This is a genomic window from Nonomuraea bangladeshensis (assembly GCF_039529455.1).
GTDB lineage: Bacteria > Actinomycetota > Actinomycetes > Streptosporangiales > Streptosporangiaceae > Nonomuraea > Nonomuraea bangladeshensis.
Genome location: NZ_BAAAMV010000002.1, coordinates 55,044 through 506,812, shown reverse-complemented (window position 1 = coordinate 506,812; position 451,769 = coordinate 55,044). Strand labels below are relative to the sequence as shown.

Here is a 451,769-nt window from a genome sequence, read left to right as displayed (position 1 = left end):
GCCGAGGGCGACGAGCGGCTCGGCGACGAGGTCGCGCACCCGCATCCGGGGGTCGAGCGAGCTCATCGGGTCCTGGAAGACGATCTGCAGGTTCTCCCGCAGGAAGCGCAGGTCGCGCTCGGGCCGGCCGGTGACCGGCCGGCCGTCGAAGGCGATGGTGCCGGCGGTGGGCCGGTCGAGGGCGCACAGCAGGCGCAGCAGGGTGGACTTGCCGGAGCCTGACTCGCCGACGATGCCGTACCGTTCGCCCTTGGCCACGGTCAGCGAGACGTCGCGCAAGGCGTGGACGGCGGCGCCCGGCCGCAGCAGCGAGGTGCGGGGGCGGCGGTAGACGCGGCTCAGCCCGCGGGCCTCGATCAGGGGCTCGCCGGGACGGTCAGCCCGGGGGGTGCCGGCATGCGTGGGCATGGCCTTCTCCTGTCAGCGCGGGGACCGTCTCGCAGAGCGCGTCGGCGTGCGGGCAGCGGTTCCTGAACACGCAGCCGTCGGGGAAGTGCCCGGCCGCGGGGACGCTGCCGCTGATGGTGGGCAGGCGGGTGCCGCGCGGGGTGAGCCGGGAGGCGGCCAGCAGCCCTTCGGTGTAGCGGTGGCGGGGCCGGGTGAACACCTCGCGGATGGGGCCGGACTCGACGACGCGGCCGCCGTACATGACGAGGACCCGCTCGCAGACGGCGGCGACCACGGCGAGGTCGTGGGTGATGAACAGCAGCGCGGGCGCGACCTCGGCGATGAGGTCGAGCATCCGCTTCTGCACGGTGACGTCGAGCGCGGTGGTGGGCTCGTCGCAGATCAGCAGCGCGGGCTCGTTGGCGAGGGCGATGGCGAGCATGACGCGCTGGCGCTGCCCGCCGGAGAGCTGGTGGGGGTAGGCGCGGGCGAGCTGCGCGGGCTCGGGCAGCCGCACCCGTTCGAGCAGCTCGACGGCGCGGGCGCGGGCCTCGCGGCGGCCCCGGCCGTGCAGGGTCATGACCTCGGCGACCTGGGCGCCCACCCGCATGAGCGGGTTGAGCGCGGTCATGGGCTCCTGGAAGACCATCGACAGGTCCCGGCCGCGCAGCCGCTTGAGGCGGCTCTCCGGCACGCCGATCAGGTCGTGTCCGGCGAGCGTGGCCCGCCCGGTGGCGGTGACGCCCTCGGGCAGCAGGCCCATGAGCGACAGCGCGGTCAGCGACTTGCCGGAGCCGGACTCGCCGATCAACCCGACCCGCTCGCCCGGCCCGATCGCGAACGACACCTCGCGCACGAGCTCGGTGTCGCCGGCCCGTACGCCGAGCCCGTCAACCGTCAGCACGGATCCTCCTCAGCTTGGGGTCGAGGAAGTCGCGCAGGCCGTCGCCGAGCAGGTTGAAGCCGAGCACGGCGAGCGCGATGGCCAGGCCGGGCCACAGCGCGAGGCGCGGGGTGGAGAACAGCAGCTCCTGCGACTCCTGGAGCATCCGTCCCCAGGAGGGGGTGGGCGGGCGGGTGCCGAAGCCGAGGAACGACAGCGCCGCCTCGGCCAGGATGGCGATGGCGAACGACACCGACGCCTGGACGATGAGCACGGAGGAGATGTTCGGCAGCACATGCCGCAGTGCGACGGCGCCGGCGCGGCGGCCTGCGGCGCGGGCGGCGAGCACGTAGTCGGTGACCATGACCTGGAGCGTGGCGGCGCGGGCCACCCGGGCGAAGGCGGGCACCGTGGCCACCCCGATGGCGATCATCGCGGTGAGCGTCCCGGCCCCGTACACCGCGCCGAGCATGACGGCCAGCAGCAGCGCGGGGAAGGCGAAGACGAGGTCGTTGACCCGCATGACCAGCTCCGACAGCCAGCCGCGCGGCGTCATCCCGGCGAGCACGCCGAGCGGGGTGCCGAGCAGCGCGGCGATGCCGACGGCGACGACGCCGACGTAGAGGGTGGTGCGGGCGCCGACCATGAGCTGGCTGAGCGTGTCGCGGCCGAACTTGTCGGCGCCGAGGAGGTGGCCGCCGCCGGGCTCGTGCAGCTTGGCCGCGGCGTCGACGAGGGTGGGGTCGTACGGCGTCCACACGAACGACACCAGCGCGGTCAGCACCACGACGGCGACGAGCGCGCCGCCGGCGACGAGCCCCACGTTGAGCCGGCCTCTCATGGCAGCCCTCTCGTCGCGGCCCTTTTCATCGCAGCCGTCTTCATCGCAGCCTCGGGTCGAGCAGGTGGTAGGCGACGTCCACCACGAAGTTGATCAGCAGCACGGCCGCCACCAGCACCATCACCACGCCCTGGACGAGCAGCAGGTCGCGCCCGGCGACGCCGTTGAGCAGCAGGTCGCCGAGCCCGGGGATGACGAAGACCCGCTCGACCACGACCGCGCCGATGAGCAGCGTGGCCAGTTGCAGCCCGAGCACGGTGACGACGGGGACGGAGGCGTTGCGCAGGCCGTGCCGCCACAGCGCGCCGGTGCGGCCACGGCCCTTGGCGCGGGCGGTGCGCAGGTAGTCCTCGCGCAGCACGTCGAGGACGGCGCTGCGCACGTACCGGGTCAGTACGGCGCCCTGCACCAGGCCGAGCGACAGCCACGGCAGCAGCAGGCTCCGCAGCCACTCCCCCGGGTCCTCGGCGAGCGGGACGTAGCCGCCGGAGGGCAGCGCCTGGGCCTGCACGGCGAAGACGAACACCAGCAGGATGCCGGCGAGGAACGCGGGGACGGCGATGCCGACCTGGCTGAGCGCGCTGACGGCCGCGCCGAGCGGGTCGCGGTGGTGGACGGCCGCGTACGTGCCGAGCGGCACCGCGACGGCCAGCGCGACGGCCATGCCGCCGAGCACGAGCACGGCGGTGACGCCGAGCCGGTCGGAGATCTGCGGGCCGATGGGGGCGCTGGTGACGTAGGAGACGCCGAAGTCGCCCTGGGCGAGGCCGCCGAACCAGTCGAGGAACTGCGTCACCGGGGGCCGGTCGGTGCCGAACCGCGCGCGCAGCTCGGCGACGGCCTCCGGGGTGGCGTTGACGCCGAGGGCGATCTCGGCCGGGTCGCCGGGCAGCAGCGCCATGAAGGCGAAGACGACGGCCCCCGCCACGGCGGTGCTCGCCACCAGCACCGCCAGGCGTTTGACCAGGTAGAGGGTCATGCGGGGGTCACTGCTTGGCGAGCGCGGTGAAGTCGAAGGACTCGGCGATGGCGTTCTGCGGCAGGCCGGTGACGCCCTTCTTGGCCACGATCAGGTTGGGGAACAGGAAGAGCCAGTCGGCGGCGGCGTCGTCGGACAGCAGCTTGGCGGCCTGCTTGAGCGCGTCGGTCTGCTCCTGCTCGGTGCCCTCGTCGGCGGCGGCGAGGAGCTTGCCGAACTCGGGGTTGTCGTAGCGGAAGTAGTAGGACTTGTCGGCGAAGATGCCCATGTCGCGGGGTTCGACATGGTTGATGATCGACAGGTCGTAGTCGCCCTTGGTGAACACCTGGTCGAGCCAGCGGGCGGGGAACTCCAGCGGCTCGATGTCGGCCGTGATGCCCACCTGCGCGAGCTGCGACTTGACGACCTGGGCGCTCGCCACTGCGTACGGCAGGTTGGGGATGCGCATCTTGACGGTGTAGGTCTTGCCGCCGAGCAGTTGCCTGGCCTTGGCCGGGTCGTAGGGGTAGTCGCCGGTGCGGTCCTCGTACCAGGGGTCGGTGGGCGGCGTCATCGAGCCGATGAGCTGGCCGCGCCCGGCCCAGGCGGTGTCGAGCAGCGCCTTGTGGTCGATGGCGTGCCGGACGGCCTGGCGCACGCTCTTGTCGTCGAAGGGCGGGCGGCCGTTGTTCATCGACAGCACGACCTCGCCGTTGGCGGTGCCCTCGATGACCTGGAAGCGGCCGGGGTCGGCGAACTGCTGCAGCGACTCGGGGGCCTGGACGCTGGAGATGACGTCGATGCCGCCGGTGAGCAGCGCGTTGTTCATCGCCGTGGCGTCCTTGAAGTACTTCAGCGTGACCGACGACAGGGCCGGCTTCGTCCCCCAGTATGCGGGGTTGGCGTCGAGCCGGATGGAGTCGCCGCGCCGCCAGGCGCCGAGCACGTACGGGCCGGTGCCGACGGGCTTGTTGGGCAGGTCGGCGACGCCGGTACGGCTGAACATCGCGCCGAGCCTGGTCGCCATCGCGTACAGGAAGCCGTTGCTGGGGCGCTTGAGCGTGACGACGGCGGTCGTGTCGTCCTTCTTCTCGACCTTGTCGACGACGTCGAGCTGGGCCTTGATCTTGAGCTTCCAGTCGGTCCTGACCCGGTCGAGGGAGAAGACCACGTCGTCGGCGGTGAACGGGGCGCCGCTGCTGAACTTCACGCCCGGGCGCAGGGTGAAGGTGTAGGTCCTGCGGTCACTGGAGACGTCCCACTTCTCGGCCAGCAGAGGGACGATCTTGCCGTTCTGGTCGAGCTTGACCAGGCCCTCGTACACGTTGACGAGCAGCGCCTGCGGGATCGCGGCGCCTTCGGTGGAGGTGAAGTCCAGGTTCGCGGGCTCGGCGACGGCGCCGACCGACAGCGACGCGGCCTTGGGCGTGCCCCCGGAGCCCGGGCCGTCTCCGGAGCCGCCGCCGCACGCGGCGGTGCCCAGCAGGAGACCGCCCACGGCGATCCAGATCCCGATGCGCCTCATGTCTTGCCGCCTCCTGGCTAGTGCACTGGTCTGACCAGTAGGCTACGCACACTGCCAGTGTGCGGCGGTTCGGGTCAAGGGGGCGTCCATGGGTGGTCCGCGGTTCGAGCCGGTGCGCGCCGTGCGGGCGTACGAGCGGGTCGTGGAGCAGATCGAGGAGGCCGTGGAGAGCGGGGCGCTGACCCCGGGCGAGCGGCTGCCGAGCGAGCGGGAGCTGATGGTGCAGTTCTCGGTCGGCCGCTCCACGGTGCGCGAGGCGCTGCGGGTGCTGCAGGCGCGCGGCCTGGTCCGCTCGCGCCCCGGCGACCCCAACGGCGCGGAGGTGCTGCCGTTCTCGCCCGTCGTGCTGAAGAAGTCGATGACCACGCTGGCCCGGGTGTCGGAGCTGTCGCTGGGCGAGCTGGTGCAGTTCCGGATGGTGCTGGACGCGACGGCGGTGCTGCTCGCCGCGCGCCTGCGCACCGAGGAGCATCTGGCGGAGATGGCGGCGGCGGTGGACGACATGAAGGCGGCCGACGCGGCCGATGCCGCCGCTTTCGGCGCGGCCGACGCCGCCTTCCACGACGCGGTGGCGCGGGCCGGCGGCAACAAGCTCATCCAGGTCTGCACGGACGTGGTCCGCGCCGTCATGGCCGGCCTCGTCGAGGACCGGCTCGCGCGGGCGCCGGACCGGGAGGCGCTGATGCGCCGCGGCGTCGCCCACCACGAGGACGTCATCGCCGCCCTGCGCGCCGGCGACGGCCCGCTGGCCGCCCGGCTGACCCGGCAGTCGATGTACGACTACTACGCGGGCCACCTCCCGGCCGAGGAACGCGCCGCCCTAAGGGCGCTTCTGGAGTGATTTGCCCCACAGGGTGTTATGTTTCCCCCGTGGGGCGCGTGGATGGGGACGGGCTGATTGAGGCGTTTCTGCGCGAGCCGCGCCGATACACCAGCCACCAGGTCGCCGAGATGGCGGGGGTTCCGGTCTATCGCGCGCGGCGGTTCTGGCGCGCCCTCGGCTTCGCGAACGTGGCCGACGACGCCGTCGAGTTCACCGACTCCGACGTCGAGGCGCTGAAGACCATGATCGGCATGGTCAGCTCCGGCCTCTACGACGAGGAGCACGTGCTGCTGATGGCCCGCTCGCTCGGCCGGGCCACGGCCCGCCTCGCCGAGTCGCAGGCCGAGCTGGGCGTGGAGGAGCTGGACCAGGCCGGGGTGCCGCTCGCCGACCGGCCGCGGGCCTGGCGGCGGCGGGCCGAGAAGGTGGTGCCCGAGCTCGCGCGGCTGCTGGTCTACGCCTGGCAGCGGCAGCTCGCGGCGGCCGCCGGCCGCATCGCCGAGCAGGACATGAGCGCGGTACGGCTGTCGGTGGGCTTCGCCGACCTGGTGGCCTTCACCCGGCTGAGCCGGCAGATCACCGGCAGCGAGCTGGCCCGGCTGATCGACAGGTTCGAGGGAACCTCGGCCGACATCGTCACCTCCGGCGGCGGGCGGGTGGTCAAGACGCTCGGCGACTCGGTGCTGTTCGTGGCCGACAAGGCGCACGTGGTGGCCGAGATCGCGCTGCGGCTGGTGGAGCACCCGCGCGCCAAGGGCATGCCGGAGCTGCGGGTGGGCCTCGCCACCGGGCCGGTGATCTGGCGGATGGGCGACGTGTTCGGCACCACGGTCAACCTGGCCAGCCGGCTGACCGCGCTGGCGCTCCCTGGAACGATCCTGGCCGGGCCCGAGATGGCCGAGGAGCTGGAGGGCGACCGGGCCTTCCGGCTGCGGGAGGTCAACCGGCTGTCGGTGCGGGGGCTGGGCGAGCTCGCGCCGTTCACGGTGTCGCGGGGTTAGGATCACCGAACATCGTTCTGCTCATTGAGGGGTGCCCCTTGACCACTCGCCAGCATGCCATCGGTGACCTGCTGCGGCGCTCGGCCGCCCGTCACCCCGCCAAGACCGCGCTCGTGCACGGCGACCGGCGGCACAGCTACGCCGACCTCGACCGGGCCGTGAACCGGGTGGCCAACGCCCTGGCCGCGCGCGGCGTCGGCAAGGGCGACAGGTTCGCCGTGCTCAGCCACAACAACGACGCGTTCGTGATGGCGTACTTCGCGCTGGCCCGGCTGGGGGCCGTCTCCGTGCCGATCAACTTCATGCTGAAGTCCGACGAGGTCGGCTACATCCTGGAGCACTCCGGCGCGATCGGGCTGCTCGTGGAGGAGGCGCTGGCCCCGGTGGCCGCCGCGGCGGCGGGCGAGCGGGTGCGGGTGCGCGGGGTGATCGGCTCGTACGCGGGGTGGGAGCCCTTCGCCGAGTGGGCCGCGCACGACGACGACGGCGAGCCGGCCGCCGAGATCGCCGACGACGACCCGATCCAGCTCATGTACACCAGCGGCACCGAGTCGCGGCCCAAGGGCGCGACGCTGTCCAGCCGAGGCCTCATCGCCCAGTACGTCACCTGCGTCGTGGACGGCGAGATGCGCCACGACGACGTCGAGGTGCACGCCCTGCCGCTCTACCACTGCGCCCAGCTCCACTGCTTCCTGACGCCCGGCATCTACCTCGGGGCCACCAACATCGTGCTGCCCGGCGCCGACCCCGGCGCGATCCTGGCCGCCGTGGAGGCCGAGCGGGCGACCAAGCTGTTCTGCCCGCCGACCGTCTGGATCGGCCTGCTGCGCCACCCCGACTTCGACCGGCGCGACCTGTCGTCGCTGCGCAAGGGCTACTACGGCGCCTCCATCATGCCCGTGGAGGTGCTGAAGGAGATCGCGGCCCGGCTGCCCCAGGTGCGGCTGTTCAACTTCTACGGCCAGACCGAGATGGCGCCGGTCGCCACCATCCTCGGCCCCGACGAGCAGCTCACCCGGCTCGGCTCGGCGGGCCGGCCCGCGCTGAACGTCGAGACGAGGATCGTCGACGACGAGGACCGGCCGGTGCCGCCCGGCGTGGTGGGCGAGATCGTGCACCGCAGCCCGCACGCCATGCTCGGCTACTGGAACGACCCGGACAAGACCGCCGAGGCGTTCCGCGGCGGCTGGTTCCACAGCGGCGACCTCGGCGTCATGGACGCCGACGGCTACCTGTCCGTGGTGGACCGCAAGAAGGACATGATCAAGACCGGCGGCGAGAACGTGGCGAGCCGCGAGGTCGAGGAGGCCATCTACCAGCATCCGGCGGTGGCGGAGGCGGCCGTGTTCGGGGTGCCGGACGAGCGGTGGATCGAGGCGGTGACCGCCGCCGTGGTGGTGCGCGACGGGGCCTCGGTCACCGAGGAGGAGCTGGTCGCGTTCCTGCGGGAGCGGCTGGCGCCGTTCAAGACGCCGAAGCGGGTGACGTTCGTGGCGGCGCTGCCGAAGAACGCCTCGGGCAAGGTGCTGAAGCGGGAGCTGCGCGAGGCGTTCTGAGGCCCGCTCCCGTCACGGGCGGCGGTCGAGGGCCTGCATCCACTTGACGGCGACGGCCGCGACCTGGACCAGCTCGGCGCGCAGCCGGTCGGGATCGGTCTCGGCGAACGCCTCCAGCACCTCCTCGGCCAGGATGTGCCGCCAGGTGAGCGTGCCGGCGCGGTCCGCGGCGTCCGTCTCGTCGCAGGCCGCGGCGGCGCGGGCGGCCGCGTCTGCGCCGCCGGTGCCGTCGGGCAGCTGCTGCAGGCCGAACCTGGCGTCCTGCGCGGCCCGTTCGGCGGTCACGTCGGCGAGCACCCTCGCCAGCGAGCCCGGCACGCCCGCGTCCCCGTCGTGCGAGTCATGGGTGATCGCCGAGGTGTCATGCGTCATGGGGTCAGTCTGCCGTGCCCGGGACGGTGGGCGGGCGGAACCCCGGGCCGAGGTCCAGGGGCGCGGCACAGGCGTGGTCGCGGAAGGCGCGGGCGGCGGGGGTCAGACGCTCCCCCGCCACCCAGCACACCCCGATCGTCCGGAACAACGACGGCGACAGAGGAACCTCCACGACCCCGGCGACGGCGGGCCCTGGGTCGCTCCGTGACGGCGCGGCCCGGCCAGGGCCGGTGCGCGGGAGTGCCGCCGGGCCGGGGTCGGTGCGGGGGAGGACGGCCACGCCGAGGCCCGCTGCCACCAGGCCGCGGACGGTCTCCGACTCCTGGCCCTCGAAGGCGATGCGGGGCTCGAACCCGGCCGCCGCGCACAGGTCGTCGGTGATCTGGCGGAGTCCGTACCCGTGCTCCAGCGTCACCAGCTCCTCCCCCTCCAGCTCCGCCGCCCGCACCCGCGCCCGCCCGGCGAGGCGGTGGCCCGGGGGTACGGCCAGCACCAGCTCCTGGTCGGCGAGCGGCCGTCCGGCGAGGTCCGGGTCGCCGAGCGGCATGGGGGCGACGAAGACCAGGTCGATGTCGCCCTCGCGGAGGGCGCGCAGCATGTCCTGGCGCGAGCCCTGCGCCAGGCTGAAACGCACGCCGGGGTTGCGCTCGCGGAAGCGCCGGATGAGCGACGGCACGAGCGTGCGGCCGAGCAGGTGCAGGAAGCCGAGGACGACGCGCCCGCTGGCCGGGTCGATCTCCTCCCGCACCTCGCGGGCGGCCGTGGCGAGCGCACCGAGCGCGCGGCCGGAGGCGGCGGCCAGCGTACGGCCCGCCCTGGTCAGCCGGATGCCGCGGCCGGACGGGAGCAGCAGCGGCGCGCCGACCAGATCGGACAGGGCGGCGAGGCGGCGGCTGGCGGTGGGCTGCGGGATGCCGAGCTGTTCGGCGGCGCGGGTCACGTGGCCGGTCTCGCCGACGGCGGCGAGCAGGGCGAGCGCGGGCGCCAGGTGGGCGGCGAGCCGGTCGTCGGCGGCGTCGGGCGATTCATGCATCACGGTATGAATTATCGGTCATTACGGTATTGGACGCATTTATTAGCTTTGCTTAGCGTTGACGGCATGGTTCTTCGCGAGCGGCAGCAGGTCAGGAACGACGCCGCGCCCGGCGGCAGCACGCCGGGCGCGGCCGGGACGCCGGGCGCGGCCGAGACGCCGGGGGCCGGCGGGACGCGGCGGGTCAGCGCGGCCGTCGCGGCGGGCGGGCTGTCGTCGTTCGCGCTGCTCTACGCGCCGCAGCCGGTGCTGCCGCAGCTCGCCGAGGGATTCCGGCTGGACCCCGGGAGCGCGTCGCTGGCCGTCGGCGTGGCCACGGGGGCGCTCGCCGTCGCGGTGCTGCCGGTCGCGGCGCTGGCCGAGCGGGTCGGGCGGCGGCGGGTGATCGTGTGGTCGGTGCTCGTGTCGGCCGTGCTCGGGCTGCTGCTGCCGCTCGCGCCGACCTTCCCCGTGCTGCTCGGCATGCGGGCCGTGCAGGGGGTGGCGATCGCCGGGTTCGCGGGGGTGGCGGCGGCGTACCTGGCGGACGCGCTGGGGACGAAGCGGCTCGCGGCGGCGGTAGGCGCGATGATCGCCGGGAACTCGGTGGGCGGCATGCTCGGCCGGCTCGGCACCGGTTTCGCCGCCGCTCCCCTGGGCTGGCACGGGTCCCTGGCCGTGGTGGCGGCGGTGGCGCTGGCCTGCGCCCTGTTCGCGGCCCTGACCCTCCCGAGGGCGGACACGGGAGTGGGCAAGGGCGCGAGCACGGCCGCGGGCACAAACGCGAGCACGGGCGCGCGTGCAGGCGCGAGCACGGGCGCGGGCGCGAGCACGAGCACGAGCACGAGCGCGGGCGCGGGCGCGGGCGCGGGCGCGAGCGCGGGCGCGGGCGCCCGGCAGGAGGATGCTGCGGGCGGGGCTCGGGGGGCGCTTGGGGTCGGGGTGTGGGTGCCCTGTGCGGTGGGGGCGCTGGCCATGGGGGCGTTCGTGGCGCTCTACAACGCGGCCGGGTTCCGGCTGGCGGCGCCGCCGCTGTCGCTCGCCCCGGCCGCGGCGTCCCTCGTGTTCCTGTCGTACGCGATGGGCACCGTGTCGTCGGCGGCGGCCGGGCGGCTGGCGGGGCGCTTCGGGCGGACGGCGGCGCTGGTGACCGCGCTGCTCGTCACCGTCGCGGGGTCGGCGCTGACCCTGCACCCGGCGCTGCCCGTGATCGCCCTGGGGTTCGCCGTGCTGACGGCCGGGTTCTTCGCGGCGCACGCCATCGCCAACGCCTGGGTGACCGCGCAGGCGTCGCCCCGCACCCGGGGGCGGGCCGCCGGGCTCTACACCCTCTGCTACTACCTGGGCAGCGGCGCGGGCGGCACCGTGGGCAGCGTGGTGTACGGGCGCGCGGGCTGGCCGTGGCTCATCGCGCTGACCACGGCCTGGCTCCTGCTCGCCGCCTCGCCGTCGTCCTCACCAGCGGCCGCGCTCCGGCGCTCACGGACGGCGGCCGCCGGGTCGCCGCAGAGGCAGCACGCCGGTGACGGTCGTGCCCTCGCCGGGCACCGCGCGCACCGAGATCGTGCCGCCCGCGGCGGCGAAGGCGGCCCGCATGGCCGTGACCTCCGGCCCACGCTCGTCCACGGGCAGGCCCGCGCCGTTGTCGCTGACCGTCATGCGCAGGCCGCGGTCGCCACTGGTCACCGCGACCGACACGAGCGAGACCGCCGCCGTCTCACGTCCGGCCAGCGTCAGGGCCTCACGGAGCGCGGCCGGCACGGCGCGGGCGGCCCGCGGCGGGACGTCGCCCGCCGGCAGGGCCCACGTCTCGACGGCGATCCCCGTCCGCCGCGACCACTCGGCCAGGCAGCGCCGCACCTCCGCCGCGAGCCCGCAGGCGGTCCCGTTCGCCGATTCGTTCGCGATCCTGCCGGTCATGGTGGCCTCCTCGACGCCGCTCCCCCGCTCCCCGGCGGGGCTGGGGCCAGCATGCGGGGAGCGGTGTTGAGAAGACGTTGAGGCGGTGCGCAGTCAGGCGGGGGCGAGCCGGGTGAGGGTCACCGTGATCTCCTGGCGGCTGCCGGCCGGGCCCCGGTGGACGCCCTTGAGCGGCGGCACGTCGGAGTAGTCACGGCCGCGGGCGACCACGACGTGCGCCTCGCCGACGTGGCCGCGGCCGGCCGGGTCGAGCGGCAGCCACTGCCCGGCCCAGTATTCCACCCAGGCGTGGCTCTGCCCGTCCACCGGCTCGCCGACCTCGGCGGCGGGCCGCGGGTGCAGGTAGCCGGAGACGTAGCGGGCGGGCAGTCCGGCCGCGCGCAGCAGGCCCGCCGTCAGGTGCGCCAGGTCCTGGCAGGCGCCCTTGCCGAGGTCCCACGCCTCCTGCGCCGAGGTACGCGCGCCGCCCGCGCCCGGCAGGCACGCCACCCGTGCCGTCACCATCTCGCAGATCGCCCCGGCCGTCGCGTGCGGGTCGCGTCCGAGCGCCTGGACCCTGGCCAGCTCCTCCAGCTCGGGGCCGACCGCGGTCATCGGGGTCGAGCGCAGCAGCTCCTTCAGCGACGGGTCGTAACCGGCCGCCACGCGCCGGGGCGGCCGGCCCGTCTCGACCCTGCTGACGGCCTCGACCGTCAGCGACGTGTGCGGCTCCATCACGTCGAACGAGGTCACCTTCGTCCCCCAGTAGTCCTCGTAGGTGAAGACGGGGACGGACGGGGTCACGGTGACCCGGCTGGAGAGCACGTTGTGCGCCGGGGTCATCCTGACCTCGTTGTAGGAGGAGTGCGCCTCGCCGTCGTACTCCACGTGCGTCACGTGCGAGACCTTCAAGCGCCAGCCCATGCCATCGCCTCTCTGTAGCCCGCCATGCGGCGGAGGGTAGGAGAGGCGTGTTTCGCCGGGCGGCACCGGATGTTACAAGCGCTCCTCAGGCGCCGAGGTAGCGCAGGACGGCGAGCACCCGGCGGCTGTAGCCGGGGTCGCGGGGCAGGTCGAGCTTGTCCATGACGGCGTTGACGTGCTTCTCGACGGTGCTGAGCGACACGTGCAGGCGCTCGGCGACGGCGGCGTTGGTCAGGCCCTGGGCGAGGTGGCGCAGCACCTCGGCCTCGCGCGGGCTGAGCCGGCTCAGCGGGTCGGCGCGGGTGGCGCGGGCCAGGAGGCTGCGTACGACCTCCGGGTCGAGAGCCGTCCCGCCGGCCCGGACCCGCTCCAGCGCGTCGAGGAACTCGGCCACCTCGGAGACCCTGTCCTTCAGCAGGTAGCCGAGCCCTTCGGTGGAGCCGGCGAGGAGCCGGGCGGCGGAGTGCTGCTCGACGTACTGGGACAGGACGAGCACGCCGATCTCCGGGTGGCGCTCGCGGATCTCCAGGGCGGCCCGCAGCCCCTCGTCGCGGTGGGTGGGCGGCATGCGCACGTCGATCACGGCCACGTCGGGACGGTGCCGCTCGACGGCGTCGAGCAGCGCGGGCGCGTCGGCGACGGCGGTGAGCACCTCGTGGCCGGCCTCGTCGAGCAGCCGGGTCAGCCCTTCGCGCAGCAGCACGGAGTCGTCGGCCAGGATCAGCCGCACGGGGGCGCCTTGGGCAGCGTGGCGGTGATCCTCGTCGGGCCGCCGGGCGGGCTGTGCACGCTCAGCTCGCCGTCGAGGGCCCGCACCCGCCGGGCCAGACCGGACAGCCCGCCGCCCGCCGGGTCGGCGCCGCCCCTGCCGTCGTCAGAGATGGCCACGCTCACCGTCCGCTCGTCCTCGCTCAGCACCACCAGGATGTCATGGGCTGCGGCGTGCTTGACCGCGTTGGTGATCGCCTCGCGGGCCACGAAGTACAGCGCGGTCTCGACCTCGGAGACCGGCCGCCCGGCCAGCCCGTAGTGGACGGTGACCGGCACGCCGGCCCGCTCGGCGGCGCCGTCGAGCGCGGCCCGCAGCCCCAGCTCGTCCAGTGCCGTCGGGTAGATGCGCCAGGCCACGCCGCGCAGCTCGTCGAGGAGCCGGCGCGACTCGGTGTAGGCCTGGTCGATCAGCTCGGCGACACGAGCCCGGCCGGCCCCGTCCGAGGCGATCTGGTGGCGGACGCGGCCGAGGAGCATGGCGAGGGCGACGCCGCGCTGCTGGACGCCGTCGTGCAGGTCCCGCTCGATGCGGCGGCGCTCGTCGTCCACCGCTCTGACGATGCCCGTACGCGACGCGGTCAGCTCGGCCACCCGCCGGCGCAGCCGTTCCTGGCGGTCGGGGCCGAGGAAGCGGGCCGCGACGGCCCGGTCGAGCGCGGCGGCGGCCAGGGTCAGCAGGGCGGTCAGGGTGAGCGCGGCCAGCCCGGCGGTCAGGCCGAGCGCGCCGCTGCTGGTCACGACGCGTACGCCGGGCAGGGTGACCGGCACCGGCTCCGAACCGCCGAGCACGAGGTCCCACAGCCCGCCGAGCAGCAGCAGGACGGCGAGGAACAGCGCGTTGAAGCAGGCGTACCCGGCGAGCGCGCCGACCAGGGCCCGCGCGGCGACGAATCCGAGGCCGCCCTCCCCCGCGCTCTCGTGGCCGTACCAGCGGGCGAGCCGCGCGCGTTCGAGCGCCGCCAGCCGCGCGACGACCCGCCCGGCGGCGGGACGGGCGGCGGGGACGAGGAACGCGGGCCAGCCCAGGCAGATCAGCGCCAGCCCGGCGACGCCCGTGACCGTGCCGAGCAGCACCCCGACGGGCGCCCGCGCCAGGGAAGGCCGGCCGGCCGTGCGCGCGCCCTCCGTCACCTGCTCACTCCCTCGCTTCACGGGTACGGCCCCGGCGCAGTCTAGGCGTCACGGCGGCGCAGGACCGCGTGGCCGGCCGCGAGGACCGCCGCCGTCCAGGCCAGGAGCCAGGCCAGGCCCTCCCCCGACGAGTACGGGATCGGCCCCCCGGTCATGTTGTCCGTGCTGCCCATGAACGCCAGCCCCGCGAACAGCGGCATCCGCAGCGACATCGCCACCGCCGGCCCGCTGCCGGTCATCATGAGCAGCAGCGGCAGCCCCATGAGCAGCATGAACACGACGGTCAGCGTCCCGGCCGCGCTGCGCAGGGCCGCCCCGGCGCCGAGGGTGAGCACCGCGATCAGCGCGAAGTACACCCCGATGCCGGCCAGGTCACGCACGAGTTCGCCGGCCGGCAGCACGACCAGGCCGCCGAACACGTCGAGCGACAGCAGCGCGTACACGGCCGCGGTGGCCGCCGCGCCCGACAGCACGCCGGTGGCGGCCATCACGGGCGCGAGCACCAGCGCCTTGGCGGCCAGCATCACCCCGCGCACGGGGACGGCCTGGAGGGTGACCCGGATCGAGCCGGAGGCGTACTCGGCGGTGATCGTCAGCATGGCCAGCGCCACCAGGGCGAACTGGGCGAACGACGTCGCCGACACGGCCGCCTCACTGGCCGGCACGGGCGCCGCGGCCGGCCCGTCCGAGCGCAGCGCCTCGGTGGCGAACGCGCCGCCGAGGGTCACGGCGGCCAGCACCATGAGGGCGAACGCCGCCGCCAGGCACCACCACGTGGACCGCACCGACCACAGCTTCGCCCATTCGGCGCCGGCCGCCTGCCAGAGGACGCGCACGCCCCCGGCGTCCCGTTCCGTCGTCGCGCTCATGCGCCTCTCCTTCCCGCGCCGTACTCGACGTCGCCCTCGGTCAGCTCGTGGTAGGCCTGCTCCAGTGACGCCTCCCTGACCCGCAGCCCGTGCAGCCTGACGCCGGCCTCGTGCGCCAGGTCGCCGACGCGTTCGACGGGCGCGCCGGTCGCGACCAGCTCGTTCTCGCCCGTCCTGGTCACCTCGACCCCGGCGGCGCGCAGCCGGGCGGCCAGCTCTCTCGCGTGCGGGGTGCGGACGACCACGGCCGTCAGCGAGCTGCCCGCGATGACCTCCGCGAGCGGCGCGTCGGCGATGAGCCGGCCCTTGCCGATCACCACCAGGTGGTCGGCGGTGAGCTGCATCTCGCTCATGAGGTGGCTGGAGACGAACACCGTGCGGCCCTCGGCGGCGAGCGAGCGCATGAGCCCGCGCACCCACCGCACCCCGTCCGGGTCGAGGCCGTTGACGGGCTCGTCGAACAGCAGCACCCCGGGGTCGCCGAGCAGCGCCGCCGCGATGCCGAGCCGCTGGCTCATGCCCAGCGACAGCGCACCGGCCCTGCGGTGGGCCGCGCCTTCCAGGCCGACGGCCTCCAGCACCTCGCCGACCCGCCCGCGCGGGATGCCGTTGCTGCGCGCCAGCGCCACCAGGTGGGCGTGGCCGGAGCGGGCCGGGTGCAGGGCCCGCGCGTCCAGCAGCGCGCCGACGGTGCGGAGGGGGTTCCTGATCCGCCGGTACGGGACGCCGCCGATGAGCGCGGCGCCCGCCGTGGGCCGGTCGAGGCCCAGGATCAGCCGCATGGTGGTCGACTTGCCCGCGCCGTTCGGCCCGAGGAAGCCGGTCACCGCGCCGGGCCGCACGTCGAGGGTCAGGTCGTCGAGGGCGAGGCGGTCGCCGTACCGTTTGCTCAGTCCCGTCAGTCTGATCACGCCGCCCCACGCTAGGCGGGCGGCGGGGCCGCGGCCATGGTGGCGGACCGCCGACTTCGATGGCGGTAAACCCCCATGGTGGGGATGTCGGGGAGCGGTGGCAGGCCCTACGATGCGCGCCAGCCGGAATCGTCATCCCCTGAGTGAGGTCTTGTGTTCGGAATTCTCCGCCCGTGCGCGGCGCACGGCTGCCCGTCCTTGATGCAGGCGTGGCGGGCGCACCTGTGCGGGTTGTGCCTGACGTTACGTGACGGGGAGGGTCACGGCGCGCGGCTGGCCACCAACTACGACACGCTGGTCGTGTCCGTCCTGGCCGAGGCCCAGCTCCCGTCCGGTACGGCGCCGCGCCGGACGGCGGGGCCGTGCGCGCTGCGCGGGTTCCGCCCGGCCGAGGTGGTGGACGCGCGGGCGGGCGGCGCCCGGCTGGCGGCGGCGGTCTCGCTGGTGCTGGCCGCGGGCAAGCTGCGCGACCACGTGGCCGACGGCGAGGCCGCGTTCGGCACGGTGGCGGCCCGGCGGAGGCTGGCGGCCCGCTGGCAGGAGGGCGGGGCCAGGCTGGCGGCAGGGGTGGGCTTCGACGCCGCCGCGCTGACCGCCACCGTGGACCGCCAGCTCGACGTGGAACGCTCCGCCGGGCCCTCGACGGGCGTCCTCACGCTGACCGCGCCGACGGAGGAGGCGGTGGCGGCGGCGTTCGCGTACACCGCGGAGCTGGCCGGGCGGCCGGGCAACGCGGCCGCGCTGGCCGAGGCGGGCCGTTTCTTCGGCCGCCTCGCGCACCTGCTGGACGCGGTCGAGGACCGCGCGGAGGACGAGGCGCGCGGCGCGTTCAACCCGCTGACCGTCACCGGCACGCCGGAGCGGGAGGCGCGGCGGCTGTGCGAGGACGCGGCCCACGGGCTGGAGCTGGCGCTGCGCGAGGCCGCGTTCGAGGACCGGCACCTGGTGGACGCGCTGCTGGTCACCGAGGTGCGGCGAGCCGTGGACCGCGCCTTCGCCGAGACCGCCTCCTACGAGCGGCCCGGCTGGATCAGGAAGTCGGCGGCGGGCGTCGCGACGTTCCTCACCTGCGGGATCTGGCGTCCGCGCTGGAGCAGGCGGGCCGGCCGCCCGTGCGAGGACCGCTGCTACTTCGGCGACGGGAGCTGCTGCGAGGTGGGCAACTGCTGCAAGTGTTGTGACTGCTGCGACGGCTGCGGCAACTGACGCCGCTCAGCCGAGCATCCACTGGGGCGTCTCCTTGAGCAGCTCGTCCAGCTCCTCGACGGCCTCCCGCTCGACCGCGCCGGCCCGCGCCAGGTCCTCGACCCGCCGGCACAGCTCGGCCTCACGGGTGGCGCCCACGGTGGCGCAGCTCCCCTTGAGCCGGTGCGCCAGTGCCTCCAGCCGCGCGTGGTCGCCGGCGTCGGCGGCGGCGCGCAGGTCCTCGAAGGTGCGCCGCGCGGTCGCGAGGTACGCCTGCGCCACGTCCGCGACCGCCTCGGGCGACAGCCCGGCCAGCTCCGGCGGCAGGCTGCCGTAGGCGGCCCATTCGGGGACTCTGGCCAGCACCCGGGGCCAGTCCACCGGTTTGGCCAGGTGGTCGTCCATGCCGGCCTCCAGGCAGCGGACGCGGTCGTCCGGCATGGCGGCGGCGGTCATGGCGATGATGGGGGTGCGCGCCTCCTCGCGCCGCCGGATCTCGGCGGTGGCGGCGAGGCCGTCGAGCACGGGGAGCTGGCAGTCCATGAACACCAGGTCGTACCCGCCGGTCAGGACGGCCCGCACGGCCTGCGCGCCGTCGTCCACGGTGTCCACCTCGTGCCCGGCCTGGCGCAGGACGAGCATGGCGACCTGGCGGCTGACCTCGTCGTCCTCGGCGACCAGGATGCGTACGCCGCCGGGCTCCGCCGCCGGGTCCTGGACGAGCTCGCGCGGCTCCCCGGGGCAGCCTTCCGCGACGCCGAGGGCGTTCTCGACGGCGGCGAGCAGGCGGCGGCGGCTGAGCGGCCGGGTGATCGACTGCACGGCCCGTTCGCCGGCGGCGGCGGGCCAGGCGAAGCGCGCCCGGCCGGGCGTGACGACCACGACCACGCTGGTGCTCTGGAGCAGCGGGTCGCTGAGGATGGCGTGCGCGAGCGAGCCGCTCCCTTCGGCGCCGAGGTCGAGGGCGACGACGGCCAGCTCGTACGGCCCGCCGCCGGCCGCCGCGGTGCGCAGCTGCACCAGCGCCGAGCGGGCGTCCCTGGTCTCCTGGACGGCGAGCCCGGCCTCGGACAGGTAGCGCCCGGCGAGCGCCCGGTCCTCGGGGCGGGCGTCGGCGACGAGGGCCCGCCGCCCCTGCAGCGCCCCGGCTCCCGGCTCCGACCAGGTGAGCACGTCCATCGGCAGCCGCACCCAGAACCGGCTGCCGACGCCCTCCACGCTGTCGAGCCCGATCTCGCCGCCCATCAGCTCGGTGAGCTGCCTGGCGATGGCGAGGCCGAGGCCGCTGCCGCCGGTGCGGCGGGTGATGGGCGAGTCGACCTGGCGGAAGACGCCGAAGACCCGCTCGCGGTCGTCCGGCGGGACGCCGACGCCGGTGTCGGAGACGGCGAAGCGCAGCGTCACCCGCGGCTCGCCCGGCTCGCCCTCCTCCAGGGAGACGTGCAGGTCCACGCCGCCCTGGACGGTGAACTTCAGCGCGTTGCCGACCAGGTTGACCAGGATCTGCCGCAGCCGCGCGGGGTCGCCGGCGACCTGGCGGGGCACGTTCTCGTCGAGGCGGAGCGTCAGCCAGAGCCCCTGCTCGTAGGCGAGCGGCGCGAGCGGCGCCACCACCTCGTCGCACAGGCGTGGCAGGTCGAACGGGGCCTCCTCCACCTGGAGGTGCCCGGCCTCGATCCTGGACAGGTCGAGGAAGTCGTCGAGCAGGCGCAGCACGTTCTGCGCGGACTCCTGGGCGGTGGTGGCGTAGTGGCGCTGCTCCTCGTCCAGGCGGGTGCCCATGAGCAGGGAGTTCATGCCGAGCACGCCGTTGATCGGGGTGCGGATCTCGTGGCTGATCTTGGCCAGGAACTCGGACTTGGCGCTGGAGGCGCTGACCGCCTCGTCCCTGGCGGCGGCCAGCTCGGCGGCGTAGCGGGCGAGCGTGGCCTGGGCGCGGCGGCGGCCGCGGGTGGAGTGGATCTGGATGCCGAGTCCGATGAGGATGAGCAGGGCGAGCAGGCCGGCGACGGTGACGACGGTGCCGCGCAGCTGCTCGGCGCTGGCCAGCGCCTCGGACGCCGACACCTCGGCGGTCACCGTCCAGCCGATGCTGGGGATGGGCTCGGAGGCCGACAGGACGGTGCCGTCGATGCCGCGGAAGCTGCCGTTCCAGGTGCGGCCGGCCAGCGCCGCGTCCACGCGCGGGTCCTCGCGCAGCGAGGTGAGGGCGTACAGCTTCCTGCCGGGGTCGGCGACGAGCACGCCGGCCCGGTCGGTGATGAGCAGCCGGATGTTCTGGGCCTCGGCGGCCTCCTCGGCGAAGCGCTGGATGGCGTCCAGGCTGTAGACGACGGTGAGGATGCCGAGCATGCGCTCGCCGTCGGCGCTGGGGATGGGCGCGGCGACGGCGACGGCGCGGGAGACGTCCCGCATGGTCGGCGTGTACGCCTGCGAGACGTGCGCCTGCCGGCGGTCGCGCACCGCGCGGTACCAGTCGGAGTTGCCGATGTCCTGGGGCAGCGCGCTCGGCGGCTCGGCGCCCAGCATCTCGCCCTCGGGCGAGGTGAGGATGAGGCCGCTGACGCCGTCGTCGCGGGTGCGTTTGAGCTCGGCGAGGTAGCCGCGCAGGGTCTCGGCGCCGGTGTGCTTGACGGCCTCGCGGACGCGGGGCTGCTCGGCGAAGGCGACGACGAGCTGCTTGAGCGAGCCCATCTGCTGCTCGACGACGACCCGGCTCACCGAGGCGGTGGTCTTGACCCGGTCGCTGACCTCGTTGCTCATCGCCTGCTCGGAGAGGCTGATGCTGGAGGAGGTCAGCAGCGCCAAGGGCAGCAGGCCGAGCAGTGTCCACAGGGCCGTCACCGCGAGCAGCCATCTCACCGGCGTCCGTCTCCTCCCGATCACCCGGCTCCAGACTAGGAGGGATCAGCCGCCGGTGGGAGGATCAACTTGAGCAGAATGCGCTAAAGTCGATCTTTATTAGCAAAAGCCACCTAAGCTGCACTGAACCTCTGTCAGATGGAGCGAGGAGCGTGCGGTGCCTCAGTCCAGGGACATCACCGTACTCATCGTGGACGACGACCCGGTCGTGACGGCCGCCTTGCAGGCGCAGGTCAACCGGGTGCTCGGGTTCAGGGTCGTGGGGATCGCCCACAGCGGCCACGCGGCGCTCGCCGCCGCCGCCCGTTTCGCGCCACGCCTGATCCTGCTCGACCTGCACCTGCCCGACCTCCCCGGGCTGGAGGTGGCGCACCGGCTGAGACGCCCCGAGCAGCCGCCCGCGGACGTGATCGTCATCTCCGGCCGCAAGGAGTCGGCGACCGTGCGCGCCGCCATCCAGCGCGGCGCCCTGTACTACCTGGTCAAGCCCACCCGCACCGGCACCCTGGAGCAGACGCTGCTGCGCTACGCGGCCACGGCCGAGCAACTGGAGGCGAGCGGCCGCTTCGCCGAGCAGCAGGAGATCGACCGCATCTTCCGCTCGCTCCACACCGACCAGCCGTTCCGCCCGAAGAGCATCTCCGCGGCCACCGAGCAGGCCGTGCTGGACGCGCTGGCCGAGGTCGCGGAGGATGTCTCCGCGCACGAGCTGGCCGCCAGCATCGGCGTCAGCCGCGCCACTGCCCGCCGCTACCTGGAGCACCTGGTCGACCGGGGCCTGGTGGAGACCAGGCCGAGGTACGGTCCCACCGGCCGGCCCCAGCACCGTTACCGCGCTAGATGACGGGCCAGATGACCAGTTCGAGGAATGCGCTCGCCGCGCTGCTGTGCCTCGTGCTGTGCCTGGTGCCGGCGGGCTGCGGGCAGGCCGACCCGTTCCCCGAGGGCTCGACCATGGCCCGCATCAGGGACCGCGGCGTCCTCGTCGTCGGCATCAAGTTCGACCAGCCCATGTTCGGCTACAAGGACCCCGCCACCGGGCGGATCATCGGCTTCGACGCCGAGATCGCCCGGCTGGTGGCCCGCGACCTCACCGGCAGCGAGCGCAACATCCGCTTCGTCGAGACCGTCACGCGCGAACGGGAGAACTTCATCTCCCAGGGCATCGTGGACCTGGTCGTCGCCACCTACTCGATCACCCCGGCCCGCGCCCGCCTGGTGACCTTCACCGACCCGTACTACTACGCGGGCCAGGACCTGCTCGTCCGGGCGGCCGACACCCGCATCCGCGGCGTGGCCGACCTCGACGGCAGGACCGTCTGCACGGCGATCGGCTCCACCTCCGCGGACCGGCTGCGTGCCGAGGTGTCCGGGGCCCGGCTGGAGATCGTCGACACCTACAGCGTGTGCGTGCCGGCCCTGCTGTCCGGCCGCGTGGACGCGCTCAGCACCGACGACACGATCCTGCTCGGCCTCCAGGCGCAGCATCCCGACGCGCTGCGGCTGGTCGGCAAGCCGTTCGGGCGCGAGCCGTACGGGATCGGCGTCCGCAAGGACGACCTGGCCTTCCGCGACTACCTCAACGGCCTGATCGCCCGCTGGCTGGCCGGCGGCGAGTGGGAGCGCGCCTACCGGGACACGATCGGCGTGTCCGGGGCCACCTCGGAGAGCTCCAAGCCGTCGGCCCGCTAGATCACGACCCGGCCCGATTCCTGAGCAGAACGATCACAAGCCCTTCCTGGCAACACGCGGCTCCTACGGTTACGCCATCGCGGACCGAGACAAGGAGCGTGACGCATGACACAGGAGGCCCTGATCGTCCTGGACCGGGTCAACAAACGCTTCGGCGACCACCACGTGCTGAGGGACGTCGATCTGACGGTCTCCAAGGGCGAGGTCGTGGTGATCATCGGCCCGTCCGGGGCGGGCAAGTCCACCCTGTGCCGCGCCATCAACCGGCTGGAGACCATCGACTCGGGCACGATCAGCGTGGACGGCACTCCGCTGCCGGCCGAGGGCAAGGCCCTGGCGCGGCTGCGGGCCGAGGTCGGCATGGTCTTCCAGTCCTTCAACCTCTTCGCGCACAAGACGGTCCTGGACAACGTCGTCCTGGGCCAGGTGCACGTGCTGAAGAGGCCGAAGGACGCCGCCGAGCGCAAGGCCCGCGAACTGCTCGACCGGGTGGGGATCGGCGCCCAGGCCGCCAAGTACCCCGCCCAGCTCTCCGGCGGCCAGCAGCAGCGGGTGGCGATCGCCCGGGCCCTGGCCATGGACCCGAAGGTGATCCTCTTCGACGAGCCCACCTCGGCGCTCGACCCCGAGATGGTCAACGAGGTCCTGGAGGTCATGACGGCGCTCGCCCGCGACGGCATGACCATGGTCGTCGTCACCCACGAGATGGGCTTCGCCCGGCGGGCCGCCGACCGGGTGGTCTTCATGGCCGACGGCGAGATCGTCGAGCAGGACACCCCTGACGGATTCTTCACGGCGCCCGGCAGCGAGCGCGCCCAGTCCTTCCTCGCCAAGATCCTCACGCACTAAAGGAGCGCACGTCATGTTCGGAAGGTCCCTCTACGCGGTGTTCGCCGTCATGGCCCTCGCGACCGCCTGCGGCGGCGGTCAGGACAGCTACGACTCCGTGGTGGACAAGGCGAAGAACGAGAAGAAGCTCGTCATCGGGGTCAAGGCGGACCAGCCGGGGCTGGGCCTGCGCACCCCCGACGGCGCGTTCACCGGCTTCGACGTCGAGGTCGCCAAGTACGTCGCCAAGCAGCTCGGCGTCGAGCCCGACGGCATCACCTTCAAGGAGACGGTGTCGGCCAACCGGGAGGCGTTCATCGAGCAGGGCCAGGTGGACCTGGTCGTGGCGACGTACTCGATCACCGACGCCCGCAAGCAGAAGGTGTCCTTCGCCGGGCCGTACTTCGTGGCCGGGCAGGACCTGCTGGTCCGGGCCGACGACTCCTCGCTGACCGGGCCGGAGACGCTGAACGGCAAGAAGCTGTGCTCGGTCGCCGGCTCCACCCCCGCCCAGAAGGTCAAGGCGGAGTACGCCAAGGAGGTGCAGCTCCAGGAGGAGCGGACGTACTCGGCGTGCGTGGACCGGGTGCTCGGCGGCCAGCTCGACGCCATCACCACCGACAACGTCATCCTGGCCGGCTACGCGGCGCAGCACAACGGCAAGCTCAAGGTGGTCGGCAAGCCGTTCAGCACCGAGAAGTACGGCATCGGGCTGAAGAAGGACGACACGGCCGGCCGCAAGGCGGTCAACGACGCGCTGGAGAAGATGTTCGCCGACGGGAGCTGGACCAAGGCGCTGCAGGCCAGCGTCGGCGCCTCCGGCTTCGCCCTCCCGCAGGCGCCGCAGCTGGAGCGGTACTGATCGTATGGAAGCCCTGCTGACCGAAGGCGGGACGATCCTCGCCGCGTTCTGGATGACGATCAGGCTGACGGCGGTCAGCGCGCTCGGCTCCCTCGTGCTGGGGACGCTGCTGACCGCCATGCGGGTCGCGCCGCTCGCCGCGCTGCGGGCGGCGGCGGGCACGTACGTGTCGGTGGCCCGCAACACCCCGCTCACGCTGGTGCTGCTGTTCACCGGCCTCGGCGTCGGCGCGAACCTGGGCGTGGAGCTGTCCGACGACATCGCGACCAACAACTTCTGGCTCGCCTGCATCGGGCTGACCGCCTACACCTCGGCGTTCGTGTGCGAGGCGCTGCGCTCCGGGCTGAACACGGTGCCCGTCGGGCAGGCCGAGGCGGCCCGCTCGCTCGGGCTCGGGTTCGTCAAGACGCTCCGGCTGATCACGCTGCCGCAGGCGTTCCGCGCGGTGGTGGCGCCGCTCGGCAGCATCCTCATCGCGCTGACCAAGAACACCACGATCGCCCTGGTGGTGGGCGTGAGCGAGGCGTCGGTGCGGATGCGGGAGATGATCGAGACGTACGGGGACCAGGTGATCGAGATCTTCCTCGGCTTCGCCGCCGGGTTCGTGCTGCTGTGCCTGCCGATGGGCCTGCTGTTCGGCTGGCTGTCGCGGCGGATGGCGGTGGCCCGATGAGCTACGCCAACCTCTACGAGCCTCCCGGCCCGCGCGGCGTGCGCCGCAACCGCGTCCTGGCCGGGACGGTCACGCTCGTCCTGCTCGCCCTCGCCTACGTCGTGTACGTGCGCTTCGACGAGAAGGACCAGTGGGCCGCCGACAAGTGGCTGCCGCTGCTGCGCGGCGACGTGTGGGCCACCTTCATCCTGCCCGGCCTGGCCGGGACGCTCGGCGCGGCCGTCGCCGGGGTGCTGCTGGCCGGGCTGTTCGGGCTGGTCTTCGCGGTGGCGAGGATGTCGGAGCACGCCTGGATCCGGGTGCCTGCGGCCGCGGTGGTGGAGTTCTTCAGATCGGTGCCGCTGCTGCTGCTGATCTTCTTCGCGTTCTTCGGCTCGTACATGGTCATCGGGGTGAACATCTCGGCGTTCGCCGCGGTGGTCTTCGGGCTCACGCTCTACAACGGGTCGGTGATCGCGGAGATCATCCGGGCCGGGGTGCTGAGCCTGCCGAAGGGGCAGCGGGAGGCGGCGTACGCGGTCGGCATGCGCAAGAACCAGGTCATGCGCCTGGTGCTGCTGCCGCAGGGCGTGCGGGTGATGCTGCCCGCGCTGGTCAGCCAGTTCATCGTGCTGCTGAAGGACTCGGCGCTCGGGCTCATCGTCGGCTACGACGAGCTGGTGGACCGTGGGCTGAACGGCATCGCCGCGAACTTCTCCAACGTCATCCCGGCCGCGATCCTCATCGCGGCGATCTTCATCGCCATCAACACCTCGCTGGACCGCCTCGCCCACCGGCTGGGCCGCTGACCTGGTCGTACGACAATGGCACCATGACGATCCCCCTTCCCGGCCCGTTCACCGGACGCACCCTCGACGGCCTGGGGCGCGACCTGCGCTCCGGGCGCACCACCGCCGCCGAGCTGACCGCGCTCGCGCTCGACGCGATCGCCGGCTCCGAGCTCAACGCCTTCGTCACCGTGGACGCCGCCGGGGCGGCGAAGGCGGCCCGGCGGGCCGACGAGGAGCTGGCGGCCGGGATCGACCGGGGGCCGCTGCACGGCATCCCGGCGGGCGTGAAGGACCTCATCATGATCGCCGGGATGCGGGTGACGATGGGGTCGCGGCACTTCGCCGGCCATGTGGCGGACGAGGACGCGGCCTGCGTGGCCCTGCTGCGGCGGGCCGGGGCGGTCGTCGTGGGCACGACCACCACCCACGAGTTCGCGTACGGGCCGACCGGCGACCGCTCCGCCGGCGGGCCCGCCCGCAACCCGTGGGACCCGTCCCGCATGACGGGCGGCTCCAGCGCGGGCAGCGGCGCGGCCGTGGCGGCGGGGCTGGTCCCGCTGGCGCTCGGCACCGACACCGGCGGCTCGGTCCGCATCCCCGCCGCCCTGTGCGGGGCGGCCGGGTTCAAGCCCGCCTACGACGCGATCCCGGCGGACGGCGTCTTCCCGCTCTCGCGCACGCTCGACCACGTCGGCGTCCTCGCCGCCACCGCGTCCTGCTGCCGGCTCGCCCACGAAGCCCTGACCGCTTCCGGGCTCCCGGAGACGGTGGGCGAGGTCCGGGTGGGGTGGCTGGAGCCGGACAGTCTCTTCCCGACCGATCCGCGGGTCGCCGAGGCCGCGCGGGCCGCCGCGGGGCCGGTCGCGGGCGAGGCGCGGATGGCGCCGGAGGTCCTGGAGCTGTTCCGTGAGACGTACCTGGCGGTCCAGAGCGGCGAGACGGCGGCCGTGCACGCCGGCCGGCTGGCCTCGGCGCCCGGCCTGTTCGACCCGGAGGTGCTCGACCGCCTCCGGGTGGCCGCCGAGCTGCCCGCCTGGCGCTACGTCCGGGCCCTGGAGGCCCGGCGGGAGCTGGAGGAGCACGCCGAGGCCCTGTTCGGCCCGTACGACGTGCTGGCGACGCCGACCGTCCCGATCCTCGCCCCGCCGATCGGCGCGCGGGAGGCCGAGCTCGGCGGCGAGCCGGTCCAGGTGCGCGCGGCGCTGCTGGCCATGACCAGCCCGTGGAACGTGCTCGGCCGTCCGGCGCTGACCGTCCCGGCCGGGCTCGTGGACGGGCTGCCGGTCGGCCTGCAGCTCGTCGCCCGCCCCGGCGGCGAGGCCCAGCTGTTCGCGGCGGCCCGGCAGTGCCGCTGACCGCTCAGGCGAAGAGCTGGGCGAGCTTGAGCAGCAGGTTGTAGATGCCGTAGGCGAAGGGCAGGCCGACCCAGGCCCACGCCACCGCCATGAGCGCCGTGCGCCTGCTCATACGGTCTGTCCCTTCTCCTGCGTGACCGTCCCCCGGGACGGGTGCTCGTGGTACTTGTCCGCCACGGGCCGGATCAGCTCGTTGGCGAGGAAGCCGACCGCGAGCAGGCCGATCATGACGTACAGCGAGGTGGTGTAGAGGGCGGGGCCTGAGCGGCCGGCGGCCTCGCCGGCGTCGGCGACCGCGTTGACGATGAGCGGCCCCAGCACGCCCGCCGTGGACCAGGCCGTGAGCAGCCGGCCGTGGATGGCGCCCACCTGGTAGGTGCCGAACAGGTCCTTCAGGTACGCGGGTACGGTCGCGAAGCCGCCGCCGTAGAAGGACAGGATGCCGAGCGCGCACACGATGAACACCGGCTTGGACGAGGCGCCCGCCAGCGCGATGACCAGGTACAGCAGCGCCCCCGCGCCCAGGTAGACGCGGTAGACGTTCTTGCGCCCGATGAGGTCGGAGGTGGAGGACCAGACGAAGCGGCCGGTCATGTTCGCCAGTGACAGCAGCGCCACGAACCCGGCCGCCGCCCCGGCCGCGACGGCGGCGGGCGTGCCCGCGAAGAAGTCGGTGATCATCGGCGCGGCCTTCTCCAGGATGCCGATGCCCGCGGTGACGTTGCAGCACAGCACCACCCACAGGCAGAAGAACTGCGGGGTGCGGATGGCGTTGCGGGCCGAGACGTCGGCGTCGGTGACCAGCGGGCGGCGGCCCGCGGCGGGCGGGGTCCAGCCGCGCGGGTGCCAGCCCTCGGGCGGCACGCGGACCAGCAGCACGCCCATGGTCATGAACGCCGCGTAGGCCACGCCGTGGACGAGGAACGTCAGCGCGATCCCGCCGGTGTCCGCGCCGAACGCGCCGAGCATCTGCGCCGACCACGGCGAGGCGATGAGCGCTCCCCCGCCGAACCCCATGATCGCGATGCCGGTCGCCATGCCGGGCCGGTCCGGGAACCACTTGATCAGCGTGGAGACCGGGGAGATGTAGCCGATGCCGAGCCCGATCCCGCCGACGACGCCGTAGCCGAGCACCACCAGCCAGTACTGCCGGGTGGCCACGCCCAGCGCGGACAGCAGGAAGCCGGAGGAGAAGCAGGTCATCGAGACGAACATGGCCCAGCGCGGCCCGTTGCGCTCCACCAGCGTGCCGCCGAAGGCGGCCGAGAGGCCGAGCATGACGATGCCGAGCTGGAACGGCAGCGCGCTCTGCGTGCCGGAGAGCCCGAGCGCGGACTCCAGCGGGGGTTTGAACACGCTCCACGCGTACGCCTGGCCGATGGCGAGGTGCACCGAGAGCGCCGCGGGCGGCACGAGCCAGCGGCTCCAGGAGGGGTCGGCGACGGTCCGGGACCGGCTGAGGAATCCTGCCACGCGCAACATACTGTATGCGGTATTGCGGACGCGGCGAATCTTTACGGCGAGCGGTCAATTCTTGTCGACGAACGGCATACCCGTGTTTGCTGGACGGGTGATCTCCCCCTACACCGGCTGGACCAGGGAGCACTGGGCCGCCCTCGCCGACCGCCTGCTCCTCGCCGCCCGCGCCCACGCCTCCCCCGCGCACGCGCGCGTCGCCTTCCCCGGGCCGCCCGGCGGGTACGGCCCCGACGTCGACGCCCTGGAGGGCTTCGCCCGCACGTTCCTCGCCGCCGGCTTCCGCGTCGCCGGCGAGGACGGGCGCGACCCGCTCGGCCTCATGGAGTGGTACGCCGAGGGCCTGGCCGCCGGCGTGGACCCGGCCTCGCCCGAGCGGTGGCCCCGGCTGGACGAGCACGACCAGGCCAAGGTGGAGGCCGCCTCCGTCGCGCTGGTGCTGCACCTGACCCGGCCGTGGCTGTGGGACCGGCTGCCGGCGCGGGTGCGTGAGCAGGTGGTGGACTGGCTGGCCCCCGCGGTCGGCGCCGCCTACCCGCCGATCAACTGGGTCTGGTTCCAGATCGTCACCGAGCAGTTCCTGGCCTCCGTGGGCGGGCCGTACGCGGAGGAGGACATCGAGGCGGGGCTCGCCCTGGCCCGCACGTTCGAGCGCGCCGACGGCTGGTACGCCGACGGCCCCGAACGCTCCTACGACCACTACAACGGGTGGGCGCTGCACCTGTACCCGCTGCTGTGGAGCGAGATGGCCGGCCGCGACCCCGATCCCGCGTACCTGGCCCGGCTGGAGCGCTTCCTCGACGACGCCGTGCACCTGGTGGGGGCCGACGGCTCGCCGCTCGTCCAGGGGCGCAGCCTGACCTACCGGTTCGCCGCGGCGGCGCCGTTCTGGGCGGGGGCGCGGGCCGGGGTCGGCTCCCCCGGGCTGCTGCGCCGGGCCGCGTCGGGCATCGTGCGGCACTTCGCCGAGCGCGGCGCGCCGGACCGCGACGGGGTGCTCACCCTCGGCTGGCACGGGCCGTGGCGCGGGATCGCGCAGGACTACTCGGGGCCCGGCTCGCCGTACTGGGCGGCGAAGGGCCTGCTGGGGCTGTCGCTGCCGGCCGGGCATCCGGTGTGGACGGCCGTCGAGGAGCCGCTGCCGGTCGAGACCGGCGACTTCACGCGGGTGGTGCGGGCCCCCGGCTGGCTGGTCAGCGGGACGCGGGCGGACGGGATCGTCCGGGTCGTCAACCACGGCACCGACCACGCGCGGCCGGGCGCGCGCCTCGCCGACGCGCCGCTCTACGCCCGGCTCGGCTACTCCACGGCCACCTTCCCGCTGCTGTCCGGCGATCCGCTCGACCAGTCGGTGGCGGTGCTGGACGAGGACGGGCGGGCCTCCCACCGGACGGGGTTCGCGGCGGGGCCGGTGTCCGCGCTGCCGTCAGGGACGCTGGTCGGCTCGTCGCGGTGGCGGGCCCGCTGGGGCGAGCAGGGCCCCGGCCCGGACCACGGGTACAGCCGGCCGGGCGGCGAGCTGCGTGACGGACCGGAGGTGGAGGTCGTCTCGGCGGTGCGCGGCGCCTGGGAGGTCCGCTTCGCCCGCCTCCCCGCCGAGCGGGACGCCCGGACGTCCGCATCGGACGCCCGGGCCTCCGCATCGGACCCCCGGACCTCCGCATCGGACCCCCGGGCCTCCGCATCGGGCGCCCGGGCTGACGAGCCGGGCGGGCGGCTGCGTCTCGGGGGGTGGCCCGCGCCCGAGGGCGGGCCCGCGACCCGCGTAGCCGGCGGCCCCGGGCTGACGGAGCAAGGTGTGGCGGTCGCGGCCACGCCGCTCGCCGGACGCACGCTGGTGCCGTGGTGCGCCACCCCGGGCCCGGCCGAGCCCGGCCGCTGGTACACCGCCGCGCTGCTGCTGGGCGAGGGCGGCTCGGGGGGCGAGCCGCCGGTGGTCAAGGACGACGTGATCACCTGGCCGGACGGCGCCACGGACGAGATCCCCTTGCCCGTCTGACACCGTGCGCGCCGCGCGGCGGTACGGTCGCCCTCGTGACCCAGACAGCGCCCATCGTGATCGGGCACCGCGGCGCGAGCGCCCACCGGCCCGAGCACACCCTCATGTCGTACGAGACCGCCATCGCCCTCGGCGCCGACTACATCGAGCCCGACCTGGTCGCCACGAAGGACCACGTGCTGGTGGCCAGGCACGAGAACGAGATCTCCGGCACGACGGACGTGGCCGCGCGGCCCGAGTTCGCCGACCGGCGCACCACCAGGACCATCGACGGCCGGCCTGTCACCGGCTGGTTCACCGAGGACTTCACGCTGGCCGAGCTGAAGACGCTGCGCGCCAAGGAGCGGGTGCCGGAGCTGCGGCCGGGCAACACGGCGTTCGACGGGCTCGCGGAGATCCCGACGTTCGAGGAGGTCGTGCGGCTCGCGCTGCGGGCGGGCGTCGGGGTGTACCCGGAGACCAAGCATCCGTCGTACTTCGCCTCCATCGGGCTGCCGCTGGAGGAGCCGCTGCTGGAGGTGCTCGGCCGGCACCGGGTGCGCGCGGCCTACATCCAGTCGTTCGAGACGGCGAACCTGCGCGAGCTGCGCGCCAGGACGGAGCTGCCGCTGATCCAGCTCGTGGCGTACGACGGCGCGCCCTACGACTGGGTCGCCGCCGGCGACCCCCGTTCCTCGAAGGACCTGGTGACGCCGGACGGCCTGCGCGAGATCGCCGGGTACGCCGACGGCATCGGCGTCGACACCCGGCACGTGGTGCCGCGCGACGCCGACGGCCGGACGCTGCCGCCCACGACGCTCGTCGCCGACGCCCACCGCCACGGCCTCGACGTGCACGTGTGGACGGTACGCGGCGAGAACTCCCAGCTCCCGGCCGACCACCGGGCGGGCGACCCGGCGAGCCCCGCCCACCCGCGGGCGATCGGCGACGTCACGGGCTGGCTGGCCAAGCTGCTGGACGCGGGGATCGACGGCGCGTTCTGCGACGACCCCGGCACGGCCCGCGCGGTGCTCGCCGAGCGGGCCCGCCGCCGGCGCTGACCCGGCTCACGTGCGACGCCAGCGCGCCTCGCCGAAGCAGTACGCCGCGAACAGCAGCAGCCCCAGCGCCACCACCACGAGCAGCCACGGCCCGGCGGGCGTGGCGGCGAACTCGCGCAGCGCCGCGTCGATGCCGCCCGCCTCGTCCGGGTCGAAGGTGACCGCCGCCCGGCAGACGAGGATCCCGGCCAGCGCGGCGACCGCGCCCCTCGCGACGAACCCGCCGAGGCCGAGGTGGTCCATGACGGTACGGGCGGGCGCGGGCATGCCCGCCCGGTCCAGCTCCTTCCTGAACCCCTTGACGAGCCCCTGGCGCACCCAGTAGCCGCCGAGCACGACCAGCCCGAGCCCGATCGCGCCCACGATCACCGGCCCGCCGGGCAGCCCGAGCAGCGTCGCCGTGATGTCGCGGGACTTCTCGTCGTCGGACGACGCCTTCCCCTTCGTCAGCACGCTGATCAGGCTGACCACGACCAGCGCGTACACCGCCACCCTGGCGACCGCCTCGGCCCGCTCGATCGTCTCGCCGCCCCCGAACAGCGCCTCCGAGATCTGCCACAGCGCCAGCGCCACGAACCCGACCATCATGATCCACAGCAGTCCCGCGCCGAAGGGCAGCTCGGCGACCGCCTCGATGGCGCCCGCCTTGTCGGCCTCCTTCGACCGCTCGCCCAGGCCGACCTGCACCGCCACCACGCCGACCAGCGCGTACAGCACGCCGCGGCAGGCCAGGCCGATCCGCGTCGCGACGTCCATGACGGGGTGGCGGGCCGCTCTCCGCGCCGCGCCGCGTACCTCTTGTCCCGCCGTGCTCATCATCCCTCCAGAGGGGTTCGGAGACGTACGAGATGCCCCGGAAACGGCGTTGCAGACCTCGGTATCGGGCGGCGTCGTCGTTACGATGATCAGGTGAGGACCGACCAGCACGGACTCGCCATGAGCGGGGCGAGCGCCGCCGCGGCCCGCCACTACGACCGCGCGATCGACGAGCTGCTGCACTTCCGGGCCGAGGTCGACGCCGAGGCGAACGCGGCGCTGGAGGAGTCGCCCGACTTCCCCATGGGCCACGTGCTCGCCGCCTATCTCGGGCTGCTGACCACCGAGGCCGAGGACGCGCGGACGGCGCGGGTGCGTTTCCACGCCTTCCTCCGGCGCGCCGGCGGGAGATCCCTGCCGCCGCGCGAGCGGGCCCATCTCGCGGCCGTGCGGGCGCTGCTCGACGGCGACTTCCTGACCTGCGGGGCGCTGCTCGCCGAGATCACCGCCGAGCATCCGCGCGACGCGCTGGCGCTGATCGCCGGGCACCACGTCGACTTCTTCACCGGCGACGCCCGCTCGCTGCGCGACCGCGTCGGCGGCGCGCTCACCGCCTGGGGTCCCGGCGACCCGCACTACGGGCAGGTGCTCGGCATGTACGCCTTCGGGCTGGAGGAGGCCGGGCACTACGACCGGGCGGAGGAGGTCGGGCTGCGGGCGGTCGAGCTCGACCGGCGCGACGTGTGGGCGATCCACGCCGTCACGCACACGTACGAGATGCGCGGCCGCTTCGGCGACGGGCTGCGCTATCTCGACGCGCGGGTGCCCGACTGGTCGGCGGGGACGTTCCTCAACGTGCACGCCTGGTGGCATTACTGCCTGTTCGCGCTGGAGGCCGGGGACGTGCCGCGGGTGCTGGCGATCTACGACGCGGCGCTGGCCGACGGGCAGTCGTGCCTGGAGCTGCTGGACGCCGCCGCGCTGCTGTGGCGGCTCCACCTGGAGGGGTCGGAGCAGCCCGAGCGGTGGCGGGCGCTGGCCGACGCCTGGCCGGCGCGGGTGGCCGAGCCGTTCTACGCCTTCAACGACATGCACGCGGTCATGGCGTACGTGGGCGCGGGGCGGCTGGGCGAGGCGGACAAGCTGATCGCCTCGCGGGAGGCGTACGTCGCCGAGGCCCGTCCCGGCGTGACCAACGTGGACATGACGCTGCGGGTGGGGCTGCCGGTGTGCCGGGCGCTCGTCGCCTTCGGGCGCGGCGACCACCGGGCGGCGCTCGACCTGCTGTACCCGATCAGGCACCGGGTCAACGAGTTCGGCGGCAGCCATGCCCAGCGCGACGCCGTGCAGCGGACGCTGCTGGAGGCGGCGCTGCGGGCCGGGGCGCGGGACGTCGCCCGGACGCTGGTCAGCGAGCGGATCGGGGTGCGGCCGTGCAGCCCGTACAACTGGCTGAAGCAGGCGGCCGTGGCCGAGGCGTTCGGCGACCGGGCCGCGGCGGCGGCCGCGCGGACGCGGGCCGGCGAGCTCGCCCGCGTACTCTGACTGGGCCGTTCGACTGAGTCATGACTCAGGAGCAAGGCGTGTGACCGCCGATTCGCAAGGGACTCCCGGGGCCGTAGAGGTCTTCACGAGGCGGCGTTCGTGAGAAGATCGAGATCATGATCGGTCTGCCAGGCTCGGGTCGTCGCGCTCGCCGTGCCGCCGCGACGGCCACCCCCGTGATGCTCGTGCCGTGCCCATGGACGCCCGCCGTCGCCGACGCCCCACCCGGTCGTGCCCTTCGGGCGCGTACCCGGCCGGTGCCGATCACATGCTGACCATGCGCGAAGGCGATCCCCTCACCAGCCCCTCCCCCGCTTCCACTGATGAGCAGGACGCCCCGGTCCGCCGGGAGAGCGGCCTGCCGCGACGGGAGACCGTACGCGGGGTCCCCCGCGTCACGACGGCCTCGCCCGTGACGCCGGCCGCGCCGCTGGCGCCGGTCACGCCGCCGGACGCCGGCCCCGCGCCGCACGACCACCGCTTACCGGCCGCGACCCCGGACAGCGGCCGGGCGGAGGACGCCGCGCCGGGGAGCGTCGGGCAGATCCCCGGCCTCCGGCCGCGCCGCCGCCCCAAGGACGGCGGCGAGGTGCCCGGCGCCGACGTGGACCTGGTGGACGCCCTCGACCCGCTCGCCCGCCGTACGGTGTCCGCCTGGCTGTGCGACAAGCCGTCCGCCGCCGCCCGCCAGGTGGCGCTGCAGGTGGTGGCGTCGTTCCTGCGCTGGCTGCAGGTGGCCGAGCCGGGCGTCGAGCTCCTGGCCGTCACCGGCGCCCATCTGGAGGCGTTCTGCGAGGCCGCCCGCACCGGCGGCGTCCCCCGGAGCCCCGGCAGGCCGCTGACCAGCAAGACGGTCAGCCGCAAGCGGGCCGCCCTGCTGTCGTTCTACACCTACGCCTGGCGCTGCGGCGTCGTCCGGCACAACCAGGTCGCCGGCGCCACGCCGGCCAGGCCGGCCCGCCAGGGCGACGGTCACGCGGTCACCCCGGAGGAGCGGCGACTGCTCCGGGAGGGCGTCGCCCGCCTCGCGGCGGACGGCCGCACCGCGGAGGCGGCGGCCGTCGCGCTGCTGGAGCTGACCGGCGCCGCCGTGGAGGCCCTGGCCGGGCTGACCCGGCAGGACGTGCGCACCGTGCCCGACGGCACCGTGGGGCAGCCGGCCGTCGTCACCGTCAACCACGGACGGGACGACGTCGCCGCCTTCCTGGTGACGCCGCTGGCCCGCCCGCTGCTGCGCGTCCTGTGCGCCAGCCGGCCGGCGGGCGAGCCGCTGATCCGCCGCCCGGACGGCCGCGCCCTCGACGCCGCCTGGCTGGGCACGGCGCTCACGGCCGCCGCCCGCGCCGGAGGCGTCCCCGAGCACCGCGCCCGCCTGCTCACCCCGGCGATGCTCCGCGCCGCCAACGTCACCGACCTGCTCAACGCCCGATAACCCCCGTGAGCCCCGTCTCGCCCCGGCTTGGGGCGGGACGGGGCGGGGTCTCCGGGCCGGGAGCGCCGGGCCGGGAATGTCGGTGGGGCCGGGTAGGGTTTCGGCCCATGGATCGGGAACTCACGCTCATGGTCGTCCACGCCCACCCCGACGACGAATGCCTCAGCACCGGCGGCATCCTGGCCCGCTACACCGAGGAGGGCGTCCGCACCGTCCTGGTCACCTGCACCAACGGTGAGCAGGGCGACGGTGACGGCGGCGTCAAACCGGGCGAGGACGGCCACGACGACGCGGCGGTGGCCGCCCGCCGCCTGGCCGAGCTGCGCGAATCGGTCGCCCACCTGGGCGTCGACCACCTGGAGCTGCTCGGCTACCGCGACTCCGGCATGGACGGATGGGCGGGCAACGGGCACCCCGACGCGTTCGCCAACGTCCCGGTGGAGGAGGCGGCGGGCCGGCTGGCCGCCCTGATCGAGCGCTACCGGCCGCAGGTCGTGGTGACGTACGACGAGACGGGCGGCGGCGGCTACGGCCACCCCGACCACGTGCAGACGCACCGGATCACCGTGGCGGCCGTCGAGTCGACCGGCATCCCCGACAAGTTCTACTACACGGCGATGCCGCGCTCGGCGATGAAGCAGATGTTCGAGCTGATGCGCGACAGCGGCATGGACGTGGGCGACTTCGAGGTCCCCGACGACTTCGGCACCCCCGACGAGCGGGTGACCACGGTCGTCGACGTGGCCCCCTACACCGAGCGCAAGCTCAAGGCGCTGCGGGCGCACGAGAGCCAGGGCGAGAACATCTTCCTGCTGCGCATGCCGGAGGAGACCCAGCAGCGGGCGTTCTCGCACGAGGCGTTCGAGCGGGTGCTGTCCAAGGTGCGGACCCCCACCCACGAGGAAGACCTGTTCACGGGCCTGCGCCACTAGCCGCTGTCACCGGCGCCCGACTGAGGAAAGGCAGCCCGATGATCGCTGTCCTGGGTGAGTGCGTCGCAGACGCCTTCACCACCCGCCCCTCCGCCTCCATGGACGGCGGAGGCGACAGCAGGAGCTTCGAGCGCGACGGCGGGGCCGGCTCCGCCGTCGCCGTCGGCGGGCGCGGCCTGGAGTTGCAGGTGCTGCCGGGGGGTGGCCCCGCCAACACGGCCGTGGCGCTGGCCCGGCTCGGCACCCCGGCGCGCTTTCTCGACCGTCTCTCCGGCGACGTCTTCGGCGACCTGTTCCGCGGGCATCTGGCGGCCTCGGGCGTGGACCTGTCGGGCTGCGTCGAGGCCGCCGAGCCGAGCACGCTCGCCATCGCGGCCCTCGACGCGGACGGACGCGCCGACTACACCTTCTACGCCGAGGGCGCCGCCGACTGGCAGTGGAGCCGGGACGAGCTGACCCCGGCCAGGCTCGGCGCCGCCGACTGCCTGCACACCGGATCGCTCGCCCTGGTCCGGGCCCCGGGGCGGGCGGCGGTCGAGGAGTTCGCGCGGGCCGCGTCCGCGCACGCCACGATCTCGATCGACCCGAACGTCCGCCCCAGCCTCGCCGCGAAGGACGACTATCAGGTGGCGCGCTGGTGTTCGTGGGCGGACATCCTCAGGCTCAGCGACGACGACCTGGAGTTCCTGCTGCCCGGGGTGTCCCAGGAACATGCCTGCGACACCTGGCACGAGGCGGGTGCCCGCCTGGTGGTCGTCACGCGCGGGGCCGCGGGTGCCCTGGTCTCGCTGGACGGCGAGCGCACCACCGTGCCCGCCCCCGAGGTCGAGGTCGTGGACACGGTCGGCGCGGGCGACTCCTTCACCGCCGGCCTCCTGCACCACCTGCACGCCGGCGGCCACCTCGGCGGACGACTGGACGGCCTGGACCTGGGGACGGCGGCGGAGGCGGCGGCGTTCGCAGCCCGCGTAGCCGCCCTGACCTGCTCAGTCCCCGGCGCCGACCCGCCCTGGGCCACCCGGCTGACCACTCACCCTGATCACCCGGGCTGAACGCCGGCGTCCGGGCCGGGACCAGGCGTTCCTGACGGCCGGCTGGGATCGGTGGGGGCGGTGCGGTGGCCGTTCCAGACGAAGCGGGCCGTCGTCACGGCGTCGTCGCCGTCGCCGGTGATGAGCTGGTGGACGGCGATCCCGTCGAGCTCGCGATATTCGCACCACTCGTGATCGGAGGTCAGCACGAGGTCCAGCCCCAGGTCCACCAGCAGCTCGAAGACCTGGCCGCGGTTCGTCCGGTCCACGCCCACGAACACCTCGTCGAGCAGGATGAACCGGGGGCAGCCCGGGTCGGTCTGGTAGTGCGCGGCCACGGCGGCGAACAGCGGCAGGTGCAGCGCGATCGCCTTCTCCCCGCCCGACAGCGCGCCGTGCAGCTTCCTGGTGAGGTCCTGCCAGCCCTGGCCGTCGCCGCGGTCGAGCCGGACCGTGAACCGGTGCCAGGAGGTGTAGTCGAGGACCGTCGCGAGCTGGTCCTCCCAGCAGCTCGCCGGGGAGCCGTCGGCCCGGGCCTCCTCCACCCGGTCGCGGAAGAAGGCGTACAGGGTCTCGCGGGCCGCCTCGTCCAGGCCGGCCGGGTCGCGCAGCAGCAGGTCGCGGGCGTTCCTGGTGGTCGCAGGCTGGGCCGGGTCCACCTGCCAGGACAGCCGGACCGCGAGCCGGGAGGCGGTGCGGACTCGTGCCAGACGCCGGTTCATGTCCTCGACCAGCACGGTCGCCTGTCTGATGCGGTCGGCCAGGTGCCGGCGGGCGCTGCCGCCGAGCATGCGGTCGAACAGGTCCCGCTCCGCCTGGCCGCTGCCCGACCTGCGCGCGTCCCGCTCGGCGCGCAGTGTGTCGGTGAGTGCCGCCACGCCGGTCCGCGCGCCGCCGGTGCTCGCGGTGAGCACCTGTACGTCGTCGTCGCAGGCCAGCTCCAGGGTCGCCCGGTGGGCCAGGGCCTCCCTGGCGTGGTGGACGGCGTCCCGCAGGCGGGTCTCGGCCTCGCGGAGGTGGCGCGGCTCGTACGGCACCGCGTCGAGGTGTTCGGCCAGGCGCCGGGCCGCCTCGACGGGCGTACCGGCGGGGTCCGAGGTCGCTTCGGGCGGCAGGGCGGCGTCGTACGGGAGGTGGCCGGAGGTGAGGCGGTGGAGGCGCGCGCGGGCCGCGTCGCACGCGTGTTCCGCCCCGGCGTGCTTCTCCTCGGCCGCGGCCAGCTCGCCCTGGAGGCGGCCGAGGCGGGCGTTGAGGCGGGCCAGGCCCTCGTTGAGCGACTTGACGAGGCGGCGGGAGGAGCGGTGTGCGGCTTGGACGTCGTGAAGCTGTTCGAGCACCCGCAGGCGGCCGGCGTCGTCCGCGGAGCCGGCGACGGACTCGCCCCTGGACCCGGCGGCGGGGCCCCCGGCCGGGCTTGTAGTGGCTCCGACTGCGAAGCCGGCGACAGGTTCCCCAGCGGGGCTTGTAGCGGGCTCGACGGCGAGCTTGCCCGCGGATTCCCCGGCGGGCCTCGCTGTACGTTCGACGGCGGAAGCGGCTGTGGGTTCCTCGGCGGAGCTTACGGCGCGTTCGATGGCGGACAGGCGTTCGGCCAGGCTGATGGCCGACGCCGCCGCCTCCTCCGCTCGTTCGACGGCGCGCACCGCCAGGTCCTCGTACTCGCGGGCGGTCTCGGCGGCGTACGCGGCCAGCTCGTGGGCGGTGCGGGCGTCGGCGTGGCGCTCGTGACGTACGGCGGCGGCGGTCTCGGCGGCGCGCAACGCCTCCTCCAGGCCGTCCAGGGCGGGCAGGGCCGTCGGGAGGGCGTGCGCGGCGGCCTGCTCGGTGGCCCGCCGCAGCGCGTGGACGGCCTCCGCCTCGCGCCCGCGCAGCCGTTCCTCGGCCGCCCGCAGCCGGTCCTCCAGCAGCGCGACCTTCGCGAGCGCCGCGTCCAGGGCGCGGGCGGCGGCGTCGTACGGCCCGCGGTCGGGCCTGCGCCGCAGCTCGGCGGCCAGGGCGTCGCGGTCACCGGCGAGGACGGCGAGCAGGTGCCCGCACTCGGCGGCCAGGCCCGTCACGTCGCCCAGCCGCTCGTCCAGCTCGGCGATCCGGCGGCGGCGGGCCCGTTCGCGGGCGGCGGCGCCGACGTACGAGGGCTCCGGCTTGGCCCACCGGCCGGCGGCGGGGCCGAGCCGCCAGGTGCCGTCCGCGCCGATGGCGGCCGGATGGTCGGCGCCCGGCGCGGTGGGCGCGTACGCGATCGCGCCCAGCACCACCTCCACCGGCGCCGGGGAGCCCGGCTCGGCGAGCAGCACGTCGGCGAGGCTGGCGCCGGGCGCGGGACGCGACAGCGCGGTCACGGCGAACGCGTCGTGCTCGTCCGCGGCGAACCCGCCGTCCGGCAGCAGCCACAGGTCGAGCAGGCCCGACGCCTCCAGCGCGGCCTCCACCGCCGCCTGGACGCCGGGGTCGACGCCCGGCCGGAACCCGACCGCCCGCCACAGCGGCGTCCCCGGACGTCCCTCGCGGGCGGACCTGTCGCGGGCACGGGGGGCGGGCGGCTCCAGGACGGCCCGCTCGTCGAGGCCGCGGCGTTCCGCGGCCAGCTCGGCCCGCTCCTTCGCCAGGTTGTCGCGTACGGTCGTGAGCTGGTGCTCGCGCGCCGCCATCCGTACGGCGGCGCCGATCCTGGCCTCGGTCACCGCCTCGTCGGCGGCGGCGGGGTCACCGGCGAGGGCGGCGAGGCGGCCGGGGTCGAGGCGCAGATGGACGCAGCCGGCAGCCCACTCGGCGAGGGCGGCGGCCAGGTCCTTGAGGCGTTCTTCGCGCAGGCGGCCGGTGCGCTCGCCGGTCTCGCGGGCGGCGTCGAGGGCGTCCCTGGCCAGGTCGCGGTCCCGCTCGGCGGCGGTACGGCGGCCGGCCGCCTCCTCGTGGGCGAGCGCCGCGGCCCTGACCTCGCGGATCTGCGCGGCCCGGCTGCTCACCGCGACCCGTACCAGCTCGCGCGCCGCCCGCGCCTCTTCTCTCGTGCTCGTACCCGAGGTGTCCAGGTCGTGGGCGCTGAGGAGACCGGCTCGCCGCGCCGCGTCGCGGGCCTCGGCGTCGGCCCGGCCGGCCAGCGCGGTGGCGGCGAGGGCGGCGGTGACGGCGCGGAGCGAGAGGCGTTCCCTGGCCGCCGCCGCCCTGGCCGCCGCGCCCGCCTGGTCGCGCAGCGCCGCCGCCGTCTCGTGGGCGCGCCGCGCCTCCTCACGCAGCCGGTGCAGGCCGCTCCCGCTCCGGTACGCCTCGCTCTCCTTCAGCCCGTCGATCCGCGCCGCCAGCGCCAGCTCCCGCGACTCCTCCTCCCCCAGCCGCAGTGTCGCCGCCCGCAGCTCCTCCTCGGCCTCGCGCAACGCCGCGCGCCGGGCCGCGGTCTCCTCGGTCCGCGCGTCCAGCTCGGCGCGGCTCTCCAGGACGCCGGCGGCGGCCGCGCGCAGGACGCGGCGGGCGTAGTCGCGCTGCCGGGCGGCGAGCCGGTCGGTCTCCGTCACGTCCCGGTCGAGCCGCCGCAGCTCCTCGCGCTGCCGTTCCAGCCGCTCGAAGCCCTCGGCGAGGTCACGGAGCTCGTCCTCGCCGAGCGGCGGCAGCGCGCTGGACAGCAGGTCGGACAGCAGGCCGGGGTCGAGGCGTTCGGACAGCTTGGGGGTACGGAGCTGGCGCAACGCGGTCAGGAGCGTGTCGTAGCGCTGCTCGTTCAGCCCCGCGTAGAGGGTCCGGCGCACCACGGTCCGGTACGCCTCGGCGGATTCGTACACCGTGCCCGCCTCGCCCAGCTCCTCGGCGAGCTGGGTGCGGGTGAGCGGGTGGCCGCCGTCGCCGGTCAGCCGGATGCCGCCGGGCACGCCGATCCTGGCGTCGGTGAGGGTGAAGTAGGAGGCGGTGACGTTCTTGGTGTGGACGGTGGCCTGGAGCCGGGCGCCGCAGGTGAACCAGCGGCCGTCGGCGTGCCGGAACTCCAGCCAGACGAAGCCCGCCCGGGTGACGCCGCCCGCGCCGTCGCCCATGAGGTTCCAGTGCATGGTGCGCTCGCTGCCGCCGAACGTGGACAGCCGGCTCGGCTTGAGGCTCGCGTCCAGCACGTACGGCAGCAGCAGCTCCAGCACCTTGGACTTGCCGCTGCCGTTGGGGCCGCGCAGCAGCAGCCGGCCTCGGTGGAACTCGAACACCTCGTCGTAGTAGCGCCAGACGTTGAGTATCCCGGCGCGCTCGGGCGTCCAGCGGGCCTCGCCGCCGCGCGCGGCCCGGGCCCTGGTCAGCTCGGTGACGGTCATGCGTCCTCCACCAAGTCGGCGTCGGGGTGGTCAGGGGCGACGCGGTAGCGGGCGGCGGCGGGCAGGGCGGTGACCCGGTCCCCCGTTCGGCGGGCCAGGCCGAAGCGCGCGAGCACCTCCAGCGCGTCGGCGGCCAGGCGGGCGGCGCCGTCCCGCGACTGGTAGGACCTGGCCCACTGGGGGAAGCGGCGCAGCAGGCCGGCGGCCTCGTCCGCCAGTCGCGCGGTGGTCAGGGGACCGCCGGTGATCAGCGGGTCGAGCAGGAGCAGGGCGGCGACCTTGGCGGGGCTGCCGTCGTCGGGGAAGCGGTCGTCGGTGGCGATGGCGTCGGGGTCCACGAGGAGGAAGCCCTCGGCGCGTTCCTCCAGGACGAAACCGGCCTCCTCGGCGGCGCGCCGGATGGTGCGGCGGCCGGTGGGTGAGGCGGCGTAGGCGTGCTGGTCGGGGGTGAGGTCGTCGTGGTGGACGACCGGCTCGTCGAGGAGGCGGCGGACGAGGGAGTGGCGGGCCCACAGGAGGCGCTGGGTCTCCGTCGGGTCGTTTCCGCCGTAGCGGGGCTCGGCGGTGAGCGCGGCCAGGTCGGGGGCCTGGAGGGTGGAGGGCGGGACCGGGGTGGTGAGCAACCGGGTCAGCAGGGTGGTGTCGGCGCGGTAGAGGACGTCGGCGTCACGGGTGGAGGGTTCGTGGAGGGGGGTGAGGGCGCCGTACTGCTGCAGGAGGGCGAGCGCGTCGGCGAACGCGGCCCGCTCCTCCCCCCGTGCCGGGTCGAACGGCGGCACGCCCGGTTCGGCGGCGGCGGCCCGCGCCACCCGGCGGGCCAGCAGGCCGACCGTGGTGACGGGCGCGGCGAGCAGTTCGGCCGCGCACAGGCACAGCAGCGTGTAGCGGCGACGGTCGAACGGAGTCCCGGAGCCGCGCGTACGCCGGGCCGGGCGGGTGGCGTCGGCGCGCGGGGAGACCTTGGCGAGCCGGGCGTACCCCTGGCGGGGCTCGACGACCAGCCGCCAGCCGCAGAAGTAGTCGAACCACTGGACGAGCGGGCGGCGGCGCTTCCTGACCAGGTCGAACGCGGCCGGATCGGCGTGCCGGGACACCAGGGGGCGGCCGAGCAGGGTCCTGACGGCCCGTGCGATCTCCTCCTTCTCGGCCCGGACGAGCTGGTTGGCGCGGCCGTTCACGCCCCGACCGCCCGGCCGTGAGTGGTCGGGGTCGCCTCGCGGCCGTGGCCGGGGGTGCGGAGGTCGATGAGGTAGTCGGGGGCGCGGAAACAGCCCTCCGGGGTGCGCAGCTCCGCCATCGCGCCGTCCTCCGGGTCGCGCAGCACGATCTCGATCCGGCCGTCGGCTGTGGTGGCGCGGCGGAACCCGGTGGAGTCGGGGCGCTCGGCGAGGGCGCGGCCGAGGAGGTCGAGCAGGCGGCCGAGGCCGTCGTGGTCGAGGTCGCCCAGCCGCGACAACCGCACCGCCCCGGTCCCGGAGGACCCCGCCCCGCCGGCTCCCGCCGCTCCCAGCGCGACGGCGCCGGACGATCCCGATTCACCGGCCCCGGACGGCCCCAGCCCACCGGCCCCATACGACGACGGTCCGCCGGGGCTCGGTGACGCGGATTCGGCGGTGGAGGGCAGGGTGGATCCGGCGGTGGAGGGCAGGGTGGATCCGGCGGTGGAGGGCAGGGTGGAGCTGGTGGTGGAGGGCAGGGTGGAGCTGGTGGTGGTCAGGGAGGACCAGGCGGCCTCCAGGGCGGCGCGCTCCCTGGCGGCGCGGGCGCGGCGCTCGGCGCGCAGGGCCGTCACGTCGCGGACCCTGCCGGTACGGCCCACCCGCTCGGTACGCCCCCGTGCCCGCAGCAGCGCCGACACCTCGACCGGCTCCGCCCGCGCCCACGGCACCCCGGCGGGGACGAGCTCGGCGTCGGCGTGCCCGAGGTGCGCGTGCCGGGCGGGCCCGAGCCCGAACGCGGCGTCCCACAGCCGGTGGGCGTCCTCCTCGGTGGGGGCGGCGGCGAACCAGCGGGCCAGCGCCCGGAAGTCGGCGGCGGCTCCGACCGGGCGGCTTCGCGCGTCGGCGATCCTGTCGAGCGACTCCAGCAGCGCGACGACGGCCTGCCGCGCTTGGTCGTGCAGCCGCCGCGCCCCGCCATCCTCGGCACCGAACCACGCCCGCAGCTCCTCCCACCGCACCGCCCGCTCCTCCAGCCATGCAGCCACCGGGTCCCGCCCGGCCTGGAACGGGGACAGACCCGCCCGGGACGGGGACAGGTCCGCCCGGGGCGAGGGCAGCTCCGTCTGGGACGGGGACAGATCCACAGCGGACGGGGACAGATCCACAGCGGACGGGGGCAGGTCGACGCCGGACGGGGACAGGTCCGCCCGGGGCGGAGGCAGCTCCGCCCGGGGCGGGGACAGCTTCACAGCGGACGAGGGCAAGTCGGCGCGGGACGGAGCCGGATCCGCGCGCGACGGGCGCAGGCCCGCGCCGGTCAGGGCGCGGGTGTGCAGGAGGTGCACGCCGTGCGCGGCGACGGCCTCCAGGGCCCGGGCTATGGCGTCCCGTCGCTGGTCCAGGCCCGCAACGTACTCCTGTAGGTACGCCACCGTCTCCCGCAGATACACCACGTCCGCATCGGGCATGGGCTCGCCGGGGCGCAGGAGGCGGCGCAGGTCGGCCGTGAAGCGGCCGGCGTCGGTCCGGAGGTCGTCGAAGTGGCGCTCCAGTTCGCGCAGCGCGGTGAAGACACGCCGGTCGCGGCCGGGGTCGGGGTCGCGGAGCAGGTCGGCGAGCTCGCGCAGACGTTCGGCGACGGCGTCGAGGACGGCGGCGTGCAGGGCGCCGGAGGGCGGCCCGGAGGACGACAGGGCCGCCGTGGCGTGACGGAGGCCGGCGAGCGCGGCCTCGCCACGCGGGGTCAGGGCGTACTGGATGCTCTCGCGCCGGTACGCCTCAGCCGTGCCGAAGCCGCTCCCGTGGTCGAAGACGACGTCGAGCAGCCCCCAGGCGGTGAGTCTGCGGAGCGCGGCGGCGAGGTCCCGCTCCCCGCAGGCCCCGGCGGGCAGGAGGGCGCGCAGCCCGGCCGGCGTGAGTGCGGTCTCCAGGCGGCCGGCGGCCGCGGCGAAGGCGTGGAGGACCGCGGTGTGCAGGTCCGCCCGTTCCGTCGTGGCGAACCGGAAAAGCTCCGGCGGCATCCTCGGCGGCTCAGCCATCGCCCCGCTCCTCTCGCGCGATTTCCGGACCACGCAAACGGTAGCGGGGAACGGCCGGAGGAAGGCCCCGGTTTGCGAGCGGATCACCCGGGTACTGCGGCAGATTGGAAACAACCCGGGAACGGATATCGGAGGGTCGAAATGGCGGAATTCGAGGCATCTCGCGGCATGCCGGCCGAGAGCACGATCGTGTTCGGCGTGGCCTCCGACGTCGCAGTGATGGACCGCTGGCTGCCGCGCGGCCTGCACGTCTCCGACGCGGGCCCCGACCGGGTGGAGGCCGAGGGCGACCTGGTGCCGGGCGAGGGGACCCACGAGGGGCTGTTCCGCGCGCAGGAGGACCAGCTGCGCGTCGAGTGGGGCGGCCGTGACCACCCCGACTACGCCGGCTGGCTCCAGGTGTCCGACTCGGCGAGCGGGACGAGCGAGGTCACGGTGCACATCTCGCTGCTGGACGAGCCCGAGGGCGGGGAGCGGTCGGCGGAGGTCCGCGAGCTGCTCGACCGTTCGCTCGACCGGCTGGCCGATGAGGTGAACCGGCGCGTCGAGGGCTCCGGCTGAGCTGAGAGACCAAGCTCCGACTGAGCGCCGAAATCCCCATTTCCGCCGCGCCGCCGGATTTTTCCGATCACTGCTCTTATTCTTGCAAATGATCTAATACAGCATTATTAAAGGGCATCGCAAGCTTTCACGTTCAGCGTTTGAGCATGCGACGCTCAATCCTTGTCATTTCAGCGGTCCTCACCGCTTTGCTCGCCATGACCGGTCTCGCCGGCGCCACCACCCATGACAGCAGGCGGCCGGCCTGGACGGCGTGCGGCGGCGGTTTCCAGTGCGCCACGTTGCGGGTCCCGCTCGACTATGCGAAGCCGGGCGGCCGGCAGATCAAGATCGCTCTGATCCGGCTGCCCGCCACGGGGAAGAAGATCGGCTCCGTGGTCCTGAACTTCGGCGGCCCCGGCGCGTCCGGCGTGGACCTGCTGCGGGCCGACAGGACGGTCCTGTCGGCCGCGCTGCGGCAGCGTTTCGACGTGGTGTCGTTCGACCCGCGCGGCGTGGGCCGGTCGGCCCCGGTGCGCTGCCTCGGCACGCTCGGCATAGACGCCTTCCACGCCGCCGACTCCACCCCCGACGACCGGCGCGAGCGCGCCGCGATCACGCAGTGGAGCAAGGCGCTGGCCACGTCCTGCACCGCCGGCTCCGGCAAGGAGCTGCTGCGGCACGTGGGCACCTACGAGGCCGCCCGCGACCTGGATGTGATGCGCTCCGCGCTCGGCGACGCCCGCCTGACGTACCTGGGCTGGTCCTACGGCACCTACCTGGGTGCCAGGTACGCCGACCTCTACCCGAGGCGGATCCGGGCGATGGTGCTCGACGGCGCCGAGGACCCGCAGCAGACGGGGGCCGAGTTCCAGCGCTCGCAGGCGCAGGGGTTCCAGGTGGCGATGAACGCGTTCCTGCGCGACTGCTTCAGGCGCGCGGACTGCCCGTTCAGGAAGCACACCCTGACCGCGGCCGGCAGGCGCCTGGACACGCTGCTCCGCCGGGCCGACCGGGCCCCGCTGCGCAACACCATGGACGGGCGGCAGGTCACCGAGTCGATCGTGCGCACCGGCATCATGGCCGCCCTCTACTCGGCCGACTCCTGGAAGTACCTGCGCGGCTCGCTGGCGATGGCGTTCAAGGGCGACGGCACCGCCCTGCTGGTCCTCGCCGACCTCTACAACGGCCGTAACCAGGACGGCACCTACAAGAACGAGTCCATGGCCCGCCTGGCGATCTCCTGCGTCGACCACCCCGAGACGCCGTGCCCGTACTGGCCGGTCAAGGGACGGAAGTTCACCAAGAAGGTGACGGCCCCCGGCTCACCGCCGATCGTGGTGGTGGGCACGACGCGGGACCCGGCGACGCCGTACGCGCTGGCCAGGTCGCTGGCCGCGCAGCTCGACCACGGCGTGCTGCTGACCAACGACGGCGACGGCCACACGGCCTACCACGGCGGTTCGTCCTGCGTGGAGCGCCAGGTCGACCGCTACCTGATCACGGGCCGCGCGCCGGCCCGCGGGGCCTGCCACGCTTCCGCCAAGGTCTGATGCCGCCAGCCCCTCCCCCTGGTGAGGGACTGGTCAACCCCGGCCGTGCCTGCGCGGCCGGGGTCGCGGCGTGGGCGAGATTGGGCGGACGAGACCGGTATGCCCGCCCCCGCCCGAGGAGCCCATGGAGTCGCTGCTGATCCTGCACGCGGTGGCGGCGGTGTGCGCTCCCTGGCTGGCCCGCCGGATCGGCGGGCGGCGCGCGCTGCCGGTGCTGGCGCTGGCTCCGGCGGCGGGGTTCGGGTACACGGCGTGGCTGGGGCTGAGCGGGCGGGTGCCGGCGGAGGAGGTCACCCGGTGGGCCCCGTCGACGGGGCTGGAGCTGGCCTTCCGCGCCGACGCGCTGGCGATGCTCATGATGGCGCTGGTCACCGGCGTCGGCGTGCTGGTGCTGGTCTACAGCGCCCGCTACTTCCCGGCCGGCGACGAGGGGCTCGGCCGCTACGGCGGCGTGATGGTGGCCTTCGCCGGGTCGATGCTGGGCCTGGTGACGGCCGACGACCTGCTCCTGCTGTACGTCTTCTGGGAGCTGACCACCGTCTTCTCGTACCTGCTGATCGGGTACGACCCGGAGAGCCGGATGAGCCGGCAGGCGGCGATGAAGGCGCTGACGGTCACCACGTTCGGCGGGCTGGCCATGCTGGCCGGGTTCGTGCTGGTCGGGACGGCGGCGGGCACGTACCGGATCTCCGAGGTCAGTCCCGGCGCCGTCGGGCCGGCCGCGATCGGGCTGATCCTGGCCGGCGCCCTGGCGAAGTCGGCGGTCTTCCCGTTCAGCTCGTGGCTGCCCGCGGCCATGGCGGCGCCGACGCCGGTCTCGGCGTACCTGCACGCGGCCGCGATGGTGAAGGCGGGCGTGTACCTGGTGGCGCGGCTCGGGCCGGCGGCCGGGGACCTGACAGGGTGGCGGGTGCCGGCGGTGGCGCTCGGGCTGCTGACGATGGTGCTGGGCGGCTGGCGGGCGCTGCGCGAGAGCGACCTGAAACGGCTGCTGGCCTACGGCACGGTCAGCCAGCTCGGCTTCCTGATCGCGCTGTTCGGGTACGGCACGCAGGGGGCGGCGCTCGCGGGCGTGGGCATGCTGCTCGCGCACGCGCTGTTCAAGGCGGCGCTGTTCCTGCTGGTGGGCGTGATCGACCACGCGACCGGCACCAGGGACCTGCGCGAGCTGAGCGGGCTCGGGCGGTCGATGCCGTGGGTGTGCGCGGCGGCGGTGCTGGCCGGGGCGTCGATGGCGGGGGTGCCGCCGCTGGCGGGGTTCGTCGGCAAGGAGGCGGCGTTCGAGGCGCTGAGCGGCGCCCCGTGGCCGCTGGCGGGCGCGGTGGCGGGGTCGGCGCTGACGGCGGCGTACACGTTGCGTTTCCTGTGGGGGGCCTTCGCCGCCAAGCCGGGGCTGGCGGAGCGGCCACTGGAGCGGCCAATGGAGGGGCAGGTGGAGCGGCCGGCCGCGGCGACGTTCGTGCCCGCGGCGCTGCTGGCGGCGCTCGGGCTGGTCCTGGTGCCGTTCTCGTCCTGGTACGGCCACACGATGGAGACCGGCTACGCGGCCTTCTTCCGCGACCCCGGGCACGCCGCCCATCTGGTGGTGTGGAGCGGGTTCGGCCTGCCGCTGCTGCTGTCGGCGGCGGCGCTGGCGGGCGGCGTGGCGCTGTTCCTGGCCAGGGAGCCGGTAGCGAGGATGGGCGCGCGGCTGCACCTGGTGGACTCAGGGCAGGCGTACTGGGCGTTGATCCGCCGCCTCGACCGGCTCGCCATCCAGGTCACCGGCGTGATCCAGCGCGGCTCGGTGCCGGACTACCTGCTGCTCGCGCTGCTGGCCACGATCGGCGTCGGCGTGTTCTCGGTCATCTACGGCGGCACGCCCCGCCTGGAGTCGCCGGTCGTGTGGTGGGAGCGGCCGGAGCAGCTCGTCGTCGCGGTGCTGACGGTCGCGGCGGCCGTGGTGGCGCTGTTCGCCCGCGCGTCCATCTTCCTGGCCGTCATCGTGGGCTTCACCGGGTACGGCACGGCGCTGCTGTTCCTCGTGCACGGCTCGCCCGACCTGGCGCTCACCCAGTTCCTGGCCGAGACGCTCAGCCTGGTGATCTTCGCGCTGGTGCTGCGGCGGCTGCCGATCGACCCGGTCAGAGGGCGGCTGGCCCTGCCGCTGCGCGCCGCGCTCGGCCTGGCCGTGGCCGTGGTGGCGACCGGCGCCGGCATGGAGGCGATGAGCGCCCGCACCGCCGCGCCGGTGGGCGGGCTCATGGAGGCCGCGGCGCGGGAGGCGGGCATCGCCAACATCGTCAGCGCCGTCATCCTCGACATCCGCGCCTGGGACACCCTGGGCGAGAGCTCGGTGCTGATCGTGCTCACGCTGGGCGTGACCAGCCTCGTGTTCCTGCGGCGGCGGTCGTACGCGATCGAGCGGGGCGAGCAGCCGCCCGCCGAGCGTACGCACTGGCTGGCCTCGACGCGGCCGGCGGAGAGGCGGATCGTGCCGTTCGAGATCGCGGCCAGGCTGACCTTCCACACGGTGCTGCTGCTGTCGGTGTTCCTGCTGTTCATCGGGCACAGCGGGGTGGGCGGCGGGTTCGCGGGCGGCATCGTGGCCGGCCTCGCGATCACCGTGCGCTACCTGGCGGGCGGCCGCAACGAGCTGGCCGTGGCGCTGCCGGTGCACGCGGGCGTGCTGATGGGCGTCGGGCTGACCCTCTCGGCGGCGACGGCGCTGATCGGGCTGCTGGCCGGGCAGGCGGCGCTCGACATGCTGGCCACCGACGTGACCGTACCGGTGCTCGGGCACGTGCATCTGTCCACGGGGCTGCTGTTCGACATCGGCGTCTACCTGTCGGTCATCGGGATGGTGCAGGACGTGCTGCGCGGCCTCGGCGCGGAGCTGGACCGGCAGATCGACGCCGGGGAGGGCGCGGAGCCGGACGCCGGGGAGGAGGGGTGAACGCGCCGCTGCTGCCCTTCGCCGCCTCCTGCGCCCTGATCGCGGCCGGGGTGGCGCTGCTGCTGGAGCGGAGCCTGGTCCGGGTGCTGGCCGGCGTGATCATGCTGGGCAACGGGGTGAACCTGCTCATCGTCACCGCCGGTGGCAACGCGGGCGTGCCCCCGTTCGTCGGGGCGGCGGGCAAGGCCGATCCGCTGCCGCAGGCCATGGTGCTCACCGCGATCGTCATCACGCTGGGGGTGACCGCGTTCGTCCTGGCCATGGTGCACCGCTCGTGGCAGCTCACCGGCAGCGACGAGGTCCAGGACGACACCGAGGACCGGCGGGTGCGGCTGCGCGCCCGGCGCGGCGCGCTGAGCCAGGCCCTGCACCGCCGCAACGACGCCTACCGGCGGCTGATCGCCGAGCAGCGGGCCGAGCTGGCCCGGCTGGAGGCCGAGCAGGCCGAACGGGAGCGGCTGGAGGAGGCGGACCTGGAGCGGCGCATCGACCGCGTCCACGTCGAGCTGGAGCAGTGGGCGCGGCGGCTGCGCGAGCGGGGCGCCACGGAGGAGGAGCTGCAGCGCCGCCTGGAGGAGGCGTCGCTGCGCGAGCCCGCCGTGGACAACGCGCTGCGCATCGAGGAGCTGCGGGAGGAGCACGAGCGGCGCCGGGTCACGCAGGCGGCCAGGGAGCGCGACCTGCGCAGGCAGCTCAAGGCGCGGCAGCGGGAGGCGCGCCGGGAGCTGCGCGCCGCCATCCGCCGCGAGCTGGAACGGCAGGCGCTGGCCCAGGACCCGGAGCTGGAGGGCGAGGACTCATGATCCTCGCCATCCCCGTGAACAGGGCCGTGCTGGAAGGGCTGGTGTGCGTGCCGGTGCTGCTGCCCCTGCTGGCCGCCGGGGTGAAGCTGGCCATCGGCGGGCGGCTGCGGCGGCTGCAGTCGCTGCTCAGCATCGGCACGATGAGCCTGACGCTCGCGGTGTCGGTGCTGCTGCTGGTGGCGGCCGACTCCGGCGGGCCGCTGGTGACCGAGCTCGGCGGCTGGCCCGCGCCCGTCGGGATCTGCCTGGTGGCCGACCGGCTCTCCACGCTGGTGCTGGTGGTGTCGTCGGCGGTGACGCTGTGCGTCATGGTCTACTCCATCGCCAACGCCTACGACGAGCAGGAGCACGACGCGCCGATGGCGATCTTCCATCCGGCGTTCCTGGTGATGGTGGCGGGGGTGGCCGACGCGTTCCTGTCGGGCGACCTGTTCAACCTGTTCGTGGGCTTCGAGCTGCTGCTCAGCGGCTCGTACGTGCTGCTGACCTTCGGCGGCACGGAGGCGCGGATCCGGGCCGGGGCGACGTACACGCTGATGGCGCTGGCGTCGTCGATGTTGTTCCTGATCGCGCTGGCGATCACGTACGCGGCCACGGGCACCCTGTCGCTGGCCCAGCTCGCCACCCGCTTCGCCACGCTGCCGACACAGGTGAAGCTGCTGGTGGAGCTGACGCTGCTGCTGGTGTTCGCGATCAAGGCGGCGCTGTTCCCGATGTCGGCCTGGCTGCCCGACTCCTACCCGACCGCGCCGGCCCCGGCGACGGCGGTCTTCGCCGGCCTGCTCACCAAGGTCGGCGTGTACGCGATCATCCGCCTGGAGGCGCTGCTGTTCCCCGGCGGCCCGGTCTCGACGCTGCTCATGTGGGTGGCGCTGGCCACGATGCTGACCGGCGTGCTCGGCGCGGTGGCGCAGACCGACATCAAGCGGATGCTCTCCTTCACGCTGGTCAGCCACATCGGGTACATGGTGTTCGGGGTGGCGCTGTCCACGGTCGCCGGCATGGCGGGCGCGATCTTCTACGTGGTGCACCACATCACCGTGCAGACCAGCCTGTTCCTGGTGACCGGGCTGATCGAGCGGCGGACCGGGACGACGTCGGTGAACCGGCTGGGCGGGCTCATGAAGGCGGCGCCGCTGATCGCCGTGCTGTTCTTCGTGCCCGCGATGAACCTGTCCGGCATCCCGCCGATGTCGGGCTTCCTCGGCAAGCTGATGCTGGTGCAGGCGGGGCTGGCGCACGGCGGGCCGCTGCCGGTGGCGCTCGTGGCGGCCGGGCTGGTGACGAGCCTGCTCACCCTGTACGCCGTCGCGAAGACGTGGGCGAAGGCGTTCTGGCGGGAGACCCGGGAGGAGCGGGCGGGCACGGTGGTGGAGAGCGAGGAGGACACCGGCGAGGAGCCGACGGTCACCACGACCACGCTGCCGGCGGCGCTGGCGGGGCCGGTGGCCGCGCTGGTGGCCCTCGGGCTGGCGTACACGGTGCTGGCCGGGCCGCTGTCGGCGCTGACCTGGCGGACGGCCGGCGAGCTGATGGAGCGCGAGCCGTACGTCTCGGCGGTGCTGGGAGACCGGCGGTGAACGGGCGGCCGCTGGCCCCGCGCGTGCTGGGCCGCAGGGTGCCGCTGCCGCTGGTGGCCTGGCTGACGCTGGTGTGGGTGACGTTGTGGGGCGAGGTGTCGCCGGGCAACGTGCTGGGCGGGATCGCGGCGGGCACGGTGGTGTCGTGGCTGCTGCCGCTGCCCGCACTCGACCCCGGCATCAGGATCCGGCCCGTCGCGCTGGCGCGCTTCCTGCTGTACTTCGGATGGGACCTGGTGGCCTCCACGGCGCGGGTGGTGTTCTACGTGTTCCGGCCGGGGCCGCCGCCCGCGCAGCTCGTCCGGGTGCGCCTGCGCACGTCGTCGGAGCCCATGACGGTGCTCATCATGACCGCGCTGTCGAACGTGCCCGGCAGCATCGTGGTGGAGGCCTACCTCGCCGAGCAGTGCCTGATGCTGCACGTCCTCGGCATCCCGGGCGACGCGACGGAGAAGGTGCGCGGCGACGTGACCGCGCTGGAGTCGCGGGTGGTGGCCGCGTTCGGCACCCGCGCGGACCGGGAGGAGCTGGGGACGCCGTGACCCTGGTGTACGCGCTGACGCTGGCGCTGCTCGGCGTGGCCGCCGCGCTGACGCTGTACCGGGCGGCGCGCGGCCCGTCGATGCTGGACCGGGCCGTGTCGCTGGACGTGATGACGTCGCTGTCGATGTGCGGCGCGGGCGCGTTCGCGGTGGCCAGGGACGACTACTCCGACCTGCCGATCCTGCTGGTGCTGTCGCTGCTGGGGTTCGTCGGGTCGGTGTCGCTGGCCCGGTTCTTCACCGCCCGGTCCGGCGGCAGGAGGCCCAGATGAGCGGCACGATGAGCTCGCTCGATCCGCTCGCCGGGGCCTGTCTCCTGCTGGGCGCGGTGCTGGCGCTGTCGGCGGGGGCCGGTCTGGTGAAGTTCCGTCACACGCTGGAGCGCATGCACGCCGGGACCAAGCCCCAGGTGGCCGGGGTGCTGCTGGTGCTGCTCGCCATGTGGCTGCACCGGCCCACCTGGGCGACCGCCGGGCCGCTCGCGCTGGTCGGGCTCTCGCAGGTGATCACCGTGGCGGTGGCGGCGTACACGGTGGCGCGGGCCGCCTACGCCCGCGACTCCTCACGGGAGGACGAGGACGACGGGACGTCGCTGCCGCCGGAGGAGCCGTCCGGCACCTCACCGGAGTCCTGATCGTCGCGGTCCTGATCGTCGCCGTTCGCCCGGTCGAGCGCCGCCTGCCCGAACCACGTCCAGAGGGCCAGCACGGCGATCGCGCCGGCGACGGGCCAGGCCAGCCGGGGCCCGAACAGGTAGTCGATCACCAGGCCGGTGGCCGCCGTCATCGACACGATCAGCGCGAGCGCGCCGAGGATGCCGTAGAAGTTGGAGCGCTTCACCAGCAGCTCCTTGCGGCCCTGACGGAACAGCACCCGGTGCTGCGCCGTGGGCGCGATGTAGCAGATCGAGGCCACCGCCGCGCCGACCAGCGCCGCGAAGAACAGCCACCGGTCGGCCGGGGCCAGCCGGTCGAACTGCTGCGAGAACGGCACGGTCAGCAGGAACGCGAACAGCACCTGCACGCCCGTGACCGCGACGCGGGCCCCCTGCAGGAGCTCCACGAAATTGCGGTCCGCCCGTTCCTTGTCCGATTCTCGGCTCACGCGCCCTCCTGTGCCGTCGCCGCGGAATGCGGCGTGAAGAGCGATCTACTTCCACGTAAAAAAGTGTCAAAACCTGGCCATGACGATCTTGGCCGGGGTGATCGGCAGCTCCCTGACGCGGTGGCCGATGGCATGGTGGACGGCGTTGCCGATGGCGGCCGCGGTGCCGACGATGCCGATCTCGCCGATGCCCTTGCTGCCCATCGGGTTGAGCCGCTCGTCCTCCTCCTCCAGCCAGACCGCCTCGACGTCCGGGACGTCGGCGCAGGCCGGGATGTGGTACTGGGCGAGGTCGCGGCGCAGGAAGCCGCCGAACTCCTCGTCGGTCAGCGTCTCCTCCATGAGCGCCATGCCGAGGCCCATCGTCATGCCGCCGATGAACTGCGAGCGGGCCAGCCTGGCGTCCACGATGCGGCCCGCGGCGAACACGCCGAGCAGCCGCGACACGCGGATCTCGCCGGTCACGGCGCTGACCCGTACCTCGGCGAACTGCGCGCCGAAGGCGTGCCTGGCCAGCTCGGAGTCCTGCCCGACCTCCTCGGTGGTGTCCGCGCGGCCCTCCCTGCCGTCCTTCTTCAGCTCCTCGCAGGCGCGTACGACGGCCGACCCCCAGGAGGCCGTGCCCATCGAGCCGCCGGCGACCGGCGCGGCCGGCAGGTCGCTGTCGCCGAGCTCGACGTGCACCCGGTCGGGGGCGACGCCCAGCGTCTCGGCGGCGATCCTGGTGAGCGCGGTGCGCGCGCCGGTGCCGATGTCGGCCGCGGCCACCTGGACGAGGAAGCCGCCGTCGCGCACGCACGCCACGGCCTGGCACGGGCTCCGCTTCGCCGGGTAGGTGGAGGCGGCCACCCCGGTGCCGATCAGCCACTCCCCGTCGCGCCGGACGCCCGGCTCCGGGTCGCGCCGCTCCCAGCCGAAGCGGCGGGCGCCCTCGCGCAGGCAGCCGGCCAGGTCACGGGAGCTGAACGGCAGGCCGCTCTCCGGCTCGGTCTCGGGCTCGTTGCGCAGCCGCAGCTCGACCGGGTCGACGCCGGCCGCGTAGGCCAGCTCGTCCATGGCCGACTCCAGGGCGTACATGCCGGGGCACTCCCCCGGGGCGCGCATCCACGACGGGGTGGCGACGTCCAGCCGGACCAGGCGGTGCGCGGTGCGCAGGGCCGGGGTGGCGTACATGACACGGGCCGGGACGGCGGTCTGCTCGGCGAACTCCTTCAGCGTCGAGCTCTGCTCGTAGGCGACGTGCTCCAGCGCGGTCAGCCGGCCCTCGCCGTCCGCGCCGAGGCGCAGCCGCTGGATGGTGGGTGTGCGGTAGCCGGTCACGTCGAACATCTGCTGCCGGGTCAGCGCCACCTTGACCGGCCGGTCCGTGACGCGCGCGGCGAGGGCGGCCAGCACGGCGTGCGGCCGGGTGGTGCCCTTGGAGCCGAAGCCGCCGCCGACGTGCCTGGCCACCACGCGGACCCGGCCGGGCGGCAGGCCCAGCGTCTTCGCGATCATGTCGCGGTCGGTGGTGGCGCCCTGCGTGGAGTCGTAGACCAGCAGGGTGCCCTCGGCGTCCCACACGGCGAGCGCGGCGTGCGGCTCCATCGCGTTGTTGTGCAGGACGGGCGTCGTGTACGTCACGTCCACGACGGTCGCCGCCTCCGCCAGCCCGGCCTCGACGTCGCCCTGCTCGGTGTCGGAGGGGAAGTTCGGGTTGACGACCTCCGGTCGGTAGAGGCCCGGGTGGTCGGCGCGCAGGCTGACGTCGTGGTCGGCGGGCTCGTACTCGACCCGGACGGCGTCGGCGGCGGCGCGCGCCTCGTCGTAGGTCTCCGCCACGACGGCGGCGATGATCTGGCCGCGGTAGGCGACCTCGCGCCGCTGGAACAGCGCCAGCTCGGCGTCGGCGTCCTCGGCCAGCTCGGGCGGGTCGGCCACGGACAGCACGGCGAGCACGCCGGGCATGTCGAGCGCGGCGGCGGCGTCCACCCGGGCGACCCGGCCCTTGGCGATGAGCGACTGGACGGGATAGGCGTACGCGACGCCCTCGACCGGGTACTCGGCCGCGTACGTGGCCAGCCCGGTGACCTTGACGCGGCCCTCGACGCGATTCACGGTGCCAGCTCCTCCAGCGTGTTGACGATCAGGTCGCGGGCCATCGGGACCTTGTAGGCGTTGCGCGGCAGCGGCCTGGCCTGCTCCAGCTCTGCCTCGGCGGCGGCCAGGAACGTCCCGCCGGTCGCCGGGCGGCCGATCAGCTCCCGCTCGGCCCGCTCGGCCCGCCAGGGCACGTGCGCAAGGCCGCCGAGCGCGATGCGGCACCCGGCCACGGTCCCGTCGGCGGCGACGTCGAGCACGGCCGCGATGGACACCAGGGCGAAGGCGAACGAGGCCCGCTCGCGCACCTTGCGGTAGAGGGACGCGCCGGGCGGCGGCGCGGGCAGCTCGACGGCGGTGATGAGGTCGCCGGGCTCCAGCACGGTGTCGCGTTCCGGGGCCTCGCCGGGCAGGCGGTGCAGGCCGGGCATGGGGACGATGCGGTCGCCTCCAGGGCCGGTGACGTGCACCTCCGCCTCCAGCGCGGCCAGCGCCACCGCCATGTCGGACGGGTGGGTGGCCACGCACGCGCCGGAGTGGCCGAGCACGGCCAGGTTGGAGTGGTCGCCCTCGATGGCGGGGCAGCCGGAGCCGGGCCGGCGTTTGTTGCACGGCCTGCTCACGTCCTGGAAGTAGGCGCAGCGGGTGCGCTGCAGCAGGTTCCCGGCCACGGTGGCCATGTTGCGGATCTGGCCGGAGGCGCCGGTGAGCACCGCGCGGGCGAGCATCGGGTAGCGGGCGCGCACCAGCGGATGGGCGGCGAGGTCGGTGTTGCGCACCGCCGCGCCGACGCGCAGCCGGCCGCGGACCTCCTCGACCGCGTCGAGCGGCAGCCGGCTGACGTCCAGCAGGTGCTCGGGGCGGGCCACGCCGAGGCGCATGAGGTCGACGAGGTTGGTGCCGCCGCCCAGGTACATGGTGCCGGGGCGGTAGCGGCGCACGGCGTCGGCGGCGCTGGTGGCGCGGGCGTAGTCGAACGGCCTCATCGGGCGACCTCGGAGATGGCGCTGACGATGTTGACGTACGCGCCGCAGCGGCACAGGTTGCCGCTCATGCGCTCCCTGATCTCGTGCGGGGTGAGCTCGGGGTCGTCCAGGAGGTTCTCGGTGACGGCGCTCGGGCCCGGCTCCCCGAGCATGCCGGCCGCCGAGCAGAGCTGGCCGGGGGTGCAGTAGCCGCACTGGAAGGCGTCGTGCTCGATGAAGGCGGCCTGCAGCGGGTGCAGCTGCTCGCCGTCGGCGAGCCCCTCGACGGTGGTGACGGAGAGGCCGTCCATGGCGACCGCCAGCGCCAGGCAGGAGTTGGCCCGCCGCCCTTCGACGAGGACGGTGCAGGCGCCGCACTGCCCGTGGTCGCACCCCTTCTTCGAGCCGATCAGCCCCAGCCGCTCGCGCAGCAGGTCGAGCAGCGACATTCGGGGGTCGACGTCGAGCGGGTGCGGCCTGCCGTTCACCGTAAGGCGGATGTCCATGAGCGCTCGCTACCCGACCTGATCGCCGGGCAACCTCCGGGGGCGGTAAAGCGCCTTCGTCCGCAGCCGTCCGTTTTGCGCGGGCGGTGGCGGGTAGCCGGGGGCGCATGGGCCTGGCGTTCGACGAGCGGATGAGCGAATCGGCGGCGGTGCTGACCGTCAACGCGGGCTCCTCCAGCCTGCGTCTCGACCTGGTGCAGGGCGGCTGCGTGCTGGACAGCGCGCACGCCGAACGGGCCGCCGACCCGGCCGCGGCGCGGGAGGAGCTGGCGCGTTTCCTCGGCGGGCACTTCGACCGGGACATCCGGGCGGTGGCGCACCGCCTGGTGCACGGCGGCGAGGCGGTGCGCGCCCCGGCGGTCGCCGACGACGAGACGGTGGAGGCGCTGCGCGGCGTGACGAGCCTCGCGCCGCTGCACCTGCCGCCCGCGCTGGCGCTGCTGGAGGCCGCCCGCGAGCAGCTTCCCGCGGTGCCGCACGTGCTCTGCCCGGACACCGCCTTCCACGCGGAGCTGCCGGAGGAGGCGGCGACGTACGCGCTGCCGCGCGAGTGGCGCGAGAAGCACGGCCTGCGCCGCTACGGCTTCCACGGCCTGTCCTACGCCTGGGCCGCCGACCGTACGGCGGAGCTGCTCGGCCGGCCGCTCGCCGAGTTGGAGCTGCTGATGACGCACCTGGGCGGCGGGTGCTCGGCGTGCGCGCTGTCGGGCGGGCGCAGCGTGGACACCTCGATGGGGTTCACGCCGCTGGAGGGCATGCCCATGAGCAAGCGCTCGGGCAGCGTCGATCCCGGGATGCTGACCTGGCTGCTGGCCGAGGGCCGCCTGAGCCTGGACGAGCTGAGCGAAGGGCTGGAACGGCGTTCCGGGCTGCTCGGCCTGTCCGGACGCTCCGGCGACACCCGCGAGCTGGTCGCCGCCGAGCGCGACGGCGACAAGGACGCCGGGCTCGCGCTGCGCGTGTTCGCCCACCGGGTGGCGCGGGAGATCGCCGCCGCGGCCACGTCGCTGCCGCGCGTGGACGCGCTGGTGTTCACCGGCGAGATCGGCTGGGACCAGCCCGAGGTGCGCGAGGCGGTCTGCCGGCGGCTCGGGCCGCTCGGGATCGAGCCTCCCGCGCTCACCGGCCGCCGCGACGACGGGCCGGTCAGCGCGGACGGGGCCGCCGTACCCGTTCTGGTGGTGCAGGTGCGCGAGGAGCTGCAGCTCGCCCGCGAATGCCTGCGCGTCCTCGGCGAGGAGGACCCGTGACCCGGGCCGCATGACCTGCCCGGCACCGCATGACCTGCCACGCCCCGGCTTGCCGCCCCCGCCCCCTCTCCCGTCCCCGTGCCGCCCCCGTGCCCGGTGGTTTGTCGGTGCGGGATGGTTGGATCGTCCGTGTGGAGGCGTCGGTCGAGCAGCTCGTCTACGTCCGCGAGGACTCTTACACCGTCGCGCGCATGAGCGCCGACGGCGAGCCCGGCTTCGTGGCGACCGGCCGGGCGCTGGCCGGGGTGCAGCCGGGCGAGACGCTGCGCCTGCACGGCGAGTGGGGCCGGCACGCCCGCCACGGGCGGCGCTTCGCGGTGTCCGGGTGCGAGCGCGTCACCCCGTCGTCGGTCCGGGCCATCCGCATCTATCTCGGCTCCGGCCTGGTCAGGGGCATCGGGCCGCGCCTCGCGCACGCCATCGTCGAGCACTTCGGCGAGGCCACGCTCAAGGTCATCGACGCCGAGCCTGAGCGGCTGACCGAGGTGGTCAACATCGGGCCGCTGCGGCAGGCGCAGATCGTGGAGGCCTGGCGGGAGCAGAAGGCCATCGCCGCGCTGATGGTGACGTTGCAGGGGCTCGGGGTGAGCCCGCTGCTCGCGGCCAAGATCTACCAGGCGTTCGGGCAGGACGCCGACGAGGTGCTGGCGACCGACCCCTACCGGCTGATCGGGCGGGTGCGGGGCATCGCGTTCCGGGTGGCCGACCGCATCGCGCTGCAGTCGGGGGTGCCCGAGCGCAGCCCGCAGCGGGTCAGGGCGGCGCTGCTCGACCGGCTGGAGGCGGCGGGGAGCCGCGACGGCCACTGCTACCTCCCGGTCGCCGCCCTCGTCCGCGAGACGGCCGAGCTGATCGAGCAGGACCAGGACCTGGTGCGCCCGCAGCTCGACGCGCTGGTCGCCGAGCGCCGCCTGGCGGTGGAGACCTCGCCCGCCCAGCCGGGTCAGCTCGTGGCCTACGCCAAGCACGTGCACGCCCGCGAGCAGGCGCTGGCCACGCACCTCGCCCGGCTGCTCAGGGCCCGTTCGACGCTGCCGCTGCGCGCCTTCCGCGAGGACGACTCGCTCCACGACGACCAGCGGGCGGCCGTCACCATGGCGCTGACCAGCACGGTCGCGGTGATCACCGGTGGGCCGGGGGTGGGCAAGAGCCACACGGTCCGGGCCATCGCGACCGCGGTGCGGCAGGCGGGCGGCACGGTCACGCTCGCCGCGCCGACCGGCAAGGCCGCCAAGCGGCTGTCGGAGCTGACCGGGCTGCCGGCGATGACCGTCCACCGCATGCTGGCCCAGCAGCCCGACCCCGAGCCCGGCACGCTGTTCGACGAGCGGCCCTCGCGGGCCGACCTCATCGTGGTGGACGAGGCGTCCATGCTCGACCTGCACCTGGCCACCCGGCTGGTGGCGGCCGTCCCGTCCGGCAGCCACCTGCTGCTCATCGGCGACAGCGACCAGCTCCCGAGCATCGGGCCCGGCGACGTCCTGGCCGACCTGCTGCGGGTGCCCGGCGTCCCGCGCATCCAGCTCACCCACGTCTTCCGGCAGGCGGGCGGCAGCGGCATCGTCGAGGCGGCCCACCGCATCCGCGCCGGGCGCATGCCGGCCACGCCGGGCCGGGGCGGCTTCTGGTTCGAGGAGCTCGACGACCCCGCGCAGGTCGCCCAGCGGGTCGCCCATCTCGCCATGGTCGCGATCCCGCGCAAGCAGGGCGTCGAGCCCAGCCAGGTCCAGGTGCTGTGCCCGATGCGCAAGGGCGAGACCGGCGCCACCGCCCTCGGGCGGCTCATCCAGGACCGGCTCAACCCGGCCGCCGACGACAAGCCCGAGCACTGGTCGGCAGCCACGGTGTTCCGGGTCGGCGACCGCGTCATGCCGATCCGCAACAACTACGACAAGGGCGTCTTCAACGGCGAGACGGGCACGGTGACGGCCGTCACCCCGGCCGAGCGCACGATCACCATCCGCACCGACGACGGCGAGAGCGTCGCCTACGGCTTCGACGAGCTCGACGACCTCACCCACGCCTACGCGATCAGCGTGCACCGCTCACAGGGCAGCGAATACCCGTTCGTGGTGGCGCCGATCGTCGCCGAGTCCGGCGGCATCATGCTGCGCCGCAAGCTCCTCTACACCCTGGTCACCAGGGCCAGGGCGTGGGTGGTGCTGGTGGGGCAGCGCGAGGCGCTGGAGCTGGCCGTCCACCGGGTCGGTTCCCGCCGCAACACCGGCCTGGCCCGCCGCCTGGCCCTGACCCTGGAGACCCCGCCGACGGAGACAGCGGAGACCTGAGAGTGGACGAAGACGTGATGCGGCGCCGCCTGGTCCGCGTATCCAAATTCCTGGCCCGCCACCTGCGCCACGACCCCGGGCGCATCGGCCTCACCCTCGACCCGGCCGGCTGGGTGCCGGTCGAGGAGCTGCTGTCGGCCGCCGCCGCGCACGGCTTCCCGATCACGCCCGCCGAGCTGGCGCGGGTGGTGGAGACCGATGACAAGCGCCGCTACGTCATCGAGGACGGCCGCATCCGCGCCAGCCAGGGTCACTCGGTGCCGGTCGAGCTGGGCCTGCCGCCCGCCGAGCCGCCCGAGGTGCTCTACCACGGCACGGTGGGCCGCTTCCTGTCCGCGATCCGGCGCGAGGGGCTGCGCCCGATGGGCCGCCACCATGTGCACCTGTCGCCCGACCGCGACACCGCCGTCCGCGTCGGCGCCCGCCGGGGCGCGCCCGTCGTGCTGGTGGTGCGAGCGGGCGCGATGCACGCCGACGGGCACGTCTTCCACCTCAGCGCCAACGGCGTCTGGCTGACCGGCCACGTCCCCCCGGCCTACCTCGCCTTCTGAAGCGTGGCGCGGGCGGCCATGAGGGCGAAGCCGAGCAGGTTGAGCCCCTGCCAGGTGGCCGGGGAGGCGGCGCGTTCGTCGGCGGCGGCCAGGCCGATGCCCCACACGCGGTCGCGGGGGCTCGCCTCGACCAGCACCCGCCCGGAGGTGCCGAGCAGATAGGCGGCCAGGTCGGCGTGCTGGCCGAACTTGGCGGCGTTGCCCCGCGCCACGATGGCGAAACGCTCCCCGGCCCAGGTCGCCTCGTCGAAGCCGCGCACACCGCGGCCGAGGTCCTTGGCCTCGGCCGGGTGCCCGGCCGCGAGGATCCGCTCGGCGGTCTCGCCGTCGCCGAACAGCCACGCCTTGTGCGCCATCATGTAGTGCTCGGCCGAGGCGTAGACGTGGCCGTCCTCGGTGAACGTCACCGGCCACCACTGGCTGAGGCAGCCCGGCCCCACGCCGCCGCCGCGCGGCGGCCGGTGGCCCCAGAAGTAGAGGTACTTCAGCCGGAGACCGGCGCGTTCGGCGGCGACGGCCTCCTCGACGGTCATGGGCAGGGCGGGTTCGTCGGACATGAGAGTGACTGTCCCACAGATCACGGTTGTTCAGCCGAGTGATCGGCGGCACGGTGCAGCCGGGCGGCGAGGGTGCGCAGGGTGGCCGCCAGTTCGGGCGGGTCGAGCACCTCGAAGTCGAAGCCCTTGGCGGCGACGTACGCGGCCAGCTCGTCGAGGGAGTCGGCGCCCGCCGTGAACAGGCAGCGCTCGCCGTCCACCGGCTCCAGCCGGCCCGCGCCCGGCGAGGTGCGCGGGGCGACGGCGGCGAGCGGGGCGTGGAAGAGGATCCGGGCCTGGTGCCGGTAGGGGGCGGTGGTGATGCCGCGCGAGACGTACGCCGCCGCGTCGTCCCCCGGCGGCGTGCGCGGCGTGAACCGGGCGCCGGGCAGGCCCAGCAGCTCCTCGACGCGGTCCATCCTGAACGTCCGCCAGTCGCGCCGGCCGACGTCCCACGCCAGCAGGTACCAGCGGCGCGGCGTGTGGACCAGCCGGTGCGGCTCCACCTCCCGCTCGCTCGCCCCGTCGCGGCCCCGGTAGCGCAGCCGCAGCCGCCGGTGGTCGCGGCAGGCGGCGGCGACGGCGGTGAGCAGGTCGGCGCCGACGCCGACGCCGGGGACGGCGGCCCCGGCCAGCGGGACGGTCGCGGCCTCGAACGCCGACACCCGGTGCCGCAGCCGCGACGGCAGCACCTGCCGCAGCTTGGCCAGCGCGCGCAGCGCGGCCTCCTCCAGCCCGGCGACGCTGCCGGTGGCGGCGGTGCGCAGGCTGAGCGCGACGGCCACCGCCTCCTCGTCGTCGAGCAGCAGCGGCGGCAGCGCCGCGCCCACGCCCAGCCGGTAGCCGCCGGCCACGCCGGGAGCGGCGTCCACCGGGTAGCCGAGCTCGCGCAGCCGCCCGACGTCGCGCCGCACCGTGCGCAGGCCGACGCCGAGCCGGTCGGCCAGCTCGCTGCCGGTCCAGTCGGCCCGGGACTGGAGGAGGGACAGCAGGCGGAGCAACCGTGCCGAGGTTTCCAGCATGGCCGACATTCTGCCGCGCATCGGTGCCCGGACCTGTCACCGATTCCTTCTACCGTGCTGCGCATGGAGACCTCGCGCATCGCGCCGTACCGCATCGACATCCCCCAGACCGCCCTCGACGACCTGCGCGACCGCCTGCGCCGCACCCGCTGGGCCCCGGAGCTGCCCGGCGCCGGATGGGAACGCGGCGTGCCGACCGGCTACCTGCGGGAGCTGGCCGCGTACTGGGCGGGCGGCTTCGACTGGCGCGCCCAGGAGGCGGCGCTCAACGCCTTCCCGCAGTTCACCACCACGATCGACGGCGCGAACGTGCACTTCCTGCACGTACGCTCGGCCGTGCCCGAGGCGACGCCGCTGCTGCTCCTGCACGGCTGGCCGGGATCGGTGGTGGAGTTCCTCGACGTCATCGGGCCGCTCACCGACCCGGCCGCGTACGGCGGCGCCGCGTCCGACGCCTTCCACCTGGTGATCCCGTCGCTGCCCGGCTACGGCTTCTCCGGCCCGCTGCCGGACACCGGCTGGACCGACGGCCGCACCGCCGCCGCGCTGGCCACGCTCATGGACCGGCTCGGCTACGACCGCTACGGCGTGCAGGGCGGCGACGTCAGCGCCTTCATCGCGCCGCTCATCGGCCGGGCCGCGCCGGAGCACGTCATCGGCGTGCACGTCAACGCGCTGCTCACGTTCCCGAACGGCGACCCGGCGATCATGGGCGCGCTCACCGACGCCGAGCGGGCCCGGCTGGCCGGGATGGAGGAGTGGCAGCGGAAGCTGGGCGCGTACATGAATCTTCAGGGCACCCGCCCGCAGACGATCGCGGCCGCGCTGCACGACTCCCCCGCCGGGCAGCTCGCCTGGATCGTGGAGAAGTTCAAGGACTGGACGGACCCGGCGGCGAAGCTGCCCGAGGACGCCGTGGACCGCGACCGCATCCTCACCGACGTGAGCATCTACTGGTTCACCGAGACGGCGGGCCCGGCCGCCCACACCTACTACGAGCGCTTCAACGACGCGGCCGCGTGGGCGCCGAAGCCGCGCGGGACGGCGCCGACGGGCGTGGCCGTCTTCCCGACCGACTTCTCGGTCCGGCCGCTGGCCGAGCCGGTCCACAACGTCGTGCGCTGGTCGGAGTTCGACCGCGGCGGCCACTTCGCCGCGCTGGAGGCGCCGGACCTGCTCGTGGCCGAGCTGCGCGCCCTCTTCGCCGGGCTGCGCTAGCGAAGGCGGCCCTGACCTGCGGTTATCCCCCCGGGGTGCGGGTAGCCGCAGGTGCATGCCGAAGAAGAAGGACCAGCCGAAGAAGGACGCGCTCGCCAAGGGCGACCAGGTGAGCTGGCGCAGCCACGGCGGCACCGCCGAGGGCGAGGTGGAGAAGAAGATCACCAAGCGGACGAAGGCCGCCGGCCGCACCGTCGCCGCCTCGCCCGAGGAGCCCCAGTACGTGGTGCGCAGCGACAAGAGCGGCGGCGAGGCCGTGCACAAGGCGTCGGCGCTCAAGAAGCGGAAGAAGAAATGAGCGACGACCGCCGCGAGATCGCCGCCGAGTTCGACCGGGCCGTGAACATGACGGTCAAGGAGCTGGAGCACTGGCTGACCACCGAGGAGTCGAGGTCGGTCGGGCAGAAGGAGGACGGCGCGGGCGAGTCGACCGGCCACGAGTCCGGCCGCCGCATCGTCGCACTGCTGCACCGCCGCAGGTCGGAGTGGGGCGACGACGACTACGCCCACATGAGGAAGGTCATCGGGTACGTGCACCGGCACCTCGCCCAGCGCCCTTCCGGCGACGTCAGGGAGACGCGGTGGCGGTACTCGCTGATGAACTGGGGGCACGACCCGCTCAAGTGATCGGGGTCTCCCGGGCGTTCGCGCCCGTCCGGGACCGCTGCCGCGCACGCGAGGGGTATGGTGGGGCGCGGTGAGCCGGGAAGTCTGGTCGGCTTTGGATCGGCGACCGAACGTGTCCCGGAGGGTGTTGCGCGATGCGCTGGAGTGATGGCGGCGATCGATGATGCGCGCGACCTCGACGCTTTTAGCGAGATTCCAGCACCCGGCCCAGGTCGTGGCCGCCGGTTTCGCCGTGGCGATCGGGCTCGGGGCGCTGCTGCTGTCGCTGCCCGCCGCCACCGCCGGGGACGTGTCGGCGGGATGGTTGAACGCACTGTTCACGGCCGCCTCCGCGGTCTGTGTGACCGGGCTCGTGCTGGTGGACACCGAGGCGCACTGGTCGGTCTTCGGCGAGGTGGTCATCGCCGGGCTGGCCCAGGTGGGCGGCCTCGGCATCATGACGATGGCCACGGTCTTCACCCTGCTCGTGTCGGGCCGCCTCGGGCTGCGCGCCCGCATCGCCGCCCAGACGGAGACCAAGACGCTCAGCATGAGCGACGTGCGCCGGCTCGTGCTGAAGGTGGTGGCCTTCAGCCTCGTCTGCGAGGCGGTGGCCGCCGCCGTGCTCACCGGCCGGTTCGTGCTCGGTTACGGCGAGTCGTTCGGCCGCGCGCTCTACCTGGGCGTCTTCCACGCGGTCACGGCGTTCAACAGCGCCGGGTTCGCGCTGTGGCCGGACAGCCTCATGCGCTTCGTCACCGACCCGTGGATCTGCCTGACGGTCGCGATCGCGGCCATCGTCGGCGGGCTGGGGTTCCCGGTGGTGTTCGAGCTGGCCCGCCTCTGGCGGCAGCCGAGCAAGTGGACGGTGCTGACCAGGATCACCGTCGGCACCAGCGTGATCCTGCTGGTGTCCGGCACCCTCGTCTTCCTCGCCACCGAGTGGCGCAACCCGGCCACGCTCGGCGGGCTCGACGACGGGCACAAGCTGATGGCCGCCTTCTTCACCGCCGTCATGCCGCGTTCGGCCGGGTTCAACGTGCTGGACATCGCGCAGATGTACCCGTCGAGCTGGCTGGCGACCGACCTGCTGATGTTCATCGGCGGCGGCAGCGCCGGCACCGCGGGCGGCATCAAGGTCACCACGTTCGGCATGCTGGCCTTCATCGTCTGGACCGAGATGCGGGGCGAGAGCCGGGTCAACATCGGCCGGCGGCGGCTGCCGGAGACCACGCAGCGCCAGGTCGTCACGATCACGGTGCTGGGGGTGGCGCTGGTGGCGGTCTCGACGTACGTGCTGCTCGCGCTCACCCCCTACAAGCTCGACCAGGTACTGTTCGAGGTCATCTCGGCCTTCGGCACGACCGGGCTGTCCACCGGCATCACCGCGAGCCTCGGCACCCCCGGCCACGTGCTGCTCGCCGTGCTGATGTTCATCGGCCGGATCGGGCCGCTCACCCTGGGGTCCGCGCTGGCACTCAACCGGCGCACCCGCCGTTACGAGCTACCGGAGGAGCGAGTCATCGTTGGCTGACTACAAGAGCAACCCCGTCGTGGTCATCGGGCTGGGCCGGTTCGGCACCGCGCTGGCGCTGGGGCTGACCCGGCGCGGCACCGAGGTCCTGGCCATCGACCACCGGCCCAAGATCACGCAGGCGCTGGCCGGGCAGCTCACCCAGATCGCCACCGCCGACGCCACCGACATGGAGGCGCTGCGCCAGCTCGGCGTCCCCGACTTCTACCGGGCGGTGGTGGCGGTCGGCAGCGACATAGAGGCCAGCATCCTCACCACGTCGCTGCTGGTCGAGCTGGAGATCAACGACATCTGGGCCAAGGCCGTCAGCTCCCAGCACGGCCGCATCCTCGACCGGATCGGCGCCCACCACGTCGTCTTCCCCGAGCACGACATGGGCGAGCGGGTCGCTCACCTGGTCAGCGGCCGGATGCTGGACTTCATGCAGGTCGACGGTGACTTCGCGCTCGCCAAGATCAAACCGCCGAAGGAGTACGTGGGCGTGCCGCTCGGCGAGTCCAACCTGCGGCGCAAGCGCGGCGTCACGATCGTCGCGGTCAAGACGCCGGGCGAGGCGTTCACGTACGCGACCGCCGAGACCGAGCTGTCCTACGGCGACGTCATCCTCGTGTCGGGGCGTACGGAGGAGGTCGAGCGCTTCGCCGAGCTGCCCTGACGGGCGCGCCCGCTAGGCTTCGGGAGGAGGACACCGATGCGCGCACACGAGCTCGCCGTCGACTTCCCGACGGTCACCCCGGACACCCCGGCGCTGGAGGCGGCCAGGCTGCTGGCCGACGGCGACCTGCCGGGCCTCATCCTCGCCGACGCCGACGGCCGGCCGATCAGCATCCTGCCCGGCACCGAAGTGCTGCGCCTGGCGGTGCCGCCCTACTGCCGGGACGACCCGGCGCTGGCGCGGGTGGTGGACGAGGCCCACGCCGACCTGTTCCTGCGCCGGCTGGGCGAGCGTACGGTCCGCGAGTGCCTGCCCGAGCAGCCCCGCGAGCTGCCGGTCGCCGACCGGAAGGCGACGGTGCTTGAGCTGGCCGCGCTGATGGCCCGTACGCACAGCCCGCTCGTGGCGGTCGTGGACGCCGATGGGCGGCTGGTGGGCGCGGTCACCCTGCGGGACCTGCTCGGCCACGCCCTCTGACACGCGAGCGTGTCGCCCGGTCGGCCGCGGCCGGCGTCGTAGGGTGGTGCGCATGGTGAGGACCGCGCCCCGACAGCCCGTACCCGCCCGGCGGGCCGACGCCGAGCGCAACATCGCCGCCATCCTGGAGGCCGCCACCCGCCTGCTCAGCGCCGACCCGGCGGGGAGCGTCGCCGACATCGCCAAGGCGGCCGGGGTGGGCCGGGTCACGCTCTATGGGCACTTCCCGTCCCGCGAGGCGCTGGTGGACGCGGTGCTGGAGCACGCGGTCGGCCTGGCCGACGCAGTGCTGGACGACCCCGGGCTCGACGAGCGCCCGGCGCCGGAGGCGATGGCCGCGCTGCTGCACTCGTCATGGGAGGTCCTCGACCGGCACCGCCGCCTGTTCGTGGCCGCCGACCGGATCATGGCCACCGAACGCATCCGTGGGCACCACGAGCGTCCGCTGCGGCGGGTGGAGCGGCTGATCGAGCGAGGCCGCCGAGAGGGTGACTTCCGTACGGACCTGCCGCTGCCGTGGCTGGTGACGACGTTCTTCTCGATCATTCACAGCGCCGCGCAGGAGCGGGAGTCGGGACGGCTGCCGGCGGAGGACGTCGAGCGGGTGCTGGTCACCACGATGCTGTCCCTCCTGGCCTCCCCCGCCTGACGCCCGCGCGCCCTCGGGGGCGACCTCCAGGGAACCGTACCCGGGTACGGTTGTGCGTGCTAACTTGAACACCACTGTTCGAGTTTAGGGGTTGGAACGCATGGAGATCGACGTCTCGCGCGGCGGAGTCCGCGCGCCGGGCGGGTGGGGCGTGCTGGTGCTGCTCTGCCTGGCCCAGTTCATGCTCATCGTGGACATCACGGTCGTGCAGGTCGCGCTGCCGTCCATCGGCGCGGACCTGGCGCTCGGCCGCGAGGCCCTGACGTGGGTGGTGACCGCGTACACGCTGTGCTTCGGCGGGCTCATGGTCCTCGGCGGACGGCTCGCCGACGTGCTCGGCGCCCGCCGGACGCTGCTGGCCGGGCTCGCCCTGTTCACCGCCGCCTCGCTGCTGTGCGGGCTGTCAGGGAGCGGCGCGACGCTGATCGCGGGCCGGGCGCTGCAGGGCGTCGGCGCGGCGCTGCTCTCCCCCGCCGCGCTGGCCGTCATCACCACCGTCTTCCACGGCGAGCGACGCGGGCGGGCGCTCGGCGTCTGGGCGGCCGTCGGCGGCAGCGGCGCCGCCCTCGGCGTGCTCCTCGGCGGGCTGCTCACCGCCGGGCCCGGCTGGGCCTGGGTGTTCGTGGTGAACGTGCCGGTCGGCCTGCTGGTGCTGGCCGCCCTGCCCGCCGTGACGCCCGCCGTGCCGGGGCGGGCGGGGCGGGTGGACGTGCCGGGCGCGCTGCTCGTCACGGCGGCGACCGGCCTGCTCGTCTACGGGGTCGTCACCGCGGGCGAGGCCGGCTGGGGCGCGGCCGCCACGCTGCTGCCGCTGGCCGCGGCCGTGCTGCTCTACGCGCTGTTCGCGGCGGTCCAGCGGACCGCGCGGGCCCCGCTCATGCGGGCCGCGACCCTGGCCAGGCGGCCCGTGATCTCCGGGATGTTCCTCATGCTGACGGCCACCGGCCTCATGCTCGGCCTGTTCTTCATCGGCTCGCTGTACCTCCAGCACGCGCGGGGATTCGGCGCCCTGGAGACCGGCCTGCTCTTCCTGCCCGTGGCGCTGGCGATCACGATCGGCGCGCAGGCCGGCGGGCATCTCGTCCCCCGGCTCGGCGGGCGGCCGGTGGCGGTGGCGGCGTTCGCGCTGACGGCGGCCGGGGCGGCGTGGATGACCATGATCTCGCCGGAGACCAGCCCGTACGCCACGCTGCTGCCCGGGTTCACGCTGGCCGCACTCGGGATCGGGCCCCTGTTCGTGACCGCCACCACGACCACCATGGCCAACGTGCCGCCCGGCGAGAACGGCGTGGCCTCCGGCGTCATCAACACCTTCCACGAGCTGGGCGGCTCGATCGGCGTGGCGGTGGCCTCGGCCGTCGTCGCGCCGAGCCTCGCGCCCGGTGCGGCGGGGATCGGCGGCTTCGTCTCCGGACTGACCGTGTGCGCCATGACGGCCGGGGCGGCGGCGCTCGTCTCGCTCCGGCTGGTGCCGCCCGGCCGGCCCTCGGGGGCGTTCGTCGGTCACGGGCACGGCCACTGACGACGGCTCCTCCGATGAGGATGCCGCGGACGGCTCCCGCCCACTATCCTTCATTGATGGTCCCGAACCGCCGGCGAGACCGGTGACGAGCTGAATGCCCATGTTGACGCTGGCCCACGAACGCCGGCCGGGGGTCACCGTGATCACGGTGTGCGGCGAGCTGGACGCCACCAACCGCGCGCAGCTCGACGACTACGTCAAGGACCTGACGGACGCCCCGCTCGTGTTCGACCTGTCCCGGGTGCCGTTCATGGACAGCTCCGGCCTGCACGTCCTGCTGATGTGCGATGTCCGCTGTCGTCGCGAGGGCGGGGCCGTGCACCTGGCCGCCGTGCAGCCGCTGCCGGCCCGCCTGTTCGAGATCACCGGCGTGCTGTCCCACGTGCCGATGCACGCCACGGTCGAGGAGGCCGTGACGGCGGCGCTCGGCCGGGCCGAACGCTCCGTCTGACGCCCGTAGGGCACCGGTGCCACGCGGATCGCGACGCGCGACCGGCGGACGCGGCGTCCGCGGCGGGTTAGTCTCTGCGTCACCGGAACCACCGGCCCCGGGCGGCTGCCGCGTCACCTCGACGCGCGCGTCCGGCGCCGGCCGCTCGTCGGCGGACTCGTGAGGAGGGCGGAACGCGTGGACGACCCGACAGCCCCAGCGGGCGAGGCCGCCGCCGACCTCGGCAGGCTCGCCGCGACCGTCGAACGGCTGCGGCGCGAGCTGGCCGGCGCGCGCCGCGCCGCCGACGAGCGCGCCCTGGTCGAGCTGGCCAAAGGCGTGCTGGTCGGGCGGCTGCGCTGCGGCCCCGCGCAGGCGGCCGAACAGCTCACCACGCTGGCGGGCCGGAGCGGCCTGTCGCCGGTCGAGGTGGCCGCCGACGTGGTCAACGCGGCCGCGTACGACCGCGTCAGCGTGACCGCGCAGGCCCAGCCGGAGGCCGCGGTGCCGCTGCGCGCCGCCGAGAGCGCCGTCCTCGACGCCGGCGACACGCAGGCCGTGGCCCGCTCCCTGCTGGAGCACGCGCTGCCGCCGCTCGGCGCGACGGCCGTGGCCGTGTGGGCGGCCGGGCCGGACGGGTCGCTGTCGCTGGCGGGGCAGGCGGGTTTCGCCCCGGAGGAGGCCGGGAGCTGGCGGCACGTGCCGCCCGGCGTCGACACCATGGCCGGGCGGTCGCTGGCCGGGCGGCGGACGATCTGGCACTCCGGCGACCTGCCGTCGATCGGCCGCCGCCGCGCCGACCCCGGGGGCCGGGTGACCATGCCGATGACCAGGGGCGGGCGGGTCGTCGGCGTGCTGGAGGTCTGCTGGCCGTACGCGCCGGAGGCGGCGGACGCGTCCCGGGCCGAGCGGCAGATCGAGGCGCTGGCCGAGCTGTGCGCCCACACGCTGACCGCGCCGCCCGGAGGGCCGGCCTCCGACCTGCCGGAGCTGGCCGGTCTGGCCGACGCGCTGCCCGATCCCGCGCTGGTGCTGCGGGCGAGCATGGACGCCCGCGGCGGCCTGGCCGACTTCGAGGTACGGCACGTCAGCCGGCGGCTGCGCGGGGCGCCGGCGCTGGAGGCGTACCCGTTCAAGGCCGGCGGGCTGCTGCTCGAGGCGTTCCCGCAGGCGGCGGGCGGGCTGTTCGGGCACGTCGAGCGGGTGCACGCGACCGGCGAGCCGTTCCGGTCCGAGCGCATGCCGCTGGCGCTGAGCATGACGGGCGTGGCCGACGTGAGCCTCACCCGGCACGGCGAGAACGTGCTGCTGGTGTGGCGCGACCACGACGAGGACGCCCGCCTGGCCGGGCTGCTGGAGCACGCCCAGCGGCTCGGCCGCATCGCCGGGTTCGAGGAGAACTCCGCCACCGGCGAGATCACCTGGACCGCCCAGCTCTACGCGCTGTACGGCCTGTCGCCGGGCGAGCCGCCGGTGCCGCTGGAGCGGCTGCGCGAGCACGCCCACCCCGACGACGGGGTCACCGTCGGCCGTTTCCTGCGCACCGTGCTGCATCACCGGCGCTTCGCCGCCGCCGCGTTCCGGCTGCGGCGCGCGGACGGCATGGCCAGGCACCTGCGGGTGGTCGCCGAGCCGGTCTTCGGTCCGGGCGGGCGGCTCATGGCGGTGCGGGGGGCGTACCAGGACATCTCCTCGCAGCACTGGACGGAGGTGGCGCTCGCCGTCACCCGTGACCAGCTCGCCCACAGCGAGCAGGAGTCCGCCGAGCGCAACCTGCTGGCGCTGCGGCTCCAGCACGCGATCATGCCGCCGTCGCACGGCACGACGCGCTCCGACGGGCTGCGCATCGCCGTGCGCTACCGGCCCGCGCAGAAGGACCACCTGGTCGGGGGCGACTGGTACGACGTGGTCACGCTGCCGTCCCGGCAGATCCTGCTGTCGGTCGGTGACGTGGCCGGGCACGGGATGGAGGCGGCCACCGGCATGGTGGTGCTGCGCAACGCGCTGCGCGGCCTGGCCGCCACGGGCGCCGGGCCCGCCCGGCTCATGTCGTGGCTCAACCTGGTCGCCTGCCACCTCGCCGACCCCATGACCGCGACGGCGGTGTGCGGCCTGTACGACCCGGCCACCCGGGTCCTGACCTGGGCCAGGGCCGGTCACCTGCCGCCGATCCTGCTGCGGGAGCCGGACGGCCGCGAGCTGCCGATGATCAAGGGGCCGCTGCTGGGGGCGTTCCCCGACGCCGCGTACGAGGAGGGGCGGGTGCAGCTGCGCGCGGACGACACCCTGCTGCTCTACACCGACGGCCTCATCGAGCGGCGCGACCGCAACCTGCGCCACGCGCAGGACCGCCTGCTCGCCATCGCCACCCGTGGCGCCGCCTCCCTGGACGACCGCCTGGACGACCTGCTCATCCACTGCGGCTCCGACACCGACGACGACACCTGCCTCATCGGCGTCCAGCTCACCTGAGACGATCAAGAGCGTGACCCCCATGCGCGCGATCCTCGTCTTCGACCCGCCCTCGCAGGTCGGCCGTTTCTTCACCCCTGAGCTGCTGGCCGAGCTGCGGCGGCACGTCGAGCTCGATCCCACGCTCGTCCTCACCCGGTACGAGGGGCCGGCGCTGGCGCGGGCCGAGATGCTGATCACCGGCTGGGGCGCTCCCCCGCTTGACGCCCGCGCCCTGGAGAACGCGCCGCGCCTGCGGTACGTGGTGCACACCGCGGGGACGGTGAAGGGGCTGGCCGGGCCGGCGGTGTTCGCCCGCGGGATCCAGGTCAGCTCGCAGGCGGCGGCCAACGCCGTCCCGGTCGCGGAGTACACCCTGGCGATGATCCTGCTGGCCAACAAGCAGGTCTGGCAGCTCTCCCGCGCCTACACCGAGAGCCGCCGCCCGCCCGGGCTGGAGGCGATCTGGTCGGCGGGCGGCAACGCGGGCCGTACGGTGGGCGTGATCGGCGCCTCGGCGGTCGGGCGGCGCGTGCTGGAGCTGCTGCGCCCCTTCGACCTGCGCGCCCTGCTGTACGACCCGACCCTCGCCGATGCCGAGGGGCTGGACGCCGAGCTGGTCGGGCTGCCCGAGCTGATGGCGCGCAGCGACGTCGTGACCATCCACGCGCCCGCGCTCCCCGAGACCCGGCACCTGGTGGGGGCCGCCGAGCTGGCCCTGATGCGCCCGGGGGCGACACTGATCAACACCGCCCGGCCGTCGCTGGTGGACCAGGACGCGCTGGTGAAGGCGGTCGCCCGGGGCCGGATCCACGCGGTGCTCGACGTGATCGAGCCGGACGACGCGCTGTTCGACCTGCCGGGGGTGCTGCTCACGCCGCACGTGGCCGGGTCGGTGGGCACCGAGCTGCACCGGCTGGCGGCCGGCGCGGTCGCGGAGGTGGCCGCCGTGGCGGCGGGCCGGCCGCTGCGGCACGCGGTGGACCCGGCGACCCTGCACCTGCGGGCCTGACCCGGCGCTCAGTCCTTCGCGGGGCGGCACGATAACGTGGCCGTGAAACGATTCATAGCGATCACGCGGAAGGTCACCTTGGACTACGAACGCCAGCCGTACCGCAGGTGCGGCCGCAGCGGACTCCTGCTCCCCGCCGTCTCGCTGGGCCTGTGGCACAACTTCGGCGAGGGCAAGCCCGTCGAGAGCCAGCGAGCGATCCTGCACAAGGCCCTCGACCTCGGCATCACCCACTTCGACATCGCCGACCGCTACGGGCCGCCGATCGGCGCCGCCGAGGCCGCGTTCGGCCGCATCTTCCCCGCGTCCCTGCGGGACGAGGTGGTCGTCACCACCAAGGGCAGCAACCCCATGTGGGACGGCCCGTACGGCAAGGGCAACTCCCGCAAGCACCTGCTCGCCACCCTGGACCGCTCGCTCACCCGGCTCGGCCTCGAACACGTCGACATCTTCTACCTGCACCGCGACGACGAGGACACGCCGCTGGAGGAGCAGGCCGCCACGCTCGACCACATGGTGCGCACCGGCCGCGTGCTCTACGCCGGGGTGTCCAACTTCTCTCCCGAGCGCACGGCCGAGATCGCCCGGCTGCTGCGCGGGCTCGGCACCCCGCTGCTGGTGCACCAGCCGCCGTACTCGCTGCTCAACCGGGGCATCGAGGACCGGCTGCTCGGGGTGCTGGAGGCCGAGGGCGCGGGCTGCGTGGTGTACTCGCCGCTGGCGCAGGGGCTGCTCACCGACCGCTACCTCGACGGCATCCCGGCCGACTCGCGGGCGGCCGAGGGCCGCTTCCTCACGGCCGATCGGGTGACGCCCGAGGTCCTGGCGTTCGTACGGGCCCTGGCCGGGATCGCCGCCGGGCGGGGGCAGACGGTCGCGCAGCTCGCGCTGGCGTGGGCGCTGCGCGACCCGCGCGTCACCTCGGTCCTGGTCGGGGCGTCGAGCCCCGAGCAGCTGGAGGCCAACGTGGCGGCCGTGGACAACCTCGACTTCACCGACGACGAGCTGGCCGCCATCGACCGGGCCGCCAAGGAGGCCGGGATCGCGGCGTAGCGGCGGGCGCGGAAGGTAAAAGTCGGGCCGGGAGATCCTCCGTTCAAGGGCGAACGCTGGGCCCCGGCCCCCGTCGCGGCTCTAGGTTTCGGGGTTCAGCCCACCCGCGAAGGAGCTGCCCCATGCCCGAAGCCCCCGCATCCGGTCCGTCCCTGTTCGTGACGCGCCGGGAGATGGCCCGCCTGCTCGCCGGGGCGGGGGCCGCCGCCGCGTGCGCCGGGGCCCTCCGGGCCGGGCCCGTACGCGCGGACGTCCGGCCGTCCCGGGTGGACGCTCTCCTGCGTGAGCTGACGCTCCAGGAGAAGATCGCGCTCCTGCACGGGGCGGCCGACCCCGCGGCCAAGGGGGCGGCCGGGTACGTGCCCGGCGTGCCCCGGCTCGGCATCCCCGAGCTGCGCCTGGCCGACGGCCCCGCCGGCGTGCGCGGCGCCGTGCAGGCCGGCGGGCGGGCCACGGCGCTGCCCGCGCCGGTCGCGCTCGCCGCCACGTTCGACCCTGGCCTGGCCCGCCGGTACGGCGCGGTCCTCGGCCGCGAGTGCCGGGCCTTCGGCATGGACGTGGTCCTGGCGCCGATGGTGAACATCGTCCGCGTCCCCCAGGCGGGCCGGAACTTCGAGACCCTGAGCGAGGACCCGGTGCTCGCCGCCGCGCTGGCCGCCGCCGAGGTGCGCGGCATCCAGAGCGAGGGCGCGATCGCCACGGTCAAGCACTACGCGGCCAACAACTTCGAGAACGAACGCCAGAACGTCGACGTGCGCGTGGACGAGCGGACGCTGCGCGAGGTCTACCTGCCGGCGTTCGAGGCGGCGGTGGCGGCCGGAGCGGGGGCGGTCATGGCCGCGTACCCGCGCGTCAACGGCCGGTACTGCGCCGAGAACCGGCACCTGCTCACCGAGATCCTGCGGGACGAGTGGCGCTTCACGGGCTGGGTGATGTCCGACTGGGGCGGCACGCGCAGCGGCGTCCCCTCGGTCGAGGCCGGGCTGGACATGGAGATGCCCTCGGGCACCCATTTCTCCGGCCTGGCCGCGGCGGTGGCCTCGGGGCGGCTCGCCGGCTCCGTCGTGGACCGGTCGGTGCGCAGGATCCTGCTCCAGCTCGACCGCTTCGACCTGCTGACCGCGCCGCAGAACGAGGTGACGGGCGGGGTGCCTGGCGGGGTGCTGGGCGGGCTGCTGGGCGGGGTACCGGACGCGCTGACGGGCGGGCTGACGGGCGGGGGGACGGGTGCGCTGACGGGCGGGGGGACGAGTGCGCTGACGGGCGCGCCGTCGGCTGGGGACCCCGCGCGGCCGGTGTTCGACGCCGCGGCCGGGGCGGTGGTGGCGCGGGAGGTCGCGTTGGCGGGGGCGGTGCTGTTGCGCAACGAGCGCGGCCTCCTGCCGCTCCGCCGCGCCGACCTGGCGGACCTGGCCGTCATCGGCCCCACCGCCGCCGTCCCGCTGGCCGGCGGGGGCGGCAGCGCCCGGGTGCTGCGCTCGGGGACGGAGAGCCCGTTCGCCGCCCTGCACCGCCGGGCGGGCGGGGCCGCGCGGGTGCGGTTCGCCACCGGCGTGGACCTGGACGGCGTCCCGGTCCCCGCGAGCGCCCTGTCGCTGACCCGCACCCGCCGGGGCGGCGACCCGGAGACCGTGACGCAGGTGGACCACACCGGCGCCGCGGCCCTGCCCGCGGGATCGTCCTGGACCTGGAAGGGCACGATCACCGCCCCCGCGACCGGCGACTACGACCTGCGCGTCCAGGGCGCCGGCGCCCCGCCGTCGTCCGGCGGCTCGATCACGCTCACCGTGGACGGGACCAGGATCGGCGCGGTCGAGGCGCTGCTCGGCGGCAACAGCAGCCTGATCGCGACCGCGGACGGCCTCACCAACGCCGGGGCGGTCGTCAGGCTGGAGGGCGGACGGCCCACGCCGCTGCGGATCTCCGCCACCGGGGTCGCGGGGAAGCCGCTGGAGGTCCGGCTGGCCTGGGTCACGCCGGCCCGGCGGCAGGAGGCGCGGGAGGCCGCGGCGGCCCTGGCACGCGGCGCGCGGGCGGCGGTCGTGTTCGCCTTCGACGAGGGCACGGAGGGGACCGACCGGACGAGCCTGGCGCTGCCGAAGGAGCAGGACGCGCTGATCGCGGCGGTGGCGGCGGCCAACCCGCGGACCGCCGTCGTGCTGAACACCGGGCACCCGGTGCTCATGCCGTGGCTGGCGGACGTGCCGGCGGTGCTGCAGATGTGGTACCCGGGGCAGGAGGGCGCGGACGCGACCGCCGCGCTGCTGCTCGGCGCGGCCTGCCCCGGCGGGAAGCTGCCGGTGACGTTCCCGGCGCGGGCCGCGGACGCGCCGGCCGCCGCGCCCGAGCGTTACCCCGGCGTGGCCGGCACGGCGGTCTACGACGAGGGCGTCTTCGTCGGGTACCGGCACTACGACGCGTACGGGATCGAGCCGCTGTTCCCGTTCGGGCACGGGCTGTCGTACACGCGGTTCGCGTACACGGGGCTGTCGGTGCGGCCGTCCGGGGACGGGCTGCGCGTGACGTTCACGCTGGCGAACGTGGGACGGCGGGAGGGCGTGGAGGTGGCGCAGGTGTACGTGACGCCGCCCGCCGACCCGCCCGTGCCGATGCCGCCGCGCGTGCTCGCGGCCTTCGCCCGGGTCCGGCTCGCCCCCGGCGAGCGGCGGCGGGTCACGGTGACGGTGCCCGGCCGGGCGCTGCGGCACTGGGGCGGCCAGGGCTGGGTGCTCGCCGCCGGGAGGCGGGCCGTGCAGGTCGGCTCGTCGTCGCGGGACCTGCGGCTGCGACGGGAGGTCACGGTACGGTGAGCGATGGGATGAATCGTTTCAGCGGGGCTGATGATCGCATAAGCTAGGGGGCCACGCCGCTGGACGCGGTGGCGACTGACACTGAGGAACGATGTCGAGCATCAAAGAGGTCGCCCGCCTCGCCGGGGTCTCCGTCGGCACCGTGAGCAACGTGCTCAACCGTCCCGACATGGTCGCTCCCGAGACCCGCGAGCGCGTGCAGGCCGCGATCACGCGGCTCGGCTACGTCCGCAACGGCTCGGCCCGGCAGCTGCGGGCCGGGCGCAGCCGGACGATCGCCGTCGTGGCGCTCGACCTGGCCAACCCGTTCTTCATCGACGTGCTCAGCGGCGTCGAGAGCGCCGCGCAGCGCGACAGGCTGACCGTGATGGTGTTCAACAGCAGCAAGGACGCCGACCGGGAGGAGCGGCTGATCGAGGAGCTGGCGGAGCAGCGGCCGCTCGGCGTGCTCATCACGCCGGTCAACGACCGGGGGCAGCGGGAGCGGCTGGAGCAGCTGGTGTCGCGGGGCATCCCGGTCGTCGTGTTCGACAACTCCTCCCGGTTCAGCCACGGGTGCGCGGTGGCGGTGGACGACGTGCTCGGCGGCCGGCTGGCCGGGCGGCACCTGCTGGAGCGCGGGCACCGGCACATCGCCTACGCCGGCGGGCCGTTCAGCGTCCGGCAGGTGGAGGACCGGCACGACGGGCTGGCCGCCGTACTGGGCGAGCGGGAGCGGCTGACCGTCATCCGGCTGCCCGACCTCAACGTCGCGACCGGCCGCACGGCGGGCCGGGAGATCGCCGAGCTGTCGCCAGGGGCGCGGCCGACCGCGGTGTTCTGCGGCAACGACCTGGTCGCGCTGGGGGTGCTGCAGGAGCTGACGCAGCGCGGGCTGCGGGTGCCGGACGACGTGGCGATCCTCGGCTACGACGACATCGACTTCGCGGCGGCGGCCGCCGTGCCGCTGTCGTCGATCCGGCAGCCGCGCGAGCAGATCGGCGACACGGCCACGCAGATATTGCTGGAGGAGTCCGGCCGGGTGCCCGGTCATCAGCACCGGCGGGTGATCTTCCAGCCGGCGCTGGTGGAGCGGACGTCCACGGCCGCACAGGCTCCCGCGGCCCCCTGACCCGGCCACGCCGCCCGGCCGGACACGGCTTGGCCATGCGTGGCGAGGCGCGGTCTGGCCGCCCGGTCCGGCCGTCCCGTCCGGTTCGGTGCGGGCGTCAGTAGTCGTCGTCGGCCCGGTCGAGGCGCTGGTGGAGGCCGTAGACGAAGCGGGCGCGGTAGTGGGCGCCCTCGTGGGCGAAGCCGACCGTCCAGTGGTGGGGGGCCGCGCCCTCGAGGTGCGACGCGCCGGGAAAGCCGGCCCCGACGTCGGCGACGACGCAGCTCCACGGCGTCAGCTCGGCGAACGGAACCGCCCGCCCGCCGCCCGGCCGGACGAACCACTGGTTCCACACCTCGCCGCCCGGCCCGGACAGGACCTCGAACCGCAGTCCCGGCCAGGACGGCAGCGCCCAGCGGGCCACGTCGCAGGTCAGGCTGCCCACGCGCCGCTCGCCCTCGTACGCGGGCGGCCCGAGCGCGGCCAGGAACGCCCGCCGCCCCTTGGGTGCCCGGGCCGAGTGCGCCATGGCGGTCCACCGGGTGTGCGCCTGCCGCAGCTCGGCGCGGGTGGCGCCCATGCCCTTGAGCGCGTCCTCGACGCGGGCGGCGGCGAGGTCGCGCATGCGATGCATCAGCGCCAGCTCGAACTGGCGCACGCCGAAGGTCATGATCCGCTCCCCCGCGCCCCTGATTCCACACGGGAGCGTTCTTGATACGTTGAGCAGAGGTGTGCCGGGAAGTCTGGTCGGCGAGTCGTTCATCCGTTTTGAGCAGAGGATGTGCCAGTGCGCCTCACTGACCGGTTTCCCGCGTGACCGCGCTCTCCTGGGCGAGCGTGGCGGTCTTCCTGGCCGCGTACGCGCTGATCGCCACCGAGAAGGTCCACCGGGTCGCGGCCGCGCTCGGCGGGGCGGCGATCATGCTGCTGATCCACGCCACGGGCGCCGAGGCGGCGTTCTTCTCCGAGCGGACCGGCGTCGACTGGAACGTCATCTTCCTGCTCCTCGGCATGATGATCATCGTCGGGGTGCTGAAGGAGACCGGCGTCTTCGAGTTCCTGGCGATCTGGGCGGCCAAGCGGGCCCGCGGGCGGCCGTTCCGGCTCATGGCGCTGCTGGTGATCATCACCGCGTCGGCCTCGGCGCTGCTCGACAACGTGACCACGGTGCTGCTCATCGCGCCGGTCACGTTCCTGGTGTGCGAGCGGCTGGCGCTGCCCGCCGCGCCGTTCCTCATCGCCGAGGCCATGGCCTCCAACATCGGCGGCGCGGCCACCCTGATCGGCGATCCGCCGAACATCATCATCGCCAGCCGGGGCGGGCTGACCTTCAACGACTTCCTCGTGCACATGGCGCCGATGGTGGTCGTGCTGATGGCGGTGTTCGTCGGGCTGTGCCGGCTCATGTTCGGGCGGCGCTTCCGGCACGATCCCGAGCGGGCCGCGGAGATCATGGCGCTGGACGAGCGGGAGGCGCTCGGCGACCGGACGCTGCTGTGGCAGTCGCTGAGCGTGCTGGTGCTGGTCATGGCGGCGTTCGTGCTGCACCCGGTGCTGCACTACGAGCCGTCGGTCGTCGCGCTGCTCGGCGCCGGGGTGCTGGTCGCGGTGACGAAGGTGACCACCGAGCAGGCCATCGCCGAGGTGGAGTGGCCCACGCTGGTGTTCTTCGCCGGGCTGTTCGTCATGGTGGGCTCCCTGGTGGAGACCGGGGTCATCGGCGAGCTGTCGAAGGCCGCCGTGGAGGCTACGGCCGGGCGGCCGGAGCTGACCACCCTGGGGCTGCTCGGCGTGTCCGGCCTGCTGTCGGCGATCGTGGACAACATCCCGTACGTCGCCACCATGAGCCCCATCGTCGAGCGGCTCGTCGACGCGAACGGCGGCGACCAGACGCTGTGGTGGGCGCTGGCCTTCGGCGCCGACCTGGGCGGCAACGCCACCGCCGTCGGCGCGGCGGCCAACGTGGTCGTGCTCGGCATCGCCGCCCGCAACGGCACCCCGATCAGCTTCTGGCAGTTCACGAAGTACGGCCTCGTCGTCACGGCGGTCACCGTCGGCCTGGTCGCTCCTTACCTGTGGCTCCGTTACCTGCTGTGATGTTCTCCTTCCGCAACCGGTAGTGTCGTCGGCGGTGTGCCGGGAAGTCCGGCCGGTGATGCTTCCGTAGCGCCTTGGAGAGCCAGCGAACGATGACCCCGACCGCGCCCGCAGACCCGACGGGCCCTTCCGCCGCCGGCGACTTCTCCCTGCGGATCCGCAGCCGCGGCGAGGTCCTGCTGATCGAGCTCGGCGGGCCGTTGTCCGGCGCGCCGGTGGAGATCCTGCGGATGTACCTCGCGAAGACGCTCGCCACGCTGGCGGTCCCCGCGCTCGTCGTGGACCTCGCCGGGCTGACCGGCCTGGACGCGGCCGGCCTTGAGGTCCTGCGTTCGGCCACCCGCGACGCCGCCGCGGCCGGCGGGCGCCTGGTGGTCACGGGCGGCCTGCCGCTGCTCGGCACGGCCGGCGCCGCCGGCCTGGACCTGCTGCCCACGATCGACGCCGCACTCGCCGCCCTCGACCCGCCCTGACTGCGGAAAGCGGCGGTGAGGGGTTTGGGCCCTCCCCCTTCTCCCTCCCGGAGGCCAAGGTGGAGGGTGGCCACCGTGCTCCCTGGCGAACGAAGGAGATCACCATGGACACCCGCCACGCGACGATCCCGCTCCAGGCCCCCGTACCGCCGTCCGACCTGCCCGAACGGGTCGAGGTCGCGCACGCCGGCGGCGAGTCCTACCTCATCACCGTACGGGGCCACACGCTGGTCGCCGGCCAGCCGGAGCAGGCGGGCGGCGACGACGCCGGCGCCACCCCGACCGAGCTGTTCGTCGCCTCCCTCGCCTCCTGCGTGGCCTACTACGCCGGCCGCTTCCTGTCCCGCCACGGCGCCTCGCGGGAGGGGCTGCGGGTGAGCGCGGACTTCGGCCTGGCCGCCGACCGGCCCGCCCGGGTCGCCGCCGTACGGCTGCGCGTGGCCGCGCCCGGCCTGCCCGCCGAGCGGCGGCCCGCGTTCCTGGCCGTGATCTCGCGCTGCACCGTGCACAACTCGCTGCGCCGGCCGCCCGAGGTGGTCGTCGAGCTGGCCGGGGACGCGTGACCGCGCGCCGCGGCGGCCCGCGGGCGACCTCGTCGTGGTGGAGAACTGACCCGGCGCGCCGATCCGTCACCCGCCGCCGGGGCGCGGCCTGACCACCGCGACCGGGCAGGTCAGGCGGTGCAGGACCGCGTGGCCGACGGACCCGAGCAGGGCCGAGGCGAAGCCGCCGCGCCCGCGCGAGCCCACGACCACGAGGTCCGCCGCCCGGCCCGCCTCGATCAGGGCGTGCACCGGGTGGCCGTGCACCTGCGCGTCGGTGATCCGGACGTCGGGGGCGCTCTCCCGCCACGCCGCCGCCCGCTCGGCCGCGGCCCGCGTCAGGTACTCGTAGCCCTCCTGCGCCAGCGTGTCGTACGCGGCCGCGTACGGCGAGTACACCGGCGACTGCCAGGCGCAGACCACGTGCAGGGTGACGTCACGGGCCCTCGCCTGCTCGATCGCGTACGCCACGGCCGCCGCCGCCTGCTCCGAGCCGTCGTCGCCCACGACCACCCGGCCGTGCCGCACCACGGACGTCTCCCGTACGATCACGACGGGCCCGGGGGCGTGCCCCGCCACCCCCATGCCGACCGAGCCGAGCAGCATCCCGGCGAACCCGCCGAGCCCCCGGCTGCCCAGCACCACGCTGTCCGCCGTCACCGACTCCGCGAGCAGCGCCTCGACCACGTCGCCGGTCAGCAGGGCGGCCTCGACCTCGACGTCGCGGGTCAGGGCGAGCGCCCGGTCCCGCGCCACGTCCAGCGTCTCCTCGCAGGGCTCCAGGCCGTCCTGCCCCGGGGGCCGCCGCTCGCACACGTGCACGAGCCGCAGCGCCAGTCCTCTCAGCTGGGCGTCGGCGGCGGCCCACTCCACGGCGGCGGCGGCCGGGGCGGAGCCGTCCACGGCGACCAGGACGGGCCCGGTCATCGCGCGCCTCCCCCGCTCCCGTGCCGTCGCGGCCCGGCCGCGCGGGCGGGGTCGCCCGCCCACGCGGTACGGCCGCCGCCGGGCGGCACCGGGACGTGCCGCGACCTGGGCATCCGGATCATCCGCCCGGCGAGCCACGCCCCGCAGCCGGCGGCACCGCGGTCACCGGGCTCCGGCGACGACCCGGGCGTCGGGGCCGGGGAACACCAGGGTCTCGTGCCCGTCCTCCAGCCACCGCACGATGTACGGCGGCGAGCCGTCGTCATGCTCGACCCGTACGATGACGCCTTCCTTGCGGAGTTCGCCCCCGTACGTGCCTTCGACCACCAGCCGATCTCCCACACTCGCCCTCATCACAGACCTCCTCGTCCCACTCCTTCTCCCAGGTCAGATGCCCCGTACGGGCCCCTAGTCACAGGAACGACCGGCTCCTTTCCGCGGGACGTCCGGGGCCCCGGCAGGTTCGGGGATGCGGGCCGGCGTGGCGTGGTCCGGACGGGTTTCGGCAGGTGCCTGTCCGGCGATGGGACGGGGGAAGGAGGGCCGCGAGGTGACTCAGAGCCGGGACGAGGTGCTGCGGCGGCTCGTACGTGAGGGCACGCTGACGGCCGCGCAGGCGTTGGCCGTGCACCAGGCGCTCGACGAGGCGGAGCGGCCGGCGCGGGCGCGGTGGGCGGAGGTCGCCGGGTACGTCGGCGGCGCGTTGCTGCTGGTGGGCGCGGTGTCGCTGGCGGGGACGTCGTGGCCGGTCCTGTCCACGACGGCCCGCGTCCTCATCCTCCTGGCCGCGACCGCCGCCCTCCTGACCGCCGGCCTCCTCCTGGCCGACCTCGGCCCCCGCCTCCGCTCCTCCCTGGCCCAGCACAGGCCCGCAGCGCACGGGCCCACCGCGCACGGGACCACAGCGCACGGGCCCGCCGCGCACGAGACCGGCCCGCACGAGACCGGCCCGCACGAGACCGGCCCGCACGGGGCCGGCCCGCGCGGGACCGGCCCGCGAGGGGCGGCGCGCTCTCGCCCGTCGTCGGGCGGGAGGCCGGGTGAGTCCCCGTCCCTCGTCCACTTGGGTGCCGGGGAGCGCTGGCGGGCCTGGTTGGAGGGGGCCGGGCGGACCGGGACCGTGCGGCGGCGGTTCGGGGGTGTCGCGCTGGCGCTGGCGGCCGTGACCGGGGCCCTGGCCGCCGCCGAGCTCGCCGCCGTCGTCACCGGACGTCAGCTCACGGCCGCCGCCGTGACGGGGCTGGTCCTGGCCGCCGCCGGGTACGTGGCACTGCCGGGCGGCCCCTGCGCGGTGGCGGCCGCCGGGTTCGCGGCGCTGACCGCCGAGGCCGTCGCCGGCGAGCTGGCCGGCTACGGCTCCATGGCGGTGGGCCTGACGCTGGTCGGCACGGGCGTCGCGTGGACGGCCCTGGTGATGGCCGGGGTGATCGGGCAGCGGCGGCTCGGGCTGGGACTCGGCGCGGTCGTGGCGCTGTTCGGCGCGCAGCACGGCGCCGGGACCGGCGACAGCCTGGCCTGGTCGTACGTGACGACGTTCGCCGTCGCGGTGGCCTGCCTCGTGCTGTACCGGTGGGAACGGGCCTGGGTGCTGCTCGTGGCGGGCGTCGCCGGGTTCACCCTGGTCGTGCCCGAGGCGGTGTGGGACTGGACGGACGGCGCGGTCGGCGGCTCGCTCGCGTTGATGATCGCGGGACTGGTGCTGGTGGCGTCGTCGGTCCTCGGCCTGCGGCTGCACCGCGCCTCCCGCCCGGACCACGCGCCATAGCCACGAGCCGCCACTCATAGGCCGCCCCGCGGAACGCCCGGCGTCCCGATCCGGCCGGCCGGGCGTTCCCGTGTGAGCGGTTTCAAGCGGCCGCGGTCACGGCCCGCTCTCAGGACCCCGAGCGGCGTCACCGCACCCGCTCATCCGGGCGTAACGGTATTGATCACCTCCTCCGGGGGTCGGGTGACCGAGTCCACCATCATGCGGATGCAGCTCACTTGGATCTTCTTTGCGACCCAGTTGGAACCCCGCTGACTGGGCGCGATGACCAGCGGCAAGCCCCCCAGATACGGGCGACATGCCCTTCATCCGACACAAAACGTGTCTGATGTGATGGGAGCGCTCCCAATCCTCCCTTTGCACGCTTCATCCCCTTTAATCCGCTTTCACGGTCACAAATCACCCCATCGGTAACGGTTGCGTTTCGGTGGATTGACGTGAACAGCGGGCAAGTGCACCCTTTGTGGGAGCGCTCCCAAAGACTCCCACCGCGGCGGAGCGCGTGCCGCGGTGCACTCCCCCAACATTCACCCGAGAAGGGGTCCACCATGATGATCAGCAAGCGTCGCGGCGGTCTGGCCGCGGCCTCGGTGCTGGCCGCGGCGGCGCTGACGGTCGCGTCCTGCAGTTCCGGCGGCGGCACTTCGCAGTCCAGCGCTCCCGCCTCGTCCGGAGCGGCCGAGCCGGTCACGATCCGGGTTCAGACCTTCGGCAGCGGCACCAACTTCGGCTACAAGAAGGCCATCGAGAAGTGGAACGCCGAGCACAAGGACATCCAGATCAAGGAAGAGCACCTGACGGACCAGTTCGAGCAGCAGTACTGGCCGCAGATGATCCAGTGGCTCACGTCCGGCACGGGCGCGGGCGACGTGGTCGGCATCGACGAGGGCGGCATGGGCCTCGCCAAGGCGCACCCCGAGTGGTGGGCCGACTTGAAGGAGTTCGGCCTGGATTCCCGTAAGGCCGACTTCCCCGCCTGGAAGTGGGAGAACGGCGTCGCCGCCGACGGCAAGCTGTTCGGCCTCGGCACCGACATCGGCGGCATGAGCCTCTGCTACCGCGCCGACCTGTTCAAGAAGGCCGGCCTGCCGAGCGAGCGCGACAAGGTGAGCGCCCTGTGGCCGACGTGGGACGACTTCATGAAGGTCGGCCAGCAGTTCCAGAGCAAGGTCAAGGACACCAAGTGGGCTGACGGCACCAACACCCTCTACCAGGTGTACCTGTACCAGGATGCCGCCAAGAACGGCAACGTCACCTACTTCGACCAGCAGAACAACCTCATCGTCGACAAGAACCCGGCGGTGAAGAACGCCTTCGACTTCGCCTCGAAGATGAGCCAGCAGGGCCTGACCGCCAAGCTGCGCAACTTCACCGACGAGTGGGCCACGGGCACCCAGAAGGGCGCCTTCGCCACGGTCGGCTGCCCGTCCTGGATGCTCGGCGTGGTCAGCGGCAACGCCGGCGACGACGCCAAGGGCAAGTGGGACGTGGCCTCGGTGCCCGGCGGCGGCGGCAACTGGGGCGGCTCCTGGCTGGCCGTGCCCAAGCAGTCCAAGCACCCGAAGGAAGCGGCCATGGTGGCCGACTACCTGACCCAGGCGGAGACCGAGGCGAGCATCTTCACCGACTTCGGCAACATGCCGAGCAACACCAAGGCCCAGCAGGACCCGGCCGTCCAGGGCGCGAAGAACGAGTTCTTCAACGACGCCCCCATCGGTGAGATCTTCGCCAAGTCCGCCTCCTCCCTCCAGCCGGTCTTCCTCGGCGTGAAGCACGCGCAGGTGAAGAACGCCATCGAGTCGGTCATCCAGGGCATGGACGACGGCTCGGTCGCCTACGACAAGGCCTGGCAGCAGCTGGTCGACGACGCGGTCAAGGCCGCGGGCTGATCCTTCCGCCCGGCCCGCCACGAGCGGGCCGGGCACTCTGCCGCCGAAAGGTCTGTTATGAGCCTCGACACCCTCCCGCGGGCGTCACGGAGCAACCACCGCCGTGTCCGCCCGCCCGGCCGCCGCTGGGCGTCGCGATTCGACGTCAAGGGCATGCCGTACGCCCTGGTGTCTCCTTACTTCCTGCTGTTCGCCGCCTTCGGGCTCTTCCCGTTGGCCTTCACGCTCTACTACTCGCTCTACGACTACGATCTGGCCGGCACCACCGAGTGGATCGGCCTGGGCAACTACACCGCGCTCCTCGGCGACGAGGACTTCTGGCGCGCGGTGACCAACACGGTCGGCATGTTCGTCCTCGCCACCGTGCCGCAGATGCTGCTCGCGCTGTTCCTGGCCAACGCGCTCAACAAGCGCTTCCGCTTCCGCCTGGCGATCCGGATGAGCGTGCTGCTCCCGCTGGTCACCTCGGTGGTCGCGGTCGCGGTCGTGTTCAGCCAGCTCTTCGCCCGCGACTGGGGCCTGGTCAACTGGATCCTGAGCTGGTTCGGCGTGGAGCCGTTCAACTGGCGGGCCGAGCGCATCCCGTCCTGGATCGCCATCGCGACCATGGTCGACTGGCGCTGGACCGGCTACAACGCGATCATCTTCCTGGCCGGCATGCAGACGATCCCGCGCGACCTGTACGAGGCCGCCGCGATCGACGGCGCCTCCCGCCGCCGCCAGTTCTGGCAGATCACGCTGCCGATGCTGCGCCCGACCATGATCTTCGTGGTGCTGAACTCCACGATCGGCGGCCTGACGCTGTTCTCCGAGCCGACCACCTTCTACGGCGGCAACGTGGACGGCGGCTCGCAGGGCCAGTTCCAGACGGTGGCGATGTTCATCGTCAAGGAGGGCTTCCGGGAGTTCGACTACGGCTACGCCGCCGCGGCCGCCTGGCTGCTGTTCCTGCTCATCCTCATCGGTGCCGCGATCAACTTCCTGTTCGTGCGCAGGATCGGAGGCACGAAATGACCAACTGGTCTCCGACCGTATTCACCCGGGTCATGCTGGCGCTGGCGGTGTTCCTGTCGGCGTTCCCGCTGTACTGGATGGTGGTCATCGCCTCGCGCACGAACTCCGACGCGGTGTCCGTGCCGCCGCCGTTCCTGCCGGGCGGCAACCTCGGCGAGAACATCGTCGCGGTGCTCAACAACGAGGACGCGAAGTTCCTGCTGGGCCTGACGAACTCGTTCATCGTCGCCGCCACGGTGACGGTCTCGGTCGTCATCATCTCCACGCTGGCCGGATTCTCGTTCGCGAACCTGCAGTTCAAGGGCCGCAACGTGCTGCTGGTGCTGGTGCTGCTCACGATGGCGGTGCCGCTGCAGCAGATGGGCGTCGTGCCGCTCTACCGGCTCATGGTGAGCCTGGAGTGGACGGGCACCCTCAAGGCGGTCATCCTGCCGTACCTGCTGAACGGGTTCGGCGTGTTCCTGATGACGCAGTACACCCGCCAGGCCGTGCCGATGGAGCTGGTCGAGGCGGCCCGCGTGGACGGCGCGGCGACGCTGCGCATCTGGTGGAACGTCGTGCTGCCGGCCGTGCGGCCGGGCATGGCGGTGCTCGGCATCAACACGTTCATGCTCATGTGGAACGACTTCATGTGGCCGCTGATCGTGCTCACCCCGGACAACCCGACCGTGCAGATCGCGATCACCTCGCTCAACGCGAGGTTCTCCACGAACTACACGTTGATCTTCGCGGGCACGGCGTTGTCCATCATCCCGCTAGTCGCTGTATTCATCGCATTCGGCCGTCAGATCGTGGGCGGACTCATGGAAGGTGCGGTCAAGGCGTGACGACACAAGAGGAACAGACGCGTTCCGGGCTCCGCTTCCCCACGGGTTTCACCTTCGGCGCGGCGACCTCGGCGTACCAGATCGAGGGGGCCGTCGCCGAGGACGGGCGGGGCACCTCGATCTGGGACACCTTCACCAGGACGCCCGGCAAGATCCTGAACGGGCACAACGCGGACACGGCCATCGACCACTATCACCGCTTCCGCGACGACGTCGCGATCATGGCGGATCTGGGCCTGACCGCCTACCGGTTCTCGGTCTCCTGGCCGCGCATCCAGCCGACCGGCTCGGGCAAGGTCAACCAGAAGGGCCTGGACTTCTACAAGCGCCTGACGGACGAGCTGCGCACGCACGGCATCGACCCGTGGCTCACCCTCTACCACTGGGACCTGCCGCAGGAGCTGGAGGACAAGGGCGGCTGGCCCAACCGGGACATCGCCTACTGCTTCGCCGACTACGCGGCGACCGTCCACGAGGCGATGAAGGACCACGTCCACACGTTCAGCACGGTCAACGAGCCATGGTGCGCCGCGTTCCTCGGCTACGCCTCCGGGGAGCACGCCCCCGGCAGGCGTGAGCCGGAGAACGCGATCAGGGGCGCGCACCACCTCAACCTGGCGCACGGGCTGGCCGTCCAGGCCATGGGCGCGCGCCGGGTCGGCGGCTGCGTCAACCTGTACGCGATCACCCCGGAGACCGACAGCGCCGCGGACCTGGACGCGGCCCGGCGCATCGACGGCCTGCAGAACCGCTTCTTCCTGGACGCGATGCTGCTCGGCCGCTACCCGGAGGACGTGCTCGCCGACCTGCCCGGCGACACGGACTTCATCCAGGACGGCGACCTGAAGACCATCAACGCGCCCCTCGACGTGCTGCTCGTCAACTACTACAGCCGCTTCACGGTCTCGGGAGCACCAGGCGGCCGGCAGTCGGCGGCGGCGGCCCCCACGGACGCGGGTTCCCCGTGGGTCGGCAGCGAGCACGTGTCCTTCGCCAACGGGGGCCGCCCCGTGACGGCGATGGGCTGGGAGATCGACGAGGGCGGCCTCGTCGAGGTCCTCACCCGCGTCGCGCGCGACTACCCGCCGATCCCGATGGTGGTCTCCGAGAACGGCGCCGCGTTCGACGACGTCATCGAGGACGGCCGCGTGCACGACGGGCAGCGGCAGGCGTACGTGGAGGCGCACCTCGGCGCGTGCAAGGCGGCCATCGAGGCCGGCGTGCCCCTGGAGGGGTATTTCGCCTGGTCGCTGATGGACAACTTCGAGTGGGCATGGGGCTACGGCAAGCGGTTCGGCCTGGTGCACGTGGACTTCGACACCCAGGAGCGGCTGATGAAGGACAGCGCGCTCTGGTACGCGGAGATCATCCGGCAGAATAGGACCCATGAACCGACCGACTCTTGAGGCCGTCGCGGCCCGCGCGGGTGTGGGCCGGGGCACGGTGTCGAGAGTCATCAACGGCTCGCCCAATGTCAGCGCCAAGGCCCGCGAGGCCGTGGAGCTGGCGATCCGCGAGCTGGGCTACGTGCCCAACCGTGCGGCGCGCGCCCTGGTGACGCGCCGCACGGACACGGTGGCGCTGGTGGTGTCGGAGTCACAGCTCCGGGTGTTCGACGAGCCCTACTTCGCCGGCACCATCCGCGGCATCGGCTCGGCGCTGGCGGAGACCGGGTTGCAGCTCATCCTCGCGATGGCGCGCACCCCGGAGGAGCACGCGCGGCTGGAGCACTACCTGACGGGGCAGCACGTCGACGGCGTGCTGCTCCTGTCGCTGCACGGCGCCGACCCCCTGCCGGGGCGGCTGGAGGCGATGGGCGTGCCGACCGTTCTCGGCGGCCGCCCCGTCGGCCTCGACCCCTACAGCTACGTCGACATGGACAACAGGGCCGGGGCCCGGCAGGCGGTCAAACACCTGCTGAGCCTCGGCCGCGGCGCGATCGCGGCCATCGCCGGCCCCCAGGACATGGGCGTGGGCGTCGACCGTCTGGCCGGCTACCGCGACGCGCTGCTGCCCTCCGGCCTGCCGGAGATCGTGGCCTTCGGCGACTTCTCCGAGCAGAGCGGCTCGGCCGCGATGATCGAGCTGCTGGAGCGCCACCCCGAGCTCGACGCGGTCTTCGCCGCCTCCGACCCGATGGCGCTCGGCGCGATGCGGGTGCTCAAGGCCGAGGGCCGCCGCATTCCGCGGGACGTCGCGGTGATCGGCTTCGACGACTCCAAGGCCGCGCTGCACGCCGATCCGCCGCTCACCACCGTCCACCAGCCGACGGAGGCCATGGGCCGGCAGATGGCGCGGCTCCTGGTCGCCCGCATCAACGGCGAGGAGCTCCGGCAGCCCGTCGTCATCCTCGACACCCACCTCGTCCGGCGGGAGTCGGCCTGAGAGGAGCCCTGCGTGGACAGCAGGACCAAACGCCGCTTGTCGGCGGCCGAGCTCGACGCGCTGGCCCGGCGGGCCCTCGGCGCGGGGGTCACGGCGTCCGCCGAGCTGACCGACGGGTTCGCCAACGCCGTGTGGCGGCTGTCGCTCGACGACGGGCGCGAGGTGGTGCTGAAGCTGGCGCCGCCGCCCGAGCTGGATCAGCTCAGCTACGAGCGCGACCTGCTGCGCATGGAGGCGGCCGCCATCGGGCTGGCCGCCGCGGCGGGCGTGCCGGTGGCCGGGCTGCTGCGCGCCGGGTTCGACGATCCGGTGCTGGGCGGCGACTATCTCATGCTGGCCGCGCTCGACGGCGTCTCCTGGAACGCCTGCAAGGACGCGCTGCCGCCGGGCTGCGGCGACGACCTGCGCCGCGAGCTGGGCCGCCACCTCGCCAGGCTCAACGGGGTGACCGGCGAGGTGTTCGGCTATCCGCACGCCGGCATCACCGGCGCGACCTGGCGGGAGGCGTTCCTCGCGATGGCGCGGGCGCTGGTGCGCGACACCGAGCGCTATCCGACGCCGCTGCCGCGCCCGGCCGGGGAGATCCTGGCCGTGTTCGAGGCCGCCGCGCCCGCGCTCGACGAGGTGGCGACCCCCCGCCTGGTGCACTTCGACGTCTGGGTGGGCAACGTCTTCCTGGACCTGCGGGGCACGCCGCGGATCCAGGCGCTCATCGACCACGAGCGGGCGTTCTGGGGCGATCCGCTCGCCGAGTTCGTCACGCCGACGATCTTCGGCGAGCTGCGGGAGGACGATCCGCTGCTGGCGGGCTACCGCGAGGTGACGCCGCTGGAGCTCACGCCCTCCGCGCTGACCAGGCTCGACCTCTACCGGGCCTACCTGTCGCTGATCCTGCTGGTGGAGAACGGACCCCGGCAGTACCCCGAGGAGGAGTACGCCGGGCTCCGCGACGCGGCCTTCTCCTCACTCGCCGAGGTGCTGGACCGCCTCGTACGCGCCTCCCTGGACACCGTGGGCTAGCTTCGAGCACTGCCCCGCCCCGGCGCCGGACAGCTCGTTCGGCACGCCGAGGTCGGCGGGGACGGCGGTGTTGCCCGAGCAGGCGAGCGCGCCCTTCACCGTGGTCCCCGACAGGATCGGCGCCGTACTGCCGGTGAGCTGCGCGGCCCCCCGCAGGTCGGCGCCCACAATTACCAGCTCCTTCGCGCCGGAGACGGTCACCGCGCCCTGGACGCCGGTGCCGAGCAGGTGGACGGCGGCCGGGTTCGCGGCGGCCAGCGCGCCGGTGATCCGGCCGCCGGTGGCGACCAGTCCGGCGCCCGCCCGTATCGTGACGGGTCCGGTGACCCTGGCCTCGTCGAGGCAGGTGACGCCGTCGGCGACGACCAGCGGGCCCCGGTGCTCGCCGGTGACCGTACGGGTGCAGGCGGGCGGCGGGGCGATCGTGGTGACGGTGAACTTCCCGGCCTCGCCGATGTTGCCGGCCGCGTCGATCGAGCGGTACTCGACGGTGTGCCGGCCGCGCGGCAGCTTGCCGTACACCAGCGAGTCGATGACGGTGCCCTGCTCGGTGAAGGTCCACGGCAGCTCGGAGGAGGTGGGCCAGCCGAAGTAGTTGAACCAGCCGTCGCCGTCCACCCGCGACTCCGAGACGACGTAGCCGTCGCGGTCGTCGTCGCCGGTCAGGCGCATGGTGAACGGGCCGTTGTAGACGTAGGTGTCGCCGGCGCGGGCCAGGGGGCGCGACAGCTCGTACGCGGTGGCCGGCGGCGCGGCGTCGACCTCCCAGGTGAGCGTCCGGCCGCCCACTGTGGCGGTGAGCGTGTGCGCGCCGGGCGTCAGGCCGAGCGCGCCGAGGTCGAGGTCGGTGCCGCCGTCGACCTGCCCGCCGTCGAGCCGCCAGTCGATCCGGGGGATCTCGGCGGCCGGGTGGGTGGTCTCGACGTGGACGAGGTCGGCGCGGCCGACCGGCCGGTCCGTGGGCGTCGAGGACACGACCTCGACCGCGACCCCGTCGGGCGGCGTGGTGAGCGCGGTGTCCACCGTCCAGGTGCGGGTGCCGGTGAGTGCCGCCTTGATCGCCGGGTCGCGGACGAAGCCGGTCGGGTCGGCGACGGTGGCCGTGACCGTGTGCGTGCCCGGCGCGAGGCCGAGGGTGCGCAGGTCGAGGGCGTCACGGTCGCCGGGCAGCGTCCGGCCGTCCACGCTCCAGGTCGTCGTCAGGGAGTGGCTGACCGGGCGCATCGGCTCCACCCAGAGGACGCGGTCCGCGCCGACGGGCGCGGCCGTGGGTGTCGCGTCCTGGATCACGGCGGTCTTGGCGGTGATGCGCTGCGTCATGACCTCGCGGCCGACCTGGTCGTAGTAGTAGCCGAGGGTCTTCATCATCGAGTGCTCGCTCGGCCGCCACACGCCGCTGGTGTAGTAGAGGCCGCCCTCGTGGCGGCCGATCGTGCCGCCGGACTCGCTCGGCTCGCCCAGCCAGCGCCACCACTTCCTGCGCTGCTCGCGCATCTGCTGCTCGGTGAGCAGGGTGTGGTGGGCGCTGCCCGGCTCGCCGCCGGTGTAGGCGCCGCCGGGGACGCCGCGCTGGTAGTAGTCGTACTCGTCCTGGAGGCCGCCGAGCGAGTGGCCCAGCTCGTGCGGGCTGATCAGGGCCGACATGCTGTTGCTGCCGGAGGCGGTGGCGTAAGAGCCGCCGGCGCCGCCGTACGTGCCGCTGTTGGCCAGGGCGAGGATCTGCCGGTTGCCGGACGTCGTGCCGGTCACCATGTCGGCGTAGCGGGTGGCGGCGGCGTTGTCCATGGTGATGAGGCGCTGCACGCTGCCCGGGTTGCAGCGGCCCCAGAAGCCCATGCTCAGGGGGGTGGTGCGGCGGGGGGCGTCCAGGCCGGGGTCGCAGCTCACGCCGGACTCGCCGGAGACGATGTCGATGCGGTAGACGTTGACGTAGTTCCGGTAGGACTTGAACGGCTCGATCGACCACATGACGTTGAGGTGCCGGTCCACGTCGGCACGGAACTTCGCCTGCTCGGCCTCGGTGTAGCCGTCGCCCATGACGACGAGGTTGAACCGTTTGGCCGGCGGGCCGGTGACCTGCACGGGAACGACGGTGGCGGCGCCGGGGGCGGCGGCCGCGTCGGCGGCTGCGGCGGGGGTGGCGGCGACGGGGACGTGCAGCAGGGCTGCGGCCGTGATCAGGGCCGCTAATTTACGCATGCCCTGCACTATCTCCCACAAGACCATCTTTTGCCCAGATCCCCCTTTTTCGACTTTCTCCGGTCAGGCTGCGGGAAGGCCGGCGAGGAGGATCGGGTCGGTGGTCGGGCGGGGTGAGCCGCGTGCCGGTTCGACCGTGAGTGCCACCCGCTCGTCGCCGCGCAGCGGCGTCAACAGGACGGGAGCGGTGACGCCGCCCTCGGCGCGACCCAGCAACCCGGCGGGGCGCGGCCCGCCCGGACCCATCAGCCACAGCTCGTACCCGCGCGACTCCGGCAGCGGCGGCAGCCCGGACGAGGTGAACAGCAGACGGCCCGCCGAGCGTGACACCACCACCGTCGCGGTCCCGCCGGAGGCGACGGGGCGGCGCACGGTCCGGGCGTCGGACGCGGCCAGCAGCACGGCGACCTGCCGGTTGACGCCGGCGAGCCGCTGATTGGCCTCCGCGACCTGCCGGTTGACACCCGCGAGCCGTTGGTTGGCGTCCGACAGCCGCTGGTTGGCCTCGGCGAGCCGACGGCTCTCGGCGGCCAGGCCGCCGGAGTCGCGGCGTGCGTCCACGGCCACCGCGCCGAGCCCGACGGCGGCCGCCGCGCACACGGCGGCCAGCCCGGCCAGCATCCTCGCCGGCCACCCCCGCCCCTGCCCGGGCCCCTGCTCCCGCCCCCATCCCTGTCCCCGCTTTCGCCGCCGCTCTTCTCCCGCCCAAGTCCGTGCGACAGGGGGTGGCGCGAGACCGTCACCCCGCGCAGGGGCGGCGCCGAGCAGGGGAAGCATGGGGCGCGGGGAGGGGCGGCGGGCGGCGGCGAGCAGGCGTGGGCGCAGTCCGGGCGGCGGGTTCACCGCCACGGCGCCGGCCAGCCGGGCGGCCGTCTCGCGCAGTCGCCGCACCTCCGTCCCGCAGCCGGCGCACCCGCGCAGGTGCTCCTCGAACAGCGTCCACTCCGCGTACGGCAGCGCGTCCACGGCGTAGGCGCCGGAGAGGGCGTGGAGGTCGTCGTCCATGATCACTTCCGGGGTGAGAGGCGGCTCACGCATGTACTTCGGCCGCTCGGGCACGCCGGATGGCTCAGGCCCTTGCTTCTTTCCGTGGACGTGAGACAATCTCATCAGGTGATGAATTATGACTTGTGTGATCGCGGGCGGCGGCCCGGCGGGCGCGATGCTCGCCCTGCTGCTGGCCAGAGCGGGCGTGGAGGTCACGCTCCTGGAGAAGCACGCCGACTTCCTCCGTGACTTCCGCGGGGACACCATCCACCCCTCGACCCTTCAGGTGCTCGACGAGCTGGGCCTGGTGGACGAGCTGCTGAAACTGCCCCACCAGGAAGTGCGCGACGTCGGCCTGGTCACCGACGCCGGCGAGGTCCGCATGGCGTCGCTGCGCCGGCTGCCCCGCCCGTACGACTACATCGCGTTCGTCCCCCAATGGGACTTCCTCACGATCCTCACCTCGGCCGCCCGCCGCTACCCCGGCTTCCGGCTGCTGATGGGGGCGGAGGCGTACGACCTGATCCGCGAGCGCGGCGCGGTGCGCGGGGTGCGCTACCGCGACGCGTCCGGCGAGCACGAGCTGCGGGCGGACCTGACCGTCGCGGCCGACGGCCGGCGCTCGGCGCTGCGCGAGCGGGCGGGCCTGGTGCCGCGCGAGCTGGGCGCGCCGATGGACGTGCTGTGGTTCCGGCTGCCCTGGCGGGAGGGCGACCCGGCGGACACGTTCCTGCGCGTCTCGCGCGGCCACATGATGGTGGGCATCAACCGGGTGAGCTACTGGCAGCTCGCCTACCTCATCCCGAAGGGCGGCCACGACCGGCTGGTCGGCCAGGGCATCGAGGCGCTGCGCCGGCCCGTCGCGCGGCTGCTGCCGTTCCTCGCCGACCGCGTCGCGGAGCTCGGGAGCTACGACGACGTGAGCGTGCTCACCGTGGCGATCAACCGGCTGCGCCGCTGGCACCGGCCCGGCTTCCTGTGCATCGGCGACGCCGCGCACGCGATGTCGCCGGTGTTCGGCGTGGGCATCAACCTGGCCGTGCAGGACGCGGTGGCCGCCGCCAACGCACTCGCCGCCCCGCTGCGGTCGGGCACGCCGGTCCCCGAGTCGCTGCTGCACCGGATCCAGCGGCGGCGCACGCCGCCCACCGTGATCACCCAGACGGCCCAGCGCGTGGCCCAGAACCTGCTCGTCCGCCGGGCCCTGCGCGGCAGCTTCGACCCCGGCGTGCTGCCGCGCGATCTGACGCGGGTGCCGCTGCTCAACCGGCTGCTTCCGCGCCTGGTCGGCGTGGGGATCCGGCCCGAGCACGTGGAGACGGAGGAGGTCCGTGGAGAGGCTACGCACCGGTAATGGCCAAAACGTGGACAACGAGGTCGGTAGGTAGGGGCTCCTTGGCATACCCTCGTATCTCGTGAGCAGCAATCTACTGGATCTCGATTCCTGGCGAGCCCTCCCCGCGGCCCAGCAGCCCGACTGGCCCGATCGCAGCGAGCTCGACAAGGTCGTCGCCGAGCTCGGCGGCCTGCCCCCCTTGGTGTTCGCCGGCGAGTGCGACCAGCTGAAGGACCAGCTGGCCGCCGTGGCCCGCGGTGAGGCGTTCGTCCTGCAGGGCGGCGACTGCGCCGAGACCTTCTCCGGCGCGACCGCCGACAACGTCCGCAACAAGCTCAAGACGTTGCTGCAGATGGCGATCGTGCTGACCTACGCGGGCAAGGTGCCGGTCGTCAAGATCGGCCGGGTGGCCGGTCAGTTCGCCAAGCCGCGCTCCAAGCCCACCGAGGTGCGCGACGGCGTCGAGCTGCCCGCCTACCGGGGCGACATGGTCAACGGGTTCGAGTTCACCGCCGAGTCGCGCACGCCGGATCCGTGGCGGCTGCTCAAGGCCTACCACTCCTCGGCCGTGACGCTCAACCTGGCGCGCGCCTTCACCAAGGGCGGCTACGCCGACCTGCGGCAGGTGCACGCCTGGAACCAGGACTTCGTGTCCGGCTCGCCGGCCGGCCGCCGCTACGAGCAGCTGGCCAGGGAGATCGACCAGGCGCTCGCGTTCATGCGGGCCTGCGGCGCCGATCCCGAGGAGTTCCACACCGTCGAGTTCTACTCCTCGCACGAGGCGCTGATCCTCGACTACGACCGGGCGCTCACCCGCATCGACTCGCGGACCGGCCTGCCGTACGACGTGTCGGCCCACATGGTCTGGATCGGCGAGCGCACCCGCCAGCTCGACGGGGCGCACGTCGACTTCTTCGCCCGCATCCGCAACCCCATCGGCGTGAAGCTCGGCCCGACCACCACGCCGCAGGAGGCTCTTGACCTGGTCGAGCGGCTCAACCCGGCCAACGAGGCGGGGCGGCTCACGTTCATCACCCGCATGGGCGCCACCAAGATCCGCGAGCACCTGCCCGCGCTGGTCAAGGAGGTCACGGCGGCCGGCGCGCAGGTGGCGTGGATCTGCGACCCGATGCACGGCAACACCTTCGAGGCGCCCAGCGGGCACAAGACGCGCCGCCTGGACGACGTCCTCGACGAGGTGGCCGGCTTCTTCGAGGTGCACCGCTCGCTCGGCACGCACCCGGGCGGCATCCACATCGAGTTCACCGGCGACGACGTGACCGAGTGCGTGGGCGGCGGCCACGGCATCGTCGAGACCGACCTCGCCACCCGCTACGAGACGGCCTGCGACCCCCGTCTCAACCGCAGCCAGTCCCTTGACCTGGCCTTCCGCGTCGCCGAGCTCTACCGCGGCTGACGCACGCTCACTCGCCCCGGCGGCGGGCCGCTCCCGGCCCGCCGCCCGGCGGCTGCCCGTCATGGTGATCTGCGTCTCAGTGGCTCCTGATACCGAACGGAATTCACGTTATACGTGAGGTTCCGCCGCTATGATCGCCACGAAAGAGGGCGAAAACTTGGAGCCAATCGTGGACAGTGGTGCCCCGGAAGGGGTGGACCCCAACGTCCCCAACGTCGCGCGGATGTATGACTACTACCTCGACGGCAAGGACAATTTCGCGGCCGACCGGGCGGCGGCGGAGCAGATCCTGAAGACCTTCCCCCACACCAAGGAGGGGGCCCGCGCCAACCGCGAGTTCCTGCGCCGCGCGGTGCGCTACCTCGTGGACAACGGTGTGCGGCAGATCGTGGACCTGGGCGCCGGCCTGCCGACCCAGGGCAACACCCACGAGATCGCTCCGGAGGCCCGTGTCGTCTACGTCGACTACGACTCCGTGGTGTGCGTGCACGGGCGGGCGCTGCTGGCCAGGAAGGAGAACGTCGACTTCCTCCAGGCCGACGTGCGCGAGGCCGACGCGCTGCTGGACAAGCTGGCCGGGCTGATCGACTTCAAGCAGCCGGTGGCGTTCCTGGCGCTGGCGCTGCTGCACTTCATCCCGGACGAGATCGCCTACGACGTGGTGGCCAAGCTGCGCGAGGTGAGCGCCCCCGGCAGCTACCTCGTGATCAGCCACGCCGTGGACACCACGCCGGACACCACCGAGCAGGCGCTGGAGATCTACCGCAGGGCCACCGCCGCGCTCAACCTGCGCGACCGCGAGGGCGTCCTGCGCTTCTTCGACGGCTACGAGCTGGCCGAGCCGGGGCTGACGTTCCCGGCGGGATGGCGTCCCGACGATCCGCTGGCGCCGGGCAACGGCGTCGACTTCGGCTACGTGGGCGTCGGCCGCAAGGCGTGACACCGTAACGAGAAAAGCCCCGCCTGCGGCGGGGCTTTTTCTTGGGCCGGCTGCTAGTTCTGTTCGGCCTGCTTCAGCTCCTCGCTGAGCTCCTGCCTGATGGCGTCCATGTCGAGCGCCCTGACCTGCCGGATGAGGTCCTCCAGCGCGGGGGCCGGGATGGCGCCGGCCTGCGCGAAGACCACGATCCCGTCGCGGATGGCCATGAGCGTCGGGATCGAGGTGATGTCGAAGCCCTGCGCGAGCGCCTGCTCCGCGTCGGTGTCGATCTTGCCGAAGGTGATGTCGGAGTGCTGCTCCGAGGCCTTCTCGAAGATCGGCCCGAACTGCCTGCACGGCGGGCACCAGGTCGCCCAGAAGTCCAGCAGCACGATGCCCTTGTCGGCGATGTCGTTGAAGTTCTTCTCGGTTACTTCGATGGTCGCCACAAGTGGCTCCTCGCTGATCGTCGTCATTGTCGTGAGGTAGAACCCATACCCCGTCCGCGGCATTCCAGCTCCGGCCAGGGGCCGGCCGGGCGCGGGGGCGTACAGGAGAGGGTTTTCGACTGCATATATCCGCATAAATGCGGATAGAACATTTAAACACCGATCCTTGACGGTCGGCGTACGCGGGTATGAGCAGTGCATGGACTGGGTCACCTGCGCGTATTCGGCTGCCTGCACCGGAGTCGCCACCAGGCCGTCCGGCCTCTGCCTCGCCCACCTGTCGCCGGAGGAGGTCGCGGAGACGCTCGCCCGCGTGGCCCCCGGCCGTCTGCTCGACCTGCGCGGCACGACGCTCACCGGCGACCTGCTCAGCAGGGTGCTGGAGGCGACCGGCGGCCGGCTCGGGCGGGCGCGGATGGAGCGGGTCAGATTCACCGGCGACGTACGCCTGTCGGGCGTCACCTTCTGCGGCGACGTCTCGCTCGACGACGCCCGCTTCGACCGGCTGGCCTCGTTCTTCGGCGCCCGCTTCGAGGGCAACGTGTCGCTGGCCGGCGCCCGTTTCGCGCGGGAGCTGTCCTTCCACGGCGTCGCGGTACGCGGGCACGTCTCGCTCGACCGGGCCGTCATGTCGCGTGACGCCCTGTTCAGCCAGGCCGACTTCGGGCACGGGCTGTCGTGCGAGCGGGCCAGGTTCGACGGCTACGCCACCTTCGACGGCGCCCGCCTCGGCGACGGGGGCGCCTTCCGCGGCGCGCGCTTCGGCCGCACCCTGTCCTTCCGCAAGGTGAGCGGCAACGCCGGGTTCGAGGCGGCGCACTTCGCGGCGGACGCGTACCTGTCGGCCACCGGGCGGCTGTCGCTGGCCCGCGCCCGCGCCGACGCGACCCTCGACGTCACGGTGACGCGCTGCGGCGTGGACCTGCGCGGCGTGGAGGTGGCCGGCGCGACCGCGGTCAAGCTGACCGACTCCTCCGCCGACTTGGAGGGCGCGGTGCTGCGCGGCCCGGCCGTGGTGAGCGGCCGGGGCCGGTCGGGGGTGAGCTCGCTGCGCCAGGTCCAGGCGGCCGACCTGACGCTGCACGGGCTGGACCTGTCGGCCTGCCGGTTCGCCGGGATCGTCCATCCCGCGGGGGTGCGGGTCAAGGACTGCGCGTTCGCGCTCACGCCGCGCGGGGTGCAGGTGAGCCTGCGCTGGCCGGTGCTGCGCTGGTTCGCCCGGCGCAGCGTCCTGGCCGACGAGCGCGGCGCGGGCGGCGCCGGCGGCGGGGAGCAGGCGTCCGGCGAGCAGGGCCTCTCCCCCGAGGCCCTGGCCGCGCTCTACGCCGGGCTGCGGCCCAGCGACCGCGCCACGGCCGCCGACTTCGCCTTCGCCGCGATGGAGATGCGCCGCCGGGCCGGCCACCACTGGCGGCTGCCGGTGTCGTGGCTGCTGTTCGGCTACGGCCCGCGGCTCGGCCGGACGGCGGGCTGGTTGACCGCCCTGGCGACGGTCGCCCTGGTCGCCGTGGTGTGGGCGTCGGCCGGCCACGCCTCCGCCGTCCATCCCTGACCGGCCACCCCCGTCAGAGCGCGTCGACGATCTCGGCGATGCGCCGGTAGGCCGCCGAGCGCCAGCCGCCGCCCATGATCCGGCGCGACATCTGCTGCAGCTCGTCTTCGGGGTCGAAGCCCTCGTGGTCGAGGAACAACCGGGTGCCGCGGCCCTCGGGCTCCAGCCGCCAGGTGACGGTCCAGTCGGCGCTCCCGCCGTCGCGCCAGCTCAGCTTCAGCAGCCGCTCCGGCTCCAGCTCCAGCACCTCGCAGTGCACCACGCCGTCGAAGCCGACGGACTTCTTCGGCGTCGTACGGAAGGTGAAGCGGTGCCCGACCTCCGGCCGGAAGTCGCCGGGCATGAGCCATTTGGTGATCAGGTCGGGCTCGGTCAGCGCCCGCCACACCTTGGCGGGCGGGTGCGCGATGAACTGGTCGAGCCTGATCGCGGTGCGGTCCTCAGCGGGAGCCGGCATCGTCGTCCTCCATCTCGTCGAGCAGGGTGGTCAGCGCGGCGAGCCTCTCGCGCCAGAAGCGTTCGTACGGCGAGAGCCAGTCACGGATCTCCATCAGCGGCGCGGGCTCCAGCCGGTAGAGCCGTTCCCTGCCCTTCCGCGTCTCAGCGACCAGCCCGGCGTCCCTGAGCACCTTCAGGTGCTCCGACACGCTGGGCCGGCTCATGGCGAACCGCTCGGCCAGCCGCCCGGCGGGCTGGCCGTCCTCCTCCAGCAGCAGGCGCAGCAGCTCGCGCCGGGCGGGGCTGGCGAGGGCGGCGAAGACGTGGTCGGCGCTCATGCCTGAGTGACGACGAAGCCGTTGCCGAACGGGTCGTGGAACAGCAGTTGCCGTCCCCAGGGCTGCTCGCTCGGGCCCTCGGACTCGACGCCGTGCTCGCGCAGCCGCGCGGCCAGCTCGTCGAGGTCGGGCGCGGCCACGACGAGGCCGCCGATCGGGGCCATGCCGGGGAACCAGGAGGCGAGCAGGAGCGCGGTCTCGCCGCCCTTGGGGGCGACGGTGAGCCAGCGGCCCATCGGGAACGGGTTGTCGGCGCGCACGTCGAAGCCGAGGACGCCGGCGTAGAACTCCAGCGCCCGCTCCTGGTCGGCGACGGGCACGGTGACGGTCTGGATCGCGGAAATCAGCATGTCCGCCACTATATGTAGGCTTTTTCCTACATGACAAGTCCCGGCGGAGCCGCATATCAGGGAATTCCCGGAGTGACCGGCGGCAGGGGCCCTCCGTACAATCGGGATCATGCGCATCGACGACTACGTGGCCGAGCTGAACCGCGCGCTCGCCGGCCCGCCCGGTCCCCGGCGGGACCTGATCGTCGAGGCGCGCGACAGCCTCACCGACGCCGCCGATGCGCTGGAGGCCGAGGGCCTGGACCGGGCGGAGGCGGAGCGGGTGGCGGTGGCCGGGTTCGGGCCGGTCGAGGAGATCGCCCCGGGCTACCAGGCGGAGCTGACCTGCGCCGCCGGGCGGCGACTCGGCACCCTGCTGTTCGTCGGCGTGCCGATCACCGTGCTCATGTGGTCGATGCTGTGGCGGCTCTACCCGGCGACCGAGACCGCCTGGCTGGCCAAGCCCGGCTGGTACGTAGCGGTCTCACGGCTGCTCGACGCCGCGCAGCTCGCCGTCGGCCTGTACGGCGGGCTGGTGCTGCTCGCCCTGGGCCGGGGCGCGCGGTGGATCCGCCGGCCGCGCCTGCTCACCAGGTCGCTGGCGGTGACGGTGTGGGTCTCGCTGCCGGTCACGAGCGGGCTGGGCCTGCTGCTGACGTACGGCGCGGACCAGACCAACACGCTCTCCCCTCTGCCGACGCTGCTGGCCAACCTGGTGACCGCCGCGCTGTGGGGGCTGCAGATCTATGGGGCGTCCCGCTGCCTGCGCCTCACCCGCCCCGTCGTGACGCCCTGCCCGTCAGCCTGAGGCCGGGGTCTCGGGACGCAGCACACCGCCGATGACGCTGGCGAACTCGCGCCAGGCCGAGCGCTCCCCTTCGAGCTGCCTCCTGCCAGAGTCCGTCAGCCGGTAGGTGCGCCGCTTGCGCCCGCCCACGGTCGCCCATTCGCTGGACAGGTGGCCGATGCGCTCCAGCCGGCGCAGCGCCGGGTAGACCGTGCCGGTCGGCACGCTCAGCGCGCCGCCGCTGCGCTCCTGCAGCGCCTCGATGATGGCGTAGCCGTGCAGCGGCTCGCGCTCCAGCACCGCGAGCAGGAGTGCGTCCATGTGCCCGCGCAGCGCGTCCGGATTCATGTCTCAGATCTTAGGCAACCGATCGTCACATAGACAGCCTACATGTAGGCCGTCTATATGTAGAGTGTCTATATGTAGGCAGACACAACTACGGATCGGACCGGAGCCGGAATGGACGTACTCGACCTGGCACGCACCCAGTTCGCCGTGACCGGCGGGCTGCACTTCCTGTTCGTCGTGCTCACGCTGGGGATGGCGCCGCTGGTCGCGCTCATGCACACCCGCTGGGCGATGACGGGCCGGCCGCTCCACGAGGCGATGACCCGCTTCTGGGGGCAGATCTACGTCATCAACTACGCGCTCGGCATCGTGACCGGGCTGGTGATGGAGTTCCAGTTCGGCCTGGCGTGGAGCGGACTGTCCCACTACGCCGGGGACGTCTTCGGCGCGCCGCTCGCCATGGAGACGCTGCTGGCCTTCTTCCTGGAGTCCACGTTCCTCGGGCTGTGGATCTTCGGCTGGGGCCGGCTGCCGCGGTGGCTGCACCTGGCGTGCATCTGGCTCGTGACGCTCACCGCGTACGCGAGCGCGTTCTTCATCATGCTGGCCAACTCGTTCCTGCAGAACCCGGCCGGGTCCGTCGCCCGCGACGGCCGGCTGGAGCTGGTCGACTTCGGGGCGCTGCTGACCAACAAGGCGCTGGTGTTCTCCTTCCCGCACGTCGTGGCGGCCGGGCTGTTCACCGGCGGCATGGTGCTGGTCGGGGCGAGCGCGTACATGCTGCGGCGGCGCACCGAGCAGGTCGAGTTCTTCACCCGCTCGATGCGGCTCGGCGTGGTGACGGCCGCGATCGGCATCACGTTCACGATGGGCTTCGGCTACGCGCAGTTCGCCGGGGTGCAGGACGGCAAGTGGGACAACGTCGGAGCGGCGATCGGGCTGGCCCTCATGATGGAGGTCGGGCAGCTGCTCGGGCTGGTCGTGCTGCTCGTCATGCTGCCGCTGATCCGCTTCCTGCCGCGCTGGCGGTGGACGTATCCGCTGCTCGTCGCGATGACGCCGCTGCCGTTCGTGCTGTCCATCGCCGGGTGGGTGGCCAGGGAGGTCGGGCGGCAGCCGTGGATGATCTGGGGCAAGTTGACCGTCGCCGACGCCATGACGCCCGGGCTCACGGCGGGCATGGTCACCGCCTCACTGATCGGGTTCGCGGGCGTGCTGGGGCTGCTCGCGGTCGTCGACTACGTGCTCATCGCGCGGACGATCCGGCGCGGGCCACGTGAGCCCGACCTCGGCGCCGGCGTGCCCGGCGAGACCCGCGCCCCCGCGCTGAGCCTCTAGGGAGGACTGACATGGAAGTGATCTGGTTCGCCTTCTTCGCGGTGCTGCTGGTCGGCTACTTCGCGCTGGAGGGCTTCGACCTCGGGGTCGGGCTGCTGCTGCCGCTGCTCGGGCGCACCCGCGAGGGGCGCGACCGCATGGTGGCGGCGATGGCGCCGTACGTGCTGGCCAACGAGGTGTGGCTGGTGGCCGTGGCCGGGACGCTGTTCGGGGTCTATCCGGCGCTGGAGGGCGAGGTGTTGTTCGCGCTCTACCCGGTCGTGGTGGCGATGCTGCTGAGCTGGGTGCTGCGCGACGCCGGCCTGTGGTTCCGCCGCCGCGCGGACGGGCGGGGGTGGCGCGGTTTCTGGGACGCGATGATCGCCTTCGGGTCGCTGGGGCTGTCGTTCGGATGGGGCATGGCGCTGTACGCCGCGGCCACCGGGTTCGCCGCCGGACCGATGCATCCGCTGGGGCTGATGCTGGGCATGGTGGTGACGCTGCTGTTCGCCTGGCACGGGTGGACGTTCCTGGCCTGGCGGACGCCGGGCGAGTTCGGCGCGGCCCGGCCGGGGCGGGCGCTGGTCGTGTCGGGGGCCGTGGCGGCGCTGCCCGCGGCCGGGGTGCTGGCCGGGGCGATGCCGTACCTGGTCGAGCACAGTGCGTCGGCCGCTACGTTGAATGTGCTCAGTCTCATGGTCCTGCCGTTCGCACCCATCATGCTGGGCGCGCAACTATGGGTATGGCGCACTTTCCGCCCAGGGAAGGACGCCTTCCGGCTCCCGTCGTTCTTCTGAGGACACGTGCACAAGGATCTTCTGCGGCTCATGCGGGCCGAGCGGGCGGTACGCCTCCACTTGGCCGTCACGCTGGTGGCGGCTGTACTGGCCGGGCTGCTCGTGCTGGTCCAGGCCGAGCTGCTGGCCGGCGTGCTGTCCGGCCGCTTCACCGCCGCCGCGCTGGCGGCGGTGGCCGCCGTCGTCGGGGTGCGGGCGCTGCTCGCCTGGACGCAGGGGGTCTTCGCCGGGCGCACCGCGACCGGCGTGAAGTCGGCGCTGCGCCGCCGGCTGCTGGCCCGGCTGCGCGAGCTGGGTCCCGGAGGGCTGGCCGCGCACCGCTCGGGCGAGCTGGTCACGCTGACCGGGCGCGGCCTCGACGGCCTGGACGCCTATCTCACCGGCTACCTGCCGTCGATCGCGGTGGCCGGGGTGGTGCCGATCGCCGTGCTGGTCCGGCTGTTCGCCGCCGACCTCGCCAGCGCCGTCATCGTGCTCGTCACGCTGCCGCTCATCCCGATCTTCGGCGCGCTGGTCGGCATGACGACCAAGGCGGTCACCGAACGTCAGTACCTCGCGCTGTCGCGGCTCGGCGGGCACTTCCTCGACGTCGTACGCGGCCTGCCCACCCTGCGCGCCTTCGGCCGGGCCCGCTACCAGGCCGGCGTCATCCGGCAGGTGGCCGAGGCCCACCGGAGCGCGACCATGCGCACGCTGCGGGTGGCGTTCCTGTCGTCGCTGGTGCTGGAGCTGTGCGCGTCGCTGTCGCTGGCGCTGGTGGCGGTGCCGATCGGGCTGCGGCTGCTCGGCGGCTCGCTGGACCTCACGACGGCGCTGCTGGTGCTGCTGCTGGCGCCGGAGGCGTACCTGCCGCTGCGGGCCATGGGGACGCGCTTCCACGCCTCCATGGAGGGCGTGGCGGCGGCCGACGCGGCCTTCGCCGTGCTGGACACGACCGGGGACGACGCACGGCGTGAGGTCGCCGGCCGGGCCGCGCCGCGCTCGGCGGGCCCGCCGGAGATCCGGCTGGAGAACGTCACCGTACGCTATCCGGGACGCGAGGCCGCCGCGCTGGAGGACGTCACGCTCACCATCGCGCCCGGGGAGCGGGTGGCGCTGGTGGGCGAGAGCGGCGGCGGCAAGAGCACGCTGCTGCACCTGCTGCTCGGGTTCGTGGAGCCGGCAGCGGGCCGGGTGCTCGTGGACGGCGCCGACCTGCGGGAGCTGGACCCGGCGGCGTGGCGGGCGCGGCTGGCGTTCGTGGCGCAGCGGCCGCACCTGTTCGCGACGTCGGTCGCGGACAACATCCGCCTCGGCGCGCCCGGGGCCTCCGACGAGGACGTACGCCGCGCCGCCGAGGCAGCCCACGCCGACTTCGTGGCCGCGCTCCCCCAGGGGTTCGCGACCGTGCTCGGCGAGCGGGGCGCGAACCTGTCGGCCGGGCAGCGTCAACGGGTGGCGCTGGCCCGTGCCTTCTGCCGGCCCGAGGCGTCCGTGCTGCTCCTGGACGAGCCCACGGCCCGCCTGGACGGGCGCAGCGAGGCGGCGGTGGTGGCGGGCACGGCCGAGCTGGCACGGGGCCGTACGGCCGTCATCGTCGCCCACCGGCCGGCGATGATCGACCTGGCCGACCGCATCATCCGCCTGCACGCGGGCCGCGTCGTCGCCGACACCGCGGACGCCGGGCCGGGCACCGAGCCGGGCACCGGGCGGCAGGGTGAGCGCGTGGCGGTCGTACACGGCGAGAGCGGGGGCGAGGCATGAGGCGGGTCATGGGCAAGCGGCTGGTGTGGGCCGTGCTGGCCGGGGCGGCGGCGGATCTGGCCGGGCTCGGCCTGATCGCGGCGGCCGCCTGGCTGATCACCAGGGCCGCCCAGCAGCCGCCGCTGGCCGCGCTGAGCGTGGCGATCGTGGCGACCAGGGCGTTCGCGACGAGCAAGGGCGTCTTCCGCTACGTCGAGCGCCTCACCGGCCACGACGTGGCCCTGCGCGCCCAGGCCGGCACCCGCGAGGACCTCTACGGCGCGCTGATCCCGCCGCAGCGGCCCCGTCACGGCGGCGCCGACCTGCTGAGCCGCATGGTGGACGACACCGAGGCGGTGCAGGACCTGCTGGTGCGCTGCCTGCTGCCGGCCGCCGCGGCGGCCGTGGCCGGGCTGGCGGCCGTGATCGTCGGGCTGACCATCCTGCCTCTCGCGGCGCTGGTGCTGGTGGCCGGGCTGGCCCTGGCCGGGCTCGCGCTGCCCGCGGGCACGGCGGCGGCCGCCCGCCGCTGGGCGGCGAGGATCGCGCCGGCCCGCGCCGAGCTGGCGGGCCGGGTGGCGGACCTGGTGCACGGCTCGGCGGACCTGGCCGCGTACGGGGCCGACGAGGCGGCCCTGCGCCGGGCGGAGGCCGCCGACGAGGCGCTGGCCGCGCTCGAACGCCGCCAGGCCCGCGTGCACGCCGCCGCGCTCGCCGGGGGCACCCTGCTGCAGGGCCTGACCGTCGCCGCCGTGGTGCTGCTCGCCCAGGGCGCGCAGGTGGGCTCGGTCGGCACGGCGGTGCTCGCGCTGACCGCGCTGGTGTCGTTCGAGCCGGTGCTGCCGCTCGCGGCGGCGGGCGAGCGGATGGCGGGCATCACGGCGGCGCTGCGCCGGCTGCGCGAGGTGCGCGCCGCGGCCCCGGCCGTCGCCGACCCGGCCGCCCCCGCGCCGCGGCCGGAGTCCCCGCTGACCGTCGAGGTCGAGGACCTGGTCGTCCGCCACTCCCCCGCCCCCGAGGAGACCCGGCCCGCGCTGGACGGCGTGTCGCTGCGGCTCACGCCCGGCAGGCGGGTCGCGATCGTCGGGCCGAGCGGCGCGGGCAAGAGCACCCTGCTGGCGGCGCTGATGCGGCTGGTGGAGCCGGAGTCCGGGCGCATCACGGTCAACGGCGCGGACGTCCGCGACCTGGCCGGCGACGACGTGCGGGAGCTCATGACCGGGCTCACCCAGGACCCGTACATCTTCCGTACGACGCTGCGCGACAACCTGCGCCTGGCCGGCCCCGACGCCGGCGACGAGCGGCTGCGCCGGGCCGTGGACGACGCCCGGCTCGGCGACTGGGTGGAGCGCACCGGCTGGGAGGCCGAGCTGGGCGAGGACGGCAGGACCGTCTCGGGCGGCCAGCTCCAGCGTCTGGCCCTGGCGCGGGCCCTGCTGTACGACCCGCCGGTGCTCCTGCTGGACGAGCCCGCCGAGGCCCTGGACGAGGAGACCGCCGACCGGCTGATGGCCGACCTGCTCGACGTCACCAGGGACCGTACGACGTTGCTGGTCACCCACCGCCTCAAGGGCCTGGAGTCGGTGGACGAGGTCGTGGTGCTGGAGGAGGGCCGGGTCACCCAGCGCGGCCGGCACGACGAGCTGGTGGCCGTCCCCGGCTACTACCGCGACCTGTGGGAGTCCGAGGTCCTCACCCGGAGATAGCCGGCCCCGAGCGGCCGGACGTTGTGTTGGCGGCGCAATCAGGTTTATGATTCAAACCAGTTTGGCCGACCGAGGAGTTTACGTGCTTGATGACGACGAGCGGCCGCCCACCCCTGAGGAGACGCTGCGCGTCATCGAGGCGCAGCAGGCCGCCGCGGCCCGGCACATCTACATCGACCCGCTGCTGCTCTACCTGCCCTGGGGGGTCGCCTGGCTGGTCGGGTTCACCGCCCTGTTCCTGCACCTCGGGCTCGACGGCCGGTCCTACGCGCCGATCAGCCAGGGCGCGGCGGTGTCCCTGCTGACCGCCGCCCAGCTCGTGGCCGGCACGGTGGCCGCCTACGGCATCACCCGCGCCAACCGGCAGGTCCGCGGCACCACCAGGGACCGGGGGTCGATGTACGGCTGGGCGTGGTTCGCCGGGATCGCGCTGACGGCCGTGCTCGACGTCCGGCTCTCGCCCCTGCTGCCGCCGGCGGAGAGCCAGCTGCTCTGGGGCGGCTCGATGCTGACGATCGTGGCGGTGCTCTACATGGTGGGCGGCGCCGTGTGGTCCAGCCGCCAGATGTTCTCCGTCGGCCTCTGGACCGCCGCCGTCAACCTGCTGGGCGTCCTGCTCGGCGCCGGCTGGCACGCGCTGCTGACGGCGGTGCTGCTCGGCGGCGGGTTCATCGTGGCGGGCCTGTGGTGGAGGCGCCGCTCATGACGGCGGACCAGCCGCCGCCCGAGCTCGACCCGGTCATCCACGCGCAGGCGAGGCTGCGGGTGGTCGCCGCGCTCAACGTGCTCGGCGACGGGGACGAGATGACCTTCGGCGCGCTCAAGGACCTGCTCGGCATGACCGCCGGCAACCTCTCGGTCCACCTGACGAAGCTGGAGGAGGCGGAGTACGTCCGCATCACCAAGACCCACAGAGGCCGCACCCCGGTCACGTACGTCGCGCTGACGAGGCGCGGGCGACTGGCCTTCGAGGACTACACCAGGGCCATCCGCGCCCTGATCGACCCCGCTGGAGGAACCACATGACAGTCCTCGCCAGGGCCGTCGAGGCCGGCCGCCGCTACGGCGACGTACTGGCACTCGACCGCGTCTCAATGGACATCAGGGCCGGTGAGCTCGTCGGCCTGCTCGGCCCGAACGGCGCCGGCAAGTCCACCCTGATCAACCTGTTCGTCGGCCTGCGCCGCCCCTCCTCGGGCACGGTCGAGCTGCTCGGCGGCTCGCCGCTGGACCCGGCGCGGCGGCGGGCCGTCGGCGTGACCCCGCAGGAGACCGGCCTGCCCGAGTCGTTGAGGGTGGGCGAGATCATCGACTTCGTCTCCGCGCACTTCCCCGACCCGGTGGAGCGGGGCGAGCTGCTGGCCAGGTTCGGCCTGGACGACCTGGCGCGGCGGCAGGTCGGCGGCCTGTCGGGCGGGCAGCGGCGGCGGCTGGCCGTGGCGCTCGCCTTCGCCGGCCGCCCGCGCCTGGTCTTCCTGGACGAGCCCACCACCGGCCTCGACATCGAGGCCAGGCGGACGCTGTGGGACGGCATCAGGGCCTTCCAGCAGGAGGGCGGCACGGTGCTGGTGACCAGCCACTACCTGGAGGAGATCGAGGCCCTGGCCGAGCGGGTCGTGGTCATCGGCCATGGACGGGTGCTGGCCGATGACACGGTGGCCGCGGTACGCGACTTCGTGGGCGTCCGCAAGGTGTCGCTCACCGCTCCGGACCTGCCCGAGCTGCCCGGCGTCCTCGGCTCCGAGCGGCGCGACGGCCGGATCGAGCTGCTCACCGCCGACCCCGACCGGCTGGTGGTCGAGCTGGTGCGCAGCGGGGCCGCGTTCTCGGGGCTGGAGATCCGGCCCACCACCCTGGAGGAGGCCTTCCTGGCCCTCACCGCCACCTCCGGTCAGAAGGAGAGCACCCATGTCTAACCTGGTCGTCGCGCACACCCGCTATCTCCTGCTGGAGCAGATCAGGGTGCCGATCGGGCTGCTGGCCAGCTCGTTGTTCCCGGCCGTGTCGATGGTGGCGTTCGTGGTGCCGTTCGCCGGCCAGGACCCGGTGGCGGCGACCACCGCGACGGGCTCGCTGATGTTCTTCGGCTCGATGTCTGCGGCGCTGATCGGGCTCGCCATCTCGGTGTCGCAGGACCGCGAGCTGCCGTGGAACCCCTACCTGCGCACCCTGCCCGCCGGGCCGTTCCCGCGCTTCGCCGGGCGGATGCTCTCGACGCTCGCCGTGATGCTGGTGTCGGTGGTCCCCGTGATCGTGGTGGCCGCGCTGTTCACCGAGGCGACGATCACGCCGGCGCGGCTGCTGCTCGGGCTGGGCGCGCTGGTCGCGGGGAGCGTGCCGTTCATGCTGATGGGGCTGCTCGTCGGGCTGCTGCTGTCGTCGAAGGCCGCGATGGCGGTGGCGCAGGTGCTGTTCTTCCCGATGGCGATCGTGGGCGGGCTGCTGCTGCCGCCGCAGATCCTGCCGGCGTTCGTGCAGGTCGTCTCGCCGTACGTGCCGACCAGGGGCGCGGCCGAGCTGATCTGGTGGGCGGTCGCCGGGACCACTCCCGGCACCGTGCCGCTGGTGATGCTGGCGGTCTGGACCGTCGCCATGGCGGTGGCCGCCGCGTGGGCGTACCGGCGGGACGAGGGCCGGCGTTTCTCCTGAATTGGGGGGGTGTGCCGCCGAGTCCGCAGCGATCTCGACGGCACACCCGTCCAAGAGGGGGTCCTTGTTATTTCTTCTCGACGAGGGTCACGGTGGCGTCGTGGGCCTGCCCGTCCCTCATATATGTGATCTTGACCGCTTGACCGGGTTTGAAACCTCTGACCTGTCCGACAACCGTATCGCCCCCGTCAACCGCCTTGTCGTTGATTTTGGTGATGAGGTCGCCCTGCCGCAGACCTGCCTTCTCCGCGGGGCTTCCGGCGGTGATCTCCCTGATCAGGGCGCCGGGAACGTCGCCTGTCGCGTCCGTCACACTCACGCCGAGGAAGGCGTGGGTGACCTTGCCGGAGCTGATGAGCTGGTCGGCCACCTGCTTGGCGGTGTTGACCGGGATGGCGAAGCCGACGCCGCCGCCGGCCGCCTCGGAGGCGATCGCGGTGTTGATGCCGATCAGCTCACCGGCCGCGTTGACCAGCGCGCCGCCCGAGTTGCCCGGGTTGATCGAGGCGTCGGTCTGGATGGCGCCGCCGATCGTGGTCGGCTCCTCGCTCTGGCCCTGCTGCTGCTCCTGGCCCCAGCCGGGCGGCAGCTGCTGGCGCTGCTCGCCGCCGACCGTCAGAGTGCGGTCCAGGGCGCTGACGATGCCCCGGGTGACAGAGCCGTCGAGACCGAGCGGGCTGCCGATGGCGAGCACGTCGTCGCCGACCTTGAGCTGGTCGCTGTCGCCGAGCGCGGCCTTGGTCAGCCCGGAGGCGCCCTCGGCGCGGATGACGGCGAGGTCGGTGGCCGGGTCGGTGCCGACCACACTGGCCTTGGCCGTCTTGCCGTCGCTGAACTTGACCGTCATCTGCCCGCCGCCCTGACCGGCGCCGACGACGACGTGGTTGTTGGTCAGGATGAGGCCGTCCTCCGACAGCACCACGCCGGAGCCCTCACCGCTCTGCCCCTGGATCATCACCACGCTGGGCTGCACCTTGGCCGCCACCTCGGCGACGGTCAGATCGCTTGAGGCGGTCTTGAAGACGGGGCTCGGCGCGCCGGGGTTGGAGGTGGTGGTGACGGAGACGGGGTCGGGCTGGAACGCGTTGACGACGACACCGCCGACGATCCCGCCGCCGATGGCGGCTGCCGCCAGCGCGAGCCCGGCGACGGCCTTGCCGCCGTAGAAGGGCTTCTTCGGGGGCGCGGGGGGCGGCGGGGGCGGCTGCTCCATGATGATCGTGTCCCGCCGGGGAAAGCCCCCGGCGGCCGGCGGGGTGGCGCCGAACTGGCTCCAGCCGGTGCCCTGCTCGCGAGGCTCGTTCGCGTCCATCTGTCATCTCCTCGAGGGTTCTCTGACTCAAGGGTGCCAAGGCGCGCGTAAGACCTGGTTAAGCCTCTGATCAGAACTCCATGAGAAGGCCGATGGAGCGAGGTGCGCGTGCAGGCGTCAGGGGGACAGGACGCCGATCCCGCGCAGAACCCCCACGAGCAGGGTGACGGCGATGCTGGTGAAGAGCACCCAGATCCATACCTGCCGGTAGAGGCGGACCATCCGTCGTGCCTCACGCCATTCGCGCTCGCGGGCGCGTGCGGCGCGTAAGCGGGCGATGTGGGCGCGGCTCGTGACCTTCAGCCTGCTGCGGTCGATCTGCTGTACCGGCATGATCCCATCCTGACAGGACGGGGCGGCCGGGGAAACGGGCCGCCCCGCGCGGGTTCAGGAGCGGGCGGGCCAGTACTCGTCGCGCAGCAGGCGCTTGTAGAGCTTGCCCGTGGGGTGGCGCGGCAGCTCTTGGCGGAAGTCGATCGACTTCGGGCACTTGTAGTGGGCCAGGCGCTCGCGGCAGTACGCGATCAGCTCCGCCTCCAGCTCCGGCCCCGCCTCGTCCATGGAGACCGGCTCGACCACGGCCTTGACCTGCTCGCCCATCTCCTCGTCCGGCACGCCGAAGACGGCCACGTCGGCGACCTTGGGGTGCACCGACAGCACGTTCTCGGCCTCCTGCGGGTAGATGTTCACGCCACCGGAGATGATCATGTACGAGCGGCGGTCGGTGAGGTAGAGGAAGCCGTCCTCGTCGAGGTAGCCGATGTCGCCGAGCGTGGTCCAGCCGCGGCCCTTCGGGTCCTGCGCGGAGCGGGTCTTGTCCGGGTCGCCGTGATACTCGAAACGGCCGCCGTTCTCGAAGAAGATGGTGCCGTGCGTGCCCGCGGGCACGTCCTCGCCGTCCTCGTCGCAGATGTGCACGACGCCGAGCAGGGAGCGGCCGACGGTGCCCTTGTGCTTGAGCCAGTCCTCGGGGCCGACGTAGAGGAAGCCGTTGCCCTCGGTGCCCGCGTAGTACTCGTGGATGATCGGCCCCCACCAGTCCATCATCTGCTCCTTGACGGGCACGGGGCAGGGCGCGGCGGCGTGGATGGCGTACTTGAGCGAGGACAGGTCGTACCTGGCCCGGGTCTCCTCGGGCAGCTTCAGCATCTTGATGAACATGGTCGGCACGAGCTGCGAGTGCGTGACCTTGTGGCGCTCCACCAGCGCCAGGTACTGCTCGGGGTCGAAGCGTTCCATGACCACGACCGTCGCGCCGAGGCGCTGGAACGTCATGCAGTAGCGCAGCGGGGCCGCGTGGTAGAGGGGCGCGGGCGAGAGGTAGACGCTGTCGGTGGAGGGCGCGAACAGCGCCGAGATGAGCTGGAGCAGCATCCCGGGCTCCTCCAGGGGGCCGTGCGGCGCGGGCACCTTGACGCCCTTGGGCCGGCCGGTGGTGCCGGAGGAGTAGAGCATGTCGGCGCCGGTGCACTCGTCCTCGACCGGCGTCGTCGGCTGCCCGGCGACGGCCTCCTCGTACGACTCGAAGCCCTCGGCGACGCCGTCGATCATCAGGCGCAGCTCGACCTTGGGCGTGGCGTCGGCGATCGAGGCGGCCACGTCGGCCAGGTCCGCGCTGGAGATGAAGACCCGCGCGCCGCAGTTGTCCACGATGTACGCGAGCTCGTCGGTCTGCAGCCGGGAGCTGATGGGCGTGTAGTACAGACCCGACCGGTGCGCCGCCCAGGCGACGGACAGGAAGAGCGGGTGGTTGGTGAGCATGAACGCGATGTGGTCGCCCGGCCGTAGCCCGGCGGCGCGGAACAGGTGCGCCAGCCGGTTCGACTCCTCGTCCAGCTCGCGGTAGGTGACGATCCGCCCGGAGCCCGCCATGACCACAGCGGGCTTGTCGGGGGTGACTGCTGCGATGGCTCCCGGATGCATGACTAGAACAGTATTCGGTAGGCGGGCGGGCGCGCCAGCACGCGGACGCCGCCCGCCCGTCATCCTTCCCGGTCAAGCCGGGGGGACCTACTCGGCCGGGATGACCGAGCCCTCGTACTTCTGCTGGATGAACTCCTTGGTCTTCGGGTCCTGCAGCAGCTTGCCGAGGGTGACGATGCCGGCGTCCTTCTCGTGGCCGGCCTGCACGACGAGGCCGTTGACGTACGGGTTGCCCTCGGTCTTCTCCAGCGCGAGCGCCTGCGAGGCGGGCTTGAGCCCGGCCTCAAGGGCGTAGTTGCCGTTGATCACGGCGGCGTCCACGTCGTCCAGCGAACGCGGGAGCTGCGCCGCCTCCAGCGCCTTGAACGTCAGGTTCTTCGGGTTGGCGGCGACGTCGCGCTCGGTGGCCGCGGTGCCGACGCCCTCCTTCAGGGTGACCACGCCGTTGTCGGCGAGCAGCTTGAGCGCGCGGCCGAGGTTGGTGGCGTCGTTGGGCAGGGCCACCGTGGCGCCGCTCGGCAGCGCGGACAGCTCGGTGACCTTCTTGGAGTAGAGGCCCAGCGGCTCCAGGTGCACGGGGGTGGCGAAGGCCAGCTTGGTGCCCTTGGAGGCGTTGAAGTCGTCCAGGTACGGCTTGTGCTGGAAGAAGTTGGCGGTGAGCTGCCCCTCGTCGAGCTGCACGTTCGGCTGCACGTAGTCCGTGAACTCCACGATCTCCAGCTTGAGCCCGGCGGCGGGGGCCAGGTTCTCCTTGACGAAGTTCAGGATCTCCGCGTGCGGCACGGGGCTCGCGCCCACCTTGATCACGGTGTCGGCGGACTCGGCGGTCTTGCCGCCGGCCTCCGACGCGGTGTCCGTCGCGGACTGCGACGTACCGCATGCGGCGAGCGACAACGACAGGGCGACGACACCCAGGACACGACGGATGTTCATGATTTCTTCCTTACTTGTGCGATAGACGCCGGGCGACCCAGTCGCCCAGGCTCTGCAGGAGTTGCACGATGACGATGAGCAGCACGACGGTGACGATCATCAGCAGCGTCTCGAAGCGCTGGTAGCCGTAGCGGACGGCGAGGTCGCCGAGCCCGCCGCCGCCGAGCGTGCCGGCCATGGCGGAGTAGCCGATGAGCGCGACGACGGTCACCGTCAGCCCGGCGACCAGGCCGGGCAGGGCCTCGGGCAGCAGGACCTTGCGCACGACGGTGGCCCGGCTCGCGCCCATGGCCTGGGCGGCCTGGACGACGTCCGTCCCGACCTCGCGCAGCGCGGTCTCCACCAGCCGGGCGAAGAACGGCACCGCCCCGACGGTGAGCGGCACGACGAACGCGGCGGTCCCGATGGTGGTGCCGACGACCAGCCGGGTGAACGGGATGATCGCGATCATCAGCACGATGAACGGCAGCGACCGCCCGATGTTGACCACGAACCCGAGCACCGCCCGCAGCGCGGGCGCCGGCCGCAGCCCGCCCCGGTCGAGCACGACGAGCGCCACGCCGATCGGCAGCCCGAACAGCACGGTGAACAGCGTGGACCAGCCCACCATCTGGGCCGTCTCCACCGTCGCCGGCCACAGCAGCGGCAGCATCTCTTCCCAGGTCACGCGGCCTCCTCCACGATCAGTCCGGACTCACGCAGGTACGCGAGCGCGGCCCCTGCCTCCGGGCCGTCCAGCGCGACGCGCAGCCGCCCGACCGAGTCGCCGGCCAGCTCCTCGATCGAGCCGCCCAGGATGTTGAGGTCCACGTCGAACTTGCGCACGACCTCCGACACCACCGGCCGGCCCGCCTGGCCGGCGAACGTCAGCGTCACGGAACCGGCGGGCGCCGGCTCGGGCAGCGGGAAGATCTCCCTGGTCAGGCGGGATCCGGGGGTGCGGACGAGGTCGGCGATGGTCCCCGACTCCTCGACGCGCCCCCCGGACATGATGGCGACGGAGTCGCAGACGCTCTTGACCACGTTCATCTCGTGGGTGATGAGCAGGATCGTCAGGCCCAGCTCGGCGTTGAGCCGCTTGAGCAGGGCGAGGATCTGCTGCGTGGTGGCCGGGTCGAGCGCGGAGGTGGCCTCGTCCGACAGCAGCACCGACGGGTTGCCGGCGAGCGCGCGGGCGATGCCGACGCGCTGCTTCTGCCCGCCGGAGAGCTGGTGCGGGCGGTGCCCGCCGCGGCCCTCCAGCCCGACCAGCTCCAGCAGCTCGCCGACGCGGCGCTCGCGCTCGGCCCTGGACACGCCCATGATCTCCAGCGGGAACGCCACGTTGCCGGCGACCGTACGCGAGGACAGCAGCGCGAAGTGCTGGTGGATCATGCCGATGCGGCGGCGGGCCCGGTTGAGCTCGGCCTCGCGCAGCGCGGTCAGGTCCTGACCGGCGACGGTGACGGTGCCCGCGTCGGGGCGTTCGAGCAGGTTGACGCAGCGCAGCAGCGTGCTCTTGCCCGCGCCGCTCTGGCCGAGCACGCCGAAGATCTCGCCTTCGCGCACGGTGAGGTCGACGCCGTCGAGCGCGACGACGTCGCCGTACTGCTTGCGCAGGCCGGAAGCCTGGATCACGGAAGAACTACCCCACGACTGAGGGCGGCCGGGGCCGCGGAGATGGACGACAACGGGCGGAGGAACCGGCCGGCGTCAGCGGGTGCCCGGAGGGAACGGCAGGTGGCTCAGCCTGCGCAGCACGAACACGGGGGCGATCATCAGGACCTTCGGGAGGAGAACGGGCGGGCGGGGGCGGTCGGGGTCAGCGGGCCGGCATTCGTCCCAAGCGCATGCGACAACACATGGCCGCCCCGGGGGCGCCTTGGTGGTTCGCGTGTGCCTCGTTCACGCCCGTGCAAACGGCCGGCGAGAAGCGCATATTCCGGACCACTCACGTGATTCATGTCACGTCAGTCATATCGCTAGAGATGCATCGGTAGCGATGTAACATGCGGGCCATGAACATCGCGAGGATGCGCAGACTCGGACGGCGGCTGGTGGAGCTCGCCAAGGCCACGGAGAGCGAGGCGGGCGAGCCGGTGCTCACCCCCGGCGAGGAGGCCGTCTTCGTGGACGTGCTCCGCCATCCGGACAGCGCGGTGCGCGAGATCCAGGCCCGCACCGGCTTCGCGCAGAGCCACGTGTCGGCGTCCGTGGCGCGCATGCGCGAGCGCGGCGTCCTGGAGACCAGGCCGGACCCGGGGGACGGCCGGCGTACGCAGGTGCGGGTGGCCGACCGGACCGTGCACGCGCTGTTCCGGCGGGCGACCAGCCCGGTGGACGAGGTGGTCGGGGCCGCCCTGCGCGACCCCGCCGACACGGCGCGGGTGGTCGCGCTGCTGTCCGAGCTGGAGTCCTTGCTGATCACCAACGAGTCGCACGGCGCGGGCTGAAACAGGAACGCCCGCCGTCCCTCGGCGAGGGACGGCGGGCGTGGTCCCGCAAGACGTGGTCCCGCAACGCGTGGCCCCGCAAGGCGCGGCCACGCGGGACCGGTCAGGCCGCGACGGTGGTCCCGACCTGGGCCGGCGTCAGCGCGAGCTCCAGCACCTCGCGCACGTCGCTGACCGGGTGAATGGTCAGCTCGCTCCGGACCTCCTCGGGCACGTCGTCCAGGTCCGGCTCGTTGCGGGCCGGGATCAGGACGGTGGTGATGCCCGCCCGGTGCGCGGCCAGCAGCTTCTGCTTGACGCCGCCGATCGGCAGGACCCGCCCGGTCAGCGAGATCTCACCGGTCATGGCCACGTCGCTGCGGACCAGCCGGCCGGACAGGAGCGAGGCCAGCGCGGTCGTCAGCGTCACGCCCGCCGAGGGACCGTCCTTCGGGACGGCGCCCGCGGGGAAGTGCACGTGCACCGACCGGTCCTTCAGCGCGGTGACCGGCAGCTCCAGCTCCGCGCCGTGCGAGCGCAGGTAGGACAGCGCGATCCTGGCCGACTCCTTCATCACGTCACCGAGCTGGCCGGTGAGCGTGAGCCCGGTCTCGCCGGTCTCCGGGTCGGCCAGCGACGCCTCCACGTAGAGGACGTCTCCCCCGGCCCCGGTGACCGCCAGGCCGGTGGCGACGCCCGGCACCGAGGTGCGCTGGGCGGTCTCCGGCAGCGAGGACTCCGGCACGAACCGCGGCCGGCCGAGGTAGTCGACCAGGTCGGACTCGCCGACGGTGACCGGCAGCTCGTCCTTGGCGGCCACCTTGCGCAGCACCCGGCCGACCGCCCGCTCCAGCGAGCGCACGCCCGCCTCACGGGTGTACTCGGCGGCCAGCCTGCGCAGCGCGGCCTCCTCGACGACGACCTCCTCGGCGCTCAGCCCGGCCAGCTCCCGCTGCCTGGGCAGCAGGTGGTCGCGGGCGATGGCGACCTTCTCGTCCTCGGTGTAGCCGTCGAGCGTGACGACCTCCATGCGGTCGAGCAGCGGGCCCGGGATGGCCTCCAGGACGTTCGCCGTCGCCAGGAAGAGCACGTCGGACAGGTCGAGCTCGACCTCGAGGTAGTGGTCGCGGAAGGTGTGGTTCTGCGCCGGGTCGAGCACCTCCAGCAGCGCGGCCGTCGGGTCGCCGCGGTAGTCGGCGCCGACCTTGTCGACCTCGTCGAGCAGGACGACCGGGTTCATCGAGCCGGCCTCGCGGATGGCACGGACCACGCGGCCGGGCAGCGCGCCGACGTACGTGCGGCGGTGGCCGCGGATCTCGGCCTCGTCGCGGACGCCGCCGAGCGCCACCCGGACGAACTTGCGGCCCATCGCGCGGGCCACGGACTCGCCCAGCGAGGTCTTGCCGACCCCGGGAGGGCCCGCGAGCGCGAGCACCGCGCCGCTGCGCCGGCCGCCGACGACGCCGAGGCCGCGCTCCTGGCGGCGCTTGCGCACCGCCAGGTGCTCGATGATGCGGTCCTTGACCTCCTTCAGCCCCGTGTGGTCGGCGTCGAGCACGGCCCGCGCGCCGGTGATGTCGTAGTTGTCCTCGGTGCGGACGTTCCACGGCATGTCGAGGACGGTGTCGAGCCAGGTGCGGATCCAGCCGGTCTCGGGCGACTGGTCGGGCGTGCGCTCAAGCTTGTCGACCTCCTTGAGCGCGGCCTCGCGTACCTTGTCGGGCAGGTCGGCGGCCTCGACGCGGGAGCGGTAGTCCTCCTCCTCGGTCTCGGCGTCGCCGTTGAGCTCCTTGAGCTCCTTGCGTACGGCGGCGAGCTGCTGGCGCAGCAGGAACTCCCGCTGCTGCTTCTCCATGCCCTCCTGGACGTCCTTGCGGATCGTCTCGGCGACGTCCAGCTCGGCGAGGTGGTCGCGGGACCACTCGATCAGCCTGGCCAGCCGGTCGGCGGGGTCGGCCGCCTCCAGCAGCTCGACCTTCTGCGCCGTGGACAGCCAAGGGGTGTAGCCGGAGCTGTCGGCGAGCACCGACGGGTCGTCGATCTGGTTGACCTGGTCGACCACCTGCCAGGCGCCGCGCTTCTGCAAGATCGTGGTGGCCAGGGCCTTGTACTCCTTGGCCAGCTCGTGCGCGCGCTCGCTCGCCGGGACGGCGTCGATCGTGTGCGCCTCCACCCACAGTGCGGCGCCGGGGCCGGTCGTGCCGGTGCCCACGCGGACGCGGTCCACGCCGCGGACGACCGCCGCGGGCTCGCCTCCGGGAAGCCGCCCGACCTGCTCCACCACGGCGCGGACACCGGTGGGGCCGTAGCGGCCGTCGATGCGGGGAACGAGGAGCACCCGCGGCTTGTTGCCACCGGATGCACGGGCCGCGTCGATCGCCGCGCGCACCTCGGAGTCGGACAGGTCCAGCGGGACCACCATGCCCGGCAGGACCACCTCGTCGTCCAGCGGCAGGACCGGGAGGGTCAAGCTCTCACTCATGCGAACTCCAAAGGGTTGAGTTATACCGACTCAATCCATTGGAGCCGCCTAATGTTCCCTTTCTTGGTGATGTTCGCTCAGGGCGATCGTAATCATGTAAGCGGTACCTGGGGTTGAGGCAGGATCAGACCTCGGGGGGACGCGGGACGGACGGCGATGTCCGTAGCCTTGACCACGTGATCCACCGCCGGCACGACCCCCGCACCTCCTCCCCACCGTCACCGCGGACCCACGAAGTCCGTGACGGCGGTCATGGGGCGGCGGACACGCACGGAGCGGCCGAAGCCGGCGACCACGCGCCCGTCCTCAGGGAACCTGAGGACCACACGCCCGCTCCCAACGAATCTGGCGACCACACACCCACACCCCAGGAACCTGGCGACTACACACCCGGCCCCGGGAAACCCGGCAACCGCACGCCTACACCCGGAGAACCTGGCGGCCACGAGCCCTCCGCCGGCGCAGCCCCTGCAACAGGACGTGCGGCCGGCGACGACGCCAGTCACCGCCCCCGTGCCGCGGGCGGCGGAGCTCGGGGCGGGCGGGACGCGGCGGGGGGACGGGGGGCGGGGCTCTGGCGTTGGCGGGAGCTGGTGGCGGCAGCCCTGCAGCCGTTCGCACTCGCGCTGTTCCGGGGCAACGCCGACCCCCCGCCCCGATCACGCCGCCTGTCGCTCCCCGTGCCACGCGGACTCCGGGTGCTGGTCCCGGTCGAACGGCTCAGCCTGGTGCGGACGGCCGAGCTCCTGCTGGCCGTCATCCTCTTCCTCACGACCCAGGACGCGGTGAGGCATTGGGCGATCGTGGCCGAAGCCGGCGGCTGGACATCGGTGCCGATCCCGGGGGCGCTCGCGTTGCTCTGCGCCGTCGCGGCCGCGCTGCCGGTGGCGCTGCGCGACCGGTGGCCGCTCGCGGCCTGGCGTACGGCCTTCGCGCTGCTGCCGCTCTCCTTGTGGACGACCCTGCGTGTCAGCGAGCCGCCCTACCCGGTCTTCACCGTGCTGTCCTACCTGCTGGTGCTCTACTCCGTCGCCGTGCGCTGCGACCGGCGGATCACCCTGGCCGTGTGGGTCCTCACCATGCTGACCGCGTGGATCGCGCACCCCGACTCGATGGCCGTCGTCACGGTCGTGGTGACCGTGGTCGTGCTGTTCGGCCACAACGTACGGGTGCGGCGCACCGCGACGTCCCGGCTGGCCGAGGAGGAGCGGCGCAGCCGGCTCGCGCAGGACGCGCAGGCGGTGCTGGAGGAGCGCGCCCGCATCGCCCGCGAGCTGCACGACGTGGTCGCCCACCACATGTCGGTGATCGCGATCCAGGCCGAGGCGGTGCCGATCAAGGCGGCCGGGGACCCGGTGCAGCTGGAGGCGGGCCTGGCGGAGATCCGCAACCTGTCGCTGGAGGCCATCGCGGAGCTGCGGCAGGTGCTGGGGGTGCTGCGCGACCAGGCCGGCCGCACCGAGACCACGCCGCAGCCCGGCCTCGACCGGGTGGACGAGCTGGTGGCCAACGCCCGCTCCACGGGGCTGGCGGTGCTGATCAAGCGGTCCGGGCCGCTGGACGGGCTGGGGCCGGCCGTGGAGCTGTCGGCGTACCGGATCGTGCAGGAGTCGCTGAGCAACGCCATGCGGCACGCGCCCGGAGCCGCCGTGGGCGTGGAGCTCGTCCGCGAGGGCGACGAGCTACGGCTCCGCGTGGCCAACAGCCGGGGCACGGGGGACGGCGGGCCGCCAGGAGCCGGCCAGGGGTTGGTGGGCATGCGCGAACGAGCGTCCCTGCTGGGCGGCACGCTGACGGCGGGCCCGACGCCGAGCGGCGGCTTCGAGGTGGCGGCGACCCTGCCGATCACCGCCCCGAGGACCGCCGCGAACGAGACGGACGACAGATGAGCAGCCGCCACCCCTCGCCGACCGATGGACGGGCAACGGGCAGCGCACCACGGGCTGCCCGCGCCACGCGCCAGTGCCGCGGTCGACGGAGCACGGTGGCCGGGAGAATGGTGTCCGGTGTCGAGGAACGGAGCCCGGCGCCCAGGAGAAGACGGCCGGCGGGCAGGCAGGACAGAGGTGCCCGGTGAGCGGGCGGGAGAAGGGGGACCGGTGAGCGGCGGAGAGAGGGGGGACGGTTGATCCGGGTTCTGATCGCCGACGACCAGGGGATGGTGCGCACCGGGTTCACGGTGTTCCTGAGCGCGCAGCCGGACATCCAGGTCGTGGGCGAGGCGGCCGACGGCCGGGAGGCGATCCGGCGGGCGGCGGAGCTGGCCCCCGACGTGGTGCTCATGGACGTCCGCATGCCGGTCATGAACGGCCTGGAGGCCACCAGGGAGCTGCTGTCCGGCGGCGGCAGGCCGCCGAAGGTGCTGATCCTGACGACGTTCGACCTCGACGACTACGTGTACGAGGCCCTGCGCGCCGGAGCCAGCGGCTTCCTGCTGAAGGACGCCTCGGCGGCGCAGCTCGCCGAGGCGGTGCGCGTGGTGGCGGCCGGGGACGCGCTGCTGGCTCCGCAGGTCACCCGCCGGCTGATCCACGAGTTCGCCCGGCTGGGCGCGCCCCGGCCGGCGGCGGGGCGGCGGCTGGCCGAGCTGACCGAACGCGAGACGGAGGTGCTGACGCTCGTCGCGCAGGCGCTGTCCAACCAGGAGATCGCCGACAAGCTGTTCGTGGCCGAGCAGACGGTCAAGACGCACGTCGGGCGGGTGCTCATGAAGCTCGGGCTGCGCGACCGGGCCCAGGCCATCGTCTGGGCCTACGAGAACGGCCTGGTCCGCCCCGGGGAATGACCGCCCTGCCAGGGGATGCAGGCGTCGGAGGGTGCGCCGGGACGCCGGAGATCGTACAGTCGGCTGGTGGAACCGGTTGAGCTCTTCCAGCAGGTCGCGGCGACCGTCCCCGCCTACGGCGCGTTCCTCGCCGAGCACGGCGTCGATCCCGCCCGCGTCCGGACTCTTGAGGACTTCCGGCGGCTGCCGATGACCACGAAGGACGGCTACGTCCGCCGTCACCCGCTGCCCGACCTGTGCCGCGACGGCGTGATCGGCGACATGATCGCGGTGTCGTCGGGCTCGACCGGCGTGCCGTCGTTCTGGCCGCGTTCGGCCGCCGACGAGCGGGCCGTCGCCGCCCGTTTCGAGGAGGTCTTCCGCGGCTCCTTCGCGGCCGGGGAGCGCCGCACGCTGGCCGTGGTCTGTTTCGCGCTCGGCACCTGGGTGGGCGGCCTGTTCACCGTCAACTGCTGCCGTCACCTGGCCGAACGCGGCTATCCGATCACGGTCGTCGCCCCCGGCACCGACCGCAGGGAGATCGCCCGGGTGCTGCCGGAGCTGGCCCCCCACTTCGACCAGGTCGTGCTGCTGGGCTATCCGCCGTTCCTCAAGAACGTCATCGACGCCGAGGACCTGCCCTGGCACGAGTGGGACCTCAAGCTGGTCACGGCGGGCGAGGTCTTCAGCGAGGAATGGCGGTCGCTGGTGTGCGAGCGGGCCGGGATCGACGATCCGCTGCGCGGGATCGCCTCCCTGTACGGCACCGCCGACGCCGGCGTCCTCGCGAACGAGACGCCGCTCTCGGTCGAGCTGCGCCGCTTCCTCGCGGCCCGTCCCGCGGCGGCAAGGGAGCTGTTCGGCGCGTCGCGGCTGCCCTCGCTCCTGCAGTACGACCCGCAGGCGCGCTTCTTCGAGGAGGACGCGGGGACCCTGCTGTTCTCCGGCGACAACGGCATCCCGCTGGTCAGATATCACATCGCCGACGAGGGCGGCGTGCTCCCGTACGACCGCCTGCTCGGCTTCGCCCGCGACCACGGCTTCACGCCGTCGTCGCCCGGCCCCGAGCGGCCCTTCGTGTACGTCTTCGGCCGCAGCCACTTCACCGTCTCCTACTACGGCGCGAACGTCTACCCGGAGAACATCGCGATCGGCCTGGAACAGCGGGAGGTCAGCGGGTTCGTCACCGGCAAGTTCGTCCTGGAGACCGTCGAGGACGAGCACCGCGACCGCCGCCTGACCGTCACCGTCGAGCTGGCCCCCGGGGTCGCTCCCTCGGCCACGATCGCCGAGGTCGCCGGCGAGTCGATCCTGACCCACCTGCTCCGCCTCAACAGCGAGTTCGCGGCCTACGTCCCGGCGCACCGCCAGCGGCCGGACATCCAGCTCCGCGAGACCGGCGACCCCGACTACTTCCCGCCCGGCGCCAAGCACCGCTACACCCGCGGCTGACCGGTCAATTCAGCGTTTCGAAGGGGTTGACCACGGACACGCCGGTCCCTGCGAAATCCTTCACATTCCTGCTCACCAGCGTCCAGCCGTGCACCCTGGCCGTCGCCGCGATCAAGTCGCCGCGATCAACCCGTCCACGGTCGGGACCTCTGGGGTGACGGGGATGATGCGGTCACCGAACTGCCGGTGAAGAGCGTGCAGCCGTTCCAAAGGGTCGCCTGGGCTGGACCTTGGATCTGTGGAACTCAACCCCACAGCGAACCTCTCCGACGGTCAGGGCGCTGAGGTAGAGCGTGAGTCCATGAGCTCCGCCGATCCAGTCCCGGACGTGCGGGCTGCCGTTTCGTAGACCACGCTCGTGTCGAGGAGGTAGCCGACGTCCCTCAGTCGAAGTCCATCTCTCGGGGGAGGTCACGGTTGCGGGGGATCTCAAGGTCGTCGTCCCAGGCGGGTTCTTCCAGGAGGAATTTCCGGAAGTCAGGAGTCTCTCCTCTGAGACGGCGGTACTCGCCGATATCGATGACCACGGCCACCTCTTCCCCGTGCCGGGTGACTACTTGAGGGCCTTCGCTCACCGCGCGCCGTACGACCTCACAGAAGCGTTGCTTCGCCTCCTGTACCTGTCAGCCGCTCATGAACTCCCCTGTCCAGTCTTTCTAGACCGAGAAGATACGCGGCGCCGACTACCGTCGAGACTCGTACGCACGTCACTGGGTACAGAAGAAGGAAACCAGGCTTTGATGACATGGTGTCATCAAAGGGTTGACGTGCGCTCCCAGTGTTTGTGACACTTCGTCATGAAAGTACCGTGCGATTGAGGTGGGCCGTGACGACGTCGTTCTCCGAGACCTTGAGGAACGCCACCTGGGGCGACCACCAGTCCGCCGAGGCCGAAGGCTACCTGACCGAGCTCATGGCGGGACGCCTGACCGAGCACGAGTACGGCGAGATGGTGGCCCAGCACTACTTCGCGTACGTGGCCCTCGACGGCGTCTCCCGCGAGCTGGCCGATCACCCGGTCGCGGGCGCCTTCGTCTTCCCCGAGCTGTACCGCGAGGCGGCGCTCGAACGCGACCTCACGACGATCTACGGCCCGTCGTGGCGCGACCGCGTCACCCCGTCCAGGTCCACGACCGCGCTGGTCGACCGGATCCGCAAGGTGGCCGACTGGCCGTGCGGCTACATCGCCCACCACTACACCCGCTACCTCGGCGACCTGTCCGGCGGCCAGTTCATCCGGATGGAGCTGCAGAAGATCTACGGCTACGACAGGGGCGGCGGCGTCGACTTCTACTTCTTCGACGAGCTGGGCAGCCTGCCCCGCTTCAAGAACGACTACCGCTCCCGCCTGGACGCCCTCGACCTGGACGAGCGCGAGCGGCAGCGGATGATCCGCGAGGTGCGGCTGGCGTACCGGCTGAACACGGACGTCCTCACCGAGCTGCTCGACGTCGTCAGGACCGCGGCCTGACCCCCGGGCGGTACGGGTCCCGCAGCGGCGTGACGCGCTCGGCGAACTCCTCCTTGAGCCGCGCCAGCCGGGGGCCCGCCGTGTAGTGGCGGCCCTTCGTCTCGCCGTACGGCTGGAGCCAGCGCTTGGCGGTCAGGTCGCGCAGGTCACGGGCGGCCTGGCCCTGGCTGAGGTCCTCGTCGGCCTGGTAGCGGCTGCGGCGCACCCGGCGGCTGACGAAAGCCTCGTACAGGGCGGACACGCAGCGCGTGTTGAGGCCGTCGCGGTCCACCTCGCCTTCGAGCAGCGTCCACACCTCGCCCGCCTCGGCCAGGCGCTGGCGTACGCGCTGGGCCTGCAGGTGGTGGGCGCGCAGGCAGAAGCGCACCCACGCGAGCGTGTCGCCGTGCGGCTGCCAGTGCCGGCCGCCGACCGCGCCCAGCACGTCGTAGTAGTCGACGGTGACCCGATGCCGGCCCAGCCACTCCTCGATCGAGGAGAACTCCGGCGTCGTGATCTGGTCGCGGCCGAGGACGAGGGTCTGCAGGGCGCGCGACATGCGGCCGTTCCCGTCGCGCCAGGGATGGATCTTGACGAGGTTGAGGTGGGCCATCGCGGCCCGGACGTGGCTCGGCAGGTCCAGTTCTCCGTCGTTGAGCCAGTCGACCAGCTCGTCGAGGAGGCCGGGGACGAGGGCGGCGTCGGGGCCCTCGTACACGACCTCGCGGGAGAGGGAGTCCCGGATGTAGATGGGACCGGGGCGTACCAGCCCTGGGGTCTTGTGGCGGTGGTGGCCGATCATCAGTTGAGCGCGTTGAGCACGCCGAGGTCGTAGCGGAAGAACGGGGCCTTCGACAGGAGCGCGATGCAGGTGAGCGCCTGCTGGTAGCCGCCGATCTCCTTGGCCACGGCTCATGCTGTACGGCACGCCCGTCATCGAAGCGGCGGACCAAGCGGTGCTCGACGGACATCGAAGCATGAACGGATCATCTGCCGCGGGCCTACCATGGGCCTATGCCCAGGATCTCGGCCGCCACCATCGGTGAGCATCGTGCTCAGACGCGCGACCGCATCCTCCAGGCCGTCTCGCGCCTGTCGAGGACGCAGGGCATCGACGCGATCTCCATGACCGACGTGGCGAGCGAGGCCGGCATCACCCGCACCGTGCTCTACAACTACTTCCCGGACAAGGCGGCGCTGCTGCTGGCGTTCACCGAGCGGGTGACGAGCTACTTCATCGACAGCTACGAGCGCGAGCTGCCCGCCGGCGCCTCGCCGGCCGACCGGCTGCGGGCGTTCGTACGGCTGCAGCTGGAGGGGCTGCTGGCGCATCCGCACCCGGGGGCGGCCGATCTCGGCGCGGCGCTCGGGCCGGACGCCTACCAGCAGCTCGCCGAGCACGTGGCGCCCATGCAGCGGGTGCTGGCCGGGATCCTGGAGAGCGGGGCCGCCTCGGGCGACTTCCGGGTGGTGGACGTCGCGGCGACGGCGCGGATGGTCCTGGCGGTGATCGGCGCCGAGCGGGTGCCGCTGATCAGCGGGAGCGTCACCGTCGAGGCGGCGGCGGCGCTGGTGTCCGAGTTCGTCCTGCGAGCGCTGGGCAATCCGGCGGAGGCAGGCAGCCGGGCGGAGGCAGTCGGGCGGGCCGAGGCAGGCAGTCCGGCTCAGCCTGGCAGTCCGGCCGACCTGGCCAGTTCGGCCGAGCTGGACGCTGCGGTGGAGCAGTGAGCGGTCCCGTTCAGGCCGGCGGGCATCTGGAGCTGAAGTCCGCGCGCGGCCGGTGGGTGTTGCTCGCGACCGTGCTCGGCTCCGGGCTGGCCCTGCTGGACAGCACGATCGTCAACGTCGCGCTGCCGTTCCTGGGGCGTGAGCTGAACGCGGGCATGGCCGGCCTGCAGTGGACGGTCAACGCCTACACGCTGACGCTGGCCGGGCTGATCCTGCTGGGCGGCTCGCTCGGCGACCGGTACGGCCGGCGCACCGTCTTCGTCATCGGCACGATCTGGTTCGCGGTCGCGTCGGCGCTGTGCGGGCTGTCGCCGAACATCGAGTTCCTGATCGCCGCCCGCGCGCTCCAGGGCGTCGGCGGGGCGCTGCTGACGCCGGGCGCGCTGGCGATCATCCAGGCGTCGTTCGCCCGAGCCGACCGGCCGCGGGCGGTCGGGGCGTGGTCGGGGCTCGGCGGCGTGGCCAGCGCGGCCGGGCCGCTGCTCGGCGGGTGGCTGGTGCAGAGCGCGGGATGGCGGTGGGCGTTCCTGGTCAACCTGCCGTTCGCGCTGCTGGTCGTGGTCGTGGCGGTGCGGCACGTGCCGGAGTCCAGGGACGAGCAGGCGGCCGGGCGGTTCGACGTGCTGGGCGCGGCGCTGGCGGCGCTGGCGCTGGCCGGGATCACGTACGGGTTGATCCAGGGGGGCGCGCCGGTGCCGCTGGCCGTGGGGCTGCTGCTGGCCGCGGCGTTCGTGGTGGTCGAGGTGCGCCGGTCGCCGGACGCGCTGGTGCCGGTGGGACTGTTCAGGAACCACGTGTTCACGGCGGTCAACGTCGTGACGCTCGTCATGTACGCCGCCATGGGCGTGGCGTTCTTCCTGCTGGTCGTGCAGTTGCAGGTGGTGTCGGGGTTCTCGCCGATCGCGGCGGGCCTGGCGATGCTGCCGACGACCATCCTCATGCTGCTGCTGTCGGCCAAGGCCGGGGACGTCGCCAAGCGCTACGGCCCCCGCTGGCCGATGACGATCGGCATCCTGCTGGCGGGCGCCGGGTTCGTGGCGATGAGCACGATCGGGTTCGGCGCGTCGTACCCGTTGCGGGTGCTGCCGGCGGTGACGATCTTCGGGCTCGGGCTGTCGGCGGCGGTCGCGCCGCTGACCGCGACCGTGCTGGCCACGGTGGACGAGCGCTACGCGGGCACCGCCAGCGGCGTCAACAACGCGGTGGCCCGCACCGGGGGCCTGCTGGCGGTGGCCGCCGTGCCGCCCCTGGTGGGGCTGGTGGGCGAGGCGTTCCAGAACCCGCCGGTGTTCGACGCCGGGTTCCGGGCCGCGATGCTGGTCAGCGCCGCGATGATGGCGGTGTCGGCGCTGGTCACGTTCGTGACCATCCGGACGAACGTGCTCGCCCCAGAATGATCAGCGATCAGAACGTGAAGGGCTGGCTGCGGACGCTGTTGTCGAAGTTGGACAGCAGCAGCTCCGGCTCGCCGGTCGCGCGCAGATCGGGCAGGCGGGTCAGCAGCTCGCGGTACATCGTGCGGATCTCCTGACGGGCGAGGTTGGCGCCGAGGCAGAAGTGCGGGCCGGGGCCGCCGAAGCCGACGTGCGGCTTGGTCTCGCGGGTGATGTCGAAGGTGTCCGGGTTGGGGAAGACGGTCTCGTCGCGGTTGGCGGAGCCGTAGAAGAGCACGACCTTGTCGCCCTTCTTCAGCTCCAGCCCGCGCAGGGAGTAGTCCTCGGTGACCGTGCGGCGGAACTGCATGATCGGCGAGACGTAGCGGACCATCTCCTCGACGGCGTTGCCGATGTGCTTGTCGAAGTCGCTCATCAGCAGCTCGCGCTGCGCCGGGTTGTCGGTGAGGATCTTCAGGCCGTGGGCCATGGTGTTGCGCGCGGTCTCGTTGCCCGCCACGAGCAGCAGCGAGAAGAACGAGCCGAGCTCCTTGTCGGTCAGCTTCTCGCCGTCGACGTTGGCGGTGACCAGCAGCGAGACGAGGTCGCCCTTGGGGTCGGCGGCGCGCTCGTGGCCGAGCTTGATGACCATGCGCTGGAGCGCGAGCAGGGCCAGCATGTTCTGGCCGGCCATCTGGACGCTGCGGGCCAGGCTGGGCCGTACGCCGGTGTAGGCGGTGGAGATGTCGACGTGCTGGTGCACCTTGTCCCGCAGCTCCTGCGGAATGTCCAGCATGTCGCAGATGACGTGGATCGGCAGGCGGGCGGCGACCTGCGACACGAAGTCGCGGGGACCCTCGCTGACCACGTCGTCCACGATGCGGGCGCAGGCGGCCTCGATGTCGCTCTGCAGGCCGGCCAGCATCTTGGGGCTGAACGAGCGGGTCACGATGCGGCGCAGCCGGGCGTGTCGGGGGTCGTCCATGTTGACCATGGACTCACCGAACACCTGCTTGATCCAGCCGGGCGGCTCGGGATTGGTCACCGCGGGCTCGCTGGAGAAGATCTTGGCGTTGCGGCTGGCCTCGACCACGTCCGCGTGCCGGACGAGGGCGTAGAAGCCCTTGCCCGAGCGCAGGAAGGGCACTTTCTTCTCCGGGAAGAACACCGGATGCTCCAGCTGACGGAGCCGGGCGAAAGCCTCGTGCCGCTCTTTCAGCGGTTTGCGCCAGAAATCCAAATCCGCGAGATCGATGTCCACGCGACTATCCTGGCACGTTCCCACCGCGTTAAGCCCGAGTTCGCGCCGGGAGGACATCACTGGTCGTATGAACGCGCTGCTCGCCGCCCTCCTGGCGGTTCCGCTCGCCTCCGGCACGGCTCCCGCGGCCCGCCCGTGCGGCGGCCACCCGCTCGACTTCGACGGCGACGGCCGCGCCGACCTCGCCGTCGCCGCCCCCTACGACCGCGACCGGGCCGGCTCGGTGGCCGTGCTGTACGGCTCCGGCACGAAGGTCACCCTCACCCAGGGCGACGGGGCCGAGCCGGGCGACTCGTTCGGCTCGGCGCTCGCCGTGGGCGACTTCGACGGCGACGGGTGCGCGGACCTGGCGGTCGGCGTGTCGGAGGAGTTCGCAGGCGAGCGGGTGCCCGGCGGCGACGGCAACGGGGTCGTGCAGGTCTTCCGCGGCTCCCCCGCCGGGCTCGTCAAGGGCGAGGAGCTGGCGCTGCCCAAGCCGTCCAGCGACCGGTTCGGGGCCGCGCTCGCCGCCGGGGACCTCGACGGTGACGGCGTGGACGAGCTGGTCGTCGGCGCGCCCAGCCACCGCTCGGGCGGCGCGGTCGCCGTGTACGGGCTGAAGGGCCGCGAGCCGTACGTGATCACGCAGCGGACGACGTGGGTGCGGCAGTCCGCGCAGGTCACCGACCAGTGGGGGGCCGCGCTCGCCACCGGCGACTTCGACGGCGACGGCCGGGACGAGCTGGCCGTCGGCGCGCCCGCCGACAGCGTCACGCAGGACGGCCAGGGCTCGGTCACGGTCGTCGACGTACACCGCAAGCGGGCAAGGTTGCTCACCCAGAGCACCCCCGGCATCACCGGCGCCGCCGAGAAGTGGGACGCCTTCGGCGCGGCGCTCGCCACCGGCGACTTCGACGGCGACGGCCGCGACGACCTCGCCATCGGCGTGCCGGGTGAGGGCCTGAGCGCGAACCAGCGGGCCATGGACTACGGCGACGGCACGGTGGACGTCCTGTACGGCTCGCGCGGCGGCCTCAGCACCGCCCGCGCCGAGGCGTGGTCGCAGAACACCCTCAAGGGGCGGCCCCGCTACTACGACCGGTTCGGCTCGGCGCTGGCGGCCGGCGACTTCAACGGCGACGGCCGCGACGAGCTCGCCATCGGCGTGCCCGGCGAGCGCGCGGTGCAGGTGCTGGCCGGCAGCGCCGGCGGCGGGCTGACCCGCAAGGGCAACCTGCTGATCAAGGGCGAGGGACGCGACTTCGGCGCCGCACTGGCGGCGCTGCCCGGCGGCGGACGGTTCCGGTCGCTGGAGCGGGGCGAGTCGCTGGAGCGGGACGAGTCTCTGAAGCCGGGCGAGTCTCTGAAGCGGGGCGGGGCGCCGCAGGGGCTCGTGGTGGCCGCCCCCGGCCAGGGGCTGGTGATGTACGCGCCCGGCTCGCGGACGCGGGGCCTGCGCCTCGGCCAGGTCCGCGAGATCGCCAAAGGCACCGGCCTGTACGGCTACGCCTTCGGCTGAGCCGGGCCCTCCCGCGGCCGGTCCGCCGTCGGCGGAGCTGAGCCCTTCGCCCAGCCGCCAGGCGATCGGCCACGCGTTACGGGTTCGGCTGATCCGTGCCTTCCCCCGGCCGGTGCGCCGGCAGGATCACCCGGAACAGCGCCCCCTTGCCCGGCTCGCTCTCCGCCACGATCACCCCGCCGTGCGCCTCCACCAGCGTCGCCGCGATCGACAACCCGAGCCCCGACCCGCCCGTGCTCCGCGCCGGATCGGCCCGGTAGAACCGCTCGAACACCCGCTCGCCCACCTCCGGCGGGAACCCCGGCCCTTCGTCGGCCACCTCGACCACGGCGTGGTCGCCGTCCACGCCCACCCGCACCTGGAACGGTGTGCCGGCGGGCGTGTGCGCGAGCGCGTTGCCGACGAGGTTGCCCAGCACCTGCGCCAGCCGCGGCTCGTCGCCGGTCACCAGCACCTCGCCGTCGCCGCCGAAGAGGCGTACCAGCTCGATGCGCCGGTCGGGGGCCAGCGTCTGCGCGTCGATCACCGCCGTGGCGGCCAGGCTGAGCAGGTCGACCGGCCGGGTGGCGAGGGCGCGCCGCTGGTCGAGGCGGGCCAGCAGCAGCATGTCCTCCACCAGCAGGCCCATGCGGGCCGCCTGCCCCTCGATGCGGCCGAGGAGCCGGACGGCCTCGTCCAGGTCCTTCTCCTCCCCCAGCCGGTACAGCTCGGCGAACCCCCTGATCGAGGTGAGCGGCGTACGCAGCTCGTGCGAGGCGTCGGCCATGAAGCGGCGCATCAGCTCCTCGGAGCGGCGGGCCGCGGTGGCGGAACGCCGGGCCGACTCGGCAGCCTCCTCGCGCTCGCGCACGGCGTCCTCGATGCGGGCCAGCATGGTGTTGAGCGAGCGGCCGAGCTTGCCGACCTCGGTGGTGCCGGACCAGAGGGGGACGCGGCGCGACAGGTCGCCGCCCGCGATGTCGTTGGCGGTGCGGGAGATCTCCTGAAGCGGGCGCAGGCTGCGGCGTACCAGCCAGTGGCAGGCGAAGCCGAGCACGATCACCGTGCCGCCGCCGCCCACCGCGACGATGAGGCCGAGCTGGGAGACGGTGTCGTCCACGTCGCCCAGGTTGATGGCGATCACCCGGCTCTCGTCGTCGCGTCCCGGCACGGCGACGACCCGCCAGGTGGGCCCGGCGGCATCGACGGACTCGACGGTGAAGGGCCGGCCCCCCAGCTCGGCCACGTCGGCGGCGGCCAGTCGGGGCAGGCTCGGCGTGTGCGCGGCGGTGGACTCGCTAAGCGTACGGACCGGCGCGCCCCTCGCGTCCAGCACCACCACATGGAACAGGCCGAGGAAGCGCTGCGGCCGGGTGCCCGCGAGCCGCGGCTCCGGCGGCGGGAGCACGTCACGCGGGGCGGCCGCGGCCCTCAACTGCTGGTCCACCCGCTCCACGAGGTAGCCGCGCAGCAGCCGCACCGCGAACAGGCCGGTCAGCGTGATCGCCAGGGTGACCAGCAGCAGGGTCGCCGACACCAGCCGGAGCCACAGCGGCGTCCTGGCCAGGTGCTTGCGGAGCCTGCTCGGCATCGCGTTCACAGACCGCGCGGCGGGCGCAGGATGTAGCCGACGCCGCGCAGGGTGTGCAGGTACTTGTGCTCGCCGGTGTCGACCTTGCGGCGCAGATAGGAGACGTACGACTCGACGAGGCCGACGTCGGTGCGCCAGTCGCCGTTCCAGACGTGGTCGAGGATCTGCGTCTTCGACAGCACCCGGCCCACGTTGAGCATGAAGTAGCGCAGCAGCCGGAACTCCGTCGGCGACAGCTTCACCGGCAGGCCGTCGCGCCACACCTCGTGGGTCTCCTCGTCCAGCTCCAGGTCGGCGACGCGCAGCCGGTTGGGCGGCGGGGTGCCCCGCCGGGTGCGGCGCAGCACGGCCCGGATGCGCGCGATGGTCTCCTCCAGGCTGAACGGCTTGGTCACGTAGTCCTCGCCGAGGCCGAGCCCGGCGATGCGGTCCTCCGGGGTGTCCTTGGCGGTCACGAACAGGACGGGGACCCGCCGGCCGCGCGAGCGCAGCCGGCCCGCGACCGTCATGCCGTCGAGGTCGGGCAGCATGATGTCGAGCATCACCAGGTCGGGGCTGCTCTCCTCGGCCACCCGCAGCGCCTCGCGGCCGTCGGCGGCGGTCAGCACCTCGAACCCGGCCATGCGCAGGCTGGCCGAGAACAGCTCCCTGATGTTGGGCTCGTCGTCGACCACCAGCAGCCTGGCCTCGGGCTCGGGGCTCATCGCGGTCCGCCTCCCGGGAACTGCCGGCCGCCCTGGGTGATGGCGGAGGCCGTGACCGAGCCGTCGGCGCCCTGCTCGCCGCGTACGGTGACGTCGCTGCCCTGCTCCAGGTCGGTGACCTTGCCGGGCTTGGAGATCTGGACCGTGGTCTGGTCGGTGGTGGTGACGGTGACCGTCTTGCCGTCCGAGGTCTTGACGTACACCTTGCCGTCCTCGACCTTCTCGACGGTGCCGAACGTGCCGCCGCCCATGCGCTGGCCACCGCCGGGGAAGCCGCCGTTCCGCTGCTGGCCGTAGCCGGGAGGGCCGCCGCCCTGCTGCTGGCCGGTGCCGGCCGCCGGGCGCTGCCCGCCGGCGACGGCGGGCGTGTCGTCGCCGAAGAGCTTGCCCGCCTGGATGCCGATGAGGATGCCGGCCACCAGCACCACGCCGGCGGCCAGCGCCAGCGTGACCTTCGACCTGCCCTGGCGCGGCTCGACGGCGAGCTCCTCCCCCAGGTCGTCGGGGAACGGCGAGGAGTCGAGCTTCGACATGTGACTCTCCTTACTCGTGGCGCAGGGCCTGGATCGGCCGGAGCTTGGCCGCCCGGTTTGCCGGATAACTGCCGAAGAACAGGCCGATGCCCACCGACACGCCCAGGGCCAGCGCCACCGACGACGGCACGAGGACCGGCTCGATGCCGGCGATGCTGAACCTGGTGCCGATGAAGGCCACCAGCACGCCCGACAACCCGCCCACCAGGCTCAGCAGGGTGGCCTCCACCAGGAACTGGCCCAGGATCGCGCCGCGCGGCGCGCCGATCGCCTTGCGGATGCCGATCTCGCGGGTGCGCTCGGTGACCGTCACCAGCATGATGTTGGTGATGCCGATGCCGCCCACCAGCAGCGAGATCGCGGCGACCGCGCCGAGCAGCACGGTGAAGGTGCCGGTCGCCTCACTGACGGTCTCCTGCAACGTGGCCTGGTTGAGTATGCGGTAGTCGGGGTTGTTGCCGGTGATGCCATGTCGTTGGTTGAGAATAGCGGTGACCTCGGACTGCGCCGTCGTGGTGGTGCCGGCGCCGGTCGCCTGGACGACGATCTGGCCGAGCGAGCCGAACCCGCTCAGGCTCTGCTGCACGGCCGGCAGCGGCGCGATCGCGATGTCGTCGGCGTCCTGCATGCCGGTGGACCCGGCCTCCTTGAGCACCCCGACCACCGTGAACGGCACCCCGGACACACTGACCTGCTTGCCGATCGGGTCCACCGTCCCGAACAGCTCCTCGACGACGGTCCGGCCGAGCACCACGACCTTCCGCGCGGCCAGCACGTCGTCGTTGAAGAAGTACGTGCCCTCGGCGACGGGCTTGTTCATCGCCTCGAAGTAGCTGGGGTAGGTGCCGACGAACTGGGAGATCGCGTGGCTGGCCGGCCCGTACGCGGCCGTCGCCGAGGAGGCGTTCACGACCGGCGAGACGCTCTTGACCGACGGCGCGAGCGTCCGGTCGGTCAGCGCCTTGGCGTCGGCCAGGGTGAGCTGCCTGGCCTGGGTACGCGGCCCGGTGTTGCCGCCCCCGCCCGCCCCGCCGGCGCGGAAACCGCCGCCCCCGCCGCCGCCGCCCGAGAACGACGGGGAGATCGTCAGGGTGTTCGCGCCGAGGCGCTGGATGTTCTGCTGGATCGAACGGGAGGAGCCCTCGCCGACCGCGACCAGCAGGATGACCGCCGCCACGCCGATGAGGATGCCGAGCGTGGTCAGCGCGCTGCGCATCTTGTTGGCCAGCAGGCCGCGCAGCGCGAAGCGGAGGATCTCGAACTGGTTCATCCGGCGGCCGTCCTCGGGGGCGGGCCGTCCACCGGCGCCTGCCTGCGGTCCTCGACGACCTCGCCGTCCACCAGGCGGATCACCCGTTTGGCGTGCGCGGCGACGTCGTCCTCGTGCGTGATGCAGACGATCGTGCGGCCGGCCGCGCTGAGCCGGTCCAGGATCTGGAGCACGTCGTTCGTGGAGGCGGTGTCCAGGTTGCCGGTCGGCTCGTCGGCCAGCAGCAGGGCCGGCGCGGTGACCAGCGCCCGCGCCACGGCGACGCGCTGCTGCTGGCCGCCGGAGAGCTGGTTCGGCTCGTGGTGCACGCGGTCGCGCAGGCCGACCTCCTCCAGCGCGGCCAGCGCGCGGGCGCGCCGTTCGGCCTGGGGGACGCCGCCGTACACGAGGGGCAGCTCGACGTTGGCCAGCGCGCTCATGCGCGGGATCAGATTGAAGGACTGGAAGACGAACCCGACCCGCCGGTTGCGCAGGATCGCGAGCTGCCGTTCGTTCAGGCGGCCCACGTCGGCGCCGTCGATCAGGTACGTCCCCGAGGTCGGCACGTCCAGGCAGCCGAGGATGTTCATGAGCGTGGACTTGCCGGAGCCGGAGGCGCCCATGATGGCCACGTAGTCGCCCTGCTGGACGTCCAGGCTGACGCCGCGCAGGGCGCGGACCCTGGCGTCGCCCTCGCCGTACTCCTTGACCAGGTTCCGTACCCGGAGGACCGGCACGTCCTCCACGACGCGCAGCCCGGCGGTCATCGCCCGCCCCCGGGTATGCCGCCACCGCCGGGGAAGCCGCCGCCGAAGCGGCCGTTGCCGCCCTGCGTGGTGCCGGTCGAGGCGGCCGGGGGCACGATCTGCTCGCCCTCCGAGACGCCCGACCTGATCTCGGTCAGGGTCGTCCCTTGTACGCCGACCTCCACCGGGGTCCGGGTCTGGCGGCCCTGCCGGAGCACGGTGACGGTGGTCTGGCCGCCGCTGGTGGAGATCGCCGTGGACGGGACGGCGACGACGTTCTCCGCGCGGCCGGTGACGACCTCGACGGTGGCGGTCTGGCCCAGCCGCACCTCGTCGGGCACCTCGGTGAACGTCACCGTGACCGGGTACTGGACGACGTTGTTGCTGGTGGTGGCGACCGGCTCGATCTGGGTGACCTTGCCGGTGGCGCTCACGCCGGGCAGCGCGTCGAACGTGACCGTGGCGCTCTGGCCCTTCTTCAGCTTGCCGACGTCGGACTCGGTGAAGGTGCCGACGAGCTGCAGCTTGGTGGTGTCGGCCAGCTCGACGAAGCCGGAGCCGGACGTGGACGTGGACGTGGAGGTGGACCCGCTGGAACTCTGCGACTGACCCTGCCCTGCGCTGCTCTGGCCGCCCGAGCCGCCGGCGTTCGCGCCGACCGAGCCGTTGACGGCCGTGACGGTGCCGCCGAAGGGGGCCTTCAGCACCGTGGCGGCGGCCGTCCGCTGCGCCTCGCGGTAGGAGTTGCGGGCCTTGACGTAGGCGGCGTAGAGCTGCGCCGTGTCCGTGCCGTCGGCGAGGGCGCTGTCGTAGGCGGCCTTGGCCGCCGACAGGTTCTCCTGGGCGGCGGCGTCGTCCAGCCGGGCCAGGAGCTGGCCCTTGCTCACCTTGTCGCCGGCCTTGACGTAGATCTTCTCGACCGTGCCGGACGTGCCGAAGGACAGGGCGCGGAACCTGGCGCTCTCGACCGCGCCCGTGGCGGACACCGCGGCCACGACCGTTCCGCGGCTCGCCGTCACCGTCCGTACGGCGCTCTCGCTCGCCGCCTCCTCCGTACCGAGCTGGGAGTAGGCGAACGCGGCCCCGCCCAGCAGGAGCACCGCCAGCGCTCCGTTGGTCATCAGAGCTCCGCGGCTCTTGCGCGATCTGCGCCTGTTCGACACCTTCACGAGCGGTGACCCTTGCACACCAGGCTGCGTCGCAGCCGCGAGCAAGCTGAACGTTCGCTGACAGCGGGCCCGCCCCTGCGGGCGCACAGAGAACTTGCAGGCGGCTCGCAGGCTGCCGCGAACCTGCTTCGCCAGGATGATCCGTCATGAGACGGACTTTCGCGCTGGGCGGGCTCGCCCTGGTCGTGCTCGCCGCCGGGTCGGGCGTGGCCGTGCTCGCGACGCGCGACGACTCCCCCGCCGCCGTCCAGGTACGGCTCGCCGCGGCGCAGCGCGGGCAGGTCACGGCGGTGGTGAGCGCCGCGGGCAGCACCGTGGACGGCTCCCGCCGCGACCTGGCCTTCGGCTCCTCAGGCACCGTCACCAATGTGTACGTCAAGACGGGGGCGAAGGTGAAGAAGGGCCAGGTCCTGGCCCGGATCGACGGGCGGGAGGCGCGGGAGGCGTACGAGGCGGCCAAGGCCGACCTGGCGGCGGCCGAGGAGGCACTGGACAAGGCGTCCACCGCCACCACGTCCACGTCCACGTCCACGTCGGCGTCGGCGTCGGCGTCGGCGTCCAAGGGCACGTCCGCGACGCGCGGCGGCACGGACTGCACCCCTGCCGGCGGCAAGCCCAGCGCCACCACGTCCGGCCGTCCCGCCGGAACCCCCTCGGCCACCCCGACCAGCGCCCGGACCGGCGCCGCCGACGGCCCTGCCGGGGGCGCGCTGCTCGGTCCCGTCCACTCCCCCGGCCACGGCGGCACGACCTCGCCGACCCCCGAGCCGACCCGCACCCCGCGTCCCACGGCCACGCCGACCGCCACTCCTACCTCCACCCCGACCACCCCGACCACCAGGCCCACCGAGCCCGAACCTGGGCCCACGGTGACCGTCACCGTGACGGCCACGGTCACGGTTACCGAAACCGTCACCGCCCCGCCCCAGGACGACGGGACGCAGCAAACCCACCGCCCGGCCGCCTCCCCCACGTCCAAGCCGTCCGCCACGAAGAGGCAGACCACCGCCGGCAAACCCTCGGCCCGCCCGGACACCGGCTCCTGCGCCCCCTCCACCGCCCCGTCCACCAGCCCGAGGACCGCCGGCCAGGGCACCACCAAGGAGCAGGCCACCGCGAACGTGGACCGCGCCGAGGCCGCCCTTGAGGAGGCCGCCGAAGCCGTACGCGCCACCCGCATCCTCGCCCCGGCGGCGGGCACGGTCCTCTCGGTGGCGGGAGCGCCCGGCGACCAGGCCGGCACCGGCACCTTCATCAGCCTGGGCGACCTGGACGAGCTGCAGGTCCAGGCCATGGTGACCGAGTCCGACGTGAACCGGCTGCAGCTCGGCCAGCAGGCCGCGATCACTTTGGCGACCCGCCCGGGCGAGCGTCACACGGGCACGGTGACGGCGATCGCGCCGACCGCGACGAGGGACGGCCAGCTCGTCCGCTACTCGGTCACCCTCGCCTTCGACGAGCCGCCGACCGGCCTGATGCTGGGGCAGACGGCCTCGGTGACGGTCACCACGGACGCGGCCGCGGACGCGATCTACGTCCCGGCGGCGGCGGTCCGCAGCAGGCCGGACGGCGCCCAGGTGATCACCGTACGGTCCGGTGGCCGTGACCTGGCCAAGGTGGTGGAGACGGGCGTGCGCGGCGACCAGTACGTCGAGGTCACCTCGGGCCTGACCGAGCGCGACCAGGTGGTGATCTCGGACGGCACCACGGGTGAGTTCCCCGACGGCGCCTGGCCCGATGCCTGACGCGTCCGGCGTCCCATGATCCCCGGGCCGCGACCCGGGCCCGCCCCGCCCCCGGCGGCCTCGGGAGAGGGCGGACCTGCCCCCGGGTCGCGGCCCGGCCCCGTTGCCGGGCCGCCTGTTGAGCGGATCCTCAGTTTGCTCTCAGCGGGCGTTCAGGGAGTCGGCCGTCAGCGTGAGCCGGTGCGAGGTCTTGGCGGGCGCGCCGCGCCGTGAGACGCGGTCGAGCGTACGGAAGTCGACCGACAGCTCGTCCCTGGTGAGCCGGGCCATGAGGTAGCCGCGGCGCTGGTCGATGTAGGAGAAGTGGGGGTTCTCCCGCAGCGCGGCGGCGATCCACTCCCGGTCGCGGTAGCCGTCGCCGTCGCTGGCGATGGACGAGGTGATCAGCTCCTTCGCGACGACCGGCGAGTCCGGGTCGTCGAAGTCGGGCTTGAGCTCCGCCAGGTGGTGCATGTGGGCGTCGCCGGTCAGCACCACCGGGTTCGAGGTACGCGACAGCGCGCCGAGGAGGCGGGTGCGCTCGGCGGCGTACCCGTCCCAGGAGTCCAGGTTGACCTCGCGGCCCGGACCGGTCCTGAAGTCGCGCTGGGCCACCATGATCTGCTGGCCGAGCAGGTTCCAGCGGGCGGTGGAGCCGTGCAGGCCGTCCTCCAGCCAGCGCCACTGGTCGCGGCCGAGCAGGGTGCGCCGGCCGGACAGCCGCTCGTCGCAGCCCGCCCGTACGCCGTCCAGGCAGGCCTGGTCGTCGCGGAACTGCCGGGTGTCGAGCAGGTGGAACCGGGCCAGCGTGCCCCAGGAGACGCGCCGGTTCACCCGCAGCGAGGTGCCCCGCAGGCTGGCGCGGCGCAGCGGCATGTTCTCGTAGTAGGCGCGGAACGCGTGCGCCCGCCGCCCGGCGAAGCCGGTCGCGCCGGTGCTGGAGACCTCGCCGGCCCAGTTGTTCTCCACCTCGTGGTCGTCGAAGGCCACCAGCCACGGCGCGCCCGCGTGCGCCCGCTGCAGGTCGGGGTCGCTCTTGTACTGGGCATGGCGGAGGCGGTAGTCGGCCAGGGTCCGGCACTTGCCCGGCGTGTGGGTACGGACGCGACCGGCCAGGGCGGTGTAGCCACTGGGGCCGTACTCGTACATGTAGTCGCCGAGGAACACCACGAGGTCGGGCTCCTGCTCGGCGAGGCGGCGGTAGGCGGTGTAGTAGCCGTGCTCGTAGTGCGCGCAGGCGGCGACGGCGAACGTGAGCGGCGTCGCCGCGCCGGTCGGCGTGGTGCGGGTGCGGCCGGCCGGGGACAGCCGGCCCTCGGCGCGGAAGCGGTAGAAGTACTCGCGGCCCGGCTCCAGGCCGGACAGCTCGACGTGCACGCTGTGCGCGTCGCGGGCGCGGGCGGTGGCGGTGCCTGACCGGACGACCTTGGAGAAACGTTCGTCGGCCGCGACCTGCCAGCCCACCTCGACGTCGCGGGAGGGCATGCCGCCGCGGCCGTCGCCGCCGAGAGGGTCGGCGGCGAGCCGGGTCCACAGCACGAAGCCGTCGGCCGACGGGTCGCCGGAGGCCACGCCGAGCGTGAACGGGTCGGAGCGGAGGGTTCGGGAGGTTCTGGACGAGGTGGCCGAGGCGGGGGCGGCCCACGCCGGTGAGGTGACGAGGCCGGCCGCCGCTGCGGTCAGGAAGGCTCTGCGGTCCACGTACCAGATATGTCCGGCCGGGCTGACCCGCCCGTGGCCGGGGAGTCAAGGCCCGGTGAACAGCAACGGTCGTCCTCAGGCGGCCAGCACGGCCCCGAGGGCGGCGCGCAGGTCGGCGGAGCCGGTGTAGAGCAGGCCGGTCATGCCCGCGCGTTCGGCGCCCTCGACGTTCTCGGGGCGGTCGTCGATGAAGACGACGTCGGCCGGCTCGGTGCCGAGCGCGCGGGCGACCTCGTCGTAGATCTCCCGGTCCGGTTTCACCAGGCCCATCCTGCCGCTGTAGAAGCGGCGTGCGATGGCGGCGATCCACGGCAGCTCGTCCAGGCCGTCGCCGAGGCAGATCGGCGCGTTGGACAGCAGCGCCACGTCGCGGCCGTCGGCCAGCAGCTCGCCAAGCAGCGCGACGGTGCCCTGGTCGGGGTGGGCCCAGCCGGCGACGTCCATGGCGACCAGGCGGGCGACCTCGCTGTGGGTGACGGGCCGGCCGAGCACCGCCGCCCAGTAGGCGTGCGGGGTCAGATCGGCCCGGTCGAAGTCCAGCCGGTGCCGCCAGTAGCCGGTCACGAACGCCTCGGGGTCGGCGTTCATCGCGCGGGCCATCTCCAGGGTGTCGGCCTCGGGCTGGGGCAGCGACAGCACGCCGCCGTAGTCGAACACGATCCAGGTCATGCCAGGAATGGTCGCAGATGCGGGTCGAGCGCGGGGCAGCCCAGGTATTTCTCGGCCGTGTGGAAGTCGAGCCAGTCGAGGTTGACCAGCTCCTCGGCGTCCACGCCGGTGAAGCAGCCGCCCAGGCCGGGCGGGATGGCGGCGATGTCGTCCTTGTCGGCGATGTTCACCCAGCGGGCCACGCCGGGCGGCCGCTCGCCGCGGCCGTTGATGGGGGCGGGCAGCAGGCGTTCGAAGACGACGTTGCGCATGCCGAGCGGGCTGCCGAGGGTGATCAGCAGCTCGATCCGCAGGTCGGGGTTGGCCCATAAGGTCTCGTACGCGACGACGCTTCCGAGCGAGTGCGCGATGACCACTTTGGGACGGTTGCGGCGGACCGTCTCGGCCACGGCCTGCCGGCACCGCTCGCGTCTGGCCGCGTCGGTGAGGTAGGCCGCCACCTCGGGCGCGAAGAGCTCGGCGAAGGCCGTGGACCGGGCGTCGAGCGCGGTGAGCAGCCATCCGGTGAACGCCCTGAGCGCGCCCGTGACCTGCTCGCCCAGCCCCCGGTTGCGCGCCCACTCCAGCAGGACCTGCTGGGCGGGGGCGTCCATGGCGGCCAGGGAGCGCGCCCGCGCCTCGCCGTCCCGCAGCAGGTGGGAGAAGTAGGCGATCTCGCTGAAGTAGTGTCCGTCCCCCTTGCCGCCGAGGGCCGCGTGCAGGTAGCGGTCCCACTTCAACCGCATGGCCTCCGCCGCCCCGGCGGCCGAACCAGCCTCCTGGAAGTAGTCGTACTTGCCGATGCCGTGCACCCCGACGATGACCGCCACTCCTGCCTCCCTTATGCGCGTATCCAAGGAAATACCGTTGGAATCGGCATATGTCATCCAGATACGGTGACACTCGGTCAAGGACCCACGATCCATCCCGACAGGAGTTCCGCTCATGCCCGGCCCGCTGGTCGTCAACGACGCCGTCGTCATCCCCGACGCCGAGCTCGTCTGGCGCTTCTCGCGTTCGTCGGGGCCCGGCGGCCAGGGCGTCAACACCACCGACAGCCGGGTGGAGCTCACCTTCGACGTGGCGGCGAGCACAGCGCTGCCGCCCGCGCTCAAGCAGCGGGCGCTCGACCGGCTGGGGTCGGCCACGGTGACGATCGCCGCCTCCGAGTACCGTTCGCAGCTCAGGAACCGGGAGGCCGCCACGCAGCGGCTGGCCCAGCGGCTGCGCGAGGCCATCGCCCCGCCGCCGAAGCGGCGGCGCCCGACCAAGCCCAGCCGGGGCTCCGTCGAGCGCCGCATCGCCGCCAAGAAGCAGCGCTCGGACATCAAACGGCTGCGCCGCGGCCTCTGAGCCGGCGCTTCCCGGGGAGAGGGTTCAGAGGGAGAGCACGGGCTCGCGCAGTCCGAGGGCGGGCTCCATGACCTCGTCAAGGACCGGTTGCGCCGGCTGGGCCAGGCACAGCTGACCGATCACGTCACGTACCTGCGCGCGCAGGACCGGGTCGGCGAGGCGGCCGTCCTCGTCGAAGTGCCGGCGGCCGGGCAGGATCACCAGCTCGGCGCCCGTCACCACGGCCCCGGCGATCTGCAGCCTCTTGTACAGCTCCGCCTGGGCCCACATCGCCCCGCACGCCCGCGCGCTCGCGCTCATCACCGCGACCAGCCGGCCCGCCAGCACCCCGGACGCGGCCAGCCAGTCAAGGGTGTCGATCAGCTCGTCCGGTAGCAGGCTGTGCTCGGGCGCCGTCACGACCACCGCGTCCGCCGCCAGGATCAGCCGGATGAGCTCCCCCACGGGCGCGGGCATCGGCCCCGGCTCGTACGGCGGCATCTCCCCCAACCCGGACCACACCTCGAATCCGACGTCCTCGGGCAACTCACCGCCCGCCGCTCCCAGCAGCCTGTTGACGAACGAACCGGCGTGCAGGCCGGCGGCGATGCCGATGATTTTCACCCTCTGCTCCCAAGGGGGTCCGGTGTTACCGGAAACCTGCCCGATGCGTAGGTTGTCCAAGACCATGCCCGAGTCAAGAGTGGTTTCCGCGCCGCAGCTCTATCCCTGGTGCGGGAGTTAGTCCTCGGATTCCGGACGTCTTCTGAAGATCGGCGCGAGCACCCGCAACGTGAGGATCGCCGAGATCATCAGCAGGTTGTAGCCGATGAGGTGGTACAGCGTCGCCCCCGGCATGATCTGCGGCCCGCCGTCGTTGGCGAGCAGCATCACCCCCATGACGCCCGACGTGGCCCCGAGCACCGTCAGCAGCACCTGGTGCAGCAGCCCGGTCAGATAGCGGCGGTCGCGCTCGTCGGCCAGCAGCCGCACATTGAACGCCAGCCGGCCGTGCTCGGCGGCGCTGGCGATGCGCTCGACCCGGCGCGGCAGGCGGCGCAGCATCGGCAGCAGCGCGGCCAGCTCCTGCGTGAGCGTCTCCCGCACCGCGGCCGGCTCGGCCCGCTCGGCGATGTGGCGGCCCGCGAACGCGCGGGCCTCGCCGATGAGGTCGAAGCCCGGCGACAGGCGCACCAGCGTGCCCTCCAGCGTGGCCAGCGCGCGGAAGACCGCCGCCACCTCCGGCGGCACGGACAGCCCGTACGCCGTGACGATCCTGAACAGGTCGGTGAACATCTGGACGCTGTCCATGCCCGGCCCCAGATGGCGGGCCATGAACTGGCCGAGCGCGCGTTCCAGCGCGGCCTCGTCGATGTCCTCGGGGCGGGGCACCACCTCCAGCAGGGCGTCGGTGACGCCGAGCGGGTCCTGACGGTCCATGGCCAGCAGGAAGCGTTGCAGTGCGGAGCGGACCGCGGCGTCCAGGCGGCCCACCGAGCCGAAGTCGAGCAGGCCCAGGGCGCCGTCGTCGAGCAGCATGAGGTTGCCGGGGTGCGGGTCGGCGTGGAAGACGCCGTCCACGAGGATCTGGCGGAGCAGGCAGTCGAGGAGGTCGCGGGCCAGGCGCGGGCCGTCCTCGGGCGCGGCATCGGTGACCGGCCGCCCGGACAGCCGCCGCATGACCAGCACCTGCTCGGTGCAGAGCGCCGTCATCGGCGCCGGGTACCGGACGCGCGGGGCGCCCTCCGCGGTGGCGGGCGGCTGGGGGGCGGTGACGGCGGCCATGTTGGCGGCCTCCACGCGGAAGTCCAGCTCCTCGCGGATGGCCGCCGCGAACCCCTCCGCGAGGTCGCGCAGCCCCAGCGAACGGCCCCACCGGGTGCGGGACTCCAGCGTGGCCGCCAGCCGCCGGACGATGTCGAGGTCCTTGGCCACCACCCTTCCGATGCCCGGCCTGCGTACCTTGACCACGACGTCCTCGCCGCCGGGCAGCCGGGCGGCGTGGACCTGCCCGATGGAGGCGGCCGCCAGCGGCGTACGGTCGAAGGCGGCGAAGACCTCCTCCACCGGCGCGCCCAGCTCCGCCACCAGCACCGGCTCGATCTGCGCCCACGGCGCCGGGACCACCTGGTCCTGCAGCCGCCCCAGCTCCTCGACGAACTCGGCGGGCAGCAGGTCACGCCGGGTGGACAGCACCTGGCCGAGCTTGACGAACGTGACGCCGCCCTCGTCCAGCGCCTCCCGCAGCGACCTGGCCAGGCGCACCTTGCCCGTACGGTCCTCCAGCCGCTCGCCCCGGCCGCGCAGGTAGGGGCCGAGGCCGTGCTTGATCGCGATCCGGGTGATCTGCGAGTAGCGGCGGGCCCGCGAGACCCGTCCCCGCACCGAGCGCAGCAGCTCCACCGGCCCCGGCAGCGAGCCGGGCGGGACCAGCGCCTCGGCCAGCACCAGCAGCACCATGGGGATGAGCACCATGGCCATCGTGGCGAGCAGCAGGACACCCAGCGCGCCCGCGTCCGGCACCTGCCCGTCCGCGGGGATGTTCATCGCCGTCAGCAGCGGCCCGAGCAGCGGCTGCGCCAGCAGGAACGCGGCCAGCCCTGCCACGAGCGTGCGGACCGCGCCGAACCTGACGCCCAGCAGCCGCTGCGCCGCCAGGGCGAGCAGGATGATCGTCAGTAACGCGAACAGGGCGATGAGCAACTGGGCCAGGACGTCCATGGGGCAGGATCATGGCACGTCCGGCCCGCGCGTCCCGCCACGGGCCGACCGTTTCCCGACCCGTGGGCCGGAACGACCGTCAACCGAGGCCGGCGTCGACCGGGGCGGCCGTCAACCGAGGCCGTCAACCGAGGCCGTCAACCGAGGCCGTCAACCGAGGCCTGCGTCACGGCCGTCAGCCGAGGCGGGCGGCGGCGCGGGCGCGGCGCTCCTCCCGGCGCTCGACGAACCTGGCGGCCGTCGCCTCGGTCCTGTCCAGGAACGCGGCCAGCTCGTCGCGGGCCGCCTCCCCCTCGGGGCCGAGCCCGGTCTTGTCGAACACCGACCACTGCCGCAGCACCGGCATGAGCACGTCGTCGAGGTGCAGGCGCAGGTCGTAGATGCCCTCGTTGGCGATGATGAGGGCCTTGCGGGTGAAGCCCTCCATGCCCTGGCCGGGCATCTGGAACGTCGTGACGACGTCGGTCACCGCGCGCATGGTCTGGCCCGGGTCGAGCTCGAAGGCCGCCTTGAGCAGGTTGCGGTAGAAGAGCATGTGCAGGTTCTCGTCGGCGGCGATGCGGGCGAGCAGGCGCTCGCAGCCCTCGTCGCCGGAGGCCCTGCCGGTGTTGCGGTGGGCGATGCGGGTCGCGAGCTCCTGGAAGGAGACGTAGGCGAGCTGCTGGAGCATGGTGCCGTACTCGGTGGCGAAGCCCTGCTCCATGTGGTGCATGCGGGCCCGCTCCAGCGCGACGGGATCGACCGCGCGGGTCACCGTGAGGTAGTCGCGGATGGCGGTGCCGTGCCGGTCCTCCTCGGCCGTCCAGCGGTGCACCCAGGTGCCCCACGCGCCGTCGCGGCCGAACGTGGTGGCGATCTCGTGGTGGTAGCTGGGCAGGTTGTCCTCGGTCAGGAGGTTGACGATGAGGGAGACACGGGCGGCCTCGGGGATCTTCGAGTCGCTCTCCTGCCACGCCTCGCCCCCGTAGATGCCGTCGAAGTCACGGCCTTCGCTCCACGGGATGTACTCGTGCGGGAACCACTCCTTGGCCATCTTCTCGTGGCGGTCCAGCTCGACGGCCACGACGGGCTCGAGCTCGTGCAGCAGCTCCGTCTGAGTCATCGCCATATATGATCTTCTCCTTCAGGTTACGGTACCGTAGGTTAGGCTACCTGAAGGACCTACCGGTCAAAGAGTGTGGGCGTCTATGACTCGGTGCGACTTTTTGTGCACGATGTCCATTGTGGCCATGTCTGCCTTGCCCGGCCCGGTCCGGTTCAGTCGTCCTCCCGGGCCAGTAACCGGTCGAGCTTAATGCCGAGGTCGAGCATCTCCGAACGTACGGACTCGAACTCCTGGGCCATCTCGGCCCGCACCTCGGCGAACCCCTCGGCGATGTCGACGCGCAGCTGGATCTCGTCGCCGGAGCTCCTGGACACCCGGACGAACGGCGGGACCATCGCGCGGCGCACGCCCTCGACCTCGGTCTGCAGGGCCGCGAGGTCCTGGCCCATCTCCAGGCAGACCTCGCCGACACGGCCACGGAGGGCGGCTATCTCCTTCTGGAGGACCCGGGTCCGTTCGTTGATCTCGCGCAGCAGCTCCACGTGGCGGGCCGCCGACGGGCCGGCCAACCTGTCGCGGTCCGCCTCCAGGTCCTCAACACGGAGCTTCAAGCCGAGAATCTCCGTCTGCACATCCACCCACGCCCGCCTTCTCCCTCGCGTCGCCGTGTCCGTCCGATCGCGTTCTGTGACGATCGTAGCCAGCACGCCCCCTCCGCGAGACCGGCTTTGCCCACATCAGACGCGTCGTGTCGAACATGCTGGAGCCCCCGGCCCTCTTCGGCCGAGGGCTCCCCCGCCTTACGCGCTCAACTTCTCCAGGATCAGATCCACCTTGGAGTCCAGCTTCGTCACCTTGTCATCCAGGCCGGTCACCTTGTCATCCAGGCGGGTCACCTTCGAGTCCAGGTGGTCCACCTTGTCATCCAGGTGCGTCACCTTCGCATCCAGGTCGGTGACCCTCGCGTCCAGGCTGGTGACCCTCGCGTCCAGGCTCGTGACAGTGGCTCGGAGCTCGGACACCTCGCCCTTGATCTCAGTGACGTCCCCTTGCAGGCAGGTGATGTCGCCTTGCATCGTGGTGACATCCTTGCGGAGGTGCGTGATGTCGCCTTGCATCGTCGTGACATCGCCCTGGAGGCGGGTGATATCACCCTGCATCGTCGTGACATCGCCCCGAAGACGGGTGATGTCGCCCTGCATGGTTGTGACATCGCCCTGAAGACGGGTGATATCACCCTGCATCGTCGTGACATCGCCCCGAAGACGGGTGATGTCGCCCTGCATGTTTGTGACGTCCTTGCGGAGGTGCGTGATGTCCTTCTGCATCTTCTCCGTGCGGACGTCGACGCGCTCGAAGAGCTTGAGGTGTCGGTCGAGTTCCTTGGTGTGGTCCGTCACGATGCCCCCCGTTTTCAGGAACTTCTCGATGTCGCCCACCCGGCGCTTCAGGCCGTCGATCTCGAATTCCACGTACACGAGCCCCTCCAATGCCTACAGTGACTGGTGGGACCTGGCTACGTAGTTTAGCCAGGTCCCTTTCTGCGCCAGGCGATGATTGCACAGAGTGGGAGAGTCGCGACGTTGAGTAGTGAGTTCTGATCTACTTGCGGTCCTCGATCTCCCAGAGGTGGTCGAGGACGTGCCAGGTGACGCGGCGCAGTGCGTAGCGGGGTGGCCAGGCGGTGGTGAGGGGTGGCTGCCAGGCGGATGAGAGGGTGGCGGTGAGTTCCCGGCGGAGGGCGTCGCGGTCGGCGGCCGACTTGTACGGCTTGTGCCGCACGTCCACCTTGCGGGCGAAGGCGCGTTCGGCCTCCACCACGTGACTGACGATCCGGTCGCGGTCGCGCCCGCCGCCGCGCGGGCCCTTGCGCAGCTCCTCGGGGGCGTCCCCCGCGACCTCGTCGAACAGGTCCCAGGCGGCGCGCATCAGCGCGACCTGGCGCCTGGCGTCGGCGGCGGGCAGCGGCTCCAGGTCCAGGCCGGGGACGACGATCGCGGGGACGCCGAAGTCGGTGGAGGTGTCGCCGGGCACGCGGGCCACCACCTCCGGCTCCCCCGGCAGGAACGGGACGCCGGCCCGGTCGGCGACGACGCGGTAGCGGGCCTCGTAGTCCATCAGGCGGTCGAGGGCCGCCTCCTCGCTCTTGTCGGAACGGGCCCAGCCGGGCCAGTCGAGCGAGCAGGCGAACACCTTCTTGCGCCCGATCTCCAGGTGAACGCGGTTCATGGCGTCACAGCCTGCCAGGCGTACCTGTCGGGATCCGTCAGGTTCAGATGAGGTCGATGAGGTCGGCGACCGATTCGACGATGAGGGACGGCCGGTAGGGGTAGCGGTCGATCTGCTCGCGCTGCATGACGCCGGTGAGGACGAGGATCGTGTAGAGGCCCGCCTCCATGCCGGAGACGATGTCGGTGTCCATGCGGTCGCCGATCATCGCCGTGGTCTCGCTGTGCGCCTCGATGTCGTTGAGCGCGCTGCGCATCATGCGGGGGTTGGGCTTGCCGACGAAGTAGGGGGCGACGCCGGTGGCCTTGGTGATGAGGGCGGCGACGGCGCCGCAGGCCGGGAGGGAGCCCTCGGTTGACGGCCCGATGGGGTCGGGGTTGGTGGCGATGAAGCGGGCGCCGTTCTCGATGAGCCGGATGGCCCGGGTGATCTGGGTGAAGCTGTAGGTGCGGGTCTCGCCGAGCACGACGTAGTCGGGGTCGAGGTCGGTGAGGATGTAGCCGACCTCGTGCAGTGCGGTGGTGAGCCCGGCCTCGCCGATGACGTACGCCGACCCGCCCGGCCGCTGGTCGTCGAGGAACTGGGCGGTGGCGAGGGCGGAGGTCCAGATGGACTCGGCGGGCACGGTCAGCCCGGCCCCGGCCAGGCGTACGGACAGGTCGCGCTGCGTGTAGATCGAGTTGTTGGTGAGCACCCGGAACTTCTTGCCGGATTCGCTGAGCTTCTTGATGAATTCGGCGGCCCCGGGAACCGGCCGCCCCTCGTGGACGAGGACGCCGTCCATGTCGGACAGCCAGGAGTCGATCCGCTTACGCTGAGTCACCCGGCCATCGTACCGACGTATCTTGTCGACTTCCGTGCCGGTACGTGAACAATGTGCTCATGTCGTTCATGGAATCCGCACAGGACATGCGGGACGAACTCGTACAGCTCAGGCACTCCCTCCACACCACGCCGGAGCTCGGCCTCCACCTCCCCCGCACCCAGGAGAAGGTGCTGGCGGCGCTGGACGGGCTGCCGCTGGAGATCAGGACCGGCGAGGCGCTCAGCTCGGTGACGGCCGTGCTGCGCGGCGGCAGGCCGGGACCCGCGGTGCTGCTGCGGGGCGACATGGACGCGCTGCCGGTGACGGAGAAGAACGACCTGCCCTTCGTCTCCCAGCTGCCCGGCCAGATGCACGCCTGCGGCCACGACCTGCACACGGCGATGCTGGCGGGCGCGGCGCACCTGCTGAGCGCGCGGCGCGAGGAGCTGGCCGGCGACGTGATCTTCATGTTCCAGCCGGGCGAGGAGGGCCACGAGGGCGCCAAGTACATGATCGACGAGGGCGTGCTGGAGGCGGCGGGCGAGCGGCCCGTGGCCGCGTACGGGATGCACGTGGTGTCGTCGATGCTGCCGAACGCGCTGTTCGCCTCCCGGCCGGGGCCGATCATGGCGGCGGCGGACGTGTTCTGCGTGACGGTCAAGGGCCGGGGCGGGCACGGGTCGAGCCCGCACCGGGCGCTGGACCCGATCCAGGCGGGCTGCGCGATGGTGACCGCGCTGCAGACGATGGTGACCCGGACGTTCGACGTGTTCGACCCGGTGGTGGTGACGGTGGGCAGCTTCCACGGCGGCTCGGCCGACAACGTGATCCCCGACGAGGCCCGGTTCGAGGCGACGGTGCGCACGTTCAGCAAGGAGAACAGGGCGCTGGTCAAGCGGCGGCTGGTGGAGCTGGTCGAGGGCATCGCGGCGGCGCACGGCATGACGGCGGAGACGTCGTTCGGGATGGGCTACCCGGTGACGGTCAACGACCAGGACGAGGCCGGGTTCGTGGGCAGGACGGCCGACGAGCTGTTCGGCCCGGGGCGCTACTTCGTCGCCCCGCAGCCGGTGATGGGGTCGGAGGACTTCTCGTACGTGCTGGAGCGGGTGCCGGGGGCGTTCGTGTTCCTGGGCGCGTGCCCGCCCGACCTGGACCCGGCCACCGCCCCCTACAACCACTCCCCCGAGGCGCGCTTCGACGACGCGGTGCTCACGGACGGCGCCGCGCTCTACGCCTCACTCGCGGCGACGCGGCTCGCCGGGGCCTGAGCCGCCGCCCGAAACGCGAGTGAACGCGGCTTGAGGAGGTAACACCGCAGGAGGAGGTGGCGCGGCATGAGAGCGTGGGTGGTGCGCGAGCCGGGACCGATCGCGTCCGGCCCGCTGGAGCCGGTCGAGCGGGACGTCCCCGAGCCGGGCCTCGGCGAGGTGCTGGTGCGGGTGGAGGCGTGCGGCGTGTGCCGGACCGACCTGCACCTGGCCGAGGGCGACCTGCCGCCCCGCCGCCCGCGCACCACGCCCGGCCACCAGGTGGTCGGCCGGGTCGAGGGCACCGGGCGCCGGGTGGGCGTGGCGTGGCTCCGCTCGACCTGCGGCACGTGCCGCTACTGCCGCCGGGGCATGGAGAACCTGTGCCCCGCCTCCGCCTACACCGGCTGGGACGCCGACGGCGGCTTCGCCGAGTACGTGGTGGCGCCCGAGGGCTACGTCTACGACCTGCCGGACGACGTGCCCGCCGAGCGGCTGGCGCCGCTGCTGTGCGCCGGGATCATCGGCTACCGGGCGCTGGCCCGCTGCGACCTGCCGCCGGGCGGGCGGCTCGGCATCTACGGCTTCGGCGCCTCGGCGCACCTGACCGCGCAGGCGGCGATCGCGCGGGGCGCGACCGTGCACGCGGTGACCAGGTCGGCGGCCTCGCGCCGGCTGGCGCTGGAGCTGGGCGCGGCCTCGGCGGGCGACCGGCCGCCCGAGCCGCTGGACGCGGCCATCCTGTTCGCGCCGGTGGGCGACCTCGTGCCGCCGGCGCTGGAGGCGCTGGACCGGGGCGGCACGCTGGCGATCGCCGGGATCCATCTGACCGACATCCCGTCGCTGAACTACGAGCGGCATCTGTTCCAGGAGCGCACGGTGCGCAGCGTGACGGCCAACACGCGGGCCGACGGGCGGGCGTATCTGGAGCTGGCGACGGCGCACCCGCCGCGGGTCTCGGCGGTGCCCTATCCCCTGGAGGCGGCCGGCCGGGCGCTGGCGGATCTGGCGAACGACCAGGTCAACGGCGCGGCGGTGCTGGTCGTCCCGTAAAGCTTTACTTGATGGCGCTTAGCGTCACTCTGTACAGTGATGAAGGAAAGTTACATTAACCTCACAGTCTCTGGAGATTATTGACGCTTTCCGGAGGCGACCGTAGGGTCCGGTCAATCCCTTGAGACATCCCCCGGAGCGGCAAATGAAGCGACTGGCAGCGGTAGTGACGTTGCTGGGCCTTGCCGCCGCGACAGCGGCGTGCAGCGGTGGTTCGACCAACAAGTCCGGCGACGCGGCGGGCGGTGGCGGTGGCCTGTTCACCACCATCGACGTCAACCGGCCGGGCCTGGAGGCATCCGCCCCGGCCAACCCGTACAACCCCAAAGGCAACTCCTTCCCGGGCTACAGCTCCATGAAGCTCGGCTGGGTCAAGAACCACCTCACCGATCCCAACCAGGCTCTCCCCGGCATCGCGGCCAGCTGGGAGATCGCCCCTGACAACTCCGCGATCACGCTGAAGCTGCAGCCGAACGCCAAGTGGTCCGACGGCAAGCCCGTCACCGCCGACGACGTGAAGATGTCCATCGGCATCGCCTACACGCAGGGCAGCACGGCCTTCTCCGTCACCCCCGGCGCCGCGGGCGCGGCCGCCGAGGTCACCGTGGTCGACCCGCAGACCGTGAAGATCACGCAGGACATGGCCAACCCCAGTCCGAAGTTCGCGCGCGGCGTGCTCGACACCACCGTACTGCCCGCCCACGTGTGGAGCAGCGTGCTGCCGGCCGACTTCTGGGACAAGCTGAAGGCCGCCCGCGGCGAGGGCGCCGACGCCGAGAAGGCCCGCGAGGAGATCACCGGCCTGGGCGAGAAGATCATCGCCTTCGCGCCGGAGAAGGACGTCTCCGCCGGCCCGTTCGTGCTGGAGCGGGTGAACCCGTCCGAGGCGCTGCTGGTCAAGAACAAGTACTTCTACAACGCCGCGAACGTGGCCCCCGCGCAGGTGAAGTTCCTCAACTACACCGGCAACGAGCAGATCTGGAACTACCTCATCGCCGGCAAGCTCGACCACGCCGGCTTCACCGCCGCGCCGACCGACGTGATGAACCGGATCAAGTCGGCCAACGGCAACGAGGTCATCAAGGGCTACTCGCCGGTCGCGGTGAGCATGGCCTTCAACCAGACCAAGAAGCCGTACGACAACGTCCACGTGCGCCGCGGCCTCGCCTACCTCATCGACCGCGAGCAGGTCACGCAGGTCGCCTCGCCCGAGGGCGGCACCGCGGCCGTCACGACGAGCGGCATCCACCAGAAGGCCGCCCAGGCCTGGATCCCGGACACGCTGCCGTCGCTGGAGCCGTACAAGGTGGACGTGGCCAAGGCCGAGGAGGAGTTCAAGCAGGCCGGCCTGGTCAAGAAGGACGGCAAGTGGGCGCTGGCCGACGGCTCGGCGTGGAAGGTCTCCATGCACGCGCCCGCCGGCTTCTCCGACTGGCTGTCGGCGCAGGAGAACATCAAGAGCCAGCTCGTCAAGGCCGGCGTGGACGCCGAGGTCGTGACGACCGCCGACTACCCGCTCTACCTGGAGGAGCTGGCCGCCGGCAAGTACGACGTCGGCTTCTGGCTGATGGCGCTCGGCCCCGCGCCGTACGACATCTTCCAGCGCCTCTACGGCGCCTCCAACGGCTGGGCGAACGTGGCCGGCAAGGTGCAGCACTCCGCGCCCGGCAAGAACGGCAACTGGATGGGCGGCCCCGAGGAGATCGAGGTCGACGGCGAGAAGATCAACCCCGGTGAGCTGACCGCCAAGCTGAACTCCTCCGACGAGCAGGCCGCCAAGCCGATCATGGCCCAGCTCGCCAAGGCCGCCAACCAGGACCTCCCGGTCATCCAGCTCTGGGACTACGTCAACACCCAGTTCGTCAACAACAGCCGCTTCACCGGCTGGCCGCACGACGACTCCATCCTGCGGATGGGCACCGGTGTCCTGCCCTCGGGCGTGTGGATCCAGCAAGGTCTGATCAAGGCGAAGCAGTAGCCTATGACGCTCATCGCACGGCGACTCGCGGGCCACCTGGCCCGCGGGTTCGTCATGATCCTCGTAGTCGCGACGATCAGCTTCTTCATCGTCAACAACATCCCGGGCGACCCGATGGCCGCCCGGTACGAGAAGCTGATCGAAGGCGGCATGGCCCCCGAGGCCGCCCGGCAGGCGGTCAAGGTGCTCTACGGCTTCCAGCCCGACGGCAGCCTGTGGCAGCAGTACACCGACTTCATGGCCGGGTTGTTCCGGCTCGATCTCGGCGTCTCGGTCAGCAGGCCCGGCACCCCGGTGCTCGACGTGCTGACCGACGCGGCCAAGTGGACCGTTCTACCGGTGCTGGCCGGCACGCTGCTGAGCTTCCTCGTCGGGATCATCCTCGGCGTGTACGCCGCCGTCAAGCGCAGCGGCAAGCTCGGCGACGCTCTGTCCATCTCGGGCTCGCTGCTCCACGGCGTCCCGCAGTACGTGCTGGCGCTGCTGGTCGTGATGATCTTCTCGACGCTCCTCGGGGTCCTGCCCGCGGACGGCTCGGTGGACATCCTGTACGAGCCCGGCTGGAACGCCGGCTACCTCGGCTCGCTCGTCGAGCACGCCCTGCTGCCGGTCCTCACCTACGCCCTGTCGGCGTACGGCGGGTGGATCCTGGCGATGAAGTCGTCGGTGGTCACCGTGCTCGGCGACGACTTCATCCTCGCGGCCGAGCTGCGCGGCATGAAGCGCTCGATCGTCTTCCGCTACATCGCGCGCAACGCGATCCTGCCGCTGTTCACCATGCTGGCCCTGTCGCTGGGCCTGCTGCTCGGCGGCGCGGTCTTCATCGAGAAGATCTTCAACTATCCCGGCCTCGGCTGGCTGCTCATCGGCGCCGTCAACGACCGGGACTACGCTCTGATGGGCGGCGCGTTCCTGCTCATCACCGTCGGCACCATCCTCGCCAACATCGTCGCCGACCTCTTCTACACGGTCATCGACCCGCGGGTGCGCAGCGGGGAGGAGGTTTCGTGAGCGCGACGCTCATCCCCGAGACCGGATCGGCCGCCTCGACCCTGCGCCGCAACTTCTGGCGCGGCGTGTGGCGGGTGATGCGGCGCAAGCCGAGCCGCCTGGTCGGCGTGGTCATCCTGGCCGGGTTCGTCGTCATGGCGGTCGTCGGGCCGATGCTGCTGCCCGACCCGCTGCCCAACGATCCGGCCGCGATCACGCAGCCGCCGAGCTGGGAGCACTGGCTCGGCACCGACCCGCAGGGCCGCGACGTGCTGGCGCTGGTCATCACCGGCTCCCGGTACGTGCTGCTGACCGCCGCGATCACCGCGCTCATCACGGTGGTCGTCGGCACCTCGATCGGCCTGTTCTCCGGCTTCAAGCGGGGCCGCTGGGACACCGTGCTCATGCGGGTGACCGACATGAAGCTCACCATCCCCGGCCTGCCGCTGCTGCTGGTGCTGGCCACCGTGTGGCGCTTCGGCAGCCCGTGGCAGATGGGCCTCGTGCTCGGCCTGCTGGGCTGGGGCGGCGTGGCGCGGGCGGTGCGCTCGCAGACGCTGTCGCTGCGCGAGCGCGGCTTCATCGAGGCGGCGCGCGGGCTCGGGCTGTCCACGACGCACATCATCGGCAAGGAGCTGCTGCCGAGCATGGCGCCGTACATCGCGATGAACATGCTCATCTCGGTGACCGGCGCGGTCTACTCGCAGGTGGGCCTGTTCTTCCTGGGCGTGCTGCCGTACGAGTCGGACAACTGGGGCGTGATGCTCAACCTGGCCGTGTTCCAGGCGGGCGCGCTGATCACCCCGAACGCGCTCGGCTACCTGTTGGGGCCGCTGCTGGCGATCCTGCTGCTGACGCTGGCCATCGTGCTCGTCGTGGACGCGATGGACGAGATCTTCAACCCCCGGCTGCGCGAGGAGTAGTGAGGGTGAGCAACCAAGCGCCGGGAGTGCGCATCGACGGACTGACCGTCGTCTACAAGACCCCCGCGGGCGAGCTGCCCGCCGTCAGAGGCGTGACGCTGACGCTGGAGCCGGGCTCGATCACCGGCATCGTCGGCGAGTCCGGCTCCGGCAAGTCCACGCTGGCGCTGTCGCTGCTGAACGCGGTGCAGCCGCCCGGCAGGATCGCGGGCGGCAGCGTCGAGATCGACGGGCTCGGCGACGTCGTCGGGCTGCGCGGCGAGGAGCTGCGCAAGGCCCGCGGCAAGCACATCGGCTACGTCTTCCAGGCCGCCCAGAACTCCCTCAACCCGCTCAAGACGGTCGGCAAGCAACTGCTCGACCTCGGCCGCTCGCACGGCGTGGACGACCTGCGCGGCCTGGTGCGCGAGGCCAAGGAGCTGCTCGGCCGCATGGGGCTGGACGGCGCCCGGGTGCTCGACTCGCACCAGCACGAGCTGTCGGGCGGCATGCGCCAGCGCGTCGGCATCATGCTGGCGCTGGTGCTCAACGCCCACCTGGTGGTGCTGGACGAGCCGACGACCGCCCTCGACATGATCACGCAGGCCAACATCCTGCGGATCGTGCGCGAGGTGCACGCCGAGCGCGGGCTGACCACGCTGGTCATCACGCACGACATCGGCGTGGTGGCGGAGGTGGCCGACCGGCTGGCCGTCATGTACGGCGGCCGCCTGGTCGAGCAGGGGCCGACGCGGGAGGTGCTGGGGGCGCCGCGGCATCCGTACACGCGGGGCCTGATCCAGGCCATCCCCCGGCTGACCGGCGACATCGGCGAGGCGCGGGCGCTGCCCGGCCGGCCGCCGACGCTGGCGACCGTGCCGAAGCAGGGGTGCGTGTTCAGGGAGCGCTGCGAGCTGCGCATGGACGTGTGCGACACCGTGGACCCGGAGACCGTCGCCGACGGCCCGCGCCTGGTGGCCTGCCACGCCGTGAACAGCGCGCCGGCGTCCACGACCGTCGCGACGAAGGAGCACGCGTGATCACCGGGACCGGCGTCGTCAAGACGTTCAAGCAGCGCGGCAAGGTGCTCGGCGCCCGCGAGGTGCGGGCGCTGCGCGGCGTGGACTTCGCGATCCCGAAGGGCGGGGCGGCCTCGTTCATCGGGGAGTCCGGCTGCGGCAAGACCACGCTGGGGCGCATCATCGCGGGGCTGGAGAGCTACGACGAGGGCGAGATCGTCATCGGCGACGTGCCGATGACGCCGCTGCGGCCCAAGCAGCGCCAGCCGCACTTCCGCAAGATCCAGATGATCCACCAGGACCCGTACTCGGCGCTCAACCCGACCCGGACCATCCACCAGACGCTGTACGCCCCGCTGAGCCTGCGCGCCAAGCAGACCGGCCGGTCGGCGGCGTGGATCGAGGAGCGGGCGGCCGAGGTGCTCTCGCTGGTCGGCCTGGACCCCGGCACGGTGCTGGCGCGCTACCCGCACCAGCTCTCGGGCGGCATGCGGCAGCGGGTGGTCATCGCGCGGGCCCTCACGGTGGACCCGGAGATGCTGGTGGCCGACGAGGCGGTCTCGATGATCGACGTCTCGCTCCGGCTCGGCATCCTGGCGCTGCTGAAGGACCTGCGCGAGCGGCTCGGCGTCAGCGTGCTGTTCATCACGCACGACGTCGCCACCGCCCGCTACATCGGCGACGACGGCGAGCTGTACGTGATCTACCGCGGGCAGGTCGTCGAGCGCGGCCCCGTGGACACGGTGATCGCCGATCCGGTGCACCCGTACACGCAGTCGCTGCTGTCGGCCATCCCGGTGCTGCACGGCCTGGAGCGGCCCGGCGAGGAGCCGGTGACGCCGCTGTCGTCGCTGGACGAGAGCCAGTCCGACGAGGGCTGCCTGTTCGCCCGCCGATGCCCGTTCCAGGGCGAGCGGTGCGCCGACGAGCGGCCGCTGCTGCGGATCACCGAGGGGATCCCGCAGGAGCACGCGTGCTATTACCCCGAGCGGCGCAGCGTGATCGCGCGCCCGATGAGTGAGGTGTGATGGCCTTCGAGGCGCGGCCGATCGCGGACGCGGCGGAGCTGGCGGAGGCGGCCGGGATCGCCGCGGACGCGCTGACCTGCGACCCCGGGGAGGGGGCCGCGCTGGTCCGGCGGCTGGCCGCGCCGCCGCCCGGCCGGACGTGGACCGCGCTGGCCGTGGACGGCGGCGTGGTGATGACGTCCCTGTCGGAGAAGGACCCGGGGACCGGGCATCTCGACCTGCTCTCCGTGCACCCGTCGGCGCGCGGCGAGGGCCGTGGCCGGGCGCTGGTGCTGGCGGCCGAGGAGTGGCTGCGCGAGCGGGGCGCGCGGGAGGCCCGCTGGGCCGGCAACCCGCCCTGCTACGCCTGGCCCGGCATCGACGTGCGCTACACCGCCGCGGCCTGCCTGGCCGAGAGCCTCGGCTACGAGCGCTACCACGTGGCCTGGAACATGACGGCCGACCTGGGCGGCGGCGACCTGTCGGTCGAGGACGACCTGGTCCGGCTGGAGCAGGCCGGGGTGGCCGTGCGCGCGGCCGGCGGGGACGAGCGGGAGCGGGTGGCGGCGTTCGTCGCCGGCCACTGGAACGAGCGGTGGGCCTGGGAGGCGGCCAACGCCACCGGGCTGCACTTCGCCGAGCGCGACGGGGAGATCCTCGCGTTCGCCGCGTGGGGGGCGCGGCCGTCCTGGTTCGGGCCGATGGGCACCGCGCCGGCCGCGCGGGGGCTCGGGCTGGGCCGGGTGCTGCTCCGCAGGTGCCTGGCCGAGCAGCGGGCCGCGGGGCAGGCGGACGCCCAGATCGGGTGGGTCGGGCCGTTGCGGTTCTACTCGCGGGCCGTGGGCGCGCGGGCGGAGCGGGTCTTCTGGCTCTACCGGCGCGCCCTGGCGTGATGTCAGCCGTAGAGCAGCGGTCCCGAAGGGGTTCCCGGCGGCGGGCACAGCTCGCGCGGGTCTTCACCGGCCTCCAGCCGCCGGGTCAGCTCACCGGACCCCCACAGGTGGTCCAGGCCCGGCAGCAGGCGCAGATCGTCCGGGTAGAGGGTGCGGGCCACGTGCAGCATCGACACCCCGGTCAGCACCGGGCGGAACGCCTCGCGGTCGTGCACGTGGAGCTGGACGCCGCGGACGGGCGTGCCGGCGTGCTTGTGGAAGGTGGGGGTGAAGCGGACGTCCCGGAAACGCACCCCCGGCAGGCCGAGCGCGTCGAGCGCCGGGGCGAACCGGCCGTCCACGTAGGGGGCGCCGATCAGCTCGAACGGCCGGGTGGTGCCACGGCCCTCGGAGAAGTTCGTGCCCTCGAACAGGCAGGTGCCCGGGTAGACGAGGGCGGTGTCGGGGGTCGGCATGTTGACCGAGGGCATCACCCAGGGCAGCCCGGTCTCCTCCCAGGGCGTGTCGCGCCGCCAGCCGGTCATCTCCACGACGGTCAGGTCCGCGTCGAAGCCGAACCGCCCGGCCAACTCGCCCGCCGTCAGCGCGTGCCGCACGGGGATGGGGTGGCGGCCGACGAAGCTGGCGTACGCGGGGTCGAGCAGGGGGCCCTCGGCGACCGTGCCGCCGAGCGGGTTGGGCCGGTCCAGCACCACGAACCGCAGGCCCAGCCGGGACGCCGAGGCGAGCAGGTCGTACATCGTCCACACGTAGGTGTAGAAACGGCTGCCCACGTCGGCGATGTCGAAGACGAGCGTGTCCACGCCGGCGGCGGCGACCGCCGCGTCCAGCTCCTCGCCGGCCAGCTTGTACGTGTTGTGCACCGGCAGCCCGGTCCGCTCGTCCACGCCGTCGGCCTCGCCCCCGTCGGCCTGGGCGGTCCCGTGCAGGCCGTGTTCGGGGCCGAACAGGGCGGTCACCGGCGCCCCGGCGGCCAGCAGCGCCTCCGCCGTGGGGGTCAGGTCGGGCAGCACGCCGGTGGGGTTCGTGACGAGGCCGAGGCGGGTACCTCCCGCGAGCGCGGGATCGTTGGCCAGCCGTTCGGCTCCGGTACGCACAAGAGTCATGGAGCCATTGTGCTGAAAGATATTTACAAGAGGGAAGATAAGGGTGGAAATTAGCGTCATGATTGATCCGCTACCCGAGCTGTCCACCGAGCAGAGCGACCCCCGCTACAGCCAGATCGACCGGCTGCCGACGGAGCAGATCGCCCGACTGATGAACCAGGCCGACGCCGCCGTGCCCGCGGCCGTCGCGGTGGCCATCCCGGCGATCTCGGGAGCCATCGACGCGATCTCCGCCCGCATGTCGCAGGGCGGCCGGCTCCTCTACGTGGGCGCCGGCACGTCGGGACGCCTGGCCGTGCTGGACGCCAGCGAGTGCCCGCCCACGTTCGGCACCGACCCGTCGCTGGTCCAGGGCGTCATCGCGGGCGGCCCCGACGCGCTGACCCGGTCCGTCGAGGGGGCGGAGGACGACGCCGAGGCGGGCGCCGCCGCCATGAGGGACCTCGACGTGAGCGCGCTGGACTCGGTGGTCGGCGTGTCCGCGAGCGGGCGGGCCCCTTTCGTGCTGGGCGCGCTGACGGAGGCGGCCGTGCGCGGCGCGCTCACGGTGGGCCTGTCGTGCAACGAGGGCGCGCCGCTGTCGGCCGCCGCCCAGCACGGCATCGAGGTGGTCGTGGGGCCTGAGGTGGTGACCGGCTCGACACGCCTGAAGGCCGGCACGGCCCAGAAGCTCGTGCTCAACATGATCTCGACGATCAGCATGGTGAAGCTCGGCAAGACGTACGGCAACCAGATGGTCGAGATGTCGGCGATGAACTCCAAGCTGGCCGACCGGGCGCTGCGCATGGTCCGCGACATCACCGGCGCCGACCGGGAGACGGCGGGGGCGGCGCTCGACGCGGCGGGCGGGCGGACGAAGGTCGCGGTGCTCATGATCCAGCACGGCATCGACGCCGACGCGGCCCGCGCCCTGCTCGCCACGCACGGCGAGCGGCTGAGCGACGCGCTGAGCGGCTGAGCGGCTGAGCGGCGAGCTGAACGGCTGATCACGGGTGGAGGGGGCGGACATGCCGGACGGGCTTGCGGCGATCCTCGCGGGGGCGGTGCCGCGGGTCTGCCCGGCGGCCGTGGCGATGATCGCCGTGGACGGCGACGTCGCCGCCACGGCCGCCACGGGCGAGCTGGTGCGCTACACCGGCGCGGACGGCGCGCTGGCCGCCGAGCGCCCGCCGGTGCGGCACGACTCGATCTTCGACCTGGCCTCGGTCAGCAAGCTGTTCACCACGGTCGTGCTGCTCTCGCTGGCCGAGGAGGGCCGGCTGGCGCTGGACGAGCCGGCCGCCGCGCTGGTCCCCGGCCTCGACGCCGGGATCACCCCGCGCCGGCTGCTCACGCACACCGCGGGCCTGCCGCCCGGCCGCCGCATCGACAGGGAACTCCCGGACGCCACCGCCGCCGAACGCATGGCGGCGATGTGGCGCACGCCGCCCGCCCATCCGGTCGGCGGCCCCTACCTCTACAGCGACGTCGGCATGATCATGGCGGGCGGGCTCGCCGAGCTGGCCGGGGGCGCGCCGCTCGACGTGCTCGTCCGCGAGCGCGTCACCGGCGTGCTCGGCCTGGCCGACACCGGGTACGGACCCCGCGACCCCGCCCGCGTCGCCGCCACCGAGTGCAAGGCCGGGCGTCCCGGCGCCGGCTGCGTACGCGGCGAGGTGCACGACGAGACCGCCTGGGCCCTCGGCGGCGTCACCGGCCACGCCGGGGTGTTCGCCACGGCCGCCGACCTGCTGGCCTTCGGCGAGACGCTGCGGCGCGGCGGCGGCCCGGTGCTGCGGCCGGAGAGCGTGGCCGAGCTGACCCGCGACCAGGGCGCGACGGGCGCGCCCTTCCGCCACGGGCTCGGCGTGCGCCTCGGCGACCCGGCCATCGTCGGGCCGCTGACCGGCGCCTACGGCCACTCGGGCTTCACCGGCACGTCCCTCGTCGTGGACCCGGTCCGCCGGCTCACCGTGGTGCTGCTCACCAACGCCGTCCACCCCGTACGAGGCCGCGACGGCATCCGCGAGCTGCGCCACGCCGTCGCCGCCGAAGCCCTGCGCCTGGCCGGCTGACCGTTCTGCCGCTTCTGCGCATAGCGTGGAAGTCATGGCAGTGCAGCTGAACCACACCATCGTCGCGGCCCGCGACCGGGACGCGACCGCCGCCTTCCTCACCGAGATCCTCGGGCTGGAGCCCGCGCCCGTCTACGGCCCCTTCCGGGTCGTCTCGCTCGGCAACGGCGTCTCGCTGGACGTGGCCCAGGCCGACGGGCCGGTGACCGCCCAGCACTACGCGTTCCTGGTGAGCGAGGAGGAGTTCGACCAGATCTGGGGGCGTATCAAGGAGCGGGGGCTGACGTACTGGGCCGATCCGTTCCACCGGCGGCCCGGCGAGATCAACACCAACGACGGCGGGCGCGGCCTCTACTGGTCCGATCCCGACGGGCACAACCTGGAGATCATCACCGTCCCGTACGGCGGGGGCTAGGGAGCCAGCGCCTCCAGGGCCTCCTCGGCGCGGCGCGCGGCCTCCCCGGCGTCGAGGCCGACGAACTCCTGGTCGAAGCTGAGGTCGTGGAAGACGTCGGTCACGCCTGCCTCGGCGAGCGCGTCCACGTCGGCCCGGATCTTGTCGTACGGGCCGGTCAGCGGCCGCTCGCCGGGCTCGGGCCTGACCCGCGTGACGCCACGGCAGACGAAGCGGAACCCGGCCGCGTCCCGCCCCGACGCGGCCAGCTCCGCCTTGATCAGCTTGATCCGCTCCGCGATGGCCGTCAGGTCCTCCCTGCTGGAGCTCACCCACCCGTCCGCCAGCCGGGCCGCCCGGCGCAGCGCCACCTCGGCCGTGCCGCCGAGCAGGATCGGCGGCGGCCCCGGCTCCGGCTTCGGGTCGAGGTGCGAGGCCGGCACGCGGTAGAACTCGCCCTCGTGCTCGACCGGGTCGTCGTTCCACGCCTTGCGCAGCACCTCGACGAACTCCTCGCCGCGCCGCCCGCGCCCCTCGAACGCCACTCCGGCCGCCGTGAACTCCTCCGGCACCCAGCCGAGCCCGATGCCCGCGATGAGCCGGCCGCCGGACAGCGTCTGCAGCGTGGCGAGCTGCTTGGCCAGCACCACGGGCTGCACGTACGCGTTGATCACGGCGACCGCGAGCCCGATCCGCCCGGTCACCCCCGACAGGTGCGCCAGCGTCACCACGGGGTCGTGCACGCTGCGGTAGGTCGGCCCCATCTCGTGCCCCACGGGGTAGAGCAGGCGCTGGAACGTCCAGAGGTCGTGGTAGCCGAGCTCCTCGGCCCGGACGGCGACCCGGCGCAGGTTGTCCGGTGTGGCCCAGGCGCCCGACTGCGGTACGGCGAAACCTATTCTCATGCTCCCAGTCTGACCGACCGGTTTGCCGCCAATAGTCTGTACCCCGTGGGTCTTGAGGAGGAGCTGGCCGAGATCGCCGCCGGCTACGGCGGCACGGGCGCGCCCGTGTTGCATCCGACGCGTACGGACGTGGTCGTGCTGCGCAGGGGCGAGGTGGTGGTCAAGGCCCACTCGGCCCGCGACGACGCGGAGGAGCTGCGCGTACGGTTACGGGCCGCCGCCTCCCCCGCGGTGAGCGCGGTCATGCTGGCTCCGCTCGACCCCGAGGTGCTGACGGTCGCCGGGCGCGCGGTCACGGTGTGGCCCGCCGGGCGGCCCGTCCGTCAGGACGACCTCGACCACGCGCCCTGGGAGGAGGGGGCGAGGCTGCTGGCCGCGCTGCACGCCGTGCCGCTCACGCTGATGCCCGCCCTGCCCCCTGCGGGAGGGCCCGCGCGGGCCGCCCGCGCCGTCGGCAGGATGAGCGGCGACGGCCCGGTGGAGGCGCTGATCCGGCGGACGTTCAAGGAGCTGCCCGCGCCTCCGCCCACCCCAGGGCTGCTCACGCACGGCGACTGGCATCTCGGGCAGCTCGTCCGCCGCGACCGCTGGCTGCTCATCGACGTCGACGACCTGGGCGTCGGCGACCCGGCCTGGGACCTGGCCCGGCCGGCCGCCTGGTACGCCGCCGGGCTGCTCGACCCCGCCGTGTGGCAGCGGTTCCTGGGCGCCTACCTGGCCGCGGGCGGGCCCGCCCTGGGCGGCGGCGACCCGTGGGCGCGGCTGGACGTCCCGGCGCGGGCGCTGACCGTGCAACTGGCCGCCGTGGCCGTGGTCAATGCCGGGCGCGAGGGCCGGGAACTCGACGACGTCGAGCATTCGTTGATCGAGGCGTGCAACCGAATCGTCAGAGCGTAGGCGGGTTGCGCGCGGTAGGTTTCATCCTGGAACCTGAAAGCCAAGGAGAGCGACTTCGATGCAGTGCCCCAAGTGCCGCGGGAACATGCGGACCTATGAGCGCAACGGCGTCCACATCGAGCAGTGCGACAACTGCCGCGGGATCTTCCTCGACTACGGCGAGCTGGAGACCCTGACCAGGATGGAGTCGCAGTACCACGCGGCTCCCCCGCCGCCGCCCGCCCCCGGCCCGGCCTGGGGCGCGCCGCACGGCGGCTACCATCACGGCCACCACCGCCACCAGCGCAGCTGGGTGGGCATGCTGTTCTCCACCTGATCGTGCGCGGGCCGCGTCCTCCTGGCGAGGGCGCGGCCCCTGGCCGTCAGCCGGGGAAGGACTCCGGGTCGACCGGGGCGGTTCGGGCGTTGCCGCCCGTGATGGCGTGCAGCGTGACGCGCCAGTCGTGCCAGCGGATCTGCGTGGCCGTGACCGTCGTCTTGAACGTCACCGACTTCTGGAACCTCTCGAAGCTGCACTCCCGGGTGAACGCCTTGTTGCGGCCGTCCCAGTCCACGCCGTGCGTGAAGTAGATCTTGTACGAGCCGTCGCGCACGCCCTTCACCTTGAACTTGGCCTTGCGGCGGACGTACACGCTGAACGCCTTGCTCTTGCCGCGCATCACGGTCACCACCGCGTCCCTGCCGGCGCCGTTGTCGATCTCCAGCGAGCTGCGCCCGCCGAACGATCCGTTACGGACGAACGAGCCGTTGCCGAGCCGCCGGGTCTGCTTGCGCGCCGCCTTCACGTCCACCACGTCGGCCGGGTAGTCGCCGGCCTTCTGCAGCGCCTCCCCCGCCTCGTCCAGCGCCTTGAGCTTGGCGCCGAGGTCGGCGAGCACGGCCGAGGAGGTGCACAGGGCACGCGCGCCGACCTTGCCGCTCGTGGTGCCGAGCGCGGTGACGAAGTCCCGCAGGCTGGTGACGTACGCGTCGTGCTGCGGGCGGACGTCGGCCGGTGGGACCAGCGCGGCCAGCGACTCGGCCGCGCCGGACAACGTCTCCTCGGCCTTGCTGACCCGCTGGTCGAGCGCCTTGACCCCGCGCGCCCCCGCGAGCGAGCCGATCGCGTCGGCCATCGGCTTGTGCCTGCCGTCGAGCTCGGCCTTGTACGCCTCGGGGGTGAGCGCGCTCGCGCTCGGCGCGGCCGAGGCCGAGCCGCCGGTCCCGCCGGTGCCGCCGGCCACGCCGGAGACCGTGGACGAGCCGCCTTCCGGGGTCGGCGCGGTGGAGGAACAGGCGCCGACCGTGAGGGTCGCGAGAGCGAGAACACACGAGATCAAACGGGGTGAAGCCACCTGCCACACTATCGCCCGGTTGCTCCCCGCCCGTCAATCGGAGCCCCCTCCGGTCAGGCCTCCGTCAACCCCCTCTCCCGGTCCTGGACCAGCCGCCGGGTGATGCCGATCGTCTCCAGGAACGGCAGGTCGTGGCTCGCCACGATCAGCGCGCCCCGGTAGGCCGCCAGCGCCTCGGCGAGCCGGCGGACGCTGGCCAGATCGAGATTGTTGGTCGGCTCGTCCAGCAGGAGGAGCTGCGGCGGCGGCTCGGCCGACAGCAGCGCGGCCAGCGTGGCGCGGAAGCGCTCGCCGCCCGACAGCGTGCCGACGGCCTGGGCGGCCCGCTCGCCGCGGAACAGGAAGCGCGCGAGCCGGGCGCGTACCTCGTTGACCGACGCCGAGGGCGCGACGGCCCGGACGTTGTCGATGATGCTGAGCCCGTCGTCGAGCAGGTCGAGCCGCTGCGGCAGGTAGCGGACCGGCACGTGCGCGCCCTCGCCGGCGGCGATGCGCTTGAGCAGGGTCGTCTTGCCCGAGCCGTTCCTGCCGAGCAGCGCGATCCGCTCGGGCCCGCGCACGATCAGCGCCTCCAGCGGCACGACCCGGTCCTCCACCGCGTCCTCCGCCGCCGTCTCCCCTTCTGCCACGCCCTCTTCCGCCGCGGCCCCTTCCCCCGTCTCCCCCTTCGCCGTTTCCGCGGGCGGGGTGAGCTGGAGGGACAGGACCGTGCGGCCGGACGGGACCTCGGTGCCCGGCAGCTCGATCCTGATCTCCGCGTCGCCCCGCACCGCCTGCTCGGCCTCGCCCAGCCGCTCGCGCGCCTCCTCCAGCTTCTCCTCGTGCAGGGTCCGCTGCTTGCCCGCCGTGGCCTGCGCCTTGCGCTTGAGCCCGTTGGCGACGATCTTCGGGGCCCTGTTGTTCGCGGCGGCCTTCTTGCCGGCCCTGATGTTCCTGTCGATCCTGATCCGCGCCTCGACGAGCTCGCGCTGCTGCCGCCGCACCTCGCCCTCGGCGGCGCGTACGGTCCGCAGCGCGGCCTCCTGCTCGGCGGCGGCCTGCTCCTCGTAGTCGGTGAGGTTGCCGCCGTAGAAGCGCACGCCCCCTTCGCGCAGCTCGGCGACCTGGTCGACGAGCTCCAGCAGCGCCCGGTCGTGGCTGACCACGACGAGCACCCCCGGCCAGGCGGTCACGGCGGCGTACAGCCGCTCGCGGGCGTCCAGGTCGAGGTTGTTGGTGGGCTCGTCGAGCAGCAGCACGTCGGGCCGCTTGAGCAGCTGGGCGGCGAGCGCGACCATGACGGTCTCGCCGCCGGACAGCGTGCCGACCGTGCGGTCCAGCCCGAGGTGGGCCAGGCCGAGCCGGTCGAGCTCGGCCCGCGCGCGCTCCTCGACGTCCCAGTCGTCGCCGATCGCGGTGAAGTGCTCCTCGGCGACGTCGCCGCTCTCGACGGCGTGCAGCGCGGCCCGCTTCCCGCTGATCTCCAGCAGGTCGGAGACCGTACGGGCGGCGGCGAGCGGCACGTTCTGCGGCAGGTATCCGACCTCTCCGGTGACGGTGACCGAGCCGGACCGCGGGGCCAGCTCACGAGCGATGATCTTCAGCAGGGTGGACTTGCCCGACCCGTTGACCCCGATCAGGCCGGTACGGCCGGCGGGGAAGGCGGCGTCGAGCCCGTCGAGCACCCGGGTGCCGTCCGGCCAGGCGAAGCTGACGCGGTCGACGACGATGGAAAAAGGCATAGAGGCGGCTCCCAGCACAAAAGTCGAAATCGTGCGACAAATTTCGTGACAGGCGGGAAACACCGCAGACGCGCGACACATGGAAGCCGGGGCCGAGCCCGCGACGGAGGGGCGAAGAGGATCGCCGAGAGGTCCAGGTGTGCGCACGAAAAGCCCATGACAGGGCGGAACTGCGCGGTGCCCGCGACCTCAGATCCTCACGTCAACTGCCCCCGTGGGTCGGCGATAAGACCGTTCCAGGTTAGGGGATCACCCCGAGCAGGGGCAACCACGGGTCAGTGGAGGGCGCCGCCGGTCTCCTTCAGGTCCTCGGTCGTGGTGACCGCCGCGGACACGATCGCCGTCAGCGCCTCGGCGATCGACCCGGCGGGCATCGACGGCTTGTCGCCGTCCGGGACCTGCTCGGGCAGGTAGGGCACGTGCACGAAGCCGCCGCGCCGTCCCGGCCGGCCGGACTCCAGGTGGTGCATCAGGCCGTAGAAGACGTGGTTGCAGAGGTACGTGCCCGCCGTGTGCGAGACGGACGCCGGCAGACCGGCGTCGCGGACGGCGGCCACGCACGCCTTCACCGGGAGGGTGGAGAAGTACGCCGCCGGCCCGCCCGCGACGACGGGCTCGTCGACGGGCTGGACGCCCTTGTTGTCCGGGATCCTGGCGTCGTCGAGATTGACGGCGACGCGCTCGACCGTCATGCCCGCCCTCCCACCCGCCTGCCCGACGCAGATGACGACGTCCGCGCCGGACTCCTCGACGGCCGCGCGCAGCCGCGCGATGGCGTCGTGGAAGACCACCGGCAGCAGCGCCGTGGTCAGCGACACCCCTTCCGGCGGCGCGGCCTCGGCCAGCCGCACCGCCTGCCACGACGGGTTGACGGCGGAGCCGCCGAACGGCTCGAATCCGGTGAGCAGCACGCGCATCGGGGGATTTCCTCTCGGGCAGGGGGAAGGGGCTCATCCATGATGGCCCACGTGCGGGTCACGGCCGGCGAAGCAGGTTGTAAGTGTTGAACTGAACAAGGTCCTTACCTCAGGTTGGAATCATGCACCCCGGACACCGGCACGACCCCCTCGCCCTGACCGTCGTCTCCTCCCACCGCACCTCCGACGGCGTGGTGTGCTATCTCCGCTGCGCCTGCGGCGCATGGGAGGTCCGCACCCCGGGAACGGTCGCCGCGATCCAGCCGCGGGGCCGGACCGTCGACTGATCGCGGCCTCCCGGCCTAGAGTCGGCACAACAGCACCTCTGGAGGACAGGCATGTCGAGCATCCCCGCCCTGTTACGCGACCGGATCGCGGCCACCCCCGACGCCGAGGCGTACCGCGTGCCCACCGACGACGGCTGGGAGTCGTTGACGTGGCGCGAGGTGGGCGAGCGCGTGCGCGGGCTGGCACTCGGCCTGGCGGCACTGGGAGCGGGCCCCGGCAGACGGGTGTCCATCCTGTGCTCGACCCGGCTGGAGTGGATCCTCACCGACCTCGCCGTGCTGGCGACCGGCGCCGCCACGACGACGATCTACCCGTCCAACACGTCCGCCGAGGCGGCCTTCGTCATCACCGACTCCGGCAGCACGATCGTCGTCGCCGAGAACGACGAGCAGGTGGCCAAGCTGCGCTCGGTCCGGCAGGAGCTGTCCGGCGTCACGCAGGTGATCGTCGTCGACGGCTCCCCCGGCGACGACGACTGGGTGGTGCCGCTCGGCTCGGTGACCGGCGAGGGCGACTACGACGCCATGGTGGACGCCATCACCGAGGACGACCTCGCCACCCTCATCTACACCTCCGGCACCACCGGCCGGCCCAAGGGTGTGGAGCTCACCCACGACAACTGGCTGTACGCCGCCGACGCGGTCCGGCAGCTCGGTCTCATCTCCCCCGCCGACCTGCACTTCCTCTGGCTGCCGCTGTCGCACTCGTTCGGCAAGCTGCTGGAGGTCGTGATGATCGGCATCGGCGTGCCGACCGCGATCGACGGCCGGCTCGACAAGATCGCCGACAACCTGGGGGTGGTGCGGCCGACCATCATGGCCGCCGCGCCGCGCATCTTCGAGAAGATCCACAACACCGTGGCCGCGTCCATGCGGCGCGAGGGCGGCGCGAAGCTGCGCATCTTCGAGTGGGCGCGCAGGACCGGCATCCGGGTCAGCCGGGCCCGCCAGCGCGGCGCGAGCCTGCCGCTCACCACCCGCGCCGAGTACGCGCTGGCCGACCGGCTCGTCTTCGCCAAGCTGAGGGAGCGCTTCGGCGGCCGGGTCCGCTACTTCATCTCGGGCGCGGCCCCGCTCAACACCGACATCGCCGAGTTCTTCGACGCGGCCGGCCTGACGATCCTCGAAGGCTACGGCCTGACCGAGTCGTCGGCGGGCAGCTTCCTCAACCGGCCGGACTCGCCGCGCTTCGGCACGGTGGGCCCGCCGCTGCCCGGCACCGAGGTGCGCATCGCCGACGACGGCGAGATCCTCATCGGCGGGCGCGGGATCATGCGCGGCTACCACGGCCTGCCCGAGGAGACCGCGGCGGCGCTGGAGGACGGCTGGCTGCGCACGGGCGACATCGGCGAACTGGACGAGGCCGGCCGGCTGCGCATCACCGACAGGAAGAAGGAGCTGATCAAGACCTCCGGCGGCAAGTACGTCGCGCCGACCCACCTGGAGGGCTCGATCAAGGCGGCCTGCCCGTACGTGTCGCACGTGTTCGTCCACGGCGACCGGCGCAACTACGTCACCGCCCTGGTCACGCTCGACATGGACGTGGTCGCGCCGTGGGCGGCGGCCGAGTCGCTGCCGGCCGACGCCGAGGCGCTGCGCGAGCACCCGCGCATGCGCGCGGAGATCCAGAAGGCGATCGACCAGGTCAACGCCGACCAGGCCAGCTACGCGACGGTGAAGAAGTTCGCGATCCTCGCCGAGGACTTCACCGTGGAGAGCGGCGAGCTGACCGCCAGCCTCAAGATCCGCCGCAAGATCGTCGAGGAGCGCCACGGCAAGACCCTGGACGGCTTCTACGACGGCTGAGCACGTCCCGGGGGCCGGTCACAGCACGCGATCGGCCCCCGGCAGCCGCCGGACCAGGAAGGCCAGCCCCCAGCACAGGGGCAGCGCCGGCACCAGCATGATCACGAACTTGACCGCGGCGGGCGCGGACAGCCAGCGCAGCGCCCAGCCGAGGCCGACCAGCACGAGCGGATGGACGACGTAGACGGCGTAGGCGTGCCGGGACAGGAACCGGCCGCGCGGCCCCTGCCGGTTCCACCGCTCGCGGAACCACACGGTCAGCCCGATGATCATGCCGACCGCGAAGACCGACTGCCACACGCTCATCGCGGCCGGGGCCAGCGGCCCCGTGCCGAGCGCCACCGGCATGAGCGCCACCGTGGCGACCCCGGCCGCACCGAAGCCCACGCGGGACGCGCGCACCGGCAGCGTCTCGAACCAGCCGCGCCGGTGGGCGACGCAGCCGAGCACGAACATGGCCGCGTACTGCGGCATGAAGTCCGGCGTCGGCAGCCCCAGCGCGTACGTGCCGGTGGGCACCGGGATCCGCCACACGATCGTGGCCGCCGCCAGCCCCAGCGTGAACAGCACGATCCAGCGCGGCCGCAGCGGGGCCGGGCGGGCGGGGAGCGGCGCGCGCAGCGCCCGCCAGCCGGCGTAGGCCAGCGCGAAGACGATCAGCACCTCGGCGAACCACATCGGGCCCGCGTCCAAGGTGTCGAGGTAGTGCTGCCAGTAGGGGACGTCCGGGTCCTGGAGGTAGTGGCCGAGCATTACCAGCGGTCGCAGCAGCACGACGTAGGCCAGCAGCGGGACGCCGAGCCGGAGCAGCCGGTCGACGAGGAAGCGGCCCGCGCCCTTGCGGTCGTAGGAGCCGGGGGTGAACAAGCCGGAGATGAGGAAGAAGAACCCCATGAAGAACGCCTGGTTCACGACGAGCAGGACGTCCAGCAGGAAGCCCGAGGGGTCCTGGGCGGGCTCGCTGTAGTACCAGAGCGGGATGTGGGAGTAGGTGATGGCGGCGTGGTGGACGACCACCAGCGCGGTGAGCGCGACGCGTAAGTTGTCGAGGGCGAGGATCCTGGTGCCTGTGGTGCCGGTGGCCTCGGTCTTCATGTGACACATGCCCTTTCGAGGAGGTCGGCGAGCTGGCGGGCGTGCTCGTCCAGGTCGTGCTCGGGGTGCTCGACCCAGTAGGCGAACATCGCGTCCACCGCGGCGGAGTGGGTGACGGCCATCACCCGGACGTCGAAGTCGCGGAATTCCCCGGCGGCCTGGCCGGCGCGGTAGATGTTCTCCAGGCTCCGGTAGATCTCGTCGTTGGTCCTGATGCCGAAGCGGGGCCTGCCGTCGGCGTCGCGCAGGTTGCCGAAGATCTGGCCCAGCGCCTTGAGCCCCTTGCGCTGCCCCCGCATGTAGGCGGCGACGGACAGCACGTGCGTGCGCAGCAGCTCCCTGGGCGACTCGACGCCCTGCATCGCGGCCAGGACGTGGTCGGCGATGGCGGTGTAGGTGACCACGACGACCTCGGTCATCAGCTCCTCCTTGCCGGCGAAGTGGTAGGAGATGAGCCCCTTGCTGATGCCGGCCTGCCTGGCGATGCGCGCCAGGGACGCCTGGGCGAACCCGACGTCGGCGATCACGTCGATGGCCGCGGCGACGATCTGAGCCCTCCGGGCGTCCTCGATGAACGACCGCGATTTCTGACCAGTTGGCTCATTTTCTGACCGCATGGCCAAAATCTAGCACGCGCGGTCAGGAAACGCGTGTGCGGCGTTCAGATCAGGAGGTGGCGGGGCCGCCTTCGAGGGGGCGTGAACAGGGCCGCTTGAAGACCGAGAGGAGCCGGTCGGCGGCGAGCGCCGGGGTCAGCGAGCCGTCCAGGATCTGCCGCTCCACCTCGTCCTTGATGGCGGCCACCTCGGGGTCGTCGCGCAGCTCGGCCAGCAGCCGCTCGCGGACCATCGTCCACGTCCAGCCGACCTGCTGGGCCCGGCGCCTGGCGGCCAGGTCGATCGACTCCTGGTGCGCCACGACGTGCCGCCACAGCTTCTCCAGGCCGTCGCCGGTCAGGCCGCTGCAGGTCAGCACGGGCGGCGGGGTGCTGTCGGAGCGCAGCATGCGCAGCGCGCCGGCCAGCTCCCTGGCCGCCTTCTTGGCGGGCAGCTGGTACTCGCCGTCGGCCTTGTTGACCGCGATCACGTCGGCCAGCTCCAGCACGCCCTTCTTGATGCCCTGGAGCTGGTCGCCGGTACGGGCCAGGGTGAGCAGCAGGAACGTGTCCACCATGTCGGCCACGGCGGTCTCCGACTGGCCGACGCCGACGGTCTCGACGAGCACCACGTCGAACCCGGCCGCCTCCACCACGACCATCGCCTCCCGGGTGGCCTTGGCCACGCCGCCCAGCGTCCCCGACGTGGGCGAGGGCCGGATGAAGGCCGCGGGATCGACGGACAGCCGGGACATACGGGTCTTGTCGCCGAGGATGCTGCCGCCCGTGCGGGTGGAGGACGGGTCCACGGCCAGGACGGCGACCTTGTGCCCCTCCCCGGTCAGCATCGTGCCGAACGCGTCGATGAACGTCGACTTGCCCACGCCCGGCACGCCGGACACGCCGATCCTGCGTGCGTGGCCGGTGAGCGGGGTGAGCTCGACGAGCAGTCGCTGGGCCAGGGCCATGTGGTCGGGCCTGGTGGACTCGACCAGCGTGATCGCGCGGGCGATCCACGTACGCGAGCCCGCGCGGACGCCGTCGGCGTAATCCTCCAGCGAGTGCACGCCCCGCACCCCTTTCTCCCTCTTGGTCATCATGTCTTCTGACAGATGTTGACTTTGCCAGTATGGTGCTGGGGTTCCCGTCTCAGCCGTCACAGGAGTCACTCCCCTCATGCCCAACGTCGAACCGCTGCGCGCGGGCGACCCGGCTGCCGCCGGACCCTATCGGCTCGTCGGGCGGCTCGGCTCGGGCGGGCGCGGCGCCGGCTATCTCGGCAGGGCGCGCGACGGCAGGCCCGTCGCGGTCAAGCTGCTGCCCGAGGTCCTGGCCGACCGGGAGCAGTTGGTCAGGGAGCTGACCGTGGCGCGGCGGATGGAGCCGTCCTGCCTGGCGCGGGTGCTCGACGCGGCGACCGGCGAGCGGCCGTACGTGGTGCGCGAGTACGTGGACGGGCCCACCCTGGAGCAGGCCGCGCCCGCCCCGGCGGGCGAGCTGCCCCGGCTCGCCGTCGCGGTGGCGACCGGGCTGAACGCCCTGCATCAGGCGGGCATCGCGCATCTGGCGCTCAAGCCGGCCAACGTGCTGCTGGGGCCTGGTGGGGCGCTGGTGGCGGACTACGGGATCGCGGGGGCGTACGGGGCGGCGGTGCGCGGGGCCGGGACGGCGGCGGACGGCACCGGGACAGCTAGGGCGGGCGGCGTCGGGGCGCCCGCGTACCTGTCGGGTGGCGGGGGGACGCCCGCGTACCTGTCGGGTGGCGGGGGGACGCCCGCGTGCCTGTCGGGTGGCGGTGGGGCGCCCGCCGGCCTGCCGGGCGGGGTCGGAACGCCTGCGAACCTGCCGGGCGGGGTCGGAACGCCTGCGAACCTGCCGGACGCCGTCGGAACGCCCGCGGACCTGCCGGACGGCGGGGGAACGCCCGCTTATCTGGCGCCCGAGCAAATCGCCGGGCTGCCGGGCGGCGCGCCGGCCGACGTGTTCGCCTGGGCTGCGATGATCGGGTTCGCCGCCACCGGGGTGCCGCCCTTCGGGGACGGCTCCCCGGCCGAGATCGCCGAGCGGGTGCTGCGCGGCGAGCCACGACTGGACGGACTCCCCGCCCCCTTGCGTGAGGTGGTGACCGCCTGCCTGGCCAAGGACCCGGCGGCCCGCCCGACCATGCGCGAGGTGCTCCTGCACCTCATCGGCACCGCCGCCCCCACACCGGACGACGACTTCGCCACCCCAGCCGCCACCCAGGAGTTCCGCCCCCCGAGCCTCCCCCTCCGAGCGCCCCACGCCTCTCCCCGGGACCGGCACCTTCCACATCCGGACCCACAGCTCCCGCGCCCGGCCACTCACGCCTCGCGCCCGGACCCGCATCTTTTGCATCCGGCTCCGCAGCACCCGCGCCAGGACCCCCAGCCCCCGCTCCCGGACCAGCGCCTCCCCCATCCGGATCCACGGCTCTCTCGCCAGGACCCGGCGGCCCTGCTCCGGGGCCCGCAGTTCCCGGATCTGGGCCCACAGGCGCCGCTCCAGGACCCGCAGCTCCCGCATCCCGACCCGCAGGCCCCGCGTCCGGGCCCGCGCGTCCCGTCCCTGGAGTCGGGCCTTCCGTCGCCGGCGGCGCGGGCGCGGGAGACCGGGACGCTCCTGGTGCGTCCCTTCGCGGCCTCCGCGCAGCGCGGTCAGGGGCGGGCGACCGCTCCCCCGCCCGACTGGACGGCGTTCCATCGCTTCGAGCAGCCGCGGGTCGAGGAGGGGCAGCGGTCGGCGTTCGTGGACGTCCTCGTCACCGGCGACGCGCCGGCCACCCCCACGAGCAGGGGAAGGCGGGTCAGGATGGCGCTCATCACGACCGTCTCGGGCGTTCTCGTGCCGGTCCTGGCCGCCGCGATCGTCTGGCTCACCCCCACCGAGCCCCCGCGCCCCGAGCCTCCCGCCGCCCCGCCAGAAAGCAGCCGCGCCGCCGAGCCGAGCCCCGCCCGGCTCCAGGTCACCCGCCTGCGCCCGCACGGCACCGGCAACGACGGCTGCTGGACCCCCGGCGAGGTCACCGTACGGGCACTGGCCGCCCGCACCGGCGGCCCGCTGACCATCCGCTACGCATGGCTGGTCGACGGCGCGCCCGCGGGCGCGACCGCCTCCACGCTCATCCCCGGGAACGGCCAGCGCTACCTGACCTCACCGCGGGCCCTGACGGCGGACCCGCCACCGGAGGGCGGCGCCACCCGCCGCGTCACGCTGCGCATCACGTCCCCGGTCGTCGTCCAGCGGTCGGTCACGCTCACGCTGTGCGCCGCCGGCTGAGCTGGTCGAGCAGGCCGAGCGCGGCGTCGGCGATCACCGTGCCCGGCGGGAAGATCGCGGACGCGCCCGCGGCACGCAGCTCGTCGTGGTCGCCGGGCGGGATGACGCCGCCGACCACGATCATGATGTCGCCGGCGTCGAGCCCGGCCAGCGCCTCGCGCAGCGCGGGCACCAGCGTCAGGTGCCCGGCGGCCAGCGAGGACACGCCGACCACGTGCACGTCGGCCTCCACGGCCTGCCGCGCGACCTCCTCCGGCGTCTGGAACAGCGGGCCGACGTCCACGTCGAAGCCGAGGTCGGCGAAGGCCGTCGCGATCACCTTCTGGCCGCGGTCGTGCCCGTCCTGTCCCATCTTGGCAACCAGGATGCGGGGCCGGCGCCCCTCGGCCCGCTCGAACTCGGCGCAGGCGCGGCGCGCGCGCTCGATGTTCTCGGCGGGGCCCGATTCGTCGCGATACACGCCTGAGATGGTACGGACCCGCTCGGCGTGCCGCCCGAACACCCGCTCCAGGGCCTCGGAGATCTCCCCCACCGTGGCCTTGGCGCGGGCGGCGTCCACGGACAGCTTGAGCAGGTTGTGCTCCAGCCCGGCCTGCGGGTTCCCGGCGGCCGCGGTGAGCGCGTCGAGTGCGCGCCGCACCTCGTCGGCGTCCCGCTCGGCCCGCAGCCGAGCCAGCTTCTCCAGTTGCCGGCCGCGGACCGCGCTGTTGTCCACCTTGAGCACGTCGATGACCTGGTCGTCGCCGGTCCGGTACTTGTTGACGCCGATGACCGGCTGCCGCCCGGAGTCGATGCGGGCCTGGGCGCGGGCGGCGGCCTCCTCGATCCGCAGCTTCGGCAGCCCGGCCTCGATGGCCTTGGCCATGCCGCCGGCCGCCTCGACCTCCTCGATGTGCTGCCACGCCCGTTCGGCGAGGTCGTGGGTGAGCCGTTCGACGTAGTAGGAGCCGCCCCACGGGTCGATGACGCGGGTGGTGCCCGACTCCTGCTGGAGCAGGAGCTGGGTGTTGCGGGCGATCCGCGCGGAGAAGTCGCTGGGCAGCGCCAGGGCCTCGTCCAGGGCGTTGGTGTGCAGCGACTGCGTGTGGCCCTGGGTGGCGGCCATCGCCTCGACGCACGTACGGGCCACGTTGTTGAACACATCCTGCGCGGTGAGCGACCAGCCGGAGGTCTGGCTGTGCGTACGCAGGCTCAGCGACTTGGGGTCCTTGGCGCCCATGTCCCTGACGATGCGGCTCCACAGCAGACGGGCCGCGCGGAGCTTGGCGACCTCCATGAAGAAGTTCATGCCGATGCACCAGAAGAACGACAACCGCGGCGCGAACCGGTCGACGTCCATGCCGGCGGCGACCCCGGCCCGCAGGTACTCCATGCCGTCGGCCAGGGTGTAGGCCAGCTCCAGGTCACAGGTGGCCCCGGCCTCCTGGATGTGGTAGCCGGAGATGCTGATCGAGTTGAACTTCGGCATCTTCTCGCTGGTGTAGGCGAAGATGTCGGAGATGATGCGCATCGAGGGGGCCGGCGGATAGATGTAGGTGTTGCGGACCATGAACTCCTTGAGGATGTCGTTCTGGATGGTCCCCGTGAGCTGCTCCGGCTTCACCCCCTGCTCCTCGGCCGCCACGATGTAGAGGGCGAGGATGGGCAGGACGGCGCCGTTCATGGTCATCGACACCGACATGCGGTCGAGTGGGATGCCGTCGAAGAGCTGGCGCATGTCGTAGATGGAGTCGATCGCCACCCCCGCCATGCCGACGTCGCCCGCCACGCGCGGGTGGTCGGAGTCGTAGCCACGGTGGGTGGCCAGGTCGAACGCGACCGACAATCCCTTCTGACCGGCCGCCAGGTTGCGCCGGTAGAAGGCGTTGGAGTCCTCGGCCGTGGAGAAACCCGCGTACTGGCGGACGGTCCACGGCTGGTTGACGTACATGGTCGGGTACGGCCCGCGCAGGTACGGCGCCGCGCCGGGATAGGTGCGCAGGAAGTCGAGCCCGTCGAGGTCGTCCGCCGTGTAGAGGGGCTTGACCGCGATGCCCTCCGGCGTCTCCCAGACCTCGCCGTCCGGCTCGGGCCGCCGTCCCGGCTCCTTGGCCAGGCCGTTGAGCGGTACGCCGGAGAAGTCCGGGATCATCGGGTCACCCCCAGGTCGTCGTAGGTGGTGCGCAGCACGTGCAAGGCGTCGCAGCCGGCGTGCACGGCGCCGTCCACGCCGTCGTACACGCCCTGGCCCGCGAGCCACACCCGCCTGGCCCCCGCCCGTCTGAGCGCGGCGGCCACGGGGGCGGCGTGCTCGGCGTACAGCCGGTCGCTGGAGCACAGGCAGGCGACGCGGGCGCCGCTGACGGCGAAGGCGGTGGCGATCTGCTCGGGGTCGGCGCCCGGCCCGGCGGTCTCGGTCGCGAAGCCGCCGGCCTGGAACAGGTTGGCGGCGAACGCGGCCCGCGCCGTGTGGGCGGCGACGGGCCCGATCGTGGCGAGGAACACCTTGGGCCGCTCCGGCAGTGACTCGGCGAGGTCGCGCAGCGCCTCGAACTCCTCGGCGTAGCGCGGCGTGGCGATGCCGTTCCCGCTCCTGCTCACGGGCCGCTCCCCGAGGTCGGGGTACTCGCTGACGCCGGTGATCGGGAAGCGGCGGCGGGCGACGTCGGCGGCGCGCCGCTCGCGGGTGGCGGCCACGCGGGCCGCGATCAGCTCCTCTGCCGCGTCGGCGCCGCCGGCGGCCTCGATCTCCTGGAACCACGCCCATGCCCGCTCGGCCAGGTCGGCGGTGCGACGCTCGACGTACCAGGAGCCGCCCGCGGGGTCGAGCACGCGGGCCAGGTGCGCCTCCTCCAGCAGCAGGGCCTGGGTGTTGCGGGCGAGGCGGCGGGAGAAGCCGTCCGGCAGGCCGAGCGCGGCGTCGAACGGCTGCACGGTGACGGCGTCGGCCCCGCCGACCCCGGCGGCGAAGCAGGCGACGGTGGTGCGCAGCAGGTTCACGTACGGGTCGCGGACCGTCATCATGGCCGAGCTGGTGACCGCGTGCTGCCGCTGGCCGCCGTGCTCGGGCGCGCCGCACACCTCGGCGACCCTGAACCACAGCCGCCGGGCGGCGCGCAGCTTGGCGATGGTGGCGAACTGGTCGTCGGTGGCGGCGTAGCGGAACTCGATCTGGCCCAGCGCCTGCTCGACGGAGAGGCCGGCCCCGGTGAGCTCGCGCAGCTCGGCCACGCCGCGCGCGATCGAGCAGCCCAGCTCGTCGGCGTCGCCGCCGCCCGCGTCGTGCCAGCGGGTGGCGTCCACGGTGACGGCCCGCAGGCCGGGGAACTCGGCGGCGCACCGCACCGCCAGCTCCGCCCCGGCCGCGCCGGAGCCCCCCAGGTTGCCGGAGACCGCGACGCCGCGCTCGGCGGCCAGCGCGAGCAGCGCCTCGGCGGCCTCCCGGGTGCGCGGCCCCGCCTCCAGCACCACGGGGGCCAGGTCGAGCAGCACGTCCTTGAGCACGTCTGCCAGCGCCTCCGGCGGGATCGCGCCGTCGCCGACGACCAGCCACAGCGAGGTGACGCCGTTCTCCAGGTCGGCCAGCACCGCCTCGGGGTCGGGCGCGGCGTGCCGCTGCCGGACGTCCCAGCGGGGGACGGTGCGGGCGCCCCGCACGTACGGCGGCGCACCGGGCGACCCAGGGTCGCCGGGCAGGTCGTCCAGGTCGTAGAGGGGCGCGATCGTCAGCCCGTCGTAGGTGGGGGTGGACAGCGCCTCCTCGGGCGAGCCCGCCTCGATCCCGGACCTGCGCAGGACGGCCGACGCCAGCTCCCGCCAGTCGTCACGGGTCGTGGGCGTGAACCCCGCTGCGAGTTCCATGTCTCGGATAGTAGGCGGAACCGGTAGGAACCAGCACCCCAGGGGCCCCCGACACCCTGATCAGCTTTGCGGGGCCTCCCAGGTGAGCCGCCAGGTGAGCGGGCCGACCACGCCGTCGTCGGCGATGCCCTGCTGCCGCTGGAAGGCGAGGCAGGCGGCGCGCGAGGCCGGACCGTAGGCGCCGTCGGCGTCGAGGTCGAAGCCGCGCTGCCGGATGCGACCCTGCCAGGTGCGTACGTCGTCACCCCGCATGACCGGCGGGTACGACAGCAGCCGCCCGGGGAACGGCGGCGCGACCGGCCCGGACGGAGGCGGCTCCGCTCCGCCCGAGGGCCGGGGCGCGCCCCGCCGCACCCAGGCGTACAAGGGCTCGCCGGGGCAGTCGGTGGAGTAGCCGTCGCGGTGCCCCTTGATCTCCTTGCCGGCGCCGCCGCGGGCGCGTACGTGCTCGACCGCGTCGAGGATGGCGTGCAGGATCAGGTCGGTGGGCTGCACGAGCCCGGTGTTGCCGACCAGGCCGAGCACGGCGTAGTGGCCGGTGTTGAGCCCGGGGCCGTTGGCGGCGGGCAGGTGGTGCAGGCCGCGCCCCTCGAACACCTTGCGGTGCGGGCAGGCCACGAAGGAGTAGCCGATGTCGACCCAGCCGTTGCCGTCCATGTGGTGGGTCTGGATGGAGCGCACCAGAGCCGCGCACGCGCCGTGGTCGCTCACGATGCCGGGATCGACCCTGCCGCCGGTGTAGTGGACCTTCACGCCTTTGGCGGAGTCGAGCTGTGAGTAGTCTCCGCGGGGGGCGCGGGCGTTCCAGTCGCGCCGTGACACCAGGTCGATGGCCAAGACGAACTCCGAGACTAGTGCGGGGGAATACTGAGCGTAACAAGGGATACGCGGACAGGTCCCGGAGTTGGCGGATTTGCCTAGGGCCGGATCACCCGGCTCTCCGTCACGATCGCGGTGATGAGGTCGTGCGGGGTGACGTCGAAGGCCGGGTTGATCGCGTCGGTGCCCTCCGGTGCGACCCGCACGCCCCTGACCGAGACGATCTCGCCGGGGCCGCGGTCCTCGATCTCGATGTGCTCGCCGGTCGGGGTGCCGGGGTCGATGGTGGACTCGGGCGCGACGACGTAGAACGGGACGCCGGCGCGTTCGGCGCCGAGCGCGAGGGCGTACGAGCCGATCTTGTTGGCGGTGTCGCCGTTGGCGGCGATGCGGTCGGCGCCGATGAGCACCGCGTCCACCACGCCCCTGGCCAGCAGGTAGGGCCCCGCCGAGTCGGCGACGAGGCGGTGCGGCGCGCCCATCCCGGCCAGCTCCCAGGTGGTGAGCCTGGCCCCCTGCAGCAGCGGCCGGGTCTCCAGCGCGAGGACCTCGGCCAGCCGGCCACGTTCGTGCAGCGTACGGACGACGCCGAGCGCGGTGCCGTGCTCGACGGCGGCGAGGGCGCCGGTGTTGCACACGGTCATGATCCGCAGCCGGTCGCCCTCCAGCAGGTCGGCGCCGCGCTCCCCCATGGCCCGGCAGGCCGCGATGTCGTCGTCGCGCAGGCGCAGCGCGGCGGCGAGCACGGCCTCCCTGCCCTCGCCGAGGCGGGCGGCCGCGCGGTCGACGCCCCAGGCGAGGTTGACGGCGGTGGGGCGGGCGGCGCGCAGCCGGGCGATCAGCTCCGGGTCGCCGTCGGCGAGCACGACGCCGAGCGCGCCGGCCACGCCGAGGGCGGGCGCGCCGCGCACGGCGAGCCGGCGGATCGCGTCGACGAGCTCGTCCACGGTGTGGACGCGTAACCTCACGCACTGGTCGGGGAGCAGCGTCTGGTCGATCAGCTCGATCGCGCCGTCCACCCAGTCGATGGTCCTCACGCCAGAAACGTTAACGGGTCGGGGGCCTTGAGGGGTTCGGCCCTAGTGTTCGGCGAGGACGATGACGGCGTCGCCCTCGGCGAAGACGATCGGGTCGGACTTGCCCGGGTTGAGGACGATCCCGTAGTGCGGCGGGTCGTCGCGGCCCGCGCAGGAGCGGTAGCCGATGGCGGACTCGCCGCGACGCCGCGCGGCCTCGATCACGGTGGAGAACGTCACCTCCGTGCCGATCCTGACGTACGAGGAGGCGGGGCGGGGATAGATCTCCGAGCCGTGCGAGTCGAAGAGGCAGCCGAACACCTCGGCGAGGTGACGGTTCTCGGCGAGCTGGGCCAGGAGCAGGCCGATGACCGTGTCGCTGATGACGATGTCGTCGGCCTCGGTGACCTCGGCGAGGGCGCGGTTGTTCTCGTCGTGCATCTCGCTGACGATCGAGTAGTGCTCGCCGAGCGCGCTCTGCATGTCCCGGAGCTGCAGCAGGGTCATGAGCGTGCGCGTGTCCGCGTGATGCGGGTCGAACCGGTCGTCGGACAGGACGATGACGTGCTGGAACAGGCCGACGCCGAGCGACTCCAGCGCGAAGTGGTCGGTGGTGTCGCAGTCCTTGACGTTGACGGTGAGGTTGCGCAGCCCGGTCAGCCCGGCGCCGGCCCTCGGGTCGCCGGCGGCGATCTCCAGGACCGAGCCGGGCGCCACGTAGGCGTCGAGGAGGCGGACGATCCGCTCGGCACGGCCGTTCCAGTTGAGCAGCAGCGTGCGCTCGGGCGCGGGGGCCGGCCTTCCGGCGGGAGCGGCGATGGCGGACTCGTCCACGGACGGGCCGGCGGCGGCGAGACGTACGTGGGAGTCGTCGGCCGCGATGACGATGACCTGGTCGTCCGCGCCGATCACGGTGTCGCCGGGCGGGTTGAGCACGACGCCGGACGGGCGGCGCAGGCCGATCACGCAGGCGGTCTGGTAGGCGTGCAGCGCCTCCCCGTAGGTGACGCCGACGAGCTTCTTCGGGGTGCGCAGGTAGATCTCGCCGCCGTCGAAGTTCAGCAGGTCCATGCAGACCACGGACAGGCCGGACTGGCGGGAGGACTGCACGATGAGCCGGGCGGCGGTGTCGTCGGAGTCGACGAGGTGCACGTCGGGGCCGCCGGCCAGGCGGGCGGCGGCGAGGTTGCGGCCGGAGGTGAGCGCGGCGACCACCGGCGGGTGCGCGCCCTCGCGCTTGGCCAGCGCGAGCAGGATCTTGATGACGTGCGCGTCGGGGTCCTCGCCCTCGGGCGAGAGCACGACGACGCTCCGCGCGGCGGCGAGGTTCATGAGCGCGAGGTCGTGCGGCTCGGTGGGCTTGCCGGTGCGGCAGACCAGCCGGGTACGCCCGAGGTCGCCGAGGTGCTCGCGAAGGTCCTCCTCCATGTCCAGCTTGTCGCGGTCGGCGAGGATCGCGACGGCCGACCGCTTCTGGCTGGCGTGCGCCTTGACCAGCTCGCCCACGATCGTGAACACCTGGTCCGACCAGCCGAGCACCACCGTGTGGCCGGACTCCACGATTCGCGAGCGCCCCCTGCGCAGGCGGTCCACCTTCTGCTTCAGCCCGTTGGACAGCAGGCCGACGAGCATGCTGACGATGAACAGGCCGCCGAGCGAGCCGGCGAACATCACCGCCAGGTACGCGACCGAGCCCTTGTCGCTCGCCACCTTGCTCGGGGTGAGCGCGTGCATGAGCGTGATCCATAAGACCTCGCCCACGCGGCCCGTGCCGTCCGGTTCGCCCGGCGCCAGCCACAGCGCGAACCCGGTCACCGTCACGATGAGCGCCACCGACACGACGGCCAGCCACCCGATCAGCGAGGCGGTGCCCTTGGACATCGTGTTGTCGAACCAGTACCGCAGGCGCTCACGGACCGTGACCCTGGACATTTCCCCGTTACCTCCGTGTAAGGAGCTGTTTGACACGGGGCAACAAGGTACCTGGCGATCTTTCCCGACGCAGGAGGACCGGTAACGTATCCGCCATGGTGCACCCCCTCGCCCCAAACGACCCGGAATCGCTGGGCGGATACCGCCTGGCCGGGCGGCTCGGCGAGGGCGGGCAGGGCGTGGTCTACCTCGCGCATCCGGCCGGGGGCGGCGACCCGGTCGCGGTCAAACTGCTGAGCGCGGGCGACCGGGAGACGCGGGCCCGGCTGGCCCGCGAACTCGACGCGCTGGAGGGCATCGCCTCCTTCTGCACGGCGCGGGTCCTCGACGCCTCCGTTGACGGGCCTCGGCCGTACGTGGTGAGCGAGTACGTGGACGGCCCCTCGCTGGCCGAGCGGGTGCGCGAACGCGGGCCGCTGCGCGGCGGCGAGCTCGAACGGCTGGTCGTCGGCACCGCCACCGCCCTGGCCGCCATCCACGCGGCGGGGATCGTGCACCGCGACTTCAAGCCCGGCAACGTCCTGCTGGGGCCGGACGGGCCGCGCGTGGTGGACTTCGGCATCGCGCGGGCGGAGGGCTCGGCGACGCTCACGTCCGGGATCATCGGGACGCCCGCCTACCTCGCGCCCGAACAGATCAACGGCACGCCCGCCTCGGCGGCCTCGGACGTGTTCGCGTGGGCGGCGTCGATGGTGTACGCGGGGACGGGGGTGAGCCCGTTCGGGGCCGACACCGTGCCGGCGGTGCTGCACCGGGTGCTGCACGCCGAGCCCGATCTGTCGGCGTTACCGGGGCGGTTGCGGGAGCTGCTCGCCGCTTGCCTGTCGAAGGAGCCGGGACGCCGGCCCACCGCACAACAACTGATGGTCGCCCTCGTCGCCCCAGGCCCCTCCCGCCCCTCGGCCCCTCCCGGCTCCCACCCTTCGGCCCCTCGCGGCGCCCTCCCCCCGGCCGCCCCTTCTGGCGCCCCTCCCGTCGCTCGGCCCTCGGCTTCTCCCGGCGGCTCCGCGCCAGTGGGGGCGTCTCCGCGTCCGCAGGCCGACACCGTGCCGGGCCGTTCCCGGCCCCGGGGGCTGGTCATGGGCACGGTGGGCGTGGCTGCGGTCCTCGCGGCGTCCGCCGTCGTCGCCGTCGTCCTGCTGAACCGGCCTCCCGACCGCCTCACCGACACCGGCCGTTCCCCGTCGGCCGCCCCGCCCGCCACCACTTCCCCCGCCGGCCCCGCCACCCCGGGCTCCGGCAGCGGCACCAGCGCCCCCTCCCGCCCCGCCGCCGACCCGAAGATCCCGGCCGCCTTCGCGGGCGACTGGTCCGGCCACACCACCAGCACCAACCCCTTGGACGGCGACGGCGCCGACAACGAGGTACGCATGAAGAAGGGCGAGTCCACCGCCGAATGGCGCGAGGACAACAACGGCGGCAAGTGCAAGGGCACGATCACCCTCACCCAGGTCGAGGACACCCGGCTCACCTTCTCGCTCGGCGCGAACGAGGGCGGCTGCATCGCCGGCACCATCTGGCTCGACCTGCGCTCCGACGGCACGCTCGGCTACACCTGGCGCGACGAGCCGGGCCTCGGCCTCGTCACGCAGACCGGTTCGCTCAGCAAGAACTAACCAGATCGGCAGGCAAAAACCTTCGACATTTGAGCCCGGCTGACTAGATCATGGACGCTATGTCTGTGATTAAGGAGGTGCCGTTCCCCAGCCCGGAGTCTTCGGAGCTTCCGATGAACATCTGGATCGACGACGCCGACTCCGCCATCGACGTGATCGACGCCCTGGCGCTGTCGCCGTTCGCGACGGGCGCCCAGCCGTGGTCGCGGCTGGCGAACCTGGAGCGCGTGCGTTCCGATGCGCCGCTCGCCCCCAAGGGCGGCCGGGTGCTGCGTACGGCGCGGGTCGAGGACGGCACGGAGTCGCGGCTCATCTGCGGCGACGGCTGGACGCTGCGCGTGGTGCGCCACCGCAACCGCACGGCCACGGTCAGCGTCACGGCGATCGACGAGGAGCTGGCCAAGTCGGTGCTGCGCGAGAGCATCGAAGGCGCCGAGGAGGCCGTGCCCGAGGCCGACCACGTCGACATGGGCTTTTGGTGGCGGGGCACGCACGGGGGCACGCGTTCGGAGAAGCCGATCACCGCCCAGCCCTGGCCGGAGATCAGCCAGAACTACTCCGGCAAGGTGCGTCCCGCCCTCGACCGGCTGATGTCGATCACCCCGGCCGACGTCAACGGCCGGCTCATCCTGCTGCACGGCCAGCCCGGCACCGGCAAGACCACGCTGCTGCGCACGCTCGCCAAGCAGTGGCGCGAGTGGTGCCAGGTCGACTGCGTGCTCGACCCGGAGCGCCTGTTCAACGAGCCCGGCTACCTCATGGAGGTGGCGGTCGGCTATGACACCGACGAGGACGCGCAGCGCTGGCGGCTGCTCGTCCTGGAGGACTGCGACGAGCTGATCAGCTCGGGCGCGAAGGCGCAGGCGGGTCAGGGCCTGTCGCGGCTGCTCAACCTGACCGACGGCCTGCTCGGCCAGGGCCGGGACGTGCTGGTGGCCATCACCACCAACGAGGACCTCGCCCGGCTCCACCCGGCCGTCGTCCGTCCGGGCCGGTGCCTGACCCAGCTGGAGGTCGGGCCGCTGAGCAGGGACGAGGCCGTCGCCTGGCTCGGCAGGTCCGACGGCGTGGGCCCGTCGGGGGCGACCCTGGCGGAGCTGTACGCGCTGCGCGCCGGCCGCGAGTTCACCCCCGCCCAGGGCGACGAGTCCACCGGCCTCTACCTCTGAGCTCCGGCACACCGGCTCACGTCAGATGGGTGTGGAGCCGCCGCGCCTCGCGTACGAAGTTGTTCGACGCCCGGCGCGCGGCGGCCTCCGCGACGCGCGGCACCGCCCCGCGCGCCCCGGCCCACCGCGCCGCGCGCAGGGCGAACGTGAGCACCTGCGCGTGCCGCGCGGCCGGCCGCTCGTCCGGCCCCGGCAGGAACGTCTCCAGCAACCCGGTCACGACCTCCCACACCTGCCGGTGCGCGCCCAGCGCCGCCGCGGCCTCCAGCGTCTCCAGCGCCGGGCCCGGCTTGCACCAGCCGTGGCGCAGCAGCCGGCCGAGCTGCCGCCCGAGCCCGGCCCCGTCCAGCTCGCCCCGCGCCGCAAGCTCCACCACCGGCCCGGCCCGCCGCTCCGGCGCGCCGTCCCGTACCCGGTCCGCGGCGACGTGGGCCAGCACGAGCGCGACGCCCTCCCCCGGCGGCCCGTCGGCCGCCGCGAGCGCCAGCGCCTCACCCGGCCCGACGCGCTCGCGAGCGCGCAGGTGGGGCAGGTAGTGCTGTGCGACCACCTCCCGGTCCGACGGCATGACGTACGGCCACCACGACAGGCAGCCGCCGTGCTCCTCGCCCGGGTGGGGCCCGGGGGCTGTGAACAGCAGGTCGATCAGCGGCAGCCCGGTGACGGCGGCTTGGACGCGCGGCACGAGAGCGCCCGACCCCTCGTCCGGCCAGTCGATCGTGGTCAACGGCTCGGGGCGGGCGCTGTCCATCCAGTGGGCCGCCGCGCGTCCTGCCGCTGAGGTGAGCACGCGGGCCCTGGCCACCACCTCGGGCGATACGGCACGGGGCAACCGGAGCAGCGCCTGCTGCAGGTCGGCGGGCATGGCCTGAACGCCCGCGCGCTCGTACGACTCCAACCGGGCGACCAGCTCGGCGGGATCGAGGTGGCCGGTCGGCTCGGTGGGCTCGGCCAGCAGGAACGGCGGCAGCCTCCCCTCACGCAGCCCGTCGCGCACCTCGGTCCAGCGGCGCAGCAGGAACAGGTGAGGCGCGGGCAGACGGGATCTCCCGGCGAGTGAGCTCACGCCCCCGTCCAGGGATTCCCCGGAAAGCCCCTGCGAGGGGTCTTCCGGCCGGTCCACGAGCTGGTCCACGGGCTCGTCCGCAGGCCAATCAGCAGGCCCGCCCGTAAGGCGTTCCACGGACTCGCCCGCAAGCCGGGCCGCAAGCCGATCCACGGGCGGGGCCGCAGGCCGGTCGGCCGGCCCCTCCGCTATGAGGGCGGCGATCGCCTCCGAGTACGCCTCGATCTCGTGGCGAGGGCCGCCGGTTCCCGCCCTCCGGGTGGTGCGTCCGGCCAGGGCTGTTGCGAGGCCGCCGGGGTCCTCGCCGTGGAGCCGTACGACGGCCGCCAGCCACCGTTCCATGGCCTGCCAGTCGTCCCGATGAGGGAGCTCCGCGAGGTCGGCGGCGGTTCGGGGCGCGGGCGGCAGTGGCGCGAGGGGCCGGGGGGCGGGCAGCGGGACGGGGACGAAACCGTCGTGCTCGCGCCGCACCCCCGCGTGCGCCTCGCCGCCGAACGCCGCCGCCAGGGTCTCCGCGAGGTCCCGGGGCAGCACCCTGGCTCCGGCCCGTACGGTAGCGACGCCCTCGGGCCCGAACTGCCCGGCGTGCGTGACCGTGAGCCGCACCGCACGCCCTTGCACGTCGGCCGACGGGCAGCGGAAGGCGTCCGCCAGCGCGGGCGCGAACGCGTCCAGCCCGGCGTGCCGCTCGCGCGCGTACTCGTCGAGCCAGGCGAGCCCGGCCGTCACCAGCCGGCGTTCCGGGCGGGGCAGCAGCGCCCGCACCGCCTCCCCCACGTCCTCCGGCCCCAGCTCGGCGAGCCGTCGCAGGTGGCGCAGCGCCAGGTCGGCGACCGAGCCCGGCGCGGCGGGAAGCAGGCGCAGGTAGGCGGGGGCGCGCTCGCGCACCTCGTCGTACGTGGGCTCCAATCGCTCGTGCAGGCGGGCGAAGAAGCGCAGGCCGACCACGGGGCCGCCGCGCAGGAACCGGCGTACGCAGCCGTCGAGCAGCAGCTCACGGTCGATGGCCCCCGCACCGGCCAGTGTCGTGAGCGCGTCGAGCCAGGCGCCGGAACGGTCACCGCTTTCGTCGCGCAGCGCCCTGCCGACGCCCTCCGCCTCGAACAGCCGGGGCAGCAGGTGGCCGAGCAGCGGGTCGCGGCTCAGCCCGTCGGCGGTGGGCGGCCGCGCGGCCCACTCGACCACGAGGGGGTCGTGCTCGGGCGGGGTGACGCCGGTGTGGCGCAGCATGGCCAGCGCGAGGGCGCCCGCGTCGCCGGAGCGAAGGTGGGCGCCCCGGATGCGTCCGGGGAGCTTGAGTGCGGCGCGGGTGGCGAAGTCGGCCTGCCAGGCGGGCGGGCGGGCCGACAGGACGCGTACCAGGATGGGGGTGGCGTCGGGGGCCTCGTGGCGGCGGTACTGGAAGTCGCGGCGGTTGAGCCAGGCGACGGTGGCGGCGGCGCCGGAGATGGTGCCCGCGCCGGCGACGCGCATGGGGTCGATCCAGGTCTCGTCACCGGGTGCGGCGCTGCCCCGTACGACGGGGAGATGCGCCGGCAGCACGGAGGCCACCGCCTTACGTCCTGCCGCGTCCAGGCTCAGGACGTGGTCGGCGACAAGCCCCGGATCCCCACTGTCGATCGCCACCACCGCCCCCGCCCACGCCCCTTTCCGGGCAAGGTCCCCAGGAAAAGAGGGGGCCGGGGTGACGGGACTCGGGGCAGGAGCCTCATCAGGCCCCTCCGCCCGGGCAAGGTCCCCGGAGAGAGAAGTGCCCGGAGTGGGATGCCCGAGGGCGGGGCTCGGAGCAGGAGCCCCACCCGCCCGAGCGACGTTCCCAGGAGGAGGAGCGGGGAGCCCGGGAGCTCGCTCAGGCCCATCCGCCTCCCCACCCACCCGGACAAGGTCCCCAGGGGAAGAGGGGGCCGGGGGCCGGGTGGGTGGGGAGTGGGTGGGGGTCATGGGGTGGCCTCGGACGGGGTCGGCTCGGGCAGGGTGGTGGGCGGGGTGGCGGGGCGGGCGGCGATGCGGGCGGCGAGGACGTGCTTGCAGGGGCCGCGCGACCCCCGGTGGTCCCACCACCAGGTGCAGGTGCACTCGCCCGACTCGATGCGCACCCGGCGCACGCCGCCGTCGGTGGTGACCTCGGCCGCGTCGTCGCCCATGAGGCGCACCGCGCCGGAGGCGACCAGCCGGCGGGCGGCGGTGAGGCGGGGGTTGAGCTGGGCGACCTGGTCGCGGTCGTACGGCAGCTCGCGATGGAAGTGGGCGGCCTCGTGCAGGTCGTAGCCGACGCGCCCGGCGACGCCGAGCTGGGTGAGTGCGGCGCGGACGCGTTCGACCGGCAGGCCGGAGCGGTCGGCGAGCAGGCCGAGTTCGACCGTCGGCTCGAAGTTGAGCAGCATGCCGACCAGGTCGGCGTCGCCGGCGGCCTCGTCGGTGGCGAGGTCGGACAGGACGGCGCCCTCGCCGGAGAAGCCGCGCCACGGCTCGGGCGAGACGGCGAGCGTGTAGCGCATGCCGGGCAGCTCCAGCTCCCAGGCGCCGGCGGTGGAGGAGCCGTCGGCGGGCCCGTAAACGCGGAGTTTCTTGGCGAAGCGCAGCAGCGGCAGGAGGGTGGCGACGCGCCCGGTGCCGGACAGGCAGACGCCGCCGCGCGCGGGCCCGGAGGACAGGCGCAGGTCGCGCCCGGACGGGACGGCCCAGACGGTCGAGCGGGCGCCGCGCGGCAGGGAGCGCAGGAAGCGGACCGCCTGCGGCCCCGCCAGCTCGGCCCGCAGGTCGAACCCGGCGGCGATCACCTGGACCTCGGCGAAGCCGCGCAGCCACCGCTCGGGCAGCGGCACCTTCTTCTCCACGACGGCGCCGTCGAGGGTGGTGACGGTCAGCTCGTCGGGCCCGACGCCGAGGTGGAGCGGGTCGCGCCCGCCGACCCTGGCGAGGGATTCGCGCAGCGGGCCGTTGACGTCGACGTTGGTGGTGCCCCGGTCGAGGACGTCGCCGTCGAGCTCCAGCACGTCGAGGCGGGCGTAGACGCCGCCGCAGGCGGAGAACGACTCGAACCTGAGCCGGTCGCCGTCGCAGGTCACCACCGGGTCGCGGGTCCAGCCGGGGCGGGGCTGGTGGTAGCGGGTGAGCGCGACGTCGGCGACGGCCAGCAGCCCGGCGGCGGCCGGGGCGGCGTGGGTGAGCAGGCCGCTGAAGAAGCGGGGGTGCGCCTGCGGGCCGGACAGCGCGGTGCCGCCGGAGGTCGAGAGGCCGAGCCTGCCGTCGGTGAGGGTGGAGTGGCCCGCGTAGGAGTAGGCCTGTACGGCTTGAGTCATGGCCCGCACATTAGAGATCAACACCGACACAATTCCGCCGCCGGGAAGCCGCCGGGATGCCGCCGGGATGCCGCCGGGGAACGCCCCCGCCCAGGCCGGTACGTAAACCATCCGATGTGCGGCATCCGGGGACGAAACCACAATGTGCCTGGTGCTCACCGTCGATCTCGCCCGCGTCTCCTTCGCCCGCTTCGCCGTGCCCCCGGCAACGGGCGAGCCTGCGGGCGAGGTGTGGACCGGCGAGGAACGCGAGATCGGCTTCCCCGCCACCCAGCTCGTCCCCTCGTGGACCGCGCGCACCCCGCCGGGCGCCTGGATCGAGATCGCGCTCCGGGCCAGGGTCCCGTCGGGGGCGCTCACCAAGTGGTACGTGATGGGCCGCTGGTCCGAGCAGGGCGCCCCCCGCACGTCGGTCCCCGGCCAGGGCGACGAGGACGGCGACGTGGCGGTGGACACGTTCGTGGCGCGCCGGCCGGTGACCGCCTACCAGGTGCGGATCGTCCGGCACGGGCCCGCGCGGGTGACCGGGCTGGGCGTGATGGCCTCGGCCGTGCCGCGCCGGCCGGTCACGCCGAGCGCGCCGCTCGCCGCCGAGCCGGTGGAGCTGGCGGTCCCCCGGCACTGGCAGCACGCGCACGCCGGCCACCACCCGCGCTTCGACGGCGGCGGCGCGAACTGGTGCGGCCCGGCGTCGGTGGCCATGGTGCTCGGCTATTGGGGACGCGGCCCCGGCCCGGACGAGCTCGCCTGGGTGGGCGCCGACGACCCGGCCCCGGCCGTGGACCACGCGGCCATGGGCGCCTACGACGAGAGCTACCAGGGCACCGGGAACTGGCCGTTCAACGTGGCCTACGCGGGCCGTTACGGGCTGGCCGGGTTCGTAACGCGGCTGCGCTCGGCGGCGGAGCTGGAGCTGTTCGTCAGGGCCGGCATCCCGGTGATCACGTCGCAGTCGTTCAAGGCGCACGAGCTGCCCGGCTCCGGCTACTCCACGAACGGCCACATCCACGTCGTCACCGGCTTCACCGCGGCCGGCGACGTGATCGTGAACGACCCGGCCGTGCCCGACGGCGAGGTGCGGCGGGTGTATCCGCGGGCCGCGTTCGAGAACGTGTGGCTGCGTGGCTCGGGCAGCGGCGGCATCGCGTACGTGCTGCATCCGCCCGAGCAGTCCCTTCCCTACAGTAGTGATGGCAATTGGTGAGTTCATGAGTATTCGACCGATCGACGTGGCCCGTACCGACGGCGGCCCCCAGTGGGTGGAGGCGGTGGCCACGCCCGCCGGCGTCGAGGTGTGGTGGGACGAGCCGCGTCCCCACGAGGGCGGCCGCCGGTGCGTGGTGCGCAGGCTGCCGGACGGCACGCGTACGGACGCGCTGCCGCCCGGCTGGAACGCCCGCAACCGGGTGGTCGAGTACGGCGGCCGCTCCTGGCGCCCGCTGCCCGGCGGCGGCCTGGTCTTCACGAACTGGGCCGACCAGCGCCTCTACCGCCGCGACGGCGGGGCCGAGCCGGTCCCGCTCACCCCGGAGGGCCCCGCCAGGTACGCCGACCTGTACCTGCCGCCGGGCCGCGACGAGGTGTGGGCGGTGCGCGAGGTGGACGACGTCCGCGACCTGGTGGCGGTGCCGCTGGCGGGCGGCGAGGTCCGGGTGGTCGCGACGGCCCAGCACTTCCTCATGAACCCCCGCCTGTCGCCGGACGGCCGGCACGTCTGCTGGATCGGCTGGGACCATCCGAACATGCCCTGGGACGGCACCGAGCTGTGCGTGGCCCCGCTCGGCGCGGACGGCACGGCGGGCCCGCACCGCGTGGTGGCGGGCGGCCCGAGCGAGTCGGTCGCCCAGGCGGAGTGGCGCGACGGGGCGAGCCTGTACGCGGTGACCGACCCCACCGGCTGGTGGAACATCCACCTCGTGCCCCTCGACGGCACCCCCTCGGTCAACCTCACGCCGATGGAGTCGGAGTTCGGCGCGGCCACGTGGAAGCCGGGCATGTCGTTCTTCGCCGTCGCGGCGGACGGGCGGCTGGCGGCCCTGTACGGCACGGCCGACCACCGCAGGCTCGGCGTGCTCGACCCGGGGAGCGGCGGGCTGCGCGAGATCGGCGGGGAGGCGACGTACTGGGCCTCGACCGTGTCGGTGGCGGACGGGCAGGTGGCCGGGGTGTCGGCGACGCCCTACACGCCGTTGGAGGTCGTGCTGCTCGACCTGGACGGCGGCGCGCCCGAGGTCGTCTCGGCGCCCAAGCCGCTGCCGGACCGGGCGCTGCTGCCCGCCCCGGAGGCGGTGACGGTCGAGGGCGTGCACGCGCACCTCTACCCGCCGTCAGGGGCGCCCGCGGGGCCGGCCCCGTACGTGATCTTCGTGCACGGCGGCCCCACCGGACACATGCCGATCGTGCTCGACCTGGAGATCGCCTACTTCACCAGCCGCGGCATCGGCGTCGCCGTCGTCAACTACGGCGGCTCGACCGGCTACGGCCGCGCCTACCGGGAGCGGCTGCGCCACCAGTGGGGCGTGGTGGACGTGCAGGACTGCGCGGTGGTGGCGCGCGGCCTGGTCGAGCTGGGCCGCGCCGACGCCGCCAGGCTGGCGATCCGCGGCGGCAGCGCGGGGGGCTGGACGACGGTCGCCGCGCTGGTGCACAGCGACGTGTTCGCGGGCGGTGTCGCCCACTACGCGATCACCGACCCGGAGAGCTGGGCGGCCGAGACGCACGACTTCGAGTCCCGCTACCTGGACGGCCTGGTGGGCCCGCTGCCGGAGACCCGGCAGCGCTACACCGAGCGCTCCCCGCTGCTCAACGCCGCCCGCGCCTCGGGCCCGTGCCTGATGCTGCACGGCCTGGAGGACGCCATCGTGGACGTGAGCCAGGCCGAGCGCTTCACCGCCGAGCTGGACCGGCACGGCAAGGAGTGGGCCCTGCTGACCTTCCCCGGCGAGCAGCACGGCTGGCGCAGGGAGGAGACCATCGTCGCGACCCTGGAGGCCGAGCTGGCCTTCTACGGGCTGATCTTCGGCATGGAGACGCCCGAGGTGCCGCCGCTGACCCTGAAGGGACGAGTATGAAGAGCGTCGCCGAGATCTGCTCGGATCTGATCAGGTTCGACACCACCAATCCGGGATCGGGGGAACGCCCCGCGGCCGAGTACACCGCCACCCTGCTGGCCGACGCCGGCCTGGAGCCGGTCGTGTTCGAGGCGGCGCCGAAGCGGACCACGGTCGTCGCGAGGATCGCCGGCGACTCGCCGGACGCGCTCCTCGTCCACGGCCACCTGGACGTGGTGCCGGCCGACCCGGCCGAGTGGCGGATGCACCCGTTCTCGGGCGAGATCGTGGACGGCTGCGTGTACGGACGCGGCGCGGTCGACATGAAGGGCTCGTGCGCGATGACCCTCGCGGCCGTGCTCGGCATGGCGGCGCGCGGCGAACGGCCCCGGCGGGACCTGGTGCTCGCGTTCCTCGCCGACGAGGAGGCGACCGGCGACCACGGCTCGCGGCACGCGGTCACCGAGCACCGCGAGCTGTTCGACGGGGTGAGCGAGGCAATCAGCGAGTCCGGCGGGTTCAGCGTGGCCTCCGGCGGGCACCGGGTGTACCCGATCGCGGTGGGCGAGCGCGGCACCGCCTGGATGAAGCTGACCGCGCACGGCGTGGCCGGGCACGGCTCGCGCCCGCCCGTGGACAACCCGGTCGCCACGCTGGTGCACGCCCTGTCCCGCGTCGCCTCGCACCGCTGGCCGGTACGGCTGACGCCGTCGGTGGCGGCGCTGCTGAAGGAGCTCGGGGAGGTCACCGGCCGGCCCGTGGACCTGGACCGGCTGGACGAGGAGGCCGCCCGGCTCGGCCCGCTCGGCAGCCTGTTCAAGAGCCAGATCCGCAACTCGGCCAACCCGACCATGCTGGACGCCGGTTACAAGGTGAACGTCGTCCCCTCGACGGCGGAGGCGCACGTGGACGGGCGTTACCTGCCGGGGCTGCGCGAGGAGTTCCTGGAGACGATCGACGAGCTGCTCGGGGCGAAGGTCACCCGCGAGTTCGTCAACCTGGAGGACGCGCCGGACGCGCCGTACCCGTCGGCGTTCTTCGACGAGCTGGCCGGGGCGCTGACGGCGGAGGACCCGCTCGCGCGGCCGGTGCCGTACGTGATGGCGGGCGGGACGGACGCCAAGTCGTTCGCCAGGATCGGCATCAAGGGCTACGGTTTCGCGCCGCTCATGCTCCGGCCCGACCTGGACTACTTCGGCATGTTCCACGGCAAGGACGAGCGGGTGCCAGTGGAGGGGCTGGAGTTCGGCGTCCGCGTCCTCACCCGGCTTTTGACGGGCCGTACGGACTGATCGCGAGGGTGAGCCATCAGTGGAACAAAGCATTCCGTTCTGATAGAGTGGAGTCACCACGAAAGGGGGCTCACACATGAGCGGCATCACCAGCGGTTGGGACGTTCTGGACGAGGCACACGAGGCGCTGCGCACGGCGGTCGCCGCCGTGCCCGCCGGCGGCTGGGACCTTCCCACGCCCTGCGCGGACTGGAACGTCACCGCCGTCCTGCAGCACGCGGCCGGCGACCAGCTCGGGTTCGCCGCCGCGCTCACCGGCGAGCCCGGCCCGGACTTCGACCCGTTCTCCCCCTCCGGCAAGCCGGAGCAGGACCCGGCGGCGTTCATGGAGGCGGCGCTGACCCGCTCGGCCGCCGCCTGGGCGGCCGTCGACCACGACGCCGCCGAGGTTCCCACCCCGGTCCCGCCGCACCGGATGACGGCCTGGTCCGGCATGGCCGCGTGCGCGCTCGACGCCGCCGTGCACGCCTGGGACATCGCGGTGGCGGCCGGCGCGCCCTCCCCGCTCACGCCCGGTCTGGCCCGGCCGCTCATGCGGGTGGCCCGCGAGATCGTCGAGCCGCTGCGCGCGTGGGGCGCGTACGCCGCCGCCCTGGCCCCCGAGCAGGGCGACGACGACGTGGCCGCGCTGCTGCGCTACCTCGGCCGCGACCCCGAGTGGCGGCCGGCCGCTTAGGAGAACTTCGTCCTCGGCCGCTCCTGGAGCTCGCCGTCCACGTAGATGTCGAGCTTCTCGTTGTAGAACGCGATCAGCCCGGCGATCCGCTCGCTCTCCGGCAGCGGCGTCCGATAGGACCAGGCCAGGTCCTCCTGTCCGTTGACGGACCAGTATTCGGCCGTCCCCTTGTAGGGGCAGTGGGTCACCGTGTCGGTGTGCTCCAGCAGGTCGAGCCGGACGTCCGTCTTCGGCAGGTAGTAGCGGGCGGGCAGCCCGGTCTCGAAGAGGACGCGGGCGCCGCGCGAGTCGGCCACGGTCACGCCGTCCACCTCCACCCGCACGTGCCGGGAGGTGGGCAGGATGTCCACCCGTGTGTACGGGTCGCGCGGGTGGACGTAGACCTCCTCGTCCTCCTCGAACCAGGCGTCCATCGCGTCCCACTCGAACCTGACGTGCCCGCGGATCTCCTCCAGCGGCGAGTCCGGGTAGGTCAGCGCCGCGTCGGGCGCCTCGGCGGCGCCGCTCGTCACGGTGTGCACGAGGCCCTCGCCGCGCGACGGCGAGTGCTTCGTGGCGCCGGTCGCCTTCAGCGCCGACTCGTCGACGTCGGCGAGCGGGAAGTAGTAGGTCGGATAGTACGGGACCTCCCACACGAGGAGGGCGGCGGTGGTGTCGGCCACCGCCCGCCCGCCCAGGTAGGCCCTGACACGCTTGGCCGTGCGCTCGACGCGCACCCGGCCGCGAGCTGCGGTATCCATGAACGCGGCAACCCCGCCGCGAGCCCGCCTATTCCGGCGGTCCGAAGGCGGTCACAGCCCGAAGGCGGTCAGGGTGGCCCAGGTCGTCAGCGCGCCGACCGCCGTGCCCGCCGCCACCTGCGGCCACGTGTGGTGGGTCAGCCGCACCCGCGCCCAGCAGATCAGCGCCACCACCGCCGCCCCGGCGAGCAGCGTCGGCGCGGAGGGCAGCACGTACGCCAGCACGACGACCGTCCCCGCCGACACGGCGGCGTGGAAGGAGATCTTCCACCGCAGCGTGATCGGCACGGTCACCGCCAGCGCGACCAGCATCGCGGTCACGGTGGCCACGAGCAGCAGCGGCGCGCCCAGCAGGATGAGCAGCAGCAGCGCCACGAGCACCGCCGCCGCGGCCGCCATGAGCGGCCCGGCCCGCCGCGCCCGATCGACGATGTGGTGGGAGTCGAGCCGTCCCGACCGCACCCCGGCCGCGATCACCGCCGCCGGGACGCCGCCGCACAGCGCCGAGGCCACCAGGCCCCACGCGGCCCCGCTCCAGCCCTGCGCGATGAGGCCGACGAGCGGCGGCATGAGGATCACCAGCACCTGGGGCGCCAGCAGGTCCGTCACCCGTCGCGCCAGCGAGTCGGCCGTCATGCCTGGATAGGTTACGCGATCATGGGCCGCGGCCCGATCACGCCCGCCCGCCGCGTGTCCGAGCCGGGCGCCCGGCTCAGAAGAGGGTCAGGGGCTCGTCCTCGGCGGGCAGCGGCATCGGCTCGGGCAGCGGCTCCAGCTCGGGCAGGCGGGCGCGTACCTCGTCGTGGAAGCGCCGGGCGAGCTCCAGGGCGTCGGCGTTGTCGGGGGTGTGCACGAACACCGTCGGCGAGCGGCCCTCGCGCAGCCACGCCGTGACGGTGTCCAGCCACGGCCGCCAGCCCTCCACCGTGCGCTCGGTGGCGTCGCGGCCGAGGTAGCGGACGATCGGATGCCCGGTCAGCGCGCGCGTCCTGCGCGGCAGGCGGGGCTTCTTGGTCCACGCGTCGCGCTCGGCGTCGCTGGTCGGCGGCGCGGCGAACAGCGCCGTCGTGTCGAACGGCACCCACTCGGCCCCGGCCGCGTCCAGCACCCGCTCCAGGGACCGCTCGGCGCGGGCGTCGGCGAAGAACGCCGGGTGCCGCACCTCGACGGCGCACCGGTAGGAGCACGGCACCCGGCGCAGGAACGCCGCCAGCGCCCCCAGGTCGCCGGGCCCGAACGAGCCGGGCACCTGCACCCAGAGCGCGTGCGTCCGCGACGCGATCGGCTCCATCGCCTCCAGGAACGCCCGCACCGGCTCGTCGGCGTCCACCAGCCGCCGCTCGTGCGTGACCGGTTTGGGAAACTTCACCACGAACCGGAAGTCCGGCGGCGTCTGCCGCGCCCACGACTCCACGGTGTCGCGCGACGGGGTGGCGTAGAAGGTCGTGTTGCCCTCCACCGCGTTGCACCAGGTCGCGTACGCGCCCAGCCGCTCCCCCGCCGGCAGGTGGGGCGGCAGGAACCGCCCCGGCCACTTCGCGTGCGTCCACATCGCGCATCCCACATGAAGCCGCATGCCCTCGACCGTAGCGGAGGAGGGGCACCGCATAGGCTGGCCCTATGGGCATGGTCGGGACGGTCGGGCTGGTGTTGCATCCGGAGCGCGACTCGAAGAAGGCGATCGACACCATCCTGCGCTGGGCGGGGGCCAAGGACGCCACGGTGCTCGGCCTGCCCGAGGAGGTCGGGCGGATCGACTGCAGCGCCGTCGCGGTGGACGCCGACACGCTGGTCGAGCGGTCCGACCTGCTGGTGGGGCTCGGCGGCGACGGGACGATGCTGCGCACCATGCGGCTGCTGGCCGGGCGGCCGACGCCCATCCTGGGGGTCAACCTCGGGCGGCTCGGGTTCCTCGCGGAGATCGACGTCGACGAGCTGGCGGACACCCTGTCGGCCATCGACGGGCACCGCTACACGGTCGAGCCGCGGATGGCGATCAGAAGCCGGGTGGCGGACGCGCACGTGACCGCCTTCAACGACATCGCGCTCGTCCGCATCCCCGGCGAAGGGCTCGCGGGCGTGGCCGTCACCCCGTCGGGCAGCGACTTCGTCCGGTTCTCCGCCGACGCGGTGATCGTGGCGACCAGCACCGGGTCCACCGCCTACAGCTTCTCGGCGGGCGGGCCGATCGTCTCTCCGCGGGTGGAGGCGGTGCTGGTGGTGCCCGCCGCGGCGCACTCGTCGTTCAACCGGGCGCTGGTGCTGCCCGCGGACGAGGAGGTGACGCTGGAGGTGCTGCCCACCAGCGGGCGGCTCGCGGTCGAGGTGGACGGCAGGGTCGTCGGCCACCTGTGCCCCGGCGACTCGATCACGGTGAGCGCGTGGCCGGGGGCCGCCAAGGTAGTGCGGGTCGGCACCACCTTCTACGAACGGGCCCGGCGCAAGCTGCGGGTGGACGGCAGCGCCGAGGCGTACTGACCTGACCCCCTCCTGACCTGGCCGCGCGCCGGTCAGGCGCGGCGGCGGTGGCGGGAGGCGCGGCGTCCGGCGGGCGGCTGGGCGTGGGCGTCGCTCGCGCCGGACGACGGGTAGGCCGGGTGCGGGTCGGGGCGCAGCGCGGACGGGCCGCCGGGACGCTGCGGGGCCGGGGTGAAGAAGCCGCCCTCCGGCACCGGGGACTCACGGCGCTCGGCCTCGCCCGCCGCGACCACGTGCCCGTCGCCGCCCACCCGGCTGAAGAAGTCGTCGTCGTCGGCGTCGTCCCGGCGGCTGAAGAAGTCCTCGGGCTCGTCCTCGGCCGGCCCGGCCTGCTCGGGCGCGGAGCGGGCGCGGCGGGAGGCGGCGAACGCGGCCAGCGCCGTCGTGACGGGCACGGCCGAGATGAGGCCGAGCGTGCCCGCGATGCTGCGGACGATCTCCTGGGCGACCACCGGCGTCGTCAGCACCTCGCCCAGCGGCTGGGAGCCGATGCTGAACAGCAGCAGCAACGGCAGCGACGCCCCCGCGTACGCCAGGATGATCGTGTTGATGACCGAGGCGATGTGCGCCCGCCCCACCCGGGAGGCGGCCCGGTAGAGCCGTACGAAGCCGTAGGAGGGGTTGGCCTGCGCCAGCTCGGTCACCGTGACCGCCTGGGTGACGGTGACGTCGTCGAGCACGCCGAGCGCGCCGATGATGATCCCGGCCAGCAGCAGGCCCCGCGTGTCGATGGGCAGGCTCATGCCGACGGTGACGGCGACGTCGTCCGTGGCGCCGTTGAGCTGGGCGAAAGCCAGCGCCGCGGACGACAGCCCGGCGGTGAGCGCCAGCGCGGCGAGCGTGCCGAGCACGGCCGTCGTGGTGGACGGCGAGAAGCCGTGCGTGAGGTAGAGCACGGTCAGCATGATCGCGGCCGCGCCGACGACGGCGACCAGGATGGGCGGCTTGCCCTCGATGATGCCGGGGATCACGAACGTCAGCAGCAGCACGAACGTCACCGCCAGCCCCGCCAGGGCGGTCACCCCGCGCCAGCGGCCGAAGGCGATCACCGCGAGCGCGAACGCCAGCCCGAACAGCAGCAGCGGCATGCCCCGGTCGTGGTCGGAGAGCTGGTAGCCGCCGTCGGGGGCGCGCAGCAGGATCACCGCGTCGCCCGCGGCGAAACGCTGCGACCCGGGCCCGCTGGGCAGGCGGAGCTCGACGTCCTTGCCGGTGTCGGGCCCCTCGCCGAGCCTGACGGTGGCCTTGCCGCAGGTGGCGGGGTCGGGCCTGGGGGCGCCTTCGCTCACGGCCGCGCAGGGCGTGAGCGTGACGGCGGTGACGGTGCCGCCGAGTCTCTGGGTGCCGGTCTCCGCCGGGGCCGCGGACTGGCCGCCCTCCGGCCAGAGCCAGATCAGCGCCGCCAGCGTGACGATCGCCAGCGGCACCAGAACCGCCAGACCGGCCATGAGCGTGCGCCGCGACAGGGGCGCGGCCGGGCCGTGAGCGTGATTGGCGCCCATCGCGTGTTGGTCCTCCTCGCCTGACGAATAGTGACAGTACTGCACGGCGGGGGTCAGGGTAGGCGTAAAGCCGTGACATGGTTGGTGGGCACTTCGGGCTGGCAGTACAAGGACTGGCGGGAGGTGCTGTACCCGGAGGGGGTGCCGCAGCGGCTCTGGCTGGAGACGTACGCCGCCGAGTTCCCCACCGTCGAGAGCAACAACGCCTTCTACCGGCTGCCCCGGCAGGAGACGTTCGCCGCCTGGCGGGAGCGCACGCCGGACGGGTTCGTGATGGCGGTCAAGGCGAGCCGGTTCCTCACGCACATCAAGCGCCTGCGGGATCCCGAGGAGCCGGTGCGGCGGCTGATGGACGCGGCCTCGGGGCTGAAGGAGAAGCTGGGCCCGATCCTGCTGCAGCTCCCGCCGACCCTGCGGGCCGAGCCCGGCCGCCTGGACCAGTGCCTGGCCTGCTTCCCCGGCGGGGTGCGGGTGGCGGTGGAGCCGCGGCACGAGTCCTGGTGGACCGATGAGGTCAGGGGCGTCCTGGAGGCGCGCGGCGCGGCCCTGTGCTGGGCGGACCGCCTGGACCGCCCGGTGAGCCCGCTCTGGCGCACCGCCGGCTGGGGGTACGTACGCCTGCACCAGGCCGCGGACGGCTGGGAGTACGGCGAGCCCGTCCTGTCGGCGTGGGCGGCCCGGATGCGCGAGGCGGGCTGGGACGAGGCGTACGTGTACTTCAACAACGACCCTGGAGGGGCCGCGGTGCGCAACGCGCGGCGGTTCACCGCCCTCGCGTAGCGCACCGCCCCGCGGAGCCGGTCAGGGGAACGGCCGTGCCTCGGCGGCGAGCCGCTCGACCGGCACGTCCCCCGCCTGGCCGCCGTCCCGCAGCCGCACCGACGCGCCGCCGGCCGCCGCCTCCCGCGGCCCCACCACCAGCTGGTACGGCACCAGCCGGTGCGCCCTGATCCTGGCCGCGAGGCTGCCCCGGTCGGCGGGCGCCAGCTCGGCCCGCAGCCCGGCGGCCAGGCAGCGGCGCAGCAGTCCGTCGGCGGCGGGCAGCTCGGCGTCCGACAGCGGCAGCACCACGGCCTGCACCGGCGCGAGCCAGGCGGGGAACGCCCCGGCGTGCACCTCGATCAGGTGCGCGACCAGGCGTTCGAGGCCGCCGACGACGCTGCGGTGCACCATGACGGGCCGTCGCGGGCCGTCGGGGCCCACGTAGGCGAGGTCGAAGCGGGCGGGCTGGTAGAGGTCGACCTGGACGGTGGACAGGGTGCTCTCGCGGCCGGCCGGGTCGGTGATCTGGATGTCGATCTTCGGGCCGTAGAAGGCGCCCTCGCCGGGCTCCTCGTCGTAGTCCTGGCCGCGTTCGTCCAGCACCTCGCGCAGCAGGGACTCCGAGCGGGCCCACATGGCGGGGTCGTCGACGTACTTGCCGCCCTCGCCGCGCAGCGACAGCCGGTAGCGGACCGCGCCGACGCCGAGGCGCGCGTGGGCCTGCCCGATGAGGTCGAGCGCGGCCGAGACCTCGGCGGCGGCCCGCTCGGGCGGGCAGAAGACGTGGCCGTCGTTGAGCTGGATGGCGCGCACCCGGCTGAGGCCGCCGAGCACGCCGGACGGCTCGGAGCGGTACATGCCGCCCAGCTCGGCCAGGCGCAGCGGCAGGTCGCGGTGGCTGCGCTGCCGGGAGCGGTAGACGATCGCGTGGTGCGGGCACAGGCTGGGGCGCAGCACGAACTCCTCGCCGCCGACGCTCATCGGCGGGAACATGTCCTCGGCGTAGTGGGCCCAGTGGCCTGATCGCTCGTAGAGCTCGCGTTTGCCGAGGACGGGCGAGTTGACGTGCTGGTAGCCGTTGCGGCGTTCGAGCTCGTGCACGTAGTCCTCGACGGCCCTGCGCACCGCCGCGCCGGCGGGCAGCCAGTAGGGCAGGCCGGAGCCGATGAGCGGGTCGGTGTCGAAGATGCCGAGCTCGCGGCCGAGTCTGCGATGGTCGTTCATGATCATCCTTTCGCGGGAAAGGGCGAACGACCAGCGGTCCCGGGCGTTCGCCCGGGAAGCGTGGAGTCAGCGCGCCGGGACGGGGTCCGGCGTCGTCGTGGCGATGACGTGAGCGCGCTGCATGGAATCACGGTAGCACCCCGAGGCCGCTGAAAATAATCTTCAGCAGGGCCTCGGAGATTGGCGAATGGTATAAAGGGGCGATGGCCGAGATCACCCTGGACGTCCGCCATCTCCGGGCGTTCGCGGAGGTCGGCTATCAGGTGGCGGGCGGCGGCGACGCGCACGCGGCGATGGCCGCGCTGCGCAGGGTGGTGCCGCTCGACGCGTACGAGTTCGTCGCCTTCGACCCGGCCACCGGGCGCCATCACAGCGTCGTCTCCGACGGCCACCGGCAGATCGACCGCGACGCCGCCGAGGAGTACGCCGGGCTGGAGGCCTACCGCCGCGCCCGCGCGACCCGCTCCCCCGTGCCGATGCCCGAGCCCTGCACCGAGCGCTACTTCCGCCGCCACCTCGCCCCCTACGGCTGGCGGGCGGGCCTGACCGCGCCGCTGTTCCTGCCCGAGGGCCGCTACACGGGGCTGCTGCACCTGGCCACCCGCGACGCGTTCCCCGGCCGCATGGGGGCGGTGGTGTCGGCCGTCAGCCCGCTGCTCGCGCACCTCACCGACCTGAGCCGATGCGTGATCGACCCGGTCGGCCTGCCGCCCGGCTTCCGCGCGGTGGCCTTCGACCGGCTCGGCGTCCGGCGCGAGGTCCCGGGGCGCGAGCCGTCGCCGGCGCTCTGGGACGATCCGGCCGTGGCGGCCTACGCCCGCGCGTTCATCGACTCGCGGGAGCTGAGCCGCCACGGCCTCTGGCTGGACGGCGGCGGGCGCTGGCACGAGCTGCGGCTGCTGCGGGCCGGCGTCGGGTTCCAGGGGTCGCTCCAGGGGGCGGTGGCCGGGGAGCGGCCGTGCGCGCTGCCGTACGAGCTGACCGGCCGCGAGGTGGACGTGCTCACCCGGGTGGCGGCGGGCGACTCCAACCCGCAGATCGCCGCCGCGCTGGTGCTCAGCGTGCGCACGGTGACCACGCACCTGGAGCACATCTTCGCCAAGCTCGGCTGCGACAGCCGCACCAGGCTCACCACGAAGGCGCTCGCCGAAGGGCTGTGCCGCCTCGACGTGTGAGGCCGGTCAGGAGGCCAGGCGCATCGGGCGCAGCGCGCCGCCGACCTTGGCCAGCTCGGCCAGCATGGCGTCGGCGGCGGCCACGGTCTCCTCGGCGGGGCGGAACGTGCCGTCCTCGGCCAGGAAGCGCGGCAGGAACGGGATGTGCACCGCCTCCGGCACGGGAACCATCTTGAGCAGGCTGATCACCGAGCGCAGGGCCGCGACGGCGCGGGTGCCGCCGGAGACGCCGCCGTAGCTGACGAAGCCGGCCGGCTTGTACCGCCACTCGTGGTGCAGGTAGTCCAGCGCGTTCTTCAGCACGGCGTTGAAGCTGTGGTTGTACTCGGGGGTCACGAACACGTACGCCTCGCCGCGCTCGACCGTGGCGCTCCACTCCTTGGTGTGGGCGTTGACGTACTGGCGCAGCCGGGGGTGGTGCGGCTCGTCCAGGAACGGCAGGTTGACCTCCGCCAGGTCCACCAGCTCCACCTCGAACAGCCCGGAGGCGGCGGCCCGCTCGGCGAACCAGTCGGCGACGGCGCGGCCTGCGCGGCCGGGGCGGGTGCTGGCGACGATGACCTGCAGGACGGGCTTGTTCATGACTCTCCTCGTGCTCTAGCTGCCGGAACGCAGCACTCAACATTATTGAGTAGCTCAACATTCCTTAGCAAATGTAGGATCAAGAGGTGAGCTCGGATTCCGTCTGCACGCGCTTCCACATCGCCCTGGAGCTGATCGGCGCCCGCTGGTCCGGCGCGGTGATCCACATGATCTTCAAGGGCGCGCATCGCTACGGCGACATCAAGGCGGCCATCCCCGGCATCAACGACACGATGCTCGCCCGCCGCCTGCGCGAGCTGGAGTCGGCCGGGCTCGTCGAGCGCCGCGTCCTGCCCACGTCACCCGTACGCGTCGAATACCACCTGACCCAGATGGGCGAGGAGCTGCGCCCGGTGTTGGACGAGCTGGTCACCTGGTCCCACAAGTGGATCCCGCTCCCCGAGGACCGCCCCGGCCGGGCGGCCGGATGAGCCGCTAGACCGCGACCGCCGCGACGCCGGCCAGCAGCAGCTCGAACCAGACCGTGGTCGAGCCGTTCTCGCGGGTGAAGCCCCAGCGGTGGCTGAGCGCCTCGATGAGCGGCAGGCCGCGCCCGCTGGTCGACTGCGCCCCGGTACGGCACACGCACGGCGGCCCGTCCGACCCGGCGTCCTCGACGCGCACCCGCACCGCGGACGGCGAGCTGGTCACGCTCACCGTGAACGAGCCGCCGGCGCCGGATCGGGTGTGCAGGACCGCGTTCGTGGCCAGCTCGCTGGTGAGCAGCACCACGTCGTCGTGGAGCGGATGGTCGCGGCCCAGCGCGTCGGTGACGACCCCCCGCGCCCGCGCCACCTGAGAGGGCGCCCCCGGCAACCGGACCACGAGGTCGCCCCCGTCGACGAACTCGTCGGCGAACTCGTCGACAACCCCGCCGACAGACCCGTCAACGCGGTGAAAGTCCGGCATCAGCGACCTCCCCCATGATCGTGCCCGTACCCGGGCGGCGTTATGAGACGCGCCGCGCCCACCTTCCGGAGCCTCGCCAAAAGGTAGGAATGCACTTTCCCATGGTCACCTGCACGGCCCTCCTGAGCGACCGAGTACGCTGCGATCGACGAGTCGTCTAGGCCCAGGGGCGGAGCCGTCGAGGCCGGCAGGGCAGCGGAGGAGGTCGCGTGAGCAGCCTGGAGGCCCTCTGGGTGCAGCCGTACGACCGGCCGGGGGCGGCGGTCGTGACCGGGGTCTTCGACATCCTGCACGTGGGCCACGTGCGCTATCTCGGCGCCGTGGCGGCGCGCGGGCTGCCGCTCGTCGTCGGCGTCGAGGACGACCCCCGCGTACGCGCGTGGAAGGGGCCGACCCGCCCGCTCAACCCCGCCGCCGAGCGGGCCGAGGTGCTGGCCGCGCTCCGGTTCGTCGCGGGCGTCTTCATCGTGACCGGCCCGCCCGAGGCGCACGGCCCGGAGGACTACATCGACCTGCTCGCCCCCATGAGCCCCCGCGCCCTGGCGCACACCGCGGGCGACCCGCACGCCGGGGCCCGCGCCGCGGCGGCGGCGATCCTCGGCGCCGACTGCTGGGAGATGGAGGCCATCCCCGGCCGCTCGACCACCCGCATCGTCAACGCCGCGGGCAAGGGCTGAGCGCCGCGGGCAAGGGCTGACAAGCGCGTCACGGACGTCAATAGCGCAGCACGTCCCGCAGGCGGGCAGGAACGCCCGTCATGATGCCGTCCACGCCCAAGGAGAGCAGGTGGCGCTGCACCCGCGGCCGGTCCGTCGGGCCGGCGTAGACCCGCAGGCCGCGCGCCTTGATCTGGCGCACCTGCCCTGCGCTGAGCTGGGCGGCGTGCGGCAGGACGAGCGCGTCGGCGAAGTCCTCCACCTCGGACAGCTCCGCGCCGCTCCCGCCGAGCAGGAGGATGGGGACGTCGGGCACCGCGCGGTGCAGCGTACGCAACGCCCGCCGGTCGAATGACTGGAGCGCGAGGCGCCGGCCCTCCCACAGGTCCCTGGTCTCCAGCAGCTCGGCGGCCACCCGGCTGTCGATGCCGGGGCTGCGGGGCGAGTGCTTGATCTCCAGGAGCAGCCCAGCCCTGCCCTTGCCCAGCATCTCCAGGGCCTGCCGGAGCGTGGGCACGCGCTCGTTGCGGAAGCGCGGCGAGAACCACGACCCGGCGTCCAGGCGGCGGATCTCGGCGAGGGTGAAGTCGGAGACCCGCCACGGGCTGCGGTCGGGGAAGACCTCCTCGACGTTCGTGGTGCGGTCCAGCGTCTCGTCGTGGATGAGGACGAGCTGCTGGTCCTTGGTCTGCTGGACGTCGAACTCGCACCGGTCCGCGCCCGAGGCGCTGGCCCTGACGCAGGCGGCGATGGTGTTCTCGGGCGCGACGCCGGAGCCCGCGCGGTGCGCGATGTTCTCGGCCCGCGCGAAGTGCGGCCGCGACGGCTTCGGCGGTCTCGCGGGCGAGGCCACCGAGGCCCATGCCGTGCCGCCGAGGAGCGCCGTGCCGGTGAGAAGTGCGGCGGCGATGCCGAATGAGCGGTACATCTCCCTCCTTCACCCACTACAGAGAGTTATGTCTGACTTGCAGACTGTGCCCGCTAAGAGGTTGATCACTCCACTTCTGAGCAGGTCAGTGTGCGCGACCCGCGCCGCGGGAGATCATCCGGGGCGGCCCGCGGCGCTAGCCTGGACCCGACGCGGCAGGCGAACGGAGGGATCCCAGGTGGTGCGGCCGAAGCGGGTGTCCTGGCTGGCGGGGGCCGCGGCGCGGCGGACCGCGGAGATCGCCGCCGTGATCGGGGTCGTCGTCATGGCCGTGGCCGTGGCCCTCGTGCCGGCGTCCTTCGTGCCGCTGATCGGCTGGGACGCCGCCGGGCTCGCCTTCCTCGCGAGCACCTGGTGGCGGATCGGCCGGCTCGACGGCCCCGCGACCGCCTCCGCGATCGGGAGCGAGGACCCCTCACGGGCGGGGGCGGACCTCGCGGTCCTGGTCGCCGCGGTGGCCAGCCTGGTGGCCGTGGCCTACCTGGTCGTCCAGGCCGACACGCCGGAGGAGCTGGTGCTGCACGTGGGGGTCGGCGTGGTCAGCGTGGTGGTCTCGTGGGCGGTGGTCCACACGATCTTCACGCTGCGCTACACGCGGATGTACTACTCCCCCGGCCCCTACGGCGGGGTGGACTTCCACGACCACGACCCGGACCCCCGGCCCCGCTTCACCGACTTCGCCTACCTCGCCTTCACCGTGGGGATGACGTTCCAGGTCTCCGACACCGAGCTGAACAACGCGGGGTTCCGCGCGGCGGTGCTGCGCCAGGCGCTGCTGTCCTACCTGTTCGGGGCCGTCATCCTGGCCCTCACCATCAACCTGGTCGCGGGCGTGGGCCGGTGAGCCCGTCAGGCGAGCGCCGGCTGGAGGTCGGCGACCGCCCCGCGGGCGACCGGGTCGTCGTGGTGACCGTGCGCGGGCCGCTCGACATGAACACCTGCCCCGTCCTGCAGGACGCGCTGGCCCGGGCGCTGACCGTGCGCGACCCGCCGCTGCTGGCGATCGACCTGAGCGGCCTGACCTCGGCGGACTCGTACGGGCTGACCGTCCTGCTGGCCACCGAGCGGCACGTGCGCACGACCGGAGGCGGCCTCGTCGTCTTCGGCGTCGGCCCGCTCCCCCGCCGCATCTTCCGCGACCGCGGCCTCGACAGGTTCCTGGACATCCAGCCGACGCTGGCCGAGGCCGTACGGCGGCTGGAGGACGGCCCGCTCCTTTGAATAGGCCCCTCACCAGGGGTATGAGGGCATGAAGCACCGAGGTCCGCGCATCTCAGGAAGGCGGTGCACGATGGTCCGAACACCGGGGACGCGGATGCGTCCCGACATGGCGGAAACGCGGCAGCACTACGAGGAGGCGGCCTGCCGGGGCCTCTTCCAGGCGCTCGACGGGCTCACCTTTCTCGCCGGGCTCTATCTGGCGATCTCGCCCTGGGTGGCGGGCTTCGCCCAGGCCGGCCGGCTCACCGTCAACAACCTGGTGACCGGTCTGGCGGTGGCGGCCCTCGCCGTGGGCTTCGCCACGGCCTACGGCCGCACCCACGGGCTGGCCTGGGTGACGCCGATCATCGGCGTCTGGACGATCATCGCGCCCTGGGTCGTCTACGGCGGGGCGGTCCCGGGCGGAGCCGTGCTGAACAACGTCGTCGTCGGCATCTGGATCGCCCTCACGGGCCTGGCGGCGGCCGGGATGGCGGCGGGCGGCCGGGGACGCGGCCGAAGTCACGGGCACGTGAACGGGACCCGGCCCACCAGATGAAAGCCGCGCGACCGGGCTTTCCGGCCATGACTTCGGCCGGAAAGGTTCAGGTACGTCCTGATCTGGTCTACGCTCAGCGTGGCGAGGGGAGTACTTCGCAAGCGCCGATCCGGTCAGTACGGACGTACCTGAGCGTCCCCGGACGGCGGCCCGCTACCCCCGGGTGAAGGAGACCTCGAACGGTTGAGTCACGTTCGAGGAGGTTCCATGTCCCCGGGGACACTTTCGGCTGCGTCCGGCACGTCCGGCTCCATCGCGTCCTTCACGCTGTGGGCGGTCACCGTCGCCGCGCTGCTCGTCCTGTTGGTCGTCGACATCGTCCTGACCAGGCGCCCGCACGAGGTGCGCATGCGCGAGGCGATCGGCTGGTCGGTCTTCTACCTGGTGCTGCCGGTGCTGTTCGGCTTCTACCTGTGGGCCGAGTTCGACGGCGGCGTGGCGGTCGAGTTCTTCACCGGCTACGTGGTGGAGAAGTCGCTGTCGGTGGACAACCTGTTCGTGTTCATGCTGCTGCTGGCGGCCTTCGCGGTGCCCGCCGAGCTGGCGCAGCGGGTGCTGCTGTACGGCATCATCGGGGCTCTCGTGCTCCGGGCGATCTTCATCGCGCTGGGGGCGGCGGCCCTGGAGAGCGGCACGTGGGCGTTCCTGCTGTTCGGCGCGGTGCTCATCCTGACCGCCGGCAAGGTGCTCAGGGAGGCGCGCAAGGGCGAGGCGCACGCCGTGGACATCGACTCCATGCGCAGCGTCCGGCTGCTGCGCCGGCTCGTCCCGGTCTCGCCCCGCTACCACGGCTTCCGGCTCCTGGTGCGGGAGAACGGCCGGACCGCGATCACCCCGCTGGCGCTGGCGACCGTCGCGGTGTTCGCCACCGACATCGTCTTCGCCGTCGACTCCGTGCCCGCCGTCTACGGCGTCACCGACGACCCGTTCCTGGTCTTCGCCACCAACGCCTTCGCCCTGCTCGGCCTGCGGGCGCTGTACTTCGTGCTGCGCGGCGCGCTGGCCCGGCTGCGCCACCTCAACTACGGCCTGGCCATCATCCTCGCCTTCATCGGGGTCAAGCTGGTGCTGCACTGGGCGCACGGGATCTGGGCGTGGGTGCCGGAGATCCCGACGCCGGCCTCGCTCGGCGTCATCGTCACGGTCCTGTTCACCGTCACGGTCACCAGCCTGCGCGCCGAACGCGTCCCCCCTCCTCTTCAGCAGGAGGACGAGGCTTGACCGTCCCTCCCTCCCGTGATGGCCTGGAATTCGTTCCGGATCATGACGGGATGGGAGCGGGCCGATGAGCGAGCACGACGTCCGGGCCGAGATCGACACCACGGTCCCGCACTCGGCACGGGTGTGGAACTTCCTGCTCGGCGGCAGCGACAACTTCGACGTGGACCGCGAGGCCGGGCGCACCCTGCTGCGGCTGTTCCCCGACTTCGCGGCGGTCGCCCGCACGCAGCGCGCGTTCCTCATCCGGGCCGTCCGCCACCTGGTGCTGGAGGCCGGGATCCGGCAGTTCCTGGACGTCGGCAGCGGGCTGCCCACGGCGGACAACACGCACGAGGTCGCGCAGGCCCTCGCGCCCGGGTCGCGGGTCGTGTACGTCGACCACGACCCCATCGTGCTGGCGCACGCCCGCGCCCTGCTGGCCGGCGCTCCGGAGGGCGCCACGGACTACGTGCACGCGGACGTCCGCGACACCGACCTCATCCTGGAGCAGGCGGCGCGGACCCTCGACCTGTCCCAGCCGGTGGCGCTCATGATGCTGAGCGTCGCCGGGCAGCTCACCGACGACGACGCGCCGGAGGACGTCGTCGCCCGGCTGCTGGAGCCGCTCGCCCCCGGCAGCCACCTGGTGCTGAGCGACGGCGTCGACACCAACCCGGCGCTGGTCGAGGCCGTCGCCGCCTACAACGGCAGCGCGGCCAACACCTATCAGCTCCGCGCCCCTGAGCGCATCGCCGGCTTCTTCGCCGGGCTGGAGCCGGTGGACCCGGGCGTGGTGCCGACACCCGCGTGGCGTCCCGACGCGGGCGCCGGCGAGCCGCCGGAGGGGACCGGCGTGGTCAGCGCGGTGTGCGGCGTGGCCCGCAAACCCGCCCCGGCCTGACCCGGGGCGGCGTCCGGGCTCAGGCCGTGACCTCCCGGCCCGCGCCGGCCTCCTGGACCCCGTCGGAGGTGTCCTCCTCGGGCAGGAAGCCGCCGGACTGGTGGCTCCAGAGGCGGGCGTAGGGGCCCTGCGCCCGCAGCAGCTCGCTGTGGGAGCCCTCCTCCACGATGGTCCCCCTGTTGAGCACGACGAGCCGGTCCATCCGCACCACCGTGCTCAGCCGGTGGGCGACCACGATCGCCGTACGGTCCTGCATGAGCCGCCACAGGGCCTCCTGGACGAGGATCTCGCTCTCGGAGTCGAGGGCGCTGGTGGCCTCGTCCAGCAGCAGGATCGGGGCGTCGCGGAGGATGGCGCGGGCGAGCGCGACGCGCTGGCGCTGCCCGCCGGACAGCTTCACGCCCCGCTCGCCGACCAGGGTGTCGAAGCCCTCCGGCAGCGCCTCGACGAACTCCGTGACGTGCGCCGCCCGCGCCGCCCGCAGGATCTCGGCCTCGGTCGCGCCCGGCCGGGCGAAGGCGATGTTGTCGCGGACCGTGCGGTGGAACATCGCCGGTTCCTGCGGGACGTAGGCGATCAGGCTCCGCAGGTCGGCCTGGCGCAGCCGGGAGATGTCCTGGCCGCCGACGAGGATGCGGCCGCCGTCGACGTCCATGAGCCGCAGCAGCAGCCGGGTGAGCGTGGTCTTGCCGCCGCCGGACTGGCCGACCAGGCCGATCTTGGTGCCGCTGGGGATGTCGAGGTCCAGATCCGCGAAGAGGGGGTCGCCGTCGGCGTAGCCGAAGCGCACGCGTTCGAAGCGCACGCTCGCGTCGGCCGGGCGCAGCGGCTGCGGCTCGGGCGGGTCCACCACGGTCGGCGGGTCCAGCAGCAGCTCCGTGAACTGCGCGGCCTCCGTGAGCACGCTCTCGACCCGCCGGTAGATCTGGTTGAACTCGAACATGATGCTGATCGTGTTGGTGTAGTACGTGAACGTCACCACGATCGCCTCCACGCCCAGCCCGCCGCGCAGCGCCACGGCGAGCAGCAGGCCGACGGCGCTGGTCAGCACCGACAGCGGCGCTACGACGGTGTCGACCCGCAGGTTGCCGTAGTCCCACGAGCGCAGGGACGCCCGGCCCTGCTCGGCGACCCTGGCCCGGTGCTCGGCGGCCTCGCGGTCCTCGGCGGCGAAGGCGCGTACGGTGTCCATGTTCGCCAGCACGTCGGCGACGTGCCCCGACACCAGCACCTTGGCCGCCTCCCGCCGGTCGACCAGCGCCTGCCGGCGGCGGATGAGCGGGGCGACGAGGAATCCGGTGACCAGGATGAGGCCCACCAGCACCAGGACCAGCAGCGGGTGGTACTGCCACAGCACCACCGAGGCGAAGCCCAGCGGCACCACCTTGGCCATGATCGAGAAGGCGAGCGTGTCGGCGAACTCCTCGAACCTGGAGGAGAACCCGAGCACCCGCTTGGTCAGCGAGCCGGCGAAGTTGTTGTGGAAGAACGCGGCGTCCTTGGCCAGCAGCTCGTCCATGCCGACGACGCCGAGCCGCTCGATGCCGCGGGCGTCGGTGCGGTTGAGGAAGTGCAGGCCCACCCGCCACAGGGCCTCGCCCGCCAGCAGCATCCCCGCGAAGCCGAAGACGTACGGCAGCAGCGATCCCACGGACCCGTCACCGCCGCCCGCCAGGTGCCCCACCAGGCCGGCCACCGCCAGGGGCGCCAGGTAGAACAGGCAGATGTTGCCGACGGCGGGGAGCGTCAGCGCGGGCAGCGCGACCGGCCACTGCCGGCGCAGTTCGTTCCAGTAGTAGCGCAGTGCGAGCAGGACCGCCGATTTTCGTGCGGACGACCGCTCTCCGGAGCCCACGAGTGATCCGAGCACAGCCATCCGCCCTCCCGAATGCCGACGCCGCCCTGTCATGCTGCCGCAGCGCTCGTGTCAGGAGCCAACGATTTTCCGGTAGAAAAAGCCGGCGCGGGTGTCGAGAAGCCGGCAGCGGCTCCGACTGCCCGGTGAAGGAGTCACCGTCAACACCCTGAGGAGACACACCATGGAAGCCATCAGGACCGGCACGCTCGCCACGCCCGGCGCGACCCTGCACCACGAGGTGCGGGGCTCCGGCCCGATCCTGCTGCTGATCTGCGGCGGCGTGTACGACGCCGCCGGCTTCGCGGCCCTCGCCACGACGCTGGCCGACCGCTACACGGTGGTCACCTACGACCGGCGCGGCAACTCGCGCAGCCCCCTGGACGGCCCGCCGGAGCCGCAGCGCGTCGAGGTGCACGCCGACGACGCCGCCCGGCTGCTGACGGCGGTCGGCGTCACGCCGGAGGAGCCGGCCCTGGTCTTCGGCAACAGCTCCGGCGCGGTGATCGGCCTGGAGCTGGCGGCCCGCCGTCCCGAGCTGGTGCGGACGCTGGTCGCCCACGAGCCGCCCCTGTTCGAGCTGCTGCCCGAGCGCGACCGCTGGCGGGCCCTGTTCCGGGACGTCGAGGAGGCCTTCCACAAGGAGGGCCCGGGGGCCGCGCACCAGATCTTCGCCGCCGGCCTGGACGGCGGCGGGGAACACCAGGAACAGCAGGGCGCGGACGGCGGCGAGGCTCCCGAGGGGCAGCCGGACCCGGAGATCATGGCCATGATGGGCCGCCTGGAGCAGAACGCCGCGTTCTTCATCGGCTACGAGGCTCCGTCCTTCTCCCGCCACTCCCCCGACCTCGCCGCGGTCCGCGCGGCCGGGGTGCGGGTGGTGCCGGCGCTCGGCGAGGCGACGGCCGAGGACGAGCCGTACGCGCGCGCCACGCGGCTGGTCGCCGAGCGGCTGGGCACGCGGATCGCCCCGTTCCCCGGCGACCACGGCGGCTTCGGCACGGACCCGGCCGCGTTCGGTGCGGCGCTGCGGAAGACGCTCGCCACCGGCTGAGCCTCCGCGCGGATTTCGGCCAGCGTTCGCAGGGATCAGGACACGGACGGCCGGTGCCGTTGCCGCGCGGCCGGACCCCGGCGAAGAGTGGGGTCCGGCCGGCGCGGTGCCGGCGTACGGAAGGAGGAGAGCCCATGCGGGTGCTGGCGAACATCACCGTGGCCGCACCGGCCACGGAGGACGAGGCCCCGCCGCGCGGCGCGCCGGTTCCCACGGGAGCGGAACCGGCGCTGGGCGCGCTGCTGCGGGCCTGGCGGGAGCGGGCCCTGGTGACGCAGGAGGAGCTGGCGGCGCGGGCGGGGCTGAACGTGCGCACGGTGCGCCGGCTGGAGGCGGGCGCGCTGAGCAGGCCGCGCGCCACGTCGCTGCGGCTGCTCGCCCAGGCGCTGGGCCTGGAGGGGACCGAGCTGGCCGCCCTGACGCGGGCCGCGACGGGGACGGCGATCGAGCTGACCGTCACGCTGCGGTACGTGGAGGAGCCCGGCGAGTGACGACGGCGCCGGGCGGCGACCGCTGCCTTCGCCGAAGGCGTTGATGAAGACATCTTTCACAGATATCTTCTTGAACCTCCGCCTTACCGGCTGTCACTCCAGCACCGCAAGGCGGCGGAACGCCTGACAGCGTCCCCCCTCGTTCCCGTTCAGAAAGGTGAGCATGCCGACCACCGGCGCGCCGACCTGGCCGAAGACCTTCAGATCCACGATCGCCGCCCTGCTGCTCGCCGTCCCCGCGGCGATGCTCCCCCAGCACGCCGCCATGGCGCGGCAGCAGGACGCGGCGACGCTCGCGGTGACGCACAAGAGCCCGTTCAACTGCGGCAAGACGTTCTACGCCAACAACTGGACGCCCAACCACAGCCCGTCGGGCTCCATCGACTGGCAGACCTACGGCGGCGACGCCATCAACGGCGAGACCGTCCGCGCCACCGCCGCGGGCACCGCCACCTTCCGCAACGCGGGCAGCAAGAGCTACGGCCAATGGGTCGAGATCCGCCACAGCGACGGCTCCCGCACCATCTACGCCCACCTGTCGACCATGGTGCGGGCGGCCGGCGGCTCGATGAGCGTCGGCCAGGGCACCGTGATCGGCACCGTCGGCTCGACGGGCGGCTCCTCGGCCCCGCACCTGCACTACGAGCAGCGCACCCCCTCGGGCGCGATGGACACCAGCCCGACCGTGAACGGCGTGACCGTCTCCCTGGGCCAGAAGAAGGCCGTCAAGAGCACCAACTCCTGCGGCGGAAGCGGCGGCACCGGTGACAGCGGCAGCGGCGGCAACCGCTACACCCCGGCGGGCGTCTGCGGCAGCGGCTACGCGGTCATCGACTCGGCGGCGCTCACCGGGGGCCGCACCTACCTGCTCTACAACAAGGGCAACGGCTCCAACTGCGTCGTGACGCTCAAGTCGACGAAGCTCGGCTCGGCCTCGCCCGTCTCGGCGTTCCTGGAGCCGAAGGGCGCGAGCAGGGCCACCGACTCGGGCAACTTCTCCTACTACGCCGGGCCGGTCAAGCGGAGCGCCCCCGGCAAGTGCGTCAAGTGGGGCGGCTCGATCGGCTCCAGCTCCTACACCAGCTCGTTCGAGCACTGCGGCTGACGCCCTGTTCCTTCCGTCGCCCCGGCCGGCCTCGTGTCCGGCCGGGGCGACGTCGTTCCCGGGCCCCTGGCCTCCGGACGGGCCGGCGTCAGGAGCCGCCGCCCTCCCCCGCCGCGTCGTCGGCCAGCGCGGCGAGCTCGCCCAGCGTCACCGGGGCGGCGATCGGGCGGGTGGACATCGGCCGCAGGTCGTCGGCGGTGCTCTCGCGGCCGCTCAGGCACGCCGCGATGCCCGCCGTGGCGAAGCCGCACACCCGGCCCTGGCACCAGCCCATGCCGGGCCTGGCCAGCATCTTCAGCGTACGGGGGTCCGCGGCGCCCAGCTCGGCGTGCGCCGCGCGCAGCTCGCCGTACGAGACCTCCTCGCACCGGCAGACCAGCGTCGAGTCCCGCAGCCAGCCGGTCCACGCGGGCGGCACCGGGTAGGTGCGGTGCATGGCGGCGGCGAAGCGGCGTCCCCGGACGATCGCGGTCCGCAGCCGGACCATCAGCGCCGGGTCGGCCGGCCGGCCCAGCGAGCGGGCCAGGGCGAGCGCGCTCAGGCGGCCCTCCTGCCCGGCCAGGGCCGCGCCGCCGACGCCGGTCGCCTCTCCGGCCACGTACAGGCCGGGGACGCTGCTGCGCTGCAGGGCGTCCACGGACACCACGAGCGAGCCGTCCACGTCCTTGCGGGCGGCGGCGCCGAGCATGAGCGGCAGCTCGATCGACGGGGTGAAGCCCCAGCCGAGCGCGACGAGGTCGGCGCGGATCTCCTCGGCCGGTCCGTACGGGCGGCCGTCGCGGTCCACGCGGGCGACCCGGACCGCCTCCACGCGGTCCTCGCCGAGGATCTCGGTGACCGCCGTCCTGGTCCGGTACGGGATGCGGTGCCGGGCCATGAGCGCCGCGTACTGGAGCGCCTCCAGGCCCTTGGCGGGAGCCGAGGCCGCGCGCGCCGGGTCGCGCAGCCAGCCGAGGGTGGCGTTGGCCTCGACGACGGCCGCCACCTCGGTGCCGGCGCGGGCCAGGCCGGTCGCGACCGGCAGCAGGAACGGGCCGGTGCCGGCGACGACGGCGCGCCGGCCGGCCGCCGTGCGGTGGCCCTTGAGCAGGGCCTGCGCGCCGCCCGCCGTCATCACGCCGGGCAGGTCCCAGCCGGGGACGGGGAGCTGGCGGTCGTAGCCGCCGGGGCAGAGGATCAGCGCGTGGGCGGTGACCGTGGCCCCGGTGTCGCCCGGCGCGCCGGCCGCCGGGGTGGTGCGGAGGGTGAAGGCGCCGTCGGCGGCGCGGGTGATCAGCCAGACCTGGAGGCCGGGGAGGTGGCTGATCAGGCCGGCGGCGGACAGGGAGCGCAGGCGGGCGCGCAGGGCGGTGAACGTCCGCAGGTCGTGGTGACCCGCGCGGTCGGCCGGGCGGGCGTGGCGCTCGTCGTAGTGCCGCCAGTACTGGCCGCCCGGCTGGGCGGCGGCGTCGACGAGCGCGACCCGCAGCCCGGCCTCGGCCGCCTGCACCGCCGCGGCCAGCCCCGCCGGCCCGGCCCCGACCACGGCCACGTCATGCTGACGGCGCATGCCCACCTCCCGCCTCGCCACCGTCGAGGACCCGGTCCTCAGAGGCAGGGCTCTTGAAGGTGGAGCCACCGACGGCGGGACCTTCAGGGGCAGGGCTCCCAAGAATGGGGCCGCCGAAGGCCGGGACCTCAGGGCCGGGGCCGCCGGCGACGGAGTCGCCAGGAGCCGGGACCTCGGGGGCGGGGGCCTCGGAGGGGGCCTCGGAGGGGGCGGGGGCTTCGGCGGGGGTGTCGGCGGGGGTGGGGGTGTCGGTGAGGTGGAGGCCGTCGGCGGCCGGGGTGAGGCAGGCGCGGCGGTCGGGGATGCCGTTCACCGTGATGAGGCAGTCGAAGCAGACGCCGATGCCGCAGAACAGGCCGCGCGGCCGGCCGCCCTTGCGGGTGCTGCGCCAGTCGCGGATTCCCGCCGCGACCAGCGCCGCGCCGACGCTCTGCCCCGGCTCGGCGGGCACGACGGCCCCGCGGAAGGTCATGCGGTACGTCAAGAGAGCACCTCCTCGGGCTCTGGGAACCGTTCGGGCGCGAACGGCTTGAGTTCCAGGTCGGGCCGCTCACCGATGAGGGCCTGCGCGATCAGCTTGCCGGTGCCCGCCGACAGCCCGATGCCCGCCCCCTCGTGCCCGCAGGCGTGCCACAGGCCGGGCGCCCGCGGGTCGGGCCCGATGACCGGCAGGTGGTCGGGACAGTAGGGGCGGAACCCGAGGTAGGTCCGCATGACGCGGACGTCGCGCAACATGGGGAACAACGCGATCGCCTTGCTCGCCAGCGCGCCGATCGCCGCCGTGGACACCGTGCGGTCGAAGCCGACCCGCTCGCGCGAGGCGCCGATGAGGATCGTGCCGCTGCCGGTGCCCTCGACGACGGGCGAGGTCTGGAGCGCGGCGTCGGAGCTGGCGACGTCGCCGACGTACTCGGCGGCGTACACCTTGTGCCGGATCGTACGCGCCGGCATGGGCTGCGTGACCAGCACGAACCCGCGCCGCGGCAGCACCGGCACGTGCACCCCGGCGAGCGCGGCCACGTCGCCCGCCCAGGTGCCGGTGGCGTTCAGCACCGCGCCCGCAGGCAGATCGCCGGCCGTGGTGCGCACGCCCGTCACCCGGTCGCCGGCGCGCAGGAACCCGGTCACCTCGGCCCCGGTGCGCACCCGCGCGCCGAGCCCGCTGGCCAGGCGCAGCAGGTGGGCGACCACGAGCATCGGCTGCACCTGGGCGTCCTGCGGGTAGAACGCGCCGCCGCGCAGCTCGGGCGACAGGTGCGGCTCGTACCCGCGCAGCTCGTCCCCGGGCACGTCGCGCACCTCGACGCCGTGATGGCGCTGGTGGACGGCGAGCTCGCGCAGCGCCGCGACGCTCGACTCCGATCCGGCGACGACCAGGCCGCCCTTGGACTCGAACTCCCACAGCCCGGCGTGCTCGGCCAGGTCCTCGCGCCACACGCGCTGCGCGTACAGGGCGAGGTCGAGCTCGGGCCCGGCCTCCTTGTCGGAGACGAGCAGGTTGCCCTCGCCGGCGCTGGAGGTGCCGCCGGCGATGGCGCCGCGCTCCACAACGACCACCCGCAGCCCGGCCAGCGACGCGAAGTACGCGGCGGCGGCGCCGACCACGCCCGCGCCGATCACCACGAGATCGGTCACGCCTGCGCCATCCACTTCTCGATGCCGGCCGCATCCAGGGGCAGCGCCTCCGACAGCACCCGCGCGCCGCCGGGGGTGACCAGCAGGTCGTCCTCCAGGCGGACGCCGATGCCGCGCAGCTCGGGCGGCACGGTGAGGTCGTGGGCGTGGAAGTACAGTCCGGGCTCCACGGTGAGCACCATGCCGGGCGCGAGCACGGCCCCGTGGTAGGTCTCCTCACGGGCGCGGGCGCAGTCGTGCACGTCCAGGCCGAGGTGGTGGCCGATGCCGCACACCAGGTAGCGGCGGTGGTGCTGGCCGCCGTCGGACAGCGCCTCGTCCACGGAGACCGGCAGCAGCCCCCAGTCGGCCAGGCCGTGCGCGATGACCTCCATCGCGGCGTGGTGGAAGCCGGTGAAGGGGCGGCCGGGCCGGACGGCGGCGAGCCCGGCCCGATGCGCCCGTTCGACCAGGTCGTGGACCTGCCGCTGGGCGGGGCTGAAGCGGCCGGAGGCGGGGAAGGTGCGGGTGACGTCGGCGGTGTAGTGGCTGATCGCCTCGACGCCCAGGTCGAGCAGGAGCAGCTCGTCCGGCAGGACGGGGCCGTCGCAGCGTTCCCAGTGCAGGGTGGCCGCGTGCGGGCCGCTGCCGACGATGGAGGCGTAGCCGGGGCCGTTGCCGTAGGCGCGGGCGTACCGGTCGAAGGTGCCCTGGAGCCACCGCTCGCCGGGGCCCGCGACGGCGGCGGGGATCTCGCGGACGACGGCGGCGAAGCCCTCGACCGTGCGGTCCACGGCCTGGCGGAGCTGTTCGGCCTCCCAGTCGTCCTTGTGCATGCGCAGCTCGGCGAGCACGCGCCGGGCCTCGGCGTCCTCGCCCGGCTCCAGGTCCAGCTCGGCGAGCGGCCGGACCGGCACGCCGAGCGCCCGCGACCAGTCGTCCAGGCCGGGGGCGGCGCCGACCCACAGCTCGCCGTGTCGGGCGTCGCTCCAGAAGCGGGGGTCGCCGGGGTAGGCGGGGGGCGGCGCGTAGAGGGTGGCCTCGCCGTCGCGCAGCACGACGACGGCGTCCTCGATCGCGCAGCCGGTCGTCCAGACGAAGTCGCTGTCGGCGCGGAAGCCGTAGGTGGTGTCGTTGCTGCGGACGGGGGCCCGCCCGGCGGCGAGCACGACGGTACGGCCGGGCAGCGCCTCGGCGAGCCTCGCCCGGTGCGCGGCGGCGGCCTCGGCCGCGCCGGGGACGACCGGCGGGGTGCGGTCGGGGACGTCCCAGCCGGTGTTCATGTACGCGGTGAACGCCGGGATCTCGCTGAGCCTCGGCGGCCTGCCCTCACGCATCGGCGATCTCTCCTCCCATGTCGCGGACCAGTTCCCTGAGCCGGCCGAGGACCCGGGGGTCGCCGACGCCGTCGTGCTCGTACTCGTTGGTGACCCAGCACCGGGCGTTGCCGATCCGGGCGGCGGTGTCGAGCTGGAGGTGGGCGTCGACGTACATGTCGTCGTAGTAGACGGCGGCGGCGAGCGGGACCTCGCTCGCGGCCAGCCGGTCGTGGTCGTAGAGCGGCGGCCACTCGGTGCGGGCGGCGAGCAGCTCGACCGCGCCGCGGAAGGGCCGCAGCTCGGCGATCTCCTCGAACATCCAGGGGTAGATCATCTCACCGGTGAACAGCAGCGGCCTGGCGTCCTCGGCGAAGCGCGGATGCCGGGCCCGCTCGGCCTCGGCGGCCCATCCGGTGGGGCCGGGGCCGTGGCCGTAGATGCTCTCCTGGAGCGCGGCGAACAGCGGGTTGTCGCTGAAGGAGGTGCGGGCCAGCACCTGGTGCAGGAACGTCGCCGACAGCTCGTCCCCGCTGAACGCCTCGTCGAGCAGGTAGTGCATGCGCTCGTAGCCGGGTTTCATGCCGAAGTCGAGGCCGAGCGACTGCAGCCGCCGCACGGTCAGCGGGTCGCCGTCGGGCAGCCGTACGTCGCCGGCGGCGAGCCGGTCGGCGACGCGGGCGGCCGTGGCGGCGTGCTGGGGGTAGCGGCGGTAGAACTCCTCGTTCTTGGCCTGGACGCGGGGATAGGTGCGCCGGTATACCTCGGCCGCGGACGGGTCCAGGCCGGGCAGGCCGCCGGTGACGTAGCAGGCGCTCAGCCCTTCCGGCGCGTTCGACAGGTACGTCAGCGTGAGGAACCCGCCGTACGACTGGCCGAGCGTGCTCCAGCGCCGCCCGCCGAAGAACGTCCGGCGTACGTGCTCGTGGTCGGCCACGATGGCGTCGGCCCGGAAGCAGGCGAGGTGACGCGCCCCTTCCTCGGCGGTGGCGAAGGCGCTCATCCGGCGGCCGTCGACCCGGGTGCTGCGACCGGTGCCGCGCTGGTCCATGAGGATCACCCGGTGGGTGCGCAGCGCCTGGCCGAGCCAGCCGTCCGCGGCGAGCGGGCGCGGCCCCTTACCGCCGGGGCCGCCCTGCAGGTAGACCAGGCCCGGCAGGTCCTCGCGGGCCCGCTCGGGGTCCACCAGCTCGCGGAAGAAGATCTCGATCTCGCCCCGCGACGGGTCGGACCAGTCGAGCGGCACGGCGGTCACGTGCTCGCGTACGAGGACGCCCGGCATCAGGTAAGTAATGTGTGGCATTGCACTGAACATTAAAGCCAGGCGCGGCGGCTGCCAAGGGCCGCCACCCGCGAATCAGCGGAAGTAGTGCCCCTCGTCGAGGTCGGCGAGCAGCCCCTGCCGTACGGGCCGCCAGCCGAGCAGCTCGCGGGTCAGCTCGCTGGAGGCGGGGGCGTCCGCGGCGGCGAAGTCGCCCAGCCAGCCGAAGTGCGCGCCCGCCTCCTCGGCAGGGATCGAGGCCACCGGCAGTCCCAGGTGGCGGCCGAGCACCTCGGCGATCGCGCGGAACGGCACCCCTTCCTCGGCGGCAGCGTGCAGCACCGACCCCGCGGGGGCCCGCTCCAGCGCCGCCACGAAGAGCGTCGCGACGTCGAGTCGGTGCGCGGCCGGCCACCGGTTGGACCCGTCGCCCACATAGCCGGCCACGCCCTTGTCGCGGGCGACGCCGACCAGCGCCGCCATGAAGCCGTAGTCCCCTTCGCCGTGCACGGTCGGGGGCAGCCGCAGGACGCTCGACCGCACGCCCCGCTCCGCGAGCGCGACGGTGAGCCGCGCGGTCTCCCGCCGGCCGGCGGGGCCCGCGGGCAGGTGGTCCGTGGGCGGGTCGTCCCGCTCGGTGGCCAGCCGGCCGGGCAGCAGCCCCAGCAGGCCGGAGGCGAGGACGAACGGCCGCCCGGAGCCCGCCAGCGCCTCCCCCATGACCTCGACGGCGCGCCGGTCGGCGACGGCGGCGGCCTCGAAGTCGCCGCTGAAGGCGAGGTCGTGCTTGAAGGCGAGGTGGATCACGCCGTCGGCGGCGGCGGAGGCGTCCCGCAGGACGTCGAGGTCGTCGAGGGCGCCCCGGCGGACCTCGGCGCCGGCCGCGGCGAGGGCGTCCGCCGACGCGTCGGACCGGGCGAGCCCGATGACCTGGTGTCCCGCGCCGATGAGCTCGGGAACGAGGGCGGATCCGATCCAGCCGGACGCGCCGGTGACGAAGACACGCATGAGAAGGACCTCCGGGAGAGCAGGCGGGCAGGCTGACGCCGCCGCCGACTGATGTCAGTTGCTGTCATCACGAGCATAGCCCGCGATGTCAGTGACTGTCATCAACTATGATCGGGGGCATGGGGCGATGGGAGCCGAACGCGCGCGGCCGGCTTGAGGAGGCCGCGCTGGAGCTGTACGGCGAGCGCGGATACGAGCAGACGACGGTCGCGGAGATCGCCAGACGCGCCGGGCTCACCGAGCGCACGTTCTTCCGGCACTTCGCCGACAAGCGCGAGGTGCTGTTCGGCGGCGGGACGCTGCTGGAGGAGCGCCTGACGGCGGCCGTCGCCGCCGCGCCCGAATCGGCCGGGCCGCTGGAGGCGGTCGCGGCGGCCCTCGACGCCGTCGGGCCGCTGTTCCAGGAGCGCCACGAGCGCTCCCGCAGGCGTCAGGCGATCATCCTCGCCCACGCCGAGCTGCGCGAGCGCGAGCTGATCAAGCTGGCCACGCTCGCCAGGGCGCTCGCCGGCGCGCTGCGCGAGCGCGGGGTCGGCGAGCCGGCCGCGAGCCTCGCCGCCGAGGCGGGCATCGCGGTCTTCAAGATCGCCTTCGAACGCTGGGTGGGCGAGCCCGGCGAGGCGGACCTGCGGCAGGTGATGCGGGAGGCGTTCGCCGAGCTGAGGGCCGTGACGGCGGGCGCGCCGGGCCCGTGAACGCGAGCGCCACCCGCCCGGATGCTTCCGGACGGGTGGCGGGGGGAAGGCCGCGCTAGAAGGTGACCGGGACGCCGCCGAAGCTCACGACGAGCCGGCCGTCCGAGGCGAACGACCAGCTCAGCGTGCCGCTGTAGGACGAGCAGCGCGAGCCGTTGGAGCCGCTCCAGAACTGGTTGGAGCTGTCGGAGTTACCGACGATCTTGTCGTTGCTCCCGCTGCCGCTGCGGCAGGAGGTGTTGCCGCGGAACACCGAGGTGCCGCCGTCGAAGGAGAAGTTGCGCTCGGTGTTGTCGATGCTCACGTTGTCGGAGATCGTCATGGTGCCGAGATTGCGGTTGTAGGTGAAGCCGTGCTTGCCGTTGCGGTAGGCGATGTTGCGGCGGATGACGTGGTTGACGGAGATGTCCTCGCCGCCGAGCTTGAACCCGTTGCGGTCGCCGTTGCCGGCCTGGCCGCCGTTGCTCAGGGTGCCGTTGTTGTAGGCCAGGGAGTCCTCGATGGTCACGACGCCGATGGGGCCGGTGTCGGTCTTGGTGTAGAGGTCCCAGCCGTCGTCGATGTTGTTGCGGGACACCGCGTAGCGGAAGACGTTGCCGGAGCCGACCGTCAGCTTGGCGGCGAAGCCGTCGGCGTCCTCGCCGTCGGAGTCGGCGTTGTCGTGCGACAGGACGCTGAGCATGAGGTTGTTGGCCGGCCACTGGCTCTGCGGCGTGTCGGAGGCGATCCGCGAGAGCTGCAGGCCGGTGTCGCGGTTGTAGCGGGTCGTGGTGCGCTCGATGATGTTGTTGCTGCCGCCGACGAAGATGCCGTTGTCCCCGGCCCGCTCGACGACGATGCCGTAGACGTGCCAGTACGACCCGTTCACCGCGAGCCCCCGGTTGGCCGGGTCCTCGCTCTGGGCCGAGAAGTTCAGCACCGGGGTCTCGCCCGGGTAGGCCGACAGCTTCTTGCGGGCGCTGGAGGTGCCGTTGTTGCCCGCGGCGATCGTGACGGTCTGCGCGTAGGAGTAGGTGCCGCCGCGCAGGTAGATGGTGCCGCCGGCGGCGATGCGGCCGATCGCCGAGGTGAGCGTCGTCGGGTCGGACTGCGTGCCGGTGGCGCTGTCACGGCCGCTCGGCGAGACGTACAGGGTGCCGCTCGCCGGCGGGGGCGTGGTGGTCGGGGTGGTGGTGGGGGTGGACGTGGGGGTGGACGTGGGGGTGGACGTGGGCGTCGGGCCGCCGCCCGCGGGGCTCAGCGTCCACTGCTTGGTGGAGACGGAGTCGCAGGAGTTCTGCTGGAGCAGGGCGCCGGAGGAGGTGGCGTTGTCCTTGACGTTGAGGCACTTGCCGCCGTTGGCGTTGACGACGCGGTAGTTGGCGCCGGAGGCGGTGAGCTGCCAGGTCTGGGAGGTCGCGCCGGTGCAGCTCTCCTGCTGGACGGGCTTGCCCGCGCTGGTGGAGGCGTCGCGGACGCCGACGCACTTGCCGCTGTGCCGGGCGGTGAGCCGGTAGGCCGAGCCGCTGGCGGTGAGGGTGAAGACCTGTCCGTCCGCGCCGGTGCAGGAGGTCTGGCTGAGCTGGACGCCGTCTCCCGTGGCGGCGCCCGGGACGGTGGCGCACAGGCCGCTGCCCGCGTTGACGAGGGTGTAGGCGCCGTCGGCCGGCGCGGCCGAGGCGGGGGTGCCGAGGACGGCCACCAGGCCGCCCGCGGCGAGGACGCCGGCGGCCAGCACGACGGCCGCCCTCCGTCCGGAGAAATGGTTGTTGCGCACGTCCGGCTCCGTTCGGTCGGTTCGAGGCATGGCGCTGCACAGCTCTCAAGGGGGGGAGTGCCAACCGGTTGCAGTCACAGTGACGTTACATGGCGGAAACGTCAATACATCCAGGTAAAACTGCAAACGGCGCTGGGCGTTCTGGCTGGCTGCGCGAAGATTTCTGCAACAACCGATTGCAAGAATCCTGCAATCAGGGCCCTTTTCGACAGGCGGACGCGGGCATGGGAAAGCCGGACGGGCAACCGCCCGCCCGGCCCGTCATGCGGAGGGCCGTCAGTCCTCCCAGCGCTGGGCGTTGCCGTCGTGGAGGGCGCCGGGCGGCTCGGGGACGACGCAGAACCGCAGGCCGGCCGGATCCTCCATGATCCACCAGCGGCCGTCCAGGTGCCTGACGCGTTTGGCGCCCAGACGCTCCAGCCGGGCCGTCTCGGCCTCGACGTCGTCGGTGTGGAAGTCGAGGTGCACCCGGGCCGGCCCCTCGTCCAGACGCTGGAGCAGCAGCCCGAAGTCGCCGCTGCCCAGCATGGCGCCGTGGAACTCGGGGAAGGAGGGGAAGTTCTCCAGCGTGGCCCCGGTCGCGGCCTGCCAGAAGGCGAGCTCGTCGGCGTGGTGGCGCTCCTCGACGTCGATCACGATGCGGCAGAGCTTGCTGTAGTGCGGCACGTCTTCCTCTTTCTGATCAGATTGCGCGATCAACCGGACCGTACGGGGAGACGCCGAGGGGAGGCAAAGCGGCTCACGCGCCGCGGCCGGCCCCCGCCGCCTCGGCGTAGACGGCCAGGGTGGCCTCGGCCGTGCGGTCCCAGCTGAACCGGGCCCGTACGTGCGCCGCCCCCCGCTCCCCCAGCCGCCCGGCGGCCTCCGGGTCGCCGAGGCACGTCAGGAGGGCGCCCGCCAGGTCGTCCGGCGAGTCGCGGACGCAGCGGAGCGCCCCGTCGCCGACGACGTCCGGCGAGAACCCCGGCCCGACCACGACGGGCCGGCCGAGCGCCATCGCCTCGACCGCGACCAGCCCGAACGGCTCGTACGTCGAGGGGAACACGCACACGTCGGCGGCGAGGAAGCAGCCGAACACCTCCTCCTGCGGCAGGAAGCGGTGACTCGCGGTGACCCGCCCGGCGACGCCGGTCCGCTCGATGAGCCGGGCCACCGCGGCGTCGTCGCCGCTGTGCGGCGGCTGCCCGCCGACGAGCAGGACGCGCACGTCGTCGTATGTCTCGGCGACGCGCGGCACGGCCCGGACGAGCGTGCCGACGCCCTTGTGCGGCGACGGCCGCCCGACGAACACGATCAGCCGGCCCTTCCCGCCGGGCAGGTGCCGCGCCCGCACCTCGGCCCGCAGCCGCTCGCGCTCCCGCGCGGGCAGTGCGGCCAGCCGCAGCAGGCCGGGCTCCTCGAAGCCGTGCGGCACGACCCGCAGCCGCGCCGCGGGCCAGCCCCGGGCCAGCAGCTCGGCGCGTACGCCGGCGCTCGGCACCACGACCAGGCGGGCCAGCCGGGCCGTCGCAGTCTCCAGGGCGTCGAGGACGGCGGTGAACAGGGAGCGGCGGGCGCCGGGGGCGTCGTTCAGCTCGCGGGTGTGGACGTGGAACACCATGGGCAGGCGGCCGAGCAGCGCGCACAGGATGCCCGCCGGGCAGCCCATCCAGTCGTGCACGGCGACCACGGGCCCGTCGGGGCCGCGCCGCGCCCACGGCGGCTCGGCGCGCAGGACGCGGGCGGCGACGCGCAGGTTGTAGCCGAGGATCCCGGCGAACCTGGCCGCCCTGCGCAGCGGCGCGGGCAGCCGGGAGCTCCCTGCGGGGCCCCAGCCCATGACCGGCACCCGGCGGAGCAGCACCTCGTCCAGGCGTTCCGCGCGCCGCGCGCGCCCGCGCCGCGCGGCCGCGCCGTGGACGACGACGGGCGTGCCGCGCCCGCGCAGCGCCGCGATCAGCCGCTCGGCGTAGCGGCCGAGCCCGCCGACGATGTCGGGCGGCACCTCGGCGCAGACGACGTGGACGCGGCCGGGACGGTCGCTCATCGTGCGCCTCGCAGGTCGGCATGGGGGTGTCCGCTGACCGGCGTACGGGGCCGGTCGATCGAGCGGAGCGTAGCCGAGCGCGCCGGGCCGCGCCAAGCCCGTCGTTCCATAGCCGAGAGCGGCGGCTTTCGCCATGGCCCTCCGGATACTTCTCCGCCACCTGAAGTGCCCCCTCATGTACCACACGGGCGGATTCGAAGAGTGACGGCACTGTAACAGGATGTGACGGAGCCGGGCGGCGACCGCCGTCCCGGTCCCCCGACACGAGGAGACACCATGAGGACGTCCCACGTCACCCGCATCGCCGCCGCCTCCGCGGCCACGCTCGCCGCGCTGGCCGTCCTGGCCGCCCCGGCCGCCGCGGCCCGCGCGGGCGACATCTGCCTCTACACCGGCCGCAACTTCAGCGGGGCGAGCTGGTGCTGGAACCCGGGCAACGGCTACGTGGACGTGCCGCCCGCCCTGCACGACAACGTCGGCTCCTTTCGGGCGGGGGCGGACGGCTGCTTCATCAACTGGATCACGGTCCCCACCAGGAAGGAGACCCGCGTCGTCCGTAACGGCGACTACCGCACCGTCTACGACAACGACTTCGGCGCCAAGATCGACGCCGTGGCGCCGCAGTGCTGACCTGATCGCAGCGCTGACCTGATCGCCTGCCTGATCGCTTCCGTGGCGCATGGGCGGGGCCAGGCTGGGTACTGGCCCCGCCACCATGGCGGCGGGACCGGGCGAAGGGCGGGTGGCAGTGAGCCTGACGGTGGCGTTGAGGCATCGGTTCGGGCGGCGCGGCCGGCGGCTGCGGGCCGCGGCGCGGCGGCGGTTCGGGTGGGAGCGGCTGCGGCCGGGCCAGCAGGAGGCGATGGAGCACCTGCTCGCCGGGCGGGACGTGCTGCTCGTCATGCCGACGGGGGCCGGCAAGTCGGCCGTCTACCAGATCCCCGCGCAGCTCCTCGACGGGCCGACGGTCGTCGTCTCGCCGCTCATCGCGCTCCAGCGCGACCAGGTGGCGGGCCTGCTCAAGGCGGACGCGGGCGGCGCGGTGGCGGTCAACTCGACCACCTCCGTGGACAGCGGGCTGGAGCAGGTGACGGCGGGCGCGGCGGAGTTCGTGTTCCTGTCGCCGGAGCAGCTCGCCAAGGCGGAGGTGGTGGAGCGGCTGGCGCAGGCCCGGCCGTCGCTGATCGCGATCGACGAGGCGCACTGCGTCGCGGCCTGGGGCCACGACTTCCGGCCCGACTACCAGCGGCTCGGCCGGGTCATCGCCCGGCTGGGGCACCCGCCCGTGGTGGCGATGACGGCCACGGCCGCGCCGAACGTCCGGGAGGAGATCGTCCGCGCGCTCGGCCTGACCGACCCCGTGGAGATCGTCCGGGGCTTCGACCGGCCGAACATCGCGCTGGAGGTCCGCCGGTTCGTCCGCGAGGAGGACAAGAGCAAGGCGCTGGTCGAGCACGCCGCCGGGCAGGACGGCCTCGGCCTGGTCTACGTCGCCACCCGCAAGGACACCGAGCGGTACGCCGCCGCGCTGGCCGAGCGGGGGCGGCGGGCGGAGGCGTACCACGGCGGGATGAAGGCCGCGGAGCGGACCCGCGTCCAGGAGCTGTTCGCCTCCGGGGACCTGGACGTGGTGGTCGCGACGTCGGCGTTCGGGATGGGCATCGACCGGCCGGACGTCCGCTACGTGCTGCACGCCGCGCCGCCCGAGTCCCCTGACGCCTACTACCAGGAGATCGGCCGCGCGGGGCGGGACGGCGCGCCCGCCTCGGCGGTGCTGTTCTACCGGCCGGAGGATCTCGGCCTGCGCCGCTTCTTCACCGGCGGCCGGGCCGACGCCGAGACGCTGCTCCGGGTGGCGACCCTCGCCCGCGAGCACGCGGGGGCGGTGCCCGCGCGGGAGCTGGCCGGGCTGCTGGAGCTGAGCGCGTCCCAGCTCACCCGGCTGGTCAACCTGCTGGAGCGGGCTGGGGCGCTCGCCGTGACCGACGCCGGCGACCTCCGGTACGCCGATCCCGAGCTGCCGCCCGAGGAGGCCGCCGAGCGGGCGGCGGCGCTCGACGAGGCCCGGCACCACCTGGACCGGTCGCGGGTCGACATGATGCGCGGTTACGCGGAGACCCTGGGGTGCCGCCGCCGCTTCCTGCTGGCGTACTTCGGGGAGCCGTACGCGGCCGGGGCGTGCGGCTCGTGCGACACCTGCCGCGACGGCGCGGACCCGGAGCCGGCGCCCCCGGCGGACGAGGGGCCGTTCCCGGTGGGCGCGAAGGTGACCCACAAGACGTGGGGCGGGGGGACGGTGATGGGCCGCGAGCCCGACCGGATCACCGTGCTGTTCGACTCGGTCGGCTACAAGACGCTGGCGCTGAGCGCGGTCGATCACGTCCTGACGCCCGGCGGCGGCGACCCGGTCTAGGGGTCGCGCCTGCTCAGCAGCTTCGGCAGGGCCGCCAGCGTCGCGCCGCCGGCCCCGCCCGCGCCGAGCAGGGCGCCCGGCCACTCGGCGCCGGTGGCCAGGACGAGGGCGCAGGTGATCGCGGCGATCACGACGGTCACGGTGAGCGTGAGCAACTGGCGCGTGGTGAACATGGTCCTCTTCTCTGCAAGCGGTCAGGGGCGCTCGTCGGCCCAGAAGTCGATGAGCTCCTCGGGGGTGAGGTCCCCGGGGCGGCCGGCGGGAGGGGTCCGGCCCGTCGCCAGCACCCAGGTCGTCAGCAGCGTGACCAGCAGGCGCTCGTCCGCGAGGCAGGGAGCGTCGGCACGGTACGCGATGCTCGGCGGGCGGGCCGTGAGCAGTGGCATGGGCAGGGGCATGGGCGGCGGCCTCCCGGCGGGCGGTCGTTCATCGCGCCTCACCCTGCCGGTGCGGGAAAGCGTCCGGCCACCGGTCCAAACATGCCCGGACGGGGCCGTACAAGCCCGAAAATGAGCCGATCGGGCCCGCCGATATCCGCACTCATCCGGATTTATCCGGAATCATCCGGACGGAATAACAAAGAAACGTGCGGAACCACCTCTGAGACCTTTGAGGCGCTGATTGACCGGCGTGACTGTGGTGCCGAACGAGATGGAATTCGTCAATCATCGTGGGTTGCGAGGATTTTTCTGGAACTATTGCCGCACTCACCGACTCCGACCTCACCAGGGACGATGACTGACACCTTCCGGGCGGGACCGCATTCCGCCTTCATCGCTGCGCTCATAGAGTTGCGGGAAGCGGCCGGGCAGCCGAGCTATGCACAGATGCACCGATGGTCCCGTCTGCTGGACACGCCCAAGAAGCTCCCCGTGAGCACGCTCAACGACATACTCAACGGCAAGCGGGAGCGCCTGCCCGACTGGGAACTGGTCGCCTCCTTCGTGGCGGTCTGCCGGCGCCACGCCGAGAGCACCGGCCTGCCGCCCGGCTCTCTCGGCACCCTGGAGCAGTGGCAGGTCCGCTGGCGCGCCGCCCGCAGCGAGCCGGCCCGGCCGCGCGTCTCCGGCTCCTACGACCCCTACACGACGGCCCCCGACGAGGCTGAGCGGCGTACGACCAGGACCGTCGCGCGCCTGGTCCGGCTGGCGGGCGACGGCGACCCCGACGCGGCGTGCCGGCTGGCCATCATCGACCTGCTGACCGGCAAGGTCGCGGAGGCGCGTTACTGGATCCACGCGGCGGCCCGGCGCGGCCATCCGGACGCCCGCGCCCTCGCCGCCCATCCGCGGCCGGTCGAGCTCGCGGCCGGGCTGTCCTTCGCCTACGGGGAGGCGTGCGAGCAGGCGGGCCCGGCCAAGCTCGACATCGCCCGGTTCTACTACCGGCTCGCCGCCGGGCAGGACCATCCGGCCGCCGCCGAGCGCCTGCGCGTGCTGCGCGCCGTCCCGTTCGGCAAGCCGCTCCCCACTCGGGCGGACGGCGACTGAGGCTCAGTCGCCAACGGGCACGGGGATGCGCGCCTCGACCCTGAACGAGGCCCGGTCGGCGCGGTAGACGTCGCGGGCGAACTCGATGCACCGGCCCTCGGCGGTGTAGGTGCGGCGGGTCAGCAGGACGCCGTTGGAGGCGCTGCGCACCTTGAGCCGGGCGCAGGAGGCGTCGTCGATGACGATCGACTCGATGACGGCGGAGGCGTCCGTGGGGACGATCCCGTACTCGCTGCGCAGGACGTGCCAGAGCGAGCCGGTGAGCGGCTGCCCCAGCAGGCCCGGCGTGAGGGCGCTGGGGAAATAGGTGGTCTCCAGGGCGATCGGCTCGTCGTCGGCGAAGCGCAGCCGGTGCAGGGCGTGCACGGTCTCCTCGCCCGCCAGGTCGAGCGCCGCCCGCGCGGAGGGGGTGGGCGGGCGTTCCTCGGCCCAGATGAGCTGGGCGGACGGCCGCCGCCCGGCCAGGATGATCTCGTCGGAGAAGCTGCCGATGTGGAAGGGCACGCGGGGCTCGGCGACGAACGTGCCGCGCGGCGGCCTGCGGTAGACGTACCCCTCCTTCTCCAGGAGCGCGAGTGCCTGCCTGGCGGTCATCCTGCTGACGCCGTAGGTCTCGCTGAGCTCCCGCTCCGACGGCATGAGGGTGTGCGGGCCGAGCTTCTCGCCGGTGATCCGGTCACGGAGCTCCGCGGCGATCGTCACGTAACGCGGAGATGTTGCGGTCTTGTGAACTCTCGTCCCCATGGTTGACACCTTAGCCCGCCTGGACGGTACCTTGCGGTCTACACCAGATGGTATATACCAAGGAGGAGGTTGCGATGAGTGAACCAAAAACCGACAGCGACGAGCTGGCCCGCTTCGGCTACGAGCAGTCCTTCGAACGGCGGACGGGTAAGTTCGCGTCGTTCGCCGTGGCCTTCGCGTTCGTCTCGATCGCGACCGGCATCTTCACCACCTACGGGTCGGTCCTGAACTCCTCGGGACCGCTCGGCATCTGGACCTGGCCGATCGCGGTGATCGGCCAGCTCGCGGTGGCCCTCGTGATCGGCTCACTGGCCTCCCGCATCCCGGTGACCGGCTACGCCTACCAGTGGACGTCCCGCCTGGCCAACCCCGTGCTCGGCTGGATCATCGGCTGGATCTCGTTCATGTTCCTCGCGGTCGTGGTCGTGGCCGTGGACTACACGGTGGCCTCGACGGTGCTGCCCGTCCTGCTGGACTACACGGCGAACGGGTTCGTCACCTGGGCGGTCACCGCGGTGATCCTGCTCGGGCAGGCGGCGCTCATCGGCGGTTCGACCCGGCGGGCGGAGAAGGTCAACAACGCGGCCGTCTCGGCCGAGCTCGTCGGCATGGTGCTGCTCACCGTGCTGCTGCTCGTGGTGGCCGCGATCCGCAACGACATGGACTTCAGCAACCTGTGGAGCCACGGCGCCATCCCGGCCGAGGGCTACTGGAGCTTCGGCGGCCTCACCTCGGCGGGCCCGTGGATGCTGGGCTTCCTGCTGGGCGCGTTCACCATCGTCGGCTTCGAGTCGGCGGCCAACCTCGCCGAGGAGACCAACGACCCCGAGCGGGTGGTCCCGCGGGCCATGTGGCAGGCGGTGCTCGCCTCGGGCGTGCTGGGCTTCCTGTTCCTGATCGCGGTGACGCTCGCGGCCGGTGACCCGGTGGCGCTGGCCGCGTCGGGCACGCCGATCGCCGACGTCATCAAGAACACCCTCGGCCCGGTCGTGGCCACGCTCCTGCTGCTGCTCGTCGTGCTGGCGATCTTCGCCTGCGGCCTGGTCATCATGATGACCGGCACCCGCCTGACCTGGGCGATGTCCCGGGACGAGCGTTTCCCCGGCTGGCGGCAGTGGAAGCAGGTCTCACCGCGCTTCGGCACCCCGCTGCGTGCGACGGTGTTCTACGTGGTGCTCGCCGAGGTGATCCTGGGCCTGTTCTCGGCCTTCTCAGAGGACGCGCTGTTCACCCTGTTCGGCGCGGCCACGCTGCTGCCGGCCGTCATCTACGCCGCGACCGTCGCGCTCTACCTCACCAAGCGGCGGGCGCTGCCCGAGGGCGGCAAGTTCGACCTCGGCACGTGGGAGAAGCCCGTGCTGGCGGTGTCCGTGGTGTGGCTGGTGTTCGAGCTGGCGCTCTTCCGCGACGCCTCCTTCCGCGACGCCTGGCTCTACGTCCTGGTGATGGTCGTGATCGGCGCCGCCTACCTGGTGACGCTGCTGGCCACCCGGGGGCGCAGGGCGCTGGACATGCCCGACATGCACTCGATCGACGCCGCTTTCGCGCAGAAGGAGCAGAGCTGACGATGCACATCCTCGCCATCGACCAGGGCACGTCCGGGACCAAGGCCATCGTCGTGGACGCGGCTGGAACGGTCCTGGCGATCGCCGAGGAGGGCCTGCGGCCCCGCTACCTGGACGGCGGCGGCGTCGAGCAGGACCCCCGGGCCCTGCTCGACTCCGTCCTGACCGCCGGGCGGCGGGCCGCGGCCGAGGCCGGGGTGCCGCTGGACGCGGTCGCCCTGGCCAACCAGGGCGAGACCGTGCTCGCCTGGGACCCCCGCACTGGCGAGCCGCTGACCCCCGCCATCGTCTGGCAGGACCGGCGGGCCGAGCCGCTGTGCGCGGCGCGGGCCGCGCACGCCGGGCGGGTCGCCGAGCTGACCGGCCTCGTGCTCGACCCGTACTTCTCCGCGCCGAAGATGCGCTGGGTCCGCGACGAGCTCACCACCGAGGGCGTCGTGACGACCACGGACACCTGGCTGGTCCACCGGCTCTGCGGGGCGTTCGTCACCGACGCCTCCACCGCCTCCCGCTCGCTGCTGCTCGGCCTGGACGACGCCCGCTGGAACGACGAGCTGATCGAGCTGTTCGGGCTCGGCGGCGAGCGGCTGCCGGAGATCGTCGCCAGCGACGCCGTGGTGGGCACCACCAGCGCGTTCGGCCCCGAGCTGCCGGTGACCGGGCTGATCGTGGACCAGCAGGCGGCGCTGCTGGCCGAGGCGTGCCTGGAGGCGGGCACCGCCAAGTGCACGTACGGCACCGGCGCGTTCCTGCTCGCCCAGCTCGGCACCACGCCCGCGCGCTCGGCGTCCGGCCTCGCCACCTCGATCGCCTGGCGGCTGCGCGGCGAGACCCGCTACTGCGTGGACGGCCAGGTCTACACCGCGGCCTCGGCCGTGCGCTGGCTCGCCGACCTCGGGCTCATCAGCGGCGCGGGCGAGCTCGACGCCGTCGCGGCGCCGTCCGGCGACGGGGTGCTGTGCGTGCCCGCGCTCGCCGGGCTGGCCGCGCCCTGGTGGGACGCCGGCGCCACCGCCTCCTTCACCGGCATGACGCTCAGCACCGGGCGCGGCCACCTCGTACGCGCCCTGCTGGAGGGCGTCGCCGCGCAGGTCGCCGCGCTGAGCGAGCTGGCCGGGGCGGATCTCGGCGCGCCGCTGACCCGGCTGCGCGCCGACGGCGGCCTGACCCGCTCCCGCGTCCTCATGCAGGCGCAGGCCGACCTCGCGCAGATCCCCGTCGAGGTCTACCCGTCGCCGCACGCGACCCCGCTCGGGGCCGCCGCCTGCGCCCTGATGGCCCTCGACCCCGCGCTGGACCCGGCCACCGCCACGGGCGGCTGGCGGCCGTCGGCCGTCTACGAGCCCGCCTGGCCCGCCGAGCGGGCGGCCGGCTACCTGGAGCGATGGCAGGCCGCCGCCCGCGCCACCCTGTCCGCGAACCCTGAGGAGCAGTGATGATGACGTACGACGTCGCCGTGATCGGCGGCGGCATCGTCGGCTCGGCCATCGCCCGCCTGCTGGGCGGCGCCGACCTGTCGGTGGCGCTGCTGGAGGCCCGCGGCGACGTGGGCGACGGCACCAGCAAGGCCAACACCGCGATCCTGCACACCGGCTTCGACGCCAAGCCGGGCACCCTGGAGTCGCGCCTGGTCGCCCGCGGCTACCACCTGCTCGGCGAGTACGCCGCCGCCACCGGCATCCCGGTCGAGCGCACCGGCGCGCTGCTGGTCGCCTGGAGCCAGGAACAGCTCGACGCCCTGCCGGGGCTGCGCGACAAGGCCGCCCGCAACGGCTACACCGCCTGCGAGATCGTGGACGCGGCCGAGGTCTACCGCCGGGTCCCCGCGCTCGGTCCTGGCGCGCTCGGCGGCCTGACCGTGCCGGGCGAGTCCGTCATCTGCACCTGGACCACGAACCTGGCCCTCGCCACCGACGCCGTCAACCGGGGCGTGCGGCTGCTGCGCCACCACAGGGTCACCGCGGTCCACCAGGACGCGGACGTCACCCGGCTGACCACCACCGCGGGCGAGGTCACCGCCCGGTGGGTGGTCAACGCCGCCGGGCTCGGCGCCGACCGGCTGGACGCGCTCTTCGGTCACGACCGCTTCACCGTGACGCCGCGCCGCGGCGAGCTGCTGGTCTTCGACAAGCTCGCCCGGCCGCTCGCGCCCTGCATCGTGCTGCCCGTCCCGTCGTCGGCGGGAAAGGGCGTGCTGGTCAGCCCGACGATCTACGGCAACGTCATGGTCGGCCCGACCGCCGAGGACCTGGCCGACCGCACCGCCACCGGCACCTCCGAGCCGGGCCTCGCGTTCCTGCGGGAGAAGGCGGCCGCGCTCATGCCGGCGCTGACCAAGGAGGAGGTCACAGCCACGTACGCGGGGCTGCGGGCTTCCATCGGCCAGGACGACTACCTGATCGACCTCGACGCCGGGCAGCGCTACCTCCTGGTCGGCGGGATCCGCTCCACCGGGCTGACCGCCGGGATGGCGATCGCCGAGCACGTCGCGGGGCTGCTGGGCGAGCATCTGGACCTGGCCCAGCGGGCCGGGCTGCCCGCGCCGCCGCGCATGCCGAACCTGGGCGAGGCGTTCACCCGCCCGTACCAGGACGCCGCCGCGATCGCGGCCGACCCCGAGTACGGCCGGGTGGTGTGCTTCTGCGAGCGGGTCACGCGCGGCGAGCTGCGTGACGCCCTCGCCTCGCCGGTGCCGCCCGCCGACCTGGAGGGGCTGCGGCGGCGTACGAGGGCCATGAACGGGCGCTGCCAGGGGTTCTACTGCGGCGCCCGGGTACGCGAGATCTTCGAGGGGGAGACGGAATGACCGAGCGCGTGCGGGTGGCCGTGATCGGCGGCGGCCCGGCCGGGCTGACCGCGGCGGCCGCCCTCGCCCCGTCCGTGGCCGGTGACGTCCTGGTGCTGGAGCGGGAGGCGGAGACCGGCGGCATCCCCCGGCACAGCGACCACCCCGGTTACGGCATGCGTGACCTGCGCAGGTTCATGTCCGGCCCCGAGTACGCGCGCCGGCTGACCCGCTCGGCCCGCGAGGCCGGGGCCCGGCTGGAGACCGAGGCCATGGTGACCGGCTGGGCCGGTCCGCGCACCCTGGAGGTGACCTCGCCGCGCGGCCGGCGGCTGGTCGAGGCGGACGCGGTGGTCCTCGCGACCGGGGCACGGGAGCGGCCCCGGCCGGCCCGGTTCATCGCGGGCGACCGCCCGGACGGCGTCTACACCACCGGCCAGCTGCAGAACCTGGTGCACCTGCACCACCGCGAGGTCGGGCGGCGGGCCGTGATCGTCGGCGCGGAGCTGGTGAGCTGGTCGGCGGTGCTGACCCTGCACGAGGCGGGCTGCCGTACGGTGCTCATGACCAGCGAGTACGACAAGCCGGAGGCCTACACCGCGTTCCGCGTGCCGGGGCGGCTGGCCTTCGGCGTGCTGGTGCGCGCCCGCACCCGCGTGGTCGCCATCCACGGCAAGGGCCGGGTGACCTCGGTCGACATCGAGAACCTGGACACCGGGCGGCGCCACCGCGTCCCCTGCGACACGGTGATCACCACCGGCGACTGGATCCCGGACCACGAGCTGGCCCGCGCCGCCGGGCTCGACCTGGACGAGGGCACGCGGGGGCCGCGCGTGGACACCTCGCTGGCCACGAGCGTGCCGGGGGTGTTCGCGGCGGGGAACCTGCTGCATCCGGTGGACACCGCCGACGTGGCCGCGCTCGACGGCCGGCACGTCGCCGCGGCCGTGCTCGGCCATCTGGCCGGCGAGCCCGCGCCGGGCGGCGGGGTGCCGCTGGTCGCCGACGCGCCGCTGCGGTGGGTCGCGCCGCAGCTCGTCCGGCCCGGCGGCCCGCCGCCCTCGCGCGGCAAGCTGCTGCTGTGGTCGGACGCCTTCCGCACGCTCCCCCGCGTCACCGCCACGCAGGACGGGCGGGTGCTCGGCCGTGCCCGCCTGCCGTGGCCGGCCGCGCCGGGGCGGGTCTTCCGCGTCCCGTTCTCCCTGGTGGCGGGTGCCGACCCGGCGGGCGGGCCGGTACGTCTCTCGCTGGCCTGACCCTCAGAACGTGCACGACGTGCATGGATGCACGTCGTGCACGTTTGCCCTAGGGTGGCGGGCGAGACCTTGCCGCCCAGGAGAGGATGTGCTCATGACGACCGAGTCCCCCACCGCGATGCGGCGCCTGCTGCCCGCGGACATGGTGGAGCGGGGCGCCTGCCCGTTCGACCCGCCGGCCGGGCTGCGGGAGCTGCGCGGGAAGAGCGCGGTCCAGCCGCTGACGCTGGCTAACGGCGCGCCGGTCTGGCTGGTCACCGGCCTGGAGGAGGCGCGGGCCGTGCTCGGCGACACCCGCTTCAGCTCCGACCGGGTCCGCCACCCCGACGCCACGCGCCCCGGGCCCGCCGCGCCCCAGGTCGAGAGCCGCACCGACGGGATGTTCGTCTTCATGGACCCGCCGGAGCACACCCGGCTGCGGCGGCTGCTGACCGGGCAGTTCACCGTGCGGCGGATGCGGGCGCTGGAGTCGCGCATCCGCGAGATCGCCGTCGAGCACCTGGAGGCCATGCGGGCCGCGGGCACCGAGGCCGATCTCGTGCCCGCGTACGCGCTGCCGATCCCCTCCCTGGTGATCTGCGAGATGCTCGGCGTCGACTACGCCGACCGCGACCAGTTCCAGACCAACACCGCCATCGCCCTCAACTCCGACACCCCCGACGACGAGCGGGCCCGCGCCGGGCTGGAGCTGTACGGGTTCATCCAGAAACTGGTCGACGCCAAGAAGAGCGAGCCGGGCGACGACATGCTGTCCGGGCTCATCCACGACGCCGACCCGCCGCTGACCGACGCCCAGCTCGTCGACATGGCCCTGGTGCTGCTCGGCGCCGGCCACGAGACGACCGCCAACATGCTGGCCCTCGGCACCTTCGCGCTGCTGGAGAACCCCGGGCAGCTCGCCGCGCTGCGCGACGACCCCGACCTGCTGGACAACGCGGTCGAGGAGCTGCTGCGGTTCCTGTCGATCATCCAGATGGGCGTCAGCCGGGTGGCGACCGAGGACCTCACGATCGCCGGCGTGGACATCCCCGCGGGCGCCACGGTGATCATCGCCACGCCCGAGGCCAACCGCGACCCGCGTCACTGGGACGACCCCGACCGGCTCGACGTACGCCGCCGCCGGGTCTCGCACCTGGCCTTCGGGCACGGCGTGCACCAGTGCCTCGGCCAGCAGCTCGCCCGCGTGGAGCTCAAGGTCGGCCTGGGCGAGCTGCTCACCCGGCTGCCGGGCCTGCGCCTCGCCGTGCCGGCCGACCAGGTGCCGCTGCGCAACGAGATGCTGATCTTCGGGGTGCACTCCCTGCCGGTGACCTGGGGCCCCTGACATGAGCGAAGCCGGCCCGCCGGCGGCGACCGGACGGCGCGAGCGCAGGAAGCTGGCCACCCGCGCGGCACTCAGGGAGGCGGCGCTGCGGCTGGCCGCGCGCCACGGCGTGGAGCGCGTCACCGTCGAGCGGATCGCCGCCGAGGCCGACGTCGCGGTGCGGACCTTCTTCAACTACTTCTCCAGCAGGGAGGAGGCGCTGGTCGCCACGCTGGCCGCCGGGGCGGAGGCGCTGATCGCCGAGTTCCGCGCCCGGCCGCCCGCCGAGTCGGTGCTGACGGCCCTGCGGGAGGCGGCGCTTCGCGTGCTGCGGGCCGGCGACCTCGCCGGAGGGGAGCAGGTCCAGGCGTTGCGGCTGATCGTACGGGCCCCGTCGCTGGAGCCGCAGCGGCTGGCGGTGTTCGCCGCGCAGGAGAAGGCGCTCGCGGCGGCCATCGCCGAGCGGGTGCCGGCCGCGGCCGGCACCCGCTACCCGGCGCTGTGCGCGGCCACGACGCTGACGGCGATGCGCCTCGTCCTCGAGGAGTGGCTGGACAGCGCCGCCGAGTCCCCGGCGGGCCTGCGGGAGAGCCTGGACGAGGTGATGGCCGAGCTGGCCGCGGGGCTCGACCGGCCCGGCGTACGGCTCGTGGACTCGTAGTACGCGGGAGCTACGCGCGAGGTTCGCTCCACAGCGGGAGTCGGGCGGCCCCCGGTGATCCGTACGGTCGGCGGTGGACGATCACCGACCACCGAGGAGCCCGCCATGCCCTCCCCTCCGAAACCCCGACCACCGCGCCCGGGGGTGCTCCGGGCCGGGCTGACGACGTTGATCATGGCGGCGGTCGCGTGGCCGATGATCGGGGCGGCGCGGCCGGGGGCGGTGCCGGCGCCCGTGCCCGCGCCCGTGCCGCCGCTGGCCGTCTCGCTCGGCGACGGGCTCGCCGCGCGGTATGCGGCCGCCCGCGCGGAGATCCTGGCCGCCGTACGGACCGCGGACCGCCACGGGCACCACCGGCGGGCCGCCGCCCTCCGCGAGCTGGCCGCCCCCGCCCGCCGCTTCCTGGCCTTCGACGGGCGGGACGGCGGCCGGGCGGCGGAGGTCTTCGGCGACCTGCCCACCGCCCGCAGGGTCGTGGTGCTGGTTCCCGGCGCGGGCGTCGACCTCGACCGGTACGGCCCGCTGCGCGGCGGCGCGATGCGGCTGCGGGACGCGCTCGGCGACGGTTCGGCCGTGGTCGCCTGGCTCGGGTACGCGACCCCGAGCAGCGTGAGCCTCGCGGCGCTGACCCCGGCCCGCGCCGACGCGGCGGTCCCCGCCCTGCGCGCCTTCGTACGGGAGCTGCGCGTGGCCAGGCCGGCGGCGCGGATCTGGCTCGTGTGCCACTCCTACGGCTCCGTCGTGTGCGGCCGGGCCGCCGGCGGGCTGGACGTGACGGGCGTCGTGCTGCTCGGCGCCCCCGGCGCGGGCGTCGCCACCGCCGCCGCGCTCGGCCCGTACGCCGAGGTGTGGGCCGGCCGGGCAGCCGGTGACTGGGTGGCCCTGCTGCCGCACGTGTCCGTCGGGCTGCCGTTCGCCGCGGTGGGGCTGGACGCCGACCCGGTGTCGCCCGGGTTCGGCGCCCGGGTGCTCGACGCGGGCGGCGGCGGGCACGGCGACTACCTGGCGGCCGGTTCCCCGGCGCTGGCGAGCGTCGCGCGGATCGTGGCGGGGGCGGGTGACGGCGATGGATGACCGTCACCGGCGGTGCCGTCAGGGGCCCGCTACGCTGGAGCGGCCGGAGGCGGGGACGGCCAGGGTGGAGGCGGCGTGAGGCGGAAGCAGGCAGCCGCGCGGCGCGGGCTCCTCGCCGCCCTGCGCGCCGATCTGTGGTCCACCGCCGCCGACCCGCTCCCCCGGATGCGCGGGCCGCGCCCGCTGGCCCGGCTGCCGCACGTCCTGGTCGTCCTGTACGCGCTGGTCCTCGGCCTGTTCCCGGACGGCGAGGGCATCGACCCCACGGTCCCGCTGCTCGCCACGGCGCAGGCGGCGACGCTGGTGGCCGCGATGTTCCGCCCGCTGCCGGCGTTCTGGGCGTCGCTCGCCGTCGTGCTCGCCGGAGCCCGTGCCGGGATGACGTACCTGCCGCAGACCCTCACCTTCCCCTGGATGGTCGGGCCGGGAGCGCCCCCGTCGAGGTTCCCGCACAACGACGCGGTGGCGTTCCCCTGGACGGGGTCGGGGATCTTCCTGCACGCCGGGGTGCTGTTCCTGCTGGCCCTGCGGGTACGGCCGCGCGCCGCCGCGGAGGCGCTGGCGATCAGCGTGCTCGGCGCGGCGGCGTGCGTGGTGTTCCTGCCTCAGCAGACGGGCGGCACCCCGGTGATCGCCCTCCCCGTGTACGCGCTCGCCGTCGCCTCGGGCACGATGATCCGGATGCTGAGGACCACCAGGAACCGGCTGGAGGCCCAGGAGGAGCTGACGGCGGAGGAGCGCGCCCACCGCACGCTGCTCCAGGAGCGCAGCAGGATCGCCCGCGAGCTGCACGACGTGGTGGCGCACCACATGTCGGTGATCTCCATCCAGGCGCAGGTGGCGCCGCACCTCGTCCACGACCCGCCCGACGAGCTGCGCGACAACCTCGCCGGCATCCGCGAGAACGCCGTCGAGGCGCTGACCGAGCTGCGCAGGATCCTCGGCGTGCTGCGTACGGAGGACGGCGCGGACGCCCCCAGCAGGCGCCGCAGCCGACGCTCGACCGGCTCGGCGAGTTGCTGGCGAACGTGCGCGGCGCGGGCGTGACGCTCACCGAGGAGATCGCGGGCGAGCCGCGTCCGCTCGCGCCCGGGGTGGAGCTGTCGGCGTTCCGCATCGTGCAGGAGGCGCTCAGCAACGCGATGCGGCACGCGCCGGGCGCGGCCGTGACGCTCCGGCTGCGGTACCAGCCGGACGCCCTCGCGATCCGGGTCGTCAACGCCGCCCCGGCGAGGCCCGTGACGGCTCCTGGCGGCGGGCACGGGCTGCCGGGCATGCGCGAGCGCGCCGCCATGCTCGGCGGCGACCTGGTCGCCGGGCCGACGCCCGACGGCGGTTACGAGGTCAGCGCGTTCCTGCCCGCCGGTCCTTCCGCCGGCCCGCCGAGGAAAGGTGACGAGAGCGCCCCATGACGAGCATCCGCGTGCTCATAGCCGACGACCAGGCGATGGTGCGCCAGGGCTTCACCGTGCTGCTCGATGCCGAGCCGGGCATCGAGGTCGCCGGCCAGGCCGCGAACGGCCTCGAAGCCGTCGCCATGGCCACCGAGCTGAACCCCGACGTCGTGCTCATGGACGTGCGGATGCCCGAGCTCGGCGGCATCGAGGCCACCCGCCGCATCGCCGCCCGGGCCGGGACGACGGTGAAGGTCCTGATGCTGACCACGTTCGACCTGGACGACTACGTGTACGAGGCGCTGCGCGCAGGCGCGTCCGGCTTCCTGCTCAAGGACGCCTCGGCGGCCGAGCTGGCGCAGGCGGTGCGGGTGGTCGCGGCCGGGGACGCGCTGCTCGCGCCGGCCGTCACGAGGCGGCTCATCGCGGAGTTCGCGCGGCTGAGCACCGGGCCGCGCCCGCCGCTGAAGGAGCGCCTCGGCGACCTGACCGAGCGGGAGACGGAGGTGCTGTCGCTGGTCGCGCAGGGCCTGTCGAACGCGGAGATCGCGGCCGGCCTGGTGGTGGCCGAGCAGACGGTCAAGACGCACGTGAGCCGGATCCTGGTCAAGCTCGGGCTGCGGGACCGGACGCAGGCGGCGGTGTTCGCGTACGAGACGGGCCTGGTCCGCCCGTCCGGCTACTAGGTCATTTCGATGGTGAGACCGGGGGTGGCGAGGCCGATCTCGCCGTCGTACTCGGATGCAGCAGCGGCTCGGGCGGCTGCGGCGTCCGTGCCTGGCTGCAGGTGAGTCAGTAACAGGTGCCGGGCGCCGGCGTCCTCGGCCTGCCGGCCTGCCTGGCGGGCGCTCGACAGGTGGCGCCGCGCGCCCCGCGGGACCAGGTCCGCGAAGGTGGCCTCGGCCAGGAGCAGGTCAGCGCCGCGCGCCAGGTCGGCGACGTCAGGGCTCGGGCCGGTGTCCCCGGTGTACGCCAGCACGCGCTCGCCCGCTGTCAGCCGTATGCCCGCGTTGGGCACCGAGTGCGGCAGCAGCCGGGTCTGCGCGTGGAACGGGCCGATGGCGAGCCGGTCGCCGGCGACGAACTCGTGCAGGAAGTAGGCGCCGCTCAGCATTCCCGGGCGGTCCAGCGCGAGCACCGCGTCCAGGGCGCCGGGCAGCGCGTACACCGGCAGCGGCGCCGGTGGGTCGTCACGCAACGTACGCGCGCGCAGCAGCGGGTTCAGGTCGGCACAGTGATCGGGATGTCCGTGACTGACGAACACCGCGTCGACCTGGTCGGCGGTGATCCGTTCCAGCAGCCGCGGGACCGTCGCGTATCCGGGGTCGACGAGCAGCCTGAACCCCTCGTGCTCCACGAGGTAACCGCCGCAGGCCTGGCCCGCCGCCGGCCACGCACCGCATCCGCCGAGGATCGTCAGCAGCATCCATGAACTCTAACGGCGGGCCTGCCACTGCCGGACCCAGGCGCGGCCGTAGTCGTTGCCGTGCGGGGTGCGCAGCACGGTGTGGACGTGGAACGGCTTGGGGGTGTCGTAGTCGAGGAAGACGCCGCAGTGGTGGTCGAGCTCGGCGACGATCACCGGCGACTGGAGCCGGTAGTAGAAGACGTCGCCGGGCCGGTGCCCGCCGATCCAGCAGAACCAGGTCTCCTCCAGGTGGGCGGCGACCTCCCTGAGCCGGGCGGCGCGCGGCCCCTCGGGCAGCAGCCCGGCGAACGTGGCCGCGATGGCCAGCGCGTGCTCCTGTGCCTCGGCGGGCATGTCGGCGACGCGGACGCCCTCCACCGGGATCACCCGGTTGTCCTGGAACGCCCCGGCCAGGTGGCGTTCGTCGCCCGGGTCCACCCGGCCCTCCGGCATGGCCGGATCGACCATCCGCTCGTAGACGACGGCCTGCCGGCGCTGCTCGGCGGGCAGTGCGGCCATCAGCCGCAGCCCCAGCTCCACCCGGTCGGCGAACACGTCGCGCAGCCCGGCGTGCGGGCCCGCGTCGATCTCGTCGGGCTCGGCGCCGAGGAACACCGGCGACAGCGCCATGCGGCCCTCGACGACCAGGCAGTTGAGCGCGCAGTGGTGGCCGTAGAGCTGCCAGCCCCAGGGGGCGCGGAGGTCGGGGGTGCCGTAGAGCGCGAGGTTGTAGCTGAACTCGTTGAGTATGGTCTCCAGGCCGACGACCTCGCCGAGGAAGCCGTTGATGAGCATCATGGCGCGCGTCAGCTCGTAGCCCTCGGGCGAGAGCGAGGCCCGCACCAGCGCCAGGGCCTTCTCGCGGACGAGCTCCGGCTGGAGCTCCAGGCGCAGGCCGGTGTCGAACTGCAGGAACTCCGGGTTGGCCCAGGTCTGCCACTCCACGGCGTCCACCGGGTGGGTGAGGCGCGTGCGGCTCTCGTCGTCCAGGGCGGCGAGCAGGTCGCGGGCGGCGGTGGTCATGGCCGCGACGGGCGCCTCCTCGCCCGGCTCGGCCGGTGTCAGCGGGTGAAGGCCCTCGCGGAGTACGCCGTTCTCGGTGACGCCGCGAAAGTCGTTCCTGTAGAGGGGGGTCCAGTTCGCGACCAGGCCGCCGGTGAAGGTGCCCGGTTTCCTGGCGAGCTCGCCGTAGGCGTACGGGTCGAGGCCGCGGATCTCGGCGAGGCGGGGGTGGTCGTGCGGGAACAGGTGCCGTCGGTACTCACCGGGCATGACGGGCTCCTCCGGCGTTCAGGGGGTTACGGGTCAGGGGGCGGCGGGGGTGCGGTGTGCGGCGACGGCGACGCGGACCGCGGCCTCGTCACCGTCGGCGATGGCCTCGACCAGGTCGGCGTGGACCTGGTAACGGGCGGCCCGGTACGCCGCCCGCCGGTCGTCGCCGGGCCGGTCGGCCGCGGGTCCGGTGGTGACGGGCCGGTCATCGGCGCGCCCGTCATCGGCGCGCCCGTCATCGGCGCGCCCGCCGTCGGCGGCGAGGCGGGCGGAGGTGGTGCTCAGGTGGCCGAGGGTGCCGACGTAGACGGCGCGGGCCATCGTGTTCGGGCTGATGGCGGCGATCCGTTCGTGCAGCGCCCAGTTGGCGCGCATGAAGCCGTCCCAGCCGGGCGCGGTGCGCAGCGCGCGCAGCAGGCGGCGCAGGTCGGCGACGTCACGGCCGGTGCGGTGCCGGGCCGCGCCGAGGTCGATGAGCTCTTCGAGGTGCTCGCGCAGCTCGATGGCGTCGGCGACCGTGCCGGGCTCGTCGGCGACGCTCAGCAGCGTGTGCCGCAGCCGCACCACCGGCCCGCGGTCGGCGGCGAACAGCCCGCCCCCGCGCCCCGGCCGGATCTCCAGCACGCCCCGGTCACGCAGCAGCCGGACGGCCTCGCTGACCGTCGCGTAGGCGAGGCCGGTCTCGGCGCGCAGCGACTCCAGCGTCCCGACCGGCTCGCCGGGGGCGAGCCCGCGGATGCGCTCGTCGAGCGCGGCGGCCAGCCGCTCGGCGCGGGTGCGCGCGCCCTGCCCGACGCCGGCCAGGGGTTGTCCGGTGGAGGAGGTGTGCGGCATAGTCGCCATCCAAGCACAAACCTGCGAACCTTTAGAAGGGTTTGCGTGGCGGGCGCGAGGAGAGAGCCGATGAGGATCGTGGGCATCCGCAGGGACGGCGGCCCGGTCGAGGTGGCGGCGCTGTCGCCCGACGGCACGGCGGTCACCGTGCTGGCCGGGCTGGAGGAGTTCTGGGCCGGCGCGTCCGCCTGGCTGTCGCGGGAGCCGGCCGGTGAGACCGTCCCGGCCTCGGCGGTCGCCCTCGTGCCGCCGGTGCTGCCGGAGGCGCGGGTGATCTGCGTCGGGCTCAACTACCTGAGGCACGTGGCCGAGGGCTCGTACGCGGGCGAGGGCGTCCCGCCGCACCCGACGCTGTTCGCCCGCTGGACGCGGTCGCTGACCGTCGGCGGCGTCCCGGTGCCGGTGCCGTCGGGCGAGGACGGCCTGGACTGGGAGGGCGAGGTCGTGGCGTACGTGGGGGCGCCGCTGGCCGACGCCGAGCCCGACGAGGCGCTGGCCGCCGTGGCCGGCTACTCGGCCTTCAACGACATCACCTCGCGCCGCGCGCAGAAGCTGACCAGCCAGTGGATCCTCGGCAAGAACGGCGACAACTCCGGCCCGCTCGGCCCGCTGGTGCCCGCCCCCGAGGTCGGCGACCTGCGTGACGGGCTGCGGGTGCGGACCCGGGTCAACGGCGAGGTCGTCCAGGACGGCTCCACCGACGAGATGGTCTACACCGTCGGTGACACGCTCGCCCTCATCTCCCGCACGTTCACGCTGCGGCCCGGCGACCTGCTCGCCACCGGCACCCCCGCCGGGGTCGGCTACGCCCGTACGCCGCCGTGGCTGCTGCGGCCCGGCGACGAGGTGGAGGTCGAGGTCGAGCGGCTCGGCAGCGTACGCAACCCGGTCGTCGCCAACGACGCGCGCCTGACGGAGGTCACCGCAGGCGCTCGCGCACCCAGGCCGGGTCGGGGTTGACGTACGCCTCGCCCCGCAGCACCACCGTCGGGACCGTCTCCGAGCCGCCGTTGACGGCGCGCACCGCCGTCGCGCCCTCCGGATCGCGCCAGATGTCCACCCAGTACGCCCGGCGGGCGTCGCGCCCCAGCCGGAAGCGCAGCCGCAGGCAGTAGCGGCAGCCCGCCCGCCAGTAGACGATCGCCCGGCCGTCGGCGGCGCTCAGCTCGCGGGCGCGGGCCGCGCCGACAGGCCGGGGGAACGCCAGCGGCGACAGCCACCAGGCGGCCGCGCCGAACACCACGAGGATCACGGCCGCGCTGACGGTCTGCCCCGAGGCGAACCTGGTGACCGCCGACGCCAGGCCGAACAGCGTCATGAGCCCGGCCATCGTCCACGCGCGCATCATGGTGCGGACGTTATCGGGGTCCCGGTCACCGGTCGAGCGCCGGGGACCCTCTTGCACTGCGCAACCGTTGCACACTGCCATGAACAGACCGGTGCCCGTCGCGCGTATCTCATGACGAGCGGCGCCTTCCGACCCCGGCGCCGCGCCACCCGGATCCGGAACGGGATGACTGTCATGGCTCACCACAGCTCGACCGCCCCCTTGACCACCGCCGGGGGCCTCGCCGCCCTCTGCCTGCTCACCGCCTGCGCCGGCTACACCCCCACGCCCCTCCCCGACACCGCCGCCCTCGACGCCGCTGTGACCCCCCAGCCGACCTCCACTCTCGCCCCGCCGGAAGGCGACACCGGCACCGTCCAGACCAAATGGGGTCCGCTGTCGGAGCTCGACCGCGACCTCGTCCGCAAGGTACGCCTGGCCAGCCTGTGGGAGATGCCCATGGCGCAGGACGCGATCCAGCGCGCCGACGCCGCCCGCGTCCGGCAGATCAGCCAGGAGATCGCCGCCCAGCACCACACCCTCGACCGCCAGGTCCGCGACGTGGCGGCCAAGCTGCGGATCACCCTGCCGGTCAAGCCGACCGAGCAGCAGCAGGCGTGGATGACCGACATCTCGGGCCGGTCCGGCCCGGCCTACGACGCCACGTACGTGAAGTGGCTGCGCCTGGCGCACGGCCAGATCTTCGGGGTGATCGGCACCGTGCGCGGCACCACCCAGAACACCCTGGTCCGCCGCTTCTCCGAGCAGGCCAACGCGGCCGTGCTCAACCACCAGCGCCTCCTGGAGAGCACCGGCCTGACCACCCCCGAGAGCTTCCCCACCCCGCCCTCCTGAACCCATGAGCGTGTACAACTGAGCCCATGAAACAGCCCTTCGCGGGCGGCCAGGCCGGCGCCGACGACCTCGACGCCGTCATCTCCGCCGTGCTCACCGGCTCGCGGCTGCTGGTGGCCGTCGCGGCCCGCTCCCTGGCCGCGGCCCAGGACCGGGTCACCCTCCCCCAGTTCCGCATGCTGGTGGTGCTGTCGGTGCACGGTGAGACCAAGCTCGTCACCATGGCCGAACTGCTCGCCGTCAACAGCTCCACCGCCATGCGGATGGCCGACCGCCTCTCCGCCGCCGGCCTCGTGACCCGCGAGGTCAACCCGCACAACCGCCGCGAAAGCCTCATGCGGCTCACCGCCGCCGGCCGGCAGCTCGTCGAGGAGGTGACGGCGCGCCGCCGCGAGGAGATCGCGGCCATCGTCTCCCGCATGACCCCCGAGCAGTCGCGCGCGCTCATCTCGGCCATGAACGCCTTCACCGAGGCTGGCGGCGAGAGCCCGCCGGGACCCCGCTATCCGCTCGGCTGGCCCGACGCCCCGTAGAGACCGGCCTCACGCCAGCGGCTTGACCCAGCGGGACCATTCGGGCTGCGGCGCGTAGCCGGCCGCGGACCAGGCCGGATGGGCGAGGACGTTCTCGTCGAGCACCATGGCGTCGGCCCGGAACGCGCCGAACGCGGCGAAGCGCGCCTCGGCCGCGGCGAGCAGCGCCGTGGCGATGCCCCGGCGGCGGTGTCCGGGGTGGACGGCCAGCCGGTAGAGGTGGGCGCGCCAGCCGTCCCAGCCGGCGATCAGCGTGCCTACCAGGTCGCCGCCGTCCGGCAGCTCGGCCAGCAGCAGGGCCTCGGGGTCGCGCTCGACGAGCGCGACCACCTTGTCCGGCGAGTCGTGCCGGTCGGTGCCCTCGGCGGCCAGCAGCCAGAAGTCGAGCACGTCCTTCACGTCGTCCGGGCCGCCGCAGCGGATCTGCACCCCACGCATGCGGGTGAGCCTAACAGTCCCTTTTCCGGCGGCCCCGGTCAGAGCCAGCCGCGGGACTCGGCGACCCGTACGGCCTCGGCCCGGTTGCGGGCGCCGGTCTTGCCGATCGCGGAGGACAGGTAGTTGCGCACGGTGCCCTCGGTCAGGAACAGGTGGCGGGCGATGTCGGCGACGGTCGCGCCGCCTGACGCGGTCCGCAGCACCTCGGTCTCGCGCTGGGTGAGCGGGCTCGGCCCGACGGTCAGGGCGGAGACCGCCAGCTTCGGGTCGATCACCGTCTCCCCGGCCATGACCCGCCGCACCGCCGCGGTCAGCTCGGCGACCGGCGCGTCCTTGACCACGAACCCGGCCACTCCGGCCGCCAGCGCCCGGCCGAGATAGCCGGGCCGGCCGAACGTCGTGACGATGACCACGCGCTGCCCGCGCAGGCGTTCGGCGACCGCCAGTCCGGACATGCCGGGCATCTCGATGTCGAGCAGGATCACGTCGGGCCGGTGCTCGGCCACCGCCGCCTCCACCTGGTCGCCGCGCCCGACCTCGGCCACCACCTCGATGTCGTCCTCCAGCGACAGCAGCGCGGCGAGGCCGCCCCTGACGAGCTCCTGGTCGTCGGCGACGAGGACGCGGATCACGACGGCACCACCGGTACGCGGGCGCGCAGCAGGTAGCCGGCGCCGTCCGGCGGCGGGCCGGTCTCCAGGCGGCCGCCGGCCGCGGCGAGGCGCTCGGCCAGCCCGGTCAGGCCGTTGCCCGGGGCGGCGCCGGGGGGCGGGCCGGTGCCGTCGTCGCGTACCTCGACGGTGGCGGCGTCGCCGTCCACGGCGAGGGCGATCCGGCAGCGGCGGGCGCGGCTGTGGCGTACGACGTTGGTGGCGGCCTCGCGTACGGTCCAGGCGAGCAGCGTCTCGGCGGCGGCCGGGATGGGGCCGGCGGCGGGCGAGACCTCCAGGTGGATCCCGGCCAGCGCGAGGCCGCCGCTCGCCCGCCGCAGCTCGTCGGACAGGGCGGGGGCGCGGTAGCCGGCGACGGCGTGGCGCACCTCGTCGAGCGCCCGGCGGGCGGCGCGCTCCACGTCGGCCATCCGGCGCGCGGCCCCGTCGGGGTCCGCGCGGGCCAGCCGGGCGGCGAGCTGGCTGGTGATCGTGATCGAGGTCAGCGTGTGGCCGAGGGTGTCGTGCAGGTCGCGGGCGAAGCGCAGCCGCTCGTTGTCCACGGCGAGCTGCGCCACCTCGGCGCGGGCGGCGGCGAGCCTGGCCAGCAGCTCGCCCATGGCCAGCAGCGCCGAGACCGCCCCCGCCTCGGCGAGGATCACCAGCGGCACCCACCAGATCTGCCCGAACGGCAGCCCGTACGCCGCCAGCACGCCGACCGTGACGGCCGCCGTCGCCACGAGCGCCGCCGCGAACGCCGCGCCGCGCACCACGGGGGCCAGCGCGCTGACCACGAAGACGAAGCTCACGTACGCCCACGGCGGCCCCAGGACCGGCATGCCCGCCAGCGCCGCGGCGACCACCCCCGCGGGCCACCACGGCGCCGGCCGGCCCGGCCCGAACACCGCCCACGTCGTACGGAGCCAGCACACCACGAAGACCGCGGCCACCACGGCCACCCACAGCACCCGCCACGGCTCCGGCCGGGACGCCGCGGACGTCCAGGCGAACGTTCCCAGCGGCCAGGCCAGCAGGGCCAGCCAGGCGGCCGACCCTGCCCTGGCCGCGGTACGCCCCCGGCTGAAGTCGACGTCGTCCACGCTCACAGCGTCCACTTTCACAGGGCTCGACGGTAACGCCAGAGGGCCAGCGCGACGAAGACCAGCGTCCACCCGGCGAGCACGGCGAGCGAGAGGCCGGTCGGCGGCTCGCCCTCCAGCGCCCGCCAGCCGAGCGAGCCGACCTGGTAGGTGGGGCTGTACTCGGCCAGCGCCCGCATGCCGGCCGGCATGCTCGTCACCGGCACCCACAGCCCGCCGAGCACGGACAGCCCGAAGTAGACGATCATCATGGCCAGGCTCGCGAGCTGGCCTCTGAAGGTGTAGCCGAAGGCCACGCCGAGCGCGGCGAACGGCAGCACGCCCGCCCAGATGAGCACCACCAGCGCCGCCCACGTGCCTGCGGGCAGCCGCACGCCGGCCAGCAGCGCGCCCGCCGCCAGCACGACGAGGACGCTGGGCAGCACCCCTGCGGCGGCGCCGAGGAGCTTGGCGGTCACGTAGCCGTGGGCGGGCAGCGGGGTGACGGCGAGCTGTCGCAGCCAGCCGCCGGCCCGTTCCATCGCGATGGCGCCGCCGACGAACATCGCGCCGCCCATCGCCCCGTACGTGGCCATGGACACCATCGCCTCGGCGGGCGGCGCCACGGTCAGCACCTCGGCCCACAGCAGGAAGAGCAGGAGGGGGAAGACGGTCAGCATGGTCATCCCGACCGGGTTGCGGAGGGCCCGCGCCAGCTCCAGCCGTACGTACGCGCTCATCGCGCCGCTCCTTCCGCCTGCTCCGTCCCGGCCGTGAGGCTGACGAAGGCGCTCTCCAGGTCCACGCCCTCGACGCGCACGCCCCGTACGTCGTCGTAGGCGGCGAACAGCGCCCGCAGCGTCGCGTCGGAGTCGGCGGTGCGCAGGGCCACGGTGCCGTTCTCGGCGTGGACGCCGCGCACGCCCGGCAGGGCGCGCAGCCGGGCCAGGTCGGCGTCCCCGGGGGCGGTCGCCCGGTCGAAGCGCACCTCTCCCCCGCCGACCAGGGCCTTGATCGCGGCCACGGGGCCGTCGGCGACGACCCGGCCGCGGGCCAGCAGCACGACGCGGTCGGCGTAGGCGTCGGCCTCGGCCAGGTAGTGGGTGGCGAAGACGGTGGTGCCGGCCCGGCGTCTCACCTCGTGCCAGAGGGCGCGGCGGCCGTCCACGTCCAGGCCGGCGGTGGGCTCGTCGAGCACCAGCAGGCCGGGGCCGCCGGCCAGGGCCAGGGCGAACCTGACCCGCTGCCGCTGCCCGCCGGACAGCCGGCCCACGCGCCGCTCGGCGAGGTCCGCGACGCCGGCCGCGTTCAGGGTGGCGGCGAGGGGCGGAGGGCGGTCGTACATGGCGGCGACGGCGGCGACCAGCTCGCGCACCCGTACGTCGTCGAGCAGCCCCGCCTCCTGCGGCAGCACGCCGACGCGGCCCGCGCGCAGGGCCTCGGCGGGCGGGCGGCCGAGCAGCGTGGCCCGGCCCGAGGTGGGCGGCAGCAGGCCGAGCGCGACGGCGAGCAGGGTGCTCTTGCCCGCCCCGTTGGGTCCGAGCAGCGCCACCGTCTCCCCCTCCGCGACCGTGAGGTCCACCCTGTCCAGGGCGGTGACGGGTCCGTAGCGCTTGCGTACGTCGTCCAGTTCCAGCGCGTTTCGCATGGCTCCAGCGTGCGGGGGCGGGGTGGCGCGGAGGTAGTGCGGCGCGTCAGCCACGCGCACATGACAAACGTCATCGCAGGTAAAGACTGGTGTCGATGTCGTTGCCTGGGAATTACCCAGGTGGGAGGTTAGTTGTACACATCGGACGCGAGATGACATAACTCCGCGTACCGGGCATCGCAATCGTGATTCTCTTATGGCCCTCTGCGAGGAGCCGTGCGATCGCCCCCCTGGCAGCCGCCGTATCGGGCGCTGCCGACGACCGTTGCACGACACACCGCCCAGGAGCGTATTTCTTCATGTTCGAGCACCGTCTCACGCATGCCCGCACCGCCCTCCGCGCCACGCTCGGCGCCGCCCTCGCCGCCGGAGCCGTCGCCGGTGGTGTCGCCGCCGGCACCGCCGCCCACGCCGACGCCGACGTCCGTCCGCCCGCCCACGTCGCGCAGGCCGGGGCCCACGTCGCCCAGAACGGGGCCAGCGGCGAGGCCGGCGAGCGTACGCAGGCCGTCAAGGTGACCGCCGCGCAGGTCCTGGCCACGGCCAGGGCGCAGATCGGCACCACCGAGAACGCCGCAGGCGGCGGCACCAAGTTCCAGGACTGGTACGCCGGCTCGCAGCGCGGGGCGGAGACCGCCGCCCGCGACGGCGGCAGCACCGCCTCGTACAAGAACGCCCCCTGGTGCTCGATGTTCGTGTCCTGGGTCGGCGAGCACACCGGCGCCCGCTCGCAGATCGGCTGGGACGCCTACACCGTGACCCACGCCAAGTGGTTCGAGGCCAACCACCGCTGGGGCACCGAGGCCAAGCCCGGCGCCGTCGTCTTCTTCTCCTGGAGCGGCAGCAAGAGCCTGAGCGCCATCAACCACGTCGGTTTCGTCGTCAAGGACAACGGCGACGGCACGATCTCCACGATCGAGGGCAATACCGGCAACGGCAAGGTCGAGCAGCGGACCCGGCCGACCTCGCAGGTCGTCGGCTACGGCTACCCGACCTACGCCTCCTGAGTCAGGGCTTCTCGAACGGCGCCCGCCGCGTACGCGGCGGGCGCCGTTCGCGTGTTCCGGCGCCTCAGTCCGTGATGAGCAGCTGCCTGAGCAGCGCGGCGGTGCGTGACTCGGACGCCGACGGGCCGGCCGCGCGGGCGAGGTCGGCCACGATGTTGAGCGCCGCGTGGGCGCGGAAGCGGACGCGGGCCGCCTCCTCCCCCGGGCGCAGCTCGGTGAGCAGGCCGGTCCAGGTGTCGACGTGCCGCCGCTGGGCGGCGCGCAGCCGCCGCAGGTCGGCCGGGGGAAGGTTCTCGCCCTCGGTGAGGTAGACCGCGGTGAGGTCGGCCTGGTCGAAGGTGTAGGCGACGTAGGTGTCGATCAGCCTCGACAGGGCGTCGGCGGGCGTGCCCGCGCCCGCCAGGGCGGCGGCCGTGAGGTGCTCCAGGCGGCTGGTGGCGCGGTAGTAGGCGGCGGCCAGCAGCTCGGCCTTGCCCGTGAAGTGGGTGTAGACGCTGGAGGCGTTGATGCCGGCGGCCTGGCCGATGTCGGCGATGCTGACCTGGTGGTAGCCGCGCTCGTCGAAGAGCCTGATGGCCTCGGCGAGCAGCCGCTCACGGCGGGGCAGCAACGCGAACCGCCCTTCGGGGGCGATCGGCTCGTCCGGGGCGATCGGCTCGTCCGGGGCGGGGGGCCCGTCCGGGGCGGGCGGCCCGTCCGGGGCGGGCGGCCCGTCCGAGGCGGGCGGCCCGTCCGAGGCGGGCCGGCCTTCCCGGTCGGACGGGCCTTCCGGGGCGGGGAGGTCGGCGGTGAGGACCGTGGCGACGCAGTCGAGCACGGTCTGCTCGGCCTTGGCCCTGGGCAGGCTCGCCCGGTGAGTGGCGGGGCTCGCGATCACGCTGAGCGCGGCGGAGGTGAGCAGCGCGGCGTCGCGCCGCCCCAGCTCGGGCCGCACCCCCAGCAGCAGCTCGCGCAGGGCGCGCACCGAGCGGTCGAACGACGCGGCCAGGCCCGCCTGGAACCCGGGGTCGAGATGACGGGCCTCCCACTGGTAGAGCCGGGCCACGCCGCGCCGGTCGAGGGTGTAGCGGACCAGCGCCCGCAGCGCCGCGTCCAGGCGCTCGCCGGGCGTTGCGGCGCCGGCGCCGGCGGCGACGCACCCGGCGAAGCGGGCGACCAGCTCCTCGACGGCCGCGGCCAGCACGGCCTGCTTGTTCGGGAAGTGCCGGTAGATGGCCGGGCCGGTGATGCCGACCTCCTGGGCGATGTCCTCGATGCCGACGTTGTGGTAGCCACGGGCGCAGAACAGCTCGGCGGCGACGAGGGCGATCGCCTCCTTGCGGTCCTTGGGCCGGGTGCGCTGACTTGTCGGCATGACCCGAGTGTAGCGATCGCGTGGTGAGCGGGAAATCGCCCCTCCCTCTTTCGATCGCACGTCTCCCACCTGCTCCGATGAGTCTGTAAGTAAGTCGTGATTCGGATGTATTGACACCAGAACGATGTTCGGGATTCGATGGAGGCGCTCGGGGTCCGGCGGAGGGAGAAAAAGGATGATCACAGAGGCGGACGTGCGCGCCGCGCTGGGCACGCACACGGTTCCTGGGCTGCTGCGGCGCAACGCCGAGGAGCACGGCGACCTGCCCGCCCTGACCGGCACCGACGGCGACACGCTGACCTGGCGCGAGCTGCGCGAGCGGGTGCTGTCCGTGGCGAGCGGGCTCCACGCGCTGGGCCTGCGGCACGGCGAGCGGCTGCTCATCGGCATGTCGAGCCGTCCGGAGCACTGGATCGCCGACCTCGCCGCGGTCGAGCTGGGCGCGATCCCGTGCACCACGTACGCGACGTTGAGCCCGGAGCAGATCCGCCAGGTCGCGCTGCACAGCGCGGCCACCGTGGTGGTGCTGGAGGGCCCGGCCGAGCTGGAGCGGTGGGCGCCCGCGCTGGCCGCGATGCCCGGGTTGAAAGGCGTCGTGATCGTCGATGACGCCGGCGGCTCCGGTCACACGCGCTTCGCCGACCTGCTGGCCGCGCCGGGCGGCGAGCTGCCGCCCGTGCACGCCGCCCAGGACGACCCGGTGACGATGATCTACACCTCGGGGACGACCGGCGACCCGAAGGGCGTGGTGCTCTCGCACCTCAACGTGCTCTACCAGTGCGCGCTCCAGGAGCTGGTCCAGCCCACGCCCGCGAACCCGCGGACGGTCGCGTACCTGCCGCTCGCGCACATCGCCGAGCGGGTGCTCGGCATCTACCTGCCGATCTACACCGCCGGCCACGTGACGATCTGCGCCGACTCCACGAAGCTGCTGCCCACGCTGATCGCGGTACGGCCGCAGGCGTTCTTCGGCGTGCCGCGCGTGTGGGAGAAGTTCGCCGCCGGGCTGCAGCAGATGCTCGCCGCACTGGACAGTGACGCGCTCCGCCGGGCGCGTGAGCTGGCCGCAGAGGCGTACCGGATCCGGGCCACCGGCGACGAGCCTGACACCGAACTGGCCGCCGAGCTGGAGCGCGCGGACCGGGAGGTGCTGCGGCCGCTGCGCGAGCGCATCGGGCTCGCCGAGGCGGTCCGGCTGGGCAGCGGCGCGGCGCCCATCCCCGCCGAGGTGCTGGAGTTCTTCGGCGGCCTCGGCATGACGATCATGGAGGTCTGGGGGCTCAGCGAGACCACCGGCTCGGCCACCAGCACCTTCCGCGACGACTACCGGGCCGGCACGGTCGGCCGCCCGATGCCGGGCATGGAGATCAAGCTCGCCGGCGACGGCGAGATCCTGGTCCGCGGGCCACTGGTGTTCCTCGGCTACCTCCAGCCCGACGGGCAGGTGAAGCCCGCGGTGGACGCCGACGGCTGGCTCGCGACCGGCGACATCGGCGCCCACGACGACAACGGGCTGCTGCGGATCATCGACCGCAAGAAGGAGATGATCATCACCTCGCACGGCAAGAACATCGCGCCGAGCGCCGTCGAGTCGCTGCTGCGCGCGCACCCGCTGATCGGGTACGCCGTCGTGGTCGGCGACCGGCGGCCGTACCTGACGGCGCTGATCATGCTGGACGAGGAGGCCGCGCCCGCCTGGGCCAGGGCGCGCGGCATCGCCGCGGTCGAGCTGAAGGAGCTCGCCGCCGACCCGCAGGTGCTGGCGGAGCTGGCCGAGGGCGTCGAACGGGCGAACGCGGCGCTGTCGCGGCCCGAGCAGGTGAAGGCGTACCGCGTGCTCGACCACGCGTGGAGCCCGGCGAGCGGGGAGCTCACCCCGTCGCTGAAGCTGCGGCGGCGGGTCATCGAGCAGCGCTACGCCGAGGTGATCGAAGAGCTCTACAGGGGAGGATCTGGGGCGTGACCTTGACCGACGAGCGGCGCGACTTCGTGGCCGCCATCGAGGACTTCTGCCGCCGCGAGGCGGGCACCCGCGAGCAGTGGCTCAAGCTGACCGACGGCGGCGCCGAGCCGCACCACGACGGCCTCTACCGCAGGATGGGCGAGCTCGGCTGGCTGGGCGTCGCGGTCCCGCAGGAGTACGGCGGCGCCGGCCAGAGCATGGTGGACCTGCTGCTGTTCCTGGAGACCACCGCCTACTGGCAGGTGCCGATCGGCGGGTTCGCCACGTCCGCGATCACCGCAGCCTCCTACGAGAAGTTCGGCAGCGAGGAGCAGAAGCACCGGGTGCTCGGCGACTTCCTGCGCGGCGAGGTGCTGGCGGTGTCGATGTCGGAGCCCGGCGCGGGGTCGGACGTCGCGGCGCTGACCTGCCGGGCCGAGCGGCGCGACGGCGGCTGGGTGATCAACGGCCAGAAGACGTGGTGCTCCAACGCGCACATCGCCGAGCACATCCTGCTCGTGGCCCGCACCTCGACGGAGGGCGGCAGGCACGACGGGCTCACCATGTTCTCCGTCCCGGCCGGTGTGGAGGGCCTGACCGTACGCGGCATCGAGACGATGGGCGGCCGCGAGGTCAACGACCTCTACTTCACCGACTGCCGGCTTCCCGAGAGCGCTGTGGTGGGCGAGGTCGGCTCGGCCTGGCGGCAGCTCATGTCCGGGCTCAACCTGGAGCGCATGATCCTGGCCGGGCTGATGCTCGGCACCGCGCGTCGGGTGTTCGACGACACGGTGGCGTACGTGCGCGAGCGGCGGCAGTTCGGCCGCCCGGTCGGCAGCTTCCAGGCGCTGCGGCACCGGCTCGCCGACCACGCCACCGAGCTGGAGTGCACGCGGCTGCTGGTGCACGACGTGGCGCGGCGGATCGAGGCCGACCCGGAGCGGCAGCTCCCGCGCGAGGCGTCGATGGCCAAGCTGAAGGCGACGGAGCTGGCCAAGGCGCTGGCCCTGGACGGCATGCAGATGATGGGCGGCTACGGCTACGCCACGGAGTACGGCATGGAACGCCTGCTGCGCTCCACGGTGGTGTCCACGGTGTACGGGGGCACGAGCGAGATCCAACGCGACATCATCGGCAAGTCGTACGGGCTCTGACCGCCGGCCCGGTCCCGGCCGGGCTGGCACAAAAATGGCACAAAGACGGCCGAGCATCGGGAAAGCCATGTATGTCCCGTCACTAGGGTGAAAACCAGGCAGGTGACCGCGAACGGGGCAGGTTCGGCATGGCACGGGAGGACACGCCGTACCCGATGCTGGTAGTCGGCGCGTCAGGCGCCGTCGAGGAGGCGAACGCGGCCGCCCGGGCACTGCCCGGCGGCGCGCGGGACGTCCCCGCGTGGCTGCTGCGCGCGCACCGCGAGCACCCCGGCGGACCGGCATGCGGGCCGATGGGCGAGCGGATCTTCGAGGCGCATCCCGTGCACGACGACGGCGCGGGCCGCGTCGAGTGGTGGCTGGTGGACGTCACCGAACGGCACCGGGCCTGCGAGGCCCTGCGGGCCGAACGTGACTCGCTGGCGGCCGTGATCGAGGTGTCCAGCCGGCTGCTGTCCACGCTCAACCTGGACCGCTGCCTGGAGGCGGTCGTGCGGCTGGCGGTACGGCACCTCGCCGACGCCGCCCGGGTCGTCCTGCCGCGCCACGGGCACCGGCACGTGGTCGCCTGCTGCGAGGCGGACGAGGACGCCGTGCACCGGGATCTGAACCACGACGCGGGGAGCATGCCCGGCCTGGCCGAGGCGCTGCGGGCCTTCCCTCCGGTGCCGCCCCGCTGGCTGGACCCTTCCGAGGCGCCCGGCTGGGTGACGCGGGACGCGCCCGAGGGCATCGGCTCGGTCGTCGTGCTCGCGCTTCCCGGGTACGGGCTGCCGGCGGGCGCGCTGATCCTCCTGCGCCGCTCGGAGACGCACGCTTTCACCCCGTCCGAGGAGTTGTTCGCCCCGCTGTTCGCCGCCCGCGCGGGCACCGCGATCTCGATCGCCCGCCTGTACGCCGAGCAGGCCGCGATCACCGAGACCCTGATGGCCGACCTGCTGCCGCCCGTGGTCACGCACGTGAACGGCGTGGAGGTGGCGGGACGCTACCGGGCGGCGGGCGACGGCGCGCTGGTCGGCGGGGACTTCTACGACGTGCACGCGATCTCGGGCGCCGGCCACCGATCGCTGGTGGTGCTCGGCGACGTGTCGGGCAAAGGGCTGGAGGCCGCCGTGCTCACCGGCAAGATCCGCAACACGCTGCGCGCCCTGCTGCCGTTCGCCGACGACCACCAGCGGGTGCTGAACCGGCTCAACGACGTGCTGCTCACCGCCGAAGGCCCCCGTTACGTCACGCTCGTGCTCGCCGGGGTCGAACGCCGCGGCGGCCGGGTCGTGCTCCGGCTGACCAGCGCGGGCCATCCGCCGCCGATGATCGTCCGTCTCGACGGGCGGGTGCAGGTGGCCCGTACCAGGGGGACGCTCATCGGCCTGCTGGAGCACGTCACCAGCGTCACCGAGGAGGTGCTGCTGGAGCCCGGCGACACCTGCGTGCTCTACAGCGACGGCGTCATCGAGGCGAGGGGCGGGCCGCTCGGCGGCGAGATGTTCGGCGACGAGCGGCTGGAGGCCGAGCTGCGGCGCTGCGCCGGCATGCCGGCCGACGCCCTGGCGGAGCGGGTGCAGATGCTCGCCTCGCAGTGGGCGGGCGGCGGCGAGCGCGACGACCTCGCGGTCGTCGCCATCGGCGTGCCGCGCGAGCCACCGAGGGAGGGCCAGAGCTGATGAACGACGGTGTCGAGCGGTACGAGGAAGCCCTGTGGGAGGCGGCGCTCGCCGGCGACGAGTACGCCGCGATCGACGCCGCCGTGTCCGCGCTCGACGGCGGCGTCCCCGCCGAGACCCTGATCCTGGACGTGGTCGCCGCCGTGCAGGCGCGGATCGGCCAGGCGTGGGCGGACAACTGCATCACGGTCGCCCAGGAGCACACGGCGACCGCGGTCAACGAGAGCGTGCTCGTCGTGGCGGCCCACCACGCGGCCACGCGGCAGCGCGCATCCGCGCCGGTCAAGGGGCGGATCTGCGTGGCGTGCGTGGAGGGCGAGTGGCACACGTTCCCCGTCCGGCTGCTGGCCGAGGTGCTGCGGCTGCGCGGCTGGCGGGTCGACTACCTCGGCGCGCACGTGCCCACCGCGCACCTCGTCGTGCACGTGCACCGCACCGGGCCCGGCGCGGTCGCCCTGTCCAGCTCGATCGCCACCCACCTGCCGGCCGCGCACGCCTCGATCACGGCGTGCCAGGCGGCGGGCACTCCGGTGCTCGCCGGCGGCCCCGCGTTCGGCCCGGACGGCTGTTACGCCCGCCGGTTCGGCGCGGACGTCTGGGCGCCGGACGCGCGCGCGGCCGCCGACCTGCTCGACCGCGGCCTGCCCCACCGCCGCGCACCCGGCGCCGGCCACCAGGCCGACCCCGAGTACGTGGTCCTCGACGACCGCGGGCCCGTCCTGGTCAGGGACGTCCTGGAGGAGCTGTCCCGGCACGCCCCCGAGGAGGGGCCGCGCGGCGACACGGCCGAGGACGCCGCCTCGATCGTCGGCTACCTGAAGGCCGCCGTCTACGTCGGCGACCCCGGGCTGTTCACCTCCTTCGCGGGGTGGCTGGCGCAGATGCTCGGGGCGCGCGGCGTGCCCGCGCCCGCCCTTCCTGCCGCCCTGGACGTGCTGGCCGCCCGCCTGCCCGGCCTGCCGCATGCCCAGGCGACACTCGCCGAGGCCCGCGCGACCCTCGGCGCCTAGCGCGTGCTGACGGTCACCCGGTGCCCGGGGTGACCGTGACCCGGCGCGAGACCCTGACCGCCCCGGCCGTGGTGTTCCCGGTCCACCTCGCCATGTAGGTGTACGTCCCGGCGGTGGGGGGCGTGTCGGTGAAGGTGTACGAGCCGTCGGCGTTCGTGCTCACCGGTTCGAGCGTGACGGACTCGGAGGAGTCTCCGTCCGAGACCGTGCGCTGCACGATGATCGTGGCGCCGGGTCCGGACGGCCCGTGGCCCGCCGTCAGCACGCCGGTAAGCTCCAGGGGCTCGCCGACGGTGCCGGACTCCGGCCCGTCCAAGGTGAGGGTGGAAGGGCGCTGGACCGCCACGGTGGCGGAGGTCGTGCTCCAGCGGGCTCTGCCGTCTCCGTCCCAGAGCACGGTGTAGGTCACCGCGCCGACGTCCGGCGGCGTGTCCGTGAAGGTGAACGTGCCATCCTTGCCTGTCGTCACGCTGTCGAGCGGCTCACTCGTCCCGTCGGCCAGGCGGCGGGTCACGGCGAGCGCCCCCCTGCCAAGCGGCCTGCCGTCGGCATATGTGAGCCGCCCCTTGAGGCGGACCGGTGCGCCGAACGGCTCGCGCGCCGGAGCCGTCAGCGTCAGCTCGGAGGCCGGCAGCGCGACACCGTGCAGCCGCCACAGCAGCAGCCGGCCCGCCGAATCGCGCAGCAGCGCGAAGACGTCCGGCTCGGAGAACACGACGCTGCCAGGGACCAGCTCGGCGTCCGGCTGGCCGGCGGAGTACACCACCGCTCCGGTCTCGCCGTTGTAGAGCGTGAAGTCGGTGCCCCCCTGGCGTCCCGCGGCCACGAAGCGCCCGCCAGCGGAGATCGCCACGGCGGCCGGGTGCCCGTCCCCTTCGTCCCCGTAGGCTCCGGTCGCCGCCAGGGTCGTGGTGTCGTACTTGGTGAAGGTCCCGGGGGCGTCGGCCGCCGAGATCAGGGTGGAGCCGTCGGAGGTGAGCGCGAGCTCGTTCAGCCCGGCGAGGTTCCCCGTCCGGCCGTCGATCTCGCCGCGCAGGACCGGGGCGTCGCCGCCGACGTCGTAGACCAGCAGGTCGGCGTGGTCCGTGCCGGTCTCGCCGACCACGAGCGTGTCGCGGGCGGCCGCGAGCGCGGGAGGCCGGGCGTGTACGCGCCCGAGCGTCACCGGTTCCGGCGCCGCCACCGTGAGGTTCAGGCCGACGGCGCCGCCGTTCTCGCCGCCCTCCTCGCCGCCGCAGCCGTGTCCCACCCACAGCCAGTCGCCGGACAGGGCCAGCGTGGACGGGCAGGGATGTGCGGACAGGTCGAGGCGCCGGATGACGGTGTTGCTCGCGGTGTCGATCTCGGCCACCTCGTTCGAGCCGGGGAGCGAGGCGTACAGGCGGGTGGCGGCCGCGTTCAGGGCCAGCCGGGCCACGCCCGGCAGGCCGGTGATGACGTCGCCCGTGTCGTTTCCGTCCATGTCGGCCACCATGATCCGGTCCGCGGCGGAGACGAACACCCGGCCACCCCCGGCGGCGAGGTCGGCGGTGAAGGAGGTGATGCTCACCCCGAGGTCTCTCGTGGTGTCGGTGGCCGAGGCGACGGTGGCCGGCACGGTGAGCAGACCCGTGATCAGGGCGGCGGCGCCGCAGGAGGCGGCTAATCGGCGGACCAGCGGATGGGGCACGTGGGGCCTCCCAAGATCGAAACAGACGTTCCCATGACGTCCTACCGGTGCTCCCACGTCAAGACCGCGATCTCACCGGAAACTCGACCCTCCGTGATACCGCCAGGTCGACGCGCCCGCGCGGCTTCAAACTGTGATCAAGCACGCCCTGGTCCGGCCGGCGCGCAGGGCTCCTTCGCGTACGGAAGGAGTCCTGCCGGTTTCGCTCGGTCGCGGGTCCCGCGTCGCCCGCTAGTAGTCCTGGCAGGGCAGGCCGTGGGACTCGTAGCCGCCGCCGGGCTTGTGGTACCAGAGCTGCGCGCACAGCCGCTTGCCCGCGACCTCCGACACCCGGCCCTTCAGGAACTCCCTGGTGCCGCCGCTGTAGGAGTAGTCGCCCGTGCCGCCGTACCGTGCGCCGGTCGCCCAGTACCAGATGTCGATGTGGTAGGTCCCGCTGACCCCGGTGTTCTGCTGGACGCTGACGCGGCGCGTACCGGCCGGATCGGTGTTCGAGCCGATCCACATCCAGCCGTTGCCGCCGGCCGCCGCGGGCGGCGCGCCGATGGCCGCGACGGTTCCGGCGAGCAGGACGCCGAGCGCCGCACTGATCATGCTCCGCCGCATCGTGCCGCGTCGCCTCGATCTCGTTGTCACGTGAACCTCCATGGTCCAGGCCGTCGTACGGATGCGAGATGGTGCGGAGCGCTCCTCTGCCGATGCTGCCGCGTGGGGCGTGTCTTCGACAGGACATTGACCGGCCATCTGCCGCCTCTCCGGGCTGAGCAGAGGTGATGCCGTACGGGTATCACCGGATGCAGAAATGCACTTGGACGGGAATCGTCGCTCGTCCCTAACCTGGCGGCATGAGCATGTCCCGTTACTCCCCGCAGGAGCTCGCCGCCCGGCTCAGGAGCGGTCTGTTGTCGTTCCCCGTCACGCACTTCACCCCTGACCTGCGCTTCGACGAGGCGGGCTACCGCGACCACCTGTCCTGGCTGAGCGAGCACCCGGTGGCCGGGCTGTTCGCGGCGGGCGGCACCGGTGAGGGCTTCTCACTGACCGGCGAGGAGATCGACCGGGTCGTCCGGGCGGCGGTCGGCGAGGTCGGCGGCCGGGTCCCGGTCATCGCGCCGGCCACCGGCGGCACCGCCACCGCCGTCGCCCAGGCGCGCGCCGCCGAGGCGGCGGGCGCGGACGGGGTGCTGCTGATGCCGCCCTACCTCACGGAGGCCGGTCAGGACGGGCTGGTCGAGCACGTGTCGGCGGTCTGCGCCGCCACCGGGCTCGGCGTGATCGTCTACAGCCGGGCCAACGCGGTGCTCACCGACCGCGCCGTCGAGCGGCTGGCCGCGCGCAACCCGACGTTCGTCGGGCTCAAGGACGGCGTCGGCGACATCGAGAACCTCACCCGCGTCTACGCCGCCGTCGGCGAGCGGCTGGCCTACATCGGCGGCCTGCCCACGGCCGAGACCTTCGCGCTGCCGCTGCTGCAGCTCGGCGTGAGCACGTACTCGTCGGCGATCTTCAACTTCCTGCCGGAGTTCGCGCTCGCCTTCTACGCCGACGTCCGGGCGCAGGACCACGCGGCGGTCTACCGGCGCATCCGGGAGTTCATCGTGCCCTACCTGGACATCCGGGACCGGACGAAGGGGTACGCCGTCTCGATCGTCAAGGCGGGCCTCGCCGCCGTGGGCCGCCCCGCGGGCCCGGTCCGGCCGCCGCTGCAGAACCTGACCGACGCCGAGCTCGCCGAGCTGACCCAGCTCATCGGCAAGATCTCCCCAAGGATCGCCTAGCATCACAAGATGGCCGGGATGACGGTGATCGAGTGCGCGGGCAGCCCTCTGGAGATGGGGCGGGCGCACGGCGAGCAGGCGCGGCCCGTCGTGCGGCGGGCCCTGGAGGCGTGGCGGGAGGTCACCGCCCCGTCGGGCGTGGCCGGGCTGCTCACCGGGTCGCCGCTGCTCGGCACCGTCCGGCGGCTCATGCCGGAGCTCGCCGACGAGCTGCGGGGGATCGCCGAGGGCGCGGGCGTGCCGTTCGAGGACGTCGCCGCGTACAACTGGATGGACGAGGGCTGGTGGATGCGCCGCCGGCACCTGCGCGAGCACGGCTGCAGCGTCGTCGGCGGGCAGCCGGCCGGCGGCCCCTACCTGGCGCAGAACATGGACCTGCCGACGTTCATGGACGGCTCCCAGCTCGTGCTGCGGCTGCGCCCGCAGGACGGGCCCGAGCAGGTCGTGCTGACCTCGGCCGGGCTGCTCGCGCTCACCGGCGTCAACGCGGCGGGCGTCGCGGTCTGCGTCAACACGCTGGGCATGCTGAGCGGCGACCCGTACGGGCTGCCGGTGGCCGCGGTGATCCGCGGCGTGCTGGCCCGCCGCGACCGGGCCGCCGCGGTGGCCTTCCTGCGCGGCGTCGGCCACGCCAGCGGCCAGCACTACGCCGTGGGCGACGCCTCGGGCATCGAGAGCCTGGAGTGCTCGGCGGCCGGCGCGGTGCCCGTGCCGCTGCGCGAGGGCCGCCTCATCCACACCAACCATCCGCTGGCCAGCGACGACCTCGACGCCGGCGCGCTGGACCGGCTGCGGGAGACGGGCCGCGTACGCGACTCGGAGAACCGGCTGCGCTTCCTCGACGCCGCCCTGCGCCCGGACGGCACTCCGGGTGAGGCCGAGACGGTGCTCGCCGACGACACCGTGCCGATCTGCGTTCCCGGGGTGCCCGAATGGCCCACGCGCACGTTCGGCTCGGTCGTCTACGAGCTGGGCGGGGCGCCGCGGGCGCGGATCAGGCCGGGCCTGCCCGGCCGGGCGCAATGGCTCGAACCGGGCTGGGCGGGCTGAGCGCTCAGCGGTAGTAGCCCTCGACCGGGACGCGGGCCTCGTCGTGGAGCGCCGGGCCCTCCTGCGGCACGTGCGGCCAGGCGGCGCCGCCCGGCTTGAGCTCGCCGAGCTGCCCCTCCGACAGGGCATAGACGACGCGTCCGAGGCCGCTGCGCTGGATCGCCCCCGTGCACATGCCGCACGGCTGGCAGCTCGTGTACATCGTGGTGGCGGCGGCGGTCGCGGGGTCGAGCTCGCGGGCCGCCCAGACGGCCAGCTTCAGCTCGGGGTGCGCGCTGATGTCGCGGCCGGTGACGGTGGTGTTGCGCTCCTCGGCGAGCACCTTTCCCTGGGCGTCGGCCAGCAGCGAGCCGAACGGCGGGTCGCCCGCCGCGCGGGCCTCTGCGGCCAGCTCGATCGCCCGGCGCAGCAGCGATTCCTCGTCCGGTGTCATGATTGCTCCTTCCGTAGGTCCGTGTGGGCGGCGACGTCGGCGAGCATCCGCCATTTGGCCGCCGGGTGAAGGGTCTCGGCCGGGTCGCCGTCGAACGGGTCGAGGACGACCGTGTCGGCGCCGAGCCGTTCGAGCTCGGCGAGGTCCGCGGTGACCTGCTCGATCGTGCCTTCGCCGGCCCGCCGGTCCGGCGAGGTGACGGGCGTGGCGGTGATCCGCAGGTGGATGCGCGGGGCGAAGGCGGGCACCGGCCGGTCGCCGGCGATCGTCCGCATCCGCTCCACCGCCTCGCGCAGCCACGGCAGGGTGTTGCGCAGCGGGTGCCAGGCGTCGCCGAGCCGGACGGCCCGGCGGATGCCGACGTCGCTGTTGCCGCCGATCCACAGCGGCAGCGGGCCCGCGCGCAGGTCCTCGGTGTCCTCGCGGGCGGCCCGCAGGGCCCGCAGCACCTCGTCGGTCAGCTCGCCGCGCCGCTCGAACGGCACCCCGAGCGCGGCGAACTCCTGCCGCGCCCATCCGGAGGCCACGCCGAGCACCAGCCGGCCGCCGCTCAGCCGGTTGAGGTTGGCGGCCATGCGGGCGGTCAGCAGCGGGTGCCGGTAGGGCGCGATGAGCACGGTCGTCCCGAGCCTGATCCGGCCGGTGACGCCGGCCAGCCAGGAAAGGGTGGTGAACGGCTCGTAGAACGGCGCGGGATATTGCGCGGCGACGTCCGGCGTCACCACGACGTGGTCGGAGACCATCAACAGGTCGAAGCCGAGGCCCTCCACGGTCTGCGCCCACGCGCGCAGGACGCCCGGGTCGGTGCCGGGGCCGAAATTGGGGACGTTCACGCCTAGTCGCACCGGTTCAGGCTATCCAGGCGGCCTGGCCGGGAGTAAGGGATTTCTCCCGGTATGAACGGCTGTTGGCCGGGATTATCCCGGTAGATTGGCCGGATGGCCGAGAACATCGACGCGACCGACTGGGCGATCCTGGCCGAGCTGCAGCGGGACGGGCGGATGCCGTTCACCGAGCTGGGCCGGCGGGTACGCCTCAGCTCCTCGGCGACCACCGAACGGGTGCGCCGGCTGGAGTCGCTGGGCGTCATCACCGGCTACCGCGCCGAGGTGGACCTGGAGAAGGCCGGGTTCGCGGTGCTGGCCGTGGTGCGGCTGAAATATCCGGGCAACCGGCACGAGCCGCTGCACCGGCTGCTCGCCGAGCGTACGGAGATCCTGGAGTGCCTGCGCACCACCGGCGACGACTGCTACACGCTGAAGGTCGCGGCGTCCTCCATGCGGCACCTGGAGCGGCTGGTGGGCGAGCTCGCCGAATTGGGCAGCACGACCACGAGCGTCGTCTACAGCCAGCCCCTGCCCTACCGGGGCCCGCGGCCCGCTTCCTAGCCGGTCCCCCAGACGGGCCGTCCCGGGTCGGCCGGGGGCAGCTCGGCCAGGATCTCCGCGATGGTCGCCCAGTCGGCCACCTGGACGACGTCCGCCATGAGCCGCAGCCGCTCGGCGATCTCCTGGTGGGCGCCGAGCCATGTCTCCACGCCCGCCATGACCTGGCCGGTGACCGCCTCGTAGCCGCCGGCGCCGCCCTCTCCCTTGGAGAAGGTCGTGCCGAGCTTGTCGCCGCCCCAGAAGGCCCCGATGGCGTTCAGCTCGCCGGCCGCCTCGCGGACGAACTCCCCCAGCGCCTCCCGTTCCAGGTCGTAGGCGTCGGCGGCGGAGCGGAGGTGCTTCTTGTGGATCTCCACGCCGCGCTCAGCCTCCCGCCGGTTTGTGGGCCATCGTGAAGTACAGCAGCATGCGGCCCAGGGTCTCCTTCCAGGTCGGCACCAGCTCCTCCCCCGACTGCCCGTTCATGGCGTCGTAGGAGGGGCCGTAGCCGAGGGAACCGCCGGCGAGGCGGCTCAGGAAATACTGCACGTCCGCGTTGGAGCTCACCTTCCTGGCCACCGGCGCGGCGGCGTCGAACACGCCGTAGAAGGCGACCGACGCGGCGAACTCCTTCAGCGCCTGCCTGGCGTTGTCCCCCAACGAGCCGGGGTCCTCGCCGCGCGCCGCCTTCACGCCCGCGACCACGGCCACGTCGCCGACGGCGAAGAAGGCGCTGCCGATCGTGTACTCGGTCAGCTTGGCCGCCACGATCCGCGCGACGGAGTGCTCCAGCAGCCGCGCCAGCATGCCCGCCTGGGCGCGGCGCATGAGGAACTGGGTCATCTGGTACGCCGCCCCCGCCTGCCACGGGAAGGTGCTGATGAAGACGAAACTGGCGAAGTTGGCCCACGCCAGCGTCCAGTACGCGTGCCTGGCCGTCTCGATCGCGTCGGCGTACTCGGCGCAGGCCTCGCTGTTGTCCCTGCAGCGGCGGGCGAGCCTGGCGGCGTAGCCGTCGCCGGGGTCGGGCGGGTAGAGGCCGGGGGTGACGGCCTCGCGGAACTCGGGCACGCCGCCGCCCTCGTTCCTGCGCCACACCGAGGCCGCGGCGCCGTACGTGTGGCCGGGGCTGCGCTCGACGCGCTCGGCCAGCCGCGCCCAGACGGCGGCGGCCTGGCGGGCCTTGTCCGGATCGCCTTCGGGGTAGTCGACCGCCAGCATCTGGAAGACGAAGGCGGCGATGCCGAGGGTGCCGGCGCCGTAGACGCCCGCGCGGCCGGGACTGATCATCGGGCCCGCCTCCGCTCGCGGGCGGGCGGCGCGCTCTCGGGCCGCGCGTGCTCCAGGGGCGTGCCGGCGAGGAACGGCGCCACCAGGTCGGCGGCCCTCTCCCCCGCCGCCTGGGCCGCCCGCGCGGACGCCCGCAGGATCGCCTCGGCGAGCCGGTCGGAGCCGAGGCGCATGGCACGCGGGTCGTTGGCGAGCCCGGTGAGCGCGCCGTCCTGCGTCGTCTCGGCGACGACCCGGCCGTCCGCGGCCTCGCCCCGTCCCCTGACCTCGGCGAGCCGGTCGCGCAGCGCCTCCAGCGCCGCGAGGTCCCGCCGGTGGTCCGCCAGCAGCCTGCCGAGCTCGGTGTCGTCCGCCTCCATGATCTTCACTATAACTGGTAGGGATTACATCTTTAGGCGGGTAGCGTGGCCGCATGGTGATCGTCGTGACCGGCGCCACCCGCGGCATCGGCCGCGGCCTCGCCGAGCAGTTCGCCGCCCGCGGCCACCAGGTCGTCACCTGCGGCACCACCGGCGGCGACGTGATCGCCGACGTGACCGACCGCGACCAGGTGCGCCGGGTCTGGGACACCGCCGTGGACCGGCACGGCCGGGTCGACATGTGGATCAACAACGCCGGCGTCACCCATTCCCGGCTCCCGCTCTGGGAGCTGCCCGCCGGCGAGGCCGGGCACGTGCTCGACGTCAACCTCAACGGCGTCGTCAACGGCTGCGCGGTGGCCGTGCGGGGCATGGCCGCCCAGGGGCACGGCCATGTGTGGAACATGGAGGGCCTCGGCAGCGACGGCCGGGTCGTGCCGGGGCTGGCCGTCTACGGCGCGAGCAAGCGGGCGCTGACCTACCTCACCAAGGCGCTGGCCGCGGAGGTCCCCCCTGGGGTCTCCGCCGGGCTGCTGAGCCCCGGCATGGTGGTCACCGACCTGCTCATGCGCGACGCCGGGCCGGCGCCGAGCCGGGCGTTCCTGCTGCTCGCCGACCGGGTGGAGACGGTGACGCCGTGGCTGGCCGAGCAGGCGGTCGCGCGGGCCCGCAACGGCGCGCACGTACGCTGGCTGACCAAACGCAAGGTCGTCGCCCGCTTCGCCCTGGCCCCGTTCACCGGCCGCGACGTGCTCTCCTGAGCCCGCAACGCCGGAACTCCCGCCGGCCGGGGGCCGGCGGGAGCCCTACAGGGAGGTGCTCAGCGCAGGTTGAAGGCGCGCAGCGCGGTCTGCTTGACGCGGTTGCCGGCCGCGTCCCACGCCTCCACCTTCAGGCTGACCGCGCCCTTCGTCGCCCGGTACGCCGGGTACGTGGCCGAGGCGGTGTAACGGCCGTCCCGTCCCTTCCTGAGATCGGCGGGCCGCCACGTGGCGCCGTCGTCGGTGCTGGTCCACAGGCGTACGCCCGCGATGGCGGGCGTCCTGCCGCCCGACGGCCCGTGGTAGGCCTCCAGCTCGAACGTGTGCCGCCGGCCGGCCGCCACCGTGTTCCGCTCCGACAGGGTGCCGCCGAGGTCGTAGCTGACGTAGACCGCCGGCACGGTGCGGCACTGCTCCACCGCCCCGTCGATCCACCAGGCGTAGCAGTTGAGCCCCGGCTGCGTCTGGTCCTTGCCGGGCGGGGCGGTGAACGTCCACTCGATGTCCTGCAGGTCGTTCTTCGCCGTCAGCCGGTAGGCGCCCTTGCCCTCGGGCAGCGGGTAGCGCGGCAGCTTCATGAACGGGTCGACGGGCGTGTTCGGGATCTCCTTGCCGTCGCGGTAGAGGTGCAGGTCGTAACGCGGCTGGATGTCGCCGAAGACGACGCCGTCGTCACGCCCCTCCCCGACCCCGTTGACCATGGACGGCGTCACCCACAGGTTGCCGTCGTGCACGCAGATCGCGCACGGCATCCCGATGAGTGCCGTCATGGGCGGGGCGTCCCGGTCGCCGAGCCGGTACAGGCTCTCGCCCGAGGTCGCGGCGCCCGGCACGCTCGGCAGGGCGAACCACTGCTGGACCGTGCTCCCGGCCTTGTCGAAGACCTGGGTGCGGAAGCGGGTCTCCTCGACGTCCTGGACCGGGTCGGGGGTGATGAGCGCGGAGACGCCCCCCTGGTTCACGACCTTGGGATCGAGCGGCCAGATCCACTGCGGCCTGCGGTCGGGCGCCGGGTAGGACCAGTGCAGCTCGTTCGAGGCGGTCGAGGTGTAGGAGACGTCGTCGGGCCGCCACGCGCTGCGCCAGTTCATGTAGTTCCGGTACGGCCCTGCGTGCACGTCGAGGTCGACGCGGTGCATCTGGCGTTCGGTGACCTTGTAGCGCATCGAGTCGGGGACGCGGCCGTCGGCGTACGGCTTGAACACGTACGAGTACGGCGTGTTCGGCGTGCTCACCACGTCGATCGTGACCTGGCCGCGCCGGACCGCCTCACGGATCTTGGTGCCCTCGGCGTTCGAGACGTAGGCGACGGGGATGCCGACCGGCTTCGCCGGCCCGGTGTTCGGCTTCTGGGCGATGCCCAGCGGGATCGGGCACCTGCCGCGCTCCTCGTTGAAGGCCAGGACGCCGGCCGCGCCCGCGTCCCTGACCGCCGACGTACGCTCGACCTGCAGGCCGCACTCGGGGCCGAACACGCCCTCGGCCAGCTCGGCGTCGATCAGGACGAGCGCGCCGCGCACGTTCTTGCCCGCGAGGTCCTCGGGCCGGCCCTTGCCCCCGTCCACGACCCGCAGGCTCTTGTTCGGGAACGGCACCCAGCCGGGGTGGAGCTCGGCCCGGTCGACGATGTGGACCCGGGAGACCGGGTGCAGGGCGACCGGCTTCGGCGTGCGCATCGTCATGCTGACCTCGGGCACGCCGAGCTCCCACTGACCGGTGAGGCGGAAGCCGCCCTTGGTGACCCGCTTGGTGGGCAGCGCCCAGGCCTTCTCCCACGCGCCGACCGGACGGTTGACCGGCAGGGCGCCGCCGTAGACCGCGCCGCTCGGCAGGGTCCGCTGGAAGAACAGGTCGTAGCTGTTGTTGAGCGGCTGCGCGGTCTTCGGCGCGTCGAACGAGATCTCGGTGGCCTTGCGAGCGTCGAGGGTGATCTCGGTGTCGCCGGTGACGGTGACCTCCGGCTCGAACAGCCAGGCCCGGTTCGCGCGGTCGTCGCCGTCCACCCAGTCCAGCACCTGGACCACGCTGACGGTGCCGACCGGCACCCGGGTGACGACCAGGCCGGTGTCGTGGATGCTGTGCGGGCCGAGCTCGCCCTTGGTGCCGTCCACGTCGACGACGCTCATGGCGGTCGGGGTGCGCGGCTTGCCGTCCCGGTCGAGGGTGCGGATCGTGAGGTTCACCTTGGGGACGTCGCGCACCGCGCCGAGCGGCGTGGTGAGCCGTACGTCGCCGCCCGCCTCGGCGGTCACGGCGCCGCTGTAGGTGCCGAGGCCGAGCCCGGACGGGTCCAGGGTGACCTTGGTGCCGGCGGTGCCGCCCGCCGGGACGGTCAGCGTGGACTCGGCGAGGCTCACCTTCGCGCCGCCGCTCATGGCCGCCTTCAGCGCGAGCGTGACGGGCTCCTTGCCGAGGTTGGTGTAGGTGACCTCGCCGGTACGCGGCTCACCGTCCCCCTCCAGCAGGCCGAAGTCGACGCCGCCGCCGGTCGCGAAGACCTGCTGGCGGGTGGCCCGCTCCAGGTCCACGCGGCCCGCGCCCTGCTCGTAGACGGTGAAGCCGTCGTCCTTCGCGGTGGACATCAGGGCGGACTTGAGCTGCTGGGCGGTCCAGCCGGGGTGCTGCTGGGCCATGATCGCCACGGCGCCTGCCACGTGCGGCGTGGCCATCGAGGTGCCGGAGGCGGCGGTGTAGCGGTCGTCCACCGGATTGCCCATGGAGGTGCCCGCGGCCCGGGCGGCCACGATGTCCACGCCCGGCGCGGCGATGTCCGGCTTGAGCGCGCCGTCGCCGACCCTCGGCCCGCGGCTGGAGAAGCCGGCGAGCTGGTCGCTCTTGTCCACGGCGGCCACGGTCAGCGCCGCGTCGGCCGCGCCGGGGGTGCTCACGCTCTCATTGGCGCCGACGTTGCCCGCGGCGATCACGAACAGGGTGCCGGTCTCGGCGGTCAGGTCGTTCACGGCCTGGCTGAGCGGGTCGGTGCCGTCGGTGGGCGGGCCGCCGAGGCTCATGCTGACCGCCTTGGCGCCGCTGCGGGCGGCCCACTCCATGCCCTCGATGATCCACGACTCCTGGCCGGAGCCGCCGTTGTCGAGCACCTTGCCGACGACCAGCTTCGCGCCGGGCGCGACGCCCTTGTTCCTGCCGCCGGAGGCCGCGCCGGTGCCGGCGATGGTCGAGGCGACGTGGGTGCCGTGCCCCTGGCCGTCCTGCACCTCCTGGTCGGGGACGAACGACCTGCTGTCGGCGATCTTGCCGGCCAGGTCGGGGTGGGCGAGGTCCGCGCCGGTGTCCAGGACGGCGACGGTCACGCCGGTGCCGTCGTGGCCGCGTTCCCATGCCCGGGGCGCGCCGATCTGCGGGACGCTCTGTTCGAGGTCGGCCTTGACCTTGGCGTCCAGCCAGATCTTGGCGATGCCGCCGCGCAGGCTCTTCGCGGTGCTCTGCTGGGCGCGCACGGCCTCCCAGAACGTGCCCGCCTCGCCCTTGGTGACGTCGAGGGCGGCGGCGTGGATGCTCTCCAGCGTACGGGTGGGCTCGCCGGCGGGGATGGCCGCGGCGGAGCGCTTGACCTCGGCCTCGGGCCGCCCGCCGGGGTACTGGACGATGACCGGCAGATGCTTGGTCGCGTCGTCGGCGTAGCCGTTCTCGGCGAGGTACTTGACGTCGAACAGCCGCTTGTCCAGCAGCCCCGCCTGGATGGCGGCGACGGCGTCGTCCGGCAGCACGTGGACGCCGTCCGGGGTGAACTGGGTGAACAGGTTGATCCCCTGGCGGGTGCCGGGGGCGGGCTCGACGCGGTACTTGCCGGGGACGGTCTGGGTGAGCTGGACCTTGTCACCGGTGATCAGCGTGACGACCAGGCGGCGGGCGCGCACGCCGGTCAGGGGGACGGTCTGCGCCTCGTTCCGCGCGTCCTGGGCAGCGGCGGTGGGGGCGGGGGCCGGGGTGGTCGCGGCGGGGGCGGGGGTCGCGGGCGACAGGACCGTCAGCACGGTGACGGCGGTCAGCAACGCGCCTGCGCGGCGCGCTAACGGGGGGCGGGGCAGCGCCATGGGCGGCCTTTCTGAGGGGGGCTTTGCGGCGATCGACCGGCGGACGTGGCCCGCCGGGTGGCGGTTCAGACGGGCTCGAAGCCTTCGGGCAGTCCCGATGGCGGCACGGGGTCCGCGGATGCCGGGGGCGCGGAGGTCAGGCCCGCAGAGGTCAGGCCCGCAGAGGTCAGACCGGGGGTCAGGCCCGCGGAGGTCAGGTCCGCGGGGGCCGGGTCCGTGGGGGGTGGGTCGTGGGAGGCGGGCTCGCCGCCGGGGTCCTGCCGGCCCGGACGCGGCGCTGGTGGGGTTTCGGACACGGGGAAAGTGTCGCGGCGGCGGCACGGAAGGGGGAATGGGGAGCCCTATGGGGAAAAATCCCCATTTGGGGGGCGACATGGAGAACCCCATAGGGGATCAGGGAGACCACGCGAGGGACGACGCGGGAAACCATGCGAGGGGCGACGTCGGAAACCATGCGAGGGGCGACGTGGGAGACCAGCCCCGGAAACGGTGTCGGGAGCCTCGCCGGTCAGGGAGGTCCCGGGCGGGCCTCAGTCGAGGAGGCGGGCGAGCTCCGTCCGTGACCGGGCGCCGACCTTGCGCATCGCCGCGCTCACATGCTTGTCCACCGTCTTAGGCGACAGGAACAGCTCCCTGGCGATCTCCTGGTTGGTCAGCCCCTCCGCCGCCAGCCGGGCCACCTGCTCCTGGCGGGCCGACAGCACGTGGTCGTCCCCGCCGCGTGCCGGCGCGACCGGCGACGGGCGGAGCCCCCACCGGCGGCCCAGCCCGGCCGCGCGGTCCAGGTCCCAGCGGGCGCCGAGCTCCCCGTACAGGGTGACGGCCCGGCCGAGCCGGGTGGCGGCGGCGGGGTCGTCCAGGGTGAACAGGCAGGCGGCGGCCTGCTCGTGGGCCTGCGCGGCCTCGTACCTGGCGGGGACCGCCTCGAAGGCGTCCGCCGCCGCGGCGAACTCGGCGGCGGCCTCCGCCTGCCGCTCGCCGGCTGCGGCGAGAAGGCCGCGGGCGTACGCGAGCGACGGCCCGGCCAGCGGGGCGTCGAGCCCGTCGAGGCGGGCGGCGTACGTGGCGACCGTGTCCGCGGCGTCCCCGGCCCGGCCAGCCGCGAGCAGCGCCTGGGTGAGCGCGGGCAGCGTGCGGACGGCCACTGGCCACAGGCGCGCCGCCTCCCAGTGGACGGCCGCCTCGGCCGCCACGGCGAGCGCCGCCTCCGGCTCGCCCCGGAGCGCGGCCAGGCGCAGCAGCACGGTCAGGGGCAGGACGAGATCGTCGACCTGCCCCCGCGTCTGGGCCATGGCGACCACGTCGAACAGGAACGGCGGCGCCGACTCCGGCCGCCCCTGGATCGCGGCCAGGCAGGCGCCCACCGCGTCCACGATGATCCGCTCGTGCGGCTCGTCGCCGAAGTGCTCGCGCAGCTCCTCCAGCCGCGCCGCGAGGCCGTCCCACGAGCCCTCGACGTAGTCGGCCACGGCGATGATCACCAGGGAGCGCAGTTCGAGCCGTCCCCGCAGGTCGGGTTCGGCGCCGTCCTCGATCGCGGTCGTCACCAGGCGGCGGCCGGCGCGGTGGTGGCCGGGGAACAGGCTGGCCCCGCCGATGGAGCGGTAGGCGTTCACCTCGCGGCGCAGCAGCCTGCGCCCACCGGTCTCGCGCAGCAGGTCCTCGGCCAGCCCGGCCCAGCGGGGGTCGCCGATCACCACGAAGATCATCGCGATCTTGCCGAGGACCAGCATCCGCATGGCGGGGTCGGCCACGGCGGGCAGCGTCGCGAGCGCGCGTTCCAGCCAGGCCATGGCCTCGTCCTGCGGCACGGGGCTCGGCGGGCGGCCCACGCCGACCATGGCCCAGGCGGCGAGGCCGGGCTGGCCGGGCTCCCCCGGGCGACCGGTCAGGTCCTCGGCGGCGGCGGCGAAGGCCTCGCCGATGCGGGCCTCGTCGGTCCGCGTACGTTCCAGGTGCAGCGCGAGCAGCAGGCGCAGCGTGCCGCGGAGCGGGCGGGGCACGTCCTGCTCCAGCGCGGCGGCGATGAGGCCGGCGACGGGCGGGGGGCGCAGCAGCTCCAGTGCGGCCCAGCCGAGCCTGACCGTCAGCTCCGCCCGGCGCGCCGCCGGCGGGTCGGTCTCGCTCAGCATGTCCGCCAGCAGCCGCGCGGCCTCGGCGTCGTCACCCAGTCTGGACGCCTGCTCGGCGGCCTCGACGGCGGTCTCGGCCCACTGCTCCGTACGTCCGGCGTGCCGCAGGTGGTGCGCCAGCCGTCCGAGCGGCACCGGCCGCAGCCCGCGTACGGCGTCGGCGGCCTCGGCGTGCAGCGCCCGGCGGCGGCCGGCCGGGATGGCCTCGTACACCGCCTGCGCCGCCAGCACGTGCCGGAACCCGACCAGGCCGCCGGCGTCCGTGAGCAGCCCGGAGCCGAGCACCTCGTCGATCGCCCCGGCCTCGCCGGCGGCCAGCAGGCCGATGGGCACCGGCGTCTGGAGCACGGCGACCCGCTCGGCCACCTCCTTGGCCCCGGCGGACAGCCGGGCGACGCGCTCCTGCACCGAGGCGCGTACGCCGCTCGGCACGTCCAGCTCCTCCAGGGCGCGGCGCGCCCAGCCGCCCTCCCACCTGATGAGCGTGCCCCGGGTGCGCAGCAGCGCCAGCAGCTCCTGGACGGCGAGCGGCAGCCCGGACGCCCGCGCGCACAGGTGCTCGGCGAACTCGGCCGTCACCTCCTCCGCCCCGAGGATGGCCGAGGCCATGACCCGGGTCTGGGCGGCGTCGAGCGGCGGCAGCACCAGGTGCTCGCGCCGGATCGCGTCGGGGAGACGGGCGGTGATCCCCCGGACCGCGGCGGGCGCCTCCTCCCCCCGGTAGGTCAGGACCACCCGGAGCGTGCCGGGCGGCGTTCCCGGCGGCACGGACATCAGGTAGGTCAGGAACTCGACCGTCTGATCGTCCGCCCAGTGCAGGTCCTCCACGACCAGGACGGCCGGGCCGAGCGCGGTCAGCACCTCGGCGAGCCCGCGGAAGACCCGGTGCCGCTCGGCCGCGCGGTCGTCCAGCGGGGGCGGCGCGGGCGGCAGCGCCGCGGCCAGCTCGGGCAGCAGCTCGCGCAGGGCTCCGGCGACCGGCGACAGGGCGGACTCCCCGAGGTCGGCGGCCCGGCCGCGCAGCGCCTCCACCAGCGCGCCCAGCGGGAACGGCTCCCTGATCTGCAGGCAGGCGCCGCGCAGCACCCGCAGGCCGGTCACGGCGGGGCCGTCCAGCAGCTCGGCGACCAGCCTGGACTTCCCGATCCCGGCCTCGCCCTCGACCACGGCCACGGCGGGGACGGGAGAGGCGACGGAGATCAGCTCGACGAGCCGGGCGAGCTCTTTCTCCCGCCCCACGAGTATCGGGGAGACCATCCGCCCAGCTTGCATCGGATCATTCAACTGCACCCGGAGTCATCGGGCAATGTCATCTCTCGTACTGGTCGTCCGGGTAAAGTCGCGCATGTGATGATCGGCAGCTCCTTGTGGTCATTCGCGCTCGTCGTCGGGTTGCTCACCCTCACGCCGGGACTCGACACCGCCCTGGTCCTGCGGACCGCGGCACTCGGACGCCGCCGGGGCGCGTGGGGCGTGGTCCTGGGGATCCAGGCGGGCACGCTGGTGTGGGGCGCGCTCACCTCGCTCGGCGTGACGGCCGTGCTCACCGCCTCGCACCTCGCGTACGAGGCGCTGCGGTGGGCGGGGGCGGCGTACCTGGTGTGGATGGGCGCGCGGATGCTGATCGGCACCTTCCGCGGGGAGAACCCCGGTGAGGGGGACGAGCCCGAGGCCGCTCCTGCGCTGGACAGCATGACGCGCGGCTTCCGGCAGGGCCTCACGACGAACCTGCTCAACCCGAAGGTGGGCGCGTTCTACGTCGCCGTGCTGCCGCAGTTCATCCCGGCGGGGGCCGCCCCGCTGGCGATGGGGGTGCTGCTCGCCTCGGTCCACGCCGCGCTCGGGCTGATCTGGTCGACGGTGCTGGTCGCCTTCGCCCGCGTCCTGCGCGAACGGCTGAGGACGACCCGCGCGAGGCGGCTCCTGGACCGGATCACCGGGACGGTGATCGCGGCCTTCGGCGTCCGGCTCGCGCTCGGCGACTGAGCCGCCCCGGGCGGGGCTACCAGCCGATCTCGTCGCAGCCGGTGTGGTCGTGCGGCTCCACCTGGAGGGTGGCGTGGGCCACGCCGTGACGCCGGCGGAGCAGGTCGCGGGCCTGGTCGAGCACCGCGTGGTGGTCGTCCTGGTCGGCCGTGACGAGGTGGGCGGTGGCGACGTTCATGCCCGAGGTGAGCGTCCACAGGTGCAGGTCGTGGACGTCGCGCACGCCCTCGATGGCCGCGAGGTCGGCGGCGACGGCGGCGGCGTCGAGCCCTTCCGGCACGTGCTGCCCGAGCACGGCGAAGACCTCCCGGCCGAGCGAGACGGCCCGTACGGCGACGAACACGCCGATGGCCAGCGCGATCAGCGTGTCCCAGAACACCTGCCCGGTCGCCGCGATGAGCCAGCCCGCGACGACGACGCCGACCGAGCCGGCCGTGTCGGCGACGACCTCCAGGTAGGCGCCCTTGACGTTGAGGCTCTCGCGCGCGCCGGCGCGCAGCAGGACCAGTGCGACCAGGTTGACCGCCAGGCCGATCGCGCCGACGACGAGCATCGGCCCGGCGGAGACCTCGGCGGGCCCGCCGATCCGGCCGATCGCCTCGGCGACCACGTAGACCGCGACGCCCAGCATGAGCACCACGGCCAGCAGCGAGGCGAACACCTCGGCCCGGTAGGAGCCGTAGCTGCGCCGGCCGGTCGTGTCGGGGCGGGTGGCGATCCGGGTGGCGACCAGCGCCGCGCCGAGCGTGACCACGTCGGCGGCCATGTGCCCGGCGTCCGACATGAGGGCCAGCGAGCCGGAGAGCAGCCCGTAGACCAGCTCGACCACGAAGAAGCAGCCGATCAGGGCGAACGCGAGCGCCAGCCGCCAGCGGTGCCGCCCGGCGGCGTGCCCGTGCCCATGTCCCTGCCCGTGTCCCGCGCCCATCACCGGTCTCCGGAGCGTTCGGGGTGGATCGCGTCGGTGTGCTCGGTGTGGGCGAGCGCCAGGTCGAGCAGCATCCGTACGTGCGGGTCGGCCAGCCGGTAGTAGGCCATCCGGCCGGCCCGGCGGGCGGCGACGATGCGGTGCGCGCGCAGCAGCCGCAGGGCGTGTGAGACGGCGGACTCGCTCTGGCCGGTGACGGCGGCGAGGTCGCACACGCACAGCTCGCCCTCCAGGAGGGCGACGAGCAGCTTCAGCCGGTTCGTGTCCGACAGCAGGCCGAAGACGTCGGCCGTGTCGGCGAGGTCGTCGCCGGGCGGCATCCGCTCGCGCACGGCGGCGACCCGGTCGGCGTCCACGACCTTGAGTGCGCAGCCGTCCACGGCGGTCACGCTCACATCTGAAGAGTTGTTCATATGTCTATTGTGTCGTTGGGACAGAGGTTGTCAACAGACCCCAAAGACGGCCAACTTTCGTTTGACGGAACGATGGTCTAATGTTCGGAACGTGTCGCGAGCCACCCCTGACGACCCCGCCGCCGAGACCCGGCTCGTCGGGTCCGACCGCGTGCTCGCGGTGCTCGCCGAGCTGGCCCGCCATCCCGACGGCATCGGGCTGGAGGAGATGGCGCGGGCCGTGGCGAGCCCCAAGCCGACCGTGCACCGCGCGCTGGCGGCGCTGCGCAGGGCCGGGTTCGCCGCGCAGCACGGCCACGGCCGCTACGTGCTGGGCGACGAGTTCCTGCGGATGGCCTTCGCGCACCACGAGGAGCGGCCCGACCACGTCCGCGTCACCCCGATGCTGAAGGCGCTCTGCGACCGGCACGGCGAGACCGTCCACTACGCGGTGCTGGACGGGGCCTCGGTGGTCTACCGCTCCAAGCTGGATCCCCCGATGGGGGCGGTGCGGCTGACGTCCGTCGTGGGCGGGCGCAACCCGGCGCACTGCACCGCCGTCGGCAAGGTGCTGCTGGCCCACGCCTTACCCGACGAGGACGCGGTCCGCGCCTGGGTGGGCGGCCGGACGCTGGAACGCCGCACCGAGCGCTCGATCGGCACGGCCGGCGAGCTGCACGCCGAGCTGACCCGCGTCCGCGAGCAGGGCTACGCGGCCGACGACCAGGAGAACGAGCCGGGCGTCAACTGCGTCGCGGTCCCCGCCTACCTGACCTCGCCCACCTCGCCCAGCGGCGCGATCAGCGTCAGCGGCCTGGCCTACCGCACCCCGCTGCGCGCCCTGATCGACGACCTGCCCGCCATCCGCGCCATCGTCTCCGGGGAGGACCCTTCGTGAACGGCCACCGTGGAGAGCGGCGCCTGCCCACGCCCTACTGGAACCCCTTCTGAAAGAGATCCCCGTGCACCTCATGCGCATCGGCGCGCCCGGCGCCGAGAAGCCCGTCGTCCGCATCGACGAGCACCACTACATCGACGTCTCCGACGTCACCCCCGACTTCGACGAACGCTTCTTCGCCGCCGGCGGCGCCGCGCTGCTCGCCGGCAAGGTCGCCACCGGCCGGCCGCAGGAGTTCACGGGCGAGCGCATCGGCGCGCCGATCGCGCGCCCGCACCAGATCCTGTGCATCGGGCTCAACTACAGCGACCACGCCGCCGAGACCGGCCAGGCCGTGCCCGACGAGCCGATCCTGTTCACCAAGTCGCCCAACACGCTGGTCGGGCCGTACGACGACGTCCGCATCCCGCGCGGCTCCACCAAGACCGACTGGGAGGTGGAGCTGGGCATCGTCATCGGCAGGCGCACCTCCTACCTCGACTCGGTCGAGGAGGCGAAGGACGCGATCGCCGGCTACTGCGTGGTCAACGACGTCAGCGAGCGGGCGTTCCAGATGGAGCGCGGCGGGCAGTGGAGCAAGGGCAAGTCCGCCGAGACCTTCAACCCGGCCGGCCCCTGGCTGGTCACCCCCGACGAGATCGCCGACGTCAGGAACCTCGGCATGTGGCTCGACGTCAACGGGGTGCGCCGGCAGACCGGCACCACCAAGACCATGATCTTCGACCCGTACGTCATCGTGCACCACCTGAGCCAGTTCATGGTGCTGGAGCCGGGCGACCTGATCAACACCGGCACCCCGCCGGGCGTCGGCATGGGCCACGACCCGCAGATCTGGCTCCAGCCCGGCGACGTGATGGAGCTCGGCATCGAAGGACTCGGCAGCCAGCGCCAGAACGTCGTCGGACCGCGCTAGCGCCCGGCCCCCGCACCATCGCACGTCCCCAGTGAAGAGAGCACGACTGTGATCCACGCCCGACCGTCCCGTCTGACCGCCCCCGACCCCGCCGTCCTGTCCCGCGTGGAGGCGGCGGTGCCGGGCATCGCCAGGACCAGGGCGAGCGACCGGCTCGGCATGGCCCACGACGCCTCGCACTACCTGCTCACCCCGGAGGCGGTGCTGGTGCCGGAGAGTGCCGGGCAGGTGGCGGCGCTGCTGCGGACCGGGCTGCCGCTGACGTTCCGCTCCGGCGGCACCAGCCTCAGCGGTCAGGGCGTGAGCGAGCACCTGCTGGTGGACACGCGCCGGCACTTCAGGGACATCGAGGTGCTGGACGGCGGCGCGCGGGTGCGGGTGCAGCCGGGCGCGGTGCTGCGCCAGGTCAACGCCCGCCTCGCGCCCTACGGCCGCAAGCTCGGCCCCGACCCGGCGAGCGAGTCGGCGTGCACGATCGGCGGCGTGGTCGCCAACAACTCCAGCGGCATGACCTGCGGCACGCACGCGAACACGTACCGGACGCTGGAGTCGATGACGCTCGTGCTGGCGAGCGGCACCGTTGTGGACACCGGCGCGCCGGACGCCGACGAGCGGCTGCGCGCGCTCGAACCCGAGCTGGCCGAGGGCCTGCTGCGGCTGCGCGACCGGGTGCGGGGCAACCCCGACTCGGTGCGGCGGGTCCAGGCGCAGTTCTCGCTGAAGAACACCATGGGCTACGGCCTCAACAGCTTCCTCGACCACGACTCCCCCGCGCAGATCCTCGCCCACCTGGTCATCGGCAGCGAGGGCACGCTCGGCTTCGTCGCCGAGGCGGTGCTGCGCACCGTGCCCGCGCATCCGCTGGCCGCCACGGGGCTGCTCGTCTTCCCCTCCCTGGGGCGGGCGATGGCCGCCATGCCGGAGCTGGTGGCCGCGGAGCCGGCCGCGGTCGAGCTGCTGGACGCCGAGTCGCTGCGGGTCGCCCAGGCCGACCCGAAGGCCGACGACGTGCTGCGCTCGATGGAGGTCGCCGGGCACGCGGCGCTGCTGATCGAGTGGCAGGAGTCCGACGCCGACGTGCTGGCCGGGCGCGAGCGGACGGCCGAGGAGGTGTTCGGCGCGCTGGAGCTGGCCGCGCCGGCCCGGCTGAGCCGCGACGCCGGCGGCCGGGCCGCCCTGTGGCACATCCGCAAGGGCCTGTACGCCGCCGTCGCCGGCGCCCGCCCCTCCGGCACCACGGCCCTGCTGGAGGACGTCGCCGTGCCGGTGCCCGCCCTGGCGGACCTGTGCGAGGAGCTGAACGCGCTGTTCGCCAAGCACCGCTACGAGCGCAGCGTCGTCTTCGGCCACGCCAAGGACGGCAACCTGCACTTCATGCTGAACGAGCGCTTCGCCACCGACCTGGAGCGCTACGCCGACTTCACCGAGGACCTGGTGACCGCCGTGCTGGAGCGGGGCGGCACGCTGAAGGCCGAGCACGGCACCGGCCGGGTCATGGCGCCGTTCGTCCGCCGCCAGTACGGCGACGAGCTGTACGAGGTGATGCGCGAGGTCAAGCGCCTGTGCGACCCGGCGGGCACGCTCAACCCCGGCGTCGTGCTCACCGACGCCGACGACGCGCACCTGCGCGACCTCAAGAACGTGGTCACCGTCGAGCCCGAGGTCGACCGGTGCGTCGAGTGCGGCTACTGCGAGCCGGTCTGCCCCAGCCGCGACCTGACCACCACGCCCCGCCAGCGCATCGTGCTGCGCCGCGAGCTGGCCGCCGCCCGCGAGGCGGGCGACCGCGCGCTCGCCCGCGCGCTGGAGGCCGACTACGGCTACGACGCCGTGGACACCTGCGCCGTGGACGGCATGTGCGCGACCGCCTGCCCCGTCGGCATCAACACCGGCGACCTGACCAAGCGGCTGCGCGCCGAACGCCACGGCCGGGCGGCCCGCGCCGGCTGGAACGGCGCCGCCAGGCACTGGGACGGCGTCACCCGGGCGATGAACCTGGCCCTGGACACCGCGGCGGCGGTCCCGCCCGCGCTGGCCGAGGGCGCGAGCCGGGCGGCCCGCGCCGTCACGGGCGCAGAGGCGGTGCCCCAGTGGAGCCGTGACCTGCCCCGGGGCGGAAAGCCCCGCCTCCCGGTCCCGGCCGCCGCGCCCGACGCCGTCTACCTGCCGTCCTGCCTGAACACGATGTTCGCCCCCGCCGACGGCGGGCCGGGCGTGATGGCCGCGGTGCGGCGCCTGGCCGAGCGGGCCGGGGTCACGCTGCGCGTCCCCGAAGGGGTCGCGGGCCTGTGCTGCGGCACCCCCTGGTCGTCCAAGGGTTACACCGACGGACAGCGGACGATGGGCGAGCGCGTCCGCGAGGCGCTGCGGGAGGCCACGGACGGCGGGCGGCTCCCGGTGATCACCGACGCCGCCTCCTGCACCGAGGGTTTCCACCGCCTGGGCCTGGAGTCGGCGGGCGTGCGGGTCGTGGACGCGGTCGCGTACGCCGCCGAGCACCTGCTCCCCCGCCTGACCGTCACCCGCCGCCTGCCCTCGCTGGCGCTGCACCCCACCTGCTCCTCCACGCAGCTCGGCCTGGACGCGGCGATCAGGCAGATCGCCGAGGCCATCGCCGAGGAGGTGGTCGTCCCCCAGGGCTGGCAGTGCTGCGCCTTCGCCGGTGACCGCGGCCTGCTGCACCCGGAGCTGACCGCCTCCGCGACCCGGGCCGAGGCCGCCGCGGTGCGGGCCGGGAAGCACGCGGCCCACGCCTCGGTCAACCGTACGTGTGAGCTCGGCCTGACCCGCGCCACCGGGGAGCCCTACCACCACCTGCTCGAACTCCTCGACCGGTGCACGGGTTCCGCGTGACGCGCCGGCGCGCCCGCTCATGCAGGGAGGTCAGCCCGTGATGAGCGTGACGACGTCCGGGGCGTAGTCGTGGCGGACGCCGTCGGTCCCGTGGAAGACGATCCGCTGCGTGCTCCCCGTGCCGGCCAGCACCGAAAGCGGCACCGACCACCGGTGGACGCCGTCCGAGACCAGCGGGCCGACGCCGGCCACCGCGCTCCACGACCAGTCGCCGGGCGCGCCGGTCTTCCGGTACAGCGTGTCGTTCTCGATCATGTACTCGGCGCCGACGGTGTGCACCGGCCAGCCCGTCCGGGGGTCCTCGTCGGTGTCGACGAAGACGTGGCGGTGGGCGTACGGCAGGGTGAAGCGGGCCTGGTAGATCGCGTCGCCCCCGATCACCGACGCCGTCGCGCCGCTGATCGGGCCGGAGCCGGCCGTCACCGACACCGCGCCCGACCGCGCCGAGACCCGGTCGGTCGTGTCGCGGGCCCGCACCGTGAAAGCGTAGGTGCCGCCGAGGGTCAGGCCGCCCACGGTGACGCCGGTCAGCGTGCCGGGCACGGCCAGCTCGCGCACGCCGTCCCGGTAGACGTCGTAGTACTGGACGCGGTCGCCGGGGTCGGCGTCGGTGGAGGCCGTCCAGCTCAGCCTGACGCTGGTCGGGCCGACGTCCGAGGCGACCGGGGTGCCGGGCGTCGTCGGGGCGTTCGCGCTGGCCGCCGCGGTGGTCACGGTCAGCGCCCGGCTCGCGTCGGAGGTCCTGCCCGCCTTGTCGCGCGCCCTGACGGTGAAGGTGTAGGAGGTGGCGGGCGCGAGCCCGGCCACGTCGTACGTGGTCGCCGCCGGCGCGAAGTCCGCCTGCGTGCCGATCTTCACGCCACCCTGGTAGACGTCGTAGCCGACCGCGCCGGGGCAGAGGGCCGAGGTCCAGCTCAGGCGGACGCTCGTGGCCGTCACCAGGCTCGCCGCCGGCCTGGGGGGCGCCGCCGGGGCCGCGCCGCCGCTGCCCTTGGCCGCCGTGACCTGCTCCGCATGGTACGGCGGCAGCCGGTCCCACGGGTTCGGCAGCACGTCGTCGGTCACGTACACGTAGCCCGCGTTGTTGGCCTTCGACAGGCTCATCACGGTGGCCAGCCCCGACGCGGGCACGTCGTAGACCAGGTGCCAGATGCGCCTCGGGTCGTGGCGGGCCTCCCACGCCGCCGGCAGGTACGGCCCCTGCCGGTCGAGATAGGAGCCGTAGGGGCCCTCGAAGGTGACGAGGATGTCGGCGGCGTCCGCGTAGCACGGGTTCGGGGAGACGCCCGGGTTGGCGATGGTGGTGGCGCCCGGGTGGTATTTCTTCACGTACGCGGTGGCCTCGCGGTAGAGGCTCACCCAGGCGTCGCCGACGCCCGCCGGGCCGCAGAGGCTCTGCGCCTGGTCGAAGAAGATGCCGTCGATCGAGGAGCCGTAGAACCGGTACCACTTGTTGACGTCGGACTGGATCTGCGCCCGCCAGTCGTCGGCCGAGACCGAGCCGAGCCGGGTGCCGAAGCCGGTGGTGCCGAAGTAACCGGTGTCCACGTAGCCGATGACCTTGATGCCGGCGTCGTGCGCGGCCGCCAGCGCGTCGGCGTAGGCGGGTCTGGCCTCGTCGTCCGGGCCGTTGGCGACGTTCGCGACCAGGAGGCCGGCTTTGCCGGCCGCGGTGTTCATGAGGCTCCAGTCGGCGGCGGTGCCGCCGCTCGGCAGGAAGTAGGCGGGCACCGCGACGCGCTGGCCGAGCACGGCGTCCGCCGCCCGGGCGGGCGCGGCGGCGGCCAGCGGAAGGGCCAGGAGCACGGCTGCGAGCACCGTGCGCAGGCGGAAATCGTGCATGTGCGGCCTCTCTCGCTGGAAACAGGGCGTGCGCGCCACCACGACCCTGCCACGAGCACCGCCGCGCCGCCACGTTAAGAGACCATTTCTTCACAGAAAGTCGTCAAGAGGGGCGGGCACGCCGGGGCAGGGGCGGCAGCCGCAGGGCCATGACGGCGATGTCGTCCAGACCGGTCGTCGGAAGCTCGTCCAGCAGGGCGTCGCAGAAGTGGTCCACGGGCCGGGCGGCGAGCCGCTCGGCGGCCAGCCGGAGCCGTTCCAGGCCGCGGTCCAGGTGCTCGCCCGGCCGCTCCACCAGGCCGTCGGTGTAGAGCAGGAGCGTGCCGCCCGGCGGCAGCGGCTCCTCAGCCGACGGCCGCTCCCCGCCGGGGGTGAGACCGAGCAGCGGGCTCACGGCCTCCTCCAGGAAGCGGCCCCGGCCACCGGGCTCGACCAGCAGCGGCGGTGGGTGGCCTGCCACCGCGTAGTCCAGCCGGTAGCCGTCGCCCGCGGGCTCCACGCGGGCGCACACGCAGGTCGCGGTGATCTCGCCGGCCAGCGACTCCATCGCGGTGTCGAGCCGCGAGAGGACGTCCCCCGGCGGCTCGCGGCGGTCCATGGCGAGCGCCCGCAGCATGTTGCGGATCTGGCTCATCGAGACGGCGGCGTTCAGGTCGTGGCCGGCCACGTCGCCGATCACGAGCACCGGGACGCCGTCGGGCAGGACGAAGGAGTCGTACCAGTCGCCGCCGATCTCCGCGGCGGCCGGGCTCGCCCGGTAGCGGGCCACGATGCGCGGGCCGGGCAGGCGCGGCGGCTCGGCCAGCAGGCTGTACTGCAGGGCCAGCGCGACCTGCTGGGTCCGCTGGAACCGGATGGCCCGGCTCAGCGCGTCGTGGGTGTGGTCGAACATCAGGTCCAGCAGCCTGGCGTCCTCCTCGCCGATGGGCGGGCGGTCCCCGCAGGTCACGGCCACGACCACGGCGGGCACGGTCCCGTCGACCACGACGGGCAGGATCAGCGCGCCGTTGCCGCCGCTGTCCCTCACCCACGGCCGGGTGGCGTCGGGGACGACGCCCGGCGGCGGCGAGCCGGCCGGGAACGTCTTGCGCACGGGCCGGCGCCGCCGTACGGCCTTGACGAACGCGTGCCGCCCCGCCAGCCGCTCCTCGACGTACGGCAGCGGGATGTCCAGGCCCTCCCTGGCGGCGGTGGCCAGTCTCCGGACGATGAGCGGCGCCTCGCCCTGGCGCCCGTCGGAGAGGTCGGTGACGAGATAGACGCTGCAGCCGTCGGCCATCTCCGGCACGATCACCCCGGCCAGCGCGTTCAGCATCTCCTCCAGGCTGCGCAACTGCGCGGTCACCTCGGCGGCGCGGTCGAGCAGGCGCTGCGCCCGCTGCTCCCGCCACTGGTCCTCGATGTCGGTGCTCGACCCCACCCACTCGACCACCCGGCCGTCCTCGCAGATGGGCACGGCGCGGAGCTGGAAGTGCCGGTAGCCGCCGTGCGCGGTGCGCAGCCGGTAGACGTGCTCCCACGTCCTGCTGACGTCGTTGACGGCCCGCGCCCAGGACTTGATCGTGGCCCGGCGGTCGTCGGGATGGACCGCCCGCAGCCAGCCCTGGCCGCGGTACTCCTCCCACGTCTGGCCGGTCACCCGCTCCCAGTTCCGGCTCGGCTCGTTCACGAAGCCGTCGCGGCTGGTGACCCAGATGATCGGCGCGCTGATCTCCATGAGGCTCGCCAGCCGGCGCAGGAGGCGGCGGCGCTCCTCGGCGATGGCGGCGATCCGGTGGGCCCTGCCGACCTGGTCGGTCACGTCGATCACCATGGCCAGCACGCCGTGGTCGCCGGGGCCGAAGGAGATCCGCGACAGGCTGGCGGTGAAGAACCGCTCGGGCTCGGGGCGCTCGGCGGAGGGCAGCTCGGGCTCGGCCAGGATCATGATCGGCTCGCCGGTGGCGTGGACGTGGTCCATGCGCGGGCGGTAGTAGCGCCGGACGAACCTGTAGAACGACTCCTCCACCGACACCTTGCCCTTGGGGTCCCTGAACAGCGACCGGAACAGGGCGTTCGTGTAGACCAGCCGGTGTTCGGGGCCCCGCGTCACCACGACGCCGACCGGCGCGGGATCCAGCATCTCCAACGGCAGGCCGCTGTCCTCAGGGCCCTCGTCCGCACCCATGGTGACCTCCCCCGATGGTCACGTGTACGGGTGCCCTACCCGGTGAGTGGCGCTCGATGCCGCCCGCCGGATGTGCAGGATGCACACCGTGTGTAGAGTGCATCCGGACATTAGCCCTAAAAGGGGATAAATTTGCATTCCGCACCATCCTCGCGATCCGGCGGCATCGTCAGCGTGCTCGCCGTGGCCGGCATCGTCGGCTCCCTCATGCAGACGCTGGTGGTGCCGCTGGTCGGCGAGCTCCCCCGGCTGCTCGACGCCGACGCGGCCGACACCTCATGGGTCATCACCGTGACGCTGCTGGTGGGCGCGGTCGCCACCCCGGTCGTGGGCAAGCTCGGCGACCTGTACGGCAAGCGCCGCATGATGCTCGCCTGCTCGGTCCCTCTGGTCGCGGGGTCGGTGGTGTGCGCCCTGGCCGGCTCGCTGATCCCGATGATCGCCGGGCGCGGCCTCCAGGGGCTCGGCGTCGGCATGATCCCGCTCGGCGTGAGCGCGCTGCGCGACCTGCTGCCGCCGCAGCGCGTGGGCCCCGCGATCGCGCTCATGAGCTCGTCGATGGGCATCGGGGGCGCGCTCGGCCTGCCGATCGCCGCGGCCGTCGCCGAGTACGCCGACTGGCGGATGCTGTTCTGGGGCTCGGCCGCGCTGAGCCTGCTGGTCGCCCTGCTCATCTGGCTGCTCGTCCCCGTCACGCCCGCGCACGGCCGCGGCCGCCTGGACGCCGGGGGCGCGCTCGGGCTCGGCGTCGGGCTGGTCTGCCTGCTGCTGGGCGTCTCCAAGGGCGCCGAGTGGGGCTGGACGAGCGGCACCACGCTCGGGCTGCTCGGCGCGGCCGTCGTGGTGCTGCTGCTGTGGGGCCTGTGGGAGCTGCGCGTCCGCGACCCGCTGGTGGACCTGCGCACCACCGCCCGCCCTCAGGTCCTGCTCACCAACGTCGCCTCCGTCCTCGTCGGCTTCGCCATGTACGCCCAGTCGCTGGTCGTCATGCAGATCCTCCAGCTCCCCGAGTCGACCGGCTACGGCCTCGGGCAGTCGATGCTGGCCGCCGGGCTGTGGCTGGCGCCCTCCGGACTGATGATGATGGCGGTCTCCGGGCTCGGCGCCCGGCTGTCGGCCGCGCGGGGGCCGAGGACCAGCCTGTTCACCGGCGCGCTCGTCATCGCCGTCGGGTACGGCTCGGCGTTCGCGCTCATGGGCGCCCCCTGGGGGCTCATGGTGGCCGGTAGCGTCGGCAGCATGGGCGTCGGCCTGGCCTACGGCGCGATGCCCGCGCTCATCATGGGGGCCGTCCCGCAGCGGGAGACCGCCTCCGCCAACAGCTTCAACACGCTGATGCGCTCCATCGGCACCTCGGCGTCCGCGGCGGTGGTCGGCCTCATCTTGTCCCAGATGACGGTGACGACGGGCGGGCACGTGCTGCCGTCGGAGCCGGGGTTCCGCACCGCGCTGCTGGTGGGCTGCGGCGTCGCCCTGGTGGCGGCCCTGGTGACCCTGACCCTCCCCCGCCGCGCCGCCGAGCCCGCCGCCGCTCAGCCCGCCGCCAAGCCCACCACCCAGCCCACCACCACCCCGGCCGTCCCGGTCCGGATCGGGCACGAGGAGCTGGGTCCATGGCGGGACGCGTTCCGCACCCCGGCGCTCGCCCAGGTCACGGCCGAGCCCGAGGACGCGGAGCTGACCCGCCTGCGCGCCGAGAACGCCGAGCTGCGCGCGGAGAACGCGGAGCTGCGCAGGGAGCTGGACGTGCTCATGCGGGGCGTCTCCGCCTGGGTCCAGAACCTGGCCGGCCGGACGAACTGACGGGCCATCGGGGGTTAGTTCGTGGCACGAATTTCCCATACGCTGGGCAGGTGACAGGAGAAGAGGACGGGCGGATCGGCGTGGTGGCCGCGCTGGTCCGCGGCGCGTTCCTGGTGAACGCCGTCTACACCGAGTCCGCCAGGGAGTTCGGCATCACGGCGCAGCAGGGCCAGCTGTTGTGCGTGCTGATGCCGGGGCCGTACGGGATGGGCGAGCTGGGCGCGACGCTGGGGCTGGCCAAGTCCAGCCTGACCGGCCTGGTGGACCGCACCGAGCGCAACGGCCTGGTCCGGCGCGGGACGGACCCGCGCGACTCGCGGGCCGTGCGGATCGCGCTGACCAGGAAGGGCGCCGAGCTCGCCGAGCGGTTCTACGCCGAGACCTGCCGCCGCGTGGAGCGGCTGACGGCGGAGCTGTCCGAGGCCGATCGCGACACGCTCGCCGCGCTGCTCGGCTCCGTCGTGACGGCCAACAAGGTGCCCGTGGTGTTCCAGGAACCGGCCCCGGGAATTGAAGTTCGCGCTACGAACTAATATGGTTCGTAGTACGAACTTACTTCCACGGAAGGCGTCATCATGTCCGCATCCGGCGTCGTCTTCGGTTTCGGCGCGCACAGCGGCGTCGGCGAGGCAGGCGAGCTGCTGCGCCTGGCCGAGCAGGCCGACCGCGACGGGCTCGACCTGTTCTCCCTGTCGGACCACCCCTACCTAGGCAGTCGCCTGGACGCCTACGCCGCGCTCGGCGTCGTCCTCGGCCGCACCCGGCGTCTCTCCGGCCTGGTCAACGTCACCAACCTGCCGACCAGGCCCGCACCCATGCTGGCCAGGACCGTCACGTCCCTGTCCGCGCTGGCGGACGGCCGCGTCGTGCTCGGCATGGGCGCGGGCGGCCTGTGGGACCGGATCGCCGACATGGGCGTTTCCCGGCTGTCGGCCGGCGCGGCCGTGGAGGCGTTCGAGGAGGCGATCGTCCTGGTCAGGCTGCTGTCCGGCGGCGGCCCGCCGGTCACCTTCGAGGGCCGCCACTACCAGGTGCGCGGCATCGAGCCGGCCCCGGTGGCCGCTCCCCCGGTGTGGACCGGCTCCAACGGCCCGAAGTCGCTGGCCGCGACCGGCCGGGTGGCCGACGGCTGGATCCCCGGCCACGCCGCCGACTGGCTGAGCGAGCGCTACCGCACCTCACGGCCCGTCATCGACGAGGCCGCGGCGGCCGTCGGCCGCGACCCGGGCGAGATCCGTACCGTCTACAACCTGCCCGGCCGCATCACCGACCGGCCGCTCGCCGCCACCCGCGACCGCGACGGCCGCTGGCTCGGCGGCTCGCCCGCCCAGTGGATCGAGGAGCTGACCGGGGCCGTGCTCGACCACGGCGCGTCCGGCTTCATCCTCTTCTCCGCCGAGCAGGGCGTCGCCGACCAGGTCTCGCTCGGCCGCTGGGCCGGGGAGATCGCCCCCGCCGTACGCGAGGCGGTCGCCAAGGAGCGTGGCTGAGGGGGCGTTCACCAGCAGAAGGCGGTGATCGTGCCGGTGAGCACGGCGCTCAGGCTCAAGATCACCGATAGGGTGCGCCGGAAGCAAAGGAGCCGCTGACGTGTCACCCTCAACCCCGTTGGCCTGGGCGGCGGCCCTCACCGCCGCGGCCTACCCCACTTGGGACACCTGGAAGAGCTGGTCCGACTGGTCCTCCGCATACACGGCGTCCAGCCTGTCCGAGGTGTACTACATGAAGGACGCCTACGGCGGCTTCACCGAGGGCGTCGTGGGCTGCGTACGCCAGTACGACTCGCTCGACCGCTCCCCGTTCCTGCCGTTGCGCGACGACCTCGCCACGTTCACCGAACTCGCCACGACCTGGGCCGTGCCGGTGCTGGTCGTGCTGGTCGCCCTCTTACGGCGGCACTCGGCGACGGCGGGACCGCGGGCCGCCTGGGCGCTGACGCTGATCGCGCTCGTCCGGCCGCTCTCGGCCGAGCACCAGGGGGACGACATCTGCGATGGCTCGCTGCCCATGCTCACCCCGGACTGGTTCGAGGCCCTCTCCGGCGGCTGGGGGCTCCATGAGTTGTGCCTGCTGGCGGCTGCCCTGCTGGTGCTGCTCGCGTCCGGCTCTCCGGCGCCGCCGGTCTCCGGGCGGCGCGCGCTGAAGGCGATCATGGATGTCCTGGTCGTGTACGGTCTGGTGGCCCTCGCCCCGCTCGTCACCGGGAACGAATCCCTGCGTGCCGGTCTGCTGCACCAGCTCCAGTTCGACGACATCCGCGACCATCCCGCCCGGCTGCTGGTGCTCGTGCTGCCGGTCGGCTACCTCCTGTGGAGGCACGTGGACGTCTCGGGGAGCATGGCGTCCTCTCACCTGGGGGTCAGGGCTCGGCGTACGGGTTGGCGTCCGGGCCCTCGGTGCTGAGCAGCACGGCCACCGAGGCGGGGCCGAGGCCCAGCGCCGCCCGATGCCCGGCCCCGTCCGCGCCGCCGAGCAGCGCGCGCAGCCCGGCGAGCGCGGCGGCTCCGCAGGGCCCGGAGCGTACGCCGAGCGCGGCGAGGTCGGCGGCGGCGCGGGCGCTGCCGGCGTCGCGGACGGCCACCGCGGCGTCCAGCCCGTCCCGCAGGAAGGGCCAGGCGATGCTGGAGGGGGTGCCGCAGTTCAGCCCGGCCATGGTGGTCTCGCCGGTGGCGACGCTGACGGGCGCGCCCCGGGTGAGGCTCGCGAGCACGCACGCCGCCGCCTCCGGCTCGACGGCCACCAGCGCCGGCGGGTTCCCGGAGCGGCGGCTGCGGTGGTGGGTGACGACGGACTGCGCCAGCGACCCCACGCCGACCGGCACGGACACCAGGTCGGGCCCGTCGATCCCGGCGGCGGCGAGCTGCTCGTCGATCTCGGTGCTCAGGGTGGAGTAGCCCTCGACGATCCAGCCGGGGACGCGCTCGTAGCCGGGCCAGGCGGTGTCCTGGACGAGGACCGCGTCCGGCGCGGACGCGGCCTCTGCGGCGCGGTGTACGGCCTCGTCGTAGGAGCCGGGGACCTCCGTCACCTCGGCCCCTTCGGCGGCGATGGCCGCGACGGCGCGCGGATGCACGCCGCGCGGGACGAGGACGCGGGCGCGCTGCCCGAGCAGGCGGGCCGTACGGGCCACGGCCCTGCCGTGGTTGCCGTCGGTGGCGGTCACCAGGGTGACCGGGCCGTCGTCGTCGCGTTCGGCGAGCACCCGGTGCACGGCCCAGGACGCCCCGAGCGCCTTGAACGCGGGCAGCCCGAGCCGCCGCGACTCGTCCTTGACGAAGACCCTGCCGATCCCCAGCTCCGCCGCGAGCGGCGGCAGCTCGGTCAGCGGGGTGGGCGCGTAGCCGGGCAGGGAGGCGTGGAAGCGGCGCACCTCGGCGGGCGCGGGGGCGCACCTCCAGGCGCGGGCGGCGGGCGGCGCGAACCAGGGACTGCGAAGGGAGGCGTTCTGCGGCACTTTCCCAGAGTGCACCGGTACGAGCCGGTCGTGCGTGGGGACACGCGCTAAGATCACCACCAGAAAGCGCTTTCCACCCCCGTCCGACAGCAAGGTGCGCCTCGATGACCCACCCCGTCGTGCCCGCCATCGTCAACCTCGACGTCCCCGGACCGGTGATCAGCCGGCACCTCTACGGCCACTTCGCCGAACACCTGGGCCGCTGCATCTACGGCGGCTTCTACGTGGGCGAGGACAGCGACCTGCCCAACGCCGGCGGCATCCGCCTCGACGTCGTGGCGGCGCTGCGCGCCCTCGACATCCCCAACCTGCGCTGGCCGGGCGGCTGCTTCGCCGACGAGTACCACTGGATGGACGGCGTCGGCCCGAAGGAGCGGCGCCCCTCGATGGTCAACACCCACTGGGGCAACGTCGAGGAGAACAACCACTTCGGCACGCACGAGTTCATGGAGCTGTGCGAGCTGCTCGGCGCGGAGCCGTACATCAGCGGCAACGTCGGCTCCGGCACGGTCAGGGAGATGAGCGACTGGGTGGAGTACCTCACCCGCGACGGCGACTCCCCCATGGTCCGGCTGCGCAAGGCCAACGGCCGCGAGCGGCCCTGGCGCGTGCGCTTCTGGGGGCTCGGCAACGAGGCGTGGGGCTGCGGCGGCCACATGCGCGCCGAGCAGTACGCCGCCGAGGCCCGCCGCTTCGGCACCTACTGCCGCGACCACGACGGCAACACGCTCTACCGCATCGCCGCGGGCGCCAACGCCGCCGACTACGCCTGGACCGAGACCCTGATGAAGCAGCTCGGCGACCTGGGCTGCGCCTACCGGCCCGCGCCGTTCATGCAGGCGCTGTCGTTCCACTACTACACGATCCCCGGCACCTGGCAGGACAAGGGCGCGGCCACCGTCTTCGACACCGACGACCACTACCGCACGATGGTCCAGGCCGCCCGCGTGGACGAGCTGATCACCGGCCACTCCAACGTCATGGACTGCTACGACCCCGGCAGGAACGTCGGCCTGGTGCTCGACGAGTGGGGCACCTGGTGGAACGTCGAGCCGGGCACGAACCCGGGCTTCCTCTACCAGCAGAACACCCTGCGCGACGCGCTCGTGGCGAGCGTGCACTTCGACGTCTTCCACCGGCACGCCGGCCGCCTGGTCATGGCCAACATCGCCCAGACCGTCAACGTGCTCCAGGCCATGATCCTCACCGATCCGGACAGCGGGGCGCTCGTCCTGACGCCGACGTACCACGTCTTCGAGATGAACAAGGGCCACCAGGACGCCACCTCACTGCGCGTGGACCTGCCCGCCGGCACGCCCGAGCGCGCGGTCGGCGACGCGCGGCTCGCCACCGTCTCGATGTCGGCCAGCCGCAAGGACGGCCGGGCGCTGTTCTCCCTGTCCAACCTGGACGCCGACGAGCCCGCCGAGGTCGAGCTGGACCTGCGCGGCGGCGCGCTGACGGAGGTGAGCGCCCGGATCCTCACCGCGGGCAGGCTCCAGGACCACAACACCCCGGACGCGCCCGAGTCCGTCGCGCCCCGTCCGCACGAGGTCACCGCCACGCGCGCCGGCCTGCGGGTGCACCTGCCCGCCCACTCCTTCGTCACCGTGACGGGGCGCCTGGCACCGGACGCCTGAGCTCAGCCGGCCGCCGCGGGCGACGGGTCGGGCCGGGCCGCCTCGGGCGCGTCGCGGCGCGGGCGGGGCAGCGCGAGCGTGACGAGGAGCCCGGCGATCATCGCCGCCGCCGTCAGCAGCACGACCAGGAACTCGCCGTCGGCCATGGCCGCGCGCAGGGCCTCGCCGGCCTTGCCCTCGGTGCCGAGATCGGCGATGAACGTGAAGACGGCCAGGCCGATCGCGTTGCCGATGTTGAGCGCGGTCGAGGCGATGCCGTTGGCCACGCCCTGCTCGTGGGCCGGGGTGCCGGTGGCGGCGGCGATCCACATGGCGGTCCAGACGATGCCCTGGCCGACGCCGGAGACGATGAGACCGGGGACGAGCCGGCCGTACCCGGCGTCGGCGTCGAAGCCGAGCGCGAGCACGGCGGTGCCGACGACGCCGACGGCGAAGCCGGTCAGCAGCGTGGCGCGGTTGCCGAACCGGGTGGCGAGGCGTTCACCGGCCTGGGTGCCGGCGGCGATGGCGAGCGACGGGATGAGGAAGGCGAGCCCGGTCTGCAGGGCGCTGTAGCCGTGGACGCTCTGCATGAGCACGGTCAGGAAGTACGGCAGCACGCCGAAGGTGGCCATGTAGATGAAGGTCACCAGCATGCCGACGGTCAGGCTGCGGTTGCGGAACAGCCGGAAGGGCATGAGCGGGTCGGCACTGCGGGCCTCGACCAGCGCGAAGATCACCAGCAGGACGGCGGCCAGCACGAACGCCCCGGCCACGAGAGGGCTGCCCCAGCCCATCTCGGGCCCTTCGACCAGCGCGAACACCAGCAACGTCGAGCCGCCCGTGACGGTGAGCGCGCCCGGCATGTCGAACCTGCGCCGCTCGCGCCCGGCCGGGTCGCGCGGGATGACGGCGAGGGCGGCGAGGGCGACGATCCCGGCGAGGGGGACGTTGACGAAGAACACGGCCGGCCAGCCGAAGTGCTCGGTGAGCAGGCCGCCGAGCAGCGCGCCGATCGTCAGGCCGCTCGCGCCCGCGCCACCCCAGACGGCGAGCGCGCGGTTGCGCTGCGGTCCCTCGGCGAACAGGCTGTTCAGCAGCGCCAGCGTGGACGGCAGGAGCAGCGCGCCGCCGATGCCCTGGATCGCGCGGGCGACGATGATGACGGCCGGGGTCGTCGCCAGCCCGCCGGCCAGCGAGGAGACCGCGTACAGGGTCAGGGCGAGCACGAAGATGCGGCGGCGGCCCAGCAGGTCGGCCGCCCGGCCGCCGAACAGCAGGAAGCCGCCGGCGAAGACGACGTACGCGCTGACCACGAGTTGCTGGGTCTGGCCGGGGAAGCCCAGGTCGGCGCCGATCTGGGGAAGCGCGACGAACACGATGTTGAGGTCGAGCGCGTAGATGAGCTGGGCCAGGGCGAGGAGCGCCAGGGTCCAGCCGAGTCGCGGCACGGATGGTGTCGACATGGAACGCCCTTCACGGAGGGAGCGGGAAACGAATGTACGAGTACTTACGTACCGTCGTACTATGCCACACCGTTCGACGATCGCAGTACAGTGGGACCATGACCTTCCGCCACCCCGACCGCGACCAGATCCGGATCGAAGACGTGCTGTCGGCGCTGGGGAACTCCGTGCGCCTGGAGGTCGTGCGGGTGCTCGACGCCGGCGGCGAGCACAACTGCACCAGCGTCCTCCACCGGCTGGGCATCACCGCAAAGTCGACCATGACCCACCACTGGCGGGTGCTGCGCGACAGCGGCGTCATCTGGCAGCGGCCCTCCGGCCGGGAGAACCTGCTGGTCTTGCGGCGCGACGACCTGGACGCCCGCTACCCCGGGCTGCTCGACGCCATCCTGTCCGGCGCCCGTGCCGACGAGGCCATCCTGTCGGGCGCCCGTGCCGACGACGCCATCGAGCAGCACGAGCGCGCCGCCGCACCCGCCTGACCCCGGCCCCACGGCGTCCAGGGCCTTGACTGCCGGTGATGTTCGCGTTGACACTCGTGCACAATCCCCTTCGCTCGGCTGTTATCGCGAGCCCGGCCCAGCAGTGTTAGCGCTAACATCCGCCACTCCCCGACAGGAAGGGCCGTACCGCTATGTACCGCAGAAGAGCACTCATCCTGCTCGCCGCCTTATGCGCGGCGCTAGGCATCGGCGTCTCCCCCGCCTCCGCCGCGAACACCGCCTACGTCTTCGCCTACTTCACCGAGTCCCCGAACATGAACGGCGCCAATTACGGCCTGCACCTCGCCGTCAGCCAGGACGGGCTCAACTGGACCCCGCTCAATCAGAACAACCCCGTGGTCACCCCGACCGCCGGCACCCTCGGCCTGCGCGACCCGTTCATCCTGCGCAAGCAGGACGGCACGTTCGTCGTCCTCGCCACCGACCTCAACGGCACCGACTTCGGGCAGAACAACCAGTATCTGCACGTGTGGGACTCCACCGACCTGACCTCCTTCACCGGCTACCGCCGGATCAGGATGCACAACCTGAACACCCACACCTGGGCCCCGACCGCCTTCTGGGACGCCTCCCGAGGCCAGTACGGCATCGTCTACTCGGCGAACAACGGCAGCACCGACGTCTTCATGGTCAACTACACGACCGACTTCCGCACCGTCACCGCCAACCAGGTCTACTTCAGCCCCGGCTTCCCCGTGCTGGACGGCGACATCGTCGTGGACGGCTCGACCTTCTACCTGTACTACAAGAACCTCTCCAACGGCCTGCTGTACGGCGCCCGCTCCAGCACCGGGGCCGCCAACAGCTACACCACGTACACGAGCGGCCTGCGCCAGGGCAATGCCATCGAGGCCCCGCTGCTCGTCAAGAACAACGACGGCAGCGGCTGGCGGCTGTGGGGCGACTCCTTCAGCCCGGTCAACAACGACTACTACGCCTGGTCCACCTCGAACGTCGGCGGCAACTCCTGGACCGCGCTGAACCAGCGCGCCTACACCCCGCCGCTGAACGCCAAGCACGGCTCCATCGCCGGGATCAGCGCCACCGAGTACAACGCCCTCGTCTCCCGCTGGGGACTGCCGGGCTGGACGCGGCTGAAGTCGTCGAACTTCCCCGACCGCTACGTCCGCCACTACGACTACGCGGGACGGCTGGACGCCTACCCCTTCGACCCGTACCAGGACCAGCTCTGGCGGATGGTGCCCGGCCTGTCCGACTCGGCCGGGGTGTCGTTCGAGTCGGTCAACTATCCCGGCCGCTACCTGCGGCACTACGACTACGTGATCCGGCTGGACGCGAACGACGGCACCGCCGCCTTCCGCTCCGACGCCACCTTCTACCGGGTCGCGGGGCTCGCGGACTCGGCCTGGTCGTCGTTCCGCTCGGCCAACTACCCCGACCGCTACCTGCGGCACTTCGACTACCTGCTGCGCATCGACCCGGTCAGCACCGCGACGGACCGGGAGGACGCGACGTTCCGCGTCACTCCCTGATCCCCGCGCCGGTCAGGAGCCGGAGCGCAGCACCTCGGCGGCCTCCTGGTAGGCGGCGGCGGCCCGGTCGAAGTAGTCGTACAGGATCTCCAGCTGCTCCGGCGAGTAGCCGGCCAGGATCTCGCCGACCTTCCGCCGGGCGGGCGCCAGGACCTGGTCGAGCCCGGCGGGCCGGCCCGCCGGCTCGACGATCACCTTGCGGCGGTCGTCGGGGGCGGGGACGCGGCGGACGTAGCCGGCCTGCTCCAGCCGGTCGATGAGGCGCGTGGTCGGCCCGGTGGTCAGCCCGGTGCGGGCGCCCAGCTCGCCCGGGGTCATCGCGCCGGCCAGTTCGAGGACGTTGAGCGCGTACAGGTCGGTGGCGCCGAGGTCGCACGCCTTGGCGCCGGCCTGGCCGTGCAGCATCACCGCGCTGAGATAGCGCCGGTAGCGCCGGCTCGCCTCCGCCTGTGCCCCTGTCGTTGACACCCGGTCCTCCACTCCCTATTCTCTTCCTCAGAGAAGATAAATCTTCAGAGAAGAAACTTCTCCTCTGCAGGCACTACGATAGGGGCTCACCATGACCGGCACCACCACTTCCCCCGACCTCGCCGCCGTCACCGCCGTGCTGCGGCGCAGCCAGGACGCCTGGAACGCCGGCGACGGCGCGGCCTACGGCGCCTGCTTCACCGACGACGCCACCGACGTCACCTTCGCCGGCACCGTCTACCAGGGCGGCGCCGAGATCGGCCGGGCCCACCAGGCCCTGTTCGACAGCTTCCTCAAGGGCACCCGCCTGACCATCGAGATCGTCGATTTCCGTCAGTACGGCGACACCGCCGTCGTGGTCACCCGCGGCGAGGTCGCCAAGGGCACCCCGAAGAAGCTCGGCAAGCTCGCCACCTACACCCTCGTCCGCCAGGCCGGCGGCCAGTGGCGCATCGCCGCCGTCCAGAAGACCAAGCACAAGCCCCTCATGGAGGCCGTCTCCTTCGCCTTCCAGCCCGCCACCCGGCCCGCTTGACCTTCCCCTTGGGACAGACGGCAGCATCGTCGGCACCGGCCACGGCGGCCGGGGACGAGGAGGAGCGGTGCCGCTGCTGACCATCGGGGCCTTCGCCCGCGCCGCCCGGCTGTCGCCGAAGGCGCTGCGGCTGTACGACCGGCTCGGGCTGCTGCGACCGGCGGCGGTGGACGGCGAGTCCGGATACCGGTTCTACGACCCGGCGCAGCTCGAACGGGCCCGGCTGATCGCCTGGCTGCGCCGCCTGGGCATGCCGCTGGCACGCATCCGGCGCGTGTGCGACCTGCCCCCGCCCGCGGCGGCCGGCGAGATCGCCCGCTACTGGGAGCAGGTGCTGGCCGACACCGCCGCCCGCGGCGAACTGGCCACCTTCCTCGTCGACTACCTGTCGGGGAGGGGAAGCACGGTGGACGAGACGGCGAGCCTGCTCGGGCTCCGCTACGCCGCCCGTACCGAATCGGGCCTGGTGCGTACGAGCAACGAGGACGCCGCCTACGCCGGCCCGCGGCTGCTGGCCGTGGCCGACGGGGTGCGGGGCCCCGGCGGGGACCTCGCGAGCGCGGCGGCCATCGACGCGCTGAAACCACTGGAGACCCTGGCCGTGCCGGCCGGCGACCTGCTCGGCGCGCTCTCGGACGCGGTCGGCGCGGCCGAGCGCGCCATCGGGGAGATCGCCGCCTCGGCGGAGACGGGCGAAGAGGCGGTCACCACCCTCACGGCGCTGTGGTGGGCGGGGTCCCGGCTGGCGCTGGTGCACATCGGCGACACCCGGGCGTACCTGGTGCGGGACGGCGAGCTGTTCCGGATCACCCATGACCACACCTACGTCCAGGCTCTGGTCGACGAGGGCCGGCTGACCGTGGAGGAGGCGGCCTCGCACCCGCAGCGCTCGCTGCTCGCGAGGGCGCTGACCGGCGCGGGCGGCGCCCTGCCCGAGCTGTCGCTGCGCGGGGCCGCGGCCGGCGACCGTTACCTGCTGTGCTCCGACGGGCTGTCCGCTGTGGTGCCCGACCAGTCGCTGCGCGAGGCGCTGACCCGGCCGGGCGGGCCGGAGGAGGCGCTCGACGAGCTCATCGCGCGGGCCTACGCCGCCGGCGCTCCCGACAACATCGCCTGCGTCGTCGCCGACGTGGTCGGCCTGGAGGCCCGGCAGGCGGCGGCCGATGAGCACGACGGCAGGTGACGGGCCCATGAACGCCCCGGCCGGAGGGCGAGCGGGCGGCCGGGCGGGAGCGCGGGCGGGCGATCGGACGGGAGGTCGGGCGGGAGCGCGGGCCGGCGGGCGGACGGGAGCGCGGGCGGAAGGCCGGGGCGGGGATGCGGGCGGGAGGCCGGGCGGGGTGCGGGCGCTTGGTGCGTACACGGTTGATCGGCGGCCGCTTGCGGTCGTGGCCTATCGGCGGCTGTGGGCCGCCTCGGTGGTCTGCGCGGTGGGTGGCTCCTTCAGCGTGGTGGCGGTGCCGGCGCAGCTCTTCGCCGTCGCCGGCACGTCGGCGGCCGTGGGCGCGGCGGGGGCGGTGTCGTTCGGCGCACTGGTCGTGGCGGCGCTCTGGATCGGCGCCCTGGCCGACGTGGCGGACCGGCGCACGGTGCTGCTGGGCGCGCAAGTGGGCCTGGCGCTCACGTACGCGGCCCTATGGGCGCACGCCGCGCTCGGCGGGCGCTCCGTTCCCCTCCTGCTGGCGCTGGTCGCCTGCCAGGGGCTGAGCCTCGGCGCGATCATGACCACGATGGGCGCGGTGGTGCCCAGGCTCGTGCCGGCCGAGTTTCTGGCGGCGGCGAGCAGCCTGACGTCCCTGACCCGCTACGCCGGGTCGATCCTGGGGCCGGTGCTGGCCGGTGTGCTCGTTCCGGTGACCGGGGTGGCGACGTTGTACCTGCTGGACGCCGTCGCGCTGCTGTCCGTGGTGTGGGCCGTGCTCCGGCTGCCGCCACTGCCTCCCAACCCCGACCCGGCCGGCCCTACCGACCCGGCCGAGCCTGCCGCCCCGGCGCCCCCTGCTACCCCTGCCGACCCGGCGCCCCCTGCCGACCCTGCTGCCCCTACCGGCTCGGCCGGTAACGGGGCCGGGTCGGCCGGTAACGGGGCCGGGTCGGCCGGTAACGGGGCCGGGTCGGCCGGTAACGGGGCCGGGTCGGCCGGTCACGGGGTCGGGTCGGCCGGTCACGGGGCCGGCGGGCGGCGGGCGGCGGGCGGGCTCGTGCTCGCCGGGCTCCGCTACCTGGCGGGCAGCCGGCTGCTGGTGGCGGTGCTCGCGGTGGACCTCGCGGCGATGGTGCTCGGCATGCCGACGGCGCTGTTCCCCGAGCTGGCCCAGCACACCTTCGGCGGGCGGGCGGGCGGCGGCCCGGAGCTGGGGCTGCTCTACGCCGCCTATCCGGCCGGGGTCCTCGCGGCCGGCCTGCTGTCGGGCACGTTCACCCGGGCCCGACGCCACGGCGCTCTCATGGCGGCCGCCGCGGCGGCGTGGGCTCTCACCGTCGTGGCGCTCGGAGCGGCCCCGTGGCTGTGGCTCGCGCTGGCGGCGCTCGTCGCCGGCGGCGCGGTCAACTTCGTGCTGAGCACCTTCCGCAACGCGATCACGCAGGCGCACGCCCGCGACGCGGTGCGCGGCCGGATCCAGGGATCGCTCACCGTCGTCCTGTTCGGCGGCCCGCAGCTGGCGAACCTGCTGCACGGCGCGGCCGCCTCGGCGCTCGGCCCGCGTACCGCGATCGTCGCAGGCGGGCTGCTCACGGCGCTGACCGTGGCCGTGGTCGTCCGGGCGGCGCCGGAGCTGCGTCGTTACACCGTCGCCACGCCGGACGACCATTGACCGGAAAACGGGGAAGGGGAAGCGCGACCGCGAGGAGACGGAGGAGCCCGACCGTGGCCGCGCACGAGGGAGTTCCGGACTACGGCCGGAGCTGGGCGGCGGTCGTGCTGAGCGAGCGCCTCGACGCGGCCACGGCGGCGGGGATCGAGCGGCAGCTGAAGCTCCTGCCCGGCGCCGGCCCCCGGCTGATCCTGGAGGCGAGCCGGCTGGAGGACCTCGACGACCACGGCTACGAGATGCTGGTGAGCCTGGCGGACGCGGTGCGCGAGCGGGGCGGGCGGATGGCGGTGGCCGGCGCGCGGGGCGGCACGCTGCGCGCGCTCACCAGGCCGGGGCTGCGCGGCCGGCTGGCGCTGTTCGCCACGGTGGCCGAGGCGGTGCTCGACCTGGACGACGGCTCCGCGCCCGGAGGGTCACCCGCATAGCCTGGGGCGCATGGTGAAATACGCGGTCGGACTGCCGAACGTCGGCGAGTTCGGCGACCCTCAGGTGCTGACGGAGCTGGGCGTGGCGGCCGAGGAGCACGGCTGGGACGGGGTGTTCCTGTGGGACCACCTGCTCTACCACGATCGGGACTGGCCGGTCGTGAACCCGACGGTGGTGCTGTCGGCGATCGCCGCGCGCACCCGGCGGGTCCGGATCGGCGTGCTGATGACGGCCCTGCCCCGGCGGCGGGTGCAGACGGTGGCGAAGGAGACCGCGACGCTGGACCTGCTGTCCGGCGGGCGGCTGGTCGTCGGCGCCGGCCTCGGCTCGATGGACGCCGAGTACGCGGAGTTCGGCGAGGACCCCGATTTGAAGGTGCGCGCCGCCCGGCTGGACGAGGGCCTGGCGGACCTGACCCGGCTCTGGGCGGAGCTGCCGCCGGCTCCGGTGCAGCGGCCGCGGATCCCCGTCTGGTGCCCGGGCCGGTGGCCGGTGCGGGCCGGGTTCCGGCGGGCGGTCCGGTGGGACGGGGCGATGCCGACCTTCCGCGACTACGGGCAGGAACGGGGGCCGGTGCCGGCCGCGGAGTTCGCCCGCGTGGTGGACTTCCTGGGCGAGCAGCGGGGCTCGCTGGACGGGTTCGACATCGCGCTGGAGGGCCGGGCCGCGGACGGGCTCGTGGAGGCGTACGCCGAGGCGGGCATGACGTGGTGGGTGGAGGCGATGGGCTGGTGGCGTGGCGGCGTCGCCGACGCCCGCGCCACCATCACCGCCGGCCCGCCCCACTGACCCACCCGCCCGCCAAGCGCCCCTCCTGGACGCGAGTGTCGCCCTCCGGATCTTTGATCTTCATGGTTCGGGCGCTAGTGTCGCGGTTGACAGAAATGTGTGGAGGGCGGTGAAGGCCGGGTGGCCGAGACGAGGGGCGTGTTACTGCCCGCCTATGTGGTGGCCGACGAGTCCGCCTCCATGGGGCCGCACCACCAGGCCCTGTCGGCGGGGCTCGCGTCCCTGTGCAACGGGCTGCGCGCGGAGCCGATGATCGCGGCGAAGGTGCGGCTGGCCATCCTCGGCTTCTCCGACGACGTCCAACTGCGCCAGGGCCTCAGCGACATGCGGACGGTCGAGCGGCTGCCCGTGCTCGCCGTACGCGGGGCGACCAACTACGGCGCGGCCTTCGCCGACCTCGCGCGGCGCATCCCGCACGACATCCAGTGGCTCAAGAACGAGGGATACAAGGTGCACCGCCCGGTGGCGTTCTTCCTGAGCGACGGCCAGCCCACCGACGGCCGGCACTGGCAGGAGCCGCACCGCAGGCTCGTCGACCGCGAGGCCACGCCGTTCGCGCCCAACATCATCGCCTGCGGCGTCGGCTCGGCGCGCGCCGACACGATGCTGCAGGTGGCCACCCGCAGGGAGTTCGCCTTCGTCGCGCTGCCCAGCGCCGACATCGGCACGGCGATCGCGGAGTTCTTCCACGCGCTGACGGCGAGCCTGGTCGCCTCCGGGCGGGCCCTGGCCGGCGGCGAGCCGCAGCTCGTGGTGACCCGGCCAGAGCAGTTCCGGCTGGCGATCGACGAGGTCTGACGGCAGCTCGGGTCACGGCACGAGTCAGGGAGGTCCGGTACGTGCACCGCCCACAGCGGCAGGCCGAGGGGACGCGGCCCTGGAACCGCGTCGTCATCGACGTGCCCGGCCCGCGCTTCGAGCCGACGCCCCCTCGCCTGTCGGGCGGCACCTGCCCCGACGCCGAGTGCGACGGCTGGTCCGCCCCCGGCCTGACGCTCAGGTCGGCCTCCGTACGCGGCGAGCGGCACCGCTACTACCGCCAGCCCCGGCAGGACGCGACCTGCGCCGTGCTGCACGAGGAGAGCGGCGTCGTGGTGTTCGCCGTGGCCGACGGGCTGTCCAGCGCGAGCGCCGCGACGATCGGCGCGGCCGAGGCCTGCCGGGCGGCGGTCTGGGCGCTGCACGCGCAGCTCGACGAGGGCGGCACCGGCTTCTCGCCCGACTTCCACGGCGTCGCCAGGCACGCCGCCGAGACGCTGCACCGGCAGGCCGCCGCGCTCCTGCGCCGCGAACCCGGCCCCGAGCAGGCCGAGGAGCTGGTCGCCACCACCCTCGTGGCGGGCGTGGCCCGGCCCGGCGGGCACGGCGCGGAGGTCTCCCTGTTCCGGATCGGCGACTCGGCCGCCTGGACGCTCGACCCGGCCCGCGCCCGTTACCGGCCCCTGTTCCCGGCCAAGGCGGACGGGGACCTGGTCCCCACGTCGGTGGCCGCTCTGCCCCGGGTGCCCGAGCCGCTGGAGCGCTGGTCGGGCCGGCTCGCGCCCGGCCAGGTGCTGCTGGTCGGCACCGACGGGTTCGGCGACCCGCTCGGCGACGGCGACGGGCAGGTGGGCGCGCTGTTCGCCGAGCACCTGGCCGTGCCGCCGCCCCCGCTGTGGCTGGCCCACCTGCTGGACTTCTCCCGGGAGACGTTCGACGACGACCGGACGCTGCTGGCACTCTGGCCGCGAAGCGAGGCCCCACGATGAGCCGGACCGACCGCGACACGCTCACCCTCGGCCGCCGCCTCGGCCAGGGCGGCCAGGGCACCGTGCACGAGGTGCTCAACCGCCGCATCAACGGCCAATGGGACGTCGCCTACAAGGAGTACGACCCCGGCGTCCTGGCGAGCCTCGACACCGCCGCGCTCGCCGCCATGACCGACCTCATCGGCCGGCTGCCGGGATGGGACGCCGCCTGGCTGTGCGACAAGACGGCCTGGCCCGCCGAGCTCGTGGAGACCGGCGGCGCGGTCAGCGGGTTCCTCATGCGGGCGGTGCCCCAGCGGTACTTCTTCGACCTGCGGACCCTGTCGGGCGCCGAGCGGCGGCCGGCGACGCTGGAGTTCCTGCTCAACGACGACGCGTACGTCGCCGGCATCGGCCTCAGGATCAGCGACCGGGACCGCCTGCTGCTCATGGCCGACCTGGCCGGCACGCTGGCCCGCCTGCACGCGATGGACATCGTCGTCGGCGACCTGTCGCCCAAGAACCTGCTGTTCTCCGCCGACGCGCCGCCGGAGTGCTTCCTCATCGACTGCGACGCGATGCGGCTGGCCGGCGCCGAGGCGATGCCGCAGGTGGAGACGCCCGACTGGCGGCTCCCCGAGGGCGAGGAGAAGGGCACGCCGGGCGGCGACGCGTACAAGCTCGCGCTGCTGGTGGTGCGGATGTTCGCCCGCGACCAGACCTCCGCCGATCCCGGCCGGCTGGCGGCGGTCAGCCCGGCGCTGGCCGATCTCGCCGCGGCGGGGCTCCAGGAGGATCCCGCGCTGCGGCCGGGGCCGGAGCAGTGGGCGGCGGCGTTACGGGAGGCGGCGGGGTCGGCCCCGGCCGTGCCCCCTCTTCTCCCGCCGCCCCCACCCCCACCCCCGCCCGGTCCTTTCCCGCCGCCGGCGCAGGGGCGTCCCGGGTTCGTCGTCACCATGCCGAAGATGATCGCGATCGGCGCGGGCGCGGCGGTCATCGGGCTGGCGCTCGTCCTGGTCGTCCTGCTGGCGGGAAGGTCCCTGCTCGTGACGCTGGAGGGTCCGGGGGACGCGGCGGGCGTGGACGTGACGTCCTCCGGCAGCCCGCCCGTGCTCGCGGAGCCGCCCACCTTCCCCTCCAGCCCTCCGCCCTCCCCCAGCCCTCCGTCCACGGAGGCGCCCACCCAGGAAGCCACCCGAGAGCCCACCGAGGAGCCGTTCCGTCTCGCCGACCTCGACCTCCAGAGCACCGACCCGACGCCCCTCACTCCGTCGGCGCTGCTGCCGCAGTCCTTCAGGACCGCCAAGGGCGTGCGCTACACCCTCCGGGCGGGCGGCGTGTCCAAGTGCCCGGACGCCTACCCCGACAGCAACGTCCGCTCCGCGCTGCGCAAGGCGAAGTGCACCAAGATGATCAAGGGGGCGTACGTCAACCCGGGCGCGCCGGCGAACAAGCGGATCATGGTGTCCGTGTGGGTGGTGCCGCTGAAGAGCGACGAGCGGGCCGCCACCGCGTACGGTCGGCTGGAGGACGCCTACGCCGACGACTGGGGCATCGTGTGCCCCAAGAAGGGCCCAGGCTCCGGCCTCTGCCACACCACCTACTGGAACAACGCCCAGACGTGGGGCTGGGTCGGCTACACCCACCGCTATCTGCTGCACACCATGGCCATCTACACCAACCGCGCGAACTCCACCAAGGTGCGCCCCTGGCTCAAGGACGCCTCCAAGGCGGCGTTCAACGCGGTCGGCCCCACGGTCTACCACGACACGGACTGACGTTCCCGCAGCTCAGCGGGTATGAGACCGGCCAGTGCCCTCCGCGTGGGCACGGACAGGAGCGTACCCATGAAGATCGTGGTCATCGGCGGCACCGGCCTGATCGGCTCGAAGGTGGTGGAAAGGCTCACCCGGGAGGGGCACGAGGCGGTGGCCGCGTCGCCGAGAACCGGCGTCAACGCCCTGACCGGCGAAGGGCTGGAGCAGGCGCTGTCCAGCGCTCAGGTGGTGGTGGACGTCTCCAACTCGCCGTCGTTCGAGCGGGCGGAGGTCATGGAGTTCTTCGAGACCTCCACCCGCAACCTGCTCGCGGCCGAGGCGGCGGCGGGCGTGGGTCACCACATCGCGCTGTCGGTGGTGGGCACCGAGCGGATGCCGGACAACGGCTACTTCGCGGCGAAGATCGCCCAGGAGCGGCTGATCGAGAAGTCGGGCATCCCGTACTCGCTGGTGCACGCGACGCAGTTCTTCGAGTTCGCGCGGGCCATCGCCGACGAGGCGACCGTGGACGGCGAGGTGCACGTCGCGCCGGTGCGCTTCCAGCCGATCGCGGCCGACGACGTGGCCGACGCGGTCGCCCGCGCCGCCGTGGACGCGCCGCTGAACGGCCGGGTCGAGGTGGGCGGGCCGGACCAGTACCGGATGGACGAGTTCTTCCGCGAGGCGCTGACCGCCTGGGGCGACCGGCGCCAGGTCGTCACCGACGAGCGGGCCCGCTACTTCGGCAGCGTGCCGGGCGAGCGGACGCTGGTGCCGGGCGGCGGCGCACGCCTCGGCCGGCTCGGCTACCGCGACTGGCTCGCCCGCGAGCCCGCCGCGTGGCAGAAGGCGCTCACGGTGGTGCAGGAGGTGCAGCCGCCGTTCATCCCGGCGGGAGCGCACGCGATGACGGTCGTCGTCGAGCACCCGCCCGGCTCCCCCGGCACGCCGCCGCACCGCCACTCCGGCCCCGCCTTCGGCTACGTCATCGAGGGCGAGATGCGGTTCGAGCTGGAGGGGGATCCGGAGCGCGTCCTCCGGGCCGGCGAGGCGTTCTGGGAGCCGGGCGGCGACGTCATCCACTACCAGGACGGCAACGCCCGTGACGACGTCCCGGTCCGCTTCACCGTCACCATGCTGTGCGAGCCGGACCGGCCGATGCTCGTCCTGGTCGAGGAGGAGGAGCTGGCCCGGCGCCGGCACCTGCGCGCGCCCCGCCCGTCCTGAGCCCTTGCCATGATGGGAGGGTGACCGTACAGGACGAGACCGAATCCCTGGTGGCTCGGCTGGAGTCGCTGCGCGGCCCGCTGACCGGCTACTGCTACCGCCTGCTCGGCGCGTCCGGCGAGGTCGACGACGCCGTGCAGGAGACCATGCTGCGGGCCTTCCGCGCGATCGGCGGCTACGACCCCGGCCGGGCCGCCCTGTCCACGTGGGTGCACAGGATCGCCACGAACGTCTGCCTCGACATGCTGCGCGGCGCCGAGCGGCGGGCGCTGCCGTGGGACATGGGGCCGGCCGCGACCGGCGGCGACCTCGGCGCTCCGCTGCCGCCCGGCCGGTGGGTGGAGCCTCCGGCGGGCCTCGGACCGGCGGGCGCGGACGATCCCGCGCACCTCGCGCTGCGGCACGAGACGCTGCGCCTGGCCTTCGTGGCCGCCCTGCAGTGGCTGCCGCCGCGTCAGCGGGCCGTGCTGGTGCTGCGGGACGTCCTCGGGTTCAGCGCGGCGGAGGCGGCCGAGGTCATGGAGACGTCGGTGGCGGCGGCCAACAGCGCGTTGCAGCGCGCGCGGGCGACGCTGGAGCAGCACAGGCCGCGCCAGGCCGACCCGCCGGAGCCGGCCGACCCGGCCCAGCGCGACCTGCTGCGCCGCTACGTGCGGGCCTTCGAGACGCACGACGTGCGCGGGCTGGTGGCCGTGCTGGCCGACGACGCCCGGTCGGGGATGCCGCCGTTCCCGTGGTGGCTGGACGGGCCGGCGAGCATCGCGGCGGTGCTGTCGGTCGCGGCCGACGCCTGCGCCGGGGACCGGCTCGTCCCGGGCGGGGTGGCCGGCGGGTGCTGGACGCTCGGCCAGTACCGGCCGGACGCGGGCGGGGCGCTCAGGCCGTTCGCGCTGCTGGTGCTGGAGCTGCGCGGCGGGCGGATCGGCGACATCGTCACCTACCTGGGGTACGGCGACCGCTTCGCCGCTCATGGCCTGCCCGCGGTTTTGGAGAACCGATGAGTCCGGCGGCCGGCGGTCGTACAAGAGGTGACACGTACGACCCGACCGGAAGGCCATGTCCATGTCACCGACCGACGCCGACCTGAGGCGGCACGTCCACGCCGAACGCGAGCGGCTGGCCGGGCTGCTCGCCGAGCTCTCGCCGGAGGGCTGGGGCAGCCCGTCGCTGTGCTCGGGCTGGCGGGTGCGCGAGGTCGTCGCGCATCTCACCGCGCCGTTCCGCACCAGCCTGCCCCGGCTCGTGGCGGGCCTGGTCGCGGCCCGTTTCTCCGTCGACCGCTACGCCGACCGGGCCGCCCGCGGCGACACGGCCCGCCTGTCGGACGCCGACCTGCTGGCGTGCCTGCGCGCGAACATCACCCACCCGTGGCGGCCGCCGGGCGGCGGGGACGGCGGGGCTCTGGCGCACGACACCATCCACGGCCTCGACATCACGGAGCCGCTGGGCCTGCCCGCGCCGCCCGTCGAGCGGATCGCCCTCGTGCTGGCCGGTACGAACCCCCGCAACCTGTCCTACTTCGGCGTCGACCTCACGGGAATGCAGCTGCGCGGCGCCGACGCCGACGTGCGGGTGGGCACGGGCGAGCCGGTCGAGCTGCCGGCCAAGGACATCCTGCTGACCATCACCGGCCGCCGTCCCCTGCCGTCCGTCACAACGTGACCGCCGCGGCCGTCCTGGCCTCGGCCAGGGCGGTCCGCTCCGCCTCCACCAGCCGCAGGCACGCGGCCGTCTCCTCCTCCACCCGCCGCTCGTCCCAGCCGAGCAGCCCGGCCATCAGCCGGGCGACCCGCGGCGCCGCCCGCTCGGCCAGCTCGCTCGACTCGATGAGCATCCGGGTACGCCGGGCGAGGACGTCCTCGGCGTGCACCGCGCCCTCGTGGGTGACGGCGTAGACGACCTCGGCCCGCAGCCACGGACCGGGCTCGATCAGCGGCTCGGCGAGCGAGCGGTCGCGGGCGAGGAGGTCGAGCACCTCCAGGGCGAGCGTGCCGTAGCGGCGGACGAGGTGGCGCACGGTCTCGGGTTCGAGGTCGTGGTCCTCGGCCAGCCGGCCGACGGACGCCTCCAGCGCGGGCAGCCCGTCCGCGCCGACCAGCGGCAGCCGGTCGGTGACCGAGGCGGGCACGTCGTAGCCTTCGAGCGCGACGTCGATCACGTCCCTGGCCATGATCCGGTACGTGGTGTACTTGCCGCCGGCGATCGCCGCCAGGCCGGGGACCGGCACGTCCACCACGTGCTCCCGCGACAGCTTCGCGGTGGGAGCGTTCTTCTCGGCGGCCACGAGCGGGCGCAGCCCGACGAAGAGGCCGACGACGTCGCTCCTGGTCAACGGCCTGACCAGCACCTCGTTGGCGTGGCGGAGGATGTAGTCGATGTCCTCGCCGGTGGCGGCGGGCTCGGCACGCTCGCCGTCCCAGTCGGTGTCGGTGGTGCCGACGATCCAGCGGCGCCCGGTCCACGGGATGATGAACAGCACGCTCTTCTCCGTACGGATGATCAGGCCGGTCCGGGAGTCGATGGCCTCGCCGGACACCATGATGTGCACGCCCTTCGACATCCTGACCTTGAAGGCGGGCTCGGCGCCGCCCGGGAGGCTGGTCACGGGGCCGGTCCACACGCCCGCGCACACGACCACGGCGTCGGCCGAGACGTCGATCTGCGCGCCGCTCTCCTCGTCGCGTACGCGGGCGCCGACGACGCGCTCGCCGAACTCGTCTCTGGTCAGCGCCACCACCGAGGTCCGGGTGGCGATGGCGGCGCCGTGCGCGGCCGCGGTGCGGGCCAGGGCGAGGGTGTGGCGGGCGTCGTCCACCTGCGCGTCGTAGTAGATGACGCCGCCGCTCAGCACGTCGGTCCGCAGGCCGGGCACCAGGCGGCGGGCCGCCTTCGGCGACAGGTTGCGGTGCCGGGGCATCGGGTGGCGCACGCCCTCCAGGGCGTCGTACAACGTCAGGCCGGCCGCCACGTACGGCTGCTCGATCATCCGGTGGCGCACGGGGTAGAGGAACGTGACCGGCCGCACCAGGTGCGGGGCCAGCCGCGCGACCAGCAGGTCGCGCTCCTTCAGCGCCTCGCGCACCAGCTTGAAGTCGAACTGCTCCAGGTAGCGCAGCCCGCCGTGGATCAGTTTGCTGGACCGGCTCGACGTGCCGGACGCGAGGTCGCGGCTCTCCACGAGGGCGACTCGCAGCCCGCGCGAGGCCGCGTCGAGGGCCGCGCCCGCCCCCGTCACCCCACCGCCCACCACCAGGACGTCGAAGGTCTGCGCCCGGAGCCGGTCGAGGCATTCCTGGCGGTCACGCGCGTCGAGCGCCCCGGTGATTCCCATCGCCTTGTCCTCACTTTCCGTAACTGATCACATTCGCACTGTATGCCTTCCCTGGAAGGGGGAAGGCTCACCTCAGCCGGAAAGGGAGCCGGGAAGGGGACCCAGGAAGGGGGCGGGGTGGCGCTGAGCAGCAGGAGGTTGGCCGGCGAGATGATCGCCGAGTTCGCCGGGACGATGGTGCTCATCGTGTTCGGCGTGGGCGTCGTCGCGCAGGTGGTCGCGGCCGAACTCGGGGACCACGACAGCATCTCCTGGGCCTGGGGCATCGGCGTCGCGCTCGGCGTCTACGTCGCCGGCCGCACCACGGGCGCGCACCTCAACCCGGCGGTGACGCTGGGGTTCGCCCTCTTCCGCGGGTTCGAGTGGCACAAGGTGCTGCCGTACGTGGTGGCGCAGACCGCGGGCGCCTTCGTCGGCGCGCTGCTGATCCGCTGGAACTACACCGAGGTGCTCACCGCCGTCGATCCCGGGCACACGCTCAAGACGCAGCTGGTGTTCTCGACGCTGCCGGGCAACGGCACGCTGCCGGTCGGCCAGTGGGGCGCGCTGCGCGACCAGATCATCGGCACCGCCGTGCTGCTCTTCGTCATCTTCGCGCTGTCCGACACCCGCAACATGGCGCCCGGCGCGAACATGGGACCGTTCGTCATCGGCCTGCTCATCGTCGGCATCGGCATGGCGCTGGGCGCCGACGCCGGCTACGCGATCAACCCGGCCCGCGACTTCGGGCCGCGCCTGGCGAGCTTCCTCACCGGCTACCGCGGCGCCTGGCGCGACCAGTACGGCGACCTCTACTTCTGGGTGCCCATCGTGGGCCCGCTGATCGGCGGGGTGCTCGGCGCGGGCCTCTACCAGGCGCTCATCGCCCGCCACCTCCCCCGCGACGAGGACCGCGACACCGTCAAGCCGTCCGACTGAGGGAGTACGACATGCCTGACTTCGTGGGCGCCGTGGACCAGGGCACGACGAGCACCCGCTTCATGATCTTCGACAGGGGCGGCGCCGAGGTCGCCAAGTTCCAGTTCGAGCACGAGCAGATCATGCCCAGGGCGGGCTGGGTGGAGCACAACCCCATCGAGATCTGGACCAGGACCGCCGCCGTGATCCAGACGACGCTCCAGCGCTCCCGGCTGCAGGACAGCGACCTCGCGGCGATCGGCCTCACCAACCAGCGCGAGACCACCGTCGTGTGGGACCGGCGCACCGGACGGCCGTACTACAACGCCATCGTCTGGCAGGACACCCGCACCGACGAGATCGCCGCCGCGCTGGACCGGGACGGCCGGGGCCAGGTCATCCGCGACCGTACGGGGCTGCGGCCGGAGGCGTACTTCTCGGGCGGCAAGATCCAGTGGATCCTGGAGAACGTCGACGGCGTGCGCGAGGCGGCCGAGCGCGGCGAGGCCGCCTTCGGCACCACCGACACCTGGACGCTGTGGAACCTGACCGGCGGGCGCAAGGGCGGCGTGCACATCACCGACGTGACCAACGCCAGCCGCACCATGCTGATGGACCTCGACACGCTCGACTGGGACGACGAGCTGCTGTCGTTCTTCGGCGTGCCGCGCGCGATGCTGCCGGAGATCCGCCCGTCGTCCGACCCCGCCGCCTACGGCACCTCCTACCGCTACGGCCCGGTCGGCGGCGAGGTGCCGATCACCGCGATCCTCGGCGACCAGCAGGCCGCCACGGTCGGCCAGGTCTGCTTCTCGCCCGGCGAGGCCAAGAACACCTACGGCACCGGCAACTTCCTGCTGCTCAACACCGGCACCGAGCGGGTGCGCTCGGAGAGCGGCCTGCTCACGACCGTCGCCTACAAGTTCGGCGACGAGCCGGCCGTCTTCGCGCTGGAGGGCTCCATCGCGGTCACCGGCTCGGCCGTGCAGTGGCTGCGCGACCAGCTGCACGTCATCAGCACGGCGGCGCAGAGCGAGACGCTGGCGCGGCAGGTGACCGACAACGGGGGCGTGTACTTCGTCCCGGCCTTCTCGGGGTTGTTCGCGCCGTACTGGCGGGCCGACGCGCGGGGCGCGATCGTCGGGCTGTCGCGCTTCAACACCGCCGCCCATCTCGCGCGGGCCACCCTGGAGGCCATCTGCTACCAGAGCCGCGACGTGGTCGAGGCCATGCAGCGCGACTCCGGGGTGGTGCTGGACGTGCTCCGCGTGGACGGCGGCGTGACCGCGAACGCCCTGTGCATGCAGCTCCAGTCCGACATCCTCGGGGTGCCGGTGAGCCGGCCGGTGGTGGCGGAGACGACCGCGCTCGGGGCGGCGTACGCGGCCGGGCTGGCGGTGGGCTACTGGCGCGACCAGGACGAGCTGCGCTCCCACTGGGCCGAGGACCGCCGGTGGGAGCCCACGTGGAGCGAGGAGCAGCGCGAGCGCGGGTACGCCGGCTGGAAGAAGGCCGTCTCCAAGTCCGTCGACTGGCTGTGACGAGCGGCCCGGCGGACCGGGGCGGGTCCTTCGTCATCGGCGGAGCCATTCGCCGTAGGTGGTGGCGGTGATGACGGCGCCTTCGCCGGCGACGAGGGCGCGGCCCTGGGCGGCGGCGTACAGCCCGGCGCCGTCGTCGGTCACCACGGTGCGGTGGTCACCGCGGGCGGCGAGGGTGATCCGGCCCAGCTCGTCCAGCGGGAGCACCTCGGGGCCCGCGAGGTCGATGGTGCCGCGCAGCGGCGTCCCCACGACGACGCCGGCGACCACCCGGGCGACCTCGTCCCCGGCCACCGGCTGCAGGAGGGTGGGAGGCAGGCGGACGGTGTCCTCGTCGGACGTCCAGGACACCACCGTGTCGATGAACTCGAAGAACTGCGTGGAGCGCACGATCGAGTAGGGCACCGGGCCCGCCTTGAGCAGGTCCTCCTGGAGCACCTTCGCGCGGTAGTAGGCCAGGCCGGGCACTTGGTCGGCGCCCACGATGGACAGGATGACCGCGTGCCCGACCCCGGCGGAATCAGCGGCGGCCAGCAGGTGGCCCATGGTGGCGCGGAAGAAGGCGGGCGAGGTGTCGTCGAAAGCCGGCGGCTTGGTCAGGTCGACGACGGCGTCCGCGCCCGCCAGCGCCTCCGGCAGGCCCTGCCCGGTGAGCAGGTCGACGCCGGTGGCGCGCGAGCGCGGCACCGCGTCATGACCGGCCGCGGTCAGCAGCCGGACCAGGCGGGACCCGATGAGGCCGGTCCCTCCGACGACGACGATCCTCATGTGCGGCAGCCTTTCCTTGACAAACGGCCTCGACAGGCGTTCACCATGATCTCAACACGGCGGACGCGTGACCGGGCAGCGTCACCTCCATGACGAAGGAGTCCCTGTGACAGCCACGAAACCCTCAGTCACCCTTCTCATTCTCTCGTTATGCCTGGCCCTCACGCCGGCCGCCCCCGCCGGGGCCGCGGTCAGCGGGCCGCCCGTCATCGACGCCCCGGTGTTCAACGACCCGACCGTGGACTCGGGCGTCGCCCACAGCCCGAGCGAGCGGCAGTCGGCCGTCATGGACCAGCTCATCAGGCTCATCAAGGCGGTGCCCGCGGGCGGCGAGATCCGCTTCGCGATGCACCAGTTCGTCCCCGGCGACCGGTCGAGCGAGGTCGCCGCGGAGCTGGCCGCCGCGCACACCAGGGGCGTCGGCGTGCAGGTCATACTCGACAGCCAGGACGACGGGCGCAACGACGCCGTCTTCGCCCAGCTCGGCGCCGCCCTCGGCACCACCGAGACGGCCCGCTCGTGGGCCGTGCGCTGCGAGTACCCGGACGAGAGCGCCGACCGGGGCTGCATCGCCAGGGACTACCTGCACGCCAAGTTCGCCACCTTCTCCAGCGTGGTGGCCGGGGGTGTCACGTACCAGAAGGTCGTGTTCCAGACCTCGTCCAACCTGTCGGACTGGTACCTGTACAACTCCTACAACGACAGCTTCACGGTCAGCGACGCCGTGACCTACGACGGGTACGTCACGTACTTCAAGGACCTGCGGGCCCGGCGCATGCAGCCCGTGAATCCGGACTACTTCTGGACGACGCCGACCGGCACGGCGTACAAGGCCCACTTCTTCCCGCGCAGCTCGGCCGCCGGCGACCCGATCGCCAACGTGCTGAAGCTGGTCAAGTGCAGCTACAAGGACGCCGGGGGCGTCACCCGCCAGACCGACATCCGCCTGGCGCTGACCGCCTTCAACTACAACCGCAAGGCGATCGTGGACGAGCTGCTGCGGCTGCGCGGCGAGAACTGCTGGATCGACGTCGTCTACTACGACGGCACCGGCGTCACCTCCTACATCAGGGACCGTCTCGCCGAGCGGGCGTCGAACGGCAAGTACCTCCAGGTCACGCCGTGCCGCTTCACGGTGGGCGACCGGTCGGTGGTGACGCACACCAAGATCATGATGATCGACGGGTTCTACGACGACGACATCACGCCGCGCGTCTACACCGGCAGCGCCAACTTCACGACCCTGGAGAACTCCGACGACTCCATGCTGCGGATCGCCGGCCGGGGCGTGCACGACCAGTACCTGTCGTGGTTCTACGGGCTGCGCCGCGCCTGCGGCGGGCCCTGATTCCTTGTGCTCACCTGGCGGGGACACCGGGGCGGTCGCGTGGGATGATGACGGCGCCATGTCGATCGCCGCACCAGCCGCCGCCGGGCCTGTTTCCGGGCCTGTTTCCGGGCCTGTTTCTGTGCCTGTTTCCGGGCCGGCCGGCTTCGCGTTGCGCGCGCTGCGGGCCGCCGTATTCGCGGCGGTCTCGCTGCTGCTCGGCCTGGTGGCCCACCTGCTGGCGGGCGGTCCGGTGGCGGCGGGCTGGCTGCTGCCGGCCTGGGGCGTCGCGTTCGGTCCCGCGTACGTGCTGGCGGGGCGGGAACGGGCGCTGCCGGTCATCGTGACGACGCTGGCGGCCGCGCAGGTCGCGCTGCACCTGCTGTTCTCCTCGGCGCACGCGGTGGAGGCGGCGGTCGCCGGGCACCACCACGCCGCCCAGGGCGGGCTGGTGCCGGACGCCGGCATGCTGGTCATGCACGCCTGGGCGGTCCTGCTGACCTCGACGTGGCTGGCCCGCGGCGAGGCGGCGCTCTGGGCGGTGCTGCGCCGGCTGGCCGTCCGGCTGTTCGCCGCGGTCGTCGCCGTCGTCGTCCCGGCCGCCCGGCCGCTGATCGCCGCGCCGCTCCGGGAGCCGATGGTCCTGCGGCCGGTTCTGCTCGGGCATGAGATGGGCCGGCGCGGCCCGCCCTTCGGCCGCGCCGTCCCCGCGTCCGCCTGACCCGCTCCGCGGAGCGCGTCCGGCCGGTCTGTTCTCCTGTCACGCCCCTGGTCCAGGGGTGTCCTCGGCGTGCGCGCCCGCAGCGGCGGCCGCCGGGCCACATCATCGTTCCGGTTTGAGCCGGATGAAGGGCTTTGTCATGTTCTCGCGTATCACCGTCGCCGGTCTCGCCGTCGTCGCGCTCACCGCCTGCGGCGGCTCGCCGCAGCAGGCCGCGCCGGCCGTTCCCGCCGCCGCCACCGCCACTCCCCCGGCCGCGCAGGCCGGGCCCGCGCTCTCCATCACCGACCCCTGGGTCAAGACCGCGAAGAAGGGCATGAGCGCCGCCTTCGGCACCCTGGTCAACAACTCCGGCACGGACGTGGTCGTGGTGTCGGGCGCCACGCCGCTGTCGCCGGCGGTCGAGCTGCACGAGGTGGTGGAGTCGGCGGGCAAGTCGGTCATGCGGCCCAAGGAGGGCGGTTTCGTGATCCCCGCGCACGGCAGGCACGAGCTCAAGCCGGGCGGCGACCACATCATGCTGATGGACCTCGCCCAGGAGGTACGGCCGGGCGACGAGATCAGCTTCACCCTCACGCTGAAGGACGGCGGCACGTTCGCCTTCAAGGCGCTCGGCAAGGACTTCGCCGGGGCCAAGGAGGACTATCAGCCGGGCATGGACATGGGCTCCGGCGAGGGGCACTGAGGTGGGCACCGGCATGGGTATCGGCGTGGGTCCCGACATGGGCGCCTACGGGGACGGCCACATGGGCGCCGGCGTGGGCGCCTATGGGGGCGGCCACATGGGCGCCGGCATGGGCGCCGGCGTGGGCGCCTATGGGGGCGGCCACATGGGCGCCGGCATGGGCGCCTGCGGGGACGGCGACATGGGCACCGACATGGGTGCCGGCTGGGGTGGCGAGCATGGGTGAGCGGCAGGCCCCCGTTGGGGGCGGGCGCCGGCTGACTCGGCGCGGCCTGTTGAGCGGCGGCGCGCTGGCCGCCGCCGACGCGGTGGCCGGCGGCGCGGCGGTGGCCGGCGGCGCGGCGGCCGGCGCTCCGCCGGCGAGCGCTTCCCCAGCGACCCCTGAGACCCCCGCGACCCCTGCGGCCCCGTCGCCCGCGGCGCCCGCGAACACGCCCGACGGCGGCGCGGTGGTGCCCTTCCACGGGCCGCACCAGGCCGGGGTGGCCACGCCACCACAGGCCCACGCCGTCTTCGTGGCCTTCGACCTGCGCAAGGGCGTCGGCAAGGAGGCGCTGGCGCGGATGATGCGCCTGCTGACCGACGACGCCCGCCGCCTCACCCAGGGGCGGCCCGCGCTGGCCGACACCGAGCCGGAGCTGGCGGCGCTGCCCGCCCGGCTGAGCGTGACGTACGGTTTCGGTCCCGGGCTCTTCGACGCCGCCGGCGTGGAGGAGCACCGGCCGGAGTCCGTGGCGGCGCTGCCCGCGTTCAAGATCGACAAGTTGCGGCGGGAGTGGAGCGGCGGCGACCTGCTCGCGCAGATCTGCGCCGACGACCCGCTCACCGTGGCCCACGCCCTGCGCATGATCGTCAAGGACGCCCGCGCGTTCGCCGAGGTCCGCTGGACCCAGCGCGGGTTCCGGCGCGCCGCGCACAGCCAGCCAGGCGGCACGACCCAGCGCAACGTGATGGGGCAGCTCGACGGCACGGTCAACCTGGTCCCCGGCACGCCGGACTTCGACCGGGCGGTGTGGATCGGGGAGGGCCGCCTGAGCGGCGGCACCACCCTGGTCCTGCGGCGCATCCGGGCCGAGATGGAGACCTGGGACGCCGCCGACACCACGGCCAAGGAGTTCACCGTGGGCCGCCGTCTGTCCGACGGGGCACCGCTGACCGGGCGGAACGAGCACGACGAGCCGGACTTCGACCGGCTCACCCCGGTCGGCTTCCCGGTCATCTCCGAGTACGCCCACATCCGCCGCGCCCACGTCGCCGACCCGGGGCTGCGCATGCTGCGCCGGGTCTACAACTACGACGAGGGCGTGGGGGCCGACGGGACCGCCGACTGCGGGCTGCTGTTCGCCGCCTACCAGGCCGACATCGCCCGCCAGTTCCTCCCGGTCCAGCGGCGGCTGGCCGAGGCGGACCTGCTCAACGAGTGGACCACGCCGATCGGCTCGGCCGTCTTCGCCATCCCGCCGGGCTGCGGCCCGGACGGCTGGATCGGCCAGACCCTGCTGAGCTGAGCGGCTCCCCGGACGGGGCCCGGCGGCGGCGTGACGAGCATCACCGCCGCCGGAGCCCTCCGGGATGTCACGGGGCCGCGCCCGCCACCGTCTTGTTTACAGGCAAGGTTAAGGGGGCCTCAGATGCGTTCCTCGGTGGCCGGGCGCCGCTCGTTCCGGTTCTCGCACTGGTCGTTCATGTTCGCGGAGATCGCCGTGTGGTCGTTCGCCGTCCTGCTGGTGACCGGGGCGGTGCTCATGGTGTTCTACGACCCGGGCATGGCCCGGGTGACCTACGACGGCTCGTACGGCCCGCTGCGCGGGCTCCTCGTCAGCCGGGCCTTCGACTCGGCCATGCACCTCAGCCTGGAGGTGCGCGGCGGCCTGCTCATCCGCCAGATGCACCACTGGGCGGCGCTCGTGTTCGTGGCCGCCGTCGCGCTGCAGCTGCTGCGCATGTTCCTCACCGGCGCGTTCCGCAGCCCGCGTACCCGGCAGTGGCTGATCTGGGTGACGCTGCTGGGGCTGGCGATGGCCGCGGGCGAGACGGGCAACGCCCTGCCGGACGACAACCTGTCGGGCGGCAGCCTGTGGCTGATCCTGTCGGTGGTGCAGTCGATCCCCGTGGTCGGCTCCTGGGTGGGTGCGCTGCTGTTCGGGCCGGAGTTCCCCGGCGATCGGGTCATCCCGGTCATGTACGGCCTGCACCTGGTGATCCCGCTCGTCATGGTCGCGTTGCTGGTCGTCCGCGAGCTGCTGGTGCGCCGGCACGGCCACTCCCGGTTCGTCGCCTCGCTGCCGGAGCGGCGCGGCGCCCGTCCGCTGATGGCCGCCGCGACGACCGGCATGCTGATCATCCTCGGGTTCGGCTTCCAGATCGCGCCCATCTGGCTGTACGGCCCCGCCATGCCGTCGCAGATCTCGGCGGGCTCGGTCCCCGACTGGTACATGGGGTTCCTCGACGGCGCCCTGCGGATCATGCCCGGCTGGGAGCTCACCGTCGGCGGCCACACGCTCAGCCTCGCGGTCCTCGTACCGACGCTGGTGGTCCCCGGGGTGTTCTTCACCGCCCTGGCCGCCTACCCCGCGGCCGAACGCCTCCTCGCCGCGCGCCGCGGCAGGCCGGCCACCGGCAGGGACGTGCTCGACCGGCCGAGGGAGACGCCGGTGAAGACGGGCCTCGCGGTCGCCGGCGTCACGTTCTACGGCCTGCTGTGGGCGGCCGCCGCCAACGACCAGCTCGCCCACCAGTTCCACCTCACGGTGAACGCCGTGACCGTCTTCTTCAGGTACGCCGTGGTCATCGGACCCGTCGTCGCCTTCGCCGTCACCCGGTGGCTGTGCCTCGCCCTCCAGCAGACGGAGCGCGAGACCGCCGAGCACGGCGTGGAGACCGGCATCATCGTGCGCTCCCCCGACGGCGGCTTCCACGAGCGGCTCGCCCCGGCGGATCGTGGAGCGGGTCAGTTGGCGGCGAAGAGCTGAGCACTCACGGGCGGGAGGCCGCCGAGCACGGCCGTCAGGCGGACTCCTGCTCCCACACGAAGCCGTCCGGGTCGGTGAAGGGCCCGGCGTCGCCGCCGATCACCAGGCCGTGCGAGCCGCTGCCCTCCTGCGGGACGCCGGCGTCCTTGGCGAGCGCGCGGCGCGGGTAGAGCGCCAGCGTGACGGCCGACGACGGGGTGGCGAACTCGACGTACTTGCCGCCGAAGCTCTTGGCCACGGCCAGGCCGCGCCCGGTGTAGAAGCGCTTGCTCGCCTTGACGTCGGCCACGCCCAGCAGCAGCGCGACCTGGCCGACCCGGCGGGTGACGGGGGCGGTGTCCTTCTTGGCCGAGGTCGCGATCTTGCAGATGGCGCCGTCCGGGGCACGGACGATGGCGCCGTAGCCCCAGAAGCTCTTCGCGGCCGGCTTGAGCGTCGTCGCGCCGGCGTCCAGGGCGGCGGCGACGAAGGCGTCCACGTCGCCCGGCTGGGACACCACGAGGGACAGCGCGAACCCGCGGAAACCGTCCGCCGGCGACTGCGCGGCCCTGAGGCGCACGTACGGGCTCAGGCCGAAGGCGTCGTAGAAGGCGCTCGCGGCGGCCGGGTCGGGAACTTCGAGGGTTACGGTGCTGAAGGCGGTCATGACGGTTCTCCTTCTGGTGGGGGCTTACTGGTCCTGGAGGAGGCCGAGGACGTTGCCGTCGGGGTCGGTGACGGTGGCCACCCGGCGGCCGCCGCCGACCTCGTGCGCCGCCTCCCGCACCACGGCCCCGGCGGCGGTGAGCTCGGCCAGCTTGGCGTCGAGGTCCTGGACGTGCCAGTACGCCACCGGCGTCGTCATGGCCTGCGGCCCGCCGCCCAGGACCAGCCCGATGTGCTGGCCCTCGGCCTCGAAGCCGACGTAGTAGGGCGAGTCGGCCTGCGGCTGTACGCCGAGCAGGGCCGCGTACACCGTCTTGGCCCTCTCCAGGTCGGACACCGGGTGCAGCACGGTCTTGATGCCGGAAGTGCCGGTCATGGTCGCTCCTCGTGGTCGTGGGTCGCGTTCGACCCGCTTTCTGCCTGGTCACAGCTTGGCCGCCGGCCCGGCCCCGCCACATCCGTGGTGACCACGGATTCCCGGTACGTACCGAGGTACGGGAAACTAGGACAGTGGTGACACAAGCGGCAGCCGCCGAGATCTCCCCTCGGGAAGCCGAGGTGCTGGAGCTCGTCGGCGACCACCTCAGCAACGCCGAGATCGCGGCCCGGTTGTGCATCTCGATCCGGACCGTGGAGAGCCACGTCTCCTCGCTGCTGCGCAAGCTGGAGGTGCCGGACCGCCGGGCCCTCGCCCGCCGCGCGCCCGTCCGGGGCGGCGCCGTCCCGGGCCGTCCGGCGGCGGTCCTGCCGGCCCCGCTGACCTCGTTCGTCGGCCGGGCCCGTGAGCGGGCCGAGCTGGCCGCGCTGCTCAAGGAGCACCGGCAGGTCACCGCGGTCGGCCCCGGCGGGGTGGGCAAGACCCGGCTGGCGCTGGCGATGGCGGCGGATGCCGCCGGCGTCCACCTCGACGGCGTGTGGTTCGCCGACCTGGTGCCGGTCACCGATCCCGGCATGATCGCCGCCGCCGTGGCCGGCGCGCTCGGCCTCGGCGAGCAGCCCGGCCGCGACCTGGCCGAGTCCGTGGCCGCCGCGCTCGCCGACCGGGACGCGCTGGTCGTCCTGGACAACTGCGAGCACGTGCTGGACGGGGTGGCACCGTTCCTCGAACGGCTGCTGGCCACCTGCCCGCGCCTGACGGTGCTGGCGACCAGCCGGGCGCGGCTGATGGTGCCGTTCGAGCGGGTGTATCCGGTTCCGCCGCTGTCGCTGGCCGCCGAGGGCGACTCGGACGCGGTCACGCTGTTCATGGAGCGGGCGGCGGCGGTCGGCCGGCCGCTGGACGCCGCGCTGCGCGGCCAGATCGCCGCCGTCTGCGCGCGGCTGGACGGGATGGCGCTGGCGATCGAGCTGGCCGCGGCCCGCTGCCCCACGCTCGGGCTGGACGGCATCGCCGCCGCCCTGTCCCACCCGTTGCGGATGCTCACCGGCGGCTCCCGCGCCGACGAACGGCACCGGTCGGTACGGGCGGCGCTGGACTGGAGCCACGCCCTGCTGGAACCGGCCGACCGGATGCTGCTGCGCCGGGTGTCGGTGTTCGCTGCGCCGTTCACCGCCGCCGCGGCTGCGGAGGTGGCCGGGGTCGAGGAGGGCCTGGTCGCCGACGGGCTGGCCCGGCTCGCCGAGCAGAGCCTGCTGGTGGTCGCGGCGGCGCCGGGCGGCACCGAGTACCGCGCGCTGGAGACGATCCGCCAGTACGCCGCCGAACGGCTCGCCGAGGTTGGCGAACCGGACGAGGTCCGCTCCCGGCACCTGCGCTGGTGCCTGACGCGGGCCGCCGAGCTGGAGGCGGCCGAGCGGCCGGACTGGCGGGCCAGGTTCGACCAGGTCGCCGACGACCTGCGCGCCGCCCTGACCTGGGCGGCCGAGCGGCCGGAGCGGCGCGCGGACGCCTTCGGGCTCGCCCGCCTGCTGGCGGAGCTGGCCTTCACCCGCAACCTGACCGGCGAGTCCCAGCGCCGCTTCGAACAGGCGGCGGCACTCGCGTCCGGTCCCGCCGAGAGCGCGGCGATGCTCCGGCAGGCCGCCGCCGTGGCCGGCTGCCGGGCGGCGGGCGACGACATGCACCGCCTGCGCCTCGCCGCCGCGACGGCCGCCCGTGACGCCGGCGACCCGGCCGGGGCCGCCGTGGACCTGGCGACCGCCGCGACGATGTCGTTCCGGTACTGGGCCACGTTCGTCCGGGTGCCGTCCCGCGAGGAGGCCCTCACGCTGATGACCGCCGCGCGAAAGGCCGCCGCCGGCGACGCGACCGCGCAGGCGGCGCAGGCGGCGCAGGGCGACGGCCCGGCCGCACTGGCCGCTGGCGACCCGGCCACGCCGTCCGGCGGCGGCCCCGCCGCGCCGGCCGATGGCGGCCCCGCCGCATTGGCCGATGGCGGCCCCGCCGCGCTGGCCGATGGCGACCCCGCCGCATTGGCCGATGGCGGCCCCGCCGCGTTGGCCGCGTTGGCGTTGGCCGAGGCGGCCGTGGTCACCGACTCCTTCGGGGCCGTACAGGGCCCGGCCGACAACGTCGCGGTGCCGGAGACGATCGCGTGCGCCGAGCGGGCGGTCGAGCTGGCCGCCCGGACCGGCGACCCGCTCGCCGAGTCCGCCGCACTCGACGCGCTCACCTGCGCGCACATCTGGGCCGGCGACACCTTCGCCGCCGCCGCCAGATCCCGGCGCCGGGTCACGCTCCTGTCGTCCCTGCCGCCCTCGCCGGCCGTCACCCACGAACTGATCGACGCACTCGGCATGGTCACCGAGGCCGCACTGGGCGCGGGTGACGTGCCGGACGCCTGCCGATGGGCCCGGCAGCTCGACGCGCACCCGTCGCTGGCGGAGGTCGGTCACCGGGCGCCGCTGATGGTGGACGCGCTGGCGGGCAACATCGAGGAGGTGCTGACCGGCAGCGTACGACTGCTCGACGCCTGGCGACGAGCGGGCAGCCCGGCGCGAGCCCACCTCGGACCGGCGGTGGCCGCCGTGGCGATGGTCCACGGCCTGCGTGACGACCACGACGCCCAGCGCGACTGGCGGGAAATCCTGGACCGGCTGGACGTATCGCCTGAGCGCGCCCACGGCTACGCGGCGGTCTTCGACGGCATGCTGCTGCTGCACCGCGGGCAGGCGCGGGAGGCGCTGGAGCGGATGGCCCCCGAGGCGAGCGAGGTCTGGAAGTGGGTGAGCTGGATCTGGCACCACTGGTACGTCGCCCTCCGCACCGAGGCCGTCGTCCTCGCCGGCGACCCCGGCGCTCGCCGCCACGTGACCGAGGCGCGCGCCGCCGTGGCCGGAAACCCGGTCGCCGAGGCCCTCGTGGCGCGGGCCGCCGCCGTACTCGACGGCGACCGGGACGCCCTGCTCGCCACGGCGGCCGCCTTCGACGCGGCCGGCTGCCCCTACCAGTCCGCGCGGACCCTGCTGCTCGCCGGCGGGGAGCACACCGGACGCGGGACGGTCGCACTCGCCGCCCTCGGCCTCGCGCCGAAGGCGGTCAACATCTGGTGAGCCCGTTCATCTTCGGCTCGGCCGGGAACAGTACGGTGTCCGCGTCCATCTCCCCGGACGCGGCGCGAACACCCCCGACGACCGACTGAGGAGCAGACTTGACCGCCCCCGCGCCCACGTCCCAGCAGCAGGAGATCGCCAAGGAGATCCAGGTGAGCGCATCCTTCGAGGCCGCGGCGGAGGTCGAGCGCCGGGTGGCCTTCCTCGCCGCGCAGCTCACCGCCTCCGACCGGCGCGCGCTGGTGCTCGGCATCAGCGGCGGCGTCGACTCCACCGTGGCGGGCCGGCTGTGCCAGCTCGCTGCCGAACGGGTCCGCGAGGCCGGGCGGGAGGCGACGTTCATCGCGATGCGGCTGCCGTACGGCGTGCAGGCCGACGAGCGGGACGCCCAGCTCGCCCTGGAGTTCATCCGGCCCGACCGGGTCATGACGGTGGACGTGAAACCCGCGAGCGACGCCTCACTGGAGGGCGTGCTGGCCGCCGGCCTGGTCTTCCGCGACGAACGGCACCAGGACTTCGTGCTCGGCAACGTCAAGGCCCGCCAGCGCATGATCGTCCAGTACACGGTGGCCAACGCGCACGACGGCCTGGTGGTCGGCACGGACCAGGCCGCCGAGGCCATCTCCGGCTTCTACACGAAATATGGTGACGGCGCGGCCGACGTGGTCCCGCTCGCCGGCCTCACCAAGCGCCGGGTGCGTGCCGTCGGCGAGGCGCTGGGCGCGCCGGCCGCCCTGGTGTGCAAGGTCCCGACCGCCGACCTGGAGACGCTGAACCCCGGCGTGGCCGACGAGGAGGTGCTCGGCGTCTCCTACGACACCATCGACGACTTCCTGGAGGGCAGGCCGGTCGACGACGCCGCCCTCACCGTGCTGATCGACCGCTACCGGCGCACCGAGCACAAGCGCCGCCCGCCGATCACGCCCTGAGCCTCCGCCCCGGGGCTCACTTGCCCACGCCGATCACGCCCTGAGCCTCCTCCGGTCCGGGGCTCAGTTGCCCACGCCGAGCCCGGCCATGAACGCCGCCGGGTACCGGTCGCCGCGCGCCGCGCCCGGCGGCACCGCCTTCTCGATCGCGGCGAGGTCGTCGGCGGTGAGCCGGAGCTCGGCGGCGGGCAGCGCCTCGGCCAGCCGCTCGCGGGTACGCGCGCCGACCAGCGGCACGATGTCCTCGCCCTGCGCGGCCACCCAGGCGATGACGAGCTGCGCCACGGTGCAGCCCTTGGCCTCGGCGACCCGGCGCAGCTCGGCCACGAGGGCGAGATTGTGCTCCACGTTCCCGCTCGCGAACCGGGGGCCGAAGGCGCGGCTGTCGCCGGGGCCGGCGGCGCGGCCGGCGGTCCAGTGCCCGGAGATGAGGCCGCGCCCGAGGACCCCGTACGCGGTCAGCCCGATCCCGAGCTCCCGCAACGTGGGCAGGACGTCCGCCTCGACGGCGCGGGAGATCACCGAGTACTCGATCTGCAGGTCGGCGATCGGGTGCACGGCGTGCGCCCGGCGGATCGTGGCCGCGTCGACCTCCGAGAGCCCGATGTGCCGGACGTACCCGGCGTCCACCAGCTCCTTGATCGCGCCCACCGTCTCCTCGATCGGCACCGCCGGGTCCAGCCGGGCCGGGCGGTAGATGTCGACGTGGTCGGTGCCGAGCCTGGTCAGCGAGTGCGTCAGGAAGTTCTTCACCGCCTCGGGACGGGCGTCGTTCCCGCCGAACCCGCCACCCGGCCGCAGCAGCATGCCGAACTTCACGCTCAGCGCGTAACTGTCGCGGGCCCGGCCGCGCAGCGCCTCGGCGAGCAGCAGCTCGTTGTGGCCCGCGCCGTAGAAGTCGCCGGTGTCGATCAGGGTGACGCCGGCCTCCAGCGCGGCGTGCACGGTGGCGATGCTCTCCGCGCGGTCGGCCTCGCCGTACGCGCCCGACATGCCCATCGCGCCGAGACTCAGCGTGGAGACGGCCGGTCCGGTGCTTCCCAGGGTTCGCGTCCGCATCAGGTTTCTCCTTGTCGTCACGTTGTTTCCGTCCCTCCCCACCCTGGTCCGGGTCCGGGACGGGCGGAAGCGGAGCGTTCATCATGGGAGCGCCCCTCCCTGTCATCGGGGAGGGTGCAGTGACCTGCGCTGCACGAGTCCCGCTCTCAGGGCACGCCGACCACGGTCAAGCAGCAGGTGCCGAGCGGCGTCTACGGCACGCCGGCCCAGGCCGGGCACGCCCCCGCGGCCGTCGCCTGCCGCACGGTCCGGGGCGCGTTTCGCGACCGGTGGGGCGGCCTCCCCCCGCAAGTGACCATGAATAAGGCGAGGCGCTGAAAGCTGTTCTCAGCACCTCACCTTGCGCGCGACACTGACCATCAAGCCAGGTCAGGTAGGCCGGGAGCGGTCACCATAAGGAGCATCCCGCGCATGCCGGAAGGTGACGACACCGACGGACGCGAAAATCATCCTCCGTCTACCGCTCCTCGGCGTCGCTCCCGCAAAGCCTTCCAGTAGGCCGCGCACACCTGCGCCACCATCACGACCACGCAGAACGCGGCCGAGCCCACCAGCAGGACGCTGCCAAAAGCCCCAGTGCCCAACCTCTGGCCGTACGGGGAGCCGTTGCCGCTCACAACGCTCACGGCATCGACGACCAAGTCCACCACGAACCCCCACAGAGTCCGCACGGTGGAGAGGCCGTCAAAGATCATGACGCCCACGGCGGTCAGGGAGAAGAGGTAGATCCAAAGGCCGAAGTAAAGGGCCATCCCGACCAGGTAAACCCCCGCTAAGGCACCCTTTCGTAGACGCTGGGAACCTGCCATGGCACCCTCCCTCAGGGACCGCGACGGCGTAGTGACGGTATGCCCACTCGCCAGCTGCTCCAAGCCCCGCGTCGATCTGGCCCGACAGCTTCGCCCGCGCTCATCCGCAGCCGGCCCACCGGTCCGGTCGCGCGGATCTTGTCCAGGACGGTGGTGAATCGTGGACAGTCGGTGGCTTGGCCGGGCATGAGCACGAAGACCAGCGGCAGCCCGGCGGCATCGACCGCGGCATGGATCTTGTTGCTCAGCCCGCCCCGGAATCGGCCGAGCGCGGCGGCCTTCGCCTGCGCCTTGCGCCGTCGCCCGGTGGCAGCACGCTCGTGCGACAGCGCTCGTACGGCAGCGCGCTCGTACGGCAGTGACGCGCCGGCCTCGGGTGTGGTCTGGGGCGCAGCACCCGCAGCACCGGCGGCCGCTCCGGGAGCGGAGCCGCCTTCCTCGGTCAGCGCCTGCTCCAGCGCATCCAGGGTTTCCCCTGTGACCGCCAGCCCGACCGCCAGCCCGGCCGTAACCTGATGCGCTCGCACGATCGGGGAGTCCACGCTCACCAACTGCCCACGGTGGCTGACGCAGGTGCGCCGGACGCCAGTGAGACAGAAATTCTGACTGCTGTGGAGCCAGCGCTCGACCGAGGCTGAGGCAATGGACGGCTCAGCATGGGAGCGCCCCTCCCTGGCTCGGCCCGGCGGCGGCGGGGCAGGATGGCGTCATGCAACGTGAGCAGCTCGCCGACTTCCTGCGCCGCCGCCGGGAGGCGATCCGCCCGACCGAGGTCGGCCTCGCGGACGGCCCCCGCCGCCGCGCCGCCGGCCTGCGCCGGGAGGAGGTGGCGATGCTGGCCGGCATGTCGGTGGACTACGTCGTACGCCTGGAGCAGGGCCGCAGCAGCCAGCCGTCGGTCCAGTTGCTCGGCGCGCTGGCGCGGGCGCTGCGGCTGTCGGACGACGAACGCGACCACCTGTTCCACCTGGCCGGACACCGGCCCCCGCCCGCCGACGGCCTCGCCGGTCTGGCCCGCGCCGGGCTGATCCGCATGCTCGACCTGCTGGGCGACACCCCGGCCGTGGTGCTGTCCGACCTCGGCGAGTTCCTCGCGCAGAACCGGATGGCCGTCCTGCTGATGGGCGACCACACCGGCCTCACCGGGGACCGCCGCTACCTCGTCTACCGCTGGTTCACCGAGGCGGCCGTACGCGCCGTCCACCCGCCCGAGGAGCAGGAGCATCACGCCCGCCAGCTCGTGGCGGACCTGCGTGCGGTCGCCGGCCGCCGCTCCGGCGACCCCGTGGTCACCGGGCTCGTCGAACGCCTCCTGGCCGCGAGCGCCGACTTTCGCCGGCTCTGGGCCGAACACGAGGTGGCGGTCCGGCGTACCGACCGCAAGAGCATGGTGCATCAGCGGGTGGGCCTGCTGGTGATGGACTGCACCACCCTGGTCACCCCCGACCAGGGGCAGCAACTGCTGGTGTTCACGGCGGCGGACGACGAGGCTCGCGAACGGCTTGAGCTGCTGCGCGTGCTCGGCACCGAGGACTTCCCCACCGGCGAGGTCAGGGACGGGCGACCGTGACCTGATCAACGCACGGCGGGCGTGATCTTCTTCTCGATCTGGTCTCCGGTCGTCCGGGAGGGACCGGCCGGGCGCCCCACCGGGATCACACGAACCCGGCATCTCGCACCTTCATGGCGACCTGCACCCGGTTGTCGGTGCCGAGCTTGGCGAAGATGCGGGTGACGTTGGCCTTGACCGTGGCGGTGCTCATGTAGAGGCGCTCCGCGATCTCGGTGTTGGAGCGGCCCCGGGCCACCTCGATGGCGACCTCCCGCTCCCGCTCGGTCAGTCTGGCCAGCTCCTGCCGCGCCTCCTCGCGGCCCCGCTCGTGACCGCCGGTGGCGGCGGCGATCACCTGATGGGTGACGCTCGGCGACAGCACCGGCTCACCCGCGGCCACGGCGCGGACCGCCTCGATCATCCGGGCCGGCGGGGTGTCCTTGAGCAGGAACCCGGCGGCCCCGAGGCGCAGCGCCCGCAGCACCATGTCGTCGGCGTCGAAGGCGGTCAGCACGAGGATGCGCGGCGGCTCGGGCCAGGACAGCAGCGCCTCGGTGGTGACCAGGCCGTCCTGGCCGGGCATGCGGATGTCCATCAGCACGACTGCGGGCCGCAGATCGCGGATCATGCCCAGCGCCTCCCGGCCGTCGCCCGCCTCTCCGACGATCTCCACGCCGGATCCGCCGCCCAGGATGAGGCGCAGGCCCGTACGCACCATCGGGTCGTCGTCCACGATCACCACCCGGATCACAGGTCAAGCCTCCCACGGCAACCGAATATCAAGGACAAATCGCCCATTCTGCTGAGCGTGCGTGATCGTGCCGCCCGCCAGGCGTACCCGTTCGCCCAGGCCGACCAGACCCAGCCTGCCGCCGGGCCCGCCCGAGGCCCCGTAGGGCACGGGGTTGCTCACGCGGATGCGTAACCCGTCGCCCGGACGCCCGTCGAGCTCGACCGTAACGCTGCTGCCCGGCGCGTGTTTGCGGGCGTTGGTCAGCGCCTCCTGGACGGCCCGGTAGGCGTTGCGGCCGGTCTGCGTCGGAAGCAGGTCGCGCTGCTCGACCGTGTCGGTCACGGCGACCTTCTGCCCGGCGTCCCGCACTTCGTGGAAGAGCTCCTCCAGATCGGCCAGGGTCGGCTGCGGGGCGGCGGTGATGCCGTCGGAGCGGAGGGTGCCGAGCACGGTGCGGAGCTCGTTGAGCGACTGGTGGGCGTTGTGCTGGATGGCGTGCGCGGTCTGCCGCATCTCCTCCTGGCCGAGGTCGGTGCGAAAGGCCAGGCCTCCGGCGAGCATCGCCAGCAGCGACATGCGATGGGCCAGGGCGTCGTGCATCTCCTGGGCGATCTTCGCTCGTTCGGTCAGTTTGGCCTGCTCGATGCGCTGCCGCTCCGCCCGCTCGGCGGCGAGGTCGGCGTCGCGCAGGGAACGGAGATAGAGGCCGAAGACCGTCAGCCCGGCGAGGATCGCCGTCCCGGTGGCGAGGCTGATGACGCCTTGCTGGGTGATGCCGTTCGAGACGGCGTACAGGCCCATGCTGGCCCACAGCAGCACCCCGATCGGGATGATCTGCCGCCAGCGGCGGTGCGTGCACAGCGACACGTACGCCACCTGAGCGGGGCCGGTCGCCATGCTGGACAGCGCGGTGAGCAGCGCGGTCACGGCGGCGATCTGCCACGGCCACCGGCGCCTCCACCGCATGAGGACCAGCCCCACGAGGCTCAGGCCCGCGTCGACCAGGGCGCGCGACAGCCGCTCCGGATGGTGCACGACGACCCAGACCCAGACCGTGCCGTAGAAGAGGATCGGCGCCAGCGCGGCGAGGTGACGCAGCGCGACGCCCCATCCGTCGAGGGGCGGCTGATAGTCAGGGCGGTCGTGCACGCGTCCAAGCCTAGGAATTCTTCGGCCCTGCTCTAGCTACCTGGGTCGATCGCCTTACCACCCTGGGTCTATACGACGATCGACCTGGAGCCGATGAGCGGACCGCCCCGCTCGCGATGAACTTGAGCCCGTGATCGAGTTCAACAGTGTCAGCAAGACCTACCAGGACGTGCGGGCGCTCGACGACGTGTCCTTCACGGTCGGGCCCGGCAGCGTCACCGGGTTCGTGGGCCCCAACGGCGCGGGCAAGTCCACCGCGCTGCGCATCCTGGTGGGGCTCGCCCGCGCCACCTCGGGGTCGGCCACCGTGCTTGGGCGTCCCTACCCCCAGCTGGAGCGTCCTGCCTGTCAGGTGGGCACGCTGCTCGACGCCGGCGCGTTCCATCCGGGCCGCACCGGGCGCGAGACACTGACCCTCGGCGCCATCGCCTTAGGGCTGCCCAGGTCGCGGGTCGCCGAGATGCTCTCGCTGGTCGGCCTGTCGGCCAAGGAGGCGCGGCGGGCTGTCGGCTCCTATTCCCTCGGCATGCGGCAGCGGCTCGGCCTCGCGCACGCGCTGCTCGGCAGGCCGCGCGCGCTCATACTCGACGAGCCGGCCAACGGCCTCGACCCCCAGGGCATCCGGTGGTTGCGCGAGCTGCTGCGCGACCTGGCCGACGCCGGCTGCGCCGTGCTGCTCAGCTCCCACCTGCTGCACGAGGTGGAACAGGTCGCCGACCACATCGTGGTGATCGGCGGCGGCAGGGTGCTCGTCCAGGGCACCGTGGCCGAGCTCAACCAGGGCCGCAGCCTGGAGCAGACCTTCCTCGAACTGACCTCATGCGCCGACCGGAGCCAGAAGTGACGATCCCCTTTCACCGCTTGCTGGCCGTCGAGCTCCGCAAGCTCTTCGACACCCGCAGCGCCAAGATCCTGACCGCGTGCCTGCTCTGCCTCACCGTCGCGGCGATCGTCGGCCGGGGCCTCTACAGCGGCCCCGGCCTGCAGCGGCTGGTCTGGACGGCCGGCATCGGCTACGCCACTCTCCTGCCGGTGCTCGGCGTCCTCGCGGTGACGGGCGAGTGGAGCCATCGCACGGCGCTGACCACGTTCGTGCTGGAACCCCGGCGATGGCGGGTGATGGCCGCCAAAGCGATCCCGCCGGCGCTCACGGCTGTCGTGGCAAGCCTGTTCGCGCTGCTCGTCGCGGTTCCCGCGACCGCGCTGACAAGCGCCGCGCAGCACACTCCCGCCCACTGGGACCTCACCTTCGCCACGATGGCGGGCTGGACGGCGACGAACGTGCTCTTCGTCATGATGGGCACGGCCTTAGGCGCGCTCCTGCTCAACGCACCGGCCGCCATCGTCGTCTGCCTGGCCGGCACCGCCGTATGGAGCGCCGTCGCCCTCCTCGGCGCCACAGGCCGGACGCTCGCCGAATGGCTCGATCTCAACAGGACCACCGCTCCCCTCGCGGCCGGCGACTGGGCCGGCGTCGACTTCCTGCGGCTCGCCGCTTCGACCGCCCTGTGGATCGTGTTCCCGCTGGTGGCCGGAGTCGTCCGTGCCTGTCGCAAGGAGGTGAGGTAGCCCGGTCTCCGATCGTGCCCGCCGTTCGGTACTCACGGCGGACGCCCGGCAGGCCGATGGCGTCCCGCCATCGCAGGGACCGCCCGCCAGATCGACGTACACGAGGCCGTCGCTCATGGGAGCCGGCATCTCAGCCTCAGCCGACGCCCCGGAGAACTGTAGGATCCCGGGATGAGTGACGATGAGTGGAATCACATCATTCGTTCGGCGAAGCAGGGCGAGTCCGGCCCTTGGACGTGCCCTGAGTGCGACGAGTACACCGTCGAGTCGGGTCAGCGGTTCGAGCAGGGCCACGTGGTGGAGCACACACTGATGTGCTTCGCCTGCCAGGCAGAGGTCGTTGCACCTGCCTGAACCCGACCGCACAAGGGTACGGCGTCCCTGCCACGGGCATCGAAAGGCGAGGTGCCGCGGCTTCAGAGCTGCGGCGGCCCGGCGCAGCGCCGGGGCGACACAGGGACACCCGACGCCACACCTGGCACCGGCCGCCGGATTCCGCAGACCGGTCTACACGGCCAAGGGCCGTCGCCGTCACCGTCGCCCCCCGCGCGGAACGGCGCCTCACCGGCCCGTTTCACTATTCCGGCGTACTTGGTCTGCCCTCCTCCGCCACCGCATCCTGCTTGACTAATCACGTTCCGTCACCACCGGAAGTGGGCCAGAGCCGGAACGTACAGTCCCCAGGGAGTGTCGTTCTCGACCGGCATCGAGCACAGGCCGCATCGCTCGTCCGCCTACCGTGCCCGCGTGCGCTGGATCGGTCCCGCCGGCAAGAAACGCAAGTCGAGGTCGGAGGCGTTCGATACGAGCGGACAAGCGGAGAACTGGCCGGGCGCCTCAGCCTGCCTCAAGCGCTACCGGCACCCCTCGTCCGCCGGCCGGCCTGGAGAGGGCTGTCAGGGCGGCGATCCGGATGGAGCAACAGAAGGGTGGCGTGCAGTTCCCTGTTCCTCAACCGCGATGTACCGCACTGGTAGCGCGCACCCCGACGCGCCGCGTCGCAAACGTTGCCGATCAGCACGAGGTGCTCTCGGCGGGCAGGGTGCGGTCGGTGAAGTAGCGGTCGATGTGGTCACGGGCGCACGCGTTGAACCCGTACAGCGTGTGCCCCGGCTCGTCGTCGTGAATGGTGGCGCTGCCGGGCACCTGCTTCAGGACGCGGGCCACCGTGTCGGACTCGCGCCAGGCGCCCGCGCCGAGCATCGGGGGAAGGCCCTTGGGCAGCGGGGCGGGCGGGTTGGTGACGGTCACCGGCCAGCCGATGCACGCCAGGGTGCCGGTCAACAGTGTGTTGGCCGCGCCCGCGTTCGGGGCGACCTTGCGGACGCGGGCGAGTGCCTTGTCGAGGTCGGCCCGGTTGGCAGCGCGTGGCCAGTCGGTGCACTCGGTGACGCCGGTCGTCTGGTCGGGGTAGCGGGCGCCGCGGTCCGGCACGAAGCCGGAGGCGTCGCCGCGTACGGCCTTCCCGATGGCCGCGGCCAGTTTGGGGTAGTTGTCCTTTCCGCGCATGGCGAGCCCGAGAGCCAGTGCCTGCAGATCACCGCTGGTGTAGGCGATGCCGACGGACTTGACGGGGATCGGGGAGCGCTCGGCCTTGGCGATCAGGCCACGCCACTGGGCGGGCGTTCCCGGGCACTTGCCCTCTCCGACACACCAGTCGAAGAAGCGGGCGAAGACCTTCTCGTTGAGCTTGGCCGTTTCGATCATCTCGGCGGTCCAGTCGTCGCCGACGTGGCTGATCGTGCCGTCGATCACCATCGTGCGCACCTTGCCGGGAAACAGCCGAGCGTAGTCCTGGGCGTAGATGCCCGCGTATGAGGCGCCGTAGAAATTGAGCTGGGACTCGCCGAGCGCCTTTCTGATGGCCTCCATGTCCCTGGCGTGGTCGGCCGAGCTCATGTTCGCGAACAGCTCGGGGTCCTTGTTGCGGCAGGTTTCGGCGTGCCCGCGGTTGGTGTCGGACAGGCGGCCGAAGTCGGCGTCGTCCGCGGGGAACTCGGGCAAGGGGACGCGGGTCCAGACGCAGGGCAGACCGGTGCTGAGGCCGCCGAACTGTTCGCCGTAACCGCGGGTGTCCCAGGTGACGATGTCCATCCGTTTGCGCAGGTTGGCCCACCAGTGTGCGTATTCCTGCGTCATGGCGATGCCGGGGGCGCCGGGACCCCCGTACGCGATCAGGACCGAGCCCTCGGAGACGCCGGTGGCCTTCAGCCGGCCCAGCTTGAGGGTGATCTTGCGGCCCTCGGGTTTCTGCCAGTCGACAGGGACCTGGAGATCGGCGCAGGCCATGCCGACCTTGTCGCCGGGGCAGGCGGCCCAGTCGAAGGCGGGGGTCTGCTGGGTCTGGAAGCCGGAGCCGAGGAGCGTCAGGGCGAGAACGAGTGGCGTGAACATGGCCACGACGATCTCGCAGAGCAGGGCTGGGCTGCATCGGAGCTGGGTCTGATCTTGCGAGAGGGGAAATCAGACCGTGGCATGTCGTACCGCAGTCTGACAGAGAGGGGCCGGCGCGCCGTCCCGACCCACGCACACCGTGTGGTCCCCGGGCGGTCCTCAGCGAGTCGATCGGCCTACCTGGGTGGTCGCGCCGCCTCATCCCTGCCAACCTCTGACCACATCAACAAACCAAGATCAGCCGTTGAGTTGACACTCCCGGGTGGTCATTGCACATCGATCTGGTCCAGCTCCACCAGTCCGAAGCCGAGCTGACTGTAGAGCTCGAGCTGGTCGAAGTACTCACGATGGGAGTCGATCTTGTCGTTGGAGATGTGGGCGGCGCAGCTCGCTCTGATGGTGATGCGGCGGCCCGTACCCGCTATCTCACGCCCGCCCGGCATCAGGAGCGGGCCGGTGTGGGTGCCGGTGTAGGTCCATTCGGTGCAGACCGGGTTGTCGCAGTCGCCCAGCTCGAACCACGCCGCCATGTGAAAGTCCGGGAACGCTCTGAAGTTCTGCTGGTAGACCCAGCCGATCTCGTCGTGTCCCTGCGCGACGCCCGCCGGTGAGACGAAGACGGCGTCCTCGCTGTAGCAGGCGAGCACGCTGGACACGTCGTGGGCGTTGATGGCCTTGTTCAGCCGGTGTCTGAGATCCCATTGGGTCGACATGGGCACCTCCAAGCGAGTCGGTTCGTTCCGGCGAGCATCGTGGGCGGGCGGGGAGTACGGCGAAGTCTGGGGTCGGGCGGCTGGTGGTTGGCGCGTTGGCTGCTTCGCCGTGCGATGGTCGTTTCGGTGGGGAGCCCGTTGAACCAGGTGTTTCGCGACGGGCCTGGTGGCGGTGCGTACGCCACCGTGGCCGTTGATGGGGAGGGGTGGGCAGCCGTACTGCTGGCCGGGATCGCGGTGACGGGACACGGCGCTCGTTCCTCCGCGGCTCGAGTGTGGGAGCCGGCTGATGCAGACGTGCCGAATGTGCTCATGGCCTCGTGCGGCGCGGACAGCGCCCGCGCCAACTCGTGTCCTTGCCGACGCTTTCATCCCTCCTTTCAGTGTCCGCGCCATGGCACGCACAACGGTGCCAAGCAGCCGTCAAAATCGGCCTCGACAGAGGGGTTTGATGGAAGCACGGGGTAAACGCCCGGTTCGATCGCCGCGCGTCGAGATCGTGCCGGGGTGGCGGGTCGGATATCGAGTGGCTGGCCGGCTCGATCAAGCCCGATGCTGGAGGGCGTGTTCAACATTCCGCCGCGGACCGCCACCGACGCCTACCTCGCCAGAATGGGCGGGCGGAGGCGTCTCGACATCGTCTTCGACATCGATCTCGGGGAACTGGTGGAAGGTCACCACGTGGTCGCCCGCGGGCTGGAGCTGGCGGACGCCGGTGCCGCGTTGCACTACGAGTTCGTTCCCGGAATACGGCAACACGAGGAGGACACCAAAGGGCGGTTCTTCTGGTTCTGGATGATGTTCGCCGAAGATGACCTTGGCACCTCTTACGACGACCACAACAGCGGGGCCTTCGATCCGGACGGCGAGGCGGCCGCGCACGGGACTCGCAACCTGGGCGGACCGGTCCCCCGTTCGGCCCGTCGGCTTCGGCTGAGCTTCACGCCGCCCGAGATGTGGACGCCGCTGGGACCCTGGTGCAGGGAGTTGGACATCGCGCTGCCCGGCGGCCAGGTCACGGAGTCGTGGACCGGCCCGCGTCAGGACGCCGGATGACACTGGATGACGCTGGATGACACCGGTCCCGGTGAGAGCGATCCGGGCGGCGTCACGCCGTGCGGCGCTGTCTGCGGGCGGTGAGCTGGTCCGTTCTGCTGGTGATCAGGTCGTGGCCGCCGGGCGTGAGTGAGTTGAGGAACAGGCGGTTGACGCCGGGCAGGGCGGCGACGCGCAGGAGCCAGTCGCGGGCGGCGATTCGGCGGCGGCTGGAGGGCGCCATCCACTCGATGAAGCGGCGGCCGAACGCCTGCACCTCGGCGATCGTCGGCCGCATGCGCTCCTCGTACCGGGTCAGCGCCGTGGGCAGGTCGCCGGCGGTCCGGGGCACGGCCGTGGGCAGGTCGCCGGCGGCCAGTTCGTCGGCAAGGACCCAGGCGGCGGCGACCGCCATCGACGCGCCGTGCCCGGCGAACAGCGAGACCGCCTGGCAGGAGTCACCCAGCAGCACGACCCTGCCGCGGCTCCAGGAGCCGATCTGCACCTGGGTGACCTGGTCGTAGTACAGGTCGGCGGGCAGCCGGGGCAGCGTCTCCGGCAGGATCCAGCCCAGGTCGCCGTAGCGCCGGCGCAGCGCCGCCGCGGGGTCGGCCGGCAGGGCCGGGTCGGGCTCGCGGTGCAGGAACAGCAGCGCGAGCCGGTCCTCGGCCAGCGCGTACGCGCCCGCCATCAGCCCGGGCACGGTCAGCATCCGGTAGCGCAGCCCGACCTGTGCGCTCAGCTCCGCATCGGTGAGGACGCAGGCGGCGACGTGATGGCCGAGGTGGCGCAGGTAGCGTTCCTCGGGGCCGAAGACCAGCTCGCGGACGCGGGAGTGCACGCCGTCGGCCCCGACGAGCAGGTCCACGGTGCGGTGGGTGCCGTCGGTGAGGGTGATCTCGACCTGGTGGGCGTCCTGCCGGATCGTCTCGATCGTGACGCCGTAACGGACCGGTGCGACGACGTCCTCGGCGAGGGTCCTGGCGAGGTCGCCGCGCGGCAGGCTGACCACGCGGGAGAAACCGGGCGGCAGGACGAACCGGCTGGTGCGCCGACCGCCGCGGTCGAGGTAGTCGAGCTCGCGCACCGGGTGGCGCAGCTCGCGCAGGCGGGTGGCCAGGCCCATGCGCTCGGTCACCTCGTAGCCCGCGCCGTAGAAGTCGATCATGTAGCCGCCGGTCCGTAAGGCCGGCGCTCGCTCGACGAGCTCGACGTCCCAGCCGTCGCGTTCCAGGTGCCAGGCGAGCGCCAGGCCCGCGATGCCGGCTCCGCAGATGAGGGCCTTCATGGGTCACTCCTTTCGCAGCAGCCGCCGTACCGGCCCTGCCAGCGCGGCGACGTCCAGTCCCGGGTCGAGGCGGTGGTGCAGGATCAGCCCGTCGATCGCGGCGGCGAGCAGGGCGGCGACCGCGTCGGGGTCCTCGACGCCGTGCCCGGCCAGCCAGCGGGCCAGGGTGCGGCGGAAGCCGAGGACGAGCTCGGCGAGCCGGTCGCGCAGCTCGGGGACGCGGGTCGAGGCCAGGTACGTCTCTGCCACCAGCAGCGAGGCCGGATCATCGCCTGCGTAGACCGCGACGGCGCCCATCAGCCAGTCGAGACCGGCCTCGGGGTCGGGCCGGCGGGACAGCTCCTCGCCGATCTGGCCGATCAGCTCATGGACGAAACCGAGCGCGGCCGCCGTCAGCAGCTCGGTGACGGAGCCGAAGTGGTAGTGGACGACGCCGGGCGCGACGCCGGCCCGTTCGGCGACCAGGCGGGTGGTGACGCCGTTCCAGCCGGCCTCGCCGATGAGCGCCACGGCCGCGCGCAGCAGGCGTTCCCTGGTGGCGCGGCCGCGTTCGAGCGACGTCTCCGGCATGACGGACCCTTCTTGTACGACCGCCTTGGGCGTTTGCCCAAATTCACGATAGTTGCATGCTGCAAAGATCGCCAGAGGGGACGTACAAGAAGATCCGCTCAGTGGTCGCCGGAGCCCGGTTCCGCCATCCGGCGGTGCGCCGCGGCCTTGGCCTTCTCGGGCATGACCTTGGCCGCGCCGGCCATCGCCTTGTTCTTGAACGACCCGGCGACGACCGACGCCTCGCCCTTCATCAGCGCCTCGAACCCCTGCTCGGCGACCTGCGTGGGATCGTCCTTCTTGCCGGAGCCGACCCGGGTGTCCTCCATGCCCGCCCGTTCGAAGAACTCGGTGTCGGTCGGGCCCGGCATCAACGCCGTCACCGTCACGCCGGTGTCCTTGAGCTCGTTGCGCAGCGCCTCGGAGAAGGACAGCAGGAACGCCTTCGAGGCCGCGTACGTGGCCTCGAACGGCCCCGGCTGGGTGGCGGCGACGGACGACGTGAACAGCACCCGCCCCTCCCCCCGGGGCACCATGTCACGCAGGCAGAGCTTGGCCAGGTGCACCGCGGAACGCACGTTGAGGTCCACGACCTCCAGGTCCCCGGCCAGGTCCGTCTCGGCGAACGGGCCGCCGGCGCCGATCCCCGCGTTGATCGCCACCGCGCCCAGAGGACGGCCGACATCCGCGACCCGCTCGTAGAGGCGCTCGACGCCGTCGTGGGTGGCGAGGTCGGCCTGGACGGCCTCGACGGACGCGCCGAGCTCGCGCAGCTCGCGGGCCGCGTCGGCGATGCCCGGGTCCTCGGCGTTGACGATCAGGTCGAAGCCGTGCCCGGCGAACTGCTTGGCCAGCTCGTACCCGATGCCGCTGGACGCGCCCGTGACCAGGGCGAGCGGCCGGGCTTGTTCTTCCCTCATGATGGCGGTTCCTCTCGTCGGTCTCCGCCTGACCGGCTGCCCACGCCGGCCCCACCCAACCGTCCCGTTCCAGGTCAGAGCGGACGCCGCGATGCGGTTCACTACAGGCATGACGATCGTCCGCTCCCTCGCCCTGTTCGCCCTGGCCGCGCTCGCCGAGATCGGCGGCGCGTGGCTCGTCTGGCAGGGGGTGCGCGAGCAGCGTGGCCTGCTGTGGATCGGCGCCGGCTTCGTCGCGCTCGGCCTGTACGGACTGGTCGCCACGTTGCAGCCGGACGCGAACTTCGGCCGCATCCTGGCCGCGTACGGCGGGGTGTTCGTCGCCGGGTCGCTGGCCTGGGGCATGGTCGTGGACGGGTTCCGCCCCGACCGGTGGGACATCGCCGGAGCGGTGGTCTGCCTGGTCGGCGTCCTGGTCATCATGTACGCGCCCCGTGGCTGAAGCCGGTCTGTGCCGCGGACAACCCGATGAGGGCGTCTTTGTCCGTGTTCCGCGATCGCTCGACGCGACGTCATGGTTCCGGTCCGACCACTACCGGAAAGGCACGAGTGACATGCGTGAAGGCGCATCCATGCGCGGCGGGGACGTGAAGGTGTCCTGCGAGCTCTGACACCGATCGGGTGGCCGCCCTCGCCTTGGGGCGGCTACCCGACGACGATCCGGCGCCCGTACGCTGTCGCCCGTGATCACACCAGTCACCGCCCGGCTGGGCCCCCGCCGCTGGACGGCCATGATCGTGCTCGGTTTCGTCGGCCAGCTCGCCTGGACCGTCGAGAACATGTATCTCAACGTCTTCCTCTACGACACGATCACCGACGACCCCACCGCCATCGCCACGATGGTCGCCGCCAGCGCGTTCACCGCCACGGTCGCGACGCTGCTGGTGGGCGCGCTGTCCGACCGGACGGGCCGGCGGCGGGCCTTCATCGCCGCCGGCTACGTCCTGTGGGGCCTCGCCACGGCGGCGTTCGGGCTGGTCACCGTGGACACCGTGGGAAGCCTCGCACCGGCCGCGAACGCCGTGCTCATCGCCATGATCGCGGTCATCGTGCTCGACTGCGTGATGTCGTTCCTGGGCTCCGGCGCGAACGACGCCGCCTTCCAGGCGTGGGTGACCGACGTGACGTGGCCGGCCGTCCGCGGCCGGGTGGAGTCGGTGCTCGCGATCATGCCGCTGGTGTCGATGCTGGCCGTCTTCGGCGCGCTCGACCCGCTCACCCGGGCCGGGCGGTGGCGGGAGTTCTTCCTGCTGATCGGGGCGGTCATCGCCGTGGTCGGGGTGGTGGCGTGGTTCCTCGTACGGGACCGCCCGGCCCTGCCCCGGGCGCGCGGCGGCGCGCTGGACGCGATCTTCCACGGCCTGCGCCCCAGCGCCATGCGCGCCAACCCGGGCCTCTACCTGCTGCTGGCGGCGTGGGCCATCTGGGGCGTCTCCACGCAGATCTTCCTGCCCTACCTGATCATCTACGTGCAGCGTTACCTCCAGATCGAGGCGTACGCGGTCGTCCTCGGCGTGGTCCTGACCGGCGCGTCGGCGGTCACCGTCGGCTGCGGCCGGCTGATCGACCGCGTCGGCAAGCGGCGCTTCCTGCTGCCCGCCCTCGGGATCTACGCCATCGGGCTGCTGGCCATGTGGCCGGCGCGCGGCCTGGTCCCGGTCATCGCGGCCGGTCTGGTGATGATGTCCGGGTTCATGCTGGTCGCCGCGACGATCGGCGCGCTGGTCCGCGATCACACGCCGCCCGAGCACGCGGGGCACGTGCAGGGGCTGCGGATGGTGTTCGCGATCCTGATCCCGATGCTGATCGGGCCGTACGTGGGGGCGCTGGTCATCCGGGGCGCGGACGCCTACTACGAGGACCTGGGCGTGCTCAGGCAGGTGCCCACGCCCGCGATCTTCCTGGCGGCCGCCGCGGTGCTGCTGCTGATCGCCGTTCCCGTCCTGGCACTGCGCAAGAGAGAGGCCGCATGAGCATGCTCACCCGCTGGGGCAGGGAGCTCGATCCCGACGCCGTCCTGACCGAGTATCCGCGGCCGCAGCTCGTCCGCGACAGCTATCTCAACCTCAACGGCCGGTGGGACTACGCGATCACCGAGGACGACGCGGAGCCCGCGGCCTACGACGGACAGATCGTGGTGCCGTTCTCGCCCGAGGCCGAGCTGTCCGGCGTCGGCCGGCAGCTCATACCCGGCCAGACCCTCTGGTACCGCCGCACCCTCACGCTCCCCGCCGGGTTCGGCACGGGCGGCCGGGTGCTGCTGCACTTCGGCGCGGTGGACCAGACCTGCCGGGTGCTGCTCAACGGCGTCGAGGTGGGCGCGCACACCGGCGGCTACCTCCCGTTCAGCTGCGACGTCACCGCCGCCCTGCGCGACGGCGCGAACGTGCTCACCGTCGCCGTACGTGACGACACCGACACCGTCCCGCACGCCCGTGGCAAGCAGAAGCTGGAGCGGGGCGGCATCTGGTACACCCCGCAGTCCGGCATCTGGCAGACCGTGTGGGCCGAGCGGGTGCCCGGCGTGCACGTGGAGCGGCTCACCCTCACCCCGCACCTGGCCGAGTCCTGCGTCGAGGTGACCGTGCACGCCGCCGAGGGCGAGGCGGACGTCGAGATCCTGGCCGCCGGGTCCGTCGTCGCCCGCGCCACCGTCCCCGCCGGGCGGCCGGTGCGCGTACCGATCCCGGACGTCCGGCCGTGGAGCCCCGAGGACCCCTTCCTGTACGACGTCACCGTGGAGCTGGGCGCCGACCGGGTGCGCGGTTACGTGGGCATGCGCTCGTTCGGCGTGGGGACGGACGCCGACGGGGTGCCGCGCCTGATGCTCAACGGCCGCCCCTACTTCCACGCCGGGGTGCTCGACCAGGGCTACTGGTCCGACGGCATGTACACGCCGCCGTCCGACGAGGCCATGATCCACGACATCGTCACCATGAAGCGGCTCGGCTTCACCATGCTGCGCAAGCACATCAAGATCGAGCCGCTGCGCTGGTACTACCACTGCGACCGGCTCGGCATGCTCGTCTGGCAGGACATGGTCAACGCCGGCGGCCGCTACCACCCGCTGGTCGTCACCGCTCCGGCGTTCGTCCCGTTCCACCTGCCCGACCGCTGGTTCGGCCGGCCGCACCGGGACCGGTTCATGGCCGAGCTGCGCGAGACGGTCGAGCACCTGCGCAACGTGGTGAGCATCGCCGTGTGGGTGCCGTTCAACGAGGGGTGGGGCCAGTTCGACGCGGCCCGCGTCGCCCGGGAGCTGGCCGCGCTCGACCCGACCAGGACCGTCGACCACGCCAGCGGCTGGCACGACCAGGGCGCCGGCGACCTGCGGAGCCTGCACGTCTACTTCCGACGGTTCCGCGCGCCGCGCCGCCGCCGGGACCGGCGGGCGCTCGTGCTGTCGGAGTACGGCGGGTACGGCCTGCGGGTCGACGGCCACACCTTCAACGACCGCAACTTCGGCTACCGCCGCTACGACACCCCCGAACGGCTCGGCGCCGCGTTCGCCCGGCTGCACGCCGAGCAGATCGTCCCGGCGATCCGTCATGGCCTGAGCGCCACCGTCTACACCCAGCTCTCCGACGTCGAGGACGAGCTGAACGGCCTGCTCACCTACGACCGGGAGGTGCTCAAGCTGCCGGAGGACCTGGTCCGCGCGGTCAACAGACGGCTCACGCTCGGCCAGGCCCCGTGACGGTCACGCCGCGCCACTCGGCGTCCGGCATGCGCAGCACCCTGAGCGCGATCCAGCCGTACGCGGCCAGGTGCAGCAGGGAGCCGGTGGACTGCACGACCGGGGCCTGCGTCATGGTCACGAACGGCACGATCGTGCCCGCCACCGCGGCGACCGGCACCCACCAGGGAGCCACCTTGACCGCGGCCAGGGTCACCAGCAGCGTGATCAGGCCGACGTGCAGCAGGAATCCGGGCAGCAGCATCCCGTACACGAAGCCCCACAGCTCGTTCGCCCGCCGCGTGACGGCCTCGGCCTGGTCGGCGGGCAGGGACTGGGCGAGGGCGAGGTCGTAGAAGTCGGTGGTGAACAGCGTCAGGCCGTGACCGGCGCCGACGAGGCCGAGCGCCGCCCCGATCCCGCTCGCGCGGGGGGCGCGCTCGCGCAGGAGGTGGGCCAGCCCCAGCACTGCCGGGATGAGGCTGAGCGCCGCCCAGACGTAGAGCAGGGCGCTGACCTGGACGGTCGTCGCGTGCGTACGGAAGACCTCGGGGTCGTGCTCGGCGCCGGGCGGCGAGGTGAGGAAGGCGAGGAACTGGAAGACCGGCCAGGCGAGCAGGGCGACGCCGGCGACCGTCCGGCGGAACGCGTCAGGATTTTTCAGCACCCGTCCAGAGAAGCGAGGCCCCGTCCCGCGCCGCGCGGGCGCTCGTCCCCGCTCCCCCGGGAGGAACGCCCGGACCTCCCGGGACACTGTCCCGGCCGGACCGGGACCAGGTGCGGATACGGTGTGGCCCGAGGAGGGGCGGATGGCGGTGAAAGCGCGGGGCGTACGGGCGGGCGCGCGGGCATGGCGCGCCCTGACCGCGCTGCCCCTGACCGCCCTGCCCCTGGCCGCGCTGCCCCTGGCCGCGCTGACCCTGACCCTGGCTGCCGTGGCCTGCGTCCTCGCCTTCGCCGACGGCACCGCCCCGCTCTCCGTCGTCCACCTGCTGTTCGTGACGGGATGCGCGGTGGCGGGCGGGCTGATCGGCGCGCACCGGCCCGGCCACCGGGTGGGGCGGCTGCTCGCGCTGAGCGCGTTCTGCTTCGCGCTGATGGAGGCGTGCGGCCATTACGCGATCCTCGGCTCGCGCACGGGGTTGCCGTTCGCGGCGGCGCTGGCCTGGCCGCAGACCTGGCTGTGGATCCCGGCCAACCTGGCGGCCACCCTGATCCCGCTCTACTTTCCCACCGGCCGGCTCTCGTCCCCGCGCCTGCGGGCGCCGGTCGCCGTGGCGGCGTCCGTGGCCGCGCTGGCCGCCGTCGCGAACGCGTTCCGTCCGGGGAGCAACCAGCAGGTCGGCTTGGGGCCGGGGGTGCCCAACCCGCTCGGCGTCCCCGCGCTGGCGGGCGCGGCCCAGGTGACGGAGGCGGTGCTGACCCTGCTGCTGCCGGCGGTGTTCCTGCTGGGCGCCGCCGACCTCGCCGTACGGGCCCGGCGCAGCGCGGGCGCGGAACGCCGGCAGATCGCCTGGCTCGTGTACGTCGTCGGCCTGGAGACCGTGGTGATCGGCGCCAGGCTCGCGGCCGGACTCACCGACGACCACCCCGGCTCGCCGTGGCCGTCGGACAGCGTGCTCTGGGAAGTGGTCGGCATCGGGGGCGCCACGCTCATCCCGGTCGCCATCTGCGTGGCCGTCCTGCGCCACCGGCTGCTCGACATCGACCTGGTGATCAACCGCACGCTGGTGTACGTGCTCCTGTCGGGCTGCGTGACCGGCGGCTACATCCTCGTGGTCGGCTACCTCGGCGCGCTCTTCCCTTCCGGCGACCTGCCGGTGTCCGTGCTTGCGGCCGGGCTGGTGGCGCTCGCCTTCGCGCCGCTGCGGCAGCGGCTTCAGTCCTGGGTCAACCTGCTGACGTACGGCGAGCGCGACGACCCGTACGCCGCACTCACCCGGCTCGGCCGCCGGCTGGAGAGCGCCGCGGACCCCGACGCCGTGCTGCCCGGCATCGCGCGGTCGGTCGCCGAGGCGCTCCGCCTCCCGTACGTGGCGGTCGAGACCGCTCACGGCGCCCGCCACGAGCACAGCCTCGGGGGCGGCCCGTCCGCCGAGCCGCTGCGGCTGCCGCTGACGCACAACGGCGAGCGGGTCGGCGGCCTGGTGCTCGCGCCGCGGCCGGGCGACAGCGGGTTCGGCCCCCGCGACCTGCGCGTCCTCGCCGACCTGGCCCGGCAGGTCGCGGTGGCCGTGCACGCCGTACGACTCTCCGCCGACCTGCGCCGCTCCCGCGAACGCCTGGTCATGGCGAGGGAGGAGGAGCGCCGCCGGCTGCGCCGCGACCTGCACGACGGCCTCGGCCCTACCCTGGCCGCGCTGACCATGCGCGCCGAGGCGGCGCACGACCTGGTCGCGGACGAGGGCGCGCGGAAACTGCTCGCCGAGATCGTGGACGACGCCGAGACCGCGCTGGCCGACGTCCGGACGCTGGTCGACGGGCTGCGCCCGCCCGCGCTCGACTCCCTCGGCCTGATCGGGGCGCTGCGCGCGCACGCGGCCAGGCAGCCGTCCGGGCTGCGGGTGGACGTGCGCGCGCCGGACGACCTGCCCGCGCTGCCCGCCGCCACCGAGGCGGCCGCGTACCGGATCGCGACCGAGGCCCTGGCCAACACCCGCCGGCACGCCGCCGCGGCGCGGGCGTGGCTGCGGGTCGAGCTCGCGGGCGGGACGCTGAGCCTGGAGATCTCCGACGACGGCCGCGGCCTCCCCCGGGACGCCCCCGGCGAGGGCGGGGTCGGGCTGGCGTCGATGCGCGAGCGGGCCACCGAGCTGGGCGGTTCGTGCACGATCGACGAACGCCCCGGCGGCGGGACCCGGGTCCGGGTCGAGCTGCCCGCGAACGGGGAAGGGGACGGGGGATGATCAGGATTCTGGTGGCCGACGACCATGCGGGTTTCCGTGCGGGGCTGCGCACTCTGCTGGCGACGGCCGAGGGGATCGACGTCGCCGATGAGGCGGCCAGCGGGGAGCAGGCGCTCGCGCTGGCCGGCCGGATCCAGCCGGACGTGGTCCTCATGGACCTGGACATGCCCGGCATGGGCGGCATCGCGGCGACCGAGCGGCTGACCCGCGACCATCCGCACATCAGGGTGCTCGTGCTCAGCATGTCGGACGACGATGACTCGGTGTTCGCCGCCGTCCGGGCCGGGGCCCGCGGCTACGTGGTCAAGGGGGCGCGCAAGGCCGAGCTCGTCCGGTCGGTGCAGACGGTGGCCGAGGGCGGCGCCGTCTTCGGGCCCGCGCTCGCCTCCCGCCTGGCCGCCTACTTCTCCCCGCCGTCAGGGGGACGCGCCGAGACGGCCGCGCCCCTGCCCGCGTTGACCCCCAGGGAGCGGGAGATCCTCGCCCTGATCGCCGGCCACCTGACCAACCCGCAGATCGCCGCCCGGCTCGGGCTGAGCCAGAAGACCGTACGCAACCACGTCTCGGCCGTCCTCGCCAAGCTCCAGGTCGCCGACCGCGCCCAGGCGATCCTCCGCGCCCGCGAGGCGGGCCTCTGACCCGCGCCCGACAGGAAGCAGCCCGTCCGGGAGGGCCGGAGATCAGCGTCGCAGGAGGAGTTTCAGCAGGCGAAGGGCCCGCGAACGGCGGCCGGCATCGGCCGAGAACAGATAGGTCGACGCGAGCGCGATCAGCAGCAGAGTGCCGAGCGCGGCGAACGCGGTCAGGTGCAGCATCATCGCGATCTCGTTTCCGTGAGTGCGCGGGGGACCCCATGTGGGTGCCGGTGGTGTGTGACCAGGATGTGCCCCGCGTGAGTCCCGCTGACGATGTGTTCCGAACTCTGACGCGACTTGACGAAGCCGTACGGCGTCGTACACGTGGATGACCACGCGGGTGCGCTCGACGATTCCTGACGCTTCGCTCCTGGCGTCTTGGAATGATGCGAAGGGTGATCCGACACACCCCTGCTCCGGGCAGCGGGGACGCCCTGGCGATCCTGCGCTCCCGCCTGCGGGAGCTGCATCTGCATGCCGGGGAGCCCAGCTTCCGTGCTCTGGCTCACCGGACCCGGGCGATGAGCCACACCACTGCGCACGCGGTGATCCGCTGCCGGAGGCTGCCGCAGTGGGGCAACCTGGAACTCGTCGTCGAAGCCCTCGACGGCGATGTCGCGACCTTCCACGCCCTGTGGCTGGCCGCCCGCACAACGGTGACCGAGCCGCCGGCCGCGCCGTCGGTCCCGCGCGAGGAGGAGCCGCGGTATCAGCTGGTGGCCGAGCTGGGCCACCAGGCGCTTCCGGTGAGAGGCGTCGCGTTCCACCCGGACGGGCACACGCTGGCCAGCGCGGGCGACGACAGAATGGTGCGGCTGTGGGACGCGAAGACCGGCCGCCCCCTGGGCGAGCCGCTGACCGGCCACACTGCTGCTCTGCGGGCACTGGCGTTCCATCCGAACGGACACCTGCTGGCCAGCGCCGGAGACGACACCACGGTCAGGCTGTGGGATGCCGGGAACGGGCGGCCGGTCGGCGGCCCGCTGGCGGGCCACACCAACGCCGTCATGGCCGTGGCGTTCCACCCGGACGGGCATGCGCTGGCCAGCGCGGGCGACGACAGAATGGTGCGGCTGTGGGACGCGAAGACCGGCCGCCCCCTGGGCGAGCCGCTGACCGGCCATGCCGCAGGTCTGTGGGCGCTGGCCTTCCACCCGGACGGGCACCTGCTGGCCAGCGCCGGCTACGACAAGACCATCCGACTCTGGGATGCCATGACGTGGCGGCCGCTGCGCGAGCCGCTGACCGATCACCCAGCGGGCATCCGGGCCCTCGCGTTCCACCCGGACGGGCATGCGCTGGCCAGCGCCGGCTACGACGGAGCCGTGCGGCTGTGGGACACGAGGACCTGGCGGACCGAGGGTCATCCGCTCGTCGCGAAGACCGCCAGGGTCGTGGCAGTGGCCTTCCACCCGGATGGGCACCTGGTGGCCGGCGTCGACCGTGACGAGGGGGTGCACATGTGGGACGTCTCCACGGGGCGGCTGGTGCGTGGTCCGGTCGTCGACCACGGCGTTCCTGTCAGGACCATCGCCTTCCATCCGGAGGGGATCCTGCTGGCCAGTGCCGACGACAGGTCCGTACGGCTCTGGAAGAGCACCGAACCGGAGACCGAGCAGGTGCTGCGTCAGCACATCGCCGGCTTGCGCGCCCGGTTGGAGGCCGTGGAACGAGAACGCGACGAGCTGGCCGCACTCGTCCAACGCCTCAGAACCGCTGATCGTCCGATTCGTGCAGAGGCGCCGAGGCCCGGGAACGGCTGAGACAAGAGGTCACCGTCCTGCGCGCCGGCGGTAGTCGCGGGGCGAGAGGCCGAGGCGGCGCTTGAACGCGTTGCTCAGCGCGCTCACCGACCCGTAGCCGACCTGGCGGGCGATCGCCTCCAGCGTCTCGTCGCCGCGCCGCAGCCGGGCGGCGGCCAGTTCGAGGCGCCAGCCGGTCAGGTATTCCAGCGGCCCCTGCCCCACGACCTGCTTGAACCGGGCGGCCAGCGTCGAGCGGGACACCGCCGCGACCCCGGCGAGCTGGGACACGGTCCAGGCACGGGCGGGGTCGGCGTGCATGGCCCGCAGCGCGGGAGCCACGACCGGGTCGGTGAGCCCGGCCGGCCAGCCCGACGTGCCGCCCGGACCGGCGGTGGCCAGGTGGAGGCGCAGGAGGTGGATCAGCATGACCAGGGCGAGATGCTCGGTGACCAGGGTCGAGGCGGGCGGCCGGGCGCGCAGCTCGGCGGCGATCTGCTCCAGCGCCCAGCGCACGGTGGCGGCCTCGGCGGTGTGGCCGGGCACATGGATCACCGGTGGCAGGGCGTCGAGCAGCAGCTCCCTGGCCCGTTCGCCGAAGTCGAACCGGCCGGCGAGAAGGATCACGTCCGCGCCGTCGCCGACGCGGGCCACGCCGTCCGTGGCCGCCGCGAAGATCGGCCCGGCCGGGACCGGGCGCACGCCCGCGCCGGCGGCCAGGGTGAAGGCGCGCGGCTGGACGAGCAGGAAGCAGTCGCCCTCGGCCAGCTCGATCGGCTCCGGCACGCCCTCCACGGTGAGCAGGCACCGCCCCCGGCGGATCGCGTTGAACTTGACCCCCTCGGGCGGCTCGAACGCCAGCGCCCACTCCCCTCCGGCGGCCAGCCCGACGGAGAGGCGGCTGGTGGTGCCGACGAGGGTGAGAACCTCTTCGAGAGGATCAGCTTGCTGGACGCTCACGCAACTATTCTCGACGCTGTCTCATTCCACGTCCAGCCGGGCGTTTCTAGGCTGACCACATGACACGCATCAGCACCCCTTTCACCGCCAGGACCACGGCCACGGAGATCCTGGCCGGCGTCGACCTCACCGGGCGGCGCGTCATCGTGACCGGCGGCGCCTCCGGGATCGGCGCGGAGACCGTACGGGCCCTCAAGGGAGCCGGAGCCGAGGTCACGCTGGCCACCCGCCGTCCCGCCGACGGGCAGCGGGCGCTGGACCTGAGCGATCTCGGGTCGGTACGGCGCTTCGTGGCCGAGTGGAGCGGGCCGGTGCACGCGATCGTGGCGAACGCCGGGATCATGGCGCTGCCTGCCCGCCGGACGACCCCCTACGGCTGGGAGCTCCAGCTCGCGACGAACTTTCTCGGGCACTTCGCCCTGATCGCCGGCCTGCACGAGCACCTGCGGCAGGCGGGCGGCGCGCGGGTGGTCATGGTCAGCTCGGGAGCCCAGCTGGGCGCGCCGTTCGACTTCGACGACCCGCACTTCGAGCGCCGCCCGTACGATCCGTGGACCGCGTACGCGCAGTCGAAGACGGCCGACGTGCTGCTCGCGGTCGCCGTCGCCCGGCGCTGGGCCGCCGACGGCATCACCGCGAACGCCCACGAGCCCGGCTACGTCCACACCAACCTGCAGCGGCACGTCGACCAGGCCACCATGCGGGCGATGGGCGCGATGGACGACGACGGGAACCTGCTGACCCCCGGCTACTTCAAGACGCCCGAGCAGGGGGCCGCCACCTCGGTGCTGCTCGCCGCGTCCCCGCTGCTGGACGGCGTGACCGGCCGCTACTTCTCCAACGACAACCAGGAGGCCGAGGTGGTGCCGGGCGGCCCGGACTCGACCGGCGGCGTCGCGGCCTGGTCCGTGGACCCCGGCGCCGCCGACCGGCTCTGGGACCTCGCCACCGCCGCCTGCCGCCCGTAGCCCTACAGGCCGAGGGGCACCGGCCGGGCCGGCGGGCCGCCGGCGAGGAGCGCCGCCAGCGGTGTCGCCAGGTCACGCGGCGAGAACAGCTCGGGCCCGCGGTAGCCGGCGATCTCCTGGAGCGTCCACCAGCGGAAGGCGTCGAGGTGCTCGGCGGCCAGTTCCTCGTCCGACCGCGCGCCCCGGGGCGCGAACGACGGGACGCGGACGAGGAAGTAGTCGTTGACCACGCCGTCGTAGCCCGCCGCGTGCCCGGAGGCGACCACCCGCTGGTGCCACACGTGCGGCGGGTCGGCCTCGACCGCCAGCCCCACCTCTTCATCCAGCTCGCGCCGCAACGCGGCGAGCGGCGCCTCCCCCGGTTCGACGCCACCGCCGGGGGCCGCCCACACGATCGTCTTCCGGAAGGCCAGGCGGCAGAGCAGGATGCGGTCGTCGTCGTCGAGGACGACCGCGCGGACGGCATGGCGCAGGTTCATCTCAGGCATCCGGCATCTTATGCCGCAGGGAGCCCGCCGGGGGCGCGGGCTTCGCATCTGACGAATTGCGAACTTTCGCAATTGCGAGCAGAATGGGGAACGTGATGTCGGTGCCTTTGTACGAAGCCAAGGCCGAGCTGTTCAGGCTCCTGGGCCATCCGGTGCGCATTCGCGTCCTGGAGCTGCTGCAGGACGGGCCGAAGCCGGTCCGCGACCTGCTGGCCGCGATCGAGGTCGAGCCGACCGGGCTGTCCCAGCACCTGGCCGTGCTGCGCCGCTCCGAGCTGGTGACCGCCCGCCGCGACGGCTCGACCGTGGTCTACGCGCTGTCCGGCGGCGACGTCGCCGAGCTGCTGCGGGCGGCCCGCGCCCTGCTGAGCGCCAAGCTGTCGGGCCGGCACGCGCTGCTCAGCGAACTACTCGAAGAAGAGACCGACCACCGGTGAATCCCGTGCTCGCGGCGGGCCTCGGCCGCCTGCGCTCCGTCCTGCCCGCCCGCGCCGATCTGGCCGCGATGGGCCGTCGTCCGCGGCGCGACCTGCTCGCCGGGCTGACGGTGGCGATCGTGGCGCTGCCCCTGGCGCTCGGGTTCGGCATCTCCTCCGGACTCGGCGCCGAGGCCGGGCTCGCCACGGCGGTGGTGGCCGGCGCCCTCGCCGCCGTCTTCGGCGGGTCCGCGCTGCAGGTGTCCGGGCCGACCGGGGCCATGACGGTGGTGCTGGTGCCGATCATGCACGCGCACGGCGCGTCCGGCGTGCTCACGGTGGGCGTGCTGGCCGGGCTGCTGCTGGTGGGGCTGGCCCTCGCCCGGGCGGGCCGTTACATGGCGCTCGTCCCCGCGCCGGTGGTGGAGGGCTTCACCCTGGGCATCGCGTGCGTGATCGGCCTGCAGCAGGTGCCGGCCGCGCTCGGCGTGCCCACCCCCGAAGGCGACAAGGTGCTGGCCGTGGCCTGGCAGGCGGTGCTCGCCTTCGCCGCCCGCCCCGACTGGATCGCGCTCACGATGGCCGTCGCGGTCGCGGCGGTGATGCTGGCCGGGGGACGCCTGCGGCCGGGCGTGCCGTTCTCGCTGCTGGCCGTGGCCGCCGCCACCGTCGTCGCCGAGCTGGCCGGGCTGCCGGTGACGCGCATCGACGCCCTGCCCTCCGGGCTGCCCGCCCCCTCGTTGTCCTTCCTCGACGTGAGCGCCCTGGGCTCGCTGATCGCCCCCGCCGTCGCGGTGGCCGCGCTCGCCGCGCTGGAGTCGCTGCTGTCGGCCGCCGTCGCCGACGGCATGAGCGTCAGCCACCGGCACGACCCCGACAGGGAGCTGTTCGGCCAGGGCCTGGCCAACCTGGTGGCGCCGCTGTTCGGCGGCGTGCCGGCCACGGGCGCGATCGCCCGCACCGCCGTCAACGTACGCTCGGGCGCCTCCTCCCGGCTGGCCGCGCTCGCCCACGCGGCGATCCTCGGGGTGATCGTGTTCACCGCCGCCGACCTCGTGGCCCGCATCCCGCTGGCGGCGCTGGCGGGGGTGCTGCTGGCCACCGCCGTACGGATGGTCGAGGTCGGCTCGGTGGCGGCCATGCTCCGCTCCACCAGGGCCGACGCGCTCGTGCTCGCGCTGACCGCGATCGCCACCCTCGCGCTCGACCTGGTCGCCGCCGTCATCATCGGCCTGGTCGTGGCCGGCGCGCTGGCGTTGCGCGCCATCGCCCGCGACGTGCGGCTGGACGCGATGCCGCTGCACCCGGACCTGCCCGGCGACCACGACGCCGAGGAACACGCGCTGCTGGCCGAGCACATCGTCGCCTACCGGCTGGACGGGCCGCTGTTCTTCGCGGCCGCGCACCGTTTCCTGCTGGAGCTGTCCGAGGTCGCCGACGTCTCGGTGGTCGTCCTGCGGATGTCCAGGGTCACCACCGTGGACGCGAGCGGCGCGCTGGTGCTCGGCGACGCCATCTCCCGCCTGGAACGGCGCGGCATCACCGTGTACGTCTCCGGCATCCGCGACGGCCACCACCGGCCGCTGCGCGCCCTCGGCGTCATCTCGCGGCTCGACGAGGCCGGGCAGGTGTTCGCCACCACCCCCGAGGCGATCGCCGCCGCCCGCCACCGCCTCTGCCTGGACGGCGTCCTGCCCGCCGTCCGGGCCGACGGCTGACGGGTATTCGCAGGTCAGCCGGGTATTCACCTCCCTCAGGGGGACGAATGCTGGGGATGCCTGACGGAATCCGCGGGTGCCTGTTCGACATGGACGGCGTGCTGACGCGCACCGCCACCGTGCACGCCGCGGCGTGGAAGACGATGTTCGACGAGTTCCTGCGCGAGCGGGACGGGGCCGCGTTCGTGCCCTTCGACGCGAAGGCCGACTACGACCGCTACGTGGACGGCAAGAAACGCGTGGACGGGGCGAGGAGCTTCCTGCGGGCGCGGGGCATCAGCCTGCCGGAGGGGACACCGGACGACCCGCCCGGCGCGATGACCGTCAACGGGTTGAGCAACCGCAAGAACCAGCTCGTGCAGGCCATCATCGACCGGGACGGCGTGGAGGTGTTCCCCGGCTCCGTCCGCTTCCTGGACGCGGTCCAGGAGGCGGGGCTGCGTACGGCCGTGGTGTCGTCGAGCGCCAACACCGTTCACGTCCTGACGGCCGCCGGGCTCGCCTCGCGGTTCGGGGCCAGGATCGACGGCGTCGTGGCCCGCGAGCGGCGGCTGGCGGGCAAGCCGGCCCCGGACATGTATCTCGCGGCGGCCGAGGCGCTGGCGCTGAAGCCGGCGGAGGCGGCCGTGTTCGAGGACGCCCTGGCGGGGGTCGCGGCCGGCCACGCGGGCGGGTTCGGCTTCGTCGTCGGCGTCGACCGGACGGGACAAGCCGAGGCGCTGCGCCGGCACGGCGCCGACGTCGTGGTCACCGACCTGGCCGAGCTCCTGGAGCACGGGGCGCGCCCCCGGGACGCGGGATGATCCGGCACCCCGCGTTCGAGGTCGAGCCGTGGGCGCTCCGGGAGAACCGGCTGGACCTGGACGTGCTGGCGCAGACCGAGTCGGTGTTCGCGCTGTCCAACGGCCACATCGGCCTGCGCGGCAACCTGGACGAGGGCGAGCCGCACGGGGAGCCGGGCACCTACCTCAACGGGTTCTACGAGCTGAGGCCGCTGCCGTACGCGGAGGGCGGCTACGGCTATCCGGAGTCGGGGCAGACGGTGGTGAACGTCACCAACGGCAAGCTGATCCGGCTGATGGTCGGCGACGAGCCCTTCGACCTGCGGTACGGGACGCTGCACCAGCACGAACGCGTCCTCGACCTGCGCGCCGGCACCCTCACACGCACGGCGCACTGGAGCTCGCCGACCGGCACCTCGGTGCGGGTCAGGTCCACGCGGCTGGTGTCGTTCACCCATCGCGCGATCGCCGCGATCCGGTACGAGGTCGAGGCCGTCGACCGGCCGACCCACCTCGTCGTGCAGTCGGAGCTGGTCGCCAACGAGACGCAGACGTCGCAGGACGGTGACCCGCGGGCCGCCGCGGTGCTGCGCTCTCCCCTGGTGGCGGAGGAGAGCGTCCTCGGGGACGGCCTGTCGATCATGGTGCACCGCACCCGGGCCAGCGGCCTGCGGGTCGCGGCGGGCATGTGGCACGAGATCGACGGGCCGGACGGCACCCTGACCGAGGCGCAGGGCAGCGACGACGTCAGCCGGGTGACCGTGGCCACGCGCCTGGCCCCCGGGGGGACGCTGCGGATCGTCAAGTTCTTCTCCTACGGATGGTCGCGCAGGCGTTCGCGGCCCGCCCTGCACGATCAGGTGGCCGCGGCGCTGGCGGCCGCCCGCCTGGTCGGCTGGGACGGCCTGTACGCCGACCAGCGGCGTTTCCTCGACGGCTTCTGGGACGGCGCCGACGTGGAGGTGGAGGGCGACGCCGAGGTGCAGCAGGCCGTACGTTTCGGGCTGTTCCACCTGCTGCAGTCCGCCGCGCGCCTGGAGGAGCGCCCCCTGCCGGCCAAGGGCCTGACCGGGTCCGGCTACGACGGGCACGCCTTCTGGGACACCGAGATCTTCGTGCTGCCCGTGCTCACCTACACCTATCCGCGAGCCGTCGCGGACGCGCTGTCGTGGCGGCGGTCCACGCTTCCCCTCGCCCGGGCCCGCGCCGGGCAGCTCGGGCTGCGCGGCGCCGCCTTCCCCTGGCGGACCATCCACGGCGAGGAGTGCTCCGGCTACTGGCCGGCCGGAACCGCGGCCTTCCACGTCAACGCCGACATCGCGCACGCGGTCGCCCAGTACGTCGACGCCACCCAGGACGAGCCGTTCGACGGCCGGACCGGCCTGCACGTGCTCGTGGAGACGGCCCGGCTGTGGCTCGCCCTCGGGCACCACGACGCGGCCGGGCGGTTCCGCATCGACGGGGTGACCGGGCCGGACGAGTACACCGCCGTCGCCGACAACAACGTGTACACGAACCTGATGGCCCAGCGGAACCTGCGCGAGGCGGCCGAGGCCGTGGCCCGCCATCCGGCGCTCGCGGCGGCGCTCGACGTCACCACGGAGGAGACCCGCGGCTGGCGCGAGGCGGCGGAGGCGATGACCGTCCCCTACGACGAGCGGCTGGGGGTGCACCCGGAGAGCGAGGGCTTCACCCAGCACGCGCTCTGGAACTTCGCCACCACCGGTCCCGAGCGCTACCCGCTGCTGCTGCACTTCCCCTACTTCGATCTCTACCGCCGGCAGGTGGTCAAGCAGGCGGACGTCGTACTCGCGATGCACCTGCGCGGCGACGCCTTCACCCCCGCCCAGAAAGCTCGCAACTTCGCCTACTACGAGGCCCTGACCGTACGCGACTCGTCCCTGTCGGCCTGCACCCAGGCGGTCATCGCCGCCGAGGTGGGACACCTGGAGCTGGCCTACCGCTACCTGGGAGAGGCGGCGCTGATGGACCTCGCCGACCTGGAGAAGAACACCGTGGACGGCGTGCACATGGCGTCGCTGGCCGGGGCGTGGATCGCCCTCGTGGCGGGGTTCGGCGGGATGCGCGCGGGCGGGGGGCGGATGTGCTTCGCGCCCGCCCTGCCCGCCGGCATCACCCGGCTCGCCTTCCGGCTGCGGTACCGCGGCAGCCTGCTGAGCGTCAGCGCCACGCGGGAGGCGACGGCCTACCGGCTCCTCCAGGGGCCGCCGATCACCCTGACCCATCACGGCGAGCGGGTCGACCTGGGCGGCGAGGAGGTCACCCGGCCCAACCCGCCGCGGCCCACGCCGGAGCAGCAGGTCCACCAGCCACCCGGCCGCGAGCCCCGCCCGCGCCGGCCCCGCGAGCCCGGCGGGTGAGGCTCAGTTCGGCACCGGGAACGGCACGAAGCACACCATCGCGCCCGTGTGGTCGCGCAGGGACGCGGCCAGGAGCAGGTCACGCTGGGTGTGCAGGAGCCGGTAGCGGGGACGGGGCGGCTCGATCCGCGGGATCACCACGGCGATCCATCGGCCGCGCGCCTCCTGGCGGCGCACGTACTCGACGACGGGGCGGACCACCGCGTGGCGGGGGCTGTCCAGGATCTTCAGCCGGGCGTGCGGGTTCCACCGTTCCCACTCCGCGCGCAGGTCGCCGAGCTCGTCCGGGGTGTCGGAGACGACGACGGCGACGACCTCCCCGCCGAGGGCCAGTGCCGCGCCGAGCGCCCGTTCCGACAGGGCGCTGATGGCCTCCCCCGGGCTGAGGGGGACGATCACCAGCCGGTCCTCCGGCTCGGGGCGGTGCGGGGGCGGCGGGGTCCGGCCGAGCCCGAGCGCGGTCCCGACCCGGGCGTAGTAGCGCTCCACCCACCTGAAGAGCACGATCAGCAGCGGGACGGCCACGAGCACCGCCCAGGCGCCCTCCGTGAACTTCGTGACGAGCAGCACCAGCGTGGCCACCGTCGTCGCCACGGCGCCGGCGCCGTTCAGCAGCGCCTTGCGCGTCCATCCCGGCGGGCGTTCCCGCCACCAGTAGCGGACGAGCCCCAGCTGGCTGATCGTGAACCCGGTGAACACCCCGATCGCGAACAGCGGGATCAGCCGGTGGGTCTGCGCGTCCAGCACGATCAGGAGCACCGCGGCGAGCACGGCCACCGCGACGACGCCGTAACGGTGGACGGGCCGCTCGGAGCGCAGGGTGAACAGGTGCGGGAGCCGGTGGTCCTTGGCCAGCAGCGCCATCAGCACCGGCAGGCCGCCGAAGCTGGTGTTGGCGGCCAGGCCGAGCGCGAGGGTGACGATGACGTTGACCGCGACGTAGAGCCAGCCCGTGCCGTACGCGCCGGCGGTGAGCTGGGCCAGGATGGTGACGCCCGAGCGCGGCACGACCTCGTCGCGCCGGATGAGCAGCGCCATCCCGACGAGCATCGTCCCGAGCAGCAGGCCGAGCATCAACTCGGTCCGCTGGGCCCGGCGCACCCGCGGCCGGCGGAACATCGGCACCCCGTTGGCGATGGCCTCCACGCCGGTCAGCGCCGAGCAGCCCGAGGAGAACGCCTTGAGTATCAGCAGCACGCTGAGGGCCTCGTGCGCGGGCAGGGGCTCGGCCGCGCCGACGACCGCCGCCGGGTGGGAGCGCGCCAGGCCGACGACGACCATGCCGAGGATGCTCACGATGAACAGCAGGGTCGGCACCGCCAGCACGCGGGCGCTGTCGGCGATGCCGTACAGGTTGAGCGCGGTGAGCACGGCCAGCCCCACCAGGCAGGTCCCGAGGAGATGGGGGCGCAGGACGGGGAAGGCGGAGGCGAGGCTCGCCGCGCCGGCCGCCAGGCTCACCGCGACGGTGAGCACGTAGTCCACGACGAGCGCGGCGGCGGCCAGCAGGCTCACCGTCGGGCCGAAGCTCCGCTTGGCCACCGCATAGGAGCCGCCGCCGTCGGGGAAGGCGGCGATCACCTGGCAGTAGGAGGTCACCAGCAGGATGAGCAGCGCGGCGATGGCCAGCGTGATCGGCAGCGTGTGGCCGACCGCGGCGCTTCCCGCGGCGACGAGGACGAGGGCGATCGCCTCCGGGCCGTAGGCGACGGAGCTGAGCGCGTCGAGGGACAGCGCCACCAGCCCCTGGAAGCTCGTCAGGTGGCGTTTGTCGCCCTCGCCGTGCCGGAGCTGGACCTTGGGCGCCCTGTTCGAGGACAGGAGGGCGCCCGTGGTGGCGACGGCACGGCTCGCGGACAGGCCCCCCGCCCCCTGGAGATGGGCATCCGGTTCGTGATCGGCCACCGAGACTCCCCCGTCGTTTCCATCGGCTGTCCGGCGGCCCACCCGCGCGGAGATGTCGCTGTGTCCGGCTCCCCTGGAACCGCGCTTCAGGGTTTGCGCCGGTCCGGCGCGGGATGTCCCACGATCAGCCGCCGGGCGAGATCCCACAGCCGGTGCAGGGTCGCGAGGACGGGCGGGGACTCCGGCCCCAGCAGCCGGACCCAGGCGCCCGCCCCGTTCGGCAGGGTGCTCGCCCCGCCCGCCGTCCCGCTGCCCGCCGCCGCCTCGTGCAGGGCGTCGGCCAGGGCGCCCGCCTCGACGGCCTGGGTGATGACGTACAGGGTGGCCAGCACCCCGTGCTCGCCGAACATGGCCGGGCCCGCGACGGGGGAACGCCCGGGGACGAGCCTGAGCGGATCGGCGAACAGCAGCGCGCCGCCGGGGCGGTGCACGGACAGGTCGCTGCAGTAGACGGTGTAGGCGTGCCGCTCGCCCCTGGCCAGCCGGCCGGCCAGCATGGTCTCGGCGACGATCGCCGAGGCGCCGGGATCGCAGGTCAGGTGCGTCCGCTGGTAGAAGCGGGAGCCGGCGAACGGGATCACCGGGTCCGGCAGGTACTCCAGGTAGCCGCCGGGGCCGGCCGTGAGCCGGACGAGCTGCGTGCCGTAGTCCTGCTCCATCCGGTAGACCTTGGTGGCGGTCTGGGTGGTCACGTGCACCGAGGCCCCCGCGCCGCAGGTCACGTCGATGCGGTAACGGTCGCCCTGGAGGACGCCGGCGCCGGCCGACATGACGAACACGTACGGCAGATCCGGGCGGGCCGGGTCGTAGTAGAGCGGCCGCATGATCTGCAGCGGCGTCTTCTGGTAGTGGCCCGTCAGCTCGGTTCGCCCGCCGCGCCGCTCGAAGGCCAGGTCGAGCACGCCCACCTTGCCGGAGGTGCCGACCTGCAGGGTGTCCAGGGCCTGCGTGTGCCTGGCCACCTCCTCCGGGACGGAGGGGATCGTGTAGTGGCCGGCCGCGAGCCGGTCTAGGCGCTCGGCGAGCATGCGCGCCTGCGGCTGGTGATGAAGTCGGCGACCTCCGGCACGCCCGTGCCCCGCAGGGCGTCGGTGAGGATCACCGGCCGGCTGTCGCGGACCCGGTCGGCGTCGCGGGCCATCGCGTCGAGGTCGGCCCGCACGTACGGCGCGATGTCGATCTTGTTGATGACGAGCAGGTCGGAGTCGGTGATGCCCGGCCCGCGCTTGCGCGGCATCTTGTCGCCCTCGCCGGTGTCCAGCACGAACAGGTAGACGTCGGCCAGCAGCGGGCTGAAGGTGAGGGTGAGGTTGTCGCCGCCGCTCTCGTACAGCAGCGTGTCGATGTCCTCGAAGCGTTCCAGGAGCTCGGCGCCGGCGGCCAGGTTCATGGACGGGTCGTCGCGGACGGCCGTGTGCGGGCAGGAGCCGGTCTCCACGCCCATGATCCGCGCCGGGTCCAGCACGCCGTCCAGGGTGCGCCTGACGTGGTCGGCGTCCTCCTGGGTGTAGATGTCGTTGGTGATGACGCCGACGCTGTGCCCGCGCCGCAGCAGGATCGGCACGAGCGCCTCGATCAGCGCCGTCTTGCCCGAGCCGACCGGGCCGCCGACGCCGACCTTGAAGACGCGGTCCAGCGCCGTGGTCAGGGGGGCGTCCGCGGCCTGGTGCGCGTGTCGATGCATGGGTGCGCAGCCTTTCATGTGGTGAAGAGCCGAGCCGGCGCCCGCTCGTGGGCGCAGCTCATCGTGTCGGCCATCGGCGTGGCGGCGTGCAGGTCGAGCGGGCCGCGGGCGGCCAGGGCGGCGGCCGCGGCCCGCTCGATCGCGTCCCCGGCGCCGTACAGGGTGGCCTGGGCCTGGCGGAAGTCGAGCCGGCGCAGCCGGACGGCCGCGCTGACCCAGCTCGCCGCGAAGGCGTACAGGTCGCCCGTCACCGCGCCGTCCTCCGGCACGCCGAGCCCGGCGTAGGCCGTGCCCAGGACGACCGCGTGGTTGCCCGGCGCGGCTCCCGCCGCGACCAGCTCCATCAGCCGGAGCAGCTGCGGGGTGGCGAAGACCGTGGCGGCCGTGCGCAGGACCTGGTTGCCGGTCCTGGTCGCGGCCGCGCGCAGCTCCCTGTTCAGCTTGATGGCGTGCAGCCGCCGGTCGACCGCCACCACCGTGTCCCAGTCGTCCCCGCGTACGGCCCGGTGGGCGAGCACCAGCGCGGTCGCGTCGCCCGGTCCCGCCGCGTGCAGCAGCACGTCCTCCAGCAGCGCGGCGACGTCCACGGGCCCCGCCTGGGCGTAGGCCTCCAGCCCGTGCGAGAGCGTGTACAGCCCGCCGGGGAAGGCGGAGTCGGCCAGCTGGAGCTGGGCGAGCAGGCTCATGCCAGGAAGAACAGGTGGTTCAGCGGCAGTTCCTCGGCCGGCGCGATGGTCGCGTGCTCGCCGTCGACGGTGACCTTGAACGTCTCCGGGTCCACGGTGATCCTGGGCAGCGCGGAGTTACGCACCATGTGCCGTTTGTCGACCGTACGGGTGTGGCGGACCCTGGCGATCAGCCGCTGCAGGCCGAGCCGGTCCGGCACCCCGGCGGCGATGGCCGCGTCCGGCAGGAAGGTCACGTTGCTCTTGCGCTGCGCCATCCCCATCGCGCCGAACATCGGCCGGTAGTAGACGGGCTGCGGCGTCGGCAACGAGGCGTTCGGGTCCCCCATCTGCGCCCAGTTGATCAGCCCTCCCTTGACCACGACGGCGGGCTTGGCGCCGAACGAGGTGAACGGCCAGAGCACGATGTCGGCCAGCTTGCCGTCCTCCAGCGAGCCGACCGTCTCGGCGATGCCCACGGTCCTGGCCGGGTTGATGGTCAGCTTGGCCAGATAGCGCAGCACCCGGAAGTTGTCGTTGCGCTCGGAGTCCTCCGGCAGCCTGCCCCGCTGGTCCTTGCAGTGGTGCGCGGTCTGGAAGGCGCGAGTGAAGGTCTCGCCGACCCGGCCCATGGCCTGGGAGTCGGAGGAGAACATGCTGATCACGCCCATGTCCTGCAGCACCGTCTCGGCGGCGATGGTCTCCGCGCGGACCCGGCTGTCGGCGAAGGACACGTCCTCGGGGATGTCGTGGCTGAGGTGGTGGCAGACCATCACCATGTCGAGCAGCTCGTCCACCGAGTTGATCGTGTACGGGAGCGTCGGGTTGGTCGAGGACGGCAGCGCGTTCGGCTCGCCGGCGATGCGGATCAGGTCGGGCGCGTGCCCGCCGCCCGCGCCCTCGGTGTGGAAGGTGTGGATGGCCCGGCCGTCGATGGCGCTGATCGTGTCCTCCAGGTAGCCGGCCTCGTTGAGGCTGTCGGAGTGCAGCGCCACCTGGACGTCGTAGTCGTCGGCCACCCGCAGCGCGCAGTCCACCACGGACGGGGTGGAGCCCCAGTCCTCGTGCACCTTGAGCACGCACGCCCCGGCCTCGATCTGCTCGGCCAGCGAGCCCGGCAGGCTGGAGTTGCCCTTCGCCATGACGCCGATGTTGACCGGCAGCGCCTCGACTGCCTGGAGGATCCGGCCGATGTTCCACGGGCCGGGCGTGCAGGTCGTGCCCCGGGTGCCGTCGGTGGGGCCGGTGCCGCCGCCGATCAGCGTCGTGATGCCGTTGGAGAGCGCGGCCTGGGCCTGCTGCGGCGCGATCAGGTGGACGTGCGGGTCGATGGCGCCCGGCGTGGCGATCATGTGCTCGCCCGCCAGCACCTCCGTGCCCACGCCGATGACCAGCCGGCGGTCCACGCCGTTCTGGGTGTGCGGGTTGCCCGCCTTGCCGATGCCGACGATCCTGCCGTCCTTGATGCCGATGTCGCCCTTGACGACGCCGAGGATCGGGTCGAGCACGACCGCGTTGGTGATCACCAGGTCGAGCGCGATCGTGGCGTTCTGCGAGAGCGGGTCGGCCGACATGCCGTCGCGCACGGTCTTGCCGCCGCCGTAGACGGCCTCGTCGCCGTAGTGGCCGGCGGTGTGGTCCTTCTCGATCTCGATGACCAGGTTGGTGTCCGCCAGACGGACGCGGTCGCCCACCGTCGGGCCGAACATGCTCCCGTACTGCTCGCGGCTCATCGTGGCCATCGGTGTCAGCCCTTCTTCTTGCTGGGGGACTTCTTGGACACGGCGGGTTTCTGCGGTTTATCCGGTTTCTGGGGTTTCGCGCCGCCCGCGGGCTGGATGGTGGCCGACGGCTCCGGCTCGTCGGCGTAGCCGAGCTCGGCCAGCCGCCGCAGCGCGCGGATCCTGGCGTCCCTGGTCCTGAGGCCGCCGTCGACCAGGCCGGCGAAGCCGACGATGCGCATCCCGCCGCCGTACTCGACCAGGTTCACCTGGTGGGTGTCGCCCGGCTCGATGCGGACCGCGGTGCCCGCCGGGATGTCGAGGTGCATGCCGTACGCCTTCTCCCGGTCGAAGCGGAGCGCCCGGTTGGCCTCGAAGAAGTGGTAGTGCGAGCCCACCTGGACGGCCCGGTCCCCGATGTTGCGCACGGTCAGCCTGACCGTGCGCCGCCCGGCGTTGATCTCGATCGGGCCGTCGGCGTAGACGACCCTGTCCGTGTCCGTCATGACGAACCGGTCCTTTCTGCTCCGGCGGCGGTGTCAGCCGCCGATGGGGTCGTGGCAGGAGACGAGCTTGGAGCCGTCCTTGAACGACGCCTCGACCTGCATCAGCTTGAGCATCTCGCGCACGCCCGGCATGACGTCGCCGGCGCCGAGCACGTTCTTGCCGAGCTCCATGCACTCGGCGACGGTCTTGCCCTCCCTGGCGCCCTCCAGCACCGCGACGCTGATCAACGCCACCGCCTCGCTGTAGTTCAGCTTCAGGCCGCGGTCACGCCGCTTGGCCGCCACGTCGGCGACCACGTAGACCAGCAGTTTGTCGATCTCACGCGGAGCGAGATTCATGAGCTCTCCTTCAAGTGGGAACGCGCCGGACGCCGGACAACACCGGCACCGCCGCCAGAAAGATCCAGGTGACCACGACGAACGGCCAGGTCAGCGTGTGCCCGCCGACCGGCGCGAACAGGTTCGCGACGAACGCCGTCAGGACGGTCGCCGAGATCGCGCCCGCCAGGGCGTAGGCCAGGCCGAGTGCGCTCGGCCTGACGAAGGTGCCGCACAGGGCGATCCCGGTGAGCACCGCGTTGTAGCCGTACAGCCCGGCTCCGATGTCGGCGGCCTGCGCGCCGAGCAGGATCGCCACCACGATGCCCACCGCGCTGGAGACCAGCGCGGTCGCGGCCACCGTCCAGCCGGCGAACGCCAGGCCGATCAGGAAGATCAGCCCGACGTACCACGTGCCCTGGAAGAACACCTGGCCGATGCCGTTGAACAGCCCCTGCCACAGATCGGAGAACGTCACCGACGCCCCCGGGTGGGCGGCCGACGGCGGCGTCGCGAAGGCGCGTCCCCGCCAGAGCCGCTCGTACGCGGGCGCGCCGACCACCATGAACGTGGTCACCGCGCAGAACGGCGCCGTGAACGTCGGCAGGTTGTGCGGGGTCAGCAGCGCGTTCAGCGCCGACGTCAGGACGCTGCCCATGATCGCGCCGACGACCACGAGCAGCACGGTGATCCAGCGGGTGTCGAAGTACAGCACCAGCGCGACGCCGATCAGCGTCCCGTTGAAGCCCTCCAGGCCGCCGGTCAGCCGGTCCCGCGAAGCGCCGAGGATCCAGGCGGTGAGCGTCGCCACGACCGTGCCGAGCAGTCCGAAGACCCCGAACTGCCAGCCGCCGGCGAACAGCGCGACGATGAAGCAGATCGCCGTCCGCCAGTCGGTCTGGAAGTCGACCTGGCTGACGCCTCGGAGCGTGCCGAGAGGCATGCCCGAGACCGTTGCGCGCATGCCCGCTCACTCCTTCTGCCCTTCGTGGCTCGAACCATCGACGTCGTTCCCGGAGATTTGCCGGGAGAAAGTCGTCTTGCGGTCGAGAGGTTCTTTAATCACGACCTTCAGAGCGACCGGCCGAGCAGATGACACAGGGAGACGGCGGCCAGGCCCAGGACGAGGTTCATGGCGATGTTGACCAGCGCCTTGCCCGTGGAGCCCGCGGTGAGCAGCTTGTACGTGTCGGCGCTGAAAGTGCTGAACGTGGTGAGCGCGCCGCAGAACCCGGTGCCGATCAGCGACAGCACCACGCCCGGCAGGGCGTCGCGCGAGGCGAAGCCCATGAGCAGGCCGAGGACGGCCGAGCCGATCACGTTGACGGCCAGCGTGCCCCACGGCAGCCCGGCGCCGGCGCGCTTCTTGACGGCGGCGTCCACGAGGTAGCGCGCGGGGGCGCCGATCAGGCCGCCGACGAAGACCGCCAGGACGAGGATCATCGCCTGCCCTTCCCTACGGTGATGCCGGCCCAGACGGCCAGCAGCCCGAGGACGACGCTGAGCACGAGGTAGACGGCGGCCCACCCCGGCGAGCCGCCCACCGTGAGCTCGCGTACGCCGTCCACGAAGTGGGAGAAGGTGGTGAAGCCGCCCAGGAACCCGGTGCCGAGCAGCAGCTTGACCGGCCGGCGGTGCAGCGGGAGCCTGGTCAGCTCACCGGTCAGCAGCCCCATGAGCAGGCAGCCCAGGGTGTTGACCACCAGCGTCGGCCACGGCAGCGGATGGTCGGCGCCCACCAGCGTCTGGGTGAGCAGGTGCCGGACGACCGCGCCGACGCCGCCACCGACCGCGACGAAGGCCAGGGCCCGCCAGGGAGGCGCGGCGGCGGCCGTCATCCCTCGGTCCCGAGCTGCACGTCGGTGCCCGCGAGCTGCTCGGCCTCGGTCTCGCGCATGCGCAGCAGTCTGTCCACGACCTTGCCGATCAGGTAGGTCACGACGAAGGAGTAGATCGCGACCGCGATGATCGCGGCGATCTGCTTGAGCAGCAGCTCGATCGAGCCCCCGTACAGCAGGCCCTTGGTCGGGCTCGCCACGGCGCCGGTCGCGAACAGGCCGATGAGGACCACGCCGACCACGCCGCCCGCGCCGTGCACGCCGACCACGTCGAGGGTGTCGTCGTAGCCGAGGACGAGCTTCCAGGTGACGGCGAAGGACACCACGACGGCGGCCACGATCCCCACGACGAACGCGCCCTCGGAGCTGACGTAGGCGCAGGAAGGGGTGATGGCCACGAGCCCGGCCAGCGCCCCCGTGGCCGAGCCGAGCCGGGTGAAGTGCTTGTACCGGAACCACTCGATGACCAGCCACGTCAGCATGCCGGCCGCACCGGCGATCATGGTGCTGAGGAACGCGGTCACCGCCACGCTGCCGTCGGCCATGGCCGAGCCGGCGTTGAAGCCGAACCAGCCGAACCACAGCAGGGCCAGCCCGAGCATGACCAGCGGGATGTTGCTGGGCCGGGGCGGCTCCTTCCTGCGGAACCTGACGCTCGGACCCAGCGCGATGGCCAGGGCCAGGCCCGCCATGCCGGAGTTCAGCTCGACGACCAGGCCGCCGGCGAAGTCGAGCACCCCCCAGCGGTTGATCCACCCGGCCGGGGCGAACACCCAGTGCGCGATGGGGAAGTACACGAGCGTCACCCACACCACGGAGAAGACGATCCACGGCCCGAGCCTGGTCCTGCCGGCCACCGAGCCGCTGATCAGCGCCACCGTGATGATCGCGAAGGTGAGCTGGAACAGCGCGAAGGCGTACGTCGGGACGCGGCCGTGCAGCATGACGGGTGAGATGTCGGCGAAGCGCAGGTCCCCGAACCCGATCAGGCCGGCGCCGCCCACGTCGGGGCCGAAGACGAGGCCGTAGCCGTAGCCGAACCACAGGATGGTCACCAGCGCGATCGAGACGAAGCTCATGAAGATCATGCTCAGCACGTTCTGCGCGCGGACCATGCCGCCGTAGAAAAAGGCGAGCCCAGGGGTCATGAGCAGCACCATGGCGGCGCTGACGAGCACCCACGCGGAATCCCCGGTATTCAGACCTGGTGGCATGAGCCGACCTCCTTCTCCTGGTGAAAAGGTGATCGGCCGAGCCGGTGCCAAAACGGTACTGAATTTCTTTTGCCGAAGATATGTCGCAATCATCGGCGTTCGATCTGGGCAGGTCAGTGCCAGACGAAGGGAGAAGACGTCATGGATCTTTCCGGTGTGGGCGTGTGGAGCCATCACCTGCGCTACGGCGACCCGGGTGAGGCCGCGGAGGCGGCCACCGAGCTGGAGGAGCTGGGCTACAGCGCGCTGTGGGTGCCGGACACGGGAGGACCGGTCTTCGAGGCCGTCGGCAACCTCCTGACGGCCACCCGCCGGATCGTCGTGGCCACCGGGATCCTGAACCTGTGGATGCACGATCCCGCCGACGTCGCCGCCTCCTTCGCCGAGCTCTCCTCGGGCCACCACCACCGCTTCCTCATGGGCATCGGCGTGAGCCACGCGGTGGCGGTCGACCGGCAGGAGCCGGGCCGCTACCGCAAGCCGCTGGCGGCGATGACGGCGTTCCTCGACGCGCTGGACCGGGCGGATCAGCCCGTGCCGGAGGACAGCCGGGTGCTGGCGGCGCTCGGCCCGAAGATGCTGGACCTCGCCGCGAAGCGGGCACGGGGCGCGCATCCGTACCTCGTCACGCCCGAGCACACCCGGCAGGCGCGGGAGGCGCTGGGTGACGGCCCGCTCCTGCTCCCCGAGCAGACGGTGATCCTCTGCTCGGGCAAGGACGAGGCGCGCGCGATCGGCGGGGAATGGCTGCGGCGCTACCTGTCGCTGCCGAACTACGCCAACAACCTGCTGCGCCTCGGCTACACGGAGGAGGACGTGGAGTCGGTGAGCGACCGGCTGTTCGACGGCCTGATCGCCTGGGGCGACGAGGAGGCGATCCGGCGCCGGCTGGACGAGCACCGCGCCGCCGGCGCCGACCACGTCTGCCTCCAGGTCCTCACGGCCGACGCGGACGCCCTGCCGCGCCGCGAGTGGCGCGCTCTCGCCGTCGCGCTCATGTGAGCCGGGTTCAGCGGATCAGGGCCAGCCAGCGGCCGTGCGCCGGCCAGCAGCGGGCCTCGGTGAACCCGGCGGCCAGCGCGACCCGGCGCAGGTCGCTCGCCGAGACGGTCGCCCAGGCGAACCATGCGCCGGTGACCGGTCCGCGGCGCAGCCGTACCCGGTCGACCCGGCTCGTCGTGCCGGGCGGCGCGACCTCGGCCAGGACCGTGCCGCCGGGCCTGATGAGCTGCCCGACCCGCCGCAGCAGGGCCTCGGGGTGGCCGCCGATGCCGATGTTGCCGTCGGCGAGCAGCGCCGTCGCCCAGCGGCCGCTGAAGGGGACGTCGTCGTAGACGTCCCTGAGCAGGGCGAATCCTCCGGCGCGGCGGGTCAGGGCGACGGCGCGCGGGGTGATGTCGATGCCGAGCGAACGCACGCCGCGCCGGGTCAGCGCCGCCGTCAGGCGCCCGGGGCCGGAGCCGATGTCGAGCGTGGGGCCGGCGCAGCGGCTCAGCAGCTCCTCGTCGCCGTCGATGGGCTCGAACCAGCGGGCGGCCTCCAGGGGGACGCGGGTGCCGTCCACGTACTCGAGTTCGGCGCTCTCCCCGGCGAGCGCGTCGGCGTAGAGCTCCCCGATCATCGGCCCAGCTCCCGCAGCGCCGCGGCGAAGCAGGATCCCGGCGCCTGGCCCGCGACCGTGGCGGCGTCGGCGGCGGTGTCGACGTCGGTCAGCTCGGGCAGCAGGAGCACGCTCAGCCCGGCGCGTTCGAGCCGGTCGAGCTGGAGCTTGCCGGTGTCCGGGCGCGACATGGGCACCCCGAGCAGCAGCGCGGGGTCGGGCCTGCGCAGGCCGAGCAGCCAGAAGCCGCCGTCGGCCGCCGGGCCGTACACCGCGTCGTGCTCCGTCAGCGCCGCGCCGGCCTCGTCCAGCAGGGCGGGGGTGACCTGCGGGGTGTCCATGCCGATGAGGACGACCGGGCCCGGCCGGAGCCGGCAGGCGTCGGAGAAGGCGGCGGCCAGGCGCTCGTCCAGCCCCGCGCCGCGCTGCGGGATCACCACCAGCCCCGGGGGCAGCCAGCTTCCCGGCAGCCCGTCCAGCGCCAGCACCCGCTGGGCGGCCGGCGTGGCGGCGACGGCCCGCAGGCTGTCGCGCAGCGCGGCCTCGGCCAGGACGGCGGCCTGCTCCGGGCTGAACGGCGGGGTCAGCCGGGTCTTCACCCGGCCCGGCACCGGCTCCTTGGCGATGACCAGGAGCTGCGGCAGGTGATCGGGATGACGGTGACTCAGACGATGACTCAGACGGTGACTCAGACGGTGACTCAACGGAGACGTTCCTCACGGGCTGCGGACGACGGGTGTTCCGCCGGCGGGGCGATGACGGCGAGGGCCGGCGGAGCGGCGCGCGGCCCAGCCGACCAGCGCGGCCAGCGCGGCCACGGCGTAGAAGGGGGTGCCGAGGTTGTCGGGGGCGGCCGGGCCGTCGGTGTAGGCGACGGCGCCCGCCACGGCCACGCCCAGCCACTCCCACCAGCCGGTCATGGCGGCCAGCGCCACGACCAGCAGGGCGTACCAGGAGTAACCGGGGGTGAGCAGCAGCAGGAACGAACCGCTGACCAGCAGCGCGCCCTGCCACGGCCGCTCGGCGTCCCCGTGGCGCAGGACGGCCAGGACGATCAGGGCGAGCAGCGCGATCGCGGCGTACGGGGCCCAGGAGTCCGGCATCAGCAGCCGCAGGACCGCGTACCGGTTGCCGCCGCCGTCGTAGCGCTCCTCCCGCAGGTAGCCCGGCAGGTAGCCGGCCACCGAGCTGCCCGAGACCAGCGCGTACGGCAGGTACGACACCGCCACCACGAGCAGCGCGGGCACCCCGACCACGAGCAGCCGCCGCCACGCGACCCTCCCACTGCCCGCCAGCGCTCCGGACAGGGCGCCGGGCAGCGCCGTCACCGGGAGCAGCTTGGCCGCCACCGCCGCCCCCAGCAGCGCGCCCGCCCCCGCCCGACCGCCGCGCCCCCGGACCGCGCCGAAGGCCAGCACCACCAGCAGCACCCCGAGCATGTCGACGTGCGCGTTGTTCACCGCCTCGACCGGCACCGCCGGGCACCACGCCCAGTACGCCGCCCCCCGCGCCCCCGCGAGCCGCCACAGCGTGAGCAGCGCGAGCACGGCCAGCGCGAAGCCGCCCAGTTGCAGGCCCTTGTGCCGCGACCCCTCCGGGGACAGCCACTCGACCAGCAGGAAGTACCCCTGCGCGAGCGGCGGGTAGATCGTGGACACGGTCGGGCGGTTGATCCGGGTGCAGCCGCCCTCCGGCAGCGGCCACAGGAGCGGGTCGGCGCAGCCGGCCGGGAAGAGCCAGTCGTCACGGAGGCCGGCGAGCGCCGGGTCGGCCGGCGGATGCGCGTAGGGCGAGACGCCCGCCGCCTGCACCCGGCCGTCCCAGGCGTAACGGAAGGAGTCGGTGCTGCTGCTCGGCGGCGCCGCCGGCCCGATCGCGGCCAGCGCGATCCCGCCGGCCACGACCAGCACGTCCAGCCACTTCCCCTGCACCCGCCGGGCCAGCCACAAGGCCGCCGCGAACAGCGCCCAGGCCAGCAGGTACCAGCCGAGGCCCGGCGGCCCGAGCACCATCCTGAGCACGACGGCCCCCAGCGCGGCGAGCACCGCCCCGGTGAAGATCAGGTTTCGGCTCACAGCCCGCAGCCTGACATTCCCGACCGCGTACGGGACCGCCGCGAGGCCCGCCGTCCGCGCTTCGTAAGAAGCCTTACGAACCGCGAACGTCTCCTCCGGGCGCGCCTCCCGCCGGGCTAGCGTCGGCGGCGTGAGAGTCATGGTCACCGGCTCGGCCGGTTTCATCGGCGGGCACGTGGCGGAGGCGCTGCGGGCCGAGGGTCACGACGTCGTCGGCCTGGACCTGCGGACCGGCGCGGACGTCCGCGACCCGGCCGTGCTGGACGCGCTGCTCCCCGGCGTCGAGGTGGTCGTGCACCAGGCCGCGATGGTGGGGCTCGGCGTGGACGTCGCCGACCTGCCCGGCTACGCCTCCGTCAACGTGTACGGCACCGCCGTCCTGCTGGCCGCGATGGCGCGGCACGAGATCGACCGGCTGGTGCTGGCGTCCTCGATGGTGGTCTACGGCGAAGGCCACTACGAGTGCGCCACGCACGGCCACGTCAGGCCGGGCCCGCGGACCGTGCGGGACCTGGAGCTGGGCTCGTTCGAGCCGCTCTGCCCGCGCTGCGGCGCGGCCCTGGCCTGCGCGCCGATCGGCGAGGACGCCCAGCCCGATCCGCGCAACGCCTACGCCACCAGCAAGCTCGCGCAGGAACATCTGGCCGCCAACTGGGCCAGGGAGACGGGCGGCCGCGCGGCGGCGCTCCGGTACCACAACGTCTACGGTCCCCGCATGCCGCGCGACACCCCGTACGCCGGGGTCGCCGCGATCTTCCGCTCGGAGCTGGAGGCGGGCCGGGCGCCGAAGGTGTTCGAGGACGGCCGCCAGCTGCGTGACTTCGTGCATGTGCGCGACGTCGCCCGGGCCAACCTCGCGGCCATGTCCGCGCCCGTACGTCCCGGCGAGCTGCGCGCCTGGAACATCGCCTCGGGGACCCCGCACACCGTGGGCGAGATGGCGGCCGCGCTGGCCGCCGCGCGGGGCGGTCCCGCCCCGAAGGTCACCGGGGACTACCGGCTGGGCGACGTCCGCCACATCGTGGCCTCGCCCGAGCGGGCGCGGGCCGAGCTCGGGTTCCGCGCGGGCGTCGAGTTCGACGCGGGGATGAAGGAGTTCGCCCGGTCATGACGGTCGACGTGATCCTGCCCTGCCTGAACGAGGAGGCCGCGCTCGCCTGGGTGCTCGGGCGCATGCCGGACGGCCACCGCCCGATCGTGGTCGACAACGGCTCCACCGACCGCTCGGCGGCGGTCGCGGAGAGCCTCGGCGCGCGGGTGGTCCACGAGCCCGTACGCGGCTTCGGCGCGGCCTGCCACGCCGGGCTGCGCGCCGCCACCGCCGAGGTGGTCTGCTTCATGGACGCCGACGCCTCGCTCGACCCACGCCAGCTCCCCCGGGTGAGCGCCGCCGTGCTCGGCGGGCACGGCGATCTGGTCCTGGGGCGGAGGCTGCCGCGGACGGCGGGCGCCTGGCCGTGGCACGCGCGGCTGGGCAACGCGGTGCTCGCCGGTGTGCTGCGCCGCCGTACGGGTGCGCCGCTCCGCGACCTCGGCCCGATGCGCGCGGCCAGGCGCGCGGCCCTCCTGGAGCTGGGGCTGACCGACCGCCGCTTCGGCTACCCGCTGGAGATGGTGCTGCGCGCCGACGCGGCCGGCTGGCGGATCGCCGAGGTGGAGGTGGACTACCTGCCGCGGACCGGGCGTTCCAAGGTCACCGGCACGCTGCGCGGCACGCTCCGCGCCGTCTCCGACATGCGCCGGGTGATGGCCGAGCTCCGGCCGGCGTCCTCAAGCGATTCGTCATACCCGGGTGGGCGGAGGGAATAGGTGCGGGGATCGAGGAGGGCGCATGACCCACGACCGGCTCCGCCTGGAGGAGCTCCTCACGGAGGCGGAGAACGCCGCACCGGCGGACTCCATCGACGTGATCGCCGCCGGCCTGCGCGACCGGTTCGGGGCCACGGCCGTGTCGTTCCTGTCCCTCGACCTCGTCGGCCGGACGATGGTGCGCATGATCCGCGACGACGGGGCGCCGCAGAGCGAGCGGATCCACCTGCCCGGCAGCGTCTACGACCAGGCGTTGCGCACCCAGGAGCTGACCCTGGCGCCCGATGACAGCCAGGGACAGCGGGTGCTGGCCCCCGTGACCAACCGGGGCGACGCGATCGGCCTGCTGGAGCTGACCCTGCCGCGCTTCGACGCGGAGGTGCTGGAGCAGATCAGCCAGGCCGCGCACGCGCTGGCGTACATCGTGGTCACCGACCGCAGAACCAGCTCCTGCCGTCGTCCTCCGCCTGCGAGGCCGCCCAGTTCGTGCTGGCCGGCGCCCTGGTGCCGGCCGACAACATCGGCGGCGACACCTACGACTACACGCTCGACAGGCACACCCTGCACCTGTCCGTCACGGACGCGATGGGTCACGACGTCGACTCCGCCCTGCTGGCCACCCTGCTGGTCAACGCCTCACGCGGCGCCCGCCGCGCCTCCCGCGGCCTGGCCGAGCAGGCGCGCGAGACCCACCAGTCGCTCCTGGACCACGGCCGCCAGGCCCTGGCCACCGGCCAGTTGCTGCGCGTCTCCCTGGACGGCTCCGGCGCGCGGCTCGTCAACGCCGGTCACCCGTGGCCGCTGCGCCTGCGCGACGGCACGGTGCGGGAGGTGCCGCTGCACATCGACCCGCCGTTCGGCTTCCCGTTCCCCTTCGAGTACCGGGTGCAGGACCTCGACCTGCGGCCCGGCGACCGGCTCGTGTTCTACACGGACGGCATGCGCGAACGCCGGGCGGCGGGCCTCGACCTGCCCGGACTCGTCCGGGACACGGCCGATCAGCATCCCCGCGAGCTCGTACGGACGCTGACCGCCGCCGTCCTCGACGTCTGCCACGGCCATCTGGAGGACGACGCCAGCGTCCTCTGCCTGGACTGGCACGGCTCCCGCCACCGGAGCCGCCGCACCCACGCGGGGGCCGACACGTAGCGGCTCTAGGGTCCGCCGGCTTCTTCGGCGCGCCGCCCGAGGAAGGCCCGGACGGCCGGGTCCGTGCTGAGGTCGGCGGCCCGCGTGTAGGCGGCGGCCGCGTCCTCGCGCCGGCCGAGCCGGGCGAGCAGGTCGCCGCGTGCCGCGTGGTACGGCTGGAACCGCTCCCGTTCGACCGGCAGGTCCTCCAGCAGTTCCAGACCCGCGCCGGGCGAGCGGGCCCGCCCGATGACGGCGGCGTGCGCGACCCGGCCGCCCAGGCTCGGCGCGATCGCGACCAGCGCGGTGTAGAGGGTGCACAGGGCCTCCCAGTCGGTGGTCCCGACGCGGGCCCGGTCGCAGTGGACCGCCTGGATCGCCGCCTCGAGCTGGAACCGTCCCGGCGCCCGGCCCGGCCGCCCGGCCCGGCGGAGGTACGCCTCGCCCTCGGCGATGAGGCCGCGGTCCCACGTGTCCGGGTCCTGGTCCTGCAGCGGCAGGTAGGGCCCGCCGGGGGCCGCGGCGCGGGCGGAGGTGAGGGTGAGCAGCGCCGCCAGCGACCACGCCTCGGGCTCGTCGCCGAGCAGCCGCGCGGTCGTGACGGCCAGGTAGCGGGCCTCGCCCGCGAGCGAGTCCCCCTCCCCCCGGTCGTGGAAGGACAGCGCGTAGCAGCCGTACACCGCCTCGAGCACCCACGGCAGCCGCTCCGGCATCGCCTGCCGCCCGGGGACGGCGAAGGGAATCCTGGCGTCCCTGATCCGCCGCTTGACCCGTACCAGCCGTTGCGACATCGCCGCGGCGGGCACGGCGAAGGCCCGCGCGATCGCCGCCGCCTCGAACCCGAGCACGACCTGCAACATCAGCGGAGTGCGGACGTCGGCGGCGATGGCCGGGTGCGCGCAGACGAACAGCAGGGCGAGACGCCGGTCCGGGATCCGGTCCGCGTCGAGGTCGTCCAGGGTCGTGACGACGCCCGCGCCCAGGTCGGCGCCGGCGTCCACGGCCGCCTCCAGCGACCGGCTGCGCCGGTGGGCGGCGGACTTCCACAGGTCCCGCTGCCGGTTGCGGGCCACCGTCAGCAGCCAGCCCTCCGGGTTGTCGGGGACGCCGTCGCGCGGCCACGTGGTCAGCGCCCGCTCGAACGCCTGCGCCAGCGTGTCCTCGGCGAGTTCGAGGTCCCCGGCCGGGGCGGCCAGCAGGGCCACCAGCCGGCCGTAGGACTCCCGCGCGGCCCGCTCGGCCACCTGCGCGGCCCGCTCACCGGGGTTCACCAGGACGGGACCCACTTCCCGGCCTCGATGTGCATCCCGCCGGGCCGGATCTCGACGCTCCCCCAGGCCAGCGGCGGCGCCTGCCGCGCCCACTCCAGGGCCGCGTCCAGGTCCGGCACGTCGATGACGACCACGCCGCCGAGCTGCTCCTTGGTGTCGGCGAACGGCCCGTCCTGGATGCGCGGTTCCCCGTCCACCAGCGTGAGCGTGGTCGAATCCGCCGACGGCCGCAGCACCTGGCCGCTCACCAGGATGCCGGCCTGCTCCAGCGTCGCGGCGTAACTGGCCATGGCCCGCATCCCGTCGGCCATCGCCTCGGCCCCGGCCGTCTCCTCGGTCGCCTCGGCGTGATGGAACAACAACATGTAACGCATGTCCCGATCCTCTCTCCTCACTTGGTCCGGTAGCGCGTGATCACGACACCGGTCGTGGTGGTGATCGCCTCCTGAAGCGTCAGGCCGGTACGCTCCCCCTCGCCGAACAGCCGCGTGCCCGAGCCGAGCACGATCGGGTGGATCAGCAGGACGTACTCCTCGACCAGGCCCGCCGCGTGCAGGGAGCGCACCAGCTCGCCGCTGCCGAGCACCCTGATCACGCCGTCGACCCGTTCCTTCAGCCCCGCGACCGCGCCGGCCGCCTCCCCCGCCAGCAGCGTGGAGTTGGGGTGGGCGAGCGCGGTGTCCGCCCGGCGGGAGGCGACGTACTTGGGCGTGTTCACCAGGATCTCGGTGAACGGGTTGGCCTCGCCCACGGAGGTCCAGTAGCCCAGCACGTCGTCGTACGTCCGCCGCCCGAACAGCATGGCCGCCGCCCCGCCCTGCTCGGCGACGTACTTCCCGGTCACCTGGTCGGCGTACCCGGCGGCCCACCCGCCGTGCCGGAATCCGCCCCTCGTGTCCTCGTCCGCCCGGCCCGGCCCCTGCATGACGCCGTCCAGGCTGACGCTGACGAAAACGCTGATCGTGCCCACCGCGAACTCCTCGTCTCACTGGTCACCGGGTCACGTTCCGGCCCGGCACAGTGATGACGAGCTCAACCCGCCCGAACAGACACCCTGTCCTACCTGCTGACTGTCATGGCGTGGGCCGTCCGAGGTCGCCGAACGCCTCCTCCGCCCATCGCCGGACCAGCGGAGCCGTGGCCAGGTACGACTCCTGGAGGATCGTCTTCCTGAGACGGTCGAGGACAGCCGCGCGGAACCCGGAGGGGAGACGGTCGCGGTCGGCGGCGAGCATCCGCAGCACCCGGCTCAGGTAGGCGTATCGCGCCACCTGATGGTCGGGGGCGCGGCTGCCCGCGATGACCGTCAGGCACTCCTCGTACGCCTGCTGAAGGTTCTCGTCACCCCCAGGGGCGCTGGAGGCCAGCCAGACCCGCGTCAGGGCGTTCGTGACGGAGACCGCCCGGTCGGGACTCAGGATGCCGAACGCCGGGGTCGCCCCTTCCTCCTCGTCCCCCGACAGGTCGCCTTGGTCCAGGACGCGGTTGACCTCGGCGAGCGCGTGCCAGGCGATGTCACCGACGAGATCGCAGGTGAAATGACTCACCTGAGCCAGTTCGTGTCCGCGGTAGTAGCACCAGCCCGCATATTCTCTCTCCTCATGGCCGGGCGGCACGTTGAAGGTCCAGAAGATGTCCAGATGCGGCAGTTCGTAAGGCTCGTCGCTCCGCAGGTCCACATGAACCTCGCGTTCGCCGTCCTCCCAGTCGCGGCGCAGCGACAGCTCGTGGATGAGGTACTCCCAAGGCTCCTCGCCGAACTGCGACCTCCACAGCAGCGCGTGCTTGCGCCACTCGGCCGCGGGAGAGGGCGCCTCCGGGAACAGCTCCCGTCCGGAGACCGGGCCGCCCACCCGGACCATCGCAAGGAGCAGGTTCGCCGCATAGGCGGCGTGGCGCGCGGGCGCTCCGAGATCGACCGGACGGTAGGTGGCGTAGTGACCGTTCTCGTCGGGTTCCATGGCGTGCTGGAAGGCCGTCAGGAGCAGCTCCCGGAACTTCCGCCGCCGCTCGTCGGGAAGCCGCTCGGCGAGGGCGCTGAGAAAGTCGAGGATCTGGGTACGGGTGGTCAGCGGAGCGAAGGACAGCAACGCGCGGATGAAGCCGTCGTCAGGCACCCGCCGGAGGCTCGCCGCCGCGACTTCGGCCAGTTCGTGCAACTCCCGCAAGATCAGCCGGGCGACCAGGAACTCCCCGAACGTCGCGTGCAGGAACTCGCACGTGGTCAGGAGCTGGTCCTTGCGCAGCGCCTGCGCCTGGTGGATGAAGAAGAACCGGCCCACGATCTGCTGGGCGAGACTCGCCGCGGCGTGGAAATCGCGCGAGGACGGACCGGGCGTCCGGTCGCCGAGCAGTTCGGTGAGGTCACCCGACAACTCGTCGTCGGTGACCCATTGCCGGCCGCGGTTGAACATCGCGAACGCCGCGACCGACAGGCGCAGCAGCTCCTCATTGACCGCCGCCTCCAGCGGCTCCGCCGCCAGCCCCGGCTGCGACTTGACGATCTCGCGCTCGGCGAAGCGTCGCAGGATCCGCTCGTACAGGTCAGCGTGGTCGAGGGAGTGCTCGTCCCGCTGCAGAGCGTTGTCGGCCGCGTCGTACAGGACCAGCATCAGCAGCAGGAGCGGTTGCGATGCCAGCTCGGCCTGACGCAGCGCCGTCGCGACGGGCAAGGGCCGCAGCCCGCGCGAGACCAGGTGGTCGGCGTTCGCCGCGTCCCAGACGCTCAGCCACTGCTCGACCTGTCCCTCGGTGAACGGTTCGAGCCGTAGCGCGGTCGCGCCGTCGCGCGGGATGCGTCCTCTGTCGGCGACCGCGATGCGGCTCGTGACCAGGACTGCCACCGGACGTCCCTGGTCGGCCTCACGCTCCTGAAATCGCACGATCTGCTCTAGATAGTCGGTCTGACCGATGCCCGTCGCCTGAAGCAGCTCGTCGAAGCCGTCGAGCAGGATCACCGGCAGCGCGCCTCCCGCCGTCCTGGCCAAGACCGGCCACGACAGGCTCTCCCCAGTGGCGTCCCTGATCGCGTACTCGATCTGGGACTGCAGGTCCGTGTCCGCGGGGACGTCCCGCAGCACCACGCGCACGGTCAGGAAGTCGGTCACGGGAAGGCGAGCCGCCAGGACTTGGGTGAGCACCGACTTGCCCGATCCCGGCTGACCGAGCACGATCAGCGGGCTCCGCGTGGCCTCGGGCGAGGTCAGATGGCCGATGAGGAACTCCTGCAGGTCGTCGCGCACGTCCCATTGGCCCCACCACTGCTCGTGGTCCATCCGATCGCGGTAGGTGACCTTCGCGACCCGGAAACATGGGTTGACGTACACATGCGCCAGCAGCGGCATCGTCAGCCCCTCGGGGATGTCGTTCGAGGTCACGACGGGGCGGTCGAGCGCGCGCCGGTAGCGCCGGGCCAGGGCCGCGCGCCGCTCGTCGGCCATTGCGGTGTTCGAGGCGATGGCGTCAAGCACGCGGCCCAGACCTTCGAGCCCTGCCTGCAGGCGCAACAGCCGGTCGTGCGTCGTGAGATGGTCGAGACGATTCGCCCAGAACGCCACCTCGGGAAAGTCGGTGGTCAAGCGCCGCAGATGCTCCTCGTAACGGCGCAGCGCGGCTTGCGGCACCTCCTCCTCCAGCGCTCGCACGAGCTCGCCGGAGAGACCAGGCAAGGCTTCGGCCAGGTAGGCGACCAGGCGTCCGCTCAGCGAGGCGTAGCAGGCGAGCAAGGATCCCGGCATGGTCTCGGCGCCGGGAGGTATGGGATCCCCGGGCAGGGCACTGTCGTGGAGCACGGCGACGAGGTCGGCGAGCCGCCCCGAGGCGGGACGCTCGCCTGTGGCCAGGCTCACCTGCGTCAGCCTGCCACGCAGCAGCTCCTTCACCTCTGATCGCGGGGTGACCTCGTGCACGGCCTCGAAGAAGGCGGTGAGCACGATCACCTTGTGTGCGGCGATGAGCCGCTGCGTCCGGTCGAAGCGGCCGAGCCCGCGCAGCCGCTCCGCCAATAAGCTGACCGACTCGCCGCTGAGCCTGGCCAGCTCTCCCTTGGCGTCGAAAAGGCTGAGCACGAACTCCGCGCCGAAGCCCGTCGCACCGAGCAGCACGCCACCGGTGATCCGGTCCAGGGCGGCGACCAGTTGGTTGTCGGCCCCTCCCAGAAGCTTCACCGCGTCGGAATAGCACAGTTTGTTCTTCATCGTGGCCTCCTCGCATCCGCGGAAGTGTTGGCCAGCGTGGGGTCCTCGCTAGAAGCGGGTTTGACTACGATGAGCGATTTCAAAGGACTCCGCGTAATTCCTATCGTGCCATCCTCGACGTCCCCAGGGGAGATGATTTACTCCCTTTCCCGGCGAACATGCTGGCCACAGCGTCCATGTCTACGGATTGCGCTCAGAGCAACAGAGGCGGGGCCGTTAGGCTGCGTCCCGTGAACGCCGACGACGTCCTCGCGATCTACCGCGGCCTCGCCGCCGAGAACGTGCCCGTCTGGATCGACGGCGGGTGGTGCGTCGACGCGCTGCTCGGCAGGCGGACCCGCGAGCACGCCGACCTCGACCTCGCCGTCGCCCGCGAGCACGCGCGGCGTCTCGGGGAGCTGCTGGCCCAGTGGGGGTACGCGCCGCGGCCACGGCAGGACTCGACGGACTGGAACTACGTCGTCGCGGCCGGCGGCGGCGCCACGGTGGACGTCCACGTGTTCGAGTTCGACGACCAGGGTCACAACGTCTACGGCATCGAGTATCCCAAGGACTCCCTGACGGGCACGGGCGTCATCGCCGGGCAGGAGGTGCGGTGCGTGGCCGCCGAGTGGATGTTCCGTTTCAAGACGGCGTACCCGCCCAAGGACAAGGATCTCGCGGACGTCCGCGCCCTCGCCGAGAGGTACGGGTTCGAGATCCCGGCCACGCACCGGCCCGCGCGGGCTGACCCCCAACCTGACCGGACATAACGGATCTTTGTGTCAATGATCACATCGCGCCCATCTCACGGGTGGCGGGGCTGACGCCGGTGATATCCATGATCGGACTTGTCGGAAGCCGAAAGGATATTCGTGCGTACACGCAAGCTGGCGACTTTCCTCACCGGTGCGGCCCTGGCCGCCTCCACCACCATGGTGGCGGGCGCCGCCCCCGCCGCCGCGGCCGGACCCTGCGGCAGCAGCTACACCCGCGTCGGCGTCTACCCCATCAAGCGAGGAGACGGGACCCGTACGGGCACCCTGGAGGTCCACTACAGCTCCAGCGCCGGCAAGAACTGCGCCCTGACCTACGGCTACGGCGCCTACGCCAACACCCCGAGCTGGAAGAGCGTCGTGATCTCCCGGGGCGACGGCAGCGGCGAGGACTCCAACTCCGGGACGTTCACGTACTACGCCGGCCCCGTCTACGTCTCCGCGCCCGGCCAGTGCATCGACGTCCAGGGGACGGTCCCGGACTGGGTGACCGTCAAGCTCAACAACGTGCACTGCGGCTGAACCGCGCGCTCCCCGGCTCAGGTTCTCCTGGGCCGGGGGCCAGGTGACTGGGCTGCAGGGCCTGCCGCCGCGCCCATGAGGCCAGCCGGCGGAGGGCGAAGTGGCCGGGGCTGCCGGGCGGCGCGGTGACGAGGATGATGATCTGCTCCTGGTCGTCCACCGTGTTCAGGGCCTGCCAGTCGAGGTCGAAGGACCCGGCGACGGGGTGGTGCACGCGGTTGTGCCCGAACGGGTGCATGGTGACCAGATGCTGGTTCCACCAGGCGCGGAAGTCGTCGTCGCGGCGCAGCAGCTCGCCCACGAGCTCCTGCAGCCGCGGCTGGCCGGGGTAGGTGCCGGCCGCCATGCGCAGGCTGGAGACCGCTTCGCGGGCCCGTTCCGGCCAGTCGTCCTGCATGGCCCGGACCTGCGGGTCCAGGAAGATCATGCGGACGTAGTTGCGGTGCGCGGGCGGCATGGCGGCCAGGTCGCCGAGCAGGGCGGCGGCGAGCCTGTTCCAGGCAAGGATGTCCTGATAACGGCCCAGCACCAGAGCGGGCGTGTCGACCAGGTTGGTGAGCAGCCGCACGGTCTGCGAAGTGACCCGCTGCTCGCCCTCGTCCGCCTGCTCCCCCGTGTACGGGTCGGCGAGCTGGCACAGATGCCGCTGCTGGTCGTCGTCGAGTCGCAGCGCCCGGCCGATGGCGGTCAGCACCGAACGGGAGGCGGTGCGGACCCGGCCCTGTTCCAGCCGGGTGTAGTAGTCGGTGCTGATGCCGGCCAGCTGGGCCACCTCCTCCCGGCGCAGCCCCGGGACCCGGCGCGGGTAGGCCGGTTCCGGCAGGCCGTGTTCGGCCGCGGTGACCGCGGCACGCCGGGCGATCAGGAAATCGGCCAGCGGTCCTTTCGGCGAGGCGAGGTCGAAGGACGGGCTGTGCGCATCCATATCATCCGATGATGGCATCCGAGCGGCCGAACTTCCGGGGAAAAGAATTCCTAGGAACAATTGATCCTTCCGCTTTCCCGAGTCCATCGGCCACGGTAGAGGGGGAAAGGGTGGCAAGCGGGACCTGCGGAACACTGGAGGGGGGCCGTGGGATCGGTTTGCCCCTTTCCTGCGGTCGGAGGGATCAAAACCTCCAATGCCGCACGATTCCACCGTCCTCTCACATTGCGGGAGGACGGTGGAATCACGGCACAATTGTTCCGGTCAGCTCCGCCGTCCCCACAGCAGGTACGCGACGGGCCCCACCGGCTGGACGAAGATCGCCGGCCACCACAGTCCCTTGCGGCCCCGCACGTCCGCCGCGGGCCGCCGGCAGAGGTCGACCGCGGCGGCGGCGGTGAGCGCGATCTCCACGGACGCCAGCGCGATCACGACGCCCCGCCGCTTGCCCGACATGTCGTCCCAGCGCATCATGGGCTCCCTTCACTCGTTCGTACCGGCCCCATTGTGACGGTTCGCCTGCGAGGCCGAGCTGGAGCTCGGGTGGATCTCAGCCTCCCACCACCGCCACGGGGCAGGGCGCGTGCTGGAGGAGCGAGGCGGCGACGCCGGCGGGCGCGGCCCGCCGGCGGCCGACGACCACGAGGGTCGCGGTCCCGAAGTCGGCGGCCTGCTGGAGCGGCACGCCGGGATGGCGGGCCGCCCACCCGCTCACGTCCGCGCTCAGGTCCGCGGGGACCGCGAGGGGCAGCCGGCGCAGGGCGGCCTCCTCGAACGCGAAGTCCAGGACGACGCCGTCCGGGTCGCGGTCGGCCACGACGACCGGCCCCGGTTGCGACGCCGCGGGCAGCGGCCCCGGCCCCCGCACCACGATGACGGGGCAGTGGGCGTGCGTGGCGACGTACCCGGCCACCGAGCCCACGACCGCTCGCGGCAGCGCGCTGAGCCCGCGCGAGCCGACCACGACGAGCGCGGCCTCGTGGGAGAGCTCGACCAGGCGCTCGGCCGGGGGGCCCTCGTGCAGGTCCGTCTCCACGGTCAGGCCGGAGCTGGTGTGGCGGGCGCAGTCGGCGCCGTGCCACAGCACGTGCTCGGCCGCCTTGCGCAGGTGGGACCTGGCCTCCTCGGGGGCCTCGCCGTACGGCCACTGCCAGGCGTGGGCGACGGTCAGGGACAGTCCGCGGAGCTCGGCCTCGTCCAGCGCCCAGTCCAGCGCCTGCATCGAGAAGGCCGATCCGTCGTAGCCGAGAACGATGTGCTTCATGCCACTGCCTCCTGTCCGTACGCCTGCCCACGTCAGGGTGGCCCTACCACCACCGTCGTACGGGTCCCCTGTCTGGGCCGGCGGCGCGTGGGTAGCGTCACCGCCATGGCCACTCTCGCTCCGGCCAACCCCTGGACGCTCGTCTACGAGGGCTACGACCCCGCCGCCGAGGGGCTGCGGGAGGCGTTGTGCACGCTCGGCAACGGCCGCTTCGCCACCCGGGGCGCCACGCCCGACGGCCTGCACCGCACGCCCGGCACCTACCGGGCGGGCTGTTACGACCGGCTCGCCTCGCGGGTCGCGGGCCGTACGGTCGTCAACGAGGACCTGGTCAACCTGCCCGACTGGCTGCCGCTGACCTTCGCCACGCCGGGGTCGGACTGGTTCCACCCGGACGCGGCCGAGCTGCTGGACTACCGCCAGGAGCTCGACCTGCGGCGCGGGGTGCTGCTGCGGGAGCTGGCCTGGCGCGACGACGCCGGCCGGGTCACCCGCGTACGGCAGCGCCGCCTGGTGTCCATGGCCGACCCGGCCCTGGCCGCCCTGGAGACCACCTTCACCGCCGAGAACTGGTCGGGTCCGATCCGCGTCCGCGCCACGCTGGACGGGACGGTCACCAACCACGGCGTCGCCCGCTACCGCGACCTGCGCGGCGACCACCTGACCGACCACGCGGCCGGGGACGAGGCCGGGCTGACCTGGCTGACGGCGACGACCCGCTCCTCCCGGATCACCGCCGCGCTCGCCGCGCGGATCGACGCCCCGGTTCCCGGCCGGCCCGAGCGCGAGGGCAGCCGGATCGGCACCGAGCACGTGCCGCGCCTGGAGGAGGGCGTGCCGGTGACGGTCACGAAGATCGTGGCGCTGGTGACGTCCCGCGACCCCGCCGTCCACGACCCACGCTCGGCCGCGCTGCGCCGGGCCGGGCAGGCTCCCGGCTTCGGGGAGCTGCTGGCCGCGCACGAGGCGGCATGGGAGCGGCTGTGGGAGCGGGCCCGGCTGGAGGTGGGCGGCCCCGAGCTGGCGCAGCTCGTGCACCTGCACGTCTTCCACCTCCTGCAGACGCTCAGCCCGCACACCTTCGACCTGGACACCGGCGTGCCCGCCCGCGGCCTGCACGGCGAGGCGTACCGCGGTCACGTGTTCTGGGACGAGCTGTTCGTGCTGCCGTGGCTGAACCTGCGCTTCCCCGACATCTCGCTCGGCCTGCTGCGCTACCGCTGGCGGCGGCTGCCGGAGGCGCGGGCCGCCGCGCGGGCGGCCGGGCTCGACGGCGCGATGTTCCCCTGGCAGAGCGGCAGCGACGGCCGCGAGGAGACCCAGACCTTCCACCTCAACCCCGCCTCGGGCCGCTGGCTGCCGGACGTCTCCCACCTGCAACGCCACGTCGGCCTGGCCATCGCCTACAACGTGTGGCAGCACCACCTGGCGACCGGCTCCATGGCGTCGTGGTGCGCGGAGCTGCTGACGGACATCGCCCGCTTCTTCGCCTCGCTCGCCGTGCTCGACCCGGTCTCAGACAGGTACGAGATCCGCGGCGTCATGGGACCGGACGAGTACCACACCGCCCTTCCCGGCGCCGCCGCCCCCGGCCTGGACAACAACGCCTACACCAACGTCATGACCGTGTGGCTGCTGGCCCGCGCCCTGGAGCTCGGCCTCGCCCGGCCCGGGGAGAGCGCCCGCTGGGCGGACATCACCCGGCGCATGCGGGTCGACTTCCACGACGGCGTCATCAGCCAGTTCACCGGCTACGCCGGCCTGGCCGAGCTCGACTGGGGCCGCTACCGGGGCGTACGGCGGCTGGACCGGGCGCTGGAGGCGGACGGCGACGACGTCAACCGCTACAAGGCGTCCAAGCAGGGCGACACGCTGATGCTGTGCTACCTGCTCACCGCCGACGAGCTGCTGGACCTGCTGCGCCGGCTCGGCTACCCCGCCGATCTCGAGCTGATCCCCCGCACGATCTCCTACTACCTGGACCGGACCAGCCACGGCTCCACGCTCAGCGCCGTCGTCCACGCCTGGGTCCTGGCCCGCGCCGACCGGGCCCGCTCCTGGCAGTTCTTCGCCGAGGCGGCGCTCAGCGACATCAAGGACGTGCAGGGCGGCACCACGGCCGAGGGCATCCACCTGGGCGCCATGGGCGGCACCCTCGACATGCTGCAACGCTGCTACCTGGGCCTGGAGCCGCGCCCCGACGGCCTGCGGCTCGACCCGTGCCTGCCGGAACGGCTCGGGTCGCTGTCGATGCCGATCGAGTTCCGGGGCCGCCGGCTCCTCGTCGAGGCCGACCACGAGCGCACGCGCGTGGACGGCCTCACCCTGCCGCGCGGCGCCGCCGCCACGATCCCCTTCCCGCCCTGATCATCCGGGTTCCACGCGCACCGTCCCCGCCGTGCCGTCCACCGTGATCACCTGGCCCGTCCTGATCTCGGTGGTGGCGTCGCGGACGCAGATGACGGCGGGGATGCCGTACTCGCGGGCGACGGTGGGGCCGTGCGCCACCGGCGAGCCGGTCTCGGTCACCAGCCCGGCCGCGGTCATGAACAGCGGCGTCCAGCCCGGATCCGTGGTCGGCGCCACCAGGATCTCGCCCGGTTCGAGATGCGCGCCCATCGGGTCGCGGATCACCCGCGCCGGGCCGGTCGCCTGGCCGGCGGCCCCCGACATGCCGGTCAGCACGCCGTCCCTGGCTGGTGGCGCGGGGGCGAGCGTCTCCACGTCGGTCCCGTCGGACAGCAGCGCTCCGGGAACGGTACGGCGCCTCGCCTCCCGCTCGTGTTCGGCGCGCCGGGTCGCGACCGTCGCCCGGACGTCGAGCCCGTCCACGGCCGCCTGGGCCTCCTGGAGCGTCAGGAACATGATGTCGCCGGCCTGCTCCAGCCGGCCCTCCCCGACCAGGTCCGCGCCGACGAGGAGAAGCTGGCGCCGGGCCGCCTGGAGGGTCGGCAGCCAGGCGAACTTGCCGATCTCCCGCAGCCCGGTCAGCTCACGCGAGCGGCGCATGAGGAACACCGCGAGCCGTCCGCGCACCGGCCGCCTGGCCCGCGCGCGCCGTGCCAGCGTCGCGATCATCCGCTCGGCCCTGGCCGCCGCCGCCTCGAACCGCACGTCGGGCGCCTGCCCGGGATCGTCCACGCGCAGGTAGTTGGCGATCGTGGCGAACAGCGGCGCCGGGTCCTCCTCCCAGCGGGGGACGCCGACGTCGATCTCGGCCGCCGCGCGCATGCCGTATCTCGTCAGGAAGCCCGCCAGGCCGATGTCCGGGAGCTCACCCGCGGCGTACGCGGCGGCCAGCGCCTCCGGCGGCGTGTCCAGGAACAGCTCGCGGTGCTCGCGCGCCCGTACGGCGAGGCCCCAGAGCGCGAGGTCCATCTCCGTGGTCACGTTGTACGGCATGCCGCCGAGCACGGTGTCGAGCTCCTCGCGGGTGGCGACGCCGCCAAGCAGCCCGGCCGGGAGCGTACCGGCGAGCATCCCGGCCACCAGCGGCCCGAGGATGCCGTGCAGGTCGGGGCTCATGATCGGCCGGTGCGAGTCCTCGATCACCCAGCGCAGCCGCTCGGCGGCGGTCGCCGACGGGCCGGGCGGCGTGATCAGCCGCCTGATCTCGGCGAGCCCCCGGCGGGCGCGGGCGCGGGCGCGTACCGGGTCGGCCAGGCTCGACACCACTCCGGCGAGCGTACGCGGCAGCAGCCGCGCCGTGCCCTTGAGCACGCTGCCGACGCGGAACGGCAGGCCGGGCCGCGGCGCGAACCGCGGATCGTCCATCATCTGCAGCACGGCCGTCTGCACCCGCGGCCCGTAGACCTCCAGGGCGGGTCCGAGCCGCCGGCGCATGGCCTTGCTGCGCAGGAAGTCCGTCATGTCATAGAAGATCCGGCCGCCGATGGGCACCAGCCGGGGCAGCGGGTCACGCCGGTCGATCGTGGCCCCGACGCCCGCGAACCACAGGCTCGCGCCCGTCTTGAGCAGTGAGACGCCCATCGGCGTACACGGGCGCAGCATGCCCTGCATGTGACCGAACTCCAGGTAGAGCCGGGTGTCGCCGGTGTCGGGCGGCAGCGGGAAGAGCGTGGTGACCGGGCGCGACTGCAGCAGCCACGCCGTGTCGTCGGCGTCGATCGCCCACTCGACGTCCTGCGGCGAGCCGAAGTGCTCCTGCAGCCGCAGGCCGGCCGCGCGCAGCCGTTCGAGGTGGTCCGCGCGCAGGCAGCCGCCGGGGTTCGCGGCGGCCGGCGTCCCCTCGCGCAGCACGTAGTGGTCCGGCACGACGCTGCCCTCGACGATGGCGGTGCCCAGTCCGGGGGCGGCGTCGAGGACCATCTCCGTACGGCAGCCCGTGATCGGGTTGGCCGTGAACAGCACGCCCGCCGCGACCGGCTCGACCATGCGCTGCACCACCACCGCCATGGCGGCGTCGTCCACTCCGGCGGCGGCGCGGTAGGCGACGGCCCGCTCGGTGAACAGGGAGTCCCAGCAGCGGCGTACCGCGTCGACCAGCTCGCCGGCGCCCTCGACGCCGAGGTAGGTGTCCTGCTGGCCGGCGAAGCTGGCCTCCGGCAGGTCCTCGGCCGTGGCGCTGGAGCGGACCGCCACCCGCCCGCCGCCCAGCCGCTCGTAGGCGTCGATGAGCTCCCGCTCCGGGACCTCCCCCGACCGGTAGGACTCGACGGTCAGGCAGAAGCCGTCGGGGACGCGCTCACCTGCCCTGATCATCTCTCCGAGACCGGCGCCCTTGCCTCCGACGACGTCGATCATCGAAGCGTCGACGTCGGACAGCCAGACCAGTTGCATCGCGCATGCTCCTCGAAGCCGACTTCACCACGACCGTGCCGACCGGGCCTCACCGCACCCGCTTCAGACGGTAACTCCGCCGGGCGCCGCGCGAGAGAGCCTGACGGTCACGGCCAGGCCGCCGTCCTCGCGCGGCGCGGCGGCGACCGTGCCGCCGTGCGCCCGGACGATCGCCCGGACGATCGACAGCCCGAGGCCGGCGCCCGAGGCCGAACCGACGCGGTCGCGTTCGAGCCGGCTGAACGGCTCGAACAGCAGGGCGACCTGCGCGGCCGGCACCACGGGCCCCGTGTTCTCGACGGTGATGGCGACCTGGTCGGCGGAGGCGGCGGTGCGGACCTCGATGAGGCCGCGCTCGTCGTTGTACTTGGCCGCGTTGTCCAGCAGGTTGGCGACCATCCGCTCCAGCAGGACGGGGTCGCCGACGGTGGGGGCCGGCGGCAGGTCGGGCCGGTCGGCGAGGTCGCGCAGGTCCACCGGCTCCCGGACGGTCACCTCCCGCTCGCTCTGGGCCAGCAGGAGCAGCCCCTCGATCAGGCGCTCCTGCCGGCCGTTCGCGGCGAGCAGTTCGTCCCTGACGGGGCGCAGCGGCCGCGGGAGCGCGTCGTCGGCGAGGGAGACCTGCAGCAGCGCCCGGTTGATCGCGAGGGGCGTCCTGAGCTCGTGGGAGACGTTGGCGACGAACCGGCGCTGGCCGTCGAAGGCGCGGTCCAGCCGTTCCAGCATCGAGTCGAAGGTGTCGGCGAGCTCCCTGACCTCGTCCTGCGGGCCACCCAGCGAGATGCGGCGGTGCAGCGTCTCCTCCGACAGTTTCCTGGCCGTCTCGGTGACGGTCTGCAGCGGCCTCAGCGCCCTGCGGGCGACGAGCCATCCGGTCGCCAGCCCGGCCAGCCCCACGATGGCGGTCGCCAGCAGGGACCAGCGCAGCAGCCAGCTCATCACCAGCTCCCGGTAGCGGCCGATCTGGTCGTTCACGGACGAGGCCAGGAGCGCGCGGCTCCCGCCCGGCGGCGGGACCGGCCGCGGGACGGCCTCCCCGGCCTGCTGGATCATCGCCCCCTCGGCGAGGACCTGCTGGTTGACGATCTGATCGACCACGACGTAGTTGATCGCCACCAGGATGGCGGCGGCGAGGAAGAACACGCTTCCGTAGGTGAGGGTCAGGCGCCGGCGAATCGGCATCCGCCCCACGGTCAGAGCCGGTAGCCCGCGCCGGGCACGGTCTCGATCACGGGCGGCTGGCCGAGCTTCTTCCGCAGGGTCATCACGGTCATCCGCACGGAGTTCGTGAAGTAGTTGACGTTCTCGTCCCATGCCTTCTCCAGCAGGACCTCGGCGCTCACGACGGTGCCCTCGGCCCGCATGAGGACCTCCAGCACGGCGAACTCCTTCGGGCTGAGAGCGACGTACCGGGAGTCGCGGAACACCTGGCGGCGGGCCGGGTCCAGGGTGACCCCGGCCCGGGCCAGGACGGGCGGCACGGCCTGCGGGACGCGGCGGGCGAGCGCGCGCAGCCGGGCCACCAGCTCCGGGAAGTCGAACGGCTTCGTCAGGTAGTCGTCGGCGCCCAGGCCCAGCCCCTCGACCTTGGAGCGCAGGTCGCTCGCCGCCGTCAGCATGATGATCCGGGCCGGGACCCGCCCGGCGGCGAGCGCGCGGCACACGTCGTCGCCGTGCACGGCCGGCAGGTCCCGGTCCAGGACGATCACGTCGTAGTCGTGCGTCATGGCCCGGTCGACGGCGGCGGAGCCGTCATGGACGACGTCCACCGCCATCGCCTCCTTCCGCAGCCCGCTCGCCACGACCTCGGCGAGGACGCGCTCGTCCTCGGCAATGAGCACCCGCATACCGGACATGATCTCCCCCGCCGCGTAAGAGGTGGCTAAGCGGTCGCGAGGGCCAGCGTGGGCGGAAGCCTGGCCGCCCGCATCGCAGGCAAGATCCCCGCCACGGCCCCCACGAGGAGCGTCGCCGCCAGGCCGCCGCCCAGGGCCCACAAGGGGATCACGGCCTGGAGGTCCCGCCAGGCCGCGAACCCGAGCGTGACCGCCGCGCCGCAGACCGCGCCGGCCGCGCCGCCCAGGCAGGACAGCAGCAGCGACTCGGTCAGGAACTGCGTGCGCACCTGGCCGCGGGTGGCTCCCAGGGCCCGCCGGAGGCCGATCTCCCGCCGCCGTTCGAGCACCGAGATGACCATGGTGTTGGCCACTCCTACGCCGCCGACCAGCAGCGCGACCGCCCCGACGCCGAGCAGGACGCCGGTGAAGGCGTCCGTGGCCGCGGCCCGCGCGGCCAGGGCGTCCGAGGGGCGGCTGACCTTGACCTCCTCCGGATGCTCCGGACTCACCGTCCTGGCCAGCACGTCCCGGACGCCGGCGACGTGCTCGTCGGCGGCCCGCGTGTAGACGGTGGTCGGGTGGCCGTCGAACGCCAGGTAACGCTCCGCCGCCGGAAAGCCGATCAGCACCGACCGGTCGATCTCCGGCGCCAGCGTGGAGCCGTCCAGGACGCCGACGACCGTCCACCACTGCCCGCCGATCCACACCTGGTCCCCGGGCCCCGCGCCGAGCCGCCCGGCGGCCAGCGCCCCGAGGACGACGGCCCGCTGCCGCTCGGTCGCCGCGTTCAGCCACAGCCCCCGCCTCAGCGAGGTCTTGAGCGTCGTGAGCAGGTCGGCCGTGGCGGCCTGGACCAGGAGCCCGGCGGTTCTGGCCCGGGGGATGTGAGCGGTGCGGTAGGCGGGCACGCCGGTCAGCCCGGTGGACGCCACCGACTCCACCGCTTCGACGGCCTTGACCATCCTGGTGGCGGTCTTCGGCAACCGGGCGGCCCCGCCGAACACGGTGTCGCCGGGCCCGGCCCGCAGCAGGCCGGTGCCGAGCCGGTCGAGCTGGTCCAGCAGGTCCGCCCTGCTGCTGGCGGAGATGCCGACGACGGCCACCATGGTGGCGATGCCGATCGCGACCCCCAGGGCCGACAGCAGCGCGCGGGCGGGGCGCGAGCGCAGCCCTTCCACGCCGACCAGGATGACGTCGTACGCCGCGAGCCTCATACGATCCGCCCGTCCCGCAGCCGGACCCGCCGGGGAGCGGCGGCGGCGACCTCGCTGTCATGGGTGATGACGGCGACCGTGGTGCCGTCGCCGTGCAGCCGGCGCAGGATCGCCAGGACCTCGGCCCCCGCGGCGCTGTCCAGGTTGCCTGTGGGCTCGTCCGCCAGGAGCAGCGCGGGCTCCCCCACGATCGCCCTGGCCACGGCGACCCGCTGCTTCTCGCCGCCGGACAGCTGGCCGGGCCGGTGATCCAGGCGATGGCCGAGCCCCACGCGCCGCAGCGCCTCGGCCGCCCGCCGGGTGCGCTCGCCGCGCCGTACGCCCGCGTAGAGCAGGCCGTCGGCCACGTTGCCGAGCGCGCTCAGGTGCTCCGACAGGTGGAAGGACTGGAAGACGAAGCCGATGTGGCGGGCGCGCAGCTCGGCCAGGCCCGCGTCGTCGAGGCCGGCGACGTCGTGCCCGGCGATGCGCACGGTCCCCGCCGACGGGCGGTCCAGGGTGCCGATGAGGTGCAGCATGGTCGACTTGCCCGAGCCGGACGGGCCCACGATGGCGACCAGCTCGCCCGCCGCCACCCGCAGATCCACGCCGCGCAGCGCGCGGACCCCGCCCGGGTACGTCTTCTCCGCGCCGATCAGCTCAATCACCGGGCACCTCGACGTTCATCCCGGCCCGGAGCCCGGCGCCGGTGATCTCCACCCGCCCTGCGGCGAACAGGCCCGTCGTCACCTTGACGAGGCGCCGGCCCGCGCCCTCGACGACGCGCACGGCGTACCCTCCTTCGCGTACCGCGAGCAGCGCCTCGACCGGGACGGACAGCACGCCGGCCCGCGTCTCGCCGCGCATCGCCACCGCGACCGGCGCTTGGTCGTAGCCGTCGAGCTCGCCGTCCAGGGTCACCTCGACGTCGAGGGTCGGCACGCCGCCCTGCTCCCGCGGCCGGCGGGCGACGCCGCCGATCGACGTGACGCGGCCGGTGGCGCGCTCGCCCGACGGGCTCTCCAGGCCGACCTCCGCCCGTGGCGTCACCAGCCGCCGGTCGGTGACCGGCAGGTCGATGTGCACGATCAGCGTCGTGTCGGTCACGGTGACGGCCGTCGCGCCGGCCGGCGCGCCCTTGGCGCCGGTCACCTCGGCGACGCGGACAGGGCCGGGCGCCACGATCACCTGCGCGCCGTCCACCCGGCCGGTCCTGGGCAGACCGCTCGCGCCCTGCCAGGCTTCGACCGCCTTCTCCGTCTCGGCGGTGAAGACGTCGTCGATCGTGCCGGGGTCGTGGCCGAGGGCCTTGAGGTTGCGTTCCAGCTGCTTGACGTCCTTGCCCCGCGACCCCCGCGACAGCCGCCGGTAGACGGGCGTCTCGCCGTACATGAGCAGCACGGGCCTGCCGGCGACCTCGTAGAGCCATTCGCCCCTGCGGACTACGCCGCCCTCGGGCCGGGTGTCGGTGATCACGCCGCGGGCCTGGTTGGGCAGGGCGCGGCGGGCGGCGTAGCCCAGGGTGCCTGGCACGGTGAGCTCGTCCACGAGGTCGGACCGGGTGACGGGGGCCGTCCTCGTGGGCGCGGCGGCCTCGGGCGGCTCGCCGTCGCGGGCGGCGCCGGCGGCCACGACGGCGGCCACGACGGCGCCGCCGGCCACCACGGCGACCGGCAGGCGGGCGCGCCTTCTCACTGCTCGCCACCCCGCGGCAGCAGCGGCCGGCACGCCTTGTCGGCGTTCTTCATCACCGGCGAGTCGGGAGTCATCCCCTTCTGCCCGGACAGGCCCATCCGGGCCTGACCGCCCTCGAATTTCGGGTCCGGCATGTCGACGCCGTGCTCGCGCATGCATTTCGCGTACGCGATTAATTTCGCCTGATCGGCCGCGGGGACTTCGCCCGCACTCTTTCCGGCCGTGACGGGCGCGTACTTTTTGCAGGCCTCCTGAGCCTTTTCCAGCACCGCTTTGCCGCCCGAGGGCATTTTCAGGCGGATGCCTCCCTCGACGCCGGGGTCGTCCATCTCGACGCCGTGCTCGCGCATGCATTGCGCGTACTTCACCCCGTCGCCCTGCGTCCCCGCCGGGCCGGGTGCGGCCGGTCCGCCGCCGCAGGCGGCCACGCCCGCCAGCAAAAAGGCGGCGCCGAGCCAATTCAATGTCTTCATGCCGGATTTATAGCGAGCCGCCGTTAAGCATGCGATAAGCGAATATGTTTATGCGATGTTTATTCCGCTGCATTTCTTGCCGGCCGGGCCGGTGGAACGGGCTCGCGGTGCAGGATCCGGTCCAGGCGGGCGGCGGCGTAGCCGAGGAGCGACAGGACGGCCACGACGACCAGGTCACCGGCGGCCAGGGGCTCGGTGCCGAGGAGCTCGCGCAGCAGCGGCACGTACAGGCCCGCGAGCTGCAGCACGAGGGCCCCCGCCACGGCGAGCGGCAGCATGAGGTTGGCCGTCGAGCCGGGGCGGGCGCGCGAGCCGAGCGCCACGCCGAGCTGGGTGGCGCCGAGGGCGAAGAAGGCCATGCTCTGCCAGGGACGGCCGGTGTGCAGGGCCCAGACGGCGACGCCGAGCGTGACGGCGGTCAGCACGACGGCGAGGCGGACGACGCGCTGCCACAGACCGGCGCGCAGGATGCTCTGGTCGGGCGGGCGGGGCGGGCGGTTCATCGCGGCGGGGTCGGCGGGCTCGCCCCCGAGCGCGACGCCCGGCAGGCCATGGGTGAGCAGGTTGATCCACAGGATCTGGGCGGGCAGCAGCGGCAGCGCCAGCCCGAAGAGCGGCCCCAGCAGCATGACGGCGATCTCGGCCGCGCCGCCGGACAGGCCGTAGACGAGGAAGCGGCGGATGTTGGCGTAGACGCGCCGGCCCTCCTCGGCGGCGGCCACCACCGTGTCCAGGTCGTCGTCGGCCAGCACCAGGTCGGCGGCCTGCCGGGCGACCTCGGTGCCGCGCCGGCCCATGGCCACGCCGATGTCGGCGCGGCGCAGCGCGGGCCCGTCGTTGACGCCGTCGCCGGTCATCGCCACCACGTCGCCGCCCGCGCGCATGCCTTCGATGAGGTCGAGCTTCTGCTCGGGGGTGGCGCGGGCGTAGACGGCCACGCCGTCCGGAACGGGCAGGTCGCGGCAGTCGGCGACCGGGTCGCCGGGGCCGATGATGCCGAGCTCGGTGGCGATGGCGCGCGCCGTGCCCGGATGGTCGCCGGTGATGAGCACCGGCCGGATCCCGGCCCGGCGGCAGTCGGCGACCGCGCCGGCCGCGGCCTGGCGGGGCGGATCGACGATGGCGACCAGCCCGAGCAGGTCCAGCCCCTCCTCGGGCACCTCGCGGGGCGCGGTCGCGAGGTCGGCGCGGGCGACGGCCAGCACGCGGTAGCCCGCGCGGGCGTAGCGTTCGGCCCGTTCGGCGGCCCGGAGGTGGGATTCGGGGTCGCCGGTGAGCACCGGCGGGCGCAGCAGGGCCTCCGGGGCGCCCTTGCAGATCACCGTGACCCCGCCACCGCCGGGCCGCGCGTGCAGGGTGCTCATGCGCTTGCGCACGCTGTCGAAGGGGCGTTCGGCCAGGCGGTCGTGGCGCGCGTGCAGGTCGGCGCGGTCGAGACCGGCCTTGGCGGCGGCGGCCAGCAGCGCGGCCTCGGTGGGGTCGCCGAGCGCCTGCCATCGGCCGTCCTCGTCCTTGAGGAGGCGGGCGTCGTTGCAGAGGGCGGCGGCGGTGAGCAGGTCCGCGAACGCGGCGGGCGGATCGCCCTCGAACCGCCCCGCGGGATCATAGCCGGTGCCGGTGAGCGTGGCCTCGGCCGTGGGGGTCCACAGGTGGCGGACGACCATGCGGCCCTCGGTGAGGGTGCCGGTCTTGTCGGTGGCGAGGACCGTGACGGAGCCGAGCGTCTCGACGGCGTGCAGGCGGCGTACGAGAGCCTGCCGCGCGGCCATCCGCCGCGCGCCCAGCGCCAGGCTCAGCGTGACCACGGCCGGCAGCGACTCGGGCACGGCCGCCACCACCAGGCTGATCGCGGTCACCACCATCAGCTCGACCGGCTGCCCCCGCATCAGGCCGAGCGCCCCGACCACCACGCACAGGAACACGGTGACCCCGGCCAGCAGCCGCCCCACCCCGATCAGGCGGCGCTGCAGCGGCGTCAGGCCGGAGCCCTTCGCCATCAGCGCGGCGATGCGCCCGGCCGCGCTGGCCGAGCCGGTGGCCGTGACCTCGGCCCGGCCCCGCCCGCGCGCCACGACCGTGCCCGCCGACACCTTCTCGCCCGGCTCCTTGTCCACGGGGACGGACTCGCCGGTCAGCGCCGACTCGTCCACCAGCAGCGCCGCGGCCTCCTCCACGCGGGCGTCGGCCGGCACGATGTCCCCTTCGGCCAGCACCAGCAGGTCACCGGTCACGACGTCGGCCGCGGGGATCTGCCGCTGCGCCCCGTCACGTACGACGCGGGCGACGGGCGCGGTGAGCTCGGTCAGGGCGGTGATGGCGCGGTCCGCGCGGACCTCCTGCGTCACGCCGACGCCGGTGTTGACCACGATCACCAGCATGATCACGGCCATGTCCGCCCAGTCGCCGGTGATCGCGGTCAGCGCGGCGGCCACCAGCAGCACGATGATCAGCGGGTCACGGAGCTGCCCGGCGACCCGCCGCCACAGCGCCACCGGGGGGCGGGAAGGCAGGAGGTTCGGGCCGTCCCTGCGGAGCCGGGCGTCCGCCTCCCGCGAGGACAACCCCGACCGGCGGCCGGTCTCCGAAGCGCCCATCTCTCCTGCTCCCCCTCGTAGGCGTCGCACCATTCTCCCAGGTCAGAGGGGTTCGGCCGGGGTCCTGCGCGCGGAGCAGGTGCGAGCCTTCGGTTCACTCCTGCGGGCGTACCACCGCGACCGGGCAGCGCGCGTGGTGGAGCACCCCTCGGCTGACCGACCCGAGGAACAGCGAGCCGAGCGCGCCGCGCCCGTGCGAGCCGACCACGATCAGGTCGCAGGCGACGCCGGTGAGCGCGTCGATCGGGTGCGCGTTCTGGACGTCCTCGACGACCTCCACGTCCGGAAATTTCGCCCGCCAGGGCGCGAGCCGGGTGCTGACGAGCCGGTGCCGGGAGGCGCGTACCTCGTCCAGGTCGTAGGAGATCTCGGGGGCGAAGGCGTGCACGGGCACCTGCCAGGCGTGGATCGGACGCAGCGTGGCGCCGTACGACCTGGCCCGCTCGAAGGCGTAGCCGAGGGCCGGCTCGCAGGTGTCGGACTCGTCGACGCCGACCCCGATGACGCCGGTCTCCTCCCGGGGCTCGGCGCGTACGACGACCACGGGGCAGCGCGCCCGCGCGGCCACCTCCGTGGTGACCGAGCCGAGCAGGGCGCCGGCGAACCCGCCCACGCCGCGATTGCCGACGACCACCTCGCTCGCCTCCTGCTCGCGCAGCACGGCCGCGGGAACGCCCTCCACCAGGCGGGTGCTCACCTCTACGGCCGGCTGCCGGGCGCGGGCGGCCTCCTCCGCGGTCGCCAGCACCTTGCCCGCCGCCCTCCGCAGGGGTTCCTGCTGGCCTGCGAAGATCTCGTACGGCCGCAGGTCCAGGACGTGCACGACCCGCAACTTCGCGCCGGCCCTGGCCGCGTCGTCGGCGGCCCACTCGACGGCCGTGGTGCTCGGCGCCGAACCGTCCACGCCCGCGACGATCAGGCCGGTCACGGTCCCTCCCGGCCGGTGGTTTCGCGTGGCCGTACCACGGCCACCGGGCACTTGGCGTGGTGCAGCACGCCGTGGCTGACCGAGCCGAGCACCGCGGAGGAGAACCCGCCCAGCCCGCGTGAGCCGACGACGACGAGATCCGCCGTGTCCGTGGCGTCGGAGAGCGCGGCCACGGGATGGTCGCGCAGTTGCTCGTCGTCGATCACGATGTCGGGGTTGGCCTCCCGCCAGCGGTCCGCCCGCTCGTGGGCCGCCCGCGCGTCCTCCTCGAAGTAGGCCGCGAGCTGAGGGCCCTGAACCGGCCAGGAGGACTCCACCACCGGCACCCGCCAGGCGTAGATCACCCGCAGGCGGGCCTGGCGGGCGCGGGCCTGTTCGATCGCGTACGCCACGGCCTCCCGGGCGTGCGGCGAGCCGTCGTCACCGGCCACGACCAGACCGTGCTCGCCGCCGACGTCGCCGTGGACGATCACCACGGGGCCGGCGGCGTGACCGGCCACGGCCAGCCCCACGGAGCCGAGCAGCATCCCGGCGAACCCGCCCGCGCCCCTGCTGCCGAGCACCACGCTGTCGGCGGACGCCGACTCGGCCACCAGCACGTCGATCACGTTGCCGGCCAGCATCGCCGTACTGACCTGGACATCCGTGCTCAGCGCGCGAGCTCTGTCCGCCGCCGCCTCCAGCGCGCCCTCGCAGTACCTCGACGTGTCCACGCCATGCGACCACTGCTCACAGACGTGCACGATCCGCAGCGGCAACCCCCGCCTGCGGGCGTCGGCGGCGGCCCACTCCACGGCCGGCGCCGATGACGGGGAGCCATCCGTACCGACCACGACAGGTCCACCCATCATCCCTCGCCTCCACCGGCCGGCTCCCCTACAACCTCCCCATTCCCATAACGGACAACAAGACACGATCAATCAGAAACCATCGCTCTGTCAGGACAGTCCCGGCTCGCGCCGACCAACCAGCCGATCCCACGCGGGGACGAGGCGGTCGAGAGCGCTGTCGTCGTTGAGCTCCCACAGCGAGCTCGTGGGGTTGGCCTCGATGGCGAGGGCGAGAGTCACGCCCACGACCGCGCGCGGCACGATCCGGGCGACACTGGGACGGCGGTTCAGCCAGCCGTCCAGGGCATCGAGGAAGGCCGCCTCGGCGGCGAGGACGAAGGCGATGCTGAACGCCCACGCCCGCGCCGACGCGAGCTCCCTCTCCAAAGACCCCAGCATCGAGCATCACAGCACGTTGCGCGTCACTGGGACCATCGCTACGGAACGCCTCGACGGCCGGCAGCGACTCCCAGCGCTCGAAGATGTTGACGCGACCGGCATCCACCAGGTCCGCGCTGACGGCGAAGTCCAGGCAGCCGGGTGCCCGGCGGGCCAACTCGATGACGCCCACGCAGTCCGCCAGATAGCGTTCACGCTGTTGCGGCTCGACGACGACATGCCCCGCGGTGATCACCATTCATCACTCCTCTGCCAGGCCCGAACGTGACCGTCCTGAACTGTGACCATCGACCGAGCCGGAACCGGCGGCCAGAGTGATGCTCGACAAGGCGCCGACCAGGACGGGCTGGTCGGCGCTCGCTCACGAACAGGGGATGCCGTTGAACGACATGAAAGAGCATTACTCCGACATCGCCGGCTACTTCTCCGAAACTCTGTGCATCACCTGGTGTGAGGGACTCACCCTCGACGAGGTGGCCGTTGTCTTCGGCAGCGGCCCGGACACCGGCCTGCGATACGACCTGGTCGAGGCGGAGAACGCCGGCCACGAAGCGCGAGAGGAGGCCGGCGGCGTCGCCTGCAGCGCGATCGCCGGGCAACTCGGCTCCTGGTTGGTCGTCGTGGAGCCCGATTACGGCGACACCGGCTCCGATCATGAAACCCTCCGTGCGCTGTCCGCGAAAGGCAAGGCCCTCAACGTCTACTCAGGCGTCAACAGCCACAGCCTCGACTACTACGTGAATGCGCAGCCGCTGACCGTTCTGCAATTCATGGAGTGGGGGGAGGAGCCTTTCCACCGGCAGGGCGAGCAACCGCACCTGCTGGACGATCTCGTCGGAGACTTCTCCGGCAAGCGGGCCACGGACTTCCAGGCGTTCGCGCTGGCGCTGGCCGAGCGGATGACGGGCGTCCGCCTGACCCACGACTGGCTGTTCGACAAGCACCGCTGGCTACGGTGGGAGAATTGGGATTAGGCATCCTTATGAACCTTGGCCGACTGACCGAGGGTCAAGATCTGCATCTCACCTCCAGGGACTCCAGGCAATGTAAATGGCGCACTCCTTTACAGCGTAGATCCACAGCTGTGAGCAACCCACCTCGGACGCCCATGGTTCTCAGCGGGCGGGTTCGTCGCCTCACTCGTGCAGTTCCTGGCGGGGCCTTCCGATGCCTCGCCATGAAGCGTGTTCCGAAGGGACTGCACATGGAACGGCTCTGCCAAGATTCCGGACCCGGGCACCCCATGCCCGTGGGGGCCCTGGATCTTGGTCGCGGTTGCCTCCATACTGCCGTGGGTGACGTTGCGGATAGAGATCCTCGGCTCCCTCCGTGCTTATCGTGGGCAGGCGGAACTCGACCTCGGACCGGCCCAGCAGCGAAGCGTCCTGGCCGTGCTGGCCCTGGCCGAGGGCCGCTGCGCGCCGATGTCAGAGCTGGTCGACATCCTGTGGGGCGAGAGATCGCCCGCCACGGCCGTCAACGTCCTGCACACCTACGTCAAACGGCTGCGGCGCATCCTCGAACCCGATCGCCCCAGCCGCGTGGCCAGCCGCCTGCTCCCGCGCGTCGGCGACGGCTACCTGCTCAGCACCGACGAGGTCGAGGTGGACCTCTGGGAGTTTCGCGCCCTGGCCAGGCAGGGTGGCGGTCACGATCGGGTGCGGCGGGCGGTGGCGCTCTGGCGCGGCCAGCCGCTGGCCGAGCTGCGCCCCCTGGCGGGGCATCCGCTGCTGGCGGGACTGGCCCAGGAGCTGATCGTCGCCCTGGAGACCTTTGCCGAATCGGCCGTCCTGAACGGGCACGCGGTCGACGTGCTGCCCCTGGCCGAGGAGATGGGCCGCATGGCGCCGCTGGACGAGCGCGTTCACAGCGTCCTCATTGAGCTCTACCTGGCCACCGGCAGGCGGGCCGAGGCGCTGATGCACTACCGCGACATCAGCCGCAGGCTCGACGAGGAACTCGGCGTGCGGCCGGGTGCGCAGCTCGCTGCCGCCCACGAGCTCGCCCTGCACGCCGACACGCTCCAGCCGGGCAAGCAGCAGGCCGCCAAGCCGCAGGCGGGCGGGCAGCCGGCCGCGCCGGGGTGGGGAAGATTACCCGTCCCCGCCCAGCTCCCTCCCGACATCAGCGACTTCTCGGGCCGGCTCGGCCAGCTCTCGGCGCTGTCGCGCATCCTCGGCTCCCCGGCCGACGGTCGTACGGCGATGCCGACGGCGGTGGTCACCGGGCTGGGCGGCGTCGGCAAGACCACCCTGGCCGTGCATCTGGGGCATCTGTTGCGGGAGAACTTCCCCGACGGCCAGCTCTTCGTCGACCTGCACGGCACCGACCGGCCCGCCGCCGATCCCGCGGCGGTGCTGCACCGGCTGCTGATGTCCATGGGCGTGAACGGGTCTGTCATCCCCAAGGAGCTCGACGACCGGGTGGCGCTGTACCGCAGCAGGATGGCGGGCCGCCGGGTGCTGCTGGTGCTGGACAACGCCGTGGAGGAGAGCCAGGTGCGCCCGCTGCTGCCCGGCGCCGCCACCTGCGCCACGGTGGTCACCAGCCGGTCGCGGCTCATGGGATTGAGCGGCGCGCACCGGCTCGACCTCGGCGTCTTCACCGCCGACGAGGCGATGGACGTGCTCGTGCACCTGATCGGCGAGCAGCGGGTGAGGGGTGAGGGCGACGCCGCCCGCGCGATCCTGGAGGCGTGCGGCCACATCCCGCTGGCCGTCCGCGTGGCGGGCGCCCGCCTGGCCGCCCAGCCCCACCTGAGCCTGGAACGTTTCCGCAGGCAGCTGAGCGACGAGCGCCGCAGGCTGGACCACCTGTCGGCCGGTGACCTGGCGGTGCGAGCGACCTTCGGGCTGAGCTACGACGCGCTGCCGCCGGCCGTACGGCGGGCCTTCCGCGTCCTGGGGCTGCTGGACGTCACCGACTTCGCCGACTGGACCCTGGCGGCCCTCCTGGACGAGCCGCAGGAGCAGGCGGAGCGCCTGCTCGACCAGCTCATCGACGTGCAGCTGGTGTCGGTCGCCGACCAGGACGAGACGGGCGAGCCGCGTTACCGCATGCACGACCTGATCAAGCTGTACGCGGCGGAGCGGGCGGCGCTGGAGGACGACGAGGCCGCGCGGGAGGAGGCCAGGGTCAGGGCCTACGCGACCTGGCTCTCGCTCGCCGAGCAGGCGGACACGGAGCTGGCCTACCGGACCCTGCCCGCGCTGCGCGGTCCGGCGCCCCGTAGGAGGCTGCCGGCGGAGCACACCGGCCTGCTGCTGGACGATCCGGTGAAATGGTTCCAGAGCGAGCGGGCGAACCTGGCGGTCGTGATCACGCAGAGCGCTCGCGAGGGACGAGCCGACCTGGCGTGGAACCTGGCCGAGGCGTGCGTGGGCTTCCACGAGATGCGCGACCTGCTGGAGGAGAGCCAGGCGGTGCACGCGGTCGCGATGGCGGCGTGTGGCGAGGACGTTCCGCGTGGGCGGGCGGTGATGGCCCGCAACCTCGCCTACCTGTTCAGCGTGCCGATGATCCAGCCGCTCGCGATGCACGAGCACGCCCAGATCGCGCTCGACCTGTTCCGCTCGGTGGGAGACGTCCGCGGCGAAATCCATGCGCTCGCGATGCTGGGCACCGCGGTGCTCGCCGAGGGGCACGGCGAGGAGGGTCTGGAGCTGATGCACCTGGCGCAGCGGCTGACCGGGGAGCACGGCCACGATGCGGGCTTCGACTTCGTCCACGCGGGCCTGGGTTTCACCTACCGTGAGCGCGGCGAGCTGGAACTCGCCTCGGCGCACCTCGAGCGGGTGGTCGAGCGGGCCAGGGATCGCAAGGTGAACCGGCTGCACCTGACGGCGCTCCGCTCGCTCGGCATGGTCCGCCACTACCAGGGCCGTTACGACGAGAGCCGCGAGGCGCTGCTGCAGGGCCTGCGGCTCAGCAGGAGCCTCGGAGTGCGGCTGAAGGAGCTGCTGGCGCTGGTCGTGCTCGGCGAGAGCGGGGTGCTCACCAAGCAGCCGGACGCCGACTCCTTCCTCGACACGGCCGAGGAGCTCAGCGAGGAGATGGCCGGCGAGATCACCCGCGCCATCGTCTCGCGGAGCCTGGCCACCAGGGACCTGGTGAACGGCCGCTTCGAGCAGGCGCGCGAGCGTCTGCTGTTCTCCCTGCGGGTCTTCCGCGAGCTGGGGGTGCTGCACCTTCAGGCCATGGTGCTGAAGGCCCTCGGCATCGCCCACGTCATGCTGGGCGAGAACGCGCAGGCCCTGGCGGCGTGGGAGGAGGCCAGGGGACTGTACGGGAGGATCGGCAACCGGCATGAGATGGAAGAGATCGAGACGCTCGTCGCCGGAGCCACCGGCTGACGGTGATCCATTCGGCGTCCAGTCGTGATCCATTCGGGTGGTCTAGCCTCCGTGGCGGATCCACCGCCGGATCCGCCATCGGGACCGCACCCCTCCCCGCCTGGAGCGCCCATGATCTCCGTGTCCCTGATCATCGACAATCCCGATCTGCTGGTCATCGCCACCGCCTCACTGGCGGCCGACCCCGGCTGCAGGCTTCTGGCCAGGGCCGGCAGCCTCCCCGAGCTGACCGATCGGCAGGGGGACCGGGCGGACGTGATCGTCGTGGACGCCGCCCTGGCCGGGCCGCCCGACGGCGCCGAGACCCTCCGGCTCCTGCGCGCCGCGGGCCACCGCGCCTTCGCGCTCGGCGAGGACGCCACCCTCGTGGAGGCGCCCGCGCAGTCCGCTCTCGCGCCCGGCCGGCTCGCGCCCGCCATCCGCGCCTTGCTGGGGGTCGGCCCGCAGTTGTCGGGCCAGGAACGGGCGGTGCTGCTCGGGTACGCCTCCGGGCTCACGCTGGAGACCGCCGCGCGCCGGGCGGGCATCCAGCCGTCCACGGCCAAGAAGTACCTGGAACGTATCAAACGCAAGTACGCCGACTGCGGGCGCAGCGCCTACACCAAGGTGGACCTGGCTCGCTGCGCCCGTGAGGACGGCCTGCTCGGCTGACGGCTCAGCCGGGAAGGCCGACCGGCAGCAGGTACAGCGCGCTCTCGGCGACCCCGTCGAGCCCGAACAGCTCGTGCACCAGGTCGTCGTAGAAACCGCCGAGGGTGATCGTGCCCAGCCCCAGCGCGGTCGCCGCCAGGGTCAGGTTCTGCGCGACGTGGCCTGCCTCCAGCAGGGCGAAGCGCAGGGCCCGCGTGCCGTACCTGGGGCGGTGGGTGTCGAGGTGGGCGGTCAGCAGCAGGACGGCGGGCACGCGGGTGACGTCGATCAGGCCGAGCCGCTCGTCCGCCTGCGCCGAGGTCAGCCACATCGAGGTGGCCGCCAGTTCGTCGTCCGCCGGCGGCGTTCCGAGCCGTCGCAGGGCGCGGCCGTCCTCGCCGACGTGGTAGGTGCCCGGGTCCAGCCCTTCGACCTCGCGCACGACCAGACGCAGGCGCGTGCCGTACCTGGCTCCCGCGCCCGGGAACGGGCGGCGCCGGTAGGCATGGGCGGGGCCGTCGCCGAAGCGCAGCGTGCGGTCGGCCCTGGCGCCGAACGCCAGGCCCAGCAGCGAGCCCAGCTCCGCGGCGCCCACCGGGCCGGTAAGGGTACGGCAGGAGGCCCGGCGGTCCAGGGCCTCGCCCAGCGGCAGGCTGAGCGGCGGGCCCTCCGGCAGGCGCACCTCGGGCAGTCCGGGCATCGGCGGCCGGTCCTGGGAGGGCACGCCGTGGGAGTCGTCGGGCAGCGACGGCAGGATCCCCGGCGGGTACTTCGACTCCTCCAGGTAGCGCTGGTCGGCTCCCGCGTCGGCGGCCAGCAGCGCGGCGACCAGCCAGCACACCGCGCGCTCCTCGTCGGGCCGGACGCCCAGACGGTTGCAGAGCATGTGCAACTGCGACGCCCAGATCCACAGCCGGCGCACCTCGTCGAGCCCGCGCGCGGCCAGCTCGCCGTCCGCCTCGGCCACCGTACGGCGCCAGCGGACGCACAGATCGTCATCCTCGGCGGCGGCCAGCAGGTGGCGCAGCGCCTCGCCCTGGCCGGCCACGAGCCTGGCGGTGCGCGCCAGGGGCACGGCGGGCGGCAGGAGCTCGACCTCGCCGGTGTGCCGCCAGCTCGCCGCGTGCCTGCGCAGCCAGGCCGCCGCGGCCCGCTCGTCCAGGCCGAGTCCCAGCGTGGTGGCGCGGACGAGGTGGATGGCGGCGCTCAACCGTCCTTGCGGGAAGCGCCCTGACAGCGCCTCCACGGCGGTCTCGGTGGAGCGGCAGAAGACCCGCTCGGCCACGCCGATGCCCTCGGCTCCGCCGTACCTGCCGGTCTCCGGCTCGTAGGCGATCGACTTCACGATCCCGTGCGGCGTCCAGCCGGCGTCGGCGGGCAGGTCGGGGGGCAGATCGCCCGCCACCGCGTCCGCCAGCGCGTCCGCCACCGCCCGCTCCAGCTCCGCCGGGTCGCGGGCGCCGAGGGCGCGCACGCGCAGGTGCGGCCCGCCCTCCCAGTACCTGATGAAGAACCAACCGGACGTGCGGCGGGCGGCCATGAGCGGGCCCAGGACGCCGGTGAGGAAGTCGTCGGTCCGCTCCACGGACCAGTGCACGAAGCAATGCAGGCTCGTCCAGGTGTCCACGGCAGTCCTCACGTCAGGGGAAGGGGTGGGGGTGGAAGGGCAGGTCGTCGTAGCGCGGCGGTGCGGGCAGGCGGCCCAGCCTCGCGGGCACCTCCAGCAGCCGGGGCAGGCCGCGGGTGCGGCGGTAGACGTGGCCGAAGGTCATCGGCAGCGACCCCGGCACGATCACCTTGGCGGCGTGCAGCCCGAGCCGCTCGCGGGTGACCGGCTCGCTCTGGTCGACCGCTATCACCTCCAAGCCCCGCGCCGCCAGCTGCGCCACCCACTCCGACAGGTGCTCGCCCAGGTCGGGTACGGCGGGGCGGCGGGGCCACACCTCGCGCCAGGACACGGGGGTCTCCTCGCCGCTCAGGAAGGAGTGCCAGGGGGCGGCCTCGGCCAGAGCGTTGACGAAGACGTGGTCGTCGACCGTGCGGACCAGCGTGGGGTCCTCCAGCATGGGCCGCAGCCGGTCGGGGTCGAAGGAGACGATGCGCGGATCCGCGGCGTTCCTGGCGTTGATGTAGACCTCGACGACGGCCGACCTGACGGCGGTGAGCGGGTCATGGTGGGCCCCGGCCGCGAACAGGGCGTTCGGCCGCCGCGGATCCGGCACGCGCCGGCGGATCATGCTGAGGACGGCCGGCACGCCGAAGTCGTTGGTGGCGTCGAACAGCAGCAGATCGTGCCCGAGCGAGCCGAGCCGGTCGGCCAGACGGCAGATCTGCGGGTCCTCCGTCGGGGTGGCGATCCGCCGCAGCGGCGTGCGGGCGTACCAGGCCATCAGGAAGGCGTCGCGCTCGGCGACCTCGAACAGTCCGTACAGAATCGCCTCGGCCAGGCTGGAGCCGAGCCCGCAGCCGTTGGAGGAGTCGTAGATCGAGCGCCTGCCGCGCAGCCGCCAGTACACCAGCTCCTCGGGCACCAGCCGGTCGCGCCCGTGGGTCAGCGACCAGCCGTGGACCCAGGCGAGCGGCAGGCCGGGAGCGTAGGGCGTCAGGCGGAAGGCCGGATGGTCCGTCAACTCCGGCTCGTGCAGGCCGAGGGTGGCCGGATCGACCGCGACGTGCGGGTCGAGCTCGGCGTGGGCGGCGCGCACGACGGTACGGCTGCCGCGCGGCGTCATGCCGGTCAGCCGCTCCAGCGCCTCGAACAACGCCACCCGCTCGGCGTCGGCGAAGTCCTCCGCCCTGCCGTACCCCGCCTCGGAGGAGTCGGCGGCGCCCGGCAACTCGGCGCTGGCCAGGGGCAGGCTGCGCGAGCCCCAGCGGAACAGCCGCAGCACCGGGCCGACCCGCCAGTCCAGCAGGACCTCACGCAGCCCGCCCGCGCCGGCCGTGCGGGGGTTGGCCTCGCGCAGGCCGGTGCCGGTGACCGGGTGCGAGGCGATCGTGATCGGGCGCGGGGAGTCGTCGGGCAGCGGTGCGCAGACCCGGCAGCCGCCGAAGGGCCGCACCCGGTGGGTGGAGACCTCCAGGCTCTCGCCCCTGATCGCCCACATGACGCCGTCCTGCGGCCGCTCCGCCAGACGCTCGACCAGGCGCTCGACCAGGGCGGCGACCGTCGGCGGGACCGAGCCGCCCATGACCTGGCCGGTGTGCGGGGTGTGGCCGGGCAGGGCGTGGATCCTGGCGTGCTCGGCGCAGGCCACGCACGCGCTCGTTCCCGGTCCGGTGAGCGGGCCGACCAGCACCAGGCCGCCGTCGCAGCGCACCGGAAGGACGGCGGGCCCGCCGTCCACGGCGCGGGCGGCCAGCTCGGTGACCGATTCCAGGGTCCAGGTGTCGAGGACGACGACGTCGAAGTCCATGCTCAGCTCCGCCAGATCTGGAAGCCCGCCGCGCTCACCGCGCAGGGCCGTTCGTCGCGGTGAGGCAGGCAGCCGGTCAGCTCGCGCAGGCGGGCCTGCAGCTCCTCCTCGTACGCGGAGAGCGCGGCGGGCCACAACCACCTGCCCAGATCGCCGTCGCGCTCCTCCGGGGTGAGATCGGGGCAGGGTACGGCTCCGCAGACCGGCGTGACCGGCCCCGGTGCCAGGAGCGTGCCGACTGCGGCCATGGCGGCCATGGCCGCCGCCTCGTCACGGTCGCGCTCGACCGCCCAGCCCAGGCGGGAGCCGCCGCTGTCGACGATCTCGGCGTGCCAGGCGCCGTCCAGGTCGCGCAGGCACAGCCGCACGGCGCGGCCCAGACGGCGGGTCAGGACGCGCCACCAGTGGCTGCCGGGGACCGGGCCGCGCCACGGGGAGAGCCCGGCGGCCAGGCGGTCGGCCAGGCGGCGCAGGAGGACGCCGCAGGCGTGCAGCTCGTCCGCGCCCACGGCCGCGCGCGCCGGGTCCTCGCCGATGAGCGCCTGGGCGGCGGCCTGAACGGCCGCCAGATGGGCGGTGTCGGTCGTGGGACCGGCTCCGGTGACCTCGCGGCCGGGCAGCGGGCAGACGACCAGGCCGAGGGGGAGCTGGGGGTGGCCGTCCGGGACGGCGGGGGGCAGCGCCCCGAGGTCGGGGTCGGTGAGCAGCGCGGCCCGCCGGAGCGCCTCCTCCAGCGTGACGCGGCGGGCGGGCGAGACCGGGGCGGCCGGCGGCCAGGGGCGGTAGGAGGCCTCCAGCGGGTCGGCCTTGGCGAGCAGGACCTCGCCGGACCTGGCGGGCCATCCGGCGATCGCCCTCACCATCCGGTCGGCCGCCGCGGCTCCCAGCAGCTCGGCCAGCACCGCATCGGGCGCGAGCCCGTGGCCCGCACCGGGCAGGTGAGGGGTGGCCAGAGGGCCTGCGAGGCGAGTGGCCGGGGCGTCGGGCAGGTGAGGGGTGGCCGGGGGGCCCGCGAGGCGGGCGGCCGGGGCGTCGGGCAGGTGAGGGGTGGCCGGGGGGCCCGCGAGGCGGGTGGTCAGGGCGGCGGCCAGGGCGGCGGCCTGGGCGGGGGGCAGGGCGGGCGTGACGAACCCCGTCGGGCCCAGGCCGGCGGCGCGGACCACCAGTACGCCCGCGATGAGCGTGAGGCCGTCCGAGGCGGGCGCCGTGCGGGCGCCGACATGGCAGCGGGCCAGCGCCTCACGCGCCGCCTCCGCCAGCCGCCCCTCGCCCCGCACCGTCACGGTGGCCGCGCCCAGCGAGCGCCACGCCGCGTCCGGGTCGGGCGCCGCCGATTCCAGCCATCCCCGTACGGCCGGCGGCATGCCGTCGCCGGGCCGTACCGCCACCAGCAGGTCGTGCTCCCGCAGCCGATCGAGCAGCATCCGCACGGCCTCCCGCAGAGCGGGCTCCGGGCACAGCGCGTCGAGATCGCGCTCGCTCACCCCCTCTGCGAGCAACGGCGCCAGCCGCTGCCACAGCGGCCACAGCCCGGCCGCCCCCTCCAGGCTGACCGCGCCGCTCCACGACCGCAGGTGCACACCCGCGGGCAGGCGACCGGCCCGCACCACAGGGCGCAGCCGCAGGACCGCCTCCGCGCTCACGCCGGAGCTCCGCTCAGCCGCTCGCGCCACGTCCGCCCGGTGATGCGCTCGACCGCCTCGCTGAACAGGTAGGCGGCCAGGTAACGCTCCACAGGCCGCAGGTCGCACAGCGCCAGCAGGCGGTAGAGCACGTTGGTGCCGAAACGGTAGAGCCCGAAGGGCCTGCTCAGCGCCACCTTCTCGAACCCGGACCGGTTGAGCAGCTGGTGGTATTCGCTGTAGTGGCGGCGGGTGAAGTCCCACCGGATCTCGGTGTCGCCGCCGAAACGGGCGGCGACGGCGGCGTGCCCGTTACGGCCGCCGACCAGGGCGGCGGTGTCGAGAGCGGCGTCGGCGTGCGCGGACGCGTCACGTGACCAGGCGCGCCAGGCCGCCGCGACGCCCTCCAGCCGGCCGGGCAGCACCCCGCCTTCCGCGACGGTGCGGACCAGCTCGGTCACCCCCGCGCCGCGCTCGGCCCACTGGCGCTCGAAGGCCGCCTCCAGGCTGCCGTCGGGATCCTCGTAGGCCAGATGGTCGGCCACGTGCGACAGGAAGGACTGGTAGCCCGCTCCCAGCCCGGCCGGATATCCGGCGGCATGGGCGGTGATCGCGACCAGGGCGAGGGTGACGCGGGAGCCGGGGTCGCCGGCCAGCTCGAGTGACCGCTCCACCGCGCCCAGGCCGAGGGCCAGCAGCTCGCACCGCGCGAGCACGGCGGCCCGCGAGCCCAGCAGGTCGACCAGGGGAGCCAGGTCGGCAGGGCGCACCAGCACCGAGTTGTCAGGGTGGAGGGGTGCGTACGGCCCGGGCACGAGCTCGGCGCGTCCGGCCAGTTCCGCCTGCCGTACCAGCTCGGCCGGATCCACCACGGCGGTGGAGGGGAAGGCCGCCAGGTGGCGTCGGCAGGCGTCGGCGGCCTCCTCCGCGGCCCGGACGTGATCGCCAGGACCGTGGAAACGGAGCAGGACGTGCGGCCCGCGCAACCAATGCCGATCGAGGTGGACGCTGCCGGGAAAAGACCGCGCGAGCGGAATGAGGAATTGCCGCAGCAACGGCGCCTTGAAGTCCTCGTAATAATGGCAGACAACGTCGATCATACGTACCCGTCCAAGCGCGCAAATGGGTTCTTGAATGGCCGGGGCGCAGTTCCGGCGGAAGCGGCGTCCCGGCCGGTGGATCACTCGATCTCGGTACCGCCGCAGCAGGACGACGAGCCGCAGGTGGAGCAACCGCCGCAGCTCGACGATCCTGACGAGGCGCCGGTCTCGGGCAGGGCGACGGCGTCACGCATGGCCGTCACCTGCAGACTGGACAGATCCAGGTCGGCGAGGCCGAAGTCGGCGGTAGTGATCGCAGGGGACATGATTCACCTCCCAGGTGCTGGAGTTCGACTCCCGGAGTATGAGCCGCGTCCCGCCGCGATCACCTGACAGCTTTTCTGCTGTCTTGACCATGCTGTCGGAAAGGTGTACTGACAGCGGTCGGCCAATTTTTCGGACCTTGACTGTCGCGAGCCCACGTGAATACGCTTCGCCCGTTTCCACGACGCGATCGGTATCGGTGAAGAAATGAACGCTGTCGAGGTCGAGAATCTCACCAAGAATTACCGGGGAAATCCCCGTGCCGCGGTCGACGGGATCAGCTTCGAGGTACGCCACGGAGAGGTCTTCGGCATGCTCGGCCCGAACGGGGCCGGCAAGACCACCACGGTCGGCGTGCTGACCACGCGGGTGCGTCCCAGCGGCGGCCGGGTGGTCGTCGAGGGCGTCGACGTGCTGCGGGAACCGACGCGGGCCAGGCAGGTGCTGGCCGTGGTGCCGCAGCGGACCAACCTGGACCGCTCGCTGAGCATCCGGCAGGTCCTGCAGTGCCACGCCGCCTACCACGCGGTGCCCCGCGCCGAACGGCGCAGGAGGGCCGACGAGCTGCTGGAGCGCATGGGCCTGGCCGACCGCGCGGGCGACCGTACCGACCGGCTCTCCGGCGGTCAGGCGCAGCGCGTGATGATCGCCAGGGCGCTCATGCACGAGCCGCGCGTGCTGTTCCTGGACGAGCCGTCCGGCGGGCTGGACCCGCAGTCGCGGCTGTTCGTGCACGAGCGCATCGCCGAGCTGCGCGAGCGCGGCGTGACCGTGGTGCTGACGACGCACCAGATGGACGAGGCGGCCAAGCTCTGCGACCGGGTCGCCATCCTGGACCACGGCAAGGTGCTGGCGCTGGACACCCCCGGCGCCCTGGTCAGGGAGCTGCCGGGCAGCAACACCCTCACGCTCTCGCTGGACCCGGCCGAGGGCGCGGCGGCCGCGGCGCTCGCCGCCGTCGAGACCGTCGAACGCGTGGAGGAGCTGCCGGGCGGGCGCGTACGCCTGTACACCTCGCACGACCCCGGTGAGGTGCTGCCCACCGTGGTCAAGGCGCTGGCCGGCCACGACCTCACGCTCGCCGGGGTGGAGTTCGCCCGCCTCGGCCTGGAGGACGTCTTCCTCCGCCTCACTGGACGGGAGCTGCGATGACCACCATCGACGAGGCCAGGGCCGCGACCCCCAGGCCGCCCGTGGCGCGCTCCTTCGCCGCCATCCTCACGCGCGACCTCGTCGTCACCTGGCGCGAACTGCCCGCCTTCCTGACCCAGGTGGTGCTGCAGCCGCTGTTCATCCTGTTCGTCTTCGGCACGGTCCTGGGCGACCTGGGCTACGTCGGCGGCGACTTCGGAGCGGTGCTGCTGCCTGGAGTCATCGCGCTCAACGCCTTCGTCGGAGGGCTGCAGAACACCGCGCTGCCGCTGACGCTTGACTTCTCCTACAGCAGGGAGATCGAGGACCGGCTGCTGGCCCCGCTGCCGATCTGGCTGGTGGCCGTCGAGAAGATGCTCTTCGGCACGGTTCGCGGCCTGCTCGCCGGAGCGGTCATGATCCCGCTGGGCCTGCTCGTCCTGCCGGGCACCGAGATCGCCCTCGCCTCCGTGCCGCCCGCCCTGCTCGTCATGGCCCTGGGGGCCTTCGTGGGCTCGGCGATCGGGATGACCCTGGGCACCGCGGTCTCGCCCCGGGGCATCAACACCGTCTTCGCGGCGGTGCTGACGCCGCTGATGTTCACCGGGGCCACCCAGTTCCCCTGGCCGGAGCTGGAGCGGCTGCCGTGGTTCCAGGTCGTCTGCGCGCTCAACCCGCTCACCTACGTCAGCGAGGCCATGCGCGCGGTCATGGTCCCCCAGATCCCGCACCTCGCGTTCTGGCTCTGCCTGCTGGTCATGGCGGTGGCCGGCGCGGGGTTCGCGGTCGCGGGCGCGCTCGGTTTCGGCCGCCGCGCCCTGGACTGAAGGAGGTGCCCGCCGCTTCCCTTCCACCCGCCAGCCGCACTCGCACGTGTACGGAAAGGAATGAAACCCCATGCCGAACCTGACCTTCAACCTGGAGGACCTGGCTCTGGAGGAGCTGTCGGTCACCACGATGCGCGACGGCGTCGCGCTTCCCGAGACCGGCGCCTCCGCCTGCAGCGCGTTCACCTCGATCGCCACGTCCTCGTCCTGCTGCTGCATCGTCATCCAGTAGGGAGCGTGCGATGACCGATTTCCCCTTCGAGGTGACGGATCTGAACCTGGAGGAGCTGTCGGTGGCGGCGATGCGCGACAGCGTCGCCCTCCCCGAGACCGCCGCCTCCGGGTGCCTCACCACCTCCTCGTGCTGCTCGTGCATCCAACCCACCTGAGTGAGAGAGGTGCCATGCCCAGTTTCGCCTTCCAGGTCGACGAGCTGGCTCTGGAGGAGCTGTCGGTGACGGCGATGCGTGACAGCGTCGCGCTTCCCGAGACCGGCGCCTCCGGCATCAGCTGCTCCAACCTGTCGATGTCGTGCAGCTCCTGCTGCTCCATCGACCCGATCTAGGAAGCCGCTCCCATCCCCCGGCCGCTCACGGGTGGCCGGGGGACCACCCACAGAGGATGCGTGATGACCAGCACATTGGACAGGCCGTCAGGCAGCGGTACGGCGAGCGCCGAACTGGCGCCCTTCGCGGTGGTCAGGCGCGCGGCCCTGCCGTACCCCGAACGTCCCCAGCGGGCCGAGCCGTGGCGTGCGGCCCTGCGTGAGCTGTCCGGGCTGCTGCGCCGGATGGAGGCGGCCGCGCCCGGCCTGTCCGACGCGCTCGCGGCCAGTGCCGCCCGCCACTCCCTCGACTTCCACCGCGCCGTGGTGCTGCCGCTGCGGCGCGACGTCCACAACGGCCGGGTGCCGCGCGAGTCCCTCGTGGCCCGGCTCGGCGACCTGCCAGAAAGGGTGCCCGGACTGGCCGGGTGGCTGGCCGCCGCCCGCGCACGCGCCCGGCTGGAGCAGGAGCTCGCGGCCGGATGGGGCGACGCGCTGACGGCGGAACGCGAGGTCCTGGCCGGCATCTGTACGGCCGAGCCGCTGCGCCAGGCCGTCACCCTCACCGGGCGCGACCTGCTGTACGGCGTGGACCGTACGGCCGCGTGCGCCGGGCGCCCCGACAAGCGCGCCCGCCAGGCCGAGCCCACCGTGCTGCGCTACGCGCTGCGCGCCACCTCCAAGACCAGCCCGCTGTCCTGGTACACCTCGGTCGGCCTCGGCTGGTGGGACGGGCGCCCTGGCTGCGACCCCCCGCCGCGCGCCTGCTCGCAGGTCAACCACGTCCTGGTCACCCGGCTGCTGAACGCCCTCCTCGGGGACCCGGGCAGACGCGTGAACCTGCCGCACCGGCTCGCACCCGCCCTGCGCGAGCGCGACGGGCGGGTGGTGTACCAGCGCGACATCCCCCAGGCCGACGCCACCCACGTGCACGCGGCCCGGGAGGAACGGGTCGAGCTCGCCCTCACCGGGCCGATCGCCTTCCTCCTCCGGCACCTGCGCCAGGGGGAACGCACCCCTCGGGAACTGGCCGAACTGCTGGCGCGCAACATCGCCGACCCGGCGGCCGCGCAGGCGGCGGGCGCGTACGTGGGACAGATGATCGACGTCGGGCTCATCGTGCCGGTGTGGCCGGTCGACCCGCAGGACCCGGACCTGCTGGGCTCCCTGGCACGCTGGCTGGAAACCGCCCCGACCGCCGACGGCGTGGTTTCAGACGGTGTGGTTTCTAACGGCGTGGTCGCGGGCGACTCGCTGGCCGGGCGGCTGGCGAGCCTGCGAGAGCGCACCGCGGCCTTCTCCAGCCTGCCCGCCGCCGCCCGCCCGGCCGCGCTCGCCGCGCTGGCCGACGACTGGCGGGAGACGGGCGAGCTCGTGGGCGCCGACCTGGCCGGGGTGCCGGTTCTCATGGAGGACGTCACCCTCCCCCGCCCCCTGGCCCTGGGCGCCGGGCACGGCCGCGCCGACCTTCCCGCGCTGGCCCGGCTCACCCCGCTGACCATGCTCTTCGACCACCACCTGTTCGTCCGCCGCCTGGTCACCGAGCGGTTCGTCGACCTGTACGGCAGCGGCGCCCGCGTGCCCCTGTCCGCCTGCACGGAGCTGATGTCGCAGGTCTGGAGCCAGGTGCTCGGCAACAGGCGGCGCGACCCCGGCATCGAGGCCGCCCGCGAGCAGGTGCGCGAGCTGATCTCCGCCGCCGGCGACCCGCACTCGCTCGACCGCGAGATCCCCAGGGAAGCCGTCGACGCCGCCGCGGACCTGCTGCCCGCCTGGGTGCACGCCCGGCCGGTCTCCTACTCCTACTTCGTCCAGCCCGTCCCCGGCGGCGGGCTCGCGGTCAACCACGTCTACGCCGGGTTCGCCAGGTTCACCAGCCGCTTCCTGCCCCAGCTCGACCCCTCGGCCACGGCGGCCGTGACGGAATGGCTGCACCGCGTCCTGGGCCCCGACACGGTGCAATACCGCCCGGTGCTGGGCTTCAACGCCAACCTGCACCCCATGGTCACCGCCCGCGAGGTGGGCGAGGACCCGCGCTGGGCCGACCTCCCGCCCGAGGAGCTCGACCTCCTCCACGACGAGGACACCGAGCTCGTCCGGGTCGTCGACCGCGCCACCGGACGCCCCCTGAGCGTGCTCTACCTCGGCTTCCTCGTGCCCTACTCGCTGCCGGACCGCACCGCGCCCCTCACCGCGGACCTGGTGTGCGGGCATCCGGCACTGTCCGGCCTCGTGGGCAGGCGCGAGACGGGCGGGGTGACGGAGCTGGGGCGGCTGACCCACGACGGGATCGTGCTGCAGCGCCGCAAGTGGAAGTTCGCCGACGACGCGGCCACCGCGCTGCGCGAAGCCTTCAGGAGCGAGCATCCCGCCGTCGCCGCCGCCCGTCTCCGGGCCCGCCACGGGCTGCCCGAGCACCTGTTCGCCGAGGCGTCCACGGCCGTGGACTCGCTGGCCGGGTTCCTGCGCAAGCTGCGGGCGGCCAAGCCGCAGTACGTCGATCTGGGCAACGCGCTGCACCTGCGCTGCCTGCCCGCCCACCTGGAGCGGTACCCCGAGGACATCGCCCTGGTGGAGGCCCTGCCCGTACCGGGGACCGTGGACGAACCGGTGACCGAGCTCATCGTCGAATCCTGCTGGAGAGCCTCATGAGCGAGTTGGACGTCGTCTGCTATTACTACGAGCCGGTCAAGGCGGGGCTGCTCAGGCAGGCCGTCTTCCCCGCGCTGGAGGAGGCGGTCGCGGCGGGCGTGCGCGGGCACGTCGAGCGCCACTGGCTCCACGGCCCCCACGTGCGCGTCCGCCTCCGACTCGGCCCAGACACGATGAGCGCCGCGAACCCGGTCTCCGCGCCCGGAGCGGCCGTCCTGGCGGAGCTGGCCGCTGCCGCGGAGCTGGTCGCCGACCGGTTGCGCGGCCACCTGAGCCGCCACCCCTCGACCCACCGGCAGACCTCCGCCGAACTACTCGCCCACTCGCGCGAGGCCGGGCGCCTGGAGCTGGTCGCCGGGCCGTACGAGCCCATTTTTCCCGACAACACCGTCACCACCACCCCCGCCGACCACGCCTCGGCGGCCGGGCTGCTGGGCTCGGCCGAGCTGGTACGGCTGCGCTCGCGCGTGCTCGAACGGGGCATGCCGCCGTGCCGTACCGCCCTGGACCAGCTCGCGTCGGACGGCGACAGCGCGCCCGGCCGAATCGCCCTGGCGATCACCGCGATGACCGTGCACGCCGACGAGTACCCGCACGGCCTGCAGCACGGCTACCACTCCTTCCTGTCGCACGTGGAGGATTTCCTCACCTGGCACGACCCGGACGGGCGGGTCCGGCGTGGTCTCGACACCGCCTGGGAACGCAACCGCGAGGCGACCGTCGACCTCGTGGCACGCATCGCCGAAGGACACCGGCCCTCCGCCGCCGTGTCGGCCTGGCGGGCCTGGAGCGCGGCGGCCCGCGCCGAGGCCGGGCAGGCCTACGACGACGGCGTCCTGGTGATGGAGCTCGGACCCGGCTACGCCGCACGCGCCGCCCTGCTCGACGATCCGCGCACCGCCCGGCGCTGGGACCCGGGCGCCCCGCGCGAGGTCAGTGAATACCACCGGGCGCTGCGCTCGGTGGACTTCACCCGGCCTCCGCTCGGCCGCAGCTTCACCGTCTACCGGTTCGGCACGAACATGCTCTACCAGCTGCTGGCCGTCTGCGACGTCACCCCCATGGAGCGGTACCTGGCCGCCTCGATGATGGCCCGCGCGGTCCAGCAGGTGACGGGCACCAGCTGGCGCGAACAGCTCGGGGCGCCCCTCGGGTCGGTGGCGCGATGACGGAGGTGCTCCGGCTGCGCCCGGTCGTCCACGCCGCCCCCACCGCCGACGGGGTGCACGTACGCGGGTGGACGTCGAGCTTCACCGTCAAGGGCGGGGCCGGGCTGTGGCGGCTGTGGGAGCAGCTCGCCGCGGCCCTGGCGGGCGGCGTACCCGCCTCCGAGCTGGCCGCCCCGCCCGGCGCCCCGGAACCGGTCGCCCGCGCCGTCGAGCTGATCATCGGCCAGCTGCGCGAGCACGACATGCTCGTGGCCGTGCCGCAGGGGTGGGGAGAACCGGGCCCCGACCTGCCGCCGATCGCGGTGGCCGCCTGGCTCGAGTCCTCGGCGGCCGATCCCGCCGCCGCGTGGCACCGGCTCGCCGGGACGGTGTTCACGGTCTGCGGCGCGGGGGCGCCGGCCGCCGCCGCCGAGCGCGCCCTGGCCGCAGCGGGGATGCGCTACCGCCGCGTACCGGGGCCGGCCTCCACGCTGACGCTGGAGGCGTCGGACCGGCTCGCCGTGGTGGCCGGGTGCCTGGGAGAGGTCGGCTACGCCGTACCCCCGGGCTCCGCCGCCACGGCGGCAGCGCTGGCCGCCGCCGTGGCCCACCGCCTGTCGGGCGGGTCAACCGAGACCTCGGCGGATGAGGCATCCGCCGACGCGGCCCCCCGCCTGTCGGACGGGCCCACCGCGGAGCCGCCCGAGGTCCTTTGCGCACTGGTGGCCGGGGCTGCGGTGCACCGGTTGCTGTGCGCGGCGGCCGGGCTGCCCGACCCCTCCCGGGAAGGGCGCGAGACCCCCGCACCGCACCACGCGGTCCTGGTCGCCCGCCTCGACCCGCTCAGGATGGCCTATCACCCCTGGCCCGAGGCCGAACCACCCCGCGAGGCGCTCTCCTGGGAGGAGGCCGTGGCGGCACTCGACGTCCTCGCCGATCCTGAGCTGGGCCTGGTGCCCGCCCCACAGGCGCAGGATCTGCCCCAGCTCCCCGTCAACCTGGCCGCCTGTGGCGAGGTGGTGGGCTACGGCACCACGCTGGACGCCGCCCGCCTGCACGCCGCCCTGTCCGCGGTCGCCCGGCCCTCCGACGTGGCCGTCGGCGTGGATCACCTGCACGCCCGCGGCCTGGCCCTGCGCCTGGCCACCCATCGCGACCGGCTGGAGCCGGTGAAGGCCGTGGAGCTCGTGGAGGAGACGGAGTGGGCCGACGATCCCGCGGCGCGCCGCTGGTGGAAAGCGCTGACCCTACGCCTGGCCGTACCGGCGAGCATCAAAGTGGTACGGCTCGCGGCCGGCGTGGTGCACGCCCAGGTGCGTGCACGCGGGTGCGTCCTCGGCTGGGCGGTGGAAGCCGAAGCAGGCGAGGCGGCGGCCTTCGCCCTGCTCGCGGCGACGGCGAGGGAGCAGGCGCGCCGAGCGGGCCGGTCGATCGCCGAAGGTCCACCGCTCTGCGGCGCGACCCCGGCATGGCAGCCCTCGCCCCAGTCGCTTCCCTGGGGGTACCGGGACCATGCTTGGCCGTCTGGCTCCCGCGAAGGCGAGGCCCGCCTTCAGCAGGCCCTCGCTGCCCTGGCCGGCGAGCATGAGATGTGTGGAGCTGAGGCCACCGCGCTCAGGCCGGCTGCACTCGTAGCGGACGAAGCCGGGGCCGGCGGACTGCGGGCGGTTTCGGGTCTGGTCGCGGTCCGGATACCCCCTGCCCGCGCGGCGCGGCCGCTCGTCCTCGGACGCGCCCGATGAAGATCCGCTCCTGCGCGGCAGAGCTACGCGACACGGACGCCGAGGCGCTCTTCCTGACCCGGTACCGCCTGGCCGAGCTGGAGGAGCTCGCCGCCCGCGCCAAGAGCAGACGGCATCCGTTACTGCCGATCTGCCACGAGGGCGCACTGGTCCTGATCGGCCCGGTCCAGGGCCCCCGAGGCGGCGTCTGCCTGGCCTGCGCCGAGACCCAGCGGCTGGCCGCGTTCGGGACCGCCGTCCCGGTGGGCGACCCGCGGCTCACCCTGCGAGGTGTGGCGTCGCCCGCCTTCCAGCCCGCTCTGCTGGAGCTGGCGGCCACGATGCTCGCCGACGCCGGGCAGCACGCGGACGTCGTCTACGCCCTGCGGACCGACCACGGCTCCATGACCCGCCACACCGTCATGCCCCGCACCGAGGGATGCCCGGCATGCGCACCGCGGCCGGCGGAGGAGCCCATCGTCCAGCCATCGCCCCCAGCTGCGACGGCCGTCGCACAGACGTCGTCCGGGTTCACCGCAGAATCCGCTGCCCGAGCACCGCTGCCGGCCGTCGCGGGCACCTTGCGGACCCACAACCCGAGGACCGAGGGCTCACGCCTGCACGACACGCTCATCGACTCGCGTTACGGCCCAGTGGCAGGTCTCAGACGCAGTGGCTCCCTGGCCCTGCCCACGGTGGCCGCGATGCTGGCCGGTGACCCGGACGGGCAGGTGGCCGGGTTCGGCCGGACGGGGGACTTCGCACAGTCGGAGCGGGTGGCCCTGTTCGAGGCGGTCGAGCGACTCAGCGGCATGCGCCCGCACCGCGGCCCGGCCGGCGCGGCCGGCACGGGTGGCGCGGGTGGCGCGGGCAGGGTGGCGCGGGCGGGTGGCGCAGGCGGTGCGGTGTGGGCGGCCTTCGCCGACCTGGGCCCGGACCGCGCGGTCGATCCCGCCACGCTGGGCCTGCACGAGCCCGACCGGTACCGGACCGACCCCCACCGCACCCTGGTCCCCTACACCCCCGACGTGCCGACCACCTGGGCGCAAGGCTGGTCCTTCACCCGCTCCACGCCCCTTCTCGTCCCCGAGCACGTCGCCTACTGGGGGCTGCCACGAAGCGACGCGGCCAGGTTCGTGGCTGAGACCTCCAGCGGCTGCGGGCTGGGCAACAGCCTGGCCGAGGCGGTGCTGCACGGCTTCTTCGAGGTCGCGGAGCGCGACGCGTTCCTGATGGCCTGGTACGCGGGCACCCCGCTGCCCCGTCTCGCCGTACCGGACGATCATCTCCTGCTGCCCCACCTGGTCGATCGCCTCGACCACCGTGGCTACGTCCTGGAATTCCTCGACGCCACGAACGATCTCGGCGTCCCCGTCGCCCTGGCGATGGCCCGGCGGAGGGACGGCAGGCAGCCCGCGGCCTTCTTCGCCGCAGGAGCGCATCCCGATCCCGTGGCCGCGATGGTCTCGGCCGCCGCGGAGATCGCCGTGGACGTCGAATCCGCCGCCGACCGGGCCAGGCGGGCGCCGGGCGACTACACGAGGGAGCGGCTGCTGCGCCTGCTCGACGACCCGGACCGGATCCGCACCATGGAGGACCACGTCGCCGTGTACGGCCTGCCGGAGGCGGCAGGGAAGTACGCGTTCCTCCTGGAGGACGCTCCGGAACCGGTGCCCGCCCCCGCTCCACCCGGCGGCGACCTGTGGGCGGTTCTCGACCACTACGTCGGCCATCTGCGTGGGCTCGGCCTGGAGCTCGTCGCCGTGGACCAGAGCCACCCCGTCATCCGCGACCGTCTGGGCCTGCGTGCGGCGAAGGTGATCGTGCCGGGCACGCTGCCGATGACCTTCGGCCACGCCAACCGGCGCCTGCGCGGCCTGGACCGGCTCTGGAGCGTCCCCGCCCTCCTGGGCCGCCGCCCCACAAGTGGACCCGACCGCCTGCCACCCCACCCATTCCCGTGACGGAGCCTCTCATGACGGACTCCCCTGCCCCGTCGGCCGACAGCATCGCCGCCGTCCTGGCCACCGTCCACGAGCACGGGCCGGGCAAGGGCCCGCACTCCGAGGGCCCGGTACGGCCCGAGCCGCCCGCCGTTCCAGGCACCCCGCTGAGCTCGCTCGCGGCCTGGGGTGACTTCGGCGCCGCCCTGGCCAGGCTCCTGACGGACGTGCTCACCCCGGCCCGCTGGGAGCCGCACAACCCCTTCAACGACCACCGCGCCTACCCCTCGCCGCGCGCCGCCTACCTGATCGAGCCCTGGCTGCGGATCGGCATCAGTGCCTGGCGCGTCGACCTGGTCCGGCGCACCCTGGCCGGTCCCGGCTCGCCGCGCCCCGCCCGGAGGGTCAGGCTGGATCTGCGGCGCCGTCCGGACCGGCTGCCCGCCGGCTACGGCTCGCTCGCCGAGGCCCTGGCCGAGCTGGAAGCCGGGCACCTCATGGGAGCCCTGGCCGAACGTGCGCCCGGCTATGGGCTCACCCTCGTCCCGGATCCCGCGGGCCTCACGATCACCCCCGGCGCCTCGGCCGCCGTCCCCTTGCCGCCCTTACCCTCCTGGCGCAGCGCCGGTCTGGGGCCGCGCGGCGTGTCGGCCGACCCCAGGCCCTTGCCGGAGTCAGCTGCCCGGGCGGTCGCCGAGGCGCTCACGGATCCGCCGCCGGGCTCACCTGCCGCGACCTCGCGCCTGAGAGTACGGCTGGCGCTCAGGAACGTGACCGGCTTGCCGGACGGCTGGTACGCGCTGTCTCCCTCGGAGCCGCGAAGGTGCGACGACCGCCACCCGCCGTCCTCCATGGAAATGCGACAACCGGGCGCCGCGATGGCGGCGGTCCAGGCCGCCTTCACCTACCCGCCCGAGCAGATCCACGTAGGCGGCATGAACCTGGCCGTTCTCATCACCGCCGACGTCGGGCGCGCGGTGCGGGAGGAGGGACCCCCGGCCTACCCCGCTCTCCTGCGGGCCGCCGGAGCGCTGGCGCAGCACGCCTGCACGGCTGCGGCCGTACAGGGCCTGTTCTGCCGCCCGGTGCGCAGCGTCAGGGAAGCGTCCCTGGAGGCCGCCGCCGGCGCACCCGCCGCTCATGACCTGCTCTACCTGGCCCTGATCGGACGCCCACGGTTCGCCTCGCTCTCCTACGACCTGACGCCACTGGCCCGTGACGCCACTTCGTGATCACGCTCTCGAGGCTCATCGAGGTGCTCACCGACCTGGACCTGCTCCACGAGAAGAGCCAGGCGCGTCGATCTGTCCTAGTCTGGTCCCAGATTGGCCGTAGGAATACGCGAAAAGGCCGTTCCCGATTTCTCGAAAACGGCCTCCGACCTGCGATTCCTCACAAGTCGGGACGACAGGATTTGAACCTGCGCCCCCTTGACCCCCAGGCACATCATGTGGGGACGGGATCGCGGCCGATACCCGCCCCAACCTGGGGATATAGTCCTTGCCGGTCCTTCATCGTCCAAGGTCGTCCGGCGCGATTGTCACTCAGTTCGTCACTCAGAATTCGTCGTAGCCGGAGACCTGGCCGATGGAGAAGATGTGCCGGTTCGCGGCGCAGATCGTCTCAAGAACGTGGATGGGCGTGTCCTCGGTGGAATAGCTCGCGCGGAGCACCTGAACGATCCACTCACCGGGCTCCAGTTCCAGCGTCTCGCGTTCGAAGGTAGTCGGCGGCCGAGCGGTCAGGTTCTCCTCCGCGTGACCGAACGAGTAACCGAGCGCGGTCAGCGCGGACTGAAGCGACGGCTTCACGAACTCCGGCTCGGCGATTCTCGTGTCGCCGAACAGGTCCGCGCGGAAGTAGCTGGTCGCGATGCGTACGGGTATGTCGTTCGCGGTCATCATCTTGCGCCGCGCCACGATGTCCATACCGGGTTCGACCCGCAGACAGGCCGCGACATGATCGCTGGCGGGTTCGAGCCCGACGTAGAGCATTCGGCGATCAGCTTTGAGCCCTTGCCGTTCCGCTTCCGCCAGGAACAGGGACTTGGACCCCCTGACCGCGGGTTCGGTCGGCAACGCCCGCTGCACCAGCACCCGCGGGGCCGGCGAGGCAGGGCCTTCGGGCGCACGAGCGGCCGGCCCCTTCCTCATCTGCGAGATGCGTCCAGGCGAGACCCCAAGTCGCCCAGCGATCTCCTCCAGGCTCATCCCGGACTCCCGCGCCTCTGCGATGGCCTGTCGGCGCATCTTGGCAGCCTCGGCGACCAACCCCTGCTCCTCGGTCATGAGTCGGCTGAGCACACGGGCTCGTTCCACGGGATCGTTGACCTGCGCGACCTCTCTCAGCGTCTTCAAGTCCATCCGGGCGTTGCCTCCTCAGGGACCGACATTCGGCGCACTTTAGACCCCCTATTGCGAGGGCCTGGCCGGAGCTCTACTCTCGACTTTAGCCCCCCTAAAGCGGGGCTCTTCAGTAGACCCCCACCTACGGGACGAACGGTGCTGCAACACCACCCGCAGACGGGGGTCCGAAGCATCGAGAGCTTGGGGCGTCAACGATGCAGGATCAGATTATCGCCGTGCCCAGGAACGGCAAGAAAACGCAAGCCGCCCTGTCCGCAGATCTCCTACGCCAGACCCTCCAGAGAGAGCACGGGATACAGGCAGACATCCATGCGGGATACGATCTCGCCCTGGTGTCGGTCTGGGTAGGGCTGGTGGTCTGGTGCGATGGCGACCGGTTCTGGTGGCGTACCGGCTGGGACCCCGAACGCAAGCGCGCCATCTACGCCTGGCACCCGGCGATCGAACCTGAACGAGCTGCCCACCGCATCGCCTTCCGGTACGCCGATCTAGGCGCCAAGCACCCACTCGCCCAGGCGATCGGCGACGTGGGGCACGCCGCCAGCGCCTCCCCCGTGGAAGAGAGCGCGCCATGACGACGGCTGGGAGCACCATCGGCAGCCGAGTCAAGATCGTGGATATGCTCCATAGCCCAGCCAGGACACGAGCGTTCGCATCATGGCTCCTTGGGCGACGTGGCACGGTGGTGAGCATCCTACGTAACGGCACGCTGGCACTCGTGAAACTCGACGGCGAGCCGAACGGACTGCTCGGCGGAGCACGACGCTGGCCCGTCCAATGGGATGACCTACTGGTGTACACGGTGGACGCCAGACCGGTGAACGTAGAAGACGGCTACCGGCTGGGACTATCCGGCCTGGAACGAGACGCCGTTCAGCATGCCGTACATAGTGACAGCAGAACGAGCCTCTGTGGCAAGCCAGCACTTCCGCTGCCAATCTGCGGATGGTCGTTGCCATTCTCACGAGGGGCAGCTCGGGCCTGCCCCACCTGTGTCCGCTTGGCAGTGCAGGCGTCATAGGACCGTCCGCTCTTCAAGCTGACCATTCGCCCTGGTCGGGTAGCGGAGACCGTGGTCAGAGGGTGATGGACGGTAGTCGAAGTGAGTCTGTGTGTGGGGACGTTGCTGTCAGCGTTGCCGTCACGGATCCCACAGGCGCCCGATGGCAAGGACCGACGAAGTCGGTCCGCGGCAGCCGATCGCCCCCAGCCCGGATGGCGAGTGCCGAAGTCAGCGATCGTCACGGCCTCAGCCGAAACTTCATTACAAGTGAGAACGGCGTCCACAGGTGTCCATAATCTTCTGCTGGCCCAGCTCGTACACCGCTGTGACGGGTGGCCAGCCCACGAGCGTCCGTGATCATCCAAGACCGTTGTCAGCAGCCGCGTTAGCAAGATCGTGAGACACGCCTGACGCGCCTACCCTGGACGCATGACCGCGCACGAACTACCAGATCCAGCCTTACCCGAACTGTCGGCCCTGTGGCGATCCCACTGGCCGGACTGTCCACCCATTGGACATGAGCTGCGTTCTGACCCCGACTGTTGGGTGCGCTTCCACAGCTTGCCGAACTCCAAGCGCTACGCGGAGACAGAGGCCGAGTATTCGACGCTGCTCCACCGCTACAACACCGTCCTGACCGATATGTTCGCCGGCCAGGAGGTGTACGTCACCACAGTTACCTACGTCATGGACGAAGGATTCACCGACCCAGCGCCCTTCGACGCGCACGCGCTCAACCCCGGCTCGCGTCCATGGACCAGGGTGCGAGAGAACGACGACCTCGACCCCGGCTGCACCATGCATGTGCACGTCGGCCGGCAACAGTGGGAACCAGGCATCGTGGACCCCCTGTTACGAGCGGTCGCCGACGACCTATGCAACGGGGTCATCATCATGGACACCGACTTACGCCGCGCCTACCATCCCTACGACGGCGGTGCCGACGTCATCATGGCCAACGCTGACGAACGCGATCGGCTCAAGGCTGCTCACGCCGACTGGCTTCCAAGGAATCAACACGGGCGCTGATGAGCCCTTGATTACGAGTGAAGCGGAAGACTGTGGTGGAGGGCCAGCGCTGCAGCTCAACCGTGTGACGCCGTACGGGACGATCAGGCTGCGTGAGGCGGCTCAGGCTGCGTGAGGCGGCGTTGCTGTAGTACTTCCCTGCTGCACAGCAGACCACAGCAACCCGCGTATCCTGTGGCAAGCCGACCCGAAGCGCAGGGCCGCCAGGCCCGAGCACCGGAAGCGGCGCGGCAGCATCTTGAGCGTGAACTCCTATTAGGATGGCGGCCGTTGAGCCTTCGATGCTCATGAAGATCGGCATATTGGGGCCAAGCCGCGAGTCGGCACGCTCTGCGTCGCTGGGAACGGTGACGTGTTCCCAGCCCTGGCGCGAAGGGTCGTAGGCCGGGCTGAGAAGATCTTCGCGTTCTGCGGCGCCCAGGAGGATGAGCCGGCGGTCGGGGGTCGGGCGGACGAAGGTGCCCCTTCCGTGCGCGACGGTGAGGAGTCCTTCGCCAACGAGCTGGGCGATGGCCTTCCGAGTGGTGGGGCGCGAGGTGGCGTACTCGTTGGCGAGGAACGCCTCACCTGGTAGCGCCTGGCCAGGCTTGTAGTGGTCTTGCAGCACATCGATGCGCTGGATCGCCGTATGGCGTTCGGTACGCGAAGGAGGCGACGCCAAGACCAAGCGCTCACGGCGTTCCCTGGCGCTGCCCAAGCGATGCGTGGAAGCGCTCATGGCTCACCGGGAGCAGCAGCGGAAAGACATGAAGGAGGCAGGCGAGAAGTGGAAGGATCATGGCCTCGTCTTCGCCTCGCTCGTCGGCACACCGCTCGACGCCACAACGTCCGACGCGCGTTCCGCAAGATCGTCAAGGACGCCGGGATGCCCGCGTACTACTGGACGCCCCGCGAGATGCGCCACAGCTTCGTCTCGCTGCTCTCCGACCCCGGCGTCCCCCTGGAAGACATCGCCCGGCTCGTCGGCCACAGCGGAACAGCGGTCACCGAAGCCGTCTACCGTAAGCAGATCCGCCCGGTACTCCTGCAAGGAGCTGCGGCGATGGACACCCTCTTCGCCCGGCAGTCACTCACCAATGCGAAAGGGTGCCACCCTAGAGAGTGACACCCTGCTCGACCAGCAAAAAATCTGGTCGGGACGACAGGATTTGAACCTGCGACCCCTTGACCCCCAGTCAAGTGCGCTACCAAGCTGCGCTACGTCCCGGTTTGTCGGCCGCCCCCTGCGGGGCGGGACGTCATAACCTTAGCGCACATCGGAGGTACACGCGCACACGTGAAGCGGTAGTGGAGGTGGCAGGTGGGGCGGAAGCCGACCATCGATCGGGAGGAGCTGGCACGGCTGGTCGCCCAGGGCATGAGCGTGCAGGAGCTGGCGGGGCACTTCGGGGTCAGCGAGTCGGGGGTGCTGCAGGCCAAGCGGGCCGCGGGGCTGGCCAAGCCGATGATGGACCACAGCCGCGCCCTGCCGTGGAAGCTGGCGCGGGCCCATGCCCAGTCGGGGCCGGCGACCAATCTGCGCAATCTGTCGGCGGCGGCGCAGGGGAGGCCGCCGGCGGCCGAGCGGCTGAACACGGCGCTGCGGTGGGCGCAACGGCTGGTGGACGCCGGGCTGGACGTCCGGTACGACGCCGCCGAGGGGTTCAGCGAGGTTCCTGTGGCGGCGGGCGGATCGCACGTGGCAGTGGTGCTGGAGGAGGCGCTCCAGGCGCTGGGTGAGAGGCGGTAGCCGGAGGCCGCGAAAGGGCCGATCACGGGCGGGAGGATCGGCGCCGGGCAAGGCCGATCCGGCCCTTTTAGTGGGGTTGGGCGAGTTTTACCTACCCATTCGAGGGAAGTCGCTGGTCTCAAGTTGAGAGACCGGAGGCGAAGATCATGACCACCTTTGCGTGGGTGGCCGTCGTCGTGGTCGCGGTGGTGGCACTCGCCGCTGTGGCATATTTCGTCGGTCAGCGGCAGAAGCGCAGCAGTCATCTCCGTGAGCGTTTCGGCCCCGAGTACGAACGCGTGGTAGCCGAGAGCGACAACCGGCGCGAGGCCGAGGAGGAGCTGCGGGCCCGCGAGGAGCGGCTCAAGGAGCTCGACATCCGCCCCCTCCCCCCGGAGACCCGCGACTCGTACGCGAACCGGTGGACCGAGGTGCAGGAGCGCTTCGTGGACGCCCCGATGTTCGCGGTGACGGAGGCCGACCAGCTGGTCACGTCCGTCATGGCCGAGCGGGGCTACCCCACTGAGGACTTCGAGCAGCGCCTGTCCGACCTGTCGGTACGGCACGCGTCCACCCTGGACCACTACCGGACGGCTCACGAGATCAGCGGGCGCGCGGCCAGGAAGGAAGCCTCCACCGAGGAGCTCCGCCAGGCCATGGTGCACTACCGCGCGCTGTTCGAGGAGCTGCTCCAGGAAACCACCCGAGGACGGTGAGGGAGACATGAGCAGCGGCAGCGATGAGCTGAAGGTTCCGGCCAAGCGTCCCGACGAGCGGGACGACGACGTACGGACTCGCGACGCGTACGAGCGCGGGCACGAGGACGAGACCAAGGCCGAGACCCGGGACGTGCGGGTGGCCGGGACCGGGACCGGGCGGGACGTCCTGGACGACCACCCCGATCAGACCGGCCCCGATCAGACGGGCGTCGACCGCACCGGCCTCGATCGCACAGGGCCCGATCACCTCGATCCCGATCACGCCGACGGCTTCGACGACCCCGATCGGCGCGAGGCCCGCGAGGACGAGAGGGTCCACTCGGCGGAGACGCGCGACCCCCTGGACAAGGACCCCCTGGACAAGGACCCCCTGGGCAAGGACCGCCTGGACGACGACCTCCTGGACGACGGCGACGACGAGTTCGCCCGCAGCGAGCAGACCACGATGCCGTCCCCTCCCCCGCACCCCGGCACCACCACGGGGGCCGTCCCGGCCGAGACCCCGGCGCACGCCGCCCCCGCCGAGGTGGCCCTGTTCGACCAGGACCCGGCCGAGGTGCAGTCCCGCTGGCGCGACCTGCAGGCCGCGTTCGTGGACGACCCCGGCGACGCCGTGCAGCGCGCCGACGGCCTGCTGAGCGAGGTCGTGGAGTCGGTGACCGCCAGCCTCAACAGCCGTACGTCCGCCCTGCGCGAGCGCTGGAAGGACGCCGGGACCCCGGACACCGAGCAGCTCCGGCAGGCGCTGCGCGAGTACAGGAGCGTCCTGGAGCGTCTCCTGGCGCTCTCCTCGACCCCGACGACGAACGCGACGCCCAGCACGACACCGCAGACGGCAGCAGGGACGATCGGCGCGCACACGTCCACGTACGGCTCCCACAACCCGAACACCATCAGGGATGAGGTGAGATGACATGCTCGCGATAGTCGCAGCGATCATCTTCGGCCTGGGCTTCCTGCTCGACCTGGTCGGCGCGAAGATCCCCGGCGGGTTCTCCGGCATGACCTTCGCGCTGCTGGGCCTGTGCCTGCTGGCCCTGCACCAGGCGGGCGTCGGCACGGCCGGCATCCGCAGCGGTTACAGCAACTGGCGGGGCCGCGCCCGGCGCTGACCCGCCGGCCCCACCCCGAGACCGAACGGCCCTCCGTGTGATCCAGAGGCGGGGGGCCGTTCCACGTGCGCCCCCGCGGCGGTCACTTACCGGGGAAGCGCATGATCACGGTGCTGCCGCCGTCACCGACGCGCAGCGTCAGGTCGGACGACAGCAGCCGGGCGACCCACAGCCCCATGCCGCCCACGGCGCCGGGCATCGGCCCCGGCTTCCAGGTGCCTTCGTCGTGCACCTCGACGACCAGCTCGCCGCTCGCGACCCAGGTGCGCATGGTGGCCTGGTCGGCGCCGTGGGTGACGGCGTTGGTGGCGACCTCGTTGACGGCGATCACGAAGTCGCCGATGGATTCCTCGGGCATGCCGGCGTCGCGGGCTCCGTCCTCAGCGAACTGCCGGACCTGTGGCAGGTCCGGCAGCCGGAACCGGAGCCGTTTCACGGGCGCGCCGGGTGGCGGGCCCGCGTGGCCCGACTGAGGCTCGACGTCCTCGTTCACCCGGCGACTCTCTTCTCAACCCACCAGCTCGGTACGCAGCTGGTCCAGCACTTTCCTGAGAATGCGCGAGACGTGCATCTGGGAGATCCCGAACTCAGCGGCTATCTCCGCCTGCGTCATGTTGCCGAAGAACCGTAGCAGCAGAATGTGTTTCTCGCGCGACGGGAGCGCGTCGATGAGTGGTTTGACCGCTTCCCTGTCGACCATCGTGCTCAGCGTGTCGTCGTCCTCCGGGATGACGTCGCCGAGCGAGGCGGCGTCGTCGTCGGTGCCGAGCGGCGCGTCGAGCGAGAGCGTGCTGTAGGCGGCGGAGGCGTCGAGCGTGAGCAGGACGTCCTCCTCGGTGATGTTCATCTTCGCGGCGAGCTCGGCGACGGTCGGCGACCGGCCGAGGTCCTGGCTGAGGTCGGCGACGAGCCTGTTGAGCTCGGAGCGGCGCTCCTGGTACAGGCGCGGCACCCGGATGGCCCAGGTGCGGTCGCGGAAATGACGCTTGACCTCCCCTGTCATCGTGACGACGGCGTAGCCCCTGAACGCGTGTCCGAGGCTCGCGTCGAAGCCGTTGACGGCCTTCATCAGGCCAACATACGCGGCCTGGAGGAGATCCTCCAACGGCTCGCCCCGGTAGCGGTAGCGCCGTGCGATCTCCATGGCGAGCGGCCGGTGCATCTCGACGATGCGCTCGCGCAGCCGCTCCCTGAGGCTTGCGGGGGTGTCCTCCCGGGACATCTCGGCCAGGAGTTCTTCGGCGGTCATCTCCTCGAGGACGTATTCCTGCACAGCCATCGCTGCTCCTCATATGGATGCAGGGCGGCCTCCGCGGGAGCAATGTGAAAAAGCCCATGCAGAGGCACACCTCGCTCTACTCTCGAGACGAAAGCCCTCTGCTGGACTTCGGCTCCAGTGTCCCCCCTGGCGCCGGAAGTATTCCTCCCTCCCGCGGTGACAGTAGGGTTGCTGCGTGACAATGCCGGAGAACGGCGAAGGGACCGCGGCGGCCCTGAGCCTGACGTCGTCTACCGTCGACGGGATCAGTGTGATCCGCGTCGACGGCGTGCTCGACGCGACCACGCGCGAGCAGTTCGCCGATTACCTGTCGATGGCGGGTGCCGACGTGATCCTCGATCTCGCCGGCGTGACGTTCATGGACTCACGCGCCCTCGGCCTGATCGTGCACCACTGGCAGACGAGCCTGGCCTCCGGGTCCAGGTTCGCGCTGGTCGGCGTGGAGTACTCCAAGTCGAAGGTGATGTGGATCACGGGCCTGGCGCAGCGCCTGCCGCTCTACGACACGCTCGACGACGCCCTCGCCGCCCTCGGTTGATCGGAGGGCGGGGCGGCGGGTCAGCGGCGCGACTTGCGCTGGTGCTCCTCCACGAGGAGCCTGGCGAGGTCGGCCACCTTGACCTGGTGGTGCTGCGAGATCCTGCGCAGCTCCTCGAAGGCGTCCTCGGCGGAGCACCCGCTGGTCTGCATGATGATGCCCTTGGCCTGGTCGATGAGCGCGCGACCGGCGAGCGCCTCCTGGAGCTGCGCGGCGTCGGTGCGCACCTCCTCGAAGTCCCACATGTTGGCCATGGCGACGCCGAGCTGCTCGGTCAGCATGTCGGTGAGGGAGTGGGCGCCCTGCGGCGAGAACGCGCCCGGCCGTACGGAGTAGAGGCCGACGACGAGCTGGGCCTGGGCCACGTCGATGGGCACGGCCAGCGCCGAGCGGATGCCCCAGCGGGTGGCGAGGGCGTCGTAGCGGGGCCAGCGGCCGTCGGTGAGCACGTCGGCGACGGACGCGCGGGCGCCGCTCTTCCTGGCCTCCACGGACGGTCCCTCGCCGACCTCGCGTTCGCCCTCGACGAGCATGATCAGCTCGCTGTGCGAGCCGGAGACGAGCACCCGCTGGTCGCGCCAGTGCTCGGCGGAGGCGCCCGCGCAGCCCGGCACCCCGGCCGCCAGCGCCGTGGTGAGACCCCTCAGTACGCTCTCCATCGAGGTGTCCTCGCCGAGCCGGCCGAGTGCGGCGAGGTCACGGGCGAGACCGGGGGTGATCAGGGCGGTCGATTCCATAGCGATAAGCCTCTACCCCATATGGCAACCAATATCCCGAGTAGCGTAGCGTCAGAGGATGACCATGCCGGACCTCGAACATGCGCTGGACGCGCTGGCCGGGCGCGTCACGTCACTGCGTGAGGCGAGGACCGCCTACCCCAACGACCTGGCGCCCACACTCGACGCGACCCTCGCCGAGCTCGACACCGCCGTCGAGCTGCTGGCCGAGGCGCGCGAGCAGCTGCGCAAGGCCCCCAAACGCACGGCGGGCAGGAAGGACGGCGCGCAGCGCGAGCTGAAGCTGCTGCGGCAGGTGTTCCGCGCGTTCCCCGTGCCGGTGATCGTGCTCGACGGCGGCGGCGTGGTCAGGCGGATCAACCCCGAGACCTCGCGGATGCTGGGCAGCCCGGACGGCTACCTGGTGGGCCGCTCGTTCCCGCTGCTGGTGGACGTGTCGCGGCGGGCGGCGTTCCGCTCGCACCTGACGTCGGTGCTGCAGACCGGGCAGCCGTCGGCCTTCGAGACCCGGCTGGCGCACCAGGGGCGCACCCACACCGTGCAGGTGGCGCTGACCAGGCTGACGATGCCGGGCGAGCCGCAGCAGATGGTGGCGGCCGTGGCGCTGCCGACGGAGGTGCAGCTCCCCGAGCCTGGCGCGCGGCGGCCCGAGCAGTCCGACGGCGCGCTGCTCATCGCCGCGGCCAAGCGGCAGGACCTGCTGGTCAAGATGGGCAAGCTGCTGCTGGACGAGCAGGCGCTGCTGCGCCCGGTGGCGGTGGCGCGGGCCACCCGCCTGCTGGCGGCCGAGTGGGCCGACTGGGTGATCGCCGACCTCGTACGCGACGGGCTGGCGCGCCGCTCGGCCGTGATGGGGCCGAAGAACCTGCCGGTGGCCGGGCTGGTACGCCAGGTCGAGGCGAGCGACCCGATGGGCAGCCAGGTGGTGCTGCAGGTGCTGGAGCGGCGCACGGGCGTGGTCCAGGAGATGGTGGACGACGAGACGCTGCTGGGCTTCTCCGCCGAGGGGCCGCTGCTGACGGCGATGGGCGCGGGCTCGCTGGTGTGCGTGCCGATCGGCAACGGCGACGGCGCGCTGACGCTGGTGCGCGGGCACGACCGGTCGCCGTTCACGCTGGCGGATCTCGCGGTGCTGCAGGAGGTCGGGCTCCAGCTCGGCCTCGCGGTACGCGCCCAGAGCAGCTACCAGAGCCGTTCGCGGGCGGCGGACGCGCTGTCGGCGAGCGTCGCGCCGCGCAACCTGCCCGACGTGCCCGGTTACGAGGCGGCGGCCGTCTACCACCCGGGCTCGTCGGTGGGCGCGGAGTTCTACGACGTGTTCCCGGTCTCGAAGGGCTGGGGCTTCGCGCTGGGCGGCGCGGCGGGCAAGGGCGAGGAAGCGGCCTCGGTCAGCGCCATGGTGCGCGGCGGCCTGCGGGTGCTGAGCGCCTGGGAGTCCGATCCCGACCTGGTGATGCGCAAGGTCAACGAGGCGCTGGTGGCGCAGGGCACGGGCATGTTCGTGATGGCCGTGGCCGGGTTCGTCAAGGGGCGCACGCTGCGGATGTCGTCGGCGGGGCACCATCCCGCGGTGCTGCTGCAGCCCGACGGCGGCGTGCGTTACGCGGCCGGCGGCGGCGTGCCGCTGGGCATCTCGCCCGAGGCGGAGACGAGCGTGGAGACGCTGACGGTGGCTCCCGGGGAGACGCTGGTGCTCTATTCGGAGGGCCTGATCTCCTCCAGGAACGACCGGGGCGAGCCGTACGGCGAGGAGCGCCTGGCCGACGTGCTGGCCAGATGCGCAGGTCAGGAGCCCAGCGCGGTGGTGAAGGCGGTCGAGGAGGATCGCAACCTGTTCTCCGGTGGCCAGGTTTGGGACGAGATCGTGGTGTTCGCGCTGCGGGGTGTCTGAGTTGTGGGGGTTTGCGATCGCGGCAAAGCTGGGTATTCTCTAGGGCACAGCCTTTCCGTGCCTAAGACGCAGGCACACCTTCTGACGCTTTTCTCGTTGCTGAGGTGTGCCATGAATATCGCGATCGTCGCTTCCGCCGGAGGCAGCCAGCGCCACCGCCTTCTCGCCGTCGCCCGCGAGCTGGGCCGCGAGCACCACGTCACCATCTACTCCCGCCGTGACAACACCGAAGGCAAGCCCAAGACGAGGGTGGCCCCGGGTGTCACGCTGGAGCAGCTGGACGTGGGCCCGGCCAGGGACCTGCCCGCCGACGACGTGCTGCCCTACCTGAACGACCTCGGCGACCACCTCTCCAAGCGGTGGAACCACGACCGTCCCGACGTGATCCACGCCCACTCCTGGACCTGGGGCCTGGCCGCCGTGGCCGGCGCGCAGGGGCTGTCGGTGCCGGTGACGCAGACGTTCCACACCGTGGACACCGCGCACAAGGACGTCGAGCGCGCGCTCGGCCGCCGCGCCCGCGCCGTCATCGCCGGCTCGGGCGACGAGGAGTCCGCGCTGATCCGGCTCGGCGTGCCGCGCAACAACATCGCGATCGTCCCCCCGGGCGTCGACACCGAGCGTTTCCAGCGGCGCGGGCCGGTCGCCACGCGCGGCTCGCACAAGCGGCTGGTGCACGTCGGCCCGCTCACCCCCGACCGCGGCGCGCACACCATCGTGCGGGCGCTGCAGGGCCTGCAGGACGTCGAGCTGGTCATCGCCGGCGGCCCCGAGCCCGAGGACCTGGACGCCGACCGCGACGCCCGCCGCCTGCGCGTGCTGGCCGAGCAGCTCGGCGTGGCCGACCGCGTGACGCTGCTGGGCCAGGTCAAGCGCGCGGCCGTGCCGAAGCTCATGCGCAGCGCGGACGCCGTGGTGTCGGTGCCGCGCGAGGCCGCGAGCGGGATCGTCGCGCTGGAGGCCATGGCCTGCGGCGTGCCGGTCATCGCCTCCGCCGTCGGCGCGCACCTCGACTCCGTCATCGACGGCGTGACCGGCCTGCTGGTGCCGCCGGACCGCCCCGCCCGCACCGCGCGGCTGGCCCGCGAGCTGCTCCAGGACCCGACGCTGCGCACCGCGCTCGGCTACGCGGGCGCCGACCGGGCGCGCTCGCGCTACTCCTGGGAGCGGGTCAGCCAGGAGCTCGTCCGGGTGTACGAGGCCGCCTGCGCCTGACGAACGTCTCTCCGGCTCCGGCAGGGCTTCCCTGCCGGAGCCGTTCGCTTGCCCAGGAGGCTACGGGCGGCCCTCCTGGCGGCACAGGCGCGCGGCCTTGAGCCCCAGGTGGACGGCCAGGCGGTCGTCACCGTCCGACAGGTCGCGGCCCGCCAGGCGCTCGGCCTTGCCCAGCCGGTAGTAGAGGGTCTGGCGGTGGATGCCCAGCTCGGCGGCGGCCTTCTGGGCGTGGCCGCCCTGGTCGAGGTAGACCTCCACGGTCTGGGCCAGCTCGTCGTCCAGCGCCGCGACCTCGGCCGCCAGCTCGCGCAGGTCCGGCAGGCCGAGCCGGGCCAGCAGGCGGTGCACGCCCAGGTCCTCCCAGCGGGCGACGGGGGCGTACCGGGGGAAGTGCTCGGCGATGCGCAGCGCCTGGCGGGCCTCGCGCCAGCTCAGCCAGGCGTCGGCCAGGTCCGTACGGGGCGCGCCGACGCCGGCGGCGGTGCCGTACGCGCTCCGCACCGTCTGCGCCACCTCCCCCGCCAGGTGCGCGGGAGCGAGCAGGGCGACCGGCGAGCCGGGGCGGGCCAGCACCCCGCGCGGCAGCGTCCACAGGGCGGCGACCCGCTCCTGCGACTCGCGTACCGCGATGGCCGTGACCGGGCCGGTGATCGGGCCGGCCGCCTCGATGGCGGCCCCCGCGCGCTCCTCCGGGTCGGCCGAGAACAGCGCGAGCAGTCCCCGCCCGAGGTCGCTGCGGCTCCTGGCCTCCTGGGCGAGCGCGGCGGCGGCCCTCGCCACGAGCGGCGCGACCGCGGCCAGGCGTTCGTCGGTGAGCGCGCCGGAGTCGAGCAGCCACAGGTAGCCGTAGGTGACCTCACCGTGCCGCAGCGGCCAGCACACCCGGGCGAGGACCCCGAGCGCGGCGTCGGCCGGGATCCGCACGGGGCCGCCGGCGCGGGCGATGCCGTAGCGTTCGAAGTAGTCGCGCACCTCGCCGCTGGCCCGCCTGCGCAGGATCGACTCCTGGCGGACCGTGTCGATGTCGCCGTGCTGAGCGCCGTAGGCGAGCAGCCGGAACGAGCGGTCCTCCAGCGTGGCGGAGGCGCCCAGCCGGGCGGCGATCTCGTCCACGGTCTCTTGTAGGTCTGCCGCGTCATACATTTGTATGACAGCCTGCCACATGAGGCGTTACGCCCGTCAATGGACCCCTCTGACCTGCAATTTCTAAACTTGAACACATGCTCGGTCAACTGTTGCTCGCCGCTTCCAGGAGTGGCCTCGTCCGCCGCTCCGTGTCAGGCTTCCCGCTCACCAACAAGGTGGTCGAGCGGTTCGTCGCGGGCGAGAGCGTCGAGGAGGCCCGCGTCGCCGTCGAACGCCTCCGTGACGCCAACCTGGCCGTGACCATCGACCACCTCGGCGAGGAGACGCTCGACGCGGGCGCCGCCAAGGCCACCGCCGGCGCGTACATCACGCTGCTGGAGGCGCTGCGCCCGCTGGGGCTGGGCACGCGCGGCGAGGTGTCGGTCAAGCTGTCGGCCGTCGGGCAGCGGCTCGACGACGCCATGGCGCTGGAGCACGCCCGTGAGATCTGCGCGGCCGCCGCGCTCAACGGCTCGACCGTGACCCTCGACATGGAGGACCACACCACCGTCGACTCCACCCTCGGCATCCTGCGCAAGCTGCGCGAGGACTACCCGGAGACGGGCGTGGCCATCCAGGCGTACCTGTTCCGCAGCGAGGCGGACTGCCGCGAGCTGTCCGCCGAGGGCTCCCGCGTCCGGCTGGTGAAGGGCGCCTACCGCGAGCCCGCCTCGGTCGCCCACCAGGGCAAGGCCGAGGTCGACAAGGCGTACGTGCGATGCCTGCGGATCCTCATGGCGGGGAAGGGTTACCCCATGGTGGCGACGCACGACGACCGCCTGATCGCGATCACGGAGCTGCTCGCCGACCGTTTCGGGCGCTCGATCGGCGACCACGAGTTCCAGATGCTCTACGGAATCCGGACCGACCGGCAGGAGTCCCTGGCGGGCGCCGGACACACGGTCCGCGTCTACGTCCCGTACGGCGACGACTGGTACGGCTACTTCATGCGCCGCCTGGCGGAGCGCCCGGCCAACGTCGCCTTCTTCCTTCGCGCCCTTGGGGGTAAGTAGTAAATGGATGCCATCAGCAACGTCCCCGCGCCCGTGAACGAGCCGATCCACGGCTACGCGCCGGGCAGCGCCGAGCGGGCCGCGCTGGAGGACCGCATCAAGGAGCTCTCCGGGACCTCGCTCGACCTCACCATGACCATCGGCGGCGAGCAGCGGCTCGGCGGCGGCGCGCCCATCGACGTGGTGCAGCCGCACAACCATGCCTCCGTCCTGGGCCGTACCAACGACGCTACGGCCCAGGACGTGCGGGACGCGATCGACAACGCGCTCCAGGCGGCCCCCGCCTGGCGGGCGCTGTCGTTCGACGAGCGGGCGGCGATCTTCCTCAAGGCCGCCGACCTGCTCTCCGGGCCGTGGCGGGCCACGCTGAACGCCGCCACGATGCTCGGCCAGTCGAAGTCGGTGCAGCAGGCGGAGATCGACTCGGCCTGCGAGCTGATCGACTTCCTGCGCTTCAACGTGTCCTACGCCCGGCAGCTCTACGCCGACCAGCCGATCTCCTCGCCCGGCGTGTGGAACCGGATGGAGTACCGGCCCCTTGAGGGGTTCGTGCTGGCGATCACGCCGTTCAACTTCACGGCCATCGCCGGCAACCTGCCGGCCTCGGCCGCGCTGATGGGCAACGTCGTGGTCTGGAAGCCGTCGCCGACGCAGCAGTTCGCCGCGCACTTCACGATGCGGCTGCTGGAGGCGGCCGGGCTGCCTCCCGGCGTCATCAACATGGTCACCGGCAACGGCCAGGGCGTCTCCGAGGCCGCGCTCACCCACCCGGCGCTCGCGGGCGTCCACTTCACCGGCTCCACCGCGACGTTCCAGCACCTGTGGGCCACCGTGGGCCAGAACATCGCCTCCTACCACGCCTACCCGCGTCTGGTCGGCGAGACCGGCGGCAAGGACTTCGTGCTCGCCCATCCGTCCGCCGACCCGGCCGTGCTGTCCACGGCGCTGATCAGGGGCGCGTTCGAGTACCAGGGGCAGAAGTGCTCGGCGGCGTCGCGGGCGTACGTGCCGCGCTCGATCTGGAACCGGATGCGTGACGACTTCGTCGCCACGGCCGAGTCGCTGACCGTCGGGGACGTGACCGGCGACCTGTCGACGTTCATGGGGGCGGTCATCGACGGGCGGGCCTTCGCCAAGCACAAGGCGGCGATCGACCGGGCCCGCGAGTCCGCGGACATCGACCTGCTCACCGGCTCCTACGACGACAGCACGGGCTGGTTCGTCCGGCCGACGGTGCTGGAGTGCGCCGACCCGACGGACGAGATCTTCGTCAAGGAGTACTTCGGGCCGATCCTCGGCGTGCACGTCTACGACGACGGCGACTTCGACCGGGTGCTCGACCAGATGGAGGGCGTGGCGCCGTACGCGCTGACCGGCTCGATCATCGCGCAGGACCGGTACGCCATCGCCTCGGCCTCGGAGCGGCTGCGCTTCGCGGCGGGCAACTTCTACGTCAACGACAAGCCGACGGGCGCGGTCGTGGGGCAGCAGCCGTTCGGCGGCGCGCGGGCCTCCGGCACCAACGACAAGGCCGGGTCGATCTTCAACCTGATCCGCTGGGTGAACGCCCGCACGATCAAGGAGCTGTTCGTCCCGCCCACGGACCACCGTTACCCGCACATGGGCTGAGTCCCTGACCGTTCCGCGTCACCGAGCCCCCGGGGTGTTCCCCGGGGGCTCGTGGCGTAATGTGCAACGGTCGTGTCGTTGACGCCACGCCGCCGCCGCGACCAGCATGAAAGGCATGCAGCGGAGGATCGTGGTCGTCGTCTTCCCCGGCTTCCAGCTCCTCGACCTGGCCGGGCCCGCCGACGTGTTCGGCACGGCCGAGCTGGTCGTGCCCGGCTCCTACCGGGTCGAGGTGGTCGCGCCGCGCGCCGGTCTCGTGCCCGCGGGCAACGGCGTCACGGTCGCGGCGGGCGCCCTGGACGAGGTCGAGGGGCCGATCGACACGCTGATGGTGGCGGGCGGCCTGTCGGTGCCGCGGCACCTGGCGGACGCCGGGCTGGTCGGCGGCATCGCGGCGCTGGCCGGGGCGGCGCGGCGTACCGCGTCGGTGTGCAACGGGGCGTTCCTGCTGGCCGAGGCCGGCCTGCTGGAGCGCCGCCGGGCCACCACCCACTGGCTGAGCGCCGGCGAGCTGCGCGAGCGTTACCCGGACGTCGAGGTGGACGCCGACCCGCTCTACATCGAGGACGGCCGCGTGTGGACCTCGGCCGGGGTGCTGTCCGGGGTCGATCTCGCGCTGGCGCTCGTGGCCAGGGACCTCGGGCACGAGACGGCCGGGCGGGTCGCCCGTGGGCTCGTCGTCTACCTGCACAGGCCCGGCGGGCAGAGCCAGTTCAGCCTGCCGATGGCGGCGCTGACACCGCGCAGCGAGCCGCTGCGTGAGCTGCAGGCGTACATCGACGCCCACCCCCGCGCCGACCTCAGCGTGCCCGCGCTCGCCGCGCGGGCGGGCATGAGCGAGCGGCACTTCTCGCGCGTCTTCACCCGCCAGACCGGGCTCTCCCCCGGCCGGTACGTCGAGCGCAGCCGCGCCGACGCCGCCAGGCGGCTCCTGGAGACCACCGACCATCCGCTGGAGACGGTGGCCAGGCGGTGCGGGCTCGGGACGGCCGAGACGCTCTACCGCGTCTTCCGCCGCCACTGGCGGGTCTCGCCCGGCGACCACCGCCGCCGGTTCTCACCACCTAAGGAGCGTTGACGATGCATGTGGCCATCCCTCTCTACCCCCGGTTCACGGCGCTGGACGCGGTCGGGCCGTACACGGTGCTCGCCTTCGCGCCCGGCTGGCGGGTGACGTTCGTCGCGGCCGAGCCGGGCCCGGTGACCGACGACCGGGGCTCGCTCAGCCTCGCCGCCACCGCCTCCTACGACGACGTGCCCGATCCCGACGTGATCGTGGTGCCCGGCGGCCCCGGCACCTTCGACGCGCTCGCCGACGAGGCCCTGCTCGGCTGGATCCGGCGGGCGCACGGGCGTACGAGCTGGACGACGTCCGTGTGCAGCGGCTCCCTGCTGCTCGGCGCGGCCGGCCTGCTCGACGGCCTGCGGGCCACCACCCACTGGGCGGCGCTGGAGCTGCTGCGGGAGTACGGCGCGGAGCCGGCGAGCGAGCGTACGGTCGTCCAGGGCAAGGTGGTGACGGCGGCCGGGGTGTCGGCGGGCATCGACATGGCGCTGACGCTGCTGGCGCGGGCCACGGACGAGGAGACGGCGCAGACGGTGCAGCTCGCCATCGAGTACGACCCGCGGCCGCCGTTCGACGCGGGCTCGCCGCGTACGGCGCCGGCGGGCCTCGCCGACCGCGCCCTCCAGCTCATCGTCTGAGCCTCCCCGCGTTCGGGGCGGCTCAGGCCGGATCGTCCTCGGGAACGGCGCCCAGCGGCAGCACGTCGAAGTGGATCACCACGTGCCCGGCCGGCGGCTCACGTCCCTCCGCCGGCTGGGCCTGCCTGCCGTCCGAGACCGTCCGGTATCGCTCCAGCACCTCCAGCACCTGATCGCGCAGCTCGGCGGTCTCCTCCACGGTGAGCCGCAGCGACCGCCGCCCGAACCCGCTCGCCTCCACCCACTCCGCCGGCGCCCGTGACGCCCCCTGCCGCCATCTCGCCAGCTCGGCGCCCCGCTGGCGTACGAGGTCGTCCAGCAGGACCTCCAGGGCGCTGGCCGCCTCGGCGTCGGGCGGCGGGTCGCCGTAGCTGAAGCCGCCCGGCACGACCCGCCAGTATTTCTCCTTGCCCCGCCCCATCCCGGCCGCGACCTCGATCATGCCGTGCCTGGCGAGCTCCCTGAGGTGGTAGCTCGTCGCTCCGGTGTTCTCCCCGAGCAGCACGGCGAGGCCGGTCGCGGTCGCCGGGCCGCGCTCGTCGAGCAGCTCGTAGATGCGCAGTCGCAGCGGGTGCGCGAACGACTTCAGCGCGTTCGCGTCAAGCGTATGAGCGGAAAAGCCCTTGCTCTTCGTCACGTGCAAGCCTATCTTTGCAAAGAAACCTGTGCACACTTTTCCCTGTACGCTTCCCACCCTACTGGAGTGAGCCATGACCGGCCATGGCCTCGGGCGGTCCTTCGCCTTCCTGTGGTCCTCCACCGCGCTGTCCAACCTCGCCGACGGCGTGCTCAAGACCGGCGCGCCGCTGCTGGCCGTGTCGATGACCCGCTCCCCCACCCTGGTCTCCCTCGTGGGCGCGGCGGCCACCCTGCCCTGGCTGCTGCTCGCGCTGCCCGCCGGCGCGATCGCCGACCGCGCCGACCGCCGCCGCATCATGGCGACGGCGGGGGCCGTCAGGGCCGTGGCGCTGGCGGTCGCGGCGGTGCTGGCGGCGTCAGGGGCGCTCGATCTGTGGGTGCTGCTCGCGGCCGTGCTGGCGGCCGGGGTGGCCGAGGTCTTCGCCGACACCTCGGCGCAGTCCGTCCTGCCGATGACGGTGCCCGCCTCCCAGCTCACGCGGGCCAACGGCCGGGTGTTCAGCGCCCAGCAGATCGGCAACGAGTTCGCCGGCGCGCCCGTGGCCGGGCTCCTGGTCGGCCTGCTGCCCGCCGCCGTCTTCGGCGCCCCGGCCCTGCTGTACGCCGCCGCGGCGGCGCTCCTGCTCGGCATGCGGGGCACGTACCGTCCGGCCAGGAACACCACGCAGGCGGACGGGAGGTCGGTGTCGGGGCCGCTGCTGCGGGAGATCGGCGAGGCGCTGCGCTACCTGCTGGCCCATCGGGTGCTGCGCAGCCTGGCGATCACCGCGGGCCTGCTCAATCTCGCCAACTCCGCCTACTTCGCCGTCTTCGTCCTGTGGGCGGTGGGCGACGGCTCGGCGATCGGCCTGCCGCCGGAGGGATACGGCCTGATGATGACGGCCCTCGCCGCCGGCGCGGTGCTCGGCTCGCTGCTGGCCGAGCGCATCGCCGGAGCCTTCGGGGAGTTCCGCGCGCTGACGGCCTGCTGGCTGGCCAGCAGCGTGCTGCTCCTGGTGCCGGTCGTCGCGCCGTCCCCATGGGCGCTCTACCCGACCGCCGTGCTCTGGGGCGTCTTGGGAGGCGCCGCGAACGTGCTGGTGATCTCCACCCGGCAGCGGCTGATCCCGCCGGAGTTGCTCGGCCGGGTCAACTCCGCCTACCGGCTCATCGGCATGGGCGGCATGCCGCTGGGGGCGGCTCTCGGAGGCGTCGTGGCGGAGTTCGCGGGGCTCCCGGCCGTCCTGCTGGGGTCGATCGGCGTGTGTCTGCTCGGTGTCGGACTGGTGCGGCACGCCCTGCGGGATCGAATTTCTAGGCCCTTGACCAGCGACGCCGCACTTCCTGACATAACCAGATCACTGTAGGCACCCTATGGACTGTGTTGAAGTGACATGATTATCCCCGAGTCTGAGGGGATGGTATGCGGAAGATCGGCGGACGGTACCTCCTGCACGAGGAGGCCGGTCGTGGGGGTATGGGAGTCGTCTGGCGTGCGTTCGATCAGCTCCTCCACCGAACGGTGGCGCTCAAGGAGCTGACCTTGGCCGGTGAGGTCGAGATGGTACGCCGCCGGGTGCTGCGTGAGGCCAGGATGGCTGCTGGGCTGACGCATCCCAACATCGTCACGGTCCACGACCTCATGGAGGAGGGCGGCAAGCTCTGGATCGTGATGGAGTACCTCGACGGGCTCTCCTTGCACCAGCTGCTGTCGCAGGTCGGCACGCTCCCGGCGCAGTCGGTCGCGGCCATCGGGCAACACCTGCTCGCCGCGCTGCGCACCGCGCACCAGGCCGGGGTGCTGCACCGCGACGTGAAGCCCGCGAACGTCATGCTGACCGGCGACCGGGTGGTGCTGACCGACTTCGGCATCGCCACGGCCGAGGGCGACATCCGCATGACGACGTCGCGGCGGCTGCGCGGCACACCCGCCTTCATGGCGCCCGAGCGCCTGCACGGCGGCCCGGCCAGCAAGGAGGCCGACATGTGGTCCTTCGGCGCCACGCTCTACAGCGCGGTCGAGGGGCAGCCTCCTTACCCGGGGCAGGACGCGGCCACGGTCCTCGGCATGGCACGCAGCGGGCCCTACCCGCCGCCGCGCCGCGCCGGCGTGATGCGTCCCCTGCTCGAAGGGCTGCTGCACCACGACCCCGTACGCCGGTTCACCCCCGAACAGACGGCGGGGCTCCTGGCGGGCATGCGCGCCAGCGCCTACCAGGCGGCCATCTGACCGCCGGCACCACCTGACGCACCCGCCGACGGAGTGGAGAGTCGGCGGGTGGACCTCACGTGCCGACAGGATGCCGCTGGCGGTGTGCGCTTCGTACGGCCCCGGCATGGGAGTGGCGGGCGCGCCTCGCCCACTGACGACATGAAGGTGGCGGGGCACGCCTCGCCCACCAACGTTGTGGAGCCGGCGAGCCCGCCTCGCCACCGGGCGGTGTGGAGTCAGGGGACGCGCCTCGCCACCGGGCGGTGTGGAGTCAGGGGACGCGCCTCGTCACCGGGCGGTGTGGAGTCAGGGGGCGCCTCACACCAACGACATGGAGTTGGCGGGCGCGCCTCATCCACCAGAGGGATAGTGCCAGTAGGCACGCCTCGCCCTCGGGCGGTGTGTGGAGTCGGCGGGCGCGCCTCACCCACCCACGACTTGGAGCTGGCGGGCGTGCCTCACCCTTCGGCGGGATGGTGCTGGCGGGCACGACTCGCCCCCGACGGGATGGAGCCGGCGAGCGCGTGCCCTGCCCACCGCCCCACCGGCTTGCCGGCTTGCTGCCCCCGTGCCGCTGGGCGGCGCGGGCGTGGCGTCGGTCAGTCCTTCTGCGCGCGGGCGGCGGCTTCGGCGGCGTCCAGGGCGGCGGCCTCTTCCGGGGTCGGGGCGGTGCCGCCCAGGTGGGCGGGTTGCCACCACACGCCCGGCGTGATCTCCGGGTACGTCCGCTGCGCCCGGTCCACCAGCGTCGAGATGCGCTCGTGCAGGTCGAGCGTGTGCTTGTTGACGTCCTCGCCGCGCTTGGGGTACATCGGCTCCCCCACGAGGATGGTCAGCGGGATGTGGCGCTGGAGCAGTTTGCGGGGACGGCCCTTGGTCCAGAAGCGCTGGCTGCCCCAGAGGGCCACCGGGATGACCGGCACGTTCGTCGCCTGGGCCATGCGGATGGCGCCGTTCTTGATCTCCTTGACCGTGAACGAGCGGCTGATCGTGGCCTCGGCGAACACGCCGACCACCTCGCCGGCCTTGAGCATGCGCAGCGCGGTCGCGTACGAGCCCGCCCCCGCCCCCCGGTCGACCGGGATGTGGTGCATGCCGCGCATGAGCGGCCCGGAGATCCGGTGCTCGAAGACGTCCTGTTTGGCCATGAAGCGCACCAGCCGCCGGGCCGGGTGCGCGGCCCAGCCGGCGAAGATGAAGTCCAGGTAGCTGATGTGGTTGCTCACCAGCACCGCTCCGCCGCTCCGCGGCACGTTCTCGGTCCCCTCCAGGTGGAAGCGGATGTCGAGCGCGCGAAAGAAGGTCCGCGCGGCGGCGATCACCGGCGGGTACACGATCTCAGCCATGTCCAGAAGGTAGCAGCCGGATCAGGCAGGTCGGACGGTCGTCGGGAGACTGACCATGCCCCGGACGTTGCCGTGCGTGGTCCGTTCGATGCCCTCCTCGTGGATCTGGTAGTCGCGTGCGACCGCCTTGGTGAGCTCCTCCAGCGCGATCCGCCCCTCCAGGCGGGCGAGGGCGGCCCCGAGGCAGTAGTGGCGGCCGACGCCGAAGCTGATGGCGCGGGAGGTGTCACGGCCGAGGTCGTAGACGTCGGGGTCGGGGAAAATTTCCTCGTCGCGGTTGGCCGAGCCGATGAGCAGCCACATCTTGGCGTCGGGCGGCACGAGCACGCCGTGCAGCTCGGTGGGTCCGGTGAGACGGCGGGCGGTCACGTGCGCCGGCGTGTCGTAGCGCAGCGACTCCTCCACCCACTGCGGCACGCCGCCGTCGAAGGCGATGTCGCGCTGCCCGGGGTTGCGCCAGGCCCAGTACCAGGCCGCGCAGAGCAGGTGGGTCGTGGTCTCCGAGCCCGCCCCGATCAGCAGGAACAGGAACGCGACGATCTCCTCGTCGGTGAGGTCGCCGTCGGCGACGAGCGCGGAGACGAGGTCGTCGCGCGGCTCGGCGCGGCGCTGGGCGACGATGGAGGCGTAGTAGTCGCCGAGGGTCAGCAGGCTGCGGAGCCCCGATTCGGTCAGGGAGGTGGCGAGGTCGTTCTTGAGCAGGACGCTCTCGGTGCGCCGTACCTTGTGCCGCCGCGACGACGGCACGCCCATCAGCTCGGAGATCACGTCGAGCGGCAGCTTCGCGGCGAGGTCGGCGGCGAAGTCGAACGTGCCCTTCGCCAGCCCCTCCTCGATGTAGGCGCGGGCGATCTCGCGGATCATGGGTTCGAGCGCGGCGATCCGGCGGGGCGTGAACGCCCGGGACACGACGGCCCGCATCCGGGTGTGGTCGGGCGGGTCCATGGCCACGAACGACAGGTACGCCCGCGCCTGCGGCGTCCAGGCCCCGGGGTCGATCATGGGGCCGTGGTCACTGGAGTAGCGCGCGCTGTCCACGAGCGCGGGCGCGACGTCGGCGTGCCGCGAAAGGGCCCAGAAGCCGAGCTCCGGGTTGTGGTAGAGCGGGGCCTCGCGGCGTAAACGGGCGTAGACGGGGTACGGATCGTCGTTGATCGACGGGTCATAGGGGTTGTAGCTGACATCCACCCCGTCCACGCTACGACGCCCGCGCCTCGCTGGGAACGGGGCAGATCCGACGATCCGCTCGGGGGTCGGGCGGAGGCGGCCCTTGTAGGCTCGCCTCACGTGCCGACAGTGGGAGATCGGATGAAAAAGCTCATCAACTCGGCGAACTCCGTCGTCGCGGACGCGCTCAACGGCATGGCCGCGGCCCATCCGTCGCTGCGGGTGCGTGACCAGGTGGTCTACCGCGCCGAGGGGCCGCGCCAGGGCAAGGTCGGCCTGGTCTCGGGCGGCGGCTCGGGGCACGAGCCGCTGCACGCCGGGTTCGTCGGGTACGGCATGCTCGACGCGGCCTGCCCCGGCGAGGTCTTCACCTCACCGGTCCCCGACCAGATCATCGACGCCACGAAGGCCGTGGACGGCGGCGCGGGCGTGCTGCACATCGTCAAGAACTACACCGGCGACGTGCTCAACTTCGAGATGGCCGCCGAGCTGACCGAGGACGTCGAGGTGGCGAGCGTCCTGGTGGACGACGACGTCGCCGTACAGGACTCCCTCTACACGGCCGGCCGCCGGGGCACCGGCGCCACGCTGTTCGTGGAGAAGATCGCCGGGGCGCTGGCGGAGGAGGGCGCGCCGCTGGCCGAGGTGGCGGCGGTGGCGCGCGAGGTGGACGAGCGCAGCCGCTCGTTCGGCATCGCGCTCACCTCGTGTACGACGCCGCACGCCGGCAAGCCGACCTTCGACCTGCCGGACGACCAGGTGGAGCTGGGCATCGGCATCCACGGCGAGCCGGGGCGGGCCCGTGCGCCCATGGTGTCGGCGCGCGAGCTGGCCGGGGTGGCGATGGAGGCGGTCCACGGGGATCTGCCGCTGAGCGGCGACCTGCTGGTCATGGTGAACGGCATGGGCGGGACGCCGCTGATGGAGCTGTACGTGGTGTTCGCCGAGGTGGAGTCGTTCGTCAAGGGGAAGGGGGCGCGGGTGGCGCGGTCGCTGGTCGGCAATTACGTGACAAGTCTGGATATGCAGGGGTTTTCCGTCACGGTCTGCCGGCTCGACGACACGCTGACCCGCCTGTGGGACGCCCCGGTCGAGACGCCGGCGCTGCGCTGGGGGCGCTGATGTCCACTCCGGGCAACGGCGACGGCAACGGCGAGGGCGAGGGCAACGCGGGCGCCGGCGGCACGAGCGCGCGGGACGCGGGCACCGGCGAGGCGGGCGGCAGGCCGATGGACGCGGGGTTCTTCGTGGCGTGGTTCGAGGAGGCGGCCGGGCTGGTCCGGCGCGACCGCGACCGGCTGACCGGGCTGGACGCCGCCATCGGCGACGCCGACCACGGCACGAACCTCGACCGCGGGCTCACCGAGGTCGTCCAGGCCCTCGCCGGCGCGCCGCCCGAGTCGCCGGGGCAGGTGCTCTCCGTGGCCGGGGCGACGCTGATCAGGAAGGTGGGCGGCGCTTCGGGCCCGCTGTACGGCTCGGTGTTCCGGCAGATGGGACGCAGCATCGCGGAGCCGGTGACGCTGGCGGGGTTCGCGGCGGCGTTCGAGGAGGGCGTGGTGGCGCTGGAACGCCTCGGCAAGGCCGCGCTCGGCGACAAGACGATGGTGGACGCGCTGGTCCCCGCCTCGCGGGCGCTGGCACTGGCGCTGCGGGACGGCGTGGGGAGCCCGGAGGCGTTCGAGCTGGCGGCGCGGGCCGCCGCCGAGGGCGCGGCGGGCACGATCCCGCTGCAGGCGCGCAAGGGCCGGGCCAGCTACCTCGGCGAGCGCAGCGTCGGGCACGAGGACCCGGGGGCGGCGTCGTCCGCGCTGTTCATGGCGGCCCTGGCCACGGTGGCCGCGGGGACGGCGTGATGGTGGGCGTGGTGGTGGTGTCGCACAGCGCGGGGCTGGCGCGCGAGGTCGTGGCCCTGGTACGCGGCATCGCCGGCGAGGAGGTGCCCGTGGCGGCGGCCGGAGGCACCGAGGACGGCGGGCTCGGCACCAGCCTGGACCTCGTCGAGGCCGCCGTACGCGAGGTGGACCAGGGCGACGGCGTGCTGCTCGTGCCCGACCTCGGCAGCTCGGTGCTGACCGCCCGGCTGCTGGAGGAGCCGGGCCGGATCGTGGTGGCGGACGTGCCGTTCGTGGAGGGCGCGGTCGCGGCGGCGGTGATGGCGGGCACCGGCATGCCGCTGTCCGACGTCCTGGCCGCCGCCGACGAGGCCCGCACCGTCCGCAAACTGTGACGACACCCCCGGCGGCGAGGAGCGGTGGCTGGGTCAGTGGCCCTTGAAGGCCTCCTCCAGCCACCACGACCCCCGGTCGCGGGTCACCTTGGCGTGGACGAGCAGCGGCCGGTCGCGCGGCCCCTTGAGCCACTCCGCCACACCGCCCAGATCGGCCTCCCGCGTGACGGTCACGGCGGCGAAGCCGTACCCGCGGGCGATGGCGGCCAGGTCGGCGGGCGGGAAGGTGACGGTGTCCAGCGGGTGCCCGTGCGGGCCGAAGTGGTGGACCTCGGCGCCGTACGCCTCGTCGTCGTAGACCACGACCACCATCGGCAGGCCCAGCCGGACGACGGTCTCCAGCTCGGCGGCGCCCATGAGCGCGCCGCCGTCGCCGAGCGCGGCCACCGGCAGCCGGTCGGGGCGGGCCACGGCCGCGCCGATCGCGGTGGCCAGGCCGAGTCCGATCGACTGGAACGCCTGGGTGAAGCAGAACCCGTTCTCGTCGGGGACGTCGAGGAACATCGACGGGTAGCCCATGAAGTTGCCGCTGTCGACGGCGACGACGCGCTCGGCGGGGAGGAGGTCGTCCAGGCCGATGGTGAGCGTGCGGGGGTCGATGCGGCCGCCGTCGCCCTGGTCCTCGTACGGGACCGCCCGCCATCGGCCCTCGGCCCGGATCCGGCCCTCGACGGCGGCCGAGCGGTAGCCCGCCGCGGCCGGGACGAGGCCGGTCAGCGCCGTGGCCACGACGGCCGCGTCGCCCGTGACGCCCAGGTCGACGGGCACGTGGACGCCGATCGCGGCGGGGTCGAGGTCCACCTGGACGACCTGGCCGTCGGCGGGGACGAGGGAGCCGTGCCGGGTGGTCCACATGTTGAGCGCGCAGCCCCAGCCGACGACGAGGTCTGCTCCCGCGATCAGCTCGGCGGCCAGCGGGGTGGCGAAGCCGCCGGACACGTCCAGGTCCCACGGGCTGCCCCGGAACAGGCCGCGGGCGACGGCCGAGGTGGCGAGGAGGGCGCCCGTCCGGTCGGCGAGCGCCTCCAGCTCGCGCCGCGCGTGCCGGGCGCCCCGCCCGGCGATGAACACCGGGCGCGACGCCCCGGCCAGCACGCGGGCGAGCGCGTCCATCTCGGCCGCGAGCGGCAGATCCCCCTCGCCTCCGTCTGGAGCGGGCCAGCCGGCGGCGACCGGCGCGGCCGCCCCGGCTCCGCCGGCTGCGGACCCCGCCGCCGACTCGGACCCGGCGGCCCACCGCGAGGCCGGGCCGGACCCCGCCGCTGACTCGGCTCCGCCGGCCCGCCCCGAGGCCGGGCCGGATCCCGTCGCCGACTCGGCTCCGGCCCGTCGCGAGGCCGGGCCGGATCCAGGGGTGGCGGGGCAGGGCTGGGACTGGACGTCGAGGGGCAGGCTCAGCAGGACCGTGCGGCGCTGCTCGACCGCGATCCGGTACGCCTCCTCCGCCCGCCCCCACGCCTCCTCCCCCGACGTGACCCGCATCGCCACCGCGCCGACGGCCGCCACCAGCGCGTCCTGGTCGATGTGGAAGTTGGAGCGGCGGTCGGTGGCCTCGCCGGCGAGGACGACGAGCGGCGTGCGGCTCTTGGCCGCCTCGGCGATGCCGGTCACGGCGTTGGTGAGGCCGGGCCCCTGGTGCACGGACAGGACGCCGGCCCGCCCGCTCATCCGCGCGTAGGCGTCGGCCATGGTCGCCGCGCCGCCCTCGTGGCGGGCCGCGACGAACCGCGCCCCCGCCGCGACCAGCGCGTTGGTGACGTGGAAGTTGCCGCTGCCGACCACGCCGAAGACGGCCTCGACGCCGCACGCGGCGAGGGCGCGGCCGACCGCCTCGGCGACGTTCACCGTTCGACCAGGGCGAGGACGCGGACGGGGCTGCCGGAGCCGCCGAGGATGGGCAGCGGCGGGGCGACCACCACGGCGCCGGTCACCGGCAGGCGGTCGAGGTTGCGGAGCTGGGTGAGGCCGTACTTGCCGGCGCCGAGGAGGAAGGCGTGGCAGGGGAAGGGCGGGTCGAAGGAGTGGGCGGCGCCGGCGTCGGTGCCGACGGTCTCGACGCCGAGGCCGAGGATCGGGGTCTCGGCGGCCAGCCAGGCGGCGCACTCGGCGGAGATGCCGGGCGTGTGGGAGCCGGTCTCGTCGGCGTTGTGGAAGGCGGCCTGGTCGCTCGCGCGGGCGTCCCAGCCGGTGCGGTAGAGCAGCCAGCCGCCCTCGGGAAGCGGCCCGTTGGCGCGTTCCCATTCCTTGACGTGGTCGATCTGGAGGAGGAAGTCGGGGTCCTTGGCGGCTTCGTCGGCCATGTCGAGCACGACGGCTGGGGCGACCAGCCGGGCGGCGGGCACCTGGGAGACGTCCTCGCCGTCGCGGCCGGTGGCCCAGTGGATGGGCGCGTCGAAGTGCGTCCCAGTGTGCTCGCCGGTATGAAAATTATTCCAATACCAGGCGGGGCCGCGGTCGTCGTAGCGGCTGATCTCCTCCAGCCGGAACGGGATCGTGTTGCCGAACGGCTCGGGGAGCTGGAGGATCGGCGTCTCGGCCGAGAGCGGCGCGGTGAGGTCGATCACCTCGATGGCGCCGTTGCGCACGCTGTCCATGAAGCTTTTCAAGACCGACATGTCATCCTCCTCGATGTGGCTGAGCGCATCCTCCTACGCCCGCCGCACCGCCGCAAACACCCCGGACCCGGAACCCGCGGGGGCTCAGCCCTTCAGCCCGCTGAAGCTCATCGTGGCCACGAAGTGCCGCTGGGCCAGGACGAACGCGGCCACGAGCGGCAGCACGGCGACCACGTTCCCCGCCATGAGCGCCGACCACTCGGTGTGCCGGGCGCCGGCGAAGGTGGCCAGGCCGAGTTGCAGGGTGTAGTGCTCCTCGGAGGAGATGGCGATGAGCGGCCAGATGAGGTCGTTCCACGAGCCGAGCAGCGTGAAGACGACGAGCGTGGCCAGCGCGGGCCGGGCGAGCGGCAGCACCACGCGGACGAACACGCCGACCCGGCCGCACCCGTCGATGGTGGCGGCCTCCTCCAGCTCGCGCGGCAGCGACAGGAAGAACTGCCGCATGAGGAAGACGCCGAACGCCGAGGCCAGCCAGGGCACGATGGCCGCGCCGAGGGTGTCGATGAGGCCGAGGTTCTTGAACAGCAGGAACGTCGGGATCATCAGCACCTGCGTGGGCACCATGATGGTGGCCATGAGCGCGGCGAAGGCGACCCCGCGGCCACGGAAGCGCAGCCGGGCGAAGCCGTAGCCGGCCAGCGAGCACAGCACGACGTGCCCGAGCACGGCCGCGACGGCCACGATCACCGTGTTGACCAGCCAGCGCGGGTAGTCGTCCTCGGTGAGGATGCGTTCGAAGCCGGCCAGGGTGGGGTGCTCGGGCCACAGCTTGGGCGGGTAGCTGTTGATGTCGGTGTCCGGCATGAACGCGGTCAGCACCATCCACACCAGCGGCGCCACGAACAGCAGCGCGGCCGGCATGAGCACGAGGTGGGCCAGGTGCCGGGGCTTGAGGTGCTTCATCGCGCGCTCCTCCACAGGACGGCGCCCGACACGGCGAGCGTGACGAGGAACAGGACGTAGGCGATGGCGGTGCCGTAGCCGGAGTGGAAGAGCTGGAACGCCTGCCGGTAGAGGTAGAACACGACGGTGGTCGTGGAGTCGAGCGGCTGGCCCTTGGTGGTGGTGTAGACGAGGTCGAACAGCTGCAGCGCGGTGATCGTCTGCCAGATGACCAGGAAGACGGTGGCGGGCCTGAGCTGCGGCAGGATGACGTGGCGCAGCACGTGCCGGCCGCTGCCGCCGTCCACGCGGGCGGCTTCGACCAGCTCGCGCGGGATGTCCTGGAGCGCGGCGAGGTAGACGACGGCCGGCATGCCGACGCCGCCCCAGACGGAGATGAGGACCAGCGTGAGCATCGCCTGGTCGGGGTCCTGGAGGAAGCCCATCGCGGGCAGGCCGACGGCCTTGAGCGCGGCGTTGACGATGCCGAAGTCGGGGTCGAAGACGAAGTTGGCGAGGATGCCGGTGGCGGCGGCCGAGACGACGTACGGGACGAAGAAGCAGGTGCGGTAGAAGCCGATGAGGCGGATGCGCAGGTTGAGCGCGAGCGCCAGCACGAGCCCGAGCGCGACCGAGCCGGGCACGAACAGGACGGTGTAGAGGAGGGTGTGCCCGGTGGCCGCGGCCAGCTCGGCGTCCCCCATCAGGTCGGCGTAGTTGCGCAGGCCCACGTAGGAGCCGCCGGTGAGCAGGTCGCCGTCCTGGAGCGACAGCAGCAGCGCCCACACGGCGGGGAAGAGGCTGAGCCCGACGATCACGAGCGTGGCGGGCAGGACGAAACCCCACCCGGTGAGGTGGGGCAGCCACCGGGCGCGCCGCGCCGCCCGGTGGGCTGCCACCTCCGCCGTGACGACGGTCATCGCCGGGGTCATCGCGAGCGCTCCAGCACCCGGTCCCCTTCGGTGGCGGCCTTGGCGAGGGCCTCCTGCGCGGGCGTGCCGCCGACCAGGGCCTGCGCGATGGCGTTGCCGACCTTCTCGGAGAACTCCGGGTACGACGCGAGCTGCGGCCGCGCCTTCTCGGCGTTGTCGAGGTTGGCGGTGAAGACGTCGATGCCGGGGAAGTCCTCGGTGAACTTCCGGTACGCGGGCAGCTCCGTGGTGGCCTTGCGCACCGGCAGGTTGCCGAGGGCGAGCGTCCACCGGGCGTCCTGCTCGGGGCGGGTGAGCCAGGTGAGGAAGTCGGTGGCGGCCTTGGTCCGGCGCGCGCCGTTGTCGAAGACGACCCAGTTGTCCGGCCCGGCGATGGTCTGGTGGTCACCGTTCGTGCCGGGAAGGATCTGGACCCCGTAGTCGACCTTGTGGTCGATGATGTCGAACAGCGCCCACGGTCCCGCGATGACCATGCCGACCTTACCGCTCTGGAACAGCGGCAGGAACTTCTCGCCGTTCTGGTCGAGGTAGACCGACTTGTCCTGGCGGGCCATGGCGCTCCACAGGTCGAGCGCCGCGACGGCCTGCGGGGTGTTGAAGGCGGACTTCCTGCCGTCGGGGCTGAGGATCTCGCCGCCCTGCTGCCACAGGTGCGGCCAGAAGCGCCAGACGGTGTCCTCGTTGCCGGTGACGGGGTAGGCGGTGCCGTAGACGCCGCCGCCGGTCAGCTTCTTCGCCGCGGCGCGGAAGTCGTCCCAGGTCCAGTCCTTCTCGGGGTACGCCACGCCGGCCGCGTCGAACAGCTTCTTGTTGTAGATGACGGCGAGGTTGTCCACGATGGCGGGGATGCCGACGACCTTGCCGTCCACCTCGGAGACGGCCCGCTCGGACGGCCAGAAGTCGTCCCAGCCGAAGCCGGGCGCCTTCACGGTGGCGGTCAGGTCGTGGACCTTGGGGGTCTTGGCGAGGACAGGCGACCACGTGCCGTACATGTAGACGATGTCGGGCGCCTTGCCGCCGGCCAGGACCGCCTGCACCTTCTGCAGCATCTCGTCCACGTTGGTGGTGCCGACCGCCGGGACGATCTTGACGTCCGGGTGGGCCTTGCCGTACTCGGCGGCCAGCTCCTCGATGACCTTGGCCTGGCTCTCGACCTGGCCGTGCCACCAGGTGATCTCGATGGGGCCGCTCTCCTGCCCGGCGCCGCCCCCGCCGCAGGCCGTCAGCAGCCCGGCGGCGAGCACGAGGACGGCCGCGCCCGCGCGCGCCCTCATCGCAGGGACTCCGGCAGGAGGCCGGCGTGGGCGGCGAGCAGGTCGTCGCAGAGCGCGTCGATCTGGCCGGCGGTGAGGGAGGCGGCGGTGTTGGGGTCGGCCATCATGGCGTGCCGCACGTGGTCGCGGCGGCCCTCGACGGCGGCCCGCACGGTCAGCTCGTTGACGTTGACGTAGGCGCGGTTGAGCGCGGCGCACTGCGGCGGCAGGTCGCCGACGGCCATCGGGCGGACGCCGAGCGCGTCCACGGTGCACGGCACCTCGACCACGGCGCCGGACGGCAGGTTGCCGATCAGGCCGGTGTTGGGGACGTTGCCGTAGACGACGCGGGGCGCGCCGGTGACGATGCTGTGGATGATCTGCGGGGCGTATTCCATCGTGCCCTCCACGGTGATCGGCCGGCCCGCGCGGAGCGCGTCGCGGGTGGCCTCGTACTGGCGGACGTTCTCCTCGCTGATGGCGAGGTAGGCGTCCACGGGGATGCGCAGGCGCTCGATCTCGTCCTCGTGGTGCAGGTACCAGGGGACGTACTCGGAGGAGTGCTCGCTGGTCTCCGTCGGGTAGAAGCCGAGCCTGCGGTACATGTCCACGCGCACCCGGCGGGCCAGCTCGGGGTCGCGCGCGACGGCCTCGTCCAGGCGGGGGTAGAGGCTCTCGCCGCGGTGCTCGAAACGCAGCATCCACGACTGGTGGTTGACCCCTGCCGCCAGGTACGACACCTCCTCGTACGGCACCCCGACGAGCTCGGACAGGTCGTGGGCGGTCCAGTAGATCGAATGACAGAGCCCGACCACGTTGCGGACGGGCGTGGCGGCGGCCAGGTACCAGACGTTCATGGCCATGGGGTTGGTGTAGTTGAGCAGCCAGGCGTCCGGGCAGACCTCGGCCATGGTCCGGCCGATGAGGTCCAGGGCGGGGAACGTCCGCAGCGCGCGGAAGATCCCGCCCACGCCGATGGTGTCGGCGATCGTCTGGCGCAGCCCGTAGCGGGCCGGCAGCTCGAAGTCGACGCGGGTGGCGTCGATCATGCCGACCTGGATCATGTTGATCGCGAAGTCGGCGCCCTCCAGCGCGCGGCGCAGGTCGAGGCTGGAGGAGATCGTGACGGGGCGGCCGGCGGCGATGACCCGGGCGGCGGCCTCGGCGGTCTCCAGGCGTTCGGGGTGGATGTCGTGCAGTGCCACCTCGAACTCCCCGAGTCCGGGGAGGACGACCAGGTCGGCCAGGAGGCCCTGGGTGAACTCGACGCTGCCGGCGCCGATGAAGGCGATTTTCACAGTTCCTTCCAGGTGGGCTGGGCGGCGGTGCCGCCGGCGGCCCGGGTCGAGAGGGATCCGCAGGTCACCGCCACGCGCAGGCATTCGCGCAGGTCAAGCCCGCGCAGCCGGGCGGCGACGAGGCCCGCGTTGAAGCTGTCACCGGCTCCCACGGTGTCCACCGGCTCCATGGGGACGGCGGGGACGCGGACGGTCCGGCCCGCCTCCCAGGCGAGCGCGCCCTCGGCACCGTCCTTGACGGCGACGAGCGGGCCGAGCGCGCCCAGCCGGGCGGCGGCCTCCTCGACGGACGGGGGCTGCTCGGCGGACGGCGGGTGCGGGTGCGGGGTGGCGAGGCGGGCGGCGATCGCGACGGCCTCGGCGGCGTTGGGGAGGAAGACGTCCACCTCCGGGAGCACGCCGGCCAGGCCGTCCCACGTGCCCGCGGGGTCGTCGTTGGTGTCGAGCGACGTGCTCGCGCCGCTCGCGCGCTCCTCCGCCAGGAGGCCGGGCAGACCGGCCGCCAGCGCCGGTTGCAGGAAATAGGAGGACACGTGCACGTGGCGGGCGAGGCCGCGCGGCACGTCGTCCGCGGTCAGGTCGGGCAGGCAGCCGGGCGAGGTGAGGATCGCCCGGTCGTGGCCGTCGGCGAGCACCACGGTCATGGCCGTCGGCGTGGGGCCGACGACGCAGTGCGTGACGTCGACGCCGCGCGCGGACAGGGCATCCAGGACGAACCGCCCGGCGGCGTCGTCCCCTACCCGTCCCGCGAACGCCACCCGCAGGCCGAGGCGGGCGGCCCCGCACGCGGTGATCGCCCCGGAGCCGCCGAGCACGAGGTCGCCGCCGGAGACGAGTTGCTCGCGCTGGCCGTAGGCGAGCCGCCTGGGCGCGCCGGAGAGCACCACGTCGGGGTTGGCGTCGCCGATGACCAGCAGGTCGAACGCGGGTGCCAGAGCAGATGGGTCGGATGGGGAGGGGCGCATGTCACTCCTCGCGAACGTACGGTTCGGGACAAGTGGCGCTGCGCGCTGTTCCGCACTCTCCGATCCGCGCCCGTGCCGGGGGCGCCGGAGTGGCGTGGCCCATAACCGTAGGACGTCACGCCAGCACGCTCGACCGTGCCTCCCTCCTGGTTGCCGATAGAATTGCGCGTTCTTGCTCTTTTGTCCAGAGTTTGGCGCACCAAATAATCATGCGCGGGTCCATTCCGCGCAGCCGCCGGTCGAGAACGCCTTGTCGGTCGGCTCGATGGTGACGGTGGCGGGGCCGGTCGGCATGCCCGAGGTGATGACGTCGTCGAGGCTTGCGGCGGTGCTGCGCATCCTGGCCCAGAAGCACATGGAGAAGCCGGACGTCGGGCCGGTGGTGCGGTAGGTGCCGGGCTGGATGTCCGTGCCGACGACGAGGGTGCGGAGGGAGGCGGGGTTCACGCCGGTCCCGGCGGACGCGCCGCCGCTCGGCACGACCCCAGGCCCAGGGGTGGTCGACCCGGTGGTGGGCCCAGTGGTCGACCCGGTGGTGGGTTCGGTGGGCTGGGTGGCGAGCGGGTCGGCGGCGGGGGTCTCAGAGGTGGAGGGGGGATCGGTGCCCTCGACGGTCACCGTCACGGCCGGCTCGGGCTCGGCGTCCGCGTCGCCGTCGGTGCCGGCCGCGCCGAAGCCCACGAAGACGCCCAGCAGGAAGCCCAGCAGCGCGGCGAGCCCCGACACCAGCAGGATGATCGGCGGGCTGCTGGTCGCGCGCGGGTAGTCGGGTAAGTATCCGGGGGGAGGCGGCGGCCCGTACGTCACGGGTCCCAGCGTCCCATCCCTGTCAACGGTGCAGGTAGTCGACGAGCGACGCCTTCTCCGTCTCCAGCTCCTCGATGGCGCTCTTGACCACGTCGCCGATGCTGACGATGCCCGCCAGGCGGCCGTTCTCGACGACCGGCATGTGACGGAAGCGCTGCTCGGTCATGATCTGCCGCAGCGCCTCGACGTTCTCACCGGGCCCGACGGTCTGCACGTCGGTGGTCATGATGGCGGAGACCGGCTCCTCCAGCACGCCCGCGCCGCGCTCGTTCAGATGGCGGACCACGTCGCGCTCGGAGGCGATGCCCTCGATGGTGAAGCCGTCGGTGGAGACCACCACCGCTCCGATGTTGTGCGCGGCGAGCTGCGCGAGCAGCGCCCGGACGGACGCCGTCGGCGGCACGGTCGTCACCCGGCTGCCTTTGACGCGCAGGATCGTCCCGATGAGCATGTGGCATCACCTCTGCCTCGGTGTTCCTTCTCCTGCCCCAAGGCAAACAAGCCGGTGGGGAGCCCGTCAACCCGTCCCGTAGGCTGCTTGCCGGACCCGCTCCATTACCTGTACCGATTCATCACTTGACCAGGGACACAGTGAGATGACCGAGCCGCTGAACATCGGAAGCCATGACCTGCCCGTCACCGACGAACTTGCCGCCTTCATGCGGACGGGCTGGGCGGACACCCGGCGCACCGACGTGACGGCGCTGCCGATCGCGCCCTGGGCGGCCAAGCGCCGCGCCGCGCTCGCCTCCCGCTTCCCCGGCGAGCGGCTGGTGATCCCCGCGGGCACGCTCAAGGTGCGCAGCAACGACGCCGACTTCCGGTTCCGTCCGCACAGCGCGTACGCGTACCTGACCGGCGCCGGCGAGCCCGACGACGTGCTGGTGATCGAGCCGTCCGGCGAGAGCGTGCTCTACCTGCGTCCCCGCTCACCGCGCGCCGAGGGCCAGGAGTTCTACCGCGACCGCCGCTACGGCGAGTTCTGGGCCGGCCGCCGCCCCGACCTGGCCGAGGCCGCCGAGCTCTACCAGGTGGAGTGCGCGCACATCCGCGACCTCGACCTCGGCCGCGACCTCGACCGGCCGGCCCGGGTGCTGCGCGGCGTGGACCCGTCGGTGGACGCCCGCGCGCCGCGCGGCGGCGGCGACGCCGAGCTGGAGACGTTCCTGTCGGAGATGCGGCTGGTCAAGGACGAGTGGGAGCTCGGCGAGCTGCAGCACGCCGTGGACGCGACCGCGCGCGGCTTCGAGGACGTCGTGCGGGCCCTGCCCCAGGCGCTGGCCCACCCGCGTGGCGAGCGTTACCTGGAGGGCGTGTTCGGGCTGCGGGCCCGCCTCGAGGGCAACGCGATCGGCTACGAGAGCATCGTCGCCTCCGGCGCGCACGCCTGCGTGCTGCACTGGATCCGCAACGACGGCCGGCTCGACAGGAACGACCTGCTGCTGCTGGACGCGGGCGTCGAGAGCGACACCCTCTACACGGCCGACGTGACCCGCACCTTCCCCCTGTCCGGGCGCTTCACGCCGGCGCAGCGGCAGGCGTACGAGCTGGTGTACGAGGCCCAGAGCGCGGCCATCGCCACGCTGCGTCCCGGCGCCCGGTTCCGCGAGTTCCACCTCGCGGCCATGCGGGTGATCACCGAAGGGCTGCGCGACTGGGGCCTGCTGAAGGGCTCGACCGACGAGCTGATGGAGACCGGCCTCTACCGCCGCTACACGCTGTGCAGCAGCGGCCACATGCTCGGCCTGGACGTGCACGACTGCGCCCGCGCCCGCAGCGAGGTCTACCTGGACGGCGTCCTGGAGGAGGGCCACGTGCTGACCGTCGAGCCGGGCCTGTACTTCCAGCCGGACGACCTGACGCTGCCCGAGGAGCTGCGCGGCATGGGCATCCGCATCGAGGACGACCTCACCATCACTGCCGACGGGGCCGTGCTCATGTCGGCCGCGCTCCCCCGCCACCCCGACGAGATCGAGTCGTGGATGAGCGGCCTGGCGTAACGAAGCGGCCACGTTTCCGCCGGGGCTGACAAGGCACGGCCGGCGCCTCATCGCTTTCCCGCAAATTCTGAACGAAGCGTCGACTACTGGACAACCCGTCAGTAGGGTGGCTGATCCGTAGGCGGCGGAGGTGGTCAGCGCATGGCCGTGCCCGGATTCGTGGGGCGCAAGGCCCGCTCGATGCTCGGGCAGGTCGGCGATCTGTTCGTCATCGCCCTGGAGGGCCTGCGGCGCAGCTGGGACGTCAAGAGCTGGTGGTGGGAGTTCGTCGACCAGTGCTGGTTCCTCGCCCGCGTCACCAGCGTCCCGGTGCTGCTGGTCTCCCTGCCGCTCGGCGCGACCGTGGCCCTCCAGGTGGGCGAGCTGGCCTGGCAGCTCGGCGCCGGCTCGGCCACCGGGAGCGCGGTGTTCGTCGGCCTCATCCGCGAGGTGGCGCCGCTGGCCAGCGCGCTGCTGATCGCCGGGGCCGGCGGCAGCGCCATGACCTCCGACATCGGCGCCCGGCACATCCGCGACGAGCTGTCGGCCATGGAGGTCATGTCCGTCAACCCGATCCACCGCCTGGTCACGCCGCGCATGTGGGCGGCCAGCACGATCGCGGTGTGCCTGTGCCCGCTGGTCATCCTGGCGGGCGCGAGCGGCGGCTACTTCTTCAACGTGGTGGTGCAGGGCGTCACGCCCGGCGCGTACTTCGACGGGGCGCTGTCCCTGGTGGTCTCCTCCGACCTGTACGTCACGCTGTTCAAGGCGTGGATCTTCGGCTTCATCGCCGCCGCCGTCGCCTGCTACAAGGGCATGACCTGCGCGACCAGCCCGGTCGGCGTGGGGCGGGCGGTCAACCAGGCGACCGTGGTCACGTTCATGCTGGTGTTCGCGTTCAACTACGTGATCTCGGCGGTGTACTTCCTCGCCTATCCCCCGAGGTCCCTGTGATGGTGTCGCGGACCGCGGGTCTGCGGCTCGCCCACCGGGGGCGGGATCTCGCCGAACGGTTCGCCGGGCTGG

General features: G+C 73.4%; 421 protein-coding genes, 1 tRNA gene and 5 pseudogenes (2 of these 427 cut by a window edge). 228 read left to right on the top strand and 199 right to left on the bottom strand.

Annotation, left to right across the window (positions count from 1 at the left end):
• The 5 genes in view from ABD292_RS06435 to ABD292_RS06415 are tightly spaced (at most 40 nt apart) and all read right to left on the bottom strand, a layout consistent with a single transcriptional unit that may run on beyond the window.
• Positions 1–408 carry the beginning of an ATP-binding cassette domain-containing protein gene (locus ABD292_RS06435; RefSeq protein ID WP_344205977.1) on the bottom strand. 417 nt of this gene lie to the left of the window's left edge, so the window shows 408 of its 825 coding nt (coding positions 1–408); the start codon lies at positions 406–408; its stop codon lies beyond the left edge, outside the window.
• Positions 377–1,291: an ABC transporter ATP-binding protein gene (locus tag ABD292_RS06430; RefSeq protein ID WP_344205975.1), complete on the bottom strand. Its 915-nt coding sequence runs from the start codon at positions 1,289–1,291 to the stop codon at positions 377–379. The genes ABD292_RS06435 and ABD292_RS06430 overlap by 32 nt, the downstream gene beginning before the upstream one ends.
• The gene (locus ABD292_RS06425) at positions 1,278–2,111 is read right to left on the bottom strand and encodes an ABC transporter permease (protein ID WP_344205973.1); all 834 of its coding nucleotides are present in this window, start codon (positions 2,109–2,111) and stop codon (positions 1,278–1,280) included. Before ABD292_RS06425 ends, ABD292_RS06430 begins: the two co-directional genes overlap by 14 nt.
• A 40-nt stretch (positions 2,112–2,151) precedes the next feature.
• Positions 2,152–3,090, bottom strand: coding sequence for an ABC transporter permease (locus ABD292_RS06420; protein WP_344205971.1), 939 nt, complete (start codon positions 3,088–3,090; stop codon positions 2,152–2,154).
• A 7-nt stretch (positions 3,091–3,097) separates the two neighbouring features.
• Entirely contained in the window at positions 3,098–4,594 is a 1,497-nt protein-coding gene (locus ABD292_RS06415; protein ID WP_344205969.1) for an ABC transporter substrate-binding protein, read from the bottom strand.
• An 88-nt stretch (positions 4,595–4,682) separates the two neighbouring features.
• Here ABD292_RS06415 and ABD292_RS06410 point away from each other — a divergent pair, with 88 nt between their 5' ends.
• From ABD292_RS06410 to ABD292_RS06400, 3 genes are read left to right on the top strand one after another with little or no spacing between them, the layout of a single operon-like run.
• Entirely contained in the window at positions 4,683–5,435 is a 753-nt protein-coding gene (locus ABD292_RS06410) for a FadR/GntR family transcriptional regulator (RefSeq protein WP_344205967.1), read from the top strand.
• Between the two features lie 29 nt (positions 5,436–5,464).
• Positions 5,465–6,418 (top strand): adenylate/guanylate cyclase domain-containing protein, encoded by a 954-nt coding sequence (locus ABD292_RS06405; RefSeq protein WP_344205966.1) that lies wholly within the window; start codon positions 5,465–5,467, stop codon positions 6,416–6,418.
• A gap of 38 nt (positions 6,419–6,456) precedes the next feature.
• Entirely contained in the window at positions 6,457–7,974 is a 1,518-nt protein-coding gene (locus ABD292_RS06400) for an acyl-CoA synthetase (protein WP_344205965.1), read from the top strand.
• 12 nt (positions 7,975–7,986) lie between these two features.
• Here ABD292_RS06400 and ABD292_RS06395 read toward each other — a convergent pair whose 3' ends face one another.
• Positions 7,987–8,346: a hypothetical protein gene (locus ABD292_RS06395; protein WP_344205964.1), complete on the bottom strand. Its 360-nt coding sequence runs from the start codon at positions 8,344–8,346 to the stop codon at positions 7,987–7,989.
• 4 nt (positions 8,347–8,350) lie between these two features.
• Entirely contained in the window at positions 8,351–9,379 is a 1,029-nt protein-coding gene (locus tag ABD292_RS06390; protein WP_344206439.1) for a LysR family transcriptional regulator, read from the bottom strand.
• Between ABD292_RS06390 and ABD292_RS06385 the strand changes: the two are divergent.
• A pseudogene (locus tag ABD292_RS06385) lies at positions 9,374–10,756 on the top strand (MFS transporter); the annotation flags it as partial. The gene ABD292_RS06390 and the pseudogene ABD292_RS06385 overlap by 6 nt on opposite strands.
• 81 nt (positions 10,757–10,837) lie before the next feature.
• Here the strand turns inward: ABD292_RS06385 and ABD292_RS48900 are convergent.
• The 6 genes from ABD292_RS48900 to ABD292_RS06360 form a co-directional block, all read right to left on the bottom strand.
• Entirely contained in the window at positions 10,838–11,278 is a 441-nt protein-coding gene (locus tag ABD292_RS48900; RefSeq protein WP_425565019.1) for an ATP-binding protein, read from the bottom strand.
• Positions 11,279–11,371: 93 nt separating this feature from the next.
• On the bottom strand, positions 11,372–12,181 hold the full coding sequence (locus ABD292_RS06380; protein ID WP_344205962.1) for a transglutaminase family protein: 810 nt from the start codon (positions 12,179–12,181) through the stop codon (positions 11,372–11,374).
• A gap of 85 nt (positions 12,182–12,266) precedes the next feature.
• Entirely contained in the window at positions 12,267–12,911 is a 645-nt protein-coding gene (locus ABD292_RS06375) for a response regulator (protein ID WP_344205960.1), read from the bottom strand.
• Positions 12,902–14,083 (bottom strand): sensor histidine kinase, encoded by a 1,182-nt coding sequence (locus ABD292_RS06370; RefSeq protein ID WP_344205958.1) that lies wholly within the window; start codon positions 14,081–14,083, stop codon positions 12,902–12,904. Before ABD292_RS06370 ends, ABD292_RS06375 begins: the two co-directional genes overlap by 10 nt.
• 41 nt (positions 14,084–14,124) lie before the next feature.
• Positions 14,125–14,952 carry an ABC transporter permease gene (locus ABD292_RS06365; protein ID WP_344205956.1) on the bottom strand — a complete coding sequence of 276 codons (828 nt, stop codon included), beginning with the start codon at positions 14,950–14,952 and terminating at the stop codon, positions 14,125–14,127.
• Positions 14,949–15,863: an ATP-binding cassette domain-containing protein gene (locus ABD292_RS06360; RefSeq protein WP_344205955.1), complete on the bottom strand. Its 915-nt coding sequence runs from the start codon at positions 15,861–15,863 to the stop codon at positions 14,949–14,951. Before ABD292_RS06360 ends, ABD292_RS06365 begins: the two co-directional genes overlap by 4 nt.
• 153 nt (positions 15,864–16,016) lie before the next feature.
• On the opposite strand from ABD292_RS06360, the gene ABD292_RS06355 reads away from it, so the two are divergent.
• Positions 16,017–17,069 carry a DUF5685 family protein gene (locus ABD292_RS06355; protein ID WP_344205953.1) on the top strand — a complete coding sequence of 351 codons (1,053 nt, stop codon included), beginning with the start codon at positions 16,017–16,019 and terminating at the stop codon, positions 17,067–17,069.
• Positions 17,070–17,075: 6 nt separating this feature from the next.
• Here the strand turns inward: ABD292_RS06355 and ABD292_RS06350 are convergent, their stop codons facing one another.
• Positions 17,076–19,910 carry a hybrid sensor histidine kinase/response regulator gene (locus tag ABD292_RS06350; protein ID WP_344205952.1) on the bottom strand — a complete coding sequence of 945 codons (2,835 nt, stop codon included), beginning with the start codon at positions 19,908–19,910 and terminating at the stop codon, positions 17,076–17,078.
• Between the two features lie 157 nt (positions 19,911–20,067).
• Between ABD292_RS06350 and ABD292_RS06345 the strand changes: the two genes are divergently transcribed.
• From ABD292_RS06345 to ABD292_RS06315, 7 genes are all read left to right on the top strand, one after another.
• Positions 20,068–20,754 carry a response regulator gene (locus tag ABD292_RS06345; protein WP_344205950.1) on the top strand — a complete coding sequence of 229 codons (687 nt, stop codon included), beginning with the start codon at positions 20,068–20,070 and terminating at the stop codon, positions 20,752–20,754.
• An 8-nt stretch (positions 20,755–20,762) separates the two neighbouring features.
• Positions 20,763–21,602: a glutamate ABC transporter substrate-binding protein gene (locus ABD292_RS06340; RefSeq protein WP_344205949.1), complete on the top strand. Its 840-nt coding sequence runs from the start codon at positions 20,763–20,765 to the stop codon at positions 21,600–21,602.
• Between the two features lie 105 nt (positions 21,603–21,707).
• Positions 21,708–22,451: an amino acid ABC transporter ATP-binding protein gene (locus ABD292_RS06335; protein ID WP_344205948.1), complete on the top strand. Its 744-nt coding sequence runs from the start codon at positions 21,708–21,710 to the stop codon at positions 22,449–22,451.
• A gap of 13 nt (positions 22,452–22,464) precedes the next feature.
• A complete protein-coding gene (locus tag ABD292_RS06330; RefSeq protein ID WP_344205947.1) occupies positions 22,465–23,292 on the top strand; it encodes a glutamate ABC transporter substrate-binding protein in 828 nt (275 codons plus the stop codon).
• A 4-nt stretch (positions 23,293–23,296) separates the two neighbouring features.
• Entirely contained in the window at positions 23,297–23,965 is a 669-nt protein-coding gene (locus ABD292_RS06325; RefSeq protein ID WP_344205946.1) for an amino acid ABC transporter permease, read from the top strand.
• The gene (locus tag ABD292_RS06320) at positions 23,962–24,753 is read left to right on the top strand and encodes an amino acid ABC transporter permease (RefSeq protein WP_344205945.1); all 792 of its coding nucleotides are present in this window, start codon (positions 23,962–23,964) and stop codon (positions 24,751–24,753) included. Before ABD292_RS06325 ends, ABD292_RS06320 begins: the two co-directional genes overlap by 4 nt.
• Positions 24,754–24,776: 23 nt before the next feature.
• The gene (locus ABD292_RS06315) at positions 24,777–26,090 is read left to right on the top strand and encodes an amidase (RefSeq protein WP_344205944.1); all 1,314 of its coding nucleotides are present in this window, start codon (positions 24,777–24,779) and stop codon (positions 26,088–26,090) included.
• Positions 26,091–26,094: 4 nt separating this feature from the next.
• Here the strand turns inward: ABD292_RS06315 and ABD292_RS48895 are convergent, their stop codons facing one another.
• Both ABD292_RS48895 and ABD292_RS06310 read right to left on the bottom strand, forming a co-directional pair.
• Positions 26,095–26,202, bottom strand: coding sequence for an MFS transporter small subunit (locus ABD292_RS48895; RefSeq protein WP_423447553.1), 108 nt, complete (start codon positions 26,200–26,202; stop codon positions 26,095–26,097).
• Positions 26,199–27,572, bottom strand: coding sequence for an L-lactate MFS transporter (locus ABD292_RS06310; RefSeq protein ID WP_344205943.1), 1,374 nt, complete (start codon positions 27,570–27,572; stop codon positions 26,199–26,201). Before ABD292_RS06310 ends, ABD292_RS48895 begins: the two co-directional genes overlap by 4 nt.
• Before the next feature lie 88 nt (positions 27,573–27,660).
• On the opposite strand from ABD292_RS06310, the gene ABD292_RS06305 reads away from it, so the two are divergent.
• Together ABD292_RS06305 and ABD292_RS06300 are read left to right on the top strand one after the other, a co-directional pair.
• Positions 27,661–29,565, top strand: a complete 1,905-nt coding sequence (locus tag ABD292_RS06305) for a DUF2264 domain-containing protein (protein WP_344205942.1) — start codon at positions 27,661–27,663, stop codon at positions 29,563–29,565.
• A 35-nt stretch (positions 29,566–29,600) separates the two neighbouring features.
• Entirely contained in the window at positions 29,601–30,605 is a 1,005-nt protein-coding gene (locus tag ABD292_RS06300) for a glycerophosphodiester phosphodiesterase (protein WP_344205941.1), read from the top strand.
• A 6-nt stretch (positions 30,606–30,611) separates the two neighbouring features.
• Here ABD292_RS06300 and ABD292_RS06295 read toward each other — a convergent pair whose 3' ends face one another.
• Positions 30,612–31,424, bottom strand: a complete 813-nt coding sequence (locus ABD292_RS06295; protein WP_344205939.1) for a DUF1206 domain-containing protein — start codon at positions 31,422–31,424, stop codon at positions 30,612–30,614.
• A 90-nt stretch (positions 31,425–31,514) separates the two neighbouring features.
• Between ABD292_RS06295 and ABD292_RS06290 the strand changes: the two genes are divergently transcribed.
• The 4 genes from ABD292_RS06290 to ABD292_RS06275 all read left to right on the top strand — a co-directional run bounded on the left by ABD292_RS06290 (position 31,515) and on the right by ABD292_RS06275 (position 36,322).
• Positions 31,515–32,906 (top strand): tetratricopeptide repeat protein, encoded by a 1,392-nt coding sequence (locus ABD292_RS06290; RefSeq protein WP_344205938.1) that lies wholly within the window; start codon positions 31,515–31,517, stop codon positions 32,904–32,906.
• Between the two features lie 277 nt (positions 32,907–33,183).
• Entirely contained in the window at positions 33,184–34,338 is a 1,155-nt protein-coding gene (locus ABD292_RS06285) for a hypothetical protein (protein WP_344205937.1), read from the top strand.
• A gap of 107 nt (positions 34,339–34,445) precedes the next feature.
• Entirely contained in the window at positions 34,446–35,270 is an 825-nt protein-coding gene (locus tag ABD292_RS06280) for a PIG-L family deacetylase (RefSeq protein ID WP_344205936.1), read from the top strand.
• A gap of 38 nt (positions 35,271–35,308) precedes the next feature.
• Complete coding sequence (locus ABD292_RS06275) at positions 35,309–36,322, top strand: carbohydrate kinase family protein (protein ID WP_344205934.1); 1,014 nt, start codon at positions 35,309–35,311, stop codon at positions 36,320–36,322.
• Here ABD292_RS06275 and ABD292_RS06270 read toward each other — a convergent pair.
• From ABD292_RS06270 to ABD292_RS06260, 3 genes are read right to left on the bottom strand one after another with little or no spacing between them, the layout of a single operon-like run.
• Positions 36,310–40,590, bottom strand: coding sequence for a TIGR02680 family protein (locus ABD292_RS06270; RefSeq protein ID WP_344205933.1), 4,281 nt, complete (start codon positions 40,588–40,590; stop codon positions 36,310–36,312). The two genes, ABD292_RS06275 and ABD292_RS06270, sit on opposite strands and share 13 nt — an antisense overlap.
• Positions 40,587–41,768, bottom strand: coding sequence for a TIGR02678 family protein (locus tag ABD292_RS06265; protein WP_344205931.1), 1,182 nt, complete (start codon positions 41,766–41,768; stop codon positions 40,587–40,589). The genes ABD292_RS06270 and ABD292_RS06265 overlap by 4 nt, the downstream gene beginning before the upstream one ends.
• Positions 41,765–43,789, bottom strand: a complete 2,025-nt coding sequence (locus ABD292_RS06260) for a DUF2397 family protein (RefSeq protein WP_344205929.1) — start codon at positions 43,787–43,789, stop codon at positions 41,765–41,767. Before ABD292_RS06260 ends, ABD292_RS06265 begins: the two co-directional genes overlap by 4 nt.
• 141 nt (positions 43,790–43,930) lie before the next feature.
• On the opposite strand from ABD292_RS06260, the gene ABD292_RS06255 reads away from it, so the two are divergent.
• The 8 genes from ABD292_RS06255 to ABD292_RS06220 all read left to right on the top strand — a co-directional run bounded on the left by ABD292_RS06255 (position 43,931) and on the right by ABD292_RS06220 (position 52,376).
• Positions 43,931–44,350 (top strand): SRPBCC family protein, encoded by a 420-nt coding sequence (locus tag ABD292_RS06255; protein WP_344205928.1) that lies wholly within the window; start codon positions 43,931–43,933, stop codon positions 44,348–44,350.
• Positions 44,351–44,496: 146 nt separating this feature from the next.
• Positions 44,497–45,882, top strand: coding sequence for an alpha/beta hydrolase (locus ABD292_RS06250; RefSeq protein WP_344205926.1), 1,386 nt, complete (start codon positions 44,497–44,499; stop codon positions 45,880–45,882).
• 124 nt (positions 45,883–46,006) lie between these two features.
• Complete coding sequence (locus tag ABD292_RS06245) at positions 46,007–48,817, top strand: Na+/H+ antiporter subunit A (protein WP_344205925.1); 2,811 nt, start codon at positions 46,007–46,009, stop codon at positions 48,815–48,817.
• On the top strand, positions 48,814–49,620 hold the full coding sequence (locus ABD292_RS06240) for a Na(+)/H(+) antiporter subunit C (protein ID WP_344205924.1): 807 nt from the start codon (positions 48,814–48,816) through the stop codon (positions 49,618–49,620). Before ABD292_RS06245 ends, ABD292_RS06240 begins: the two co-directional genes overlap by 4 nt.
• Positions 49,617–51,200, top strand: a complete 1,584-nt coding sequence (locus ABD292_RS06235; protein WP_344205923.1) for a Na+/H+ antiporter subunit D — start codon at positions 49,617–49,619, stop codon at positions 51,198–51,200. Before ABD292_RS06240 ends, ABD292_RS06235 begins: the two co-directional genes overlap by 4 nt.
• Positions 51,197–51,742 (top strand): Na+/H+ antiporter subunit E, encoded by a 546-nt coding sequence (locus ABD292_RS06230; RefSeq protein ID WP_344205922.1) that lies wholly within the window; start codon positions 51,197–51,199, stop codon positions 51,740–51,742. The genes ABD292_RS06235 and ABD292_RS06230 overlap by 4 nt, the downstream gene beginning before the upstream one ends.
• Positions 51,739–52,014 (top strand): MrpF/PhaF family protein, encoded by a 276-nt coding sequence (locus ABD292_RS06225; protein WP_344205921.1) that lies wholly within the window; start codon positions 51,739–51,741, stop codon positions 52,012–52,014. Before ABD292_RS06230 ends, ABD292_RS06225 begins: the two co-directional genes overlap by 4 nt.
• Positions 52,011–52,376: a cation:proton antiporter gene (locus ABD292_RS06220; protein ID WP_344205919.1), complete on the top strand. Its 366-nt coding sequence runs from the start codon at positions 52,011–52,013 to the stop codon at positions 52,374–52,376. Before ABD292_RS06225 ends, ABD292_RS06220 begins: the two co-directional genes overlap by 4 nt.
• Here the strand turns inward: ABD292_RS06220 and ABD292_RS06215 are convergent.
• The 4 genes from ABD292_RS06215 to ABD292_RS06200 all read right to left on the bottom strand — a co-directional run bounded on the left by ABD292_RS06215 (position 52,289) and on the right by ABD292_RS06200 (position 56,396).
• A complete protein-coding gene (locus ABD292_RS06215) occupies positions 52,289–52,846 on the bottom strand; it encodes a DUF6328 family protein (RefSeq protein ID WP_344205918.1) in 558 nt (185 codons plus the stop codon). The genes ABD292_RS06220 and ABD292_RS06215 overlap by 88 nt on opposite strands.
• Positions 52,847–52,912: 66 nt before the next feature.
• Positions 52,913–54,943 (bottom strand): xanthine dehydrogenase family protein molybdopterin-binding subunit, encoded by a 2,031-nt coding sequence (locus tag ABD292_RS06210; RefSeq protein WP_344205916.1) that lies wholly within the window; start codon positions 54,941–54,943, stop codon positions 52,913–52,915.
• Positions 54,940–55,911 carry an FAD binding domain-containing protein gene (locus tag ABD292_RS06205; RefSeq protein ID WP_344205915.1) on the bottom strand — a complete coding sequence of 324 codons (972 nt, stop codon included), beginning with the start codon at positions 55,909–55,911 and terminating at the stop codon, positions 54,940–54,942. The genes ABD292_RS06210 and ABD292_RS06205 overlap by 4 nt, the downstream gene beginning before the upstream one ends.
• Positions 55,908–56,396, bottom strand: a complete 489-nt coding sequence (locus tag ABD292_RS06200; RefSeq protein ID WP_344205913.1) for a (2Fe-2S)-binding protein — start codon at positions 56,394–56,396, stop codon at positions 55,908–55,910. Before ABD292_RS06200 ends, ABD292_RS06205 begins: the two co-directional genes overlap by 4 nt.
• Positions 56,397–56,503: 107 nt before the next feature.
• Between ABD292_RS06200 and ABD292_RS06195 the strand changes: the two genes are divergently transcribed.
• The 3 genes from ABD292_RS06195 to ABD292_RS06185 all read left to right on the top strand — a co-directional run bounded on the left by ABD292_RS06195 (position 56,504) and on the right by ABD292_RS06185 (position 60,485).
• On the top strand, positions 56,504–57,646 hold the full coding sequence (locus tag ABD292_RS06195) for an acetate/propionate family kinase (protein ID WP_344205912.1): 1,143 nt from the start codon (positions 56,504–56,506) through the stop codon (positions 57,644–57,646).
• Between the two features lie 131 nt (positions 57,647–57,777).
• Entirely contained in the window at positions 57,778–59,934 is a 2,157-nt protein-coding gene (gene recD2 / locus ABD292_RS06190) for an SF1B family DNA helicase RecD2 (protein WP_344205911.1), read from the top strand.
• 17 nt (positions 59,935–59,951) lie between these two features.
• Positions 59,952–60,485 (top strand): RNA 2'-phosphotransferase, encoded by a 534-nt coding sequence (locus ABD292_RS06185; RefSeq protein WP_371252388.1) that lies wholly within the window; start codon positions 59,952–59,954, stop codon positions 60,483–60,485.
• Here ABD292_RS06185 and ybiA read toward each other — a convergent pair.
• Together ybiA and ABD292_RS06175 are read right to left on the bottom strand one after the other, a co-directional pair.
• Positions 60,470–61,042: a riboflavin biosynthesis intermediates N-glycosidase gene (ybiA, locus tag ABD292_RS06180; protein ID WP_344205910.1), complete on the bottom strand. Its 573-nt coding sequence runs from the start codon at positions 61,040–61,042 to the stop codon at positions 60,470–60,472. The two genes, ABD292_RS06185 and ybiA, sit on opposite strands and share 16 nt — an antisense overlap.
• A gap of 20 nt (positions 61,043–61,062) precedes the next feature.
• Positions 61,063–62,043 (bottom strand): helix-turn-helix transcriptional regulator, encoded by a 981-nt coding sequence (locus tag ABD292_RS06175; protein ID WP_344205909.1) that lies wholly within the window; start codon positions 62,041–62,043, stop codon positions 61,063–61,065.
• A gap of 63 nt (positions 62,044–62,106) precedes the next feature.
• Here ABD292_RS06175 and ABD292_RS06170 point away from each other — a divergent pair, with 63 nt between their 5' ends.
• The 14 genes from ABD292_RS06170 (at position 62,107) to ABD292_RS06105 (ending at position 77,571) form a co-directional block, all read left to right on the top strand.
• Complete coding sequence (locus tag ABD292_RS06170) at positions 62,107–63,261, top strand: epoxide hydrolase family protein (protein WP_344205908.1); 1,155 nt, start codon at positions 62,107–62,109, stop codon at positions 63,259–63,261.
• A gap of 55 nt (positions 63,262–63,316) precedes the next feature.
• Positions 63,317–63,559: a hypervirulence associated TUDOR domain-containing protein gene (locus ABD292_RS06165; RefSeq protein ID WP_344205907.1), complete on the top strand. Its 243-nt coding sequence runs from the start codon at positions 63,317–63,319 to the stop codon at positions 63,557–63,559.
• On the top strand, positions 63,556–63,888 hold the full coding sequence (locus tag ABD292_RS06160) for a DUF3140 domain-containing protein (RefSeq protein WP_344205905.1): 333 nt from the start codon (positions 63,556–63,558) through the stop codon (positions 63,886–63,888). Before ABD292_RS06165 ends, ABD292_RS06160 begins: the two co-directional genes overlap by 4 nt.
• 160 nt (positions 63,889–64,048) lie before the next feature.
• On the top strand, positions 64,049–65,401 hold the full coding sequence (locus tag ABD292_RS06155) for a TrkH family potassium uptake protein (RefSeq protein WP_344205903.1): 1,353 nt from the start codon (positions 64,049–64,051) through the stop codon (positions 65,399–65,401).
• Complete coding sequence (locus tag ABD292_RS06150) at positions 65,394–66,056, top strand: potassium channel family protein (RefSeq protein ID WP_329579054.1); 663 nt, start codon at positions 65,394–65,396, stop codon at positions 66,054–66,056. The genes ABD292_RS06155 and ABD292_RS06150 overlap by 8 nt, the downstream gene beginning before the upstream one ends.
• 36 nt (positions 66,057–66,092) lie before the next feature.
• Positions 66,093–66,533, top strand: coding sequence for a CBS domain-containing protein (locus ABD292_RS06145; RefSeq protein ID WP_344205900.1), 441 nt, complete (start codon positions 66,093–66,095; stop codon positions 66,531–66,533).
• 52 nt (positions 66,534–66,585) lie between these two features.
• Positions 66,586–67,182 (top strand): TetR/AcrR family transcriptional regulator, encoded by a 597-nt coding sequence (locus ABD292_RS06140; protein ID WP_344205899.1) that lies wholly within the window; start codon positions 66,586–66,588, stop codon positions 67,180–67,182.
• A 100-nt stretch (positions 67,183–67,282) separates the two neighbouring features.
• Complete coding sequence (locus tag ABD292_RS06135; protein WP_344205898.1) at positions 67,283–68,704, top strand: MFS transporter; 1,422 nt, start codon at positions 67,283–67,285, stop codon at positions 68,702–68,704.
• A 94-nt stretch (positions 68,705–68,798) separates the two neighbouring features.
• Positions 68,799–69,155 (top strand): STAS domain-containing protein, encoded by a 357-nt coding sequence (locus ABD292_RS06130; RefSeq protein ID WP_344205897.1) that lies wholly within the window; start codon positions 68,799–68,801, stop codon positions 69,153–69,155.
• A 177-nt stretch (positions 69,156–69,332) separates the two neighbouring features.
• On the top strand, positions 69,333–71,606 hold the full coding sequence (locus ABD292_RS06125; RefSeq protein WP_344205896.1) for a SpoIIE family protein phosphatase: 2,274 nt from the start codon (positions 69,333–69,335) through the stop codon (positions 71,604–71,606).
• Positions 71,607–71,628: 22 nt separating this feature from the next.
• Positions 71,629–72,597, top strand: coding sequence for a hydroxyacid dehydrogenase (locus ABD292_RS06120; RefSeq protein WP_344206436.1), 969 nt, complete (start codon positions 71,629–71,631; stop codon positions 72,595–72,597).
• A gap of 42 nt (positions 72,598–72,639) precedes the next feature.
• Positions 72,640–73,650 (top strand): aldo/keto reductase, encoded by a 1,011-nt coding sequence (locus ABD292_RS06115; RefSeq protein WP_344205895.1) that lies wholly within the window; start codon positions 72,640–72,642, stop codon positions 73,648–73,650.
• A gap of 122 nt (positions 73,651–73,772) precedes the next feature.
• On the top strand, positions 73,773–76,460 hold the full coding sequence (locus ABD292_RS06110) for a glycoside hydrolase family 3 C-terminal domain-containing protein (RefSeq protein WP_344205894.1): 2,688 nt from the start codon (positions 73,773–73,775) through the stop codon (positions 76,458–76,460).
• A 91-nt stretch (positions 76,461–76,551) separates the two neighbouring features.
• Positions 76,552–77,571 carry a LacI family DNA-binding transcriptional regulator gene (locus ABD292_RS06105; protein WP_344205893.1) on the top strand — a complete coding sequence of 340 codons (1,020 nt, stop codon included), beginning with the start codon at positions 76,552–76,554 and terminating at the stop codon, positions 77,569–77,571.
• A gap of 97 nt (positions 77,572–77,668) precedes the next feature.
• On the opposite strand, the gene ABD292_RS06100 is transcribed toward ABD292_RS06105, so the two are convergent.
• Positions 77,669–78,220 (bottom strand): hypothetical protein, encoded by a 552-nt coding sequence (locus ABD292_RS06100; protein ID WP_344205891.1) that lies wholly within the window; start codon positions 78,218–78,220, stop codon positions 77,669–77,671.
• Between the two features lie 143 nt (positions 78,221–78,363).
• Between ABD292_RS06100 and ABD292_RS06095 the strand changes: the two genes are divergently transcribed.
• The 3 genes from ABD292_RS06095 (at position 78,364) to ABD292_RS06085 (ending at position 80,683) form a co-directional block, all read left to right on the top strand.
• Positions 78,364–79,647 carry an ArsB/NhaD family transporter gene (locus ABD292_RS06095; RefSeq protein ID WP_344205890.1) on the top strand — a complete coding sequence of 428 codons (1,284 nt, stop codon included), beginning with the start codon at positions 78,364–78,366 and terminating at the stop codon, positions 79,645–79,647.
• A gap of 92 nt (positions 79,648–79,739) precedes the next feature.
• Positions 79,740–80,120, top strand: coding sequence for an STAS domain-containing protein (locus tag ABD292_RS06090; RefSeq protein WP_344205889.1), 381 nt, complete (start codon positions 79,740–79,742; stop codon positions 80,118–80,120).
• A 104-nt stretch (positions 80,121–80,224) separates the two neighbouring features.
• Positions 80,225–80,683: an OsmC family protein gene (locus ABD292_RS06085; RefSeq protein ID WP_344205886.1), complete on the top strand. Its 459-nt coding sequence runs from the start codon at positions 80,225–80,227 to the stop codon at positions 80,681–80,683.
• A 66-nt stretch (positions 80,684–80,749) separates the two neighbouring features.
• On the opposite strand, the gene ABD292_RS06080 is transcribed toward ABD292_RS06085, so the two are convergent.
• Complete coding sequence (locus tag ABD292_RS06080; protein WP_344205884.1) at positions 80,750–81,589, bottom strand: universal stress protein; 840 nt, start codon at positions 81,587–81,589, stop codon at positions 80,750–80,752.
• A 162-nt stretch (positions 81,590–81,751) separates the two neighbouring features.
• Positions 81,752–81,943 carry a DUF1918 domain-containing protein gene (locus ABD292_RS06075; protein WP_344205883.1) on the bottom strand — a complete coding sequence of 64 codons (192 nt, stop codon included), beginning with the start codon at positions 81,941–81,943 and terminating at the stop codon, positions 81,752–81,754.
• 196 nt (positions 81,944–82,139) lie between these two features.
• On the opposite strand from ABD292_RS06075, the gene ABD292_RS06070 reads away from it, so the two are divergent.
• The 7 genes from ABD292_RS06070 (at position 82,140) to ABD292_RS06040 (ending at position 90,489) form a co-directional block, all read left to right on the top strand.
• The gene (locus ABD292_RS06070; RefSeq protein ID WP_344205881.1) at positions 82,140–83,354 is read left to right on the top strand and encodes a DUF2157 domain-containing protein; all 1,215 of its coding nucleotides are present in this window, start codon (positions 82,140–82,142) and stop codon (positions 83,352–83,354) included.
• A gap of 548 nt (positions 83,355–83,902) precedes the next feature.
• Positions 83,903–85,243 carry an extracellular solute-binding protein gene (locus ABD292_RS06065; RefSeq protein WP_344205880.1) on the top strand — a complete coding sequence of 447 codons (1,341 nt, stop codon included), beginning with the start codon at positions 83,903–83,905 and terminating at the stop codon, positions 85,241–85,243.
• Between the two features lie 57 nt (positions 85,244–85,300).
• Positions 85,301–86,257, top strand: coding sequence for a carbohydrate ABC transporter permease (locus tag ABD292_RS06060; protein ID WP_344205878.1), 957 nt, complete (start codon positions 85,301–85,303; stop codon positions 86,255–86,257).
• Positions 86,254–87,084, top strand: a complete 831-nt coding sequence (locus tag ABD292_RS06055; RefSeq protein WP_344205877.1) for a carbohydrate ABC transporter permease — start codon at positions 86,254–86,256, stop codon at positions 87,082–87,084. Before ABD292_RS06060 ends, ABD292_RS06055 begins: the two co-directional genes overlap by 4 nt.
• A complete protein-coding gene (locus tag ABD292_RS06050; RefSeq protein ID WP_344205875.1) occupies positions 87,081–88,490 on the top strand; it encodes a GH1 family beta-glucosidase in 1,410 nt (469 codons plus the stop codon). The genes ABD292_RS06055 and ABD292_RS06050 overlap by 4 nt, the downstream gene beginning before the upstream one ends.
• A complete protein-coding gene (locus tag ABD292_RS06045; RefSeq protein ID WP_091084348.1) occupies positions 88,471–89,469 on the top strand; it encodes a LacI family DNA-binding transcriptional regulator in 999 nt (332 codons plus the stop codon). The genes ABD292_RS06050 and ABD292_RS06045 overlap by 20 nt, the downstream gene beginning before the upstream one ends.
• A 12-nt stretch (positions 89,470–89,481) precedes the next feature.
• Positions 89,482–90,489, top strand: coding sequence for a phosphotransferase family protein (locus tag ABD292_RS06040; protein ID WP_344205872.1), 1,008 nt, complete (start codon positions 89,482–89,484; stop codon positions 90,487–90,489).
• Here ABD292_RS06040 and ABD292_RS06035 read toward each other — a convergent pair.
• A complete protein-coding gene (locus ABD292_RS06035) occupies positions 90,433–92,688 on the bottom strand; it encodes a M64 family metallopeptidase (RefSeq protein ID WP_344205871.1) in 2,256 nt (751 codons plus the stop codon). The two genes, ABD292_RS06040 and ABD292_RS06035, sit on opposite strands and share 57 nt — an antisense overlap.
• Positions 92,689–92,751: 63 nt before the next feature.
• Positions 92,752–93,693: an anti-sigma factor domain-containing protein gene (locus tag ABD292_RS06030; RefSeq protein ID WP_344205869.1), complete on the bottom strand. Its 942-nt coding sequence runs from the start codon at positions 93,691–93,693 to the stop codon at positions 92,752–92,754.
• Positions 93,694–93,811: 118 nt separating this feature from the next.
• On the opposite strand from ABD292_RS06030, the gene ABD292_RS06025 reads away from it, so the two are divergent.
• The 3 genes from ABD292_RS06025 (at position 93,812) to ABD292_RS06015 (ending at position 97,368) form a co-directional block, all read left to right on the top strand.
• Positions 93,812–95,029 (top strand): FAD-dependent oxidoreductase, encoded by a 1,218-nt coding sequence (locus ABD292_RS06025; protein ID WP_344205868.1) that lies wholly within the window; start codon positions 93,812–93,814, stop codon positions 95,027–95,029.
• A 61-nt stretch (positions 95,030–95,090) separates the two neighbouring features.
• Positions 95,091–96,428, top strand: a complete 1,338-nt coding sequence (locus ABD292_RS06020) for a class II 3-deoxy-7-phosphoheptulonate synthase (RefSeq protein WP_020540076.1) — start codon at positions 95,091–95,093, stop codon at positions 96,426–96,428.
• A 169-nt stretch (positions 96,429–96,597) separates the two neighbouring features.
• Positions 96,598–97,368, top strand: a complete 771-nt coding sequence (locus ABD292_RS06015; RefSeq protein WP_344205866.1) for an SAM-dependent methyltransferase — start codon at positions 96,598–96,600, stop codon at positions 97,366–97,368.
• A 53-nt stretch (positions 97,369–97,421) separates the two neighbouring features.
• Here ABD292_RS06015 and trxA read toward each other — a convergent pair whose 3' ends face one another.
• A complete protein-coding gene (gene trxA, locus ABD292_RS06010) occupies positions 97,422–97,796 on the bottom strand; it encodes a thioredoxin (protein WP_344205864.1) in 375 nt (124 codons plus the stop codon).
• Positions 97,797–97,995: 199 nt separating this feature from the next.
• Between trxA and ABD292_RS06005 the strand changes: the two genes are divergently transcribed.
• Positions 97,996–99,348, top strand: coding sequence for a pentapeptide repeat-containing protein (locus tag ABD292_RS06005; protein WP_344205863.1), 1,353 nt, complete (start codon positions 97,996–97,998; stop codon positions 99,346–99,348).
• 13 nt (positions 99,349–99,361) lie between these two features.
• On the opposite strand, the gene ABD292_RS06000 is transcribed toward ABD292_RS06005, so the two are convergent.
• From ABD292_RS06000 to ABD292_RS05990, 3 genes are read right to left on the bottom strand one after another with little or no spacing between them, the layout of a single operon-like run.
• Positions 99,362–99,805, bottom strand: a complete 444-nt coding sequence (locus ABD292_RS06000) for an SRPBCC family protein (protein ID WP_344205861.1) — start codon at positions 99,803–99,805, stop codon at positions 99,362–99,364.
• Complete coding sequence (locus ABD292_RS05995; protein WP_344205860.1) at positions 99,789–100,124, bottom strand: ArsR/SmtB family transcription factor; 336 nt, start codon at positions 100,122–100,124, stop codon at positions 99,789–99,791. Before ABD292_RS05995 ends, ABD292_RS06000 begins: the two co-directional genes overlap by 17 nt.
• A complete protein-coding gene (locus ABD292_RS05990; protein WP_344205859.1) occupies positions 100,121–100,474 on the bottom strand; it encodes a VOC family protein in 354 nt (117 codons plus the stop codon). Before ABD292_RS05990 ends, ABD292_RS05995 begins: the two co-directional genes overlap by 4 nt.
• A 109-nt stretch (positions 100,475–100,583) precedes the next feature.
• On the opposite strand from ABD292_RS05990, the gene ABD292_RS05985 reads away from it, so the two are divergent.
• Positions 100,584–101,261, top strand: coding sequence for a permease prefix domain 1-containing protein (locus tag ABD292_RS05985; protein ID WP_344205857.1), 678 nt, complete (start codon positions 100,584–100,586; stop codon positions 101,259–101,261).
• Here ABD292_RS05985 and ABD292_RS05980 read toward each other — a convergent pair.
• Entirely contained in the window at positions 101,253–101,588 is a 336-nt protein-coding gene (locus tag ABD292_RS05980; protein WP_344205856.1) for a PadR family transcriptional regulator, read from the bottom strand. The genes ABD292_RS05985 and ABD292_RS05980 overlap by 9 nt on opposite strands.
• A 111-nt stretch (positions 101,589–101,699) precedes the next feature.
• Between ABD292_RS05980 and ABD292_RS05975 the strand changes: the two genes are divergently transcribed.
• From ABD292_RS05975 to ABD292_RS05940, 8 genes are all read left to right on the top strand, one after another.
• The gene (locus ABD292_RS05975) at positions 101,700–102,866 is read left to right on the top strand and encodes a cytochrome ubiquinol oxidase subunit I (RefSeq protein ID WP_344205855.1); all 1,167 of its coding nucleotides are present in this window, start codon (positions 101,700–101,702) and stop codon (positions 102,864–102,866) included.
• Between the two features lie 11 nt (positions 102,867–102,877).
• On the top strand, positions 102,878–103,642 hold the full coding sequence (locus tag ABD292_RS05970; protein ID WP_344205853.1) for a cytochrome d ubiquinol oxidase subunit II: 765 nt from the start codon (positions 102,878–102,880) through the stop codon (positions 103,640–103,642).
• A 6-nt stretch (positions 103,643–103,648) separates the two neighbouring features.
• On the top strand, positions 103,649–105,385 hold the full coding sequence (gene cydD, locus ABD292_RS05965; RefSeq protein ID WP_344205852.1) for a thiol reductant ABC exporter subunit CydD: 1,737 nt from the start codon (positions 103,649–103,651) through the stop codon (positions 105,383–105,385).
• A complete protein-coding gene (gene cydC, locus ABD292_RS05960) occupies positions 105,382–107,070 on the top strand; it encodes a thiol reductant ABC exporter subunit CydC (RefSeq protein ID WP_344205849.1) in 1,689 nt (562 codons plus the stop codon). Before cydD ends, cydC begins: the two co-directional genes overlap by 4 nt.
• A gap of 82 nt (positions 107,071–107,152) precedes the next feature.
• A complete protein-coding gene (locus ABD292_RS05955) occupies positions 107,153–107,776 on the top strand; it encodes a hypothetical protein (protein ID WP_344205848.1) in 624 nt (207 codons plus the stop codon).
• Positions 107,773–108,096, top strand: a complete 324-nt coding sequence (locus tag ABD292_RS05950) for a transcriptional regulator (RefSeq protein WP_344205846.1) — start codon at positions 107,773–107,775, stop codon at positions 108,094–108,096. The genes ABD292_RS05955 and ABD292_RS05950 overlap by 4 nt, the downstream gene beginning before the upstream one ends.
• Entirely contained in the window at positions 108,093–108,986 is an 894-nt protein-coding gene (locus ABD292_RS05945; protein ID WP_344205844.1) for an ABC transporter ATP-binding protein, read from the top strand. Before ABD292_RS05950 ends, ABD292_RS05945 begins: the two co-directional genes overlap by 4 nt.
• Positions 108,979–109,719, top strand: coding sequence for an ABC transporter permease (locus tag ABD292_RS05940; protein WP_344205843.1), 741 nt, complete (start codon positions 108,979–108,981; stop codon positions 109,717–109,719). The genes ABD292_RS05945 and ABD292_RS05940 overlap by 8 nt, the downstream gene beginning before the upstream one ends.
• Before the next feature lie 67 nt (positions 109,720–109,786).
• Here the strand turns inward: ABD292_RS05940 and ABD292_RS05935 are convergent, their stop codons facing one another.
• The 6 genes from ABD292_RS05935 to ABD292_RS05910 all read right to left on the bottom strand — a co-directional run bounded on the left by ABD292_RS05935 (position 109,787) and on the right by ABD292_RS05910 (position 115,504).
• Positions 109,787–111,031, bottom strand: coding sequence for a S1C family serine protease (locus ABD292_RS05935; protein ID WP_344205842.1), 1,245 nt, complete (start codon positions 111,029–111,031; stop codon positions 109,787–109,789).
• A 117-nt stretch (positions 111,032–111,148) separates the two neighbouring features.
• The gene (locus ABD292_RS05930; protein WP_344205840.1) at positions 111,149–111,364 is read right to left on the bottom strand and encodes a hypothetical protein; all 216 of its coding nucleotides are present in this window, start codon (positions 111,362–111,364) and stop codon (positions 111,149–111,151) included.
• A gap of 54 nt (positions 111,365–111,418) precedes the next feature.
• Positions 111,419–112,954: an acyl-CoA synthetase gene (locus ABD292_RS05925; protein WP_344205839.1), complete on the bottom strand. Its 1,536-nt coding sequence runs from the start codon at positions 112,952–112,954 to the stop codon at positions 111,419–111,421.
• 87 nt (positions 112,955–113,041) lie between these two features.
• The gene (locus tag ABD292_RS05920; protein ID WP_344205837.1) at positions 113,042–113,887 is read right to left on the bottom strand and encodes a MetQ/NlpA family ABC transporter substrate-binding protein; all 846 of its coding nucleotides are present in this window, start codon (positions 113,885–113,887) and stop codon (positions 113,042–113,044) included.
• A 10-nt stretch (positions 113,888–113,897) separates the two neighbouring features.
• Positions 113,898–114,554 (bottom strand): methionine ABC transporter permease, encoded by a 657-nt coding sequence (locus ABD292_RS05915; RefSeq protein WP_177240815.1) that lies wholly within the window; start codon positions 114,552–114,554, stop codon positions 113,898–113,900.
• Positions 114,551–115,504 (bottom strand): methionine ABC transporter ATP-binding protein, encoded by a 954-nt coding sequence (locus ABD292_RS05910; protein ID WP_344205833.1) that lies wholly within the window; start codon positions 115,502–115,504, stop codon positions 114,551–114,553. The genes ABD292_RS05915 and ABD292_RS05910 overlap by 4 nt, the downstream gene beginning before the upstream one ends.
• Positions 115,505–115,884: 380 nt before the next feature.
• Here ABD292_RS05910 and ABD292_RS05905 point away from each other — a divergent pair, with 380 nt between their 5' ends.
• Positions 115,885–116,319: a MarR family transcriptional regulator gene (locus tag ABD292_RS05905; RefSeq protein WP_344205832.1), complete on the top strand. Its 435-nt coding sequence runs from the start codon at positions 115,885–115,887 to the stop codon at positions 116,317–116,319.
• A 103-nt stretch (positions 116,320–116,422) separates the two neighbouring features.
• Here ABD292_RS05905 and lon read toward each other — a convergent pair whose 3' ends face one another.
• The gene (gene lon, locus ABD292_RS05900) at positions 116,423–118,780 is read right to left on the bottom strand and encodes an endopeptidase La (RefSeq protein ID WP_344205831.1); all 2,358 of its coding nucleotides are present in this window, start codon (positions 118,778–118,780) and stop codon (positions 116,423–116,425) included.
• A 593-nt stretch (positions 118,781–119,373) separates the two neighbouring features.
• On the opposite strand from lon, the gene ABD292_RS05895 reads away from it, so the two are divergent.
• From ABD292_RS05895 to ABD292_RS05885, 3 genes are all read left to right on the top strand, one after another.
• Positions 119,374–120,669: a sensor histidine kinase gene (locus ABD292_RS05895; protein ID WP_344205829.1), complete on the top strand. Its 1,296-nt coding sequence runs from the start codon at positions 119,374–119,376 to the stop codon at positions 120,667–120,669.
• A 236-nt stretch (positions 120,670–120,905) separates the two neighbouring features.
• Entirely contained in the window at positions 120,906–121,565 is a 660-nt protein-coding gene (locus ABD292_RS05890; RefSeq protein WP_344205828.1) for a response regulator, read from the top strand.
• A gap of 66 nt (positions 121,566–121,631) precedes the next feature.
• The gene (locus ABD292_RS05885) at positions 121,632–122,996 is read left to right on the top strand and encodes a phenylacetate--CoA ligase family protein (RefSeq protein WP_344205827.1); all 1,365 of its coding nucleotides are present in this window, start codon (positions 121,632–121,634) and stop codon (positions 122,994–122,996) included.
• A 383-nt stretch (positions 122,997–123,379) separates the two neighbouring features.
• On the opposite strand, the gene ABD292_RS05880 is transcribed toward ABD292_RS05885, so the two are convergent.
• Positions 123,380–123,571 (bottom strand): type II toxin-antitoxin system prevent-host-death family antitoxin, encoded by a 192-nt coding sequence (locus tag ABD292_RS05880; protein WP_425565010.1) that lies wholly within the window; start codon positions 123,569–123,571, stop codon positions 123,380–123,382.
• Between the two features lie 251 nt (positions 123,572–123,822).
• On the opposite strand from ABD292_RS05880, the gene ABD292_RS05875 reads away from it, so the two are divergent.
• Complete coding sequence (locus ABD292_RS05875) at positions 123,823–124,467, top strand: biliverdin-producing heme oxygenase (protein ID WP_344205826.1); 645 nt, start codon at positions 123,823–123,825, stop codon at positions 124,465–124,467.
• Here the strand turns inward: ABD292_RS05875 and ABD292_RS05870 are convergent.
• Positions 124,451–125,248 carry a Fic family protein gene (locus ABD292_RS05870; protein WP_344205824.1) on the bottom strand — a complete coding sequence of 266 codons (798 nt, stop codon included), beginning with the start codon at positions 125,246–125,248 and terminating at the stop codon, positions 124,451–124,453. The two genes, ABD292_RS05875 and ABD292_RS05870, sit on opposite strands and share 17 nt — an antisense overlap.
• A 212-nt stretch (positions 125,249–125,460) precedes the next feature.
• Between ABD292_RS05870 and ABD292_RS05865 the strand changes: the two genes are divergently transcribed.
• Positions 125,461–126,174 (top strand): TetR/AcrR family transcriptional regulator, encoded by a 714-nt coding sequence (locus tag ABD292_RS05865; RefSeq protein ID WP_344205823.1) that lies wholly within the window; start codon positions 125,461–125,463, stop codon positions 126,172–126,174.
• On the top strand, positions 126,171–127,571 hold the full coding sequence (locus tag ABD292_RS05860; RefSeq protein WP_344205822.1) for an MFS transporter: 1,401 nt from the start codon (positions 126,171–126,173) through the stop codon (positions 127,569–127,571). The genes ABD292_RS05865 and ABD292_RS05860 overlap by 4 nt, the downstream gene beginning before the upstream one ends.
• 7 nt (positions 127,572–127,578) lie before the next feature.
• Here the strand turns inward: ABD292_RS05860 and ABD292_RS05855 are convergent, their stop codons facing one another.
• Complete coding sequence (locus ABD292_RS05855) at positions 127,579–128,808, bottom strand: cytochrome P450 (protein ID WP_344205821.1); 1,230 nt, start codon at positions 128,806–128,808, stop codon at positions 127,579–127,581.
• Between the two features lie 67 nt (positions 128,809–128,875).
• Here ABD292_RS05855 and ABD292_RS05850 point away from each other — a divergent pair, with 67 nt between their 5' ends.
• Positions 128,876–130,306 (top strand): FG-GAP and VCBS repeat-containing protein, encoded by a 1,431-nt coding sequence (locus ABD292_RS05850; RefSeq protein WP_344205820.1) that lies wholly within the window; start codon positions 128,876–128,878, stop codon positions 130,304–130,306.
• 76 nt (positions 130,307–130,382) lie between these two features.
• On the opposite strand, the gene ABD292_RS05845 is transcribed toward ABD292_RS05850, so the two are convergent.
• The 6 genes from ABD292_RS05845 to ABD292_RS05820 are packed head-to-tail and all read right to left on the bottom strand — an operon-like array spanning position 130,383 to position 136,229.
• A complete protein-coding gene (locus tag ABD292_RS05845) occupies positions 130,383–131,876 on the bottom strand; it encodes a sensor histidine kinase (protein WP_344205819.1) in 1,494 nt (497 codons plus the stop codon).
• Positions 131,877–131,881: 5 nt separating this feature from the next.
• On the bottom strand, positions 131,882–132,580 hold the full coding sequence (locus ABD292_RS05840) for a response regulator transcription factor (RefSeq protein WP_344205817.1): 699 nt from the start codon (positions 132,578–132,580) through the stop codon (positions 131,882–131,884).
• On the bottom strand, positions 132,577–133,113 hold the full coding sequence (locus ABD292_RS05835; RefSeq protein WP_344205816.1) for a hypothetical protein: 537 nt from the start codon (positions 133,111–133,113) through the stop codon (positions 132,577–132,579). The genes ABD292_RS05840 and ABD292_RS05835 overlap by 4 nt, the downstream gene beginning before the upstream one ends.
• A 10-nt stretch (positions 133,114–133,123) precedes the next feature.
• Complete coding sequence (locus ABD292_RS05830; protein WP_344205815.1) at positions 133,124–134,383, bottom strand: ABC transporter permease; 1,260 nt, start codon at positions 134,381–134,383, stop codon at positions 133,124–133,126.
• Positions 134,380–135,129 carry an ABC transporter ATP-binding protein gene (locus ABD292_RS05825; RefSeq protein WP_344205814.1) on the bottom strand — a complete coding sequence of 250 codons (750 nt, stop codon included), beginning with the start codon at positions 135,127–135,129 and terminating at the stop codon, positions 134,380–134,382. Before ABD292_RS05825 ends, ABD292_RS05830 begins: the two co-directional genes overlap by 4 nt.
• The gene (locus ABD292_RS05820; RefSeq protein WP_344205813.1) at positions 135,126–136,229 is read right to left on the bottom strand and encodes an efflux RND transporter periplasmic adaptor subunit; all 1,104 of its coding nucleotides are present in this window, start codon (positions 136,227–136,229) and stop codon (positions 135,126–135,128) included. Before ABD292_RS05820 ends, ABD292_RS05825 begins: the two co-directional genes overlap by 4 nt.
• Positions 136,230–136,423: 194 nt before the next feature.
• Here ABD292_RS05820 and ABD292_RS05815 point away from each other — a divergent pair, with 194 nt between their 5' ends.
• On the top strand, positions 136,424–138,022 hold the full coding sequence (locus ABD292_RS05815; RefSeq protein WP_344205812.1) for an efflux RND transporter periplasmic adaptor subunit: 1,599 nt from the start codon (positions 136,424–136,426) through the stop codon (positions 138,020–138,022).
• A gap of 141 nt (positions 138,023–138,163) precedes the next feature.
• On the opposite strand, the gene ABD292_RS05810 is transcribed toward ABD292_RS05815, so the two are convergent.
• From ABD292_RS05810 to ABD292_RS05800, 3 genes are all read right to left on the bottom strand, one after another.
• The gene (locus tag ABD292_RS05810) at positions 138,164–139,702 is read right to left on the bottom strand and encodes an alkaline phosphatase D family protein (protein ID WP_344205810.1); all 1,539 of its coding nucleotides are present in this window, start codon (positions 139,700–139,702) and stop codon (positions 138,164–138,166) included.
• Between the two features lie 75 nt (positions 139,703–139,777).
• Complete coding sequence (locus tag ABD292_RS05805) at positions 139,778–140,371, bottom strand: HAD family hydrolase (protein WP_344205808.1); 594 nt, start codon at positions 140,369–140,371, stop codon at positions 139,778–139,780.
• Positions 140,368–141,180: a hypothetical protein gene (locus ABD292_RS05800; RefSeq protein WP_344205806.1), complete on the bottom strand. Its 813-nt coding sequence runs from the start codon at positions 141,178–141,180 to the stop codon at positions 140,368–140,370. Before ABD292_RS05800 ends, ABD292_RS05805 begins: the two co-directional genes overlap by 4 nt.
• 115 nt (positions 141,181–141,295) lie before the next feature.
• Here ABD292_RS05800 and arfB point away from each other — a divergent pair, with 115 nt between their 5' ends.
• Positions 141,296–141,703 carry an alternative ribosome rescue aminoacyl-tRNA hydrolase ArfB gene (gene arfB / locus ABD292_RS05795; protein ID WP_344205804.1) on the top strand — a complete coding sequence of 136 codons (408 nt, stop codon included), beginning with the start codon at positions 141,296–141,298 and terminating at the stop codon, positions 141,701–141,703.
• 24 nt (positions 141,704–141,727) lie between these two features.
• Here the strand turns inward: arfB and ABD292_RS05790 are convergent, their stop codons facing one another.
• The 7 genes from ABD292_RS05790 to ABD292_RS05760 all read right to left on the bottom strand — a co-directional run bounded on the left by ABD292_RS05790 (position 141,728) and on the right by ABD292_RS05760 (position 148,500).
• Positions 141,728–142,306 carry an NADPH-dependent FMN reductase gene (locus tag ABD292_RS05790; RefSeq protein WP_344205803.1) on the bottom strand — a complete coding sequence of 193 codons (579 nt, stop codon included), beginning with the start codon at positions 142,304–142,306 and terminating at the stop codon, positions 141,728–141,730.
• 117 nt (positions 142,307–142,423) lie between these two features.
• The gene (locus ABD292_RS05785) at positions 142,424–144,403 is read right to left on the bottom strand and encodes an ABC1 kinase family protein (protein ID WP_344205802.1); all 1,980 of its coding nucleotides are present in this window, start codon (positions 144,401–144,403) and stop codon (positions 142,424–142,426) included.
• 175 nt (positions 144,404–144,578) lie between these two features.
• A complete protein-coding gene (locus ABD292_RS05780) occupies positions 144,579–145,505 on the bottom strand; it encodes an acyl-ACP desaturase (RefSeq protein ID WP_344205800.1) in 927 nt (308 codons plus the stop codon).
• 155 nt (positions 145,506–145,660) lie between these two features.
• Positions 145,661–146,059: a hypothetical protein gene (locus ABD292_RS05775; protein WP_344205798.1), complete on the bottom strand. Its 399-nt coding sequence runs from the start codon at positions 146,057–146,059 to the stop codon at positions 145,661–145,663.
• Between the two features lie 189 nt (positions 146,060–146,248).
• On the bottom strand, positions 146,249–146,920 hold the full coding sequence (locus ABD292_RS05770; protein WP_344205797.1) for a hypothetical protein: 672 nt from the start codon (positions 146,918–146,920) through the stop codon (positions 146,249–146,251).
• Positions 146,921–147,050: 130 nt separating this feature from the next.
• Positions 147,051–147,677 carry a hypothetical protein gene (locus ABD292_RS05765; protein ID WP_344205796.1) on the bottom strand — a complete coding sequence of 209 codons (627 nt, stop codon included), beginning with the start codon at positions 147,675–147,677 and terminating at the stop codon, positions 147,051–147,053.
• 43 nt (positions 147,678–147,720) lie between these two features.
• On the bottom strand, positions 147,721–148,500 hold the full coding sequence (locus tag ABD292_RS05760) for an HAD-IIA family hydrolase (protein WP_344205794.1): 780 nt from the start codon (positions 148,498–148,500) through the stop codon (positions 147,721–147,723).
• Between the two features lie 59 nt (positions 148,501–148,559).
• Here ABD292_RS05760 and ABD292_RS05755 point away from each other — a divergent pair, with 59 nt between their 5' ends.
• From ABD292_RS05755 to ABD292_RS05720, 8 genes are all read left to right on the top strand, one after another.
• Positions 148,560–149,753 carry a M20 metallopeptidase family protein gene (locus tag ABD292_RS05755; RefSeq protein ID WP_344205792.1) on the top strand — a complete coding sequence of 398 codons (1,194 nt, stop codon included), beginning with the start codon at positions 148,560–148,562 and terminating at the stop codon, positions 149,751–149,753.
• 66 nt (positions 149,754–149,819) lie between these two features.
• Complete coding sequence (locus ABD292_RS05750) at positions 149,820–150,785, top strand: zinc-dependent alcohol dehydrogenase family protein (RefSeq protein ID WP_344205791.1); 966 nt, start codon at positions 149,820–149,822, stop codon at positions 150,783–150,785.
• A 145-nt stretch (positions 150,786–150,930) separates the two neighbouring features.
• Positions 150,931–152,763 carry an ABC transporter substrate-binding protein gene (locus tag ABD292_RS05745; RefSeq protein ID WP_344205790.1) on the top strand — a complete coding sequence of 611 codons (1,833 nt, stop codon included), beginning with the start codon at positions 150,931–150,933 and terminating at the stop codon, positions 152,761–152,763.
• 3 nt (positions 152,764–152,766) lie between these two features.
• Complete coding sequence (locus ABD292_RS05740) at positions 152,767–153,774, top strand: ABC transporter permease (RefSeq protein ID WP_344205788.1); 1,008 nt, start codon at positions 152,767–152,769, stop codon at positions 153,772–153,774.
• Positions 153,771–154,676 carry an ABC transporter permease gene (locus tag ABD292_RS05735; RefSeq protein ID WP_344205787.1) on the top strand — a complete coding sequence of 302 codons (906 nt, stop codon included), beginning with the start codon at positions 153,771–153,773 and terminating at the stop codon, positions 154,674–154,676. Before ABD292_RS05740 ends, ABD292_RS05735 begins: the two co-directional genes overlap by 4 nt.
• A gap of 5 nt (positions 154,677–154,681) precedes the next feature.
• Positions 154,682–155,695, top strand: a complete 1,014-nt coding sequence (locus ABD292_RS05730) for an ABC transporter ATP-binding protein (protein WP_344205786.1) — start codon at positions 154,682–154,684, stop codon at positions 155,693–155,695.
• Complete coding sequence (locus ABD292_RS05725) at positions 155,692–156,702, top strand: ABC transporter ATP-binding protein (RefSeq protein WP_344205784.1); 1,011 nt, start codon at positions 155,692–155,694, stop codon at positions 156,700–156,702. Before ABD292_RS05730 ends, ABD292_RS05725 begins: the two co-directional genes overlap by 4 nt.
• Positions 156,702–157,574, top strand: a complete 873-nt coding sequence (locus ABD292_RS05720; protein WP_344205783.1) for a GNAT family N-acetyltransferase — start codon at positions 156,702–156,704, stop codon at positions 157,572–157,574. The genes ABD292_RS05725 and ABD292_RS05720 overlap by 1 nt, the downstream gene beginning before the upstream one ends.
• Before the next feature lie 2 nt (positions 157,575–157,576).
• Here ABD292_RS05720 and ABD292_RS05715 read toward each other — a convergent pair whose 3' ends face one another.
• Positions 157,577–158,680, bottom strand: a complete 1,104-nt coding sequence (locus ABD292_RS05715; RefSeq protein ID WP_344205781.1) for an exo-beta-N-acetylmuramidase NamZ family protein — start codon at positions 158,678–158,680, stop codon at positions 157,577–157,579.
• A gap of 58 nt (positions 158,681–158,738) precedes the next feature.
• Here ABD292_RS05715 and murQ point away from each other — a divergent pair, with 58 nt between their 5' ends.
• Genes murQ through ABD292_RS05700 form a run of 3 tightly spaced genes read left to right on the top strand, consistent with a single transcriptional unit; the run spans position 158,739 to position 161,149 of the window.
• Complete coding sequence (gene murQ, locus ABD292_RS05710) at positions 158,739–159,638, top strand: N-acetylmuramic acid 6-phosphate etherase (protein WP_344205779.1); 900 nt, start codon at positions 158,739–158,741, stop codon at positions 159,636–159,638.
• Between the two features lie 49 nt (positions 159,639–159,687).
• A complete protein-coding gene (locus tag ABD292_RS05705; protein WP_344205777.1) occupies positions 159,688–160,734 on the top strand; it encodes a serine hydrolase domain-containing protein in 1,047 nt (348 codons plus the stop codon).
• A gap of 34 nt (positions 160,735–160,768) precedes the next feature.
• Positions 160,769–161,149 (top strand): VOC family protein, encoded by a 381-nt coding sequence (locus ABD292_RS05700; protein ID WP_344205776.1) that lies wholly within the window; start codon positions 160,769–160,771, stop codon positions 161,147–161,149.
• On the opposite strand, the gene ABD292_RS05695 is transcribed toward ABD292_RS05700, so the two are convergent.
• Positions 161,146–162,033, bottom strand: a complete 888-nt coding sequence (locus tag ABD292_RS05695) for a TIGR03619 family F420-dependent LLM class oxidoreductase (RefSeq protein WP_344205774.1) — start codon at positions 162,031–162,033, stop codon at positions 161,146–161,148. The genes ABD292_RS05700 and ABD292_RS05695 overlap by 4 nt on opposite strands.
• 45 nt (positions 162,034–162,078) lie before the next feature.
• Here ABD292_RS05695 and ABD292_RS05690 point away from each other — a divergent pair, with 45 nt between their 5' ends.
• On the top strand, positions 162,079–162,930 hold the full coding sequence (locus tag ABD292_RS05690; RefSeq protein ID WP_344205772.1) for a phosphotransferase: 852 nt from the start codon (positions 162,079–162,081) through the stop codon (positions 162,928–162,930).
• A 58-nt stretch (positions 162,931–162,988) separates the two neighbouring features.
• Positions 162,989–163,246, top strand: a complete 258-nt coding sequence (locus ABD292_RS05685; protein ID WP_344205770.1) for a TFIIB-type zinc ribbon-containing protein — start codon at positions 162,989–162,991, stop codon at positions 163,244–163,246.
• Positions 163,247–163,292: 46 nt separating this feature from the next.
• Here the strand turns inward: ABD292_RS05685 and ABD292_RS05680 are convergent, their stop codons facing one another.
• The 3 genes from ABD292_RS05680 to pcp all read right to left on the bottom strand — a co-directional run bounded on the left by ABD292_RS05680 (position 163,293) and on the right by pcp (position 166,902).
• Positions 163,293–164,264 carry a hypothetical protein gene (locus ABD292_RS05680; RefSeq protein ID WP_344205768.1) on the bottom strand — a complete coding sequence of 324 codons (972 nt, stop codon included), beginning with the start codon at positions 164,262–164,264 and terminating at the stop codon, positions 163,293–163,295.
• A 53-nt stretch (positions 164,265–164,317) separates the two neighbouring features.
• Positions 164,318–165,985 (bottom strand): ABC-F family ATP-binding cassette domain-containing protein, encoded by a 1,668-nt coding sequence (locus tag ABD292_RS05675; protein WP_344205766.1) that lies wholly within the window; start codon positions 165,983–165,985, stop codon positions 164,318–164,320.
• Between the two features lie 275 nt (positions 165,986–166,260).
• A complete protein-coding gene (gene pcp, locus ABD292_RS05670; RefSeq protein ID WP_344205764.1) occupies positions 166,261–166,902 on the bottom strand; it encodes a pyroglutamyl-peptidase I in 642 nt (213 codons plus the stop codon).
• Between the two features lie 122 nt (positions 166,903–167,024).
• Here pcp and ABD292_RS05665 point away from each other — a divergent pair, with 122 nt between their 5' ends.
• Entirely contained in the window at positions 167,025–167,189 is a 165-nt protein-coding gene (locus ABD292_RS05665) for a hypothetical protein (RefSeq protein WP_344205762.1), read from the top strand.
• A 51-nt stretch (positions 167,190–167,240) separates the two neighbouring features.
• Positions 167,241–168,995 carry an AMP-dependent synthetase/ligase gene (locus ABD292_RS05660; protein ID WP_344205761.1) on the top strand — a complete coding sequence of 585 codons (1,755 nt, stop codon included), beginning with the start codon at positions 167,241–167,243 and terminating at the stop codon, positions 168,993–168,995.
• Positions 168,996–169,013: 18 nt separating this feature from the next.
• Here ABD292_RS05660 and ABD292_RS05655 read toward each other — a convergent pair whose 3' ends face one another.
• From ABD292_RS05655 to meaB, 3 genes are read right to left on the bottom strand one after another with little or no spacing between them, the layout of a single operon-like run.
• Positions 169,014–170,090 carry an acyltransferase family protein gene (locus ABD292_RS05655; protein WP_344205760.1) on the bottom strand — a complete coding sequence of 359 codons (1,077 nt, stop codon included), beginning with the start codon at positions 170,088–170,090 and terminating at the stop codon, positions 169,014–169,016.
• Positions 170,087–170,707, bottom strand: a complete 621-nt coding sequence (locus ABD292_RS05650; RefSeq protein ID WP_344205759.1) for a TetR/AcrR family transcriptional regulator — start codon at positions 170,705–170,707, stop codon at positions 170,087–170,089. The genes ABD292_RS05655 and ABD292_RS05650 overlap by 4 nt, the downstream gene beginning before the upstream one ends.
• A gap of 49 nt (positions 170,708–170,756) precedes the next feature.
• Complete coding sequence (gene meaB, locus ABD292_RS05645) at positions 170,757–171,785, bottom strand: methylmalonyl Co-A mutase-associated GTPase MeaB (protein ID WP_344205757.1); 1,029 nt, start codon at positions 171,783–171,785, stop codon at positions 170,757–170,759.
• A gap of 76 nt (positions 171,786–171,861) precedes the next feature.
• Between meaB and ABD292_RS05640 the strand changes: the two genes are divergently transcribed.
• Positions 171,862–173,982 carry a serine/threonine-protein kinase gene (locus ABD292_RS05640; protein WP_344205755.1) on the top strand — a complete coding sequence of 707 codons (2,121 nt, stop codon included), beginning with the start codon at positions 171,862–171,864 and terminating at the stop codon, positions 173,980–173,982.
• Here the strand turns inward: ABD292_RS05640 and scpA are convergent.
• From scpA to ABD292_RS05615, 5 genes are all read right to left on the bottom strand, one after another.
• The gene (gene scpA / locus ABD292_RS05635; protein ID WP_344205753.1) at positions 173,960–176,113 is read right to left on the bottom strand and encodes a methylmalonyl-CoA mutase; all 2,154 of its coding nucleotides are present in this window, start codon (positions 176,111–176,113) and stop codon (positions 173,960–173,962) included. The two genes, ABD292_RS05640 and scpA, sit on opposite strands and share 23 nt — an antisense overlap.
• Positions 176,110–177,822, bottom strand: a complete 1,713-nt coding sequence (locus ABD292_RS05630) for a methylmalonyl-CoA mutase subunit beta (protein ID WP_344205751.1) — start codon at positions 177,820–177,822, stop codon at positions 176,110–176,112. Before ABD292_RS05630 ends, scpA begins: the two co-directional genes overlap by 4 nt.
• A gap of 60 nt (positions 177,823–177,882) precedes the next feature.
• Positions 177,883–178,659 (bottom strand): peptidoglycan recognition protein family protein, encoded by a 777-nt coding sequence (locus ABD292_RS05625; RefSeq protein WP_344205750.1) that lies wholly within the window; start codon positions 178,657–178,659, stop codon positions 177,883–177,885.
• An 80-nt stretch (positions 178,660–178,739) separates the two neighbouring features.
• The gene (gene mtnA / locus ABD292_RS05620) at positions 178,740–179,678 is read right to left on the bottom strand and encodes an S-methyl-5-thioribose-1-phosphate isomerase (RefSeq protein ID WP_344205749.1); all 939 of its coding nucleotides are present in this window, start codon (positions 179,676–179,678) and stop codon (positions 178,740–178,742) included.
• A gap of 42 nt (positions 179,679–179,720) precedes the next feature.
• Positions 179,721–181,589 (bottom strand): CASTOR/POLLUX-related putative ion channel, encoded by a 1,869-nt coding sequence (locus ABD292_RS05615; RefSeq protein ID WP_344205748.1) that lies wholly within the window; start codon positions 181,587–181,589, stop codon positions 179,721–179,723.
• Between the two features lie 95 nt (positions 181,590–181,684).
• Here ABD292_RS05615 and ABD292_RS05610 point away from each other — a divergent pair, with 95 nt between their 5' ends.
• Both ABD292_RS05610 and ABD292_RS05605 read left to right on the top strand, forming a co-directional pair.
• Entirely contained in the window at positions 181,685–183,205 is a 1,521-nt protein-coding gene (locus ABD292_RS05610; protein ID WP_344205746.1) for a serine/threonine protein kinase, read from the top strand.
• Positions 183,206–183,264: 59 nt separating this feature from the next.
• On the top strand, positions 183,265–184,374 hold the full coding sequence (locus ABD292_RS05605) for a DUF5925 domain-containing protein (RefSeq protein ID WP_091075230.1): 1,110 nt from the start codon (positions 183,265–183,267) through the stop codon (positions 184,372–184,374).
• A gap of 16 nt (positions 184,375–184,390) precedes the next feature.
• Here the strand turns inward: ABD292_RS05605 and ABD292_RS05600 are convergent, their stop codons facing one another.
• Both ABD292_RS05600 and ABD292_RS05595 read right to left on the bottom strand, forming a co-directional pair.
• Positions 184,391–187,066, bottom strand: a complete 2,676-nt coding sequence (locus tag ABD292_RS05600; RefSeq protein WP_344205742.1) for a DUF6493 family protein — start codon at positions 187,064–187,066, stop codon at positions 184,391–184,393.
• 311 nt (positions 187,067–187,377) lie between these two features.
• A complete protein-coding gene (locus ABD292_RS05595) occupies positions 187,378–188,742 on the bottom strand; it encodes an SWIM zinc finger family protein (protein WP_344205740.1) in 1,365 nt (454 codons plus the stop codon).
• 142 nt (positions 188,743–188,884) lie between these two features.
• Here ABD292_RS05595 and ABD292_RS05590 point away from each other — a divergent pair, with 142 nt between their 5' ends.
• The 4 genes from ABD292_RS05590 to ABD292_RS05575 all read left to right on the top strand — a co-directional run bounded on the left by ABD292_RS05590 (position 188,885) and on the right by ABD292_RS05575 (position 193,760).
• On the top strand, positions 188,885–189,946 hold the full coding sequence (locus ABD292_RS05590; protein WP_344205739.1) for a C39 family peptidase: 1,062 nt from the start codon (positions 188,885–188,887) through the stop codon (positions 189,944–189,946).
• A gap of 4 nt (positions 189,947–189,950) precedes the next feature.
• The gene (locus ABD292_RS05585; RefSeq protein ID WP_344205738.1) at positions 189,951–191,813 is read left to right on the top strand and encodes a prolyl oligopeptidase family serine peptidase; all 1,863 of its coding nucleotides are present in this window, start codon (positions 189,951–189,953) and stop codon (positions 191,811–191,813) included.
• On the top strand, positions 191,810–193,084 hold the full coding sequence (locus ABD292_RS05580) for a M20/M25/M40 family metallo-hydrolase (RefSeq protein WP_344205737.1): 1,275 nt from the start codon (positions 191,810–191,812) through the stop codon (positions 193,082–193,084). The genes ABD292_RS05585 and ABD292_RS05580 overlap by 4 nt, the downstream gene beginning before the upstream one ends.
• 76 nt (positions 193,085–193,160) lie before the next feature.
• A complete protein-coding gene (locus tag ABD292_RS05575) occupies positions 193,161–193,760 on the top strand; it encodes a TIGR03086 family metal-binding protein (RefSeq protein ID WP_344205736.1) in 600 nt (199 codons plus the stop codon).
• Here the strand turns inward: ABD292_RS05575 and ABD292_RS05570 are convergent.
• The 3 genes from ABD292_RS05570 to ABD292_RS05560 form a co-directional block, all read right to left on the bottom strand.
• Entirely contained in the window at positions 193,757–194,500 is a 744-nt protein-coding gene (locus tag ABD292_RS05570; protein ID WP_344205734.1) for a DUF427 domain-containing protein, read from the bottom strand. The two genes, ABD292_RS05575 and ABD292_RS05570, sit on opposite strands and share 4 nt — an antisense overlap.
• Before the next feature lie 51 nt (positions 194,501–194,551).
• On the bottom strand, positions 194,552–195,136 hold the full coding sequence (locus tag ABD292_RS05565) for a hypothetical protein (RefSeq protein ID WP_344205732.1): 585 nt from the start codon (positions 195,134–195,136) through the stop codon (positions 194,552–194,554).
• Between the two features lie 76 nt (positions 195,137–195,212).
• On the bottom strand, positions 195,213–196,076 hold the full coding sequence (locus ABD292_RS05560) for a DUF72 domain-containing protein (protein WP_344205730.1): 864 nt from the start codon (positions 196,074–196,076) through the stop codon (positions 195,213–195,215).
• A gap of 44 nt (positions 196,077–196,120) precedes the next feature.
• Here ABD292_RS05560 and ABD292_RS05555 point away from each other — a divergent pair, with 44 nt between their 5' ends.
• Positions 196,121–196,978 carry an NAD(+)/NADH kinase gene (locus ABD292_RS05555; protein WP_344205729.1) on the top strand — a complete coding sequence of 286 codons (858 nt, stop codon included), beginning with the start codon at positions 196,121–196,123 and terminating at the stop codon, positions 196,976–196,978.
• Between the two features lie 32 nt (positions 196,979–197,010).
• On the opposite strand, the gene ABD292_RS05550 is transcribed toward ABD292_RS05555, so the two are convergent.
• Positions 197,011–198,480, bottom strand: coding sequence for a YibE/F family protein (locus tag ABD292_RS05550; RefSeq protein ID WP_344205727.1), 1,470 nt, complete (start codon positions 198,478–198,480; stop codon positions 197,011–197,013).
• 72 nt (positions 198,481–198,552) lie between these two features.
• On the opposite strand from ABD292_RS05550, the gene ABD292_RS05545 reads away from it, so the two are divergent.
• On the top strand, positions 198,553–199,260 hold the full coding sequence (locus tag ABD292_RS05545; RefSeq protein ID WP_344205726.1) for a DUF72 domain-containing protein: 708 nt from the start codon (positions 198,553–198,555) through the stop codon (positions 199,258–199,260).
• Positions 199,261–199,281: 21 nt separating this feature from the next.
• On the opposite strand, the pseudogene thrS reads toward ABD292_RS05545, so the two are convergent.
• Positions 199,282–200,481: pseudogene (thrS, locus tag ABD292_RS05540) on the bottom strand (threonine--tRNA ligase); the annotation flags it as partial.
• 188 nt (positions 200,482–200,669) lie between these two features.
• Between thrS and ABD292_RS05535 the strand changes: the two are divergent.
• On the top strand, positions 200,670–201,641 hold the full coding sequence (locus tag ABD292_RS05535) for a helix-turn-helix transcriptional regulator (RefSeq protein ID WP_344205724.1): 972 nt from the start codon (positions 200,670–200,672) through the stop codon (positions 201,639–201,641).
• A gap of 6 nt (positions 201,642–201,647) precedes the next feature.
• On the opposite strand, the gene ABD292_RS05530 is transcribed toward ABD292_RS05535, so the two are convergent.
• Complete coding sequence (locus ABD292_RS05530) at positions 201,648–202,223, bottom strand: NADPH-dependent FMN reductase (protein WP_344205722.1); 576 nt, start codon at positions 202,221–202,223, stop codon at positions 201,648–201,650.
• Between the two features lie 86 nt (positions 202,224–202,309).
• Here ABD292_RS05530 and ABD292_RS05525 point away from each other — a divergent pair, with 86 nt between their 5' ends.
• Positions 202,310–202,654, top strand: coding sequence for a winged helix-turn-helix transcriptional regulator (locus tag ABD292_RS05525; RefSeq protein ID WP_344205721.1), 345 nt, complete (start codon positions 202,310–202,312; stop codon positions 202,652–202,654).
• Between the two features lie 4 nt (positions 202,655–202,658).
• Here the strand turns inward: ABD292_RS05525 and ABD292_RS05520 are convergent, their stop codons facing one another.
• Complete coding sequence (locus ABD292_RS05520) at positions 202,659–203,132, bottom strand: ATP-binding protein (RefSeq protein ID WP_344205720.1); 474 nt, start codon at positions 203,130–203,132, stop codon at positions 202,659–202,661.
• A gap of 209 nt (positions 203,133–203,341) precedes the next feature.
• On the opposite strand from ABD292_RS05520, the gene ABD292_RS05515 reads away from it, so the two are divergent.
• The gene (locus ABD292_RS05515) at positions 203,342–203,809 is read left to right on the top strand and encodes an adenylyltransferase/cytidyltransferase family protein (RefSeq protein WP_344205719.1); all 468 of its coding nucleotides are present in this window, start codon (positions 203,342–203,344) and stop codon (positions 203,807–203,809) included.
• A 37-nt stretch (positions 203,810–203,846) separates the two neighbouring features.
• On the opposite strand, the gene ABD292_RS05510 is transcribed toward ABD292_RS05515, so the two are convergent.
• Entirely contained in the window at positions 203,847–204,716 is an 870-nt protein-coding gene (locus tag ABD292_RS05510) for a glycerophosphodiester phosphodiesterase (protein WP_344205717.1), read from the bottom strand.
• Between the two features lie 178 nt (positions 204,717–204,894).
• On the opposite strand from ABD292_RS05510, the gene ABD292_RS05505 reads away from it, so the two are divergent.
• The 5 genes from ABD292_RS05505 to ABD292_RS05485 all read left to right on the top strand — a co-directional run bounded on the left by ABD292_RS05505 (position 204,895) and on the right by ABD292_RS05485 (position 208,576).
• A complete protein-coding gene (locus tag ABD292_RS05505; RefSeq protein WP_344205716.1) occupies positions 204,895–205,560 on the top strand; it encodes a DUF1345 domain-containing protein in 666 nt (221 codons plus the stop codon).
• Positions 205,557–205,937: an STAS domain-containing protein gene (locus ABD292_RS05500; RefSeq protein WP_344205715.1), complete on the top strand. Its 381-nt coding sequence runs from the start codon at positions 205,557–205,559 to the stop codon at positions 205,935–205,937. The genes ABD292_RS05505 and ABD292_RS05500 overlap by 4 nt, the downstream gene beginning before the upstream one ends.
• A gap of 106 nt (positions 205,938–206,043) precedes the next feature.
• Positions 206,044–206,475 carry an SPW repeat protein gene (locus tag ABD292_RS05495; RefSeq protein WP_344205714.1) on the top strand — a complete coding sequence of 144 codons (432 nt, stop codon included), beginning with the start codon at positions 206,044–206,046 and terminating at the stop codon, positions 206,473–206,475.
• A 207-nt stretch (positions 206,476–206,682) separates the two neighbouring features.
• Entirely contained in the window at positions 206,683–207,696 is a 1,014-nt protein-coding gene (locus ABD292_RS05490; protein ID WP_344205712.1) for a TerC/Alx family metal homeostasis membrane protein, read from the top strand.
• Between the two features lie 64 nt (positions 207,697–207,760).
• Positions 207,761–208,576, top strand: a complete 816-nt coding sequence (locus ABD292_RS05485; RefSeq protein WP_344205711.1) for an SAM-dependent methyltransferase — start codon at positions 207,761–207,763, stop codon at positions 208,574–208,576.
• Positions 208,577–208,595: 19 nt separating this feature from the next.
• On the opposite strand, the gene ABD292_RS05480 is transcribed toward ABD292_RS05485, so the two are convergent.
• Entirely contained in the window at positions 208,596–210,452 is a 1,857-nt protein-coding gene (locus ABD292_RS05480) for an ABC transporter ATP-binding protein (protein WP_344205709.1), read from the bottom strand.
• A gap of 163 nt (positions 210,453–210,615) precedes the next feature.
• Between ABD292_RS05480 and ABD292_RS05475 the strand changes: the two genes are divergently transcribed.
• The 3 genes from ABD292_RS05475 (at position 210,616) to ABD292_RS05465 (ending at position 213,081) form a co-directional block, all read left to right on the top strand.
• Positions 210,616–211,485: an alpha/beta fold hydrolase gene (locus tag ABD292_RS05475; protein ID WP_344205707.1), complete on the top strand. Its 870-nt coding sequence runs from the start codon at positions 210,616–210,618 to the stop codon at positions 211,483–211,485.
• Positions 211,486–211,619: 134 nt separating this feature from the next.
• Positions 211,620–211,976 (top strand): helix-turn-helix domain-containing protein, encoded by a 357-nt coding sequence (locus ABD292_RS05470; protein WP_344205705.1) that lies wholly within the window; start codon positions 211,620–211,622, stop codon positions 211,974–211,976.
• Between the two features lie 163 nt (positions 211,977–212,139).
• Entirely contained in the window at positions 212,140–213,081 is a 942-nt protein-coding gene (locus ABD292_RS05465; RefSeq protein ID WP_344205704.1) for a M23 family metallopeptidase, read from the top strand.
• An 88-nt stretch (positions 213,082–213,169) separates the two neighbouring features.
• On the opposite strand, the gene ABD292_RS05460 is transcribed toward ABD292_RS05465, so the two are convergent.
• The 6 genes from ABD292_RS05460 to ABD292_RS05435 are packed head-to-tail and all read right to left on the bottom strand — an operon-like array spanning position 213,170 to position 219,829.
• Positions 213,170–214,630, bottom strand: coding sequence for an FAD/NAD(P)-dependent oxidoreductase (locus ABD292_RS05460; protein ID WP_344205702.1), 1,461 nt, complete (start codon positions 214,628–214,630; stop codon positions 213,170–213,172).
• Positions 214,614–215,114: a (2Fe-2S)-binding protein gene (locus ABD292_RS05455; protein ID WP_344205700.1), complete on the bottom strand. Its 501-nt coding sequence runs from the start codon at positions 215,112–215,114 to the stop codon at positions 214,614–214,616. The genes ABD292_RS05460 and ABD292_RS05455 overlap by 17 nt, the downstream gene beginning before the upstream one ends.
• Complete coding sequence (locus ABD292_RS05450; RefSeq protein WP_344205698.1) at positions 215,111–216,265, bottom strand: NAD(P)/FAD-dependent oxidoreductase; 1,155 nt, start codon at positions 216,263–216,265, stop codon at positions 215,111–215,113. The genes ABD292_RS05455 and ABD292_RS05450 overlap by 4 nt, the downstream gene beginning before the upstream one ends.
• The gene (locus tag ABD292_RS05445) at positions 216,262–217,581 is read right to left on the bottom strand and encodes an aminopeptidase P family protein (protein ID WP_344205697.1); all 1,320 of its coding nucleotides are present in this window, start codon (positions 217,579–217,581) and stop codon (positions 216,262–216,264) included. The genes ABD292_RS05450 and ABD292_RS05445 overlap by 4 nt, the downstream gene beginning before the upstream one ends.
• Positions 217,574–218,863, bottom strand: coding sequence for an alpha/beta fold hydrolase (locus tag ABD292_RS05440; protein ID WP_344205695.1), 1,290 nt, complete (start codon positions 218,861–218,863; stop codon positions 217,574–217,576). The genes ABD292_RS05445 and ABD292_RS05440 overlap by 8 nt, the downstream gene beginning before the upstream one ends.
• A 54-nt stretch (positions 218,864–218,917) precedes the next feature.
• Complete coding sequence (locus ABD292_RS05435) at positions 218,918–219,829, bottom strand: SDR family oxidoreductase (RefSeq protein ID WP_344205693.1); 912 nt, start codon at positions 219,827–219,829, stop codon at positions 218,918–218,920.
• 119 nt (positions 219,830–219,948) lie between these two features.
• On the opposite strand from ABD292_RS05435, the gene ABD292_RS05430 reads away from it, so the two are divergent.
• Positions 219,949–220,524: a TetR/AcrR family transcriptional regulator gene (locus tag ABD292_RS05430; protein ID WP_344205692.1), complete on the top strand. Its 576-nt coding sequence runs from the start codon at positions 219,949–219,951 to the stop codon at positions 220,522–220,524.
• A gap of 55 nt (positions 220,525–220,579) precedes the next feature.
• Here the strand turns inward: ABD292_RS05430 and ABD292_RS05425 are convergent, their stop codons facing one another.
• The 3 genes from ABD292_RS05425 to ABD292_RS05415 all read right to left on the bottom strand — a co-directional run bounded on the left by ABD292_RS05425 (position 220,580) and on the right by ABD292_RS05415 (position 224,306).
• Positions 220,580–222,280 carry an RICIN domain-containing protein gene (locus ABD292_RS05425; RefSeq protein WP_344205691.1) on the bottom strand — a complete coding sequence of 567 codons (1,701 nt, stop codon included), beginning with the start codon at positions 222,278–222,280 and terminating at the stop codon, positions 220,580–220,582.
• Positions 222,281–222,556: 276 nt separating this feature from the next.
• Positions 222,557–222,946, bottom strand: coding sequence for a VOC family protein (locus ABD292_RS05420; RefSeq protein ID WP_344205689.1), 390 nt, complete (start codon positions 222,944–222,946; stop codon positions 222,557–222,559).
• Between the two features lie 73 nt (positions 222,947–223,019).
• Positions 223,020–224,306: a glycosyltransferase family 4 protein gene (locus ABD292_RS05415; protein ID WP_344205688.1), complete on the bottom strand. Its 1,287-nt coding sequence runs from the start codon at positions 224,304–224,306 to the stop codon at positions 223,020–223,022.
• 276 nt (positions 224,307–224,582) lie between these two features.
• On the opposite strand from ABD292_RS05415, the gene ABD292_RS05410 reads away from it, so the two are divergent.
• Together ABD292_RS05410 and ABD292_RS05405 are read left to right on the top strand one after the other, a co-directional pair.
• On the top strand, positions 224,583–224,936 hold the full coding sequence (locus tag ABD292_RS05410; protein ID WP_344205686.1) for a peptidase inhibitor family I36 protein: 354 nt from the start codon (positions 224,583–224,585) through the stop codon (positions 224,934–224,936).
• A gap of 130 nt (positions 224,937–225,066) precedes the next feature.
• A complete protein-coding gene (locus ABD292_RS05405) occupies positions 225,067–226,719 on the top strand; it encodes a RecQ family ATP-dependent DNA helicase (protein WP_344205685.1) in 1,653 nt (550 codons plus the stop codon).
• Here the strand turns inward: ABD292_RS05405 and ABD292_RS05400 are convergent.
• Positions 226,716–226,892, bottom strand: coding sequence for a hypothetical protein (locus tag ABD292_RS05400; RefSeq protein WP_020547771.1), 177 nt, complete (start codon positions 226,890–226,892; stop codon positions 226,716–226,718). The genes ABD292_RS05405 and ABD292_RS05400 overlap by 4 nt on opposite strands.
• Positions 226,893–226,913: 21 nt before the next feature.
• Positions 226,914–227,105 carry a hypothetical protein gene (locus ABD292_RS05395; protein ID WP_344205682.1) on the bottom strand — a complete coding sequence of 64 codons (192 nt, stop codon included), beginning with the start codon at positions 227,103–227,105 and terminating at the stop codon, positions 226,914–226,916.
• A 486-nt stretch (positions 227,106–227,591) separates the two neighbouring features.
• On the opposite strand from ABD292_RS05395, the gene ABD292_RS05390 reads away from it, so the two are divergent.
• Positions 227,592–228,209, top strand: coding sequence for an SEL1-like repeat protein (locus tag ABD292_RS05390; protein WP_344205681.1), 618 nt, complete (start codon positions 227,592–227,594; stop codon positions 228,207–228,209).
• A 3-nt stretch (positions 228,210–228,212) separates the two neighbouring features.
• On the opposite strand, the gene ABD292_RS05385 is transcribed toward ABD292_RS05390, so the two are convergent.
• Positions 228,213–228,953, bottom strand: coding sequence for a GntR family transcriptional regulator (locus ABD292_RS05385; protein WP_344205680.1), 741 nt, complete (start codon positions 228,951–228,953; stop codon positions 228,213–228,215).
• A 74-nt stretch (positions 228,954–229,027) separates the two neighbouring features.
• Here ABD292_RS05385 and ABD292_RS05380 point away from each other — a divergent pair, with 74 nt between their 5' ends.
• The 10 genes from ABD292_RS05380 (at position 229,028) to ABD292_RS05335 (ending at position 239,677) form a co-directional block, all read left to right on the top strand.
• A complete protein-coding gene (locus ABD292_RS05380; RefSeq protein WP_344205679.1) occupies positions 229,028–230,518 on the top strand; it encodes an amino acid permease in 1,491 nt (496 codons plus the stop codon).
• Positions 230,519–230,520: 2 nt separating this feature from the next.
• Positions 230,521–231,954 carry an FGGY family carbohydrate kinase gene (locus tag ABD292_RS05375; RefSeq protein WP_344205677.1) on the top strand — a complete coding sequence of 478 codons (1,434 nt, stop codon included), beginning with the start codon at positions 230,521–230,523 and terminating at the stop codon, positions 231,952–231,954.
• The gene (locus tag ABD292_RS05370) at positions 231,954–233,324 is read left to right on the top strand and encodes an NAD(P)/FAD-dependent oxidoreductase (RefSeq protein ID WP_344205676.1); all 1,371 of its coding nucleotides are present in this window, start codon (positions 231,954–231,956) and stop codon (positions 233,322–233,324) included. Before ABD292_RS05375 ends, ABD292_RS05370 begins: the two co-directional genes overlap by 1 nt.
• A complete protein-coding gene (locus tag ABD292_RS05365) occupies positions 233,321–234,559 on the top strand; it encodes an NAD(P)/FAD-dependent oxidoreductase (protein WP_344205674.1) in 1,239 nt (412 codons plus the stop codon). The genes ABD292_RS05370 and ABD292_RS05365 overlap by 4 nt, the downstream gene beginning before the upstream one ends.
• A gap of 94 nt (positions 234,560–234,653) precedes the next feature.
• Positions 234,654–235,883: a cytochrome P450 gene (locus tag ABD292_RS05360; RefSeq protein ID WP_344205672.1), complete on the top strand. Its 1,230-nt coding sequence runs from the start codon at positions 234,654–234,656 to the stop codon at positions 235,881–235,883.
• 1 nt (position 235,884) lies between these two features.
• Positions 235,885–236,523 carry a TetR/AcrR family transcriptional regulator gene (locus ABD292_RS05355; RefSeq protein WP_344205671.1) on the top strand — a complete coding sequence of 213 codons (639 nt, stop codon included), beginning with the start codon at positions 235,885–235,887 and terminating at the stop codon, positions 236,521–236,523.
• Positions 236,524–236,628: 105 nt separating this feature from the next.
• Positions 236,629–237,597, top strand: coding sequence for an alpha/beta hydrolase (locus ABD292_RS05350; RefSeq protein WP_344205669.1), 969 nt, complete (start codon positions 236,629–236,631; stop codon positions 237,595–237,597).
• Positions 237,598–237,672: 75 nt separating this feature from the next.
• Positions 237,673–238,644, top strand: a complete 972-nt coding sequence (locus ABD292_RS05345) for a sensor histidine kinase (protein WP_344205668.1) — start codon at positions 237,673–237,675, stop codon at positions 238,642–238,644.
• The gene (locus ABD292_RS05340; RefSeq protein ID WP_344205667.1) at positions 238,614–239,009 is read left to right on the top strand and encodes a sensor histidine kinase; all 396 of its coding nucleotides are present in this window, start codon (positions 238,614–238,616) and stop codon (positions 239,007–239,009) included. The genes ABD292_RS05345 and ABD292_RS05340 overlap by 31 nt, the downstream gene beginning before the upstream one ends.
• Positions 239,006–239,677: a response regulator gene (locus tag ABD292_RS05335; RefSeq protein ID WP_344205666.1), complete on the top strand. Its 672-nt coding sequence runs from the start codon at positions 239,006–239,008 to the stop codon at positions 239,675–239,677. The genes ABD292_RS05340 and ABD292_RS05335 overlap by 4 nt, the downstream gene beginning before the upstream one ends.
• On the opposite strand, the gene ABD292_RS05330 is transcribed toward ABD292_RS05335, so the two are convergent.
• The 3 genes from ABD292_RS05330 to ABD292_RS05320 are packed head-to-tail and all read right to left on the bottom strand — an operon-like array spanning position 239,674 to position 242,514.
• A complete protein-coding gene (locus ABD292_RS05330) occupies positions 239,674–240,417 on the bottom strand; it encodes an MBL fold metallo-hydrolase (RefSeq protein ID WP_344205664.1) in 744 nt (247 codons plus the stop codon). The genes ABD292_RS05335 and ABD292_RS05330 overlap by 4 nt on opposite strands.
• Positions 240,418–240,426: 9 nt before the next feature.
• Positions 240,427–241,671 carry a DUF3500 domain-containing protein gene (locus ABD292_RS05325; protein WP_344205662.1) on the bottom strand — a complete coding sequence of 415 codons (1,245 nt, stop codon included), beginning with the start codon at positions 241,669–241,671 and terminating at the stop codon, positions 240,427–240,429.
• Positions 241,672–241,704: 33 nt separating this feature from the next.
• Positions 241,705–242,514, bottom strand: a complete 810-nt coding sequence (locus ABD292_RS05320) for a FadR/GntR family transcriptional regulator (RefSeq protein ID WP_344205660.1) — start codon at positions 242,512–242,514, stop codon at positions 241,705–241,707.
• Between the two features lie 60 nt (positions 242,515–242,574).
• Here ABD292_RS05320 and ABD292_RS05315 point away from each other — a divergent pair, with 60 nt between their 5' ends.
• A complete protein-coding gene (locus tag ABD292_RS05315; RefSeq protein WP_344205659.1) occupies positions 242,575–243,465 on the top strand; it encodes a fumarylacetoacetate hydrolase family protein in 891 nt (296 codons plus the stop codon).
• On the opposite strand, the gene ABD292_RS05310 is transcribed toward ABD292_RS05315, so the two are convergent.
• Positions 243,425–243,853: a glutaredoxin domain-containing protein gene (locus ABD292_RS05310; protein WP_344205658.1), complete on the bottom strand. Its 429-nt coding sequence runs from the start codon at positions 243,851–243,853 to the stop codon at positions 243,425–243,427. The two genes, ABD292_RS05315 and ABD292_RS05310, sit on opposite strands and share 41 nt — an antisense overlap.
• A gap of 174 nt (positions 243,854–244,027) precedes the next feature.
• Between ABD292_RS05310 and ABD292_RS05305 the strand changes: the two genes are divergently transcribed.
• Together ABD292_RS05305 and ABD292_RS05300 are read left to right on the top strand one after the other, a co-directional pair.
• Positions 244,028–244,687: a DUF4142 domain-containing protein gene (locus ABD292_RS05305; RefSeq protein ID WP_344205656.1), complete on the top strand. Its 660-nt coding sequence runs from the start codon at positions 244,028–244,030 to the stop codon at positions 244,685–244,687.
• Positions 244,688–244,713: 26 nt separating this feature from the next.
• Complete coding sequence (locus ABD292_RS05300) at positions 244,714–245,220, top strand: MarR family winged helix-turn-helix transcriptional regulator (protein WP_344205654.1); 507 nt, start codon at positions 244,714–244,716, stop codon at positions 245,218–245,220.
• Positions 245,221–245,229: 9 nt separating this feature from the next.
• On the opposite strand, the gene ABD292_RS05295 is transcribed toward ABD292_RS05300, so the two are convergent.
• The 5 genes from ABD292_RS05295 to ABD292_RS05275 are packed head-to-tail and all read right to left on the bottom strand — an operon-like array spanning position 245,230 to position 249,035.
• Entirely contained in the window at positions 245,230–245,658 is a 429-nt protein-coding gene (locus ABD292_RS05295; RefSeq protein ID WP_344205652.1) for a GNAT family N-acetyltransferase, read from the bottom strand.
• A 38-nt stretch (positions 245,659–245,696) separates the two neighbouring features.
• On the bottom strand, positions 245,697–246,290 hold the full coding sequence (locus tag ABD292_RS05290; protein ID WP_344205650.1) for a response regulator: 594 nt from the start codon (positions 246,288–246,290) through the stop codon (positions 245,697–245,699).
• Positions 246,287–247,429, bottom strand: a complete 1,143-nt coding sequence (locus ABD292_RS05285) for a sensor histidine kinase (protein WP_344205648.1) — start codon at positions 247,427–247,429, stop codon at positions 246,287–246,289. The genes ABD292_RS05290 and ABD292_RS05285 overlap by 4 nt, the downstream gene beginning before the upstream one ends.
• On the bottom strand, positions 247,426–248,127 hold the full coding sequence (locus tag ABD292_RS05280; RefSeq protein WP_344205646.1) for an ABC transporter permease: 702 nt from the start codon (positions 248,125–248,127) through the stop codon (positions 247,426–247,428). The genes ABD292_RS05285 and ABD292_RS05280 overlap by 4 nt, the downstream gene beginning before the upstream one ends.
• Entirely contained in the window at positions 248,124–249,035 is a 912-nt protein-coding gene (locus tag ABD292_RS05275; RefSeq protein WP_344205644.1) for an ABC transporter ATP-binding protein, read from the bottom strand. Before ABD292_RS05275 ends, ABD292_RS05280 begins: the two co-directional genes overlap by 4 nt.
• A 299-nt stretch (positions 249,036–249,334) precedes the next feature.
• On the opposite strand from ABD292_RS05275, the gene ABD292_RS05270 reads away from it, so the two are divergent.
• Positions 249,335–250,042: a CHAP domain-containing protein gene (locus ABD292_RS05270; RefSeq protein WP_344205643.1), complete on the top strand. Its 708-nt coding sequence runs from the start codon at positions 249,335–249,337 to the stop codon at positions 250,040–250,042.
• 64 nt (positions 250,043–250,106) lie between these two features.
• Here the strand turns inward: ABD292_RS05270 and ABD292_RS05265 are convergent, their stop codons facing one another.
• Entirely contained in the window at positions 250,107–251,396 is a 1,290-nt protein-coding gene (locus ABD292_RS05265) for a TetR/AcrR family transcriptional regulator (protein ID WP_344205641.1), read from the bottom strand.
• A gap of 175 nt (positions 251,397–251,571) precedes the next feature.
• On the opposite strand from ABD292_RS05265, the gene ABD292_RS05260 reads away from it, so the two are divergent.
• From ABD292_RS05260 to ABD292_RS05245, 4 genes are all read left to right on the top strand, one after another.
• Positions 251,572–253,359: an AMP-dependent synthetase/ligase gene (locus ABD292_RS05260; protein ID WP_344205640.1), complete on the top strand. Its 1,788-nt coding sequence runs from the start codon at positions 251,572–251,574 to the stop codon at positions 253,357–253,359.
• Positions 253,356–254,492: an acyl-CoA dehydrogenase family protein gene (locus tag ABD292_RS05255; RefSeq protein ID WP_344205639.1), complete on the top strand. Its 1,137-nt coding sequence runs from the start codon at positions 253,356–253,358 to the stop codon at positions 254,490–254,492. The genes ABD292_RS05260 and ABD292_RS05255 overlap by 4 nt, the downstream gene beginning before the upstream one ends.
• 128 nt (positions 254,493–254,620) lie before the next feature.
• Positions 254,621–256,156 (top strand): PP2C family protein-serine/threonine phosphatase, encoded by a 1,536-nt coding sequence (locus ABD292_RS05250; protein ID WP_344205638.1) that lies wholly within the window; start codon positions 254,621–254,623, stop codon positions 256,154–256,156.
• Positions 256,156–257,166: a cobalamin B12-binding domain-containing protein gene (locus tag ABD292_RS05245; RefSeq protein WP_344205637.1), complete on the top strand. Its 1,011-nt coding sequence runs from the start codon at positions 256,156–256,158 to the stop codon at positions 257,164–257,166. The genes ABD292_RS05250 and ABD292_RS05245 overlap by 1 nt, the downstream gene beginning before the upstream one ends.
• Positions 257,167–257,179: 13 nt before the next feature.
• On the opposite strand, the gene ABD292_RS05240 is transcribed toward ABD292_RS05245, so the two are convergent.
• Both ABD292_RS05240 and ABD292_RS05235 read right to left on the bottom strand, forming a co-directional pair.
• A complete protein-coding gene (locus ABD292_RS05240) occupies positions 257,180–258,835 on the bottom strand; it encodes a carboxypeptidase-like regulatory domain-containing protein (RefSeq protein WP_344205635.1) in 1,656 nt (551 codons plus the stop codon).
• Between the two features lie 231 nt (positions 258,836–259,066).
• Positions 259,067–259,471, bottom strand: a complete 405-nt coding sequence (locus ABD292_RS05235) for a hypothetical protein (RefSeq protein ID WP_344205633.1) — start codon at positions 259,469–259,471, stop codon at positions 259,067–259,069.
• A gap of 209 nt (positions 259,472–259,680) precedes the next feature.
• On the opposite strand from ABD292_RS05235, the gene kdgD reads away from it, so the two are divergent.
• A complete protein-coding gene (gene kdgD, locus ABD292_RS05230) occupies positions 259,681–260,613 on the top strand; it encodes a 5-dehydro-4-deoxyglucarate dehydratase (RefSeq protein WP_344205631.1) in 933 nt (310 codons plus the stop codon).
• Between the two features lie 9 nt (positions 260,614–260,622).
• The gene (locus tag ABD292_RS05225) at positions 260,623–261,663 is read left to right on the top strand and encodes a C45 family autoproteolytic acyltransferase/hydrolase (RefSeq protein WP_344205629.1); all 1,041 of its coding nucleotides are present in this window, start codon (positions 260,623–260,625) and stop codon (positions 261,661–261,663) included.
• Positions 261,664–261,667: 4 nt separating this feature from the next.
• Here the strand turns inward: ABD292_RS05225 and ABD292_RS05220 are convergent, their stop codons facing one another.
• Together ABD292_RS05220 and ABD292_RS05215 are read right to left on the bottom strand one after the other, a co-directional pair.
• Positions 261,668–262,096, bottom strand: coding sequence for a nucleoside deaminase (locus ABD292_RS05220; protein WP_344205627.1), 429 nt, complete (start codon positions 262,094–262,096; stop codon positions 261,668–261,670).
• The gene (locus tag ABD292_RS05215) at positions 262,093–262,941 is read right to left on the bottom strand and encodes a TIGR03619 family F420-dependent LLM class oxidoreductase (protein ID WP_344205625.1); all 849 of its coding nucleotides are present in this window, start codon (positions 262,939–262,941) and stop codon (positions 262,093–262,095) included. The genes ABD292_RS05220 and ABD292_RS05215 overlap by 4 nt, the downstream gene beginning before the upstream one ends.
• Positions 262,942–263,034: 93 nt before the next feature.
• On the opposite strand from ABD292_RS05215, the gene ABD292_RS05210 reads away from it, so the two are divergent.
• Positions 263,035–263,484: an Lrp/AsnC family transcriptional regulator gene (locus ABD292_RS05210; RefSeq protein ID WP_344205623.1), complete on the top strand. Its 450-nt coding sequence runs from the start codon at positions 263,035–263,037 to the stop codon at positions 263,482–263,484.
• On the opposite strand, the gene ABD292_RS05205 is transcribed toward ABD292_RS05210, so the two are convergent.
• Genes ABD292_RS05205 through ABD292_RS05195 form a run of 3 tightly spaced genes read right to left on the bottom strand, consistent with a single transcriptional unit; the run spans position 263,481 to position 265,112 of the window.
• The gene (locus tag ABD292_RS05205) at positions 263,481–263,840 is read right to left on the bottom strand and encodes a hypothetical protein (protein WP_344205621.1); all 360 of its coding nucleotides are present in this window, start codon (positions 263,838–263,840) and stop codon (positions 263,481–263,483) included. The genes ABD292_RS05210 and ABD292_RS05205 overlap by 4 nt on opposite strands.
• Before the next feature lie 7 nt (positions 263,841–263,847).
• Positions 263,848–264,753 (bottom strand): WXG100-like domain-containing protein, encoded by a 906-nt coding sequence (locus tag ABD292_RS05200; RefSeq protein WP_344205619.1) that lies wholly within the window; start codon positions 264,751–264,753, stop codon positions 263,848–263,850.
• A complete protein-coding gene (locus ABD292_RS05195) occupies positions 264,750–265,112 on the bottom strand; it encodes a YbaB/EbfC family nucleoid-associated protein (protein ID WP_344205617.1) in 363 nt (120 codons plus the stop codon). Before ABD292_RS05195 ends, ABD292_RS05200 begins: the two co-directional genes overlap by 4 nt.
• A gap of 53 nt (positions 265,113–265,165) precedes the next feature.
• Between ABD292_RS05195 and ABD292_RS05190 the strand changes: the two genes are divergently transcribed.
• A complete protein-coding gene (locus ABD292_RS05190; protein ID WP_344205615.1) occupies positions 265,166–265,873 on the top strand; it encodes an SDR family oxidoreductase in 708 nt (235 codons plus the stop codon).
• Between the two features lie 59 nt (positions 265,874–265,932).
• On the opposite strand, the gene ABD292_RS05185 is transcribed toward ABD292_RS05190, so the two are convergent.
• Together ABD292_RS05185 and ABD292_RS05180 are read right to left on the bottom strand one after the other, a co-directional pair.
• Positions 265,933–269,928 (bottom strand): S8 family serine peptidase, encoded by a 3,996-nt coding sequence (locus ABD292_RS05185; protein WP_344205614.1) that lies wholly within the window; start codon positions 269,926–269,928, stop codon positions 265,933–265,935.
• Between the two features lie 530 nt (positions 269,929–270,458).
• Positions 270,459–273,317 (bottom strand): helix-turn-helix transcriptional regulator, encoded by a 2,859-nt coding sequence (locus ABD292_RS05180; RefSeq protein ID WP_344205613.1) that lies wholly within the window; start codon positions 273,315–273,317, stop codon positions 270,459–270,461.
• A 93-nt stretch (positions 273,318–273,410) separates the two neighbouring features.
• On the opposite strand from ABD292_RS05180, the gene ABD292_RS05175 reads away from it, so the two are divergent.
• Complete coding sequence (locus tag ABD292_RS05175; protein ID WP_344206435.1) at positions 273,411–274,046, top strand: LysE family translocator; 636 nt, start codon at positions 273,411–273,413, stop codon at positions 274,044–274,046.
• A gap of 16 nt (positions 274,047–274,062) precedes the next feature.
• On the opposite strand, the gene ABD292_RS05170 is transcribed toward ABD292_RS05175, so the two are convergent.
• Together ABD292_RS05170 and ABD292_RS05165 are read right to left on the bottom strand one after the other, a co-directional pair.
• Entirely contained in the window at positions 274,063–274,974 is a 912-nt protein-coding gene (locus ABD292_RS05170; RefSeq protein WP_344205610.1) for a cation diffusion facilitator family transporter, read from the bottom strand.
• Entirely contained in the window at positions 274,974–275,387 is a 414-nt protein-coding gene (locus tag ABD292_RS05165; RefSeq protein ID WP_344205608.1) for an ArsR/SmtB family transcription factor, read from the bottom strand. The genes ABD292_RS05170 and ABD292_RS05165 overlap by 1 nt, the downstream gene beginning before the upstream one ends.
• A 91-nt stretch (positions 275,388–275,478) precedes the next feature.
• Between ABD292_RS05165 and ABD292_RS05160 the strand changes: the two genes are divergently transcribed.
• From ABD292_RS05160 to ABD292_RS05150, 3 genes are all read left to right on the top strand, one after another.
• On the top strand, positions 275,479–276,264 hold the full coding sequence (locus ABD292_RS05160) for an IclR family transcriptional regulator (RefSeq protein WP_344205607.1): 786 nt from the start codon (positions 275,479–275,481) through the stop codon (positions 276,262–276,264).
• A gap of 64 nt (positions 276,265–276,328) precedes the next feature.
• Positions 276,329–277,177 carry a fumarylacetoacetate hydrolase family protein gene (locus ABD292_RS05155; protein WP_344205606.1) on the top strand — a complete coding sequence of 283 codons (849 nt, stop codon included), beginning with the start codon at positions 276,329–276,331 and terminating at the stop codon, positions 277,175–277,177.
• Between the two features lie 48 nt (positions 277,178–277,225).
• On the top strand, positions 277,226–280,030 hold the full coding sequence (locus tag ABD292_RS05150) for an FAD-binding and (Fe-S)-binding domain-containing protein (RefSeq protein WP_344205604.1): 2,805 nt from the start codon (positions 277,226–277,228) through the stop codon (positions 280,028–280,030).
• A 30-nt stretch (positions 280,031–280,060) separates the two neighbouring features.
• Here the strand turns inward: ABD292_RS05150 and ABD292_RS05145 are convergent, their stop codons facing one another.
• Together ABD292_RS05145 and ABD292_RS05140 are read right to left on the bottom strand one after the other, a co-directional pair.
• Complete coding sequence (locus ABD292_RS05145) at positions 280,061–281,872, bottom strand: spherulation-specific family 4 protein (RefSeq protein ID WP_344205603.1); 1,812 nt, start codon at positions 281,870–281,872, stop codon at positions 280,061–280,063.
• A 103-nt stretch (positions 281,873–281,975) separates the two neighbouring features.
• Entirely contained in the window at positions 281,976–284,039 is a 2,064-nt protein-coding gene (locus ABD292_RS05140; protein WP_344205602.1) for a SpoIIE family protein phosphatase, read from the bottom strand.
• 132 nt (positions 284,040–284,171) lie between these two features.
• Between ABD292_RS05140 and ABD292_RS05135 the strand changes: the two genes are divergently transcribed.
• The 4 genes from ABD292_RS05135 (at position 284,172) to ABD292_RS05120 (ending at position 288,245) form a co-directional block, all read left to right on the top strand.
• Positions 284,172–285,842: an MFS transporter gene (locus tag ABD292_RS05135; protein ID WP_344205600.1), complete on the top strand. Its 1,671-nt coding sequence runs from the start codon at positions 284,172–284,174 to the stop codon at positions 285,840–285,842.
• Positions 285,843–285,892: 50 nt separating this feature from the next.
• On the top strand, positions 285,893–286,375 hold the full coding sequence (locus ABD292_RS05130; protein ID WP_344205599.1) for a MarR family winged helix-turn-helix transcriptional regulator: 483 nt from the start codon (positions 285,893–285,895) through the stop codon (positions 286,373–286,375).
• A gap of 42 nt (positions 286,376–286,417) precedes the next feature.
• On the top strand, positions 286,418–287,332 hold the full coding sequence (locus tag ABD292_RS05125) for an LLM class flavin-dependent oxidoreductase (RefSeq protein ID WP_344205597.1): 915 nt from the start codon (positions 286,418–286,420) through the stop codon (positions 287,330–287,332).
• 100 nt (positions 287,333–287,432) lie between these two features.
• Complete coding sequence (locus ABD292_RS05120; protein WP_344205594.1) at positions 287,433–288,245, top strand: hypothetical protein; 813 nt, start codon at positions 287,433–287,435, stop codon at positions 288,243–288,245.
• Here ABD292_RS05120 and ABD292_RS05115 read toward each other — a convergent pair.
• The gene (locus ABD292_RS05115) at positions 288,202–289,296 is read right to left on the bottom strand and encodes a diaminopropionate ammonia-lyase (protein ID WP_344205592.1); all 1,095 of its coding nucleotides are present in this window, start codon (positions 289,294–289,296) and stop codon (positions 288,202–288,204) included. The two genes, ABD292_RS05120 and ABD292_RS05115, sit on opposite strands and share 44 nt — an antisense overlap.
• A 104-nt stretch (positions 289,297–289,400) precedes the next feature.
• Here ABD292_RS05115 and ABD292_RS05110 point away from each other — a divergent pair, with 104 nt between their 5' ends.
• A complete protein-coding gene (locus ABD292_RS05110; protein WP_344205591.1) occupies positions 289,401–290,936 on the top strand; it encodes an alpha-N-arabinofuranosidase in 1,536 nt (511 codons plus the stop codon).
• 2 nt (positions 290,937–290,938) lie between these two features.
• On the opposite strand, the gene ABD292_RS05105 is transcribed toward ABD292_RS05110, so the two are convergent.
• Positions 290,939–292,381 carry an MFS transporter gene (locus ABD292_RS05105; protein WP_344205589.1) on the bottom strand — a complete coding sequence of 481 codons (1,443 nt, stop codon included), beginning with the start codon at positions 292,379–292,381 and terminating at the stop codon, positions 290,939–290,941.
• A gap of 98 nt (positions 292,382–292,479) precedes the next feature.
• Here ABD292_RS05105 and ABD292_RS05100 point away from each other — a divergent pair, with 98 nt between their 5' ends.
• Both ABD292_RS05100 and ABD292_RS05095 read left to right on the top strand, forming a co-directional pair.
• Positions 292,480–292,863, top strand: a complete 384-nt coding sequence (locus tag ABD292_RS05100) for an ArsR/SmtB family transcription factor (protein WP_344205588.1) — start codon at positions 292,480–292,482, stop codon at positions 292,861–292,863.
• A 152-nt stretch (positions 292,864–293,015) separates the two neighbouring features.
• Positions 293,016–294,377 (top strand): glycoside hydrolase family 43 protein, encoded by a 1,362-nt coding sequence (locus ABD292_RS05095; protein WP_344205587.1) that lies wholly within the window; start codon positions 293,016–293,018, stop codon positions 294,375–294,377.
• A 12-nt stretch (positions 294,378–294,389) separates the two neighbouring features.
• Here ABD292_RS05095 and ABD292_RS05090 read toward each other — a convergent pair whose 3' ends face one another.
• Complete coding sequence (locus ABD292_RS05090) at positions 294,390–294,845, bottom strand: MarR family winged helix-turn-helix transcriptional regulator (RefSeq protein ID WP_344205586.1); 456 nt, start codon at positions 294,843–294,845, stop codon at positions 294,390–294,392.
• A gap of 91 nt (positions 294,846–294,936) precedes the next feature.
• Between ABD292_RS05090 and ABD292_RS05085 the strand changes: the two genes are divergently transcribed.
• The 12 genes and pseudogenes from ABD292_RS05085 (at position 294,937) to ABD292_RS05035 (ending at position 305,784) form a co-directional block, all read left to right on the top strand.
• Positions 294,937–295,380 carry a YybH family protein gene (locus ABD292_RS05085; RefSeq protein ID WP_344205585.1) on the top strand — a complete coding sequence of 148 codons (444 nt, stop codon included), beginning with the start codon at positions 294,937–294,939 and terminating at the stop codon, positions 295,378–295,380.
• Positions 295,381–295,447: 67 nt separating this feature from the next.
• Complete coding sequence (locus ABD292_RS05080; RefSeq protein WP_344205583.1) at positions 295,448–296,563, top strand: MerR family transcriptional regulator; 1,116 nt, start codon at positions 295,448–295,450, stop codon at positions 296,561–296,563.
• Between the two features lie 205 nt (positions 296,564–296,768).
• On the top strand, positions 296,769–298,196 hold the full coding sequence (locus tag ABD292_RS05075) for an MFS transporter (protein WP_344205581.1): 1,428 nt from the start codon (positions 296,769–296,771) through the stop codon (positions 298,194–298,196).
• A gap of 53 nt (positions 298,197–298,249) precedes the next feature.
• Complete coding sequence (locus tag ABD292_RS05070; RefSeq protein ID WP_344205580.1) at positions 298,250–298,621, top strand: STAS domain-containing protein; 372 nt, start codon at positions 298,250–298,252, stop codon at positions 298,619–298,621.
• A 10-nt stretch (positions 298,622–298,631) separates the two neighbouring features.
• A pseudogene (locus ABD292_RS48890) lies at positions 298,632–298,994 on the top strand (LLM class flavin-dependent oxidoreductase); the annotation flags it as partial.
• Between the two features lie 3 nt (positions 298,995–298,997).
• Positions 298,998–299,107: pseudogene (locus ABD292_RS48885) on the top strand (LLM class flavin-dependent oxidoreductase); the annotation flags it as partial.
• Positions 299,108–299,531: 424 nt separating this feature from the next.
• A complete protein-coding gene (locus tag ABD292_RS05060) occupies positions 299,532–300,209 on the top strand; it encodes a vWA domain-containing protein (RefSeq protein WP_344205576.1) in 678 nt (225 codons plus the stop codon).
• Between the two features lie 41 nt (positions 300,210–300,250).
• A complete protein-coding gene (locus ABD292_RS05055) occupies positions 300,251–301,159 on the top strand; it encodes a protein phosphatase 2C domain-containing protein (RefSeq protein WP_344205575.1) in 909 nt (302 codons plus the stop codon).
• The gene (locus ABD292_RS05050) at positions 301,156–302,916 is read left to right on the top strand and encodes a hypothetical protein (RefSeq protein WP_344205574.1); all 1,761 of its coding nucleotides are present in this window, start codon (positions 301,156–301,158) and stop codon (positions 302,914–302,916) included. Before ABD292_RS05055 ends, ABD292_RS05050 begins: the two co-directional genes overlap by 4 nt.
• 69 nt (positions 302,917–302,985) lie before the next feature.
• On the top strand, positions 302,986–304,122 hold the full coding sequence (locus ABD292_RS05045; protein WP_344205573.1) for a cupin domain-containing protein: 1,137 nt from the start codon (positions 302,986–302,988) through the stop codon (positions 304,120–304,122).
• A 20-nt stretch (positions 304,123–304,142) separates the two neighbouring features.
• Complete coding sequence (locus ABD292_RS05040) at positions 304,143–305,123, top strand: RNA polymerase subunit sigma-70 (RefSeq protein ID WP_344205571.1); 981 nt, start codon at positions 304,143–304,145, stop codon at positions 305,121–305,123.
• 61 nt (positions 305,124–305,184) lie between these two features.
• Entirely contained in the window at positions 305,185–305,784 is a 600-nt protein-coding gene (locus ABD292_RS05035) for a maleylpyruvate isomerase family mycothiol-dependent enzyme (RefSeq protein WP_344205569.1), read from the top strand.
• Here the strand turns inward: ABD292_RS05035 and ABD292_RS05030 are convergent.
• The gene (locus ABD292_RS05030; RefSeq protein WP_344205567.1) at positions 305,774–307,453 is read right to left on the bottom strand and encodes a glycerol-3-phosphate dehydrogenase/oxidase; all 1,680 of its coding nucleotides are present in this window, start codon (positions 307,451–307,453) and stop codon (positions 305,774–305,776) included. The genes ABD292_RS05035 and ABD292_RS05030 overlap by 11 nt on opposite strands.
• A gap of 117 nt (positions 307,454–307,570) precedes the next feature.
• On the opposite strand from ABD292_RS05030, the gene ABD292_RS05025 reads away from it, so the two are divergent.
• Both ABD292_RS05025 and glpK read left to right on the top strand, forming a co-directional pair.
• Positions 307,571–308,371 carry an MIP/aquaporin family protein gene (locus tag ABD292_RS05025; RefSeq protein ID WP_344205566.1) on the top strand — a complete coding sequence of 267 codons (801 nt, stop codon included), beginning with the start codon at positions 307,571–307,573 and terminating at the stop codon, positions 308,369–308,371.
• Positions 308,372–308,382: 11 nt separating this feature from the next.
• The gene (gene glpK, locus ABD292_RS05020; protein ID WP_344205564.1) at positions 308,383–309,891 is read left to right on the top strand and encodes a glycerol kinase GlpK; all 1,509 of its coding nucleotides are present in this window, start codon (positions 308,383–308,385) and stop codon (positions 309,889–309,891) included.
• Between the two features lie 33 nt (positions 309,892–309,924).
• Here glpK and ABD292_RS05015 read toward each other — a convergent pair whose 3' ends face one another.
• Positions 309,925–310,659 (bottom strand): SDR family oxidoreductase, encoded by a 735-nt coding sequence (locus ABD292_RS05015; protein WP_344205563.1) that lies wholly within the window; start codon positions 310,657–310,659, stop codon positions 309,925–309,927.
• Positions 310,660–310,765: 106 nt separating this feature from the next.
• On the opposite strand from ABD292_RS05015, the gene ABD292_RS05010 reads away from it, so the two are divergent.
• The 6 genes from ABD292_RS05010 to ABD292_RS04985 all read left to right on the top strand — a co-directional run bounded on the left by ABD292_RS05010 (position 310,766) and on the right by ABD292_RS04985 (position 316,364).
• The gene (locus ABD292_RS05010) at positions 310,766–312,007 is read left to right on the top strand and encodes a phospholipase D-like domain-containing protein (RefSeq protein WP_344205562.1); all 1,242 of its coding nucleotides are present in this window, start codon (positions 310,766–310,768) and stop codon (positions 312,005–312,007) included.
• Positions 312,008–312,128: 121 nt separating this feature from the next.
• A complete protein-coding gene (locus tag ABD292_RS05005; RefSeq protein WP_344205560.1) occupies positions 312,129–312,707 on the top strand; it encodes an MFS transporter in 579 nt (192 codons plus the stop codon).
• A 139-nt stretch (positions 312,708–312,846) separates the two neighbouring features.
• Positions 312,847–313,392 carry a copper chaperone PCu(A)C gene (locus ABD292_RS05000; protein WP_344205558.1) on the top strand — a complete coding sequence of 182 codons (546 nt, stop codon included), beginning with the start codon at positions 312,847–312,849 and terminating at the stop codon, positions 313,390–313,392.
• 25 nt (positions 313,393–313,417) lie between these two features.
• Complete coding sequence (locus tag ABD292_RS04995) at positions 313,418–313,618, top strand: hypothetical protein (RefSeq protein WP_344205557.1); 201 nt, start codon at positions 313,418–313,420, stop codon at positions 313,616–313,618.
• The gene (locus ABD292_RS04990) at positions 313,611–314,900 is read left to right on the top strand and encodes a Dyp-type peroxidase (protein ID WP_344205555.1); all 1,290 of its coding nucleotides are present in this window, start codon (positions 313,611–313,613) and stop codon (positions 314,898–314,900) included. Before ABD292_RS04995 ends, ABD292_RS04990 begins: the two co-directional genes overlap by 8 nt.
• A 123-nt stretch (positions 314,901–315,023) precedes the next feature.
• Positions 315,024–316,364, top strand: coding sequence for a cytochrome b (locus tag ABD292_RS04985; protein ID WP_344205554.1), 1,341 nt, complete (start codon positions 315,024–315,026; stop codon positions 316,362–316,364).
• Positions 316,365–316,398: 34 nt separating this feature from the next.
• Here ABD292_RS04985 and ABD292_RS04980 read toward each other — a convergent pair whose 3' ends face one another.
• Together ABD292_RS04980 and ABD292_RS04975 are read right to left on the bottom strand one after the other, a co-directional pair.
• Entirely contained in the window at positions 316,399–317,010 is a 612-nt protein-coding gene (locus tag ABD292_RS04980; protein ID WP_344205553.1) for a glyoxalase, read from the bottom strand.
• Positions 317,011–317,034: 24 nt separating this feature from the next.
• Complete coding sequence (locus ABD292_RS04975) at positions 317,035–317,385, bottom strand: VOC family protein (RefSeq protein ID WP_344205551.1); 351 nt, start codon at positions 317,383–317,385, stop codon at positions 317,035–317,037.
• A gap of 137 nt (positions 317,386–317,522) precedes the next feature.
• On the opposite strand from ABD292_RS04975, the gene ABD292_RS04970 reads away from it, so the two are divergent.
• Both ABD292_RS04970 and nadE read left to right on the top strand, forming a co-directional pair.
• On the top strand, positions 317,523–320,501 hold the full coding sequence (locus ABD292_RS04970; protein WP_344205549.1) for an ATP-binding protein: 2,979 nt from the start codon (positions 317,523–317,525) through the stop codon (positions 320,499–320,501).
• Positions 320,502–320,599: 98 nt separating this feature from the next.
• The gene (nadE, locus tag ABD292_RS04965) at positions 320,600–321,430 is read left to right on the top strand and encodes an ammonia-dependent NAD(+) synthetase (protein ID WP_344205548.1); all 831 of its coding nucleotides are present in this window, start codon (positions 320,600–320,602) and stop codon (positions 321,428–321,430) included.
• Between the two features lie 63 nt (positions 321,431–321,493).
• Here the strand turns inward: nadE and ABD292_RS04960 are convergent, their stop codons facing one another.
• The 3 genes from ABD292_RS04960 to ABD292_RS48880 all read right to left on the bottom strand — a co-directional run bounded on the left by ABD292_RS04960 (position 321,494) and on the right by ABD292_RS48880 (position 323,849).
• Positions 321,494–322,489, bottom strand: coding sequence for an aldo/keto reductase (locus tag ABD292_RS04960; RefSeq protein WP_344205547.1), 996 nt, complete (start codon positions 322,487–322,489; stop codon positions 321,494–321,496).
• Between the two features lie 446 nt (positions 322,490–322,935).
• Positions 322,936–323,298, bottom strand: coding sequence for a hypothetical protein (locus ABD292_RS04955; RefSeq protein WP_344205545.1), 363 nt, complete (start codon positions 323,296–323,298; stop codon positions 322,936–322,938).
• An 11-nt stretch (positions 323,299–323,309) separates the two neighbouring features.
• Positions 323,310–323,849: a hypothetical protein gene (locus tag ABD292_RS48880; RefSeq protein ID WP_425564999.1), complete on the bottom strand. Its 540-nt coding sequence runs from the start codon at positions 323,847–323,849 to the stop codon at positions 323,310–323,312.
• A gap of 158 nt (positions 323,850–324,007) precedes the next feature.
• Here ABD292_RS48880 and ABD292_RS04945 point away from each other — a divergent pair, with 158 nt between their 5' ends.
• Positions 324,008–324,868, top strand: a complete 861-nt coding sequence (locus ABD292_RS04945) for a helix-turn-helix transcriptional regulator (protein WP_344205543.1) — start codon at positions 324,008–324,010, stop codon at positions 324,866–324,868.
• Between the two features lie 85 nt (positions 324,869–324,953).
• On the opposite strand, the gene ABD292_RS04940 is transcribed toward ABD292_RS04945, so the two are convergent.
• Together ABD292_RS04940 and ABD292_RS04935 are read right to left on the bottom strand one after the other, a co-directional pair.
• Positions 324,954–325,601: a response regulator gene (locus ABD292_RS04940; RefSeq protein WP_344205541.1), complete on the bottom strand. Its 648-nt coding sequence runs from the start codon at positions 325,599–325,601 to the stop codon at positions 324,954–324,956.
• 3 nt (positions 325,602–325,604) lie between these two features.
• Positions 325,605–326,732, bottom strand: coding sequence for a sensor histidine kinase (locus tag ABD292_RS04935; RefSeq protein ID WP_344205539.1), 1,128 nt, complete (start codon positions 326,730–326,732; stop codon positions 325,605–325,607).
• Between the two features lie 130 nt (positions 326,733–326,862).
• Between ABD292_RS04935 and ABD292_RS04930 the strand changes: the two genes are divergently transcribed.
• The 3 genes from ABD292_RS04930 (at position 326,863) to ABD292_RS04920 (ending at position 328,655) form a co-directional block, all read left to right on the top strand.
• The gene (locus tag ABD292_RS04930) at positions 326,863–327,576 is read left to right on the top strand and encodes an ABC transporter ATP-binding protein (protein WP_344205537.1); all 714 of its coding nucleotides are present in this window, start codon (positions 326,863–326,865) and stop codon (positions 327,574–327,576) included.
• Positions 327,573–328,301, top strand: a complete 729-nt coding sequence (locus tag ABD292_RS04925) for an ABC transporter permease (RefSeq protein WP_344205536.1) — start codon at positions 327,573–327,575, stop codon at positions 328,299–328,301. The genes ABD292_RS04930 and ABD292_RS04925 overlap by 4 nt, the downstream gene beginning before the upstream one ends.
• 171 nt (positions 328,302–328,472) lie before the next feature.
• On the top strand, positions 328,473–328,655 hold the full coding sequence (locus ABD292_RS04920) for a hypothetical protein (RefSeq protein WP_344205534.1): 183 nt from the start codon (positions 328,473–328,475) through the stop codon (positions 328,653–328,655).
• Between the two features lie 660 nt (positions 328,656–329,315).
• On the opposite strand, the gene ABD292_RS04915 is transcribed toward ABD292_RS04920, so the two are convergent.
• Entirely contained in the window at positions 329,316–330,695 is a 1,380-nt protein-coding gene (locus tag ABD292_RS04915; RefSeq protein WP_344205532.1) for an alpha/beta fold hydrolase, read from the bottom strand.
• A gap of 266 nt (positions 330,696–330,961) precedes the next feature.
• On the bottom strand, positions 330,962–331,408 hold the full coding sequence (locus ABD292_RS04910) for an ester cyclase (protein ID WP_344205530.1): 447 nt from the start codon (positions 331,406–331,408) through the stop codon (positions 330,962–330,964).
• Positions 331,409–331,960: 552 nt separating this feature from the next.
• On the opposite strand from ABD292_RS04910, the gene ABD292_RS04905 reads away from it, so the two are divergent.
• Entirely contained in the window at positions 331,961–332,464 is a 504-nt protein-coding gene (locus tag ABD292_RS04905) for a hypothetical protein (RefSeq protein ID WP_344205529.1), read from the top strand.
• Positions 332,465–332,516: 52 nt separating this feature from the next.
• On the opposite strand, the gene ABD292_RS04900 is transcribed toward ABD292_RS04905, so the two are convergent.
• The 3 genes from ABD292_RS04900 to ABD292_RS04890 all read right to left on the bottom strand — a co-directional run bounded on the left by ABD292_RS04900 (position 332,517) and on the right by ABD292_RS04890 (position 335,200).
• A complete protein-coding gene (locus tag ABD292_RS04900) occupies positions 332,517–333,731 on the bottom strand; it encodes an FAD-dependent oxidoreductase (RefSeq protein ID WP_344205527.1) in 1,215 nt (404 codons plus the stop codon).
• Between the two features lie 3 nt (positions 333,732–333,734).
• The gene (locus tag ABD292_RS04895; RefSeq protein WP_344205526.1) at positions 333,735–334,301 is read right to left on the bottom strand and encodes a TetR/AcrR family transcriptional regulator; all 567 of its coding nucleotides are present in this window, start codon (positions 334,299–334,301) and stop codon (positions 333,735–333,737) included.
• A gap of 98 nt (positions 334,302–334,399) precedes the next feature.
• Positions 334,400–335,200, bottom strand: a complete 801-nt coding sequence (locus tag ABD292_RS04890) for an SDR family NAD(P)-dependent oxidoreductase (RefSeq protein ID WP_344205525.1) — start codon at positions 335,198–335,200, stop codon at positions 334,400–334,402.
• 109 nt (positions 335,201–335,309) lie between these two features.
• On the opposite strand from ABD292_RS04890, the gene ABD292_RS04885 reads away from it, so the two are divergent.
• From ABD292_RS04885 to ABD292_RS04875, 3 genes are all read left to right on the top strand, one after another.
• The gene (locus ABD292_RS04885; RefSeq protein ID WP_344205523.1) at positions 335,310–335,642 is read left to right on the top strand and encodes a YnfA family protein; all 333 of its coding nucleotides are present in this window, start codon (positions 335,310–335,312) and stop codon (positions 335,640–335,642) included.
• Between the two features lie 241 nt (positions 335,643–335,883).
• The gene (locus ABD292_RS04880; RefSeq protein ID WP_344205522.1) at positions 335,884–337,173 is read left to right on the top strand and encodes an MFS transporter; all 1,290 of its coding nucleotides are present in this window, start codon (positions 335,884–335,886) and stop codon (positions 337,171–337,173) included.
• Positions 337,170–338,897, top strand: coding sequence for a glycoside hydrolase family 2 protein (locus ABD292_RS04875; RefSeq protein WP_344205520.1), 1,728 nt, complete (start codon positions 337,170–337,172; stop codon positions 338,895–338,897). Before ABD292_RS04880 ends, ABD292_RS04875 begins: the two co-directional genes overlap by 4 nt.
• Here the strand turns inward: ABD292_RS04875 and ABD292_RS04870 are convergent.
• Positions 338,875–339,543, bottom strand: coding sequence for a hypothetical protein (locus ABD292_RS04870; protein ID WP_344205518.1), 669 nt, complete (start codon positions 339,541–339,543; stop codon positions 338,875–338,877). The two genes, ABD292_RS04875 and ABD292_RS04870, sit on opposite strands and share 23 nt — an antisense overlap.
• A gap of 142 nt (positions 339,544–339,685) precedes the next feature.
• On the opposite strand from ABD292_RS04870, the gene ABD292_RS04865 reads away from it, so the two are divergent.
• Positions 339,686–341,782: a GAF domain-containing sensor histidine kinase gene (locus ABD292_RS04865; RefSeq protein WP_344205516.1), complete on the top strand. Its 2,097-nt coding sequence runs from the start codon at positions 339,686–339,688 to the stop codon at positions 341,780–341,782.
• Entirely contained in the window at positions 341,779–342,420 is a 642-nt protein-coding gene (locus tag ABD292_RS04860) for a response regulator (protein ID WP_344205515.1), read from the top strand. The genes ABD292_RS04865 and ABD292_RS04860 overlap by 4 nt, the downstream gene beginning before the upstream one ends.
• 42 nt (positions 342,421–342,462) lie before the next feature.
• On the opposite strand, the gene ABD292_RS04855 is transcribed toward ABD292_RS04860, so the two are convergent.
• A complete protein-coding gene (locus tag ABD292_RS04855; RefSeq protein WP_344205514.1) occupies positions 342,463–342,600 on the bottom strand; it encodes a hypothetical protein in 138 nt (45 codons plus the stop codon).
• A 212-nt stretch (positions 342,601–342,812) separates the two neighbouring features.
• Between ABD292_RS04855 and ABD292_RS04850 the strand changes: the two genes are divergently transcribed.
• Positions 342,813–344,180, top strand: coding sequence for a WD40 repeat domain-containing protein (locus ABD292_RS04850; RefSeq protein ID WP_344205512.1), 1,368 nt, complete (start codon positions 342,813–342,815; stop codon positions 344,178–344,180).
• Between the two features lie 9 nt (positions 344,181–344,189).
• Here the strand turns inward: ABD292_RS04850 and ABD292_RS04845 are convergent, their stop codons facing one another.
• Positions 344,190–345,119: an AraC family transcriptional regulator gene (locus tag ABD292_RS04845; protein WP_344205510.1), complete on the bottom strand. Its 930-nt coding sequence runs from the start codon at positions 345,117–345,119 to the stop codon at positions 344,190–344,192.
• A 59-nt stretch (positions 345,120–345,178) separates the two neighbouring features.
• Between ABD292_RS04845 and ABD292_RS04840 the strand changes: the two genes are divergently transcribed.
• Complete coding sequence (locus ABD292_RS04840) at positions 345,179–346,087, top strand: SDR family NAD(P)-dependent oxidoreductase (RefSeq protein WP_344205509.1); 909 nt, start codon at positions 345,179–345,181, stop codon at positions 346,085–346,087.
• A 2-nt stretch (positions 346,088–346,089) separates the two neighbouring features.
• Here ABD292_RS04840 and ABD292_RS04835 read toward each other — a convergent pair whose 3' ends face one another.
• Positions 346,090–346,575, bottom strand: a complete 486-nt coding sequence (locus tag ABD292_RS04835) for an NUDIX domain-containing protein (RefSeq protein WP_344205507.1) — start codon at positions 346,573–346,575, stop codon at positions 346,090–346,092.
• Positions 346,576–346,670: 95 nt separating this feature from the next.
• On the opposite strand from ABD292_RS04835, the gene ABD292_RS04830 reads away from it, so the two are divergent.
• From ABD292_RS04830 to ABD292_RS04815, 4 genes are all read left to right on the top strand, one after another.
• Positions 346,671–347,012 (top strand): ArsR/SmtB family transcription factor, encoded by a 342-nt coding sequence (locus tag ABD292_RS04830; protein WP_329579802.1) that lies wholly within the window; start codon positions 346,671–346,673, stop codon positions 347,010–347,012.
• Positions 347,013–347,080: 68 nt separating this feature from the next.
• On the top strand, positions 347,081–348,709 hold the full coding sequence (locus ABD292_RS04825; RefSeq protein WP_344206434.1) for a SulP family inorganic anion transporter: 1,629 nt from the start codon (positions 347,081–347,083) through the stop codon (positions 348,707–348,709).
• 56 nt (positions 348,710–348,765) lie between these two features.
• Entirely contained in the window at positions 348,766–349,512 is a 747-nt protein-coding gene (locus ABD292_RS04820; RefSeq protein WP_425564997.1) for a beta-phosphoglucomutase family hydrolase, read from the top strand.
• Positions 349,509–351,872, top strand: a complete 2,364-nt coding sequence (locus ABD292_RS04815) for a glycoside hydrolase family 65 protein (protein ID WP_344205504.1) — start codon at positions 349,509–349,511, stop codon at positions 351,870–351,872. The genes ABD292_RS04820 and ABD292_RS04815 overlap by 4 nt, the downstream gene beginning before the upstream one ends.
• A gap of 3 nt (positions 351,873–351,875) precedes the next feature.
• Here ABD292_RS04815 and ABD292_RS04810 read toward each other — a convergent pair whose 3' ends face one another.
• From ABD292_RS04810 to ABD292_RS04760, 11 genes are all read right to left on the bottom strand, one after another.
• The gene (locus tag ABD292_RS04810; protein WP_344205503.1) at positions 351,876–353,777 is read right to left on the bottom strand and encodes an APC family permease; all 1,902 of its coding nucleotides are present in this window, start codon (positions 353,775–353,777) and stop codon (positions 351,876–351,878) included.
• An 86-nt stretch (positions 353,778–353,863) separates the two neighbouring features.
• Positions 353,864–354,805, bottom strand: coding sequence for an urease accessory protein UreD (locus tag ABD292_RS04805; protein ID WP_344205501.1), 942 nt, complete (start codon positions 354,803–354,805; stop codon positions 353,864–353,866).
• Entirely contained in the window at positions 354,787–355,461 is a 675-nt protein-coding gene (ureG, locus tag ABD292_RS04800; RefSeq protein WP_344205499.1) for an urease accessory protein UreG, read from the bottom strand. The genes ABD292_RS04805 and ureG overlap by 19 nt, the downstream gene beginning before the upstream one ends.
• A gap of 14 nt (positions 355,462–355,475) precedes the next feature.
• A complete protein-coding gene (locus tag ABD292_RS04795; protein ID WP_344205497.1) occupies positions 355,476–356,147 on the bottom strand; it encodes an urease accessory protein UreF in 672 nt (223 codons plus the stop codon).
• Positions 356,144–357,868, bottom strand: coding sequence for an urease subunit alpha (ureC, locus tag ABD292_RS04790; RefSeq protein WP_344205496.1), 1,725 nt, complete (start codon positions 357,866–357,868; stop codon positions 356,144–356,146). The genes ABD292_RS04795 and ureC overlap by 4 nt, the downstream gene beginning before the upstream one ends.
• Before the next feature lie 5 nt (positions 357,869–357,873).
• Entirely contained in the window at positions 357,874–358,353 is a 480-nt protein-coding gene (locus ABD292_RS48875; protein WP_425564996.1) for an urease subunit beta, read from the bottom strand.
• A gap of 33 nt (positions 358,354–358,386) precedes the next feature.
• A complete protein-coding gene (locus ABD292_RS04780) occupies positions 358,387–358,692 on the bottom strand; it encodes an urease subunit gamma (RefSeq protein ID WP_344205494.1) in 306 nt (101 codons plus the stop codon).
• 10 nt (positions 358,693–358,702) lie between these two features.
• Positions 358,703–359,635, bottom strand: coding sequence for an urea transporter (locus tag ABD292_RS04775; protein WP_344205493.1), 933 nt, complete (start codon positions 359,633–359,635; stop codon positions 358,703–358,705).
• Between the two features lie 107 nt (positions 359,636–359,742).
• Positions 359,743–360,114, bottom strand: a complete 372-nt coding sequence (gene crcB, locus ABD292_RS04770; RefSeq protein ID WP_344205491.1) for a fluoride efflux transporter CrcB — start codon at positions 360,112–360,114, stop codon at positions 359,743–359,745.
• Positions 360,111–360,509 carry a fluoride efflux transporter CrcB gene (gene crcB, locus ABD292_RS04765; protein ID WP_344205490.1) on the bottom strand — a complete coding sequence of 133 codons (399 nt, stop codon included), beginning with the start codon at positions 360,507–360,509 and terminating at the stop codon, positions 360,111–360,113. The genes crcB (ABD292_RS04770) and crcB (ABD292_RS04765) overlap by 4 nt, the downstream gene beginning before the upstream one ends.
• Positions 360,506–361,723 (bottom strand): ammonium transporter, encoded by a 1,218-nt coding sequence (locus ABD292_RS04760; protein WP_344205488.1) that lies wholly within the window; start codon positions 361,721–361,723, stop codon positions 360,506–360,508. Before ABD292_RS04760 ends, crcB (ABD292_RS04765) begins: the two co-directional genes overlap by 4 nt.
• Before the next feature lie 141 nt (positions 361,724–361,864).
• Here ABD292_RS04760 and ABD292_RS04755 point away from each other — a divergent pair, with 141 nt between their 5' ends.
• Positions 361,865–362,725 carry an LLM class F420-dependent oxidoreductase gene (locus tag ABD292_RS04755; protein ID WP_344205486.1) on the top strand — a complete coding sequence of 287 codons (861 nt, stop codon included), beginning with the start codon at positions 361,865–361,867 and terminating at the stop codon, positions 362,723–362,725.
• Between the two features lie 7 nt (positions 362,726–362,732).
• Here ABD292_RS04755 and ABD292_RS04750 read toward each other — a convergent pair whose 3' ends face one another.
• Genes ABD292_RS04750 through ABD292_RS04740 form a run of 3 tightly spaced genes read right to left on the bottom strand, consistent with a single transcriptional unit; the run spans position 362,733 to position 365,398 of the window.
• Positions 362,733–363,344, bottom strand: coding sequence for a class I SAM-dependent methyltransferase (locus tag ABD292_RS04750; RefSeq protein WP_344205485.1), 612 nt, complete (start codon positions 363,342–363,344; stop codon positions 362,733–362,735).
• The gene (locus ABD292_RS04745) at positions 363,341–364,027 is read right to left on the bottom strand and encodes a TIGR04282 family arsenosugar biosynthesis glycosyltransferase (RefSeq protein ID WP_425564994.1); all 687 of its coding nucleotides are present in this window, start codon (positions 364,025–364,027) and stop codon (positions 363,341–363,343) included. The genes ABD292_RS04750 and ABD292_RS04745 overlap by 4 nt, the downstream gene beginning before the upstream one ends.
• 12 nt (positions 364,028–364,039) lie before the next feature.
• A complete protein-coding gene (locus ABD292_RS04740) occupies positions 364,040–365,398 on the bottom strand; it encodes a glycosyltransferase 87 family protein (RefSeq protein WP_344205484.1) in 1,359 nt (452 codons plus the stop codon).
• Positions 365,399–365,537: 139 nt separating this feature from the next.
• Here ABD292_RS04740 and ABD292_RS04735 point away from each other — a divergent pair, with 139 nt between their 5' ends.
• The 3 genes from ABD292_RS04735 to ABD292_RS04725 all read left to right on the top strand — a co-directional run bounded on the left by ABD292_RS04735 (position 365,538) and on the right by ABD292_RS04725 (position 368,356).
• Positions 365,538–366,509, top strand: coding sequence for an NAD-dependent epimerase/dehydratase family protein (locus ABD292_RS04735; RefSeq protein ID WP_344206432.1), 972 nt, complete (start codon positions 365,538–365,540; stop codon positions 366,507–366,509).
• Positions 366,506–367,207, top strand: a complete 702-nt coding sequence (locus ABD292_RS04730; protein WP_344205482.1) for a glycosyltransferase family 2 protein — start codon at positions 366,506–366,508, stop codon at positions 367,205–367,207. Before ABD292_RS04735 ends, ABD292_RS04730 begins: the two co-directional genes overlap by 4 nt.
• A gap of 486 nt (positions 367,208–367,693) precedes the next feature.
• The gene (locus ABD292_RS04725) at positions 367,694–368,356 is read left to right on the top strand and encodes a PP2C family protein-serine/threonine phosphatase (protein ID WP_344205481.1); all 663 of its coding nucleotides are present in this window, start codon (positions 367,694–367,696) and stop codon (positions 368,354–368,356) included.
• A 5-nt stretch (positions 368,357–368,361) separates the two neighbouring features.
• Here ABD292_RS04725 and ABD292_RS04720 read toward each other — a convergent pair whose 3' ends face one another.
• The 4 genes from ABD292_RS04720 to ABD292_RS04705 all read right to left on the bottom strand — a co-directional run bounded on the left by ABD292_RS04720 (position 368,362) and on the right by ABD292_RS04705 (position 373,802).
• Positions 368,362–369,621 (bottom strand): RNA polymerase sigma factor, encoded by a 1,260-nt coding sequence (locus ABD292_RS04720; RefSeq protein WP_344205480.1) that lies wholly within the window; start codon positions 369,619–369,621, stop codon positions 368,362–368,364.
• Positions 369,603–369,980, bottom strand: coding sequence for a YciI family protein (locus ABD292_RS04715; RefSeq protein WP_344205479.1), 378 nt, complete (start codon positions 369,978–369,980; stop codon positions 369,603–369,605). The genes ABD292_RS04720 and ABD292_RS04715 overlap by 19 nt, the downstream gene beginning before the upstream one ends.
• 17 nt (positions 369,981–369,997) lie before the next feature.
• Positions 369,998–370,576 (bottom strand): dihydrofolate reductase family protein, encoded by a 579-nt coding sequence (locus tag ABD292_RS04710; RefSeq protein ID WP_344205478.1) that lies wholly within the window; start codon positions 370,574–370,576, stop codon positions 369,998–370,000.
• A gap of 103 nt (positions 370,577–370,679) precedes the next feature.
• A complete protein-coding gene (locus ABD292_RS04705; protein ID WP_344205477.1) occupies positions 370,680–373,802 on the bottom strand; it encodes an NACHT domain-containing protein in 3,123 nt (1,040 codons plus the stop codon).
• Positions 373,803–374,032: 230 nt separating this feature from the next.
• Between ABD292_RS04705 and ABD292_RS04700 the strand changes: the two genes are divergently transcribed.
• The gene (locus ABD292_RS04700; RefSeq protein ID WP_344205476.1) at positions 374,033–374,554 is read left to right on the top strand and encodes a nucleotidyltransferase domain-containing protein; all 522 of its coding nucleotides are present in this window, start codon (positions 374,033–374,035) and stop codon (positions 374,552–374,554) included.
• 102 nt (positions 374,555–374,656) lie between these two features.
• Positions 374,657–375,079 carry a hypothetical protein gene (locus tag ABD292_RS04695; RefSeq protein ID WP_344205475.1) on the top strand — a complete coding sequence of 141 codons (423 nt, stop codon included), beginning with the start codon at positions 374,657–374,659 and terminating at the stop codon, positions 375,077–375,079.
• Here ABD292_RS04695 and ABD292_RS04690 read toward each other — a convergent pair.
• The 3 genes from ABD292_RS04690 to ABD292_RS04680 all read right to left on the bottom strand — a co-directional run bounded on the left by ABD292_RS04690 (position 375,057) and on the right by ABD292_RS04680 (position 377,268).
• A complete protein-coding gene (locus ABD292_RS04690; RefSeq protein ID WP_344205474.1) occupies positions 375,057–376,004 on the bottom strand; it encodes a helix-turn-helix transcriptional regulator in 948 nt (315 codons plus the stop codon). The genes ABD292_RS04695 and ABD292_RS04690 overlap by 23 nt on opposite strands.
• A gap of 264 nt (positions 376,005–376,268) precedes the next feature.
• A complete protein-coding gene (locus tag ABD292_RS04685) occupies positions 376,269–376,478 on the bottom strand; it encodes a PLDc N-terminal domain-containing protein (protein ID WP_344205473.1) in 210 nt (69 codons plus the stop codon).
• Between the two features lie 76 nt (positions 376,479–376,554).
• Complete coding sequence (locus tag ABD292_RS04680) at positions 376,555–377,268, bottom strand: universal stress protein (RefSeq protein ID WP_344205471.1); 714 nt, start codon at positions 377,266–377,268, stop codon at positions 376,555–376,557.
• Between the two features lie 105 nt (positions 377,269–377,373).
• On the opposite strand from ABD292_RS04680, the gene ABD292_RS04675 reads away from it, so the two are divergent.
• Entirely contained in the window at positions 377,374–379,635 is a 2,262-nt protein-coding gene (locus tag ABD292_RS04675; RefSeq protein ID WP_344205470.1) for a glycoside hydrolase family 65 protein, read from the top strand.
• Here ABD292_RS04675 and ABD292_RS04670 read toward each other — a convergent pair whose 3' ends face one another.
• From ABD292_RS04670 to ABD292_RS04615, 12 genes and pseudogenes are all read right to left on the bottom strand, one after another.
• Entirely contained in the window at positions 379,636–382,068 is a 2,433-nt protein-coding gene (locus tag ABD292_RS04670) for a PEP/pyruvate-binding domain-containing protein (protein WP_344205469.1), read from the bottom strand.
• 63 nt (positions 382,069–382,131) lie between these two features.
• Entirely contained in the window at positions 382,132–383,250 is a 1,119-nt protein-coding gene (locus ABD292_RS04665) for a sensor histidine kinase (RefSeq protein WP_344205468.1), read from the bottom strand.
• Positions 383,251–383,261: 11 nt separating this feature from the next.
• A complete protein-coding gene (locus ABD292_RS04660) occupies positions 383,262–383,915 on the bottom strand; it encodes a response regulator transcription factor (RefSeq protein WP_344205466.1) in 654 nt (217 codons plus the stop codon).
• A gap of 35 nt (positions 383,916–383,950) precedes the next feature.
• On the bottom strand, positions 383,951–385,120 hold the full coding sequence (locus tag ABD292_RS04655) for an ABC transporter permease (RefSeq protein ID WP_344205465.1): 1,170 nt from the start codon (positions 385,118–385,120) through the stop codon (positions 383,951–383,953).
• Positions 385,117–385,767 (bottom strand): ABC transporter ATP-binding protein, encoded by a 651-nt coding sequence (locus ABD292_RS04650; RefSeq protein WP_344205464.1) that lies wholly within the window; start codon positions 385,765–385,767, stop codon positions 385,117–385,119. The genes ABD292_RS04655 and ABD292_RS04650 overlap by 4 nt, the downstream gene beginning before the upstream one ends.
• Positions 385,760–386,794 (bottom strand): peptidoglycan-binding protein, encoded by a 1,035-nt coding sequence (locus ABD292_RS04645; RefSeq protein WP_344205463.1) that lies wholly within the window; start codon positions 386,792–386,794, stop codon positions 385,760–385,762. Before ABD292_RS04645 ends, ABD292_RS04650 begins: the two co-directional genes overlap by 8 nt.
• A complete protein-coding gene (locus ABD292_RS04640; protein ID WP_344205462.1) occupies positions 386,791–387,267 on the bottom strand; it encodes a hypothetical protein in 477 nt (158 codons plus the stop codon). The genes ABD292_RS04645 and ABD292_RS04640 overlap by 4 nt, the downstream gene beginning before the upstream one ends.
• Positions 387,268–387,326: 59 nt before the next feature.
• Positions 387,327–389,861, bottom strand: a complete 2,535-nt coding sequence (locus ABD292_RS04635; RefSeq protein WP_344205460.1) for a cation-translocating P-type ATPase — start codon at positions 389,859–389,861, stop codon at positions 387,327–387,329.
• Positions 389,862–389,955: 94 nt separating this feature from the next.
• Positions 389,956–390,789, bottom strand: coding sequence for a universal stress protein (locus ABD292_RS04630; RefSeq protein ID WP_344205458.1), 834 nt, complete (start codon positions 390,787–390,789; stop codon positions 389,956–389,958).
• The gene (locus ABD292_RS04625) at positions 390,786–391,637 is read right to left on the bottom strand and encodes a universal stress protein (protein WP_425565033.1); all 852 of its coding nucleotides are present in this window, start codon (positions 391,635–391,637) and stop codon (positions 390,786–390,788) included. Before ABD292_RS04625 ends, ABD292_RS04630 begins: the two co-directional genes overlap by 4 nt.
• Before the next feature lie 90 nt (positions 391,638–391,727).
• Complete coding sequence (locus ABD292_RS04620) at positions 391,728–392,006, bottom strand: hypothetical protein (RefSeq protein ID WP_344206451.1); 279 nt, start codon at positions 392,004–392,006, stop codon at positions 391,728–391,730.
• Between the two features lie 61 nt (positions 392,007–392,067).
• Positions 392,068–392,256 (bottom strand): annotated as a pseudogene (locus ABD292_RS04615) (putative quinol monooxygenase); the annotation flags it as partial.
• 79 nt (positions 392,257–392,335) lie between these two features.
• Between ABD292_RS04615 and ABD292_RS04610 the strand changes: the two are divergent.
• The 3 genes from ABD292_RS04610 (at position 392,336) to ABD292_RS04600 (ending at position 397,021) form a co-directional block, all read left to right on the top strand.
• Positions 392,336–392,992: a DUF6461 domain-containing protein gene (locus ABD292_RS04610; protein WP_344206431.1), complete on the top strand. Its 657-nt coding sequence runs from the start codon at positions 392,336–392,338 to the stop codon at positions 392,990–392,992.
• Positions 392,993–393,313: 321 nt separating this feature from the next.
• Positions 393,314–396,370, top strand: coding sequence for an AfsR/SARP family transcriptional regulator (locus tag ABD292_RS04605; protein ID WP_344205455.1), 3,057 nt, complete (start codon positions 393,314–393,316; stop codon positions 396,368–396,370).
• 111 nt (positions 396,371–396,481) lie between these two features.
• Entirely contained in the window at positions 396,482–397,021 is a 540-nt protein-coding gene (locus tag ABD292_RS04600; RefSeq protein WP_344205452.1) for a response regulator transcription factor, read from the top strand.
• 4 nt (positions 397,022–397,025) lie between these two features.
• Here ABD292_RS04600 and ABD292_RS04595 read toward each other — a convergent pair whose 3' ends face one another.
• The 5 genes from ABD292_RS04595 to ABD292_RS04575 form a co-directional block, all read right to left on the bottom strand.
• Positions 397,026–398,627 carry a thiopeptide-type bacteriocin biosynthesis protein gene (locus ABD292_RS04595; protein WP_344205450.1) on the bottom strand — a complete coding sequence of 534 codons (1,602 nt, stop codon included), beginning with the start codon at positions 398,625–398,627 and terminating at the stop codon, positions 397,026–397,028.
• Positions 398,628–398,640: 13 nt separating this feature from the next.
• A complete protein-coding gene (locus ABD292_RS04590; protein ID WP_344205448.1) occupies positions 398,641–400,416 on the bottom strand; it encodes a TOMM precursor leader peptide-binding protein in 1,776 nt (591 codons plus the stop codon).
• 2 nt (positions 400,417–400,418) lie between these two features.
• Entirely contained in the window at positions 400,419–402,059 is a 1,641-nt protein-coding gene (locus ABD292_RS04585) for a hypothetical protein (protein WP_344205446.1), read from the bottom strand.
• Positions 402,056–403,138, bottom strand: coding sequence for a hypothetical protein (locus ABD292_RS04580; RefSeq protein ID WP_344205444.1), 1,083 nt, complete (start codon positions 403,136–403,138; stop codon positions 402,056–402,058). The genes ABD292_RS04585 and ABD292_RS04580 overlap by 4 nt, the downstream gene beginning before the upstream one ends.
• Before the next feature lie 80 nt (positions 403,139–403,218).
• Positions 403,219–403,404 carry a thiazolylpeptide-type bacteriocin gene (locus tag ABD292_RS04575; RefSeq protein ID WP_329579942.1) on the bottom strand — a complete coding sequence of 62 codons (186 nt, stop codon included), beginning with the start codon at positions 403,402–403,404 and terminating at the stop codon, positions 403,219–403,221.
• 205 nt (positions 403,405–403,609) lie between these two features.
• Between ABD292_RS04575 and ABD292_RS04570 the strand changes: the two genes are divergently transcribed.
• From ABD292_RS04570 to ABD292_RS04525, 10 genes are all read left to right on the top strand, one after another.
• Positions 403,610–404,554, top strand: coding sequence for an ABC transporter ATP-binding protein (locus ABD292_RS04570; protein ID WP_344205443.1), 945 nt, complete (start codon positions 403,610–403,612; stop codon positions 404,552–404,554).
• On the top strand, positions 404,551–405,360 hold the full coding sequence (locus tag ABD292_RS04565; protein WP_344205442.1) for an ABC transporter permease: 810 nt from the start codon (positions 404,551–404,553) through the stop codon (positions 405,358–405,360). The genes ABD292_RS04570 and ABD292_RS04565 overlap by 4 nt, the downstream gene beginning before the upstream one ends.
• 70 nt (positions 405,361–405,430) lie before the next feature.
• Positions 405,431–405,592: a thiazolylpeptide-type bacteriocin gene (locus ABD292_RS04560; RefSeq protein ID WP_329579952.1), complete on the top strand. Its 162-nt coding sequence runs from the start codon at positions 405,431–405,433 to the stop codon at positions 405,590–405,592.
• A 10-nt stretch (positions 405,593–405,602) separates the two neighbouring features.
• Positions 405,603–405,749: a thiazolylpeptide-type bacteriocin gene (locus ABD292_RS04555; protein ID WP_344205441.1), complete on the top strand. Its 147-nt coding sequence runs from the start codon at positions 405,603–405,605 to the stop codon at positions 405,747–405,749.
• A gap of 14 nt (positions 405,750–405,763) precedes the next feature.
• Entirely contained in the window at positions 405,764–405,925 is a 162-nt protein-coding gene (locus ABD292_RS04550) for a thiazolylpeptide-type bacteriocin (protein ID WP_329579958.1), read from the top strand.
• 63 nt (positions 405,926–405,988) lie between these two features.
• Positions 405,989–408,556: a lantibiotic dehydratase gene (locus tag ABD292_RS04545; RefSeq protein WP_344205438.1), complete on the top strand. Its 2,568-nt coding sequence runs from the start codon at positions 405,989–405,991 to the stop codon at positions 408,554–408,556.
• Positions 408,553–409,725 carry a lantibiotic dehydratase C-terminal domain-containing protein gene (locus tag ABD292_RS04540; RefSeq protein WP_344205437.1) on the top strand — a complete coding sequence of 391 codons (1,173 nt, stop codon included), beginning with the start codon at positions 408,553–408,555 and terminating at the stop codon, positions 409,723–409,725. Before ABD292_RS04545 ends, ABD292_RS04540 begins: the two co-directional genes overlap by 4 nt.
• Positions 409,722–411,446, top strand: a complete 1,725-nt coding sequence (locus ABD292_RS04535; protein WP_344205435.1) for a hypothetical protein — start codon at positions 409,722–409,724, stop codon at positions 411,444–411,446. The genes ABD292_RS04540 and ABD292_RS04535 overlap by 4 nt, the downstream gene beginning before the upstream one ends.
• Positions 411,443–413,389, top strand: a complete 1,947-nt coding sequence (locus tag ABD292_RS04530) for a TOMM precursor leader peptide-binding protein (protein ID WP_344205434.1) — start codon at positions 411,443–411,445, stop codon at positions 413,387–413,389. Before ABD292_RS04535 ends, ABD292_RS04530 begins: the two co-directional genes overlap by 4 nt.
• A gap of 11 nt (positions 413,390–413,400) precedes the next feature.
• Positions 413,401–414,600, top strand: a complete 1,200-nt coding sequence (locus ABD292_RS04525; protein WP_344205432.1) for a hypothetical protein — start codon at positions 413,401–413,403, stop codon at positions 414,598–414,600.
• 324 nt (positions 414,601–414,924) lie between these two features.
• On the opposite strand, the gene ABD292_RS04520 is transcribed toward ABD292_RS04525, so the two are convergent.
• Positions 414,925–415,731, bottom strand: a complete 807-nt coding sequence (locus ABD292_RS04520; protein ID WP_344205431.1) for a UTRA domain-containing protein — start codon at positions 415,729–415,731, stop codon at positions 414,925–414,927.
• 197 nt (positions 415,732–415,928) lie between these two features.
• Here ABD292_RS04520 and ABD292_RS04515 point away from each other — a divergent pair, with 197 nt between their 5' ends.
• Together ABD292_RS04515 and ABD292_RS04510 are read left to right on the top strand one after the other, a co-directional pair.
• The gene (locus ABD292_RS04515; RefSeq protein WP_344205430.1) at positions 415,929–416,309 is read left to right on the top strand and encodes a hypothetical protein; all 381 of its coding nucleotides are present in this window, start codon (positions 415,929–415,931) and stop codon (positions 416,307–416,309) included.
• Between the two features lie 857 nt (positions 416,310–417,166).
• Positions 417,167–417,766 carry a DUF3885 domain-containing protein gene (locus ABD292_RS04510; RefSeq protein WP_344205429.1) on the top strand — a complete coding sequence of 200 codons (600 nt, stop codon included), beginning with the start codon at positions 417,167–417,169 and terminating at the stop codon, positions 417,764–417,766.
• On the opposite strand, the gene ABD292_RS04505 is transcribed toward ABD292_RS04510, so the two are convergent.
• Positions 417,717–418,484 (bottom strand): GntR family transcriptional regulator, encoded by a 768-nt coding sequence (locus tag ABD292_RS04505; RefSeq protein WP_344205428.1) that lies wholly within the window; start codon positions 418,482–418,484, stop codon positions 417,717–417,719. The genes ABD292_RS04510 and ABD292_RS04505 overlap by 50 nt on opposite strands.
• Here ABD292_RS04505 and ABD292_RS04500 point away from each other — a divergent pair.
• Entirely contained in the window at positions 418,395–418,871 is a 477-nt protein-coding gene (locus tag ABD292_RS04500) for a tyrosine-type recombinase/integrase (RefSeq protein WP_344205427.1), read from the top strand. The two genes, ABD292_RS04505 and ABD292_RS04500, sit on opposite strands and share 90 nt — an antisense overlap.
• Before the next feature lie 25 nt (positions 418,872–418,896).
• Here ABD292_RS04500 and ABD292_RS04495 read toward each other — a convergent pair.
• A tRNA-Pro gene (locus tag ABD292_RS04495) sits at positions 418,897–418,973 on the bottom strand.
• A 93-nt stretch (positions 418,974–419,066) separates the two neighbouring features.
• Here ABD292_RS04495 and ABD292_RS04490 point away from each other — a divergent pair.
• From ABD292_RS04490 to ABD292_RS04475, 4 genes are all read left to right on the top strand, one after another.
• Positions 419,067–419,495 (top strand): helix-turn-helix domain-containing protein, encoded by a 429-nt coding sequence (locus ABD292_RS04490; RefSeq protein WP_344205426.1) that lies wholly within the window; start codon positions 419,067–419,069, stop codon positions 419,493–419,495.
• A 146-nt stretch (positions 419,496–419,641) separates the two neighbouring features.
• Positions 419,642–420,190, top strand: a complete 549-nt coding sequence (locus ABD292_RS04485; RefSeq protein ID WP_329579989.1) for a hypothetical protein — start codon at positions 419,642–419,644, stop codon at positions 420,188–420,190.
• A gap of 7 nt (positions 420,191–420,197) precedes the next feature.
• Positions 420,198–421,106, top strand: a complete 909-nt coding sequence (locus ABD292_RS04480; RefSeq protein WP_344205425.1) for a hypothetical protein — start codon at positions 420,198–420,200, stop codon at positions 421,104–421,106.
• Position 421,107: 1 nt separating this feature from the next.
• Positions 421,108–421,305 (top strand): hypothetical protein, encoded by a 198-nt coding sequence (locus tag ABD292_RS04475; RefSeq protein WP_329579995.1) that lies wholly within the window; start codon positions 421,108–421,110, stop codon positions 421,303–421,305.
• Positions 421,306–421,387: 82 nt separating this feature from the next.
• Here ABD292_RS04475 and ABD292_RS04470 read toward each other — a convergent pair whose 3' ends face one another.
• Together ABD292_RS04470 and ABD292_RS04465 are read right to left on the bottom strand one after the other, a co-directional pair.
• Positions 421,388–421,798 (bottom strand): ATP-binding protein, encoded by a 411-nt coding sequence (locus tag ABD292_RS04470; RefSeq protein WP_344205424.1) that lies wholly within the window; start codon positions 421,796–421,798, stop codon positions 421,388–421,390.
• A gap of 15 nt (positions 421,799–421,813) precedes the next feature.
• Positions 421,814–422,584: a SigB/SigF/SigG family RNA polymerase sigma factor gene (locus tag ABD292_RS04465; RefSeq protein WP_344205423.1), complete on the bottom strand. Its 771-nt coding sequence runs from the start codon at positions 422,582–422,584 to the stop codon at positions 421,814–421,816.
• A 181-nt stretch (positions 422,585–422,765) separates the two neighbouring features.
• Here ABD292_RS04465 and ABD292_RS04460 point away from each other — a divergent pair, with 181 nt between their 5' ends.
• Complete coding sequence (locus tag ABD292_RS04460; RefSeq protein WP_344206430.1) at positions 422,766–423,122, top strand: STAS domain-containing protein; 357 nt, start codon at positions 422,766–422,768, stop codon at positions 423,120–423,122.
• Between the two features lie 20 nt (positions 423,123–423,142).
• Here ABD292_RS04460 and ABD292_RS04455 read toward each other — a convergent pair whose 3' ends face one another.
• Positions 423,143–423,859: an ANTAR domain-containing response regulator gene (locus ABD292_RS04455; RefSeq protein ID WP_329580002.1), complete on the bottom strand. Its 717-nt coding sequence runs from the start codon at positions 423,857–423,859 to the stop codon at positions 423,143–423,145.
• A 58-nt stretch (positions 423,860–423,917) separates the two neighbouring features.
• On the opposite strand from ABD292_RS04455, the gene ABD292_RS04450 reads away from it, so the two are divergent.
• Together ABD292_RS04450 and ABD292_RS04445 are read left to right on the top strand one after the other, a co-directional pair.
• Positions 423,918–425,750 (top strand): SpoIIE family protein phosphatase, encoded by a 1,833-nt coding sequence (locus ABD292_RS04450; RefSeq protein WP_344205421.1) that lies wholly within the window; start codon positions 423,918–423,920, stop codon positions 425,748–425,750.
• Positions 425,751–425,861: 111 nt separating this feature from the next.
• Positions 425,862–426,965 carry a glycosyltransferase gene (locus tag ABD292_RS04445; RefSeq protein ID WP_344205420.1) on the top strand — a complete coding sequence of 368 codons (1,104 nt, stop codon included), beginning with the start codon at positions 425,862–425,864 and terminating at the stop codon, positions 426,963–426,965.
• Between the two features lie 60 nt (positions 426,966–427,025).
• Here ABD292_RS04445 and ABD292_RS04440 read toward each other — a convergent pair whose 3' ends face one another.
• Positions 427,026–428,078: a PucR family transcriptional regulator gene (locus tag ABD292_RS04440; protein ID WP_344205419.1), complete on the bottom strand. Its 1,053-nt coding sequence runs from the start codon at positions 428,076–428,078 to the stop codon at positions 427,026–427,028.
• A 107-nt stretch (positions 428,079–428,185) separates the two neighbouring features.
• Between ABD292_RS04440 and ABD292_RS04435 the strand changes: the two genes are divergently transcribed.
• The 4 genes from ABD292_RS04435 (at position 428,186) to ABD292_RS04420 (ending at position 432,436) form a co-directional block, all read left to right on the top strand.
• The gene (locus ABD292_RS04435) at positions 428,186–429,103 is read left to right on the top strand and encodes a proline dehydrogenase family protein (protein ID WP_344205418.1); all 918 of its coding nucleotides are present in this window, start codon (positions 428,186–428,188) and stop codon (positions 429,101–429,103) included.
• Between the two features lie 3 nt (positions 429,104–429,106).
• Entirely contained in the window at positions 429,107–430,732 is a 1,626-nt protein-coding gene (pruA, locus tag ABD292_RS04430) for an L-glutamate gamma-semialdehyde dehydrogenase (protein WP_344205416.1), read from the top strand.
• Between the two features lie 115 nt (positions 430,733–430,847).
• Positions 430,848–431,810 (top strand): GlxA family transcriptional regulator, encoded by a 963-nt coding sequence (locus tag ABD292_RS04425; protein ID WP_344205414.1) that lies wholly within the window; start codon positions 430,848–430,850, stop codon positions 431,808–431,810.
• 2 nt (positions 431,811–431,812) lie between these two features.
• A complete protein-coding gene (locus tag ABD292_RS04420) occupies positions 431,813–432,436 on the top strand; it encodes a DJ-1/PfpI family protein (protein ID WP_344205413.1) in 624 nt (207 codons plus the stop codon).
• A gap of 22 nt (positions 432,437–432,458) precedes the next feature.
• Here ABD292_RS04420 and ABD292_RS04415 read toward each other — a convergent pair whose 3' ends face one another.
• Entirely contained in the window at positions 432,459–433,073 is a 615-nt protein-coding gene (locus tag ABD292_RS04415; protein WP_344205412.1) for an ArsR/SmtB family transcription factor, read from the bottom strand.
• A gap of 73 nt (positions 433,074–433,146) precedes the next feature.
• Here ABD292_RS04415 and ABD292_RS04410 point away from each other — a divergent pair, with 73 nt between their 5' ends.
• Together ABD292_RS04410 and ABD292_RS04405 are read left to right on the top strand one after the other, a co-directional pair.
• Positions 433,147–434,421, top strand: coding sequence for an MFS transporter (locus ABD292_RS04410; RefSeq protein WP_344205411.1), 1,275 nt, complete (start codon positions 433,147–433,149; stop codon positions 434,419–434,421).
• A 56-nt stretch (positions 434,422–434,477) separates the two neighbouring features.
• Positions 434,478–435,284 carry a serine/threonine-protein kinase gene (locus tag ABD292_RS04405; RefSeq protein WP_329580026.1) on the top strand — a complete coding sequence of 269 codons (807 nt, stop codon included), beginning with the start codon at positions 434,478–434,480 and terminating at the stop codon, positions 435,282–435,284.
• 581 nt (positions 435,285–435,865) lie between these two features.
• Here ABD292_RS04405 and ABD292_RS04400 read toward each other — a convergent pair.
• Entirely contained in the window at positions 435,866–436,612 is a 747-nt protein-coding gene (locus tag ABD292_RS04400) for a lysophospholipid acyltransferase family protein (protein ID WP_344205408.1), read from the bottom strand.
• 21 nt (positions 436,613–436,633) lie between these two features.
• Positions 436,634–437,800 (bottom strand): cytochrome P450, encoded by a 1,167-nt coding sequence (locus ABD292_RS04395; RefSeq protein WP_344205406.1) that lies wholly within the window; start codon positions 437,798–437,800, stop codon positions 436,634–436,636.
• 120 nt (positions 437,801–437,920) lie between these two features.
• On the opposite strand from ABD292_RS04395, the gene dhaK reads away from it, so the two are divergent.
• From dhaK to dhaM, 3 genes are read left to right on the top strand one after another with little or no spacing between them, the layout of a single operon-like run.
• Positions 437,921–438,901, top strand: a complete 981-nt coding sequence (gene dhaK, locus ABD292_RS04390) for a dihydroxyacetone kinase subunit DhaK (protein ID WP_344205404.1) — start codon at positions 437,921–437,923, stop codon at positions 438,899–438,901.
• Positions 438,901–439,635, top strand: coding sequence for a dihydroxyacetone kinase subunit DhaL (gene dhaL, locus ABD292_RS04385; RefSeq protein WP_344205403.1), 735 nt, complete (start codon positions 438,901–438,903; stop codon positions 439,633–439,635). The genes dhaK and dhaL overlap by 1 nt, the downstream gene beginning before the upstream one ends.
• Positions 439,635–440,009: a dihydroxyacetone kinase phosphoryl donor subunit DhaM gene (gene dhaM / locus ABD292_RS04380; protein ID WP_344205401.1), complete on the top strand. Its 375-nt coding sequence runs from the start codon at positions 439,635–439,637 to the stop codon at positions 440,007–440,009. Before dhaL ends, dhaM begins: the two co-directional genes overlap by 1 nt.
• 33 nt (positions 440,010–440,042) lie before the next feature.
• Here the strand turns inward: dhaM and ABD292_RS04375 are convergent, their stop codons facing one another.
• From ABD292_RS04375 to ABD292_RS04335, 9 genes are all read right to left on the bottom strand, one after another.
• Positions 440,043–441,854, bottom strand: coding sequence for a thiamine pyrophosphate-binding protein (locus ABD292_RS04375; protein WP_344205399.1), 1,812 nt, complete (start codon positions 441,852–441,854; stop codon positions 440,043–440,045).
• On the bottom strand, positions 441,851–442,624 hold the full coding sequence (locus ABD292_RS04370) for a cyclase family protein (protein WP_344205398.1): 774 nt from the start codon (positions 442,622–442,624) through the stop codon (positions 441,851–441,853). Before ABD292_RS04370 ends, ABD292_RS04375 begins: the two co-directional genes overlap by 4 nt.
• Before the next feature lie 84 nt (positions 442,625–442,708).
• Positions 442,709–443,530 carry a carbohydrate ABC transporter permease gene (locus ABD292_RS04365; protein ID WP_344205396.1) on the bottom strand — a complete coding sequence of 274 codons (822 nt, stop codon included), beginning with the start codon at positions 443,528–443,530 and terminating at the stop codon, positions 442,709–442,711.
• Positions 443,527–444,441, bottom strand: a complete 915-nt coding sequence (locus ABD292_RS04360) for a carbohydrate ABC transporter permease (RefSeq protein ID WP_344205394.1) — start codon at positions 444,439–444,441, stop codon at positions 443,527–443,529. Before ABD292_RS04360 ends, ABD292_RS04365 begins: the two co-directional genes overlap by 4 nt.
• Positions 444,438–445,715, bottom strand: coding sequence for an ABC transporter substrate-binding protein (locus tag ABD292_RS04355; RefSeq protein ID WP_344205393.1), 1,278 nt, complete (start codon positions 445,713–445,715; stop codon positions 444,438–444,440). Before ABD292_RS04355 ends, ABD292_RS04360 begins: the two co-directional genes overlap by 4 nt.
• Positions 445,712–446,992, bottom strand: a complete 1,281-nt coding sequence (gene melA, locus ABD292_RS04350) for an alpha-glucosidase/alpha-galactosidase (RefSeq protein ID WP_344205391.1) — start codon at positions 446,990–446,992, stop codon at positions 445,712–445,714. The genes ABD292_RS04355 and melA overlap by 4 nt, the downstream gene beginning before the upstream one ends.
• A complete protein-coding gene (locus ABD292_RS04345) occupies positions 446,989–447,957 on the bottom strand; it encodes a carbohydrate kinase family protein (RefSeq protein WP_344205390.1) in 969 nt (322 codons plus the stop codon). Before ABD292_RS04345 ends, melA begins: the two co-directional genes overlap by 4 nt.
• A 207-nt stretch (positions 447,958–448,164) precedes the next feature.
• Positions 448,165–448,764 carry an Rv1352/Rv1906c domain-containing protein gene (locus ABD292_RS04340; RefSeq protein ID WP_344205389.1) on the bottom strand — a complete coding sequence of 200 codons (600 nt, stop codon included), beginning with the start codon at positions 448,762–448,764 and terminating at the stop codon, positions 448,165–448,167.
• A 22-nt stretch (positions 448,765–448,786) separates the two neighbouring features.
• The gene (locus tag ABD292_RS04335; protein WP_344205388.1) at positions 448,787–449,215 is read right to left on the bottom strand and encodes a CBS domain-containing protein; all 429 of its coding nucleotides are present in this window, start codon (positions 449,213–449,215) and stop codon (positions 448,787–448,789) included.
• A gap of 145 nt (positions 449,216–449,360) precedes the next feature.
• Here ABD292_RS04335 and ABD292_RS04330 point away from each other — a divergent pair, with 145 nt between their 5' ends.
• The 3 genes from ABD292_RS04330 to ABD292_RS04320 all read left to right on the top strand — a co-directional run.
• Complete coding sequence (locus tag ABD292_RS04330; protein ID WP_344205386.1) at positions 449,361–450,764, top strand: aminopeptidase P family protein; 1,404 nt, start codon at positions 449,361–449,363, stop codon at positions 450,762–450,764.
• A gap of 141 nt (positions 450,765–450,905) precedes the next feature.
• Positions 450,906–451,697 (top strand): MlaE family ABC transporter permease, encoded by a 792-nt coding sequence (locus tag ABD292_RS04325; RefSeq protein WP_371252116.1) that lies wholly within the window; start codon positions 450,906–450,908, stop codon positions 451,695–451,697.
• Positions 451,697–451,769: the start of an ABC transporter permease gene (locus tag ABD292_RS04320; protein WP_344205385.1), read on the top strand. Its footprint extends 782 nt past the window's final position; only the first 73 of its 855 coding nucleotides appear in the window; it begins with the start codon at positions 451,697–451,699; its stop codon lies beyond the right edge, outside the window. Before ABD292_RS04325 ends, ABD292_RS04320 begins: the two co-directional genes overlap by 1 nt.

Coding starts and splice junctions, on each gene's coding strand:
- ABD292_RS06135 (WP_344205898.1), top strand. CDS start 67,283: ATGGAGATCGACGTCTCGCGCGGCGGAGTCCGCGCGCCGGGCGGGTGG.
- ABD292_RS06145 (WP_344205900.1), top strand. CDS start 66,093: ATGCGCGCACACGAGCTCGCCGTCGACTTCCCGACGGTCACCCCGGAC.
- ABD292_RS05700 (WP_344205776.1), top strand. CDS start 160,769: ATGGCAGTGCAGCTGAACCACACCATCGTCGCGGCCCGCGACCGGGAC.
- ABD292_RS04755 (WP_344205486.1), top strand. CDS start 361,865: ATGGATCTTTCCGGTGTGGGCGTGTGGAGCCATCACCTGCGCTACGGC.
- ABD292_RS04955 (WP_344205545.1), bottom strand. CDS start 323,298: ATGGCAGGTTCCCAGCGTCTACGAAAGGGTGCCTTAGCGGGGGTTTAC.
- ABD292_RS05870 (WP_344205824.1), bottom strand. CDS start 125,248: ATGATCGGCCACCACCGCCACAAGACCCCAGGGCTGGTACGCCCCGGT.
- ABD292_RS05940 (WP_344205843.1), top strand. CDS start 108,979: ATGTCTAACCTGGTCGTCGCGCACACCCGCTATCTCCTGCTGGAGCAG.
- ABD292_RS04985 (WP_344205554.1), top strand. CDS start 315,024: ATGCGTTCCTCGGTGGCCGGGCGCCGCTCGTTCCGGTTCTCGCACTGG.
- ABD292_RS05460 (WP_344205702.1), bottom strand. CDS start 214,630: ATGCGCCGTCAGCATGACGTGGCCGTGGTCGGGGCCGGGCCGGCGGGG.
- ABD292_RS04370 (WP_344205398.1), bottom strand. CDS start 442,624: ATGTCGGTCTTGAAAAGCTTCATGGACAGCGTGCGCAACGGCGCCATC.
- ABD292_RS04345 (WP_344205390.1), bottom strand. CDS start 447,957: ATGCGCCCCTCCCCATCCGACCCATCTGCTCTGGCACCCGCGTTCGAC.
- ABD292_RS05360 (WP_344205672.1), top strand. CDS start 234,654: ATGACGACCGAGTCCCCCACCGCGATGCGGCGCCTGCTGCCCGCGGAC.
- ABD292_RS05780 (WP_344205800.1), bottom strand. CDS start 145,505: ATGACTCAGACGGAGCTGCTGCACGAGCTCGAGCCCGTCGTGGCCGTC.
- ABD292_RS05745 (WP_344205790.1), top strand. CDS start 150,931: ATGAAGCGACTGGCAGCGGTAGTGACGTTGCTGGGCCTTGCCGCCGCG.
- ABD292_RS06140 (WP_344205899.1), top strand. CDS start 66,586: ATGGTGAGGACCGCGCCCCGACAGCCCGTACCCGCCCGGCGGGCCGAC.
- ABD292_RS05000 (WP_344205558.1), top strand. CDS start 312,847: ATGTTCTCGCGTATCACCGTCGCCGGTCTCGCCGTCGTCGCGCTCACC.
- ABD292_RS04915 (WP_344205532.1), bottom strand. CDS start 330,695: ATGTTCACGCCACTCGTTCTCGCCCTGACGCTCCTCGGCTCCGGCTTC.
- ABD292_RS05630 (WP_344205751.1), bottom strand. CDS start 177,822: ATGGAACTCGCAGCGGGGTTCACGCCCACGACCCGTGACGACTGGCGG.
- ABD292_RS05930 (WP_344205840.1), bottom strand. CDS start 111,364: ATGCCGGTACAGCAGATCGACCGCAGCAGGCTGAAGGTCACGAGCCGC.
- ABD292_RS06245 (WP_344205925.1), top strand. CDS start 46,007: ATGGAGTCGCTGCTGATCCTGCACGCGGTGGCGGCGGTGTGCGCTCCC.
- ABD292_RS04980 (WP_344205553.1), bottom strand. CDS start 317,010: ATGACCGCCTTCAGCACCGTAACCCTCGAAGTTCCCGACCCGGCCGCC.
- ABD292_RS06365 (WP_344205956.1), bottom strand. CDS start 14,952: ATGAGCGCGACGACGGAACGGGACGCCGGGGGCGTGCGCGTCCTCTGG.
- ABD292_RS04500 (WP_344205427.1), top strand. CDS start 418,395: ATGGCGTTCGGTACGCGAAGGAGGCGACGCCAAGACCAAGCGCTCACG.
- ABD292_RS05125 (WP_344205597.1), top strand. CDS start 286,418: ATGTCCGCATCCGGCGTCGTCTTCGGTTTCGGCGCGCACAGCGGCGTC.
- ABD292_RS05245 (WP_344205637.1), top strand. CDS start 256,156: ATGAACGACGGTGTCGAGCGGTACGAGGAAGCCCTGTGGGAGGCGGCG.
- ABD292_RS05555 (WP_344205729.1), top strand. CDS start 196,121: ATGGGCATGGTCGGGACGGTCGGGCTGGTGTTGCATCCGGAGCGCGAC.
- dhaL (WP_344205403.1), top strand. CDS start 438,901: ATGTCCACTCCGGGCAACGGCGACGGCAACGGCGAGGGCGAGGGCAAC.
- ABD292_RS05575 (WP_344205736.1), top strand. CDS start 193,161: ATGAGCGGCATCACCAGCGGTTGGGACGTTCTGGACGAGGCACACGAG.
- ABD292_RS05985 (WP_344205857.1), top strand. CDS start 100,584: ATGCGCATCGACGACTACGTGGCCGAGCTGAACCGCGCGCTCGCCGGC.
- ABD292_RS05145 (WP_344205603.1), bottom strand. CDS start 281,872: ATGCACGATTTCCGCCTGCGCACGGTGCTCGCAGCCGTGCTCCTGGCC.
- ABD292_RS04885 (WP_344205523.1), top strand. CDS start 335,310: ATGACGATCGTCCGCTCCCTCGCCCTGTTCGCCCTGGCCGCGCTCGCC.
- ABD292_RS05400 (WP_020547771.1), bottom strand. CDS start 226,892: ATGTTCACCACGCGCCAGTTGCTCACGCTCACCGTGACCGTCGTGATC.
- ABD292_RS05110 (WP_344205591.1), top strand. CDS start 289,401: ATGACCCACCCCGTCGTGCCCGCCATCGTCAACCTCGACGTCCCCGGA.
- ABD292_RS05225 (WP_344205629.1), top strand. CDS start 260,623: ATGGCCGGGATGACGGTGATCGAGTGCGCGGGCAGCCCTCTGGAGATG.
- ABD292_RS04410 (WP_344205411.1), top strand. CDS start 433,147: ATGACCGGCCATGGCCTCGGGCGGTCCTTCGCCTTCCTGTGGTCCTCC.
- ABD292_RS05640 (WP_344205755.1), top strand. CDS start 171,862: ATGCCCAACGTCGAACCGCTGCGCGCGGGCGACCCGGCTGCCGCCGGA.
- ABD292_RS05905 (WP_344205832.1), top strand. CDS start 115,885: ATGAACATCGCGAGGATGCGCAGACTCGGACGGCGGCTGGTGGAGCTC.
- ABD292_RS04610 (WP_344206431.1), top strand. CDS start 392,336: ATGCTCGACAAGGCGCCGACCAGGACGGGCTGGTCGGCGCTCGCTCAC.
- ABD292_RS06030 (WP_344205869.1), bottom strand. CDS start 93,693: ATGGACGACGACCTCCACGCCCTCTCCGGCGCCTACGCCGTGGACGCG.
- ABD292_RS04515 (WP_344205430.1), top strand. CDS start 415,929: ATGCAGGATCAGATTATCGCCGTGCCCAGGAACGGCAAGAAAACGCAA.
- ABD292_RS05315 (WP_344205659.1), top strand. CDS start 242,575: ATGAGGATCGTGGGCATCCGCAGGGACGGCGGCCCGGTCGAGGTGGCG.
- ABD292_RS05675 (WP_344205766.1), bottom strand. CDS start 165,985: ATGCCTTTTTCCATCGTCGTCGACCGCGTCAGCTTCGCCTGGCCGGAC.
- ABD292_RS05825 (WP_344205814.1), bottom strand. CDS start 135,129: ATGACCGCCGGGCTGCGCGTCGTGGAGGACGTGCCGGTCCTCCGGGTA.
- ABD292_RS06395 (WP_344205964.1), bottom strand. CDS start 8,346: ATGACGCATGACACCTCGGCGATCACCCATGACTCGCACGACGGGGAC.
- cydC (WP_344205849.1), top strand. CDS start 105,382: ATGAGGCGGGTCATGGGCAAGCGGCTGGTGTGGGCCGTGCTGGCCGGG.
- ABD292_RS04635 (WP_344205460.1), bottom strand. CDS start 389,861: ATGGGCGCTTCGGAGACCGGCCGCCGGTCGGGGTTGTCCTCGCGGGAG.
- ABD292_RS04715 (WP_344205479.1), bottom strand. CDS start 369,980: ATGCGTTACATGTTGTTGTTCCATCACGCCGAGGCGACCGAGGAGACG.
- lon (WP_344205831.1), bottom strand. CDS start 118,780: ATGAGTGAGAGCTTGACCCTCCCGGTCCTGCCGCTGGACGACGAGGTG.
- ABD292_RS05465 (WP_344205704.1), top strand. CDS start 212,140: ATGCCGACCACCGGCGCGCCGACCTGGCCGAAGACCTTCAGATCCACG.
- ABD292_RS05990 (WP_344205859.1), bottom strand. CDS start 100,474: ATGCTGATTTCCGCGATCCAGACCGTCACCGTGCCCGTCGCCGACCAG.
- ABD292_RS06025 (WP_344205868.1), top strand. CDS start 93,812: ATGACTTGTGTGATCGCGGGCGGCGGCCCGGCGGGCGCGATGCTCGCC.
- ABD292_RS06420 (WP_344205971.1), bottom strand. CDS start 3,090: ATGACCCTCTACCTGGTCAAACGCCTGGCGGTGCTGGTGGCGAGCACC.
- ABD292_RS04520 (WP_344205431.1), bottom strand. CDS start 415,731: ATGGACTTGAAGACGCTGAGAGAGGTCGCGCAGGTCAACGATCCCGTG.
- dhaK (WP_344205404.1), top strand. CDS start 437,921: ATGAAAAAGCTCATCAACTCGGCGAACTCCGTCGTCGCGGACGCGCTC.
- ABD292_RS05920 (WP_344205837.1), bottom strand. CDS start 113,887: ATGAACATCCGTCGTGTCCTGGGTGTCGTCGCCCTGTCGTTGTCGCTC.
- ABD292_RS05610 (WP_344205746.1), top strand. CDS start 181,685: ATGGTGCACCCCCTCGCCCCAAACGACCCGGAATCGCTGGGCGGATAC.
- ABD292_RS05865 (WP_344205823.1), top strand. CDS start 125,461: ATGCCCAGGATCTCGGCCGCCACCATCGGTGAGCATCGTGCTCAGACG.
- ABD292_RS05565 (WP_344205732.1), bottom strand. CDS start 195,136: ATGACGGCCGACTCGCTGGCGCGACGGGTGACGGACCTGCTGGCGCCC.
- ABD292_RS05265 (WP_344205641.1), bottom strand. CDS start 251,396: ATGCCGACAAGTCAGCGCACCCGGCCCAAGGACCGCAAGGAGGCGATC.
- ABD292_RS06195 (WP_344205912.1), top strand. CDS start 56,504: ATGGGCCTGGCGTTCGACGAGCGGATGAGCGAATCGGCGGCGGTGCTG.
- ABD292_RS05950 (WP_344205846.1), top strand. CDS start 107,773: ATGACGGCGGACCAGCCGCCGCCCGAGCTCGACCCGGTCATCCACGCG.
- ABD292_RS04760 (WP_344205488.1), bottom strand. CDS start 361,723: ATGCCACCAGGTCTGAATACCGGGGATTCCGCGTGGGTGCTCGTCAGC.
- ABD292_RS48900 (WP_425565019.1), bottom strand. CDS start 11,278: ATGACCGGCAGGATCGCGAACGAATCGGCGAACGGGACCGCCTGCGGG.
- ABD292_RS05605 (WP_091075230.1), top strand. CDS start 183,265: ATGTCTGTGATTAAGGAGGTGCCGTTCCCCAGCCCGGAGTCTTCGGAG.
- ABD292_RS05510 (WP_344205717.1), bottom strand. CDS start 204,716: ATGTACCGCTCATTCGGCATCGCCGCCGCACTTCTCACCGGCACGGCG.
- ABD292_RS05475 (WP_344205707.1), top strand. CDS start 210,616: ATGGAAGCCATCAGGACCGGCACGCTCGCCACGCCCGGCGCGACCCTG.
- ABD292_RS05200 (WP_344205619.1), bottom strand. CDS start 264,753: ATGATCAGTCCCGGCCGCGCGGGCGTCTACGGCGCCGGCACCCTCGGC.
- meaB (WP_344205757.1), bottom strand. CDS start 171,785: ATGATGACCAAGAGGGAGAAAGGGGTGCGGGGCGTGCACTCGCTGGAG.
- arfB (WP_344205804.1), top strand. CDS start 141,296: ATGCCCGGCCCGCTGGTCGTCAACGACGCCGTCGTCATCCCCGACGCC.
- ABD292_RS05580 (WP_344205737.1), top strand. CDS start 191,810: ATGAAGAGCGTCGCCGAGATCTGCTCGGATCTGATCAGGTTCGACACC.
- ABD292_RS04560 (WP_329579952.1), top strand. CDS start 405,431: ATGCCGAACCTGACCTTCAACCTGGAGGACCTGGCTCTGGAGGAGCTG.
- ABD292_RS06235 (WP_344205923.1), top strand. CDS start 49,617: ATGATCCTCGCCATCCCCGTGAACAGGGCCGTGCTGGAAGGGCTGGTG.
- ABD292_RS06085 (WP_344205886.1), top strand. CDS start 80,225: ATGGACACCCGCCACGCGACGATCCCGCTCCAGGCCCCCGTACCGCCG.
- ABD292_RS04705 (WP_344205477.1), bottom strand. CDS start 373,802: ATGAAGAACAAACTGTGCTATTCCGACGCGGTGAAGCTTCTGGGAGGG.
- ABD292_RS05295 (WP_344205652.1), bottom strand. CDS start 245,658: ATGCGTGGGGTGCAGATCCGCTGCGGCGGCCCGGACGACGTGAAGGAC.
- ABD292_RS04425 (WP_344205414.1), top strand. CDS start 430,848: ATGCAGCGGAGGATCGTGGTCGTCGTCTTCCCCGGCTTCCAGCTCCTC.
- ABD292_RS04775 (WP_344205493.1), bottom strand. CDS start 359,635: ATGCGCGCAACGGTCTCGGGCATGCCTCTCGGCACGCTCCGAGGCGTC.
- ABD292_RS04405 (WP_329580026.1), top strand. CDS start 434,478: ATGCGGAAGATCGGCGGACGGTACCTCCTGCACGAGGAGGCCGGTCGT.
- ABD292_RS04840 (WP_344205509.1), top strand. CDS start 345,179: ATGACACGCATCAGCACCCCTTTCACCGCCAGGACCACGGCCACGGAG.
- ABD292_RS04540 (WP_344205437.1), top strand. CDS start 408,553: ATGAGCGAGTTGGACGTCGTCTGCTATTACTACGAGCCGGTCAAGGCG.
- ABD292_RS06270 (WP_344205933.1), bottom strand. CDS start 40,590: ATGACCGTCACCGAGCTGACCAGGGCCCGGGCCGCGCGCGGCGGCGAG.
- ABD292_RS04820 (WP_425564997.1), top strand. CDS start 348,766: ATGCCTGACGGAATCCGCGGGTGCCTGTTCGACATGGACGGCGTGCTG.
- ABD292_RS05395 (WP_344205682.1), bottom strand. CDS start 227,105: ATGCCACTGCTCACGGCCCGCCCGCCGAGCATCGCGTACCGTGCCGAC.
- ABD292_RS05100 (WP_344205588.1), top strand. CDS start 292,480: ATGACCTTCCGCCACCCCGACCGCGACCAGATCCGGATCGAAGACGTG.
- ABD292_RS05750 (WP_344205791.1), top strand. CDS start 149,820: ATGAGAGCGTGGGTGGTGCGCGAGCCGGGACCGATCGCGTCCGGCCCG.
- ABD292_RS06325 (WP_344205946.1), top strand. CDS start 23,297: ATGGAAGCCCTGCTGACCGAAGGCGGGACGATCCTCGCCGCGTTCTGG.
- ABD292_RS04475 (WP_329579995.1), top strand. CDS start 421,108: ATGCTCGCGATAGTCGCAGCGATCATCTTCGGCCTGGGCTTCCTGCTC.
- ABD292_RS04325 (WP_371252116.1), top strand. CDS start 450,906: ATGGCCGTGCCCGGATTCGTGGGGCGCAAGGCCCGCTCGATGCTCGGG.
- ABD292_RS04575 (WP_329579942.1), bottom strand. CDS start 403,404: ATGTCCCCTGCGATCACTACCGCCGACTTCGGCCTCGCCGACCTGGAT.
- ABD292_RS05095 (WP_344205587.1), top strand. CDS start 293,016: ATGTACCGCAGAAGAGCACTCATCCTGCTCGCCGCCTTATGCGCGGCG.
- ABD292_RS04360 (WP_344205394.1), bottom strand. CDS start 444,441: ATGACCCCGGCGATGACCGTCGTCACGGCGGAGGTGGCAGCCCACCGG.
- ABD292_RS05850 (WP_344205820.1), top strand. CDS start 128,876: ATGAACGCGCTGCTCGCCGCCCTCCTGGCGGTTCCGCTCGCCTCCGGC.
- ABD292_RS04640 (WP_344205462.1), bottom strand. CDS start 387,267: ATGAAGACATTGAATTGGCTCGGCGCCGCCTTTTTGCTGGCGGGCGTG.
- ABD292_RS06330 (WP_344205947.1), top strand. CDS start 22,465: ATGTTCGGAAGGTCCCTCTACGCGGTGTTCGCCGTCATGGCCCTCGCG.
- ABD292_RS04565 (WP_344205442.1), top strand. CDS start 404,551: ATGACCACCATCGACGAGGCCAGGGCCGCGACCCCCAGGCCGCCCGTG.
- ABD292_RS05980 (WP_344205856.1), bottom strand. CDS start 101,588: ATGAATCCGGACGCGCTGCGCGGGCACATGGACGCACTCCTGCTCGCG.
- murQ (WP_344205779.1), top strand. CDS start 158,739: ATGATTGATCCGCTACCCGAGCTGTCCACCGAGCAGAGCGACCCCCGC.
- ABD292_RS06205 (WP_344205915.1), bottom strand. CDS start 55,911: ATGAGGCCGTTCGACTACGCCCGCGCCACCAGCGCCGCCGACGCCGTG.
- ABD292_RS06060 (WP_344205878.1), top strand. CDS start 85,301: ATGAGCCTCGACACCCTCCCGCGGGCGTCACGGAGCAACCACCGCCGT.
- ABD292_RS05385 (WP_344205680.1), bottom strand. CDS start 228,953: ATGGGGACGAGAGTTCACAAGACCGCAACATCTCCGCGTTACGTGACG.
- ABD292_RS06175 (WP_344205909.1), bottom strand. CDS start 62,043: ATGCTGGAAACCTCGGCACGGTTGCTCCGCCTGCTGTCCCTCCTCCAG.
- ABD292_RS05755 (WP_344205792.1), top strand. CDS start 148,560: ATGTCGTTCATGGAATCCGCACAGGACATGCGGGACGAACTCGTACAG.
- ABD292_RS04535 (WP_344205435.1), top strand. CDS start 409,722: ATGACGGAGGTGCTCCGGCTGCGCCCGGTCGTCCACGCCGCCCCCACC.
- ABD292_RS05560 (WP_344205730.1), bottom strand. CDS start 196,076: ATGCGGCTTCATGTGGGATGCGCGATGTGGACGCACGCGAAGTGGCCG.
- ABD292_RS04590 (WP_344205448.1), bottom strand. CDS start 400,416: ATGGACTTCGACGTCGTCGTCCTCGACACCTGGACCCTGGAATCGGTC.
- ABD292_RS06000 (WP_344205861.1), bottom strand. CDS start 99,805: ATGCCGGCTCCCGCTGAGGACCGCACCGCGATCAGGCTCGACCAGTTC.
- ABD292_RS05590 (WP_344205739.1), top strand. CDS start 188,885: ATGTGCCTGGTGCTCACCGTCGATCTCGCCCGCGTCTCCTTCGCCCGC.
- ABD292_RS05530 (WP_344205722.1), bottom strand. CDS start 202,223: ATGAACAAGCCCGTCCTGCAGGTCATCGTCGCCAGCACCCGCCCCGGC.
- ABD292_RS04680 (WP_344205471.1), bottom strand. CDS start 377,268: ATGAAGCACATCGTTCTCGGCTACGACGGATCGGCCTTCTCGATGCAG.
- ABD292_RS05030 (WP_344205567.1), bottom strand. CDS start 307,453: ATGGGAATCACCGGGGCGCTCGACGCGCGTGACCGCCAGGAATGCCTC.
- ABD292_RS04975 (WP_344205551.1), bottom strand. CDS start 317,385: ATGACCGGCACTTCCGGCATCAAGACCGTGCTGCACCCGGTGTCCGAC.
- ABD292_RS05970 (WP_344205853.1), top strand. CDS start 102,878: ATGGAAGTGATCTGGTTCGCCTTCTTCGCGGTGCTGCTGGTCGGCTAC.
- ABD292_RS05015 (WP_344205563.1), bottom strand. CDS start 310,659: ATGAGGATCGTCGTCGTCGGAGGGACCGGCCTCATCGGGTCCCGCCTG.
- ABD292_RS06255 (WP_344205928.1), top strand. CDS start 43,931: ATGGCGGAATTCGAGGCATCTCGCGGCATGCCGGCCGAGAGCACGATC.
- ABD292_RS04900 (WP_344205527.1), bottom strand. CDS start 333,731: ATGAAGGCCCTCATCTGCGGAGCCGGCATCGCGGGCCTGGCGCTCGCC.
- ABD292_RS04860 (WP_344205515.1), top strand. CDS start 341,779: ATGATCAGGATTCTGGTGGCCGACGACCATGCGGGTTTCCGTGCGGGG.
- ABD292_RS04530 (WP_344205434.1), top strand. CDS start 411,443: ATGAAGATCCGCTCCTGCGCGGCAGAGCTACGCGACACGGACGCCGAG.
- ABD292_RS04570 (WP_344205443.1), top strand. CDS start 403,610: ATGAACGCTGTCGAGGTCGAGAATCTCACCAAGAATTACCGGGGAAAT.
- ABD292_RS05140 (WP_344205602.1), bottom strand. CDS start 284,039: ATGGGTGCGGACGAGGGCCCTGAGGACAGCGGCCTGCCGTTGGAGATG.
- ABD292_RS06045 (WP_091084348.1), top strand. CDS start 88,471: ATGAACCGACCGACTCTTGAGGCCGTCGCGGCCCGCGCGGGTGTGGGC.
- ABD292_RS05050 (WP_344205574.1), top strand. CDS start 301,156: ATGAGCCGGACCGACCGCGACACGCTCACCCTCGGCCGCCGCCTCGGC.
- ABD292_RS04465 (WP_344205423.1), bottom strand. CDS start 422,584: ATGGCTGTGCAGGAATACGTCCTCGAGGAGATGACCGCCGAAGAACTC.
- ABD292_RS04555 (WP_344205441.1), top strand. CDS start 405,603: ATGACCGATTTCCCCTTCGAGGTGACGGATCTGAACCTGGAGGAGCTG.
- ABD292_RS05655 (WP_344205760.1), bottom strand. CDS start 170,090: ATGAAGACCGAGGCCACCGGCACCACAGGCACCAGGATCCTCGCCCTC.
- ABD292_RS04675 (WP_344205470.1), top strand. CDS start 377,374: ATGGCCACTCTCGCTCCGGCCAACCCCTGGACGCTCGTCTACGAGGGC.
- ABD292_RS05615 (WP_344205748.1), bottom strand. CDS start 181,589: ATGTCCAGGGTCACGGTCCGTGAGCGCCTGCGGTACTGGTTCGACAAC.
- ureC (WP_344205496.1), bottom strand. CDS start 357,868: ATGGCCACGATGAGCCGCGAGCAGTACGGGAGCATGTTCGGCCCGACG.
- ABD292_RS04735 (WP_344206432.1), top strand. CDS start 365,538: ATGGTCACCGGCTCGGCCGGTTTCATCGGCGGGCACGTGGCGGAGGCG.
- ABD292_RS05765 (WP_344205796.1), bottom strand. CDS start 147,677: ATGAACCGCGTTCACCTGGAGATCGGGCGCAAGAAGGTGTTCGCCTGC.
- ABD292_RS05975 (WP_344205855.1), top strand. CDS start 101,700: ATGGACGTACTCGACCTGGCACGCACCCAGTTCGCCGTGACCGGCGGG.
- ABD292_RS04625 (WP_425565033.1), bottom strand. CDS start 391,637: ATGGGTGGACCTGTCGTGGTCGGTACGGATGGCTCCCCGTCATCGGCG.
- ABD292_RS05415 (WP_344205688.1), bottom strand. CDS start 224,306: ATGAGCGACCGTCCCGGCCGCGTCCACGTCGTCTGCGCCGAGGTGCCG.
- ureG (WP_344205499.1), bottom strand. CDS start 355,461: ATGCATCGACACGCGCACCAGGCCGCGGACGCCCCCCTGACCACGGCG.
- ABD292_RS05250 (WP_344205638.1), top strand. CDS start 254,621: ATGGCACGGGAGGACACGCCGTACCCGATGCTGGTAGTCGGCGCGTCA.
- ABD292_RS06220 (WP_344205919.1), top strand. CDS start 52,011: ATGAGCGGCACGATGAGCTCGCTCGATCCGCTCGCCGGGGCCTGTCTC.
- ABD292_RS05835 (WP_344205816.1), bottom strand. CDS start 133,113: ATGTCGAAGCTCGACTCCTCGCCGTTCCCCGACGACCTGGGGGAGGAG.
- ABD292_RS05260 (WP_344205640.1), top strand. CDS start 251,572: ATGATCACAGAGGCGGACGTGCGCGCCGCGCTGGGCACGCACACGGTT.
- ABD292_RS06055 (WP_344205877.1), top strand. CDS start 86,254: ATGACCAACTGGTCTCCGACCGTATTCACCCGGGTCATGCTGGCGCTG.
- ABD292_RS05520 (WP_344205720.1), bottom strand. CDS start 203,132: ATGCCGGACTTTCACCGCGTTGACGGGTCTGTCGGCGGGGTTGTCGAC.
- ABD292_RS04750 (WP_344205485.1), bottom strand. CDS start 363,344: ATGATCGGGGAGCTCTACGCCGACGCGCTCGCCGGGGAGAGCGCCGAA.
- ABD292_RS04825 (WP_344206434.1), top strand. CDS start 347,081: ATGGGCCGTCGTCCGCGGCGCGACCTGCTCGCCGGGCTGACGGTGGCG.
- ABD292_RS05720 (WP_344205783.1), top strand. CDS start 156,702: ATGGCCTTCGAGGCGCGGCCGATCGCGGACGCGGCGGAGCTGGCGGAG.
- ABD292_RS05165 (WP_344205608.1), bottom strand. CDS start 275,387: ATGAACAACTCTTCAGATGTGAGCGTGACCGCCGTGGACGGCTGCGCA.
- ABD292_RS04990 (WP_344205555.1), top strand. CDS start 313,611: ATGGGTGAGCGGCAGGCCCCCGTTGGGGGCGGGCGCCGGCTGACTCGG.
- ABD292_RS04875 (WP_344205520.1), top strand. CDS start 337,170: ATGAGCATGCTCACCCGCTGGGGCAGGGAGCTCGATCCCGACGCCGTC.
- ABD292_RS05485 (WP_344205711.1), top strand. CDS start 207,761: ATGAGCGAGCACGACGTCCGGGCCGAGATCGACACCACGGTCCCGCAC.
- ABD292_RS05355 (WP_344205671.1), top strand. CDS start 235,885: ATGAGCGAAGCCGGCCCGCCGGCGGCGACCGGACGGCGCGAGCGCAGG.
- ABD292_RS04505 (WP_344205428.1), bottom strand. CDS start 418,484: ATGAGCGCTTCCACGCATCGCTTGGGCAGCGCCAGGGAACGCCGTGAG.
- ABD292_RS06120 (WP_344206436.1), top strand. CDS start 71,629: ATGCGCGCGATCCTCGTCTTCGACCCGCCCTCGCAGGTCGGCCGTTTC.
- ABD292_RS04600 (WP_344205452.1), top strand. CDS start 396,482: ATGATCTCCGTGTCCCTGATCATCGACAATCCCGATCTGCTGGTCATC.
- ABD292_RS04830 (WP_329579802.1), top strand. CDS start 346,671: ATGTCGGTGCCTTTGTACGAAGCCAAGGCCGAGCTGTTCAGGCTCCTG.
- ABD292_RS05210 (WP_344205623.1), top strand. CDS start 263,035: ATGGCCGAGAACATCGACGCGACCGACTGGGCGATCCTGGCCGAGCTG.
- ABD292_RS05495 (WP_344205714.1), top strand. CDS start 206,044: ATGGCGGAAACGCGGCAGCACTACGAGGAGGCGGCCTGCCGGGGCCTC.
- ABD292_RS04455 (WP_329580002.1), bottom strand. CDS start 423,859: ATGGAATCGACCGCCCTGATCACCCCCGGTCTCGCCCGTGACCTCGCC.
- ABD292_RS05585 (WP_344205738.1), top strand. CDS start 189,951: ATGAGTATTCGACCGATCGACGTGGCCCGTACCGACGGCGGCCCCCAG.
- ABD292_RS05275 (WP_344205644.1), bottom strand. CDS start 249,035: ATGCGAAACGCGCTGGAACTGGACGACGTACGCAAGCGCTACGGACCC.
- ABD292_RS05705 (WP_344205777.1), top strand. CDS start 159,688: ATGCCGGACGGGCTTGCGGCGATCCTCGCGGGGGCGGTGCCGCGGGTC.
- ABD292_RS05170 (WP_344205610.1), bottom strand. CDS start 274,974: ATGGGCGCGGGACACGGGCAGGGACATGGGCACGGGCACGCCGCCGGG.
- ABD292_RS05685 (WP_344205770.1), top strand. CDS start 162,989: ATGCAGTGCCCCAAGTGCCGCGGGAACATGCGGACCTATGAGCGCAAC.
- ABD292_RS05650 (WP_344205759.1), bottom strand. CDS start 170,707: ATGCGGTCAGAAAATGAGCCAACTGGTCAGAAATCGCGGTCGTTCATC.
- ABD292_RS04905 (WP_344205529.1), top strand. CDS start 331,961: ATGCTGGAGGGCGTGTTCAACATTCCGCCGCGGACCGCCACCGACGCC.
- ABD292_RS05550 (WP_344205727.1), bottom strand. CDS start 198,480: ATGGGCGCCAATCACGCTCACGGCCCGGCCGCGCCCCTGTCGCGGCGC.
- ABD292_RS06310 (WP_344205943.1), bottom strand. CDS start 27,572: ATGTTGCGCGTGGCAGGATTCCTCAGCCGGTCCCGGACCGTCGCCGAC.
- ABD292_RS05695 (WP_344205774.1), bottom strand. CDS start 162,033: ATGAGAATAGGTTTCGCCGTACCGCAGTCGGGCGCCTGGGCCACACCG.
- ybiA (WP_344205910.1), bottom strand. CDS start 61,042: ATGTCCGACGAACCCGCCCTGCCCATGACCGTCGAGGAGGCCGTCGCC.
- ABD292_RS05410 (WP_344205686.1), top strand. CDS start 224,583: ATGAGGACGTCCCACGTCACCCGCATCGCCGCCGCCTCCGCGGCCACG.
- ABD292_RS06155 (WP_344205903.1), top strand. CDS start 64,049: ATGATGCGCGCGACCTCGACGCTTTTAGCGAGATTCCAGCACCCGGCC.
- pruA (WP_344205416.1), top strand. CDS start 429,107: ATGGATGCCATCAGCAACGTCCCCGCGCCCGTGAACGAGCCGATCCAC.
- ABD292_RS06390 (WP_344206439.1), bottom strand. CDS start 9,379: ATGCATGAATCGCCCGACGCCGCCGACGACCGGCTCGCCGCCCACCTG.
- ABD292_RS06285 (WP_344205937.1), top strand. CDS start 33,184: ATGCGCGAAGGCGATCCCCTCACCAGCCCCTCCCCCGCTTCCACTGAT.
- ABD292_RS04335 (WP_344205388.1), bottom strand. CDS start 449,215: ATGCTCATCGGGACGATCCTGCGCGTCAAAGGCAGCCGGGTGACGACC.
- ABD292_RS05330 (WP_344205664.1), bottom strand. CDS start 240,417: ATGCTGCTGACGATCCTCGGCGGATGCGGTGCGTGGCCGGCGGCGGGC.
- ABD292_RS05190 (WP_344205615.1), top strand. CDS start 265,166: ATGGTGATCGTCGTGACCGGCGCCACCCGCGGCATCGGCCGCGGCCTC.
- ABD292_RS05045 (WP_344205573.1), top strand. CDS start 302,986: ATGAAGATCGTGGTCATCGGCGGCACCGGCCTGATCGGCTCGAAGGTG.
- ABD292_RS04655 (WP_344205465.1), bottom strand. CDS start 385,120: ATGAGGCTCGCGGCGTACGACGTCATCCTGGTCGGCGTGGAAGGGCTG.
- glpK (WP_344205564.1), top strand. CDS start 308,383: ATGCCTGACTTCGTGGGCGCCGTGGACCAGGGCACGACGAGCACCCGC.
- ABD292_RS05935 (WP_344205842.1), bottom strand. CDS start 111,031: ATGGACGCGAACGAGCCTCGCGAGCAGGGCACCGGCTGGAGCCAGTTC.
- ABD292_RS04730 (WP_344205482.1), top strand. CDS start 366,506: ATGACGGTCGACGTGATCCTGCCCTGCCTGAACGAGGAGGCCGCGCTC.
- ABD292_RS04420 (WP_344205413.1), top strand. CDS start 431,813: ATGCATGTGGCCATCCCTCTCTACCCCCGGTTCACGGCGCTGGACGCG.
- ABD292_RS05320 (WP_344205660.1), bottom strand. CDS start 242,514: ATGGCGACTATGCCGCACACCTCCTCCACCGGACAACCCCTGGCCGGC.
- ABD292_RS04690 (WP_344205474.1), bottom strand. CDS start 376,004: ATGGATGCGCACAGCCCGTCCTTCGACCTCGCCTCGCCGAAAGGACCG.
- ABD292_RS06335 (WP_344205948.1), top strand. CDS start 21,708: ATGACACAGGAGGCCCTGATCGTCCTGGACCGGGTCAACAAACGCTTC.
- ABD292_RS05995 (WP_344205860.1), bottom strand. CDS start 100,124: ATGAGCGCCGACCACGTCTTCGCCGCCCTCGCCAGCCCCGCCCGGCGC.
- ABD292_RS05350 (WP_344205669.1), top strand. CDS start 236,629: ATGCCCTCCCCTCCGAAACCCCGACCACCGCGCCCGGGGGTGCTCCGG.
- ABD292_RS04450 (WP_344205421.1), top strand. CDS start 423,918: ATGACCATGCCGGACCTCGAACATGCGCTGGACGCGCTGGCCGGGCGC.
- ABD292_RS06340 (WP_344205949.1), top strand. CDS start 20,763: ATGACCAGTTCGAGGAATGCGCTCGCCGCGCTGCTGTGCCTCGTGCTG.
- ABD292_RS04945 (WP_344205543.1), top strand. CDS start 324,008: ATGCAACGTGAGCAGCTCGCCGACTTCCTGCGCCGCCGCCGGGAGGCG.
- ABD292_RS05785 (WP_344205802.1), bottom strand. CDS start 144,403: ATGGACGTCCTGGCCCAGTTGCTCATCGCCCTGTTCGCGTTACTGACG.
- ABD292_RS05805 (WP_344205808.1), bottom strand. CDS start 140,371: ATGACCTGGATCGTGTTCGACTACGGCGGCGTGCTGTCGCTGCCCCAG.
- ABD292_RS05300 (WP_344205654.1), top strand. CDS start 244,714: ATGAAACAGCCCTTCGCGGGCGGCCAGGCCGGCGCCGACGACCTCGAC.
- dhaM (WP_344205401.1), top strand. CDS start 439,635: ATGGTGGGCGTGGTGGTGGTGTCGCACAGCGCGGGGCTGGCGCGCGAG.
- scpA (WP_344205753.1), bottom strand. CDS start 176,113: ATGATCCCGGACTTCTCCGGCGTACCGCTCAACGGCCTGGCCAAGGAG.
- ABD292_RS05195 (WP_344205617.1), bottom strand. CDS start 265,112: ATGGAGGCGGACGACACCGAGCTCGGCAGGCTGCTGGCGGACCACCGG.
- ABD292_RS04660 (WP_344205466.1), bottom strand. CDS start 383,915: ATGCGGGTGCTCATTGCCGAGGACGAGCGCGTCCTCGCCGAGGTCGTG.
- ABD292_RS06320 (WP_344205945.1), top strand. CDS start 23,962: ATGAGCTACGCCAACCTCTACGAGCCTCCCGGCCCGCGCGGCGTGCGC.
- ABD292_RS05085 (WP_344205585.1), top strand. CDS start 294,937: ATGACCGGCACCACCACTTCCCCCGACCTCGCCGCCGTCACCGCCGTG.
- ABD292_RS06100 (WP_344205891.1), bottom strand. CDS start 78,220: ATGACCTTCGGCGTGCGCCAGTTCGAGCTGGCGCTGATGCATCGCATG.
- ABD292_RS05535 (WP_344205724.1), top strand. CDS start 200,670: ATGGCCGAGATCACCCTGGACGTCCGCCATCTCCGGGCGTTCGCGGAG.
- ABD292_RS06110 (WP_344205894.1), top strand. CDS start 73,773: ATGCCCGAAGCCCCCGCATCCGGTCCGTCCCTGTTCGTGACGCGCCGG.
- ABD292_RS06090 (WP_344205889.1), top strand. CDS start 79,740: ATGACCCCGACCGCGCCCGCAGACCCGACGGGCCCTTCCGCCGCCGGC.
- ABD292_RS06380 (WP_344205962.1), bottom strand. CDS start 12,181: ATGGGCTGGCGCTTGAAGGTCTCGCACGTGACGCACGTGGAGTACGAC.
- ABD292_RS05715 (WP_344205781.1), bottom strand. CDS start 158,680: ATGACTCTTGTGCGTACCGGAGCCGAACGGCTGGCCAACGATCCCGCG.
- ABD292_RS04665 (WP_344205468.1), bottom strand. CDS start 383,250: ATGCCGATTCGCCGGCGCCTGACCCTCACCTACGGAAGCGTGTTCTTC.
- crcB (WP_344205491.1), bottom strand. CDS start 360,114: ATGATCCTCGTCCTGGCGGTCTTCGTCGGCGGCCTGATCGGCGCCCCC.
- ABD292_RS04510 (WP_344205429.1), top strand. CDS start 417,167: ATGACCGCGCACGAACTACCAGATCCAGCCTTACCCGAACTGTCGGCC.
- ABD292_RS05840 (WP_344205817.1), bottom strand. CDS start 132,580: ATGAGCCCCGAGCCCGAGGCCAGGCTGCTGGTGGTCGACGACGAGCCC.
- ABD292_RS04580 (WP_344205444.1), bottom strand. CDS start 403,138: ATGATCGACGTTGTCTGCCATTATTACGAGGACTTCAAGGCGCCGTTG.
- ABD292_RS04795 (WP_344205497.1), bottom strand. CDS start 356,147: ATGAGCCTGCTCGCCCAGCTCCAGCTGGCCGACTCCGCCTTCCCCGGC.
- ABD292_RS04805 (WP_344205501.1), bottom strand. CDS start 354,805: ATGCTCGCCGAGCGCCTAGACCGGCTCGCGGCCGGCCACTACACGATC.
- ABD292_RS04485 (WP_329579989.1), top strand. CDS start 419,642: ATGACCACCTTTGCGTGGGTGGCCGTCGTCGTGGTCGCGGTGGTGGCA.
- ABD292_RS04480 (WP_344205425.1), top strand. CDS start 420,198: ATGAGCAGCGGCAGCGATGAGCTGAAGGTTCCGGCCAAGCGTCCCGAC.
- ABD292_RS06075 (WP_344205883.1), bottom strand. CDS start 81,943: ATGAGGGCGAGTGTGGGAGATCGGCTGGTGGTCGAAGGCACGTACGGG.
- ABD292_RS05480 (WP_344205709.1), bottom strand. CDS start 210,452: ATGGCTGTGCTCGGATCACTCGTGGGCTCCGGAGAGCGGTCGTCCGCA.
- ABD292_RS06425 (WP_344205973.1), bottom strand. CDS start 2,111: ATGAGAGGCCGGCTCAACGTGGGGCTCGTCGCCGGCGGCGCGCTCGTC.
- ABD292_RS05375 (WP_344205677.1), top strand. CDS start 230,521: ATGCACATCCTCGCCATCGACCAGGGCACGTCCGGGACCAAGGCCATC.
- ABD292_RS06415 (WP_344205969.1), bottom strand. CDS start 4,594: ATGAGGCGCATCGGGATCTGGATCGCCGTGGGCGGTCTCCTGCTGGGC.
- ABD292_RS05180 (WP_344205613.1), bottom strand. CDS start 273,317: ATGGTCTCCCCGATACTCGTGGGGCGGGAGAAAGAGCTCGCCCGGCTC.
- ABD292_RS05270 (WP_344205643.1), top strand. CDS start 249,335: ATGTTCGAGCACCGTCTCACGCATGCCCGCACCGCCCTCCGCGCCACG.
- ABD292_RS04855 (WP_344205514.1), bottom strand. CDS start 342,600: ATGATGCTGCACCTGACCGCGTTCGCCGCGCTCGGCACTCTGCTGCTG.
- ABD292_RS05105 (WP_344205589.1), bottom strand. CDS start 292,381: ATGTCGACACCATCCGTGCCGCGACTCGGCTGGACCCTGGCGCTCCTC.
- ABD292_RS05175 (WP_344206435.1), top strand. CDS start 273,411: ATGATCGGCAGCTCCTTGTGGTCATTCGCGCTCGTCGTCGGGTTGCTC.
- ABD292_RS04890 (WP_344205525.1), bottom strand. CDS start 335,200: ATGAGGGAAGAACAAGCCCGGCCGCTCGCCCTGGTCACGGGCGCGTCC.
- ABD292_RS04920 (WP_344205534.1), top strand. CDS start 328,473: ATGAGTGACGATGAGTGGAATCACATCATTCGTTCGGCGAAGCAGGGC.
- ABD292_RS06080 (WP_344205884.1), bottom strand. CDS start 81,589: ATGACCGGGCCCGTCCTGGTCGCCGTGGACGGCTCCGCCCCGGCCGCC.
- ABD292_RS06200 (WP_344205913.1), bottom strand. CDS start 56,396: ATGGACATCCGCCTTACGGTGAACGGCAGGCCGCACCCGCTCGACGTC.
- ABD292_RS06160 (WP_344205905.1), top strand. CDS start 63,556: ATGAGCGACGACCGCCGCGAGATCGCCGCCGAGTTCGACCGGGCCGTG.
- ABD292_RS05185 (WP_344205614.1), bottom strand. CDS start 269,928: ATGGCGCTGCCCCGCCCCCCGTTAGCGCGCCGCGCAGGCGCGTTGCTG.
- ABD292_RS04895 (WP_344205526.1), bottom strand. CDS start 334,301: ATGCCGGAGACGTCGCTCGAACGCGGCCGCGCCACCAGGGAACGCCTG.
- ABD292_RS05325 (WP_344205662.1), bottom strand. CDS start 241,671: ATGCCCGGTGAGTACCGACGGCACCTGTTCCCGCACGACCACCCCCGC.
- ABD292_RS06170 (WP_344205908.1), top strand. CDS start 62,107: ATGGAGACCTCGCGCATCGCGCCGTACCGCATCGACATCCCCCAGACC.
- ABD292_RS05435 (WP_344205693.1), bottom strand. CDS start 219,829: ATGCGTGTCTTCGTCACCGGCGCGTCCGGCTGGATCGGATCCGCCCTC.
- ABD292_RS05370 (WP_344205676.1), top strand. CDS start 231,954: ATGATGACGTACGACGTCGCCGTGATCGGCGGCGGCATCGTCGGCTCG.
- ABD292_RS05445 (WP_344205697.1), bottom strand. CDS start 217,581: ATGCGTGAGGGCAGGCCGCCGAGGCTCAGCGAGATCCCGGCGTTCACC.
- ABD292_RS04355 (WP_344205393.1), bottom strand. CDS start 445,715: ATGAGGGCGCGCGCGGGCGCGGCCGTCCTCGTGCTCGCCGCCGGGCTG.
- ABD292_RS05220 (WP_344205627.1), bottom strand. CDS start 262,096: ATGACACCGGACGAGGAATCGCTGCTGCGCCGGGCGATCGAGCTGGCC.
- ABD292_RS04460 (WP_344206430.1), top strand. CDS start 422,766: ATGCCGGAGAACGGCGAAGGGACCGCGGCGGCCCTGAGCCTGACGTCG.
- ABD292_RS05845 (WP_344205819.1), bottom strand. CDS start 131,876: ATGCCGAGCAGGCTCCGCAAGCACCTGGCCAGGACGCCGCTGTGGCTC.
- ABD292_RS06260 (WP_344205929.1), bottom strand. CDS start 43,789: ATGGCTGAGCCGCCGAGGATGCCGCCGGAGCTTTTCCGGTTCGCCACG.
- ABD292_RS05660 (WP_344205761.1), top strand. CDS start 167,241: ATGTCGAGCATCCCCGCCCTGTTACGCGACCGGATCGCGGCCACCCCC.
- ABD292_RS05925 (WP_344205839.1), bottom strand. CDS start 112,954: ATGCATCCGGGAGCCATCGCAGCAGTCACCCCCGACAAGCCCGCTGTG.
- ABD292_RS05335 (WP_344205666.1), top strand. CDS start 239,006: ATGACGAGCATCCGCGTGCTCATAGCCGACGACCAGGCGATGGTGCGC.
- ABD292_RS04960 (WP_344205547.1), bottom strand. CDS start 322,489: ATGCGGACGCGAACCCTGGGAAGCACCGGACCGGCCGTCTCCACGCTG.
- ABD292_RS05280 (WP_344205646.1), bottom strand. CDS start 248,127: ATGAGCGCGTACGTACGGCTGGAGCTGGCGCGGGCCCTCCGCAACCCG.
- ABD292_RS05740 (WP_344205788.1), top strand. CDS start 152,767: ATGACGCTCATCGCACGGCGACTCGCGGGCCACCTGGCCCGCGGGTTC.
- ABD292_RS04545 (WP_344205438.1), top strand. CDS start 405,989: ATGACCAGCACATTGGACAGGCCGTCAGGCAGCGGTACGGCGAGCGCC.
- ABD292_RS04865 (WP_344205516.1), top strand. CDS start 339,686: ATGGCGGTGAAAGCGCGGGGCGTACGGGCGGGCGCGCGGGCATGGCGC.
- ABD292_RS06185 (WP_371252388.1), top strand. CDS start 59,952: ATGCGGCGCCGCCTGGTCCGCGTATCCAAATTCCTGGCCCGCCACCTG.
- ABD292_RS06275 (WP_344205934.1), top strand. CDS start 35,309: ATGATCGCTGTCCTGGGTGAGTGCGTCGCAGACGCCTTCACCACCCGC.
- ABD292_RS06105 (WP_344205893.1), top strand. CDS start 76,552: ATGTCGAGCATCAAAGAGGTCGCCCGCCTCGCCGGGGTCTCCGTCGGC.
- ABD292_RS04685 (WP_344205473.1), bottom strand. CDS start 376,478: ATGATGCGCTGGGACGACATGTCGGGCAAGCGGCGGGGCGTCGTGATC.
- ABD292_RS06130 (WP_344205897.1), top strand. CDS start 68,799: ATGCCCATGTTGACGCTGGCCCACGAACGCCGGCCGGGGGTCACCGTG.
- ABD292_RS04445 (WP_344205420.1), top strand. CDS start 425,862: ATGAATATCGCGATCGTCGCTTCCGCCGGAGGCAGCCAGCGCCACCGC.
- ABD292_RS05830 (WP_344205815.1), bottom strand. CDS start 134,383: ATGAACCAGTTCGAGATCCTCCGCTTCGCGCTGCGCGGCCTGCTGGCC.
- ABD292_RS06250 (WP_344205926.1), top strand. CDS start 44,497: ATGCGACGCTCAATCCTTGTCATTTCAGCGGTCCTCACCGCTTTGCTC.
- ABD292_RS05305 (WP_344205656.1), top strand. CDS start 244,028: ATGGCTCACCACAGCTCGACCGCCCCCTTGACCACCGCCGGGGGCCTC.
- ABD292_RS05945 (WP_344205844.1), top strand. CDS start 108,093: ATGACAGTCCTCGCCAGGGCCGTCGAGGCCGGCCGCCGCTACGGCGAC.
- ABD292_RS05310 (WP_344205658.1), bottom strand. CDS start 243,853: ATGATGCGCGCGTGGACGATGGCCGGGCTCATGACGCTGTTCGGCCTG.
- ABD292_RS05665 (WP_344205762.1), top strand. CDS start 167,025: ATGCACCCCGGACACCGGCACGACCCCCTCGCCCTGACCGTCGTCTCC.
- ABD292_RS06165 (WP_344205907.1), top strand. CDS start 63,317: ATGCCGAAGAAGAAGGACCAGCCGAAGAAGGACGCGCTCGCCAAGGGC.
- ABD292_RS05470 (WP_344205705.1), top strand. CDS start 211,620: ATGCGGGTGCTGGCGAACATCACCGTGGCCGCACCGGCCACGGAGGAC.
- ABD292_RS05365 (WP_344205674.1), top strand. CDS start 233,321: ATGACCGAGCGCGTGCGGGTGGCCGTGATCGGCGGCGGCCCGGCCGGG.
- ABD292_RS04670 (WP_344205469.1), bottom strand. CDS start 382,068: ATGCAACTGGTCTGGCTGTCCGACGTCGACGCTTCGATGATCGACGTC.
- ABD292_RS04330 (WP_344205386.1), top strand. CDS start 449,361: ATGACCGAGCCGCTGAACATCGGAAGCCATGACCTGCCCGTCACCGAC.
- ABD292_RS04365 (WP_344205396.1), bottom strand. CDS start 443,530: ATGAAGCACCTCAAGCCCCGGCACCTGGCCCACCTCGTGCTCATGCCG.
- ABD292_RS05570 (WP_344205734.1), bottom strand. CDS start 194,500: ATGGATACCGCAGCTCGCGGCCGGGTGCGCGTCGAGCGCACGGCCAAG.
- ABD292_RS04780 (WP_344205494.1), bottom strand. CDS start 358,692: ATGAATCTCGCTCCGCGTGAGATCGACAAACTGCTGGTCTACGTGGTC.
- ABD292_RS48895 (WP_423447553.1), bottom strand. CDS start 26,202: ATGAGCAGGCGCACGGCGCTCATGGCGGTGGCGTGGGCCTGGGTCGGC.
- ABD292_RS05490 (WP_344205712.1), top strand. CDS start 206,683: ATGTCCCCGGGGACACTTTCGGCTGCGTCCGGCACGTCCGGCTCCATC.
- ABD292_RS06035 (WP_344205871.1), bottom strand. CDS start 92,688: ATGCGTAAATTAGCGGCCCTGATCACGGCCGCAGCCCTGCTGCACGTC.
- ABD292_RS48875 (WP_425564996.1), bottom strand. CDS start 358,353: ATGACGGACACGGACAGGGTCGTCTACGCCGACGGCCCGATCGAGATC.
- ABD292_RS05380 (WP_344205679.1), top strand. CDS start 229,028: ATGAGTGAACCAAAAACCGACAGCGACGAGCTGGCCCGCTTCGGCTAC.
- ABD292_RS06295 (WP_344205939.1), bottom strand. CDS start 31,424: ATGATGAGCACGGCGGGACAAGAGGTACGCGGCGCGGCGCGGAGAGCG.
- ABD292_RS04835 (WP_344205507.1), bottom strand. CDS start 346,575: ATGCCTGAGATGAACCTGCGCCATGCCGTCCGCGCGGTCGTCCTCGAC.
- ABD292_RS06280 (WP_344205936.1), top strand. CDS start 34,446: ATGGATCGGGAACTCACGCTCATGGTCGTCCACGCCCACCCCGACGAC.
- ABD292_RS04815 (WP_344205504.1), top strand. CDS start 349,509: ATGATCCGGCACCCCGCGTTCGAGGTCGAGCCGTGGGCGCTCCGGGAG.
- ABD292_RS04910 (WP_344205530.1), bottom strand. CDS start 331,408: ATGTCGACCCAATGGGATCTCAGACACCGGCTGAACAAGGCCATCAAC.
- crcB (WP_344205490.1), bottom strand. CDS start 360,509: ATGACGGCCGCCGCCGCGCCTCCCTGGCGGGCCCTGGCCTTCGTCGCG.
- ABD292_RS04525 (WP_344205432.1), top strand. CDS start 413,401: ATGACGGACTCCCCTGCCCCGTCGGCCGACAGCATCGCCGCCGTCCTG.
- ABD292_RS05440 (WP_344205695.1), bottom strand. CDS start 218,863: ATGCCACACATTACTTACCTGATGCCGGGCGTCCTCGTACGCGAGCAC.
- ABD292_RS06065 (WP_344205880.1), top strand. CDS start 83,903: ATGATGATCAGCAAGCGTCGCGGCGGTCTGGCCGCGGCCTCGGTGCTG.
- ABD292_RS05595 (WP_344205740.1), bottom strand. CDS start 188,742: ATGACTCAAGCCGTACAGGCCTACTCCTACGCGGGCCACTCCACCCTC.
- kdgD (WP_344205631.1), top strand. CDS start 259,681: ATGAGCATGTCCCGTTACTCCCCGCAGGAGCTCGCCGCCCGGCTCAGG.
- ABD292_RS05035 (WP_344205569.1), top strand. CDS start 305,185: ATGTCACCGACCGACGCCGACCTGAGGCGGCACGTCCACGCCGAACGC.
- ABD292_RS05815 (WP_344205812.1), top strand. CDS start 136,424: ATGAGACGGACTTTCGCGCTGGGCGGGCTCGCCCTGGTCGTGCTCGCC.
- ABD292_RS06005 (WP_344205863.1), top strand. CDS start 97,996: ATGGACTGGGTCACCTGCGCGTATTCGGCTGCCTGCACCGGAGTCGCC.
- pcp (WP_344205764.1), bottom strand. CDS start 166,902: ATGCGCGTGCTGCTCACCGGATTCGAGCCGTTCGGCGGCTCCGCCGTC.
- ABD292_RS06410 (WP_344205967.1), top strand. CDS start 4,683: ATGGGTGGTCCGCGGTTCGAGCCGGTGCGCGCCGTGCGGGCGTACGAG.
- ABD292_RS04435 (WP_344205418.1), top strand. CDS start 428,186: ATGCTCGGTCAACTGTTGCTCGCCGCTTCCAGGAGTGGCCTCGTCCGC.
- ABD292_RS05820 (WP_344205813.1), bottom strand. CDS start 136,229: ATGACCAACGGAGCGCTGGCGGTGCTCCTGCTGGGCGGGGCCGCGTTC.
- ABD292_RS05430 (WP_344205692.1), top strand. CDS start 219,949: ATGGGGCGATGGGAGCCGAACGCGCGCGGCCGGCTTGAGGAGGCCGCG.
- ABD292_RS04550 (WP_329579958.1), top strand. CDS start 405,764: ATGCCCAGTTTCGCCTTCCAGGTCGACGAGCTGGCTCTGGAGGAGCTG.
- ABD292_RS04400 (WP_344205408.1), bottom strand. CDS start 436,612: ATGGCTGAGATCGTGTACCCGCCGGTGATCGCCGCCGCGCGGACCTTC.
- ABD292_RS06315 (WP_344205944.1), top strand. CDS start 24,777: ATGACGATCCCCCTTCCCGGCCCGTTCACCGGACGCACCCTCGACGGC.